Origin of the sequence: Citrobacter portucalensis (genome assembly GCF_023374935.1) — a bacterium.
GTDB lineage: Bacteria > Pseudomonadota > Gammaproteobacteria > Enterobacterales > Enterobacteriaceae > Citrobacter > Citrobacter portucalensis.
The window spans coordinates 1,153,430-1,614,802 of sequence record NZ_CP092466.1 but is presented as its reverse complement, the minus strand read 5'-3'; the positions used below and the strand labels follow the sequence as shown (position 1 = coordinate 1,614,802).

425 protein-coding genes, 8 tRNA genes, 3 rRNA genes, 1 other RNA gene, 5 pseudogenes and 1 other annotated feature (2 of these 443 only partly in view) are annotated in these 461,373 nt (G+C 52.5%); of the genes and pseudogenes, 180 read left to right on the top strand and 262 right to left on the bottom strand.

From position 1 onward, the window contains the following. From nuoC to lrhA, 4 genes are all read right to left on the bottom strand, one after another. Positions 1 to 1,016, bottom strand: the 5' portion of a protein-coding gene (nuoC, locus tag LY264_RS07685; protein WP_003834757.1) for an NADH-quinone oxidoreductase subunit C/D. 787 nt of this gene lie to the left of the window's left edge; the window shows 1,016 of its 1,803 coding nt (coding positions 1–1,016); it begins with the start codon at positions 1,014 to 1,016; the stop codon falls past the left edge of the window. A gap of 85 nt (positions 1,017 to 1,101) precedes the next feature. Beyond that, positions 1,102 to 1,764: an NADH-quinone oxidoreductase subunit NuoB gene (gene nuoB / locus LY264_RS07680; RefSeq protein ID WP_003028075.1), complete on the bottom strand. Its 663-nt coding sequence runs from the start codon at positions 1,762 to 1,764 to the stop codon at positions 1,102 to 1,104. Positions 1,765 to 1,779: 15 nt separating this feature from the next. Next, positions 1,780 to 2,223: an NADH-quinone oxidoreductase subunit NuoA gene (gene nuoA / locus LY264_RS07675; protein WP_003028077.1), complete on the bottom strand. Its 444-nt coding sequence runs from the start codon at positions 2,221 to 2,223 to the stop codon at positions 1,780 to 1,782. 626 nt (positions 2,224 to 2,849) lie between these two features. After that, the gene (gene lrhA / locus LY264_RS07670) at positions 2,850 to 3,788 is read right to left on the bottom strand and encodes a transcriptional regulator LrhA (protein ID WP_003834760.1); all 939 of its coding nucleotides are present in this window, start codon (positions 3,786 to 3,788) and stop codon (positions 2,850 to 2,852) included. 927 nt (positions 3,789 to 4,715) lie between these two features. Between lrhA and alaA the strand changes: the two genes are divergently transcribed. Both alaA and yfbR read left to right on the top strand, forming a co-directional pair. After that, entirely contained in the window at positions 4,716 to 5,933 is a 1,218-nt protein-coding gene (gene alaA, locus LY264_RS07665; RefSeq protein WP_003028082.1) for an alanine transaminase AlaA, read from the top strand. Between the two features lie 83 nt (positions 5,934 to 6,016). Continuing rightward, a complete protein-coding gene (yfbR, locus tag LY264_RS07660; protein ID WP_003028083.1) occupies positions 6,017 to 6,616 on the top strand; it encodes a 5'-deoxynucleotidase in 600 nt (199 codons plus the stop codon). Between the two features lie 63 nt (positions 6,617 to 6,679). Here yfbR and LY264_RS07655 read toward each other — a convergent pair whose 3' ends face one another. The 4 genes from LY264_RS07655 to yfbV all read right to left on the bottom strand — a co-directional run bounded on the left by LY264_RS07655 (position 6,680) and on the right by yfbV (position 10,293). Beyond that, positions 6,680 to 8,512 (bottom strand): SLC13 family permease, encoded by a 1,833-nt coding sequence (locus tag LY264_RS07655; protein ID WP_048224738.1) that lies wholly within the window; start codon positions 8,510 to 8,512, stop codon positions 6,680 to 6,682. A 77-nt stretch (positions 8,513 to 8,589) separates the two neighbouring features. Further along, entirely contained in the window at positions 8,590 to 9,267 is a 678-nt protein-coding gene (locus tag LY264_RS07650; protein ID WP_122984032.1) for a sugar phosphatase, read from the bottom strand. Then, on the bottom strand, positions 9,260 to 9,754 hold the full coding sequence (locus LY264_RS07645) for a YfbU family protein (RefSeq protein WP_003028086.1): 495 nt from the start codon (positions 9,752 to 9,754) through the stop codon (positions 9,260 to 9,262). Before LY264_RS07645 ends, LY264_RS07650 begins: the two co-directional genes overlap by 8 nt. Before the next feature lie 83 nt (positions 9,755 to 9,837). Continuing rightward, the gene (gene yfbV / locus LY264_RS07640) at positions 9,838 to 10,293 is read right to left on the bottom strand and encodes a terminus macrodomain insulation protein YfbV (RefSeq protein WP_003028087.1); all 456 of its coding nucleotides are present in this window, start codon (positions 10,291 to 10,293) and stop codon (positions 9,838 to 9,840) included. Positions 10,294 to 10,632: 339 nt separating this feature from the next. Between yfbV and ackA the strand changes: the two genes are divergently transcribed. From ackA to yfcC, 3 genes are all read left to right on the top strand, one after another. After that, positions 10,633 to 11,835 carry an acetate kinase gene (ackA, locus tag LY264_RS07635; RefSeq protein WP_003834770.1) on the top strand — a complete coding sequence of 401 codons (1,203 nt, stop codon included), beginning with the start codon at positions 10,633 to 10,635 and terminating at the stop codon, positions 11,833 to 11,835. Positions 11,836 to 11,910: 75 nt separating this feature from the next. Beyond that, positions 11,911 to 14,055, top strand: a complete 2,145-nt coding sequence (pta, locus tag LY264_RS07630; protein ID WP_008785351.1) for a phosphate acetyltransferase — start codon at positions 11,911 to 11,913, stop codon at positions 14,053 to 14,055. A 198-nt stretch (positions 14,056 to 14,253) separates the two neighbouring features. Beyond that, entirely contained in the window at positions 14,254 to 15,774 is a 1,521-nt protein-coding gene (yfcC, locus tag LY264_RS07625; protein WP_048224744.1) for a putative basic amino acid antiporter YfcC, read from the top strand. Between the two features lie 56 nt (positions 15,775 to 15,830). Here the strand turns inward: yfcC and yfcD are convergent, their stop codons facing one another. From yfcD to yfcF, 3 genes are read right to left on the bottom strand one after another with little or no spacing between them, the layout of a single operon-like run. Then, positions 15,831 to 16,385, bottom strand: coding sequence for an NUDIX hydrolase YfcD (gene yfcD, locus LY264_RS07620; protein ID WP_003834775.1), 555 nt, complete (start codon positions 16,383 to 16,385; stop codon positions 15,831 to 15,833). Between the two features lie 56 nt (positions 16,386 to 16,441). Further along, positions 16,442 to 16,993 carry a phosphodiesterase gene (gene yfcE, locus LY264_RS07615; RefSeq protein ID WP_048215855.1) on the bottom strand — a complete coding sequence of 184 codons (552 nt, stop codon included), beginning with the start codon at positions 16,991 to 16,993 and terminating at the stop codon, positions 16,442 to 16,444. Between the two features lie 55 nt (positions 16,994 to 17,048). Then, positions 17,049 to 17,693, bottom strand: coding sequence for a glutathione transferase (gene yfcF, locus LY264_RS07610; RefSeq protein ID WP_048215854.1), 645 nt, complete (start codon positions 17,691 to 17,693; stop codon positions 17,049 to 17,051). Positions 17,694 to 17,827: 134 nt separating this feature from the next. Here yfcF and yfcG point away from each other — a divergent pair, with 134 nt between their 5' ends. The 4 genes from yfcG to LY264_RS07590 all read left to right on the top strand — a co-directional run bounded on the left by yfcG (position 17,828) and on the right by LY264_RS07590 (position 20,381). Further along, positions 17,828 to 18,463: a GSH-dependent disulfide bond oxidoreductase gene (gene yfcG / locus LY264_RS07605; RefSeq protein WP_048225819.1), complete on the top strand. Its 636-nt coding sequence runs from the start codon at positions 17,828 to 17,830 to the stop codon at positions 18,461 to 18,463. Positions 18,464 to 18,517: 54 nt separating this feature from the next. Then, complete coding sequence (folX, locus tag LY264_RS07600; protein ID WP_003028107.1) at positions 18,518 to 18,880, top strand: dihydroneopterin triphosphate 2'-epimerase; 363 nt, start codon at positions 18,518 to 18,520, stop codon at positions 18,878 to 18,880. A gap of 20 nt (positions 18,881 to 18,900) precedes the next feature. Then, entirely contained in the window at positions 18,901 to 19,794 is an 894-nt protein-coding gene (locus LY264_RS07595) for a TIGR01777 family oxidoreductase (RefSeq protein WP_003834782.1), read from the top strand. Between the two features lie 71 nt (positions 19,795 to 19,865). After that, complete coding sequence (locus tag LY264_RS07590) at positions 19,866 to 20,381, top strand: GNAT family N-acetyltransferase (protein WP_071692556.1); 516 nt, start codon at positions 19,866 to 19,868, stop codon at positions 20,379 to 20,381. A gap of 33 nt (positions 20,382 to 20,414) precedes the next feature. Here the strand turns inward: LY264_RS07590 and hisP are convergent, their stop codons facing one another. From hisP to pdxB, 15 genes are all read right to left on the bottom strand, one after another. Continuing rightward, a complete protein-coding gene (gene hisP, locus LY264_RS07585) occupies positions 20,415 to 21,188 on the bottom strand; it encodes a histidine ABC transporter ATP-binding protein HisP (protein ID WP_003028114.1) in 774 nt (257 codons plus the stop codon). Between the two features lie 13 nt (positions 21,189 to 21,201). Further along, positions 21,202 to 21,909: a histidine ABC transporter permease HisM gene (gene hisM / locus LY264_RS07580; RefSeq protein WP_003028116.1), complete on the bottom strand. Its 708-nt coding sequence runs from the start codon at positions 21,907 to 21,909 to the stop codon at positions 21,202 to 21,204. Continuing rightward, positions 21,906 to 22,592, bottom strand: a complete 687-nt coding sequence (locus LY264_RS07575) for a histidine ABC transporter permease HisQ (protein WP_003028118.1) — start codon at positions 22,590 to 22,592, stop codon at positions 21,906 to 21,908. Before LY264_RS07575 ends, hisM begins: the two co-directional genes overlap by 4 nt. A gap of 186 nt (positions 22,593 to 22,778) precedes the next feature. After that, a complete protein-coding gene (gene hisJ, locus LY264_RS07570) occupies positions 22,779 to 23,561 on the bottom strand; it encodes a histidine ABC transporter substrate-binding protein HisJ (protein ID WP_003028120.1) in 783 nt (260 codons plus the stop codon). A gap of 247 nt (positions 23,562 to 23,808) precedes the next feature. After that, on the bottom strand, positions 23,809 to 24,591 hold the full coding sequence (argT, locus tag LY264_RS07565; protein WP_043017065.1) for a lysine/arginine/ornithine ABC transporter substrate-binding protein ArgT: 783 nt from the start codon (positions 24,589 to 24,591) through the stop codon (positions 23,809 to 23,811). A 287-nt stretch (positions 24,592 to 24,878) separates the two neighbouring features. Then, a complete protein-coding gene (locus LY264_RS07560) occupies positions 24,879 to 25,448 on the bottom strand; it encodes a UbiX family flavin prenyltransferase (RefSeq protein WP_048224749.1) in 570 nt (189 codons plus the stop codon). Between the two features lie 96 nt (positions 25,449 to 25,544). Continuing rightward, entirely contained in the window at positions 25,545 to 27,062 is a 1,518-nt protein-coding gene (purF, locus tag LY264_RS07555) for an amidophosphoribosyltransferase (RefSeq protein ID WP_003028127.1), read from the bottom strand. A gap of 33 nt (positions 27,063 to 27,095) precedes the next feature. After that, complete coding sequence (cvpA, locus tag LY264_RS07550; RefSeq protein WP_003028129.1) at positions 27,096 to 27,584, bottom strand: colicin V production protein; 489 nt, start codon at positions 27,582 to 27,584, stop codon at positions 27,096 to 27,098. Positions 27,585 to 27,797: 213 nt separating this feature from the next. Then, positions 27,798 to 28,466, bottom strand: a complete 669-nt coding sequence (gene dedD / locus LY264_RS07545; RefSeq protein WP_003834793.1) for a cell division protein DedD — start codon at positions 28,464 to 28,466, stop codon at positions 27,798 to 27,800. Further along, positions 28,456 to 29,724: a bifunctional tetrahydrofolate synthase/dihydrofolate synthase gene (folC, locus tag LY264_RS07540; protein ID WP_048215850.1), complete on the bottom strand. Its 1,269-nt coding sequence runs from the start codon at positions 29,722 to 29,724 to the stop codon at positions 28,456 to 28,458. Before folC ends, dedD begins: the two co-directional genes overlap by 11 nt. A 192-nt stretch (positions 29,725 to 29,916) precedes the next feature. Then, positions 29,917 to 30,831 (bottom strand): acetyl-CoA carboxylase, carboxyltransferase subunit beta, encoded by a 915-nt coding sequence (gene accD / locus LY264_RS07535; protein ID WP_048224751.1) that lies wholly within the window; start codon positions 30,829 to 30,831, stop codon positions 29,917 to 29,919. 149 nt (positions 30,832 to 30,980) lie between these two features. Then, positions 30,981 to 31,640: a DedA family protein gene (locus tag LY264_RS07530; RefSeq protein ID WP_003028140.1), complete on the bottom strand. Its 660-nt coding sequence runs from the start codon at positions 31,638 to 31,640 to the stop codon at positions 30,981 to 30,983. A gap of 24 nt (positions 31,641 to 31,664) precedes the next feature. Next, on the bottom strand, positions 31,665 to 32,477 hold the full coding sequence (gene truA / locus LY264_RS07525) for a tRNA pseudouridine(38-40) synthase TruA (protein WP_003028142.1): 813 nt from the start codon (positions 32,475 to 32,477) through the stop codon (positions 31,665 to 31,667). Then, positions 32,477 to 33,490: an aspartate-semialdehyde dehydrogenase gene (locus LY264_RS07520; RefSeq protein WP_008785360.1), complete on the bottom strand. Its 1,014-nt coding sequence runs from the start codon at positions 33,488 to 33,490 to the stop codon at positions 32,477 to 32,479. Before LY264_RS07520 ends, truA begins: the two co-directional genes overlap by 1 nt. Positions 33,491 to 33,558: 68 nt before the next feature. Next, entirely contained in the window at positions 33,559 to 34,695 is a 1,137-nt protein-coding gene (gene pdxB / locus LY264_RS07515) for a 4-phosphoerythronate dehydrogenase PdxB (RefSeq protein WP_048224757.1), read from the bottom strand. 108 nt (positions 34,696 to 34,803) lie between these two features. Between pdxB and flk the strand changes: the two genes are divergently transcribed. After that, a complete protein-coding gene (gene flk / locus LY264_RS07510; RefSeq protein ID WP_048216403.1) occupies positions 34,804 to 35,805 on the top strand; it encodes a flagella biosynthesis regulator Flk in 1,002 nt (333 codons plus the stop codon). Here the strand turns inward: flk and LY264_RS07505 are convergent. Together LY264_RS07505 and fabB are read right to left on the bottom strand one after the other, a co-directional pair. Further along, on the bottom strand, positions 35,802 to 36,980 hold the full coding sequence (locus tag LY264_RS07505) for an MFS transporter (RefSeq protein WP_003834805.1): 1,179 nt from the start codon (positions 36,978 to 36,980) through the stop codon (positions 35,802 to 35,804). The two genes, flk and LY264_RS07505, sit on opposite strands and share 4 nt — an antisense overlap. Before the next feature lie 230 nt (positions 36,981 to 37,210). Beyond that, entirely contained in the window at positions 37,211 to 38,431 is a 1,221-nt protein-coding gene (fabB, locus tag LY264_RS07500; protein ID WP_249457575.1) for a beta-ketoacyl-ACP synthase I, read from the bottom strand. Positions 38,432 to 38,590: 159 nt separating this feature from the next. On the opposite strand from fabB, the gene mnmC reads away from it, so the two are divergent. Next, on the top strand, positions 38,591 to 40,591 hold the full coding sequence (mnmC, locus tag LY264_RS07495) for a bifunctional tRNA (5-methylaminomethyl-2-thiouridine)(34)-methyltransferase MnmC2/FAD-dependent 5-carboxymethylaminomethyl-2-thiouridine(34) oxidoreductase MnmC1 (RefSeq protein WP_048224760.1): 2,001 nt from the start codon (positions 38,591 to 38,593) through the stop codon (positions 40,589 to 40,591). 114 nt (positions 40,592 to 40,705) lie between these two features. Here the strand turns inward: mnmC and LY264_RS07490 are convergent, their stop codons facing one another. From LY264_RS07490 to prmB, 6 genes are read right to left on the bottom strand one after another with little or no spacing between them, the layout of a single operon-like run. After that, positions 40,706 to 40,981, bottom strand: coding sequence for a YfcL family protein (locus LY264_RS07490; protein WP_071692555.1), 276 nt, complete (start codon positions 40,979 to 40,981; stop codon positions 40,706 to 40,708). A gap of 32 nt (positions 40,982 to 41,013) precedes the next feature. Continuing rightward, positions 41,014 to 41,562: an elongation factor P hydroxylase gene (locus LY264_RS07485; protein WP_003834819.1), complete on the bottom strand. Its 549-nt coding sequence runs from the start codon at positions 41,560 to 41,562 to the stop codon at positions 41,014 to 41,016. Beyond that, positions 41,562 to 42,371, bottom strand: a complete 810-nt coding sequence (locus LY264_RS07480; protein WP_003834821.1) for a sulfite exporter TauE/SafE family protein — start codon at positions 42,369 to 42,371, stop codon at positions 41,562 to 41,564. Before LY264_RS07480 ends, LY264_RS07485 begins: the two co-directional genes overlap by 1 nt. Beyond that, a complete protein-coding gene (mepA, locus tag LY264_RS07475) occupies positions 42,371 to 43,195 on the bottom strand; it encodes a penicillin-insensitive murein endopeptidase (RefSeq protein ID WP_032944099.1) in 825 nt (274 codons plus the stop codon). Before mepA ends, LY264_RS07480 begins: the two co-directional genes overlap by 1 nt. Before the next feature lie 3 nt (positions 43,196 to 43,198). Then, positions 43,199 to 44,284, bottom strand: a complete 1,086-nt coding sequence (aroC, locus tag LY264_RS07470) for a chorismate synthase (RefSeq protein ID WP_003834825.1) — start codon at positions 44,282 to 44,284, stop codon at positions 43,199 to 43,201. Positions 44,285 to 44,323: 39 nt separating this feature from the next. After that, positions 44,324 to 45,256 carry a 50S ribosomal protein L3 N(5)-glutamine methyltransferase gene (prmB, locus tag LY264_RS07465; RefSeq protein ID WP_003028173.1) on the bottom strand — a complete coding sequence of 311 codons (933 nt, stop codon included), beginning with the start codon at positions 45,254 to 45,256 and terminating at the stop codon, positions 44,324 to 44,326. Positions 45,257 to 45,422: 166 nt separating this feature from the next. Between prmB and smrB the strand changes: the two genes are divergently transcribed. Next, positions 45,423 to 45,974, top strand: a complete 552-nt coding sequence (gene smrB, locus LY264_RS07460; protein ID WP_003839296.1) for an endonuclease SmrB — start codon at positions 45,423 to 45,425, stop codon at positions 45,972 to 45,974. 74 nt (positions 45,975 to 46,048) lie between these two features. Here smrB and sixA read toward each other — a convergent pair whose 3' ends face one another. The 4 genes from sixA to LY264_RS07440 form a co-directional block, all read right to left on the bottom strand. Further along, positions 46,049 to 46,534, bottom strand: a complete 486-nt coding sequence (gene sixA, locus LY264_RS07455; RefSeq protein WP_003028179.1) for a phosphohistidine phosphatase SixA — start codon at positions 46,532 to 46,534, stop codon at positions 46,049 to 46,051. Between the two features lie 208 nt (positions 46,535 to 46,742). After that, positions 46,743 to 48,890 carry a fatty acid oxidation complex subunit alpha FadJ gene (gene fadJ, locus LY264_RS07450; RefSeq protein WP_048224763.1) on the bottom strand — a complete coding sequence of 716 codons (2,148 nt, stop codon included), beginning with the start codon at positions 48,888 to 48,890 and terminating at the stop codon, positions 46,743 to 46,745. Beyond that, complete coding sequence (gene fadI / locus LY264_RS07445) at positions 48,890 to 50,200, bottom strand: acetyl-CoA C-acyltransferase FadI (RefSeq protein ID WP_008785369.1); 1,311 nt, start codon at positions 50,198 to 50,200, stop codon at positions 48,890 to 48,892. Before fadI ends, fadJ begins: the two co-directional genes overlap by 1 nt. Before the next feature lie 180 nt (positions 50,201 to 50,380). Then, positions 50,381 to 50,665: a YfcZ/YiiS family protein gene (locus tag LY264_RS07440; protein WP_003834838.1), complete on the bottom strand. Its 285-nt coding sequence runs from the start codon at positions 50,663 to 50,665 to the stop codon at positions 50,381 to 50,383. 371 nt (positions 50,666 to 51,036) lie between these two features. Between LY264_RS07440 and fadL the strand changes: the two genes are divergently transcribed. Beyond that, positions 51,037 to 52,368 (top strand): long-chain fatty acid transporter FadL, encoded by a 1,332-nt coding sequence (gene fadL, locus LY264_RS07435; protein WP_020996688.1) that lies wholly within the window; start codon positions 51,037 to 51,039, stop codon positions 52,366 to 52,368. A 59-nt stretch (positions 52,369 to 52,427) separates the two neighbouring features. Here fadL and mlaA read toward each other — a convergent pair whose 3' ends face one another. After that, on the bottom strand, positions 52,428 to 53,183 hold the full coding sequence (gene mlaA / locus LY264_RS07430; protein ID WP_003028190.1) for a phospholipid-binding lipoprotein MlaA: 756 nt from the start codon (positions 53,181 to 53,183) through the stop codon (positions 52,428 to 52,430). Positions 53,184 to 53,471: 288 nt separating this feature from the next. Between mlaA and LY264_RS07425 the strand changes: the two genes are divergently transcribed. Further along, entirely contained in the window at positions 53,472 to 54,413 is a 942-nt protein-coding gene (locus tag LY264_RS07425) for a formate/nitrite transporter family protein (RefSeq protein ID WP_048224768.1), read from the top strand. Positions 54,414 to 54,488: 75 nt separating this feature from the next. Next, a tRNA-Arg gene (locus LY264_RS07420) sits at positions 54,489 to 54,563 on the top strand. Positions 54,564 to 54,609: 46 nt separating this feature from the next. Here LY264_RS07420 and LY264_RS07415 read toward each other — a convergent pair. Both LY264_RS07415 and LY264_RS07410 read right to left on the bottom strand, forming a co-directional pair. Then, positions 54,610 to 55,242 carry an ECs1377 family protein gene (locus LY264_RS07415; RefSeq protein ID WP_048224900.1) on the bottom strand — a complete coding sequence of 211 codons (633 nt, stop codon included), beginning with the start codon at positions 55,240 to 55,242 and terminating at the stop codon, positions 54,610 to 54,612. A 186-nt stretch (positions 55,243 to 55,428) separates the two neighbouring features. Next, positions 55,429 to 57,327 carry a methyl-accepting chemotaxis protein gene (locus tag LY264_RS07410; protein ID WP_048224902.1) on the bottom strand — a complete coding sequence of 633 codons (1,899 nt, stop codon included), beginning with the start codon at positions 57,325 to 57,327 and terminating at the stop codon, positions 55,429 to 55,431. A 370-nt stretch (positions 57,328 to 57,697) separates the two neighbouring features. On the opposite strand from LY264_RS07410, the gene LY264_RS07405 reads away from it, so the two are divergent. Continuing rightward, complete coding sequence (locus tag LY264_RS07405) at positions 57,698 to 58,237, top strand: DUF2058 domain-containing protein (RefSeq protein ID WP_020996692.1); 540 nt, start codon at positions 57,698 to 57,700, stop codon at positions 58,235 to 58,237. Between the two features lie 105 nt (positions 58,238 to 58,342). Here the strand turns inward: LY264_RS07405 and pgtA are convergent, their stop codons facing one another. The 3 genes from pgtA to pgtC are packed head-to-tail and all read right to left on the bottom strand — an operon-like array spanning position 58,343 to position 62,785. Further along, the gene (pgtA, locus tag LY264_RS07400; protein ID WP_048224904.1) at positions 58,343 to 59,590 is read right to left on the bottom strand and encodes a two-component system response regulator PgtA; all 1,248 of its coding nucleotides are present in this window, start codon (positions 59,588 to 59,590) and stop codon (positions 58,343 to 58,345) included. Continuing rightward, positions 59,580 to 61,574 carry a two-component system sensor histidine kinase PgtB gene (gene pgtB, locus LY264_RS07395; RefSeq protein WP_171845906.1) on the bottom strand — a complete coding sequence of 665 codons (1,995 nt, stop codon included), beginning with the start codon at positions 61,572 to 61,574 and terminating at the stop codon, positions 59,580 to 59,582. The genes pgtA and pgtB overlap by 11 nt, the downstream gene beginning before the upstream one ends. Before the next feature lie 11 nt (positions 61,575 to 61,585). Further along, complete coding sequence (gene pgtC / locus LY264_RS07390; RefSeq protein ID WP_122984030.1) at positions 61,586 to 62,785, bottom strand: phosphoglycerate transport regulator PgtC; 1,200 nt, start codon at positions 62,783 to 62,785, stop codon at positions 61,586 to 61,588. Between the two features lie 415 nt (positions 62,786 to 63,200). Between pgtC and pgtP the strand changes: the two genes are divergently transcribed. Next, a complete protein-coding gene (gene pgtP / locus LY264_RS07385) occupies positions 63,201 to 64,592 on the top strand; it encodes a phosphoglycerate transporter PgtP (protein ID WP_008785382.1) in 1,392 nt (463 codons plus the stop codon). A 109-nt stretch (positions 64,593 to 64,701) separates the two neighbouring features. Here pgtP and LY264_RS07380 read toward each other — a convergent pair whose 3' ends face one another. Next, positions 64,702 to 64,944 carry a DUF2545 family protein gene (locus LY264_RS07380; protein ID WP_008785383.1) on the bottom strand — a complete coding sequence of 81 codons (243 nt, stop codon included), beginning with the start codon at positions 64,942 to 64,944 and terminating at the stop codon, positions 64,702 to 64,704. A 439-nt stretch (positions 64,945 to 65,383) separates the two neighbouring features. Here LY264_RS07380 and lpxP point away from each other — a divergent pair, with 439 nt between their 5' ends. Further along, a complete protein-coding gene (lpxP, locus tag LY264_RS07375) occupies positions 65,384 to 66,304 on the top strand; it encodes a kdo(2)-lipid IV(A) palmitoleoyltransferase (protein ID WP_020996694.1) in 921 nt (306 codons plus the stop codon). A 41-nt stretch (positions 66,305 to 66,345) separates the two neighbouring features. On the opposite strand, the gene LY264_RS07370 is transcribed toward lpxP, so the two are convergent. Next, a complete protein-coding gene (locus LY264_RS07370; protein WP_048224909.1) occupies positions 66,346 to 66,960 on the bottom strand; it encodes a lysozyme inhibitor LprI family protein in 615 nt (204 codons plus the stop codon). Positions 66,961 to 67,303: 343 nt separating this feature from the next. Here LY264_RS07370 and ypdK point away from each other — a divergent pair, with 343 nt between their 5' ends. After that, a complete protein-coding gene (gene ypdK, locus LY264_RS07365) occupies positions 67,304 to 67,375 on the top strand; it encodes a membrane protein YpdK (RefSeq protein ID WP_010723117.1) in 72 nt (23 codons plus the stop codon). 67 nt (positions 67,376 to 67,442) lie between these two features. On the opposite strand, the gene alaC is transcribed toward ypdK, so the two are convergent. Continuing rightward, entirely contained in the window at positions 67,443 to 68,681 is a 1,239-nt protein-coding gene (alaC, locus tag LY264_RS07360; RefSeq protein ID WP_048215831.1) for an alanine transaminase, read from the bottom strand. 387 nt (positions 68,682 to 69,068) lie between these two features. On the opposite strand from alaC, the gene LY264_RS07355 reads away from it, so the two are divergent. The 3 genes from LY264_RS07355 to LY264_RS07345 all read left to right on the top strand — a co-directional run bounded on the left by LY264_RS07355 (position 69,069) and on the right by LY264_RS07345 (position 72,661). Continuing rightward, positions 69,069 to 70,766, top strand: a complete 1,698-nt coding sequence (locus tag LY264_RS07355; RefSeq protein WP_008785387.1) for a sensor histidine kinase — start codon at positions 69,069 to 69,071, stop codon at positions 70,764 to 70,766. A gap of 14 nt (positions 70,767 to 70,780) precedes the next feature. Further along, positions 70,781 to 71,515, top strand: a complete 735-nt coding sequence (locus LY264_RS07350; RefSeq protein WP_003834866.1) for a LytR/AlgR family response regulator transcription factor — start codon at positions 70,781 to 70,783, stop codon at positions 71,513 to 71,515. 123 nt (positions 71,516 to 71,638) lie between these two features. Beyond that, positions 71,639 to 72,661, top strand: a complete 1,023-nt coding sequence (locus LY264_RS07345; protein WP_048224913.1) for a hypothetical protein — start codon at positions 71,639 to 71,641, stop codon at positions 72,659 to 72,661. Between the two features lie 26 nt (positions 72,662 to 72,687). On the opposite strand, the gene glk is transcribed toward LY264_RS07345, so the two are convergent. Beyond that, positions 72,688 to 73,653 (bottom strand): glucokinase, encoded by a 966-nt coding sequence (glk, locus tag LY264_RS07340; protein WP_003028256.1) that lies wholly within the window; start codon positions 73,651 to 73,653, stop codon positions 72,688 to 72,690. A 204-nt stretch (positions 73,654 to 73,857) separates the two neighbouring features. On the opposite strand from glk, the gene LY264_RS07335 reads away from it, so the two are divergent. Continuing rightward, complete coding sequence (locus LY264_RS07335; protein ID WP_032944118.1) at positions 73,858 to 75,093, top strand: ion channel protein; 1,236 nt, start codon at positions 73,858 to 73,860, stop codon at positions 75,091 to 75,093. Here the strand turns inward: LY264_RS07335 and LY264_RS07330 are convergent, their stop codons facing one another. Next, positions 75,094 to 76,746 (bottom strand): alpha-keto acid decarboxylase family protein, encoded by a 1,653-nt coding sequence (locus LY264_RS07330; RefSeq protein ID WP_048224916.1) that lies wholly within the window; start codon positions 76,744 to 76,746, stop codon positions 75,094 to 75,096. It abuts the gene before it with no gap. Between the two features lie 182 nt (positions 76,747 to 76,928). On the opposite strand from LY264_RS07330, the gene mgrA reads away from it, so the two are divergent. After that, complete coding sequence (gene mgrA, locus LY264_RS07325) at positions 76,929 to 77,918, top strand: L-glyceraldehyde 3-phosphate reductase (protein ID WP_048224919.1); 990 nt, start codon at positions 76,929 to 76,931, stop codon at positions 77,916 to 77,918. A gap of 137 nt (positions 77,919 to 78,055) precedes the next feature. Then, positions 78,056 to 78,382: a DUF2502 domain-containing protein YpeC gene (gene ypeC / locus LY264_RS07320; protein WP_003834889.1), complete on the top strand. Its 327-nt coding sequence runs from the start codon at positions 78,056 to 78,058 to the stop codon at positions 78,380 to 78,382. 32 nt (positions 78,383 to 78,414) lie between these two features. Here ypeC and LY264_RS07315 read toward each other — a convergent pair whose 3' ends face one another. Together LY264_RS07315 and LY264_RS25965 are read right to left on the bottom strand one after the other, a co-directional pair. Then, on the bottom strand, positions 78,415 to 79,653 hold the full coding sequence (locus tag LY264_RS07315) for an Nramp family divalent metal transporter (protein WP_003834891.1): 1,239 nt from the start codon (positions 79,651 to 79,653) through the stop codon (positions 78,415 to 78,417). Beyond that, positions 79,650 to 79,724, bottom strand: a complete 75-nt coding sequence (locus LY264_RS25965; protein WP_418219455.1) for a hypothetical protein — start codon at positions 79,722 to 79,724, stop codon at positions 79,650 to 79,652. Before LY264_RS25965 ends, LY264_RS07315 begins: the two co-directional genes overlap by 4 nt. A 273-nt stretch (positions 79,725 to 79,997) precedes the next feature. On the opposite strand from LY264_RS25965, the gene nupC reads away from it, so the two are divergent. After that, on the top strand, positions 79,998 to 81,200 hold the full coding sequence (gene nupC, locus LY264_RS07310; protein WP_003834893.1) for a nucleoside permease NupC: 1,203 nt from the start codon (positions 79,998 to 80,000) through the stop codon (positions 81,198 to 81,200). A 150-nt stretch (positions 81,201 to 81,350) separates the two neighbouring features. Here the strand turns inward: nupC and LY264_RS07305 are convergent. Together LY264_RS07305 and LY264_RS07300 are read right to left on the bottom strand one after the other, a co-directional pair. Then, a tRNA-Ala gene (locus tag LY264_RS07305) sits at positions 81,351 to 81,426 on the bottom strand. A 42-nt stretch (positions 81,427 to 81,468) separates the two neighbouring features. After that, positions 81,469 to 81,544: transfer RNA gene (locus LY264_RS07300), tRNA-Ala, on the bottom strand. Between the two features lie 221 nt (positions 81,545 to 81,765). Here LY264_RS07300 and LY264_RS07295 point away from each other — a divergent pair. Then, positions 81,766 to 82,128, top strand: coding sequence for a YfeC-like transcriptional regulator (locus LY264_RS07295; protein WP_003028277.1), 363 nt, complete (start codon positions 81,766 to 81,768; stop codon positions 82,126 to 82,128). A gap of 1 nt (position 82,129) precedes the next feature. Further along, positions 82,130 to 82,522 carry a MerR family transcriptional regulator gene (locus LY264_RS07290; RefSeq protein ID WP_003834896.1) on the top strand — a complete coding sequence of 131 codons (393 nt, stop codon included), beginning with the start codon at positions 82,130 to 82,132 and terminating at the stop codon, positions 82,520 to 82,522. Between the two features lie 56 nt (positions 82,523 to 82,578). Here the strand turns inward: LY264_RS07290 and gltX are convergent, their stop codons facing one another. Then, positions 82,579 to 83,994, bottom strand: a complete 1,416-nt coding sequence (gltX, locus tag LY264_RS07285; RefSeq protein ID WP_008785393.1) for a glutamate--tRNA ligase — start codon at positions 83,992 to 83,994, stop codon at positions 82,579 to 82,581. Between the two features lie 258 nt (positions 83,995 to 84,252). On the opposite strand from gltX, the gene LY264_RS07280 reads away from it, so the two are divergent. The 4 genes from LY264_RS07280 (at position 84,253) to LY264_RS07265 (ending at position 84,653) form a co-directional block, all read left to right on the top strand. Next, positions 84,253 to 84,328, top strand: a tRNA-Val gene (locus LY264_RS07280). A 46-nt stretch (positions 84,329 to 84,374) separates the two neighbouring features. Beyond that, positions 84,375 to 84,450, top strand: a tRNA-Val gene (locus LY264_RS07275). Positions 84,451 to 84,497: 47 nt separating this feature from the next. Next, positions 84,498 to 84,573 (top strand) — tRNA-Val (locus LY264_RS07270). Positions 84,574 to 84,577: 4 nt separating this feature from the next. After that, positions 84,578 to 84,653 (top strand) — tRNA-Lys (locus LY264_RS07265). 252 nt (positions 84,654 to 84,905) lie between these two features. On the opposite strand, the gene LY264_RS07260 is transcribed toward LY264_RS07265, so the two are convergent. The 7 genes from LY264_RS07260 to LY264_RS07230 all read right to left on the bottom strand — a co-directional run bounded on the left by LY264_RS07260 (position 84,906) and on the right by LY264_RS07230 (position 91,778). Continuing rightward, positions 84,906 to 85,790 carry a LysR family transcriptional regulator gene (locus LY264_RS07260; RefSeq protein WP_048224922.1) on the bottom strand — a complete coding sequence of 295 codons (885 nt, stop codon included), beginning with the start codon at positions 85,788 to 85,790 and terminating at the stop codon, positions 84,906 to 84,908. A gap of 98 nt (positions 85,791 to 85,888) precedes the next feature. Continuing rightward, positions 85,889 to 87,145, bottom strand: coding sequence for a nucleoside permease (locus tag LY264_RS07255; RefSeq protein ID WP_048224924.1), 1,257 nt, complete (start codon positions 87,143 to 87,145; stop codon positions 85,889 to 85,891). Between the two features lie 56 nt (positions 87,146 to 87,201). Next, the gene (gene xapA / locus LY264_RS07250; RefSeq protein ID WP_048224927.1) at positions 87,202 to 88,035 is read right to left on the bottom strand and encodes a xanthosine phosphorylase; all 834 of its coding nucleotides are present in this window, start codon (positions 88,033 to 88,035) and stop codon (positions 87,202 to 87,204) included. A gap of 325 nt (positions 88,036 to 88,360) precedes the next feature. After that, positions 88,361 to 88,630, bottom strand: coding sequence for a YdgH/BhsA/McbA-like domain containing protein (locus tag LY264_RS07245; protein WP_048224930.1), 270 nt, complete (start codon positions 88,628 to 88,630; stop codon positions 88,361 to 88,363). A gap of 228 nt (positions 88,631 to 88,858) precedes the next feature. Next, positions 88,859 to 89,254: a DUF302 domain-containing protein gene (locus LY264_RS07240; protein ID WP_048224933.1), complete on the bottom strand. Its 396-nt coding sequence runs from the start codon at positions 89,252 to 89,254 to the stop codon at positions 88,859 to 88,861. 77 nt (positions 89,255 to 89,331) lie between these two features. Next, positions 89,332 to 90,423, bottom strand: a complete 1,092-nt coding sequence (locus LY264_RS07235; protein WP_048224936.1) for a YVTN family beta-propeller repeat protein — start codon at positions 90,421 to 90,423, stop codon at positions 89,332 to 89,334. Positions 90,424 to 90,851: 428 nt separating this feature from the next. Next, complete coding sequence (locus tag LY264_RS07230; RefSeq protein WP_003834913.1) at positions 90,852 to 91,778, bottom strand: LysR family transcriptional regulator; 927 nt, start codon at positions 91,776 to 91,778, stop codon at positions 90,852 to 90,854. Positions 91,779 to 91,867: 89 nt separating this feature from the next. Here LY264_RS07230 and LY264_RS07225 point away from each other — a divergent pair, with 89 nt between their 5' ends. Further along, positions 91,868 to 92,866: a bile acid:sodium symporter family protein gene (locus LY264_RS07225; protein ID WP_003038103.1), complete on the top strand. Its 999-nt coding sequence runs from the start codon at positions 91,868 to 91,870 to the stop codon at positions 92,864 to 92,866. On the opposite strand, the gene LY264_RS07220 is transcribed toward LY264_RS07225, so the two are convergent. The 3 genes from LY264_RS07220 to zipA all read right to left on the bottom strand — a co-directional run bounded on the left by LY264_RS07220 (position 92,863) and on the right by zipA (position 96,180). Continuing rightward, positions 92,863 to 93,081 (bottom strand): DUF3820 family protein, encoded by a 219-nt coding sequence (locus LY264_RS07220; protein ID WP_048224939.1) that lies wholly within the window; start codon positions 93,079 to 93,081, stop codon positions 92,863 to 92,865. The two genes, LY264_RS07225 and LY264_RS07220, sit on opposite strands and share 4 nt — an antisense overlap. Position 93,082: 1 nt before the next feature. Beyond that, on the bottom strand, positions 93,083 to 95,098 hold the full coding sequence (gene ligA, locus LY264_RS07215; protein ID WP_048224942.1) for an NAD-dependent DNA ligase LigA: 2,016 nt from the start codon (positions 95,096 to 95,098) through the stop codon (positions 93,083 to 93,085). 71 nt (positions 95,099 to 95,169) lie between these two features. Further along, on the bottom strand, positions 95,170 to 96,180 hold the full coding sequence (gene zipA, locus LY264_RS07210) for a cell division protein ZipA (RefSeq protein WP_048224943.1): 1,011 nt from the start codon (positions 96,178 to 96,180) through the stop codon (positions 95,170 to 95,172). 230 nt (positions 96,181 to 96,410) lie between these two features. On the opposite strand from zipA, the gene cysZ reads away from it, so the two are divergent. The 5 genes from cysZ (at position 96,411) to crr (ending at position 101,271) form a co-directional block, all read left to right on the top strand. Beyond that, on the top strand, positions 96,411 to 97,172 hold the full coding sequence (gene cysZ, locus LY264_RS07205; RefSeq protein ID WP_122984034.1) for a sulfate transporter CysZ: 762 nt from the start codon (positions 96,411 to 96,413) through the stop codon (positions 97,170 to 97,172). A 163-nt stretch (positions 97,173 to 97,335) separates the two neighbouring features. Continuing rightward, positions 97,336 to 98,307, top strand: coding sequence for a cysteine synthase A (gene cysK, locus LY264_RS07200; RefSeq protein ID WP_003038091.1), 972 nt, complete (start codon positions 97,336 to 97,338; stop codon positions 98,305 to 98,307). A 383-nt stretch (positions 98,308 to 98,690) separates the two neighbouring features. After that, entirely contained in the window at positions 98,691 to 98,948 is a 258-nt protein-coding gene (gene ptsH, locus LY264_RS07195) for a phosphocarrier protein Hpr (RefSeq protein ID WP_002913505.1), read from the top strand. 45 nt (positions 98,949 to 98,993) lie between these two features. Beyond that, positions 98,994 to 100,721: a phosphoenolpyruvate-protein phosphotransferase PtsI gene (gene ptsI, locus LY264_RS07190; RefSeq protein ID WP_008785405.1), complete on the top strand. Its 1,728-nt coding sequence runs from the start codon at positions 98,994 to 98,996 to the stop codon at positions 100,719 to 100,721. A 40-nt stretch (positions 100,722 to 100,761) separates the two neighbouring features. Further along, positions 100,762 to 101,271: a PTS glucose transporter subunit IIA gene (gene crr, locus LY264_RS07185; RefSeq protein WP_000522253.1), complete on the top strand. Its 510-nt coding sequence runs from the start codon at positions 100,762 to 100,764 to the stop codon at positions 101,269 to 101,271. Between the two features lie 148 nt (positions 101,272 to 101,419). Here crr and LY264_RS07180 read toward each other — a convergent pair whose 3' ends face one another. Both LY264_RS07180 and pdxK read right to left on the bottom strand, forming a co-directional pair. Continuing rightward, positions 101,420 to 101,659, bottom strand: coding sequence for a hypothetical protein (locus LY264_RS07180; protein ID WP_008785406.1), 240 nt, complete (start codon positions 101,657 to 101,659; stop codon positions 101,420 to 101,422). After that, complete coding sequence (pdxK, locus tag LY264_RS07175; RefSeq protein WP_048224947.1) at positions 101,656 to 102,522, bottom strand: pyridoxine/pyridoxal/pyridoxamine kinase; 867 nt, start codon at positions 102,520 to 102,522, stop codon at positions 101,656 to 101,658. Before pdxK ends, LY264_RS07180 begins: the two co-directional genes overlap by 4 nt. A gap of 82 nt (positions 102,523 to 102,604) precedes the next feature. Here pdxK and ptsJ point away from each other — a divergent pair, with 82 nt between their 5' ends. Together ptsJ and LY264_RS07165 are read left to right on the top strand one after the other, a co-directional pair. After that, on the top strand, positions 102,605 to 103,897 hold the full coding sequence (gene ptsJ / locus LY264_RS07170; RefSeq protein WP_048224950.1) for a MocR-like B6 salvage transcription factor PtsJ: 1,293 nt from the start codon (positions 102,605 to 102,607) through the stop codon (positions 103,895 to 103,897). Positions 103,898 to 103,910: 13 nt separating this feature from the next. Next, positions 103,911 to 104,627 carry a type 1 glutamine amidotransferase gene (locus tag LY264_RS07165; RefSeq protein ID WP_048224953.1) on the top strand — a complete coding sequence of 239 codons (717 nt, stop codon included), beginning with the start codon at positions 103,911 to 103,913 and terminating at the stop codon, positions 104,625 to 104,627. An 81-nt stretch (positions 104,628 to 104,708) separates the two neighbouring features. Here the strand turns inward: LY264_RS07165 and cysM are convergent, their stop codons facing one another. From cysM to LY264_RS07115, 10 genes are all read right to left on the bottom strand, one after another. Next, complete coding sequence (gene cysM / locus LY264_RS07160; RefSeq protein WP_048215810.1) at positions 104,709 to 105,620, bottom strand: cysteine synthase CysM; 912 nt, start codon at positions 105,618 to 105,620, stop codon at positions 104,709 to 104,711. Between the two features lie 67 nt (positions 105,621 to 105,687). Beyond that, positions 105,688 to 106,785 (bottom strand): sulfate/thiosulfate ABC transporter ATP-binding protein CysA, encoded by a 1,098-nt coding sequence (gene cysA / locus LY264_RS07155; RefSeq protein ID WP_003038066.1) that lies wholly within the window; start codon positions 106,783 to 106,785, stop codon positions 105,688 to 105,690. Beyond that, entirely contained in the window at positions 106,775 to 107,650 is an 876-nt protein-coding gene (gene cysW / locus LY264_RS07150) for a sulfate/thiosulfate ABC transporter permease CysW (RefSeq protein ID WP_042306930.1), read from the bottom strand. Before cysW ends, cysA begins: the two co-directional genes overlap by 11 nt. Then, positions 107,650 to 108,483, bottom strand: a complete 834-nt coding sequence (gene cysT / locus LY264_RS07145) for a sulfate/thiosulfate ABC transporter permease CysT (protein ID WP_003038061.1) — start codon at positions 108,481 to 108,483, stop codon at positions 107,650 to 107,652. The genes cysW and cysT overlap by 1 nt, the downstream gene beginning before the upstream one ends. Beyond that, the gene (gene cysP / locus LY264_RS07140) at positions 108,484 to 109,500 is read right to left on the bottom strand and encodes a thiosulfate/sulfate ABC transporter substrate-binding protein CysP (RefSeq protein WP_003835019.1); all 1,017 of its coding nucleotides are present in this window, start codon (positions 109,498 to 109,500) and stop codon (positions 108,484 to 108,486) included. A 157-nt stretch (positions 109,501 to 109,657) separates the two neighbouring features. Then, positions 109,658 to 110,449, bottom strand: a complete 792-nt coding sequence (ucpA, locus tag LY264_RS07135) for an SDR family oxidoreductase UcpA (protein ID WP_003835020.1) — start codon at positions 110,447 to 110,449, stop codon at positions 109,658 to 109,660. Positions 110,450 to 110,621: 172 nt separating this feature from the next. After that, complete coding sequence (gene yfeX / locus LY264_RS07130) at positions 110,622 to 111,521, bottom strand: porphyrinogen peroxidase (protein ID WP_048224958.1); 900 nt, start codon at positions 111,519 to 111,521, stop codon at positions 110,622 to 110,624. Between the two features lie 93 nt (positions 111,522 to 111,614). Further along, a complete protein-coding gene (locus tag LY264_RS07125; RefSeq protein ID WP_032944164.1) occupies positions 111,615 to 112,190 on the bottom strand; it encodes an RpoE-regulated lipoprotein in 576 nt (191 codons plus the stop codon). 59 nt (positions 112,191 to 112,249) lie between these two features. Beyond that, positions 112,250 to 112,699 (bottom strand): DUF2919 domain-containing protein, encoded by a 450-nt coding sequence (locus LY264_RS07120; protein ID WP_008785415.1) that lies wholly within the window; start codon positions 112,697 to 112,699, stop codon positions 112,250 to 112,252. Then, on the bottom strand, positions 112,686 to 113,111 hold the full coding sequence (locus LY264_RS07115) for a GNAT family acetyltransferase (RefSeq protein ID WP_003038048.1): 426 nt from the start codon (positions 113,109 to 113,111) through the stop codon (positions 112,686 to 112,688). The genes LY264_RS07120 and LY264_RS07115 overlap by 14 nt, the downstream gene beginning before the upstream one ends. Before the next feature lie 212 nt (positions 113,112 to 113,323). Here LY264_RS07115 and amiA point away from each other — a divergent pair, with 212 nt between their 5' ends. Further along, positions 113,324 to 114,193, top strand: coding sequence for an N-acetylmuramoyl-L-alanine amidase AmiA (gene amiA, locus LY264_RS07110; protein ID WP_003038046.1), 870 nt, complete (start codon positions 113,324 to 113,326; stop codon positions 114,191 to 114,193). Between the two features lie 2 nt (positions 114,194 to 114,195). Next, positions 114,196 to 115,095 carry an oxygen-dependent coproporphyrinogen oxidase gene (gene hemF / locus LY264_RS07105; protein ID WP_048224960.1) on the top strand — a complete coding sequence of 300 codons (900 nt, stop codon included), beginning with the start codon at positions 114,196 to 114,198 and terminating at the stop codon, positions 115,093 to 115,095. A 95-nt stretch (positions 115,096 to 115,190) separates the two neighbouring features. Here the strand turns inward: hemF and eutR are convergent, their stop codons facing one another. From eutR to maeB, 18 genes are all read right to left on the bottom strand, one after another. Next, complete coding sequence (eutR, locus tag LY264_RS07100; protein WP_003835032.1) at positions 115,191 to 116,243, bottom strand: HTH-type transcriptional regulator EutR; 1,053 nt, start codon at positions 116,241 to 116,243, stop codon at positions 115,191 to 115,193. Between the two features lie 48 nt (positions 116,244 to 116,291). Beyond that, positions 116,292 to 116,822 carry an ethanolamine utilization microcompartment protein EutK gene (gene eutK, locus LY264_RS07095; RefSeq protein ID WP_048224963.1) on the bottom strand — a complete coding sequence of 177 codons (531 nt, stop codon included), beginning with the start codon at positions 116,820 to 116,822 and terminating at the stop codon, positions 116,292 to 116,294. An 11-nt stretch (positions 116,823 to 116,833) separates the two neighbouring features. Further along, the gene (gene eutL / locus LY264_RS07090; protein WP_003838537.1) at positions 116,834 to 117,493 is read right to left on the bottom strand and encodes an ethanolamine utilization microcompartment protein EutL; all 660 of its coding nucleotides are present in this window, start codon (positions 117,491 to 117,493) and stop codon (positions 116,834 to 116,836) included. A gap of 9 nt (positions 117,494 to 117,502) precedes the next feature. Further along, complete coding sequence (eutC, locus tag LY264_RS07085; protein WP_008785418.1) at positions 117,503 to 118,399, bottom strand: ethanolamine ammonia-lyase subunit EutC; 897 nt, start codon at positions 118,397 to 118,399, stop codon at positions 117,503 to 117,505. Between the two features lie 20 nt (positions 118,400 to 118,419). Next, a complete protein-coding gene (gene eutB / locus LY264_RS07080) occupies positions 118,420 to 119,781 on the bottom strand; it encodes an ethanolamine ammonia-lyase subunit alpha (protein WP_003038029.1) in 1,362 nt (453 codons plus the stop codon). Between the two features lie 11 nt (positions 119,782 to 119,792). Continuing rightward, positions 119,793 to 121,196 carry an ethanolamine ammonia-lyase reactivating factor EutA gene (gene eutA, locus LY264_RS07075; RefSeq protein ID WP_048224964.1) on the bottom strand — a complete coding sequence of 468 codons (1,404 nt, stop codon included), beginning with the start codon at positions 121,194 to 121,196 and terminating at the stop codon, positions 119,793 to 119,795. After that, on the bottom strand, positions 121,193 to 122,425 hold the full coding sequence (gene eutH / locus LY264_RS07070) for an ethanolamine utilization protein EutH (RefSeq protein WP_003835043.1): 1,233 nt from the start codon (positions 122,423 to 122,425) through the stop codon (positions 121,193 to 121,195). Before eutH ends, eutA begins: the two co-directional genes overlap by 4 nt. 119 nt (positions 122,426 to 122,544) lie before the next feature. After that, on the bottom strand, positions 122,545 to 123,732 hold the full coding sequence (gene eutG, locus LY264_RS07065) for an ethanolamine utilization ethanol dehydrogenase EutG (RefSeq protein WP_008785420.1): 1,188 nt from the start codon (positions 123,730 to 123,732) through the stop codon (positions 122,545 to 122,547). Then, a complete protein-coding gene (gene eutJ, locus LY264_RS07060; protein WP_048224967.1) occupies positions 123,722 to 124,561 on the bottom strand; it encodes an ethanolamine utilization protein EutJ in 840 nt (279 codons plus the stop codon). Before eutJ ends, eutG begins: the two co-directional genes overlap by 11 nt. A gap of 12 nt (positions 124,562 to 124,573) precedes the next feature. Continuing rightward, positions 124,574 to 125,977: an aldehyde dehydrogenase family protein gene (locus LY264_RS07055; protein ID WP_003835050.1), complete on the bottom strand. Its 1,404-nt coding sequence runs from the start codon at positions 125,975 to 125,977 to the stop codon at positions 124,574 to 124,576. An 11-nt stretch (positions 125,978 to 125,988) separates the two neighbouring features. Beyond that, positions 125,989 to 126,276: an ethanolamine utilization microcompartment protein EutN gene (gene eutN, locus LY264_RS07050; RefSeq protein ID WP_003038011.1), complete on the bottom strand. Its 288-nt coding sequence runs from the start codon at positions 126,274 to 126,276 to the stop codon at positions 125,989 to 125,991. A gap of 114 nt (positions 126,277 to 126,390) precedes the next feature. After that, complete coding sequence (eutM, locus tag LY264_RS07045; protein ID WP_003835054.1) at positions 126,391 to 126,684, bottom strand: ethanolamine utilization microcompartment protein EutM; 294 nt, start codon at positions 126,682 to 126,684, stop codon at positions 126,391 to 126,393. A gap of 41 nt (positions 126,685 to 126,725) precedes the next feature. Next, positions 126,726 to 127,742: a phosphate acetyltransferase gene (pta, locus tag LY264_RS07040; RefSeq protein WP_048224970.1), complete on the bottom strand. Its 1,017-nt coding sequence runs from the start codon at positions 127,740 to 127,742 to the stop codon at positions 126,726 to 126,728. Next, the gene (gene eutT / locus LY264_RS07035; protein ID WP_003835057.1) at positions 127,739 to 128,542 is read right to left on the bottom strand and encodes an ethanolamine utilization cob(I)yrinic acid a,c-diamide adenosyltransferase EutT; all 804 of its coding nucleotides are present in this window, start codon (positions 128,540 to 128,542) and stop codon (positions 127,739 to 127,741) included. The genes pta (LY264_RS07040) and eutT overlap by 4 nt, the downstream gene beginning before the upstream one ends. A gap of 9 nt (positions 128,543 to 128,551) precedes the next feature. Further along, positions 128,552 to 129,250 carry an ethanolamine utilization acetate kinase EutQ gene (gene eutQ / locus LY264_RS07030; RefSeq protein ID WP_032944171.1) on the bottom strand — a complete coding sequence of 233 codons (699 nt, stop codon included), beginning with the start codon at positions 129,248 to 129,250 and terminating at the stop codon, positions 128,552 to 128,554. After that, entirely contained in the window at positions 129,228 to 129,707 is a 480-nt protein-coding gene (eutP, locus tag LY264_RS07025) for an ethanolamine utilization acetate kinase EutP (protein WP_003037998.1), read from the bottom strand. Before eutP ends, eutQ begins: the two co-directional genes overlap by 23 nt. Positions 129,708 to 129,719: 12 nt before the next feature. Further along, the gene (eutS, locus tag LY264_RS07020; RefSeq protein ID WP_003037995.1) at positions 129,720 to 130,055 is read right to left on the bottom strand and encodes an ethanolamine utilization microcompartment protein EutS; all 336 of its coding nucleotides are present in this window, start codon (positions 130,053 to 130,055) and stop codon (positions 129,720 to 129,722) included. A gap of 160 nt (positions 130,056 to 130,215) precedes the next feature. Further along, positions 130,216 to 132,495, bottom strand: coding sequence for an NADP-dependent oxaloacetate-decarboxylating malate dehydrogenase (maeB, locus tag LY264_RS07015; protein ID WP_003835063.1), 2,280 nt, complete (start codon positions 132,493 to 132,495; stop codon positions 130,216 to 130,218). A gap of 280 nt (positions 132,496 to 132,775) precedes the next feature. Between maeB and tkt the strand changes: the two genes are divergently transcribed. Continuing rightward, positions 132,776 to 134,770, top strand: coding sequence for a transketolase (tkt, locus tag LY264_RS07010; RefSeq protein WP_048224972.1), 1,995 nt, complete (start codon positions 132,776 to 132,778; stop codon positions 134,768 to 134,770). On the opposite strand, the gene LY264_RS07005 is transcribed toward tkt, so the two are convergent. The 3 genes from LY264_RS07005 to aegA form a co-directional block, all read right to left on the bottom strand. Beyond that, positions 134,760 to 135,803, bottom strand: a complete 1,044-nt coding sequence (locus LY264_RS07005; RefSeq protein ID WP_048225846.1) for a DUF1176 domain-containing protein — start codon at positions 135,801 to 135,803, stop codon at positions 134,760 to 134,762. The genes tkt and LY264_RS07005 overlap by 11 nt on opposite strands. A 123-nt stretch (positions 135,804 to 135,926) precedes the next feature. Next, positions 135,927 to 136,502, bottom strand: coding sequence for a GDP-mannose pyrophosphatase NudK (gene nudK, locus LY264_RS07000; protein ID WP_048224974.1), 576 nt, complete (start codon positions 136,500 to 136,502; stop codon positions 135,927 to 135,929). 156 nt (positions 136,503 to 136,658) lie between these two features. Further along, positions 136,659 to 138,638 (bottom strand): formate-dependent uric acid utilization protein AegA, encoded by a 1,980-nt coding sequence (gene aegA, locus LY264_RS06995; protein WP_048215802.1) that lies wholly within the window; start codon positions 138,636 to 138,638, stop codon positions 136,659 to 136,661. A gap of 260 nt (positions 138,639 to 138,898) precedes the next feature. On the opposite strand from aegA, the gene narQ reads away from it, so the two are divergent. Beyond that, complete coding sequence (narQ, locus tag LY264_RS06990) at positions 138,899 to 140,596, top strand: nitrate/nitrite two-component system sensor histidine kinase NarQ (protein WP_048215801.1); 1,698 nt, start codon at positions 138,899 to 138,901, stop codon at positions 140,594 to 140,596. Positions 140,597 to 140,780: 184 nt separating this feature from the next. After that, entirely contained in the window at positions 140,781 to 143,894 is a 3,114-nt protein-coding gene (gene acrD, locus LY264_RS06985) for a multidrug efflux RND transporter permease AcrD (RefSeq protein ID WP_048215800.1), read from the top strand. A gap of 75 nt (positions 143,895 to 143,969) precedes the next feature. Here acrD and ypfM read toward each other — a convergent pair whose 3' ends face one another. Continuing rightward, positions 143,970 to 144,029, bottom strand: a complete 60-nt coding sequence (gene ypfM, locus LY264_RS06980) for a protein YpfM (protein WP_001386977.1) — start codon at positions 144,027 to 144,029, stop codon at positions 143,970 to 143,972. A 389-nt stretch (positions 144,030 to 144,418) separates the two neighbouring features. Here ypfM and LY264_RS06975 point away from each other — a divergent pair, with 389 nt between their 5' ends. From LY264_RS06975 to LY264_RS06965, 3 genes are read left to right on the top strand one after another with little or no spacing between them, the layout of a single operon-like run. Beyond that, positions 144,419 to 144,775 (top strand): ArsC family reductase, encoded by a 357-nt coding sequence (locus LY264_RS06975; RefSeq protein ID WP_048224976.1) that lies wholly within the window; start codon positions 144,419 to 144,421, stop codon positions 144,773 to 144,775. Positions 144,776 to 144,778: 3 nt separating this feature from the next. Beyond that, complete coding sequence (dapE, locus tag LY264_RS06970) at positions 144,779 to 145,906, top strand: succinyl-diaminopimelate desuccinylase (RefSeq protein WP_003037976.1); 1,128 nt, start codon at positions 144,779 to 144,781, stop codon at positions 145,904 to 145,906. Positions 145,907 to 145,933: 27 nt separating this feature from the next. Further along, entirely contained in the window at positions 145,934 to 146,131 is a 198-nt protein-coding gene (locus LY264_RS06965; RefSeq protein WP_048224978.1) for a YpfN family protein, read from the top strand. A 103-nt stretch (positions 146,132 to 146,234) separates the two neighbouring features. On the opposite strand, the gene ypfH is transcribed toward LY264_RS06965, so the two are convergent. The 6 genes from ypfH to dapA all read right to left on the bottom strand — a co-directional run bounded on the left by ypfH (position 146,235) and on the right by dapA (position 152,787). Next, positions 146,235 to 146,933, bottom strand: coding sequence for an esterase (ypfH, locus tag LY264_RS06960; RefSeq protein ID WP_048224981.1), 699 nt, complete (start codon positions 146,931 to 146,933; stop codon positions 146,235 to 146,237). Positions 146,934 to 147,006: 73 nt separating this feature from the next. Beyond that, the gene (locus tag LY264_RS06955) at positions 147,007 to 149,022 is read right to left on the bottom strand and encodes a tRNA(Met) cytidine acetyltransferase TmcA (RefSeq protein WP_048224983.1); all 2,016 of its coding nucleotides are present in this window, start codon (positions 149,020 to 149,022) and stop codon (positions 147,007 to 147,009) included. 15 nt (positions 149,023 to 149,037) lie between these two features. Then, entirely contained in the window at positions 149,038 to 149,904 is an 867-nt protein-coding gene (gene ypfJ / locus LY264_RS06950; protein WP_003037967.1) for a KPN_02809 family neutral zinc metallopeptidase, read from the bottom strand. Between the two features lie 128 nt (positions 149,905 to 150,032). Beyond that, positions 150,033 to 150,746 (bottom strand): phosphoribosylaminoimidazolesuccinocarboxamide synthase, encoded by a 714-nt coding sequence (purC, locus tag LY264_RS06945; RefSeq protein ID WP_003835086.1) that lies wholly within the window; start codon positions 150,744 to 150,746, stop codon positions 150,033 to 150,035. Positions 150,747 to 150,857: 111 nt separating this feature from the next. Continuing rightward, entirely contained in the window at positions 150,858 to 151,892 is a 1,035-nt protein-coding gene (bamC, locus tag LY264_RS06940) for an outer membrane protein assembly factor BamC (protein ID WP_003835088.1), read from the bottom strand. Positions 151,893 to 151,908: 16 nt separating this feature from the next. After that, positions 151,909 to 152,787: a 4-hydroxy-tetrahydrodipicolinate synthase gene (dapA, locus tag LY264_RS06935; RefSeq protein ID WP_003037957.1), complete on the bottom strand. Its 879-nt coding sequence runs from the start codon at positions 152,785 to 152,787 to the stop codon at positions 151,909 to 151,911. A 145-nt stretch (positions 152,788 to 152,932) separates the two neighbouring features. Here dapA and LY264_RS06930 point away from each other — a divergent pair, with 145 nt between their 5' ends. Together LY264_RS06930 and bcp are read left to right on the top strand one after the other, a co-directional pair. Further along, positions 152,933 to 153,505 (top strand): glycine cleavage system transcriptional repressor, encoded by a 573-nt coding sequence (locus tag LY264_RS06930; RefSeq protein WP_003037954.1) that lies wholly within the window; start codon positions 152,933 to 152,935, stop codon positions 153,503 to 153,505. Beyond that, the gene (gene bcp / locus LY264_RS06925) at positions 153,505 to 153,975 is read left to right on the top strand and encodes a thioredoxin-dependent thiol peroxidase (RefSeq protein WP_003835095.1); all 471 of its coding nucleotides are present in this window, start codon (positions 153,505 to 153,507) and stop codon (positions 153,973 to 153,975) included. Before LY264_RS06930 ends, bcp begins: the two co-directional genes overlap by 1 nt. A gap of 107 nt (positions 153,976 to 154,082) precedes the next feature. Here bcp and iadA read toward each other — a convergent pair whose 3' ends face one another. The 4 genes from iadA to LY264_RS06905 form a co-directional block, all read right to left on the bottom strand. Continuing rightward, entirely contained in the window at positions 154,083 to 155,246 is a 1,164-nt protein-coding gene (gene iadA, locus LY264_RS06920) for a beta-aspartyl-peptidase (protein ID WP_048224985.1), read from the bottom strand. An 11-nt stretch (positions 155,247 to 155,257) separates the two neighbouring features. Next, the gene (locus LY264_RS06915; RefSeq protein ID WP_003835099.1) at positions 155,258 to 155,719 is read right to left on the bottom strand and encodes a YjiG family protein; all 462 of its coding nucleotides are present in this window, start codon (positions 155,717 to 155,719) and stop codon (positions 155,258 to 155,260) included. Position 155,720: 1 nt separating this feature from the next. Continuing rightward, complete coding sequence (locus LY264_RS06910; RefSeq protein WP_032944189.1) at positions 155,721 to 156,380, bottom strand: nucleoside recognition domain-containing protein; 660 nt, start codon at positions 156,378 to 156,380, stop codon at positions 155,721 to 155,723. A gap of 166 nt (positions 156,381 to 156,546) precedes the next feature. Then, positions 156,547 to 157,611, bottom strand: coding sequence for an AI-2E family transporter (locus LY264_RS06905; protein ID WP_003037941.1), 1,065 nt, complete (start codon positions 157,609 to 157,611; stop codon positions 156,547 to 156,549). A gap of 226 nt (positions 157,612 to 157,837) precedes the next feature. Between LY264_RS06905 and bepA the strand changes: the two genes are divergently transcribed. After that, complete coding sequence (gene bepA, locus LY264_RS06900; RefSeq protein WP_008785438.1) at positions 157,838 to 159,301, top strand: beta-barrel assembly-enhancing protease; 1,464 nt, start codon at positions 157,838 to 157,840, stop codon at positions 159,299 to 159,301. 123 nt (positions 159,302 to 159,424) lie between these two features. Next, on the top strand, positions 159,425 to 159,784 hold the full coding sequence (arsC, locus tag LY264_RS06895) for an arsenate reductase (glutaredoxin) (RefSeq protein WP_048215795.1): 360 nt from the start codon (positions 159,425 to 159,427) through the stop codon (positions 159,782 to 159,784). Positions 159,785 to 159,819: 35 nt separating this feature from the next. Here the strand turns inward: arsC and LY264_RS06890 are convergent, their stop codons facing one another. From LY264_RS06890 to LY264_RS06875, 4 genes are all read right to left on the bottom strand, one after another. Beyond that, positions 159,820 to 160,521 carry a DnaA inactivator Hda gene (locus tag LY264_RS06890; RefSeq protein WP_211924219.1) on the bottom strand — a complete coding sequence of 234 codons (702 nt, stop codon included), beginning with the start codon at positions 160,519 to 160,521 and terminating at the stop codon, positions 159,820 to 159,822. Between the two features lie 95 nt (positions 160,522 to 160,616). Beyond that, on the bottom strand, positions 160,617 to 161,906 hold the full coding sequence (uraA, locus tag LY264_RS06885) for a uracil permease (RefSeq protein ID WP_003835107.1): 1,290 nt from the start codon (positions 161,904 to 161,906) through the stop codon (positions 160,617 to 160,619). A 96-nt stretch (positions 161,907 to 162,002) separates the two neighbouring features. Then, a complete protein-coding gene (upp, locus tag LY264_RS06880) occupies positions 162,003 to 162,629 on the bottom strand; it encodes a uracil phosphoribosyltransferase (RefSeq protein WP_003835110.1) in 627 nt (208 codons plus the stop codon). 183 nt (positions 162,630 to 162,812) lie between these two features. Further along, complete coding sequence (locus LY264_RS06875) at positions 162,813 to 164,243, bottom strand: 6-phospho-beta-glucosidase (protein ID WP_048224988.1); 1,431 nt, start codon at positions 164,241 to 164,243, stop codon at positions 162,813 to 162,815. Between the two features lie 295 nt (positions 164,244 to 164,538). Between LY264_RS06875 and purM the strand changes: the two genes are divergently transcribed. The 4 genes from purM to ppx all read left to right on the top strand — a co-directional run bounded on the left by purM (position 164,539) and on the right by ppx (position 170,042). Continuing rightward, positions 164,539 to 165,576: a phosphoribosylformylglycinamidine cyclo-ligase gene (purM, locus tag LY264_RS06870; RefSeq protein WP_020996702.1), complete on the top strand. Its 1,038-nt coding sequence runs from the start codon at positions 164,539 to 164,541 to the stop codon at positions 165,574 to 165,576. Then, positions 165,573 to 166,214 carry a phosphoribosylglycinamide formyltransferase gene (purN, locus tag LY264_RS06865; protein ID WP_008785442.1) on the top strand — a complete coding sequence of 214 codons (642 nt, stop codon included), beginning with the start codon at positions 165,573 to 165,575 and terminating at the stop codon, positions 166,212 to 166,214. Before purM ends, purN begins: the two co-directional genes overlap by 4 nt. A 215-nt stretch (positions 166,215 to 166,429) precedes the next feature. Then, positions 166,430 to 168,496 (top strand): polyphosphate kinase 1, encoded by a 2,067-nt coding sequence (gene ppk1 / locus LY264_RS06860; RefSeq protein ID WP_048224990.1) that lies wholly within the window; start codon positions 166,430 to 166,432, stop codon positions 168,494 to 168,496. A 4-nt stretch (positions 168,497 to 168,500) separates the two neighbouring features. Beyond that, complete coding sequence (gene ppx, locus LY264_RS06855; protein ID WP_032944195.1) at positions 168,501 to 170,042, top strand: exopolyphosphatase; 1,542 nt, start codon at positions 168,501 to 168,503, stop codon at positions 170,040 to 170,042. Here ppx and LY264_RS06850 read toward each other — a convergent pair. Then, positions 170,022 to 172,292 carry a bifunctional diguanylate cyclase/phosphodiesterase gene (locus LY264_RS06850; RefSeq protein ID WP_048224992.1) on the bottom strand — a complete coding sequence of 757 codons (2,271 nt, stop codon included), beginning with the start codon at positions 172,290 to 172,292 and terminating at the stop codon, positions 170,022 to 170,024. The two genes, ppx and LY264_RS06850, sit on opposite strands and share 21 nt — an antisense overlap. Before the next feature lie 350 nt (positions 172,293 to 172,642). Here LY264_RS06850 and LY264_RS06845 point away from each other — a divergent pair, with 350 nt between their 5' ends. Continuing rightward, positions 172,643 to 172,846: a YfgG family protein gene (locus LY264_RS06845; RefSeq protein ID WP_071692595.1), complete on the top strand. Its 204-nt coding sequence runs from the start codon at positions 172,643 to 172,645 to the stop codon at positions 172,844 to 172,846. Between the two features lie 364 nt (positions 172,847 to 173,210). Beyond that, the gene (mscS, locus tag LY264_RS06840; protein ID WP_032944199.1) at positions 173,211 to 174,089 is read left to right on the top strand and encodes a small-conductance mechanosensitive channel MscS; all 879 of its coding nucleotides are present in this window, start codon (positions 173,211 to 173,213) and stop codon (positions 174,087 to 174,089) included. A gap of 121 nt (positions 174,090 to 174,210) precedes the next feature. Here mscS and guaA read toward each other — a convergent pair whose 3' ends face one another. Both guaA and guaB read right to left on the bottom strand, forming a co-directional pair. Continuing rightward, positions 174,211 to 175,788 carry a glutamine-hydrolyzing GMP synthase gene (gene guaA, locus LY264_RS06835; protein WP_048224996.1) on the bottom strand — a complete coding sequence of 526 codons (1,578 nt, stop codon included), beginning with the start codon at positions 175,786 to 175,788 and terminating at the stop codon, positions 174,211 to 174,213. 69 nt (positions 175,789 to 175,857) lie between these two features. Next, positions 175,858 to 177,324, bottom strand: coding sequence for an IMP dehydrogenase (guaB, locus tag LY264_RS06830; RefSeq protein WP_048225848.1), 1,467 nt, complete (start codon positions 177,322 to 177,324; stop codon positions 175,858 to 175,860). 160 nt (positions 177,325 to 177,484) lie between these two features. Between guaB and xseA the strand changes: the two genes are divergently transcribed. After that, positions 177,485 to 178,831 carry an exodeoxyribonuclease VII large subunit gene (gene xseA, locus LY264_RS06825; protein ID WP_048224999.1) on the top strand — a complete coding sequence of 449 codons (1,347 nt, stop codon included), beginning with the start codon at positions 177,485 to 177,487 and terminating at the stop codon, positions 178,829 to 178,831. Between the two features lie 346 nt (positions 178,832 to 179,177). Next, positions 179,178 to 179,726: pseudogene (locus LY264_RS06820) on the top strand (REP-associated tyrosine transposase). Between the two features lie 200 nt (positions 179,727 to 179,926). Here the strand turns inward: LY264_RS06820 and LY264_RS06815 are convergent. The 15 genes from LY264_RS06815 to LY264_RS06745 all read right to left on the bottom strand — a co-directional run bounded on the left by LY264_RS06815 (position 179,927) and on the right by LY264_RS06745 (position 207,955). After that, positions 179,927 to 185,539, bottom strand: coding sequence for an adhesion domain-containing protein (locus LY264_RS06815; RefSeq protein ID WP_048225850.1), 5,613 nt, complete (start codon positions 185,537 to 185,539; stop codon positions 179,927 to 179,929). A gap of 161 nt (positions 185,540 to 185,700) precedes the next feature. Next, complete coding sequence (locus tag LY264_RS06810; RefSeq protein WP_071692597.1) at positions 185,701 to 186,675, bottom strand: SinI family autotransporter-associated protein; 975 nt, start codon at positions 186,673 to 186,675, stop codon at positions 185,701 to 185,703. A 57-nt stretch (positions 186,676 to 186,732) separates the two neighbouring features. Further along, entirely contained in the window at positions 186,733 to 188,943 is a 2,211-nt protein-coding gene (gene sinH / locus LY264_RS06805; RefSeq protein ID WP_048225007.1) for an intimin-like inverse autotransporter SinH, read from the bottom strand. Positions 188,944 to 189,153: 210 nt separating this feature from the next. Next, on the bottom strand, positions 189,154 to 189,372 hold the full coding sequence (locus tag LY264_RS06800; protein ID WP_048225010.1) for a zinc ribbon domain-containing protein: 219 nt from the start codon (positions 189,370 to 189,372) through the stop codon (positions 189,154 to 189,156). 268 nt (positions 189,373 to 189,640) lie between these two features. Then, positions 189,641 to 191,182 (bottom strand): peptide MFS transporter, encoded by a 1,542-nt coding sequence (locus LY264_RS06795; RefSeq protein WP_048225012.1) that lies wholly within the window; start codon positions 191,180 to 191,182, stop codon positions 189,641 to 189,643. A gap of 301 nt (positions 191,183 to 191,483) precedes the next feature. Continuing rightward, positions 191,484 to 192,956: a ribosome biogenesis GTPase Der gene (gene der, locus LY264_RS06790; RefSeq protein WP_003835168.1), complete on the bottom strand. Its 1,473-nt coding sequence runs from the start codon at positions 192,954 to 192,956 to the stop codon at positions 191,484 to 191,486. A gap of 118 nt (positions 192,957 to 193,074) precedes the next feature. Next, positions 193,075 to 194,253 carry an outer membrane protein assembly factor BamB gene (bamB, locus tag LY264_RS06785; RefSeq protein WP_008785453.1) on the bottom strand — a complete coding sequence of 393 codons (1,179 nt, stop codon included), beginning with the start codon at positions 194,251 to 194,253 and terminating at the stop codon, positions 193,075 to 193,077. Positions 194,254 to 194,263: 10 nt separating this feature from the next. Then, a complete protein-coding gene (locus LY264_RS06780) occupies positions 194,264 to 194,884 on the bottom strand; it encodes a YfgM family protein (protein ID WP_048225015.1) in 621 nt (206 codons plus the stop codon). Between the two features lie 13 nt (positions 194,885 to 194,897). Next, complete coding sequence (gene hisS, locus LY264_RS06775; protein WP_048225017.1) at positions 194,898 to 196,172, bottom strand: histidine--tRNA ligase; 1,275 nt, start codon at positions 196,170 to 196,172, stop codon at positions 194,898 to 194,900. A 110-nt stretch (positions 196,173 to 196,282) separates the two neighbouring features. Further along, entirely contained in the window at positions 196,283 to 197,401 is a 1,119-nt protein-coding gene (ispG, locus tag LY264_RS06770) for a flavodoxin-dependent (E)-4-hydroxy-3-methylbut-2-enyl-diphosphate synthase (protein ID WP_003037720.1), read from the bottom strand. 26 nt (positions 197,402 to 197,427) lie between these two features. Then, positions 197,428 to 198,426, bottom strand: a complete 999-nt coding sequence (gene rodZ, locus LY264_RS06765; RefSeq protein ID WP_008785454.1) for a cytoskeleton protein RodZ — start codon at positions 198,424 to 198,426, stop codon at positions 197,428 to 197,430. A 283-nt stretch (positions 198,427 to 198,709) separates the two neighbouring features. Then, positions 198,710 to 199,876 (bottom strand): dual-specificity RNA methyltransferase RlmN, encoded by a 1,167-nt coding sequence (gene rlmN, locus LY264_RS06760; RefSeq protein ID WP_008785455.1) that lies wholly within the window; start codon positions 199,874 to 199,876, stop codon positions 198,710 to 198,712. 251 nt (positions 199,877 to 200,127) lie between these two features. Next, positions 200,128 to 200,559: a nucleoside-diphosphate kinase gene (gene ndk / locus LY264_RS06755; RefSeq protein WP_003037710.1), complete on the bottom strand. Its 432-nt coding sequence runs from the start codon at positions 200,557 to 200,559 to the stop codon at positions 200,128 to 200,130. Between the two features lie 148 nt (positions 200,560 to 200,707). Continuing rightward, on the bottom strand, positions 200,708 to 203,020 hold the full coding sequence (pbpC, locus tag LY264_RS06750) for a peptidoglycan glycosyltransferase PbpC (RefSeq protein ID WP_048225020.1): 2,313 nt from the start codon (positions 203,018 to 203,020) through the stop codon (positions 200,708 to 200,710). Beyond that, positions 203,021 to 207,955: an alpha-2-macroglobulin family protein gene (locus LY264_RS06745; RefSeq protein ID WP_048225023.1), complete on the bottom strand. Its 4,935-nt coding sequence runs from the start codon at positions 207,953 to 207,955 to the stop codon at positions 203,021 to 203,023. It lies immediately after the preceding gene. Positions 207,956 to 208,161: 206 nt separating this feature from the next. Here LY264_RS06745 and sseA point away from each other — a divergent pair, with 206 nt between their 5' ends. After that, positions 208,162 to 209,007 (top strand): 3-mercaptopyruvate sulfurtransferase, encoded by an 846-nt coding sequence (sseA, locus tag LY264_RS06740; protein WP_071692599.1) that lies wholly within the window; start codon positions 208,162 to 208,164, stop codon positions 209,005 to 209,007. Positions 209,008 to 209,050: 43 nt separating this feature from the next. Here the strand turns inward: sseA and sseB are convergent, their stop codons facing one another. From sseB to trmJ, 11 genes are all read right to left on the bottom strand, one after another. After that, positions 209,051 to 209,827 carry an enhanced serine sensitivity protein SseB gene (sseB, locus tag LY264_RS06735; protein WP_016157136.1) on the bottom strand — a complete coding sequence of 259 codons (777 nt, stop codon included), beginning with the start codon at positions 209,825 to 209,827 and terminating at the stop codon, positions 209,051 to 209,053. Positions 209,828 to 209,897: 70 nt separating this feature from the next. Further along, positions 209,898 to 211,181, bottom strand: coding sequence for an aminopeptidase PepB (pepB, locus tag LY264_RS06730; RefSeq protein WP_048225030.1), 1,284 nt, complete (start codon positions 211,179 to 211,181; stop codon positions 209,898 to 209,900). 61 nt (positions 211,182 to 211,242) lie between these two features. Beyond that, positions 211,243 to 211,443: a Fe-S cluster assembly protein IscX gene (iscX, locus tag LY264_RS06725; protein ID WP_003037694.1), complete on the bottom strand. Its 201-nt coding sequence runs from the start codon at positions 211,441 to 211,443 to the stop codon at positions 211,243 to 211,245. Between the two features lie 11 nt (positions 211,444 to 211,454). After that, complete coding sequence (fdx, locus tag LY264_RS06720) at positions 211,455 to 211,790, bottom strand: ISC system 2Fe-2S type ferredoxin (RefSeq protein ID WP_003037690.1); 336 nt, start codon at positions 211,788 to 211,790, stop codon at positions 211,455 to 211,457. 1 nt (position 211,791) lies between these two features. Further along, entirely contained in the window at positions 211,792 to 213,642 is a 1,851-nt protein-coding gene (gene hscA, locus LY264_RS06715; RefSeq protein ID WP_003838439.1) for a Fe-S protein assembly chaperone HscA, read from the bottom strand. 15 nt (positions 213,643 to 213,657) lie between these two features. Then, entirely contained in the window at positions 213,658 to 214,173 is a 516-nt protein-coding gene (hscB, locus tag LY264_RS06710) for a co-chaperone HscB (RefSeq protein ID WP_071692600.1), read from the bottom strand. A 108-nt stretch (positions 214,174 to 214,281) separates the two neighbouring features. Continuing rightward, positions 214,282 to 214,605, bottom strand: a complete 324-nt coding sequence (gene iscA, locus LY264_RS06705) for an iron-sulfur cluster assembly protein IscA (RefSeq protein ID WP_003835203.1) — start codon at positions 214,603 to 214,605, stop codon at positions 214,282 to 214,284. A gap of 20 nt (positions 214,606 to 214,625) precedes the next feature. Continuing rightward, complete coding sequence (iscU, locus tag LY264_RS06700; RefSeq protein WP_002913991.1) at positions 214,626 to 215,012, bottom strand: Fe-S cluster assembly scaffold IscU; 387 nt, start codon at positions 215,010 to 215,012, stop codon at positions 214,626 to 214,628. Between the two features lie 26 nt (positions 215,013 to 215,038). Next, positions 215,039 to 216,253, bottom strand: coding sequence for a cysteine desulfurase (gene iscS / locus LY264_RS06695; RefSeq protein WP_003835233.1), 1,215 nt, complete (start codon positions 216,251 to 216,253; stop codon positions 215,039 to 215,041). 112 nt (positions 216,254 to 216,365) lie between these two features. After that, the gene (gene iscR, locus LY264_RS06690; RefSeq protein WP_003037674.1) at positions 216,366 to 216,857 is read right to left on the bottom strand and encodes a Fe-S cluster assembly transcriptional regulator IscR; all 492 of its coding nucleotides are present in this window, start codon (positions 216,855 to 216,857) and stop codon (positions 216,366 to 216,368) included. A 239-nt stretch (positions 216,858 to 217,096) separates the two neighbouring features. Continuing rightward, entirely contained in the window at positions 217,097 to 217,828 is a 732-nt protein-coding gene (gene trmJ, locus LY264_RS06685; protein ID WP_048225036.1) for a tRNA (cytosine(32)/uridine(32)-2'-O)-methyltransferase TrmJ, read from the bottom strand. A 118-nt stretch (positions 217,829 to 217,946) separates the two neighbouring features. On the opposite strand from trmJ, the gene suhB reads away from it, so the two are divergent. Then, a complete protein-coding gene (gene suhB / locus LY264_RS06680) occupies positions 217,947 to 218,750 on the top strand; it encodes an inositol-1-monophosphatase (RefSeq protein ID WP_003835237.1) in 804 nt (267 codons plus the stop codon). Positions 218,751 to 218,853: 103 nt separating this feature from the next. Here the strand turns inward: suhB and LY264_RS06675 are convergent, their stop codons facing one another. Together LY264_RS06675 and LY264_RS06670 are read right to left on the bottom strand one after the other, a co-directional pair. Continuing rightward, a complete protein-coding gene (locus tag LY264_RS06675; protein ID WP_048225038.1) occupies positions 218,854 to 219,834 on the bottom strand; it encodes a nickel/cobalt transporter in 981 nt (326 codons plus the stop codon). After that, positions 219,825 to 220,463: a DUF1007 family protein gene (locus LY264_RS06670; RefSeq protein WP_048225041.1), complete on the bottom strand. Its 639-nt coding sequence runs from the start codon at positions 220,461 to 220,463 to the stop codon at positions 219,825 to 219,827. The genes LY264_RS06675 and LY264_RS06670 overlap by 10 nt, the downstream gene beginning before the upstream one ends. Before the next feature lie 420 nt (positions 220,464 to 220,883). Between LY264_RS06670 and LY264_RS06665 the strand changes: the two genes are divergently transcribed. The 7 genes from LY264_RS06665 to csiE all read left to right on the top strand — a co-directional run bounded on the left by LY264_RS06665 (position 220,884) and on the right by csiE (position 229,431). Further along, a complete protein-coding gene (locus LY264_RS06665; RefSeq protein ID WP_048225042.1) occupies positions 220,884 to 221,867 on the top strand; it encodes an autoinducer 2 ABC transporter substrate-binding protein in 984 nt (327 codons plus the stop codon). Between the two features lie 103 nt (positions 221,868 to 221,970). After that, positions 221,971 to 223,479 carry a sugar ABC transporter ATP-binding protein gene (locus tag LY264_RS06660; RefSeq protein WP_048225045.1) on the top strand — a complete coding sequence of 503 codons (1,509 nt, stop codon included), beginning with the start codon at positions 221,971 to 221,973 and terminating at the stop codon, positions 223,477 to 223,479. Further along, positions 223,472 to 224,461 (top strand): ABC transporter permease, encoded by a 990-nt coding sequence (locus LY264_RS06655; protein ID WP_008785467.1) that lies wholly within the window; start codon positions 223,472 to 223,474, stop codon positions 224,459 to 224,461. The genes LY264_RS06660 and LY264_RS06655 overlap by 8 nt, the downstream gene beginning before the upstream one ends. Position 224,462: 1 nt before the next feature. Further along, the gene (locus LY264_RS06650; RefSeq protein WP_003037658.1) at positions 224,463 to 225,416 is read left to right on the top strand and encodes an ABC transporter permease; all 954 of its coding nucleotides are present in this window, start codon (positions 224,463 to 224,465) and stop codon (positions 225,414 to 225,416) included. 17 nt (positions 225,417 to 225,433) lie between these two features. Continuing rightward, entirely contained in the window at positions 225,434 to 227,071 is a 1,638-nt protein-coding gene (locus LY264_RS06645; protein ID WP_008785469.1) for an FGGY-family carbohydrate kinase, read from the top strand. Beyond that, positions 227,068 to 227,667, top strand: coding sequence for a KpsF/GutQ family sugar-phosphate isomerase (locus LY264_RS06640; protein WP_048225048.1), 600 nt, complete (start codon positions 227,068 to 227,070; stop codon positions 227,665 to 227,667). Before LY264_RS06645 ends, LY264_RS06640 begins: the two co-directional genes overlap by 4 nt. Before the next feature lie 486 nt (positions 227,668 to 228,153). Next, complete coding sequence (gene csiE / locus LY264_RS06635; RefSeq protein WP_032944230.1) at positions 228,154 to 229,431, top strand: stationary phase inducible protein CsiE; 1,278 nt, start codon at positions 228,154 to 228,156, stop codon at positions 229,429 to 229,431. Here the strand turns inward: csiE and LY264_RS06630 are convergent. From LY264_RS06630 to LY264_RS06615, 4 genes are all read right to left on the bottom strand, one after another. Next, the gene (locus LY264_RS06630; RefSeq protein WP_048225051.1) at positions 229,426 to 230,574 is read right to left on the bottom strand and encodes a 3-phenylpropionate MFS transporter; all 1,149 of its coding nucleotides are present in this window, start codon (positions 230,572 to 230,574) and stop codon (positions 229,426 to 229,428) included. The two genes, csiE and LY264_RS06630, sit on opposite strands and share 6 nt — an antisense overlap. An 88-nt stretch (positions 230,575 to 230,662) precedes the next feature. Next, positions 230,663 to 231,505 carry an aldose 1-epimerase gene (locus LY264_RS06625; protein ID WP_048225054.1) on the bottom strand — a complete coding sequence of 281 codons (843 nt, stop codon included), beginning with the start codon at positions 231,503 to 231,505 and terminating at the stop codon, positions 230,663 to 230,665. Beyond that, positions 231,505 to 232,944: a sugar porter family MFS transporter gene (locus tag LY264_RS06620; protein WP_048225058.1), complete on the bottom strand. Its 1,440-nt coding sequence runs from the start codon at positions 232,942 to 232,944 to the stop codon at positions 231,505 to 231,507. Before LY264_RS06620 ends, LY264_RS06625 begins: the two co-directional genes overlap by 1 nt. A gap of 72 nt (positions 232,945 to 233,016) precedes the next feature. After that, entirely contained in the window at positions 233,017 to 236,283 is a 3,267-nt protein-coding gene (locus LY264_RS06615; RefSeq protein WP_048225061.1) for a DUF5107 domain-containing protein, read from the bottom strand. A gap of 114 nt (positions 236,284 to 236,397) precedes the next feature. On the opposite strand from LY264_RS06615, the gene LY264_RS06610 reads away from it, so the two are divergent. Further along, positions 236,398 to 237,591 (top strand): ROK family transcriptional regulator, encoded by a 1,194-nt coding sequence (locus tag LY264_RS06610; RefSeq protein ID WP_048215773.1) that lies wholly within the window; start codon positions 236,398 to 236,400, stop codon positions 237,589 to 237,591. 3 nt (positions 237,592 to 237,594) lie between these two features. Here LY264_RS06610 and hcaR read toward each other — a convergent pair whose 3' ends face one another. Then, entirely contained in the window at positions 237,595 to 238,488 is an 894-nt protein-coding gene (gene hcaR, locus LY264_RS06605) for a DNA-binding transcriptional regulator HcaR (RefSeq protein WP_048225064.1), read from the bottom strand. A 135-nt stretch (positions 238,489 to 238,623) separates the two neighbouring features. On the opposite strand from hcaR, the gene hcaE reads away from it, so the two are divergent. The 5 genes from hcaE to hcaD are packed head-to-tail and all read left to right on the top strand — an operon-like array spanning position 238,624 to position 242,841. Further along, positions 238,624 to 239,985 (top strand): 3-phenylpropionate/cinnamic acid dioxygenase subunit alpha, encoded by a 1,362-nt coding sequence (gene hcaE / locus LY264_RS06600; protein ID WP_048225066.1) that lies wholly within the window; start codon positions 238,624 to 238,626, stop codon positions 239,983 to 239,985. After that, positions 239,982 to 240,500, top strand: a complete 519-nt coding sequence (hcaF, locus tag LY264_RS06595; protein ID WP_048225069.1) for a 3-phenylpropionate/cinnamic acid dioxygenase subunit beta — start codon at positions 239,982 to 239,984, stop codon at positions 240,498 to 240,500. The genes hcaE and hcaF overlap by 4 nt, the downstream gene beginning before the upstream one ends. Next, complete coding sequence (gene hcaC / locus LY264_RS06590; RefSeq protein ID WP_003037633.1) at positions 240,500 to 240,820, top strand: 3-phenylpropionate/cinnamic acid dioxygenase ferredoxin subunit; 321 nt, start codon at positions 240,500 to 240,502, stop codon at positions 240,818 to 240,820. Before hcaF ends, hcaC begins: the two co-directional genes overlap by 1 nt. Further along, the gene (gene hcaB / locus LY264_RS06585) at positions 240,817 to 241,629 is read left to right on the top strand and encodes a 3-phenylpropionate-dihydrodiol/cinnamic acid-dihydrodiol dehydrogenase (protein WP_048225072.1); all 813 of its coding nucleotides are present in this window, start codon (positions 240,817 to 240,819) and stop codon (positions 241,627 to 241,629) included. The genes hcaC and hcaB overlap by 4 nt, the downstream gene beginning before the upstream one ends. A 9-nt stretch (positions 241,630 to 241,638) precedes the next feature. After that, complete coding sequence (hcaD, locus tag LY264_RS06580; protein ID WP_048225075.1) at positions 241,639 to 242,841, top strand: phenylpropionate dioxygenase ferredoxin reductase subunit; 1,203 nt, start codon at positions 241,639 to 241,641, stop codon at positions 242,839 to 242,841. 92 nt (positions 242,842 to 242,933) lie between these two features. Here hcaD and glyA read toward each other — a convergent pair whose 3' ends face one another. Then, positions 242,934 to 244,187 (bottom strand): serine hydroxymethyltransferase, encoded by a 1,254-nt coding sequence (gene glyA, locus LY264_RS06575; RefSeq protein ID WP_003835277.1) that lies wholly within the window; start codon positions 244,185 to 244,187, stop codon positions 242,934 to 242,936. A gap of 326 nt (positions 244,188 to 244,513) precedes the next feature. On the opposite strand from glyA, the gene hmpA reads away from it, so the two are divergent. Further along, the gene (hmpA, locus tag LY264_RS06570) at positions 244,514 to 245,704 is read left to right on the top strand and encodes an NO-inducible flavohemoprotein (protein WP_048225080.1); all 1,191 of its coding nucleotides are present in this window, start codon (positions 244,514 to 244,516) and stop codon (positions 245,702 to 245,704) included. A 101-nt stretch (positions 245,705 to 245,805) separates the two neighbouring features. Here the strand turns inward: hmpA and glnB are convergent, their stop codons facing one another. The 5 genes from glnB to purL all read right to left on the bottom strand — a co-directional run bounded on the left by glnB (position 245,806) and on the right by purL (position 254,272). Continuing rightward, positions 245,806 to 246,144, bottom strand: coding sequence for a nitrogen regulatory protein P-II (gene glnB / locus LY264_RS06565; protein ID WP_002914032.1), 339 nt, complete (start codon positions 246,142 to 246,144; stop codon positions 245,806 to 245,808). Between the two features lie 60 nt (positions 246,145 to 246,204). Then, a complete protein-coding gene (gene glrR, locus LY264_RS06560) occupies positions 246,205 to 247,539 on the bottom strand; it encodes a two-component system response regulator GlrR (RefSeq protein WP_304502732.1) in 1,335 nt (444 codons plus the stop codon). Further along, on the bottom strand, positions 247,539 to 248,282 hold the full coding sequence (gene qseG / locus LY264_RS06555) for a two-component system QseEF-associated lipoprotein QseG (RefSeq protein WP_003835304.1): 744 nt from the start codon (positions 248,280 to 248,282) through the stop codon (positions 247,539 to 247,541). Before qseG ends, glrR begins: the two co-directional genes overlap by 1 nt. A gap of 22 nt (positions 248,283 to 248,304) precedes the next feature. Further along, positions 248,305 to 249,735: a two component system sensor histidine kinase QseE/GlrK gene (gene qseE / locus LY264_RS06550; RefSeq protein WP_103286014.1), complete on the bottom strand. Its 1,431-nt coding sequence runs from the start codon at positions 249,733 to 249,735 to the stop codon at positions 248,305 to 248,307. Positions 249,736 to 250,384: 649 nt separating this feature from the next. Continuing rightward, positions 250,385 to 254,272: a phosphoribosylformylglycinamidine synthase gene (gene purL, locus LY264_RS06545; protein WP_048225083.1), complete on the bottom strand. Its 3,888-nt coding sequence runs from the start codon at positions 254,270 to 254,272 to the stop codon at positions 250,385 to 250,387. Between the two features lie 257 nt (positions 254,273 to 254,529). Here purL and mltF point away from each other — a divergent pair, with 257 nt between their 5' ends. Further along, the gene (gene mltF, locus LY264_RS06540) at positions 254,530 to 256,080 is read left to right on the top strand and encodes a membrane-bound lytic murein transglycosylase MltF (protein WP_008785489.1); all 1,551 of its coding nucleotides are present in this window, start codon (positions 254,530 to 254,532) and stop codon (positions 256,078 to 256,080) included. Between the two features lie 40 nt (positions 256,081 to 256,120). On the opposite strand, the gene tadA is transcribed toward mltF, so the two are convergent. The 4 genes from tadA to murQ all read right to left on the bottom strand — a co-directional run bounded on the left by tadA (position 256,121) and on the right by murQ (position 259,592). Further along, positions 256,121 to 256,585: a tRNA adenosine(34) deaminase TadA gene (gene tadA / locus LY264_RS06535; RefSeq protein WP_240498932.1), complete on the bottom strand. Its 465-nt coding sequence runs from the start codon at positions 256,583 to 256,585 to the stop codon at positions 256,121 to 256,123. A 100-nt stretch (positions 256,586 to 256,685) separates the two neighbouring features. Beyond that, positions 256,686 to 257,321: a phosphatidylglycerophosphatase C gene (gene yfhb / locus LY264_RS06530; RefSeq protein ID WP_048225088.1), complete on the bottom strand. Its 636-nt coding sequence runs from the start codon at positions 257,319 to 257,321 to the stop codon at positions 256,686 to 256,688. Positions 257,322 to 257,324: 3 nt separating this feature from the next. Beyond that, a complete protein-coding gene (locus LY264_RS06525) occupies positions 257,325 to 258,689 on the bottom strand; it encodes a PTS transporter subunit EIIC (protein ID WP_008785492.1) in 1,365 nt (454 codons plus the stop codon). Between the two features lie 9 nt (positions 258,690 to 258,698). After that, positions 258,699 to 259,592 carry an N-acetylmuramic acid 6-phosphate etherase gene (gene murQ / locus LY264_RS06520; RefSeq protein ID WP_048215764.1) on the bottom strand — a complete coding sequence of 298 codons (894 nt, stop codon included), beginning with the start codon at positions 259,590 to 259,592 and terminating at the stop codon, positions 258,699 to 258,701. Between the two features lie 117 nt (positions 259,593 to 259,709). Between murQ and LY264_RS06515 the strand changes: the two genes are divergently transcribed. Both LY264_RS06515 and LY264_RS06510 read left to right on the top strand, forming a co-directional pair. Next, positions 259,710 to 260,558, top strand: coding sequence for a MurR/RpiR family transcriptional regulator (locus LY264_RS06515; protein ID WP_048225091.1), 849 nt, complete (start codon positions 259,710 to 259,712; stop codon positions 260,556 to 260,558). A gap of 55 nt (positions 260,559 to 260,613) precedes the next feature. Next, positions 260,614 to 260,874, top strand: a complete 261-nt coding sequence (locus LY264_RS06510; protein ID WP_003037590.1) for a YfhL family 4Fe-4S dicluster ferredoxin — start codon at positions 260,614 to 260,616, stop codon at positions 260,872 to 260,874. A 106-nt stretch (positions 260,875 to 260,980) separates the two neighbouring features. Here the strand turns inward: LY264_RS06510 and acpS are convergent, their stop codons facing one another. The 12 genes from acpS to rseD all read right to left on the bottom strand — a co-directional run bounded on the left by acpS (position 260,981) and on the right by rseD (position 270,766). After that, positions 260,981 to 261,361 carry a holo-ACP synthase gene (acpS, locus tag LY264_RS06505; protein ID WP_003037588.1) on the bottom strand — a complete coding sequence of 127 codons (381 nt, stop codon included), beginning with the start codon at positions 261,359 to 261,361 and terminating at the stop codon, positions 260,981 to 260,983. Next, positions 261,361 to 262,092: a pyridoxine 5'-phosphate synthase gene (gene pdxJ / locus LY264_RS06500; RefSeq protein WP_008785494.1), complete on the bottom strand. Its 732-nt coding sequence runs from the start codon at positions 262,090 to 262,092 to the stop codon at positions 261,361 to 261,363. Before pdxJ ends, acpS begins: the two co-directional genes overlap by 1 nt. A 15-nt stretch (positions 262,093 to 262,107) precedes the next feature. Further along, positions 262,108 to 262,818, bottom strand: a complete 711-nt coding sequence (gene recO / locus LY264_RS06495) for a DNA repair protein RecO (RefSeq protein WP_008785495.1) — start codon at positions 262,816 to 262,818, stop codon at positions 262,108 to 262,110. 200 nt (positions 262,819 to 263,018) lie between these two features. Beyond that, positions 263,019 to 263,924, bottom strand: coding sequence for a GTPase Era (era, locus tag LY264_RS06490; RefSeq protein ID WP_032937937.1), 906 nt, complete (start codon positions 263,922 to 263,924; stop codon positions 263,019 to 263,021). Then, a complete protein-coding gene (gene rnc, locus LY264_RS06485) occupies positions 263,921 to 264,601 on the bottom strand; it encodes a ribonuclease III (RefSeq protein ID WP_003037579.1) in 681 nt (226 codons plus the stop codon). The genes era and rnc overlap by 4 nt, the downstream gene beginning before the upstream one ends. Before the next feature lie 269 nt (positions 264,602 to 264,870). Then, positions 264,871 to 265,845, bottom strand: coding sequence for a signal peptidase I (gene lepB, locus LY264_RS06480; protein WP_003835329.1), 975 nt, complete (start codon positions 265,843 to 265,845; stop codon positions 264,871 to 264,873). A 15-nt stretch (positions 265,846 to 265,860) separates the two neighbouring features. After that, a complete protein-coding gene (gene lepA / locus LY264_RS06475; RefSeq protein ID WP_003037577.1) occupies positions 265,861 to 267,660 on the bottom strand; it encodes a translation elongation factor 4 in 1,800 nt (599 codons plus the stop codon). A 270-nt stretch (positions 267,661 to 267,930) separates the two neighbouring features. Then, a complete protein-coding gene (rseC, locus tag LY264_RS06470; RefSeq protein WP_048225094.1) occupies positions 267,931 to 268,395 on the bottom strand; it encodes a SoxR-reducing system protein RseC in 465 nt (154 codons plus the stop codon). Continuing rightward, complete coding sequence (rseB, locus tag LY264_RS06465) at positions 268,392 to 269,348, bottom strand: sigma-E factor regulatory protein RseB (protein WP_003835334.1); 957 nt, start codon at positions 269,346 to 269,348, stop codon at positions 268,392 to 268,394. Before rseB ends, rseC begins: the two co-directional genes overlap by 4 nt. Beyond that, on the bottom strand, positions 269,348 to 269,998 hold the full coding sequence (gene rseA, locus LY264_RS06460; RefSeq protein ID WP_008785497.1) for an anti-sigma-E factor RseA: 651 nt from the start codon (positions 269,996 to 269,998) through the stop codon (positions 269,348 to 269,350). Before rseA ends, rseB begins: the two co-directional genes overlap by 1 nt. Positions 269,999 to 270,029: 31 nt before the next feature. Continuing rightward, positions 270,030 to 270,605, bottom strand: coding sequence for an RNA polymerase sigma factor RpoE (rpoE, locus tag LY264_RS06455; protein WP_003037573.1), 576 nt, complete (start codon positions 270,603 to 270,605; stop codon positions 270,030 to 270,032). Next, the gene (gene rseD, locus LY264_RS06450) at positions 270,602 to 270,766 is read right to left on the bottom strand and encodes a rpoE leader peptide RseD (RefSeq protein WP_122973798.1); all 165 of its coding nucleotides are present in this window, start codon (positions 270,764 to 270,766) and stop codon (positions 270,602 to 270,604) included. Before rseD ends, rpoE begins: the two co-directional genes overlap by 4 nt. A 263-nt stretch (positions 270,767 to 271,029) precedes the next feature. Here rseD and nadB point away from each other — a divergent pair, with 263 nt between their 5' ends. Next, positions 271,030 to 272,652 (top strand): L-aspartate oxidase, encoded by a 1,623-nt coding sequence (gene nadB, locus LY264_RS06445; protein WP_048225097.1) that lies wholly within the window; start codon positions 271,030 to 271,032, stop codon positions 272,650 to 272,652. On the opposite strand, the gene trmN is transcribed toward nadB, so the two are convergent. After that, positions 272,637 to 273,374 (bottom strand): tRNA(1)(Val) (adenine(37)-N(6))-methyltransferase TrmN, encoded by a 738-nt coding sequence (trmN, locus tag LY264_RS06440; protein WP_048215761.1) that lies wholly within the window; start codon positions 273,372 to 273,374, stop codon positions 272,637 to 272,639. The two genes, nadB and trmN, sit on opposite strands and share 16 nt — an antisense overlap. Positions 273,375 to 273,504: 130 nt before the next feature. On the opposite strand from trmN, the gene srmB reads away from it, so the two are divergent. After that, positions 273,505 to 274,833, top strand: coding sequence for an ATP-dependent RNA helicase SrmB (gene srmB / locus LY264_RS06435; protein ID WP_003835340.1), 1,329 nt, complete (start codon positions 273,505 to 273,507; stop codon positions 274,831 to 274,833). A 17-nt stretch (positions 274,834 to 274,850) separates the two neighbouring features. Here the strand turns inward: srmB and LY264_RS06430 are convergent, their stop codons facing one another. Beyond that, positions 274,851 to 275,747: a LysR family transcriptional regulator gene (locus LY264_RS06430; RefSeq protein WP_122984035.1), complete on the bottom strand. Its 897-nt coding sequence runs from the start codon at positions 275,745 to 275,747 to the stop codon at positions 274,851 to 274,853. Between the two features lie 102 nt (positions 275,748 to 275,849). Between LY264_RS06430 and eamB the strand changes: the two genes are divergently transcribed. Continuing rightward, on the top strand, positions 275,850 to 276,437 hold the full coding sequence (gene eamB, locus LY264_RS06425) for a cysteine/O-acetylserine transporter (RefSeq protein WP_048225104.1): 588 nt from the start codon (positions 275,850 to 275,852) through the stop codon (positions 276,435 to 276,437). 79 nt (positions 276,438 to 276,516) lie between these two features. On the opposite strand, the gene grcA is transcribed toward eamB, so the two are convergent. Further along, positions 276,517 to 276,900, bottom strand: coding sequence for an autonomous glycyl radical cofactor GrcA (gene grcA / locus LY264_RS06420; RefSeq protein ID WP_003037563.1), 384 nt, complete (start codon positions 276,898 to 276,900; stop codon positions 276,517 to 276,519). Between the two features lie 317 nt (positions 276,901 to 277,217). Between grcA and ung the strand changes: the two genes are divergently transcribed. After that, entirely contained in the window at positions 277,218 to 277,907 is a 690-nt protein-coding gene (gene ung / locus LY264_RS06415; protein WP_008785504.1) for a uracil-DNA glycosylase, read from the top strand. Between the two features lie 33 nt (positions 277,908 to 277,940). Here the strand turns inward: ung and LY264_RS06410 are convergent, their stop codons facing one another. After that, positions 277,941 to 279,020 carry a tRNA/rRNA methyltransferase gene (locus LY264_RS06410; protein ID WP_020996710.1) on the bottom strand — a complete coding sequence of 360 codons (1,080 nt, stop codon included), beginning with the start codon at positions 279,018 to 279,020 and terminating at the stop codon, positions 277,941 to 277,943. Between the two features lie 207 nt (positions 279,021 to 279,227). Between LY264_RS06410 and trxC the strand changes: the two genes are divergently transcribed. From trxC to LY264_RS06380, 5 genes are all read left to right on the top strand, one after another. Continuing rightward, positions 279,228 to 279,647, top strand: coding sequence for a thioredoxin TrxC (trxC, locus tag LY264_RS06405; RefSeq protein ID WP_008785506.1), 420 nt, complete (start codon positions 279,228 to 279,230; stop codon positions 279,645 to 279,647). Positions 279,648 to 279,716: 69 nt separating this feature from the next. After that, complete coding sequence (gene tapT, locus LY264_RS06400; protein WP_048225107.1) at positions 279,717 to 280,415, top strand: tRNA-uridine aminocarboxypropyltransferase; 699 nt, start codon at positions 279,717 to 279,719, stop codon at positions 280,413 to 280,415. 36 nt (positions 280,416 to 280,451) lie between these two features. Further along, positions 280,452 to 283,112 carry a bifunctional acetate--CoA ligase family protein/GNAT family N-acetyltransferase gene (locus LY264_RS06395; protein WP_048225109.1) on the top strand — a complete coding sequence of 887 codons (2,661 nt, stop codon included), beginning with the start codon at positions 280,452 to 280,454 and terminating at the stop codon, positions 283,110 to 283,112. A gap of 114 nt (positions 283,113 to 283,226) precedes the next feature. Then, positions 283,227 to 284,582 (top strand): CDP-diacylglycerol--serine O-phosphatidyltransferase, encoded by a 1,356-nt coding sequence (gene pssA, locus LY264_RS06385; protein WP_003835350.1) that lies wholly within the window; start codon positions 283,227 to 283,229, stop codon positions 284,580 to 284,582. 32 nt (positions 284,583 to 284,614) lie between these two features. Then, positions 284,615 to 284,950 (top strand): YfiM family lipoprotein, encoded by a 336-nt coding sequence (locus LY264_RS06380; RefSeq protein WP_153687927.1) that lies wholly within the window; start codon positions 284,615 to 284,617, stop codon positions 284,948 to 284,950. Here LY264_RS06380 and LY264_RS06375 read toward each other — a convergent pair. The 8 genes from LY264_RS06375 to rluD all read right to left on the bottom strand — a co-directional run bounded on the left by LY264_RS06375 (position 284,947) and on the right by rluD (position 296,692). Continuing rightward, positions 284,947 to 286,245 carry an MFS transporter gene (locus LY264_RS06375; protein ID WP_048225111.1) on the bottom strand — a complete coding sequence of 433 codons (1,299 nt, stop codon included), beginning with the start codon at positions 286,243 to 286,245 and terminating at the stop codon, positions 284,947 to 284,949. The genes LY264_RS06380 and LY264_RS06375 overlap by 4 nt on opposite strands. A gap of 553 nt (positions 286,246 to 286,798) precedes the next feature. Then, a 5S ribosomal RNA gene (rrf, locus tag LY264_RS06370) occupies positions 286,799 to 286,914 on the bottom strand. Positions 286,915 to 287,006: 92 nt separating this feature from the next. Continuing rightward, positions 287,007 to 289,913, bottom strand: a 23S ribosomal RNA gene (locus LY264_RS06365). Positions 289,914 to 290,134: 221 nt separating this feature from the next. After that, positions 290,135 to 290,210 (bottom strand) — tRNA-Glu (locus LY264_RS06360). An 85-nt stretch (positions 290,211 to 290,295) separates the two neighbouring features. After that, positions 290,296 to 291,837: ribosomal RNA gene (locus LY264_RS06355) — 16S ribosomal RNA — on the bottom strand. The 16S, 23S and 5S rRNA genes sit together here with 1 tRNA gene alongside, the layout of an rRNA operon. A gap of 443 nt (positions 291,838 to 292,280) precedes the next feature. Beyond that, the gene (gene clpB, locus LY264_RS06350) at positions 292,281 to 294,854 is read right to left on the bottom strand and encodes an ATP-dependent chaperone ClpB (protein ID WP_020996274.1); all 2,574 of its coding nucleotides are present in this window, start codon (positions 294,852 to 294,854) and stop codon (positions 292,281 to 292,283) included. A 129-nt stretch (positions 294,855 to 294,983) separates the two neighbouring features. Then, a complete protein-coding gene (gene yfiH, locus LY264_RS06345) occupies positions 294,984 to 295,715 on the bottom strand; it encodes a purine nucleoside phosphorylase YfiH (protein ID WP_048225113.1) in 732 nt (243 codons plus the stop codon). Then, entirely contained in the window at positions 295,712 to 296,692 is a 981-nt protein-coding gene (gene rluD, locus LY264_RS06340; protein WP_003826464.1) for a 23S rRNA pseudouridine(1911/1915/1917) synthase RluD, read from the bottom strand. Before rluD ends, yfiH begins: the two co-directional genes overlap by 4 nt. Positions 296,693 to 296,823: 131 nt before the next feature. Between rluD and bamD the strand changes: the two genes are divergently transcribed. The 4 genes from bamD to pheA all read left to right on the top strand — a co-directional run bounded on the left by bamD (position 296,824) and on the right by pheA (position 299,580). After that, complete coding sequence (gene bamD / locus LY264_RS06335) at positions 296,824 to 297,561, top strand: outer membrane protein assembly factor BamD (RefSeq protein WP_003826460.1); 738 nt, start codon at positions 296,824 to 296,826, stop codon at positions 297,559 to 297,561. A 269-nt stretch (positions 297,562 to 297,830) separates the two neighbouring features. Continuing rightward, a complete protein-coding gene (gene raiA / locus LY264_RS06330; protein WP_003031244.1) occupies positions 297,831 to 298,169 on the top strand; it encodes a ribosome-associated translation inhibitor RaiA in 339 nt (112 codons plus the stop codon). 102 nt (positions 298,170 to 298,271) lie between these two features. Next, positions 298,272 to 298,397, top strand: a sequence feature (Phe leader region). Further along, entirely contained in the window at positions 298,273 to 298,320 is a 48-nt protein-coding gene (pheL, locus tag LY264_RS06325) for a pheA operon leader peptide PheL (RefSeq protein WP_100250063.1), read from the top strand. Its footprint overlaps the feature before it by 48 nt. Positions 298,398 to 298,419: 22 nt before the next feature. Continuing rightward, positions 298,420 to 299,580, top strand: a complete 1,161-nt coding sequence (gene pheA / locus LY264_RS06320) for a bifunctional chorismate mutase/prephenate dehydratase (protein ID WP_003826458.1) — start codon at positions 298,420 to 298,422, stop codon at positions 299,578 to 299,580. Between the two features lie 96 nt (positions 299,581 to 299,676). Here the strand turns inward: pheA and tyrA are convergent, their stop codons facing one another. Both tyrA and aroF read right to left on the bottom strand, forming a co-directional pair. Beyond that, positions 299,677 to 300,798 carry a bifunctional chorismate mutase/prephenate dehydrogenase gene (gene tyrA / locus LY264_RS06315; RefSeq protein ID WP_003826456.1) on the bottom strand — a complete coding sequence of 374 codons (1,122 nt, stop codon included), beginning with the start codon at positions 300,796 to 300,798 and terminating at the stop codon, positions 299,677 to 299,679. 10 nt (positions 300,799 to 300,808) lie between these two features. After that, a complete protein-coding gene (gene aroF, locus LY264_RS06310; protein ID WP_048225115.1) occupies positions 300,809 to 301,879 on the bottom strand; it encodes a 3-deoxy-7-phosphoheptulonate synthase AroF in 1,071 nt (356 codons plus the stop codon). Between the two features lie 215 nt (positions 301,880 to 302,094). Here aroF and LY264_RS06305 point away from each other — a divergent pair, with 215 nt between their 5' ends. From LY264_RS06305 to LY264_RS06290, 4 genes are all read left to right on the top strand, one after another. After that, on the top strand, positions 302,095 to 302,469 hold the full coding sequence (locus LY264_RS06305) for a DUF2799 domain-containing protein (RefSeq protein ID WP_008785516.1): 375 nt from the start codon (positions 302,095 to 302,097) through the stop codon (positions 302,467 to 302,469). Positions 302,470 to 302,627: 158 nt separating this feature from the next. Further along, complete coding sequence (yfiR, locus tag LY264_RS06300) at positions 302,628 to 303,146, top strand: regulatory sequestration protein YfiR (protein ID WP_003826451.1); 519 nt, start codon at positions 302,628 to 302,630, stop codon at positions 303,144 to 303,146. Next, positions 303,139 to 304,365, top strand: coding sequence for a diguanylate cyclase DgcN/YfiN (dgcN, locus tag LY264_RS06295; RefSeq protein ID WP_003826449.1), 1,227 nt, complete (start codon positions 303,139 to 303,141; stop codon positions 304,363 to 304,365). The genes yfiR and dgcN overlap by 8 nt, the downstream gene beginning before the upstream one ends. Before the next feature lie 12 nt (positions 304,366 to 304,377). After that, complete coding sequence (locus tag LY264_RS06290) at positions 304,378 to 304,860, top strand: OmpA family protein (protein WP_003826447.1); 483 nt, start codon at positions 304,378 to 304,380, stop codon at positions 304,858 to 304,860. Between the two features lie 258 nt (positions 304,861 to 305,118). On the opposite strand, the gene LY264_RS06285 is transcribed toward LY264_RS06290, so the two are convergent. From LY264_RS06285 to ffh, 9 genes and pseudogenes are all read right to left on the bottom strand, one after another. Continuing rightward, positions 305,119 to 305,556, bottom strand: coding sequence for a hypothetical protein (locus LY264_RS06285; protein ID WP_240498911.1), 438 nt, complete (start codon positions 305,554 to 305,556; stop codon positions 305,119 to 305,121). 56 nt (positions 305,557 to 305,612) lie between these two features. Continuing rightward, complete coding sequence (locus tag LY264_RS06280) at positions 305,613 to 306,044, bottom strand: hypothetical protein (protein WP_240498912.1); 432 nt, start codon at positions 306,042 to 306,044, stop codon at positions 305,613 to 305,615. Beyond that, positions 306,034 to 306,435: pseudogene (locus tag LY264_RS06275) on the bottom strand (tyrosine-type recombinase/integrase); the annotation flags it as partial. The gene LY264_RS06280 and the pseudogene LY264_RS06275, both read right to left, overlap by 11 nt. 29 nt (positions 306,436 to 306,464) lie before the next feature. After that, positions 306,465 to 306,641, bottom strand: coding sequence for a YdcA family protein (locus LY264_RS26055; protein WP_458573879.1), 177 nt, complete (start codon positions 306,639 to 306,641; stop codon positions 306,465 to 306,467). Positions 306,642 to 307,157: 516 nt separating this feature from the next. Beyond that, a complete protein-coding gene (gene rplS / locus LY264_RS06270; protein ID WP_002914145.1) occupies positions 307,158 to 307,505 on the bottom strand; it encodes a 50S ribosomal protein L19 in 348 nt (115 codons plus the stop codon). Between the two features lie 39 nt (positions 307,506 to 307,544). After that, positions 307,545 to 308,312, bottom strand: a complete 768-nt coding sequence (trmD, locus tag LY264_RS06265; RefSeq protein ID WP_003031232.1) for a tRNA (guanosine(37)-N1)-methyltransferase TrmD — start codon at positions 308,310 to 308,312, stop codon at positions 307,545 to 307,547. A 44-nt stretch (positions 308,313 to 308,356) separates the two neighbouring features. Continuing rightward, positions 308,357 to 308,905 (bottom strand): ribosome maturation factor RimM, encoded by a 549-nt coding sequence (gene rimM, locus LY264_RS06260; protein ID WP_003031230.1) that lies wholly within the window; start codon positions 308,903 to 308,905, stop codon positions 308,357 to 308,359. An 18-nt stretch (positions 308,906 to 308,923) separates the two neighbouring features. Then, entirely contained in the window at positions 308,924 to 309,172 is a 249-nt protein-coding gene (gene rpsP, locus LY264_RS06255) for a 30S ribosomal protein S16 (protein WP_003031228.1), read from the bottom strand. A gap of 253 nt (positions 309,173 to 309,425) precedes the next feature. Next, a complete protein-coding gene (gene ffh / locus LY264_RS06250) occupies positions 309,426 to 310,787 on the bottom strand; it encodes a signal recognition particle protein (RefSeq protein ID WP_003031226.1) in 1,362 nt (453 codons plus the stop codon). A 165-nt stretch (positions 310,788 to 310,952) separates the two neighbouring features. Here ffh and LY264_RS06245 point away from each other — a divergent pair, with 165 nt between their 5' ends. Beyond that, entirely contained in the window at positions 310,953 to 311,744 is a 792-nt protein-coding gene (locus tag LY264_RS06245) for a cytochrome C assembly family protein (protein WP_003031224.1), read from the top strand. Between the two features lie 18 nt (positions 311,745 to 311,762). Continuing rightward, positions 311,763 to 313,052: an HlyC/CorC family transporter gene (locus LY264_RS06240; RefSeq protein ID WP_008785520.1), complete on the top strand. Its 1,290-nt coding sequence runs from the start codon at positions 311,763 to 311,765 to the stop codon at positions 313,050 to 313,052. Between the two features lie 49 nt (positions 313,053 to 313,101). On the opposite strand, the gene grpE is transcribed toward LY264_RS06240, so the two are convergent. Next, positions 313,102 to 313,695, bottom strand: coding sequence for a nucleotide exchange factor GrpE (gene grpE, locus LY264_RS06235; RefSeq protein WP_071692221.1), 594 nt, complete (start codon positions 313,693 to 313,695; stop codon positions 313,102 to 313,104). Between the two features lie 122 nt (positions 313,696 to 313,817). Here grpE and nadK point away from each other — a divergent pair, with 122 nt between their 5' ends. From nadK to bamE, 3 genes are all read left to right on the top strand, one after another. Continuing rightward, positions 313,818 to 314,696, top strand: a complete 879-nt coding sequence (gene nadK, locus LY264_RS06230) for an NAD(+) kinase (protein ID WP_032944608.1) — start codon at positions 313,818 to 313,820, stop codon at positions 314,694 to 314,696. Positions 314,697 to 314,781: 85 nt separating this feature from the next. Then, positions 314,782 to 316,443, top strand: coding sequence for a DNA repair protein RecN (gene recN, locus LY264_RS06225; protein WP_048225121.1), 1,662 nt, complete (start codon positions 314,782 to 314,784; stop codon positions 316,441 to 316,443). 149 nt (positions 316,444 to 316,592) lie between these two features. Beyond that, on the top strand, positions 316,593 to 316,937 hold the full coding sequence (bamE, locus tag LY264_RS06220; RefSeq protein ID WP_008785524.1) for an outer membrane protein assembly factor BamE: 345 nt from the start codon (positions 316,593 to 316,595) through the stop codon (positions 316,935 to 316,937). A 50-nt stretch (positions 316,938 to 316,987) separates the two neighbouring features. Here the strand turns inward: bamE and LY264_RS06215 are convergent, their stop codons facing one another. Further along, positions 316,988 to 317,284, bottom strand: a complete 297-nt coding sequence (locus tag LY264_RS06215) for an RnfH family protein (RefSeq protein WP_008785525.1) — start codon at positions 317,282 to 317,284, stop codon at positions 316,988 to 316,990. Next, positions 317,268 to 317,711 carry a type II toxin-antitoxin system toxin RatA gene (ratA, locus tag LY264_RS06210; protein ID WP_003826396.1) on the bottom strand — a complete coding sequence of 148 codons (444 nt, stop codon included), beginning with the start codon at positions 317,709 to 317,711 and terminating at the stop codon, positions 317,268 to 317,270. The genes LY264_RS06215 and ratA overlap by 17 nt, the downstream gene beginning before the upstream one ends. 154 nt (positions 317,712 to 317,865) lie before the next feature. Between ratA and smpB the strand changes: the two genes are divergently transcribed. From smpB to LY264_RS06175, 7 genes and pseudogenes are all read left to right on the top strand, one after another. Further along, positions 317,866 to 318,348, top strand: coding sequence for an SsrA-binding protein SmpB (gene smpB / locus LY264_RS06205; protein ID WP_003031211.1), 483 nt, complete (start codon positions 317,866 to 317,868; stop codon positions 318,346 to 318,348). Between the two features lie 583 nt (positions 318,349 to 318,931). Then, positions 318,932 to 330,135 (top strand): annotated as a pseudogene (locus tag LY264_RS06200) (BapA/Bap/LapF family large adhesin). Between the two features lie 100 nt (positions 330,136 to 330,235). Continuing rightward, positions 330,236 to 331,645 carry a TolC family outer membrane protein gene (locus LY264_RS06195; protein WP_048225125.1) on the top strand — a complete coding sequence of 470 codons (1,410 nt, stop codon included), beginning with the start codon at positions 330,236 to 330,238 and terminating at the stop codon, positions 331,643 to 331,645. Next, on the top strand, positions 331,642 to 333,828 hold the full coding sequence (locus tag LY264_RS06190; protein WP_048225126.1) for a type I secretion system permease/ATPase: 2,187 nt from the start codon (positions 331,642 to 331,644) through the stop codon (positions 333,826 to 333,828). Before LY264_RS06195 ends, LY264_RS06190 begins: the two co-directional genes overlap by 4 nt. A 7-nt stretch (positions 333,829 to 333,835) precedes the next feature. Then, positions 333,836 to 334,999, top strand: a complete 1,164-nt coding sequence (locus tag LY264_RS06185) for a beta-barrel domain-containing protein (RefSeq protein ID WP_085951585.1) — start codon at positions 333,836 to 333,838, stop codon at positions 334,997 to 334,999. A gap of 72 nt (positions 335,000 to 335,071) precedes the next feature. Then, positions 335,072 to 335,435, top strand: a transfer-messenger RNA (tmRNA) gene (gene ssrA / locus LY264_RS06180). 271 nt (positions 335,436 to 335,706) lie between these two features. Beyond that, the gene (locus tag LY264_RS06175; protein ID WP_249457572.1) at positions 335,707 to 335,949 is read left to right on the top strand and encodes a DinI family protein; all 243 of its coding nucleotides are present in this window, start codon (positions 335,707 to 335,709) and stop codon (positions 335,947 to 335,949) included. 134 nt (positions 335,950 to 336,083) lie between these two features. Here LY264_RS06175 and LY264_RS06170 read toward each other — a convergent pair whose 3' ends face one another. The 39 genes from LY264_RS06170 to LY264_RS05980 all read right to left on the bottom strand — a co-directional run bounded on the left by LY264_RS06170 (position 336,084) and on the right by LY264_RS05980 (position 367,498). Then, a complete protein-coding gene (locus LY264_RS06170) occupies positions 336,084 to 337,496 on the bottom strand; it encodes a phage tail fiber protein (RefSeq protein WP_249457570.1) in 1,413 nt (470 codons plus the stop codon). 58 nt (positions 337,497 to 337,554) lie between these two features. Beyond that, the gene (gene cor / locus LY264_RS06165) at positions 337,555 to 337,794 is read right to left on the bottom strand and encodes a phage exclusion lipoprotein Cor (RefSeq protein ID WP_249457565.1); all 240 of its coding nucleotides are present in this window, start codon (positions 337,792 to 337,794) and stop codon (positions 337,555 to 337,557) included. Positions 337,795 to 337,902: 108 nt separating this feature from the next. Further along, positions 337,903 to 338,577: a hypothetical protein gene (locus LY264_RS06160; protein WP_180566173.1), complete on the bottom strand. Its 675-nt coding sequence runs from the start codon at positions 338,575 to 338,577 to the stop codon at positions 337,903 to 337,905. Further along, positions 338,578 to 338,892 (bottom strand): hypothetical protein, encoded by a 315-nt coding sequence (locus LY264_RS06155; RefSeq protein WP_071697836.1) that lies wholly within the window; start codon positions 338,890 to 338,892, stop codon positions 338,578 to 338,580. It lies immediately after the preceding gene. After that, positions 338,892 to 342,077 (bottom strand): TipJ family phage tail tip protein, encoded by a 3,186-nt coding sequence (locus LY264_RS06150; RefSeq protein ID WP_249457562.1) that lies wholly within the window; start codon positions 342,075 to 342,077, stop codon positions 338,892 to 338,894. The genes LY264_RS06155 and LY264_RS06150 overlap by 1 nt, the downstream gene beginning before the upstream one ends. Positions 342,078 to 342,131: 54 nt before the next feature. Beyond that, on the bottom strand, positions 342,132 to 342,719 hold the full coding sequence (locus LY264_RS06145; RefSeq protein ID WP_249457675.1) for a tail assembly protein: 588 nt from the start codon (positions 342,717 to 342,719) through the stop codon (positions 342,132 to 342,134). Positions 342,720 to 342,772: 53 nt separating this feature from the next. Next, complete coding sequence (locus LY264_RS06140; protein WP_249457559.1) at positions 342,773 to 343,198, bottom strand: hypothetical protein; 426 nt, start codon at positions 343,196 to 343,198, stop codon at positions 342,773 to 342,775. A 29-nt stretch (positions 343,199 to 343,227) separates the two neighbouring features. Then, positions 343,228 to 343,938 carry a C40 family peptidase gene (locus LY264_RS06135; protein ID WP_249457556.1) on the bottom strand — a complete coding sequence of 237 codons (711 nt, stop codon included), beginning with the start codon at positions 343,936 to 343,938 and terminating at the stop codon, positions 343,228 to 343,230. Position 343,939: 1 nt separating this feature from the next. Then, entirely contained in the window at positions 343,940 to 344,695 is a 756-nt protein-coding gene (locus LY264_RS06130) for a phage minor tail protein L (protein WP_249457553.1), read from the bottom strand. After that, positions 344,692 to 345,030, bottom strand: coding sequence for a phage tail protein (locus LY264_RS06125; protein ID WP_143114286.1), 339 nt, complete (start codon positions 345,028 to 345,030; stop codon positions 344,692 to 344,694). The genes LY264_RS06130 and LY264_RS06125 overlap by 4 nt, the downstream gene beginning before the upstream one ends. Beyond that, positions 345,030 to 348,311 (bottom strand): phage tail tape measure protein, encoded by a 3,282-nt coding sequence (locus LY264_RS06120; RefSeq protein WP_249457550.1) that lies wholly within the window; start codon positions 348,309 to 348,311, stop codon positions 345,030 to 345,032. Before LY264_RS06120 ends, LY264_RS06125 begins: the two co-directional genes overlap by 1 nt. 35 nt (positions 348,312 to 348,346) lie before the next feature. Continuing rightward, positions 348,347 to 348,610, bottom strand: a complete 264-nt coding sequence (locus LY264_RS06115) for a phage tail assembly protein T (RefSeq protein ID WP_192463970.1) — start codon at positions 348,608 to 348,610, stop codon at positions 348,347 to 348,349. A 23-nt stretch (positions 348,611 to 348,633) separates the two neighbouring features. Continuing rightward, on the bottom strand, positions 348,634 to 349,035 hold the full coding sequence (locus tag LY264_RS06110; RefSeq protein ID WP_249457548.1) for a phage tail assembly chaperone: 402 nt from the start codon (positions 349,033 to 349,035) through the stop codon (positions 348,634 to 348,636). A 54-nt stretch (positions 349,036 to 349,089) separates the two neighbouring features. Further along, positions 349,090 to 349,560 (bottom strand): phage tail tube protein, encoded by a 471-nt coding sequence (locus tag LY264_RS06105; protein WP_249457546.1) that lies wholly within the window; start codon positions 349,558 to 349,560, stop codon positions 349,090 to 349,092. Positions 349,561 to 349,613: 53 nt separating this feature from the next. After that, entirely contained in the window at positions 349,614 to 349,961 is a 348-nt protein-coding gene (gp17, locus tag LY264_RS06100; RefSeq protein ID WP_192463971.1) for a tail completion protein gp17, read from the bottom strand. Next, positions 349,958 to 350,407 carry an HK97-gp10 family putative phage morphogenesis protein gene (locus LY264_RS06095; RefSeq protein WP_083020803.1) on the bottom strand — a complete coding sequence of 150 codons (450 nt, stop codon included), beginning with the start codon at positions 350,405 to 350,407 and terminating at the stop codon, positions 349,958 to 349,960. Before LY264_RS06095 ends, gp17 begins: the two co-directional genes overlap by 4 nt. Then, positions 350,404 to 350,742 carry a phage head closure protein gene (locus LY264_RS06090; protein WP_249457543.1) on the bottom strand — a complete coding sequence of 113 codons (339 nt, stop codon included), beginning with the start codon at positions 350,740 to 350,742 and terminating at the stop codon, positions 350,404 to 350,406. The genes LY264_RS06095 and LY264_RS06090 overlap by 4 nt, the downstream gene beginning before the upstream one ends. After that, on the bottom strand, positions 350,742 to 351,068 hold the full coding sequence (locus LY264_RS06085; RefSeq protein WP_249457540.1) for a head-tail connector protein: 327 nt from the start codon (positions 351,066 to 351,068) through the stop codon (positions 350,742 to 350,744). Before LY264_RS06085 ends, LY264_RS06090 begins: the two co-directional genes overlap by 1 nt. A 33-nt stretch (positions 351,069 to 351,101) precedes the next feature. Next, positions 351,102 to 352,259, bottom strand: coding sequence for a phage major capsid protein (locus LY264_RS06080; protein ID WP_249457537.1), 1,158 nt, complete (start codon positions 352,257 to 352,259; stop codon positions 351,102 to 351,104). Positions 352,260 to 352,261: 2 nt separating this feature from the next. Beyond that, complete coding sequence (locus LY264_RS06075) at positions 352,262 to 352,939, bottom strand: HK97 family phage prohead protease (protein WP_249457535.1); 678 nt, start codon at positions 352,937 to 352,939, stop codon at positions 352,262 to 352,264. Between the two features lie 17 nt (positions 352,940 to 352,956). Further along, positions 352,957 to 354,231: a phage portal protein gene (locus LY264_RS06070; protein WP_249457532.1), complete on the bottom strand. Its 1,275-nt coding sequence runs from the start codon at positions 354,229 to 354,231 to the stop codon at positions 352,957 to 352,959. Further along, complete coding sequence (locus tag LY264_RS06065) at positions 354,231 to 355,745, bottom strand: terminase large subunit (protein WP_249457531.1); 1,515 nt, start codon at positions 355,743 to 355,745, stop codon at positions 354,231 to 354,233. Before LY264_RS06065 ends, LY264_RS06070 begins: the two co-directional genes overlap by 1 nt. A 6-nt stretch (positions 355,746 to 355,751) precedes the next feature. Beyond that, entirely contained in the window at positions 355,752 to 356,237 is a 486-nt protein-coding gene (locus LY264_RS06060) for a terminase (RefSeq protein WP_249457530.1), read from the bottom strand. 203 nt (positions 356,238 to 356,440) lie between these two features. Continuing rightward, the gene (locus LY264_RS06055) at positions 356,441 to 356,644 is read right to left on the bottom strand and encodes a hypothetical protein (protein WP_249457527.1); all 204 of its coding nucleotides are present in this window, start codon (positions 356,642 to 356,644) and stop codon (positions 356,441 to 356,443) included. Continuing rightward, entirely contained in the window at positions 356,644 to 356,985 is a 342-nt protein-coding gene (locus LY264_RS06050) for an HNH endonuclease signature motif containing protein (RefSeq protein ID WP_191599703.1), read from the bottom strand. The genes LY264_RS06055 and LY264_RS06050 overlap by 1 nt, the downstream gene beginning before the upstream one ends. Then, on the bottom strand, positions 356,982 to 357,572 hold the full coding sequence (locus LY264_RS06045; protein ID WP_249457673.1) for a hypothetical protein: 591 nt from the start codon (positions 357,570 to 357,572) through the stop codon (positions 356,982 to 356,984). The genes LY264_RS06050 and LY264_RS06045 overlap by 4 nt, the downstream gene beginning before the upstream one ends. Beyond that, the gene (locus tag LY264_RS06040) at positions 357,554 to 359,011 is read right to left on the bottom strand and encodes a glycosyltransferase family 2 protein (protein WP_249457525.1); all 1,458 of its coding nucleotides are present in this window, start codon (positions 359,009 to 359,011) and stop codon (positions 357,554 to 357,556) included. The genes LY264_RS06045 and LY264_RS06040 overlap by 19 nt, the downstream gene beginning before the upstream one ends. Beyond that, positions 358,999 to 359,334 carry a hypothetical protein gene (locus LY264_RS06035; RefSeq protein ID WP_194210743.1) on the bottom strand — a complete coding sequence of 112 codons (336 nt, stop codon included), beginning with the start codon at positions 359,332 to 359,334 and terminating at the stop codon, positions 358,999 to 359,001. Before LY264_RS06035 ends, LY264_RS06040 begins: the two co-directional genes overlap by 13 nt. Before the next feature lie 123 nt (positions 359,335 to 359,457). Continuing rightward, positions 359,458 to 359,976, bottom strand: a complete 519-nt coding sequence (locus LY264_RS06030; RefSeq protein ID WP_249457671.1) for a DUF2514 domain-containing protein — start codon at positions 359,974 to 359,976, stop codon at positions 359,458 to 359,460. Positions 359,977 to 360,076: 100 nt separating this feature from the next. Continuing rightward, a complete protein-coding gene (locus LY264_RS06025; RefSeq protein WP_249457522.1) occupies positions 360,077 to 360,625 on the bottom strand; it encodes a lysozyme in 549 nt (182 codons plus the stop codon). Then, on the bottom strand, positions 360,597 to 360,875 hold the full coding sequence (locus LY264_RS06020) for a phage holin (protein WP_001568784.1): 279 nt from the start codon (positions 360,873 to 360,875) through the stop codon (positions 360,597 to 360,599). Before LY264_RS06020 ends, LY264_RS06025 begins: the two co-directional genes overlap by 29 nt. Before the next feature lie 445 nt (positions 360,876 to 361,320). Beyond that, positions 361,321 to 361,818, bottom strand: a complete 498-nt coding sequence (locus LY264_RS06015) for a hypothetical protein (protein WP_000423994.1) — start codon at positions 361,816 to 361,818, stop codon at positions 361,321 to 361,323. 151 nt (positions 361,819 to 361,969) lie between these two features. Continuing rightward, positions 361,970 to 362,656, bottom strand: coding sequence for a Rha family transcriptional regulator (locus LY264_RS06010; protein ID WP_058671176.1), 687 nt, complete (start codon positions 362,654 to 362,656; stop codon positions 361,970 to 361,972). A gap of 290 nt (positions 362,657 to 362,946) precedes the next feature. Next, complete coding sequence (locus LY264_RS06005) at positions 362,947 to 363,729, bottom strand: antitermination protein (RefSeq protein ID WP_058671177.1); 783 nt, start codon at positions 363,727 to 363,729, stop codon at positions 362,947 to 362,949. After that, on the bottom strand, positions 363,726 to 364,049 hold the full coding sequence (locus LY264_RS06000; protein WP_058671178.1) for a hypothetical protein: 324 nt from the start codon (positions 364,047 to 364,049) through the stop codon (positions 363,726 to 363,728). The genes LY264_RS06005 and LY264_RS06000 overlap by 4 nt, the downstream gene beginning before the upstream one ends. Before the next feature lie 2 nt (positions 364,050 to 364,051). Next, positions 364,052 to 365,923, bottom strand: a complete 1,872-nt coding sequence (locus tag LY264_RS05995) for a toprim domain-containing protein (protein WP_058671179.1) — start codon at positions 365,921 to 365,923, stop codon at positions 364,052 to 364,054. A 106-nt stretch (positions 365,924 to 366,029) separates the two neighbouring features. Next, on the bottom strand, positions 366,030 to 367,052 hold the full coding sequence (locus LY264_RS05990) for a hypothetical protein (protein WP_058671180.1): 1,023 nt from the start codon (positions 367,050 to 367,052) through the stop codon (positions 366,030 to 366,032). Beyond that, on the bottom strand, positions 367,045 to 367,254 hold the full coding sequence (locus tag LY264_RS05985) for a DUF4222 domain-containing protein (protein ID WP_023306765.1): 210 nt from the start codon (positions 367,252 to 367,254) through the stop codon (positions 367,045 to 367,047). The genes LY264_RS05990 and LY264_RS05985 overlap by 8 nt, the downstream gene beginning before the upstream one ends. Position 367,255: 1 nt before the next feature. Then, complete coding sequence (locus tag LY264_RS05980; protein WP_047400055.1) at positions 367,256 to 367,498, bottom strand: transcriptional regulator; 243 nt, start codon at positions 367,496 to 367,498, stop codon at positions 367,256 to 367,258. 126 nt (positions 367,499 to 367,624) lie between these two features. Between LY264_RS05980 and LY264_RS05975 the strand changes: the two genes are divergently transcribed. The 16 genes and pseudogenes from LY264_RS05975 to LY264_RS05900 all read left to right on the top strand — a co-directional run. Continuing rightward, entirely contained in the window at positions 367,625 to 368,317 is a 693-nt protein-coding gene (locus LY264_RS05975; RefSeq protein ID WP_023296237.1) for an XRE family transcriptional regulator, read from the top strand. A 171-nt stretch (positions 368,318 to 368,488) separates the two neighbouring features. Continuing rightward, the gene (locus tag LY264_RS05970; RefSeq protein ID WP_032610623.1) at positions 368,489 to 368,782 is read left to right on the top strand and encodes a hypothetical protein; all 294 of its coding nucleotides are present in this window, start codon (positions 368,489 to 368,491) and stop codon (positions 368,780 to 368,782) included. 81 nt (positions 368,783 to 368,863) lie between these two features. Then, entirely contained in the window at positions 368,864 to 369,289 is a 426-nt protein-coding gene (locus LY264_RS05965; protein ID WP_249457519.1) for a hypothetical protein, read from the top strand. A 61-nt stretch (positions 369,290 to 369,350) separates the two neighbouring features. Further along, complete coding sequence (locus tag LY264_RS05960; protein ID WP_182294292.1) at positions 369,351 to 369,734, top strand: hypothetical protein; 384 nt, start codon at positions 369,351 to 369,353, stop codon at positions 369,732 to 369,734. Positions 369,735 to 369,739: 5 nt separating this feature from the next. Further along, complete coding sequence (locus tag LY264_RS05955; protein WP_249457515.1) at positions 369,740 to 370,096, top strand: hypothetical protein; 357 nt, start codon at positions 369,740 to 369,742, stop codon at positions 370,094 to 370,096. Continuing rightward, positions 370,096 to 370,348, top strand: a pseudogene (locus LY264_RS05950) (hypothetical protein). Before LY264_RS05955 ends, LY264_RS05950 begins: the two are co-directional and overlap by 1 nt. Further along, positions 370,320 to 370,538: a ParE family toxin-like protein gene (locus LY264_RS05945; RefSeq protein WP_136397979.1), complete on the top strand. Its 219-nt coding sequence runs from the start codon at positions 370,320 to 370,322 to the stop codon at positions 370,536 to 370,538. The pseudogene LY264_RS05950 and the gene LY264_RS05945 overlap by 29 nt, the downstream one beginning before the upstream one ends. Continuing rightward, a complete protein-coding gene (locus tag LY264_RS05940; protein WP_071684375.1) occupies positions 370,535 to 370,969 on the top strand; it encodes a hypothetical protein in 435 nt (144 codons plus the stop codon). The genes LY264_RS05945 and LY264_RS05940 overlap by 4 nt, the downstream gene beginning before the upstream one ends. A 40-nt stretch (positions 370,970 to 371,009) precedes the next feature. Continuing rightward, positions 371,010 to 371,528, top strand: coding sequence for a hypothetical protein (locus LY264_RS05935; RefSeq protein WP_071684383.1), 519 nt, complete (start codon positions 371,010 to 371,012; stop codon positions 371,526 to 371,528). 12 nt (positions 371,529 to 371,540) lie between these two features. Further along, the gene (locus LY264_RS05930; RefSeq protein ID WP_071684374.1) at positions 371,541 to 372,290 is read left to right on the top strand and encodes an ORF6N domain-containing protein; all 750 of its coding nucleotides are present in this window, start codon (positions 371,541 to 371,543) and stop codon (positions 372,288 to 372,290) included. Next, complete coding sequence (locus LY264_RS05925; protein WP_058660498.1) at positions 372,287 to 372,853, top strand: beta clamp domain-containing protein; 567 nt, start codon at positions 372,287 to 372,289, stop codon at positions 372,851 to 372,853. The genes LY264_RS05930 and LY264_RS05925 overlap by 4 nt, the downstream gene beginning before the upstream one ends. After that, entirely contained in the window at positions 372,850 to 373,074 is a 225-nt protein-coding gene (locus LY264_RS05920) for a hypothetical protein (protein WP_136397977.1), read from the top strand. The genes LY264_RS05925 and LY264_RS05920 overlap by 4 nt, the downstream gene beginning before the upstream one ends. Positions 373,075 to 373,174: 100 nt before the next feature. After that, entirely contained in the window at positions 373,175 to 373,459 is a 285-nt protein-coding gene (locus LY264_RS05915) for a hypothetical protein (protein ID WP_063846397.1), read from the top strand. Then, on the top strand, positions 373,449 to 373,658 hold the full coding sequence (locus LY264_RS05910) for a hypothetical protein (RefSeq protein WP_000050710.1): 210 nt from the start codon (positions 373,449 to 373,451) through the stop codon (positions 373,656 to 373,658). The genes LY264_RS05915 and LY264_RS05910 overlap by 11 nt, the downstream gene beginning before the upstream one ends. Next, positions 373,613 to 374,785, top strand: coding sequence for a site-specific integrase (locus LY264_RS05905; protein ID WP_023306771.1), 1,173 nt, complete (start codon positions 373,613 to 373,615; stop codon positions 374,783 to 374,785). Before LY264_RS05910 ends, LY264_RS05905 begins: the two co-directional genes overlap by 46 nt. A gap of 572 nt (positions 374,786 to 375,357) precedes the next feature. After that, positions 375,358 to 376,974, top strand: a pseudogene (locus LY264_RS05900) (inverse autotransporter beta domain-containing protein); the annotation flags it as partial. A 282-nt stretch (positions 376,975 to 377,256) separates the two neighbouring features. On the opposite strand, the gene LY264_RS05895 reads toward LY264_RS05900, so the two are convergent. After that, positions 377,257 to 377,889 (bottom strand): helix-turn-helix domain-containing protein, encoded by a 633-nt coding sequence (locus LY264_RS05895; RefSeq protein ID WP_171846011.1) that lies wholly within the window; start codon positions 377,887 to 377,889, stop codon positions 377,257 to 377,259. A 182-nt stretch (positions 377,890 to 378,071) separates the two neighbouring features. Between LY264_RS05895 and LY264_RS05890 the strand changes: the two genes are divergently transcribed. From LY264_RS05890 to LY264_RS05680, 43 genes are all read left to right on the top strand, one after another. Further along, on the top strand, positions 378,072 to 378,302 hold the full coding sequence (locus LY264_RS05890) for a helix-turn-helix domain-containing protein (RefSeq protein ID WP_171846010.1): 231 nt from the start codon (positions 378,072 to 378,074) through the stop codon (positions 378,300 to 378,302). A gap of 4 nt (positions 378,303 to 378,306) precedes the next feature. After that, positions 378,307 to 380,388 (top strand): Mu transposase C-terminal domain-containing protein, encoded by a 2,082-nt coding sequence (locus LY264_RS05885; protein WP_171846009.1) that lies wholly within the window; start codon positions 378,307 to 378,309, stop codon positions 380,386 to 380,388. Between the two features lie 38 nt (positions 380,389 to 380,426). Beyond that, entirely contained in the window at positions 380,427 to 381,374 is a 948-nt protein-coding gene (locus tag LY264_RS05880; RefSeq protein ID WP_046275139.1) for an AAA family ATPase, read from the top strand. Positions 381,375 to 381,376: 2 nt separating this feature from the next. Beyond that, a complete protein-coding gene (locus LY264_RS05875) occupies positions 381,377 to 381,616 on the top strand; it encodes a hypothetical protein (protein ID WP_097471204.1) in 240 nt (79 codons plus the stop codon). 2 nt (positions 381,617 to 381,618) lie between these two features. Further along, the gene (locus tag LY264_RS05870) at positions 381,619 to 381,906 is read left to right on the top strand and encodes a hypothetical protein (protein ID WP_097471205.1); all 288 of its coding nucleotides are present in this window, start codon (positions 381,619 to 381,621) and stop codon (positions 381,904 to 381,906) included. 22 nt (positions 381,907 to 381,928) lie between these two features. After that, positions 381,929 to 382,546: a DUF3164 family protein gene (locus LY264_RS05865; protein WP_171846007.1), complete on the top strand. Its 618-nt coding sequence runs from the start codon at positions 381,929 to 381,931 to the stop codon at positions 382,544 to 382,546. 85 nt (positions 382,547 to 382,631) lie between these two features. Beyond that, positions 382,632 to 383,123 (top strand): nucleoside triphosphate pyrophosphohydrolase family protein, encoded by a 492-nt coding sequence (locus LY264_RS05860; protein WP_046275143.1) that lies wholly within the window; start codon positions 382,632 to 382,634, stop codon positions 383,121 to 383,123. Next, positions 383,113 to 383,661 (top strand): gp16 family protein, encoded by a 549-nt coding sequence (locus LY264_RS05855; protein WP_046275144.1) that lies wholly within the window; start codon positions 383,113 to 383,115, stop codon positions 383,659 to 383,661. Before LY264_RS05860 ends, LY264_RS05855 begins: the two co-directional genes overlap by 11 nt. Further along, entirely contained in the window at positions 383,658 to 384,053 is a 396-nt protein-coding gene (locus tag LY264_RS05850; protein ID WP_046275145.1) for a Mor transcription activator family protein, read from the top strand. Before LY264_RS05855 ends, LY264_RS05850 begins: the two co-directional genes overlap by 4 nt. A 3-nt stretch (positions 384,054 to 384,056) precedes the next feature. Further along, positions 384,057 to 384,569 carry a hypothetical protein gene (locus LY264_RS05845; protein ID WP_046275146.1) on the top strand — a complete coding sequence of 171 codons (513 nt, stop codon included), beginning with the start codon at positions 384,057 to 384,059 and terminating at the stop codon, positions 384,567 to 384,569. A 107-nt stretch (positions 384,570 to 384,676) separates the two neighbouring features. After that, positions 384,677 to 385,258, top strand: a complete 582-nt coding sequence (locus LY264_RS05840) for a glycoside hydrolase family 108 protein (protein ID WP_171846006.1) — start codon at positions 384,677 to 384,679, stop codon at positions 385,256 to 385,258. Between the two features lie 2 nt (positions 385,259 to 385,260). Further along, the gene (locus LY264_RS05835) at positions 385,261 to 385,479 is read left to right on the top strand and encodes a hypothetical protein (protein WP_164562396.1); all 219 of its coding nucleotides are present in this window, start codon (positions 385,261 to 385,263) and stop codon (positions 385,477 to 385,479) included. Beyond that, complete coding sequence (locus tag LY264_RS05830; RefSeq protein ID WP_046275149.1) at positions 385,472 to 385,879, top strand: hypothetical protein; 408 nt, start codon at positions 385,472 to 385,474, stop codon at positions 385,877 to 385,879. The genes LY264_RS05835 and LY264_RS05830 overlap by 8 nt, the downstream gene beginning before the upstream one ends. Continuing rightward, on the top strand, positions 385,867 to 386,472 hold the full coding sequence (locus tag LY264_RS05825; RefSeq protein ID WP_171846005.1) for a hypothetical protein: 606 nt from the start codon (positions 385,867 to 385,869) through the stop codon (positions 386,470 to 386,472). Before LY264_RS05830 ends, LY264_RS05825 begins: the two co-directional genes overlap by 13 nt. Then, positions 386,469 to 386,699, top strand: coding sequence for a TraR/DksA family transcriptional regulator (locus LY264_RS05820; RefSeq protein ID WP_171846004.1), 231 nt, complete (start codon positions 386,469 to 386,471; stop codon positions 386,697 to 386,699). Before LY264_RS05825 ends, LY264_RS05820 begins: the two co-directional genes overlap by 4 nt. Continuing rightward, positions 386,680 to 386,982 (top strand): DUF2730 family protein, encoded by a 303-nt coding sequence (locus LY264_RS05815; RefSeq protein WP_171846003.1) that lies wholly within the window; start codon positions 386,680 to 386,682, stop codon positions 386,980 to 386,982. The genes LY264_RS05820 and LY264_RS05815 overlap by 20 nt, the downstream gene beginning before the upstream one ends. Before the next feature lie 11 nt (positions 386,983 to 386,993). Continuing rightward, a complete protein-coding gene (locus tag LY264_RS05810; RefSeq protein ID WP_171846014.1) occupies positions 386,994 to 387,281 on the top strand; it encodes a VpaChn25_0724 family phage protein in 288 nt (95 codons plus the stop codon). Continuing rightward, positions 387,281 to 387,562: a hypothetical protein gene (locus LY264_RS05805; protein ID WP_242017955.1), complete on the top strand. Its 282-nt coding sequence runs from the start codon at positions 387,281 to 387,283 to the stop codon at positions 387,560 to 387,562. The genes LY264_RS05810 and LY264_RS05805 overlap by 1 nt, the downstream gene beginning before the upstream one ends. Beyond that, positions 387,552 to 388,133: a DUF3486 family protein gene (locus LY264_RS05800; RefSeq protein WP_171846002.1), complete on the top strand. Its 582-nt coding sequence runs from the start codon at positions 387,552 to 387,554 to the stop codon at positions 388,131 to 388,133. The genes LY264_RS05805 and LY264_RS05800 overlap by 11 nt, the downstream gene beginning before the upstream one ends. Continuing rightward, positions 388,130 to 389,722, top strand: coding sequence for a terminase large subunit domain-containing protein (locus LY264_RS05795; protein WP_171846001.1), 1,593 nt, complete (start codon positions 388,130 to 388,132; stop codon positions 389,720 to 389,722). Before LY264_RS05800 ends, LY264_RS05795 begins: the two co-directional genes overlap by 4 nt. After that, positions 389,722 to 391,296 carry a DUF935 domain-containing protein gene (locus LY264_RS05790; RefSeq protein ID WP_046275156.1) on the top strand — a complete coding sequence of 525 codons (1,575 nt, stop codon included), beginning with the start codon at positions 389,722 to 389,724 and terminating at the stop codon, positions 391,294 to 391,296. The genes LY264_RS05795 and LY264_RS05790 overlap by 1 nt, the downstream gene beginning before the upstream one ends. Continuing rightward, positions 391,289 to 392,128 (top strand): phage head morphogenesis protein, encoded by an 840-nt coding sequence (locus LY264_RS05785; protein WP_046275157.1) that lies wholly within the window; start codon positions 391,289 to 391,291, stop codon positions 392,126 to 392,128. Before LY264_RS05790 ends, LY264_RS05785 begins: the two co-directional genes overlap by 8 nt. A 207-nt stretch (positions 392,129 to 392,335) precedes the next feature. Then, positions 392,336 to 393,307 carry a phage protease gene (locus LY264_RS05780; RefSeq protein WP_080944066.1) on the top strand — a complete coding sequence of 324 codons (972 nt, stop codon included), beginning with the start codon at positions 392,336 to 392,338 and terminating at the stop codon, positions 393,305 to 393,307. Continuing rightward, positions 393,307 to 394,203 carry a Mu-like prophage major head subunit gpT family protein gene (locus tag LY264_RS05775; RefSeq protein ID WP_136391815.1) on the top strand — a complete coding sequence of 299 codons (897 nt, stop codon included), beginning with the start codon at positions 393,307 to 393,309 and terminating at the stop codon, positions 394,201 to 394,203. The genes LY264_RS05780 and LY264_RS05775 overlap by 1 nt, the downstream gene beginning before the upstream one ends. Positions 394,204 to 394,287: 84 nt before the next feature. Continuing rightward, positions 394,288 to 394,764: a hypothetical protein gene (locus LY264_RS05770; RefSeq protein ID WP_046275160.1), complete on the top strand. Its 477-nt coding sequence runs from the start codon at positions 394,288 to 394,290 to the stop codon at positions 394,762 to 394,764. Further along, complete coding sequence (locus LY264_RS05765) at positions 394,764 to 395,204, top strand: gp436 family protein (RefSeq protein WP_161623358.1); 441 nt, start codon at positions 394,764 to 394,766, stop codon at positions 395,202 to 395,204. Before LY264_RS05770 ends, LY264_RS05765 begins: the two co-directional genes overlap by 1 nt. Then, positions 395,204 to 395,746, top strand: a complete 543-nt coding sequence (locus LY264_RS05760) for a phage virion morphogenesis protein (RefSeq protein WP_171846000.1) — start codon at positions 395,204 to 395,206, stop codon at positions 395,744 to 395,746. The genes LY264_RS05765 and LY264_RS05760 overlap by 1 nt, the downstream gene beginning before the upstream one ends. Then, a complete protein-coding gene (locus LY264_RS05755; protein ID WP_171845999.1) occupies positions 395,743 to 396,345 on the top strand; it encodes a hypothetical protein in 603 nt (200 codons plus the stop codon). The genes LY264_RS05760 and LY264_RS05755 overlap by 4 nt, the downstream gene beginning before the upstream one ends. Further along, a complete protein-coding gene (locus LY264_RS05750; RefSeq protein ID WP_046275164.1) occupies positions 396,342 to 396,539 on the top strand; it encodes a DUF2635 domain-containing protein in 198 nt (65 codons plus the stop codon). The genes LY264_RS05755 and LY264_RS05750 overlap by 4 nt, the downstream gene beginning before the upstream one ends. Before the next feature lie 2 nt (positions 396,540 to 396,541). Continuing rightward, positions 396,542 to 398,020 (top strand): phage tail sheath subtilisin-like domain-containing protein, encoded by a 1,479-nt coding sequence (locus tag LY264_RS05745; RefSeq protein WP_164562406.1) that lies wholly within the window; start codon positions 396,542 to 396,544, stop codon positions 398,018 to 398,020. Between the two features lie 9 nt (positions 398,021 to 398,029). Then, the gene (locus tag LY264_RS05740; RefSeq protein ID WP_161623353.1) at positions 398,030 to 398,386 is read left to right on the top strand and encodes a phage tail tube protein; all 357 of its coding nucleotides are present in this window, start codon (positions 398,030 to 398,032) and stop codon (positions 398,384 to 398,386) included. A gap of 3 nt (positions 398,387 to 398,389) precedes the next feature. Beyond that, the gene (locus tag LY264_RS05735; protein ID WP_171845998.1) at positions 398,390 to 398,773 is read left to right on the top strand and encodes a phage tail assembly protein; all 384 of its coding nucleotides are present in this window, start codon (positions 398,390 to 398,392) and stop codon (positions 398,771 to 398,773) included. A gap of 98 nt (positions 398,774 to 398,871) precedes the next feature. Beyond that, positions 398,872 to 400,659 carry a phage tail tape measure protein gene (locus LY264_RS05730; protein ID WP_171845997.1) on the top strand — a complete coding sequence of 596 codons (1,788 nt, stop codon included), beginning with the start codon at positions 398,872 to 398,874 and terminating at the stop codon, positions 400,657 to 400,659. Beyond that, the gene (locus LY264_RS05725; protein ID WP_171845996.1) at positions 400,659 to 401,927 is read left to right on the top strand and encodes a DNA circularization protein; all 1,269 of its coding nucleotides are present in this window, start codon (positions 400,659 to 400,661) and stop codon (positions 401,925 to 401,927) included. The genes LY264_RS05730 and LY264_RS05725 overlap by 1 nt, the downstream gene beginning before the upstream one ends. After that, positions 401,927 to 403,030: a phage baseplate assembly protein gene (locus LY264_RS05720; RefSeq protein ID WP_171845995.1), complete on the top strand. Its 1,104-nt coding sequence runs from the start codon at positions 401,927 to 401,929 to the stop codon at positions 403,028 to 403,030. The genes LY264_RS05725 and LY264_RS05720 overlap by 1 nt, the downstream gene beginning before the upstream one ends. Then, positions 403,021 to 403,563 carry a phage baseplate assembly protein V gene (locus tag LY264_RS05715; protein ID WP_171845994.1) on the top strand — a complete coding sequence of 181 codons (543 nt, stop codon included), beginning with the start codon at positions 403,021 to 403,023 and terminating at the stop codon, positions 403,561 to 403,563. Before LY264_RS05720 ends, LY264_RS05715 begins: the two co-directional genes overlap by 10 nt. Beyond that, positions 403,560 to 404,012, top strand: coding sequence for a phage GP46 family protein (locus tag LY264_RS05710; RefSeq protein ID WP_171845993.1), 453 nt, complete (start codon positions 403,560 to 403,562; stop codon positions 404,010 to 404,012). Before LY264_RS05715 ends, LY264_RS05710 begins: the two co-directional genes overlap by 4 nt. Next, the gene (locus LY264_RS05705) at positions 404,002 to 405,078 is read left to right on the top strand and encodes a baseplate J/gp47 family protein (RefSeq protein WP_171845992.1); all 1,077 of its coding nucleotides are present in this window, start codon (positions 404,002 to 404,004) and stop codon (positions 405,076 to 405,078) included. Before LY264_RS05710 ends, LY264_RS05705 begins: the two co-directional genes overlap by 11 nt. Further along, positions 405,063 to 405,638, top strand: coding sequence for a YmfQ family protein (locus LY264_RS05700; protein ID WP_171845991.1), 576 nt, complete (start codon positions 405,063 to 405,065; stop codon positions 405,636 to 405,638). Before LY264_RS05705 ends, LY264_RS05700 begins: the two co-directional genes overlap by 16 nt. A gap of 11 nt (positions 405,639 to 405,649) precedes the next feature. Further along, positions 405,650 to 406,645: a hypothetical protein gene (locus tag LY264_RS05695; protein ID WP_249457509.1), complete on the top strand. Its 996-nt coding sequence runs from the start codon at positions 405,650 to 405,652 to the stop codon at positions 406,643 to 406,645. Then, positions 406,645 to 407,223, top strand: a complete 579-nt coding sequence (locus LY264_RS05690) for a tail fiber assembly protein (protein WP_249457506.1) — start codon at positions 406,645 to 406,647, stop codon at positions 407,221 to 407,223. The genes LY264_RS05695 and LY264_RS05690 overlap by 1 nt, the downstream gene beginning before the upstream one ends. A 149-nt stretch (positions 407,224 to 407,372) precedes the next feature. Next, on the top strand, positions 407,373 to 407,942 hold the full coding sequence (locus LY264_RS05685) for a recombinase family protein (RefSeq protein ID WP_164562416.1): 570 nt from the start codon (positions 407,373 to 407,375) through the stop codon (positions 407,940 to 407,942). A gap of 116 nt (positions 407,943 to 408,058) precedes the next feature. Further along, on the top strand, positions 408,059 to 410,005 hold the full coding sequence (locus LY264_RS05680; RefSeq protein ID WP_249457503.1) for an Ig-like domain-containing protein: 1,947 nt from the start codon (positions 408,059 to 408,061) through the stop codon (positions 410,003 to 410,005). Positions 410,006 to 410,222: 217 nt separating this feature from the next. Here LY264_RS05680 and iolB read toward each other — a convergent pair whose 3' ends face one another. The 10 genes from iolB to LY264_RS05630 form a co-directional block, all read right to left on the bottom strand. Then, a complete protein-coding gene (gene iolB / locus LY264_RS05675; protein WP_048225132.1) occupies positions 410,223 to 411,041 on the bottom strand; it encodes a 5-deoxy-glucuronate isomerase in 819 nt (272 codons plus the stop codon). Between the two features lie 9 nt (positions 411,042 to 411,050). Next, positions 411,051 to 411,941 carry a myo-inosose-2 dehydratase gene (gene iolE / locus LY264_RS05670; RefSeq protein WP_048225134.1) on the bottom strand — a complete coding sequence of 297 codons (891 nt, stop codon included), beginning with the start codon at positions 411,939 to 411,941 and terminating at the stop codon, positions 411,051 to 411,053. 14 nt (positions 411,942 to 411,955) lie between these two features. After that, on the bottom strand, positions 411,956 to 413,860 hold the full coding sequence (locus LY264_RS05665; RefSeq protein ID WP_048225137.1) for a bifunctional 5-dehydro-2-deoxygluconokinase/5-dehydro-2-deoxyphosphogluconate aldolase: 1,905 nt from the start codon (positions 413,858 to 413,860) through the stop codon (positions 411,956 to 411,958). A 12-nt stretch (positions 413,861 to 413,872) separates the two neighbouring features. After that, on the bottom strand, positions 413,873 to 415,006 hold the full coding sequence (locus tag LY264_RS05660; RefSeq protein WP_048225140.1) for a Gfo/Idh/MocA family protein: 1,134 nt from the start codon (positions 415,004 to 415,006) through the stop codon (positions 413,873 to 413,875). An 8-nt stretch (positions 415,007 to 415,014) separates the two neighbouring features. Next, entirely contained in the window at positions 415,015 to 416,043 is a 1,029-nt protein-coding gene (locus tag LY264_RS05655) for an ABC transporter permease (protein ID WP_003826102.1), read from the bottom strand. 11 nt (positions 416,044 to 416,054) lie between these two features. Continuing rightward, on the bottom strand, positions 416,055 to 417,602 hold the full coding sequence (locus LY264_RS05650; RefSeq protein ID WP_048225142.1) for a sugar ABC transporter ATP-binding protein: 1,548 nt from the start codon (positions 417,600 to 417,602) through the stop codon (positions 416,055 to 416,057). Positions 417,603 to 417,655: 53 nt separating this feature from the next. Next, the gene (locus tag LY264_RS05645; protein ID WP_003839787.1) at positions 417,656 to 418,585 is read right to left on the bottom strand and encodes a sugar ABC transporter substrate-binding protein; all 930 of its coding nucleotides are present in this window, start codon (positions 418,583 to 418,585) and stop codon (positions 417,656 to 417,658) included. Between the two features lie 38 nt (positions 418,586 to 418,623). Beyond that, on the bottom strand, positions 418,624 to 419,610 hold the full coding sequence (gene iolG / locus LY264_RS05640; protein WP_048225145.1) for an inositol 2-dehydrogenase: 987 nt from the start codon (positions 419,608 to 419,610) through the stop codon (positions 418,624 to 418,626). A 342-nt stretch (positions 419,611 to 419,952) separates the two neighbouring features. After that, the gene (gene iolD / locus LY264_RS05635) at positions 419,953 to 421,878 is read right to left on the bottom strand and encodes a 3D-(3,5/4)-trihydroxycyclohexane-1,2-dione acylhydrolase (decyclizing) (RefSeq protein WP_020996282.1); all 1,926 of its coding nucleotides are present in this window, start codon (positions 421,876 to 421,878) and stop codon (positions 419,953 to 419,955) included. An 11-nt stretch (positions 421,879 to 421,889) separates the two neighbouring features. Continuing rightward, complete coding sequence (locus tag LY264_RS05630) at positions 421,890 to 423,395, bottom strand: CoA-acylating methylmalonate-semialdehyde dehydrogenase (protein ID WP_003839780.1); 1,506 nt, start codon at positions 423,393 to 423,395, stop codon at positions 421,890 to 421,892. Between the two features lie 293 nt (positions 423,396 to 423,688). On the opposite strand from LY264_RS05630, the gene LY264_RS05625 reads away from it, so the two are divergent. The 4 genes from LY264_RS05625 to LY264_RS05610 all read left to right on the top strand — a co-directional run bounded on the left by LY264_RS05625 (position 423,689) and on the right by LY264_RS05610 (position 429,934). Further along, on the top strand, positions 423,689 to 424,543 hold the full coding sequence (locus LY264_RS05625) for a MurR/RpiR family transcriptional regulator (RefSeq protein ID WP_048225153.1): 855 nt from the start codon (positions 423,689 to 423,691) through the stop codon (positions 424,541 to 424,543). Between the two features lie 244 nt (positions 424,544 to 424,787). Beyond that, entirely contained in the window at positions 424,788 to 425,354 is a 567-nt protein-coding gene (locus tag LY264_RS05620; RefSeq protein ID WP_048225156.1) for a Slp family lipoprotein, read from the top strand. Positions 425,355 to 425,634: 280 nt separating this feature from the next. Next, positions 425,635 to 426,789, top strand: coding sequence for an efflux RND transporter periplasmic adaptor subunit (locus LY264_RS05615; protein WP_048225159.1), 1,155 nt, complete (start codon positions 425,635 to 425,637; stop codon positions 426,787 to 426,789). 28 nt (positions 426,790 to 426,817) lie between these two features. After that, entirely contained in the window at positions 426,818 to 429,934 is a 3,117-nt protein-coding gene (locus tag LY264_RS05610) for an efflux RND transporter permease subunit (protein ID WP_048225160.1), read from the top strand. Between the two features lie 208 nt (positions 429,935 to 430,142). Here LY264_RS05610 and LY264_RS05605 read toward each other — a convergent pair whose 3' ends face one another. Then, positions 430,143 to 430,490 (bottom strand): HdeA/HdeB family chaperone, encoded by a 348-nt coding sequence (locus tag LY264_RS05605; protein ID WP_020996283.1) that lies wholly within the window; start codon positions 430,488 to 430,490, stop codon positions 430,143 to 430,145. Continuing rightward, entirely contained in the window at positions 430,490 to 431,086 is a 597-nt protein-coding gene (locus LY264_RS05600; RefSeq protein ID WP_003826082.1) for a DUF308 domain-containing protein, read from the bottom strand. Before LY264_RS05600 ends, LY264_RS05605 begins: the two co-directional genes overlap by 1 nt. Positions 431,087 to 431,367: 281 nt before the next feature. On the opposite strand from LY264_RS05600, the gene LY264_RS05595 reads away from it, so the two are divergent. Continuing rightward, complete coding sequence (locus LY264_RS05595) at positions 431,368 to 432,000, top strand: YfdX family protein (RefSeq protein ID WP_003826081.1); 633 nt, start codon at positions 431,368 to 431,370, stop codon at positions 431,998 to 432,000. A gap of 74 nt (positions 432,001 to 432,074) precedes the next feature. Here the strand turns inward: LY264_RS05595 and LY264_RS05590 are convergent, their stop codons facing one another. Further along, positions 432,075 to 435,317, bottom strand: coding sequence for an ATP-binding protein (locus tag LY264_RS05590; protein WP_048225163.1), 3,243 nt, complete (start codon positions 435,315 to 435,317; stop codon positions 432,075 to 432,077). Between the two features lie 4 nt (positions 435,318 to 435,321). Then, the gene (gene evgA, locus LY264_RS05585) at positions 435,322 to 435,936 is read right to left on the bottom strand and encodes an acid-sensing system DNA-binding response regulator EvgA (RefSeq protein WP_048225165.1); all 615 of its coding nucleotides are present in this window, start codon (positions 435,934 to 435,936) and stop codon (positions 435,322 to 435,324) included. 841 nt (positions 435,937 to 436,777) lie between these two features. Here evgA and LY264_RS05580 point away from each other — a divergent pair. Next, entirely contained in the window at positions 436,778 to 437,644 is an 867-nt protein-coding gene (locus LY264_RS05580; RefSeq protein ID WP_249457499.1) for a hypothetical protein, read from the top strand. A gap of 5 nt (positions 437,645 to 437,649) precedes the next feature. On the opposite strand, the gene LY264_RS05575 is transcribed toward LY264_RS05580, so the two are convergent. The 5 genes from LY264_RS05575 to dpaL form a co-directional block, all read right to left on the bottom strand. Next, positions 437,650 to 438,681, bottom strand: a complete 1,032-nt coding sequence (locus LY264_RS05575; protein ID WP_001395480.1) for an IS630-like element ISEc33 family transposase — start codon at positions 438,679 to 438,681, stop codon at positions 437,650 to 437,652. 512 nt (positions 438,682 to 439,193) lie between these two features. Next, positions 439,194 to 440,480 (bottom strand): MFS transporter, encoded by a 1,287-nt coding sequence (locus LY264_RS05570; protein ID WP_003826074.1) that lies wholly within the window; start codon positions 440,478 to 440,480, stop codon positions 439,194 to 439,196. 78 nt (positions 440,481 to 440,558) lie between these two features. Next, complete coding sequence (locus tag LY264_RS05565; protein WP_008785573.1) at positions 440,559 to 442,151, bottom strand: N-acyl-D-amino-acid deacylase family protein; 1,593 nt, start codon at positions 442,149 to 442,151, stop codon at positions 440,559 to 440,561. 67 nt (positions 442,152 to 442,218) lie between these two features. Then, positions 442,219 to 443,403 carry a YgeY family selenium metabolism-linked hydrolase gene (locus LY264_RS05560; protein WP_048225172.1) on the bottom strand — a complete coding sequence of 395 codons (1,185 nt, stop codon included), beginning with the start codon at positions 443,401 to 443,403 and terminating at the stop codon, positions 442,219 to 442,221. Between the two features lie 32 nt (positions 443,404 to 443,435). Then, the gene (gene dpaL / locus LY264_RS05555) at positions 443,436 to 444,650 is read right to left on the bottom strand and encodes a diaminopropionate ammonia-lyase (protein ID WP_048225852.1); all 1,215 of its coding nucleotides are present in this window, start codon (positions 444,648 to 444,650) and stop codon (positions 443,436 to 443,438) included. Positions 444,651 to 445,031: 381 nt separating this feature from the next. Here dpaL and LY264_RS05550 point away from each other — a divergent pair, with 381 nt between their 5' ends. After that, positions 445,032 to 446,780, top strand: coding sequence for a sigma-54 interaction domain-containing protein (locus tag LY264_RS05550; protein WP_048225174.1), 1,749 nt, complete (start codon positions 445,032 to 445,034; stop codon positions 446,778 to 446,780). A 55-nt stretch (positions 446,781 to 446,835) separates the two neighbouring features. On the opposite strand, the gene LY264_RS05545 is transcribed toward LY264_RS05550, so the two are convergent. Together LY264_RS05545 and LY264_RS05540 are read right to left on the bottom strand one after the other, a co-directional pair. After that, complete coding sequence (locus LY264_RS05545) at positions 446,836 to 448,248, bottom strand: tetratricopeptide repeat protein (protein ID WP_053069284.1); 1,413 nt, start codon at positions 448,246 to 448,248, stop codon at positions 446,836 to 446,838. 220 nt (positions 448,249 to 448,468) lie between these two features. Next, the gene (locus LY264_RS05540) at positions 448,469 to 448,969 is read right to left on the bottom strand and encodes an anti-virulence regulator CigR family protein (protein ID WP_048225177.1); all 501 of its coding nucleotides are present in this window, start codon (positions 448,967 to 448,969) and stop codon (positions 448,469 to 448,471) included. A gap of 309 nt (positions 448,970 to 449,278) precedes the next feature. On the opposite strand from LY264_RS05540, the gene melR reads away from it, so the two are divergent. The 6 genes from melR (at position 449,279) to galE (ending at position 456,186) form a co-directional block, all read left to right on the top strand. After that, positions 449,279 to 450,217, top strand: a complete 939-nt coding sequence (melR, locus tag LY264_RS05535) for a transcriptional regulator MelR (RefSeq protein ID WP_003826064.1) — start codon at positions 449,279 to 449,281, stop codon at positions 450,215 to 450,217. Positions 450,218 to 450,410: 193 nt separating this feature from the next. Continuing rightward, a complete protein-coding gene (nhaC, locus tag LY264_RS05530) occupies positions 450,411 to 451,871 on the top strand; it encodes a Na+/H+ antiporter NhaC (RefSeq protein ID WP_048225183.1) in 1,461 nt (486 codons plus the stop codon). Positions 451,872 to 451,994: 123 nt separating this feature from the next. After that, the gene (locus tag LY264_RS05525; protein WP_071692223.1) at positions 451,995 to 453,167 is read left to right on the top strand and encodes a MalY/PatB family protein; all 1,173 of its coding nucleotides are present in this window, start codon (positions 451,995 to 451,997) and stop codon (positions 453,165 to 453,167) included. A gap of 154 nt (positions 453,168 to 453,321) precedes the next feature. Further along, positions 453,322 to 453,957, top strand: a complete 636-nt coding sequence (locus LY264_RS05520) for a carbonic anhydrase (RefSeq protein WP_003826059.1) — start codon at positions 453,322 to 453,324, stop codon at positions 453,955 to 453,957. Positions 453,958 to 454,163: 206 nt separating this feature from the next. Next, a complete protein-coding gene (locus LY264_RS05515) occupies positions 454,164 to 455,102 on the top strand; it encodes a glucosamine inositolphosphorylceramide transferase family protein (protein ID WP_048225187.1) in 939 nt (312 codons plus the stop codon). A gap of 67 nt (positions 455,103 to 455,169) precedes the next feature. Continuing rightward, on the top strand, positions 455,170 to 456,186 hold the full coding sequence (galE, locus tag LY264_RS05510) for a UDP-glucose 4-epimerase GalE (protein WP_048215721.1): 1,017 nt from the start codon (positions 455,170 to 455,172) through the stop codon (positions 456,184 to 456,186). A 46-nt stretch (positions 456,187 to 456,232) separates the two neighbouring features. Here the strand turns inward: galE and LY264_RS05505 are convergent, their stop codons facing one another. The 5 genes in view from LY264_RS05505 to LY264_RS05485 are tightly spaced (at most 31 nt apart) and all read right to left on the bottom strand, a layout consistent with a single transcriptional unit that may run on beyond the window. After that, entirely contained in the window at positions 456,233 to 457,624 is a 1,392-nt protein-coding gene (locus LY264_RS05505; protein WP_071692224.1) for a DUF4832 domain-containing protein, read from the bottom strand. Positions 457,625 to 457,655: 31 nt separating this feature from the next. After that, positions 457,656 to 458,063 carry a hypothetical protein gene (locus LY264_RS05500; RefSeq protein ID WP_048225193.1) on the bottom strand — a complete coding sequence of 136 codons (408 nt, stop codon included), beginning with the start codon at positions 458,061 to 458,063 and terminating at the stop codon, positions 457,656 to 457,658. Positions 458,064 to 458,065: 2 nt separating this feature from the next. Then, complete coding sequence (locus tag LY264_RS05495) at positions 458,066 to 459,178, bottom strand: glycosyltransferase family 4 protein (RefSeq protein ID WP_048225195.1); 1,113 nt, start codon at positions 459,176 to 459,178, stop codon at positions 458,066 to 458,068. A gap of 1 nt (position 459,179) precedes the next feature. Continuing rightward, positions 459,180 to 460,391 (bottom strand): glycosyltransferase family 4 protein, encoded by a 1,212-nt coding sequence (locus tag LY264_RS05490; protein WP_048225198.1) that lies wholly within the window; start codon positions 460,389 to 460,391, stop codon positions 459,180 to 459,182. A gap of 14 nt (positions 460,392 to 460,405) precedes the next feature. Continuing rightward, a protein-coding gene (locus LY264_RS05485) for a glycosyltransferase family 2 protein (protein ID WP_048215716.1) crosses the window boundary here: on the bottom strand, positions 460,406 to 461,373 show its 3' portion. The gene runs 22 nt beyond the window's last position; the window shows 968 of its 990 coding nt (coding positions 23–990); its start codon lies off the right edge, out of view; the stop codon is at positions 460,406 to 460,408.

Below are 461,373 nucleotides of genomic sequence, written 5' to 3'. Positions count from 1 at the left end.
GCGAAGAATACCGGGGTCATCGCGCCGACGTCCTGAATGAACGTGGAGATGTACAGCAGGTGGCTGTTGATACGGAACAGTTCGGACAACATCACGCGAATCACGTTGACGCGATCCGGTGTGGTGATACCAGCCAGCTTCTCAACGGCCAGTACGTAAGGCATTTCGTTTACGCAGCCGCCGAGGTACTCAATACGGTCGGTGTACGGAATGTAGCTGTGCCAGGACTGACGTTCACCCATCTTTTCAGCGCCACGGTGGTGGTAGCCGATGTCAGGTACGCAGTCGACGATTTCTTCGCCATCAAGCTGCAGCACAATACGGAAAGCACCGTGAGAAGACGGGTGGTTAGGACCGAGGTTGAGGAACATGAAGTCCTCGTTTTCGGTACTACGCTTCATACCCCAATCTTCAGGTTTGAAGGTCAGCGCTTCCATTTCCAGATCCTGTTTGGCTTTAGTCAGCTCAAACGGATCAAATTCGGTCGCACGCGCCGGGTAGTCTTTACGCAGCGGATGACCTTCCCAGGTATGCGGCATCAGCAGACGCGTCAGGTGCGGGTGACCTTCGATATCGATGCCAAACATTTCCCAGGTTTCACGCTCGTACCAGTTGGCGTTCGGGAACAGTTTGGTGAAAGTCGGTACGCGCAGATCGTTTTCAGACAAAGCCACCTTGAGCATGATATCGCGATTGCGTTCAATGGAAATCAGGTGATAGAAAACGGAAAAATCCGCGGCAGGTAACCCTTCGCGGTGCGTACGCAGACGTTCGTCCATGCCGTGTAAGTCAAACAGCATGACGTAAGGTTTCGGCAGTCTCTTTAAGAAATCGCCAACTTCCAGTAATTGTTCACGCTTGACCCAAACAACGGGTACCCCGGTGCGAGTCGCCTGAACGGTAAAGGCATCCGGCCCAAAACGGTTGCGCAGTTCGCCAATGACCGGGTCATCAAGGTGATCCCGTGTTTGCCATACGGCGTCTTGCGCGGTTAAGTCGGTCATATTGTTCACCATTGCAAATGGTCCGTGGTGGTCGGCAGTGCTTCGCGCTATTTATGTAGTGATAAGCGAAGGAAGTGCTGCTGCCGACAGGCGCAAATTAAATCTCGTCTGGTGTACGAAGATTCGTTACAGCAATACGTTCGCCGCGTTTACGCTCGCGTTCTGACTGCATATTGGCGCGATAAACGCCCTGATCGCCAACCACCCAGGAGAGCGGACGGCGTTCTTTGCCAATGGAATCTTGCAGCAGCATCAGAGCCTGCATATACGCTTCTGGGCGCGGCGGACATCCCGGGATGTACACATCGACCGGAATAAATTTATCAACGCCCTGCACCACAGAATAGATGTCGTACATACCGCCGGAGTTTGCGCATGCGCCCATGGAAATAACCCATTTCGGTTCCAGCATCTGATCGTAGAGGCGCTGAATAACTGGTGCCATTTTGGTAAAGCAGGTTCCGGCTACGACCATCAGGTCAGCCTGACGCGGCGATGCACGCAGTACTTCCGCACCAAAACGGGCCACATCGTGCACGGCGGTAAACGAGGTCACCATCTCAACGTAGCAGCAGGAAAGGCCAAAGTTATATGGCCAAATTGAGTTTTTACGGCCCCAGTTAACCATGTCATGCAGTTTGCCCATGAACACGTTTTTGTTAACTTCTTGTTCCAGGGGGTCGGTTACGATCTCCTGTTTTTGCAGGGGGTAACGGTCGTTCTCACCGTTAGGATCTATGCGGGTGAGCGTATAATCCATCTTAATGCCTCGCGGTTAGCGTTGACGATTAGCGATACTGTTCGTTTCCGGGTTCATACGCTCGCGGCGTGAACGCGCGGGCGTCCAGTCCAGCGCGCCAATACGCACCAGATAAACCAGACCTGCCAGTAACACAAAAATAAAAATTGCAGCTTCCACAAAGCCAATCCAACCGCTTTCACGGATAGAAGTTGACCATGCGAACAGATACAGCGCTTCAACGTCGAAGATAACGAAGAACATGGCTACCAGATAAAACTTGGCAGACAGGCGCAGGCGGGCGGTGCCGACCGAGTCGATACCTGATTCAAACGGCACGTTTTTAGATCTCGCGCGTGCGCGCCCCCCTAAAAACCAGCCGCCGACGAGCATCAGGCAGCACAGGCCAATGGCAACGATAAGAAAGATAGCGAATGCCCAGTGATGAGCGATGATTTCAGTGGATGTTGACATACTCATTGCTTACTCATCAAAAGTAGCGCCAAATTCTCTGCTCTTTTCGGCAGATGAACGCCACATCGATTCATGGGGAGGAATAAAAAAACCTTACAATCACTGTGAAAAATCATTTTATACAGCTAATTGATGGGGTTTTTTACTCCTTTCTATAACCTTTTGTCAACTTTAACAAAAGTTTCCTCACATTATTTTACACTGTTCCAACTTCATTAACATAAAGTGCTCTTTAGACCCACTTCGATTGCATCATCGGTCATTTTTAATGTTGTTGAATCGTGTCCGTAGTGAAGTAAAAAAGATAATACACGTCTATTTTGACAGGAATTCACCCAGATGCCTCCCCCTAAATGGGAGTATTTTCTTGATCTGTGACACGCTTTTGTTAATTCACCATAAAAAACAGCAACAATTTCTCTAGTTTTTTAACATGGAAACATTTAGCAACTCAGCTGATTATTTTTCATCCTATTGTCAGTCTGTTTTTTTACCTGCTGATTTTGTTAAGTTTTAGTATATGAATGAACAGAAAGCAGTAATATTTGCATAAAAAAAGAGCCGCTGGATGTTTTTTCATCATCAGTGGCTCTTTTTTACACTTACATTTTAAAACGTTTTTTTGTGACGCTTTACTCAAAGTCGCCTTCAACAATCAGCGAGTCATCTCCCCCTTCAGGGGTAAACTGATTGTATTGCCAAGGATTTTGATATGTCTGCATCGACTTAAAGATAACCTGAGCTAATTCATTTTGCGTGGCCGGATCGCTGCACAGCAGATACTCGGTATCAGGCAGAGGTGGTAATCCGTCTGCCGCACCCAGTACGCGTAAATCCGGGCTCATCATTTCGACAGGACGGGCAGTAACGCCCAGCCCTGCTTTTACCGCCGCGCGGACCGCAGGCAATGTTGAAGCGACATAAGCCAGACGCCACGGGATCTGTGCGGCATTCAACGTCGCCAGCACGATATCGCGAAACGGGCTGGGATCGTCCAGCAGAACTAACGGCACCGGTTCCCCTTTTTGCAGGATATATTCGGCTGCGCAATACCAGTGCGTCGGTGAAGTCCGCAAATTCAGGCACTCAAAATCGCCAGGTCGGTTAGTGGTGACCACTAAATCCACTTCTTGCGACTTAAGCATCTCCACCATGTAGGCGTTGCGTTTCACTCTGACATCCAGTGCAAGTTTCGGATAAACCGAACTTATACGGTTAAGCAGAAAAGGGAGTATGGTATCGGCGGATTCATCAGAAGCACCGATAGTTAACACCCCCTGAAGATTGTTAAACATCAATGATGAGCATGCCTCATCATTAAATCGCAGTATTTTCCTGGCGTAACCCAACAGCTGGATACCATGTTCGGTCAGCAGTTTGTTGCGTCCATGGCGCGCGAACAACTCTTTCCCCACAAGTTGTTCAAGACGCTGCATTTGCTGACTTACCGCAGACTGAGTTCGACATACCGCAGCTGCCGCAGCCGCAAAGGTATTCAGGTCGGCAACAGCAACAAAGGTTCTCAGCAGATCGAGGTCGAGGTTAATTATCGGACGATTTGCATTTATCATAGTTTTTCACTTACTCGCGGGTCATACCGGGTTAATGCTGTGCATTCAGAATCAAACAACTCCATTTGTAATGTGCCTCCCTTCAGTTTCGCTTAGTGTAACCAAGTGAAAATAAGGATGTATTTGGTTTAACAAACGAAACAATTCTCTTTCTGAGCTATTTTAATACCCGTGATATTCATCGGAATATAGCAACGAGAAAGAGCCGTATTTTTAGCTGCTGGATGATTCTGACTAATGGGAAACATGTAAATTTTGTAAATTTAAAAAATAGTTAACGAACAATAATTTACACATTAAAAACTAACTTTTCAGGATGTTAGGAACAACCAACAAACATTTGAATTATCGTAAAATTCGTACTACACACCATTTCATAGGAGTTATCTTAACCTAAAACCACTATATTTATAAGTGTTATCGCGAATAATTCCGGGCAAATTGGTGTTATGTCAGCGCAACGGTTTTCGTATTATTGGCCCACTCAATTTGATGTCGTTTAAATAATAAATAATAATTAATTAAGAATCTCTCAATTCATTAATTATGCTTAACAATGGATTCACACCGCATCACGCAGGGATCAGACCGATAACAGATTTCGCAGGCAAAACCTCAGTATTTTCGAATTACGCCATTCAGCTGAGATCTCGGCTACCTTTTTCTTTACAGGTCTAACTTTTTTTGACCAGACAAATCACCACACCCACACTAACAAAGCAAAATATAAACCACAAAAAACACAACAATCCAGATTATTACTCTACAAAAATCACATTATTTAGTTATTAACAGTGAATTATAATTCTCCTGCTTTCCAAAATCTTCTACTAAAGACCCTTCAAAACTCACCGTCGTGGGAGTACATTGTGCTGGGCTGACTTCCACGGCAGGGAGTGGCATTCACAGCTAAAAAGGTCAACGTTCATGTCCCCCATTGAAAAATCCAGCAAATTAGAAAACGTCTGTTATGACATTCGCGGCCCGGTTCTGAAGGAAGCAAAGCGCCTGGAAGAAGAAGGCAACAAAGTTCTGAAACTGAACATCGGCAACCCTGCGCCTTTCGGGTTTGAAGCGCCAGATGAAATTTTGGTGGATGTGATCCGCAATTTGCCAACTGCGCAAGGATATTGCGATTCCAAAGGCCTTTATTCAGCCCGCAAAGCAATCATGCAGCATTACCAGGCCCGTGGGATGCGCGACGTAACCGTGGAAGATATCTATATCGGTAACGGTGTATCTGAATTGATTGTGCAGGCCATGCAGGCATTGCTAAACAGTGGGGACGAAATGCTGGTTCCTGCACCTGATTATCCACTGTGGACGGCGGCGGTTTCGCTCTCTGGTGGTAATGCCGTGCACTACCTGTGTGACGAATCGTCAGACTGGTTCCCGGACCTGGATGATATCCGCGCCAAAATTACGCCGCGTACCCGTGGGATCGTCATCATCAACCCAAACAACCCAACCGGCGCGGTGTATTCTAAAGAGCTGCTGATGGAGATTGTTGAGATTGCCCGCCAAAACAATCTCATCATCTTTGCGGACGAGATTTACGACAAAATTCTTTACGATGACGCCGAGCACCACTCGATTGCGGCAATGGCCCCTGACCTGCTGACTATTACCTTTAACGGCCTGTCAAAAACCTATCGTGTTGCCGGTTTCCGCCAGGGCTGGATGGTATTGAACGGACCGAAGAAACATGCCAAAGGGTATATCGAAGGCCTTGAGATGCTGGCTTCTATGCGCCTTTGTGCCAACGTTCCGGCACAACATGCCATTCAGACCGCACTGGGTGGATATCAGAGCATCAGCGAATTCATCATGCCAGGCGGGCGTCTGTATGAGCAACGTAACCGCGCCTGGGAACTGCTTAATGACATCCCCGGCGTCTCTTGCGTAAAACCGCGCGGTGCGCTGTATATGTTCCCGAAAATTGATGCTAAACGCTTCAATATTCATGACGACCAGAAAATGGTACTCGACTTCCTGTTGCAGGAAAAAGTACTGCTGGTCCAGGGGACGGCATTCAACTGGCCGTGGCCGGATCATTTCCGCATCGTCACGCTACCGCGTATTGACGATATCGAAATGTCGCTGAGTAAATTTGAGCGTTTCCTGTCAGGGTATCGCCAGCTGTAACCACGCAAAGTGCTGCCGGGTTTGCATCCGGTAGCACTCTCTGCGCAAAATACCGTTACTGAAGTCACTGAGTAAGGGTCGTTATGAAGCAGAGCCACTTTTTTGCCCACCTCTCCCGTCTGAAACTCATTAACCGCTGGCCGCTGATGCGCAACGTGCGCACCGAAAACGTGTCCGAACACAGTCTGCAGGTTGCCATGGTTGCCCATGCGCTGGCCGCAATTAAAAACCGTAAATTTGGTGGTCAGGTTAATGCTGAGCGTATTGCCCTGCTGGCGATGTATCACGATGCGTCAGAGGTGTTAACCGGCGATCTCCCTACCCCAGTGAAATATTTCAACTCGCAGATTGCCCAAGAATATAAAGCGATAGAGAAAATTGCCCAACAAAAACTGGTCGATATGGTTCCCGATGAGCTGCGCGATATTTTTGCGCCGCTCATTGATGAACATGCCTTAAGTGAAGAAGAGAGGTCGATTGTTAAACAGGCCGATGCCCTGTGCGCGTATCTGAAGTGCCTGGAAGAACTCTCTGCCGGTAACAACGAATTTCTGCTGGCGAAAACACGTCTGGAAAAAACGCTGGAGTCACGACGCAGCGAAGAGATGGACTACTTTATGGACGTATTCGTCCCGAGTTTTCACCTCTCATTAGATGAAATCAGTCAGGATTCTCCATTGTAAGTTTGCGGCGACATTGCCTTTGTAGGCCGGATGAGGCGTTAGCCGCCATCCGGCACATAAAAATCAAAACGGAAACAGCATCGGGATCATCACCACGCACACCACCATCACAATGATGGTAAACGGCACGCCAATTTTTACGAAATCGCTAAAGCTGTAGTTACCCGGCCCGAGTACCAGTGTGTTTACCGGTGAAGAAACTGGCGTCATAAAGGCTGCGGAAGCCGCCATCGCAATCACCATTGCAAAAGGATACGGCGAAACGCCCATCGACTTTGCTGCCGCCAGCGCAATCGGCGCCATCAGTACCGCCGTCGCAGTGTTAGAGATAAATAACCCAATGGTCGCGCACAGCACGAACAGACAGCCCAGCATCATATACGGGCCGTACCCTCCACCAACGTCCATTAGCCCTTTAACCACCAGATCGACGCCGCCCGTTTTTTGTAATGCCAGCGCAAAAGGCATCATTCCGACAATCAAAATAATACTTGGCCAGTGAATGGCTTTGTAGGCGCTTTCGGCATCGATGCAGCGGAATTTTCCCATCAGCAAACAGGCGATAATCGCGGCAACTGTATTAGGGATTTCATCGGTGAGCATTAACGCGACCATCAGCACCAGACAGAAAATCGCATGCGGCGCCTGGCTGTGCGCCGGAGAAGCTTCACTGACTTCCACGGGCATATTCAGCACCACGAAATCGCGCCCTTTTTGCCCCAACAAAGTGATGAGTTTCCAGTTGCCCACCACCAGAATGATATCGCCCATCAGTAGTGGTTCATCCACCACTGCTCCGGCCAGTGCCGTACCATCACGCTTCAGTCCGACGACATTAAGCCCGTAACGCGAACGAAAAGCGATTTCCCGTACCGTTTTGCCGATCAATTCCGATTCAGGAATCAATGAAATCTCGGCCATACCCACATCAAGCGCCTGCTCGGAGAAGTATTCACCACGCAGCACCATCGGCTCCAACAGTTGCTCGCTGCAAAACTCACGCAGGTCAACGTCGGCCGCTGACATATCGATCAGCAATACGTCACGGGCACGGAACTCAGAAACCCCGTTAACATCGACAATCACGCGGCGAAAACGCCGCCAGCGTTCAACACCAATCACGTTTGCCCCGTAGCGTTCACGCAATTTCAGGTCATCCAGACGTTGGCCAATCATGGGAGAACCCGGGCGAATCGCCAGGCGACGGGCACGCCCTGTCAGGCGATATTCTTTGATCAGATCGCGAAAGGTCCGGCGCTTCCAGCCGTCTCCCGGCTGCCCGGAGTCTTCGCCTTTCAGCATAAAACGCATCACCAGCATATAAATTATGCCGAGTACCAACACCACCAGTCCCAGTGGGGTTACGCTAAAAAAGCTAAAACCGTTAAGTCCTTCACGTAACAATTCACTGTTGACGACCAGGTTCGGCGGCGTTGCCACCAGCGTCATCATGCCGCTTATCAATCCGGCAAAGCTCAATGGCATCATCAGGCGTGAGGGGGAGATTTGCATGCGCATGGAAACGCTTAAGACAACCGGAATAAAGATGGCGACCACACCGGTCGAACTCATGAAGGCACCGAGTCCGGCTACGGTTATCATCAGCAACACCAGCATTTTAACTTCACTGCTGCCAGCGACCTTCACCAGCCAGGCCCCCATTACCGTCGCCACGCCGGTACGCACCAGGCCGTCGCCGATAATGAATAAAGCCGCTATCAAAATAACGTTAGGATCGCTGAACCCGGAAAAAGCCTCTGTGATGCTCAATGTTCCGCTCAGAACAAAGGCAATAATGACCAGCAAAGCGACCGCGTCCATACGCACTCTGCCAGTTGCAAACAAGACGACGGCAATCGCCAGCAATGAGAGAACCCATATCAATTCACCGTTCACAACATATCCTTGTTAAATGAGAGGGATGGGCTGATTCTGCCATAAAAAAGCCCCAACAATCTGGGGCTAAATCATGATCAGGTATTTCTTATAACGACCACATTTCCGTTGGGTTGTTTGGTCACAGAAATATGTTCCAGACTGGTCAGCGAAAAATCAACCTCGTCCAGACGCGGCGTATCCGCTGGCGCGTTAACCGCGATGACATGACACCCAGCAGCCAATCCTGAGAGCACCCCGGCGGGGGCATCTTCCACCACTGCACATTCCTGCGGCGCCAGACCCAGAAGTTGAGCGCCTAACAGATACGCGTCTGGCTCTGGCTTCCCTCTTTTTACCCGCTCAGCGGTGACAAACACTTCTGGAGCAGGAAGCCCAGCAACACGATGGCGCGCCCGTGCGACCGGCATGGAGCCGGAGGTCACAATCGCCCATGGAATACCCGCTTTATTGAGATGGTTGAGTAAATCAACTGCCCCCGGCAGCGCGGTGATCCCGGCGGTTTCCGTCGCTTCGATCTGCTCCAGACGGGTAAACTCCGCGGCGATCTCTACCTCAGACTTGCCCACCATAAAGTGTCGCAGGGAGGTAATGGCCTGCTTGCCATGAATAAAGCCGAGTACCTCGGCGTGATCGAGGCCGAAGCGATCGGCCCAGTTGCACCACGCACGCTCTACTGCGGGTAAGGAATCGACCAGCGTTCCATCCAGATCAAACAGAAAACCTTTGCACTGCACGCTCGCCCCCTCAGGCATTAATGATTTGGTTAATTTCATTCGCGCTCAGGTGATACTGACGCGGGCAAGAGTGCCAAACATTCAGCATACGCTGATATTTTTCCCACATTGGGGTCTGGGCGTTGAAGCCATGCGTACCCGCATCAAAGTGGGTGTAACGACCTTCCACATTGACCATAAAACGAACGTACCCGAGGAAACGGGCTTCCGTTGCGGCGTCAAAACCGAGGAAGGTCACGCGACGCTCATCAATAGCCTGCGCATCCTTAAGATTAGTCCAGGACACATGTAATGCGTGATACATCTCCATAATATCGATAATCGTACGACAGGTTTCTTCCGTCAGTTCACCAAACTCACGATCCAGCTCACGCATCTGCAAGCCGTAACCGCGTTCAATAATCGTCTGCAAACGACGATAACGCTCGGCGTTAGTTGGATCGAGCATAGTCATCATTTTGTACTGATTCGACAAAATCAGACGTTGAGCGTTGGTCATTTCCATTTGGGACTCCTGTATCACTACTACTGCGATGAAAAAAAAGAAGGCATCTTGTGCCTTCTTTTATATGCGTAATCAGGGGTCAATTACAAATCATCAAGGAAAGTTTTATCCAGTTGTTTGAAGGCGCGCTTAAGCGTGTCAGCCAACGCCTGGTAATCCGGCTTTCCTTCCACCGGAGAGAGCGCCTGCCCAGCTTCTTGCAATTTACCCCGAACTTCGTAGAACCAATTGAGAATTGAAGGCGGCAGCGGCGTTACGGAACGTTTTCCCAGCCACCACATCCCCTGCATCGGCAGGCTAAGCGCAAACAGAGCAGTCGCCACGGCCGGGCCCAACTGCCCCCCTAACGCAATTTGCCAACATAAGGTGAAGACGGCGATAGGCGGCATAAAACGAATCGCGTAACGCGTCATGCGGATCACGCGGTTCTCAACAAACACGGGCGCAAGGCGCTTTTCCATTGGCCACGTCTTTGCATAGTGCTGCCCCCGGCGAAACAAGCTAAAAAAATTGACGGAGCGATTATCCGGTGTCGACATGGCGGTTACCTCAACTTCACATATAAAAATTAAAAAATTTGTGCAAAACAACAACTACAAGGGACATCGTTCAAAACATTTTGTCTTTGATACCCACATTCAGGTATCCTGTGCCGGCCTGTAAGGCCTGTAGTCCAAAATCATTGAGTCGTCAAATTGGCATACATTATGCCATTGCCTGAAAAATACGCAAAATGACATAGACTCAAAGGTATTTATTCCATCGTGCCCAAAAAGACTATGGCGCATGATGTTAATCATAAACGTCGGTGTCATCATGCGCTACGCTCTATGACTCCCTGACGTTTTTTTAGCCACGTATCATAAATAGGTACTTCCATGTCGAGTAAGTTAGTACTGGTTCTGAACTGCGGTAGCTCCTCACTGAAATTTGCCATCATCGATGCAGTAAACGGTGAAGAATACCTCTCTGGTTTAGCCGAATGTTTCCATCTCCCAGAAGCACGTATCAAGTGGAAAATGGACGGCGGTAAACAAGAAGCGGCTTTAGGTGCAGGCGCCGCTCACAGTGAAGCGCTGAACTTTATCGTTAACACTATTCTGGCACAAAAACCAGAATTGTCTGCGCAATTGACCGCTATTGGTCACCGTATCGTACACGGCGGCGAGAAGTACACCAGCTCCGTGGTTATCGATGATTCCGTTATTCAGGGCATCAAAGATTCTGCCTCTTTCGCACCGCTGCATAACCCGGCTCACCTGATCGGTATCGCAGAAGCGCTGAAATCCTTCCCTAATCTGAAAGACAAAAACGTGGCTGTATTCGACACCGCGTTCCATCAGACTATGCCGGAAGAGTCTTACCTCTATGCTCTGCCGTACAGCCTGTACAAAGAACACGGCGTTCGTCGTTACGGCGCGCACGGTACCAGCCACTTCTTCGTCACACAGGAAGCGGCAAAAGTGCTGAACAAACCGGTTGAAGAGCTGAACATCATCACTTGCCACCTGGGCAATGGCGGTTCTGTATCTGCTATCCGTAACGGTAAATGTGTTGATACCTCCATGGGTCTGACCCCGCTGGAAGGTCTGGTGATGGGTACGCGTTCCGGTGACATCGACCCGGCGATCATCTTCCACCTGCACGATACCCTGGGCATGAGCGTTGACCAGATCAACAAAATGCTGACCAAAGAGTCCGGCCTGCTGGGTCTGACCGAAGTCACCAGCGACTGCCGTTATGTTGAAGATAACTACGCTACTAAAGAAGACGCTAAACGTGCAATGGACGTTTACTGCCACCGTCTGGCAAAATACATCGGTTCTTACACTGCGCTGATGGATGGTCGTCTGGATGCAGTTGTCTTCACCGGTGGTATCGGTGAAAACGCAGCGATGGTTCGTGAACTGTCTCTGGGCAAACTGGGCGTTCTGGGCTTTGAAGTTGACCACGAACGTAACCTGGCCGCACGTTTCGGCAAATCTGGTTTCATCAACAAAGAAGGTACCCGTCCTGCGCTGGTTATCCCAACCAACGAAGAACTGGTTATCGCGCAAGACGCGAGCCGTCTGACTGCCTGATTTCACACCGCCAGCCTAGCTGGCGGTGCTGTTTTGTAACCCGTCTAAATTGGCGGTAACGAAAGAGGATAAACCGTGTCCCGTATTATTATGCTGATCCCTACCGGAACCAGCGTCGGCCTGACCAGCGTCAGCCTTGGCGTGATCCGCGCAATGGAACGCAAAGGCGTTCGTCTGAGCGTCTTTAAGCCGATCGCTCAACCGCGTGCCGGTGGCGATGCGCCAGACCAGACTACCAGCATCGTCCGTGCTAACTCTTCTCTGCCAGCCGCTGAGCCGCTGAAGATGAGCCACGTTGAATCTTTACTGTCCAGCAATCAGAAAGATGTGCTGATGGAAGAGATCATCGCGAACTACCACGCGAACACCAAAGACGCTGAAGTCGTACTGGTTGAAGGCCTGGTCCCAACCCGTAAACATCAGTTCGCGCAGTCTCTGAACTACGAAATCGCGAAAACGCTGAACGCGGAAATCGTCTTCGTTATGTCTCAGGGTACCGACACCCCGGAACAGCTGAACGAGCGTATTGAACTGACTCGCAGCAGCTTCGGCGGCGCGAAAAACACCAACATCACCGGCGTAATCGTTAACAAACTGAACGCACCGGTTGATGAGCAGGGCCGTACTCGCCCGGATCTGTCCGAGATTTTCGACGACTCTTCCAAAGCGAAAGTGATCAAAGTTGATCCGGCTAAACTGCAAGAATCCAGCCCGCTGCCGGTTCTGGGCGCGGTGCCATGGAGCTTCGATCTGATCGCTACTCGTGCAATCGATATGGCGCGTCACCTGAACGCCACCATCGTTAACGAAGGCGATATCAACACCCGTCGCGTGAAGTCTGTGACGTTCTGCGCACGCAGCATTCCACATATGCTGGAACACTTCCGCGCAGGCTCCCTGCTGGTAACTTCCGCAGATCGTCCTGACGTGCTGGTTGCAGCATGCCTGGCGGCCATGAACGGCGTGGAAATCGGTGCCCTGCTGCTGACTGGCGGCTACGAAATGGACGCGCGCATCACTAAACTGTGCGAACGTGCATTTGAAACCGGCCTGCCGGTATTCATGGTAAACACCAACACCTGGCAGACCTCTCTGAGCCTGCAGAGCTTCAACCTGGAAGTTCCGGTTGACGATCACGAGCGCATTGAGAAAGTTCAGGAATACGTTGCTAACTACATCAACGCTGACTGGATTGAATCCCTGACTGCAACCTCTGAGCGTAGCCGTCGTCTGTCTCCGCCAGCGTTCCGTTATCAGTTGACCGAGCTGGCGCGCAAAGCGGGCAAACGCGTTGTTCTGCCGGAAGGTGACGAACCGCGTACCGTTAAAGCGGCAGCCATCTGTGCTGAACGTGGTATCGCAACCTGCGTACTGCTGGGTAACCCGGATGAGATCACCCGCGTTGCAGCCTCTCAGGGCGTTGAACTGGGCGCTGGCGTAGAAATCGTTGATCCAGATGTGGTTCGCGAAAGCTACGTTGCTCGCCTGGTCGAACTGCGTAAAAACAAAGGTATGACCGAAACCGTTGCCCGCGAACAGCTGGAAGACAACGTTGTTCTCGGTACCCTGATGCTGGAACAGGACGATGTTGACGGTCTGGTTTCTGGTGCAGTACACACCACTGCGAACACCATCCGTCCGCCGCTGCAGCTGATCAAAACTGCACCAGGTAGCTCTCTGGTGTCTTCCGTGTTCTTCATGCTGCTGCCGGATCAGGTTTACGTTTACGGCGACTGCGCGATCAACCCGGATCCGACTGCAGAGCAGTTGGCAGAAATCGCGATTCAGTCCGCTGATTCCGCAATTGCCTTCGGTATCGAACCGCGCGTAGCGATGCTCTCCTACTCCACCGGTACTTCTGGTGCAGGTAGTGACGTAGAGAAAGTTCGCGAAGCAACCCGTCTGGCACAGGAAAAACGTCCTGACCTGATGATCGACGGTCCGCTGCAGTACGACGCCGCCGTTATGGCTGACGTAGCGAAATCCAAAGCGCCGAACTCTCCGGTTGCAGGTCGCGCTACCGTGTTCATCTTCCCGGATCTGAACACCGGTAACACCACTTACAAAGCGGTACAGCGTTCTGCCGACCTGATCTCCATCGGGCCAATGCTGCAGGGTATGCGCAAGCCGGTGAACGACCTGTCTCGTGGCGCGCTGGTAGACGATATCGTCTACACCATCGCACTGACCGCGATCCAGTCTTCCCAGCAGCAGCAGTAATCTGCCGAGTGTGCCGGATCTTTTATCCGGCAACACATCTGCTTATCAAACCGGAAATAGCTGATATTTCCGGTTTTTTATGTCTTTTTCCCCTTTGGCATAATCTGGAACATTTGCCTGGATGCGCTGCATCAATGAATAACTATTCTTCTGTTCGCATACTTACTCTCTTTTGCGTTGCAACAGGGATAGTCTTTCATGTCAGCAGTAACAGAATCACAGCCAGCTAAAAAATGGGCGATGCCCGACACGCTGGTGATTATTTTTTTCGTCGCCATTTTAACCAGTCTGGCAACATGGGTTGTTCCCGTCGGGATGTTCGACAGCCAGGAAGTTCAGTATCAGGTTGATGGACAAACCAAAACCCGTAAGGTGGTTGACCCCCATTCCTTTCGTATTCTGACCAACGACGCAGGTGAAGAGCAGTATCACCGGGTGCAGTTATTCACCACCGGAGATGAACGCCCAGGCCTGATGAATTTCCCGTTTGAAGGATTAACCTCCGGCTCGAAATTCGGCACTGCTGTCGGCATCATTATGTTTATGCTGGTCATTGGCGGCGCATTCGGCATCGTTATGCGTACCGGCACCATTGATAACGGCATCCTGGCGCTCATTCGCCATACGCGGGGCAACGAGGTCCTGTTTATCCCAGTGCTGTTTATTCTCTTCTCCTTAGGCGGTGCGGTGTTTGGCATGGGGGAAGAGGCTGTTGCCTTTGCCATTATCATCGCGCCTTTGATGGTACGGCTAGGTTACGACAGTATCACCACCGTGCTGGTTACCTATATCGCGACTCAGATTGGTTTCGCCAGCTCATGGATGAACCCATTTTGCGTGGTGGTCGCGCAAGGTATTGCGGGGGTACCGGTGCTCTCTGGTTCCGGGCTACGCATCGTGGTCTGGGTGATCGCTACACTAATCGGGCTGACCTTCACGCTGGCCTATGCGGCGCGTATCAAAAAGAATCCGCTTTTGTCCCGGGTACATGAATCCGACAGCTTCTTTCGCGAGCAGCAGGACGAGGTCGTGGAACGACGCTTCACGCTGGGCGACTGGTTAGTGCTACTGGTGCTAACCGCGGTGATGATTTGGGTTGTCTGGGGCGTTATCGTCAACGCGTGGTTTATTCCTGAGATCGCCAGTCAGTTCTTCACGATGGGTCTGGTGATTGGCATTATCGGCGTCGTGTTTCGGCTCAACGGCATGACGGTCAACATCATGGCCTCCTCATTCACTGAGGGTGCACGAATGATGATTGCCCCTGCCCTGCTGGTTGGTTTTGCCAAAGGCATTTTACTGCTGGTCGGTAATGGAGAGGCGGGTGAAGCCAGCGTGTTAAACACTCTGCTGCACAGCATTGCCAATGGCATCAGCGGGCTGGATAACGCCATCGCGGCGTGGTTTATGCTGTTGTTCCAGGCAGTTTTTAATTTCTTCGTCACTTCCGGCTCTGGTCAGGCTGCGTTAACCATGCCGCTACTGGCACCGCTGGGCGATCTGGTTGGCGTAAACCGTCAGGTCACAGTCCTGGCCTTCCAGTTTGGCGACGGATTCAGTCATATTATCTATCCGACGTCAGCATCTCTGATGGCTACGTTAGGCGTTTGTCGAGTGGATTTTCGTAACTGGCTGAAGGTAGGTGCTACGCTGTTGGGACTGCTGTTTATTATGTCCAGCGTGGTGGTGATTGGCGCGCAGATGATGGGTTACCATTAAAAAGTGTGCGTCCGGCCTACTCGATTTCTCGACGCAGTAGGCCGGATGAACAGAGTTTACTCAGCTTCTTCCTGCTTTTCGGCTTTCGCCCCTTCATTCTTGGCGTTGCGGGTCATCCACAGCGCCAGGGCTTTCAGGGAGTCCGGTGTAAATTCGTCGCAGCGCGCGGTAATTTCTTCCGGCGTCAACCAGCAAACTTCACTGACCTCATCTTCCTGAAGCGCAAACGGTCCGTGGGAAACGCAGCTAAACAACCCACCCCATACGCGACAGTTCTGGTCTTCAAAGTAAAACTGACCATGCTCGGCAAACGGCACGCCCGCAATCCCCAGTTCCTCTTCTGCTTCACGACGCGCTGATTCCAGCATCTGCTCGTCAGCCTGAACCACACCGCCTGCGGTGGCATCCAGCATGCCGGGCAAAAAATCTTTTGTCTCAGTGCGACGTTGAACCAGAATTTTGCCCATACCATCATGCACAACGATATACGTTGCACGATGGCGTAAGCGTTGCGCCCGCATTTGTTCCCGGCTGGACTGTGCAATGACTTCATTGTCTTCATTCACAATATCCACCCATTCAGTACTTGCCAAACGACGCTGTTCCACCATCAGGAAACCTTCTTTTTTCTGGCGCTCTTACGGCGCGTTTATGTTTGTGGGGTAAATTACGGATTAATCTCGACCTGTGCAATAACACTTTGATCATTGAGTGCCATTACGCTGAGAACATTATCATCCAGAATCCCGTAACTTGCCGCAAAGCCCCCTTTCGGGATGCTTACCGAGCCGGGATTGAAATGATAGATACCCTCGCGCCGCTCAGCAACCGGCAGATGAGTATGCCCATAAACCAGAACATCGCCCGCATTGAGCGCCGGCAAATTTTGCGGGCCAAAAAGATGTCCGTGCGTCAAAAAGAGTCGCTGGTTTTCTGTCAGAATTTGCTGCCACGGCGCAGTCATCGGAAAATGCAGGAGCATCTGATCCACTTCGCTGTCGCAATTACCACGCACCGCAATAATTCGCGATGCCAGCTCATTCAGCCGTTCAGCAACCTGCGCAGGTGCATAGCCTTCTGGAAGCGCATTACGCGGCCCGTGGTTTAAAACATCACCCAATATCACCAGCCATTGCGCGCCGCTTGCAGCAAACCGCTCGAGTACGCGTTCCGTGGCTGGCAACGAACCATGAATGTCCGATGCGAACATCAGTTTCATCACTCACTCCTCGCTGAAAATTACCTTGTAATGATACTGGATTACGGCCCGTTTTTCAGCAGGAACGCTTCGCTGAAAGCGCGATAAAACGCTGTACTGAAGCGCGCTGCCACTGGAAGGTGGCGTATTCCGCAAGCGCTTCTGGAACCTCATCGCCGTTAAGGACCAGGCGATTAAGCATTAGCGCTAAATCACAGTCAGCGATACACCATTCGCCAAATAAATTCTGCTTACCGTGGCTCAGTAAACTGCTCGCAGTAGCGAACAGTTTTTCCGCACTGGCTTTTCCCGCTTCGCTTAACGGTCCTTTCTTTACGTCAGCAAAAACGACATCTGTTGATCGTTCCTCACGGATAGGCATTAAATCGCTGCGGATCCACGCCTGAACCTGGCGCGCCCGAGCGCGCTTTTGTACATCGTGTGGGTAGATACGCTCCCACTGTGGCGGTGCAAAGCTCTCTTCCAGGAATTCCGTAATCGCTGATGATTCGCTTAGTTCAAAACCATCGATCTCAAGAACCGGTACGCGGCGCGTCAAGGCGTAACCTTGCCATGAAGGATGCAAGTGTTCACCACTATTGAGATCAACGGTTTTCAGCGTAAAAGGTAGCCCTTTCTCTTGCAGAGCAACATAAACAGACAGCACGTAAGGGGAGAAAAAATTGGCATCTGACCACAGCGTAATTGCAGATTTGCTCATAATGTCCTCTGAAGTGTATTGGCTTGCTTTCAAAATATAGAGTCTTTCTCTCGCTGTCACTTGATGAAAACTCACGCACGCCAACAGGCTCTATACTTGTAATGACCCGGTTCATGACAAAACGGATGCTGAAAATGATCGATCTCTTTTACACGCCATCGCCAAACGGTCACAAAATCACGCTGTTTCTTGAAGAGGCACAGCTGCAATACCGTCTGATTCATGTCGATATCAGCAAAGGCAGCCAGTTTCGCCCCGATTTTCTACTGATCTCGCCGAACAATAAAATCCCGGCCATTATCGATCATGCGCCGGAAGATGGCGGAAGGCCCATCAGCTTGTTTGAGTCCGGAGAAATTTTACTCTATCTGGCGGAGAAGAGCGGTAAGCTGCTCAGCGGTGAATTACGCGAACGCCACACCACACTGCAGTGGCTGTTCTGGCAGGTCAGCGGTCTGGGTCCCATGCTGGGGCAGAATCATCATTTCAGTCATTACGCTCCGCAAACGATCCCTTACGCTATTGAAAGATACCAGGTTGAAACCCAGCGCCTGTACAACGTGATGAATAAACGTCTGGAAACGTCACCCTGGCTGGGAGGCGATCACTACAGCATTGCTGACATTGCCTGCTGGCCGTGGATCCACGCCCATCAGCGTCAGCGCATCGACCTCGACAATTACCCGGCGGTCAACAACTGGCACGAACGCATCCGTACGCGTCCCGCCACGGAACGCGCCATGCAGCAAGCACTGAGTGAGAAGCGGTGACGCAATTCGGTTCTCGTGTATCATGCAGAGGTTCATACATGGAGGAAACCTGCAATGTCACAACCTGACGCCATTATTCGTATAAAAAACCTTCGTCTGCGCACCTTTATCGGCATCAAAGAAGAGGAGATCCTTAATCGCCAGGATATCGTCATCAACATTGCCATTCACTATCCGGCAGACAAAGCCCGTACCAGCGAAGATATCAACGACGCGCTGAATTATCGCACTATAACCAAAAGCATCATTGCCCACGTGGAGGGTAACCGCTTCTCATTGTTAGAAAAATTAACTCAAGATGTGCTCGATATCGCACGCGAACATCACTGGGTCACTTATGCTGAAGTGGAGATAGATAAACTTCACGCATTGCGTTACGCCGACTCAGTATCAATGACGCTGAGCTGGCAGCGCTAAAACGTAACCCGGGAGGCGACATGCAGATTCTGATTACCGGCGGTACTGGCCTGATTGGACGTCATCTGATCCCCTGCCTGCTGGAACTGGGGCATCAGATAATCGTAGTGACACGTACCCCTGATAAGGCTCGTCAGATTCTCGACTCTCGGGTCACGTTATGGAAAGGACTGGAAGAGCGGCAACATCTCAATAATATTGATGCCGTGATTAACCTTGCCGGAGAGCCTATTGCAGATAAGCGCTGGAGCGCACAGCAAAAGGAACGCTTGTGCCAGAGCCGTTGGGGCATTACGCAGAAACTGGTCGATTTAATCAATGCCAGCGAGACGCCGCCCTCAGTGTTAATCTCCGGTTCCGCTACCGGTTACTACGGCGATTTGGGCGAAGTTGTGGTTACGGAAGAAGAGCCACCGCATAACGAATTTACCCACAAGCTGTGCGCCCGCTGGGAGCAAATTGCCAGCACTGCGCAAAGCGACAAAACCCGCGTATGTATGCTGCGTACCGGCGTGGTACTGGCCTCAGCAGGCGGCATTCTGGCAAAAATGGTCCCGCCGTTTCGTCTTGGCTTAGGCGGCCCGATCGGTAACGGACGCCAGTATATGGCATGGATCCATGTTGATGATATGGTCAACGGAATTATCTGGCTGCTGAATAACGATCTACGCGGTCCCTTCAATATGGTTTCGCCATACCCGGTGCACAATGAGCAGTTTGCCCACGCGCTGGGTCACGCTCTGAACCGCCCTGCAATTCTGCGCGTTCCCGCCACCGCTATGCGACTGCTGATGGGGGAATCGTCAGTACTGGTCCTTGGTGGACAACGCGCATTGCCCAAACGCCTGGAAGCTTCCGGTTTTACGTTTCGCTGGTACGATTTAGAAGAAGCGCTGGCGGATGTCATCCGATAACCCCTATGCACTATTCACAGTCGCCGTTGTGGTGGTAAGGTTATAGACCAGATTTCCGCAATGGCGACGTTATGGCGATAATATCGACTCCCCGACTTACCCTCTCTTTGTTTCAATTTTCTGACTGGTCATTTTTCCAGAAACTCCGTGAATGTCCTGAAGTCATGCGCTATATGGGCAACATCGCCCCGGCGAAAGATACGCGGCTGTTATTCGCCAGACGTCTGGCCGCACAGCACACTTTCGTCATCCGCGAACATAACAGCCCGATGCCACTTGGCGATATTGGTCTGCAAATCAGCCATCTTTACCCGCAGGAAGCCGACCTCGGCTACGCCATCATGCCACAGGCTCAGGGGAAAGGTATTGCCAGCGAAGCCGTGCGCGCGGTGTGCCAGTATGCCTTCGAGCATGCAGGTGTGACGGCGATAAACGCATACGCGCTGGCGGATAACAAGGGTTCAATCCGTATTCTGGAAAAGACAGGCTTTGTACGTACGCAGGTACTGGAAAAGGCGTATGAGATTGACGGCATCGCCTACGACGACTGGGTGTTTCGGCTGGAGCGCGACGCGCTAAAATTGTAAGCCCGGAAAGCATAGCGCCTCCGGGCTGTTGACTTACTTCAGCGATCCTTTAAGGAACTGCTGCAAACGCGGGCTTTGCGGATTACCGAATACCTGCTCCGGGTCGCCCTCTTCCTCAATTTTCCCCTGATGCAGGAAAATCACGTGCGTGGAAACATGACGGGCAAACCCCATTTCGTGGGTCACCACCACCATGGTTTTCCCCTCTTCAGCCAGCTGTTGCATAATGCGCAGCACTTCACCCACCAGCTCAGGATCAAGCGCTGACGTAGGTTCATCAAACAATAACACTTCCGGTTCCATCGCCAGCGCACGGGCAATGGAAACACGCTGCTGCTGACCACCGGAGAGGTGCACCGGATATTTGCCCTGTGCGCGCTCATCAATGCCCACTTTAGCCAGATACTTCACCGCACGGTCGCGAGCTTCCTGCTTGCTCAGCCCCAACACCTGAATCGGCGCTTCCATGACGTTTTCCAGCACTGTCATGTGGCTCCACAGATTAAAGTGCTGAAAGACCATCGTCAGACGCGTACGCAGCAGGCGTAGCTGATTTTTGTCCGCAACCTTCAACTGGCCGTCTTTGTCGCGCACCAGACCAATGTTCTGACCGCTGACTACAATCGACCCGGCACTCGGTTTCTCGAGAAAGTTAATGCAGCGCAGGAAGGTACTTTTACCGGAACCTGACGAGCCAATAATGCTGATAACATCACCCGCGTTGGCCTGCAGCGATACCCCTTTCAGCACTTCATGTTCGCCGTAGTGCTTATGTAAATCGATAACGTTTAATTTATTTTCAGACATCGTGTTACTCGAATCATTTAGAGGATACATGCTGCAACCAGCGTTTTTCCGCTTTACGGAACAGACTGATCAGGACATACGAAATAATCAAATACAGCACAGCGGCAATACCGAAGGCGGTAAACGGCTGATATGTTGCCGAGTTGATATCGCGAGCGATTTTCAACAAATCTGGCACAGTGGCCGTAAATGCCAGCGCCGTGGAGTGCAGCATTAAAATGACTTCATTGCTGTATGCCGGCAGCGCAATACGCAGCGCGGAAGGTAAAATAATGCATCGATACAGTTTGAATGACGAGAAACCGTATGCGCGCGCAGCCTCAATCTCACCATGAGGCACGGAACGAATAGCCCCGGCGAAAATCTCCGTGGTATAGGCGCAGGTATTCAGCGTCAGCGCCAGCACGGTGCAATTCAGCCCGCTGCGGAAAAACGCGTTGAGGAAGTCCGTGCCTTTAACTATCTCCAGCGTATACATCCCGGAATAAAACACCAGTAGCTGAACGTACAGCGGCGTCCCACGAAAAATATAGGTGAACAGCCAGATGGGAAACTGGATAAATTTATTACTGGAAACGCGACCAATCGCCAAAAAGAGTGCCAGTATTCCGCCCATCACTACTGACGAAATCAAAAGCCACAGGGTGATAGCGACGCCAGTGTAGCGATATCCGTCGGTCCACAGCAGGGACTTCCAGTATTCCTGAATAATCTCGATCACAGGTCAGCCCTCTTCACACCCACGGAATAGCGGCGCTCAAGGTACAGCAGCACACCATTAGAAACAGTGGTAAACACCAGATAGATGACCCCGCACACGACGGCAAAATAGAACGGCTCCCAGGTACTCTTCCCGGCAAGCTGAGTCGCTTTCACCACGTCTTCAAGTCCAAGCAACGATACCAGCGCCGTAGCCTTAAGAATAACCTGCCAGTTATTGCCGATTCCCGGTAAGGCATAACGCATCATCGCCGGGAACATAATGCGACGAAATATTTGTGAGCTGGTAAAGCCAAACGCCGTCGCGGCTTCAATATGGCCTTTTGGTACAGCCATAAACGCACCGCGAAAAGTTTCGGTAAAATAGGCGCCGTAGATGAATCCAAGGGTGATAATGCCCGCAACCATCGGATCAATATCAATCTGGCCGATACCGATGGCATCGGTAATGGTATTCAGCGCGATTTGTAATCCGTAGAAGATGAGCAGCATTAAGACCAGATCGGGCACGCCGCGGATTAGCGTTGTGTACCCTTCGAAAATAAGTCCCATTGCCCGGCTTTGCGACAGCTTTGCTGCTGCGCCGACAAGACCTATCAGAACCGCCAGTACCACCGAGCTGAGTGCCAGCTCCAGCGTAACAATTGCGCCCTGTAAAATAACACCTGAAAAGCCATACAACATGCTGCCTGTCCTGTCGTGTGTGGTGGAGTAGTAAGCCTCTTTTGATTTCAGACTAACCGTTAAATGCCGGATGGCGGCCTTGCCTTATCCGGCCTACAAAATCACCGTAGGCCGGATAAGCGCGGTGCCATCGGGCATAAATTCAACGCGTCAAAAATCTACGGGCTTTATCAGCACCTGCGGTAATTAACCGCCGTAAACATCAAAATCGAAGTACTTTTTCGCCAGCTTCTCGTAAGTACCGTCAGCTCGCATTTCGGCAAAGGCTTTATTCAGCGCTTCGCGCAGTTCGTTATCGTCTTTGCGCAGCCCCATACCGGTACCCACGCCGAACAACTTCTCGTCTTTCACAGACGGGCCGCCGAATTTGTAATCTTTACCGACTGGCTGTTTCAGGAAGCCTTCGCTGGCCGCAACTTCATCCTGGAACGCGGCGTCAATACGCCCGGCAGTCAGGTCAGAATAGATATTGTCCTGCCCCTGATAAGAGACAATCTCAATACCTTTTGGCGCCCAGTGTTCGTTGCCGAACGTTTCCTGGGTAGTGCCCTGCAGCACACCAACACGTTTGCCTTTCAGCGACTCAATGGTCGGCTGAATAGCAGAATCTTTAGCGACAACCAGACGCGAATCGGCTGCATAAAGCTTGTCGGTAAATGCGATTTCCTGCTGACGTTTTTCAGTAATGGAAAGCGAGGACATGATGGCATCGATTTTCTTCGCTTTTAGCGAAGGGATCAGCGCGTCCAGCGGGTTTTCCACGAAGGTACATTGCGTATTGATACGTTTGCACAGTTCTTTAGCCAGATCGATATCAAAACCGACTAATTCACCCTGCGCATTCTTCGATTCGAACGGCGCATAAGTAGGATCGGTACCGATACGAATTTTTTGCGGAATGGCTGCAAATGCTGCGGTAGCACTGGAGAAAGCCAGAACCAGAGAAAGAGACAACACCAGTTTTTTCATAACTATCCTCAACAGACTGTCTTTTATAGGGGATCTTTACAGGACCAGGTGCAGTTATCGTGCCATTAATCAGGCCGACAAGGCAAAGCATTCTACCCTGTCGGCGGTATTTATTTGCATGAAAAGCGCTTAAGTATGCACTCATGCTTATTAAGTCAGCGATAAAAGCACCAAAACAGTGCACTGAATTTATTATGCACCGAAATGGTTACCCGCAATGGTGCAGTCAATTCCCCACGCCGCTGTATTAATCGCCGTAGACATTAAAATTAAAATATTTGCTCGCCATTTTGTCGTAGGTGCCGTCTTTACGCAGTTCGCCCAGCGCTTTGTCGAAAGCGGCTTTCAGCTCTGCGTCATCTTTACGTAAGCCAATCCCGGTTCCGTCGCCAAAGTATTTTTTATCTTTTACTGAGGGACCGGCAAAGACGTAGTCCTTACCAGCAGGCTGCTTCAGGAAGCCTTCGCTGGCCGCGACTTCATCTTGCAACGCCGCGTCCAGACGGCCCGCCGTCAGGTCAGAATAGATGAGGTCCTGGTTCGCATAGGCCACCACGTCCACGCCTTTGCTGCGCCAGTTGTCATTGGCATAGGCTTCTTGAGTCGAGCCTTGCAGGACGCCAACGTGCTTGCCCTTCAGGGAGTCCAGAGTCGGTTGAATCGGGGAACCTTTCGCGGCGATCAGACGTGAGTCTGCAGCGTAAAGTTTGTCTGAAAATGCAATCTCTTGCTGACGCTTCTCGGTGATAGAAAGCGAGGAGATGATGGCATCGATTTTTTTCGCTTTCAGCGACGGGATCAGCGCATCAAAGTCGCTGGCAACCCAGGTACATTTGATCTGCATGCGCTTACACATCTCATTTCCCAGATCGATATCAAAGCCGACGAAGTCGCCTTTGGCATCTTTAGAGGAAAAAGGTGCGTACGTTGTATCTGTACCAATACGAACCGTCTGCGGAAGTGCTGCGTAGCTGGCCGCGGTGGCGGAGAGTCCTACCAGCAAAGACAAAGCAAGAACCGTCTTCTTCATACATAACCCTCAAGTGGCGTAATTTTATTATGTTTTACGTTGTGTTGTGTGTTTGCAGACTTTTTCATGCAGGTCTTATGCCATTTTCGCGTCGATGAGGATATTCGACGTTAAATATGTTAATAAAACGTTGCAATAATGTCCTGATTTTGAAGATAGCAGGTCTGGCGGTTGAACCGCTGCGTTTCGTTGAGTTTTAACGAATTAAATGTTGAGGATATGATCGCGGTTACAAAATTGCCCTGAAACAGGGCAACGGATGATTCTTTGCACGCTGATGGAACGGCTTACGCCCCTTGCCAGCGGGTGAACAGATCCTGCGGAAGGGTAATATCAAACTGGTCAAGCACGCGATTAACCGTTTGATTAATCACATCATCGAGCGTTTGCGGACGATGATAAAACGCCGGGACAGGCGGCATAATCACCGCGCCAATTTCTGCCGCCTGCGTCATCAATCGCAAATGCCCCAGATGCAGCGGCGTTTCGCGTACACACAGCACCAACGGACGGCGTTCTTTCAACACCACATCCGCCGCACGGGTAAGCAACCCATCGGTGTAACTGTGGACGATGCCAGAAAGCGTTTTGATTGAACAAGGCAGAATAACCATTCCGGCGGTCTGAAAAGAGCCGGAGGAGATACTGGCGGCGATATCACGGCTATCATGATTCACATTTGCCAGCGCCTGCACGTCGCGCACAGAGAGGTCCGTTTCCAGCGCCAGCGTCTGCCGGGCAGCGGCACTCATCACCAGATGGGTTTCCACATCGCTAACGTCACGCAAAACCTGCAGCAGGCGCACGCCGTAAATTGCCCCGCTTGCGCCAGAAATACCAATGATGAGTCGTTTCATGTGTAATCGCCCTTACTTGCTCAGGGCCGACTTTGCAGGAAATTACGGTGAGTTGCAAGCAAGGGCGCAGGTTGCGCCCTTGCTTGCGAGCAAACATTAACCTTCGTTGTGCATCTCAAGGTTTTCCGCTTCGTTCTGACGCAACACCGCTTTGGCATCGTCATTACGCAGGGAGTCGAGGAAATCGAGATATTGCTGGTCGACGTCTTTGGTAACGTACACGCCGTTAAACACTGAACATTCAAACTGCTGAATATCCGGGTTCTCAGCACGGACAGCTTCAATCAGATCGTTCAGATCCTGGAAGATCAGACCATCTGCGCCGATTATCTGGCGAATCTCGTCCACTTCACGACCATGCGCAATCAGCTCCGTCGCCGTAGGCATATCGATGCCATAAACGTTCGGGAAGCGAATTTCCGGGGCGGCAGAGGCCAGATACACCTTTTTCGCGCCAGCTTCACGCGCCATCTCGATAATCTGTTCTGAGGTGGTGCCACGCACGATGGAGTCATCCACCAGCAGCACGTTTTTATCACGGAATTCCGCACGGTTAGCATTCAGCTTACGGCGCACAGATTTACGACGCAACTGCTGGCCCGGCATGATAAAGGTACGGCCCACATAGCGGTTTTTCACAAACCCCTGGCGGTACGGCTTACCGAGAATACGGGCGATTTCCAGCGCGATATCACAGGAGGTTTCCGGGATTGGGATTACTACGTCGATGTCCAGATCTTCCCACTCACGGGCAATTTTTTCGCCAAGCTTAGTCCCCATATTCACACGGGCGCTGTAGACGGAAATCTTGTCGATAAAGGAGTCAGGACGTGCGAAGTAAACGTATTCAAACAGACATGGATTGCTCACCGGGTTATCGGCACACTGACGGGTAAACAGCTGGCCTTTTTCGGTGATGTACACCGCTTCGCCAGGTGCTACGTCGCGCAGGAATTCAAAGCCCAGCGTATCCAGCGCTACGCTTTCAGACGCCACCATGTACTCGGTACGGCCATCGCCAATATCGCGTTTGCCCATCACCAGCGGACGGATACCGTTAGGGTCGCGGAAGGCAACCATACCGTGACCGATAATCATCGCCACGCAGGCATAGGCGCCGCGAATCTGGCGGTTGGTTGCCGCAATGGCCGCAAAAATATTGTCGGCTTCCAGCGGGTAATGGCGGAAGTTATCCAGCTCGCTGGCGAAAATATTCAGCAGAATTTCAGAATCTGAAGTGGTATTGATGTGGCGGCGCTTTTCTTCAAACAGCTTTTTACGCAACTCATGCGCATTGGTCAGGTTGCCATTGTGGGCAAGCGTAATGCCATACGGTGAGTTGACGTAAAAAGGTTGAGCTTCGGAGGCGCTGGAGCTGCCAGCCGTTGGGTAACGCACATGACCGATGCCCATATTGCCCTGCAAACGCTGCATATGGCGCGCTTCAAAAATATCGCTCACCATTCCGTTTGCTTTACGCAAGCGGAAGCAGTTGTTGGCATCAATGGTGATGATGCCCGCAGCATCCTGACCACGATGCTGGAGCACCGTTAACGCGTCATAAATCGACTGGTTTACCGGCATAACACCGGCGATACCGACAATACCGCACATACGTCTTTTCCTCGTTCAGCAACGACCCAAAGTTTATACTTTGGGCAAGAAACTTGACGAGCTTTGCAGATAGTCAAAGAACCATCTGATGATGAAACTGAACTGCGGGATCAGCTGTGACTTACCCCAGTCTTCACTTTTCGACAGACCGGTAAAGGTATCGAGAAAGAACAGTATGGCGGCGACGATCAACGCTCCACGCAAAGCACCGAAGCAGATCCCCAACACCCTGTCGGTACCCGACAGTCCTGTTTTCTCTACCAGTTGGCCTATCACAAAGTTAACGATAGCGCCGACGATAAGTGTCGCGATGAACAGTATCGCGATAGCAATCCCATTTCGAACCAGTTCGTCTTCAAAGCCCGTAAACCAGACAGACAGGTAAGTGTAGTAATGGCTGGCGACAAAGAAAGCACAACCCCAAGTCACCAACGATAATGCTTCACGAACAAAGCCACGGATCAGGCTAACCAGACAGGAAAAACCAATCACCGCGATAATGGCGTAATCAATCCAGACCATATGTGTCCCACGATTTTACGCCCTGTCGTCCTGTTCGGGGCGCATTCTAACAGAAAAAGAAAACGTTTGCGTAGGGATTTCCTTTCCACGCGTAAATAAAAATGGCGCTGAAAAAATCTTCAACGCCATACGATTTTATGCCTCTTCGGACACTGCCGGATGGCGGTGTAAACACCTTGTCCGGCCTACATCAGAGCAACGTAACGCAATCCCTTAGTTAGGGGTATACCCCATCACCACCCCGCTCAAACCAGAGATCTTCTGCAGCTCGCCCAGCGAGTTCTTCAGCTTATCTTTGGAGGCGTCAGGCCCTACGAGAATGCGGGTTATTTTACCCTGCACCGGCGTTGACGGGGAAGTATATACCCGGAAGCCCGCGCCACGAAGTTTACCCACGATCTCATTGACCTTATCCGCGTTTTTCAGCGCACCGAGTTGTACAACGTACGCTTTGCCGGTTGGCGCTGGCGCTTCCTCAGCGGCCGGTTTCGGCGCTGGAGTCGGTGCCGGTGTTGGCGTCGGGGCGACGGCAACAGGCTGCGGTTTCGGTTTAGGTTTCGGTGGTTCCACAGGCGCAGGGACAGGATCTAACTCCGCGCTGTTTGCCGTCGTCAAACGTGATGGATCCAACGATGGCGCGGCAGCATCACCCGCACGCACCTCTTCTGCCGCCCCTTCCGGCGGCTGAGTCGGCAGTGCCTGCGTTGCTGCAGGCATCATGTCTGGTTCATCGCGATCGCCGGGTTTAGGCACCAGTGGGATCGCTGCAAATTCATCCTGATAATGCTTTTTCTGCCCGTCAAGCAGCCCGGGAAGCACAATCACCCCGAGCGCGACCAGCACAATTGTGCCGACTAATCGATTCTGAAACTTACTCGCCACCGCTTCTCCCCACGTCTATTACTTCCATGACATGTGCGACAGTGTGAAACGATCCACACACCAACACGGTATCTTCTGGCTTCGCCTCAGCAAGTGCCGCAGTCCATGCCTGCGCCACGCTGTCATAAGCGTTGCCTTTGCCCAGGTGCTCCAGCAGCTGTTCTGCCGTTGCACCACGCGGCCCTTCCAGGGGCGCACAGTACCAGTCGTCAACCACGCTTTTCAGCCAGGCCAACGTACCGGCAATATCTTTATCATGTAGCATACCGATAACCGCAAGTACACGCCCGCTTTTCACTAACTTTTTCAGACGTCCGGTCAGATACTCCGCCGCATGCGGGTTATGGGCAACATCAAAAATCACCCGCGGCGACTCGCTCACAATCTGGAAGCGTCCCGGTAAAATCGCTTGTTCGATACCGTCACGAATGGCCTGCTCGCTGACGTTAAGACCACTTGCGCGCAGTGCAGCCAGTGCGGTTGCAGCATTAGGTTGTGGCACCTGCGGCAACGGCAGGTGCGCCAGCGTTCCATGAGCATCAGTAAACGACCAGTCGTTCTCCGTGACCGCATAGCGCCAGTCCACACCACAACGTTGCAAAATCGCCCCGCTCTCCTGAGCGACATCCGCGATGGTGTAAGGCATTTCCGGTTCGCCGACGATGGCCGGTTTCTCTGCGCGGAAAATCCCTGCCTTCTCACGACCAATACTTTCGCGATCCGGGCCCAGCCAGTCAGTATGGTCAAGCGCAATACTGGTGACTACTGCGACATCGGCATCGACGATATTGGTGGCGTCAAGGCGGCCGCCTAACCCCACTTCCAGAATAACAACATCCAGTTGGGCCTGTTTAAACAGCCAGAGTGCCGATAACGTACCGTATTCAAAGTAAGTCAGGGAAATGTCACCACGTGAGTCTTCAATCTCAGCAAACGAGGCGGTATGAGCTGATTCCGGCAGTTCACGCCCCTGCACGCGCACGCGTTCCGTGTAGCGCACCAGATGAGGCGAACTGTACACCCCAACTTTATAGCCTGCCGCAGTCAGCACAGATTCCAGCGTACGACAGGTTGTGCCTTTCCCATTGGTTCCTGCCACCGTAAAAACAAATGGCGCAGGTTTCAACACACCCAGTTTACGCGCCACCTGGCTGACGCGTTCAAGGCCCAGATCGATGGTTTTACTGTGCAGATTTTCAAGATAAGAAAGCCACGACGCCAGGGGCGACGCGGCTTGAGGGATACGTTTATTGTCCATGATGCCTGTAGATTCTTTACGTTGAGAAAAGCAAAAGGGCAGCGCCAACCGGCCTGCCCTTTTTTACACGTCGTTTTCCACGTTGCAGATGTGTTGGCTGTACTCGCTCTCCCGAATCACTTAACGGTGTAAGTTCATCGGGATTAACACTCTTGTCGCCTGCCTGCAACCCGAAACCCATAGCGTAAACTATCAGGCCTCTGGTTCCTGATCGGGAACCGGAGGTACCACTTCGCCTTCACGCGGCTCATCCGGATTCGGCGCAGGAAGATTCATCAGCTTCGCCAGGATGCTTGCCAGTTTCAGGCGCATTTCCGGACGGCGGACGATCATATCGATAGCGCCTTTTTCAATCAGGAACTCGCTGCGCTGGAATCCCGGCGGCAGTTTCTCACGTACGGTTTGCTCGATAACACGCGGACCAGCGAAGCCGATCAATGCTTTCGGTTCGGCAATGTTGAGATCGCCCAGCATCGCAAAGCTTGCGGAAACACCACCCATTGTTGGGTCGGTCAGTACAGAAATATACGGTAAACCGCGTTCCTGCATTTTCGCCAGCGCAGCAGAGGTTTTCGCCATCTGCATCAAAGACATCAGCGCTTCCTGCATACGCGCCCCGCCAGAAGCGGAGAAGCAGATCAGCGGACAGTTGTCTTCCAGCGCCTGCTCAACGGCACGGACAAAACGCGCGCCGACCACAGAGCCCATGGAGCCGCCCATAAACGCGAACTCGAATGCCGCAGCAACGACCGGCATACCGTGAAGTGTGCCTTTCATCACCACCAGCGCATCTTTCTCGCCGGTTTCTTTCTGCGCAGAAGCCAGTCTGTCTTTGTATTTTTTGGAGTCACGAAACTTCAGCACGTCTTTCGGCTCAAGCTCGCTACCCAGTTGCACAAGAGAACCTTCATCTAACAGGCTATGCAGGCGATTGCGCGCCGACATGCGCATATGATGGTCACACTTCGGACAGACCTCAAGATTACGTTCCAGCTCAGCACGGTATAAAACCTGACCGCAGCTATCACACTTGGTCCACACCCCTTCAGGAATGCTTGCCTTGCGGGTGGGAGTAATGTTGCTTTTAATTCGTTCAATCCAGCTCATTGGTGACCTTTCTGCCTGAACCCTAGTCAGCTTTGTTATAAGGGGCGCATAATGCCATTTTTGCCCCTAACAGACCATGAATGTTGCACATTAAAACATAACAGCCCGAAACTTTGGATAAAAAAGTGGTCGAACCGCTGAGTTACTTTCTATTTTGCAGCCCGTGACGCAGCACGCTTATGGCGAATTACTTCAATCACCCCCGGCAATACGGAAAGGACGATAATCGCCACAATCAATAATTTCAGGTTTTCCTGGACGATCGGCAAATCGCCGAACAGGTAGCCTGCGTAGGTGAACAACAATACCCACAGCAATGCACCTACGACGTTATACATCGCAAAGTGACGGTAGGACATATGTCCCATACCGGCAACAAACGGCGCAAATGTACGCACGATAGGCACGAAACGCGCCAGGATAATCGTCTTACCGCCATGACGCTCGTAGAACGCATGGGTTTTATCCAGGTAGCTGCGGCGGAAAATTTTGGAGTTCGGGTTACTGAAAAGTTTTTCCCCGAACAATCGGCCAATCGTGTAGTTCACCGCATCGCCCACAATCGCCGCCACAATCATCAGTGCCACCATCAGATGAACATTAAGATCGTTGGTTGGCAGCGCAGAAAGCGCACCCGCAACAAACAGCAGCGAATCCCCTGGCAGGAATGGTGTCACCACCAGCCCGGTTTCACAGAACAGGATCAGAAACAGAATGGCGTATACCCAGATACCGTATTCCGCAACCAGCTCCGCCAGGTGCACATCAATGTGCAGGATAAAATCGATAAGAAAGTAAATCAGGTCCATAGTTTTGCCTTTATACGACTCAAATTAGTCCGCCAGAAATAGCGGGCCCATAGGCGGTTTTGGCAGGTCAAACCGGTCCGGGTAATCTACCGCAACCAGATACAATCCTTCCGCTTTCGCCGTTGCCGCTGCCAGCGTTCTGTCCTTTGCCGCTAACAGTTCTGCTATCCAGCTCTCCGGCTGGTTGTTGGCGCCAACTTCCATCAGGCTGCCGACAATATTCCTGACCATATGATGTACAAAGGCATTCGCTTTAATATCCACCACCACATATGCACCGAAACGTTCGACGTTAATGTGCATCACGTTTCGCCACGGCGTGCGCGACTGACACTGCACCGCTCGAAACGAGGTAAAATCATTTTCGCCAATCAGACACTGGGCCGCACGATGCATACGCTCAGCGTCCAGCGGTTCATAGTAATGGGTTACCCCTTTACCCAAAACCGCAGGGCGCAACCGATGATTGTAGATGATGTAGCGATAACGGCGAGCCGTGGCGCTAAATCGGGCATGAAAATCATCGGGTACAGCTTTAACCCAGCGCACGGCGATGTCACCAGGTAAATTCGCATTTACCCCCAGTGTCCAGGCCGCATCTTTACGCTGGGCAGTGGTTTCAAAATGCACGACCTGCCCAGTGCCATGAACGCCCGCATCCGTGCGTCCTGCACAAAAAACATTGATGCGTTCATTCGCCACCTGAGAGAGCGCTTTTTCCAGTTTTTCCTGAACGCTACGCACTTCGTTCTGGCGCTGCCAGCCATAATATTTGCTGCCGTCATACTCAATGCCCAGCGCAATTTTATGGGTTGACGGCTGTTGCTGGTCAGACATTAGTACAGGTACTCCTGCACCAGTTTTTCCGCAATTTTCACCGCCATTAACGCGCCGCCAAAGCGTACGTTGTCCGCCACAGACCAGAACTGAACCTGCTCTGGCATACCGTAATCATTATGCACGCAGCCAATAGAAAGGTGCGGCGTGCCCGATGCATCGCCAACCTGGGTCGGGAAGTCGGTCTCTTCCGACAACACCACGTCTTCACCGCGTGAAAACGCATCGCGCGCTTCTTCCGCCGCCAACGGGCGCAGGGCCTCAAAATTTACCATCTGCGCGTGGCCATAAAATACCGGGGACTGCACGATGCTGGCAGAGATGAGCAGACCATCATCCTGCATAATTTTGCGCACTTCATCAACGATACGACGTTCTTCACGCACACTACCTTCACGATCGGGCAGCAGCGGCAGCATGTTGAATGCCAACTGACGGCCAAAGAAATCATCTTCGTCAATCGGGATGCCGTTAAGCAGTTTTGCACTCTGTCCGGCCAGCGCATCCACCGCTTTTTTGCCATGAGCGGAAGCTGAGATAATATTGGTCACCGTAATACGCGAAAGCCCACCGTCATCAATCAACGGTTTCAGCGCAGACAGCAGTTGGCTGGTCAGACTGTTAGGCACTGCAATCACATTGCGGTTACGGTAATCCGCCAGCACGAACGGGTTAACGTCCGGAACCACCAGCGGAACGTCTGGCTCAAGCGCGAACAGACCGCTGCTGTCGATCACCAGGCAACCCGCATTAGTGGCTTCTTCTACCCATGCGGCGGTGGCTTCAGCGCCCGCAACAAAAAATGCCAACTGTGCCTGCGTCCAGTCAAAGTCTGCAACGTCCTGTACTATGACCGATTTACCGTTAAAACGCAGATGTTCACCGGCGCTTTCATTACGCGCCAGCGCATAAATTTCACCGACCGGGAACTGGCGTTCAGCCAGCGTATCGAGCAGGGCTTCGCCTACGGCGCCCGTTGCGCCCAGAATGGCAATATTCCAGCCTTCAGACATGGTGATTTACTCCAAGAAATACGTAAGCGTCCCTGTCGCATTATTCGACAGGGAGCATTAAGAAGACATTAATGTGCCGGATGATGAACAGCGTTAAAACCCAGCTTACACAATAAGGCAGCAGCCGTTGCGTCGTCACACATCACATATAAAGACGACCATTCACGACGCTCAAGGTAATTTTTACGCAGTTTATCAAACTCACCCGGAATTCCAGCGACTTTACGCAGCGGCGCATCATCGCGGCGCACATCATACACTAAATGCACCAGCCTTTTCAGCGTTGGCTGATCTAACGGGCCGTGCAGGGTGATACGACCAAATTCCGGCGCGGGTAACAGGGTACTGAGCGCAACGTGCTGCTCGTGACCAATAAACTTACTATAGGCCTCAAAGACCTGCGTGGTGCCACGCGCTTTTCCTTCGAGGGTATACCCGGCAATGTGCGCCGTGCCGATATCGGCTTTCTCCAGCAACGCCACATTGAGATCCGGCTCTCCTTCCCAGACATCCAGCACAACGCTCAGCGACTGACCGGCATTCAACCGGTTCAGCAATGCCGTATTGTCGATGACCGGCCCACGGCAGGCGTTGATCAGAATAGTGCCCGACTTCAACCGGCTAATCAGCGCGTCATCCGCCATGTGCAGCGTTTTGTACGGCCCGTCTTTAAACAGCGGGGTATGGAAAGTCAGCACATCAGCTTGCTCAACCAGTTCATCCAGCGAGCAGAAATTGCCTTCGTCACCGCGATCGGCTCGCGGTGGATCGCACAGCAGCGTGCGGATCCCCAGCGCTTCCAGACGCGCCTGCAAACGCCCGCCCACGTTGCCCACACCCACAATGCCTACGGTGCGATCGCGTAACGCAAACCCGTCGCGCTCCGCCAGCATCAGCAACGCTGAAAAAACATATTCTACGACCGCTATTGCGTTACAACCGGGCGCGGCGGAAAAACCGATCCCCGCCTGCGCAAGCCAGGCGTCATCCACATGGTCTGTGCCAGCGGTTGCCGTACCGACAAATTTAACCGTTTTTCCGCCAAGCAGTGATTCATTTACTTTCGTCACCGAGCGCACCATTAAAGCATCCGCATCATCCAGTTCAGCAACGGGAATCGGACGACCGGGAACCGCTTTGACCTCCCCCAAACGACTGAACAGTTCGCGGGCATAGGGCATATTTTCATCAACGAGGATTTTCACGTCTTTCGCACCTGTTTGAGAACGAGAGTTAACCGGGCAAGTGTGCCATAATCTCGCCGCCAGGCATACTGCGAGACCTGGTCAGCACAGATTTAAGGAACAGAGATGATGCAGCCCATTTCAGGTACGCCCGCACGCCCTCCCGGCGAAGGCCAAAATGCCCCTTCCGCTGCGGGTGAACAACCGTTATCCACGCAACAACGTACTGTGCTGGAACGGCTAATTACCCGTTTGATTTCACTAACCCAGCAGCAAAGCGCTGAGGTGTGGGCCGGAATGAAGCACGATCTGGGCGTCAAAAGTGATACGCCGCTGCAGTCTCGTCACTTTCCTGCCGCTGAGCAAAACCTTAACCAACGACTGGGGGTTGCTCAGCAAAATCATGTTAATCGTCAGGTGCTTTCGCAGCTCACTGAATTACTGAGCCAGGGAAATAATCGCCAGGCGGTGAGTGATTTTATCCGTCAGCAGTATGGGCAAACGGCGCTCAGCCAGCTCACGCCTGAGCAGTTGAAGAACGTGCTCACGCTGCTGCAACAAGGACAGCTGTCGATACCGCAGCCGCAGCAGCGCCCGGCTACCGATCGCCCGTTGCTCCCCGCAGAGCACAATACGCTGAACCAGTTAGTTACCAAACTGGCGGCGGCCACAGGAGAATCCGGGAAGATGATCTGGCAGTCGATGCTGGAGTTGTCTGGCGTAAAAAGCGGTGAGCTGATCCCTGCCAAACAGTTTACGCACCTGGTCACCTGGCTGCAGGCGCGCCAGACGCTCAGCCTGCAAAGCGCCCCTACGCTACAAACGCTCCAGGCGGCGCTGAAGCTGCCATTAGAGCCGAATGAGCTGACAGCGATAAAAGAATACGCACAGCAGACGTATCAGATCCAACCACAATCGATTCTGACCACGGTGCAGGTGCAGGACTTGCTCAATCAAATTTTCCTGCGTCGCGTGGAACGAGAACGTGAGCTCATCGATCCGCGTCATCTGCAGCCCATTTACAGCCCGTTCGCGCCGATGATTGAAACGGTTAAATCTCTGTCGGCACGACCGGGACTGCTGTTTGTTGCGTTGATGATTGCGTTAGCCATTTTCTGGCTGGTCGCTTAACCTTTACGCAGCGTAAGCAACGTTACAATAATCCCCACCACGGCGGATATCGCCCCGGCAAGGAACACTGAGGGATAACCGTACGCGGTGGCCAGCACCCCGGCAACCGGACCGCTTATGCCGTAGGAGATATCCTGAAACGCGGCGTAACCGCCCAGCGCCGTACCGCGAACCTGCGCGGGCACTCGCTTCACCACTTCGACGCCCAATGCCGGGAAGATAAGCGAACACCCGGCCCCGGTTAATGCCGCCCCGAGCAGCGCAATCCAGGCCGATGGGGCCTGCCACAGCAAAATCAGCCCCGCAGTTTCCACTAGCAAAGAGACAACGGCGACCTTCACACCGCCGAAACGGTCCGGCATCCAGCCAAACAGAATGCGCATCAGCACAAACGCCCCACCAAACGCAGTCAGGGTGAACCCCGCCATCGTCCAGCCGTTGCTAACAAAATAGAGTGAAATAAATGTACCGATCACCGCAAAGCCAACGCCCTGCAGCGCCAGGCCCAGGCCCGGTTTCCATATAAGCCCGACTACGCTCCATAAAGAAGGACGTTCTCCTGCATGCGCAGGCACTTTGCGCACGGTGCCGTTGAATGCCCATGCCAGCAGCGGTAATACCATCGTCGTTCCCGCCAGCGCCGCGAAGCCAAAGTGGCTGTGGATCAACAGGCCCAACGGTGCACCGGCGGCCAACGCGCCGTAAATCGCCATTCCGTTCCACGACATCACCTTACCGGAGCGTGTTGGGCCGACCAGCCCCAACCCCCAGGTCAGCGTACCGGTGAGCAGTTGGCTTTCGCCAAAACCGAGGATCAAACGCCCGACGATTAACAACGCAAATTTTACGGGAACAGAAACAGGCAATAGCGCGGCTAAAAGCCACGCAGCGCCTGCCAGCCCACAGGCAAACATCCCCTGTAGCGCCGAGCGTTTAGCACCATATTGATCGGCTAAGCGCCCGGCGTAGCCGCGCGTTAATACCGTCGCCAGAAACTGTACACCTACGGCGATACCGACCATGGTGTTGCCATAGCCCAGTTCCTGATGCACAAACAGAGGAATCACGGGCAAAGGGAGACCGACCGTCATATAGGTCAGGAAAACTGCAAAAGCGATACGAAACAGCGAAAAGTTCGCCGAAGGTGTTTTTTCTTGTTGGGTTACAGCTGTCATGCGTTACTCCAAAATGCAGAGTAAGGCGAGGAATGTCCACGCCCCCTCTACCTGACTATCAGGATTAAGGTGCGTTGGATAACGTTAAACGCTTACGCATTATCAAGAGGATAATGTTGAAGCTGGAGTCTGCCTGTAAACCCGATCGATTGTCAACGATATAAAAAAGGGAGCCTGACGGCTCCCTTTACTGTACAGCATGAGCCGGATATAAGATCCGGCACACTGTCTTATGCTTTCAGCTTACGCATGACCAGCGTTGCGTTAGTGCCGCCAAAGCCGAAGCTGTTAGACATCACGGTAGTCAGCGCCTGCTCGGTCGGTTTGGTCACGATGTTCAGACCTGCCGCCTGCTCATCCAGCTCTTCAATGTTGATGCTCGGCGCGATAAAGCCGTGTTCCAGCATCAGCAGAGAGTAGATAGTTTCCTGTACGCCAGCTGCGCCCAGGGAGTGGCCGGTCATGGCTTTAGTCGCAGAGATTGCCGGGCTGTTGTCGCCAAACACTTCACGAATTGCACCCAGCTCTTTCACGTCGCCTACCGGGGTAGAGGTACCGTGAGAGTTCAGGTAGTCAATCGGGGTGTCTACACCGTGCATCGCCATTTGCATGCAACGTACTGCGCCTTCACCAGACGGAGCAACCATGTCTGCGCCATCGGACGTTGCGCCGTAACCGACGATTTCCGCGTAGATATGCGCGCCACGTGCCAGCGCGTGTTCCAGCTCTTCGACCACGACCATACCGCCGCCGCCTGCGATAACAAAACCGTCGCGGTTTGCATCATAGGTACGGGAAGCTTTAGACGGATCGTCGTTATATTTGGTAGACAGCGCGCCCATGGCGTCGAATTCACACGCCATTTCCCAGCACAGCTCTTCGCCGCCGCCAGCAAAAACGATATCCTGTTTGCCCAGCTGAATTTGTTCTACCGCGTTACCGATACAGTGCGCGGATGTCGCACAGGCAGAGCTGATAGAGTAGTTTACGCCGTGAATTTTGAACGGCGTTGCGAGGCAGGCAGAAACGCCGGACGCCATCGCTTTGGTGACCACATACGGGCCAACCGCTTTCAGACCACGCGGGCTACGCATTGCGTCAGCACCGAACACCTGAAAACGCGGGGAGCCGCCGCCGGAACCTGCAATCAGGCCAACGCGCGGGTTGTTCTGGTAATCTTCTGCTGCAAGGCCGGCATCAGCCACTGCCTGTTCCATAGAAAGGAATGCATAGATGGATGCGTCGCTCATAAAGCGCACTACTTTGCGGTCAATGAGGCCAGTGGTATCCAGTTTTACGTTGCCCCAAACGTGGCTACGCATGCCGGAGTCCTTCAGCTCCTGAGAGAAAGTGATCCCTGAACGTCCTTCACGCAGAGATGCCAGGACTTCCTGCTGGTTATTACCGATGCTGGAAACGATGCCCAAGCCAGTAATCACTGCACGTTTCATTCAATACCTCTGTAAGTCGCACTATTTTAAAGTTTCGAGTGGCACAATAGCGTACACTTGTACGCCGAACAAGTCCGATCAGCCATTTAATGTGGAAATTTGCGCAGCCAGGCACTCATCGCTAAGATCGGGGCACAGCCTGCCAGACGAGTAACTTACGTGAAACAATACGCTATACAACCTGCAAACCTTGAATTCAACGCTGAGGGTACACCTGTTTCCCGAGATTTTGACGATGTCTATTTTTCTAATGATAACGGGCTGGAAGAGACACGTTACGTCTTTCTCGGCGGGAATCATCTCGCCCAGCGATTCCCCGCGCATTCACGTCCCCTCTTGGTGGTGGCAGAAAGCGGGTTTGGCACCGGACTTAACTTCCTGACGCTCTGGCAGGCATTTACCGGTTTTCGCGATACCCATCCTGAAGCTACCCTGGAAAGATTACATTTCATCAGTTTTGAAAAATATCCGCTAACGCGCGAAGATCTCACCTTAGCCCATCAGCACTGGCCAGAACTTGCCCCGTGGGCCACGGCGCTGCAAGAGCAATGGCCGCTGCCGCTGGCGGGATGCCATCGCCTGCTCCTTGATGAAGGACGCGTCACGCTGGATCTGTGGTTTGGCGATATTAACGAACTGACCAGTAAGCTCGATGACTCCCTGAATCAAAAAGTGGACGCCTGGTTTCTGGACGGTTTCGCACCGGCAAAAAATCCGGATATGTGGACGCCAACGCTGTTTAACGCAATGGCCCGTCTGGCTCGTCCCGGCGGTACGCTGGCGACCTTTACCTCAGCGGGCTTTGTGCGTCGGGGGTTGCAGGAAGCCGGGTTTACGATGCAAAAATGCAAAGGCTTTGGTCGCAAACGCGAAATGCTCTGTGGCGTAATGGAACAGACGCTGACGCTCCCTTCATCGGCTCCCTGGTTTGCACGTTCCGGAACAGATAAACGCGAAGCCGCCATTATTGGCGGGGGGATTGCCAGCGCATTGCTGTCGTTGGCGTTACTGCGTCGCGGCTGGCAGGTCACACTCTATTGCGCCGACGATAATCCAGCCAGGGGGGCATCCGGCAATCGCCAGGGCGCGCTTTATCCGCTACTCAGCAAGCATGACGCGGCCATTAATCTCTTTTTCCCCACCGCATTTACCTTCGCTCGTCGACTGTATGACGCCCTCCCCGTTGAGTTCGCGCATGACTGGTGCGGTGTGACACAACTGGCATGGGATGAAAAAAGCCAGCAAAAAATCGACCAAATGCTGTCCCTTGAATTGCCTGATGCGCTCGCCGTCAGCGTTAACGCAGAGCAGGTTTTACAAACGACCGGCGTCGAAACCGGATGCGGCGGGATTCAGTACCCTGCCGGAGGATGGCTGTGTCCGGCACAGTTAACCGCCGCCGTATTCGACTACGCCGCAACGCTGGGATTACGCACCCGGTATCAACATACGCTGGCCTCGCTGTCTCGCCAGACAGAACACTGGCAATTGACGTTTGCCAGTGGCGAAACCGCCACTCACGCTGCTGTAGTTCTGGCTAACGGGCATCGCATTAACGGCGTTGAGCAAACGCAGTCGCTACCAGTGTACTCCGTAGGCGGTCAGGTGAGTCACATTCCTACTACGCCTTCGCTTTCAGCGCTGCGCCAGGTGCTGTGCTATGACGGCTACCTCACGCCGCACAACCCGCAAAACCAGCAGCACTGCATTGGCGCCAGCTATCATCGCGGAAGTGAAGAAACGGTGTATCGCGCGGACGATCAGCAGCAAAACCGTCAGCGCTTAATAGATTGTTTCCCGAATGCCGCATGGGCAAAAGAAGTAGACGTTAGTGGCAATGCCGCCCGTTGTGGAGTGCGCTGCGCCACGCGCGATCACATGCCGATGGTTGGCAACGTCGCGGATTATGACGCCACGCTCAGCAAGTATGCCACTCTTGCCGAAGACAAAGCGCACGCCGTAAACGCCCCGGTGTATTCCGATTTATTTATGTTGGGTGCGCTGGGCTCGCGCGGGCTGTGTACTGCCCCGCTGTGTGCAGAAATTCTGGCATCGCAAATGAGCAATGAACCCATACCAATGGATGCCAACACGCTGGCAGCGCTGAATCCGAATCGTCTGTGGGTAAGGAAGTTATTGAAGGGTAAAGCGGTGAAATAAGATACCATCTCGCCATTGCCTGATGGCGCTACGCTTATCCGGCCTACAACCCCCGTCCGCGTAGGCCGGATAAGACGCCTTCGCGTCGCCATCCGGCACAATCCACTGCAATTATTATTGCGTTGCCTTCTGGAACAGTGTGTCCCACATCTCTTTCACTAACGCCTGGTCACGCGGCGAGAGTTCGCCTGCGCTGATGGCCTTTTCCAGGCTGCTGGTCACATTGGCGTACAATGCCTCAGCGGAATGGTCCTCGCCAGCATCCAGCTCAGCCACAGCCAGCGTCAGGTGCCCACGCAAATAGCCACTGGCAAACAACTCATCATCGCTGGCGTGCTCTACCATATTGTCGATTAATGCCAGAATGCGTGATTCAAACTCCGCGATCATCTTATTTCCTCATTGTAAACGTGGCAGCGGCTTCAGTTGAGCGCTTCGGGCCACGGGAATTGTTCCGCCGTAAGTTCAGGCGTGTGATAATAATTCTGTAACGCGTTAATGAAACGCGCCGGACGTTCAGGGATCCCCTTTTCCAGGTACTCCATCACCTGAGCATGAACACGGCGCTGGAATACCACGCGATCCGGTTCAAAGTCTCCTTCCAGATTGTCGCAACTGACGTTAAACGGGTAGCCCGCCGCCATGCAAAACAACCAGTCAAACGCCTGCGGCTTCACTTCCACGTCTTCAAACTGGCATTGTGTCTTCGCGTCGCGTCCGTCCGGGCAGTACCAGTAACCGAAATCGACCAGTTCACGACGGGCTTTACCGGCGATGCACCAGTGTGAAATTTCGTGTAACGCACTGGCGTAATAACCATGCGCAAAAACGATACGGTGATACGGTAATTCCGCATCCGCTGGAAGATAGATCGGTTCGTCGTCGCCTTTAATCAGACGGGTATTAAATTCATCGGCAAAGCAGCCGTTAAAAATCTCAATTAACTGTTCGTAGTGATGCGTATTATTCATTAGTTCATCCCCAGCCAGTGGAGAATCTCCTGTCCATGATTATCATAAAGTAGCTTGGCGCTCATCACGGCGGAGACAATAACGATCATTGGCCGAATGAGTTTTTGTCCTTTGCTGAGTACCAGTCGAGAGCCCATCCGTGCGCCAATAAACTGGCCAATGAGCATCACAAAACCTGTCGCCCAAATCACTTTGCCGCCGAGGGCAAACAGCAACAACCCACCGATATTCGATGTGGCATTTAATACTTTGGCGTGGGCCGTCGATTTCGCCAGGTTGTATCCGCACAGCATGACAAAAGCCAGCGCGTAGAACGACCCCGCCGCCGGACCAAAAAAGCCATCGTAAAAGCCGACGCAGCCCCCGGCCACCAGCGCGAAAGGCAAACCGTGCAGTCGGCGCTGTCGATCCTCTTCCCCGATTTTCGGCATCAACAGAAAGTAAAGGCCAATACAGATAACCAATACTGGCAGGATCTGGCGCAGAACATCTGACTGCACGTGCTGAACCAACAGCGCGCCACTCATTGAGCCGATAAAGGTCATGAAGATATTGAGCTTCTGATCCGCCAGATTCACCACACCCCGACGAATAAAATAGAGGGAGGAAGAGATAGATCCCCCGCAGGCTTGCAGCTTATTGGTCGCCAGCGCTTGCGCAGGTGGCATCCCGGCCGCCATCAATGCCGGGATGGTGAGTAGACCACCACCTCCGGCCAGAGAATCAATAAAACCTGCCAGCATCGCCACAAAAAAAAGCACACCTAACAGCAGTGGCGACACCATAAACAGAGAGGCAAAATGATCCATTAGAGTACATGCTCGTCCAGTAGCGCCTGGCAGGAAGGCGGCAACGGCGGCGGTGTCTTCTTCTCAGGCTTGGTGGTTCCAGGTTTTGGAGGTTCGAACCAGCTTTGCAGCTCTGCGCCACAGCCGTCACCCGGTGGCGGTAACGGTTGATCTTCGCACTCAAGGCTGTCGGCAGGGCAACGTAACCGCACGTGCATATGCGCACGATGCTGGAACCACGGCCGCACTTTACGCAACCAGTCCCTGTCGGTCCCTGCATCCAGACAAAGTTGTTGCTTAATCGCCGGATTCACGAAAATACGCGTTACTTCATTATCTTTTGCAGCCAGCCTGATCAGGCTGAAAATCTCCGGTTTCCACAGTGACGGCACAACACGTTTGCCATCCTGTGAGACCAGATCTAACGCCTGCGGCCGCAGCAGTTGCGACTGGGTCCAGCGCGTTTTCGGCAGTTGCAGGAAAATATCCACATCCAGTCCCGTCTGGTGGCTGGCGTGACCGCCATTGAAACGCCCACCGGCCGGCATCCCCATATCGCCGATTAACACCGTGCCCAGCCCCTGACTATTGGCCTGATAACTCAGACGCTGGATAAACCTCACCAGATCCGGATGGCCAAAGTAACGACGCTGATCGGTACGCATCACCTGATAATGTTCTGACTGTACAGGCAGCGTATCAGCGCCAACAATACAGCCATTGGAAAACGCGCCGATAGACTGCGCACTTCCTGCAACCGGATGGGTAATTTTCTGCCAGGGCGTCGCCGCCAGACAGGCGGTACTGGCAAACAGAGCCAGCGCCGCAAGTGCCGTTTTTTTCATCTCTTACCAGCGTGGAATATCGGTCTTCACGTCCGCATTTTGCGCCCGCTGACGCAGCAGGTGATCCATCAATACGATCGCCAGCATCGCCTCGGCGATCGGTACGGCGCGGATCCCTACGCACGGATCGTGGCGACCTTTAGTGATCATTTCGACTTCTTCTCCAAAGCGGTTAATAGTGCGCCCAGGAACGGTAATACTGGACGTCGGTTTCAGCGCCATATGAGCAATGATTTGCTGCCCGCTGCTGATCCCGCCCAGAATGCCGCCCGCATGGTTACTCTGGAAACCTTCTTTGGTGATTTCGTCACGGTTCTGACTGCCGCGCAGCGCAACAACGTCAAATCCATCGCCAATCTCAACGCCCTTAACGGCGTTAATGCTCATCAGCGCATGGGCGATGTCGGCATCCAGGCGGTCGAATACAGGTTCGCCGAGACCCGCAGGTACACCGCGTGCAACAACGGTCACCTTCGCTCCGATTGAGTCACCTTCTTTCTTCAGCCCGCGCATCAGTTCGTCCAGCGCTTCGAGTTTATCCGGGTCCGGGCAAAAGAACGGGTTAAGTTCCACCTGGGACCAGTCTTTGATCTCCAGCGGAATATCACCCATCTGCGTCAGGCAGCCGCGGATCTCAACGCCGAATTTTTCCGCCAGATATTTTTTGGCTATCGCTCCGGCCGCCACGCGCATCGCCGTTTCACGTGCGGATGAACGTCCGCCGCCACGGTAGTCGCGCAGGCCATATTTTTGCTCATAGGTATAGTCGGCGTGTCCCGGACGAAAAACGTCCTTAATCGCGCCATAATCCTGTGAACGCTGATCGGTATTTTCGATCAGCAGGCCAATGCTGGTGCCTGTGGTAACGCCCTCGAACACCCCGGAGAGGATTTTCACCTGATCCGGCTCACGACGCTGCGTAGTGTAGCGCGATGTGCCCGGACGGCGTCTGTCGAGATCGTGCTGCAGGTCAGCTTCTGTCAGAGAAATGCCCGGCGGAACACCATCGACAATACAACCGAGCGCCAGCCCGTGTGATTCGCCGAAAGTGGTTACGCGAAAGAGTTGCCCAATTGTGTTTCCTGCCATCACGGCTCCGTTATGCGTGTTGTGTATGTGCGCGTGTAATTAGTCTTTATAAATACTGAAGTGCTCGCGAGCAGCAACTAACTGCTCTTTGGTCAGCATGAATACGCCGTCACCGCCGTTGTCGAACTCCAGCCAGGTGAACGGTACATCCGGATATTGCTCTATCAGATGTACCATGCTGTTTCCGACTTCACAAATCAGAATACCGTTATCTGACAGGTAGTCTGGGGCGTTCCCCAGAATGCGGCGGGTAAGTTTCAGCCCATCGCTGCCGGACGCCAGACCCAGTTCAGGTTCGTGACGATATTCGTTTGGCAGATCGGACATATCTTCTGCATCGACATACGGCGGGTTGGTCACAATCAGGTCATACTGGACTTTCAGCAGATCGCGGAACAGATCGGAACGGATCGGCGTTACGTGATGAATCAGGCCGTGTTCTTCAATATTGTGTTCGGTCACCGCCAGCGCGTCAGTGGAAATATCCACCGCATCCACTTCGGCTTCCGGGAAGGCATACGCGCAGGCAATGGCAATACAGCCGCTGCCAGTACACATATCGAGGATATGCTGTGGTTGCTCATTAATAAGGCCCGCAAAGCGGTTATTGATAAGCTCGCCAATCGGTGAACGCGGAACCAGCACGCGTTCATCAACATAAAACTCATGCCCGCAGAACCAGGCTTTGTTGGTCAGATAAGCAACCGGAATGCGCTCGTTGACGCGGCGAATCACGCGTTCAACAATACGATGACGCTCGCTGGAGGTCAGACGCGCGGTACGCATATCTTCTGGAATATCCAACGGCAAATAAAGTGACGGCAGCACCAGTTGTACGGCCTCGTCCCATGGGTTATCCGTGCCATGGCCATACCAGATGTTCGCCGCGCTAAAACGGCTGACCGCCCAACGCAACATGTCCTGAATGGTATGCAGTTCACTCACTGCTTCATCGACGAAAATTTTATCCACGTATTCCTCCAGGGCATGCTCGTATTAATTTCGGCGGCTAGTTTGCCACGAAGACGGCGATAAATCAGCATTCACACGGGGCCTGAACGCGAAAATTGCGTTTTAAGCGATCGGATGCCCGCCGAGTCGGGTTAAACTAACGGAAAATAAAAGTTGAGACTCTCGAATGAAAAAGAAAACATCGCTCAGCGAGGAGGATCAGACGCTGTTTCGCCAGCTGATGACCGGCACGCGTAAAATTAAACAGGACACCATCGTTCACCGACCTCCACGTAAAAAAATTGCCGAGGTTCCGGTTAAAAGACTGCTACAGGAGCAGGCTGATGCCAGCCACTATTTCTCGGATGAGTTTCAGCCGCTGCTGAATACGGACGGTCCGGTAAGATACCTGCGCGCCGACGTCAGCCATTTCGAACTGAAGAAAATGCGCCGTGGCGATTACTCTCCGGAGCTGTTTCTCGATCTGCATGGGCTGACCCAGCAACAGGCCAAACAAGAGTTAGGCGCGCTGATTGCCGCCTGTCGCCGTGAGCATGTATTTTGCGCCTGCGTGATGCATGGCCACGGAAAACATATTCTGAAACAGCAGACGCCGCTCTGGCTGGCACAGCATCCGCACGTGATGGCCTTTCATCAGGCGCCGAAAGAGTACGGTGGCGACGCCGCGCTGCTGGTGCTGATTGAAGTGGAAGAGTGGCTACCGCCCGAACTTCCGTGATGCAGAAAAACAAAAAGAGCCGCATTTGCGGCTCTTTGATTTTCCGGGTGGCGGCTGCGCCTTATCCGGCCTGTTTAAATCGCTTTTGCCATTTTCAGGTTACACGGGCTCATCTGCCAGTTAAAAGTACCCTTCCCGCTCTCATCAAGCGTAACGCTGGCAATCGCTGATGTGGTAAACATCGGTGGTGTTTCACCTGGGCAAAGCTCAGACACCAGATATCCCACTAAAGGCAAGTGAGAGATAACCAGTGCCGTGGCGATACCTTCATTGGCCAGAGCCTGTAAATAGGCGCTGACCAGACCGACATCGCCGCAGGGAGTCAGCTCCGGCAAAACATCCACACCGGTTGGCAGGTTCATACACTCCCCCACCACATCCAGCGTTTGTTCGGCTCGTAGGAACGGGCTCACCAGAACACGTTCGATATCCACTTTTTGACCTTTCAGCCAGTTCGCCATCAGGCGAGATTCGTCACAACCACAGGAGGTTAAGGGACGAACCGAATCACTGGCGGCATCGAGGGCCGCGTCGCCGTGACGCATGATAAAAACTTGCATATTGCACCGCTTTTGTTAACCAGAATCACCACTACCTTTATTCACAGCCCCTATTGGCTGTGGTAACGATATGGTGGCCGGCATTGTGCCTTATCCATTCACCGAATGAAACGCTGTTTTTTACCTCAACGGCGTAAGTATAGTCAATCTCTGTTTACATTTTGAGCGCGATCCATACATTCAGTGCGGATTCATCCTACCTTTGACCTCATGAATTCAGGTCAGTTTCCCCAATATCCCAGAATCTTTCACTGCGTTCCGCCATCTGCAATAACTGCTCACACGGCGTAAACCGCGAGCCGTACTGCGTGGTCAGCCGTTGCAGAACCGCAACCACTTCACCCGCGCCGAGAGAATCCATATACCGGAACGGGCCGCCGAGGAATGGCGGAAAACCAATACCAAATACAGCGCCGATGTCGCCATCACGTGCGCTGCGGACTATCTTCTCGTCGAAACAACGGGCTGCTTCATTGAGCATTAACATAACGCACCGCTCTGCTATCTGCGCGGCGGTAAGTCGGCCCTGACCCTGGACGCCAATAAGCGTATAAATTGCAGGGTCGACCTGTTTTTTGCTTTTACGCCCTTTCGCAGCATAAAGATAGAAACCCCGACCATTTTTTCTACCTTTGCGATCGTCATTCAAAATTGAAGCAACAACATTTGCAGGCGCGCTAAAACGTTCTCCATATGCAGCCTCAAGCACTGGTATAATTTTAGTGCCCGTATCAATTCCGACCTCATCCAAAAGTTGGATTGGCCCAACTGGAAAACCAAACTTAACCAGCGCGGCGTCTATGGTTTCGACCCGCTCGCCTTCGGTCAACATACGAATCGCTTCGTTAATATAAGGCGCTAAAATGCGGTTAACGTAAAAGCCGGCCTTATCTCTCACCACTATCGGCGTTTTGCCCTGTTTTTTCGCTAACTTAACGGTAGTTGCAATTGTCTGCTCAGAGGTCGTGGCATGCGGGATCACTTCGACCAACGGCATTTTTTCCACCGGACTAAAAAAGTGTAAACCAATCACTTGTTCGGGCCTGGCAGCGTTCGCAGCAATATCGCCAATGGGCAAAGATGAGGTGTTAGAAGCAAAAATGGTATGAGGTGCGCAATTTTGCTCAACTTCTGCCACCATCCGTTGTTTTAGCGACAGATCTTCAAACACGGCTTCAATAATTAGATCGCGATGCGCAAAGCCACGGTAGTCGATTGATCCCGAAATCAGCGCCAGTTGTTTATCGCGTTCGCTGGCTTTGATATGACGGCGGCGAACCTTCGTTTCAAGCTGATCCCAGCTGTACTTCAGCGCGTGGTTGATTCCCTTAGCGTTTATATCTTTGATGCGCACAGGCAAGCCACCTTTACAGGCCGTCACGTAGGCAATACCACCGCCCATCAGACCTCCGCCCAAAATACCTACGCTGTTTAGCGGGCCAGGTTTCGCATCACTTCCGGGATCTTTTTTCACATCGGTGTTGGCAAAAAAGATGTGCCGTAGCGCCTGAGACTGGGATGTCATCACCAGTTCACCAAACGCGCGAGCCTCAGCGTCGTAACCGCTACTGCTGCCTTGCGCTAGCCCGGTTTCGATGACCTCAAGGATACGTTCTGTTGCAGGGTAGTTACCTTGCGTTTTTTGCACCGTCTTTTTACTGGCCATACGGAATAGCAGCGCCCGCCCCAGCGGCCCCGCCAACACTCGCTCTCTCACGGGCAGTGTTCGATGCGCAGAACTGTCCTGTTTAGCCAGTTCAACGGCCGCTTCCAGCAAAATGGAATGCGGTACAACTTCATCCACTAAACCAACTTTCAGCGCCTGTTTTGCGCGTAATTGTTTTCCGGTAAGGATCATATCCAGTGCGGTACTGACGCCAATCAGGCGCGGCAGCCGCTGCGTACCACCGGAGCCGGGCAACAAGCCAAGTTGTACTTCCGGTAAACCCAGAACGGTTTTAGCATCATCGGTACAAATACGGTTGTGGCACGCCAGCGCCATCTCCAGGCCACCGCCGAGGCATGCGCCATGAATCGCGGCGATAACCGGGATCGGCAAGGCATTAATTTCCGCCATCATCTGCTGCCCCTGACGGGCCAGCGTTTCGGCTTCCTGCGCGCTACGACAGCTACCAATCATGTTGATATCCGCCCCGGCAATGAAGTTATCGGGTTTAGCCGAAATAAACACCACGCCGCGCAATGCTTTGTTATCGCGGATTTGCTTCAGAATGGCCCGTACCTGAGAAGCAAACTCCGCTTTCAGGGTGTTCATTTTCTCTCCGGGCACATCAATGGTGACAACAGCAACGTTATCCAGACGTACGTTTAGTGTAAAAGCCGATGCCATTTCCATTATTCCGCCTCCAGAACCATGGCTGCACCCAAACCACCAGCTGCACAGGCGGTCACTAAACCAAAACCACCGCCACGACGTCGTAACTCATGGAGGGTTTGGGTAATCATGCGCGCACCGGTAGCGGCGAAGGGGTGCCCATAGGCAATCGATCCACCCAGCACGTTAAATTTACTGTCATCAACTTCGCCAGTGGCATGTGCTCTGCCCAGCACGTCGCGGGCAAAACGTTCGCTACCCAGCAACTGAATATTCGCCAGCGTTTGAGCGGCAAAGGCTTCATGCATGTCGATCAGCGTTAAATCTGCCATCGTCAGACCCGCTCTCTCCAGGGCAAGCGGCGTTGACCACGCAGGTCCCAGCAGCATGTCCTGCCAGACATCGATGGCGGTAAAAGCAAAACTACGCAGGTATCCCAGCGGCACCAGCCCCAACTCTTTCGCACGCGACTCCGTCATCATGATCACGGCGGCTGCACCGTCCGTCAGCGGGGTACTGTTTGCTGCGGTGACAGTGCCGTGCTTGCGGTCAAACGCTGGACGTAGTTTGGCGTAATCGGCCAGCGTAGAGTTACCACGAATATTGTTATCTTCTGAAAAAGGATCTTTAAACGGTGGCGCGTAGGTAGTCATTACCTCATCTGCCAGCTTTCCTTCAGCCCACGCCTGAGCGGCACGCTGATGAGAGCGGTGCGCCAGAGCGTCCTGCTGTTCTCGGGTAATACCATAGGTTTTGGCCATTTGCTCAGCCGTATCCCCCATACGCAAACCGGTGGAATACTCAGCGACGGCTGGCGGCACAGGCATCAGATCACGTAATCGCAGTCGGGAAAAGAGTTTAAGGCGTTGACCGGTAGTCCGGGCCTTATTGACATCCACCAGCACCCGCGCCAGCTTTTTACTAACGCCAATAGGCAAGACTGACGAGGAGTCCGCACCACCCGCAATTCCCGCACGAATAGACCCCGCCATCAGGCTTTCCGCGACATTCGCCACTGCCTGAAAACTGGTCGCGCAGGCTCGGCTTACGCTATAGGCATCCGTATGCACATTCATGCCGGTTCCCAGCACGATTTCACGAGCAATATTTGGCGCTTCAGGCATTTGCACCACCTGACCAAAAACCAGTTGCTCAATCACATCAGCAGGTATTTCGCTGCGCGCCAGCAGCTCACCGACGACCATTTTTCCTAAATCAACGGCGGGAATGCCATGAAACGCGGTAGCCTGACGAGCAAATGGCGTACGCAATCCACTTACAATGGCAATACGGTCGCCCTGGCGGGTAACCAGCGGTAAAGCCTGACTCATAACACTCCCCTGTAAAAAAAATAAAATAAGTGGTCTGACCTGATCATAGTCTTAACCAATTTTTTACATTTAGCCAAGCGGAGAGAAAAGAAAGTGGGAGCTAAGACACAGTGAATAATCACTGACAGTTACGAAAAAGCCCTTGCTATCTGATAGCAAGGGCTTTTGCAGAGGGGGAGATTAACGCAGGCCCAGCTGGAAGATCAGCGTTTCAGCTTCACAGGCAAAAACAAAGTCGATATCCAGACGCACACCTTCTGACTCTTCAGTAAAGGTCGAGGTGATTTGGCAAGGCTCAGATTCCACGCCACGCGCCTTTTCGGTCAGAGCGGCCAGCGTTTCTTCCGCCTCTGCGCGATTCGCGAACACACGGCTGTAGGACGCGGTGCAATCGGAGTTGTCCATGATGGTGCCAACATCCATACAGCAGCAAACCGGGGTTTCATCAGCACTGCATTTACTCATTGTAGATTTCCTCTGTATTCGCACCTGAGGTGCCAGATAAACGATAGGGATATTTTACGCTCCCATTATTCGCCTCTCCAGTCGTTAATTGTATGAAATGCGATAAGTGACCGAAATCACACTTAAAAATGATCTAAAACAAAAATCGCCCAAACAGGTGAGTGCGCACCCCCGCAATTTTGCCAGCTGGATCGCGTTTCTCTGATCAAATTTGAAAATATTTATAAACATACTTGCAACATTCCAGCTGGTCCGACCTATACTCACGCCACTGGTCTGATTTCTAAGTCGTACCTCAGACCCTACACTTCGCGCTCCTGTTACGGCATGTAACATTGTTTGTATAAAAATAAATCTATGAGGTTATGGTCATGAGCCAGAAAACCCTGTTTACAAAGTCTGCTCTCGCAGTCGCAGTGGCAATTATCTCCACACAGGCCTGGTCTGCAGGCTTTCAGTTAAACGAATTTTCTTCCTCTGGCCTTGGCCGGGCATATTCGGGTGAAGGCGCAATTGCAGATGATGCAGGTAACGCCAGTCGTAACCCGGCATTGATTATGATGTTCGATCGCCCTACTTTTTCAGCAGGTGCAATTTTCGTTGACCCAGATGTAGATATTTCCGGTCGCTCGCGTATTGGCAATGACGCCAGCCAGGATAATATCGCCCCAACAGCCTGGATACCGAACGTGCATTTTGTTGCTCCGATTAACGATCAGTTTGGTTGGGGGGCCTCAGTCACCTCTAACTACGGCCTGGCTACGGAGTTTAACAATAATTACACAGCAGGCTCGATGGGCGGGAAAACCGATCTGGAAACGCTCAATCTAAACCTGAGCGGTGCTTATCGCCTGAACAATCATTTTAGCTTCGGTCTCGGTTTAAACGCCGTCTATGCAAAAGCGAAGCTTGAACGCTATGCTGGCGATTTACCACAGCAGATCGTTGCAGGCTCCGGGGGCAGAATTCCTCCATCACTGGCCGCGCAATATCCGGCAGATACACAGATTGCGCGCCTGAAAGGTGACGAGTGGGGCTTCGGTTGGAATGCTGGCCTTCTTTATGAAGTAGATAAAGATAACCGCTACGGTTTCACCTACCGTTCTGAAGTAAAAATTGACTTCAACGGTGATTACCGCAGCAATCTGCCATCAATGGACCGTATTCCTGCGCAGTTGCGTCCGGTGTTCGCGAGCCTGCCAGCAGGAACCAACGGCAGTACGATCGATGGTTCACTTGATCTGAACCTGCCAGAAATGTGGGAGTTTTCAGGCTATAACCGCGTTGCACCACAGTGGGCGGTTCACTACAGCATGGCTTATACCAGCTGGAGTCAGTTCCAGGAGCTGAAAGCAAAAGGCAACAACGGCCAAACCTTGTTCTATAAAGAAGAAGGCTTCAAAGACTCCTATCGCATCGCGCTCGGTACTACCTATTACTATGATGATACCTGGACGTTCCGTACCGGTATCGCCTTTGATGATAGCCCGGTTCCGGCAAACCGTCGTTCCATCTCTATTCCGGATCAGGACCGCTTCTGGCTGAGCGCGGGTACAACCTACGCCTTTAATAAGGATGCATCGTTGGATGTTGGCATCTCTTATATGCACGGTCAGAAAGTGAAATTCGAAGAAGGCCCATACTCCTTTGAATCTGAAGGGAAAGCCTGGTTGTACGGTATGAACTTGAACTACGCATTCTGATTTTCTTCAGACGTAAAAAAGGTGAGCTTTTTAGCTCACCTTTTTATTTGCCCAATTCCTTACTCAGAATCGATCTCTTTTAAATCGTCCTGAATATCTTTCGCGTTCGGGTTTTCTTCTGGTTTGAGTTTCCCGCCGTTCGCAATAAAGTCATGACGCTGGAAGTAAGCTTCACGCACCATGATGTAAGGATCGGAAGACTGACGCAGCAGACCATCAGAGTCGAGCAATTGCGCGCGAGTTTCAATCCCTTCAACCGTCCATTTGCCTATCGACAACGGCCAGGTCAGCCAGGACAGTACCGGATACAGCGTATCGACCATATCGCCGCCGTCATCACGCAGCGTGAAACTACCGTAGAACGGAAGCTGCATATACGGCCCGTAACCAACATCATAGTGGCCTAACGTACTGCCAAAGCGGTGTGGTTCAACGCGCTGCAACTTCGGATTAGCCATACCTGCCACATCGATAAAGCCGCCCATACCTAACAGGGTATTCAGGAAGAAACGGGTAAAGTGCACCATCCCCTGATAAGGATCGCCTTGCAGGAAATAGTTGACCATGACGGCCGGCTCTTCAAGGTTCCCCGTAAAGTTGCTTAAACCATTACGCGCCGGCTGCGGAACATAGTCACGCCAGGCAACAGCTACGGGTCTTACAACGTATGGATCTAAAACATTAAAGTTGAAGTTGTACATGGTGCGGTTGAACCCTTCAAATGGGTCCGAACGCCCCTGCTGTTCAGTACCGGAGCTCGCACACCCCACCAAAAGTGTGGTTCCCAGCGCAAGCGCCGACAGGCGAAGCTTCATAAGTGTCTCCCTGTGTTTTATGGCTATCGCTGATTGCCATCCATGACGGAACGATGACGTATCCGCCTGTTTAGATGTGAGCGATTGTAACAGCACGTCAAATGATGTCTATATACCCTGTCTTACTGATTTGATCATAGCCTGGTAATGCGCACTCCGCGGCGGTTCTATTCTAACTAACCCGATAAAAACAAACGTTACTATTTTTGCTATCTCAGACTTTCTCCCGCTGATTTTCAGACAAAAGCCGCTACGCTTTAGCAATACGTGCTTATTCAGGATTCGGCCATGAATGACATCAAGAAAGATAAGATCGATCGACACAGCGACGAACTCGAGGTGGAAAGCGATGAAAAGCTAACAGGGAAAAAGATAGAGCTTGATGAGGACAGACTCCCCTCCCGCGCCATGGCAATCCATGAACATATTCGCCAGGATGGGGAGAAAGAGATGGAGCGTGACGCGATGGCGCTACTGTGGTCAGCCATCGCAGCAGGACTGTCGATGGGCGCCTCGCTACTGGCAAAAGGGATTTTTCACGTACAGCTGGAAGGCGTGCCAGGGGGATTTTTACTCGAGAACCTCGGTTATACCTTCGGCTTTATTATTGTCATTATGGCCCGCCAGCAACTTTTTACCGAAAATACCGTCACCGCTGTACTGCCGGTGATGCAAAACCCTACCCTTGGCAATTTTGGCCTGTTGATGCGCCTGTGGAGCGTGGTTCTGCTGGGTAATATTATTGGCACCGGGGTTGCAGCATGGGCATTTGAACATATGCCGATTTTTGATGAAGAGACTCGCGATGCTTTTGTCAAAATCGGCATGGATGTGATGAAAAACACTCCTGTGGAGATGTTTTCCAACGCCATCATTTCCGGCTGGTTAATTGCCACCATGGTGTGGATGTTTCCCGCCGCCGGAGCGGCAAAAATTGTGGTCATTATTCTGATGACCTGGCTGATTGCGTTAGGTGATACCACGCATATCGTCGTCGGCTCGGTGGAAATTCTCTATTTGGTCTTTAATGGCACGCTGCACTGGAGTGATTTTTTCTGGCCCTTTGCGCTACCAACGCTCGCCGGGAATATCTGTGGCGGAACGTTTATTTTCGCGCTAATGAGCCATGCGCAGATCCGCAATGATATGAGCAACAAACGCAAGGAAGAAGCCAGGTTGCAAGCAAAGCGTGATGAGCAAAAGCAGAAAAACCAGAAAAAACAGGCCTGAATGGTGACTGTTTGAGCAGTCGGGCGGCCTGAGACTTACCGTTGTGAGTAAAAAACGCTATACTCGTGCCGCTTCGTCCCCTTAGTTAAATGGATATAACGAGCCCCTCCTAAGGGCTAGTTGCAGGTTCGATTCCTGCAGGGGACACCATGAATTCTTATGCTCCCCGTTATAATCCCTTCATTTACCAGTCAGTTCATCCCTGGGCCAGGCGATAAAAAGGCACATTCCTCACTGTTGCAGTAAGATTGTCGGACACCATTGTCTGCTTTGTCGCTATCCGCATCCCTGCTTTTCTCAGCCTCAACACATCAGCGGCAATACGCTGGCTGCCAAACCAGAAAAGCCCGTCCAGCGCAGTGACATCAAGGCCCGATTCCAGTGCCAGCTTCAGACGTTCACGCGGCGCTTTTACTGTTTTAGCAATCTGCTGATATGGCGCTTCGCTTGAACTTGCAGGACTAATGCGCCGGATACGATGTGACAGGCGGTACTGAAATTTATCCGGTATCCCACCGAGACTCGCTTTCAGGCTGTAAACACAACCAAAGCGTTTGCCGTTAAAGATGACGTTTTTCTGACTAAGCTGCAGCTCTTCACGCACGCTGGCAATCAGTTGCGGAGTACGGAGTAATAACAAGCGGAAAGGCAGCTCAAAGCTGGTCACGTAGTCCACATTCAATAAAGCAATACGCAGACGTTCTTGGGGCCCCGCCTTCATTTCCCGGCATTCAGCAATAACATCAGCCCACTGGCCGGTAAGACGGGAACACTCTGTCGCCTCAGTAAAACTATATTTTTCAGCCTGATAATCAATACGCTCGGTCACACTGAATTCCCTTCTGGCCAGATCTCGGTATTGGTTGCTCACTTTACCAGCGACGACATCCCTGTGTCAGAAATCTTTTTCTAACCCACTGAAAGTGCCTGACCAATCTTCCCTCGTATCCTCACCATGAGGATACGACAACTAACCGACCCGGTATGTTTTCCGGGTCGGTTAAACGGCGCCACGTCAGACAACAAAACGGTTAACCAGATCCTTCATGGTTGCCGACAGATTGTCCAGCCGCTGGCTGTCGCTCGCAGCCTGAGATACCAACGCCGCATTTTGCTGTGTGACCTGTTCCATCGGTCGCAATGCCAGGTTTATCTGGGTTACCCCTTGTGACTGCTCCGTCGCCACACGAGCGATATCCGCAATATATTGCTTCATACTGGTGGTATTATCCGCCGCGGCTTCCAGCGCGGTAGCAGATGCAGTAACCCGCTCAACGCCCTCACTAATTTTGACCATATTCTGCGCGACCAACTCACGGATTTGGTTAGCCTCTTTGGCGCAACGCTGCGAAAGATTTCTCACTTCACTAGCTACGACAGCAAACCCCCTGCCCATCTCTCCTGCCCGAGCAGCTTCCACTGCCGCATTCAGCGCCAGTAAATTAGTCTGAAACGAAATATCATCAATCGAGGTCACAATATTCGAGATTTTCTCACTGGAAGCGCGAATATCCCCCATGCTCTGGTTCGCCGCACTGGCAACGTTACTGGCCTGTCGGACCTCTTTTTCCAGTCTGATTGTCAGATGCTCCGCTTCGCGGGCATTATCCGCCGTTTGCGTAATCGCAGTTGATAACTGCTCCATACTGGCCACAGCTTCTACTATTGATGCAGCCTGTTCATCTGTACGTTGAGCCAGATCCTGATTTCCCGCCGTAATACTGCTACTGGCATCGGACAAAACCACGGAGCCTTGCTTAATCTCCTGTACGATATGCTGAATACTTTCCAGCATCGTGTTATAGGCACGATTAAGTGAGGAAAGCTCATCTTTGCCCGGGGTCGCCAGACGTTGAGTCAGATCGCCATTCATACCCGCAATCTTGCGTAGCGTGTCACTAAACTGACGGTGCATATTGATTGCGATGGCCCCAGCGAACGTCAATGATGCCAGGAGCGCTAACAGGCTAACAGCCATATATATTTGCCAGTTTTTTCGTGCATCCTGCGCGAGTTTTTCTGCATTCGCCAACAGACGATTCGCCGTCACATTTTCTATCTGCCGCATCACTTCAATACGCTGGGTTTGTACTTTAAACCAGGTAGTAGGATCGACACCAAATCCACCGTTCTCGACATGGTTAAACGCGATCTCGCGAAATGCGAGGGCTTTAGACGCTTCTGCTGACTGTAAGCGGCTTTTCAACATGGCCGCCTGTTCCGGTGAACTCAGGCGTAACGATTCTGCCAACCAAACGTTCTGTTTACTGACGACATCACTGAGTTGATGTAACTGTCCGTCGGCGAAATGGCCGGAGGAAAAGATATTTGATAACAGCGCCCGTTCAATACCCGCTTGTTCTTTCAAATTCAGCAGGTTGTAGTAGGCGGCAAATGCGTTTGCCATCTCGCCAGAATCCGTCAACTGCCCCAATCTACCCACAAAATTCAGCACATCAGCAATGACGTTGGTATAAAACTTAACGACATCTGAAGCCGGAAGCCCTAATTGCGTGACATTCTCCCGTATAGTGGAGAGAGAAAGAATGTTTTTCTTAAACGTAGCGACAGAGGTGGCGACATCCCCTTCCGGTAATGCAGTATCGGACAGTGACCGCACAAATACCTCGATCTCGCGATCGGTCAAAGCCCGCTGTGCGTTTAACTCATCTTTGAACGTCTTCCCTTCAGCCCCCAGAAACCCGACACTCATGCCGCGTTCTTTTTGCAATTCATGCACTACATTTCCGGCACTGCGTGCGAGCGCTGTCAGTTGGGCAATATTCTCCATCTGCCGTTCTGTCTCAATGCGCGTTAATATTCCTGAACCAGCAAACCAACATAACGCCAGTAATAATGGTTGTAGCGCAATTATTAACTTCATTTTCATCGGCATTCGATAAACCCACCACATGCCACTTCCCTCCATTATCCATATCTTCATTATGGTTATCGGCGTAAAGAAGCGGCTCTTTAAATTTGAACAATGGGCAACCGTTTGTTTTTTAGATTAAATTTTTGCCAGAATAACTCTATTTAATTACTTCAATCAGAATAAAACCCTGACTAATACGGATTTGTAAACCTATAGTCCATTTTATTAACTTATTTGGCATATTATTTTTTATTAAAAAATCAGGTAATCATTAACTGATTCAAAAGAGAGAGAAGCACAGGACAGTGACAGCAGCCCGAGATAACAGCCATGGCGCGGCCATCATTCTGGCGTCCCGCCGAACGTTAAGGTTATAATCCTTGCAACGATTTTTGGATTAGAAGCGACAATGACAAAACTTACCCTACAAGAACAGATGCTTAAAGCAGGTCTGGTCAGCAGCAAAAAAATGGCGAAAGTGCAGAGAACGGCGAAAAAATCGCGTGTTCAGGCTCGTGAAGCCAGAGAAGCGGTTGAAGAAAATAAAAAAGCACAGGTCGAGCGTGATAAGCAGCTCAGCGAACAGCAGAAGCAGGCCGCATTGTCTAAAGAATACAAAGCGCAGATCAAGCAGCTGATCGAGATGAACAAAATCACCATTTCCCGTGGCGATATTGGTTACAACTTTACTGACAATAACCTGATCAAAAAAGTTTATGTTGATAAGGTAACCCAGTCTCAGTTGATCAAGGGCCGTCTGGCCATTGCCCGCCTGACTGCTGAAAGCAGCAGCGAGAGCGAATACGCCATTATCCCGGCTGTTGTCGCCGACAAGATTGCCCAGCGCGATGCAAGCTATATTGTTCTCAATTGCGAACTGAGCCAGGAAGCGAAGGACGAAGACGATCCGTATGCTGATTTTGTCATTCCTGACGATTTGATGTGGTAAGAAAAACACCCCGATAATCACCCAGAGTTCCGTCGTGTATTTCGGTGAACGCTAGCGCCGCCACCGAAATACCGTCAACCGCTATTCTTCCCCACATGCCGTCTGCTAAAACTTATAGTGTTCCTTGCTCAGTCCGTATTTTCTCATGCGCAAATACAGTTTCTTACGCGGAATTTGTAAATACTCCGCCACTTCATTAATACGTCCCTGATGAATATTAAGCGCTTCGGTAATGATCTGTCGCTCGTACTCATCGACGCGACGATCGAGCGGTGTCGGTTCGGGCAAATGTAGCTGTGGATTCGCGGTTTCAGCCAGTGGCAATAACCCAACGGCAAAAAGCTCGGCGGCATTGGCCAGCTCTCGAACATTGCTCAACCACACGCGACGCCGCATTCCTTTTAGTAATTCCCCGTCAACCTCGGGCACCGGATGGTTCAGACGCAGACAGGCTTTCTGCAGATAATGGCGAAACAGCGGCTCAATATCATCCGGGCGCTGAGACAACGGCTGGCAACCAATTTGCGTCATCGCGAAACAGTAATAAAGTTCGGCCACAATCTGGTTGGTTGCTGCCAGTTCCACCAACGAAGTAGCGCCAATACCGATTAAGCGAAACGGACGCCGCTCCTGGCTTTGCAAATGCACCAGCTGGTGCTGCTGTTCGCGCGTCAGGCACTCAATATGGCTCAGGACCAGCGTTCCCCCTTGCGCCTGGGCAATAAGGTCATTGAGTTGCCCCGCATTATCTAACGTCAATTCCCCGCGGATAAACGGTCCTTCAGCGCTGCGCCCAAGCTGATGCAAATAACGGGCTCCGGTCATACGCCCCGTTCCCGGCTCGCCATAAAACCAGACGGCAATATCCGTTTCCGCCAGTTGCCGTAAGCGCTGGCGGTACTGATTAACCCAGTCGCTGTAGCCGACCAGTTCAACCTGGAGCTTTTGCTGGCAATAGTGACGACGTGCAATCACAGATTTTCTCTGCCGCAACGCATCCTCTACCAACACCAGCAGTTTGCCTGGATCAACCGGTTTTTGCAGAAAATCCCACGCACCTTTCTTCACCGCGTCCACCGCCATCGGGACATCGCCATGTCCGGTGATCAACAGGATCGGAAGCTGATTGTCATCCTGATGAAACAACGTCATCAGGTCGATTCCATTACAGCCAGGCATACACACGTCGCTCAGGACAATCCCTGGCCAGTCGGCCTGCAGCCAATTTCGGGCATCAAAAGGGTTACTGCATGCGAATACATGATATCCCTCCTGTTCAAGCAACAGGGTGTAAGCGTCAAGAACATCGGCATCATCATCAATAAGCAGAACAGAATATTCATCACTCAACATCGTTTACATCCGTCAGATTAAATTGCAGAACGACGCAGGCATTGCGCCCCGGGGTCGACGCCAGGCGCAGTTCGCCGTTCATTTGCATCATTAACGATACACAAATCGATAAGCCAATACCGAGGCCAACATCCTTACTGGTGGTAAACGGTTTTAACAGTGATGGTAATAATGCTCCAGGCCAACCAGGGCCGTTATCACTGATAAATACGCACAACCGGCTGCCTTCGGTCTGCCAGTGAACCTCTATTTTCGCTGCAACCGGACAGGCATCCAGCGCATTTGCCAGGACGTTTACCAGTACCTGCTGGATACGCACTTCATCACCAACCACCCACACGCCCCGGTCTGGGAGCGTCAGCGTACCCTGCTGTGGCTTGTGTCGCATGGCCAACAGTTCCCAGGCAGCGTTGAACGTTTGTCGGAGATCGACCGGATGCAGAGGCGTGCCAGGCTCGGCCCGGCGCGCAAACTGACGCAGTGAACGGATAATGGCATCGATGCGAGTAATCAGCCCTTCCGCTTTGGTTAATGTGCTTCTCGCCTGAGCGGGTTGCCCCTGTTCGATTGCCCTCCCCGCCGTAAACAGGTACATCGACAGCGCATTCAGCGGTTGATTAATCTCGTGCGCCAGCGTGGTCATAGTCTGGCCGACCACCGCCAGTTTTGCCGTCTGGATCAGCTCATCTTGCGTTGCACGAAGATCAGATTCAATCTCCTTGCGTTCGGTCACTTCCTGCTCCAGCTGATTTTTTTGCGCACTCAACTGGCCCAGGGTATGACGCAGCAAGCCTGCGATACGCCCCAACTCATCGCGTCCATATACCGGGATAGAGGCATCCGTTCTGCCAAGACCAATTTGCACCACGGCCTGGTTGAGCGCAGTAAAACGCTTCACCAGACGCGAGCGAATGAAGTAGTGGTTAAGCCCCCAGGCGAGAAGTAGCGCCAGCAGCGTCGCCAGCAGGATAAGTCCACCGCTGACGCGAACAATTTGTTCCAGCCGCTGGTTAAACGTCTGCATTTGCTGATGGCTACTCCCCAGTTGCGCTTCCAGCAGTGTTCGAAAGCGCCCAAGCGTAGCCTCTCTGGCATGGCTGGCATCAACCAGCGCTTTTTGCGCTGCGACATAATCGCGCATCGTATCGGGCATTTTATTTTTCATCATCCCGATTTCCAGCAGCTCATCGATAGTTTGTCGCAGTGTGATAGTGCTGGGCCAGTCATCGAGGGTGCGGATATTTTCATCCGCCGTTTTCTTCAGATTTTCCAGGTAGCGGATGTGATTCTCCACCAGCATGCCATCGTCGCTACCCGATTTCAGTTCATTGAGCCTGTCGCGTAAATCATCAACGATCTGGTTTTCAATTCTTGCCAGGGTATAGACCTGCTGCTGCTCGTTTTGCACCTCTCGGGCACGTTTGAGATACAGCGCCGCATCACCATTTTTGGCCTCGATTTGATCCAGCAACGTCCCCTGCTGCCAGGTAAAATCCTGCACCAGTGAATTCAGCTCAGTAGTAAAATCATCATGTAGCCAATCAATGCGCGCGGAAAGTTCGCTCACTTTTTCGCGGACAAGGAACATGTTGTAGAGCACCCGGTCCAGTTCCGCCATCAGCGCCCGGCTGTCCTGCAAAATCACCGCCAGTTGCTGCTGTTCTGCTGGTTGCAACCCCCTGCTCAGCACTTCGATTTTATCCAGATGCGAGATTATCTGATTGCGCAGTTGCAGCCTAACCGTCGTATTGGGAGCCAGCAGGAATTCATTAAGCTGGTCCACAACCAGATTGAGATTCCCTTCAATCAAAAAAGCGGAATGCACGCGCGGGAAGTAATCATCAAGCGAATAGCGTATCTGCGAGCTCTGCTCATGCCAGGAGTATAAACTGACGCAGCTTACGCTCAACGTCAGTAATGCGCCCGTTAGAAAGGCTCCCCGCAGGCTGCTGCTGATGCTGAGTTGGCGAAGGCGTTGCAGTATCGATCCACCTTTCATTTTAATTCTTCCAGTTTTGATATCGCCTGACGCTGGTTTTTAAGAAACCAGAGCTGCCACTCCATCATCTGCTGTTCGGCAACGCTTTTATTATCAAACTGCGCAAGCCAGGCTTCATCTTCACTACTTTTGGCATCTATCGGAACGCTGGTCAGTAAGGCTCTGATTTCGGGTAGCGGGCGTTTCAGGCGTGCTTCCGCACTGTATAGTGCCCGCCATGCATCCTTCAGTTGCGCAAGACGGAAACTGATGGCGGTATCAAACATCCGCTGCACTAACTGTTGTCGCTTAAGGATCAGCCGATAATTAAGCGGAGGCTGGTTCATTAAAATAGCCTGCTGAGCAGCGCGGGGATTATCAGATGCGAGCTGCGTTACCGGATATTTCCCCGTATTCGCATCAGCAAGGATCCGCTGCCCCTCCGGGCTTAACAAATAGCGGATAAAACGACGCGCTTCATTGGGGTGCTGGCTGTTCTTGAGAACAGCAACATAGGTTGGCGATACCGCCGAGCGTGGAAAATAGGTAAAAGTCAGGTGAGGATCGTTAAGCAACAGGTTGGCATAATTATCAATGACCGGCCCCGCCACGCCCAGGCCACTCTTAATTTTGTCGGCTACGCCAAAACTGCGTGATGAAATCGTCACCAGATTTCCAGCACTCGCCAGCAGCGTCGCCCACCCCGCTTCCCACCCTTTTTGCTGTAGCAATGACTCAACCATCAGATGGTTGGTATCCGAACGCGATGGGCTACTCATCAACAGTGCGTTCTGATATTTGGGCAGCGTTAAATCCCCCCAGTCGGCAGGAGGCGACAGATGTCGTGCCACCAGCGCAGAACGATTAATCAACAGACCAAAACCAGATATCGCCACTGCCACGGAGGTCGAACGGATAGAGTCTGGCACCAGCCGCTGGCTTTCCGGCAACGCATTTTCGAAGGACGCCAGCTTCTGATGCTCCTGCAGATGCTGTAACAGCATAGGGGATGAGGTCAAAATCAGATCAACATTTTCCGCATTCGCGGTATCCAGCAGTTGCTCCAATGAACTGCTGGTCCGGTTTAACGTGCGAATCATCACCGACCCCGGTTCAGTCTGCCAACGCTGAATAATCCAGGCCGTTGCCCCAGGGGAAAAGGTTGTCGCCATTACCAGCTCTTTACCCTGCGCCAGGCAACTCACCGACAACGACATAAAACAGAGCGAGAACGCCCAACAACGCCCCCGGCCCAAAAGTCTGTTTGTGATCCCGTTCATAAATACCAACATATGCAAAAAAAAATATTGAGACAAAACTTACCCGTTTATCACCGACTGGGGGAAGAATAAGGTTATTCGTAGAATAACCAAACGGAAAGTGACGACATCGGTAAAGAATACCCGAAAATGCAGTCTGAATTTGTTAATATCCGCACACGCCGATGATAAAAGCGTCCGTAAAAGAATAGAATTGAAAAGCCATTATTTAAAAAGAGTCAAAATAAGCCACACCATCCAAAAATTGAGTCAATAGTGACACATTTCATCTATTTGAATTTCTCGCCCGCCTATTTCACTCTTCACTACGAAAAATCCTGATATTCACATCAATATAAATTTAGGTGATGATATGTTATCCATATTTAAGGCAGGGCCTTCAGCAAATAAAGTCCCGGCGGAGAAAGTCCAGGAAACTTATGGCCGATACCGCATTCAGGCATTACTCAGCGTATTTCTTGGCTATCTTGCGTACTATATTGTGCGTAATAACTTCACGCTCTCAACACCGTACCTGAAAGAACATCTGGATCTCAGTGCCACGCAAATTGGTCTACTCAGCAGTTGTATGCTTATTGCCTATGGGATCAGTAAAGGCATTATGAGTAGTCTGGCAGACAAGGCCAGCCCTAAGGTCTTTATGGCATGCGGCCTGGTTCTGTGCGCCATCGTAAACGTCGGTTTAGGATTCAGTACCGGATTCTGGATTTTTGCCGCTCTGGTCGTTTTCAACGGTTTGTTCCAGGGTATGGGCGTTGGCCCTTCATTTATTACCATCGCCAACTGGTTTCCGCGTAAAGAACGTGGACGCGTCGGCGCATTCTGGAATATTTCTCACAACGTTGGCGGTGGTATTGTCGCTCCGATTGTTGGTGCCGCCTTTGCCATTTTAGGGAGCGAGCACTGGCAAAGCGCCAGCTATATTGTCCCGGCCGGTGTTGCCGTACTGTTTGCTTTTATTGTGCTGATGCTGGGGAAAGGTTCACCGCGCCAGGAAGGCTTACCGGCTCTGGAACAAATGATGCCGGAAGAAAAAGTAGTATTAAATTCCCGACACACTGACCAGGCGCCAGAAAATATGAGTGCCTTCCAGATTTTCTGCACCTATGTGCTGCGTAATAAGAATGCCTGGTATGTTTCACTGGTAGATGTCTTCGTCTATATGGTGCGTTTTGGCATGATTAGCTGGTTGCCTATTTATCTGTTAACCGAAAAACATTTCTCGAAAGAGCAAATGAGCATCGCTTTTCTGTTTTTTGAATGGGCGGCAATCCCTTCCACATTACTGGCGGGCTGGCTTACCGATAAACTGTTTAAAGGCCGTCGCATGCCGCTGGCCATGATTTGTATGGCGCTGATTTTCGTCTGTTTGATCGGCTACTGGAAAAGTGAATCCCTGCTGATGGTCACTATTTTTGCCGCCATTGTGGGTTGCCTGATCTATGTTCCACAGTTCCTCGCTTCTGTTCAGACGATGGAAATCGTTCCCAGCTTCGCAGTAGGTTCTGCAGTAGGACTGCGCGGATTTATGAGCTACATTTTTGGCGCATCGCTGGGCACCAGTCTGTTTGGCGTAATGGTCGACAAAATGGGGTGGCACGGCGGCTTCTATCTGCTGATGGGGGGTATTGTTTGCTGCATCCTGTTCTGCTACCTCTCTCATCGCGGTGCGCTGGAACTTGAGCAACAGCGAAAAAATGCTCAGCAAGAGGAAGCATCACTCCAGTTGGCGGATGCCCGGTAATTCATTTCGGCCTCACAAAAAAGTGCCAGCGATGCTGGCACTTCAATAAACTCAGATAAATAATAAATAACTCAAGGTGATAATTTATTGCTAAACGTAACATTCCAAATTATTGCTTACCATCCGCGACCATAAAGCGAATGATCAAACCACATGTCGGGGCAAGAAACAGGAATAATCCAGTTACCATTTCGTTACCATTGGTCAGCCGCATAGTAAAAACGTAAATTAATGCCGTAAGGATGGCCATGCCGAGAAAAGCGCTAATTGACGCCGCAGCGCCTATAACCTGCCAGATATAGCAGCTGACGCACAGAATGCTCAGTATGAGAAAGGTCCAGAAATAGAGCATAGCGATACCTCCTGTCTGCCGTAAACTTAACGTAAGTCCTTACACTCCCTTAACTTTATATTCTAAGACAATTCCTATCTGCTTGCAATTTGAGCAACATTTTATTCACAAAAATCATTCGACCGCTTACTATTACACTGTTCTCCGTCGTTTATTTAATCATCATAAAAACAACGAATTATATATAGGCGAAATTTTGCCCTTAATCGCCCTAAAAACATTTACGAATCTTGAGTAATTATTTCTGGCTGACATTAATTTTCGGGTGTACATTGTGCGTCCGATCATTCATGCCCCCTCGTGGTTTTGTCCTGACTCAGTTTTACACTCTTTACAGGAACCAATGTCGTTCATGGCGGCCTAACGATCAGTGCAGAGTGTAAAGCGACAGGCAAAGAATCTTCGCGATACATCTATTTCGTATCAACAACAGGTGCTTATGTTCCCCCAATGTAAATTTTCACGCGCGTTTTTGCATCCGCGCTACTGGCTCACATGGTTTGGTGTTGGTGTGCTCTGGTTACTGGTACAGCTTCCCTATCCCGTATTGTGTTTTCTTGGTACCCGTACAGGAACGCTGGCTCGTCCATTTTTAAAACGCCGTGAATCTATTGCACGTAAAAATCTCGAACTCTGTTTCCCAAATCTGTCACAGGAAGAAAGAGACAAACTGGTCGATGAGAATTTCCGTTCGCTCGGCATGGGGCTGCTTGAAACAGGTATGGCCTGGTTCTGGCCGGACCGCCGGGTGCGCAAATGGTTTGATGTAGAAGGGCTGGACAACCTGAAGCGCGCTCAGATGCAAAATCGTGGCGTGATGGTCGTTGGCGTACACTTTATGTCGCTCGAGTTGGGTGGTCGCGTAATGGGGCTTTGCCAGCCAATGATGGCAACCTATCGCCCGCACAATAATAAGTTGATGGAGTGGATCCAAACCCGCGGTCGTATGCGCTCCAACAAGGCGATGATCGGCAGAAATAATCTGCGTGGTATTGTCGGCGCCCTGAAAAAAGGCGAGGCAGTGTGGTTTGCCCCCGATCAGGACTATGGTCGTAAAGGGAGTTCATTCGCCCCCTTCTTCGCAGTTAAAGACGTGGCGACCACCAACGGTACCTACGTACTGTCACGGTTATCGGGCGCAGCAATGCTGACCGTAACCATGGTGAGAAAAGCAGATAACACCGGTTACCGCCTGTTCATCACCCCAGAAATGGAAGGTTACCCGGCAGATGAAAGCCAGGCTGCGGCGTATATGAACAAAATTATCGAAAAAGAGATCATGCGTGCACCCGAGCAGTATCTCTGGATCCACCGTCGCTTCAAAACTCGCCCGATGGGTGAAGCTTCGTTGTATATCTAAAAAGAAAGGCCGTAAGGCCTTTCTTTTTTTCTGCGGTTGAATTACTTAACGCCCCATTTGCTGTGCAGTTCAGCCATTCGCTCGCTGTAGTTGCGGGCGATGCAGGCTGATTTATCCTGTTCCTTCCAGCACTCGTTACGCCCTTTCACCCAACCGCGCTGCTCTGCTTTCAGCGTCTGGTTATTGCTCGATTTAACCAGCGCCTGCTTGTAGGCCCCGTTTAACGCTAAATCCATTTCTGAGAGCGAAGGACTGTGGCAGATAATCTCTTCGATACTGCCCTTTGCAACCGCAGCGCAGGAAAAAGAGGGTCCAGTGCTGGTCGATTTTTTGGCCCCAGAAAAGTCAATATTATCTTCAGGCAGGCATACCCCGTGCTTTCGATTCGGCCCACTCCAGGAAACGTCCGGATTCCCGTCATCTTTACGAGAAATAGAAACCGTATTGTTCCCGCTTTTGGCTTCCCAGTAATTTTCATTGAAGGCCTTCACCGTCGCCTTCGAGCCATCAATCCAAACATTGCCTTTGCCATCACTATTCACGCCACCAATACTTGCGCAGCTGAAATTAAACGCCAACGGTGAGGCCGCCATCGACGTCAATGGCGTAAAAACGAGTGCTAACATCATTAATCTGGTCATTTTTAACCTTTTCATTATCTCATTTCGCGAAAAATTAACCGCATTAACATCATGGCGATATGAGAATTCTCCGAGTAACCATTACGTCGCTCAATAGCAATTTATTACCGGCAGAAATTAAACTGTCGCCGAATCACGACAGTTGTAAGTTATTAAAATTAAATAAAAAAATGCCTCTTGTCTCTCCTCATTTTTAGGCGTACATTAGCGCCGTCTGGAGCATTAAAGCTCAGAATTCTGAGGTGATGCAGCCAAGCAAATGAGGGGGATTCTCCCTTTCGTTCGCGAGTGCATCAGCTCTATGTCAGGTAAGCATATGTTCATTTAGACGTACCCCAGGTATGCGGAGAGATGAAAAGTGAAATATTTCTTTATGGGCATTTCTTTTATGGTCATCGTTTGGGCCGGTACTTTCGCCCTGATGATCTAAATTAAAAGACGCAGCAAAAAAACAGGAGCCATCAGGCTCCTGTTTTGCATTTTGGGGAAACATTCTATCAGTCGATACTTTCAGAAGCCGGTTTTGCACTGGTCGGTAACAGGCCATCTGCGCGAAACATCGCCTTGATGCCGCGAATAGCCTGGCGGGTACGGTCACGGTTTTCAATCAACGCAAATCGCACATGCGTATCACCATAATCACCAAACCCAATCCCTGGCGAAACGCATACCTTCGCTTCGTTCAGCAGCTTCTTGGCAAACTCAAGTGACCCCATCCCGGCGTATTGCTCTGGAATTTTCGCCCAAACGTACATTGAGGCCTTTGGCATCTCGACCATCCAGCCTGCTTCATGCAGTCCTTTGACCAGCACATCACGACGACGTTTATATTGCTCAGCGATATCCCGCACACATTGCTGATCGCCTTCCAGCGCGGCAATTGCTGCAACCTGCAGTGGCGTAAAGGTCCCGTAATCGTGATAGCTCTTGATTCGCGCCAGCGCGTTCACCAGCGTTTTGTTGCCCACCATAAACCCGATACGCCATCCCGCCATGTTGTAGCTTTTCGACAGGGTGAAAAATTCAACAGCGACGTCGCGAGCGCCGGGTACCTGCATAATCGATGGCGCCTTCCAGCCGTCATAAACAATATCAGCGTAGGCCAGGTCGTGAACCACCAACACGTCATAGCGTTTAGCCAGGGCCACCACTTTCTCAAAGAATTCCAGCTCGACGCACTGCGCGGTCGGGTTGGATGGGAAACCTAAGATCATCATCTTCGGCTTCGGGTAACTTTCGCGTATTGCGCGTTCCAGCTCATTAAAGAAGTCGACCCCCTCAACCAGCGGCACTGAACGCACCTGCGCGCCGGCAATCACCGCGCCATAGATATGGATGGGATAACTTGGGTTGGGCACGAGGACCGTATCACCGTGATCGAGCGTTGCCAGCATCAGGTGCGCCAGCCCCTCTTTGGAACCGATGGTCACAATGGCTTCGGATTCAGGATCGATCTCAACGTCATAGCGTTCCTGGTACCAGCGGGAAATCGCCCGACGCAAACGCGGAATGCCGCGTGAGGTGGAGTAACCGTGAGTATCCGGGCGCTGCGCCACGGTACACAGTTTTTCGACAATGTGAGGAGGCGTGGCTCCATCCGGGTTCCCCATACTGAAATCGATAATATCTTCGCCGCGCCGACGCGCAGCCATCTTCAGTTCAGCGGTGATGTTAAAAACGTACGGGGGAAGGCGATCAATACGCGTAAAGCGACGTTCAGGGCGGGAGTCAGCCATAATATCCTCAGATTAACGTTAGCGCCCGGACCGTCCGAGCGACGCTGCCACGATGGTGGCACGTTTAGAAAATAGCCTGAATAATTTCCTTCTGTCGAGAGGCAAAACAAAATATTTTTTCCTGACGAAAAAGAGGAACAGCTGAGCAAAATGAGGAAATAACCATTTTCACAACCCGCCAAAAATTACCATCATTTAACATTTTGTTGTTAAATACATTACCTTGAACGCAGTGCTCACAGGACAGGTATTGTAAATACAACAATCATGCAACAATCCCCTTTTAATATTATGGTTTTTCCCCATTAGCTCTGAACTGCGGGGATGCTGGTCATCCTGCCTCAGGTTACCTATCATAGTGGTTTAACCCTTGCGCAAGAGTCACCCGTGCACGAAATATTCAATATGCTGCTGGCGGTATTTGACCGGGCAGCACTGATGCTGTTCTGTCTGTTTTTCCTGATTCGTATCCGCCTGTTTCGCGAACTGTTGCACAAGTCAGCCCACTCCCCAAAAGAGCTGCTCGCCGTTACCGCGATTTTCTCCATGTTTGCCCTGTTCAGTACCTGGTCAGGCGTACCGGTAGAAGGTTCTCTGGTCAATGTGCGTATTATCGCGGTCATGTCAGGAGGGATCCTGTTCGGTCCATGGGTTGGCATTATTACGGGGCTGATCGCAGGCACCCACCGTTACCTGATCGATATTGGCGGCGTAACTGCCCTACCCTGCTTTATTACCAGCATTCTGGCTGGCTGCATTGCCGGGTGGATCAACCGTAAGATCCCCAAAGCGCAGCACTGGCGCGCGGGTATTTTAGGCGGAATGCTGTGCGAATCACTGACCATGATCCTCGTCGTCGCCTGGGCACCCACCACCGAACTGGGGCTGGATATTGTCTCAAAAATCGGTATTCCAATGATCCTCGGCAGCGTCTGTATTGGTTTTATCGTGATGCTGGTACAAAGCGTTGAAGGTGAGAAAGAAGCCAGCGCTGCAAAACAGGCCAAGCTGGCGCTGGATATCGCCAACAAAACGCTGCCGCTCTTTCGTCAGGTCAACAGCGAGTCGTTACGCCAGGTGTGCGAAATTATTCGCCACGATATCCACGCTGACGCGGTTGCCATCACCAATACTCAGCACGTTCTGGCCTATGTTGGCGTTGGAGAGATCAACTACCGCGATAACGATGACTTCGTCAGTCCCACCACGCAGGAGGCCATAAATCACGGTAAAATCATCATAAAAAACAATGATGAAGCGCATCGCACCCCGGAAATTCACTCCATGCTGGTGATCCCGCTTTGGGAGAAAGGCGTCGTGACCGGCACGCTGAAGATCTACTACTGTCACGCTCATCAAATCACTTCCTCGTTACAGGAAATGGCGATCGGTCTGTCGCAAATCATCTCCACCCAGCTTGAAGTCTCCCGCGCAGAGCAACTACGAGAAATGGCAAATAAGGCAGAGCTACGCGCACTGCAAAGCAAAATAAATCCCCATTTTCTGTTTAATGCCCTGAACGCGATTTCATCGTCGGTGCGGCTTAACCCGGACACCGCACGTCAGCTCATTTTTAATTTGTCGCGCTATCTTCGCTATAATATTGAATTAAAAGACGATGAGCAGATCGACATTAAGAAAGAGCTGTATCAAATCAAGGATTACATCACCATCGAACAGGCTCGCTTTGGCGACAAGCTGACCGTTATTTATGATATCGATGAAGAGGTAAGCTGTTTTATCCCCAGCCTGCTGATTCAGCCGTTGGTCGAGAACGCTATCGTCCATGGGATCCAGCCCTGCAAAGGGAAAGGTGTGGTCACCATCAGCGTTGCGGAGTGCGGCAACCGGGTACGGATTGCCGTACGAGATACGGGTCATGGTATCGACCCAAAAGTGATTGAACGGGTCGAGTCCAATGAAATGCCGGGCAATAAAATTGGTCTGTTGAATGTGCACCATCGCGTTAAGCTGCTCTACGGTGAGGGATTACATATCCGCCGTCTGGAGCCAGGCACAGAGATTGCCTTTTATGTACCTAATGTGCACTCGCCCGCAGCCGCGCCAACTACATTATTGCTTTAACCAGGAGTGAAGTCGTGAAAGTCATCATTGTTGAAGATGAATTCCTGGCCCAACAGGAACTGAGCTGGCTGATAAAAGAGCACAGCCAGATGGAGATTGTCGGCACGTTTGACGATGGTCTGGACGTGCTGAAATATCTCCAGCACAACCGCGTTGACGCCATTTTTCTGGATATTAATATTCCCTCGTTGGACGGCGTATTGCTGGCACAAAATATCAGCCAGTTCGCGCATAAACCCTTTATTGTGTTTATTACCGCATGGAAAGAGCATGCTGTTGAAGCCTTCGAACTGGAAGCTTTTGACTACATTCTGAAGCCGTACCAGGAATCACGCATTGTCAGTATGCTGCAAAAGCTAGAAGCCGCCTGGCAGCAACAGCAAACGGGAACGTCTCCTGTAAGTCCGGTGGCCCGCGAAAACGATACGATCAACCTGATCAAAGATGAGCGGATCATCGTGACCCCAATCAACGACATCTACTACGCTGAAGCGCATGAAAAGATGACGTTCGTCTATACGCGACGAGAATCATACGTCATGCCGATGAACATCAGCGAATTTTGCAGCAAACTGCCGGCTTCGCATTTCTTCCGCTGCCACCGCTCGTTCTGCGTAAATCTGAATAAAATCCGCGAGATCGAACCCTGGTTTAACAACACTTATATTCTGCGTTTAAAGGATCTGGAATTTGAAATCCCGGTTAGTCGGAGCAAAGTGAAAGAATTCAGACAATTAATGCATTTATAGTGCTGAAAAAGCGTGACGAATGGAGAGTACAGCGCGCGCTTTCAGTCGTTTCCGCGACTAACAGGATAGCGGAACTAAGTTTGTAGTATATTGGTCGTCACTCTATTTTTTACAGGTGATGTCATGGCAAAGCTGAGCGAAAAATATCAACGTACATATCTACGCGAATACGCAAAAGAAGCGGAAAAAAATGCCCTGATATGGATAAGTACGGACGATTATTTAGCTGAGTGCCTGGATATTCATGAACAATGCCATCTGGATTATTCACTGCAACAACAGCTGAGTTCATGGCTTTTTATGCTGCGCATGAAGCGCAGCCCGGATTTATTAGGATATAAAACCGCGATACAGTCAAATAATATGGAATCTCTGCACTTATCCCTGCGACAGTCTGCGATGATTAAACATGTGACGCAGGGTGTGGACTCAGGCTGCGATCACAGTATTAATGTATGGACGACACTGGAGATTCTTGCCGCGGGTTTATTTGACCGAGTACCGCTCTTATTGCCTGAAAAATTGGGCATGAGTGATAACGGTCACCCTGTTAACCTGGCCATGACGAATTTAATGATGGCGGTGTGGTACAAACGTGCAGACTTTGCAGTGGATGCCAGAAAAAGAGCGCAAAAGGTACTGGCCGCGAAGCAGACAGCAAGCGATATGTTCATCCTCCGCTACCTGATGGCGCTCCTGGATGAGGATGTGACAGAAGCAGGGACACAACTCGATTTATATTGTAAAAGCGTATCTGCATTGAGAGAACCGGGACTCACTAAGCTCCATAAAATGTTCTGGCCATACGCGCACGGGTTATACAACATGGCTTATATTGTATTGGGCAAAGATAAAGCCAGCGCGATGCCAAAACCAACCGCAGAGTGTTTCATGGACGATCTGGCGGAATGGCAAAATAAAAATAACTATCGCCATGGCCCGCTATTTGTTGAATACCCTAAACCAATTGACCTTATTAACACCCTGATCTCATGCACGCCGCCAGAATGTTGTTTGCATCAACCCTATCTGGATACCGATAAAAAATATAAAAACACAAGATACCTGCATGCCGATTTATTTGAACAACAGATGATCAAGATAATTTTAGAAAATATGAACAGCCAGAACGACAAGGCCGGATAAGCGCTGAGCGCCATCCGGCCCTGACCTTACAAAATGTGGCCCAGCGTCTGACGTAAATGCGCACCAGCGCCAAGTAGTCCTGGATTATCGTGCACGATCAGATACACCGGAATATCCTGCACGTAGGCTTTAAAACGACCTTTATCTTCAAAACCACCGCGGAAGCCCGACGCTTTAAAAAAGTCGAGGAAGCGCGGCACAATGCCGCCGGCGATGTACACACCGCCAAATGTGCCCAGCGTTAATGCCAGATCGCCACCAAAACGTCCCATGATGACGCAGAACAGCGACAGCGCACGACGACAGTCAATGCAGGAATCTTCCAGCGCCCGTGCGGTGATATCCTTCGGCTGCAGATTTTCCGGCAGGCGTCCGTCAGATTTAACGATCGCGCGATACAGATTCACCAGTCCCGGACCCGACAGCACGCGTTCTGCGGACACGTGACCTATTTCCGCGCGCAGAACCTCAAGGATAATTCCCTCTTCCTCGCTGTTAGGCGCAAAATCCACGTGGCCGCCTTCACCAGGGAGGCTTACCCAGCGTTTATCCACGTGGACCAGATGCGCCACGCCGAGCCCGGTTCCTGCGCCATAAACAGCAATAGGTTTACCTTCAACAGGTTCCGCGCCACCAAACTGGATTAAATGCTCTTTTTTCAGCATCGGGATCGCCATCGACACAGCGGTGAAATCATTGATGATTTCCAGATGGCTGAAGCCCAGGTTTTTTTTCATCTCAGCAATAGAGAACGCCCAGGTATGGTTGGTCATTGCCACCCAGTCGCCGGTTATCGGACAGGCAATGGCAATACAACCATCTTCAACGCTAACGCTATGCTCATCCAGGTACACGCGCACCACCGCCTCCAGACTTGGATAATCCAACCCGGAATAGGTTTTTGCCTGCGAAATCTCGCCACTGGCAATATCGCACAGAGCAAGACGCGCGTTGGTGCCGCCAACATCCCCTACTAAAGCATATTTTGTCATTCTTCCACTGCTCCGCTAAAGTCAGAATAAATCTTTGCCACACTGTAAATTCATGGGGACATAACAACAACGGTCTGAAGGCTGATGCCCGTGGAAAATCGATCCAGATCACACAATTACTTTATCGTTTCAGCACCATTTGCAGCGATGTCGTCAGGCAGGCTGTGCAAACTATGTCTATGACTCTGTTTTAAGGAATAGAAAATGCTCCATCCGCGAGCCAGAACGATGCTCTTGCTATCAACCCCAGCGCTAATCATTGGCATAGCGTCCAGCCTGGTGTTGATCGTTGTGATGAAAGTGGCTTCCGTTTTACAGCAGTTTTTGTGGGAACGTCTGCCTGTTAGCATCGGTATAGCCCAGGACTCTCCGGTCTGGATTATCGGTATGCTGACACTCACGGGGATCATGGTCGGGTTAGTTATCCGTTACAGCCATGGCCACGCAGGCCCGGATCCGGCCTGTGAACCGTTAATTGGTATGCCGGTGCCAACGTCAGCAATACCGGGCCTGCTGGCAGCGCTAATCCTCGGCCTCGCGGGTGGCGTCAGTCTGGGTCCGGAACACCCCATCATGACCGTGAATATCGCACTGGCAGTGGCACTTGGTAGCCGCATGTTTCCGCGCATTGCGAAGCTGGACTGGACCATTCTCGCCTCTGCCGGCACCATCGGCGCGCTATTTGGTACCCCCGTTGCCGCCGCGCTGATATTTTCGCAAACGCTAAATAGCTCAAACGATGTGCCCTTGTGGGATCGCCTGTTTGCACCGTTAATGGCCGCCGCCGCGGGTTCGCTAACCACCAGCCTGTTTTTTCACCCCCATTTTTCACTGCCCATCGCGCACTACACGCAGATGCACTTGATCGATATCCTCAGCGGCGCGGTTGTTGCTGCCATCGCCATTGCCGCTGGGATGGTTGCCGTCTGGTGTCTGCCGCGTTTGCACCATTTAATGCATCGATTAAGACACCCGGTGCTGATCCTCGGGGCAGGCGGTTTTATCCTTGGTATTTTGGGTGTTATCGGCGGGCCGCTTACCTTGTTTAAGGGACTGGACGAAATGCAGCAAATGGCGTTTAGCCAAACGCTGGGGACATCAGATTATTTCATGCTCGCCGTGATCAAACTAACGGCATTGGTGGTAGCAGCGGCGAGTGGTTTTCGCGGCGGACGAATCTTCCCGGCGGTATTCGTTGGCGTCGCGCTTGGCCTGATGCTGCACGCCCATGTTGAAGCTGTGCCGGCTGCCATCACGGTTTCTTGCTCTATTCTCGGGCTGGTGCTGGTCGTCACCCGTGACGCCTGGCTGAGCCTGTTTATGGCAGCAGTGGTGGTGCCAGATTCCACCCTGCTGCCGCTGCTGTGCATCGTCATGCTGCCCGCCTGGCTGCTGCTGGCAGGCAAACCGATGATGGTCGCTGAGCGCCCTGATAAATAGCTATCCGCCGTTGCGAGATTCCAGCGCACGGGTCACCGTGCGCAATAATTCAGGAAGATCGGCTTTCGGTAGCACCACCTCAATTAACGACAGTCGTTGCGGATGGGACAACCGGGCCAGCACCTCTTCCAGCTGTACCGCCAGCTTCACCCGCCAACATTCTGCCTGACATTCACGACTAAACGCCTGCGGCACCGACGTCCAGCTCCAGGCGGCGATGTCGTTATAGCGCTGATTTGCCCCATGTATGGCCCGCTCCACGGTATAACCGTCATTGTTGAGCAGTAAAATAACCGGCGATTGCCCGTCTCTGAGCATGGAGCCCAGCTCCTGAATGGTGAGCTGCGCCGCGCCATCACCAATAATCAGGATCACCCGACGGTCCGGACAGGCCGTTTGCGCACCGAATGCCGCCGGGAGCGCGTAGCCGATAGATCCCCACAACGGTTGAACCAGTACTTCCGCCCCGCAAGGTAGTGAGAGCGCAGCCGCGCCAAAGGCGGCGGTTCCCTGATCGACGAGGATAATGTCATCAGGCTTCAGAAACTGCTGCACCGTGTGCCAGAAGTTTTCCTGCGTCAGTGGGCCCTTCTCAACCTGAACACGCCTAATTGGCGGACGTTCTGGCGGTAGAGAAAACGACATTTCCAGGCACAACTCACGTAATGTGGTGACCGCCTGCTCCATCGGGATGTTAAACCAGTGGGATCCAATTCGTGACGCATGGGGCTGAACGTCAATGGTGCGATCCTGCGGTAGCTGTTGTGTAAACCCAGCAGTGAGGGTGTCGACAAATTGTGTGCCGACACACATTATCGTATCGGCATCTTCTATCGCCTGACGTACATAATCGCTGCTGGCTCCAGCGCTGTACGTGCCAACAAACGCCGGGTGACGCTCATCAAACAGTCCTTTGCCCATCAACAACGTGGCATGAGCCATCGGCGTTTCCGCCATCCAGCGCTGTAAAACCGGCTGCAGGCCAAAACGCAGCGCGAGGAAGTCGGCCAGCAACGCTACGCGTGGGCTGTCCAGCAATCGTTCACGGGCATGGTAGCGAAACGCCTCTATCACGCTGCTTTCCGGCTCGCTCAGAGGAACAATCATAATATCATTCGGTGGCGTAGCAGGCTGTTTAGCCACATCAGCAGGCAGCATCAGATAGCCCGGCCTGCGCTCGCTGAGCATCATTCGCAACACACGGTCAATTTCATAGCAGGCATTTTGTTCATCCAGTATCGCGCTGGCCGTTGTTACTGCCTGCTGCATGCGGTAAAAATGCTGAAAGTCACCGTCACCCAAAGTGTGATGCATCAACTCTCCGCGACGCTGCGCGCCGCGACAGGGTGCGCCGACAATATGCAAAACAGGAACATATTCCGCGAAGCTACCCGCGATACCGTTAATTGCGCTTAACTCGCCCACACCAAACGTGGTGAGCAACGCCCCTACCCCGGATACCCGGGCATAGCCATCTGCCGCATAAGCCGCATTCAATTCATTCGCACACCCGACCCAACATACGTTGGGATGTTCAATCACGTGGTCAAGAAACTGCAAATTATAATCGCCCGGCACACCAAAGAGATGGCCGACGCCACAGCCTGCCAGCCTGTCCAGCAGATAATCAGCAACGGAATACGGGGTTTGCATGACAGCTATCCTTCTGACGGTAACCTCATGTTGAGTATCGAAGAACTGTGATGACTGTCCAGGAAAGTCGCTGTGAAAGGGTGGAAAGCAGGATTTACAGTTTTGGCGGTTAAAATTCATTGAAGAATCGACGGTGTAACCGTATACACTGAAAGACACACGCATTGTGGAAGGGAGGTGACATGGTTTATCACGCAGATGAAAATCGTTATCAGACAATGGAGTACCGCCGCTGCGGTCAAAGCGGCCTTAAGCTCCCGATTGTCTCTCTGGGTTTGTGGCACAATTTTGGCGATACCACGCAGGTCGAGAACAGTCGCGCATTGTTACAGCGCGCATTCGATCTGGGGATTAACCATTTTGATCTGGCAAATAACTATGGTCCACCGCCGGGTTCGGCAGAACGGAATTTTGGTCGGATCCTGCAGGAAGATTTTTTACCGTGGCGAGATGAGCTTATTATCTCCACAAAAGCGGGCTACACCATGTGGGAAGGTCCCTACGGTGACTGGGGTTCACGCAAATATCTGATTGCCAGTCTCGATCAAAGCCTGAAGCGTCTGGGGCTGGAGTATGTCGATATCTTCTACCACCATCGCCCCGACCCTGAAACACCGCTCAGAGAAACCATGCGCGCGCTGGATCACATCGTCCGTCAGGGCAAAGCGCTGTACGTCGGGTTGTCTAACTATCCAGCAGATCTTGCCAGGCAGGCGATTGAAATACTCGACGATTTAGGTACGCCATGCCTTATTCACCAGCCCAAATATTCCATGTTTGAACGTTGGGTCGAAGGCGGCTTGCTGTCGCTATTACAGGAAAAAGGTGTCGGCAGTATCGCCTTCTCACCGCTGGCTGGCGGACAGTTAACCGACCGCTATCTGAACGGCATTCCTGCGGATTCTCGTGCGGCAAGCACCAGTCGCTTTCTGAATCCGGACCAGATCACTCCACAAAAACTGGAAAAAGTGCGGGCGCTGAATGTGCTGGCAGAACGACGCGGGCAAAAGCTTTCCCAAATGGCGCTAGCATGGGTGTTACGGGATGACAAAGTCACGTCCGTGCTGATTGGCGCGAGTAAACCAGCACAAATTGAAGACGCTGTCGGTATGCTGGCAAACCGTCACTTTACGTCTGAAGAGTGCGCGCAGATTGATGCTATCCTGAGTTGATTGAAATAAAGACACATTTATTAACAAAAAGTGCTCTCACTTGCGATTTAAGAGTTAAGGCGATGAAACGGGGCTTTACTGCCCCGTAATATTACGTTAACAGGCCGGCTACGGCTCGATCGTGAAGGAGAGAAAACATGTTCAGGTCACTGATTCTGGCGGCAGTCTTATTGGCTTTTACACCGCTGGCCGCGAACGCTGGCGAAATCACCCTGCTGCCATCAATAAAGTTACAAATTGGCGATCGCGATAACTACGGTAACTACTGGGATGGCGGCCGCTGGCGCGACCGGGATTACTGGCACCATAACTATGAGTGGCGCAAAAATCGCTGGTGGCGTCATGACAACGGCTACCATCGTGGCTGGGACAAACGCAAAGCTTATGAGCGTGGTTATCGTGAAGGCTGGAACGATCGTGACGACCACCGCGGTCGCGGGCGTGGCCACAAACATCATCATTAATGTAACAAAAGGGCCAACGGGCCCTTTTGTTTTTACAAACCGAGTGCGGTTCCTACCAACAACCAGATATTGAGCGCCACCACCAGCACAACAATCACCCAGCCTACCTGTTTTACCCATCGGGTATTGACCAAATCGCCCATCAGCTGACTGTTGCTGGTGAAGATCAGTAGCGGCACCAGCGCCAGCGCAATACCAAAACTGAGCAACACCTGGCTCATCACCAGAATACGCGTCGGATCTAATCCCATCAGAATCACAATAAATGATGGCATCATGGTGACGGTACGGCGTACCCAAAGCGGAATGTGAAAGCGGATAAACCCTTGCATCACCACCTGCCCGGCCAACGTACCGACCACGGTAGAAGAAAGTCCCGCAGCCACCAGGCTTAAACCGAATACCGTCGCCGCAGCGTGACTCAACAGCGGTTCAAGTGTCAGATACGCTTGATCGAGATCGGCAATACCGGTATGCCCGCTAAAGTGAAATGCAGCGGCAGCCGTCGCCATCATCGCCAGATTGACAAATCCAGCAATCGTCATGGCGATTGCCACATCCCATTTCGTGGCCGCATAGCGCTGTTGACGTGTTCCGCCGTGCAGATGCTGAGTTAAGGAAGAGTGCAGATAAATGACGTGTGGCATGATAGTCGCGCCGAGCACCCCGGCTGCCAGGAACACCGCTTCGGAATTAGGCAGGCTCGGGATAACCATTCCCTTGCTAAGTTGCGCGAAGTTCGGCTGGGAAAAGATCAGTTCCACAATGTAAGCCGCAGCCACAAACAGCAGCAAGCCGCCAATCACTTTTTCCAGCGGTTTTTGCCCACGGCGCTGCAACATCAGAATCAAAAAAGTCGCGATACCGGTGAGCACGGCCCCCTGCAATAACGACACGCCGAGGATCAATTTGAAACCAATCGCGGCACCAATGAATTCAGCAAGGTCTGTCGCCATGGCGATAATTTCGGCCTGCACCCAGTAGAACCACACCACCGGACGAGGATAGTGATCGCGAATTTGCTCCGCCAGGTTTTTACCCGTGGCAATACCCAGCTTTGCCGACAGCACCTGAATCAGCATCGCCATCAGATTTGCCCAGACCACCACCCACAACAATTTATAGCCAAAGCTGGCCCCTGCCTGGATGTTGGTGGCGAAGTTGCCCGGATCGATGTAGCCGATCGCCGCGATGAACGCAGGTCCCATTAATGCGAGCTTCAACTTGCGCGCTGCCCGTCCACTGCTACTCTCAACGCGATCGTTAGTCATTTTAGTGCCTCAGAAACATAGCCTTTGCTATGTTTCAAGCTACGCCTATTGAGAATGATTATCAAATTCATTTTAATGGGTGAAGTTGATTTCTCTGATAGTGTTTGTCTATGGATCGATAAGGATTCTGGAAATACCGGTGAGATGTTTAATTATTGTTATGAGATTAGCACAATGACATAACTTTTCACTTCCATACTAAACATAACAGAAGTGTATCACCGATCACTAATTTTGAATCTCGTCACAGGTCCTTATTATAGTGTGTGTTTGATCTCGTTTTCTTTATGGTTGTTACATAGAATGTGCACGAAAACTAAACCTGCCTCATATTTGGAGCAAATATGGACCGCGTTCTTCATTTCGTCCTGGCCCTTGCCGTGGTTGCGGTACTCGCACTGCTGGTAAGCAGTGACCGTAAAAAAATCCGCATTCGTTATGTTATTCAATTGCTTGTTATTGAAGTGTTACTGGCATGGTTCTTCCTGAACTCTGATGTCGGTCTGGGCTTCGTGAGAGGCTTCTCCGAGATGTTTGAAAAACTCCTCGGATTCGCTAATGAAGGGACAAACTTTGTCTTCGGCAGCATGAACGACAAAGGCCTGGCATTCTTCTTCCTGAAAGTGCTGTGCCCAATCGTCTTCATTTCCGCTCTTATCGGTATTTTGCAGCATATCCGCGTTCTGCCGGTTATCATCCGCGCGATTGGTTTCCTGTTATCCAAAGTGAACGGTATGGGCAAGCTGGAATCCTTCAACGCCGTCAGCTCCCTGATCCTGGGTCAGTCCGAGAACTTTATCGCCTATAAAGATATTCTCGGCAAAATGTCTCGCAACCGTATGTACACCATGGCTGCAACGGCGATGTCGACCGTTTCCATGTCTATCGTCGGCGCGTACATGACCATGCTGGAGCCGAAGTACGTGGTTGCAGCGCTGGTTCTGAACATGTTCAGCACCTTTATCGTGCTGTCGCTGATCAACCCGTACACCGTTGATGCCAGCGAAGAAAACATCCAGATGTCTAACCTGCACGAAGGCCAGAGCTTCTTCGAAATGCTGGGTGAATACATCCTGGCAGGTTTCAAAGTGGCAATTATCGTTGCGGCGATGCTGATTGGTTTCATCGCGCTAATCGCAGCCCTGAACGCCCTGTTCGCCACCGTGACCGGCTGGTTTGGCTACAGCATCTCCTTCCAGGGCATCCTGGGCTACATCTTCTACCCGGTTGCATGGGTAATGGGTGTGCCGTCCAGCGAAGCGCTGCAGGTGGGCAGTATCATGGCAACCAAACTGGTTTCCAACGAATTCGTCGCGATGATGGATCTGCAGAAAATTGCCGCCACGCTCTCTCCGCGTGCAGAAGGTATCCTGTCCGTGTTCCTGGTCTCCTTCGCTAACTTCTCTTCCATCGGTATTATCGCCGGTGCGATTAAAGGTCTGAACGAAGAGCAAGGTAACGTGGTTTCCCGCTTCGGTCTGAAGCTGGTGTACGGCTCTACGCTGGTGAGCGTACTGTCTGCATCTATCGCCGCACTGGTGCTGTAAGCGTAAGACAACGTCGTATTGATAAGACCGGGGAGATTCTTCTCCCCGGTTTTTTTATGCCTGCTATTCAGCAAACCGAAGAGATACAGGGTAAGAACAGGTAGGATACAGAAACAAAAAACCCCCGCTTTTCAGCGAGGGTTTAAATTTTGGTGGAGCTAAGCGGGATCGAACCGCTGACCTCTTGCATGCCATGCAAGCGCTCTCCCAGCTGAGCTATAGCCCCACGATGCTATTACGTACATACCAAATTCATTGGGATTAAATTTGGTGGAGCTAAGCGGGATCGAACCGCTGACCTCTTGCATGCCATGCAAGCGCTCTCCCAGCTGAGCTATAGCCCCATTACGTAAAGCTTGTCGAGTTGACGGGCGGCATCATATGAATTCCCTTCGCGTGTGTCAACGGCAAAATTAACTCATAGAATTCAATCGCTGAAAAAGCAGTCAAATGAAGAACATTGCGTAACAACTCGCATTCAGTAGTTAAACGCGTCACGGTTTCTACTAAAATGGTGCTATAAAATGAGCCACTAATTAACCCCACGACTATTCAGGGAATCGTTATGTTCAAGGAACGGATGACGCCAGAAGAACTTGCTAATCTGACCGGATACAGCCGACAGACCATCAATAAATGGGTGCGCAAGGAGGGTTGGGCTACATCACCAAAACCAGGCGTACAGGGCGGTAAAGCGCGTCTGGTTCACGTCACCGAACAAGTTCGTGAATACATTCGCAGTGCCGAGCGTTCAGCCGAAGGTTTATCAGATAATTTATCGTTATCCGGCGATACCTCTATCGAAGCTCTACTGATTAGGCTCGCCAAAGAGATGACTCCGTCAGAACAAAAAATGTTTACGTCACTGATCCTGCGTGAAGGCATTACGGGTTTGTTACAACGCTTAGGGATCCGCGACAACAAATAATATGAAAAAATTACGCAGCAAAATGACGACCGAAGAACTGGCGGAATGTCTCGGGGTTGCCAAACAAACCGTCAATCGTTGGATCAGAGAACAAAACTGGACCACCGAAAAGTTTCCCGGCGTTAAAGGGGGTCGTGCAAGGCTGATCCATATCGACTCCAGCGTCCGTACGTTTCTGCTCAATATTCCGGCTTTTCGCAAAGTCCCTGAAATTTATCAGGCTGAGGAACCGCTGGCAGAATACACCCACGTGGTGCGTAGCCACGCCTGTCGCCAGATAATTAGCGCACTGGACAACATGTCCCCAACGGAACAAGAAAAGCTGGCAATGTATATTTCGCGCGAAGGTATTCGCACTTTCCTTACCCGTCTGGGTATTGATGAGTCTGAATAACAGGCAAAAAAAAAGGCAGGATGCGCTCCTGCCGTTGTTTCATAGCTCAACCGGTCTTACTGCTGGCTTTCACGCTCAGCAATAAACGCCAGCGCTTTATTAATACGCTCAATGCTGCGGGATTTACCAATCGCATGCACCGTTACGTCTAACGCCGGAGACTGACCCGCGCCGGTTACGGCTACGCGCAGCGGCATCCCTACTTTACCCATACCCACTTCCAGCTCATCAGCGGTTGCCTGAATCGCGTGGTGCACGTTTTCTGCCGTCCACTCGCTGATAGCAGCCAGCTTATCGCGAACCACTTCCAGCGGCTGACGCGCTACCGGACGCAGGTGTTTCTTAGCTGCATCCGCGTCGAACTCAGCAAAGTCTTCGTAGAAGTAGCGGCAGCTCTGCGCCATCTCTTTCAGCGTTTTGCAGCGCTCACCCAGCAGTTTAACCAGCTCAGACAGCTGCGGGCCGACGCGAGTATCGATATTTTCCTGCTCAATGTGCCATTGCAGATGCGTTGCCACATATTCAGGTGCCAGCGAATTAATGTAGTGATGGTTCAGCCACTGCAGTTTTTCGGTGTTGAACGCACTGGCAGACTTGCTCACCGCACCAAGGGAGAACAGTTTGATCATCTCTTCACGGGTGAAGATTTCCTGATCGCCGCTGGACCAGCCCAGACGCACCAGATAGTTCAGCAGCGCTTCCGGCAGGTAACCGTCGTCGCGATACTGCATAACGCTGACCGCACCGTGACGTTTAGAGAGTTTTTTACCGTCGTCGCCGTTGATCATCGACACGTGTGCATAAACCGGCACCGGCGCATTCAGCGCTTTCAGGATGTTAATCTGACGCGGAGTGTTGTTGATATGGTCTTCACCACGAATAACGTGGGTGATTTCCATATCCCAATCGTCGACAACAACACAGAAGTTGTAGGTCGGGGAACCGTCAGTACGGCGGATGATCAGATCGTCCAGCTCCTGGTTGCTGAATTCGATCGGCCCACGGATCTGGTCGTCAAAAATAACGGATCCATCCTGCGGGTTGGCAAAACGCACCACGCAGGGTTCATCAGCAGCATGGTGTTCATGGCCGTGGCGGCAGCGACCGTCGTAACGTGGCTTCTCACCGTTTGCCATCTGCTCTTCGCGCAGTGCGTCCAGACGCTCTTTGGAGCAGTAGCATTTATACGCGGTACCGGCTTCCAGCATCTCATCAATCACGGCGTTGTAGCGATCAAAACGTTTGGTCTGGAAGTACGGGCCTTCATCCCATTCCAGATTCAGCCAGTTCATGCCATCCATAATGGCTTCAATAGCTTCCGGAGTGGAGCGTTCAAGATCGGTGTCTTCAATACGCAGCACAAACTCACCGTCATGGTTACGTGCAAAAAGCCAGGAATATAGAGCAGTACGCGCACCACCGACATGCAGGTAACCTGTCGGGCTTGGCGCGAAGCGAGTTTTGATTTTCATGAAATGGCCTTACGTTTATAAAGATGCCGACAACCGGCAAATCCTGGGAAGATTATCAGGCTCGTATTCTATCACTGTGGCCTGATTCCTCAATGTTGTTCAGGTTGGAACATCACGCTTTGCCATTTTCGTATACAAATCATGCTGCATGGATTGATTTGCGATCGTTTTGTTTAAATTTACGACGAACGAACAAATTCTTTAGAAAATGCGTTGACTCATTTTCAACTCTCCCTATAATGCGACTCCACACAGCGGGGGTGATTAGCTCAGCTGGGAGAGCACCTCCCTTACAAGGAGGGGGTCGGCGGTTCGAACCCGTCATCACCCACCAACTACTTTATGTAGTCTCCGCCGTGTAGAGTAAGAAATTGAGAAGTGGGTGATTAGCTCAGCTGGGAGAGCACCTCCCTTACAAGGAGGGGGTCGGCGGTTCGATCCCGTCATCACCCACCACTTTCTCTCCAGCTGGATTTCTTACGATAAAATTGAAGTACCGAAGTGGGTGATTAGCTCAGCTGGGAGAGCACCTCCCTTACAAGGAGGGGGTCGGCGGTTCGATCCCGTCATCACCCACCACTTCGGGTCGTTAGCTCAGTTGGTAGAGCAGTTGACTTTTAATCAATTGGTCGCAGGTTCGAATCCTGCACGACCCACCAATGTAAAAAGGCGCCCTAAAGGCGCCTTTTTGCTATCTGCGATTTATAAGATTCGAACCTGCATCGCCTGATGCGCTACGCTTATCAGGCCTACAGACAACACAACACGCGTAGGCCGGATAAGACGTTAGTCGCCATCCGGCACAGACAATACCGCACACGTAGGCCGGATAAGACGTCAGTCGCCATCCGGCACAGACAACACTACACACGTAGGTCGGATAAGACGTCAGTCGCCATCCGGCACAGACATCACATCGTCAATGCCGCTACCAGTTTCTCCAGCGCGGGTGTCGCCTGCAGTTGGTCATACACAATATACAAATCCGCCGGAATACGTTCCTCTAACGGTCGAAATACCACACCAGGCCAACTCATCTGCGCATAGCTGTCAGCAATTAACGTAATACCAATCCCCATGCTGATCATCGCCAGCACCGTTTGCGGCTCCCTCACCTCACGAATAATCATCGGGGAAAATCCAGCACTCAGGCAAACTCGCTGCAAAAATGCCCAGTCAGTATGAATGGAAGGCATTGTGACAAAATATTCATTTCTCAGCGCCTCCAGCGGTATGGACTCACTGGCAGTAAGAGGATGTTCTTCCGGCATGGCAACCAGAAAAGAGGACTCATGCAAACGCAAACTGGTAAACCCGGGAGAAAGCTCCGTAGCCATCCGCCAAATTCCTGCATCCAGTTCACGCCGTTCCAGCATCGTCATCTGCATCGCGGGCATGTTCTCGCGAAACAGCACCTCAACATTGGGATTATCCTTCATAAAACGCCGCATCACCGGACGCATTTTTCCCCACATCGCTGTACCGATAACGCCAAGCTCAATTCGCCCTGCCTCACCACGACCAATTTGCTCCACTCTCGCCAGCGCCTGATTGGCACTGGATAACAGTCGGCGCGACTCTTCCATCAATATCTTTCCCGCGTGAGTTAACGCCACGCTGCGGGAATGACGGATAAATAGCAAAGTGCCGAGCTGTTGCTCCAGCTCTTTAATATGGGTACTGAGCGGCGGTTGCGACATATTCAGGCGAGCAGCAGCGCGTCCAAAATGCAGTTCTTCTGCGACAGCAAGAAAATAACGCAGTAACTTCAGATCGATACGGTGCGTGCGTTCCATGGATAATGCGCTCCTGAAATAAGGATAATGCGCAAAGTTACCACATTGCCTCGCAGATAATGAAACGGCGGGTATCAGAACCCGCCGCCAATGGAGTGTTAATGTGCCGGTGATTTCTGTGCCAGTCGTTCAGGCTCATGCCTGTACTTAAAGAACAATGCAAAGATAACCGCAAGTGCTAACGCATACGCGGCAAACACCAGCCAGATGGTTTGCCAATCCTTAACGCCATCGACAGAGAAGTAATCTACCGCCATCCCGCTCAGGATTGAACCCACCCAAGCGCCCACGCCGTTTACCATCGTCATAAATAGCCCCTGCGCGCTGGCGCGAATGTTAGAGCTAACCTCCTGCTCGACAAATACCGATCCCGAGATATTGAAGAAATCAAACGCACAGCCGTAGACGATCATCGACATCAGCAGCAGCACAAAACCAAACGGCGACGGATCGCCAAAGGCAAAGAAGCCAAAGCGCAGCGTCCATGCCAGCATGCTCATCAGCATCACCGTTTTAATGCCAAAGCGTTTAAGGAAGTACGGAATAGTGAGAATAAAGCCCACCTCCGCCATCTGTGAAACGGAAAGCAATATGGAGGGGTACTTCACCACAAAGCTGCCGGCAAATTCCGGGTTACGGGCAAAATCATGCAGGAACGGATTGCCAAAGACGTTGGTGATTTGCAACACCGCCCCCAGCATCATCGCAAACAAAAAGAAGATTGCCATCTGCGGTTTTTTAAACAGAACAAAGGCGTCCAGACCGAGCTTGCTGGCAAGCGTGGTGTTTGCTTTCTTCTCAGCAACCGGGATTTTCGGCAACGTCAACGCATACAGAGCCAGCAATAACGATGCGCCAGAAGCGATATACAGTTGCGCACTGCTCAGCTCCAGTCTCATCAGGCTCACCGTCCACATCGCCACAATAAACCCAATGGTGCCAAACACACGAATTGGCGGGAACGCGGTGACCGGATCCTGACCCGATTGTGCCAGGCACGAGTATGAGACGCTATTCGATAACGCAATCGTCGGCATATACGCCATTGCGTTAACCAGCATCACCCAAAACATAGTCTGCGGATCGGTAACGGTTGTGGCATATAGCAACACGCCCGCACACACCAGATGACAAAGCATATAGGCGCGATCGGCGCGTAGCCATTTATCGGCAATGATGCCCATAATGCCCGGCATGATAATCGCCGCCAACCCTTTCGAACTGTAGACCATACCCACATTCGCGCCGGTAAAATCCAGGGTATTAATCATGTAGGAACCCAGGGTTACCAACCAGCTTCCCCAGATGAAATATTGCAAAAACGACATGAGCTTTAAGCGAGATGCGATACCCATTTTTCCGTTCCTTGCCATAAAGTAAGACCCCGCAAGCGGGGTCATTTTTTAGTTATTCAGGCCAGTTTGCGCAAGAATCCGCAGATCAAATTGATGAAATTCTGCCGGGAGAGTTCCGCCGCAGCCAGCGTCTGCGCGTGAGATAATTTAACATCACCCAGACCTTCCGCCAGGTTGGTGATGGCCGCCACCGCAACCACTTTCAAGCCGCAGTGGCGCGCAGAGATAACTTCAGGCACCACCGACATCCCCACCACGTCGCCACCGATAATTTGCATCATGCGGATTTCTGCCGCGGTTTCAAAGTTCGGCCCCGGATAAGAGACAAAAACCCCTTCACTCAGCGGGAACCCTTCCTCAGCGGCAACAGTTTGCAGGATCGCACGATAGTCAGCATCATAGGCATTCGCCAGTGAAAAGAATCGCTCGCCAAAACGCTCATCGTTTGGCCCTACCATCGGCGTACCCGGCATCGTATTGATGTGATCGCTAAGCGCAACGAGGCTACCCGGTCCGACTTCGGGACGCAAAGAGCCTGCGGCATTGGTGCAAAACAGCAGCTCACAGCCCAGCAGTTTCAGCGTACGAATGGCATCCGTCATCACCGTCATACCGCGACCTTCATAGAAATGTCCACGTCCTTTCATACAGGCCACCGGAATTCCCGCCAGATTTCCCAACACCAGTTCACCAGCATGGCCGTGTACGGTACTCACCGGGAACCCTGGTAGTTTCTCGTAAGAGATGGCAGCCGCATCCTCAATTTGATCCGCCAACGCCCCCAGGCCGGAGCCGAGGATAAAGGCTACGCGCGGCGTAAAATCCGGTTTGTAACCACGAATGATATCAGCGCTATACCAGGGATTTTGCGAGAAAAGAGAGTGGCTCATGAGATGTCCTTAATACTGAGTAATCGAAATAACGTAGCGTACCGCATTGTTATAGCGAGACTACGCAATCGATTACCAATACCGTTTATCCCGATAACCGATAGTAAATCGGTATAGATGGCATGTGCTAAATCGGCCTGAACTCACATTTTTTTTCTGCCAGTAATGGCAAGGAGTACCAACATATCTGGAATTCGTCAGACGAGTGGGCTGACAAAACCCGCCCTGAGAATGACTGACAAACATTTGTTGATTATTAATAAGCGAAAGCAGGTACAACAACGTACTTTCGCTAATCAATATTTTAAATGGGGGAAACTGCTGTTTACTTCTTATAGAGTTCGCTGGTCACTACAGCCTGAGAACCATTGCCTATAGAAGAGAAGTTCTTAATAACAAAGAAATCAGCACCTTCTTTATCTGCCATTTTCGAAATTTTGTGCATACATTGATTCACCGTATTTTCCGTTACGGTGATTGACTTGACATGCTTTAAACTATTAGCTTCTTGTTGCGAGATTTCTGTAGCAGCAAAGGCAGACAGACTGAGAAAACATAAAGAAACGGCCAATGATGTGACTAATGTCTTTTTCATAACTATCCTCATAACTTACATATTAATATTTAAGCGTCAAGATATACTCTTCACATAATATTGCAAACAAAAATCCTTCTATTTATAAAATAGACGAATCGACAAACATTGAAGAGTAATGAACATCAAATGTATTGTTCAATAGGTTTATTATAGCGGGTTAAATACTTGCATAATAAACGCAGAAATAACACTAAATATCCACGAGGCATTTAGTGTCATTTGCAATTAATTACCGGCCACTTCGTTAAGAAGGGTTGCCAGGATGCTAACTGGAGCAACAATATTATGTGCAACACCATAATCAATCTCCAGAACAGTACTTGCATCCTGATAATCTATATGGGTATCACCATTATCATCCTGCCAAATAACCACCCGTAGGGGTAGCTCTATTGCCGCATGAGGATTTGCTTGCATGGCAGGAGTACCACCCTTTGGGTTACCAAACAGAAATAACATCGTCGGTCGCAGAGCAAGACCTACATCCGTTGCCGCTTGCTGTTGATCAACCTGCACAAAAATACGAATATTTTTAGCATTCAATACGCTGACGAGTCTGTTTACAGTATCATCAAAATTGAACTTACTAGGCAGCGTTTTTGTCCGCTCCGGCTTTCTCATCTGTCGTTCCTTTATTTATAGAATATTTATGAAAATACCCGCCAGCAAATGACGGGTATTGATAAATGCTAGCACAATTATTTAGGCGTCACGTCAACAGAGCCCCAGCTAATACCATTTGGGTTGTTGTCTACCGGGAGCGTGTTCACTACCTTACGCTCATTAATGTCAATCATCGAGACAGAGTTTGCAAATGAGTTAGTTACGTAAGCATATTTGCCATTTTTATCGACAACCACGCCATGGGCCCCATTGCCAGTGGTGATAGTTTTCGCTACCGTAAGGCTTGCGATATCAATCATGTTTATTGTGTTACCCGGCTTGCTCTTCGAGCCCTGATTGGTTACCAGCATGCTTTTACCATCCGGAGTGCCAAACAGCTGGATTGGTACGGTACCGACATTAATTTTCTTCACAACTTTACGCGTTGCTGTATCAATCACCGCTACAGCGTCTTCACCAGACAGGGAAACAAACACCAGTTTTCCGTCCGGTGAGAAACCTACCTGGGCTGGCATTTTACCTAATGGGATCTGCGCGACTTCTTTATTACTGGCTGTATCAACAACGGATACCGAGCCCCCTTTCATATTCGCGATATAAACTTCTTTACCGTCAGGACTCACTCTGAGGCCATGAGGGAACTTACCTACATTAATTGTCGTTAGATTTTTCAAATGCTCTGCATCAATCACGCTGATGGTGTTATCTGCACTATTTGAGATATACGCCATTTTCCCATCAGGGGTGACGACAACATGCGCAGGGTGTGCGCCAACCTGAAGTTTTGCAATAACTGTATCATTCTCGGCATTAATAACCCAAACTTCGCCATGTTCCTTTTTGCCTGCATGAGAATCTTTGCCCATGTCCATCTTCTCAGAATGGGTATCTTTACTCATATCCATATGTTCAGAGCCTGATGAATGTGTCCCGTTAGCACCAAGGTTGGTTACCCAAACTGTTTTATTGTCTGGTGACACCTGAACGTTATGCGGCATTTTACCAACATGTACTTTATCTACAGTCTTTAAAGACACAGCATCAAGTACATTAACTGAATCTGCACCTTCATTTGCTACATACACTCTGTCTGCTGCAAACGTATAACCAGACCATGCCAGCATACTAATTTGCATTGCAATTAAAATTTTATTTTTGCTTATCATCGCCGCCAATACCCCATTAGTTAAATATATTTACCGGATTAGTTTCAGCAACCAGCTATTGTAGGATTATTTAACATATCACTAATATTACTCCATCGGGATCGTGTTAATTCTACCTATAACGAGTTGCTGTATAAATTGCTTAGTCATTTCATTAATCAATCGCCATACATCATTGTATTAGCTACTGCTATCCGTACTTGCGTATAAAGAGTATCAACCTTCCAGCAAGTGGAAGGTCAAGAAAAAAAGTAATAATTTAAAATAGTCTTACAAATCCGCAAGCTGAGCAATTGCCTAAGAATATCGCAGGAGAATTTATAAATATAAAGAGGTAGTCCGGTGCCGGGTAAAAATATAAAAGTTAACGATCAGTTCATCGATACTGAAAGCCAAACTTAACGACATGACAAACACCAGCCATATCGTTAAAGCTGGTACAAAGGATCCCGTGCCCGACCGGCGGTTAATTCACTGGCCTGCATCCGTACTACGTCCCACAGCGCCTGAGCCGCAGTCGATAAAGAACGATTTTTACGTCGTGCCAGCATCAATTGTCGTTCCACAACCGGCGTCAGGCGTTTAACCTGCAAATGGCTGCCCTGTGGCAGAGGAAGCGCCAGCGCAGGCAGCACGCTGATACCAATCCCCGCCTCAACCATCGGGAAAAGCGTGGCAGGGTGACCTATCTCCTGAACGATATTGGCCTCAATGGAAAAGTGAGCCAGCGCCGCATCGATCAACGGTCGACTGCCGGAAGCGTAATCCTGTAATACCAGGCGCTCATGATATAAATCCTGCCAATTTACCCATTCGCGTTGGGCTAGCGGATGATCCTCTCGACACAACAGCAGGAATGGTTCGGATAACACCGCTTCACACTGCAGATCGGTCACAGCACCTGGATCTATCACAATGCCAAAATCTACCTCGCCCTGACGAATACTCTCCAGCACCCACTGTTGCGGCCTGTCGTGCAGCACAAAATCGATTGCTGGATAAAGCTGATTACTCTGGGCAATACACTGTGGAATAAGGTGAGCAGATATTGTCTGGCTGGCGGCAACGCGCACCGTTCCGGTTAACTGCGTTCCCACCTGGCCTGCTTCACGCAGCGTGCTGTGCAGTTCATCCAGAATACGTTCCAGCCGCGCCGCCAACTGGTGCCCTGCTTCCGTCAGCACTACTTCCCGCGTTGTTCTATCTAACAACCGCACACCCGTCTGCCCTTCCAGCTCTTTAACGCTGTGGCTGACCGCAGACTGGCTTAAGCCAATGATATCCCCCGCCCGGCTAAAGCTTTTGGCCTGAGCGACGGTAACAAAGATACGGAGCTGACGCAGAGAGTAATTCATCTATTCGATTCATATATGGATGCAATAAATCAATTTTATTTCTCAAACAGAAAAACGCAAAATGTTCCTACCGAATTTCAGGAGCTTTTATGAAACTTTTTCGTATCCTTGATCCGTTCACGATAACGTTGATTACGGTCGTTTTACTGGCGTCCTTTTTCCCGGCCGAAGGTGGCTTTGTACCTTTCTTTGAAGGCTTAACCACCGCTGCCATTGCCCTACTGTTTTTTATGCACGGGGCGAAGCTTTCGCGTGAAGCCATTATTGCCGGCGGTAGTCACTGGCGTTTACATCTGTGGGTGATGTGCAGCACGTTTGTTGTTTTCCCGGTGCTGGGCGTTCTGTTCGCCTGGTGGGCACCGGTAAATGTTGACCCGATGCTGTACACCGGTTTCCTGTACTTGTGTATTTTGCCGGCCACGGTGCAGTCGGCAATCGCTTTTACGTCGCTGGCGGGGGGTAACGTTGCTGCCGCCGTGTGTTCCGCTTCGGCCTCCAGCCTGCTGGGTATTTTTCTCTCGCCGTTACTGGTTGGCCTGGTAATGAATATGCATGGCGCAGAAGGCAGTCTGGAGCAGGTGGGGAAAATCATGCTGCAGCTGCTGCTGCCGTTCGTACTGGGACATCTTTCACGTCCGTGGATTGGTAACTGGGTGTCCCGACATAAAAAATGGATCGCCAAAACGGACCAATCCTCCATCTTGCTGGTGGTGTACTCCGCCTTCAGTGAAGCCGTGGTTAACGGGATCTGGCACAAAGTGGGGATTGGTTCGCTGTTGTTTATCGTGGTGGTCAGCATCGTATTGCTGGCAATCGTGATTGGCATCAACGTCTTTGTTGCGCGGAAATGCGGCTTCAACAAAGCCGATGAGATCACCATTGTCTTTTGCGGATCGAAAAAGAGCCTGGCGAATGGGATCCCAATGGCAAATATTCTGTTCCCGACGTCAGTGATAGGAATGATGGTGCTGCCGTTGATGATCTTCCATCAAATTCAGCTGATGGTGTGTGCCGTGCTGGCACGTCGCTACAAGCAACAAACAGACGCATTGCAGGCGCAGCAGAAAAGCCGCGCCGCAAAGGCTTAGAGAGGGCGTTTCAGGGGCTGCACCAGTTGCGTCAGCCCTTCAGTTTTAATCAGCAGCGTGATTTGCATCAGCTCGCCCAGCTTTCCCGGCGGGAATTCATCTTTACGGGCAAACCACAGCAGATACTCTTCCGGGACATCAATCAGCCGACGCCCTTTATATTTGCCAAAGGGCATCACGGAATTGGCGATTTCAACCAGCTGCTCTTTTTCCATTTCAGGCACCCAGTAAGCGGATCATTTCAGCTTCATCGATCACGGCAATACCCAGTTCCTGCGCTTTTGCCAGTTTCGAACCCGCCGCTTCGCCGGCAATAACCAGATCGGTTTTCTTCGACACGCTACCGGCTACTTTCGCGCCCAGTTCGGTCAACCGTGCTTTGGCGTCATCACGCGACATCAGGCTCAGGCTTCCGGTCAGCACCACCGTTTTGCCCGCGAAGGGGCTGTCGATTTCGTCAGCGTTGATGACCACCGGCGCAGGCCAGTGAATGCCCTGCGCCAGTAACTGGCCTATCACCTCGCGGTTGCTCTCTTCAGCAAAGAAATTAAACACGTGGGTCGCTACCACAATGCCGACATCCGGCACTTTTTGCAGCTCTTCAATGGAAGCCGCTTCCAGCGCTTCAAGCGTGCCGAAATACGCCGCCAGACCTGCGGCTGTGGCCTCGCCGACTTCACGAATGCCCAGCGCGTAGAGGAAACGGGCAAACGTCGTTTCTTTCGCTTTTTCCAGCGCATTCACCACGTTTTGCGCCGATTTCGGCCCCATACGATCGAGTCCGGTCAGCTTGCCTGCCGTCAGGGTGAAGAGATCTGCTGGCGTATGGACATACTCTTTCTCGACCAGTTGATCGATAATTTTGTCGCCCATACCGTCAACATCGAGCGCGCGGCGAGAAACGAAGTGTTTCAGCGATTCCTTACGCTGCGCCCCGCAGATTAAACCACCGGTACAGCGAGCGACCGCTTCGCCTTCCACACGTTCAACATCAGACCCGCACACCGGACAATGCTGTGGAAACACAATTTCACGCGTATCGTCCGGGCGCTCGGAAAGCACCACATTGACGACCTGCGGGATCACATCGCCCGCCCGGCGAATAACGACTTTATCGCCAATACGCAACCCCAGACGATCGATTTCATCGGCATTATGCAGAGTGGCGTTACTGACCAGAACCCCGGCAACCTGAACCGGCTCAAGACGAGCGACGGGCGTAATCGCCCCGGTACGTCCGACCTGAAACTCAACATCGCGAACAAAGGTCATCTGCTCCTGCGCCGGAAACTTAAAGGCCACCGCCCAGCGCGGCGCGCGAGCGACAAAACCCAGTTGCTCCTGCAACGCCATAGAGTTGACTTTAATCACCACACCGTCAATATCGAAGCCCAACATCGGTCGGTCTTCTTCAACCTTGTGATAGTAAGCGAGTACTTCCTCCGGAGAGTCGCAAAGCTTAACTCTGTCGCTCACCGGCAATCCCCACTCTTTAAATTGCAGCAGACGGCCCAGGTGGGTATCAGGCAACACACCACCTTCCAGCACACCAACGCCATAGCAGAAGAAAGTAAGCGGTCGCTTCGCTGTGATACGTGGATCAAGCTGACGTAATGACCCGGCCGCTGCGTTACGTGGGTTAGCAAACACTTTGTTGCCAGTACGGCGGGCCTCTTCGTTAATTTTTTCAAATCCGGCCTGCGGCAGGAACACTTCACCACGCACTTCCAGACGCGTCGGAATGTTATCGCCTCGCAGTTTTAATGGGATCGCACGGATGGTGCGCACGTTCGAGGTAATGTCCTCCCCCGTGGTACCATCACCACGCGTTGCGGCACTAACCAGCACACCGTTTTCATACAGGATACTGACCGCCAGCCCGTCCAGCTTCAGTTCGCAGCACCAGGTTAGTTTGTCCGTACTCTTCAGTCTGTCCTGCACGCGCTTGTTGAAGGCGAGAAAACTCTCTTCATCAAACACGTTATCCAGCGACAGCATTGGCACTTCATGGCGAATCTGGCTGAACGCTGCTAACGGGGCGGCGCCAACACGCTGGGTTGGCGAGTCGGGGGTGATAAGTTCCGGATGCTGCGCTTCCAGCTCGCGCAGTTCACGCATCAGGCGATCATATTCCGCATCGGGAATTTCCGGCGCATCCATCACATGGTAGAGATACTCATGATGGCGAAGCGTGGTTCGCAGTTCTGTCAGTTGTTGTTCGATTGATTCCATATCGCACCATCAATGATAAAAAACCCCCGACAGGCGGGGGTTTAGCAAGGAGATGTCACGCCAGAGGAAAATCAGGCGCGAGATTCTTTAACTTCGCGGATGCGGTCCTGATACTCGCGCAGTTTCTGCGGCGTCATCATGCGACGTTGATCGTCGAGCACCACACCACCCACTTCATCGGCAATGTGCTGTGCGGACTGCAGCATCAGCTTAAAGTTTTGCAGCTCGTCACCGTAGGACGGAACCTGCATAAAAATAGTCACGCCAGGGGTGCTGAAATCACCCGTCATTTCGGGGTCAAACGTTCCTGGGTTAACCATATTGGCAAGGCTGAACAGCGAAGGACCGCTGCCATCCGGGCTCAAATGACGATGGAAAATATTCATATCGCCAAATTTAAAACCGGCTTGCTGAATGCTGTTGAGCAGCACTTCACCGTTGAGCTCACTACCGTGATGCGCCGCAACGTTCATAATAATGACCGCTTCTTTACGCTGCGGTTTTTCAGCAACAGGCGCTTCTTCAACTACCGGCTCAGGCTGCGGTTGATGTTCAACGGCAGGCTCTGCGGGCTGGAAAGCCTGCGGCGCAGGTTGCGGTGCTTGCTGCACGGGCTGCTGAACCTGCGGAGCAACGGGCTGATGCTGCATCGGCTGCTGCACAGGTTGTTGCTGAACAGGCTGATGCTGCACCGGCTGCTGCGGTTGTACAGGCTGCGGCTGCTGAGCATGCGGCGGCGGTACCGGCGCTTGTGCAGGCTGCGGCGCGGGTTGACGCGGCTGAGCAGACGCATAAGGCGGCTGGTACTGGTGTTGCGGCGACTGAGGAGGAACACCATGTTCCTGCGCGTTACCGGGAGCATGATTCACACGATGAACGCGAACTTCGCCCACGCCTTCGTCTTCCTCGACGTTGTCGTCGAACGAATCCTCGTCTTCACGTTTAGACTTCATGCGTTTCAGTGGGCGATCGCGGAATATAGAAGACCGCTCTTTACGGCTAGTCCAAAAACCATGTACCAGTAAAGCGATTATGGCGATCGCGCCAACAATGATTAATATCAGACGCAAATCCTGCATCATTATATTCTCTGTTGTTCTAACACCTTGCCACCACGGCAAACATTTACTCACTAAGAGTATTTGTCGATTACGCCAAGTGCAAGTGCACTCTTGGCTTTCACGGCATAAAGATGAACAAAATTGTGCTTTTTGCTGTTTTTTCGAACATTTCTGAACAGCTTAACGCTCAACAACCCGGTAAGATACGCAAAGTTTACCAGAGCTTATATAACAAGGAGTATGTCCTGACCATGGTTTCATCATCTGCAGTCGTACCTCGCAGCGGCCTTTATTACTTTTCACAGGGATGGAAGCTCATCACCCAACCGGGCATTCGTCGCTTTGTCATCCTGCCTTTGCTGGTGAATATCCTGCTGATGGGCGGCGCATTCTGGTGGCTATTCACACAACTCGATAGCTGGATCCCCGCGCTGATGAGTCACGTCCCTGGCTGGCTTCAGTGGCTCAGCTACTTGCTGTGGCCGATTGTCACTATCTCCGTACTACTGGTGTTCGGCTACCTGTTTTCCACCATAGCCAACTGGATTGCCGCGCCGTTTAACGGTCTGCTGGCTGAACAACTGGAAGCACGCTTAACGGGCGCAACACCGCCTGATACCGGCGTTCTCGGCATCATGAAAGATGTTCCCCGTATCATGAAACGTGAATGGCAAAAGCTGGCATGGTATCTCCCGCGCGCCGTCGTGTTGCTGATCCTCTATTTTATTCCGGGTATTGGTCAGACCGTCGCCCCGGTGCTGTGGTTCCTGTTCAGCGCGTGGATGCTGGCCATTCAGTACTGCGATTATCCGTTTGATAACCATAAGGTGCCTTTTAAGGAGATGCGCGTCGCGCTGCGCACACGCAAGGTCACCAATATGCAATTTGGCGCATTGACCAGCCTGTTCACCATGATTCCGGTGCTCAATCTGTTCATCATGCCGGTCGCGGTTTGTGGTGCCACGGCGATGTGGGTAGACTGCTATCGTGCTAAGCACGCGTTATGGAAGTAATGCAAAAATGTGTAAAAGCGGGCTGGCTTATGCCCGCTCTTATTCCATACTGCAACGCATTATTTCCTGGTGGCATATAGATATACGAATTCCTTACTTCCCCATACTTTCTCAACAGGTATGCTGAAGCGGTATCCCAATTTCATACAGTTAAGGACAGGCCATGAGTAAGATTTTTGAAGACAACTCGCTGACTATCGGTCATACGCCGCTGGTTCGACTGAACCGTATCGGTAACGGACGCATTCTGGCGAAGGTGGAATCACGCAACCCAAGCTTTAGCGTCAAATGCCGTATCGGTGCCAACATGATTTGGGATGCCGAAAAACGTGGTGTACTGAAACCGGGTGTAGAGCTGGTCGAACCAACCAGCGGCAACACAGGGATTGCGCTGGCCTACGTTGCCGCAGCTCGCGGCTACAAACTGACTCTGACCATGCCTGAAACCATGAGCATTGAGCGCCGCAAGCTCTTAAAAGCGCTGGGCGCGAACCTGGTGCTGACTGAAGGCGCAAAAGGTATGAAGGGCGCGATTCAGAAAGCGGAAGAAATTGTGGCCAGCGATCCGGAAAAATTCCTGCTGCTGCAGCAGTTCAGCAACCCGGCAAACCCGGAAATCCACGAAAAAACTACCGGCCCGGAAATCTGGGAAGATACCGATGGCCAGGTTGATGTCTTTATTTCCGGCGTCGGTACCGGCGGTACGTTGACTGGTGTGACCCGTTACATTAAAGGCACTAAAGGCAAAACCGATCTGATCACCGTCGCGGTTGAACCTACCGACTCCCCGGTTATCGCCCAGGCGCTGGCAGGTGAAGAACTCAAACCAGGCCCGCATAAAATTCAGGGCATTGGCGCAGGCTTTATTCCGGGCAACCTTGATCTGAAGCTTATCGATAAAGTCGTTGCCATCACTAATGATGAAGCTATTTCTACTGCGCGTCGTCTGATGGAAGAAGAAGGTATTCTGGCTGGGATCTCTTCCGGTGCTGCGGTTGCTGCCGCGCTTAAGCTCCAGGAAGATGAAACCTTTACCAATAAGAATATAGTGGTTATTCTACCGTCATCGGGTGAGCGTTATCTGAGCACTGCACTGTTTGCCGATCTCTTTACAGAGAAAGAACTGCAACAGTAGTGCCAGCATGTTAAAAACGCGTAAAAAAGCACCCTTTTGGGTGCTTTTTTGTGGCCTGCTTCAAAGTTTCAACTCTCCTGGCATTGATTCAACCCGCCGGAACTGGTATTTAACCAAGCTAATTATTTTGATGCGCGAAATTAATCGTTACAGGAAAAGCGCTAGCTGAATCGATTTTATGATTTGGTTCAACTCTTCCTTTCGCTGCATAATGTTTAATGACGAACGAAACGTCAGCGGCAAGAAGTTGCCAGCAACGGATTGCACCGAACTCCTTTTGTGTCGCGTCCAGTTTACGCCGATGCTAACAATACAGGCTAAAGTTGAGCCGCCAGGCTAGACTTTAGTTCCACAACACTAAACCTATAAGTTGGGGAAATATAATGTTCCAGCAAGAAGTTACCATTACCGCTCCGAACGGTCTGCATACTCGCCCTGCTGCTCAGTTTGTTAAAGAAGCAAAAGGCTTTACTTCTGAAATTACTGTGACTTCCAACGGCAAAAGCGCTAGCGCCAAAAGCCTGTTTAAACTGCAGACTCTGGGCCTGACTCAGGGTACCGTTGTCACCCTGTCCGCAGAAGGTGAAGACGAGCAGAAAGCAGTTGAGCATCTGGTTAAACTGATGGCTGAACTCGAGTAAGTTCAACGAGTTCTTTTAAATATCAGTCACAAGTAAGGTAGGGTTATGATTTCAGGCATTTTAGCATCCCCGGGTATCGCTTTCGGCAAAGCACTGCTGCTGAAAGAAGACGAAATCGTCATTGACCGGAAAAAAATTTCTGCCGACAAGGTTGATCAGGAAGTTGAACGTTTTCTGAGCGGTCGTGCCAAGGCATCTGCGCAACTGGAAGCGATCAAAACCAAAGCTGGTGAAACGTTCGGTGAAGAAAAAGAAGCCATCTTTGAAGGGCATATCATGCTGCTCGAAGATGAGGAGCTGGAGCAGGAAATCATAGCCCTGATTAAAGATAAGCACATGACGGCTGATGCAGCTGCGCATGAAGTTATCGAAGGTCAGGCCACAGCCCTGGAAGAGCTGGATGATGAATACCTGAAAGAACGTGCGGCTGACGTACGTGACATCGGTAAACGCCTGCTGCGTAACATTCTGGGTCTGGCAATTATTGACCTAAGCGCTATCCAGGACGAAGTTATCCTGGTTGCCGCAGACCTGACCCCGTCAGAAACCGCACAGCTGAACCTGAACAAGGTGCTGGGTTTCATCACTGACGCGGGCGGACGTACCTCTCATACCTCTATCATGGCGCGTTCTCTGGAACTGCCTGCCATCGTAGGTACGGGTAGCGTCACCTCTCAGGTGAAAAACGACGACTATCTGATTCTGGATGCCGTAAACAATCAGGTTTACGTCAATCCGACCAACGACGTTATTGAGCAACTGCGTGCCGTTCAGGAGCAGGTTGCAACCGAGAAAGCGGAACTCGCTAAGCTGAAAGATCTGCCGGCTATCACGCTGGACGGACATCAGGTTGAAGTTTGCGCCAACATCGGTACCGTTCGTGACGTTGAAGGCGCCGAGCGTAACGGCGCTGAAGGTGTGGGTCTGTACCGCACCGAATTCCTGTTCATGGACCGTGAGTCGCTGCCAACTGAAGAAGAACAGTTTGCTGCGTATAAAGCCGTTGCTGAAGCCTGTGGCTCTCAGGCGGTCATCGTCCGTACCATGGACATCGGCGGCGATAAAGAGCTGCCGTACATGAACTTCCCGAAAGAAGAGAACCCGTTCCTGGGCTGGCGTGCCGTGCGTATCGCCATGGATCGTAAAGAGATCCTGCGTGACCAGGTTCGCGCTATCCTGCGCGCCTCTGCTTTCGGCAAACTGCGTATCATGTTCCCAATGATCATCTCTGTTGAAGAAGTGCGTGCACTGCGCAAAGAGATTGAAATCTACAAACAGGAACTGCGCGACGAAGGTAAAGCTTTTGACGAAAGCATTGAGATTGGCGTGATGGTGGAAACACCGGCAGCGGCAACAATTGCGCGTCATTTAGCCAAAGAAGTTGATTTCTTTAGTATCGGCACCAATGATTTAACGCAGTACACCCTGGCAGTTGACCGTGGTAATGATATGATTTCACACCTTTACCAACCGATGTCGCCATCTGTGCTGACGCTGATCAAGCAAGTTATTGATGCTTCTCATGCTGAAGGCAAATGGACTGGCATGTGTGGTGAGCTTGCAGGCGACGAACGTGCTACACTTCTGTTGCTGGGGATGGGTCTGGACGAATTCTCTATGAGCGCCATTTCTATCCCGCGCATTAAGAAGATTATCCGTAACACGAACTTCGAAGATGCGAAGGTGTTAGCAGAGCAGGCTCTTGCTCAACCGACAACGGACGAGTTAATGACGCTGGTTAACAAGTTCATTGAAGAAAAAACAATCTGCTAATCCACGAGATGCGGCCCAATTTACTGCTTAGGAGAAGATCATGGGTTTGTTCGATAAACTGAAATCTCTGGTTTCTGATGATAAGAAAGACACCGGAACTATTGAGATCGTTGCTCCGCTCTCTGGCGAGATCGTCAACATCGAAGACGTGCCGGATGTAGTTTTTGCTGAAAAAATCGTTGGTGATGGCATTGCTATCAAACCAACCGGTAACAAAATGGTTGCCCCTGTTGATGGCACCATCGGCAAAATCTTTGAAACCAACCACGCTTTCTCTATCGAATCCGACAGCGGCATTGAGCTGTTTGTTCACTTCGGTATTGATACCGTTGAACTGAAAGGCGAAGGCTTCAAACGCATCGCTGAAGAAGGTCAGCGCGTGAAAGTGGGCGACCCGGTTATTGAATTCGATCTGCCGCTGCTGGAAGAAAAAGCCAAGTCTACCCTGACTCCGGTTGTTATCTCCAACATGGACGAAATCAAAGAGCTGATCAAACTGTCCGGTAGCGTGACAGTGGGTGAGACTCCGGTTATCCGCATCAAGAAGTAATTCTTTTTGCAGAGAAAGATGGCGCCATCAGGCGCCATTTTTTTTATCTGATGGATATCAAAACCCTGCCGGATGGCGCTACGCTTATCCGGCCTACAGCAAACTCCGTAACGTAGGCCGGATAAGACGTTCTCGTCGCCATCCGGCATTAAATCTGTGAGGTGACCGGTCGGTAACACGCCTCGCGCATCAGAATCTTCATCCCTTCCGGCCCGCTTTCCAGCATCCGTCGCTCCGAGTCTGCCACTAACAATTCACAGTCGTAGCCACCCGCAATACCAAACATGGCCCGTGCTACGCAGATATCTTCCAGCGCTGCTGCCCCGTTGGTGTCAAAATGTCCAACCATACGCCCATTCTGGCGAACTACCAGCCGGTAACTCTTCATCGCGCCTCCCCTGCCGGTGGCAGAATTAATTCATCACAACCGCACAGGTGCGTCCACGTCATCACGTCCAGCACCCGCTGCGCGGCGTCGTGAGTCGCGGTCGTCAGCGCTTTCCCCAGCACAATGCCGCTCGCCAGTTCAGCACAGAACAGATCGCCGGTGCCTTTTAAATCCGTCTTCACCCGCGGGTAAGCGAACACCTCAACCGTTTCAGCCGTCACCACCGCAACGTTAATAATCTCTTCGGTATCCCCCGGCGCGCTGGTAATTACCACCCATTTCAGGGTGTCAGTGAGCAGTGATTGTGCCGCCGTAATGGCTTCATCAAGCGTTCGACACGGCTTTCCGCTCAGCATTTGCAGCTCGAACACGTTCGGCGTCAGCCCCTGCGCCAGCGGCAGCAGGTACTGACGATAAGCTTCCGGGATTTCGGCTTTCACATACATGCCGCTATCCGTATCGCCAATCACGGGGTCGACCAAAATGCACAGGTCCGGATGCGTTGCCCGAACGGTTTCCAGCCACTGTGCCAGCAAGGCGATTTGCTCTGCGCTGCCCATGTATCCTGTAGTCACCGCCTTCAGCTCGCGCAGAGCATCACGCTCATTTAAGGCGCGGAGATAACCGCTAAACCACTCGGCCGGAATAACGCCGCCATAAAAGGTTTCATAATGCGGGGTGTTACTGAACAGTACCGTGGGTACTGCCGTCACGCGTAATCCCTGCGCTTTAATAGCCGGAACAGCGATACTGTTGCCTACGCTGCCATATACCACCTGTGACTGGACGGCGACAATATCGGTCTGTAATGCCCGATGCTTATCGTCGAAGAGCACTGACTGAATATCACTCCCCTGCTCCATAAATTTCTCCTCTCGCTGGACAGCGCGCTTACGCCTCACTATTATCGTCATATGCTAAAATTCATTTTGTCATAGGTCAATAATGATCGACGGAAAAACCGCTAACGAAATTTTTGACAGTATCCGTCAACATGTCGCTACAGGCACGCTGGCAGCGGGAGAAACGTTGCCACCAGTGCGGGAACTGGCAACGGAATTAAACGTGAACCGCAATACTGTCGCGGCGGCTTACAAACGCCTGGTCACCTCCGGGTTGGCGCAGAGCCTGGGACGCAACGGCACGGTGATTAAGGGGATTACTGCCCCCGTTGCGCTGGAAGGTGGTAATCCGGATACCCCGCTTATCGATCTTTCCGGCGGTAATCCAGCGCCCTCGCGGCTTCCTGACCTGAGTAGTTATTTCGCAAAGATAAATAAGAATCCGCGTTTGTACGGCGATGCCGCTGTGTCACCAGGGCTTAAGGTATGGGCATCACAATGGATGCAAAATGCAATGCCCGGCAAAGGGGAAATTGATATCACCAGCGGCGCCATTGATGCTATCGAACGGCTACTGTGCGCCCATTTACTGCCTGGTGATAGCGTTGTCGTAGAAGATCCATGCTTTTTGAGCAGCATTAACATGCTGCGTTATGCTGGTTTCTCCGCCAGTCCGGCCAATGTTGACCACGAAGGCATGCTGCCGGACCAACTGGAACTCGCGCTACAGAAAGGTGCGCGGGCGGTAATTCTGACACCGCGCGCGCATAACCCCACAGGATGCAGCCTGAGCGCCTCACGCGCGGCGCAATTGCAGGAAATCCTGGCCCGCTATCCGCAGACTCTGGTGATCGTCGACGACCACTTTGCGCTGCTATCTGCTTGCCACTGGTATCCGGTGATTGCGAAGGAAACCACGCATTGGGCGATTGTCCGTTCGATGTCGAAAACCTTAGGCCCGGATTTACGCCTGGCCATCGTAGCCAGCGATCCCGTCACATCCGGGAAACTGCGTTTACGGCTCAACTCAGGTAGTCAGTGGGTCAGCCATCTGCTGCAGGATTTAGCCTGCGCGTGCCTGAGTGACGAGACATATCAACACACACTGGCACAAACGCAGCAGTTTTACGCCGTCCAGCAGCAAAAGCTGAATTCGGCTCTGCGCCAACATGGCATTGAACTGCCCGTCGGTGACGGTCTGAATCTGTGGTTACCGCTGGCAGATCACAGTCAGGAGATCGCTTTTGCGCTGGCAAAGTCCGGCTGGCTGGTTCGGGAAGGCGAAGTGTTCGGCGTCAATACGCCTGCACACGGTTTACGCATTACGCTGTCAACATTAGAAGACAGCGACATTGATAAGCTGGCGGTTGATATTCATCAGGCGCTAAAGCGCTAACAGGAGAGAAAAAGTGCGAGTTCATTTTGTTATTCATGAGTCTTTTGAATCTGCTGGCACGTACCTGCCGTGGGCCGAATCGCGCGGCTATACCATCACTTGGTCACGCGTATACGCCGGAGAAACAGTTCCCGCCAATGCCGATGGTTTCGATATGTTGGTGGTGTTTGGCGGTCCACAGTCACCACGAACCACGCTGGCAGAGTGCCCGTACTTTGATTCTCAGGCCGAGCAGCATCTGATCAACCAGGCGATTGCGGCACGTAAAATTGTGGTGGGGATCTGCCTGGGTTCACAGTTAATCGGCGAAGCGCTGGGTGCGAAGGTGTGCCAGAGTCCGGAAAAAGAAATTGGTCACTACCCCATCGTTCTGACCGAAGCCGGTCAACAGCACCCGCTGTTCAGCCATTTCGGCTCACCGCTTACCGTCGGTCACTGGCACAACGACATGCCAGGAATAACCGACCAGGCGACCATTCTTGCTGCCAGCGAAGGCTGCCCACGACAAATCGTGCAATACGGTAATTTCGTCTATGGTTTCCAGTGCCATATGGAGTTCACTGCTGACGCGATTGAAGGATTAATTCAGCACTCAGAGCAAGAGTTGGCTGAAGCTGAAGGGAAACGCTTCATCCGCCCGGTTGAAGAGATGCGAGCATGGGATTATCAGCAGATGAATGAGAAGCTGTGGCAATTCCTGGATAAGCTGGTGGAAAAACGTAACGATTAATCATCCCTGGCCGGATAAAACATTATCCGGCCATCGTGCCAGGCAGTCACCTGATGGCGCTGCGCTTATCAGGCCAAAAAGTTAAATTCCCAGCCCCTGATTAAAGTGCTCTTCACCAAAGACGCCGGTCGAAAGGTAGCGATCGCCGCGATCGCAGATGATCGCCACAACTACCGCGCCGGGCGTAGCACGTGCAACGCGTAACGCGCCCGCGACCGCGCCGCCAGAGCTGACACCACAGAAAATCCCTTCGCGAACGGCCAGTTCACGCATGGTATTTTCGGCATCATTCTGATGAATATCCAGCACCTCATCCACCAGCGAGGCGTTAAAAATGCCCGGCATATATTCCGCAGGCCAGCGGCGAATTCCCGGAATACTACTGCCCTCTTCCGGCTGCAGGCCAACGATAGTGACCGCTTTTTCTTGCTCACGCAGAAAACGCGACACACCGGTAATGGTGCCTGTCGTTCCCATACTGGAGACAAAGTGGGTAATACGACCTGACGTCTGCTGCCAGATTTCCGGTCCGGTGGTGGTGTAATGCGCGTACGGGTTATCCGGATTATTAAACTGATCCAGCAGCTTACCTTCTCCACGCTGCGCCATTTCAAGAGCTAAATCGCGCGCGCCTTCCATCCCCTGCTCTTTGGTGACCAGAATCAGCTCGGCACCATAGGCGCGCATCGCCGCACGGCGCTCCTGACTCATGTTGTCTGGCATCAACAGCTTCATGCGGTAGCCCTTCAGCGCGGCGATCATTGCCAGCGCAATTCCGGTATTACCGCTGGTAGCCTCAATCAGCACGTCGCCTGGCTTAATTTCTCCGCGCTTTTCCGCTTCGACGATCATCGACAACGCGGCGCGGTCTTTCACCGAACCTGCGGGATTATTGCCTTCCAGCTTGACCCAAATTTCACTACCGTTATCCGGCGCCAGACGTTGTAATTTCACCAGAGGCGTATTGCCAATTGTTTTTTCTAATGTGTTCACGTTTTCAGCTCGTAAAAAAGCCCGGTAAGCGTAGCGCCACCGGGCGATAACTATGCAAATTAACCTATCAGGCTGATTGCGCCAGGGCAAGTTCCTCTTCACGCGTTTCAATACGCTGGTCGCCGTTATACAAACGTGCATTTTGCAGCCCGACAAACAGCCGTTCACCGCGGCTCGGGGAATCATCGCCTTGCATGATGACCGTCAGCGGTTCGTTGTACCACCCGAGGGGTTGTACAACTAATTGGGTGTAGTGCCCCTTCGGACTAGCTTCCAGCACCTGCACCGGCAGCGGCGAATCCAGGCTGGTACGGCGGCTCACATCCACTTCCCATGGACGCAGGAACAGATCGACCGGTCCCTGGTAGCCAGGTGTATAGCCCAACGGCCAGCGGTGTGCGCCCACGTGGAACTGTCCGCCACGAATCGTCCCCTGCAGGCGGTTAACCTCGCCCATAAACTCCAGCACAAAACGGGTGGCCGGTTCGCGCCAGACCTGATCCGGCGCATCAGCCTGTTCGATATGACCCTGACTCATCACCACCACGCGGTCTGCGACTTCCGTTGCTTCTTCCTGATCGTGGGTAACAAACACGCTGGTAAATTTCAGCTCTTCATGCAACTGACGCAGCCAGCGACGCAGCTCCTTGCGCACCTGCGCATCAAGCGCGCCAAACGGTTCGTCGAGCAGCAGGATCTGTGGCTCTACCGCCAGCGCACGCGCCAATGCCACGCGCTGCTTTTGTCCGCCGGAGAGCTGTGCCGGGAAACGGTCCGCCAGATGAGCCAGTTGAACCATTTCCAGAAGTTTGGTCACTTTTGCTTTGATGGCCGCCGCATTCGGGCGCTCACGCCGTGGCAGGACCGTCAGACCAAACGCGATATTGTCGAAAACGGTCATATGACGAAACAGCGCATAGTGCTGGAACACGAACCCCACCTTACGGTCGCGGGCGTGTAATCGGCTGACGTCGGTACCGTGAAAACGGATATGCCCGCTGGACTGATGCTCCAGGCCGGCAATAATGCGCAGCAACGTGGTTTTGCCCGAGCCGGATGGCCCCAACAGCGCGACCATCTGACCTGAAGGAATATCCAGCGAGATATCGTTCAGCACCTGGGTGCGACCAAAAGACTTCTTAATATTGGCAATCTCAATGCTCATGATTTTCCTCCTGCTGCGCGCGTTTTTCCTGGTTCTCCAGACGCCATTGCAACATGCTCTTCAAAAACAGGGTAATAATCGCCATCAGCGTCAACAGCGCGGCGGCGGTAAAGGAGCCGACGGCGTTATAGTCCTGCTCCAGTAATTCAATCTGTAGTGGTAAAGACAAGGTTTCGCCGCGAATCGAGCCGGAAACCACCGACACTGCGCCGAATTCGCCTATCGCACGGGCGTTAGTCAGCACCACGCCATACAGCAACGCCCAACGGATATTCGGCAGCGTGACGCGGCGGAACATCTGCCAGCCGGAGGCGCCCAGTAAAATCGCCGCTTCGTCTTCATTGCTGCCCTGACTTAGCATCACCGGTACCAGCTCGCGCACTACAAACGGACAGGTCACGAACACCGTCACCAGCACCATCCCCGGCCAGGAGAACATGATTTGCAGATTGTGTTCATCCAGCCAATCACCCAGCGGACCGTTAGAACCATAAAACAGCAGATAGATCAGACCTGCGACCACCGGCGAGACAGCAAATGGAATATCCAGCAGCGTCAGCAGCAGTTGGCGTCCTGGGAAGTTGAAGCGAGTCACCAGCCAGGCCAGCAATACGCCGAACACCAGATTAACCGGCACCGCAATCAGCGCAATTAGCACCGTCAGCCAAATGGCATGCAGCATATCCGGGTCAGCCAGGTTCTGTAGTACCGGCATTAATCCCTTACTGAACGCCTGCACGAAGATATAAATCATCGGTACCAGCAAAATAAAGGTCGATACCAGCATGCCCGTGCCGATCAGAAACCATTTACCCCAGTTAATGCGGGGTGCGTCATAGCGTTTCAATTGAGTAATGTCTGCCATCAGTGACCTACCACGCGTCGACCGAAGCGACTTTGCAGGGTGTTAATTGAAAACAGCAGCAACAACGACGCCCCGAGGATCACAGAAGCAATCGCGCTGGCGGCCGGGTAGTCAAACTCCTGCAAGCGAACAAAAATCATCAGCGAGGTCACTTCCGTTTTCCATGCGATGTTTCCGGCGATAAAAATAACCGCGCCAAACTCACCAAGGCTGCGGGTAAACGACAGCGCAACGCCCGCCACCAGCGCAGGAGACAGCTCCGGCAGCACTACTTTACGGAAACTCTGCCAGCGCGTAGCACCGAGCGTTTCAGCTGCTTCTTCATATTCCGGGCCTAACTCTTCCAGTACTGGTTGCACGGTACGCACCACAAACGGAATGCTGGTAAAGGCCATCGCTACCGCGATACCTAGCCAGGTGTAGGTCACCTTGATATCCAGCTTCGCCAGCCACTCGCCGTAGAAGCCATTAACCGAAAACAGAGACGCCAGCGTCAGACCTGCCACCGCCGTAGGCAGTGCAAACGGCAGGTCCATCAGCGCATCCAGCAGCGTACGGCCCGGAAAGCGATAGCGTGTTAAGATCCACGCCATCAGCAAACCGAACACGCCGTTAAAAATCGACGCCACAAACGCCGACAGCAGCGTCACTTTATAAGCCGCCACCACCTGCGGATTGGTAATCACATCCCAGTATTGCGCCCAGCTCATTTGCGCCAGTTGCATCACCAGCGCGCTCAGCGGCAGCAGCAATATCAGGCAAACGAACAATAAGCTGGTCCCGAGGCTCAAAGTGAAGCCAGGCAGCACGCGTCGGGAAGAAACAGCAAACATTTACTTACGCCCCGCCGCCAGCAGTTTGTCCAGCTCACCGCCGCTGACAAAGTGCGTTTTCATCACTTCAGGCCACGAGCCAAACTTATCTTCTACACGGAACAATTCGGTCTGCGGGAATTTATCTTTCAGCTTGTCCATTACCTGTGGGTTATTCACGCGGTAGTAGAAATCGGTAATGATGGTTTGCGCCTGCGGGCTGTACAGCCAGTTCAGGTAAGCTTTCGCCGCTTTTTCAGTACCGTTGGCCTGCACATTTTTATCTACCCAGGCCACCGGGAACTCCGCCAGAATGTTGACCTTCGGCACCACCACTTCGAAACCCTGATCTTCATACTGTTTACGGATGTTGTTCACTTCCGATTCAAACGTGATCAGCACATCACCCAGACCGCGTTCAACAAAGGTGGTCGTTGCACCGCGACCGCCGGTATCAAACACTTCCACGTTTTTCAGAAACTGGGTCATAAACTGTTCGGTTTTGGCTTTATCACCACCGTCAGCTTTATCTGCCGCGCCCCACGCAGCCAGATAGGTATAACGCGCGTTACCGGAAGTCTTCGGGTTCGGGAAAATCAGCTTCACGTCCGGGCGAACCAGATCGTTCCATTCGTGGATATTCTTCGGGTTGCCCTTACGCACCAAAAACGCCATGGTGGAATAGAATGGCGAACTGTTATTCGGCAGGCGGCTTTGCCAGTCGGCAGGGATCAGCTTGCCTTTGTCATGCAGGATCTGCACGTCGGTCACCTGGTTATAGGTCACGACGTCAGCTTTCAGCCCCTGCAAAATCGCCAACGCCTGTTTTGATGACCCGGCATGAGATTGTTTAATCGTCAGTTTGTCGCCGCCGTTATCCTTCGCCCATTGCTGTTCAAACGGCGGATTAAGGGCGGCAAACAGCTCGCGGGAAACATCGTATGAACTGTTCAGCAGTTCCGTTGCCTGCGCTTGCCCCACCAGCAACAGCATGGCTGCCAGCGTCAGTGTTCTTTTTTTCAGTAAGTTAACGGCCATTGCGCACCCTTATAAATTAAATGACTTTCTTATGGTCATCATATTTATAACCAGTGCTAAAGGAGTAACGGTTTTATATACCGTTTGATGATTTGAAAGTTGAAAAGAGAATAAGGGGTACCTCCTCCCCAGCACATGGGGAGGAGACCAGCATCAATCAGACGCCGACGCTAACGCTTTCAGGCAGGGTACTGCCGCCATCAATCACGTTTTGCGTGCCAGTTAAATAACTGGACTCATCCGATGCCAGGAACGCCGCCAGTTCACCGACCTCAAGCGGGCAGGCCAGACGACGCATCGGGATCGCTTTCGCCATTTCGACTAAAACGGATTCAGGATCTTCCGGGTTAGACTGTCGCGCAATGCTTTCCGCCATCGGCGTACGAACGTAGCCAGGGCAAATGGCATTCACGCGAATGCCGGACTGCGCATATTCTACCGCCAGGGATTTGGTCAAACCGATGATCGCGGCTTTCGACAGCGCGTAGGCCGTTTCGCCCGGGTCAGCAACCATATCGCCGGTCACCGATGACATCATCACGATGCGCCCGTCTTTGCGCGCAATCATCTCCGGCAGAACGGCTTTCGTCACGTTCCAGACGCCTTTAATGTTGATATCAATGTGGAAATCGCGATCTTCATCGCTCATATCAAGGAAGTTGCCGAGGCGGCATACGCCGGCATTGTTCACCAGAATATCGATTTTGCCTTCAATCTGCTTCGCGCGCGTCACCGCTTCCTTGACCGACGCAAAATCTCTGACGTCAGCGTGAACGGCTGTGCAACGGTGCCCACGCCCAGCCAACTCATCCGCCAGTTTTTCAATCTCATCGGAGATATCCAGCAGGATTAAGTTCGCACCATGGCGGGCAAACGTTCTGGCGATACCCTCGCCAATACCCTGAGATGCGCCCGTAATCAATGCTGTTTTGCCCGTGAGTTTTCCCATTTCAATATTCTCCTTTTGAATATGAAGCCTTCGCTTCATTCACGCAGAAGATACAGCAATAACAAATTAGTGCTGAGGAATAGCTCACTAAATCAGGTTAATCTCAGGTAAAAAAAATCCCCGACGATGCGGGGATGTCTATTTCGTGGCCGATAACAGGATCAGCTCACCATTACAGCGCCATTAAACGGTCCAGCGACGGTGCAAAGTAATAGCCGCCGGTTACCGGTTTGGTGAAGCGCAGCATCGCATCACGCTTACCGTCAGTGTCACCAAACATGCTCAGCAATTGTTGTTCAATGTTGTACAGACGAGCGCAGTAGGCACAGAAGTAGAGGCCATGCGTGCCGCTGGCAGTACCGTATGGCAGGCTCTGACGCACAATTTTCAGCCCTTTACCGTCTTCTTTGAGGTCAACACGGCTCAGGTGAGAGGTGACCGGACGGTCATCACCGTCGATCTCTTCGTTGGCTTCCTTGGTGCGACCAATCATCATTTCCTGGTCATGGATGCTCATGCGATTAAGCTGCTTCAGGTTATGTTCCCAACGCTGCACAAACACATAGCTGCCACCGGCATCCACGCCATCTTTGATAACAGCAACTTCACGGCGCGTTTCTTCGCCTGCCGGGTTTTCCGTACCGTCAACAAAGCCGCTGAGATCGCGCTCTTCGACCCAACGGAAACCGTGGATTTCTTCTTTAACTTCAATACAGTCGCCAAATGCTTCCATTGCCGCCTGCGCAACGGAGAAATTCACGTCATGACGCAAAGAGAGAATATGGATCAACACGTCATATTGGGTTGCTGGTGCCAGACCTTTACCGTAAGGGATAAAGTCTTTTAACTCTTCAGCACCGACGCCGCCACTCAATGCACGCCAGGAGTTGTTGCCAAAAGCGACAACCGCGCCCAGATGCGCATCCGGGAACTTAGCTTCAAAGGTCGCCAGCTTATCGGCGAAGGTTTTGCTGGCCGCACGCAGGGCATCAACGTCGCCTTTAACATTGGCTTCAATCCAAATCGCCGCACGGCAATGTTCTGGCAAAATGCCACTCTGAACCTGAGACATTGTTCCTCCTGAAAAAAAGATGCCACGACATCGTGGCATTGATGGGCGCTATTCTACCTGTTTTTTTAACAAGCCGATTTGTTCAGACGCAAATTAACGCCGCCAGATAATTTTGCTTACTTTCCACGCTTTCAGCGTGTCGTCAGACGGCATTATATCCTCAGGTCCGCTCCATTCACCGGAAAAAATATAGCTAATATGTTGACTTCCCTCAGCTTTACACTCAACGCCCGCGCTGTCATCGCCAGTTGCTTTTTGGCAATTACCATAAGCTTTAGTGTAAAGGTCGCTAAACGGTGTACCGATTTCGACACCCGCGGCTGACGAAATATCGTGATCTAATACATCAATACGACTGATGGTTCCCTGGCTGCCGTTGATGACTATCGCCAGCTTGTCGTCTTTCATCGCTTCATAGAAGCGCACCACATTACCGTTATCGGTCTTCATTCCGCTACGCAGGCGGTAATCACCGTCCAGCGCATCAGCAATGGCTTTTTCATCCAGCGGCGTAGCGCCCGTTAACGCTCCTACGCCCTGCTCTGTGACCTGCGTTGAAGAACCAAACCAGTTCCACGGATTGGCGGCAGACCAGTTCACCGAGGACAACGTTGAACACCCGGCCAGTAGCAGCGGCATCGCGCATAAAGTCAAACGCAGTGATTTCATTTCACTTCCTTCCTTATTTATCAACGTTGCTTGGAGTCCGGTTTCCCCAAAAAGTGCCGTTATTCTTTCTCAAGGGAAAAACAGGCGCGCAGACGTTGATTGGTTAACAGCCAGATCAGCGCGACAATATCCGCCACCAGCAGCGCCAGCCCGACGCCATTGAGAGGATCGCCTGCCAGCCACATCACCGGCTGCCAGCACAGCAGCACCAGTTGAGCGAGAATCAATAATCCGCGCAGCCAGCGCCAGAGCACCGGAAACGCAAAGCGTCGCCCACTGAGTAAAAACGCCAACACGGCGGGAACGCCGGGAAGCAACCCAAGCCAGAATGCGTCATGATCGGGATAAAACAGATTCAGCAAGGTGTTGCCCTGCTCACGGGAAGAACCGGCAATCACAAACAAAACCCAGGTGCGTGCCTGCAACAGCAGTACGCACCAGAAGAGAAAAGGCAGGCGCAGACGCCCATGACCGTCATAGTCGGCCGGATGAAACTCAGTACTCTTCATCTTCGATCAAACGCTTGCCCAGATTGAGTACATCCGCATGTTCATAGCCCAAACGTTCATACATGCCCTGTACGACGTCGTTATCGTCACGCACCATGATTTGAATCTTCGGACAACCGCGGGCAATGAGCTTTTTCTCCAGCCGGTTGAGCAGCGCATTGGCGATGCCGCGACCGCGAAACTCAGGATGCACGCCCAGGTAATAGGCGGAACCGCGATGCCCGTCGTATCCGCCCATCACCGTACCGACCACCTCACCGTTCACTTCAGCGACGAGGAACAAGCTGACGTCATGATTGACTTTACGTTCGATGTCCATTTCAGGGTCGTTCCATGGACGCAGCAAATCACAACGCTCCCAGAGGGTGATCACCTCTTCGAAATCTTCCTGGCGAAAAACGCGTATTTCCATGGTATTGGGTACCTTTTCAGGACGTTAAAAAGCGATTATGGCGCGAACGGCTGATTTAGCCAATATCTGACGCGAAGCGGCGGAAAAAATGGCATAATACGGAATTGTCACGTATTGAAATGAAAAGTAAAACAATTCTTATCTCGATCCGTCGCAACGGACTACGCGATACGATATAACGTTTAGAACCTTTTTTTTACAACTCAGGCCGTATGAGCACTTTTAAACCACTAAAAACACTCACATCGCGCCGCCAGGTGCTGAAAGCCGGGCTGGCCGCCCTGACGCTGTCAGGCATGTCACAAGCCATCGCTAAAGAAGAAGCGCTAAAGACCAGCAATGGACACAGCAAACCGAAAGCGAAAAAATCCGGTGCTAAGCGCGTTGTTGTCCTTGATCCGGGGCACGGAGGGATTGATACCGGCGCAATTGGTCGCAACGGGTCGAAAGAAAAGCACGTGGTACTGGCGATTGCCAAAAACGTGCGCTCGATCCTACGTAACCAGGGGATTGATGCACGCCTGACCCGCTCCGGCGATACGTTTATTCCGCTCTACGATCGCGTCGAGATCGCCCACAAACATGGTGCCGATCTGTTCATGTCGATCCACGCCGACGGTTTTACCAATCCGAGCGCTGCGGGCGCTTCGGTCTTTGCCTTATCCAATCGCGGCGCCAGTAGCGCCATGGCGAAATATCTGTCCGATCGTGAAAACCGGGCCGATGAAGTCGCCGGAAAGAAGGCCACTGACAAAGATCATTTGTTGCAGCAGGTGCTGTTCGATCTGGTGCAAACTGACACCATAAAAAACAGCCTGACGTTAGGCTCGCATATTCTTAAGAAGATCAAGCCGGTACACCGTCTGCACAGTCGCAGCACGGAACAGGCCGCCTTCGTGGTGCTAAAATCACCTTCGATTCCGTCGGTCCTGGTCGAAACCTCGTTCATCACCAACCCGGAAGAAGAACGATTGCTGGGTACGGCGGCGTTTCGTCAGAAAATCGCCACCGCTATCGCCAATGGCATCATCAGCTATTTCCACTGGTTTGATAACCAGAAAGCACACTCGAAGAAACGTTAACCATGAAGCCCGATGCACAGCGCGTAAAACAGTTCCTGCTCAGCCTGCAGGATGAAATTTGTCAGCAGTTATCCACCGTAGACGGCAGCGAATTTGTTGAGGATAACTGGCAACGCGAAGCGGGCGGCGGCGGGCGCAGTCGGGTGTTGCGTAACGGCGGTATTTTCGAGCAAGCAGGCGTTAACTTCTCCCACGTCCACGGCGATGCAATGCCGGCCTCGGCTACCGCGCATCGCCCGGAGCTTGCCGGGCGCAGTTTTGAAGCCATGGGCGTCTCGTTGGTGGTGCACCCGCAGAATCCCTACATTCCAACCAGTCATGCCAACGTACGGTTTTTTATCGCGGAAAAACCGGGGGCCGATCCCGTGTGGTGGTTTGGCGGCGGCTTTGACTTAACGCCCTACTACGGCTTTGATGAGGATGCGGTTCACTGGCATCGCACGGCGCGGGACCTGTGCCAGCCGTTTGGCGATGACGTTTATCCACGTTACAAAAAGTGGTGCGATGACTACTTCTTCCTCAAGCACCGCAACGAGCAGCGCGGCATTGGCGGGCTGTTTTTCGATGATTTGAATACCCCTGATTTCGACCACTGCTTCGCTTTTATGCAGGCGGTAGGTCAAGGATACACCGAGGCGTATCTGCCCATCGTCGAACGCCGCAAAATGATGAGCTGGGGCGAGCGCGAACGTAATTTCCAGCTTTATCGTCGTGGTCGCTATGTGGAATTTAATCTGGTGTGGGATCGCGGCACGTTGTTCGGTTTGCAAACCGGCGGGCGCACGGAATCGATTCTGATGTCGATGCCGCCGCTGGTACGCTGGGAGTATGACTGGCAGCCAGAAGCGAACAGCCCGGAAGCTGCCCTTAGCGAGTTTATTCAGGTCCGCGACTGGGTGTAATTGCCTGATGGCGCTACGCTTATCAGGCCTGCAACAACGGCAAACCCGTAGGCCGGATAAGACGCGTTAGCGTCGCATCCGGCACAATAATCTCATCATGCCCACTGGCGCATACGCTGATGCAGCGTCAACGACGGTTTCTCCGCAAACAGCTGCTGGTAGTCGGTGGCAAACTGCCCTAAATGCCAGAATCCCCACTGCATGGCGGCGTCTTTCACCGTCGCACTCTGTGACCATGGGCTTATCAACTCACGGCGCACGGCGTTCAGGCGAATACGTTTCAACCAGGCATTTGGGCCAATACCGAGGATCGCGTGAAAGGCGTTTTGCAACGTCCGGCGGCTAACGTGCAGCTGATTGCATAAGTCGAGCACGGTCAGCGGCTCTGACATATTTTCCAGCACATATTCGCGCGCACGTGACAGCAAGCGACGATAGCTCTGATGGCTGATGCTCTCCGCAGTCATAATCGGCTGCGCTTCTTCCAGCATGGTGCCCATCGCCAGCAGCAGGTTATCCCCCAACACTTTACGCACCGCGGGTTGGTGAAGGTTTTCAGGATTCTCACTAAACGTCGCCAGCGCCTGCTGCACAAAGCCCCATAGCGCGGCTTTGTGTTGTTCTTTAACTTCCAGCGCCGACTGATTGCGCAGCATATGCAACACCCTTTCCGGGTTATGCAGAAAGTTGGCCTGACGAGCTATGGCCTCTTCCGAAATGACGACACCCAAAATGGTGTAATCATCCGGCGTACTCAGTTCAAACTCCGTCCCGCCAGGGCGGGTGGCAATTTCAGCGCTACCCAAACACTGGGTACCAATAAATCCCTGCTCGCCGCGCGTGGCCGGAATGCCAAACCAAAATGAGTTTGGCCAGACAAGGCACGACTGACGCAGCGCCAGTCCGGTGTATTCACGGAACACCTGAATATCATCGAGCAGGATTTCCGTGAACTCGCCATGAAATTTTCCCGGATGCAGCTGGTCGTAGATCTGCTGCCAGGCGGTAATCGTCAGCGCGTGCTCATACACATCCGTTGTTCGCCGTTGGTGAACGTTGTCCACTTCCACTTTCGGCGTCAGTTTAACGTCTTCGGGTAATACTTCATGATAAAGATGGTGCAAGTTTGCAGTACGGTTCTTTTTCATGATCTTTTAAGCCGGAAGCTTCAACGAAGCCCCCGGCCCTCCGACAGGTTAATTTTTTAAGCGGTAGCGACTACTGCGTTTACGCAACGCTCCATCAGAAAAGAGCTGTTCCAGCGCATTTCTGGCTTCATCAAGTGACCAGCCAAAGTGGGCCGCCACTTCCCCTGCCGTCATTCCTTGACGGACCGATGCTAACAGCGTCAGAAGTTGGGCAGAGGATTCAGACGTCACTGTGGCGTCCTGTGTCTTCTCTGGTTTCACTTCTGTTTTCGCTTCTGGCTTCTGTTCAGGTTTCTTCGGCTGGCGTTTAAAACCGCCGATCAGCCACTGGGTGTCTTCGTCCGGCCGGCCTATTTCCTTACGGCTGATAACACGGCCCGTACGCGCTGCGGCTGCACTGCCAGCATCCAGCGCTGCGCGGCATGCCGCCAGATCGCCTTCCACCACCAGCGTCAGCCGACCAGGATCGAGCACTTCGTGGCTAAGCAGACGCACGTTCGCGGCTTTCAGCATGGCATCGGCCGCGTCCACGGCAGCCACCATGCCATCCACTTCCAGTAATCCCAGTGCATTGATCATCACTACCTCTCTTACGCGCGCTGGATTGGATTACGGGCAATATCCAGAACGGCATCGGCAAAGGCGTTACATGCGGCTTTACAAGCGGCCTGGCTACCGGTCAAAAACGCGGCTGAATAGTTAGTTTCTGACGGCGGTGGTACATAGGTCACCAGTTGTACATCGGCAGATTTCAGCGCGGCATCAATACCAAATGTCGCTTCCAGCGGCGGTGCTACCAGATACGCCATCGGATCGCCCAGTCGGCATCCCGCGGTTGCGGAGAGATACGAACCGGTACGCGAAACCACATGCGCCAGGAAGGCGGTATCTTCTGCGTCATTCGCCCACTGGAATGCCGCCCCGCTTTCAATATTGGCCACCATCGCGTCCAGACCCGCGCGAACTTCGGCCGGGTTTGGTCCACCGAGCATAATCAGCACTTCGCCCGATGTTGGAGAGGGACTGTGCGCCGCACCGGCATACAGCGAGCGGCCATAAACCACTTCGACCATTGCCTGTTTTGTCGCTTCGTCTGCGGCAATATACGCCACGTCATCAGAATCTGCTGTGATGAGTCCGAGGCTACGTATATGTGGCGGTAATTTAAGTTCGCGGGCAAAACCGTCATTTACCGAGGCAATCACACGCATTGCGGTGACTGAAGGTCTAATTAAATCTAATGCTGGCATGATGCCTCCTTAACGGGTCATATTGATGCCGGATGCTTTTTGCTCCAGCATGCGCTTGGCCAAATCCACAATCACCGCCGCCGCTTCAACCGGTGGCGTACCGCCCTGGTGAATGTTCGAGATACAGGTACGATCAGCCTCAACGGTGGTCGCCACACGCGGCGAATAGACGGCATAGCAAGAAAGACTTTCCGACTGGCCGAGGCCCGGACGTTCACCAACCAGCAGGATCACCGCTTTTGCACCCAGCAGTTCGCCGATCTGATCTTCGATTTTCACGCGCCCATAGCGAACAAAGAACGGCGTCCCGACCTTCAATCCGGCCTGTTTTAAGCCCGACAACAGCGGCGGCAGGATCTCTTCATAGTTAGCGGTAATCGCGTCGGTAGACAGGCCATCAGAAATAATCACCTGCACATCCGGATTCATTACACACTGTGATTTCAGTGCTTCAATAGCTTCCGCACTCAGACGACGCCCCATATCCGGACGCGTCAGATACAGGTTTTTGTCGCTGATTTCCGAGCGCACTTCCAGCAGCCCCTGGGCTTTTACCCACTCTTCCGGCACTTCTTTCAATACCGTATCTTTCGAACGCGAGTGGTCAGCCAGGAAACGCAGCAGCGCCTGGGTACGCGGACGAGGACCGGCACGACCAGTACATACACGCGCAGCGGTGCTACGGCGAAGTTCAGTCAACACCTCTGCACGGTGCGGATTCTCAACGCCTATCCACGCTTTAGCTTCGGCTGAGCCTAAGTCCATCGCACAGCTTTCACCAGTCGGCGCGGCGCACTGCGTAGTGCTGCATTTTGCTGGTGCTGACGGTTCTTGAGCCTGCGGTTGAGACTCACCCATTGACGCCATTACGCTGCGTACAATTTCTTCAATCTGTTTTTGATCCATCGTGTGTCATCCCCGCGTCATCAGAAGAACAGTGACGGATCGCCCGCCCGTTTGGTCAGGCGACCGTTTGCCATAATGCCCATGGTTTCCAGCCAGCGTTCAAACTCCGGCGACGGACGCAGGTTCAGCAGCTGACGCACGGTCGCGGTGTCATGGAAGGCGGTGGTCTGATAGTTGAGCATGATGTCGTCACCGAGCGGCATGCCCATGATGTAGTTGCAGCCAGCGGTGGCGAGCAGAATCATCAGGTTTTCGTTAAGGTTCTGGTCAGCATCAGCATGGTTGGTGTAGCAGCAGTCGCAGCCCATCGAGATGCCGCTCAGCTTGCCCATAAAGTGATCTTCCAGACCCGCGCGAATAATCTGACGGTCGTTGTAGAGATACTCTGGCCCGATAAAGCCCACCACGGTGTTCACCAGGAACGGATCGTAGTGGCGTGCCAGTCCGTAGTTACGCGCTTCCATCGTCACCTGATCGGCGCCGAAGTTCGCGCCCGCGGAAAGCGCAGACCCTTGCCCGGTTTCGAAGTACAGGCAGTTTTCCCCGGCGATACGGTTGAACTCAGCGCCCACTGCACGCGCTTCATCCAGCATGGCCAGCTCAACGCCAAACTCTTTTAAGCCTTTTTCGCTACCGCAGATACTCTGGAAAATCAGCCCGCCCGGCGCACCGCGACGAATCGCTTCGATCTGGGTAGTCACGTGTGCCAGTACGCAGCCCTGGGTCGGGATGTTGAATTTGTCGATAACGCCGTACACGGTATCCAGTACGCGGCTTAAGTTTTCCACGTCATCCGTTACCGGGTTAACACCAATCACCGCATCGCCCGCCCCGAAGGACAGCCCTTCGTAGATTTGTGCGGCAATACTCTGCACGTCATCACGGGTGTCGTTCGGCTGCAAACGGCAGCTGAAGGTGCCCGGCAGACCGATGGTGGTATTGGCCTTTTTGATCACCGGCATTTTCTTACCGCCGTAGATCAGGTCCGCGTTAGAGCAGATTTTTGCTACCGCAGCGACCACTTCCGACGTTAACCCTTTGCGCGTAAACGCAATGTCATCAACAGAGGTTTCATCGCTCAGCACGTACTCGCGCAGCTCGCTGATACTCCAGTTTTTGATACGGTTATAGGCCGTCTCGTTGACGTCATCCTGAATCAGACGAGTAACACAGTCCTCTTCATAGGAAATCACCGGGTTATTGCGGATATCCGCCACCGTCATTTCCGACAGTACCTGCTTGGCCGCCACGCGCTCCTGCGAACTGGTTGCAGCCACTCCTGCCAGCACATCCCCCGAACGCAGTTCGTTGGCTTTTGCCAGCACCTCTTTAACATCCTTAAACTGATAAACATTGCCGAACAATGTGGTCTTTAGTTTCATAAGTCGTTCCCTCAGGAAGGAAATGCGAGTGATTTCACCGTCACCGGCACAACCGATCCGCCAAAAAGAGGCGTACCAATGTCGATATAGTCCCCCGCCCGGACAACCACCTCATCGATGACTGCCAGCGGGTGTTGCTGTAACTGTGGGCGTAACAGCATGCCCAGGGCCTTACCAAAATCCTGCTCGGCTACCACCAGCAGGGGATGCGGATTCGGATAGCGCGCGACAAAAGCCAGCAGCGCATCAATCACCGTTAATAGCGCGGCGTAGCGCACCGGCAGCGAACTGGGCAGCGCCAGCACGTAGGCGTCCGTTTGCGGGTCCAGATCGAGCTGCATTAGCGCCTGTTGCCAGGCGGCCACCAAATCAGCCTCATCAACCGGAATCGCCACCGGCAGATTGCGCAGCGGAAGCGCCACACCTTCCAGCCAGATGGTGCTGCCCGAAAGCGACAGCGTATGCGCACCGGCGCCAATCACCGTGGCGCGCACGGTTTGCGCCGGGAACTGCACGTTCATCTCACGCAGGCGCGGATGTTCATGCAGCGCCGTCGCTAACAGCGGGCCAATGTCGGAAAAACAGAACGGATCGGCTGGTTGGTTGCGGTAGCACTCGCCCACCCCGCCGGACAACGTAATCACTTCCGGTTTCACGCCCGCCGGTAACAGGCCGGTTTGCATCAGCGCCTGCGCCAGAGGTGATAACGTACCGTCAATCACCTCCACAATCAGCGCCGCCATCCGTCGGGCTACCTGAACAAGCTGCGCCGCATTGAGGGTTCGGGCGTCGGTGCCCGGACCAAATACGTCATCAACAATCATCTGCCCCGGCTGATGCGCATGTACTACTCGCCCCTGACCGTCCGTTTCCAGCAGTCGCCCGCCGACGTTGAGGCAAGCCGAACCGCTGACCTTTCCAGCATCAAACAGAACGTAGTTCGACGTACCGCCACCGATGTCGATATTCAGTACGCGGCACAACTTCTGCTCGGACAGGGTTTGTGCCCCCGCACCGTGACCGGCAATCACCGATTCCAGATGCGGACCGGCGCTGGCCACAACAAAATCCCCCAGCGACTGAGAGAGCGTCATCACCGCCGGACGCGCATTACGGGTTTTGGCACTTTCTCCGGTGATGATGATCGCGCCGGAATCGACAGTCTCAGGTGCAATACCCGCCGCCTGATACTGGGCGAGGATCAGCGCCCTAAGTTCGGCCTCTTTCAACCCGCCCTGCTTATCAACGGGGGTAAAGAACACCGGGCTTTGCCAGCTAATTTCGCGTTTGATGAATTCGTAGCGCGGCACCTGCGACACTGCCGCACGGTTGACTAACTCAAGGCGCGAGAAAATCACCTGAGTGGTAGTGGTGCCGATATCGATACCGACGCTCAGTAGCTGGCGAGTATTCACGATTGCGCCTCCGGGTTGGTTTCTACTTCTGCTGGCACATCTTCATCTTTCGGTACCAACAGCATAGCCACACCAATCGCCGTCACGCCGCCAATCAACTTGCCGACAATCATCGGGAAGATCATCGCGTTCATGTTGGCAGCGGCGAAGCCTAAGTGGTCACCCAGTGCAAAGGCCGCGGAGACCGCAAAGGCGCAGTTGATCACTTTGCCGCGGGTATCCATATTCTTCATCATGCCGAACATTGGGATGTTGTTCGCCAGCGTCGCAACCATACCGGCAGCCGCAATATTATTGATTTTTAACAGGTTACCGACGCTCATCAGCGGTTTTTCAAACCAGCGGGTCAGCAGCAGTACCATTGGGTACGCACCGAGCAGTACGCAGGAAATAGAACCGATAACTTCGATGGCGCGCATCACTTCACCCGGCTTGTCACCCGGAGCCATGAAGATAGGATCAAGACCTGGGATCAGCTCCCAGCCGAGCAGGAATTTGACCACCGCTGCTGCCAGGCCGATGGTGATCAGCGCTACCAGGAATTTCGCGAAGATCTGGAAACCGTTGATCATTTTTTCCGGGATGAATTTCAGTCCCAGCGCCACCAGCACAGCCACGATCAGCACCGGGATCATATTCATCAGGATCAGCGCGAAGGTGAATTCCACCGGCTGTCCGTTGATTTCGACGCCGGAGTACATCGCAATCAAACCGCCCGCAATACAACCAATTGGAATGGTGACAATACCCGCCAGCACGCCCAGCGCCAGATAACGACGGTCAGACGGTTCAATAATCCCCAGCGCAACCGGAATAGAGAACACCAGCGTCGGCCCCATCATCGCCCCGAGGATCAGGCCAGAGTACAGCCACGCCGCAACGTCGCCGCCCGCCAGCTCTTTCGCCAGGAAGAAGCCGCCCATATCGCACGCCAGCAGCGTTCCGGCAAACATCGACGGGTTCGCGCCCAGCATTTCATACAGCGGAATAATCACCGGCCCGAGCACATGCGCCAGAACCGGTGCCAGCGCGGTCATACCGACCATCGCCAGACCCAGCGCGCCCATCGCCATAAAACCTTCTTCAAACTGGCCGCCCGATCCCTCAATACTCTTACCGAACTTACCGAGGAAGCGTGCCGAACCGCCGAACTGAGACAGGATCCTGTCCACGGCGGCAATCAGCATAAAGAACATCATGATGTACATGATGATTTCGTTAATTCCCATAGCCCCTACTCCCTGTCATTTGTGATTTGTAGGCCGGATAAGACGTTTACGTCGCCTCCGGCATTAACGCCGTGTTATTGCCGGATGGCGGTGCGAGCACCTTATCCGGCCTACAGGCATTACCCGGCAGCCGCGTACAGGTCGATGATCTGTGCCTGCGTGGCGGTCCGTGGGTTACTGCGAATACAAATATCCTCCAGCGCGGCGTGAGCCCATGCGCTGTACTGCTCGGGCTTTGCCCCAACGTCAGAGAGTCGTTTGGTCTGGCCCACTTCGCTAATCAACTCGCTGACCGCGTTGATAGCATCACGATCGTCCGATTTCTTGTTGGTTAACGCGCGTCCGATATGGCTAAAGCGCTCACGACACACCATGCGGTTGAACCCCATTACCGTGGGAAGCAGCATGGCGTTAGCCTGTCCGTGTGGAATGTGCAACGTCGCCCCCGGCTGGTGCGCCATCGCATGGCATAGGCCAAGCCCAGCGCTGGAAAACGCCATCCCGGCCATACAGGAAGCCAGCAGCATGCTTTCGCGCGCCGCCAGATCCTGACCGTAGCCGACGGCCTTCGGCAGCGATTTACCGATCATCGCTATCGCGCCAATCGCCAGGCTGTCGGTAAACGGCGTCGCGTTCAGGGCGCTATACGCTTCAACGGCATGAGTCAGCGCATCGATCCCGGTCATCGCCGTGACGTGCGCAGGCACGCCTTCCGTCAATGCGGCGTCAAGGATCGCCACATCCGGCATCAGGGTCGCGTGGGCCAGCACTTTTTTGAGTCCGGTCGCGGCGTCGATAATCACCGTGACGTTCGTGGTTTCTGAGCCCGTTCCGGCGGTAGTCGGTACGGCAATCAGCGGCAGACGCGGGCGTAACACGCTACGCTCGTCCATGTCAGCCAGCGTCTGGGTAGGATTGGTCACCAGCAACGCCACTGCCTTGGCGGCATCCAGCACGGAACCGCCGCCGAAAGCCACGACACCGTCGCACTTCGATTCACGCAGTTGCGCGACTGCGGCGCAGACGTCCGTAATGCACGGTTCGCCCACCGGGCACGGCCACAGCGTCATCGCCACGCCTTTCATCGCCAGACTGCGTTCCAGCGCAGCGGTCATCCCAGCCTGATGCAGAAAGCTGTCTACCATGACGAACATGTGCGTCAGTCCGCGCGTTTGTGCTTCCTGACCGCAGGTACTGAGCGCTCCCAATCCGCAAAGGGTGACCGGTGGAACGCTAAACGTTTTAACGCGTTGCAGATTCAGGGTATCGAATGCCTGAAAGAGCGCGGTCTGCAATTCAGCTTGCATAGATTCCTTCCGCTTTTTCTTTTCCGCTGTTTGCAATCGCCAGCGGAGTCATAAACAGGCTGTGCTGGGGTAAATGCACCTGCAGTTCCGGGAAACGCTTACGGAACAGTTCATCAACGCCTGGCTGCATACAGGAGCCACCCGCCAGCCACAAATCAGCGACACCCTGTCCGGCAATATGGCGCGCCACGATTTCCGCCATCTTTTCGTAGACAGGCTTCACCACCGGCCAGATTTCTTTGCCATTACTGCGCTTGTACTGCTCGGCTTCTTCCAACTGGATACGACGGTTCCCGGCCAGCGTCAGAGAGATATGGTGCCCGCCGGTCGCTTCATCAGCGGAGTAAGTCACTTTGCCCTGTTTAACAATCGCAATCCCGGTAGTGCCACCACCAATATCCACCACGCCGGCGTTATCAAGCTGCAACAGATCCGCCACCGCGGTTGGTTCGTCGAGGACATGGCTCACTTCAAGCCCGGCAGACTCCAGCACGTTAATAGAGATGCGTGGGTCAGTTCCCGGTGGAAACGAGGTTGCCGCATGGGTAAAACGGCAACCCAGTTGTTGTTCGAGCGTATCGAGATGGCGACGAACGATGGTCACCGCACCAAAGAAATCCCAGACGATGCCATCGCGCACGACATCGGCCCAGTCCAGGCAAACCGCGACCGGCTGTCCGTCACTGTCCACAACCATCGACACCACATCACACGTTCCCAAATCAATGCCCAACCACAGCGGTGAATCGCTCTTTACAGGCGTCTGGTTACATAGCGTTGCCGCTTTTAGCAGTCTGGGTGTCAACCAACGTTGTTCGTCGTACGCCATCTCATTTACTCCTTATACAATTCTGAAGGCGTCTACCAACACACAGCGACGCAGACGCACAAACGTACGCGCACTGGTCACCCCTTCCCCGGTTGGTGTGGTAATGGTCATCGTGGTCCAGCCTTCACCGCCCAGTCCAAGACCGGCAATGCACGGTCCGTTCTTAACGAAGATGCTGGTATCAATGGCGTTTGCCATACGGTTCATATTTTCAATATTGCGTGAGTGCATCGCCGCCGTATGGTGGCAGCCGCCTTCCAGCTTGACCGCCAGTTCAATGGCTTCATCGACGTTAGCAACCCGCACGACCGGCAGCACCGGCATCATCAGTTCGGTAACGGCAAACGGATGCGTCGCGGAGGTTTCGACGAATAACAGACGGGTTTGCTCCGGTACGTTCAGACCAATCGCCGCAGCGATTTTTCCGGCATCGCGCCCGACCCAGTCACGACTGACTGTGCCTTTACCGCGCTCATCGATATTTTTCAGCAGCACCGGCTGCAGCTGTTCGGCCTGAGCCGCGGTCAGTTTCACCGCATGCTGGCTTTCCATCAGACGCATCAGTTCATCAGCGACGCTATCGACCACGATCAGCACTTTTTCGTCGGCGCAGATGATGTTGTTGTCAAACGATGCACCTTTGACTATCGACTGCGCCGCACGTGCCAGGTCAGCCGTTTCATCAACCACCACTGGCGGATTACCCGCACCAGCGGCAATCAGACGTTTGTTGGTGTGCTTACGCGCGGCGTCTACTACGGCTTCACCACCGGTCACCACCAGCAGGCCGATACCTGGGTACTTGAACAGACGCTGGGCAGTCTCGATATCCGGGTTGGCAACGGTGACCAGCAGGTTTGCCGGACCGCCTGCGGCAACCACCGCCTGGTTAAGCAGAGTGATAGCGCGCTGAGAGACTTTTTTCGCCGCCGGATGCGGTGCGAAGACCACGCTGTTACCAGCGGCAATCAGGCTGATGGCGTTGTTAATGACGGTCGCGGCCGGGTTGGTGGATGGGGTTACCGAGGCCACCACGCCCCACGGTGCGTTTTCAATCAGCGTCAGACCGTTATCGCCGGTCAGAACCTGTGGAGACAGGCATTCCACACCCGGCGTGCCGCGCGCCTGCGCCACGTTTTTGGCAAATTTATCTTCGACGCGTCCCATGCCGGTTTCAGTGACGGCAAGTTCCGCTAATTCTCTGGCGTGCTTTTCGCCCGCCTCACGTAGAGCCGTGATAGCCAGTTGGCGCATAGCGACGCTTTTCAACCCCTGCTGGGCCAGTTTTGCTGCCGCCACTGCGTCATCCAGGGAGGCAAAAACGCCCATTTCTTGAACGGCACTGACGGGTTGGCTGCTGTCTTTCATTTTCAGCAGTACCGCTTTCACGACCTGTTCAATATCCTGTTGATTCATGATTTTCTGCCTTATTTATGGAAGATCACCTGACCACCTGCCACCACTTCATCGACAATGCCAATCACGCACAGATCGACAGGCGATGATTCATTCCGGTGCGCCTGACGGGCGGAGCTTCCGCTGACCAGCAGCACCCACTCTCCGGTTCCCGCCCCGATGCTGTCGATAGCAACAGCACATTGCCCGTCGGGATTTCCCTGGGCGTCAATCATTTCCACCATCAGCAACTTGTCGTGCGCGAGCCCCTGATGGCGTACGGTACAAACAATTTGTCCTGTAACGATTGCCAGTTTCATACGCGCCTCCGTGGCATATTTCAGGTAAAACCTCCCCCTACCCTCCGCAGAAGGTAATGTGAAAAGGAGAGAGGGTGACGCCAGCAATGAAGTCTGTGGCGTCACATGGACGACTTACATGTCGTTGCTGTCGCCTTTAAAGCTGATCGGGAACACTTCTTCCAGATCGCCGTGCGGACGTGGGATCACGTGTACTGAAACCAGCTCGCCAATACGCTGTGCTGCCGCAGCACCTGCGTCCGTTGCAGCTTTACATGCCGCTACATCGCCACGGACCATGGCAGTGACCAGACCGCCACCGATCTGCTTCACGCCAACCAGTTTCACGCGTGCCGCTTTAACCATTGCGTCAGAAGCCTCAATCAGTGCAACCAGGCCCCGGGTTTCAATCATTCCTAATGCTTCCATTATGCTTTCCTCTTAAGTCAAAGGGGGTCCAGAACGGGACCTTATACAACCAGTGTGTGCGAGGCGTTTTCACGACTCATGTCAGTCTGGCGCGGCACTGCTGCCACCAACGCCAGTTCGATAATTTCCTGTACGCTACAGCCACGGGAGAGATCATGAAGCGGTGCGGCAAGCCCTTGAATCAACGGACCTACTGCGCGATACCCTCCCAGACGCTGAGCGATTTTGTAGCCAATATTGCCTGCCTCCAGCGATGGGAAGACCATCACATTGGCATTGCCCTTTAACGGACTGGCGGGCGCTTTTTGCGCTGCGACATCCGGAACAAAGGCGGCATCAAATTGCAGTTCTCCGTCCACGGTAAGCTGCGGGGCACGCTCACGAACGATCTCGGTCGCCTGCTGCACGTTAGCGACGTTAGGATGGCGAGCACTGCCATTACTTGAAAACGACAGCATAGCCACGCGCGGCTCTTCACCAGTGATCGCCTGCCATGTCTGCGCGCTGGCAATCGCAATATCCGCAAGCTGTGCGGCGGTGGGCTGCGGCACGACGCTGCAATCGGCAAAACCTAATGACGGACCAAGGTACTGCGGCAGCATCAGGAAAATTGACGACAGCGTTTTACAGCCAGGCTGTAGCCCGATAATGCGTAATCCGGCACGCAGCACGTTCGCTGTTGATGAGAGATTGCCCGCAATACAGACGTCAGCTTTACCCGCGCTAACCATTGCAGCGGCGAACATCAGCGGATCGTTGAGTTTTTCCAGCGCATCCGCAGGCGTTTTATCTCCCGCGCGGGCCAGCCAGCGCAGCGCAAACTCTTCGCGCATTGGCTGATTGCTTTGCGGATCGATAACCTGAATACCATCCATTGCCACCCGGTGACTGAGGGCAAACTGGCGCAGCGCAAACGGACTGGCAACGAGAATGGGATGTGCCAGACCGTGCTGGTGCAGGTAATTCGCCGCCTTCAACACCCGGACATCCAGCGCATCCGGGAACACCACCCGTGCCGGTGAGCGTTGGGCGAGTTGACGAGCACGTTCAATGATCATTGCTTCTCCCCCAGTCGCTGTTGAATTTGGTTAACCGTCAGCGGATGCTTCGCAACGCTCAGAATCATCATCACGTAGACCGTACTGGAAAGGCGGTTGAGCGCCTGCATAATGTCCGGTCGCATAACCTCAAAACTGCGAGTGATGAACACCTGGGCCGCCACCGTCTCCGTTTCACGGACTTTGGTACGCAGCAGATTAAGCAGCGCGCAATCACGTCCGTGGCTGGCTTCAGGCACCAGATGGTCGTGGTCCAGATAGCGCAGCGGTTGATGCGAAAGACGGTGTAAATCTTCGTCACTTAAACCCACGACAGCTTGTGCTGCCAGCGGCTCATCCATGGCGTCAGCGCGCATAATATTGCCCAGGCGCGAGCGGATATCCGCCAGCCACGGCTGCCACGGTTCTGCCATCTCAATCTGCAACCACACAGCCAGGGCGATGGTGCTGTCCAGCGCGGCGCGAAATCCCAGGCGCGGATCGCTTTTGGCGACCATCTTGTCCGCCGTCAGATGCGTCAGGGTGTCCGGTTTCTTCGCCACCGGTTGATGGCACAGTTCGCAGCTGGCCTGTGGATGCGTATCGCTGCTGGTTAACCCATGCACCGGCTGCGGCTGCTGTTCTTCGTCATCAATAAACAGGCTGCCCTGCTCGTCGATAAACTTAATACGCAGATGTCGGCTTTCCAGTAATTCCCGGGCAGACGGCGTCAGGCGAGCGTCAGCGGGGAGATGAATTTCAGCCCCTTCGCTGAGCGTATGATTCGCTCTGAGCCACGCTTCGGTAATGAAATCCTTCATACATCCGCCTTAGCAGGACTGCCAGTTCGCAGGCCAGGCCACATACAGAAACTTCACCGTTGATGGCGTACCAAATTCGATGCTGGAGCCTTTCGGGATAAACATTACGTCCCCGGCTTTTGCAATCATGGTTTCGCCTTCGTGGCGAACGTGCAGCTCGCCTTCCAGAATCATGTCGATTTCGTCGTAGTTCAGCGTCCATGGGAAAAAGGCGTTATCCCACTGCATAAACCCGGCGGCCATGCTGCTACCGTCCTGGTCGGTCACCAGATCGGTTAAGCCCACGCAGTGTGGCTGCGCGCCGTCAAAACGACCAAACTTCACGCTGCTGCCGTCGATGACTTTGACGCCGCCTTTGCCGGTTACCGAGTTAAAGCTCGGCTGCATTCCGCCCTGCTCCAGCGACTGCTTCTCCTTCATAACTTTGTCCATCAGCTGGGCGACCAGGCTTTCGGTAAACTGCCCTTCCGGTAACTGCGCAATGATGGTTTCGCGAATGCGCTGGCTTTCCGTTTTGCCATCATCAACCGCCGCCGGTACAGCAGCAGTTGGCGCGGATTCATCGCATTCACTGATGGTAACGCCCAGCAGCTCCGCAACTTCGCGCGCCTCCGGGGTAATGATGCTGGCGCGCAGAACAACCGACATTTCCTGTTCGCCGCGTGCGTGGGCCGCACGAATATCGTTAGCTGTGATGAGTTTTTTCACCTGCCCTTTCCTCCTTTTGGCTGAGCTCAGTCAGATAATCCACCAGGTGCTGCACGCTGCGCGGGTCATGGCTATTGAGCTCAAAAATCGGCTCCTGAAACCCCATCCCGCGAAGTAGTTGTCGCGTTGCGGCGACGTCGGCATCCGGCATGTCCGTTTTACTGATAACGGCGATTTGTCGTTTACTGGCGCCGATATCCAACAGCCCGGCAGGTAAGCGACTTTCTTTATCATTTGCCGCGTGTATATAAATCAACGTATCGACATCCTGCAGCGTGGTAATTAAGGCGTGATACCAGCGCGGATGGCTAAAATATTCCCCTGGCGTATCGATATCGCCATTTTCATTAAACTCCACGGCCTGTGTTTTTCTGGCGAGGGAATAATTCCCCTGTAGCGCATTAAAGAGCGTTGTTTTCCCCGCCCCCACCGTACCGACAAATGCAATACGTTTCATCGCCGCCTCTGATTAACTTTTTGTCAGGTTGCACAAAGTGAAATTTAATAATCGACCCAGACCGCTTACCGTCTGTAATAACGCTTCTTCTACTGCGCCTACCGAACCGTAGATCACCAGTGCGCCGCTGAATCTATCGAGAAAACCGATATGTACATCCGCCGCCTTCATGGCTAAGTCACCGGCAATCATCGCGGTTTCGCCTGGCGTCAGCGTCATGATGCCGATAGCGCCCGCTTCGGGAACGCCGATCTTTTTCGCTAATTCCTCGCCGGGGTGCGCAATGAGATGCGCCAGCGTGACCTGTTTCCCCGGCACAAATTCCTGAATAATGCGTTCTTTTTCCATTGCTCACCGCCTCCGCTAAAACTGCCCTCATCGTGGCAATTTTTCGTCAGAGTAAATAACAAAATTCGGCAACCAGGTTTAAAAGGTGAAGTAGATCACTAAGAAAGGGAAAATAAAAAGGCGCGGGAGAAACCCGCGCCGGAAATAAATTAAAGTGAAATTACAGCGGCTGCGTTTGGGCTTCTACAACCGCCAGCGCCACCATATTAACGATACGACGAACAGAGGCGATCGGCGTTAATACGTGAACCGGTTTCGCAACCCCCATCAGCACTGGGCCAACCGTAACGCCTTCAGAACTGGAAACGCGTAGTAAGTTGTAACTAATACGGGCCGCTTCCATATTTGGCATCACCAGAATATTCGCTGAGCCTTTCAACGGACTGTCCGGCATGCGGTCATTACGGATGCTTTCCACCAGCGCGGCGTCGCCGTGCATTTCGCCGTCAATCATCAACTCTGGCGCGCGCGCCTTAATCAGCTCCAGCGCGTCGCGCATTTTGCTGGCCGACGGACAGTTAGAGGAACCAAAGTTGGAGTGCGACAGCAACGCCACCTTCGGTTCGATACCAAAGCGACGCACGGTCTCTGCCGCCATCACGGCGATTTCCGCCAGTTGCTCAGGCGTAGGATCGTCGTTGACGTAGGTATCGGCGATAAAGGTGTTACCGCTTGGCAGCAGCAAGGCGTTCATCGCCCCGGCAGTATGCACGCCGTCGCGATGGCCAAATACCTCTTTTACCACACTGAAGTGCTCATGATAGTCGCCAATCGTACCGCAGATCATCGCATCCGCTTCGCCGCGCTGTACCATGATTGCGCCAATCACCGTAGTGTTGGCAATCACCGCACGCTGCGCCTGCTCCTGGGTAATCCCACGACGCTTCATAATCTGGTAGTACTCGCTCCAGTACTCTTTAAAGCGCGGATCGGACTCATTGTTGACGATTTCAAAATCGACGCCCGCTTTGATCTGCAGACCCAGTTTCTGGATACGCATTTCAATAACGCTTGGACGACCGATCAGGATCGGTTTTGCCAGCCCTAACGTGATCAGCTCCTGGGTAGCGTGCAGTACGCGCGCTTCTTCCCCTTCGGTCAGCACCACGCGCTTCGGCGCTTTGCGTGCCAGGGAGAAAATCGGCTTCATGAACAGGTTGGTTTTGTAGACGAATTCAGTCAGCTTATCGATGTAAGCGTCAAAGTCGGCAATCGGACGCGTTGCCACGCCGGAGTCCATCGCCGCTTTCGCCACCGCGGGGGCGATTTTGACGATCAGACGCGGGTCGAACGGTTTCGGAATGATGTATTCCGGGCCGAAGCTCAGGTCCTGATCGCCATAAGCAGATGCCACCACTTCACTCTGCTCAGCATGCGCCAGCTCAGCAATCGCGTGCACCGCCGCCAGTTTCATCTCTTCGTTGATGGCCGTCGCACCAACGTCCAGCGCACCGCGGAAGATGAACGGGAAGCACAGGACGTTGTTAACCTGGTTCGGGTAGTCTGAACGACCGGTACAGATGATGGCGTCGGAACGCACCTCTTTTGCCAGCGGCGGCAGGATTTCCGGCTCCGGGTTGGCGAGTGCCAGAATCATTGGCGCACGCGCCATCTTCTTAACCATTTCCTGCGTCAGCACTTTCGGGCCCGAGCAGCCGAGGAAAATATCTGCGCCGTCAATGACATCATCCAGCGTACGCTTACCGTCATCCACCACCGCGTAAGCCGCTTTGGTTTCCGCCATGTTCGGTTCGCGGTCTTTGTAAATCACGCCTTTGGAGTCGCAGACCACAATATTGTGTTTCTGCATCCCCAGCGCCACCAGCAGGTTCATACAGGCAATCGCCGCCGCACCTGCGCCGGACACCACCATGCGTACGTCAGAGATGTTCTTCTCCACCACCCGCAGACCGTTCAGAATAGCGGCTGTACTAATGATTGCCGTACCGTGCTGATCATCGTGGAAGACCGGAATATTCATGCGCTCGCGCAGTTTTTGCTCAATGTAGAAGCACTCCGGCGCTTTAATATCTTCGAGGTTGATACCGCCAAACGTGGGCTCCAGGGCCGCAACCACATTGATAAACTTATCCGGATCGAGTTCATCGACTTCAATGTCGAACACGTCGATCCCGGCGAATTTCTTAAACAGAACGCCTTTACCTTCCATCACCGGTTTGCCGGCTAACGCGCCAATGTTACCGAGACCCAGCACCGCTGTGCCGTTGGAAATAACCGCAACCAGGTTGCCGCGCGCGGTGTATTTGTAGGCTGCCAGCGGATCCTTTTCAATTTCAAGACACGGTGCAGCCACGCCCGGCGAGTAGGCCAGCGCCAGGTCGCGCTGCGTTGCCAGAGGCTTGGTCGGAGAAACCTGGATTTTACCGGGTACCGGAAATTCGTGGAAATCGAGGGCGCTTTGTTTTAACTGGTCATCCATCTTGTTGTTCCTTTCACGTATCTATCAAAAAAGTGGCGCGGGTAACCATTCTACTGAGCCGCACATTATCACCTCAGTCAACGGTACAAACTTTGAAGGTCCCCAAACTCTCACCATTCAAAGAAAGAATTTGTTATCAATTTATAACAACCATGTTACCTGCTTAATCCAGCAATACCATGCCTGTCTGCTATGCTTTTTGCTGACAACGCCCGCAATTTTCCCAAAAGTGTGAATCACAACACGCATCTAACACTTTACTTTTCAAGGAGTATTTCCTATGACCCGTAAAGAGCTTGCCAATGCCATTCGTGCGCTAAGTATGGATGCCGTCCAAAAAGCTAACTCCGGCCACCCTGGAGCACCAATGGGGATGGCCGATATCGCCGAAGTTCTGTGGAACGATTTTCTACGCCATAACCCGACCGATCCCACCTGGTACGATCGTGACCGGTTTATTCTGTCCAACGGCCACGCCTCAATGCTGCTTTACAGCCTGTTGCATCTTTCCGGTTACGACCTGCCAATCGAAGAATTAAAGAACTTCCGTCAGCTCCATTCGAAGACGCCAGGGCACCCGGAAATTGGCTACACGCCGGGCGTGGAAACCACGACAGGACCGCTGGGTCAGGGTTTAGCCAACGCCGTCGGTATGGCCATTGCCGAACGTACGCTGGCAGCGCAGTTTAACCAGCCGGACCATGAGATTGTTAACCACTTTACCTGGGTCTTTATGGGCGACGGCTGTCTGATGGAGGGTATTTCACACGAGGCTTGTTCGCTGGCGGGCACGCTGGGGCTTGGCAAACTCATTGGCTTCTACGATCACAACGGCATCTCAATTGACGGAGAAACTGACGGCTGGTTTACCGACGATACTGCAAAACGCTTTGAGGCTTATCACTGGCATGTGGTGCACGACATTGACGGTCATGACCCAGAGGCGGTGAAAAAAGCCATTCAGGAAGCGCAGGCTGTTACCGATAAACCATCGCTAATTATCTGCCGCACGGTGATTGGTTTTGGCTCACCAAATAAAGCAGGGAAAGAGGAAGCGCACGGCGCTGCGCTGGGCGAAGAAGAGGTAGCACTGACCCGGCAGAAGCTGGGGTGGCATCATCCTGCTTTTGAGATCCCCAAAGAGATTTACCGGGCGTGGGACGCACGCGAGACAGGCGAAAAAGCGCAACAGGGCTGGAAGGAGAAATTCGCAGCTTACCAACAAGCCTACCCGGAACTGGCGGCAGAGTTTACTCGCCGGATGAGCGGTGGGCTGCCGGAAAAGTGGGAAGAAACAACCCAGAAATATATTACCGAGCTGCAGGCCAATCCGGCCAAAATCGCCACCCGCAAGGCCTCGCAAAATACCCTCAACGCTTACGGGCCTATACTGCCTGAGCTGCTTGGCGGATCGGCGGATTTGGCCCCCAGCAACCTGACCATCTGGAAAGGCTCTTCCTCTCTTAAAGAGGATCATGCAGGAAACTACATCCACTACGGCGTGCGGGAATTTGGCATGACCGCGATTGCCAACGGTATCGCCCATCACGGGGGCTTCGTTCCGTACACCGCTACGTTCCTGATGTTTGTCGAATATGCCCGAAATGCCGCGCGTATGGCGGCACTGATGAAAGCCCGACAAATCATGGTTTATACCCACGACTCGATTGGCCTGGGGGAAGATGGTCCTACGCACCAGGCCGTTGAACAGCTCGCTAGCCTGCGCCTGACGCCTAATTTCAGTACCTGGCGACCGTGCGATCAGGTTGAGGCGGCGGTAGGCTGGAAGCTGGCAGTAGAACGTCATGACGGGCCAACGGCGCTGATCCTCTCGCGGCAGAATCTGGCACAGGTTGAGCGCACGCCTGAGCAGGTGCAGCAAATTGCCCGCGGCGGTTATGTACTGAAGGATGGCGGCGGTAAGCCGGATGTTATTTTGATTGCTACCGGTTCAGAAATGGAAATCACGCTGCTGGCAGCGGAAAAACTGACCGGAGAAGGTCGTAACGTGCGAGTGGTTTCTCTGCCCTCAACCGATATCTTCGACGCCCAGGATGAGGCGTACCGGGAATCGGTCCTGCCAGCAAACGTCAGCGCTCGCGTGGCGGTAGAAGCAGGAATTGCTGACTACTGGTACAAATATGTCGGGCTGAAAGGGGCAATTGTTGGGATGACGGGTTATGGAGAGTCGGCTCCAGCGGACAAATTGTTCCCGTTCTTCGGCTTTACGGTAGATAACATCGTCGACAAAGCGCACAAGGTGCTTAACGCGTGATCCACAGTGTGGGCCAGGCATCTGGCCCATGCCAGTTATCGCAGCTTGGCTCCTGGGCATAGCGCACCAGGCGAAAACGTTGACCGTCGTAGCGCCAGCGGGTCTGGATACCGCAATCTGCCAACCCTCGTCCTTTAGCGAGGGTGACCAGCTCCCGCGACTTCTCGTCAAACGTAGCGTTGGTCAGCTCCATATCGCGACTTTCTGCATCCGTTTTAAACGGCAGGCTTAACCGTACCGCGCGTGAAGTCAACGGAGTCGTACGTGAAACCACCCACGCCAGATCGATGGTGTTATACGCCCCGGCCTCACAACCAATCATCAGCAGCGCTTTATCATCCGTTAGGGCCGTGACGCGCATCTCGCGACGCAGCGGATCGATAGAGCAGCGAATACCGTTGATCCGCCAGTTACCATAGTCCAGCAGTTCACTGCGCTCCTGCTGCGTGAGAGGCGTTGGCGTTGGATTAATGACCGCTACACCTTTCAGCGCGGGGGCCGGAGGTACGCTGAGCGGAGGCTCGTCACCTTTTTCAATCCATGCAGTTTCGCTCCCCACCCGTTTTTGCTTGGCGTCGATAAACAACAACGCGGCTTTTAGCCCGGCCAGCGAAAGGTTTTGCGCACCTTTTTGCAGGGTAATCGCCTTCGCGTCCTGTACGGTTTGTAAAAATGCGCTGATGGTGGCGGGATCATCGGTCGTCAGCTGCCAGGGAGTTATGCGCCAGTGCTCGCCGCTCAGCGAGAGTGGCGCACCATCCAACAGCAGACGCGGCGCAATATCGCTCTCTTTGACGCTGGACGATTCCAGCCCGCCCAGCTCAATACGCAACACGGCGTCAGTATGTGCCCCAGCGCTGCGGCTCAAGGTCATGACCAGGCCGTGGTGCTCTCCGGTATTTCGCGCCACGCAAAAATTTTGGTTATTACACGTTACCTGCCAGTCAGAAAACGCCTGTTGCGCGGGCGCAGCCCACAGCAATCGGGCAGGTAGCAACCCGAGCAGGAAAAGGAGAATAACGCGATAGCGCATGGACGGTACAACCCCGAAGTCAAAACACACAGCCTAAGCGGTATCTTCCTTGCGCGACTGATGTGGCTCAATAAGAATCGTCGGATTGGCCGTAAATTTGTAAAGAAATATAAATCCCGCGCATTAGTCCATGAGATGCGATGACTGCAAATAGTTCAGTAATAGCACCGTTTTACCGTCACGGATCTCACCCGTTTTGATCATTTCCAGCGCCTGTGTGAACGGCAGTTCCAGAACTTCAATATCTTCATCTTCCACACCGCCCCCCGCGTTTGCACGCTGACTGTCACGGTATTGCGCGATGAAGAAGTGGATTATTTCCGTCACACCGCCCGGCGACATGTATAGCTCAAACAGTTTACGTACTTCACCCACTTCAAAGCCGGTCTCTTCAATCGCCTCTTTTCGAATACATGCTTCCGGTTCGTCGTTATCCAGCAGCCCGGCGCAGGTTTCAATCAGTTGACCGTCTTCGTTACCGTTGACCCATGTCGCAACGCGAAACTGGCGGATGAGCACCACCGTTTTCTTCTCCGGGTTATACAGCAGGATTGTGGCGCCGTTGCCACGATCGTAAACCTCACGTTTGTGACGGATCACCTCTCCATTCTTACGGGTCAGGTCATAAGTGATATTGCGCAGGACGAAGTAGTTATCGGAGAGGACTTTATCTTTGATGAGGGTAATTTTTTGCGACATACCGGCTCCACGGCGAGAAGTGAAAAATAATACTACGCCGTGAAACCGGGTTTGTCTTGGAACAATGTAGGCCTGATAAGCAAAGCGCCATCAGGCATGCATGCGGCACATTGCCGGATGGCAACGCTAACGCGTTTTATCCGGCCTACTCGCCGATTAATGAGATTTGACTGATTTTACGCCCAGCCAGTCGACGATCCCCTGGGCGGCGTGCCGCCCTTCCGCCATAGCCGTCACCACCAGGTCTGCACCGCGTACCGCGTCACCACCGGCAAAGATTTTCGGGTTACTGGTTTGATAACGGTATGCACTTTCAACATCGGCGGCAATGCGCCCCCAGTTATCGACCTTAACGCCATGCGACTCCAGCCACGGCATGCCGTGTGGGTGAAAACCAAACGCCATAATCACCGCATCTGCGGGCATGACAAACTCACTCCCGGCAATGGGAACCGGGCGACGACGGCCCTGCGCATCAGGTTCACCAAGTTGGGTACGTAAGAAACGCACACCGCTGACTCGCCCATCGGCATGCAACACCAGCTCAACCGGCTGAACGTTAAACTCGAAATTTGCCCCCTCTTCCCGGGCATTCTTCACCTCTTTTTTCGAGCCGGGCATGTTGGCTTCATCACGACGATAGGCGCAGGTCACCTGGCTTGCACCATGACGCAGGGCGGTTCGCACACAGTCCATTGCCGTATCGCCTCCGCCCAGCACAACCACGTTTAGTCCGGCGGTGTCGATAAACGGTTCTTCAGGCAGTTCCTCCAGCCCCATCACCTGCTTGGTGTTGGCAATCAGGAACGGCAGCGCATCATACACGCCTGGCGCGTCTTCATTTGGCAGGTCCGCCTTCATGGAACGATAGGTTCCTACGCCCACGAACACGGCATCGTAATCCTCCAGCAGCTTTTCAAGCGCGACATCCTTACCCACTTCACAGTTAAGTTCAAAATGAATACCCATGGCGCTGAAGATTTCACGGCGGCGCGCCAGCAGCGATTTGTCCAGCTTGAAGGCAGGAATACCGAACGTCAGCAAACCGCCAATTTCGGGATGGCGATCGTAGACGGTGGCGCTGATACCGCTGCGCGCCAGCACATCCGCACAGGCCAGACCCGCCGGACCCGCACCGATGATGGCAACACGCTTGTCCACTTTCTGCACATGGCTTAAGTCCGGTCGCCATCCTTTACTCAGCGCCCGATCGGAGATGTAACGCTCAATATTACCGATGGTGACTGCGCCATGCTCGCTACGCACCGTGCATGCCCCTTCGCAGAGTCGATCCTGCGGGCATACGCGTCCGGTCACCTCCGGCAGGCAGTTGGTCTGGTGAGAAAGCTCAACCGCCGCGTCGATATTCCCGGCTTTGACCAGTTCAATCCACTGCGGAATGTGGTTATGCAACGGACAGGTCCATTCGCAGATACTGTGGTCGCCGCATTTCAGGCAGCGAGAGGCTTCGCGCTCCGCCTGCGCCGTACGAAACGGCAGATAGATCTCTTCAAAGCTGGTTTTCCGGGCCTCAATCGCCAGTTTATCCGGCTCCCCGCGCGCAGGCGTCGCCTGCATTTGCTCACGTTTAGTGATGACATGTGGAACAAAATCGGTAGTGCTGGCATGCCATGGCTGGCTTTCCAGACTTGCGGTACGCAGCCTGCGCGCTTTTGACAGACCGGTAAGTGAATTTTCCGTCACCAGCTGTAACGCCTGCGCCGGACAGTTTTCTACGCAGGCGGGTCCCTGTTCACGCCCCTGGCACAGATCGCATTTGTGCGCGGTAGCTTTCACCTTCCCTTTGGCTACGGGAGTGAGTACGATCTGCATCGTGCCGAAAGGACAGGCTACAACGCACGATTTACAGCCAATACACTTTTGCGGGTTCACCTGAACGCTGTCGTTATCATGGCTAATTGCCCCGTTTGGGCAGCTTCTGGCGCAGGGTGCATCTTCGCAGTGGTGGCAGGTCACCGCGCTGCGCTGCTGCTGATGCTTAATGACGGTAATTCGGGGCTGAAAATGCCGTTGGTTCAGGACATGCTGTTCGCCATTGTGAGCCATGACGCAGGCGACCTCACAGGCATGGCATCCCAGGCACTGCTGGCTATTGACCATAATAAAACGATTCATGGCTTCCTTCTTTTTTGGTTGCAAAAACCTTATTCTTTATAAGAGTGTTATTAACCGACACGGAAGGAAGCGGCAATGTTCATTTGCCCAGGAAGCACAACTATTTATCCAGAACCTGTGGCAGATCAATTTATTTCATCGCATATGAAATTGTGTTTCAGTTACCATCCAGTTTCATGGCGTTTTATTAACATTTATCAAATACACCGCATCGTTCACGCTGTTTTCAGGCGCGACGTGTATTGTGTGAGGATGCACAAGTGACGGTAAAGCGTCCGGTTTCGGCCAGTCTGGCTAAAGCTTTTTTCTACATAGTGCTGCTGTCAATTCTCTCAACGGGTATTGCGCTGCTCACGCTGACCAGCAGCTTGCGAGATGCCGAAGCCATCAACGTTGCTGGCTCATTGCGCATGCAAAGCTACCGTCTGGGTTACGATCTACAAAGCCAGAGCCCGCAGCTTAACGCCCACCGCCAGCTTTTCCAGCAGGCGCTAAACTCGCCAGCACTACAGAATCTGAACGCGTGGTATGTGCCACAAGCGGTAAAAAGCCGCTATGGACGTCTGCATGCTAACTGGCTGGAAATGAACGCCCGCCTGATCGACGGCGATTTAAAATGGTACCAGGCCAACATCAACAACTACGTCGATCAAATCGATCTCTTCGTGCTGGCGTTGCAGCATTATGCCGAACGCAAAGTGATGCTGGTATTTGGCATCTCGCTGGCGGGCGGGATAGGCATATTCACCCTCGTCTTCTTTACCCTGCGGCGCATTCGCCAGCAGGTGGTCCGTCCACTGAATAAACTGGTGATGGCCAGTCAGCAAATTGAACACGGTCAGTTTGATATCCCACCGCTGGATACCGGTTTGCCCAATGAACTGGGATTGCTGGGCAAAACGTTTAGCCAGATGTCGAGTGAATTACACAAGCTGTACCGCTCGCTGGAAGCCTCGGTAGCAGAGAAAACCCACGATCTCCACGAAGCCAATCGCCGTCTGGAGGTGTTGTATCAGTGCTCCCAAGCGTTAAATACCAGCCAGATTGACGTGCACTGCTTCCGCCATATTTTACAGATCGTCCGCGAACATGACGCCGCGTATTTCCTTGAGCTCACCGTCGGTGATAACTGGCGGATTAGCGAAGGGACTAAAAGCCTCGAGCTGCCAATGCAAATCCTGCCAGTCACCATGCAGGAAACCGTCTACGGCGAACTGCACTGGCAAAGTCCAAACGTCAACGCTTCTACTCCGCTGCTCAACAGCGTCTCCTCGATGCTGGGACGCGGGTTGTACTTCAACCAGGCGCAAAAACATTTTCAGCAGCTGTTGTTAATGGAAGAGCGCGCGACCATTGCACGCGAGCTGCACGACTCGCTGGCGCAGGTGCTCTCTTATTTACGCATTCAGCTCACGTTGCTTAAACGTTCAATTCCGGAAGATAACGCCCCAGCGCAAAGCATTATGGCGGATTTCTCCCAGGCGCTGAATGATGCCTATCGTCAATTGCGCGAGCTGCTGACCACCTTCCGTCTGACCTTACAGCAGGCCGATTTACCCTCCGCCCTGCATGAAATGCTGGAAACGCTGCAAAATCAGACCTCAGCTAAACTCACACTCGATTGTCGGTTGCCTACGCTTGCGCTGGATGCGCAAATGCAGGTGCATCTGTTGCAGATCATCCGCGAAGCGGTGCTGAACGCCATTAAGCATGCGAGTGCGAGCGAAATTGCCGTCAGTTGCGTAACGGCTCCGGACGGCAACCACACGGTTTATATCCGCGATAACGGCATCGGCATTGGCGAGCCGCATGAGCCTACAGGGCACTATGGACTAAATATTATGCGTGAGCGGGCGGAAAGACTAAGCGGCACGTTGACCTTCTCTCAACCTTCTGGAGGGGGAACGTTGGTGAGCATCAGTTTCCGTTCGGCTGAATCAGACAGTGAGCTAACGTAAAGAACCGCAAAGCGCCGTCGGGTCTGGATCCAGGCCTGACGGCGTTGGCACGAAAGGTATGCTGTAAACGGGCATGATAATTTACATTATCTTCTTTTTTTCTCCACGTTTGACCCGTACCTTGCCGCTAAAGTGAAGCAAGCCATACCCATAACGATACGCAGAAACACGAGGTCCTCTTTTAATGGCGAATTTTTTCATCGATCGCCCCATTTTTGCCTGGGTGTTAGCTATCCTGTTGTGCCTGACAGGAGCCCTGGCTATTTTTTCACTGCCCGTTGAGCAATATCCCGATCTGGCACCGCCAAACGTGCGGGTCACCGCCAACTATCCTGGCGCCTCGGCTCAGACTCTGGAAAACACCGTCACCCAGGTTATCGAGCAGAACATGACCGGTCTCGATAACCTGATGTACATGTCATCGCAGAGCAGCGGGACAGGTCAGGCTACGGTTACGTTGAGCTTTGTTGCCGGAACCGATCCTGATGAGGCCGTCCAGCAGGTGCAAAACCAGCTGCAATCGGCAATGCGTAAACTGCCGCAGGCGGTACAGGATCAGGGAGTTACGGTGCGTAAGACCGGGGACACCAATATTCTGACTATCGCCTTTGTCTCCACCGATGGCTCAATGGATAAGCAGGACATCGCCGACTACGTCGCCAGTAACATTCAGGATCCGCTCAGCCGTATTAACGGCGTGGGGGATATTGACGCTTACGGCTCACAGTACTCCATGCGTATCTGGCTTGACCCGGCCAAACTGAACAGTTTCCAGATGACCGCTAAAGATGTGACCGACGCTATCGAGTCACAGAATGCGCAGATTGCCGTCGGACAACTTGGCGGCACGCCTTCAGTAGACAAACAGGCGCTGAATGCGACGATTAATGCCCAGTCGCTGCTGCAGACTCCGGATGAATTCCGCGCCATTACGCTACGCGTCAACCAGGATGGTTCAGAAGTTAAACTGGGCGATGTGGCAACGGTCGAAATGGGTGCTGAAAAGTATGATTACCTCAGCCGCTTTAATGGAAATCCTGCCTCCGGCCTGGGCGTGAAGCTGGCTTCAGGCGCCAATGAAATGGCGACAGCAACGCTGGTCATTAACCGTTTGAACGAGCTGTCACAATATTTTCCGCACGGGCTGGAATATAAGGTGGCGTATGAAACCACCTCCTTTGTTAAAGCCTCAATCATCGACGTGGTAAAAACCCTTCTGGAAGCTATTGCACTGGTATTCCTCGTGATGTACCTGTTCCTGCAAAACTTCCGCGCCACGCTGATTCCCACCATCGCCGTTCCCGTCGTCCTGATGGGTACCTTCTCCGTGCTTTACGCCTTTGGCTATAGCGTTAACACCTTGACGATGTTTGCGATGGTGCTGGCGATCGGTCTGCTGGTCGATGACGCCATTGTAGTTGTGGAAAACGTCGAGCGTATTATGAGTGAGGAAGGACTCTCACCGCGGGAAGCGACACGGAAATCGATGGGACAAATCCAGGGTGCGCTGGTCGGTATCGCCATGGTGCTGTCAGCGGTGTTTATCCCGATGGCCTTCTTCGGCGGCACCACCGGGGCAATTTACCGCCAGTTCTCGATTACCATCGTCTCCGCCATGGTGCTGTCTGTTCTGGTGGCGATGATCCTCACCCCTGCACTGTGCGCCACCCTGCTCAAACCGCTGCATAAGGGTGAGCATCACGGACAAACCGGTTTCTTCGGCTGGTTTAACCGGATGTTTAATCGCAACGCCGAGCGCTACGAAAAAGGCGTCGCCAGAATTCTGCACCGCAGCCTGCGCTGGATACTGATCTACGGCCTGCTGCTCGGCGGAATGGTTTTCCTGTTCCTGCGCCTGCCAACCTCCTTCCTGCCACTGGAAGACCGCGGCATGTTTACCACCTCGGTACAGTTGCCCAGCGGCTCCACACAGCAGCAAACATTGAAAGTGGTTGAGGAAGTGGAGAAGTATTACTTCACCCATGAGAAAGACAACATTATGTCAGTCTTTTCCACAGTCGGTTCTGGCCCTGGCGGGAACGGTCAAAACGTGGCACGTATGTTTGTCCGCTTAAAAGACTGGGATGAGCGCGACACCACTACCGGGACCTCTTTCGCCATCATCGAACGTGCGACCAAAGCCTTTAATAAGATTAAAGAAGCCCGCGTCTTCGCCAGCAGCCCTCCGGCTATCAGCGGCCTCGGAAGCTCTGCCGGTTTCGATATGGAGCTGCAGGATCACGCCGGTGCGGGCCATGATGCGTTAATGGCCGCGCGCGACAAACTCATTGAGCTGGCAGGGAAAGACACGTCCCTGACTCGCGTTCGTCATAACGGTCTGGACGACAGCCCACAGTTGCAAATTGATATCGATCAGCGCAAAGCCCAGGCGCTGGGCGTTTCCATCGACGACATCAACGACACATTGCAAACGGCCTGGGGTTCCAGCTACGTCAATGACTTTATGGACCGGGGCCGCGTGAAGAAGGTTTACGTGCAGGCGGCAGCAAAATATCGCATGCTCCCGGACGACATTAACTTGTGGTACGTCCGCAATAACAACGGTGGCATGGTGCCTTTCTCGGCCTTTGCGACTTCACGCTGGGAAACCGGTTCACCACGTCTGGAGCGCTATAACGGCTACTCCGCGGTCGAGATTGTCGGCGAAGCCGCGCCTGGCGTCAGTACCGGTACGGCAATGGACATAATGGAATCGCTGGTGCGCCAGTTACCGACAGGGTTTGGCCTCGAATGGACTGCGATGTCTTATCAGGAACGGCTATCGGGCTCTCAGGCCCCTGCCCTGTACGCCATTTCTCTGCTGGTGGTATTCCTGTGTCTGGCGGCCCTGTACGAAAGCTGGTCGGTACCCTTCTCCGTCATGCTGGTCGTGCCGTTGGGGGTCATTGGTGCGCTACTGGCGACCTGGATGCGCGGCCTGGAAAACGATGTGTATTTCCAGGTCGGGTTACTTACCGTTATCGGGCTATCGGCGAAGAACGCAATATTGATTGTTGAATTCGCCAATGAGATGAACGAGAAAGGACACGATCTGCTCGACGCCACGCTCCATGCTTGTCGCCAACGTTTACGCCCAATTCTGATGACGTCACTGGCGTTTATCTTCGGGGTGCTGCCGATGACCATCAGCAGTGGCGCTGGCTCCGGCGGTCAACATGCGGTGGGGACTGGCGTAATGGGCGGGATGATTTCAGCCACTATCCTGGCGATTTACTTCGTTCCCCTGTTCTTTGTGCTGGTGCGCAGACGCTTCCCATTGAAGCCACGCCCAGAATAATCGGACACAAAAAAGGCGACTTACGTTGAGTCGCCTTTTTTTATCCTTTACAGGATATGAATTTCTTCCAGAAAATTATTTACGAAGCATCACTTCGATAAAGTCTTTCCAGTTCCCCAGTTCACGTTCAATCATAACAACCTCTCTTATTATTATGGGCATTCTACGAAATCATCATCATTAAAAGAAGGCAATTTAACCGATGGTTGCGATTGATTCCTCCAGTGTTTGGGGTTTATGTGATCACTATGCGCTATACCCATAAATTTTATGTGACTTACTGCAATATTTTGAAATATTCATACATCATCTACTACTTTTGCAATTCTGATGGAAAAACAGGCTGATGCAAACAGGCAGATTCTGATTTTTAGTTATACGGTATTTTTTGGAGCTTTCAGGAATCATTATTCACTGTTGTTCAACAATGTTATATTTTTCTATAACGATTGAATGACAATATGTATTATTCATTGCCACAGAATAAAAGAATAAATATTCAAGTTACGTCAATAAGGATTCAAATGATCACCCTTTACGGCATTAAGAATTGCGACACGATTAAAAAAGCCAGACGCTGGTTGGAGGCTCAAGGTATTGACTACCGCTTTCATGATTATCGCGTCGACGGTCTGGACAACACGCTCTTACAGTCCTTTATCAGCGAATTAGGTTGGGAGGCGCTGCTCAATACGTGTGGAACCACCTGGCGTAAACTCGATGAATCCACGCGCAGTCAAATCACCGATGCGGCTTCCGCCGCCGCGTTGATGATTGAAATGCCAGCAATTATCAAACGCCCATTGCTCTGCGCGCCGGGTAAGCCTATGCTGCTTGGTTTCAGTGAATCCAGTTATACTCTGTTTTTTAATGAGGTGTAGTCTATGTCGTGCCCGGTCATTGAGCTGACACAGCAGCTTATTCGCCGTCCTTCCCTGAGCCCGGATGATGCCGGGTGCCAGGCGTTAATGATTGAACGCCTGCGCGCGGTAGGTTTTACCGTTGAGCGAATGGACTTTGGTGACACACAGAATTTTTGGGCATGGCGCGGTAAAGGCGAGACCCTGGCATTTGCCGGTCACACCGACGTAGTGCCTGCCGGCGATGTCGATCGCTGGATCAATCCACCGTTCGAACCGACCATTCGCGATGGCATGTTGTTCGGGCGTGGCGCTGCCGATATGAAGGGTTCACTGGCGGCGATGGTCGTGGCCGCAGAACGTTTTGTCGCCCAGCATCCAAACCATCAGGGTCGTCTGGCCTTTTTGATAACGTCTGACGAAGAAGCCAGCGCCAAAAACGGCACCGTGAAGGTGGTTGAAGCGCTGATGGCGCGTAATGAACGACTGGATTATTGCCTGGTGGGTGAGCCATCCAGCACGGAAATCGTTGGCGACGTGGTGAAAAATGGACGTCGTGGTTCACTGACCTGCAACCTGACCATTCACGGCGTGCAGGGCCACGTAGCCTATCCGCATCTGGCCGATAACCCGGTACACCGCGCGGCCCCCATGCTCAACGAACTGGTGGCGATCGAGTGGGATCAGGGTAACGAATTCTTCCCGGCGACCAGCATGCAGATTGCCAATATTCAGGCTGGAACCGGAAGCAACAACGTTATCCCTGGAGAACTGTTTATCCAGTTCAACTTCCGTTTCAGCACTGAGCTGACCGATGAGATGATTAAAGCACGGGTTCACGCGCTGCTGGAGAAACATCAGCTGCGTTATACCGTCGACTGGTGGCTTTCCGGTCAGCCGTTCCTGACCGAACGCGGTAAACTGGTGGATGCAGTGGTGAACGCCATTGAGCACTATAATGAGATTAAACCGCAGTTACTGACTACAGGCGGGACGTCCGACGGGCGTTTTATTGCCCGCATGGGGGCGCAGGTAGTAGAACTTGGGCCGGTCAACGCCACTATTCATAAAATTAATGAATGTGTTAATGCCGCCGACCTGCAGCTGCTTGCCCGTATGTATCAACGTATCATGGAGCAACTCGTCGCCTGATGAGTGTTCCTGTAAGAGGAAATGAGCATGGACTGGCTGGCAAAATATTGGTGGATTCTGGTGTTGGTGTTTCTGGTAGGCGTGCTGCTGAACGTGATTAAAGATCTCAAGCGCGTCGATCACAAGAAATTTCTTGCCAACAAGCCGGAGCTTCCCCCGCATCGTGACTTTAACGATAAATGGGACGACGACGATTGGCCGAATAAGGACCAACCGAAGAAATAATTAGTAGGCCGATAAGTCCCGTAGGCCCGGTAAGCGTTAGCGCCACCGGGCATTACGTGCCGGATGGCAACGCTTCGCGTTTTATCCGGCCTACGGTGATCAATCAGATCATGGTAATCACATCATCATCGTGAGGCTTACCGCCGCTCAGCGCTTCATCAAAGTAGTGCTTCGGTACGGTAAAACGCAGATGATCGAGCGCAAACTGCATACTGCGTTCATCAATGGCGTGCCCCAGATTTTCGACGATATCCAGCGTCACATCCCCACCGGCGCGAATTAACGCTTCCTGCGCGGCAACGGCATGAGATAACTCAATTACCCGGTCTTCACCACCGTGAATCAAATGCACCGTCGTCGCGGTGGTTGCAGCCTCTGGCAAGGTGGCATAGCGGCCATTGAAGGCGATGACCCGCGATGCCAGCCCCGGCTCAGCTTTGATGCTCTCAAGTGACATAATTGAACCCTGAGAAAAACCAATCAGCGCGGTTGCCTGCGGCGAAACGCCGCTGTGCTTCTGCCAGTAGCGCACGGTTTCGATAAACACCGGCATAATGGCGTCAACACGTTCCTGACGATTCTCTTCTGTTACGCCCTGCACCGAAAACCACTGACGTCCGGACGTCGTTCCGTAAGGCTCTGCTCCACCAATGCTAACGATTAGCGCATCCGGAAACAGCGGCGCAAACCAGGAGCCGATTTCGCCCATGGCAACCGGGTTATCGCCGACGCCATGAAACAGCAGGAGTAGCTGTTGAGCGGGTTTATCGGGACTTTGAACAACAAAATGGTCATGTTTCATGGCGATCTCCTTAACTGATGAGAATCATTCTACGCCGCTTAACCGCAATGACCATGCCAGGAAATTGAAGAAGTTAGTGAAAAAATTGCCATTGCATAATGCGATTATGTAGCCGCTGTTCACGCTCTGCATCCAGCTGATTTAATGCCTGCGCCGCTTCGGCGCGCTGAATGACCAGCAACGCTTTACGACCAGAAATCTTGAGCTGTTGACACAATTCGGCGTCGCTACGTTTAGCCTGGATGCGTCCGCGCAAGGCCGGAAGAGGTAACTCACTGTGCTCAAGCAGACGACTCAGACAGCCTAGCGACGTCAATAATGGCCGATGCGCGAAGGCAAACCCGGCCAGCTCAGCCCAGTCATCCTCATTAAGCGTAGTCTCTTTCAGCGGGACCAGCGGAATGCTCTCACCGTTCCATCGAGCAAGGATTTCCGCATCACGGCGCAAATGCTGGTGCTCCCGCTCGGTAAGGCGTTTCCCCGCTTCGCTAATGGGAAGTAACGCCATGGCGGTATAACAGCCGCTGCTGGCTTCCCGATGATTTCCCATTCGCACCAGCACAAAACCGCAACGTTGCCAGAAACGCCATAGTTCAGCCGTATACCCAAAACTGACCGACAGATAGTCACACGATGTGGAATAGCGGTAGGCCAGCATAATCAGCTGTTGCCCAATACCTTCTCTTTGGCGCGCAGGATGAACCGCAATTCGACTGACCCGTCTCCCGACGAGCGTCGCCGCCAACGGGTCACCACCGTGCGCCGCCAGCGACTGCGCAACCAGATTCCCTCTCGGTCGACGATATCCGGCCCAGACGGCCTGGCTTAATTCCGCGGATAGTCCCCCTTCATCGACCAACCAGACGGCTCCCGCTACGGAGTCAGCGGTTGATGCCTGAAGAAAATGCTGACCAGGCGCGTCCATCATTCGCCGCAGGTCCAATGGCGAGGTGCGATAATGCGCTCCGGAAAGCAGCTGGTATACCGCTAACGGCAGCGCCGGGTTAGCATGCCAGGACTGTTGCTCAAATGCCGAGAAGTGAAGCTCCCCCAATGGGGCATGCGTGAACGTTTCATCATCAAACACCAGCGCATCGCTGACGATTTGCTCCAGCGGACATCCCTGCGCCCAGCGTACCGGTTGCTGCAACTCATAGCGTTGAAGATTGGGGAAGCGAGCACAGAATTTCAGCAAGAAGCCTCTCCCCGTACCCTCGTAGCCTTGTACTGTAGTGGTTAACAGCGTACGAGGAAAACGCGCCACCAGTTGGTGCAGCAGCGGCGCGGGGATCGCGGCGGCTTCATCCACAATCAGCCAGTCTGCGATTGCAGAACTGCTTAACAGCGCATCCGGGGCCATAAAACGGTAACGCTCTCCGGCAAATTGCGCCAGCACATCGGTTGCCGCTTTGGCAGGCGCTGTCACAATCGCAGTGCCGTTAATCCGCGCTATGAGTTGCCCTGCCAGAGCGGACTTGCCCCGACCCCGTGCGGCCGTCACCGCAACCACACCGGGAGGCATAGCCAGCAAATGATTTAATATCATCGCCTGTTCTGGCTGGGGTTCGCCGGTTGCCGCATGCCAGGCTGCGCGAGCAGGAAAATGCGGACAGGCAACCGGCTGATGCTGTTGCCAGTGCAGAGCCTGTCTATCGCGGGAAATCATCCGTTTGACGTGCTCAATAAAGTGCGGTGTAGGGATCGGTTCAGCACAATCGCTCCAGCGTAGTGAATCCGCGTCCGGATGTGTGTGCCAGGAATGCCAGGGTGGGGTCAGCAATACCAGCCAACTGCCAGCAAGCAGTGTGCCGCTTAAGGCGGCAAACGCCGCAGCGTCAAAACCTTGCCTGGCGTCAAAAACCGCATGACGAAACTCGCGCCCTAATAATGTTTTTAGCGCCTGCGGCGTACAGCACGGCTCGGTAGGGGCTTGCTCCCCTACCCACAGCCAGTCGCCGGGTAACATGCTGCGTAGCGCTAATGCCTGTTCCTGACACCAGTTCTCCTCGCCGCTGATAATCAGCAGACGACGGATCCCTTCGCGGGTCATTTGTTCGGTTAACGCGCTCAGCGCCGTGTTATCGGACATCCCTGCCACAGAGTCTTAAATACCTTTACCAAAAGTATTACATTGCCCCGGATCGCCGCTGTCAAAACCGCGTTTGAACCAGGTAAAACGCTGTTCAGAGGTTCCGTGAGTAAAGCTGTCCGGTACTACGCGTCCTTGTCCCTGCTGTTGCAGACGATCGTCTCCAATGGCCTGTGCGGCGTTCAGTGCCTCTTCCAGGTCACCAGACTCCAGTACGCCCTGCTGCTGCATGCTGTGGCCCCAGACACCGGCAAAGCAGTCTGCCTGCAGTTCCATTCGAACGGAAAGACGGTTCACTTCTGCCTGTGAGGCATTCTGCTGCATCTGACGAACTTTAGGTTCAATGCCCAGCAGTTTCTGCACGTGATGACCCACTTCATGGGCGATAACATAGCCCTGAGCAAAATCACCATCAGCGCCCAGCTTGTTTTTCATGTCGTCATAGAATGAAAGGTCGATGTAAACCGTACCATCTGCCGGGCAATAAAACGGCCCCATCACGGACTGACCCGCACCGCAGCCGGTACGCGTCGCGCCCCGGTACATCACCAGCTTCGGCTGTTGGTAGGTGCGGCCCATTTTTTCAAACTGCTGTCCCCAGGTATCTTCTGTTGTAGCCAGAATCACCGAGGTAAATTTTGCCGCTTCATCATCGTTTGGGCTGATGGAGCGTGATGATTGCTGTTGGGAGACCGGCTGGCCAGTCATTAGCCCGGTGAGATCCACGCCATAATAACCCGCCACCAGCACCACAATCAGCAGGATGATGCCGCCTTTACCACTGGGCAGACGAAAACCGGGCCCACCCATAGAGGGGCCGCCGCCAGAGCTGTTTCGTCTGTCTTCCACATTGTCACTTTCACGACGCCCTTGCCAGCGCATAATCACCTCAACTTTTTATTCATTATGATGATGATCGTAGGCGGTTCGGAACAGGATTACCATAAGAAATAGTAATCAAATCAGGTGGGGTTAATGAGCCGGAGAGCGATCGCCGGCTCAGGGGAAGATTAGTCTAACTTCACACCCAGGCGATGCGCGACGGCTTCATAGGCTTCGATCAGGCCGCCCAGACTCTGGCGGAAGCGATCTTTGTCCATTTTATCCAGCGTTTCTTTGTCCCACAGGCGGCTACCGTCCGGTGAGAATTCATCACCCAGGACCACTTCACCTTTATACAAACCAAACTCAAGTTTGAAGTCGACCAGAATCAGACCAGCATCATCAAACATCTTTTTCAGCACGTCGTTAGCTTTGTAGGTCAGCTCTTTCATACGTGCCAGATTCTCTTTGCTCACCCAACCAAAAGTTTCGCAATAGGAATCGTTAATCATTGGATCGTGCATAGCATCGTTTTTCAGGAACAGATCAAACAGCGGCGGATTCAGTTCAATACCTTCCTCAACGCCTAAACGCTTAACCAGAGAGCCTGCCGCGCGGTTACGTACCACACATTCAACCGGTACCATCTCCAGTTTTTTCACCAGACATTCGGTATCAGAAAGCAGTCGCTCCATCTGGGTAGGAATACCCGCTTCTTGCAGTTTAGTCATAATGAAATGGTTGAATTTGTTGTTCACCATGCCTTTACGGTCAAACTGTTCAATGCGCGCGCCATCCCCTGCTGACGTATCATTGCGGAATTCGAGCACCAACAGGTCCGGGTTTTCCGTGCTGTATACGGTCTTCGCTTTACCACGATACAACTCAGCTTGCTTTTGCATCTTTATTACTCCTGGGTGTGAATTAACGATAAATATTGCGTTTTTCTGCCGACGCACACGTTTGCGTATCATATCAGAAAAAAAGGGCTGGAGTTATCCAGCCCTTTATTTTTACTTACTGAACGCTGCCTGGAAGACGGCGACCAGCGCGTCGTTCTGGCTTTGCGTCAGGGTATGCCCCTTCGGATCGATAAACTGCAAGCTGCTGCGGTTGTCTAAATCACCGACCTGCAGTTTATAGTCGCCGGATACCAGACCCGGATCGCTTGCGCCCAACTCCTGCCAGTTGCTATCGGACAGTGGTTTGTAGGTCACCGCGATGCTGCCCTGAGAACGGGTGCTGTCGGTTACCTTCATCCCCACTTTCTCAAGCGCTGCCGGCAGACGCTGCCACACCACGTTGAACGGTCCACGTACCACCAGCATTGGTAAACCGGTGTCATCGGCGGCGCTCTGAACATCCATGGTGGCTGCAGAGCGGTTCTGCGCGGCATTCGCGGCGTCGGTGGCGTTCTTATCCAGACCAGCAGAGATAACGTTCATCATCTCAGCGCTGTAACGCTGCATTGATGCCGCATCGGCTACGGGTTTACCCGCCTGCTCGAGGTTAACCAGTTTCACCGTTACCGCTTGCTGATAGCCCTGCGGTTTAACCGAGATTTGATAACGTCCACGGTACTGCTCGTCTTCATCCAGACGGTTCCAGTCAACCCAGTCGGTGGTCAACGTCTGGCTGGCATCATCACGTTTGGTGATCGTGTAGTTTTTAGACTGAATGACGCTAACGACCTGCGGCCACAGTGTGTTGCCACGACCGTTTTCCACCAGTAATGTCGACGTATCACCCGCGATCTGTGTGCGAGCACCGGTGACTAATGCTAACGGCTGAGCCGGTGGACGAATATCCAGCGCTTTACCCACGGCACCACTGCCGTTGGTTACCGGGATATTATAGTCGCCCGACATAACCGGCAAAATCATCCCAGCTGGAGCATGAAGCTCAGCAAGCGGTGCGGCCTCCAGATAGGATTCATCACCGCTCACCTGGCGCTTATAGCGCGAGTCAGAGCTACAGGCCGCGAGCAACATAACAAGCGAAACACCCGCAACCTTGGCCAGGCGCGACTTTTGTACTGAGTAAGCCATCAAATCTCCCTAAACTTTACAGCAAACCGGCATGCTTAAGCGCCGCTTTGACGATTTCACGAGCATTGTCCGTGATTGGCGTCATCGGCAGACGTAGCGTATCGGTCGCCACAAGTCCCAACTCCTTACACGCCCATTTCACGGGGATAGGATTGGGTTCGACAAATAGTTTGTTGTGTAACGGCATCAGACGCTGGTTAATCACCCGCGCCTCGGCAAATTGCCCGGCTGCCGCCAGTTTGCACATTTCAGCCATATCACGTGCCGCAACGTTAGACGTTACGGAAATCACGCCATGACCACCGAGCTGCATAAAATCCAGTCCGGTCGCGTCATCACCGCTGAGCAGAATAAAGTCGTCCGAAACCAGCTCTTTGATCTGGTGAACGCGACTTAAGTTCCCCGTGGCCTCTTTAATAGCGATAATATTTTTAACTTTCGCCAGACGACCAACGGTTTCCGGCAGCATATCGCAGCCAGTACGGGACGGCACATTATACAGAATTTGCGGCAGGTCAGTATGCTCAGCGATGGCTTTGAAATGCTGGAACAAACCTTCCTGGGTTGGGCGGTTGTAGTAAGGCGTCACCGTCAGGCAGCCGACAACACCGCTGTCGTTGAAACGCTGCGTCAGACTAATGGCTTCCGCGGTCGCATTGGCACCGGTTCCGGCAATCACCGGAATACGCCCGTCAGCCAGTTCCAGCGTCATCATCACCACATCGCCATGTTCATCATGACTCAGGGTGGCGGACTCACCGGTGGTGCCAACAGAAACGATCGCCGAGGTGCCGCTGGCGACATGATAATCAATCAGTTTTTTCAGGCTCGACCGGCAGACTTTACCTTTCTCATCCATCGGCGTAACAAGCGCGACAATACTTCCCGTGAACATGGGCCATCCTCTGTGCAAACAAGTGTCTCAATGGTACGTTTGGTACGACAATAAAAGCAAGCGACCAGAGCCGTTCTGATTGTTGTATGCATGTTTTTTTTATGCTTTCCTTATGATTACCTCACCGCTCAAAGGAAGAACAGGTTTGACATCGTCATCGCAACACTATCTGGTCATTACTGCGCTGGGTGCCGATCGCCCAGGAATTGTGAACACCATCACGCGTCATGTCAGCAGTTGCGGCTGTAATATCGAAGACAGCCGACTGGCCATGCTGGGTGATGAGTTCACGTTTATCATGTTGCTGTCGGGCACCTGGAATGCCATCACCCTGATTGAATCAACCCTGCCATTAAAAGGCGCAGAGCTGGATTTACTCATTGTGATGAAGCGCACAACCGCGCGCCCCCGTCCGGCAATGCCTGCTACGGTATGGGTGCAGGTCGATGTCCCTGATTCTCCCCATTTGATTGAACGCTTCACCGCTCTGTTTGACAGCCACCAAATGAATATTGCGGAACTGGTTTCACGCACGCAACCGGCTGAGAATGGAAAGGCGGCGCAGTTGTTTATTCAAATTACCGCACATAGTCCTGCGTCACATGATTCGGCAAATATTGAAGATGCGTTTAAAGCACTCTGTACAGAACTCAATGCGCAAGGCAGTATTAACGTCGTCAATTACTCACAGCATGATGAACAGGATGGAGTTAAGTAATGAACCCACTGAAAGCCGGTGATATCGCACCGAAATTTAGCTTGCCGGATCAAGACGGAGAACAAGTAAATTTAACCGACTTCCAGGGACAGCGTGTTCTGGTTTATTTTTACCCGAAAGCCATGACACCCGGCTGTACCGTACAGGCCTGCGGCCTGCGCGATAACATGGATGAGTTAAAAAAAGCGGGTGTTGAAGTGCTGGGGATCAGCACCGACAAACCAGAGAAGCTTTCCCGATTCGCGGAGAAAGAAGTCCTGAATTTCACGCTCCTGTCCGATGAAGATCATCAGGTTTGCGAGCAGTTCGGCGTCTGGGGTGAGAAGTCATTTATGGGCAAAACCTACGATGGCATCCACCGCATCAGCTTCCTGATTGATGCCGAAGGGAAAATTGAGCATGTGTTTGATGACTTCAAAACCAGTAACCACCACGACGTGGTAATGAATTGGCTGAAAGAGAACGCCTGACCGTGAAATGCCGGATGGCGGCGTGAACGCCTTATCCGGCCTACAAATGCACGCACGTAGGCCGGATAAGACGCGTTAGCGTCGACATCCGGCAGATGACCGCCCGGTTACTCAAACGTCCCTTTCACACACGCTTTCTGCTCCCTGACTACGGCTTTTCCCTTCGCCCACAGGTGATGAACTTCCAGCGCGTCGTTGAGCACCAGAATGTCCGCATCGCATCCCACCGCCAGACGCCCTTTATGCTCCAGTGCCAAAAATTCTGCGACCGTACGCGTCAGCGGACACAGCGCCTGTTCCAGCGGTATGGCATGAACCTTCACCAACTGGCGCACCGTCTCAGCCAGTGATTCAAACCCCGCGACACCGATGCCGGTGAGATTGCCAAGCTCATCAAATTCCGGCTGGCTGCCGTTGCCATCTGAGCTAAGGGTAATGCGCGACAGCGGCACGTTCTGGCGCAGCGCCGTGGCGATAGCCGTGGCCGGGTCGACGGGCTCATCAATGCTGCTGGTAATGTCGATATAACCGCCTTTACGGGCATACTCCAGCGCCGCCTGGAACAGCGGTTCCGCACGGTTAACGTGTGTCGGCAACAGTTTAGTAATCGGCACATCGCAACAGTCAAGGATCTGGTACAACGGTTCCAGCATGCGCTGGCTGTCGCCCATATGGAAAACGCTGATCCCCGGTTTGCGCCCTAACAATCCGCCGACACGCGACTGCGCCGCCATATTTGCCAGCGCCGAGGTATCCGGGGCTGAAGAACGATGGTCCGAAACCGCACATTTCACACCAATAACTTTATCAATCAGCGCCACGTCGCGATCGATGCTGCCGGTGATCGTCGGGGAAGGCAGAGAGTACGCCCCGGTCAGCATCCAGGCGCTGATACCTTCAAACTCCAGCGCGCGGGTTTTTGCCAGCAGCGATTCAGGGTGACGGGTAATGCCATCGGTACCCAGCAAACCCACCACCGACGTGACACCAGCTTCAACCAGCCGTGACAAGCGCACTTCCGGCGTGCGGGTATGCGGCCCCGCTTCCCCACCGCCGCCAATAAGATGGACGTGTTGATCGATAAATCCTGGGCATACAATCGCGCCGTCAAGATTGATACACTCGCAACCGGGAAAGTCTTCAGGAGAAATTGACGGGGCGATGGCAACAATTTTGCTGCCGGAGACCAGTATATCCTGTCGCCCTAAATCTTCCGGCGCATACACGTGTCCCTGCTGGAACAACGTCAAATCAAGAATTGAACAGTTCATAACCTTCCTTGTCAGGCAATAACCTGCATAACCCAAATAGAGAGCAGCGCATTAATGACGCATACCGCAATAATTAGCGGGTAATAACGAGGATGAACCCCCGCGGTCCCCAGACAACGGCCCACATTTTGCACCGGATTTCCCATCAGGTAGATAGCCGGTAACAACACCGTGGCATCATGTCCCGAAAGCGTACCGGCGACAACCAGGCTGGCGCACACGCCGACCCCGCCTCCCATACTCATCACCGCTGCCAGCAGCACAGTGGCAGATTCCCCCGGTAGCCCCCACAGCGCCATTACCGGCTCGCATACCCGCCCTACAACCTCGAGCAGCCCTGTCACCTTCAGCGCCTGAATAATCACAAACGCCATCACCACGTTAGGCAACAGACTGGTTGTTGCAATGGTAAACCCGCGCCGTGCGCCATCGATAAACATATCCATGACGTTTTTACGTACCTGCGTTGTCATCTCACGCCTCCTGCTGCATACGGCGATTTTCCAGCTGCGCGATCCACACACGCAACAGGTTCGCGCCCACAAATTTGAAGACAAGGATCACCGCCAGCGGCGTAATCACCGGAACGGTCACCATCGTAAACAGCGCTGCGCCAGAAGAAAAATAGTTGGTAATGCATGCGCTGCCGCTGGTTTGCCAGCAGGCAAAAATAGCGCGTTCCTGCTCTGTGATAATGCCCTCTTCCGCCATTTCTTTGGTCATCCCGGCCGCGGCATCGGTATTTTGCAAATTCGCAATCAACGCCAGCGAACAAATACCCGGAATGCCCAGTAACGGACGCAGGACCGGCGTCATCAGCTGTTGTGCCGCGCGCAACCCACCCAGCCCTTCGGTGACAGAAATAATCCCGAGCGAAAGAATGACGGAAGGCGCCAGCTCAAGCGCGAATAAGAAGCCGTCTTTTGCCCCCATCCCCCCTGTGCCACGAAAAGAGACCGCCGTGTCGCCCGCAGCATTAATCTGCCCAAACGCACCGTTGAGGACGGTGAAGTCAAAGACCCGCCACCATTCGGTACTTTTCGCAAACATGCCGGAAAAAAGAATAATCGTAATAAAAAAAGCGAGATAACCGCCCCATCCCACCTTTTGCTGCGTGTGTGTGCTGTGACCCATTTTGTTCTCCTGTTGGCCTTAATCCTTGTGTGACTAAAAGACATCACGATGGTCAAGTTAAAGACAAACGCGGAGAAAAACGACACCAGAGGAGATTATTCAGAAAGAGTGGATAGAGGTCAGACAAGTTCAGATCCGGCGACATGATATCGCCGGATCTTGCAGATTAGGGTTCGTCAACGACCTGACCATCCGGCCAGGCATGCATTACCGCTTTGATTAACGTCGCCAGAGGAATCGCAAAGAATACGCCCCAGAATCCCCACAGACCGCCGAAAATCACCACGGAGAGAATAATCACCAGTGGATGCAGATTGACCGCCTCGGAGAACAGCACGGGAACCAGCAAATTGCCGTCCAGTGCCTGGATTATCAGGTACACAGCAAAACAGCTCCAGAACTCGGTGCCAAGCCCGAACTGGAACAGCGCCACGCCAACCACCGGAATCGTCACCACAAAAGCGCCGATATACGGGATCAGCACAGAGAACCCGACCAGCACCGCCAGCAACAGCGAATAGTTGAGACCAAACAGCAGGAAGCCGAGCCAGGTCGCTACGCCGACCACCACCATTTCCAGCACCTTCCCGCGGATATAGTTGGTGATTTGCTGGTTCATCTCTTTCCATACCTGTCCCGCCAGCCCGCGATTACGCGGTAGCACCCGGCGCACGGCGTTCAGCATCTGGCCTTTATCTTTGATCAGGAAGAACACCATCAACGGGACAAGCACCAGATAAACCGCCAGCGTCAGCAAACCGACCAGTGAGGCCAGCGAATATTTCACCACCGAATCGCCCATGGTGAGCATTCGCGAGCGCATATTTTCCGCCATCGCATCAATGATGCCCGCATCCATCAGCGCCGGGTAACGTCGTGGCAAGGTGGCGGCAAAATCAGACAATTTATTGAGCATGCCGGGCATGTCGCGGATCAGGTAAATTCCCTGCTGCCACGCAACGGGCATCACCACAAAGGCCATCAGCAGTAAAATACCGACAAATACCACCAGCACAATCGATGTCGCCCAACGCCGTGAACACCCAATATGTTCCAGCCGCACTGTCGGCCATTCAAGCAGGTACGCCAGCACAATGGCGACCAGCAGCGGCGCCAAAAGACCGCTAAAGAAAAACAGGATGCCAAAACCGGCAACAAGAATAATCAGCAGGGCGATGGCTTCGGGGTCGCTAAAGCGGCGACGATACCATTGCATCAACATTTCGAGCATAAAACCCTTCCATGAACCCAATAGCGGGATTGCGATCCCGAATTGTATCGAAATGTCACAAAAAAGACTTCGCTTTTTATGGCTGATTACGCAAAGTGAAAAGACATTTTTCCTGGGTGTTCATCATCAGGTTTCGCAGTTACACTCCGTAAGCTTGCGGAGTGTGAACGATACTTCACAGCATCGGTCAAATGGCTATCTCAAAAAAGAATACAGGACAGAGGTTATGTTCAGGCAGTTGAAAAAAAACCTGGTTGCTACCCTCATTGCCGCACTGACTATCGGTCAGGTTGCGCCCGCATTTGCTGATACTGCGGACACCCTGCCTGATATGGGAACGTCGGCAGGCAGTACGCTTTCCATAGGACAGGAAATGCAGATGGGCGATTATTACGTACGCCAACTGCGCGGCAGTGCGCCATTAATTAACGATCCATTGCTCACCCAATACATTAATGCGCTGGGGATGCGTCTGGTCTCGCACGCCGACTCGGTAAAAACGCCCTTCACCTTCTTTTTGATTAACAACGATGAAATCAACGCCTTTGCTTTCTTTGGCGGCAACGTTGTCCTGCACTCCGCACTATTCCGCTATTCCGACAACGAAAGCCAGCTGGCATCGGTTATGGCGCACGAAATTTCCCACGTTACACAGCGTCACCTGGCGCGTGCCATGGAAGATCAGAAACGCAGCGCACCGCTAACGTGGGTTGGCGCATTAGGTTCAATTTTATTAGCAATGGCCAGCCCGCAGGCGGGTATGGCGGCGCTGACCGGTACGCTGGCGGGTACACGTCAGGGAATGATCAGCTTTACGCAGCAAAACGAACAGGAAGCAGATCGCATTGGTATTCAGGTACTGCAACGCTCGGGATTCGATCCCCAGGCCATGCCAACGTTCCTGGAAAAACTGCTCGACCAGGCTCGTTACTCTTCGCGTCCGCCGGAAATTTTGCTGACTCACCCCCTGCCGGAAAGCCGTCTGTCTGATGCCCGTAACCGCGCCAACCAGATGCGCCCGGTGGTCGTCCAGTCGTCAGAAGATTTTTATCTGGCTAAGGCACGAACCTTAGGCATGTACAACTCTGGTCGTAACCAGTTGACCGATGACCTGCTGAGTAGCTGGTCGAAAGGCAACGTACGTGAGCAACGTGCGGCCCAGTATGGCCGGGCATTGCAGGCGATGGAAGCCAGTAAATACGACGAGGCGCGTAAAGCGCTGCAACCACTGCTGGCGGCAGATCCTAACAATGCCTGGTATCTCGACCTGGCAACGGATATCGATCTCGGCCAGAAGAAAACCAGTGATGCCATTAACCGCCTGAAAAACGCCCGCGACCTGCGCACTAACCCGGTTCTGCAGCTCAACCTGGCGAATGCCTATTTACAGGGTGGACAAGCCAAAGAGGCGGCGACCATCCTGAATCGCTATACGTTTAACCATAAAGATGACCCTAACGGCTGGGATCTGTTAGCGCAAACGGAAGCCAACCTGAGCAACCGCGATCAGGAGCTGGCGGCGCGCGCGGAGGGGTATGCCCTCGCGGGACGTCTGGATCAGGCTATTTCGATGCTCAGCAGCGCAAGCTCTCAGGTGAAACTGGGTAGCCAGCAGCAGGCCAGATACGATGCCCGTATTGACCAGCTACGCCAGCTGCAAGAACGCTTTAAACCGTACACGAAGATGTAATTATCGAACCTTTGCCGGATGGCGACGCTGTAGCGTCTTATCCGGCCTACGTCAGACGCAATATGTAGGCCGGATAAGGTCTTTTGGCCGCCATCCGGCAGTATTGTTATGCAAGGAGAAGTCATGTCAGACGCGATTAAAATCTACCATAACCCACGCTGCTCCAAGAGCCGTGAAACGCTGGAATTACTGAAGTCCAACGGCGTGGACCCGGAAGTGGTGTTGTATCTGGAAACGCCGGCTGACGCAGCAACCCTGCGCGAACTGCTGCAAATGCTCGGTATGGCCAGCGCGCGTGAACTGATGCGCCAGAAAGAGGATCTCTATAAATCGCTTAACCTGGCGGACAAAAATCTGAGTGAAGATGCGCTGATTCAGGCAATGGTGGAAAACCCGAAACTGATGGAGCGCCCGATTGTGGTTGCCAAAGGTCAGGCTCGAATTGGACGCCCGCCTGAGCAGGTACTGGAAATCGTCGGTTAACCTGCAACCTGCCGCAGTCTTCTCGGCTGCGGCGCTTACAGCTTCAGAATTTCTTTTACGAACGGAATGGTCAGCTTACGCTGGGCGGTGATCGACGCATGATCTAACTGATCCAACGTCATAAACAGCGTTCGCATTTCACGATCCAGACGCTTCAGCAGGAAACGTCCCACATCTTCCGGCAGTTCAAATCCACGAAGTCTGGCGCGTAATTGCAACGCCTGCAGCTTATCTTCATCGGAAAGCGGTTGCAGCTTGTAGATTTGCCCCCAGTCCAGGCGTGAGGCGAGATCCGGCAACCCCAGATTCAGCTGTCTTGGCGGACGATCGCCGGTGATCAGCAAACGCGTTTTCCCCGACTCCAGGATACGGTTGTAGAGATCAAAGATCGCCATTTCCCACAACGAATCGCCGGCCACACATTCGATGTTATCAATGCAAACCAGCGATAAATGCTCCATCCCGTCGAGCACCTCGGGGACGAACCAGGTGCGTTTGTCGAGCGGCACGTAGCCTACCGCATCGCCGCGCGCGGACAGTTCCGCACAGGCTGCATGCAGCAAATGACTACGGCCAGCGCCTTCACGCGACCAGAGATAAATATACCCGCTATGTTCCTGACGCAGCACGTTTTGCAGTGCAGCCAGTAAAGAGGAGTTATCCCCCGGCCAGAAACTTGCGAAAGTTTCGTCGTCAGGAAGATAAAGTGGCAAAGAGAGCTGTGCCGGTGTGTTCAGAGATACCTCAACCCAGGATTTCATAAAATCGCGTTGAGTTTAACACAGAAATACGTCGCGATAGAACCGGGCAGCGCTGCCGCCCGGTCAGAGATTTACTGTTGCGGACTGTCTGCATCTTTCGCGTCAAGCACGACTTCTTCCGGACGCAGCAGGCTGATAACTTTGAAAATCAGGCTCAGACAGACACCAACGATGGTCGCCAGTGCCATGCCTTTCAGCTCTGCGGCACCGATGTGAACTTTCGCGCCACTTACGCCGATGATCAAAATAACCGAGGTCAGGATCAGGTTCTGCGCCTTGTTATAGTCAACCTTCGACTCGATCAGTACGCGAATACCAGAAGCGCCAATCACACCGTACAGCAGCAGCGATACGCCGCCCATAACCGGCAGTGGAATGATTTGGATCGCCGCCGCCAGTTTACCCACGCAGGAGAGCAGAATGGCGAAAATTGCCGCACCACCGATAACCCAGGTACTGTAAACGCGGGTGATCGCCATTACGCCGATGTTTTCGCCGTATGTGGTGTTCGGCGTAGAGCCGAAGAAGCCAGAGATTACCGTAGACAGACCGTTGGCAAACATAGAACGATGCAGGCCAGGATCGCGAATCAAATCTTTTTTCACGATATTCGCCGTCACCACCAGGTGTCCAACGTGTTCGGCGATGACCACCAGCGCCGCTGGCAGGATGGTCAGAATGGCAACCCATTCAAAACGCGGCGTGTAGAACGTCGGCAGCGCGAACCAGTGGGCCTGCGCAATCGGCGTAGTGTCCACAACACCCATCACGAAGGAGAGCGCATAACCGGCCAGCACCCCGATCAGAATCGGGATAATCGCCATAAAACCGCGGAACAATACGGAACCAAAGACCGTTACCGCCAGCGTTACCATAGAAATGATGATGGTTTTTGAATCCGGTAATTGCCCTTCAGCAGGCAGTAACCCCGCCATGCCTGCAGCAACGCCAGCCAGCTCCAGACCGATGACGGCAACGATTGCGCCCATCGCCGCAGGCGGGAACATGACATCCAGCCAGCCGGTTCCTGCCTTCTTAACAATGAAAGAAACCAGGCAGAACAGGACACCACACATAATGAAACCGCCCAGCGCCACTTCATACCCTAACGGCAGCAGCAGCAGCACCGGGGAAATAAAGGCAAAGCTGGAACCCAGATATGCGGGAATTTTACCCTTACAAATAAAGAGATACAGCAACGTACCAATGCCGTTAAACAGCAGAACGGTAGCCGGGTTGATGTGGAACAGGACTGGCACCAGTACCGTTGCGCCAAACATGGCGAACAGGTGCTGCAAACTAAGCGGGATTGTCTGTAAAAGCGGCGGTCTTTCACTCACCCCGATAGCACGGCGCGTCATAGTGTTTTCCTCTGAGTGTTGTTTGTTATTAGCCATTGGGTTGTTTTATTCAAAAAAAAGCCGACTCTTAAAGTCGGCTTCTTTTCACTTATTCGTTTACTTAGTACCAAAAATCTTATCGCCGGCATCGCCGAGCCCCGGAATAATGTATCCGTGCTCGTTCAGTCCCTGATCGATGGAGGCGGTGTACAGCTCCACATCCGGGTGCGCTTTTTCCAGTGCCGCGATACCTTCCGGTGCCGCAACCAGGACCAGCACTTTAATGCTGGTGCAGCCTGCATTTTTCAGCAGATCGATAGTGGCGATAACAGAGCCGCCGGTTGCCAGCATTGGGTCAACGATCAGCGCCATACGCTCATCGATGTTAGAAACCAGCTTCTGGAAATACGGAACCGGCTCCAGCGTCTCTTCGTTACGGTACATACCAACAACGCTGATACGCGCGCTCGGAACGTTTTCCAGAACGCCTTCCATCATGCCCAGGCCCGCACGCAGGATAGGCACAACGGTGATTTTTTTGCCTTTGATTTGGTCAACTTCAACTGGACCGTTCCAGCCTTCAATGGTCACCTTTTCGGTTTCCAGACCAGCGGTTGCTTCATAAGTCAGCAGACTGCCAACTTCCGAGGCGAGTTCACGAAAGCGTTTAGTGCTGATGTCGTTTTCACGCATCAGTCCCAGCTTGTGTTTGACGAGTGGGTGTTTGACTTCCACGATCTTCATACTCTTCTCCTTTCCTCAGACGAATGGCAACCACAAAAAAAATCGCCGGATTATACCGCTTTTCCTCTCTGGCGCAACACTGCATACGCTTGATATGGATCAACCAAAGTCATTTGCGTCTGAATGATGAGTATAAAACAAGCCCCGCACTGATGGCGGGGCTTGCTGTCAATGCTATGAATTTCAAAGATATTCAGCATTGGTCTGGATGACTTTTTGATACCACGAAAAAGATTTTTTAGGTGAGCGCGTTAATGTCCCGCTACCGTCATTATTTTTATCGACATAGATAAATCCGTAGCGTTTTTTCATCTCCCCTGTCCCGGCAGAGACTAAATCAATGCAGCCCCACGGGGTATATCCCATCAGATCCACGCCATCTTCCACCACCGCTTTTTTCATCTCACGTATGTGGGCGGCAAGGTAGTCGATACGGTACTGGTCGTTAACTGTACCATCGTCCTCGCGCACATCAATGGCGCCAAACCCATTCTCCACAATAAATAGTGGCAGCTGATAATGATCCCAGAACCAGTTCAGTGAATAACGAAGGCCAACCGGATCAATCTGCCAGCCCCAGTCAGATTTCTGCACGTACGGGTTGGAAACCAGGCTTTTCGACTCATCATAATCCAGCTGTGGGTTGTCCGCCGTTGCCTGGGTCGCGAAAGACATATAATAGCTAAAGCCGATGTAATCAACGCAGCCCTCGGTCAGCGCCTGACGGTCTTCCTCGGTGATATCCAGTTCAAAGCCACGACGGGTAAAGTAGTTGAGAAGATGCCGCGGGTATTTGCCGCGCACATGGACGTCAGTAAACCAGTAACGCCGGTGCATGGCATTCATCGCCATCATCATATCGTCTGGCGCGCAGGTCAGCGGATAGATTGGACACATGGCAATCATGCACCCTATCTGTAATTCCGGGTTAATCTCACGCGCGACCTTTACCGCCAGCGCGCTTGCCACCAGCTCATAGTGCGCCGCCTGGTACATGACCGGCTCGCGGTCTTCGCCTGGCTGGTATTTCAGACCTGAGTTAGTAAAGGGCGCGAAATCTTCGTGATAATTTGCCTGGTTGTTAATCTCATTAAACGTCATCCAGTACTTCACTTTGTGCTGGTAACGAGTGAATACCACCCTGGCAAAACGGACAAAGAAATCGATAAGCTTGCGGTTGCGCCAGCCGCCGTACTCCGTCACCAGATGGTAAGGCATCTCAAAATGCGACAGCGTAATCACCGGCTCAATGCCATATTTCAGGCATTCGTCAAACAGGTCATCATAGAACTGTAGGCCAGACTCATTGGGTTGTTCTTCATCGCCGAAGGGGAAAATACGTGTCCAGGCAATAGAGGTGCGAAAACATTTAAACCCCATTTCGGCAAACAGCTTTATGTCGTCTTTATAGCGATGATAAAAATCGATGGCCTCGTGGTTAGGGTAATTTTTACCGGCAATCACACCGTCGGTAATTTCACGCGCCACCCCATGCGCTCCCGCGGTCATGACATCAGCAACGCTGACGCCTTTTCCGCCCTCCTGCCAGCCACCTTCCAGTTGATGAGCAGCGACAGCACCACCCCACATGAAATCTGCTTTAAATCCTGACATACCCTTCCCCTATCGTGATGACTCTGCGCAAAACGCTGTTGATGAGGTCCGCAACAGAAAAAAGAAACCGGTTTCAGTAAGATACTGTGCAATCGCCTAACAGGATTCAAGCACAAGACTGTACCCGGTTTCATTTTCGTGGCGCAGCTCAAACAAATAGATAAATGATTGTAAAATGCTGAAAAAACCAGCAGATAAAACTTGATGCAGAGCAGGCTCGCAAACGTTTGCTTTCCCTGTTAGAATTGCGCCGAATTTAACTTTTACTGCAAGTAAACATGTGGGGAAGCAGGCAGTGACCGATAAAACCTCTCTTAGCTACAAAGATGCCGGTGTTGATATTGATGCAGGTAATGCTCTGGTTGATCGAATCAAAGGCGTAGTAAAGAAAACTCGTCGTCCGGAAGTTATGGGTGGTCTGGGTGGCTTCGGTGCGCTGTGCGCATTGCCGCAAAAATATCGTGAACCGGTACTGGTTTCCGGCACTGATGGCGTTGGTACAAAACTGCGTCTGGCGATGGATCTGAAACGCCACGACACTATCGGCATTGACCTCGTCGCAATGTGCGTCAACGACCTCGTGGTTCAGGGCGCTGAGCCGCTGTTCTTCCTCGACTACTATGCAACCGGCAAACTGGATGTGGACACCGCAGCCAGCGTCATTAACGGGATTGCCGAAGGCTGCCTGCAGTCTGGCTGTGCGCTGGTCGGTGGGGAAACAGCTGAAATGCCGGGGATGTACCACGGCGAAGATTACGACGTGGCAGGTTTCTGCGTTGGCGTCGTCGAAAAATCAGAGATTATCGACGGCTCAAAAGTTGCCGACGGTGACGTACTGATTGCACTCGGCTCAAGCGGCCCGCACTCCAACGGCTACTCTCTGGTGCGTAAAATTGTAGAAGTCAGCGGTTGTGACCCAGAAACCACCGAGCTTGAAGGCAAGCCGCTGGCCGATCACTTACTGGCCCCTACCCGCATTTACGTGAAATCCATTCTGGAACTGATCGAGAAGGTTGATGTGCACGCCATTGCCCACCTGACCGGCGGCGGCTTCTGGGAAAATATTCCACGCGTTCTGCCAGACAACACGCAGGCAGTGATCGACGAATCTTCATGGCAGTGGCCAGCCGTTTTCAACTGGCTGCAAACGGCGGGTAATGTCAGCCAGCATGAGATGTATCGCACCTTTAACTGCGGTGTAGGTATGGTTATCGCCCTGCCAGCTCCGGAAGTGGACAAAGCCCTTGCTTTGCTCAATGAGAAAGGTGAAAACGCATGGAAAATCGGTATCATCAAAGCTTCTGATTCCGAACAGCGTGTGGTCATTGAATGAAAAACATTGTGGTGCTCATTTCCGGCAACGGAAGCAATTTGCAGGCGATAATCGACGCCTGCGAACAGAAAAAAATCAATGGCACCATACGTGCAGTATTCAGTAACAAGGCCGATGCGTTCGGCCTTGAGCGCGCACGCGAAGCGAATATTCCGGCACACTCGCTGGAAGCCGCCCAGTTTGCCAGTCGCGAAGCATTCGACCGCCAACTGATACAAGAGATTGACGCCTATGCACCCGATGTCGTGGTGCTGGCCGGTTATATGCGTATCCTCAGCCCGGCGTTTGTCGCTCACTATGCTGAACGATTGCTGAATATCCACCCGTCTTTATTGCCGAAGTATCCCGGCCTGCATACGCACCGCCAGGTACTGGAAAACGGCGATGAAGAACATGGTACCTCAGTCCATTTCGTGACGGATGAGTTGGACGGCGGACCGGTCATTCTCCAGGCCAAAGTTCCAGTATTTGAAGGCGACAGCGAAGATGATGTCACGGCACGGGTTCAGGCTCAGGAACATACCATTTACCCGCTGGTGGTAAGCTGGTTTATCGACGGTCGCCTGAAGATGCGTGATAACGCTGCATGGCTGGATGGCGTTCGTTTGCCTCCACAAGGCTACGCCGCCGACGAATAATAAAAAAACAACCTGTAAGCCGAATGTCACCATCCGGCTTACAGGCATAACTACCTTTTCCGGTTAATACCACCGGTATTCATCTACGCTCCCCCTTTCTCTTTGCTATCAGACGGTTTATTGTCATATTTTTCTGGCACAGTTGGACATCTGAGAGCAATGCTCGCCATAATAAATCGGTAGTGTCCCGTGAATGAAACGGAGTAAAAGTGGTAATGGGTCAGGAAAAGCTATACATCGAGAAAGAACTCAGCTGGTTAGCGTTCAACGAACGTGTACTCCAGGAAGCTGCTGATAAGTCAAACCCGTTGATCGAACGGATGCGTTTCTTAGGTATCTATTCCAATAATCTCGACGAGTTTTATAAGGTTCGTTTTGCCGAACTGAAGCGCCGAATCATTATTAGCGAAGAACAGGGTTCAAACTCTCACTCCCGCCATTTGTTAGGCAAAATCCAGGCCCGCGTATTAAAAGCCGATCAGGAATTTGACGGCCTGTACAACGAGTTGCTGTTGGAAATGGCGCGCAATCAGATTTTCTTAATCAACGAACGCCAGTTGTCGGTCAATCAGCAAAGCTGGTTGCGTCATTACTTTAAGCAATATCTTCGCCAGCACATCACGCCGATCCTGATTAACCGCGAGACGGATTTAGTCCAGTTTTTGAAAGATGACTACACCTATCTGGCGGTAGAAATTATCCGTGGCGATACGATCCGCTACGCGCTGCTGGAAATTCCTTCCGACAAGGTTCCTCGTTTTGTGAATCTGCCGCCGGAAACCCCGCGCCGTCGCAAACCGATGATCCTGCTGGACAACATCTTACGTTACTGCCTTGACGACATTTTCAAAGGGTTCTTTGATTACGACGCACTGAACGCCTATTCGATGAAAATGACCCGTGACGCCGAATACGATTTGGTGCACGAGATGGAATCGAGCCTGATGGAGCTGATGTCATCCAGCCTGAAACAGCGTCTGACCGCAGAACCTGTACGTTTTGTCTATCAGCGTGACATGCCCAACGCGCTGGTCGAGATACTGCGTGAAAAACTGACGATTTCTCGCTACGACTCGATTGTTCCCGGCGGGCGTTACCATAACTTCAAAGACTTTATTAACTTCCCTAACGTTGGCAAAGCTAACCTGGTGAACAAACCGCTGCCGCGTCTGCGCCATATCTGGTTCGACAACGAGAAGTTTCGTAACGGCTTTGACGCCGTTCGTGAACGCGACGTGCTGCTGTATTACCCCTATCACACCTTTGAGCACGTTCTTGAACTGCTGCGCCAGGCCTCTTTCGACCCGAGCGTGCTGGCTATAAAGATCAACATCTACCGTGTGGCAAAAGATTCACGCATTATAGATTCAATGATCCATGCCGCACACAACGGTAAGAAAGTCACCGTGGTGGTGGAATTGCAGGCCCGCTTCGATGAAGAAGCCAACATCCATTGGGCCAAGCGTCTTACCGAAGCAGGCGTTCACGTCATCTTCTCCGCGCCAGGCCTGAAAATTCACGCCAAACTGTTCCTTATCTCGCGTAAAGAAGGTGATGAAGTCGTGCGCTATGCGCATATCGGGACGGGGAACTTTAACGAAAAAACGGCACGCCTGTATACCGACTACTCGTTGCTGACCGCCGATTCGCGCATTACCAACGAAGTGCGCCGGGTGTTTAACTTCATCGAGAACCCGTATCGCCCGGTGACGTTCGATTATCTGCTGGTTTCCCCGCAGAACTCACGCCGTCTGCTGTACGCGATGATCGACAAAGAAATCGCCAACGCGCAACAAGGACTGCCTTCCGGCATTACGCTAAAACTGAATAACCTGGTCGATAAAGGTCTGGTTGACCGCCTCTATGCGGCCTCAAGCTCAGGTGTGCCGGTCAATTTGTTGATTCGTGGTATGTGTTCTTTGATTCCGAATCTGGAAGGTATCAGCGACAATATTCGCGTTATCAGCATCGTTGATCGCTATCTTGAACATGACCGGGTCTATATCTTCGAGAACGGGGGTGACAAGCAGGTGTATCTCTCCTCCGCTGACTGGATGACAAGAAACATCGACTATCGTATCGAAGTTGCCACACCGCTTCTTGACCCGCGCCTTAAGCAACGCGTGCTGGATATTATCGATATCCTGTTCAGCGACACGGTGAAAGCCCGCTTTATTGATAAAGAACTGAGTAATCGCTACGTACCGCGCGGAAACCGCCGTAAGGTTCAGTCACAATTGGCGATTTACGATTACATCAAATCACTCGAGCAACCTGACTAAAGATATGCCAATACACGACAAGACTCCACGACCGCAGGAATTTGCTGCGGTCGACCTTGGTTCAAACAGTTTCCATATGGTCATTGCCCGCGTGGTTGATGGCGCAATGCAAATTATTGGGCGGCTGAAACAACGCGTACATCTGGCGGATGGCCTCGGCGAAGATAACAAGCTGAGCGAGGAGGCCATGGAGCGCGGGCTAAGCTGTTTATCACTGTTCGCCGAACGTTTGCAGGGGTTTCCTCCATCAAGCGTATGTATCGTGGGAACCCATACTTTGCGTCAGGCACTGAATGCGACTGATTTTCTCAAGCGAGCGGAAAAAGTCATCCCCTACCCAATTGAGATTATTTCCGGCAACGAAGAAGCCCGATTGATCTTTATGGGCGTTGAACATACGCAGCCGGAAAAAGGTCGCAAGCTGGTTATCGATATCGGCGGCGGCTCAACAGAACTGGTGATCGGAGAAGATTTCGAGCCTAAACTGGTCGAAAGCCGCCGTATGGGCTGCGTCAGCTTTGCCCAGATGTACTTCCCGCGCGGTGTAATTAACCGTGAAAATTTCCAGCGTGCCCGCATGGCGGCTGCGCAAAAGCTCGAAACCTTAACCTGGCAGTTTCGCATTCAGGGCTGGAACGTTGCGCTGGGCGCATCGGGCACCATTAAAGCAGCCCATGAAGTGCTGCTGGAGATGGGTGAAAAAGACGGTTTTATCACCCCCGAACGTCTGGACAAGCTGACATCTGAAGTGTTGAAGCACGCGTCATTTGATGCGCTCAGCTTGCCGGGGTTGTCAGAAGAAAGAAAAGCAGTGTTTGTACCCGGACTCGCGATTCTGTGCGGCGTTTTTGACGCGTTAGCTATTCGCGAACTTCGCCTTTCTGATGGTGCGTTACGTGAAGGCGTGCTGTACGAGATGGAAGGCCGATTTCGCCACCAGGACGTTCGCAGCCGTACCGCCAGCAGCCTGGCGAACCAGTACAACATTGACAGCGAGCAGGCCCGGCGCGTGCTGGAAACGACGATGCAAATGTACGACCAGTGGCATACGCAGCAGCCAAAGCTGGCCAATCCCCAACTGGAAGCGTTACTGCGTTGGGCAGCAATGCTGCATGAGGTTGGGCTGAACATTAACCACAGCGGTTTGCATCGCCACTCTGCGTATATCTTACAAAACAGCGATCTACCTGGTTTCAATCAGGAACAACAGCTGATGATGGCAACATTAGTTCGTTATCATCGCAAAGCGATTAAGCTCGACGACTTGCCCCGCTTTACGCTGTTTAAGAAGAAACAGTTTCTGCCGTTAATTCAGCTGCTGCGCCTGGGCGTGCTATTGAATAATCAGCGTCAGGCGACCACCACACCGCCGACTTTGACCCTGATAACCGACGACAGCCACTGGACCTTACGCTTCCCGCATGACTGGTTTAGCCAAAATGCGCTGGTGCTGCTCGATCTGGAGAAAGAGCAGCAATACTGGGAAGCCGTAACAGGCTGGCGACTCAAAATTGAAGAAGAGAGCTCACCCGATATCGCCGCATAAGATCTCAGCAGGTGTCAGTTCATCTGGCACCTGCTTTTCCAGAGTTTCATTCAACGGCAGTGGCTCACCAATCAGATACCCCTGCATGTAATCAATCCCCAGCGAAATAACCGCACTGCGTATTTCCTCGCTTTCGACGTACTCCGCAACCACCAGCATTCTTTTCATCCGCGCCAGATGGCAAATAGAGGCCACGATTTGGTAGTCGAGGCTGTTCGAAACAATATTGCGAATAAAGCTACCGTCAATTTTCAGGATATCGGCATTCACATTTTTCAGCCGCGCATAGCTGGCATATCCAGTACCAAAATCATCAATTGCAATCTGACAGCCCAGTGATTGCAGCTGCAGCAACGTTGCCTGTGCCTGTTCCGCATTGGTTAAGGCATTGCTTTCCGTCACTTCAAAGATAAGTTGCCATGCTTCAACCTTGTACTTATTCAGTAACTGATTGATGTCATTAGGAAGGCGCGCGCGACATACCGAGGTGGGTGATAAGTTAATAGCAAACCGGTGGGCGGGCATTTTTTCCCGATTCTGCGCCATAAATTTCAGCGTATTTTCAATCACCCACAGATCGATACGGGAGGACAAACCAAACTCATGGGCTACCGGCAAGAAACTATCAGGGGCAATAGTTTCACCGTCATCCCCCTCAAGCCGCAGCAGGATTTCGTGATAAACGTCGCCACGTACGCCAAAAATCGGCTGCGCCTTCAGGAAAAAGCGATTGTTCTCCAGCGCCTGCTGAATACGGTTCATCATCGCAACCTTATCTTTCAGGTCGCGTTGCAGGTGCATCACACCACGCCGCTGCAAATTCTCTGGTGAATTGGTTGCCAGCGATAATTCGGCAATGGTACTTAACTCTCCCAGCAACAAATAGATATGGTTAACAGGAGAACGGACATAGCAAAAGCTGATCCCAACCTGCGGTTGCAAAGGCATTCCGTCCCAGACAAAACGAAACTGCTTGATATGCCTGTCCAGTGCTTCAATGCGTTCCTTGTGTAGCTCAGTGTTAAAACGCAGGATTAAATCATTACCTGACAATTGATAGACATGCTCATCCTGTTCAAGCAACGGTGTTATCCACTGAGCCAGTTTTTGCTTGTACTGGATACGCAGCATAATGCCGTAATTTTTCACCAGCAGCTCCATGCCCGGAACACCCAAAAAGCAAAGCACTGACCATGGCGCGTTTTTCAAATCCCGGTTCAAAGCGCGCAAATTCGGAATATGCACCATAGGGTCAAAGAAGGCCAGGCGATGGTTGCGCCGGGTAACAAAACGTTGACGCGTTGCCAGGACAGCAATGAAATTCACGATGAAGGAAAAAACCAGATAACTTGATGAGGTAATGGCAAGCTGCGTATCGTAACCCGAATACCATGGCATATAGCGCTGATAATAATGAATTGCGGTAATAAGTACGACCGCCCATATCACCGAAATAAATCTATAACCGTAACGCATTGCCCCCCACAACATGACGGGAAGTAACAGTGATAAGGTATAATTCGTGCTAAATATTGAGCTTTGTTCATTGAGCGGCATACACAACATTGCCATTAGCACAGTCAATATAATCAACCAGACCGCAAACTCTGTTTTAGTCACTTTGGTATCAAACTGCTGCTTTAACTGAGAAAAATAGCCTCTCAGATGCAAGGGGTTGCGAATTGTTCGAATGATGAAATAACACAGCGGCACACCTACAAGATTCCCCGCGAGTATGGACTGATAGTTGATCAATGTGCCTGTATTGAAGGGCATAACGCCCACCATGCCGGATTTGCTTTCATAAACACCCACAAATGCAGCAAACTGAAAGAGTATCAGAAACAGCGTAGCCGGGCAGAAGACTTGCCAGAACATACGCTGAAACAACAGATGAGAGTCGCCGTGGGAAACGTTGTTTCGTCGGGGAGAAAATACTTTATATCCTCCCCAGCTAAGCACGACTGTAACTATAAAGTGCGAAATTATTGAAAGTGTTTCAAATAACCCGACCTGCGGATATTTGTACCAGATAATGGAAATGATAATACCTGGCAATGCCGCCCAACCAAAAAAAAGCATCAGGCTAATCATCAGCGCTAACGGCAGGTAGAAAAGAATTACGGTCCCCGTACTAATATGGGCATAGGTGGTGGCAGTGCTCAATATAGGCAACAACAAAGAAGGTAAGATGAGAGGTAATGCCCACCATCTATCTCTAATATCAATATAATTTTTATTGAGTTTCATAGATGCTCAGTAGAATCCCGCACATCCTGTAGGGGGTATTCAGACAGGCATCCCACCTGACTTTAAAACGATAAAGTAAAATACATCACAATGATTCATCGATTTTAGTTGTCAGCAACGTGTGATGCTTGATACATATCAAAAAAAATGCCCCTCATTCATCAATTATTACTCTTTTCATTATTTTTTATCGTTAATACATTATTCATGCAAATAATAATATTAATTTCCATAACATAAGAAGATAAAACAACCGAAGCAATTTTACATAAGGAAGAATTGACCATTTCCTCTCAGTGTGCCTTAATGTGAGTATCGCCCTCAGTTGGGTACACTACAAGGAACCTTTTGTGAGCCAGGTTACCAGCCTACGCAAACGACACCGATTTAACAGTCGCATGATCCGGATCGTACTGCTTATCAGCTTTCTCTTCTTCTTCGGACGCTTCGTCTACTCCGCCATTGGTGCGTGGCATCACCACCAGGACAAAAAAGAATCTCAGCAGACCACTCAGCCGCAACAGACATCTTCTGCACAAATCGACGTACATTGATCGCTCGCGCCTGTGATACCCCCAGCATTAAGATTCCTTACCGGATGGCTAATCGCCTGATATTTAACCATCCGGTAAGGGATTTGAGTGACGAAACTTTACACACATCTCTCCTCTCTCGCTTAATTATCAGATAATCGGCCATATTTTTCGCACAAATGCACAATCTTTTCATCCCACTTCACCGCACCATTCGCGCTGATTTTTACGTTCCGGTTTAACGGACATAAAAAGACAAACAGTGCTCAAATAAACGCTAATTAATATCACCAGCAAATATCACTGACGCAAGCATTTATATTTCGCATGAAAATTAAATAGTTATTTGAATTGTTATCATTTTTAAATACTACAGGGTAATACCATGAGTGGTTTTTTATTATTCCCGAAAATAAGAAGCGGCCTTGAGTGGATCGCCGGGCACAGCGATGCTGTCATTCAATTCGGCTGGAATATCGTTGCCGCCGTGATCTTATTGTTTATCGGTAAATTTATCGCTCGTCTGCTCTCTCGTGGGCTGGAAAAGTTACTGCTTAAACGTAAAGTCGACAGAACGATCATTCAGTTCTTCACCGCGCTGGTACGTTACATTACCCTCGCCTTTTCCGTCGTCGCCGCATTAGGTCGCATCGGTATTGAAACATCCTCCATTATTGCCGTCATCGGTGCCGCCGGACTAGCCATTGGCCTCGCGTTACAAAGCTCACTTTCCAACTTTGCCGCTGGCGTGCTGTTGGTTTCCCTGCGACCTTTTCGCGCCGGAGAAGTAGTGCAGATTGGTGCAGTCACCGGAACAGTAGAAAAGGTGCACATCTTCTCCACCACCCTGCTAACCGCGGACAGCAAAGAAGTGGTGATTCCAAACGGTAAGATCATCGCTGACAACATCATTAACTATTCCCGTCATCCTTTTCGCCGTATCGATCTGGTGATTGGTGTGGGTTATCAGAGTCGGATTGCAGAGGTTAAGCAAGTTATTAATCACATTATCGAGCAGGACAGCCGCATCGATAAGCAACGTGGGGTAACCGTTCGTCTGGGCGAACTGGGCGCTTCAGCGTTGAATTTTTACGTGCGCGTATGGGTGCCCAATATCGAATACTGGAATACCTATTACGATCTGCTGGAAAACATTAAAGAGGCGCTGGACGCCAACCACATCGACCTACCCTATCCACAGATGGATGTGCGTATTCAGCATGTCGCACCTCAGCAACAGTCTCAGCTGCAACTGGTCGATTAGCGTACTTTCCTGCAGAACATGCGCCTGAAGTATTTGCTGAAATGCGTGCAATAAAAAACCCTCTGTAAACAGAGGGTTTTTTGCATATTACCGGTTCAAAAACCGCTAACGGAAAGGGATATTATTCCCACTCAATCGTAGCTGGCGGCTTACCGCTGATGTCATACACCACGCGGGAAATACCGTTCACTTCGTTGATAATGCGGTTAGAGACGCGGCCTAAGAAGTCATACGGCAGGTGTGCCCAGTGCGCGGTCATAAAGTCGATGGTTTCTACCGCACGCAGGGAAACAACCCAGTCGTACTTGCGGCCATCGCCCATCACACCAACGGAACGAACCGGCAGGAACACGGTGAACGCCTGGCTTACCTTGTTATACAGGTCAGCTTTGTGCAGCTCTTCAATGAAGATAGCATCCGCGCGACGCAGCAGGTCGCAGTACTCTTTCTTCACTTCGCCAAGCACACGTACGCCCAGACCCGGTCCCGGGAACGGGTGACGGTACAGCATGTCGTACGGCAGGCCCAGCTCCAGACCAATCTTACGCACTTCGTCTTTGAACAGCTCACGCAGCGGCTCAACCAGACCCATCTTCATCTCTTTCGGCAAACCGCCCACGTTGTGGTGAGATTTGATAACGTGCGCTTTACCGGTGGCAGATGCCGCGGATTCGATCACGTCCGGGTAGATGGTGCCCTGCGCCAGCCACTTAACGTCTTCCAGCTTCAGCGCTTCTTCATCAAATACTTCCACGAATACGCGGCCAATGATTTTACGTTTAGCTTCTGGGTCGTTCTCGCCTTTCAGCGCGTCCAGGAAACGCTGCTCGCCTTCCACGTGAACGATGTTCAGGCCAAAGTGGTCGCCGAACATATCCATCACCTGCTGAGCTTCGTTGAGACGCAGCAGACCGTTGTCGACGAACACGCAGGTCAGGTTTTTGCCGATAGCACGGTGCAGCAGCATCGCGGTCACGGAGGAGTCAACGCCGCCGGACAGACCGAGGATAACTTTATCATTGCCAACCTGCTCACGAATGCGGGCAACGGCGTCATCGATAATTTTTGCCGGCGTCCACAGCGCTTCACACTGGCAGATGTCGCGCACAAAACGCTCCAGCATGCGCATACCCTGACGGGTGTGGGTAACTTCCGGGTGGAACTGCACGCCGTAGAAGCGTTTTTCTTCGTGCGCCATGATAGCGAACGGGCAGCTGTCGGTGCTGGCAACGGTCACGAAACCTTCCGGAATGGCGGTCACTTTGTCGCCGTGGCTCATCCACACGTCCAGCAGCGGTTTGCCGTCTGCGGTCAGGGAGTCTTCAATACCGCGGACAAGCGCGCTGTCGGTCTGAACTTCAACCTGCGCATAGCCGAATTCACGTTCGTTAGAACCTTCAACATGACCACCGAGTTGCATTGCCATGGTCTGCATGCCGTAGCACACGCCGAAGACCGGCACACCGGCGTTGAAGACGTACTCAGGCGCACGCGGGCTGTTTGCTTCGGTGGTGCTTTCCGGGCCACCGGAGAGGATGATGCCGCTCGGGTTGAACTCACGGATTTGTGCTTCAGTAACATCCCATGCCCACAGCTCACAGTAGACGCCCAGTTCACGTACGCGACGTGCAACCAGTTGGGTGTACTGCGATCCGAAATCGAGGATGAGAATGCGATGTTTATGAATATTGTCTGTCATTTGACGATAATTCCGAGGCAAGTGAAACAATAACAAAACGCCCGGTTTAAAACCGGGCGCGGAAACTTATCAGGAGCCCATGCGGTAGTTCGGGGACTCTTTAGTGATGGTCACGTCGTGAACGTGACTTTCCTGAATACCCGCACCGCTGATACGCACGAATTCAGCCTTCGTACGCAGCAGGTCGATGGTACCACAACCGGTCAGGCCCATACAGGAGCGCAGGCCGCCCATCTGCTGGTGAATGATCTCTTTCAGGCGGCCTTTATACGCTACGCGACCTTCGATACCTTCCGGCACCAGTTTGTCAGCGGCGTTGTCGCTCTGGAAGTAACGGTCAGAAGACCCTTTGGACATCGCGCCCAGAGAACCCATACCGCGGTAAGATTTGTAAGAACGGCCCTGGTACAGTTCGATTTCGCCCGGGGATTCTTCAGTACCCGCCAGCATGGAGCCAACCATCACTGCGGCAGCACCAGCAGCAATCGCTTTAGCGATGTCGCCGGAGAAACGAATACCGCCGTCGGCGATAACCGGAATACCGGTGCCTTCCAGCGCTTCAACCGCATCAGAAACGGCAGTGATCTGCGGAACACCGACGCCGGTCACGATACGGGTAGTACAGATGGAGCCAGGGCCGATACCCACTTTAACTGCGCTGCAGCCAGCTTCAGCAAGCGCGCGAGCACCTGCGCCTGTAGCAACGTTACCGCCGATGATCTGCAGGTCAGGATATTTAGCGCGAGTTTCACGAATACGCTGCAGAACGCCTTCAGAGTGGCCGTGAGAGGAGTCAATCAGCAGAACGTCTACGCCAGCGGCAACCAGCGCGTCTACACGCTCTTCGTTACCTGCGCCAGCACCTACTGCTGCACCAACGCGCAGACGACCATGCTCGTCTTTACAGGCGTTAGGTTTACGTTCTGCTTTCTGGAAATCTTTTACGGTGATCATGCCGAGCAGGTGGAAGCTGTCATCAACAACCAGCGCTTTCTCAACGCGTTTTTCGTGCATTTTGGCAAAAACGACATCGCGCGCTTCGCCTTCACGAACGGTCACCAGACGCTCTTTTGGCGTCATATATACGCTAACCGGCTGGTTCAGGTCAGTCACAAAACGCACGTCACGGCCGGTGATGATGCCGACCAGTTCGTTATCTTCAGTCACCACCGGGTAGCCTGCAAAGCCGTTACGCTCGGTCAGTTCTTTCACTTCGCGCAGAGTAGTGGTTGGCAGTACGGTCTGTGGGTCAGTTACCACGCCAGATTCGTGTTTCTTCACGCGGCGAACTTCTTCAGCCTGGCGCTCGATGGACATGTTTTTGTGGATAAAACCGATGCCGCCTTCCTGGGCCAGGGCAATTGCCAGGCGCGCTTCCGTCACGGTGTCCATTGCTGCGGAGAGCATAGGAATGTTCAGGCGAATGGTTTTCGTCAACTGGGTGCTGAGGTCAGCAGTATTCGGCAGAACGGTAGAATGAGCGGGAACGAGGAGGACGTCGTCAAACGTCAGGGCTTCTTTTGCGATACGTAGCATGGGCAATATCTCACCTGGGAGGTTATTAAATATTGCCGCGGCATTATACAGAGCGTAACCGATTGCATCCACACTTTTTTGCAAAAAAACCTTGCGCTCCTCTGTGAGCATGTTACTTTCGACTGAATAACCTGCTGATTTAGAATTTGATCCCGCTCACATGTTATCCTCTCAGACCTCCTCAATTTTTACCGTAAGCCGCCTGAATCAGACGGTTCGTCTGCTGCTTGAGCAGGAGATGGGACAAGTGTGGATCAGCGGCGAAATATCGAATTTCACCCAGCCCTCTTCCGGCCACTGGTACTTCACCTTAAAAGACGATAACGCCCAGGTGCGCTGCGCGATGTTCCGCAACAGCAACCGCCGGGTGACGTTCCGTCCGCAGCACGGTCAGCAGGTACTGGTACGCGCCAACATCACGCTGTATGAACCGCGCGGCGATTACCAGATAATTGTTGAGAGCATGCAGCCCGCGGGCGAAGGGCTATTACAGCAGAAGTATGAACAGCTGAAAGCCAAACTGCAGGCGGAAGGGTTGTTCGATCAACAATATAAAAAGCCGCTGCCCTCCCCGGCCCACTGCGTTGGGGTGATTACCTCGAAAACCGGCGCGGCGCTGCACGATATTCTCCACGTGCTGAAGCGTCGTGACCCATCCCTGCCCGTTATTATCTACCCGACCGCGGTCCAGGGCGACGATGCGCCAGGACAGATCGTTCGCGCCATTGAGCTGGCGAACGCGCGGGGCGAGTGCGATGTGCTTATCGTCGGGCGCGGCGGCGGTTCTCTGGAAGATTTGTGGAGTTTTAACGATGAACGCGTAGCACGGGCAATCTTTGCCAGCCACATCCCGGTGGTAAGCGCCGTCGGCCACGAAACAGATGTCACTATTGCCGATTTTATTGCAGATTTACGGGCGCCTACGCCATCAGCAGCGGCGGAGATTGTCAGCCGCAATCAACTGGAACTGCTGCGTCAAATCCAGCATGGCCAGCAGCGTCTGGAGATGGCGATGGACTACTATATCGCCAACCGTACTCGTCGCTTTACTCAGCTTCATCACCGTTTGCAACAGCAACATCCGCAACTGCGTCTGGCCCGTCAGCAGACCGTGCTGGAGCGGCTGCGTCAGCGCATGAACAGCGCCCTGGAAAGCCAGATCAAACAAGCCAATCAGCGCCAGCAGCGCGTAAGTCAACGCCTGAGCCAGCAAAATCCGCAGCCACGTATTCATCGTGCGCAAACGCGTATTCAGCAGCTGGAGTACCGTTTGGCTGAGACGATTCGCGCACGCCTGAGCGAACAACGCGAGCGGTTTGGCAACGCGGTTACCCATCTTGAGGCAGTCAGTCCGTTAGCCACTCTGGCGCGTGGCTACACGGTTTCAACCACGAACGGCAAGGTGCTGAAGAAGATAAAACAGGTAAAAGCGGGCGATATTATAACCACAAGGCTGGAAGACGGTTGGCTTGAAAGTGAAGTTAACTCCATCACGCCAGGTGCGTAATCCCACATTACCCCATCCCGGCGCCGTAATGTTGGGTTTCGGCAAGCCTCACCCAACCTACGCTCCCCCACGCAATACGTTTCACCATCTCCCCATTTCATCGCACGCGTAGGTTGGGTGCAGCGAAGCGCAACCCAACATTTCCCCACGCATCATCTCCCCATTTCATCACGCCGTAGGTTGGGTGAAGCGAAGCATAACCCAACGTTCCCCCTCCACACGACGCATTTCATGATCTCCCCGTTCATCCTGGAAAGCCGCTCGCAAAAACTCACCATCGTTATTTCTGTTAGCGCAATATCAGCGTATATCTCACCGCATTACCCCATTGCGAAAGGACGAATCAATGTCCAACTATCGTCGCCATCGTGTTCCCGGTGGAACCTGGTTTTTCACCGTCAATTTATGGGATCGGCAAAGCCATTTGTTAATTGACCGCATCGATCTATTACGTGAGGTTGTGCAACGCGTTCGTCGGCAACACGGTTTTCATATTGATGCCTGGGTGATTTTACCGGAACATATGCATTGTATCTGGACGCTACCGGAAGGCGATGATGATTATTCTTTACGCTGGAAAACGATCAAAGCCGCGTTTAGCCAGCAAATCCCCCATCAGGAATGGCGTTCTCCAGCGCGACAGAGAAAGGGCGAACGCGGTATCTGGCAGCGTCGCTTTTGGGAACACACGATTCGTGATGACGAAGATTATGCCAGGCATCGGGATTATGTTTATATCAACCCGCTAAAACATGGCCTGGTCGGTCGTGTGGTTGATTGACCTTATTCGTCGTTTCACCGGGATGTCAGACAAGGTTTATATCCGCCCGATTGGGGCGGGGATGTATTCGATATGGAGGCCGGCGAGCGAAGCCGCACATTGAACAAGGCGTAGGTTGGGTGGAGCGAAGCGGAACCCGACATTGCACATCCCGCTCCGCGTTCGTCGGGTTTCGGCTGCGCCTCACCCAACCTACGGTCATCGGTGGTAGGTTGGGTGGAGCGGAGCGGAACCCGACGTTAGGCATCCCGCTCCACGCCCGTCGGGTTTCGGCTGCGCCTCACCCAACCTACCACAACCTACGGTAGTCAAAATCAGGGTACCCGACAGGCAGCAAAACCATAGTTACTGCCATTGCGAGTACAGTTTGGTGTGCCGGTCGTTTCATTAAATGAACACCGGCTACTTTTCTCACCCGTTTGCGACACATAGTCGTAAGAATAATAACTGCTCGTCGGTACCGACGTCGGCCAGTGTAGCTCCCCAATTTTCCCCTGCAGCGCTTTCAGATCATCCATAGTGGCAGCGTTTTCATAAGTACCGCAAATGTACGCTAATGACGTTTGCGGGTGAGAAGTCGCATTATCAAAATAGGTTGGTCCCCAGTTTTCATTATTGAGCTTCCATTCCGCTGGCGGTATAGCGTCCATTTCCGCCCGCAGCAACGGACGGCGCAGCGTGATACCGTTCACCGCAACGGTATCCGGCATATGGCCCCAATATGCGGCATAAGGGGAGTCCGGACTGGTTGGCACGGTAAAGATCGCATCAAGGCCTGAGGTTGCCGTTGGCTGATCGGCTGAACTGGCGGTAATCGCCGTTTTCAGCCCCAATGAATCTTTCTGCTCAAGAGTAAACTGCAGCGTGCCATCATCACCGGTAACGCCGTACCATTTGGCTTTTTTATCATTAAATTCCGCAGCAGCTCCCGCAGGCGATACCGACGTCACGCTCATATACGCCTCGGCAGTGGTAATTTCATGTGGGGAGGATATCGTCTTTGGGACAGGCTGCTTTGTGGGGTCCGTGCGGCTGAAAGACGATGCACGCGCCAACTGCACAACGGCTTTCTTCTGCGGCTTCCCGGCGGCGTCGGTGACTTTCACCGTCATCGGCAGCGCCTCGCCTTTCTTCGCCACGGCGGCGGATTTATCGCCATTCCACGCGGTTGAGGAGAAGGTAATCGACAGTTTGCGCGGCGCGGTCAGGCAAAGCTGCTGGAAATAGTTGCCATTGCCTACATCCGGCACCACTTTGCCAGTGTTCAGGTCGATACTTTGCCAGCCAAGCTTTATGCCATCTGAGCTTTCTACCAGCACTCTATCACTCGCCCACCATTTCAAGGCCGTTGACAGCCCAAGATCGGCGGTGACTGTGCCACCTGGATGGTCGCCATACAGCGACAGGTAATCGTCCATCGTCGCCATCTGTTCCACCGGGCAGGCGCCGCTTCCCTGGGTATCAAAGAAGTTTATCTTGTACCACTCTTCATTCCCGGTCTTATGTCCATATATATTACCCGTTTTCACCGGCAGCTCGCTCAGAAGCAGCGGGCGCTTAAACTTCGCGCCGTTAGAGGCGGTGAAGGTTTCAGGCATATGGCCGTACATATAGGCCAGCGTGCTGTTCGGGCTGGTGATGACGGTGAATACCACCGGCAGCGATGACATGACCGTCGGCGCGTCGGACAGGCTGGCAGTCAGGATGTTTTTAACCCCCGGAGCGGCAGGTTCGGTGAGTTCCAAAGCCAGTGTACCGTCTGCACCGGTCATCCCGTACAGCTTGGTCGTCGCATTGAGTACCGGGTACGCAGAACCGGACGATGTAAACGTCATCGCAATATCGCCGACTTTATACGGGCCGTTGTCGTTGCGCGGCGCGCCGGCATCACGTTCCAATACAAAAGAGGTATAGGGCCTCGGGCTGCCCGCTGCATCGGTGGTCGTGACCAGCAGCGGGATCGACTCGCTGCTTTTCACCGTTACCGCCTGGAAATCCGTATTCGTCGGCAGGGTTGAGGTGAGCGTGATTCCCATGGACAGGTCCATCGGCGTCGCGCTACAAATCTGGTACTGCATGCTACTGACAGAATTGTTGGCGACTGCCGAAGCGTTGCCATCTTCCAGGTCGACCGCCATCCAGTTGTAGGGTTTGGTCGTGCCAATGTCACTCGCGCGCGTTCCGCTCCAGTAGGAGCGGTTAATCGGCCAGCCCTGCCCGGTTTTTATCGTCCGGTTGTCATACGCTTCCTGCAACGAACGCAGCGCCTCAACGGACGGATAATAGCCCACGCCGCAGTTGGCCGGGTTGCTTTTCCCGCTGTCCGGCCCGTAAAAACCGGCCCAGTTTTCATTGTCTTCCGTATAAGAGATGGCATTGGTCGTGCTGGTCAGTTCGTCATAAAGCAGCGGGCGCTGATACTCCGCGCCATCCTTCGCCGTGAGCGATGGCAGCATATGTCCCCACATGTGGGCCTGAGCGACATCCGGGCTGGTGACGACGGTAAAAATAGTGTCGATGCTGGCGCTTGCCGTGGCGTCGTCATACAGCGAGGCGGTGATCGCCGTCAGGGTGCCGTGGGTATCCGGCCGCGTGACGTTGATGATTCGGCTGCCGTCAGCCCCGGTCTGCGACCCCATTTTAGCGGAAACCCAGGCCAGCGACGTGCCGTCGATCACCACGGGGGAGACGATAGCGTCGCCGCCCTCACTGGCGGTGTATTTGTGGCCCTGACGATCATAGCCGTCACCACGCGTCAGCACAAACGGCGCTTCCGGTATCGGCTGGCCGTTGATGTCTCTCACCGTCACTTTGAGCTGAATGGTCTCGCCCTTTTTCGCTTTCACCGCGTGGATATCGCCGTTGTCATACTTTTGCGAGTCATCCACCGGTTCAATGGTGATAGACATCCCCACGGGGTTATCGCTGGTCAGGCAACTGACGTAGTCAGTGACGCTGGCGTTGCCCGAGAACTCGCTGCCTTTGGAAAGCGACTTATTCTTCCATGTGATGGCGCTCTGGAATGTGGAACTCCAGTAATTAAAGTTCACCGGCCAGCCCTGAGTATCTTTGATACCCTGCTCATGGCCCTGGCCTTCGGCCTTATACAGCGCCTCAAGCTGATCGATACGCGGCAGGCGGTTCACCGCACAGCCGCCCTTATCAGGATTACCGGCGGCATCGCTATGGGTAACGCGCGCCCAGCTTTCGTTGGATTCCTCAATGAAACGCGTGGCGGCGGGAGCCTCAGACTGCAGCTTTGGCCGTTCAAAGGTCATGCCATCAACGGTGAGGGTATCCGGCATATGGCCCCACATGTTAGCGCCTACGACGTCCGGGCTGGTGGCGACGGTAAACTTCACGCTGCGGTTCATCGCCGTCGGGATGATTGCGTCCACCGGCAAAACGGTCAATTGCGTTAACACGCCTACGCCGCGCGGCTGCGTGATGATGATATCCGCCTTGCCCTGAGCGTCGGTCACGCCCTGATAAACGTTACTTGCGTTATTGTAGGCCACACCGTCAAACATCAGTTCGCCGTTGCTCTTGTCGATAAATCCGGTCGCGGTTCCGTTGCGCCGCTTACCGGGCGCCAGCGTGACGGTAAAGCGGGTATTCGCCACCGGTTGATTGTTGCGGCTGTTGCTCGAACGGACGTTCATTTTAATCTGTTCGCCCACTTTAGCGACCGGGGTGAGCAGGCTGAGATCGTCGTTGAAGTAGACATCCAGTACCGCCACCATCTCATTGGCCGAGCAGGTCAGATAGGCTGAATCGCCAGAGCCAGAGTCGCCGTTCGCCAGATTGACGGTGTCTACCTGTGACGAGCCGGTGGGATCCGCCGTGATATAGGCCCACTCCCCCGTCGGCCAGCCGTGTTCGGTGAGCATGGTGTTGCTGGCGTGCGTGTTGTACAGGTGTTCAAGCGATCCGGTATCCGGCACCTGCCCCGTACCGCACTGGCTGGTGGCGTTGGCGACCGAGCTGAACGTCGCCCACTCTTCGTTGTTTTCGCTTTGCGATCCGTGAGCTGCGCTGGCCTCCGCCGCCAGCACCGGGCGTCGGTACAGGTTGCCCGCATCCACCACGCCCCGCATATGGCCCCACATATTGGCCACGTCAACGTCCGGGCTGGTGATAACGGTGAAGATCACGCTCAGGGATTTCTCGACGCTGCCTTCGTCATCGTTAGCCATCACCATACGAATGGGCGTTTCCACCCCCAGACCTGAGTCATGCTTGAACGTCAGGTGTACCTGACCATTGGCGTCAGTGGTGACAGTATAATGTTCCGTCGACGAGGCCATTATGCCCTCGCCGTCAACGGTGACGCGCTGATTATCCCACTCGTCTTTGTGTACGCCCTGACGGTTTTTCGCCGGGTCGATAAACAGTTCCATTTTGCGGTAAGGCAGCGGCTGTTGGGTGTCTCTATCCACCACGGTTGCGATGACGTCAATAGATTCGCCCACTTCCTTTTTATAAGGCCCTTCCGGGGTGAGGGTAATCTGCGGATGGGCGGCGGGCGGCGCTTTGTCCACGCAACTCACCAGATAGGTATTGTTGTCGTTTTCCGCCTGCGGCACGCCGGTTTCCATATTGAGGGCGTAGTGACCGTTAAGCTGATATTCTGAGGACGACCAGTATTCCGCCTGAAACGATGAACTGTTATCCAACGGCCAGCCGGGGTAACGCGCCTCGGTGGTGTTGTCGTTTCTCAACGCAATCAGTTGGTCGATATTCGGCAAAATAGCGCAGTGGTTATCCGCGCCGCTCCAGTTAAACTCCGACCAGGTTTCTCTGTTGATGATAATGGTCTTGTTCGGGCTGGTTTCCGCCGCCAACTTCGGGCGGGTGAAGGTATACGAGACGCCGTTCAGCACGCCGGTGGCGGTTTCTTTCATATGGCCGTACATAAAGGCATATGTGCTGTCGGGGCTGGTCAGCGTAGTGAAAATCACGTCGGTGCTGGCCGTCAGCGCCGGGAAATTAACCGAGGAGATGATAAGATGCGTTTTCACGCCGGGCCCTTTAGGCTGCGTCACCACCACCGTGGCCTGGCCCGCTGCATCCGTCGTTCCCTGATATTTCGTTGCGGTGGTGGTCAGTTCCGTCTGGTCAATGCGTACCGGGTTGATATTGCCAAAATCATCGCCAGCCATGCTAACCGCACCCTTGCGGTTGGTGGCCCTGTCGCGCTGGATTATAAATGGCGCGTTCGGCATCACTTCGCCGTTACAGCCGGTGGTAGTGATAGTCAGGGTGATGCTTTCCCCCACTTCCACTTTGGAGGCCTTGAGCACGTCGTCAACGTGATCGCCCGTCACCTCAATCGGCGCATCAGCACCCGGTTTAATCTTCAGCGTCACCTGCGGGCCGATCGTCTGGACGTCCGAGAAATTGGGCAAGCCGGTGAGGGTATACAGTTGCACTGTCGGGATAATACTGTCGTCATCCACCTGCGGCCAGGTTACCAAAGTACGCCCGGCCAGATTCTGGGCGCAGAAGGTCTGGTTAGGCGACGGCTGCGGATCGAGGAGCACCGGCGCTTTATCCGGATCACTGGCGTCAGCCCACAGCAGCGACACGGCGGGTGCTTCGTTATTTGGCCAGCTAATGGTCGGCGGGTCGCTGAAGAGATCGCCTTCGACATCAAGCGCCATGATCGTACGCATGACGCTGGGGTTCGTGTTCACGCTAAAGCTGCGCGGCATGTCGCTGAACTCAACCTCGTAGGTCGTGCGGGGATCGAGTTTATCACCATCATGATAAACAGGAAGAATGGCGCCGAGGGCGGAGGGGGGGGTGCCGTTGATGGCGCCCGTTGATGAACCCGCTTCTTGCCAGGCACCGCCTTTCAGCTGCGCTTGCGCAGGCCCAGCCAACGCTAGCAATAACACCAGTAAGAAGCGAAAAATCGTGTTCATACGTCCATCCCTGTCAAAATTTTTCATCCACACGCTGTGGGTTGGGTGAAACGAAGCGAAACCCAGCATCCGCTACCCACCACATATTTTGCGAAGCGGCGAGGCTTGGCAAAATACGCGGAAAAACCACTCCCCGCAGGGAGTGGTTGCTTGAGGCCAACTTATTTGCGTTTGTAGTCGATGGACAAGCCAAAGCCCTGAACGCCATCGGTGCCGACGGTAACGCCGCCAGAGGCACCTTCGAACGCCGTTTTCGCTTCGGCGTTGGTGATCGGGATGACCAGGTCTTTATCGTTCCAGCTTTCGTTGACGATCCCGCCCGTGCCGGTACCGGCTTTCTGACTGGTACCCACGAACCGCCAGCGGTAGTTGTAATCAGCGGTAACTTCTTCACCCGTATCGTATTTACCTTCCGTACCGCCCGCTTTATCTTTCCACAACAGCACTTTATATGTGGTGTTAGTTTTAAGATTCGTTGTCGCACCCAGCAGGTTGGTAGTTGAACCAGACTCGTAAATTACTGCGTGAACGTTTTCATCTACGACCGGACCTTCAGGAATATCATCGTCGTCACCACCACCCTCATTGGTTGAGAGGTCTTTCAACAAAAGTTCTGTGGCAACGAAGGGGTCGCCCGTAGTGGTGGTTGGCGTAATTTTGATACCGATATAGCGATCCGCATCGCCATCCTGAATTTCATAGGTATCGCTGCCTTTGGTGCCAATTTCTTTGGCATCGCCGCCATTCTGGTCGCTGTAGCTCATCCACTGCACCGTGGCTTTGGTAGCCGTATTGTCAGTGTCAAGGTCGCCTTCAGTATCGCCAATCGCCCAGTTCACCGTCAGCTTATCGCCAACGTGCAGCTGCTTTTCACCGTCAGTGGATGCGGATCGAGAACCACGATCGATAGTCACCGTGACATGATCTTTATCGGTATCCGCAGTTTTATCCGCCGCACGGTTGATCCACGGCACGGAGCCCTGAATAGTGCCGGTCGATTCGCTAACACTTTGCCAACCGGCAGAGCCTTTCAGATTGCCTTCCGGGGCGGCAATCGCCGCTGGTACCGAACAGTACCCAGCGATGGCCAGTGCCAAAGCGACTTTAGTTAGCCGCCGTTTGAATGTTGCCTGCATTAAGACTCTCCTTTTCTTCAAAATTCAGCGACTGGCTGGTCAGCCACCACGCTGACGCTATTTCTTGCTATACACCACGCGTAACCCATAACCCTGTACACCATCTTCCTCATGAGCGGAAAACTTCTGCGCCGCTTCGCGGTTGGTCGCAGGCAATACTAAATCCTGATTGGCAGTATTTGTCTGCGCCCCAGTATGACCATTGGTGCTTTGCCCACTGAATTCCCATTGATAGTCGTACTGCGCCATCTCTTCTTCAGTGAGTTGTTCGGACATCTGAAACACGCCATCCTGGTTTTTATCTCGCCACAGCAGAAAGCGATAGGTATTATTGACTGCGGGATGTTGCTCCTCTTTCCCGATCAAATTGATTGGTTTTTTTGATTTCACCTGATAAATAAGTGGGTTCAATGCGCCCGCATCCTCTCCGAGGAAGCTGACATCTACATAGTTACTGTCGCCATAGGCATCTTCTTTCGCTTTCCAGCGGAAAGTGCCAGGCTGCGTACTGGAGAGCGTGACAGTCCCTGCTTCTTTGTCACGGCTGGCAATAAATACACATGGCGTTTCCGTAGTGCAAGGCGTTTGGGATAACATCACTTTCTTATCATTGCTGTCGTACAACTCAGGCGTCATGGCCTCGTCGACCAGCTCGTTGCCATTGCGATCGGTGGTGTCACCAAAAGAGTCGGTAATTAAGAGATCCATCACAACACCATCTTTACCATCGGCCTGAGCACTGGCTTCATGGCTGTGATCGGTGCGATCAGCATCGGCAATATTGTCAACGATAAGTTCGATTTTACGATTCTGCTGGACGGTGATTTCCACAATGCCAGAGTTTTGTTTATTTCCCTTTTCATCTTCCAGCGTCATACGCACTTTCCAGGTGTTCAGCGAAATACGTTGTGCTTCTGTCTCGGCGTTTACCCAAGCTGGAAGCACCAAATTCCAGCGATTGTTGTTACCTTCAGTCAACGTATTCGCTTTCACTACCGGCATTACTAGCGTACGTTCGGCATTATTCTTTGCCTGCCAGGAAGCGGAGACTATTTTGTAATGATGGTTAATCAGCGCATTCACTGTCCACTTACACTTTTCAAGACCGATACCGGCTTCTGGCGTATCCTGAATTACGCATTCAGGGTGCTCATTGGTTGCATCAGCCTTCAGCCACAGCGTGACGTCCAGCGGATCTTTTTCGCGGTATTCCAGAATGATGAAGTTGTTACGATCGACAAAATCGGTGCGGCTCCCCATCAGTGAATGCTGAATTTTGACGTTTTCGGGATCAAGCTGAGCCGCCAGCGGCGTGCCGAACTGGTAAGTGACAGTGGCATTAACGTTGAAATCGTTGCTATCTCCCGTTCCAGCTTTGTAATCCGTCCCCACCGTAACCAGCGGAACAGGCGTATAGTTCAGGCCAACGGTGACGGCGTGCGGATTTTTTTGTAAATTGTCGGTGCCGAACAGCGCCACTTCGTCGCCGTAATATTGCTCGTATATCAGCTTGCCGCCAATTTGTGGGTAGAACGGTAACCAGCTTTCCGCCCGTATGTCCCAACCTCGGGCTGGACGCTCTTCATAAAAGTCAAAATCCTCTGAATCTTTCCAGTCGGACAGCGGATGGTAATAGTTGCCGGAGAATTTAACAAAATCCGTCCATGCCTCGCTGCCCAGCCCCAGACGGCGATGGCCGCGAGTGAAGTCATAGTCGTAAAAGACGTTGCCGCCCAGTAGCCAGTCGCCCACGTTCTGGCGCATACCAAAACCTAGGTTACCAATAGTGCGTTCTTCTTTACGCTGGGCCGAAACCTGGCTAAAGAACAGCGTACTTTCGTTGTCATACCAAGGAACAAAATAATCCAGCGAACTGCCTTCAAGATCGCCGCCTTCGCCGACCGACAAGCTGGTGCGGACCTTACCATAGGGTGACATCGCCCCCTCAAGAAATGACTGTGCTGATGAAGTGATTTGGTTTTGCAGGTAGCTACGCGCCTGAGATTCCAGCGCTTCCGGCGTCAGATTTTCAAACCCTTGCGTCGCGGAGTTTGTTATATAATCCGCGCTTTTTTCTTTAATGGATTGTCCTTTACTTTCTTTTTCTTCTTTTTCAACCGCATCGCTGGCCAGATCGGGTAACGAGGAAACACGAGTATTTTGAGAATCACTCGCATATTCAGGAATGACAGGTACACTGATATCGGTCTCGGCAGCTACGGCGCCAGACATTAACAATAGAACGAATAAGCGTACTCTTGGCACCATAGATTATCCCTGTGTTTGCTATAGCTTCCATGCACAGGAACATTGTACCCATGGATTGAATATTACTTACGGTTAATATCCTAAATATATTCCTAAAAATAAGAAATATAGTAAAAACACCTTGGGATTTATTTGTATAATAAATAAGAAAAACCGAATTAATATTTTATCTATATAGCTAATCCTGTTTTATTCAGAAAGTTAATATAATTAGTATCTGATAGCAAAAACAACACGTTTTTTAGAAATAAGTCCGTGCCCATTCTGGCAGAAATAATCCACCGCACCACAGGCTTTGAGTACTTGCAGTGGCTGATTACACTCCGGACAACGCGTATCCAGTTGAAAATCTTTATCACAACTCTCACAGTGCGCCATACCGTTTTGTGGTTCCATTTCGGTGAGACAATCCGGGCAGATAATAGTCATAATTACTCCAGTATAAAGATCCAGTGTCACGCTGAGTTTAACACGCTACATTTACTAACGCCTGCGGAACAGCACCTACTGGTTTAACTGGCTCTCAACATTTTCAACATAGATTTTTCGATCATGGTACGAACTATGGCAACGACCTGTTCCAAATCAAGAATATAGGCATGACGCAAAGATAAGGTGGCGATAAACACAACATATTCTTAGCCCATAAATTGAATAGCCGGGACATCACGTCTGCCCCGGCATAATCGAGGTGTTATCAGGCGCTAGTAGCCGGTTTAGTTTGCGTATTCTCCAGCATGCGACGGATCGGCACAATGAGGACGATCAGTACCGCGGCGCAGATAAGCAATGCAATCGAGCAGCGAGCGAAGAGATCCGGCAGCATATCCAGTTGGTCGGCCTTCACATGACCACCAATCAGACCTGCGGCCAGGTTACCCAGCGCACTGGCGCAGAACCACAGGCCCATCATCTGCCCGCGCATTCTTTCCGGGGCCAGCAGCGTCATGGTCGCCAGACCGATCGGGCTCAGGCACAGCTCACCAAGCGTCAGCATCAGGATACTGCCCACCAGCCAGAATGGGGAGACGCCTGCGCCACCGTTACTGAGAACGTTTTGCGCTGCCAGCATCATCAGACCAAAGCCTGCAGCGGCACAGAGAATACCAATAACGAACTTGGTGATGCTGCTCGGGCGAATGTTCATGCTCGCCAGTTTCGGCCACGCCCAGCTGAATACCGGTGCCAGCAGAATGATAAACAGTGCGTTTATCGACTGGAACCAGACCGCCGGGATTTCAAAATCGCCGATCATACGGTTAGTGTAGTCATTAGCGAACAGGTTGAATGAGGTTGGCTTCTGCTCAAATGCAGACCAGAAGAACGCGGCGGAAACCAGCAGGATAAAGCAGACCAGCAGTCTGGCGCGCTCTTTACGGTTCAAACCGGCAAAGATGAACAGGTAGATAAAGTACAAGGCAACGGAGGCTGCAATCACGTATACCAGTATGCTGGCAACCGCGACCGGATTTATCACAATCACGCCCTGCGCAATCAGCGTAACGATAACGGCTACGCCGACGGCCAGCGCCAGCAGCCACGCGCCCACACCGTTACGTTTCACTACCGGGCTGTTCCAGGTTGAGTCCAGACCCACTTCGCTGTCATAACGTTTCATCGATGGAACGGCAAATACGCGGAAGATGATCAACGCCACCAGCATCCCGATACCACCGATGCCAAAGCCCCAGTGCCAACCGTGGGATTTAATCAGCCAGCCGGAGATCAGCGGCGCGATAAACGACCCCATATTGATGCCCATATAGAACAGCGAGAAACCGCCGTCGCGACGCGCATCGCCTTTTTTATACAGCGTGCCAACCATCACTGAGATACAGGTTTTAAACAGACCGGAACCGAGTACGATAAACATCAGGCCGATAAAGAACAGGTTGTTCCCCATAATGGCCGAGAGCGCGATCGACAAGTGACCGAGCGCAATCAAAATGGAACCGTACCACACCGCTTTCTGTTGGCCGAGCCAGTTATCCGCCAGCCAGCCACCTGGCAGCGCGGCGAGATACATCGTACCGGCAAAGATACCCACAATCGCCGAGGCATTTTCACGCGCCAGCCCCATGCCGCCGTCATAAACGGTAGCAGCCATAAACAGGATCAGTAACGGGCGAATGCCGTAAAACGAGAAGCGCTCCCACATCTCTGTGAAAAACAGCGAGCCGAGCGGATAAGGATGACCGAAGAAAGTTCGGCTTTCTTTTTGATTAACAGAGGATTGCATAATTCTCCCGAAAGTTATGTCGTCGTGCGTGTAAACACCGCGATGTACGCCAGCCAGTTACGTATCTGACCGATTTTTTACATGCGGCGAAAAGTTATTTAACCATTTGATAACCTAAGGCTAGTTTTGTCTAGTACCAGCCCCCGGACTTTAAGATGAAAACTCGACAAATGTCTACTTTCTTAGATTTAAACTTGGCAAAAAACGAATAGTGATTGACTTTACACAGGGGGGAGATCAGCAATGGGCAGACGAAAAAAAACCCGCGACAAGCGCGGGTTTTTATCAACATCAGCAACGATTATTTGCTTTTTTTAATGTGCTTAATCAAACGCTTACGTTTACGCATCTGGGTCGGCGTCAGTGTATTACGTTTATTCGCAAACGGGTTTTCCCCTTCTTTGAACTGAATACGGATTGGCGTCCCCATCACGTCCAAAGACTTGCGGAAATAGTTCATCAGATAACGCTTGTAGGAATCCGGCAGGTCTTTGACCTGGTTGCCGTGAATCACCACGATTGGCGGGTTATAACCACCAGCGTGGGCATATTTCAGCTTCACACGACGACCACGCACCAGCGGCGGCTGATGATCTTCTACTGCCATGGTCATGATGCGCGTCAGCATCGCGGTGCTCACTCGACGTGTGGAGCTATCGTATGCTTCACGGACCGATTCAAACAGATTACCCACGCCGCTACCGTGCAGCGCAGAGATAAAGTGTACGCGCGCAAAATCAATAAAGCCCAGACGGAAGTCCAGCGTCTCTTTGACCTGCTCTTTTACTTCCTGCGTCAGGCCATCCCACTTGTTGACTACGATAACAAGTGAGCGCCCACTATTGAGGATAAAGCCCAGCAGCGACAGGTCCTGATCGGAAATCCCTTCACGCGCGTCAATCACCAGCATCACCACGTTGGCATCTTCAATTGCCTGCAGCGTTTTGATTACTGAGAATTTTTCTACCGCTTCGGTAATTTTGCCGCGCTTACGCACGCCCGCGGTATCGATGAGCACATATTCGCGTTCATCGCGCTGCATCGGAATATAAATACTGTCACGCGTGGTTCCCGGCATGTCGTAAACCACTACGCGATCTTCGCCGAGAATACGGTTAGTAAGCGTGGACTTACCTACGTTCGGACGGCCGACGATTGCCAGTTTAATCGGCAAATCCTGCGGGTTGAAATCGTCTTCAGGCTCTTCTTCGCCGTTTTCTTTGGCTTCAAGCTGCGCCCAGTATTCTGCGTCTTCATCCACTTCTTCCTGAGGAGCAACGTCATCCATCCACGGCAGCAGAACATGCTCCAGCAGGCTGAGAACGCCACGACCATGGGACGCCGCGATCGGATAAATTTCACCCAGACCCAATGAGTAGAAATCAACAACCGCCTGGTCAGGATCGAGTCCGTCAGTTTTGTTGGCGACCAGGAACGTCGGTTTCTGGCGCGAACGCAGATGTTTAGCAATAGCTTCATCCGCTGGCATCAGGCCAGCACGTGCATCCACCATGAACAGCACAACGTCTGCTTCTTCGATAGCCAACAGCGACTGTTCCGCCATACGGGTTTCAACACCGTCTTCGGTGCCATCAATACCGCCGGTATCAATACAGATAAACTCACGGCCTTCAATTTCCGCACGACCGTACTTACGGTCACGAGTCAGACCCGGGAAATCCGCAACCAGCGCATCTCGGGTGCGAGTTAGACGGTTAAATAACGTGGATTTGCCAACGTTAGGGCGCCCGACAAGCGCGACCACAGGTACCATGTTTAAAGCCTCATTTAAAAAATCATCAGACAACGGGCACATTTTTTGCCCCGTTGTTAAAAACAGTAAAACGGCCCCTGCACCAGGAGCCGTTTTTCAAAGCGAGCGGCCAGGACGATTAACGCGTAATGGAGTACAGCGTACCGTCTTTCGCCTGGATCAGCAGTTTACCATCAGCAGAGACCGGCTCGGTCAGGAAACCTGAGCTGTCGACTTTCTGCTGGGCAACAAAACGACCATCGTCAACGTTAATCCAGTGCAGGTAGCCTTCGCTATCACCGACGACCAGATTGCCATTATACAATACCGGGGACGTCAGCAGACGGTGCAGCAGATCGCTTTGCGTCCACAGCGTCACGCCGCCATCGGTGGTCAGCGCCAGTACGCGGTCATTCTGGTCAACCAGGTAGATACGGTTACCGTCGACGATGAAATCATTCACCGAGCCCAGTTCGCGTTTCCACATAATTTGACCACTGCGCAGATCCAGCGCCGTCAGGTTACCATTATAAGCCAGCGCGTAAACAACGCCATTGACGATAACCGGCGTGGTATCAACGTCGCTCAGACGATCGATTTCCGTTGGGCCTGTCGCCTGAGAGATACGCTGCTGCCAAATCATCTGGCCTTGCTGCATCAGCACGGCGCTCACGCGACCGTTATCACCGCCGACAATAGCTGCGCCAAAGGCGGTTGCCGGAGCGGATTCACCACGCAGAGACAGGGAAGGCATGTCGAGGTTAACGGTCCATTTGATGGCGCCATCAGCTTCGTTTAATGCCTGCAACTGGCCGTTGCTGGTGTGGATCAGTACTACGCCATCGCTCACAACAGGACGAGACAGCGCTTCACCGGCGACTTTCGTCTGCCATGCGGTGGTACCGTCGCTGGTATTCAACGCATAGACCTGCGCTTTTTCGCTGCCAATGTAAACATGTCCGCCGGACACGGTTACACCGCCAGAAAGCTGTGCAGATGCACGGGAGAACCAGCCGTCTTTCTCACCCAGATTCACAGACCAGACTTCTTTACCGTCGCCTGCGTTCAACGCTTTCACTACACCAGCGCGATCGGCTGCATAGACAACGTTATCCGCCAGCGCAGGATGAAGATTGGAATAGAAATCACCAATACCGTTGCCTACAGAGGTGCTCCATTCCGTAGACGGAGTAAACTGGTTTTCAACCACCGGTAATGGGGACATCTTAACGACATCTTCTTCGCCACTAAACAGTGAACAGCCGCTCAATAGGGTAACGGAAAGCAGCCCTGGCAGAAGTAATTTACGCAATTGCATCGGGTCCCTCTCAGATGGACAAATTATTGATTTTCATCTGCATCATTTCGCTCAGAGCAGGAGAGGCATCGCTTTTCACACCCGCTTCCCATGCGCTACGCGCACCTTGTTTGTCGCCTTTGCTCAGCAACGCTTCACCGCGCAGATCGGCAACAATGGCCGTCCACCCTTCACCTTTAATGGTGTCGAGTGTTTTCAGCGCGATATCAGCCTGTTTAAGCTGAACCTGAACACGAGCCAGACGCAGGTTAATCACCGCTTTGAGATTTTCATCGCTGGTCGCAGCCAAGCCCTGTTGCAGCTGACCTGCGGCTTTCTCAAGTTCATTTTGGTCAACAAACTGCTGCGCAAGTTCCAGTGAAGCTAGCGCGCCGTAGGTATTTTTATTCTCTGCAGCAAATTTCTCAGCGGCAGGAATGCTGTCCGGTTTACCCGCGCTAACCGCAGTCACCGTATTTTGATATGCCAGAGAAGCAGAGCGTGCGGACTCCGTCTGATGGCTGGTCCAGTAACGCCAACCAACCAGCGCGCCAACCCCTAAAATGATCCCAACAGCCAGCGCCTTGCCGTTTTCAGCAAAGAAGCGTTTTACCGCATCAACCTGGTCGTGTTCGTTCTCGTAAATTTCCACGCTGTCCTTCTCCTTAGCCCAGTAAAGTGCGCAAATGCGCGGCAACGCTATCCTGCGCTACTGCCATTTGCTCACCAGAGCGCAAATCCTTCACTACAACAGTACCGTCAGCCACTTCGGACTCGCCCAGTACCAGTGCAACGCGGGCGCCCCACTTATCGGCACGGGCAAACTGTTTCTTAAAGTTGCCGCCACCGTGGTTTGTCATCAGTTTCACGCCAGGAACTTCATCGCGCAGACGTTCTGCAAGCGTCATTGCCGCCGACTGCGTGTCCGCCCCTGAAGCGACCAGGTATATATCGACAACAGGATCTGCGTTAAATTCCGGATTAACTGCCTGAACTAACAAAACAAGTCGTTCCAGCCCCATAGCAAAGCCCACGGCAGGCGTTGCACGACCGCCAAGTTGCTCGACCAGACCGTCGTAACGACCACCGGCACACACGGTGCCCTGAGAGCCCAGGCTGCTAGTGACCCACTCAAATACGGTGCGGTTGTAGTAATCAAGACCACGAACCAGACGCTGATTGACGGTGTAGGCAATGCCTGCGGATTCCAGCAGTTTGCACAAGCCCGCGAAGTGCTCGCGAGAGTCGTCATCAAGATAGTCGCCCAGTGCAGGCGCGTCGTTGAGCAGCGCCTGTACTTCCGGGTTTTTAGAGTCGAGAACGCGCAGCGGATTGGTGTACATACGACGCTTGCAGTCTTCGTCCAGTTTCTCTTTGTGCAGTTCCAGGTAGGCGACCAACGCATCACGGTAGTTAGCGCGGGCTTCAAGCGAACCGATTGAGTTCAGCTCAAGGCTAACATGCTGAGAAATACCCAGCGCGCGCCACCAGCGAGCGGTCAGCATAATCAGCTCCGCATCGATGTCCGGGCCTTGCAGGCCAAATACTTCGACACCCAGCTGATGGAATTGACGATAGCGTCCTTTCTGCGGACGTTCGTGGCGGAACATCGGCCCGATATACCACAGACGCTGTTCCTGATTGTACAGGAGACCATGTTCGATGCCGGCGCGTACGCAGCCCGCTGTCCCTTCAGGACGCAACGTCAGGCTGTCGCCATTACGGTCCTCAAAGGTATACATCTCTTTTTCAACCACGTCGGTGACTTCACCGATCGCGCGTTTGAATAACGGGGTCTGCTCTACAATCGGCAAGCGGATTTCACTGTAACCGTAGCTACCGAGCACGTTTTTGAGAGTGCCTTCAATGCGCTGCCAGATGGCGGTTTCGCCAGGCAGATAATCGTTCATGCCGCGAATGGCTTGAATGTTTTTTGCCACGTTTATTCTCTTTATGAATATAAAAATGAACCCTCAGCGCTAACCCGAACAATGCGGGCGCCATGCGGGTTCAATCATACACGGGAAGCACGCCGCTTCCCATCACGTTGTTATTTTTCAAGCTGCTGCACGTCGATACGACGCGCTTCGTCCAGAATACTCGCTTTAGCGCGGATGCGGGCTTCAAGCTGCGTAATCATGTCGTCGTTATCGAGTCTGTCCTTACGCACGCCGTCTTCATACAGGCCGCTTTTCTTGTTACCGCCCGTCACGCCCAGCGTAGAAACCAGCGCTTCACCAGGACCGTTTACCACGCAGCCGATGATCGAAACGTCCATTGGCGTAATGATATCTTCCAGGCGTTGCTCCAGCGCGTTAACCGTACCAATAACGTCAAACTCCTGACGCGAACAGGTTGGGCAAGCGATGAAGTTGATCCCGCGCGCGCGAATACGCAGCGATTTCAGGATATCAAAACCCACTTTGATCTCTTCCACCGGATCGGCTGCCAGAGAAACACGCAGCGTATCGCCGATCCCTTCAGATAACAGCAGGCCAAGGCCGATCGCGGACTTCACCGAACCACTACGCAGACCACCGGCTTCGGTGATCCCCAGATGCAGCGGTTGATCGATCTGTTTCGCCAGCAGGCGATAGGATTCTACGGCGAGGAAAACGTCAGATGCTTTAACGCTGACTTTGAATTGATCGAAGTTCAGACGATCGAGGTGATCCACGTGGCGCATAGCGGATTCCAGCAGCGCCTGCGGCGTCGGTTCGCCGTATTTTTCCTGCAGATCTTTTTCCAACGATCCGGCGTTGACGCCGATACGGATTGGAATATTTTTATCACGAGCGCAATCCACCACCATGCGAATACGCTCTTCACTACCGATATTACCTGGGTTAATACGCAGACAATCAACGCCGTATTCCGCCACCTTCAGCGCGATACGATAGTCGAAATGAATATCGGCAACCAGCGGGACGTTAACCTGCTGTTTGATAAGCTTGAACGCTTCTGCGGCATCCATTGTCGGTACAGAGACACGAACAATATCTGCGCCTACGCGTTCCAGCGCTTTAATCTGATTAACCGTCGCTTCCACATCCGTGGTACGCGTATTGGTCATCGACTGTACGGCGATGGGCGCGCCATCGCCGATCGGCACGTTCCCAACGTAAATGCGTGTCGATTTTCTACGTTGAATTGGAGCCTGGTTATGCATTAAAAAATCTCCCGCATTGCCGTCTGTTACTGAGCCGGTGATTGTTCGGCATTAACGGTCAGACGCGCAACCTGGTTAGTTCTGATAAAACGACTCAGATCGACAGGTTTACCCTGGAACTGAATCTGCACTGCCGCCGGAGCGCCAATTTTCAGTTTGTACGGCGCTTGACCGGTCAGGTTTAGATTGCCGTCTTTACGCTGCATCCCGCTGAACAGTTTTTTACCGGTCGCATCGGTTACTTCCAGCCAGCAATCGGCGGTAAAGTTCATCACCAGCGCGTTAGGATCGGCTACAGGTGTAGTCACACCTGCCTGATCGGTTGGCAGAGGAGCCGCTGTAGCTGGCGCTGTTGGCGCTGCGGTTGCGGTATCGACGTTAGCCTGAGATGGGGCAACAACGGCGTTCTGTTGCGCATCAGCGGCGGGTGCCGGGGTCGCAGCAACGTCTGGCGTTGGCGCTGCGTCCGCGACCGCACCATCGTCAGGAGCCGGAGGGGTATCCTGCCCTGCTGCAGCGCTGGTATCTAACGGTACGTTCTGCGCACCCTCTTTACCGGCATTCAGCTCAGCAGAGGATTGATCGGCCATGGTGGTGATCTCTTCCTGCTGTGCTTTATGGTTCTGCCACCACCAGGCGCCTGTCAGTCCGACAACGACAAACAGTACCAGCCAGGTAAAGGTCATTAACCAGCCGTCGCGTTTCTTACGACGTTTGCCGAGCGAGAAGCTCTGCATCGGTGCGACTTTAGCTGGTCGAATCGGAGCCTGTTTTTCCAGCCCTGGCAACAGTTCTTCTTCAGGAATATGCACCAGACGCGCATAAGAACGGATATACCCGCGCAGGAATGTTGAAGCAAGATCGGCTGGCGCCTTATCTTCTTCAATATCGCGTACCGTGGAGACCTTCAGGCAAAGTCGCTCCGCGACTGCCTGCTGGCTGAATCCAAGTTGTTCACGGGCATTGCGCAGACGAACGCCGGTGGATAGTGTTTCATTTTTGTCGTGCGTGGCTTCAGTATTCATTCGCTACAGCTGCGTAAATTTGGGTTCTGATGCCGGCGAGCCACAATGCTCACCCACACCGCGAAACATCTGGTCAGTTAACCTTCGTCAGACAGTATAAAACGGTCAGACTATCAATGACAAAACGGCGTAAACCTGAGGGCTAAACACTTGTTACGCCGTTACATACTGCCTTAAAGTCGACAAAAACGCACCGTTATTATTGACCTGACGACGACAACAAAAAACCTCATATGGCTTACGTTGCACTACGGTACAGGAATTATACCGTAGTGCGCCAACATCAAACGGTCTTAATCTCGATAGCGTCGCCCTGCATACGCTTACGCAGAGTACGCTTGGTACGGTCGATAACATCGCCCGCCAGCTGACCGCAGGCTGCATCGATGTCATCACCACGTGTTTTACGCACGATGGTAGTGAAACCATAGCTCATCAACACTTTGGAGAAACGATCGATACGGCTGTTAGAACTACGGCCATACGGCGCGCCCGGGAACGGGTTCCACGGGATCAGGTTGATCTTACACGGCGTATCTTTCAGCAGTTCTGCCAGCTGATGCGCGTGTTCAGTGCCATCATTGATGTGATCTAACATCACATACTCAATGGTTACACGACCCTGGTTAGCGTTGGACTTCTCCAGATAACGACGAACCGCGCCAAGGAATGTTTCGATATTGTACTTTTTGTTGATAGGTACAATTTCGTCACGAATTTCATCGTTCGGCGCATGCAGAGAAATCGCCAGCGCGACGTCAATCATATCACCCAACTTATCCAGCGCAGGGACAACGCCTGAGGTGGATAGCGTGACGCGACGCTTGGACAGCCCAAAACCGAAGTCATCAAGCATGATTTCCATCGCCGGAACTACGTTGGTCAGGTTGAGCAGCGGCTCACCCATCCCCATCATCACCACGTTGGTAATAGGACGCACGCCCGTAGCCTTTACCGCACCGACGATCTTCGCCGCGCGCCAGACCTGACCAATGATCTCCGATACCCGCAGGTTACGGTTAAAGCCCTGTTGCGCCGTAGAGCAGAATTTACACTCTAATGCGCACCCGACCTGTGAAGAAACACACAGGGTCGCACGATCGTCTTCCGGGATATACACCGTTTCAACGCGCTGATCGCCAACCGCGATAGCCCATTTGATCGTACCGTCAGAAGAACGCTGCTCTTCCACCACTTCCGGGGCGCGAATTTCAGCCACTTCTTTCAGCTTGTTACGCAGCACCTTGTTGATGTCAGTCATGTCATCAAAGTTGTCGCTGCAATAGTGGTACATCCACTTCATGACCTGATCGGCACGAAACGGTTTTTCGCCCATCTCTTTGAAGAATTCGCGCATTTGCTGACGGTTCAGATCCAGCAGGTTAATTTTTCCATTTTTATTTGGAACCGCAGGAATGACGACTTCAGAGGTGTTAACTAATTCAGACATAATTTTTTCCGGCCTCGTTGTTACACGTTGTGGCCCGTGGAGGGTTAAAAAGAAACGCCCCGGCAAGCGATCTGCTCTTCCGGGGCGTTGCATTGTACAAAGTCTGGCGCAGGGATGCCACGTTTGCACGAAGCATTAGCGAAAATAATATGTAAAGGAAGATCGTAGGCCTGATAAGACGCATCAGCGTCGCCATCAGGCAAAACAGTGCCGGATGCGCAAATGCTTATCCGGCCTACCCCACGAGCTTATTAGCGAGTGCGCGGGCAAACCTCACCTTCACCAAAGAAATAGGCGATTTCGCGCGCCGCTGACTCAACGGAGTCGGAACCGTGAGTACCGTTCTCGGTGAAGCTGTCAGCATAGTCTGCACGCAGAGTACCGGCCAGCGCATTCGCCGGGTTGGTTGCGCCCAGCAGATCGCGATGACGCTGTACGGCATTTTCGCTTTCCAGAACAGAAACAACGATCGGACCGGAGGTCATGAATTCAACCAGACCGTCAAAGAACGGTTTGCCATCGTGCTCAGCATAGAAGCCACGTGCCTGCTCAACGGTCAGGTGCAGCATTTTAGTGCCGACAATTTTGAACCCTGCTGCTTCAAAGCGCGCAAAGATGCTCCCAATAACGTTTTTTGCCACCGCGTTTGGTTTGATGATGGAAAAAGTACGTTCAATAGCCATGATAACCTCTGTAATGTGTTCTGTTGTTGTCTATATAGATGTACGACCTGGCGCGGATTATAAAGAGCATCCCGGCAATTGACTATTGATGAAGGTAACATTTCTTTAAAATAAGATGAATTTTAGCAACAAACAGTCACCAACTGGTCTACTGCATCGAAAATCTCACCGTCGCTACCTGACCAGCGTCATCCATCACCAGCAGTTGATAATCCCCTTTAGTCACCAGCCGTAGCGTAAGACGACGCCCGCGTTCATCCAGCCTTTCACCGTTAAGAAACCACCAGCGTTCACCGCTCCCACCGCTGGTTTGCACCGGCAATGAGGCTTGAGCAGAACCGGGTAAACGCTTCACAATCGCGCCATCACGAATGCCTGTCAACTGCAACGGCTGCGAAGCGTCTTGCCCCAGCGGCGGACATGTGGCAGAAACTGGCGGTAATCTCTCCCCACGGCGTTCTGATTCCGGTAGCCATGGCTCCAGCGGCAACGGCCAGACGATTAACGTTTGCTCGTGCGCCTGCGGGCAATCCGCCGCCACACGTTTGCCTTCATCATCCAGCCAGACAGGAAAACGAATGCCATTAACCCCTTCCTGCTCGGGCAATAATAACGTTGGTGGCTGACTGCCATCCAGTAACCAGGTTGCCAGACGGCGACGGCAGTTGCTGTCTCCGGGGGCAAGGGATTGCCCACCCGGCCAGCACACCACGCCGCGACTCACGGAATCAGGACGTGGATCTTCCGGCTGATTGGTCCCGCGAGAGAGCAAAAGATTGTTGACCTGATTGAGCAGCGGCACGGCGCTGGCAAATCCAAACTGGCCCACCACCGGCGTTCCGTCTGGTCTGCCAGTCCAGATACCGATCACATAACGAGCATTAACACCAATCGCCCAGGCATCGCGATAGCCATAGCTGGTGCCCGTTTTCCACGCCAGCGGAACCACTCTGCTCAGTGCGTTATCCGGCAGCGGTTGCGCTTCGTCGGCCATAATACGGCGAATAATCCACGCCGCGCCCGCCGACATCAACGGACGTTCAAGCAGTGGGTCACCCGGCTGCAGACGTAGTTTTCCCGCTTTTCCCTGGCGGGCAAAGGCGCTGTACGCTGCGGCCATATCTTCCAGCCTTGCCCCCGCACCACCTAAAATCAGCGACAGATTCGGCGCGGCCCCTGCGGGCAGATACAGCGGTAAGCCGACATTACGTAACGATGCGGCAAAGCGCTTCGGACCATAGGCTTCAAGTACCTGCACGGCGGGTAAATTCAACGACCTTACCAGCGCTTCGCTCATGCTCACCGGGCCATGAAAACCGCTGTCAAAATTCCCTGGTCGATAGTCCCCGGTTCGCCGCGGCACATCCTGCAACAACGAAGCAGGATGAATGAGTCCGTCATCCAGCGCCAGACCGTAAACAAACGGCTTCAGCACCGAGCCTGGCGAACGGATCGCATTCACCATATCCACATGACCAAAGCGGGAGTCGTCATTCATATCTACCGACCCCACCCAACCACGCACGCTCATATCGGTGTGATCGACCACAATCATTGCCAGCGAACTGCGTGCAGGTAAGCGCCCCTTCCAGTTCTGCGCCAGCTCTTCCAGTTGACGCTGCAATCCGGCATCAAGGGTAGTCACGATTTTATCGCTCCGGCTTTTTCCCAGCATCATGCGCGAGAATAACGGCGCTAACTGCGGCATTTGCCGGGGCGCCAGCCAGACCGGTTCTTCACGCGACTCCTGTACCTGTCTGGCAGACCAAATACCCTGGGTCGCCATACGCTCGAGCACTTTATTACGCGCCGCTTGGGCACGGTCCGGCCAGCGATCCGGACGCAGGCGACTCGGTGCCTGTGGCAAAACAGCCAGTAGCGCGGCATCGGAGTAACTCAATTGCGCGGGTGATTTACCAAGATAGGCCCAACTTGCCGCCCCCACGCCCTGCAGCGTACCGCCAAACGGCGCACGGTTGAGATACAGTGTCAGGATGTCGCGTTTGGAGAGATGCCATTCCAGCTGCAATGCGCGCCAGAGCTGGCGAAACTTGCCGCCGAAGGTTCGCGGATGGGGATCGAGTAATCGTGCGACCTGCATGGTGAGTGTACTGCCGCCCGAAACCACACGCCCAGAGGAGAGGTCCTGCCATGCTGCGCGCAGTACTGAAAACGGATTGACGCCGGGATGCTTCCAGAACCAGCGGTCTTCGTAGTTAATTAGCGCCTCAAGGTAGCGGGGCGACACCTCATCAATCGTTACCGGATACCGCCAGATACCTTCGGCATCGGCAAAGCGCCAGAGTGGCGTACCATCATGTGCCACCACGACCCGTGCCGGATCGACTTCGTGCAAGGGCAGCGGCCAGATTTTATCTGCCGCCCAAACTGCCGCCACAATCAATAGCGCAACGGCTGCCAGCCAGAGCCAACAGCCGCGTTTACCCAACCGGCGCATCATTTACGGTCTGACAATCAAAAGTCCCTCTGTCGCACCGGTCGCGCGCCACTGCGGAACATACATTGATTCAACCTGTGGGACGGGAACCTGGTAGGTCCCCGGCGTTACCGCTCGCGCCAGATACACCAGCGTAACCGGTTGTCCTTCATTGACCGCCACCGCAGCGACAAAGCGATCGTCACGGAACTCAACGTGCTGGATATCTGCCTGCTGCATCTGATTAAGCAGATTCGCCACTTCGCTACCGCTATCCTGCAGGCTGGCGCTGCCGTTGGCCAGATTCTGGTTTTCCAGTTCCAGTCCTGCTGGCAGTAAATCGACCACCAGCGCATCCGGCACGTTCTGGCTGGCTTTCACCTCCAGCCAGACCAGCACCAGCTCGCCGCTGCGCAGCGAATCCAGCGATTTGCTGTTTCCGTCGAGCCCCAGAATTTGACGCTCAATATGCAGAACGTTGCTGGCAGGCGTCGGTGAGGTTTGCGAATAACCGCTCACATCCAGACGCAGCCACAGCGGTTGATTACCGGTATTGGTGACGCTCAGCGTAGACAGCGCATCGGCATCCAGATTACGCGTCTGTGATTTCTCCCCGGCTAACGGTTGCTCCGAGAGTGACGTTTGCGCCTGCCATGTGCCTGGCAAGTCCTGTAACGTACGGGCGGCAAGGAACAACGCATTATTTTCCTGAGTCGAGAGCCAGCGCTGCCCAAAGGCCTGTTCTGACAACGTGTTCAGCAGCGTATTCTGCACGTCAGGTTTGAGCTTGTTCTCTTCGAGCAAGGCCAGCATCAACGCGTTATCCCGTAACGCACTGCCGTAATCCGCCATCCACTGTTGCGTATCGCGGCGCGGCGTATTCAGCGCCAGCGTCAACGCCTGTTCACTGCGGTTAGCATCGCCCATATTTTTCAGCGCGATTCCCAGTTGTAACAGCGGTAAACCAGAGGCCGCTTGCGCACGACGCTCCCAGATCTCACGCAATGCGCCGAGCGGGGCTTTTTGCTGACGCGCCAGAACCAACGCGGCGTAGGCTTGTACGGCAAACCGGCTTGCTGAAGAGTCGTCGGTATAGCGAATCGACAACATTCCTGGATCCTGCAAATAGCGCAGCAGCCGTTCGTTGCCACGGTTAATGACCTCTACCGGGACGCTGTAGCCCTGTTCATTTGCCCGAACGAGGAAATCCATGACATACGCGGTCAGCCAGTACTCTTCCGACCCGTTTTTATCCCACAGCGCGAAACCGCCGTTATCACGCTGCATCTGCACTAAACGAGAAATCCCAATATCGACTGCAGCACGGCGTTTTTCATCGCTGTCGCCCACAATACCTAACGCCTTCAATTGCGCAGCGTTGGTGTATAAGGATGGGAACAACCCGCTCGCCGTTTGCTCCAGGCAACCGTAAGGGTAAGCCTTCAGTTCGCGGATATAACGCGCCAGATTTAGCGGCGGCTTACCGCTGAACAGCAGTTGTCCCTGCATCGTTGCAGGGGAGAAGTTGGTCAGTTCTTCGCCCGGAAGCTGCCAGGTTGCGCCCGGCTGAAGTGCGACACCGTTATTAACGGTTTGCGCCGGGAACGCCGGACGCACACCAATCTTCCACTGTTTATGCTGAACTGGCAGCGTTTCACCCGGTAAAGTCAGACCGCTAATTTCTGCCTGAATTTCGCCATCGCCAAACCCCTCCCGCGCACGCACCGGAATAAACAACGTAGTCCGTACGCCTGGTGCCAGATTCAATGGAGCAGGATCTTGCCCCATCAGCTCCAGTAAACCGCTGGCCGCGAGCTTAATATTCAGTGTTTGCGGTTTGTCAGTCAGGTTAGTCACGTCCAGCGTCAGTCGCGAGGTATCGCCCCCCGCCAGAAAACGCGGCATATTCAGTTCAGCAATTACCGGCGCGGCAACAATCACCTTGCTTTCACTGCTGCCAAAGTCATCCGCCGTCCAGGCCTGTGCCATTACCCGTAGCTCGCCGTTGAAATCACCAATCGGTAGCGTCACCGTACCTTCGCCCTGCTCGTTGAGCGTGACCGGCAGCGCCTGTTGCGCCACGATATTGACGTGATTAACCGGTGGCTTACCGCCGCGCTTTAATTCATCGCCATCACCACCAAAGCGCAGTGCCGCCAGCCGCCCTTGCCCTTCGATCACCTGGCCGTAAATATCATAAATATCCGCGCCATAGCGTTTTTGTCCGAAAAATGCCTGCCACGGATCTGGCGTGGCGTAATCGGTAATGTTCAACACCCCGCTATCAACGGCAGAGACTAGCACGTTAACCTGTTTTGGTACGTCGCCATTTTTGACGCTGGCTTTAATCTTGACGGTCAACGACTGGTTTGGACGTATTTTCGCCGGGTTTTCCAGCGCCAGCGCCAGACGACGGTTTTCATCACCTAACGGCAAATGCAGTAAACCAACCGCCCGTTTTGGCGTGGCCGAACGGGACTTGTCGCCAGGACGAACCACCAGCGCACTGAGATACAAATCGTGGCGATTCCAGGTTTTATCGATCGGGATGGAGATATCGAGACCATCCGCCGGTACGTCTATTTCTTGCCACCACAGCGGGCCTTCGCTGGATTCCACCATCGCATAACCTTTGCCAGCAGCGGGAGCGGCAACGTGCAGCTTCATGGTATCGCCAGGACGATAGCTGGGTTTGTCCAGTTTCAGAGTCACGCGATCGGGACGCACGGCCCCACTGCCGTCGCTGTTATCCTGCCAGCTATAACCTGCCCAGAAGCGTACGCTGCTCACCGCATCATTCGGGGCTTTCACTTCCAGACGATAGGCACCCCACTCAACCGGGAAGCTGACTTTACCGGTTTCATCGGCCTTAAGATCCAGAGTCTGCTCACCTTCAACCAGATCCTTTTGATCGAACTGTGATTGCCAGCCCTCGCCTTCAGACCAGTTCCAGTAATAATCCCGGCGCTCGCGGATCAAACGCACCTGCAAACCGGACACCGCTTTTTTCTCGCCCTGCGCATCGGCATAAACAATGTCGAAAGCGGCGTTGCTGTTTTCATCAACAATAGGCTGATTCACGGTGGTATCAGTGCGATAGTCATAGACGGCTTTTGCCGCAAACTGCGGACGAATACCCGGCAGCATGTCCGCAGGCCAGATGGCTTGTTCAGCCCGACGCGTCACCGGGCGGCCACCTGACTCCAGCAGGCTGGCTTGCAGGATCACCTGTAACGGGGAATGCGTCTCCTGCCATTGGCTGTTGGTGGTCACTTCGCCGCGACCGTGTTCATCCAGCGTAAGCTGAACTTCATCGAGGCTGCGGGACAGGTTTTCTTCAGCAATATTACCAAACTGGAACCCCGGTAATGCCTGCACCGCTTCGCGCAGCGGGCGCAGGAAAAGCTGCCCTTGCAGAGCATTGCCATTAGCGGGCGCGCCGTACAGGTAGTAGCCCACTACCGAGAACTTCACTTCATCAGCCGGAGCGACCGGAATCTTATTAGCGGAGAGATTGAGCGCCATCCGCTCAGGCATAAAATCTTCGACGTGGAAATCCCACATCCGTGACTGGTTGTCGCCCGTATTAGCACGAATATGCCACATACCGGTTGGCGCGTTGGTGTCCAGCGGCCAGCTAAAGCGATACAGACCGTTCTCCGGCTGGCTAACCACCGAACGTAACACTTGCCCGTCGGGCTTCACGACCTCCAGCTTCACCGGCTGGTCGGGCAACGTGTTGCCGTCGCTGTCACGCAGTAATCCGTTGAGGATCACCGTTTCGCCAGGACGATAGAGGTCACGGGGACCAAACATAAAGAATTGTTTGCTGTATCCCGGTGCACCGGCAATATCAAATTCAGCCAGATCCAACGCCGGGAGTTTCAAATCCAGCAGCGTGGTTTGCCCGTCTTTGCGGGCCAGCAATAAAGCCGCGTCTTTATCAGTCTCCAGTTTGACATGACCCTGCGCGTCGCTGGTAGCCTGCGCCAGCGTCTGTCCTTTTTCGTTGAGTAACGTGACCTCAATACCCTGCTGCGCAGCGCCGTTTTCCAGACTCTGCGTAAAGACATCCAGTTGATTATGGTAACGGTGTGCAGACACACCAATATCGCTGAGCGTGAACAGCGTAGCGGCATTACTGTAGTTGTATTGTCCAGCCTGATTCATCACCGCGATGTAAACTCCTGCTTGCTGCAACGGCTTGATATCGCTCAGCGGCAGCAGCAACTTCTCACGGGTGTTACGCGCAGGATTGAGATCAAAGCGTCCGGTATACACCAGTTCCGCCATTTTCAATAGATTGTCAGATTCCCAGTTCGTCAACGAATTGCGATATTCCCACTGGCTGACAAATGCGCCGAGCGATTCAGGCTTCACGCGAAAGAAGTTCACATCCACGCTGTTAACGTTGAGGGCCATTACCGGCAGGCCTTCAATTACTTTTCCCGGCAACAGCGAGCCGCGACTGGCAAACCCAACGCTTGGCTGTACATCGCGGGTGGTAATATTTTTTTCATAATCAATAGCGAACGTCGCTTTATTCAGCGCCAGCAAATCACGCTCAATGGTCACCACCAGTTCCCGGTTAGGTTCCAGATGGCGTAATCGCAGCTCTTTCAGATTTGGCGCCAGCTCCCAGGCACCATCCACTTTGCCGCTTTTTTTATCAACAACGTGCACGACGCGGGAAAAATCTTGTTCTGGATCGAGGGGAATGGAGAAGGTCAAAACGAGCGTTGCCGCACCGTCGAGCTGGACCTCTGAGGCATCCAGCAGCGTCAGCGACTTGCCCTGGCTTTGTTGCACCAGCTTTTGTAATTGGGCCTTGTCTTTTACTAGCGCAGTCTGGGGAGCTGGCGAGTCAGGTTTCGCAGCCGTCGGTGATTTTTCGTTATTATTATCGCACCCGACCAGTGCCAGCATCAGCATGCAGGCCGCTACGCGTAAATGTTTCATTTTTCATCCCTGGCCGTAGTGGCCCGTTAGCTACGTAGAACAACTATTATGCGTCAGATTTCCGGCTGTGGAAGTCAGTAACTGAACAACGTTGTCTTAATTTAAGTGATTAATGTGGATTCACCTGACAAATCAGCCTGTTTTACTTGTCGCTTTACGGTAAACATCCGACAATTTGCCAAAACCTGGTAAAAATGGAGATGCCTATGACCACCGCCTTCTTTGTCGCTGCCGACTGGCTTGCCGAACACATTGACGACCCGGAAATACAAATTCTTGATGCCCGGATGGCACCTCCAGGACAGGAAGATCGCGATGTTGGCGAGGAGTATCGTGCGGGCCATATTCCTGGCGCAGTCTTTTTTGATATTGAAGCACTTTCCGATCATACCTCACCGCTACCGCATATGATGCCACGCCCCGAAGCCTTTGCCGTTGCGATGCGCGAGCTGGGCGTTGATCAGGATAAGCATCTGGTTATCTACGATGACGGTAATCTGTTTTCCGCGCCACGTGCATGGTGGATGCTGCGGACATTTGGCGTCGAAAATGTCTCCATTCTGGCAGGCGGTCTGGCAGGCTGGAAGCGCGATAAGTTAATGCTCAAGGAAGGCGATGAGGATTTACCTGAAGGTGAATTTAACGTGGCCTTTACGCCTGACGCAGTTGTGCGCGTTACCGATGTACTGCTGGCCAGTCATGAAAAAACGGCGCAGATCGTCGATGCCCGCCCGGCTGCACGTTTTAATGGCGAAGTTGACGAGCCGCGTCCTGGTCTGAAACGTGGTCATGTACCCGGCGCGCTTAACGTACCGTGGACAGAACTGGTTCGTGACGGCGAACTGAAAACCACCGATGAGCTGGATGCCATTTTCTTCAGCCACGGCGTGAGCTTTGACCGCCCCATTATCGCCAGCTGCGGCTCCGGCGTAACGGCTGCCGTGGTGGTGCTGGCACTTGCCACGCTGGGCGTTTCTGACGTCGCATTGTATGACGGCGCATGGAGCGAATGGGGAGCGCGCAACGATTTACCGGTAGAACCGCAATTATAAAGCTGGAAAAGCCGGATAGCGCTTCGCTTATCCGGCCTACAATTTAGATAATCCGGTTCTGTTTAAAGTCGCGCAGGAAACCGCCCCAGCGGCGTTCGTAGAACGGCGCGATATGCTCAGTGATAAAGTGGCTCACGCCCTTCTCACCCTTCTTCACCTGGCAGATATCAATAGGTTCATCGCCCGGCAGCGTATCGGTCGCGACGCTGCCAGCAGCGTGGATGATCTCTTCAATATCCCCTTCCGCTTCAATACCAATCAGCAGATTCGGCTGGGCTTCCGCGCTTTCTTTGATTGAGCAGAGAAACGCGCGTTTTACCGGCTTAATGGTTTTAAACAGCGTAGTCAGCGAGTCAATCATCTGCGCCGGAGGTTCAGCGACTTCAGAGAGGATCAGCGATTCACCGCCTTCCAGTACTTCCTGGGTGCTGAGCGGATTCCCCTCTTCCCCCATCAGCAGGCTGATTTCACGCGGCATAAATTCTTTGCCGGTCGGCAGTTTCGCGTTGAGAAAGAGCGTTTCGCCGAGCGTCATTTCAAATAACGTACGCACCGGCATAACGACAAATGCTTGCTCATCTTCCACCGCCTGCTGCAGGGCTTCCAGAGAAGTGAAGAACGGGATCACGGTCGTGCCGTCTTCTTTTTCCCAGTGCTGCAGGTCGAGAGCGCTGTCTTCAACCACCGCCTCGCCTTCTGCGGCAGTACCCGGCACCCAGACTGTGGATTCCAGTAAAGTACGGAAAAATGCCGGACGATGCGCAGGTTCTGTCGCCGCTTGTTCAAGCAATGTTTCTAATTCGTTTTTTGTTTCGGACATAAGTATCACAAATTGGATGAATACATGTAGGCCGGATAAGCGTAGCGCCATCCGGCAATACAGTAATAAATTATGCGGTCAGCAGATTCGCAATCGTGCGCACACCCAGACCGGTTGCGCCCGCAGACCACTGCTCAACCGGCGCTTTGCGATAGGTTGCGGAGCAGTCGATATGCAACCAGCCCTGCTGGTAGTTTTCCACGAAATGGGACAGGAAGCCCGCCGCGGTGCTTGCGCCAGCCGGGTAAGCCGCGCTGCCGGTGTTATTCAGTTCGGCAAAGTTAGACGGCAACTGACTACGGTGGAACTCTGCCAGCGGCAGACGCCAGAACGGTTCGTTTTCTTGTGCCGCACTTGCCAGCAGGCGAGCAGCCAGCTGATCATCAAAGCTAAACAGCGCGTGGTAATCATTGCCCAGCGCGGTTTTCGCCGCACCGGTCAGCGTAGCTGCATCAATAATCAGCTCCGGTTTCTGCGCGCTGGCATCGATCAGGCCATCAGCCAGCACCAAGCGCCCTTCGGCATCGGTATTCATCACTTCAACTTTTTTACCGTTGCGATAGTGAATAATGTCGCCGAGCTTAAAGGCGTTACCGCTAATCAGGTTATCCGCACAGCACAGATACAGCTTCACGCGCTTGTTCAGACCACGGGTGATGGCAAATGCCAACGCACCGGTGACCGTTGCCGCACCGCCCATGTCGGACTTCATTGAGTCCATAAATGCGCTTTGCTTGATGCTGTAACCGCCGGAGTCAAAGGTAATTCCCTTACCAACCAGACAAGCATAAACCGGGGCTTCTTTGTCGCCTGTTGGGTTGTAGTCCAGCGCCAGCAGCACTGGAGGACGTTCAGAGCCGCGACCCACGGTATGCAGACCCATGTAGTTCTGCTCGCGCAGATCTTCACCTTTGGTGATGCGGTAAGAGACGTTATCGCACGCGACGGAGCACAGCAGATCAACAGCGCGCTGCGCCAGCTGTTCCGGGCCAAGCTCTTCTGCCGGGGCGTTAATGGTATCGCGCACCCAGTCAATAATCTTCAGACGGCTATCCAGCTCTTTGCGCTGCGCTTCGTCCAGAGCGGCCCACTCAACTTTGCGGGTGCCTTTTGGTCCCTTGTAGCCCTGCCAGAACGCCCAGCTACGTTCGGTATCCCAGCCTTCACCGTCCAGTTGCACGTGTTTAATGCCCAGGCCGTCGATTTTACGCGCGGCACGCTGGATAAGGACGAGGTCATCTTTTCCGTTCAGGTGCAGGGTAATGCCGTCATTATTAATGCTGTATGTCGCCTTTTCACCCCAGCGGGCATCGGCGGGTTGCGTGGAAAGCGTAATTTTCATGGCTTCTGTCATTTTATTTATCCTTATTTTCGCGCATACAGGAAAACGGGCCACCCGTGGGCAGCCCGTTGACTTATTCGGCTTCGTCCAGCCAGACCAGCAAAATGGCCTCAAGGATTTTTTCGTTCGATGCCTGCGGATCATCATCGAACTCTTCCAGGTCACAGATCCACTGGTGCAGATCGGTGAAACGAACGGTCTTGGGATCGAGGTCGGGGAACGCGTCATACAGCGCCTCGCCGATCTCGCGGCTATCGGTCCACTTCAGTCCCATACTACCCTCTGTTAATGCTCACGCGCATGATTGATTGTGTAACGTGGGATTTCGACCACTAAATCGTCCTCGGTTACCCGCGCCTGACAGCTTAAACGGCTCTCCGGCTCCAGTCCCCAGGCTTTATCCAGCATGTCGTCTTCTTCTTCCGTGCTTTCCGGCAAAGAATCAAAACCTTCACGTACGATGCAGTGGCAGGTTGTGCAGGCACAGGATTTTTCACAGGCGTGTTCAATCTCGATACCGTTACGCAGGGCAACGTCAAGAATGGTTTCGCCGGTCTCAGCTTCCAGAACTGCGCCATCGGGACAGAGATCCTGATGAGGCAAAATAACAATCTTTGGCATATTAAACCTCGTCCACGGAATGGCCTTTCAGCGCGCTACGGACGGATTTGTCCATGCGGCGAGCGGCGAATTCCTGGGTTTGTTTGTCTACGTTTTTAATGGCTTGTTCTATCGCGTCAACATCGTCACCCTGTGCAACCTCGCTCAAGTGCGCGGCGGCGGTGTCGATAGCCTGACGTTCTGCGGCGCTTAACAGCGCGGCATCAGCGTTCAGCGCACCGGATAAACTCTCCAGTACGCGTGCCGCTTCGACTTTCTGTTCTGCCAGCATACGGGCTTTAACGTCCTGCTCGGCAAAACTCATCGAATCCTGAATCATGGAGGCGATTTCACTGTCGGTCAGACCGTAGGACGGTTTAACCTGGATTGAGGACTCAACGCCTGTGGATTTCTCCATGGCGGTGACGCTCAGCAGCCCATCGGCATCCACCTGGAAGGTCACGCGGATGTGCGCACCGCCAGCCGGCAATGCCGGGATGCCGCGCAGCGCAAAACGCGCCAGTGAACGGCAGTCCTGCACCAGCTCACGCTCGCCCTGCATCACGTGAATGGACATCGCGGTTTGGCCATCTTTAAAGGTGGTAAAGTCCTGCGCGCGCGCCACTGGGATAGTGGTGTTACGTGGGATCACTTTCTCCACCAGACCGCCCATGGTTTCCAGTCCCAGAGACAGAGGGATAACGTCCAGCAGCAGCATTTCGCTGTCCGGTTTATTTCCGACCAGAATATCCGCCTGGATTGCCGCACCGATAGCGACCACTTTGTCCGGGTCAATAGAGGTCAGCGGCGTGCGGCCAAAAAATTCACCGACGCGTTCACGTACCAATGGCACGCGCGTTGAACCGCCAACCATCACCACTTCCAGCACATCTTGCGGCTCCACGCCCGCATCTTTCAGCGCGCGACGGCAGGCCAGCAGCGTACGCTTGACCAGTGCGGAAATGAGTTCATTAAAGGTTTCACGGGTGATTTCACCCTGCCATCCTGCCACGTTAACCGTTACAGAATCAGCGTCGCTAAGCGCGATTTTCGCTGCGATCGCGGCATCCAGCAGTTCGCGCTGTACGCGGTTATCGCTGCGATCGGCCACGCCCGCCTGCTCGCGAATGTAATCGGCCAGCAGATGGTCAAAATCGTCGCCGCCGAGCGCGGAATCACCGCCGGTCGCCAACACTTCAAACACGCCACGGCTCAGGCGCAGAATAGAAATATCAAACGTACCGCCGCCAAGATCGTAGACTGCGATAACGCCTTCCTGACCGGAGTCCAGACCGTACGCGATCGCCGCTGCGGTCGGTTCGTTCAGCAGACGCAATACGTGCAGGCCCGCCAGACGCGCGGCGTCTTTGGTCCCCTGACGCTGTGCATCGTCAAAGTAAGCCGGAACGGTGATTACCACGCCGTCCAGTTCGCCGGACAGCGATTCGGTAGCCCGCGCGGCCAGCGCTTTCAGAATATCAGCGGAGACGCGCACCGGATTAAGCAAACCGGCAGCGGTTTCAATCATCGGCAGACCGTTTTCGCTCGCCTGGAACGTATATGGCAGATGCGGGTAACGCGCCTGGATATCCGCCAGAGAGCGGCCCATCATGCGTTTTACCGAGCTAACGGTGTTTGCCGTATCCAACGCGGCATTGGCGCGGGCATCGTAACCGACAGAGTAGCCCTGCTGCTGATAGTGAACCACTGACGGCAACAGGTGGCGACCTTCATGGTCTGCCAGCGTTTCGGCCTGGCCGCTGCGTACGGTCGCAACCAGGGAGTTGGTAGTGCCTAAATCGATACCTACCGCCAGACGACGCTGGTGCGGCGCGGCGCTCAGACCAGGCTCACTAATTTGTAATAAGGCCATTTTCGCTTCCGGAAATTAAAAATCGAGCAGTTTTTCTTCGAGTTGTTCTGCACTGCTTCGCAGTTTATCGAGAAAACGCAGCTTACGCACGGTATCTGCCGCTGCGTCCCACGTCTCGCTATCCAGCTGTTCCACCATCAGTTGATGGCGAACGTTATACATTTCGCTGACGCGTTTCATAAACGCATCTAAACGTTGACTGTCTTTTGCCTGTTCAATCTCGTCCAGCTCTTCACGCAGCTCCAGTTGCTCCATCAGGAACGCGGTATCGCGCACCGTGTGCTGCTCGCTGCGGATATCAAAACCGTGTAAAGACAATAAGTATTCGGCGCGCATCAAAGGATGACGCAGCGTTTGCCAGGCCAGGTTGATAGTGGCGGACTGCGAAACCGCAGCAAGTTGTTCCGCCTGGGAACCGCTGGCGAATTTATCAGGATGATACTGACGTTGTAGATCCTGAAAACGTAGGCTCAGCGCCTGAGTATCGAGCTGATAACGGGCCGGTAAGCCAAAGAGGGTGAAGTAGTCCATAACATTCTCAGGGCATCGATTCTCTGTTGTTCGATGAGGCAAAACCAGAGAGTCAGGTAAAACAAACCCCACGCGCAGGCGACCACGGTGGGGTTATCAGTAAGCGCGTTACACGTGGAAGCTTTCGCCGCATCCACATTCGTCTTTCACGTTCGGGTTAGTGAACTTAAACCCTTCGTTCAGACCTTCTTTGACGAAGTCTAACTGCGTACCGTCGAGGAATTGCAGGCTCTTACCGTCGATCACGACTTTTACGCCTTTGTCTTCAAACACGGTATCTTCAGCCGCCGGCTCGTCAACAAATTCCAGTACATAGGCCATACCTGAGCAGCCGGAGGTTCTCACGCCCAGACGCAGACCAAACCCTTTACCGCGGTTTGCCAGGAAGGTATTTACACGCGCTGCTGCACTGTCGCTTAAGGTAATCGACATAATAAAACCTCAACTCTTAATTATTTTGCTTCACGTTTGCTTTTGTAATCCGCAATCGCGGCTTTAATCGCGTCTTCAGCCAGAATAGAGCAGTGAATTTTCACCGGTGGCAGTTCAAGCTCGTCGGCGATATCGGTGTTTTTAATCGCCTGTGCTTCGTCCAGAGATTTCCCTTTTACCCATTCGGTAACCAGAGAGCTGGAAGCAATAGCGGAACCGCAGCCGTAAGTCTTGAAACGCGCGTCTTCAATGATACCCTCATTGTTGACTTTGATCTGCAACTTCATCACGTCGCCACAGGCTGGTGCACCGACCATGCCGCTGCCCACGTTCTCGTCGCTGTTGTCAAAAGAGCCCACGTTACGTGGATTCTCGTAATGATCGATAACTTTTTCGCTGTAAGCCATGTTGAATTCTCCTTATCGGTGCCGAATTAGTGATGTGACCATTCAATGCTGTTCAGATCCACACCCTGTTTGAACATTTCCCACAGTGGAGAAAGGTCGCGCAGACGGCCAATGGAGTTGCGAACCAGATTGATGGCATAGTCAATCTCTTCTTCGGTAGTGAAACGACCTAAAGAGAAACGAATTGAGCTGTGTGCCAGCTCGTCGGTCATCCCCAGCGCGCGCAGCACGTAGGATGGCTCCAGGCTTGCAGAAGTACATGCAGAACCGGAGGATACAGCCAGGTCTTTCAGCGCCATAATCAGCGACTCGCCTTCAACAAAGTTGAAGCTGACGTTGAGAATGTTCGGTGCGCCCTGCTCGAGGTCACCATTGAGGTACACCTCTTCCATATCTTTCACGCCGTTCCACAGACGGTTACGCAGACTGCGCAGGCGCGCCATCTCGGTTTCCATCTCTTCTTTAGCGATACGGTATGCTTCACCCATGCCGACGATCTGGTGCACAGGCAGCGTACCGGAACGCATACCGCGCTCGTGACCGCCGCCGTGCATCTGCGCTTCAATACGAATACGCGGTTTACGACGAACGTACAGCGCGCCGATACCTTTCGGACCATAGATTTTGTGGCCGGAGAAGGACATCAGGTCAACTTTCAGTTGGCTCAGATCGATAGGCAGTTTGCCTACGCTCTGGGTCGCATCAACGTGATAGATGATGCCGCGAGCACGGCACATTTCGCCGATAGTCGCGATATCCTGCACCACGCCGATTTCGTTGTTCACGTGCATGATGGACACGAGGATGGTGTCGTCACGCATTGCAGCTTCAAGTTCTTTCAGGTCGATAATGCCGTTACGCTGCGGGGCGAGGTAGGTAACTTCGAACCCTTCACGCTCCAGCTGACGACAGGTATCCAGCACGGCTTTGTGTTCGGTTTTGCTGGTGATGATGTGCTTGCCTTTTTTCTGATAAAAGTTGGCTGCACCTTTAATCGCCAGGTTATCGGATTCAGTCGCACCGGAAGTAAATACGATTTCACGCGGGTCAGCGCCCACGAGGTCGGCAATCTGGTTACGGGCGATATCTACCGCCTCTTCAGCCTGCCAGCCGAAACGGTGTGAACGAGACGCTGGGTTACCAAAGTTTCCGTCCAGGGTCAGACACTGCATCATTTTCTCGGCAACACGCGGGTCCACCGGCGTGGTTGCGGAGTAATCGAGATAGATCGGTAATTTCATTGCTCTATAAACTCCGTACATCGCTTCAATGCAAGGAATCAGGCAACCGGCTGGATGTACGACCGAGTTAACGGGGTGTGTAGCACCCCGGCCTGATTCTAAAATACTTTTATTATGCGCGTAACTTAACGTCGATCGCGTCTTGAGCACGATTAGTGCGTGGAGCGTCATGGGTATGCTGGCGACCAGACACATCCAGGACTTCCTGATTATTTACCAGTTCGCCCAACGTAATGTTGTTGAGGAAACCGGTCAGACGATCGCTCAGATCGCGCCACAGCGCGTGGGTCAGGCATTTATCGCCGCCCTGACAACCGCCTTTGCCCTGGCAACGGGTCGCATCTACAGACTCGTCAACAGCGCTAATCACTTCACCTACTGCGATGCTGCCGGCATCTTTACCCAGCAGATACCCGCCGCCTGGTCCACGTACGCTGGAAACCAGACCGTTTTTACGCAAACGGGAAAACAGCTGCTCCAGATATGACAGGGAAATTCCCTGACGTTCAGAAATATCAGCCAACGGTACCGGGCCCGTTTCGGAGTTGAGCGCAACGTCCAACATTGCGGTCACGGCATAACGCCCTTTTGATGTCAGTCTCATGTCTTACTTAGCCTCAAACTCGCCCCTGCCCGGGGTTTTTTATTGTAAAATGGGGGTATTGCATAGCAGGGGCAAGTCTGACATTCCCGACTAAATCAGTCAACTATTTACTTGACTAATTTAGTCAGGTATTTAACCTTCAGTGCCATTTTCACTTGCCGGATGCGCTTCGCTTATCTGGCCTACGAATCGTGCGGCCTGTAGGCCGGATAAGCGAAGCGCATCCGGCATTAGTACAGTTACTTGCTTTTATTCTGCTGCTCGATTGAAGCTAAAATCCCGCGCAGGATGTTCAGCTCCTGGCTCTCTGGACGCGCGCGCGTGAACAGACGGCGCAGCTTATTCATCACCTGCCCCGGGTGCCCTTCGCGGATAAACCCGGTCGACAGCAGCGTTTGTTCCAGATGACCGTAAAAACGCTCTAAATCATCCACCAGCGGATACTCAGCTTCTTCGTATTCGGCGGTCTTATCACCTTCCTGCGTCGCCAGCCAGGCCATGCGAACTTCATAAGAGATAACTTGCACTGCCATCGCCAGGTTGAGCGAACTGTATTCCGGGTTCGCGGCAATGGCGACGTGATAATGGCATTTTTGCAGTTCTTCGTTGGTCAGGCCAACGCGTTCACGACCAAATACCAGCGCCACCGGCGAGTTCGTCGCTTCAGAGACACTTTTTAAACCGCATTCACGCGGATCCAGCATCGGCCACGGCAGCGTGCGGGAACGCGCACTGGTGCCTACCACCAGGCTACAGCCCGCCAGCGCTTCATCGAGCGTATCGACGATCTGCGCGCTGCCGATCACATCACTGGCACCCGCTGCCAGGGCGATGGCCTGGGAGTCCGGTTTAACCAGTGGATTTACCAGCCACAGATTGGTTAAACCCATGGTTTTCATTGCGCGGGCTACAGAGCCCATGTTGCCAGTGTGAGAGGTTTCCACCAGCACGATTCGAATATTTTGCAGCATTGTATTTCTTCGGCTAAAGATTATTCGGGCATATTATCATAAAACGAAGACATATTCCGAACTCGCTGCTATACTCTGCGCCGTTTTCCCGTTCTTTAACATCCAGTGAGAGAGACCGATGCATCCGATGCTGACCATCGCCGTGCGCGCAGCGCGCAAGGCGGGTAATGTAATTGCCAAACACTACGAAACCCCAGACTCTGTAGAAACCAGCCAGAAAGGCAGCAATGATTTCGTGACTAACGTCGATAAAGCCGCCGAAGCGATTATTATCGAAACGATTCGCAAATCTTACCCACAGCACACCATCATCACCGAAGAAAGCGGTGAACATGTTGGTGAAGATTTGGATGTTCAATGGGTTATCGATCCACTGGATGGCACCACCAACTTCGTAAAACGTCTGCCGCACTTCGCGGTATCCATCGCAGTACGCATCAAAGGCCGTACTGAAGTCGCCGTTGTTTACGATCCAATGCGTAACGAACTGTTCACCGCAACCCGTGGCCAGGGCGCACAGCTGAACGGCTACCGTCTGCGTGGCAGCACCGCCCGCGATCTGGATGGTACCATCATCGCCACCGGTTTCCCGTTCAAAGCCAAACAGCACGCCGCTTCTTACATGAAAATTCTTGGCAACATGTTTACCGAATGCGCGGACTTCCGCCGCACCGGTTCTGCTGCGCTGGATCTGGCCTACGTTGCCGCAGCCCGCGTTGACGGTTATTTCGAAATTGGCCTGCGCCCGTGGGATTTCGCCGCAGGTGAGCTGATTGCCCGTGAAGCTGGCGCACTGGTTTGCGACTTTACCGGTGGTCATAACTACATGGCGACCGGCAACATCGTTGCAGGTAACCCGCGCGTAGTGAAAGCCATGCTGGCTAACATGCGTGATGAACTGAGCGATGCGCTGAAGCGTTAATCGTTTGATGCCGGATGGCGGCTAGCGCCTTATCCGGCCTACCAGGGAATTCCCCGTAGGCCTGATAAGCGAAGCGCCATCAGGCATTCATCCTACAACAGTGCTAAAACGGTCTTATCCCTCGCCCCACCGGCACCGCACTCATCCACATCACTACCGCAGCAGCGATTAGCACCGCACCACCGGCTAATGCCAGCGTCGTCCAGCCAATCTGTCGCCACAATACCGGCGCTTTATGCCCGCTAAGTTTCACCGCCAGCGAGCGGAAACTGTGTACCAGCAGAGCCAGTGACGTAATCGTCAAAGAGGTTCCTGCCGCCATCGCCAGCGCCGACGCCATACCCCAGCTAAACACGCCAACCACTTTGCTGAACAGTAAAACCATGATGGCCCCCGAGCACGGGCGCATCCCCATAGACAGCACGATCATCAACCGGGCACGCCAGTCATCACCACTTTGCAGCTGTTCAGGATCGGGCAAATGCTGATGCCCGCAGCCGCAACCCTCGTGATGCACATGATGCGGCGTGAAGGCAGTAAATTTTGGGCGGCGCAGCAGCTGGCGCAATTTCTTCAGCGCACGGACGCACAATAAAACGCCCAACACGCCAACCAGCGCATAACTCCCTTTCTCCAGCCAGAAACTACTCATATGTAGCTGTCGTGCAGGCAACTGCAAGATGGTAAGCACCACAACCACCAGTCCGATAGCGACCAGCCCCTGTAATAAAGATGAGGCCAGCGTCAGGCCAATACTCGACTTCAGCTTCGAAGGGTGCGTTGCCAGCCAGGTGGTAATAACGACTTTTCCATGTCCCGGTCCCAGCGCATGCAGAACGCCGTAGAGAAAACTAAATAGCAGCAGCGATCCCCCGGCCTGGGCCGGCCTGGCGGCAACCGCTTTCAGCAACCCGCTCATCTGTTGGTTAACGTCGCGCTGCCAGACGACACTTTTCATCATCACCTGCGGCCAGGCCTGCCATAGCCACAGTATGCCGCCTGCCGCCAACAGCAAAAAGACACCCAGCGGCCATAGCGTCAGCCAGCGACGTCTGGCTGCACGTTGTTGATACACTACTGACATTGCAGCGTTACCGTCTGTGCAAACTGTTTACCCAACTCCATATCCTCCGGCGGTGCGTCTTCTTTATCCAGCGACTGCGCAAAGCTCAACGTTTGTTCATTCGGCGTCGGCGTATGTACTGAAATCCGGCATTTTTGGCTTATGGACTGCCCCAGCCTGGCGTCGCTATCTTTGTCATAGCTCATATCAACGTAGTAGGTCGGGTCGAAGGTTGAAATGGTATATTTTTGACCACTCAGCGGCTGAGCTTCGGCCAGCGGCAAAACGAACGTCAGCACTGCCTGGTGTTCCTCCCGCGCCATGCCATATTCCGTCGGCCTGTTTTTAAACTTTACCTTTTTCCCGTCGTGCCACACTTCGGTGAAATAGTGCTGCCCGAGAACGTTGGCCATCACTTCCGCCGCCAGTTTCTTCCAGATCTCATCACCAGGTTTGGCATTCCCCGCATCGTAAAGCAGATCCGCCGAGGTAATTTCATCCATCGTCCAGCGCATTTTCAGCGCGACGAACTGGTCATTCTCGCTCACTATCTCAGTTTTTAGATGGATAAAGCTGTGGGGATGCGCGCCTGCGCCAAAGGACAGGACAGCGAGAAACAACGTGATAATGATACGTTTAACGCCTTGCATGAGTTCTCCACGATGAAAATCTACACCGCCACAAATAATGATGCCTGGTTTGGCGAAAGTGTGCTGAGGATACCATTGAACGAAAAAATAATGAGCACCCTTTTCCGGTATCGATTCAGTTCTCAATTTCGATAATTTCTTCTTCGGGAAATTTCCCTCAAACACCTTTTCGGCGTCAAAACTTAAGCCAAATGATAACGATATGTTAATTAATGGTTTCATTTTAATATTTAATTAACACTTAATTTGAACGACTGAATGTAAAACCATGCAAATTTAACTAATTATTAACCATTTTATTTCCATAAATTCACAACAATGGGCTTAGATCACATTCGCAAAACTTATGATTCATTCCCTCTTCCATTCATTGTTAACTTCACGCCGTGACATGTCCTGCCCCCTACGAAAGGTACAACTATGAAATTCAAACTCGCATTACTCAGTGCAACCCTGGTTTCTGCATGCATGTTGTCCGGCACGTCCTTTGCGGCGGAAAAATATGAAATTGCTGTGGTTGCCAAAGTCACCGGGATCCCATGGTTTAACCGGATGGAAACCGGCGTAAATGAAGCAGCAAAAAAACTGGATGTGAATGCTTACCAGACCGGACCTTCAACGCCGGACCCGGCGCAGCAGGTGAAAGTGATTGAGGATCTGATCGCCAAAAACGTTAATGCGATCATCGTGGTGCCGAATGATGCCAAGGTCCTTGAGCCGGTACTGAAAAAAGCGCGCGATAAAGGCATCGTGGTGTTGACGCACGAATCCCCGGATGAGCAAATTGGCCAGTGGGATATCGAAACCATCGATAGTGAAAAATACGCACAGGCTAACGTCGATGAGTTAGCGAAAAATATGGGCGGCAAAGGCGGATATGCCATCTATGTTGGTTCGCTGACGGTCCCACTGCATAACGCGTGGGCGGATTATGCAATTAAGTACCAGAAAGAAAAATATCCGGAAATGTTCGAAGTCACTTCACGTCTGCCGGTCGCGGAAAGCATCGATAAATCCTACGCCACAACGCTGGATCTGATGAAAACCTACCCGCAGATGAAGGGCATTATCGGCTTCGGCTCACTGGGTCCAATCGGTGCGGGTCAGGCTGTGCAGAAAAAACGCGCCAAAGATAAGATCGCCGTCGTCGGGATCGCCATGCCAGCGCAGGCAGCACCTTACCTGATGCGCGGTGATATCAAAAAAGCGCTGCTGTGGGATCCAAAAGACGCGGGCTACGCGCTGGTCACTGTTGCCGATCAGCTGTTGCAGGGCAAAGAAGTGAACGCCGATCTGAGTATCGATGGTTTAGGGAAAGCCGATATCGACACGGAGAAGAAAGTGATCCGCTTTAACAAGATCCTCGAAGTCACCAAAGCCAACGCACAATCACTTGGTTTCTAAGGCTTTAGCCAACACCAGGGAACCTTAACGCCGACCGCCTGGTCGGCGCTATCAACCAAACTAACACTCAGCGTCCCCCCGGACGCGCGCAGGGGTATTGTCCATGGCAGACACCACCGCATTTATCACTCTTGAGAATATCAGCAAACAATTCCCGGGCGTGCTGGCGCTGGATAACGTGAATCTGACGCTGAGAAAAGGCGAAGTTCACTGTCTGGCGGGTCAAAACGGCTGTGGTAAAAGTACCATTATTAAAGTGATCTCCGGGGTTTATCACCCGGAAAAAGGCGCGCAGATTTTACTTGATGGCAAATTGTTCCATCACCTGACGCCGCAGCTCTCTTCGCATTATGGCATTCAGGTTATTTATCAGGACCTGTCATTGTTCCCCAACTTTAGCGTCGCAGAAAATATCGCGGTCAACCGCTATCTGCCGGGTGGTGATATCTGGGTGCGTCGTGGTGCCATGAAGCAGCAGGCGCTGGCAGCCATGAAACGTATTGGGGTGAATATCGATCCCGATAAAAAAGTTGAAAAACTCTCAATTGCTGATCGACAGCTGGTCGCCATTTGCCGGGCGATTGCCGCCGATGCGCGTCTGGTGATTATGGACGAGCCCACCGCCTCGCTAACCCGCCAGGAGGTTAATGGCCTGCTGCGAGTAGTTAATGAACTGAAAGCGGCCGGAATTTGCGTCGTGTTTGTCAGCCATCGTCTGGATGAGGTGATGGAAGTGGCTGACCGCATCAGCGTAATGCGCGACGGCAAACTGGTGGGCACATACCCTGCCAGCGAACTCGACAGCCACGAGCTGGCCTTCCTGATGACCGGACAACGCTTCCACTACAGCCCGTTGCCGGAAAGGCCCGCGATTGAGCAAGAGCCGCTGCTTGAGCTGCGCAATCTGAGCCGCAGAGGCAAATACCAAAACATTAATCTGTCGCTGCACGGCGGCGAGATCGTCTCCATTGTTGGTCTGCTGGGTGCCGGGCGCACTGAGCTTTGTCTGAGCCTGTTTGGTATGACGCACCCGGAAAGTGGCGAGATTCGCATTAACGGTCAGCCGGTTACTCTGCGCAATAACCATGACGCCATCAAACACGGGATCGGCTATGTCTCAGAAGATCGCCTGACGCAGGGGCTGATCATGGAGCAGTCGATCTACGACAACACCATCGTCACGGTGTTTGATCAACTGCACACCGGTAGCGGCCTGCTCGATCACCGTAAAGCGCAAAAGTTGGTCGCCGATTTGATCCGCGAGTTGAACATTAAAGTCTCCGATCCGCACCTGCCGGTCAAAACCCTTTCCGGCGGTAATGCCCAGCGTATCGCCATTGCCAAATGGGTGGCGACCAATCCCCGCATCCTGATCCTCGACTCGCCTACCGTTGGCGTGGATATCGCCAACAAAGAGGGCATTTACCAGATAGCCCGCGATTTGGCGGGACAGGGTATGGCGGTGCTGATGATTTGCGATGAAATCCCGGAAGCGTATTACAACAGCCACCGCGTGCTGGTAATGCGTCGCTGCAAGCTGGTGGCGGAATTTAATCCTCATCAATGCCGTGAAGAGGAGATTGCTGAAGTGGTCGAGGTAATCAATGAATAAGATGCATCTCTCCCGTTTAATCGGGCAACATGAGTTCTGGCTGGGCCTGCTGGTTGTAGCCCTTGCCGTTGGGCTGAGCATCAGCACCGACGAGTTCTTGTCTTTGGGGAACCTGACGGATGTGGCCACCAGCTACGCGATTCTCGGCATACTGGCCTGTGGGCTGTTTGTGGTGCTGATTTCCGGCGGGATCGACATCTCATTTCCGGCGATGACCGCGATAGCCCAGTATGCAATGGCCAGTTGGGTTATCGGTCACGGCGGTAACTTCGCGCTGGCGTTAATCATCGCCATTGCGGTGGGGCTGCTGCTTGGGCTGATCAACGGTTTTCTGGTCTATTGGCTACGCGTTCCGGCAATCATCATTACCATCGCCACGCTGAACGTCTACTACGGTCTGCTGGTTTACGCCACCAAAGGCACCTGGCTGTACGGCTTCCCGGACTGGTTTATGAACGGCATTAACTGGTTCTCGTTCACCGCGGCGGATGGCTACGACTACGGTTTGACCCTCCCCCTGCTGTGCCTGGCGGCGGTTATCATCTTTACCGCCGTGCTGATGAACTATACCCGTCTTGGCCGTCAGGTTTACGCCATGGGCGGCAACCGCGACGCGGCCTCGCGCCTGGGGCTGAATCTGCTGAAGCTGCATTTTTACGTCTATGGTTACATGGGCATTCTGGCAGGCGTTGCCGCCGTGGTTCAGGCGCAAATCACCCAGTCTGTTGCCCCCAATTCACTGCTCGGCTTTGAGCTGACGGTGCTGGCGGCGGTAGTACTCGGCGGAACCAGCATGAGCGGCGGGCGCGGAACGTTGACCGGAACCCTGCTTGGCGTGGTTCTGCTGGCCTTCTTGCAAAATGGCCTGACGCTGCTCAGCGTCTCCTCTTACTGGCACACCGTGTTCAGCGGCGCCATTATCCTGGTCAGCATTAGCGCCACGGCCTGGAACGAAAAACGCAAACTGGCAAGGGAGCTTTGAGATGAAAACAATCGCCAGATTTTTACCCGGTGATGCCATCATTCGCCTGCAATGCGTGATTATTGTGGTCGTTGCCCTGGTCTTCTCGGCCCTGCTCGGCAGCCGTTTCTTCAGCGTCGCTAACTTCCAGTCGATTGGCTCACAGCTACCAATCCTCGGCATGCTGGCCCTCGGGATGGGCATGACCATGCTGACCGGCGGCATTAACTTGTCGATTATTGCCGGGGCGAACGCATGCTCGCTGGTGATGGCGGCGATTATCGTCACCCATCCGGATAACCCGCTGTTTCTGGTGCTGGCGCTGCTGGCAGGCGCTGCCGTGGCGGTGGCTATCGGCACGCTCAACGGTGCGCTGATTGCCTGGGTCGGGGTCTCGCCTATTCTCGCCACGCTCGGCACGATGACGCTTATCTCCGGGCTGAATATTCTGCTTTCCAACGGGACGGTGATTTCCGGTTTCCCGACCGCCATTCAGTACCTTGGTAACGCCACGATTGCCGGTATTCCGGTGGCGCTACTGCTCTTTTTCCTGGTGGCAATCCTGCTGTGGGTACTGCTGGAACACACCACGCTTGGGCGTAGCCTGTATCTCGTTGGTTCCAATGAACAAGCTACCCGCTACAGCGGCGTAAATACCGTACGGGTACAAATTTCGGTGTACGTGATTTCTGCCCTGCTCGGCTGGGTCGCCGCCATTTTGATGATGGCGAAATTCAACTCAGCTAAAGCCGGATACGGTGAATCCTACCTGCTGGTCACCATCCTTGCCTCCGTCCTCGGCGGTATCAACCCGGATGGCGGCTTCGGGCGCATTATCGGCCTGGTGCTGGCACTGATTGTGCTGCAAATGCTGGAAAGCGGCCTTAACTTGCTGGGGGTCAGCAGCTATCTGACGATGGCGCTGTGGGGCGCGGTGCTGATCCTCTTTATCGCATTACAGAATCGTAAAGCCTGATTTCAGGAGAAAAAATTATGGCAAGTTACTTTATTGGTGTGGATGTCGGAACCGGAAGCGCCCGTGCTGGCGTGTTTGATCTCAACGGCAGAATGGTCGGTCAGGCCAGTCGGGCCATCGAGATTTACCGCCCGCAGGCCGATTTTGTTGAGCAGTCTTCCGATAACATCTGGCAGGCGGTGTGTAACGCGGTTCGCGATGCGATTAACCAGTCGGATATCAACCCTATCCAGGTTAAAGGTCTCGGCTTTGACGCGACCTGTTCACTGGTGGTGCTGGACAAAGAAGGTAAACCGCTGACCATTAGCCCGTCCGGGCGCAGCGAACAGAACATCATTGTGTGGATGGATCACCGCGCCATTACTCAGGCCGAGCGCATCAACGCCCTGCATCATCGGGTGCTGGACTACGTTGGCGGCATTATCTCCCCGGAAATGCAGACGCCAAAACTGCTATGGCTGAAGCAACATATGCCCAACACCTGGGCCAATGCGGGATACTACTTTGACCTGCCCGATTTCCTGACCTGGCGCGCAACGGGCGATGACACGCGCTCATTGTGTTCGACGGTGTGTAAATGGACCTATATGGGCCATGAAGACAAATGGGATGCCAGCTATTTCCGCCAGATTGGGCTGGAAGATTTGCTGGAGCATGATGCTGCCAAAATTGGTCGCTACGTGAAAACCATGGGCGAACCGCTCGGTCACGGGCTATCCGCGCGCGCCGCCAGCGAAATGGGGCTGATTCCGGGGACCGCTGTCAGCGTCTCGATCATCGATGCCCACGCCGGTACCCTCGGCACGCTCGGGGCAAGCGGTGTTTCCGGCGAGGTTGCGGATTTTGACCGTCGTATCGCGCTGATTGGCGGCACTTCCACTGGACACATGGCGATTTCCAAAGAGCCGCGTTTTATCGGCGGCGTCTGGGGTCCTTACTACTCAGCCGTGCTGCCAGAATACTGGCTTAACGAAGGTGGACAGTCGGCAACCGGGGCGTTAATCGACCACGTTATTCAGTCGCATCCTTGCTACGAAACCCTGCTGGCGCAGGCTAAATCTCAGGGGCAGACCATTTACGAAGTGCTGAATGCGCTGTTGCGTAAAATGGCCGGTGAACCGGAAGATATCGCATTTTTAACCCGCGATATGCACATCCTGCCCTATTTCCACGGCAATCGCTCGCCGCGCGCTAACCCAACGCTCACGGGCGCCATCACCGGACTGAAACTGTCACGTACGCCGGAAGATATGGCGCTACAGTACCTTGCGACCATCCAGGCCATTGCGCTGGGAACCCGCCATATCATTGAAACGATGAATCAAAGCGGCTACACCATCGATACGATAATGGCCAGCGGCGGCGGGACGAAAAACCCAATCTTCGTTCAGGAACATGCCAACGCCACCGGCTGCGCGATGCTGCTGCCTGAAGAGAGCGAAGCCATGCTGCTGGGTGGTGCCATGATGGGAACTATCGCCGCGGGCGTATTCGAAACATTCCCGGAAGCGATGTCGGCGATGAGTCGGATTGGTAAAACAGTTACCCCGCAAACAAATCGCATTAAGCAGTATTACGATCGCAAATATCGGGTATTCCACGAGATGTATCAGGATCATATGAAATACCGCCAGTTGATGCAGGAGGACGCATGAGCGACTCCTGGTCTCAGGCCACCGGCGTATTTCAGCTCTATAGCGATGCCCTGGCGGGTCTGGGGCAGCATCTGACTGAACCGCTCTGGCAGTCTCTGATGGCGGAGCTGCGCGGCTGTCAGGGGAAAATCGTCGTCACCGGCGTCGGTACCTCCGGCATCGCAGCGCGTAAAGTGGCGCATATGCTTGCGTGCGTGGAACGCCCAGCGATCTACCTCAACGCGACGGACGCGGCGCATGGCGATCTCGGTTTTTTACGCGCCAACGACCTGGTGATTATGCTGTCGCGTGGGGGGAATTCGGACGAACTCACCCGGCTGCTGCCCGGACTGACTGCGCGAAATGTGTCGATTCTGAGCGTGACTGAAAACGCCGACTCAGCCATTGCTAAAGCGTCGAGGCTGGTGATTTCCACCGGCGTCCAGCGTGAGGCCGACCCGCTGAACATGTTGGCCACCACATCAATTTTACTGGTGCTGGCTATCTTTGACGCCGCCTGCGCCTGCCTGATGAGTGAAAGCGGCTACTCAAAGGAGACGCTGCTGGCGGTGCATCCCGGCGGCGATGTGGGATTAACGCTGAGTCGTGGTAAGTAACGCCAGACAGCTGTTTCGGAGGTAATGAATCTGTTGCCTCCGGTATATTGCTACGTTCACCTTATGTTTTTCACTTCTCTGAAACGATACTGCCTGTGAACGTGTTAAGGGTACTATCGCCGTACCCTTAACAATCCCGCCGGGAGCCTGGGATGCAAGGGAGGCGGCGGTGAGCCTCCCTTGCACGTTCACGGGTATCTATGATTCAGAGAAGTGATAACGCTGGGGTGAACGGAACCCCATAGCGGAATAAAATATTCTCCATCATGTTTAACATGACATGCAGTACATCTCTGGCATATCTAAACAAAAGATAAAACAGTGAAAAAGCGGATTAACGCGCTGCGTTCCACTACCGCTATCTGTTCCGCACGTTAAAAATTCTGTGACGCTCCCCAGCATTCCTGGCGTAAAGCTTTCCATTCCTCAAATCTATGCGCAAACTTTAACTATTCTTATCAAACATACTCACGGGAGATCCTACAGATGATGTCAACGCTTGCCCCACCATCTGTACTTTCCGCTCCCCAGCGCCGTTGCCAGGTGCTGCTGACGCTTTTCCTGCCGGGGCAAATCGCTACTACACAAACCTTCAGCAGCCTCAACGGTGTCGATGATGCCACGGTTCAGGAAGATATTATTGGCGCAGGACTCGAAATCCAGCGCTATCACCGGCTCGCGATAGCCACCGCGCAGAATGGTGGCTATACGATCGAAGGAACCCCGCTAAATCAGCGTCTGTGTCTGTTGCAGTGGCTGCGCCGTGGCCTGCGGATTTGCCCTGCCTTTATCGCCCAGCAGTTTACCCCGGCGTTAAAAGCAGAACTAAAACAACGGGGGATCGCACGTACGCTGTATGACGACACCAATCTGCATGCGCTCATTAATCTGTGCTCCCGGCGCTTGCAGAAGCCGTTTGAGTGTCGTGACATCCAGTTCCTGCGCCTGTATTTACAGTATTGCCTGCTACAGCACCACGCGGGGATCACCCCGGAGTTTAACCCACTCCAGCAACGCTGGGCGCAATCCTGCGCGGAATATCCTCTCGCAGAGGAAATTGGCCGTCACTGGCAGCGCCACGTCATGCAGAGTGCACCGCTGGGCGAATCGCTGTTTATGGCGTTGCTGTTCTCAATGCTTCGCATCCCCGATCCCATCCGCGATAATCACCAGCAGGATCGCCGCTTGCGTCTTGCTATTGCGCGGCTGGTGCTGCGTTTTCGCGAGTATGGCAATGTGCGCTTCAGCGATGAGCAAGGGCTGAATGACCAGTTGTATATCCACCTGGCTCAGGCACTGAACCGCAGCGTGTTTGCCATCGGCATTGATAACACGCTGCCGGAGGAGTTCAGCCGCCTTTATCCCCGGCTGGTTCGTACTACCCGTGAGGCAATTCACGGCTTCGAGGCCGAATACGATGTGCAATTTTCAGAAGAAGAGATCGGGCTGGTGGCCGTTATTTTCGGCGCCTGGCTGATGCAGGAGAAGGATTTACACGAAAAGCAGATTATCCTGCTGACCGGTAGTAACGAACAACTTGAAGTGCATATAGAGCAACAGCTGCGCGAACTGACGCTGCTGCCGCTCAACGTAAAACATATGCCGATGCAGGACTTTCAAAAAGAGGGTGCCCCGCGCGGCGTAACGCTGATTATTACGCCTTACACCACGCCGTTACCGCTATTTTCCCCCCCGTTGATTCATGCGGATCTGGCGCTTACGCCGCATCAGCAGCAGCAGATCCGCAAAATCCTCGAATCATAACGTTGCAGGCTGCGCGACCACCTTCGGGCGCAGAACGATTGCCGGGAGCGCCACCAGCGCCATCACCCAGAACACGCCGCTGCCCAGATTCTGGTACAGATAGCCCGCGAATACGGTCATGATGGCGATACTGCCGCCCATCGCTATCGCGGAATACACCGCCTGCAAACGAATAACTTCGCTCCCCTGGCGTGCCGCGATATAACGCATTGCCGCCAGGTGACAGACGGTAAAGGTTCCGCAATGGAGGATTTGCACCACGATCAGCCACGGCAGCTCGGTGCTCCAGCCCATCAATCCCCAACGCGCCACCCCGCAAACGGCGGAAAGCAGCAGCAGATCGCGGGCGCTGAAGCGACGGAACAGCTTGTGGCTAAGTGCGAAAATAATCACCTCCGCCACCACACCTAGTGACCATAAATAGCCCACCGCCGAAGCGGAATATCCGGCAGACTGCCAATAGATGGCGCTGAAACCATAATACGCAGCATGCGCACCCTGTAGCAGACTCACGCAAGCAAGAAAACGCCAGCTCTGGGTTATCAGCGCGCGCCAGGCGGGCCATCCCGCATTCTCCTGCTGACGGTTTTCACCCGCTGGCTGCACGCTCGGGCGAATCATCATGCCCAGCAGCATCGAGGCGACGCCAAGCGATAGCAGGACCAGGATCACCCGATAGTCAAACAGGCTCACCAGTTTGCCGGTTAGCGCGGAGCCAATCACAAAAGCCACAGATCCCCACAGTCGCACCCGACCGTAATCCATGGTTATCTGTTTCTGCCAGGTGTTGGCCAGCGCGTCGGTCAGCGGTACCAGCGGTGAGAAAAACAGGTTAAAGCCGACCATCACCACCATCAGCCACGCCACGTTGGTTCCCGCCCAGAAGGCCAGCGCAAACACCAGCGTCAACAGGACCAGAATACGTAACGCTGAGATCAGCCGAGAGGGATCGCTCACACGCGGCGCAATCAGCAAACTACCGAGAAAACGGGCAATCAGCCCCGCACCCAGCAGTAAACCGATGGTTTCCGGCGTCAGCCCTAACCCTTCGAGCCAGACGCTCCAGAAAGGCAGAAAGATACCGTAGCTAAAGAAGTAGGTGAAATAACCGAGCGCCAGCCAGCGCGTGGAATGCAAAGCCATGAATCCCTCCCGTTTGGAGGCGATAGTCTGGCGACAAACGCAGGCTGGCGCAAGAGAGCATTAACAGGCAGATAACATGATTTTTGCCCTATTCGATGCTAATTTGCATCGCAAAATGGCAGCGTTCTCCCTGCGCTAAAACCTGCAATCCCGGCTGCCCCTGCATGTTGTGGGCATTCACCGGATGCGTTTGCGGCTCCAGACACAGGAACTCCTCACCCGACATTCTGAACAGCATCAACCACGGAGTTTGCGCTAAAATCGTGACTTTCATCACATCACGATGAATAACGGCCCGCCCGCTCCAGCCAGAATATCCGACATTCAGCCAGCTATCCTCACCGTATTGCGCATGCATGAAATCAGCCGCTGAAGGGATATCACGTTGCCATTCCAGCGGCAGATGCTGCTCCCCCTCAGGCCAGTAGCCGCTTGCGGTGAACTGCGCCGTACTGCGCTTATCAAAGGCGAAAAACGGATGGAACCCGCAGCCGTAAATCATTGGCTGCTCACCGCAATGAGTGAGCGTCAACGAGGCGTGCAGGCTCGAGGTTTCCAGTTGATAGCAAAGCTGCGCCGTATAGTCGTAGCCACAGGGATGCCAACTGCGCAACTGCAGCAAACAACCGCTTTGGGTGACAGTGATAACCTGCCAGCGTTGCAGCCAGCCGTCACCGTGCAGGAAAAAGGTGTCATCTGCGCCATGTTGAGGTAAAACCACCTCTTCACCGCGCAGCATAAAACGATTTCCCGCCACCCGATTCGCGACCGGCAGCATCGGGAACAGGCCGCAATCACCGGGTTGCTGACCATGACCTTCGCGTAAAATGGCCTGTTGATGTTGTAACGAAACCAGACTTAATAGCGAACCGCCCTGCGAGTCTACGCACATCCGCAGATGTGCGTTTTGTAGCATCAGCAGAGAGTTCATTAGCGGGCACTTCGTTGTTGGCTTGATGCGCCAACTTTCGTATGCTGCGCCGCCAGCTGTTCTTCCAGCGCTTCCAGCGTCACGCCTTTGGTTTCCGGTACATTACGCAGAACATATATGAAGCCCATCGCGCAAATCACACCGTACAGCAGGAAGCTTCCCGACGCGCCCAGACTCGCATTGAGCAGCGGGAAGGTATAGGTCAGCAGGAAGCAGGCAATCCACAGCGCCAGCGTCCCCAGCGACATCGCCAACCCACGAACGCGATTAGGGAAAATTTCAGACAGCAGCACCCAGGTCACCGGAGCCAGCGTCAGGGCATAAATAGCGATCGCCGCCAGCACCAGAACCAAAACCGGCCAGCCCATAATGCCCAACCCGTACGCCCCGGCAATCAGTACATAAATAACCGTTAATCCTGACGCACCGAACAACATCAGTTTACGACGACCAATTTTGTCCACTAACGGCAGAGCGGCAAGGGTAAAGACCAGATTGATGATCCCTGTCGCCACAATCGATTTTAACGTACCGTTGATGTCGAATCCGGCAGAAGCGAAGATCTCCTGCGCATAGTTGAAAATAACGTTGATCCCACACCACTGCTGAAACACTGCCAGCACCATACCAATAATCACGATCGGTTTGATCTGCGGTTGTAACAGCGTTGACCACGCGACCTTGTGATTATCTTTTTGCAGCGTATATTCAATCTCTTTCAGCGTTTGCCCGGCATATTCCGCCGAACCAATGCGCTGCAGCATGGCGCGCGCACGATCGGCTTTGCCCGCTTTCACCAGCCAGCGCGGCGATTCAGGAACAAAGAACATCAGCACCAGGAAAATTACCGCGGGCACTAATTCTGCGCCAAACATCCAGCGCCAGCCCGTCTGACCGTTCCAGCTTTCAACAATTGCCTGCTGCGTAGCGCCTGTGGCAACAGGTTCGGCAATCATCAGGTTGATAAGCTGCGCCGCCAGCACGCCAATGACGATGGTGAGCTGGTTAACGGCCACAAAGCGACCACGCTTTTCAGCGGGGCTAACCTCGGCGATATACAGTGGGCTTAGCGCAGACGCCAGACCAATCCCCACGCCGCCAACGATGCGATAAACAATAAACATATCGAAGTTACTGGCGACGGCGGTTCCCCAGGCGGAAGCGCTAAAGAGGATCGCTGAGAGAATCAGCGGCATTTTTCGGCCAAATTTATCGGCGCACCAGCCGGAAATCAGCGCGCCAAAGATACAACCAACCAGCGCGGAACTCATCGCCCAGCCGGATTGTGCCGGATCGGTAATCGAGAAATATGCTTCATAGAAGGGTTTTGCCCCACCGATCACCACCCAGTCATAGCCAAACAGTAAACCTCCGCAGGCCGCAACCAGGCAGATAGTCCAGACGTAACCAATCTTTAAATGTGTCTGCGCGTTATTCATTATGATTCCTCTTTCAGGGAAACGCAGGGTACAGTAGGCTTCGGGTGAGGTTACCCCCACCCGTTTCGGGTGTTACTGGAAAAGCCTTACGTTAATGGCGTGACGCAGCAGTAATGCCTTGTCATGTGCCGGATTGAGTTGCAGGAGTTCATCAAGTTCACGCTGACAGGCGGCGCTATTTCCCAGCCCCAGATGCCCAAGCGCATTGATAAACAGGCAGTGTTGCTGGTGTTTTGCTTGTGCTGAGGTATCCAGCACCACCAGGTCGGGTAGCGAGACGGCGAAGAAATCGACATCCGGCACGTTGTCGTGATGCGACTCAACCCATTGCAGGAAGCTATTGAACAAAGCGTCCGCCTCTGCGTCATCGCCAAGTTTTCTCTGCGCCATACCCTGCCAGAAGAGATAGTCCACTGGCTGGTCGTTGTAATAACGTCCGGCATCCAGTGATCTGCCGCCACGCGTCGCACGGGAGAAGTAGCGCTGGGATTCCTCGAAATGGCCTTGCAGCTGCGCGCAATGCCCCAGCAAATACCAGATGTCATTATCCGTTTGCCCAGGCAGACGCCCCTCCCCGAGGTTTTGTGGGTAGTGCAACGCCTGTTGCAGCTGCGCGATGGCGGTTTGCAGGTCGCCGGACTGAACGGCAGCAAGGGCACGATGCATCTGATTCAGCAGATATTGCCCGGTGGCTTTACCTTCACCACCTTCCCACGGATGGAACACGCGTTCACGTAACACTGCGGCGGCATCGTCGTAGCGCCCCACCCCATTCCACAAGCTGAGCAGTTCCACCGTCAGATCGTCTCGATGGAAGACAATCTCTTTACTGGCTTCCAGTCGCTGCAGACGCTGCTCAGCGGGTTGTGCCATTAACTTCTTGAGATAGTCGAGTTCAAACAGGAAGCGAGCATTCTGTGGTTCCAGCGCCACGGCCTGCGACAAATACTGCATCGCCTGCTGTGCATCGTGCAGTTTGTTCCAGGCATAGATTCCCAGTAAACGGTGTACCGGTGCGAAATCCGCTTCCTGCGCAAGCGTGAACTGCCAGCAGGAAACCGCCTCGGCATAACGCCGTTTGCTGTACCAGAAGCAGCCGAGGAAATAGCGGGCAAAAGCACTTTGCTCAAGAGTTTGCAGCATCTGCACTTCATCCAGCGTATTGGGGAAGCGCACGCGGTTTTGCAGACACTCACGAGCACGTTCAATGAACGGTTGTGGATTATCGCTCAGCGAAGCGCGCCACAGCATCGGCAGCGTTTCCTGGCTGTCGAGCAGTTCCAGCACGCTACGGGCAGCATCCTTTTGCCCCAAAGAAGTCAGCCAGCCTGCCAGTTCACTCGCGTTGGTACCGCGCCGCCCGGTAATCGAGATTAGCGCCTGTGCAGTGGCCTCATCCTGGCAAATAGCCCAGCGCGCATAGTGCAGGGTGTAACTCAGCGGATAATCAACCAGTTGTTGGCGAATGTAGTCCAGCGCTTGCACATTGCGATCAAGCTTTGCCAGCGCCAGCGCTTTCAGCCCCATCGCCAGGTTATTACTGCCGTTAAAGCGCAGGCTCTGCTCGACCTTTTCCAATGCGCCAGCGTAGTCCTTACGCTTCATCGCCAGACGCGCTAACGACCAGAAAGCCGCATCCCGGCAGTTGCCGCTCCAGCTGGCCTTATAATAATTATCCCACGCGCTGTCATCATCGCCCTGACGTTCCTGTGCGGCGGCCAGCAGCATACTTGCCTCACCATCACGCGGATTTTTATTGAGCTTATGCGCCCGCTCCAGCGCCTTGCCAGCACATTGTGCCGCCAGCGCCCAGTCGGCGCGGTTTAGCGCCAGCGTCCCCAGGGCCACATTATTGCGGTAGTCCAGCGGATCAACGTCCAGCGCGCGGCGATAATAATCTTCGGCATAGCGGCTGGCGTGGTTGTACTGCTCCAGATGCTGACCAATAAAATAGAGTTCATCGGTATTAGAAAGCGCTTCTGGCAGCGCTGGCGCGACGGCCGCCGAAGGCAGCGGTAATTCTTTCGCGATGTGCTCTTCGTACTGCAAAAGCGTAGTGCCATCGACGCTTGTGACGGTCATCGTCACCCGGGCATGGCCATTGTCAGACACATCGGCCAGCCAGCTCTGTCCAGGCTCAAGGGTGAGGGTATTTTCATAGAACGGCTGCCCGTGCGCAGCAAGCGTAACCTGAACATCGCGTAGCGGCGCAATCGCATAAACGCCCACAGAAAGCTGGCTACGCTCACGCACCAGACGAAGCGCCAACTGCGTGCTGGCGTTTTGCACCATTCCTAGTTCGCTGTAGGGCAAGAAGTTTTGCACGAAGACTTTCTCTTCGTACGGCGCAAGCCAGGTGAAATCCGGCTGATTATCGGTAAAGACCCCGGTCATCAGTTCAATATACGGACCGTTGTCATCGGTGAGATTACGATCCCAGGCAACACCAAAGTCGCCGTATCCCCATGTCCACTGTTTTTTCCCCGGCGAAACATGGTGATCGGCCACATGCAGCAACCCACCACGCTCGCCGTGATGCCACGCGCCAACAAAATCATAATCTGATTTTTCAGCCATATAGGAGGTCGGTACGGGTACGTTCTTGTAGCGTGAGATATCCACACCGGCCGAATAGTCCACTTTGTAGTATGTGCCGGTGGCGATGGGAAACGCTGAGACATCGCGCTTACCGTGGTCAAATACCGCCGTCACATCCGGAGGGAACACGCTCTGATGATCGTCGCCGCCCTTCACCGCCGGATTCGCCCACCATAAGAAGTGGCGCGGGGTAGCGTTACCGTTAAACACCTTCCCGGTTATCTCGATCAACGCGCGATCCGGATACAGCGTGAATCCGGTCATCACCTGTAAACCGCGCATGGGTTCAACCTCACCCATCCACACGGTGTATTCACCCTGCTCACCCTGCTGCTGAGTAAAATCCACCGGCATAAAGGTGGTCGGGCGATGATGTTGCGGCCAGTTAAACTCGATACCGCCGGAGATCCACGGCCCAAGCAGACCGACCAGCGCGGGTTTCACCACTTCGTTGTAGTAGACGAAGTCGCGCTGCTGCACTTTGTCATACGCTCGATGAATACGCCCGCCTAACTCCGGCAGCAGCATGATGCGAATGAAGTCATTCTCCATCCACACCGCCTGATAGTCGCGCATTTCACGTTTGCCGGTCAGCGTATCAATCACGCCGTAAGGGTAAACCGCTCCAGAAGATCCCTGATACACCCGTTTTTCCAGAAACATTGGGTTGGCATCTTCTTCACCCGCCGCCCAAGTTGGGAGGGTGATCGTTTCCTGCCAGACTTTAACTGAACCGTACATGCCGCTCTCCACTCAATAAACAAAAGTAAAAATTCAACTTGATGCTATTCTGCGGCAGTTAGGTGGCGTTAAAATGCGCAATGCTCACGCAATATAGTTAAGGGAGTTAAGTGAATGCAGCGTTCGGGGTTCAACAACGTCAGGGTCCGTCAGGCGAATAAACAGATCTTTTTGTCTCACCTGTGGCGGGAAAAACAGCTCAGCAAGTCACAGCTGGCGCAGCTCACCAGCCTGTCGATCCCGGCGGTCAGCAATATCCTCGAAGAACTGATGGATGAAGGGAGAATCAGCCATTCGCGAGAAACCTTAAGCCAGCGCGGTTTGAGCAGCGGCAGCTATCATTTGCCAGAAAAAGGCGCCTGGACGCTGTGCATCAACGTCACCCCCACCAGCATCACCAGTCAACTGGCGGACGCGCGACTGGTGGCTGTAGGCGACTGGCAGCATGAAGTCATCAACCCCGAATCGCCAAAAGCGCTGCTGTCAGCCCTGGCGGCACACTGGCGGGAGTATCGTCGGGAATTTCCCGATGTGACGATTAATCTGGCGCTTGGCGTTCATGGTCAAGTTGATCCGATAACCGGTGCATCAAAAACCATGCCCCAGGCCCCGTGGAAAACTCCGGTGGAAATAAAATATCTGCTGGAGGAGAAGCTCGGCGTGCAGGTCCGGCTGGACAATGACTGCGTGATGCTGGCGCTGGCGGAAAAATGGCAAAACCCGGCGGCAAACGGTGATTTCTGCGTGATTAACGTTGATTACGGTATTGGCTCATCGTTTGTGATTAACGATAACATCTGGCGCGGTAGCCTGTATGGCAGCGGTCAGATTGGGCATACCATCATTCATCCCGATGGTGTCGCCTGTGACTGTGGTCGCTATGGCTGTCTGGAAACCGTAGCGTCATTAAGCGCATTGAAAAAGCAGGCCCGGGTGTGGATGAAATCGCAGCCGACATCCCTTTACGATCCGGAAACGCTCACCACTGACCAGCTAATTGCGGCCTGGCAGCACGGAGATGTCCGCATTCAGGCCTGGGCCGAAAATGCCGCCAGCGCCATCGGGCTGAGTCTTTATAACTTTCTGAATATACTGAATATTAACCAAATATGGTTGTATGGGCGTAGCTGCGCATTTGGCGACAGCTGGCTCAATACGCTGGTGCAGCAAACTGGGTTTAACCCATTCGATCACGGCGATAACCCGCGAGCCAGAGCCACGCAGATAAGCTTCGGTAAGCTTAATCGCACCCAACAACTTATGGGCATTGGCTATCTGTATGTCGAGTCACAGCTTAGCGAGTTATAGCCATTACTCCGTCAGGCTCACCGCTAAACGTTCATGTACCGTGGCGATAAAATCGGTCAACGCCGGTTTGATTGGCCCTTTTTTCCACGCCATCAACAGCGCAATGGTCGGAACATCGCCAACAATAGGGCGGAAAACCACCTGTCCGGTATTAAAATTATTCATATAACCGGGTATCAAAGTCACCCCCAGCCCCATACCGACCAGGTTCATGGTCACCAGAATGTTGGTTGCCACCTGCACAATGTTGGGCTGGCTTTTTTGCTGCTGAAACCAGTTTTTGACAATCATCGCTAACGCGCCGGAGTAGGCCGGATCGGTGCTGACAAAATTCACGCCGTGTAGTTGTTCTGCGGAGATTGCTTGCTCATTAGCTAACGGATGATTCACCGGTAAAACCACTACTAACGGTTCATGAATCAGCTCCAGATAATCCAGATCCGAACTGTACACCGGGTGACGCATTAAGCCCACATCCAGCTCTCCGCAAAGGATCTTCTCTTCCTGCTCGGTGGTGATCAGACTCACCAGCTCAATGTGTGTATCAGGCTGTTTTAAACGAAACAGAGGCAGCACCTTCGGCAGCAGATTCACCTCTGCGGAAGGGACAAAACCGATGGCGAAATGATTATCTTCCTGCACCGTTTTACGGGCACGAACTTTGGCGTTTTCCGCCTGTTCGAGGATCGCCTGCGCATCTTGTAAAAAGCATTCTCCCGCCGCCGTCAGCGCAACTTTTCGTTTATCCCGCACCAGCAACGGAACGCCCACGCACGTTTCCAGATCGCGGATCTGGCTGCTTAACGATGGCTGAGAGGTATGCAGCTTTTCTGCTGCTCGGGTGAAATTCAGCGCCTGCGCCACCGCTACGAAATAGCGTAAGTGCCTCAGTTCCATGCCCTTCTCCTTGTTATCGAAAAAATGTCTCAACTGGTAGAAATTTACTATTTCACAGATTGATAACTAACCAGCAACATCCTTAGGGTACAAAAAAAGAAGGTCAATACATCTTAGCTTTCAGGATTAAAAAATATGACCACACCCTCAAATTTAGACATCTACCAACTGATCGACACGCAAAACGGTCGCGTAACCCCACGAATTTATACCGACCCTGAAATTTACCAACTGGAACTGGAACGCATCTTCGGACGCTGCTGGTTATTTCTCGCCCACGAAAGCCAAATCCCCAAACCCGGTGATTTTTTTAACACCTACATGGGCGAGGATGCGGTTGTGGTGGTTCGCCAGAAGGACGGCAGCATCAAAGCGTTTCTCAACCAGTGTCGCCACCGCGCAATGCGCGTCAGCTACGCCGACTGCGGCAATACCCGAGCCTTCACCTGCCCGTATCACGGCTGGTCGTACGGCATTAACGGCGATCTGATCGACGTCCCGCTGGAACCGCGCGCCTACCCGCAAGGGCTGTGCAAATCACACTGGGGGCTGAACGAAGTTCCTGGCGTAGAGAGCTACAAGGGACTGATTTTCGGCAACTGGGATACCTCCGCGCCTACGTTGCGCGATTATCTCGGCGATATCGCCTGGTATCTCGACGGTGTGCTGGATCGTCGTGAAGGCGGCACCGAAATCGTCGGTGGCGTACAAAAGTGGACCATCGATTGTAACTGGAAATTCCCCGCCGAACAGTTTGCCAGCGACCAGTATCACGCGCTGTTCAGCCATGCCTCGGCCGTGCAGGTGCTGGGGGCAAAAGACGACGGCAGCGACAAGCGCCTGGGCGACGGACAAACCGCCCGCCCGGTGTGGGAAACCGCCAAAGACGCGCTACAGTTCGGTCAGGATGGGCACGGCAGCGGATTTTTCTTTACCGAAAATCCCGATGCCAACGTCTGGGTCGACGGCGAAGTCTCCAGCTATTACCGCGACACCTACGCGGAAGCCGAGCAGCGTCTGGGTAAAGTTCGCGCCCTGCGTCTGGCCGGTCACAACAACATTTTCCCAACGCTTTCCTGGCTCAACGGTACTGCCACCTTAAGGGTCTGGCATCCGCGCGGGCCGGATCAAGTTGAAGTGTGGGCATTCTGTATTACCGATAAAGCCGCCTCTAATGAAGTGAAAGCTGCGTTTGAAAACAGCGCCACGCGCGCCTTTGGCCCCGCCGGATTCCTGGAGCAGGACGACTCGGAAAACTGGTGTGAAATTCAAAAACTGCTGAAGGGTCATCGCGCACGCAACACCAAGTTGTGTCTGGAAATGGGGCTTGGCCAGGAGAAACGTCGTGAAGACGGCATTCCGGGGATCACCAACTACATCTTTTCGGAAACCGCCGCGCGCGGCATGTATCAGCGCTGGGCCGATTTGCTCAGCAGCGAAAGCTGGCAGGAAGTGCAGGAGAAAACCGCAGCTTACCAGCAGGAGGTGATGAAATGAGCACCTTCGTTTCTCAGGAACTACACCACCGCATTACACAGTTTCTCTACCATGAAGCCAGCCTGCTGGATGACTGGAAGTTTCGTGACTGGCTGGCACAACTGGATGAAGACATTCGCTACACCATGCGTACGACGGTCAATGCCCAGACGCGCGATCGTCGCAAAGGCGTGCAGCCGCCGACCACCTGGATTTTCAACGACAACAAAGACCAGCTCGAACGTCGTATCGCGCGGCTGGAAACCGGCATGGCCTGGGCGGAAGAGCCACCGTCGCGTACCCGGCACCTGATCAGCAACTGCCAGGTCAGTGAAACTGGAGCTCCCGACGTCTTTGCCGTTCGCCTTAATTATCTGCTGTATCGCGCGCAAAAAGAGCGCGATGAAACCTTTTACGTCGGCATGCGCATAGACAAAGTGCGCCGTTTGCCGGGCGATGAGTGGCGCTTACTGGAGCGTGAGATCGTGCTGGATCAAGCGGTGATCACCTCCCATAACCTGAGTGTACTGTTCTGATGAGTCGCGTTTATGCTTGCCCCGTAGGGGATTTGCCGGAGGGTGAAGCGCTCCGGCTTGATACCTCGCCCGTCATCGCGCTGTTCAACGTTGGCGGCGAGTTCTATGCCATTAACGATCGCTGTAGCCACGGTAACGCCTCGATGTCGGAAGGCTATCTGGAAGACGACGCTACGGTGGAATGCCCGCTGCATGCCGCCAGTTTTTGCCTGAAAACCGGTAAGGCGTTGTGTCTACCCGCCACCGATCCGCTAACCACCTACGCGGTATATGTGGACGGTAGCGATGTGTTTGTTGATATTCCAGAGGACGCCAGATGAGCGATTTACGCGATAACGTGGTCTTTATCACCGGCGGCGGCTCCGGTCTTGGCCTGGCGCTGGTCGAGCGTTTCATCGAAGAAGGTGCGCGGGTCGCCACGCTGGAGCTGTCGCCAGCTAAAGTTGCCAGACTGCGTCAGCGCTTTGGCGAACATGTGCTGGCAATCGAAGGCAACGTCACCTGCTACGCCGACTATCAGCGCGCGGTAGATCAAATCCTGACGCATTACGGTACGCTGGACTGTTTTATCGGAAATGCGGGGATATGGGATCACAACGCCTCGTTGGTCAATACGCCTGCGGATGCGCTGGAGAGCGGCTTTCATGAGCTGTTTAACGTCAACGTGCTGGGCTATCTGCTGGGCGCGAAAGCCTGTGCCGCTGCGCTTATCGCCAGCGAAGGCAGCATCATCTTTACCCTGTCCAATGCGTCATGGTATCCCGGCGGCGGCGGCCCGCTGTATACCGCCAGCAAACATGCGGCTACCGGGCTGATTCGCCAGCTGGCCTACGAGCTGGCACCAAAGGTACGTGTTAACGGTGTCGGTCCGTGCGGTATGGCGACAGATCTACGCGGCCCGCAGGCGCTGGGACAAAACGATACATCGATTATGCAGTCGCTGACGCCGGAAAAAATCGCCGCTATTTTGCCGCTACAGTTTTTCCCTGAGCCTGCGGATTTTACCGGCCCGTATGTAATGCTGGCGTCAAAACGCAACAACCGCACATTAAGTGGCGTGATGATCAATGCCGACGCCGGTCTGGGTATTCGCGGTATTCGTCACGTCGCCGCCGGACTGGATCTCTGAGGAGACGTTATGAACCCAAAAACTATCGCTATCGTCGGCGGCGGTCAGGCGGCGGCTATGGCTGCCGCTGCACTGCGCCAACAAGGTTTTGACGGCGAATTACACCTGTTTTCCGATGAGCAGCATCTGCCCTATGAACGCCCACCGCTCTCCAAAGCAATGCTACTGGACGACAATCCGCAACTTCAGCCGATACTCCCCGCTGACTGGTGGCGGGAACACAACGTACAGCTGCATCTGGGGGTTACTGTGCAGACGCTCGGCCGCCAAACCCATCAGTTGGTGCTGGCTAATGGGCAGAGTTATCCATGGGATCGGCTACTGATTGCAACGGGCGCTGCGGCACGCCCCTTTCCGCAACTGGATAAGCTGGGCGATCGTTGCTTCACCCTGCGCCACGCGGGCGATGCCGAGCGCCTGCGCGACAATTTATTGCCGGGCAAGTCGATTGTCATTGTCGGTGCGGGCACCATTGGTCTGGAACTGGCGGCCAGCGCGACTCAACGCGGCTGTCAGGTGACAGTGGTGGAGCTGGCGCCAACGGTCATGGGCCGCAACGCGCCTGCTCCGGTGCGCGACTACCTGCTAGCCCGCCACCAACTTGCGGGCGTGCGGGTACTGCTTAACAGCGCTATTGAGCATGCCGAAGCGGGAGAGTGTCTCTCGCTCATGCTGCAAAACGGCGAAACTCTCACCGCCGATGCGGTGATCTATGGTATCGGTATCGTGGCGAACGATATGCTGGCCCGCGAAGCGGGACTGGAGACAGTGAACGGCATTATCGTTGATGCCGCCTGCACCACCTCCGATCCCGCGATTTTCGCCGCCGGTGACGTAGCAATAACGCGCCAGGATGACGGTTCGTTAGTACGCGTGGAAAGCTGGGAAAACGCCAATTTTCAGGCACAGGTTGCCGCCGCCGCGATGCTCAATCAACCGCAGCCAGCAGCAACGCTGGGCTGGTTCTGGACCGATCAGTACCGTGATAATCTACAGTTTATCGGCGAAATGCAGGGTGAGAACTGGCTCATACGCGGCAATTCAGATGCGCAGAGAGCAATATGGTTTAACCTACAGGATGGCGTGATTGTTGGGGCAGTAACGTTGAATCAGGGCCGAGAAATACGTTTATTGAGAAAATGGATTCAGGCAAAGAAAAAGCCGCCAGTGGCGACTTTAATCGATGAAACAATCTTGCTTAAGTCAATATAACTGCCGGATGGCACTTCGTTTATCCGGCCTACATGTGAGTTACCTGTAGGCCGGAAAAGGTGTTTACACCACCATCTGGCAATCCGTATGACTTACGCGTAAACCGGGAAACGTGCACAGATATCCAGCACTTTACCTTTGACGCGCTCGATAACAGCTTCGTCATTGATGTTGTCCAGAACGTCACACATCCAGCCAGCCAGCTCTTTCACTTCAGCTTCTTTAAAGCCACGGCGAGTCACAGCCGGAGAACCGATACGGATACCGGAAGTCACAAACGGGCTCTTCGGATCGTTCGGTACGCTGTTTTTGTTAACGGTGATGTTAGCACGGCCCAGCGCGGCGTCAGCTTCTTTACCGGTCAGGTTTTTATCAACCAGATCCAGCAGAAACAGGTGGTTTTCAGTACCGCCAGAAACCACTTTGTAGCCACGGTTCAGGAACACTTCCACCATCGCTTTGGCGTTTTTGGCAACCTGCTGTTGATAAACCTTGAACTCAGGCTCCATCGCTTCTTTCAGCGCCACAGCTTTCGCCGCGATCACGTGCATCAGCGGGCCGCCCTGCGCACTTGGGAACACAGCAGAGTTCAGTTTTTTGTACAGCTCTTCGTCACCGCCTTTCGCCAGGATCAGGCCACCGCGTGGACCCGCCAGGGTTTTGTGGGTGGTGGTGGTCACAACGTGTGCGTGTGGAACCGGGTTCGGATAAACGCCTGCGGCAATCAGACCCGCAACGTGCGCCATATCGACGAACAGATATGCGCCGATGCTGTCAGCGATTTCACGCATTTTTGCCCAGTCAACAACACCGGAGTAAGCAGAGAAGCCGCCGATGATCATCTTCGGTTTGTGCTCTTTGGCCTGCTTAGCCATGTCTTCGTAGTCAATTTTACCGGACTCATCAATACCGTAAGGAATGATGTTGTACAGTTTGCCGGAGAAGTTAACTGGGGAGCCGTGAGTCAGGTGGCCGCCTTGTGCCAGGTTCATACCCAGAACGGTATCGCCCGGTTGCAGCAGAGCGGTATAAACAGCGAAGTTAGCCTGAGAACCAGAGTGCGGCTGTACGTTAGCGTAGTCAGCGCCAAACAGCTCTTTTGCACGATCGATAGCCAGTTGCTCAACGATATCAACGTACTCGCAACCGCCGTAGTAGCGCTTGCCCGGATAACCTTCAGCATATTTGTTGGTCAGCTGAGAACCCTGCGCCTGCATAACACGCGGGCTGGTGTAGTTTTCGGAGGCGATCAGTTCGATGTGCTCTTCCTGACGTACTTTTTCCTGCTCCATAGCCTGCCACAGTTCGGCATCATAATCGGCAATGTTCATTTCACGCTTTAACATCCGCATCTCCTGACTCAGCTAACAATAAAATTTTCGGCCTTAAAAGGCGGTCCGTAGGACAACGGCGAACAGTATAACCGAATCATTCTTCGATAACAGGTCTTGACAAAGGATTTTACGCAAACGATTACCTTCATGGTACGCAAGGCTTTGGAGAACAAAGGTCTGCTGAATTTCAACGGATTTCTTTTCAGGTTTGTGATGCAGATTTTTCACGATGTAACCTTTACAACGCAAAGTTACAAAGAACCATTTACAATGCAGGGGTATTTTTTATAAGATGCATTTGACATACATCATTAAAGTCTCAGATAAAGGAAGACCGTATGCTTGACGCACAAACCATCGCTACAGTGAAAGCCACCATTCCCCTGCTGGTTGAAACAGGCCCGAAGCTGACCGCCCATTTCTACGACCGCATGTTTACGCATAACCCAGAGCTGAAAGAAATCTTCAACATGAGTAATCAGCGTAATGGCGATCAGCGTGAAGCGCTGTTTAATGCTATTGCCGCGTATGCCAGCAATATCGAAAATCTGGCGGCACTGTTGCCGGCTGTTGAGAAAATCGCACAGAAGCATACCAGCTTCCAGATTAAACCCGAGCAGTACAACATCGTGGGTGGCCATTTACTGGCAACGCTGGACGAAATGTTCAGCCCAGGCCAGGAAGTTCTGGATGCGTGGGGCAAAGCATATGGCGTGCTGGCGAACGTTTTCATCAACCGTGAAGCGCAGATTTACAGCGAAAATGCCAATAAAAATGGCGGCTGGGAAGGTACCCGTCCTTTCCGCATCGTGGCAAAAAACCCACGCAGTGCACTTATCACCAGCTTTGAGTTTGAACCTGTCGACGGTGGCGCAGTGGCTGAATATCATCCGGGGCAATATCTGGGCGTCTGGTTAAAGCCGGAAGGTTTCCCGCATCAGGAAATTCGTCAGTACTCACTGACCCGTAAACCCGATGGCAAAGGCTACCGTATTGCGGTTAAGCGTGAGGACGGTGGTCAGGTTTCAACCTGGCTGCACAACCATGCGAATGTTGGCGACGTTGTTCACCTGGCCGCACCTGCGGGCGATTTCTTTATGGACGTCGCGACCGACACCCCGGTATCTCTGATCTCCGCGGGCGTGGGACAAACCCCAATGCTGGCGATGCTGGATACGCTGGCAAAAGCGAAGCATACGGCGCAGGTTAACTGGTTCCACGCGGCAGAAAATGGTGACGTGCATGCCTTCGCTGATGAAGTCAACGAACTCGGCAAAACGCTGCCACGCTTTAGCGCACACACCTGGTATCGTGAGCCAACCGAAGCCGATCGTGCGAAAGGTGCGTTTGATAGCGTAGGTCTGATGGATTTGAACAAACTGGAAAGCGCAATCAGCGATCCGGCGATGCAGTTTTATCTGTGCGGTCCGGTTGGTTTCATGCAGTTCGCCGCGAAGCAGCTGGTCGGTCTGGGCGTGAAAAACGAGAACATTCATTACGAATGCTTCGGTCCGCACAAAGTCTTGTAATGTGTTACGCGAGTAGGCCGGATAAGGCGTTTACGCCGCCATCCGGCAATCACTCTGCCTGATGCGCTACGCTTATCAGGCCTACAAATTAACGGCGCGGCTTAGATTGCCGCGTCGTCTTCTTCACCGGTACGAATACGAATAACGCGTGCCACATCGAAGACAAAAATCTTACCGTCACCAATTTTGCCGGTCTGGGCAGTACGGATAATGGTGTCGACGCAGGTATCGACGATGTCGTCGGTAACCACAATTTCAATTTTTACCTTCGGCAGAAAATCCACCATATATTCCGCGCCACGGTACAACTCGGTATGGCCTTTCTGACGGCCAAAACCTTTCACTTCTGTCACAGTCATACCGGTAATGCCGACTTCTGCCAGCGCTTCGCGGACGTCGTCCAGCTTGAAGGGTTTAATAATCGCATCAATCTTTTTCATGCTATTCCTTGAAAAGGTCGCCTGTCTTTTGATCGAATAAAGCTAACATAATCCGCAGATTTATTCTTTGAAATCGTTTGCATCCAGCTCGTGCCGAGAAAGCAATTTATAGAATTCGGTGCGGTTGCGCCCCGCCATTCTTGCCGCGTGGGTCACATTGCCCTTGGTGATTTGCAGCAGCTTACGCAGATAGTTGAGCTCAAACTGGTTACGCGCCTCAACAAAGGTCGGCAGCGCGGTGTTTTCCCCTTCCAGCGCCTGCTCCACCAGCGCGTCGCTGATCACCGGCGAAGAGGTCAACGCCACGCACTGCTCAATTACGTTGACCAGCTGACGCACGTTGCCCGGCCAACTGGCGGTCATTAATCGCTTCATGGCATCGGTTGAAAAGGCGCGTACGAACGGTTTGTGCCGTTCAGCAGACTGGCGCAGCAGATGGTTCGCCAGCAGCGGAATATCTTCCGTACGCTCGGCCAGCGCAGGGATCTTCAGGCTCACCACATTGAGGCGATAGTACAAATCCTCGCGAAATTCGCCCCGTGCCATCGCTTTGGGTAAATCGCGGTGGGTCGCAGAAACGATCCGCACGTCAATGTCGATATCGCGGTTACTGCCCAACGGTCTGACTTTTCGTTCCTGCAATACGCGCAGCAGTTTCACCTGTAACGGCGCAGGCATATCGCCAATCTCATCGAGAAACAGCGTACCGCCTTCTGCGGCCTGAAACAGCCCTTCACGATTGCTCACCGCACCGGTAAAAGCACCGCGCGCATGACCAAACAGTTCTGATTCCAGCAGTTGTTCCGGCAACGCGCCGCAGTTAATGGCAATGAAAGGTTTTTGGCTGCGTGGGCTGGCGTTGTGAATAGCCTGAGCGAAAACTTCTTTCCCGGTTCCGCTTTGACCGTTGATCAAGACGCTAACGTCCGATTGCGCCACCATTCGCGCCTGTTCCAGCAGGCGTAGCATCAGCGGGCTGCGGGTAACGATAGATTCGCGCCAGCTGTCATCGGTGGCGGGCGCAGACTGTTCCAGCGCCCCGTCAATCGCGTGATACAACGCGTCCTTGTCGACTGGCTTAGTGAGAAAACTGAACACCCCTTGCTGGGTCGCCGCAACGGCGTCAGGGATGGAGCCGTGAGCGGTCAGGATAATCACCGGCATCCCTGGCTGTACTTTCTGGATTTCAGTAAACAGCTGCATGCCATCCATTTCATCCATGCGCAGATCGCTAATAACCAGATCCACTTTTTCACGGTTCAGCACCCGTAACCCTTCCTGCCCACTTTCCGCGGTCACAACGCTGTAGCCTTCGCTGGTCAGTCGCATTCCAAGTAATTTCAACAGTCCCGGATCGTCATCCACCAGCAGCAGATGCGCGGGCTTACGGCTTATCATGGCGTAACCTCATCGGCAGACGGCGCTGCGCCTTCTTCGTTATCAGGCGTAGTGAGTTTATCGTTCCCGTGCAGCGCATCAGGATTGTAGTTACCGCCAGGTTTGCGCGTGGAAAGCTGGCGCTCAATATCGGTCAGATTCTCCAGCTTGCGGGTCGTGAGATCGAGCTGGGACTGCAAATGCTGCTGCTGTTGACGCAGCGTATCGAGATCGCTGTCGGACGCCTGCTGGAGTTTACTGTAGCGCATACGCTCTTCGGCAAGCTGCAACTGCAACGTTTGGCTGCTGCGCCAGACCTGATACAGCGGGCGTACCTGTGGCGGAATTTGCGGGCTTAACGCATCGAGGCGCGTAACAGCCTCCCGCCTTTCTGGCGGCGTAATGTTGGCATTATCGAGCAAAATTCCACGCCTGAAAGCGCCCTGCCAGGTATCTGTCATCAGGGTGCTGGCTTCACTACGCGCCTGCACCGGCATCAGGCGATTGGCACAATCCATCGCCCGCAGCCAGTACAACGGATTGGTTTCTGTAGACTGGCCAGACAGCGACCAGATATCCGTACAGTCGGTTGCAAGGTAGTCCGCCAGTTGATTAGGCGGAATTTTCTCCTGCGAGGGATCGCCGATAATATGATTCACCGCGTTCGGGACACAACCAACCAGCGCCAGGCACGGCAGGCTTGCGAGGATGACGCGACGAAGAAAATGTCGTTTAAGCATTCGGACAACAACGTATGGCATACTCACCAGACTTAGGTTTATTTTAGTGATTTTTCGCAGCAGCTAGCGGCAGTTCTATGCGAAAACAAACGTTTTGAGCATGGTCATCAACCAGATACAGCTTGCCCCGCATACGGCGGATGCAATCTCTGGCAATGCTTAGCCCCAACCCGCTTCCTTTTACCGCCCCTTTTCGCTGATGACTCCCCTGGAAAAAAGGCTCGAAGATCATGGTCTGTTCTGCTTCTGGAATCGGTGTGCCGGTATTCATTACATCGATGTATACCGTTGAGCCATGCAAACTGCTGCGGATCCAAATGTTACCGGATTCAGCACCATAGTGCACCGCATTGGAATAAAGATTGTCCAGCACGCTCATCAACAGCATCGGTTCTGCCAGGCAGGTGTTCACCGCAAGCGCAACATCAGTATGTATCATTTTGGCGCGAGCGGGCAGGCTATGCGCAGAAACAACGCTTTCCACCAGCGGCGCGATTTCCACACTTTCAAGTTCCACCTCGTCATCAGCCAGCTTGCGGTTGTAATCGAGGAGTTGTTCAATCAGCTTTTGCAGGTTACGGCTGCTGTCATCCAGAATACCGACCACCTCTTTTTGCTCCGGTGTTAACGGGCCAACCACCTGATCGGCCAACAATTCGGTACCTTCGCGCATGCTCGCCAGCGGTGTTTTCAGCTCATGGGAAAGATGGCGTAAAAACTGATGCCGTTGCGACTCAAGCCAGGAGAGGCGTTCGCTTAACCAGATGATACGCTGCCCCACGGATCTCAATTCCCGTGGCCCGGTAAATAATACGCTATCCCCCAGCGAGCGCCCTTCCCCCAGACAGTTGATCATCCGTTCAATACCCTTCACCGGACCGATAATCATGCGGGTAAACAGCAAGACCATCGCCAGGCTGACGAGAAACAGCACCAGTGCCTGCCAGCCAAAAAACTGCCCGCGTTCGGCTATTTCCTGCTGTAACTGCTGCCCACGAGAAAAGACCACGGTACGCGTCGCTTGCACCATCTCGGTATTGGCATTGGCGAACGCTTCCAGCCGTGCAGCCGACACACTGTCAGGACCACTGTTTTTACACTGCAACTGCGCGAGATCGTTAAGATCCTGACGCAACGCCTGGTAGAGCTTGGTATCCGGCAACACCCCCGCATGCGCATCCAGCATGTCGCTGTAGCGTTTACGCTGGCTTTGGTAGACCCTGGCCAATGTTGGGTCATCAAGCACGCAGTATTGCCGATAGCTGCGCTCCATCTCCAGCGCGACGTTGGTCATCGCCTCGCTGCGTCTGGCATCAATCAGCGTGGTGCGGTTTGTCAGCGCAGCCTGCGCGCTCAGGGCATTCAGACTTTGCCATGCCTGCCAGGCCAGAACTAACAACGGCAGCAGGATAAGCAAGAAGGCCAACGTCACCAATTGACGTAAAGATCGGGGAAAAACTGACCAGCGCTTCAAGGCGTTACTCTCAATGGACAGGAATAGATTGATGCTAACTGAGGGGAACGCCAGATACAACAAAGCCGGGATTAACCCGGCTTTGTTGTGGAATAAGGCGGTGCCTAACTCGACGTTTCGCCCGGAGGTTGATATGAGCAATGCTAATATCAGATGTTGGACGGCAGGCACCTTGTTGTGCGTCATTCGAAGTTTATGTAGCACGTCCCGAAGGGGCTGACATAAGAAGGTGAATGAGCCACTGGTTAATATTATGCAGCATCTGTGCCAATATTCAAAACACTTTATTAACACAATGATAAGTATGAAAAATATTATTATTTTCACAAATAACAATTCTGGCTGTTTTTTGTTCTCCCTGTCGCCAATCAGCAACACTTGCAGCACTTAAAAACAAATCCCTATTAAATCAAATAATTAAACGTCTCTTTTTGACGACACCACAACCCTATCCATGTCGGCATTTCCCGACACTTTACTTTTAGGTGCAAGCGCTGAGTTTATTGCCGGATGGCGGCGTGAACGCCTTATCCGGCCTACAACCGCATTTTCCCTGTAGGCCTGATAAGCGTAGCGTCATCAGGCGGGTTTCATCCGGCAGACAAAAAAAAGCCCCTCGCGAAGAGGGGCTTGATGACTATTGAGCGAATTAACCGAGCTGTTTACGCGCGTTGCGGAAAATACGCATCCACGGGCTATCCTCGCCCCAGTTTTCCGGGTGCCAGGAGTTGCTCACGGTACGGAACACACGTTCCGGGTGCGGCATCATAATGGTGACGCGACCATTTTCAGTGGTCACTGCAGTAATACCGTTCGGCGAACCGTTCGGGTTAGCCGGATAGGTCTCGGTCACCTTACCGAAGTTATCAACGTAGCGCAGCGCCACCAGACCTTTGCTCTCAAGCTGAGCCAGATGCGCACCGTCACGCACTTCCACACGACCTTCACCGTGAGAAACGGCAATCGGCATCATCGAACCCACCATATCAGCAAGCAGTAAGGATGGACTTTGCGTCACTTCGACCAGACTGAAGCGGGCTTCAAAGCGGTCGGAATGGTTACGCACAAAGCGCGGCCACAGGTCGCTTCCTGGGATCAGCTCACGCAGGTTAGACATCATCTGACAACCGTTACACACGCCGAGTGCCAGCGTCTGCGGGCGATGGAAAAAGGTTTCGAACTCATCACGGACGCGGTTGTTGAACAGAATCGACTTCGCCCAACCTTCACCAGCGCCGAGCACATCGCCATAAGAGAAGCCGCCGCAGGCCACCAGCGCCTGGAAGTTACCCAGGCCGATACGTCCGCCCAGCAGGTCGCTCATGTGCACATCGATGGCGTCGAAACCCGCACGGTGGAAGGCTGCTGCCATTTCAACGTGGGAGTTCACACCCTGCTCGCGCAGTACGGCCACTTTGGGACGCGCACCGGTGGCGATGTACGGAGCGGCAACATCTTCGTTGATATCAAACGACAGTTTAACGTTGAGACCAGGGTCCGCATCGTTGGTTTTAGCGTCGTGTTCTTGATCGGCGCATTCCGGATTGTCACGCAGACGCTGCATCTGCCAGGTGGTTTCCGCCCACCACATACGCAGGGTTGTACGGCTTTCGCTAAACACCGGCTGGCCGTTAGCGGTCAGGGTGAAACGATCACCTTCAACGGCTTTACCGAGGAAGTGTACGCAGTCTGCCAGGCCATGGGCAGCCAGAATCGCTTCCACCGCCTCACGCTCAGCAGCACGAACCTGAATCACCGCACCCAGTTCTTCGTTAAACAGCGCCGCCAGACGATCTTCACCCAGAGAGTGGATATCAGCGTCAATACCGCAGTGACCGGCGAAGGCCATTTCCGCCAGCGTAACCAGCAGACCGCCGTCAGAACGGTCATGATAGGCCAGCAGCTTACGCGCAGCGACCAGCGCCTGAATCGCATCGTAGAAGCCTTTCAGTTGCTCAACGTTACGCACGTCGGCAGGCTTATCGCCCAGTTGACGGTAAACCTGCGCCAGCGACGTAGCGCCCAGCGCATTGTGACCAAGACCGAGGTCAATCAGCAGCAGGGCGTTGTCTTCAGTAGACAGCTGCGGGGTAATGGTGTGGCGCACATCTTCCACGCGGGCAAAGGCGGTAATCACCAGCGACAGCGGCGAGGTCATTTCACGCTGCTCGTTACCTTCCTGCCAGCGGGTTTTCATCGACATAGAGTCTTTACCCACTGGAATGGTCAGGCCGAGCGCCGGGCATAGCTCTTCCCCGACGGCTTTTACTGCTTCGTACAGGCCAGCATCTTCACCAGGGTGACCCGCAGCCGCCATCCAGTTTGCCGACAGCTTAATACGTTTGATGTCACCAATCTGCGTTGCCGCAATGTTTGTCAGCGCTTCACCGACCGCCAGACGCGCAGAGGCAGAGAAGTCCAGTAGTGCAACCGGGGCGCGTTCGCCGATAGACATCGCTTCGCCGTAGTAGCTATCGAGGCTTGCGGTAGTGACCGCGCAGTTAGCGACCGGGATCTGCCATGGACCAACCATCTGGTCACGCGCAACCATGCCGGTAACGGTACGGTCACCGATGGTCACGAGGAACGTTTTCTCCGCGACAGTCGGCAGATGCAGCACGCGGTTAACCGCATCTGCAATCGAGATTTCACCACGATTCAGGGCATCGCCTTTGGCTTTCAGCGTCTGCACATCGCGGGTCATTTTCGGTGTTTTACCCAGCAGCACATCAAGCGGCATGTCGATCGGCTGGTTGTCGAAGTGGCTGTCGCTCAAGGTCAGATGCTGTTCTTCGGTAGCTTCACCAATCACCGCATACGGCGCGCGCTCGCGCTTACACAGTTCGTCAAACAGCGGCAATTGATCGGCAGCAACCGCCAGCACGTAGCGTTCCTGGGATTCGTTACACCAGATTTCCAGCGGGCTCATACCCGGCTCATCGCTGAGGATATCGCGCAGCTGGAACTTACCGCCGCGACCACCATCGCTTACCAGCTCCGGCATAGCGTTAGACAGTCCACCCGCGCCAACGTCATGGATAAACAGAATCGGGTTCGCATCCCCCATCTGCCAGCAACGGTCAATAACTTCCTGGCAACGACGTTCCATTTCCGGGTTGTCACGCTGTACGGAAGCGAAATCAAGATCGGCATCAGACTGGCCGGAAGCCATAGAGGAGGCTGCCCCGCCGCCAAGGCCAATGTTCATTGCCGGGCCGCCGAGGACGATAAGCTTAGCGCCAACGACGATCTCGCCCTTCTGCACGTGATCGGCACGGATGTTACCGATCCCGCCTGCCAGCATGATCGGTTTATGGTAACCGCGCAGCTCTTCGCCGTTGTGGCTGTTGACCTTTTCTTCATAGGTACGGAAGTAGCCAGTCAGCGCCGGACGACCAAATTCGTTGTTAAACGCCGCGCCGCCCAGCGGGCCTTCGGTCATGATATCAAGCGCGGTAACAATACGGTCCGGCTTACCGAAGTCTTCTTCCCACGGCTGTTCAAAGCCAGGAATACGCAGGTTGGAAACGGAGAAACCCACCAGCCCGGCTTTGGGTTTTGCACCGCGACCTGTTGCGCCCTCGTCGCGGATTTCGCCGCCGGAGCCGGTTGCAGCACCTGGCCACGGAGAGATGGCCGTCGGGTGGTTGTGAGTTTCAACCTTCATCAGGATGTGGGCTGGTTCCTGATGGAAATCGTAGCGGCCGGTTTTGTGGTCGGCAAAATAGCGGCCCACTTCAGAGCCTTCCATTACCGCTGCGTTGTCTTTATAGGCAGACAGCACGTGGTCCGGCGTGGTTTCGAAGGTATTCTTGATCATCTTGAACAGCGACTTCGGCTGCTGTTTACCATCGATAACCCAGTCGGCGTTAAAAATCTTGTGACGGCAGTGCTCAGAGTTGGCCTGCGCAAACATGTATAGTTCAATATCGTTCGGGTTACGTCCCAGTTTGGTGAACGCATCCTGCAGATAGTCAATTTCGTCTTCCGCAAGCGCCAGACCCAGACGCAGGTTAGCGTCGATTAGCGCCTGACGCCCCTCACCCAGTAGATCAACGCTGGAGACCGGCGCCGGTTGGTGATGGGCAAACAGTTTTTCGGCATCGTTCAGCGCAGAGAAAACAGTCTCCATCATGCGGTCGTGCAGTTCGTCGGCCACCATCTGCCATTGCTCAGCGGTCAGCGTAGAGGCTTCTACATACCAGGCAATGCCACGTTCCAGGCGGCTAATTTGGTGCAGACCGCAGTTGTGGGCAATATCAGTCGCTTTAGAAGACCACGGGGAGATGGTGCCAGGGCGAGGCGTAACCAGCAGCAGTTTGCCTTCCGGGGCGTGGCTTTGCAGAGCAGGGCCATATTTCAGCAGGCGTGCAAGCTGCGCGTGCTCATCTTCATTTAACGGTGCATTCAGATCGGCAAAATGGACGTACTCGGCGTAAATGTTGTGGACCTGGAGGTTGGCAGCCTGAAAACGTGCCAGCAGTTTGTTAATACGGAATGCAGACAGTGCAGGTGAACCACGCAGAATTTCCATCATAAGTCTCTCGTCTTCTAAGCTTTCGGTGTGCCCAAGTGGGGGAAACGGGCGTCATTATAAAGAATCTACCGCCCCGACGAAACCGTTTGCGTCGAAATAAAATCACGACCGTCACTTATCATCAAATGCAGTCAGATTTCTGAATAAGTTGCCAACTGACGCAAGTTTAAGCAAAATGGCGTTCATTAATGACGACTTCACTTCTTAATCAACACCACAGCAGACAGAGACAACGTACGGTTCAGAGAATTAACTAATTGAAAAAATTAAAGATTAATTATCTGTTCATCGGCATATTGACGCTGTTGTTGGCAGCGGCCCTTTGGCCATCTATTCCCTGGTTCGGTAAAGCCGAAAATCGTATCGCCGCCATTCAGTCGCGGGGAGAGCTGCGCGTCAGTACCATTGATTCGCCATTAACTTACGCGACCCTCAACGGCAAAAAATTCGGTCTGGATTATGAACTGGCCCAGGAATTTGCCGACTACTTAGGCGTGAAGTTAAAAGTTACCGTACGCCAGAACATCAGCCAGCTTTTTGACGACCTGGATAACGGCAATGCCGACCTGTTAGCCGCAGGCCTGGTCTATAACAGCGAGCGGGTTAAAAATTACCAGCCCGGCCCGACCTATTATTCGGTTTCACAACAGCTGGTGTACCGGGTTGGGCAATACCGTCCGCGCACGCTTGCCACGGTGAACGAAAACCAACTGACTATCGCCCCGGGGCATGTGGTGGTTAATGACCTCCAGCAGCTAAAAGAGAAAAAATTTCCCGATCTGAGCTGGAAAGTCGATGACAAAAAGGGCACCACCGAACTGCTTGATGATGTAATCGCCGGAAAGCTGGATTACACCATTGCCGATTCTGTTGCCATCAGCTTATATCAACGCGTGCATCCTGAGCTGGCCGTAGCGCTCGACGTCTCTGACGAACAACCGGTGACATGGTTTAGTCGGCTGGACGATGACAACACGCTGTCTGCCGCCCTACTGGATTTCTTCAACACCATGAATGAAGACGGTTCTCTGGCACGGCTGGAAGAGAAATATCTCGGGCATGGCGATGATTTTGACTATGTTGATACCCGCTCCTTTTTACGCGCCGTAGACAGCGTGTTGCCGGACCTCAAGCCGCTGTTTGAGAAATATGCGCAAGAGATAGACTGGCGACTGCTGGCCGCTATCTCATATCAGGAATCACACTGGGACGCGCAGGCCACCTCTCCAACCGGCGTACGCGGGCTGATGATGTTGACTAAAAATACCGCTCAGAGTCTCGGGCTGACCGACCGTACCGATGCCGAACAGAGTATCAGCGGCGGGGCGCGATACTTGCAGGATATGATGAGTAAAGTACCGGATACCGTCCCCGAAGGAGAACGCATCTGGTTTGCCCTTGCAGCCTATAATATGGGTTATGCGCACATGCTGGATGCGCGGGCGCTGACGGTGAAAACCAAAGGCAATCCGAACAGTTGGTCCGACGTAAAACAGCGATTACCGCTGCTCAGCCAAAAACCGTATTATAACAAGTTGACCTATGGCTATGCGCGCGGCCACGAAGCTTACGCCTATGTGGAAAATATCCGTAAGTACCAAATTAGCCTGGTGGGATATCTGCAAGAGAAAGAAAAACAGGCGCTAGAAACGCAGCAACTGGCGCAGGATTACCCGACGGTGACGCCCGCAGAGCTATTAGGTAAAGAGAAATTCCCGCTTTCGGCGTTTCTGTCTCAAACGTCGTCAAACTACCTGACGCACTCCCCTTCCCTGCTGTTTTCACCGCATAAAAAAGAGGAGAAGTAGTCTTGTACGCCTGATAAGCGCACTGCCATCAGGCTGAGAGTTACTGATTAGCGGATTTTTTCAGGGCCTTGATTTCCTGCCGGCGCATGCGGAAAAAATCACTGAGCAACGTGGCACATTCATCCCGCAGTACCCCCTCTGTCACTTCAACCCGATGATTCATTCCAGGGTGATGCAGTACATCCATTAATGACCCGGCAGCGCCCGTTTTCGCATCGCGCGCACCAAAAACGACCCGACCGATACGGCTGTGCACCATCGCGCCAGCGCACATCACGCACGGTTCCAGAGTGACGTACAGCGTGGCATCTAACAGGCGGTAGTTTTGCAGCACCAGGCCGCCCTGACGAAGCGCCATAATCTCAGCGTGGGCAGTCGGATCATGATGTCCAATCGGGCGGTTCCAGCCTTCGCCAATTACTCGGTTGTTATGTACCAATACCGCACCCACCGGGACTTCACGCTCATCCCTGGCGCGCTTAGCCAGCGTTAAAGCATGACGCATCCAGTATTCGTGGCTAAATTCAACATCTGACAAAGGGGTAACTCCAGTAATCAAAGCGGGCGCATTATACACGTCATACTTCAAATTGCATGTGCGTTAGCTATTCGAGTTGCTGAAGCTCTCCGCGCGGCGTGACGCGCCAGCGATGCTGGCAAAAAGAGAGCAGAGGATTGTCCTGATTACTGTCACTATAGCCACTGTAAAGCTGTAGCGGCGCGCCAATGTGGCGTTCCAGTTGCGTCACTTTCTCATGGCCCAGACAGCGCAAAGTCAGTACCCAGCCGCCGTATCCCCGCGCCATTTTGCTGGCGATCAGATTGACTCGCGGTAGCCATGGAGTATCAAAGTAAACCTGCTCGACCAGTGACTGCGGAGAGCCGGTAATAAGCCAGATATCAGCGTCGGAGCTTAACAGGTAGGTTGTCAGCCGCTGCTGCACGAGCGGAAACGCCGTCACGTTACTGCGAAACCAGCGCACAAAGTCGGCCTGATGCGCTTTCAGACGCGCTTCGCTGCGCCCAAAAGTGCATCCCCATAACAGCAGGCTCATTGGCCAGCGGGCGGCACGTCCTTTTATCAGCAACGCCAGCGCAATCACCGGTAACAAAGGCAGCACAAGCAACGCGTTCAGCGGCTGGTGACGCAGCAGATAACGAATAAAACTACCGAACATATCCTGCTGGTGTAACGTGCCATCCAAATCAAAAAAGACAACGCGGCGCTGGTGATTGGTCAAACCTTATTCCTCTGGATCAGTGAATCCCAATAGCCAGGTAAACAGGAACCCGGCGATAACTGCTACCAGATAGCCTAACAGATAGAACATCACTTTTCCGGCAACAATCGTCAGTGCCAGCGGTAATCCGGAGATGCCAAAGGTGATGACCGTCGCCACCTTCCAGTAGCTAATCAGCGCCCCACCTACCGCGCCGCCAAGACAAGCACCGATAAACGGCTTACCCAACGGCAGCGTTACGCCAAAAATGAGCGGCTCGCCAATCCCCAGCAGTCCGACCGGTAGCGCCCCTTTGATCACTTTCTTTAGCCGCGCATTACGGGTTTTCATCAGAACCGCGATCGCAGCACCTATTTGCCCAACGCCCGCCATCGCCAGGATCGGAAAAAGCGCGTTATAACCGTGCGCCTGAACCAGCTCAACGTGGATGGGCACCAATCCCTGATGAAGTCCGGTGAGCACCAACGGCAGGAAGGTTCCTGCCAGCACAGCACCGACCAGAAAACCGCCGCGATCGATAGCCCAGGATGCGCCGTGAGCGATAGATTCAGAAATCCATCCGCCAAGCGGTTGCAGCGCCACAATCGCGATGACACCGGTAATGATGGTGGTTAGCAGCGGGTTAAGGATAAGCTCCAGTGATTCCGGCAACAGCGTGCGGAATTTACGTTCGATCCAGCACATCAGCGCAACCACCAGCAATACCGCAATCACCCCACCGCGCCCCGGCTGCAACGCTTCGCCAAACAGGGTAATTTGCGCCAGTTGAGGGCTGGAAAGGATCCCCGCCATCACCCCGCCCATTGCCAGGGAGCCACCGAAAACTTTGGCGGTATTCACCCCGACCAGAATATTCATAATGGCAAACACGGCGCTGCCAAATATGCCCATCAGTCCCAGCATATTTGGATAGTGGGTCGCAAAATCCCCCACGATATCCGGGCGCTTAAGGATGTTAATAATGCCGGTAATCAAACCGGAGGCGATAAACGCCGGAATAAGAGGGATAAAGACGTTCGCCAGCTTGCGCAGCGCATCGCTCATCGGCGCTTTGTACTTCGCTTTGGCTTCTGACTTGGTGCGCTCAATATCATTGGCACCTGCTCGCTCGCCGCCATCGGCAATCAGGGAACGCATGGCATCCACCACTTTGGCAGCTTTACCGGGGCCGACAATAATCTGGTGCTGTGCGCCCTGCTTCACGTAGCCGCTAACGCCGGGCAGTTGCCTGAGGCGGGGAATATCGATCTGCCCGTCATCCTGAACTTCCACCCTGACACGGGTCATACAGTTTTCCAGACGCAGAATATTGTTCTCTCCGCCAACGCCCAGCAGGATGTCGCTGGCCAGCAACGCCGTCTTATCCATATACACCTCTTAGTGTTCTAACGCCGCGCGTAAAAAACCCTGGTGAGCGGCAAGCTTTTCGCGGGCGGCAGCGGCATCCAGACCGGTGAGCGCCATTAAAATAGCTGGCTTAACATCATAATCCGTCTGCTTCAGCAGCGTTTCAGCTTGAGCCCGCGCAATACCGGTGGCTTCAACCACCATACGGCACGCCCGATCGACCAGTTTGACGTTGGTTGCCTGCATATCCACCATCAGGTTCTGGTACACCTTGCCAAATTTCACCATCGCGCCGGTGGAGATCATATTGAGCACCAGCTTTTGCGCGGTGCCGGATTTCAGTCGTGTTGACCCGGTCAGCGCCTCAGGCCCCACTACCGGAGAAATGGCAATATCCGCTTCATGCGCGATAGGGGAATCTGGATTGCAAGAAATAGCCGCCGTTGTACAGCCCACCGAACGCGCATATTTCAACCCGCCAATTACATACGGCGTGCGACCAGAAGCTGCCAGCCCCACCACCAGATCTTGTGCGGTAAGATTAAGCTCACGCAGATCGTCTTCGCCTAGCTGCGGGTTATCTTCTGCGCCTTCTACTGCCTTCAGCAAAGCGCCCGGTCCCCCGGCAATCAGCCCAACCACCAGACCGTGCGGGACGCCAAAAGTTGGCGGGCATTCAGACGCGTCCAGCACCCCAAGACGCCCGCTGGTACCTGCTCCCATGTAAATAATGCGTCCACCGGCTTTTAGCGCGTCAGCTGCCGCATCGACCGCACGCGCAACTTCAGGAAGAGTTGCTTTTACTGCTTCAGCTACCAGCGTATCCTGTTGATTAAAACGATGAACCAACTCCAGAGTGGAGAGCGCATCCAGATCCATGGTCTGAGGATTGCGGGTTTCTGAAACTAACGCACCAAGATTCATTTTTTGTTCCTTAGGAATTTTTAATTCATAATAATCTGTCATAATGGAATATTATATTCACTAAGGCGAGTGATATTTTGTTTTGTAATCGCCATCACATTTTCGCCAGGAGAAAGCATGAACTGTTTAATTCGCATTCGTCAGCGTTATCCGGATCTCGCGCAAAGCGATAAAAAACTTGCGGATTATCTTCTTGCTCAGCCGGATACTGCGCGTCATCTCAGTTCACAACAGCTGGCCTTTGAAGCGGGCGTCAGCCAGTCCAGCGTGGTGAAATTCGCGCAAAAGATAGGCTTTAAAGGATTCCCGGCACTCAAACTGGCGATTAGCGAAGCATTGGCCAGCAATCCTAATCCCCATTCCATTCCGGTACATAATCAGATTCGCGGTGACGACCCGATGCGAATGGTAGGCGAGAAACTGATTAAAGAGAACGTGGCGGCGATGCATGCAACGCTGGACGTCAACAGCGAAGAGAAACTGATGGAGAGCGTCACGATGCTGCGTTCAGCCCGCCGCATTATCGTGACCGGGATTGGCGCATCGGGTCTGGTAGCGCAAAACTTTGCCTGGAAGCTGTTGAAGATTGGTTTTAACGCGGTAGTCGAACGTGATATGCACGCCCTGCTGGCGACGGTGCAGGCGCTTTCACCAGGCGATTTGTTGCTGGCTATTTCGTACACCGGTGAGCGCCGCGAACTTAATCTGGCGGCAGATGAAACGCTGCGTACCGGCGCGAAAATCCTCGCCATCACCGGATTTACACCGAACGCCCTGCAGCAACGGGCAAGTCATTGTCTGTACACCATTGCCGAAGAGCAGGCCACGCGCAGCGCAGCGATTTCCTCCACCCACGCGCAAATGATGCTCACCGATTTACTGTTTATGGCGCTGGTGCAGCAGGATCTGGAGCATGCCCCGGAACGTATTCGCCACAGCGAAGCACTGGTAAAAAAACTGGTCTGAGCAAAGAATGCGCGTATAATGCCCGCCCGATTTGTGATGTTTTGAGAGTTTCCTGATGGCCCTGTTAATCACTAAAAAGTGTATCAATTGCGATATGTGCGAGCCCGAATGCCCGAATGAGGCGATTTCGATGGGTGATAGCATTTACGAGATTAACAGCGACAAGTGTACGGAATGCGTAGGCCATTACGACACGCCAACCTGCCAGAAAGTGTGCCCAATCCCCAATACTATTTTGAAAGATCCGGCGCATGTCGAAACAGAAGAGCAGCTGTGGGATAAGTTTGTGCTGATGCACCACGCCGATAAACTTTAGCCGCGTCGCCATCTGGCGATGAAGCCCCTACCCTGCCCCTGCAACAAACGCATAACCCGTAGGCCGGATAAGACACTACGCGTCGCCATCCGGCATCGTCCTGAATCTAACTTTCGATAATCACCGTGGCGCAGGCGTAGTGACGCTCATCGGCCAGCGTCACATGCATGTGCGCAACGCCGAGTTTTTCCGCCAGTTTTAACGCCTCTCCCCATAATCGCAGACGCGGCTTACCGAGTTCGTCGTTAAAGACTTCAAACTGATTAAATGCCAGCCCATTGCGAATACCCGTGCCAAAGGCTTTTGCTGCCGCCTCTTTGACTGCAAAACGCTTCGCCAGAAAACGCACCGGCTGCTGATGCGTTTCCCAGATTGCCCATTCGTTGTCGCTGAGCACACGTCTTGCCAGGCGGTCGCCGGAACGGGAGATCACCGCTTCGATGCGGGCAATCTCCACGATATCCGTACCTAATCCCAGAATCGCCATTAGCCACGCGCTTCCAGCATCAGGCGCTTCATTTCTACTACGGCCTCTTTCAGGCCGCTCATCACCGCACGTCCAATAATGGCATGGCCAATGTTCAGCTCGTGCATTTCCGGGATCCGAGCGATAGCTTTAACGTTGTGATACGTCAGACCGTGACCCGCATTCACCTTCAGGCCAAGACTTGCAGCATAGGTTGCCGCTTTGGCGATACGCGCCAGTTCGCTGGCCTGTTCTGCGTCGGTTTTCGCATCGGCGTAACAGCCGGTGTGAATTTCAATAAACGGTGCGCCAACTTCCGCAGCGGCCTTAATCTGCTCTTCATCGGCATCGATAAACAGCGAAACCAGAATGCCTGCGTCCGCCAGGCGTTTGCAGGCATCGCGCATCTTGTCACGCTGACCGGCGACGTCCAGCCCACCTTCAGTGGTAACTTCCTGACGCTTTTCCGGCACCAGGCAGCAAAAATGCGGCTTAGTCTCAACGGCAATCGACAGCATCTCTTCGGTGACTGCCATTTCCAGATTCATGCGTGTATCCAGCGTCTGGCGCAAAATACGTACGTCACGGTCAGTGATATGACGACGGTCTTCACGCAGGTGTACGGTAATACCGTCCGCGCCCGCCTGTTCAACGATAAACGCTGCCTGAACCGGGTCCGGATATGCGGTACCGCGTGCATTACGTAAAGTGGCAATGTGGTCAATGTTGACGCCTAACAGTAATTCGGCCATGACAATCCTCGTTTTTTATTTTCGCTTCGGCATAAACTGCCGGAATAATTCGCGGCTCTTTAAGGGCTTACCACCAAGATACGGCTTTAACGCCATGCGGGTAAAGCGTTTCGCGGCGCGAAGCGTATCAGCATCCGGAAATTCCCGCGATTCGAGTGCTTTCAGATGGCGTCCGGTAAAGGTGGCGTTATCAATCACTACGCTTGCGATAAACCCTTTTTCTTCCCGGTAGCGATAGGTCATGGTGTCGTCTACCGGCTCGCCGCTGCCTGCACAGTGGGTAAAATCGACGCCATACCCCAGATGACCAAGTAAGGCCAGCTCAAAGCGACGCAACGCAGGTTCTGGCGAACCCGTGGCGCCAGCCAGCGCCTGAATACAGTTCAGGTAATCGAAAAAGAGTGCAGAAAAGCGGGTTTCGTACTCGAGTACGCGCGAGATAAGCTCGTTAATATACAAGCCGCTGTACAGCGTGATTCCGCTAAGGGGGAGTGCCAGAGAAACGGCTTCGGCGCTGCGCAAGGTTTTGACCTCACCACGTCCACCAAAGCGAAGCAACAACGGGGTAAAAGGCTGGAGTGCGCCTTTAAGATTGGAGCGTTTGGAACGTGCGCCTTTAGCCACCAGGCGCACGCGACCCGACTCTTCCGTGAAGACGTCCAGCACGAGACTGGTTTCGCTCCAGGGGCGACTGTGCAGGACAAAAGCGCGTTGCCATCCTTCCATCATAATACTCGTCGTCTTTCAAGTTGCAGGTGCGTTGGCTGCGCCCGTTCACCCCAGTCACTTACGAGAGTAAGCTCCCGGGGATTCACGGACTTGCCGCGTGACTCTGCCTCTGGCCTCGCTCCTTCGGAGCCAGCGCAAGCGCTGTTCAAAACACTATGTGTTTTGTCCTGCACCTCGAAAGCCATAGAGTATTAAAACTACTGGTCGTCGCCGTAACCGAGGCTACGCAGCGCGCGTTCGTCATCGGCCCAGCCGGATTTCACTTTCACCCACAGTTCGAGGTGAACGGGCGCTTCGAACATCTCCTGCATGTCTTTACGCGCTTCGATGCCGATGGTTTTAATCTTGGCCCCTTTGTTGCCAATAACCATCTTCTTCTGCCCTTCACGTTCAACGAGGATCAGACCGTTGATGTCGTAGCCACCGCGCTCGTTAGAGATAAAACGCTCAATCTCCACGGTAACGGAGTACGGCAGTTCAGCCCCCAGAAAACGCATCAGCTTTTCACGGATGATTTCAGAGGCCATAAAGCGCTGAGAACGGTCGGTGATGTAATCTTCCGGGAAGTGATGAATAGCTTCCGGCAAATGCTTACGCACGATGCCCGCAACGGTATCGACATTCAAGCCGGTTTCGGCAGAAATCGGTACGATATCAAGGAAGTTCATCTGACTTGCCAGGAACTGCAGGTGTGGCAGCAGATCGGCTTTTTCCTGAACGTTGTCGACTTTGTTGACGGCCAGAATAACCGGGGCTTTGCCATCACGCAGCTTGTTGAGCACCATTTCGTCGTCCGGCGTCCAGCGGGTGCCTTCGACAACGAAAATAACCAGTTCAACATCACCGATCGAGCTGCTCGCCGCTTTGTTCATCAGACGGTTAATAGCCCGTTTTTCTTCCATATGCAGACCCGGGGTATCAACATAAATCGCCTGATACGCGCCTTCGGTATGGATGCCAACAATACGGTGACGTGTTGTCTGAGCCTTACGTGAGGTAATAGAAATCTTCTGCCCAAGCAGATTATTCAACAGGGTGGATTTGCCGACGTTCGGGCGACCGACGATAGCAATAAATCCGCAGTAAGTTTTCTCTTCGCTCATTCCAGCTCCAGTTTTTTCAACGCCTGTTCGGCGGCAGCCTGCTCAGCCTTACGACGGCTCGAACCTGTGCCAACCACCGGTTCACTCAGGCCGCTGACCTGGCAGTGGATAGTAAATTCTTGATCGTGTGCTTCACCACGGACCTGCACCACCAAATAAGACGGCAGAGGCAGGTGGCGACCCTGCAAATATTCCTGCAGGCGCGTTTTCGGATCTTTTTGTTTGTCGCCTGGGCTAATTTCATCCAGACGAGTTTGATACCAGTTCAGGATCAATTGCTCAACGGTTTGAATATCGCTGTCGAGGAAGACGCCGCCGATCAAAGCTTCAACGGTATCCGCCAGGATTGATTCACGACGGAAGCCGCCGCTTTTCAGCTCACCTGGCCCCAAACGTAAACATTCGCCGAGGTCAAACTCACGGGCTAATTCTGCCAGCGTATTGCCGCGAACCAGCGTCGCGCGCATGCGGCTCATATCACCTTCATCCACACGCGGGAAACGGTGATACAGCGCATTAGCGATAACAAAGCTCAAAATAGAGTCGCCTAAAAATTCTAAACGCTCGTTATGTTTGCTGCTGGCGCTCCGGTGAGTTAATGCCTGCTGCAACAGCTCCTGATGATTAAAAGTGTAGCCCAGCTTCCGTTGAAGCCGATTAATTACGATGGGGTTCATGCGATACCAATAAATGAATGCGTCAACAATTCAGCACACGAAACAGACCTGATATACGCACTTCGCTGAGCCATCTGGCTTCGCCTGCATGCATTTATATACAAACCAACGCTGTTTCGTGTGCCGTGGCAACCTGTCGGTGCCAACCTAAAACTTCGGGGGAATATTCTATACACAACGACAAGGGATGTCGTTAGTCTGCGGGAATTTATCCGAGAAATAATTCACGCTGCCGCCGTAATGACGACAACGTGAACGATTATCGGTGATTAGTGAATGCCACCAATACGGCTTAAACGCACACCGGTCGGCCATTCACCTTCTTGCTTATCAAAACTCATCCAGATAGCGGTCGCTTTACCAACCAGATTCGCTTCCGGTACAAATCCCCAGTAACGGCTGTCCGCGCTGTTATCACGGTTATCACCCATCATGAAGTAGTGTCCCGGCGGAACGATCCAGGTTGCCAACGGCTGACCAGGTTGACGGTAATACATCCCCACCTGATCCTGCGCAATCGGCACGGTCAGAATGCGGTGCGTAACCTCACCCAGCGTTTCTTTACGCTCAGAAAGGCGAATACCGTTCTCTTTCGTTTCGTTCAGCGGAACTTCAAAGAAGCCGCTGGTCGCTTCACCGCCGTTACGACGAGCAAAGGTCTGTACAAAATCACTTGGCTGAACATCAGAGTACGTTACCGGCAGCGCGTTTTCACACGCCTGACCGGAACGGCATCCTGGCTGAATAGTCACCTCTTTCGCCACTGGATCGTACGTTACTTTGTCTCCCGGTAAACCGACAGCACGTTTAATGTAGTCCAGACGCGGATCTTCCGGGTATTTAAACACCACGATATCACCGCGTTTCGGATGACCGGTTTCGATCAACGTTTTCTGGTAAATCGGATCTTTAATCCCGTAGGCGAATTTCTCCACCAGGATAAAGTCACCGATAAGCAGCGTCGGCATCATCGAACCTGACGGGATCTGGAATGGTTCATAGATAAATGAACGCACCACCAGCACAATCGCCAGTACCGGGAAAACGGACGCCCCGGTTTCCAGCCAGCCTGGCTTAGGTGCCACTTTTTTCAGCGTAGCTTTATCCAGTGAATCACCTGCAGCAGCTTGCGCTGCTGCCTGACGCTCCCGGCGCTTTGGCGCGAAGATGAATTTATCTACGCACCATAAAATGCCCGTCACCAGTGTGGCAATCACCAGAATCAGGGCAAACATGTTCGCCATGCCAACTCCTTAAGATTATTTGCTGTCTTTACCGACATGCAGAATGGCGAGGAACGCTTCCTGCGGCAGTTCGACGTTACCGATCTGCTTCATGCGCTTTTTACCCTCTTTCTGTTTTTGCAGCAGCTTTTTCTTACGGCTGATATCGCCACCGTAGCATTTCGCCAGAACGTTTTTACGCAGCTGCTTAACCGTTGAACGCGCGATGATGTGCGTACCAATGGCCGCCTGGATCGCGATATCAAACTGCTGGCGAGGGATCAGATCTTTCATCTTCTCAACCAGTTCACGGCCACGGCTCTGGGAGTTGTCGCGGTGGGTAATCAGCGCCAGTGCATCGACACGTTCGTTGTTGATAAGGACATCAACACGCACCATATCAGACGCCTGGAAGCGTTTGAAGTTATAGTCCAGCGACGCATAGCCGCGAGAGGTCGACTTCAGACGGTCAAAGAAATCGAGTACGACTTCCGCCATCGGAATCTCATACGTCAGCGCCACCTGGTTACCGTGGTAAACCATGTTGGTCTGGACGCCACGCTTCTCGATACACAGGGTGATGACGTTGCCAAGGTAAGCCTGCGGCAGCAGCATGTGACACTCAGCGATTGGCTCACGTAGTTCGTAGATGTTGTTCAGCGGCGGCAGCTTGGACGGGCTATCGACGTAGATAGTCTCTTTCGCCGTGGTTTCGACTTCGTAGACTACGGTCGGCGCGGTGGTGATCAGATCCAGATCGTATTCACGCTCCAGACGTTCCTGAATGATCTCCATGTGCAGCAGACCAAGGAAGCCACAACGGAAGCCGAAGCCCAGCGCGGTAGAGCTTTCCGGTTCGTAGAACAGGGAGGCGTCGTTCAGGCTCAGTTTGCCAAGCGCGTCACGGAAGTTTTCATAGTCGTCAGAGCTCACCGGGAACAGACCAGCGTAAACCTGCGGCTTCACTTTTTTAAAGCCTGGCAGCGGTTTGTCTGCCGGGTTACGCGCCTGCGTCAGGGTATCGCCAACCGGTGCGCCGAGGATGTCTTTAATCGCACAAACCAACCAACCTACTTCGCCGCATTTCAGCTCGGTACGGTCAACCTGTTTTGGCGTGAAGATGCCCAGACGGTCGGCGTTATAGACCTGACCGGTGCTCATCACTTTAATTTTGTCGCCTTTACGCATGGTGCCGTTTTTAATACGCACCAGTGACACCACGCCAAGGTAGTTATCGAACCAGGAGTCGATGATCAGCGCCTGTAAAGGGCCTTCCGGATCGCCTTCCGGCGGCGGAATATCGCGTACCAGACGTTCAAGAACGTCAGTGACGCCAACGCCGGTTTTCGCCGAGCAGCGAACGGCATCCGTCGCATCGATACCAACGATATCTTCGATCTCTTCTGCCACGCGTTCAGGATCGGCGGCTGGCAGGTCAATTTTATTCAGTACCGGTACTACTTCCAGATCCATTTCCATGGCGGTATAGCAGTTAGCCAGGGTCTGCGCTTCTACGCCCTGTCCGGCATCAACCACCAGCAATGCGCCTTCACAGGCAGCAAGCGAGCGGGAAACTTCATACGAGAAGTCAACGTGGCCCGGGGTGTCGATAAAGTTAAGCTGATAGGTTTCACCATCAGATGCTTTGAAATCGAGCGTCACGCTCTGCGCTTTGATAGTAATACCGCGCTCACGCTCAAGATCCATCGAGTCGAGAACCTGCGCTTCCATTTCACGGTCAGACAGGCCACCGCAGATCTGGATAATACGGTCAGACAGCGTCGATTTACCGTGGTCGATGTGAGCTATGATTGAAAAGTTACGTATGTTCTTCATATAGTGTAATTATTGTGCCTTACGCCCGCCGGAGCAGGCTCTGAGAAGTCGCTGATCTGAGCTTAACGTCTGTTTAAGTGAAACGCCGCATTCTACACTACAACGCTGAGGCGAGGAAACGTTCATAGAGCAAGGATAGCGGGAACTGGAAACAACCTTGCAAAGTCGGTGAAACTTTTGCCGGATGGCGGCATAAACGCCTTATCCGGCCTACGCCTGCATCTGAGCACGCTGTTGGCCTGATAAGCGCAACGCCATCAGGCAAAGATATCACTGCTGGGTTTCGACGCGAATAAGATCGGGTGGGAGAGCAACGTTTAGAATGACCGGCTGCCAGGCTTCGCGTTCAGCAAGCTTACGAGAGTATCCACGAGCAATCAGGAATCCGCCCACGCCCCCCAGCACTGCGCCGCTTAATGCCGCAAGATCGGAACCAAACAGCACCTGGAACAGCGCTGCAAAAAGAAACAGCCCCGCCAACGGAGACATGTAGACCAGCATCGCCGATCCCAACAGGCTACCTTCGGCAATGCCCAGTTCAACTTTTTGACCTGGGGTCAAGGGTTCGTCGCAGGGCACCACGATGGTGTGTGTGGTCTGTGGTCCCAGTTTGTTCAGCACGCGACTCCCGCATCCGGCCCGGGAAGCACAGCTGCTACATGATGCTTTAACATCGCAGCTGACCGTCGCCAGACCATTATGCCAGGAGACGACCGTCGCCCACTCTTTAATCATTGTGCTGCCCTGAACTTGATATTGTCCGCGATACGCTTCGCCGTTTGTGGTGGAAGCTCGCCCACAATCGTAATTTCCGCGTTATCACGCACGCTGGTGCTGACTGTTCTACGGCCGGTACGCAGCAGTTGATCGGCGCTGTTCTGCGTCGCACGGTTTACGTTCACGGAGAAACTAAACAGGCCATCAGAATAAAGGCGTGATTCAATCGGCATGTTATCCATCGTCGGCAGCGGACGTCGACTGCTTGAGACCTCACTGAAACCTTGTGGTAACCACGACGGACTCCAGTTGAAGTTGGTTTTCTCGCCCGCAGGAACCGACAGCAAAGGTGGTAAATTCGCTTTTGCTAGTGTCTGCATGCTGTCGCTAACACCGTTATTCACGGTAAAGGAGATTACACGGAACTGTTCCAGCGTTTCGCCATCACGATCGAGGAGATCGACACGCATCGGCAGTTTGGTCTCCGTGTCCATCCAAACGATATAGCTGTAACGGGTGCCGTCACGCGCCACAACGCGGATCACTTCACAGAGCCGATCGGCAATACGGGTGCGGCCTACTGAGATAAAATCATAGTAGGGAGCAAGGCGTTTGAAGTCGGTGTAAATCAGGGATGGCAGAGAGTCAACGATATAATCGCCATTCAGCGTGAACGGTTCGAGGCCAGGCTCAAAATAGCTAATTTCGTTGCCGCGTTGCACCACTTCCCGGCGCGGTCCATCCATTTGTAATAGTTGCGCGAGTGGACGGTTATCCTGGCGGGCATGACGATAACGTAGGGATTCAACACCCTGCTTATTGATGCTGACAAATGACAGCTCATAGGTTAGCGACTGGCTGGCCAGATTCATCTGCTGCAACAACGCCCCGGACGCAGGATTGGCCGAGGCGTTTACAGAGAAGAACAGGCTACCAGCCACAAGTGACATGGCAAACCAAAGTTGCTTCATTACTGCGATTGCGTTCCTAAAGTTTGAATTCCTGGCACCTGCACAGCGGCTTGCTGTGTTTGGGCCTGCTCAAACTGAAGCTGTTCAGAGTGCAGTCGACGTTGCAATTCGTAATCCTGCAACATGGCATTAATACGACGACGCTGCTCCTGTACCTGCTGTTGTTGACCGCCGCTGGCCGTCGCGTCAGAAGGTACACCCAAGCTAACCGGACTGGCTTTACCCATCATCGGTAATGTATTAAATACCGGTGTTTCGGGCTGCTGGGACGTTTCAGATTGCCCATTATAGTGCTGGACGCCAACGATAACTGCAAGTGATACGCACGCGGCCACACCCATTTGGGTAAGCTGCGCGGCCCACGGACGCATTTTCTTCCAGAATGGCATTTTCTGCCACTGGTGCGGTGCTGGCTGGGCCTCAGGAATCAATGGCGCCGTCTGACGTACTGGCTCATCCTGGATGGCGGCCATTACGCGGGCGGAAATATCGAAATGGAGAACGTCGGCGGTATCACCTCGCATGGAATCGCGAATCAGGTGATAACTCTCCCAGGTTTTTTGCATTTCCGGGTCGTGAGTTAGCTCTTTGAGTAACTCAGTATCCAGCGTTTCGCCATCCATTAAAGCGGAAAGTTTCTCTTTCTGCATGCCTAATACCTTTTCCAGTATCCCGCTATCGTCAACGCCTGATAAGCGGTTGAACTTTATTATCAATAGCTTCCCTCGCTCGGAAGATACGTGAACGCACCGTACCTACCGGACAATCCATGATAGCGGCTATCTCTTCATAGCTCAGGCCATCCAGCTCCCGCAAGGTTATTGCCATGCGTAAATCTTCCGGGAGGGACTCAATAGTTCGGAAAACTATCTGTCTCAGTTCTTCTGACAACATTAAGTTCTCAGGGTTCGAAATTTCTTTCAGTGCTCCGCCACTTTCGTAATTTTCTGCTTCAATCGCATCAATATCACTGGAAGGTGGACGACGCCCCTGAGCGACCAGGTAATTCTTCGCTGTATTGACTGCAATACGATACAGCCAGGTATAAAAAGCACTATCTCCCCGGAACGAATCCAGCGCACGATAGGCTTTGATAAATGCTTCTTGTACTACATCGGGTACATCACCCGACGGTACATAGCGAGAAACCAGACTCGCCACCTTATGCTGATAGCGCACTACCAGTAGGTTAAAGGCTTTCTGATCTCCCTTCTGGACCCGTTCTACCAGGACCTGGTCCGTTAACTGCTCGCTCATCCGAGGTAAAGTCTCCCCAAACCAAATTTCCACGCGCTTTCGAAACGCCACTCCATCAGCTTCACTATGAGCAAGCAAATGCTTAGAGTGCTCAAGTTTCGTAAAGTTCCGTTACGCATTGTTTTTTGTTTGTCATGTTGTAGACAGGTCTTATCTCTCATTATAAGTCTACATAACCCGATCAACGCACTATCTGTACAGAAATGCCCATTTCACCGCTTGCAGAGTAACCCAACGGGCACTTTATTTCATCACATAATCTGATGCTAACGGCCTGCTTCACAAAATATTTTTGCCTATTTCGCCCTCATCATGCTTTTCTTTCATGTTTAGTCATTGCAACACATTTAAAAATAAAACGTGCAGTATCGCTCAATGTGGTGCTATGGTGACCAAACACTGTTTAGTAAATTAAACAAACATCATGAATACGACTCCTGAATTATCCTGTGACGTGCTGATCATTGGCAGCGGAGCTGCCGGACTCTCACTGGCGCTGCGCCTGGCTGAAAAACATCAGGTTATTGTCCTGAGCAAAGGGCCGGTCAGCGAAGGCTCGACATTTTATGCCCAGGGGGGTATTGCCGCGGTTTTCGATGAAACCGACAGTATCGACTCCCACGTTGAAGATACGCTGATTGCCGGGGCCGGGCTGTGCGATCGCCATGCGGTTGAATTTGTCGCCAGCAATGCCCGCACCTGCGTTCAATGGCTTATCGATCAGGGCGTCTTATTTGATACACAGGTTCAGCCTAACGGCGAAGAGAGCTATCACCTGACCCGTGAAGGCGGTCACAGCCATCGACGCATCCTGCACGCTGCGGATGCTACCGGCAAAGAAGTCGAAACCACACTCGTCAGCCAGGCACAAAATCACCCCAATATCCGGGTTCTTGAGCGTAGCAACGCCGTCGACCTGATTGTCTCCGATAAAATCGGTCTGCCGGGAACGCGTCGGGTTGTCGGCGCATGGATCTGGAATCGTAATAAAGAAGCCGTCGAAACCTGCCATGCGAAGTCGGTAGTGTTGGCCACCGGCGGCGCGTCAAAGGTGTATCAATACACCACCAATCCGGATATTTCCTCGGGTGACGGAATTGCAATGGCCTGGCGCGCAGGATGCCGCGTCGCCAACCTGGAGTTTAACCAGTTTCACCCGACAGCGCTGTATCATCCGCAGGCGCGCAATTTTCTGCTGACCGAAGCGCTGCGCGGCGAAGGCGCGCACCTGAAGCGCCCGGACGGTTCACGCTTTATGCCCGATTTTGACGAACGTGGCGAACTGGCTCCCCGCGATATTGTCGCCCGCGCCATTGATCATGAAATGAAGCGCCTTGGTGCAGATTGCATGTTCCTCGATATCAGCCATAAGCCGGAAGAATTTGTTCGTCAGCATTTCCCGATGATTTATGAAAAGTTGCTGGGATTGGGCATTGATTTAACCAAAGAGCCGGTTCCCATCGTGCCTGCCGCGCACTATACCTGCGGCGGTGTGATGGTGGATGACTTTGGCCGTACCGATGTCGACGGGCTGTATGCGATCGGCGAGGTGAGTTACACCGGCCTGCATGGTGCCAACCGGATGGCATCGAACTCATTGCTGGAGTGTCTGGTTTATGGCTGGTCCGCGGCTGAAGATATCGACAGGCGCATGCCTTATGCTCGCGGCGTTAGCATGCTCCCGGGCTGGGATGAAAGCCGGGTAGAAAATCCGGATGAGTTGGTTGTTATCCAGCATAACTGGCATGAGCTGCGGCTGTTTATGTGGGATTACGTCGGTATTGTGCGTACGACCAAGCGCCTGGAGCGCGCTCTGCGCCGTATCACCATGCTGCAACAGGAAATCGACGAGTATTACGCCCATTTCCGCGTGTCGAACAATTTGCTGGAACTGCGTAACCTGGTGCAGGTTGCCGAGTTGATTGTCCGCTGCGCAATGATGCGCAAAGAGAGTCGGGGCCTGCACTACACGCTGGATTACCCAGAGCAGCTTCCAGAAGCCGGCCCGTCCATTCTCTCGCCGCTAAGTCATCACATAAACAGGTAAAACGCCTGGGTCAGCGCCGTGTAACCTTCAGAGTAACGTTGGTCTGGCCCACGAATCACCAGCCTGTCGCTAAAGCACTCCCCGGCCTGCGGGGAGAATGCCAGCAATACCCGATGCGGTAGTCGGGCTTCCGTTTCTGCTACATCCGTACGTAATCGCAGATGCCAGCCCATACTTAATGCCTGCTGGGTAAACGCGTTCCCAATCTGTTCCGGCAGCACTACACAAAAAAAACCTTCTTCCGTAATGCTGTCCGCCGCCAGCGTAAGCAACGCCTGGTGATCGAGCGTGGTGGTATAGCGCGCCTGCTCGCGCTGCGGTGTAGCACATTCCACGCCCTGTTCATAATAGGGGGGGTTGCTGATTATCAAATCAAAACGCACGGTCTGACGCGGTATCCACTGCTGCGCATCTTCTGTATGAACACTCACGCGATGCATCCACGGAGATTGCGCGATGTTCTCCTGCGCCTGCTGCGCGGCATCGACATCAAGCTCCACGGCGTCAATGATGACGTTTTCATCAGTGCGCTGGGCCAACATCAGTGCCAACAGGCCACTCCCGGTACCAATATCCAGGATCCGCTTTACGCCCGCAACGGGGGCCCAGGCCCCCAATAAAATGCCGTCTGTTCCGACTTTCATTGCACAGCGATCGTGTGCCACAAAAAACTGCTTAAAAGTAAATCCATTACGTCTCAGTACGGATGTAGACTGGGGCATGAAGAACAACCTTCCTGGAAAAAAAACGATAACATAGGATAAAAACAATACCTGAGAAGGTATATCCATACAAACAGATGAAGATTGCAGCCGTAACGTCTATAATCAGCGCCCCACTCAGAGGTAGAACATGACTGTAACGACTTTTTCCGAACTTGAACTCGATGAAAGCCTTCTGGATGCCCTCCAGGAAAAAGGTTTCACTCGCCCGACCGCCATTCAGGCTGCCGCCATTCCGCCTGCGCTCGATGGCCGTGATGTACTCGGTTCTGCGCCGACAGGCACCGGTAAAACGGCGGCATATTTGCTGCCAGCGTTGCAGCACCTGCTCGACTTCCCGCGCAAGAAATCTGGTCCGCCGCGCATTTTAATCCTGACGCCAACGCGCGAACTGGCGATGCAGGTTGCCGAACACGCTCGTGAGCTGGCGAAGAATACACATCTGGATATCGCTACGATTACCGGCGGCGTGGCTTACATGAACCACATGGAAGTCTTTAGCGAAAACCAGGACATCGTGGTCGCCACCACGGGTCGTCTGCTGCAATACATTAAAGAAGAAAACTTCGACTGCCATGCGGTTGAAACGCTAATTCTCGATGAAGCAGACCGTATGCTGGACATGGGCTTTGCCCAGGACATCGAGCATATCGCCGGTGAAACACGCTGGCGTAAACAAACCATGCTGTTTTCCGCCACGCTGGAAGGCGATGCGATTAAAGATTTTGCCGAGCGTCTGTTGGAAGACCCGGTCGAAGTCTCAGCGGATCCGTCCACCCGTGAACGCAAGAAGATCCATCAGTTTTACTACCGTGCCGATGATATCGAGCACAAAACTGCCATGCTGATCCACCTGTTAAAACAGCCGGAAGCGACTCGCTCGATTGTCTTCGTACGCAAACGTGAGCGTGTGCACGAGCTGGCAGGCTGGCTGCGCCAGGCGGGCATTAATAACTGCTATCTCGAAGGCGAGATGGTGCAGAACAAACGTAACGAAGCGATCAAACGCCTGACCGATGGTCGTGTGAACGTGCTGGTAGCAACCGACGTCGCCGCTCGCGGGATCGATATTCCTGACGTCAGCCACGTGTTTAACTTCGACATGCCGCGCAGTGGCGATGCCTATCTGCACCGTATTGGCCGTACCGGTCGTGCTGGCCGTAAAGGCACTGCGATCTCTTTGGTTGAAGCGCACGACCACCTGCTGCTCGGCAAAGCGAGCCGCTATATTGACGAACCGCTGAAAGCTCGCGTCATTGACGAACTGCGTCCAACCACGCGCGCGCCAAGTGAGAAATCTAACGGTAAGCCATCCAAGAAAGTGCTGGCGAAGCGCGCTGAGAAAAAGGCGAAAGAGAAAGAGAAGCCGCGGGTGAAAAAACGTCACCGCGACGCCAAAAATATCGGCAAACGTCGTAAGCCGAGCGGAGCTGCTACCCAGCAGTCCGACAAAGAGTAAACCGAATGCCGGGCCATTTAGCCCGGCATTTTTTCACGTGATGCAAAACTCTCTTCAATGCACTCAAGAAACACCCGCATCGCCGGACTAACGACTTTTCCGGCATGATAACCACACAATGCCGTAATTAACTCAGGTTGTTCACTGAACGGTAATTCAATCAACTCCCCTGAACGTAACTCCTTCTCGACGGCAAAACGCGGTAAAAAGCTGATCCCAAGATTTACCGATACACACTGCTTAATGCTTTCAATGCTCCATAACTCAATGGTATTTTCCAGCGTAATCTGTCGTTTACGCAATAGCCCCTCGAAGCGTTGTCTGAAAATACATTGCGGCTCATTAATGATAAAACTGCAGGGAATGTGCTGGTTATGCTGAGTAAAATCAACGTGCTGAAGCAGTGGCGAAGCAACTAATGCCAGTGACTGATCGCCAAGCGGCATCAACTCCAGGGCATCGTCATTACCCACCCGATAAAAGACCCCCAGATCGACCTCGTCACTGAGCAACGCATCGCGAATGACATAACAGTTGAGCGACTGTAAAGACAACCGCACATGAGGCGCACGTTGTTTAAATCGCTGTAAAACCTGCGGCATTTTATACGCCAGCAGCGTTTCGCCTGTTGCGACACGTAGATCGCCGCTCGGCTGCGCATCCTGATGTGCCGACTGTCGAATCGATGCCATCACGCGCGTCAGGTCATGGATAAGCGGCATCAGCCGTTTTCCCTCACTGGTGAGACACATCCGGCGACCAATTTTTTCAAACAACTGCACCGAAAGCTCTTGCTCAAGCTGTTGAATATGAAAGGTAACCGTTGATTGCGTACAGCACAGTTTTTGTGATGCCCGCAGAAATGAGCCCTCTTCCACCACCGTTTTTAGCGTAATAAACCGACGTAAATCCATCCGCACCAACCCATCGAAAATATCGAATTCAGAATGCAAAAACATTCATTTTTTTAAATGTTTAGTCTCGGGTACTGTCTATCAAAACAAAGGAGATAACAAGTGACCCCCACCCTTTTAAGTGCATTCTGGACCTATACATTGATTACCGCGCTAACTCCCGGACCAAACAACATCCTTGCGCTCAGTGCCGCGACGTCACACGGTTTTCGTCAGAGTACACGCGTACTGGCCGGAATGAGTCTGGGCTTTTTAATCGTCATGCTGATGTGCGCCGGGATTTCATTTTCACTGGCGGTCATGGATCCAGCCATCATCCATTGGCTTAGTTGGGCTGGGGCCGCTTATATCCTGTGGCTGGCGCTGAAGATCGCCACCAGCCCGACCTCGAACGATCGATTGCAGTCAGAGCCGATTAGCTTCTGGGCAAGTTTTGGCTTGCAGTTTGTTAACGTGAAAATCATTTTATACGGCATTACCGCGTTATCCACGTTTGTATTACCGTACACTCAGGACGCCCACTGGCTGATTGGGGTGAGTATTCTGTTAGCGCTGATAGGCACCTTCGGGAATGCCTGCTGGGCGCTGGCGGGCCATCTTTTTCAGCGCGTTTTTCGCCATTACGGTCGACAGTTGAATATCATTCTGGCGCTGCTTTTGGTGTATTGCGCGGTGAGGATCTTTTACTAACAGATGCAAAAAAGCGGAAGACGCACTGGCATCTTCCGCTTTTTGATTCTCTGCTAAACGGGGTTATTCCCCGTGAGCCTTACAGGCTCTCAGTAAAGGTACGAGCAATAACGTCGCGCTGCTGTTCTGGGGTCAGAGAGTTGAAACGCACTGCATAACCCGAAACACGGATGGTCAGCTGCGGATATTTTTCCGGATGCTTAACTGCATCTTCCAGCGTTTCGCGACGCAGAACGTTCACGTTCAGGTGCTGACCACCTTCCACGCGGACTTCCGGCTGTACGTCTACCGGTACTTCACGGTATTCGATTTCGCCCAGTTTGCTGACTGCAACGACTTCATCAGCATTGAAACCTGCTTTCGCAACGATGCAGCGAGCTTCGCCTTTTTCGCTGTCCAGCAGCCAGAAAGAGTTCAGCAGGTCGTCGTTTGCAGCTTTAGTAATCTGGATACCTGTAATCATTTGATGCCTCCCCGGCAAAATTATTTGATCTCGGTTGGCCGTCATCCGGCCAATTGGTAAAACCATTGTTGCTTGAGTGTATATATACCCCTCACACACCCTTGAATCTTTGATTTAAATCAATAAAAACCACACATGAAAAGTGGTGATAGGTGGATTTTATTGTTTTACATCAACTTACGCTATGTGCGCAGCTAAACTTTTTACATAAATTTTCAACTATCTTTAAGGGGTAGACCATTGAGTAACGTACAGAATTTTGCGACGTCGAAAGAAGCAGTTAAGCTAGGGGGATTGAAAATTCGCAGGAGAGCGAGATGGCCACCGAATTAACCTGGCACGATGTGCTGGCTGAAGAGAAACAGCAGCCTTATTTTGTTAACACACTGCATACTGTTGCCGGCGAGCGTCAGTCAGGTATGACAATTTATCCGCCGCAAAAAGATGTGTTTAACGCTTTTCGCTTTACCGAGCTTGGTGACGTGAAAGTCGTTATCCTGGGTCAGGATCCTTACCACGGTCCAGGCCAGGCACACGGTCTCGCGTTCTCTGTTCGCCCCGGCATTGCCACTCCCCCCTCGTTGCTGAACATGTACAAAGAGCTGGAGGCAACGATTCCAGGTTTCACGCGCCCAACGCACGGATATCTGGAAAGCTGGGCACGCCAGGGGGTACTGTTACTCAACACCGTACTCACCGTCCGCGCCGGTCAGGCGCATTCTCACGCCAGCCTTGGATGGGAAACATTTACCGATAAAGTCATCAGCCTGATTAACCAACATCGGGAAGGCGTGGTTTTCCTGCTCTGGGGTTCTCACGCACAGAAGAAAGGCGCGATTATTGATACGCAGCGTCACCATGTGTTGAAAGCGCCCCACCCATCACCGCTCTCTGCGCATCGCGGTTTCTTTGGCTGCAATCACTTTGTACTGGCGAATGAATGGCTGGAACAACGAGGTGAAAAGCCAATTGACTGGATGCCGGTATTACCCGCAGAAAGCGAGTAAAAAAATGCCAGCGATTCGCTGGCATTTTTATTATCAGGCTTTGTTCTGACGCCACCACTCCGCGAGCAGCACGCCTGTTGCCACAGAAACGTTGAGCGTTTCTACCTTGCCAGTGCCGTCAATCGCTATGCACAAATCGTCGGCTGAGCATGCTGCTTCTGGCAGAGCTTCACGCTCACGCCCTAATACCAGCACCATTTTTTCCGGCAGCGTGGTAGTAAACAGCGGTTTGCCTTTCGCGCTTGAGGTCATCACAACCGTGTAACCCGCCTGGCGGAAGTCGTCCAGCACATCAACAATGCTGTCGCCGGTAATCGGCTGAACGTGCTCTGCACCACCTTCAGCGGTACGGATTGCCGCACCTGATTCCAGCAGCGCCGCGTCCTGTACCACCACGCCTTTCACACCAAAGTGGGCGCAGCTACGCATCATTCCGCCCAGGTTGTGCGGGTTAGCGATATCTTCCAGTGCCAGCACGCAATCTTGCGCCCCTGCCTGACCGACCCATTGCTTAACGGTAGTACCGTTACGTTTTTTGATCAGGAAACAGACGCCACCATGGTGTTCAGTACCAGAGGCTTTCGCCAGCTCGGCTTCGTCAACCACGTGATAGGCTTTGCGGTTTGCCGCCATCCAGCGTAATGCTTCTTTAAAGCGCGGGGTTACGCTCTGAACAAACCAGGCGCGGACGATGGCGTCCGGACGACTCTGGAACAGAGCCTGACAGGCATTCTCACCGTAAACGCGGGTTTCTTCCGCACGCTGACGGCGTAATACTTCAGGATCGATAAAGCTCTTACCGCTAATACCGCCGTGATCGGCTTTATCCGCTGCGTCATCATTCGGTGCGCGGGACACGGTACGCCACGGTGAATCTTCACGTCTGCGGTCACGTTCTACATCGCGGTCACGACCACGTTCACGACCGCGTTCGCTGTTCGGACCCTTTCGGTCATCACGGGCAGGGCGACGACCGCCTTCGGCTCGGGAAGTACCGGGGCGACCACCGCCTTTGCCAGTACGTGGATTTTGGGTGCGTTTATCCGAGTCATCGTCACTGCGGACGTACATCACTTTGACCTTGCCGTTTTTGTTCTTCAGTTCGTCGCTCATGTTTTTCTCCACCTGCTCTGCGCGAAGCGCGCAGATTACCCGATGTGCACGTCGTTAGCCATTATTTCATTTAAAAGCTAAGGACTATTGTACTCATTGAATAAAACGCATTGTTGTTTAGAACAGACTCCCCGATAATATGTAACATAATAGAAACATACTGGCGTTCCTGCCGTGAAGTCCACTCCACTCATCCAGAGGTTAGTTATGAATACCGTTTGTACCAGCTGCCAGGCTATCAACCGCATCCCCGACGATCGTGTCCAGGAAGCGGCTAAATGCGGACGCTGTGGTCACGACCTGTTTGATGGGGAGGTGATCAATGCGACCGGTGAGACACTGGATAAACTGTTAAAAGACGATCTCCCGGTGGTCGTTGACTTTTGGGCCCCCTGGTGTGGTCCATGTCGTAACTTCGCCCCGATTTTTGAAGATGTCGCGGAAGAGCGTAGCGGTAAAGTGCGTTTTGTTAAAGTGAATACGGAAGCCGAGCGTGAACTCAGCGCCCGTTTCGGTATCCGCAGCATTCCGACCATTATGATTTTCAAAAAAGGGGAAATCGTCGACATGCTTAACGGCGCTGTACCAAAAGCCCCGTTTGATAGCTGGCTTAACGAATCATTATAATCTCTACGGGGCGCATCTTGTGCCCCGTTTTCACCTCTGCGACAATAGCGTTTTTCAACGTATTTCCCCATGACCGATAACGCTGTTCTTCAGTTACGCGCTGAGCGCCTCGCGCGCGCCACGCGTCCTTTCCTTGCCCGAGGTAATCGCGTCCGCCGCTGTCAGCGCTGCCTGCTGCCGCAGAAACTCTGCTTGTGCGCAACGCTGGCACCCTCTGAGGCAAAAAGTCGCTTTTGTCTGGTGATGTTTGATACCGAGCCGATGAAGCCCAGCAACACGGGGCGTTTAATTGCTGATATTCTGCCCGATACCACGGCTTTTCAGTGGTCACGCACCGAGCCGCCGCAGGCGCTGCTGGAACTGGTGAAAAATCCGGATTACCAGCCGATGGTTGTATTCCCGGCCTCCTATGCGGGTGGAGAGCGTAAAGTGATTTTCACGCCACCAGCCGGTAAGCCACCATTGTTTATCATGCTCGACGGTACCTGGCCTGAGGCGCGTAAAATGTTCCGCAAAAGCCCGTACCTCGATAACCTACCGGTGATCTCCGTTGATTTATCACGCCTTTCTGCTTACCACCTGCGTGGCGTTCACGCTGAAGGGCAATATTGCACTGCCGAAGTGGCCATCGCCTTGTTGGATCTGGCGGGAGATACGCAAGCCGCAGAAGGGTTAAGCGATCATTTCACTCGCTTTAAAACCCGCTACCTGGCAGGAAAAACTCAACATCAGGGAAGCGTCACAGCAGATTCATCAGAAAACGTTTAAAATCATTCGGTCACTGGTGTCATTAAGGAAGCCGATATGAGTCAGCGTGGTCTGGAAGCACTACTGCGACCGAAATCCATTGCGGTGATTGGGGCGTCAATGAAGCCTAATCGCGCGGGTTACCTGATGATGCGTAACCTGCTTGCCGGCGGTTTCAATGGGCCTGTTTTACCGGTGACGCCCGCATGGAAAGCGGTCCTGGGCGTACTGGCATGGCCCAATATCAACAGCCTGCCCTTTAGCCCGGATCTCGCCGTGTTGTGCACCAATGCCAGCCGTAACCTGGCGTTACTCGAAGCGCTTGGCGAGAAAGGCTGTAAAACCTGCATTATTCTCTCAGCTCCCGCGGCGCAGCACGCAGAGCTGCTGGCCTGCGCATCACGCTACAACATACGTTTGCTGGGCCCCAACAGCCTGGGACTTCTCGCGCCCTGGCAAGGGCTTAACGCCAGCTTTTCCCCCGTCCCGATTAAGCGCGGCAAGCTGGCTTTTATCTCTCAATCCGCTGCCGTATCCAATACCATACTCGACTGGGCACAGCAGAGAGAAATGGGCTTTTCTTACTTTATCGCGCTGGGTGATAGCCTGGATATCGACGTTGATGAGCTGCTGGATTACCTGGCGCGCGACAGCAAAACCAGCGCGATATTGCTGTATCTCGAACATTTAAGTGATGCCCGACGCTTTGTTTCCGCCGCCCGCAGCGCCTCGCGCAATAAACCTATTCTGGTGATTAAGAGCGGTCGTAGTCCAGCGGCGCAGCGTTTACTGCATACCAGCGCCGGGATGGACCCTGCGTGGGATGCCGCTATTCAGCGCGCCGGTTTACTACGCGTACAAGACACCCACGAGCTGTTCTCGGCGGTCGAAACCCTGAGTCACATGCGTCCACTACGTGGCGACAGGCTGATGATCATCAGCAATGGGGCCGCGCCTGCCGCACTGGCATTAGATGAACTGTGGTCAAAAAATGGCAAGTTGGCGACGTTGAGTGAAGACACCTGCCAGAAATTACGCGATGCATTGCCTGAACATGTTGATATCGCCAACCCGCTGGATCTGCGTGATGACGCCAGCAGCGAACACTACGTTAAGACGCTGGATATTTTGCTCGCCAGCCAGGATTTTGACGCGCTGATGGTGATTCATTCACCCAGCGCAGCCGCTCCCGGAACCGAAAGCGCACTGGCATTGATTGAAGCGGTAAAGCATCACCCCCGAGGAAAATTCGTCTCGTTGCTGACCAACTGGTGCGGAGAGTTTTCCTCTCAGGAAGCCCGCAGACTGTTTAGCGAAGCCGGACTGCCCACCTACCGCACGCCGGAAGGTACCATCACCGCATTTATGCATATGGTGGAATATCGGCGAAACCAGAAGCAGCTACGAGAAACGCCTGCGCTGCCTGACAGCCTGACCTCCAACACCGCCGAAGCGCATAATCTGTTACAGCGGGCGATTGCTGAAGGAGCGACATCGCTTGATACCCATGAAGTGCAGCCGATTTTACAGGCTTATGGCTTACACACGCTGCCAACGTGGATCGCCAGCGACAGCGCGGAAGCCGTACACATCGCGGAGCAAATCGGCTACCCGGTGGCGCTCAAGCTGCGTTCTCCTGATATTCCGCATAAATCAGAAGTTCAGGGGGTGATGCTCTACCTGCGTACAGCCACTGAAGTGCAGCAGGCCGCCAATGCAATTTTCGATCGGGTAAAAATGGCCTGGCCGCAGGCACGCATTCACGGCTTATTAGTGCAAAGTATGGCGAATCGCGCCGGCGCTCAGGAGCTTCGTGTCGTCGTTGAACACGACCCGGTATTTGGCCCGTTGATTATGTTGGGTGAAGGTGGTGTTGAGTGGCGACCGGAAGATCAAGCCGTGGTGGCATTGCCGCCATTGAACATGAATCTGGCGCGTTATCTGGTGATCCAGGGGATCAAAAATAAAAAGATCCGCGCGCGCAGCGCACTGCGCCCATTGGATATAGCCGGGTTGAGCCAACTTCTGGTGCAGGTCTCCAACCTGATCGTCGATTGCCCGGAAATTCAGCGTCTGGATATTCATCCGCTGCTGGCCTCGGCCGGAGAATTTACCGCGCTGGACGTTACGCTGGATATTGCCCCTTTCACGGGCGATAACGAAAGCAGACTGGCTGTACGTCCCTACCCTCATCAGCTTGAAGAGTGGGTGGAGTTGAAGAACGGCGAGCGCTGTCTGTTCCGCCCCATTTTGCCGGAGGATGAACCTCATCTTCAGCAGTTCATTTCTCAGGTGACAAAAGAAGATCTTTATTATCGCTATTTCAGTGAGATCAACGAATTTACCCACGAAGATTTAGCCAATATGACGCAGATCGACTACGATCGGGAAATGGCCTTTGTTGCGGTGCGTTGTAAAGATAATCACGAAGAGATCCTCGGCGTAACGCGAGCAATCTCGGATCCTGATAACGTAGACGCTGAGTTTGCCGTACTGGTTCGTTCCGATCTCAAAGGGCTTGGACTGGGTCGCCGATTGATGGAAAAATTAATTGCCTATACTCGAGATCACGGACTTATACGTTTGAATGGTATTACGATGCCGAACAATCGTGGGATGGTCACCCTGGCCCGAAAACTCGGGTTTGTTGTTGACGTCCAGCTCGAAGAGGGAATTGTTGGGCTAACGCTTAATCTGGCCCAATGTGAGGAATCGTGAGTAAGGTACTGGAAATGTTGACCACATTAATGGGTACTGGTGGTATCATTGCCCGCTTATGTCGTCTGCATAGCACAGAGGACCCTTCAATGAACAGAGAAGAAATGCACTGTGATGTTGTCAAAATTTAAGCGTAATAAACATCAACAACACCTTGCCCAACTACCCAAGATTTCTCAGTCAGTTGATGATGTAGATTTCTTTTATGCTCCCGCTAATTTCAGGGAGACTCTGCTGGAAAAAATAGCCAGCGCGACGCGACGGATCTGCATTATTGCGCTGTACCTGGAACAGGATGACGGTGGTAAAGGCATACTTGACGCTCTCTATGCGGCAAAACGGCAGCGTCCTGAGCTGGATGTCCGGGTGCTTGTCGACTGGCACCGAGCCCAGCGCGGTCGTATTGGTGCTGCGGCATCCAATACCAATGCTGATTGGTATTGCCGAATGGCGCAAGAAAACCCTGGTATCGATATTCCTGTCTACGGTGTCCCGATTAACACCCGTGAAGCGCTTGGCGTCCTGCATTTCAAAGGCTTTATCATTGATGACAGCGTCCTGTACAGCGGGGCCAGTCTGAACGATGTTTACCTACATCAGCATGATAAATATCGCTATGACCGTTATCAGTTGATTCGCAACGCGCAAATGGCCGATATCATGTTCGATTGGGTGACGCAAAACCTGATGAACGGTCGCGGCGTTAACCGTCTTGATGATATCAACCGCCCTAAAAGCCCAGAAATTAAAAACGACATCCGCCTGTACCGTCAGGAACTGCGCGATGCGTCATTCCATTTTCAGGGTGATGCTGATAACGAACAGCTTTCGGTTACGCCTCTGGTGGGCCTTGGGAAATCCAGTCTGTTAAATAAGACCATTTTCCATCTTATGCCCTGCGCGGAGCACAAGCTTACAATCTGTACCCCTTATTTCAACCTTCCCGCCATACTGGTGCGCAATATCATTCAACTGCTGCGTGAAGGGAAAAAGGTTGAAATCATTGTCGGTGATAAAACCGCCAACGACTTTTTCATCCCGGAAGATGAGCCATTCAAGATCATCGGTGCGCTGCCTTATCTGTATGAAATCAATCTGCGCCGTTTCTTGAGCAGATTGCAGTATTACGTGAATACCGACCAGCTGGTCGTACGCCTATGGAAAGATGATGACAACACCTATCATCTGAAAGGTATGTGGGTTGATGATAAATGGATGCTGCTCACCGGCAACAACCTTAACCCTCGCGCCTGGCGTCTGGATCTGGAAAACGCCATCCTTATTCACGATCCTAAGCAAGAGCTCACCCCTCAGCGCGATAAAGAGCTGGAGCTTATCCGTACGCATACTACCGTCGTTAAGCACTATCGCGACCTGCAAAGCATTGCTGACTATCCAGTCAAAGTGCGTAAGCTCATCCGTCGACTACGCCGTATTCGTATCGACAGATTAATTAGCCGTATTCTGTAATCAAGACCCCGTCCAGTGACGGGGTTTTTCATATGGAGGCAACGGTGCGCCTGTTCATTCTTACCAGTATCCTTGCCATTTCGGGCTGCAGCCATATGGCTAACGACCAGTGGAGCGGGCAAGACAAAGCTCAACACTTCATCGCCTCCGCCATGCTTGCCGCAGCCGGCAATGAATATGCCCAACATCAGGGCAACAGCCGCGATCGCAGTGCGGCTATCGGCCTGATGTTCTCAGTCAGCTTGGGTGCATCAAAAGAGCTGTGGGACAGCCGTCCCGCTGGGAGCGGCTGGAGCTGGAAGGACTTCGCCTGGGATGTTGCAGGCGCATCTACCGGCTATGCGGTCTGGCAACTGGCACATTACTAGAGGCGCAGACCTTTCCCTTTCCCATGCAGCATTAGCGATACTAAAAACGCAACTACTGCCAGCGCAGTGACGTACCAGAAGAATGTCGTTTCCATACCGACAGACTTCAGGGACAACGCGACATATTCGGCTGAACCGCCAAACAGCGCATTGGCCACCGCATAAGATAAGCCGACCCCCAGAGCGCGTACCTGTGCCGGGAACATTTCGGCCTTCAGAATACCGCTAATTGACGTATAGAAACTGACGATTAACAGGGCACACATCACCAGAGCAAACGCCATATACGGGGATGTTACGCTTTGCAATGCTGTCAGAATGGGAACGGTGAAAATCGCGGCCAACGCGCCAAAACACAGCATTGAAGTACGTCGGCCAATTTTATCTGACAAGGCGCCGAACAGCGGTTGTACCAGCATGAACACACACAGTGCCGCCGTCATAATCCCACTGGCTACGTTGGCATGCATACCGGCTGTGTTAACCAGGTACTTCTGCATATAGGTTGTGAACGTATAAAAACACAATGATCCCGCGGCGGTAAAACCAAGCACCATGACAAAAGCTTTGCGATTACGCCACAGACCTTTCAGGGAACCCGCTTCTTTCAGCGCGCGAACATCCTGTTTCGAGGTTTCATCCAGTTGGCGACGCAGCCATAGCGCAACAATAGCCAGCACGGCACCCAACGCAAATGGAATACGCCAACCCCACTCTCTGAGCGCTGAGTCTTCTAACGTGTGTTGTAATATGACCACAACCAGTAATGCCAGTAACTGTCCGCCGATTAACGTTACGTACTGGAATGAAGCATAAAAACCTTTCTTACCTTCAACGGCGACTTCACTCATATAGGTCGCGCTTGTTCCGTATTCACCACCGACAGATAACCCCTGGAATAGCCTTGCCAGCAGTAATAGCGCAGGCGCCCAGGTACCGATAGTTTCATATCCCGGTAGACAAGCGATCACCAACGATCCCATGCACATCATACAAACGGACAGCAACATTGACTTTTTACGCCCGTGCTTATCCGCGATACGGCCAAACAGCCAGCCTCCAATTGGTCGCATCAAGAAGCCAGCGGCAAAAACGCCGGCGGTTTGTAAGAGTTGTGTGGTGGTATTTCCTGATGGAAAAAAGATATGAGCAAAATAAAGAGAGCAGAATGAATAGATATAGAAATCAAACCATTCGACCAGATTCCCTGATGATGCTCCGACAATCGCCCATATACGACGACGGGTATCGCCGTCTGACAGCGCCCCGTTCTCAGTTACACTACTATCAGCCATTAGAATTGTACCCCTGCCAACAATCGCGTGAATTTATCAATGATGGTCGTGTGTTTTTTGGTGAATGGAATGTTATATAATTGTTATATCTTATTGTGCGGTAAAGATCACGATTTTAATTAGCAGAGAAAGGATTCAGATATGTTCGAGGGAGAGATCCGTGTAGTAGATCGAGACAGTGTGCTTTTGTTGGTCGATTAAGGCTGTTACGTCGAATCCGGCAATGTACTGCCGCGTTGCCTGATGCGCTGCGCTTATCAGGCCTACAAAATACGTTCAGCCCGGCCCCTGTAGGCCGGATAAGGCGGCACGCAGCATCCGGCAATGTACCGCCGCGTTGCCTGATGCGCTGCGCTTATCAGGCCTACAAAATACGTTCAGCCCGGCCCCTGTAGGCCGGATAAGGCGGCACGCCGCATCCGGCAATGTACCGCCGCGTTGCCTGATGCGCTGCGCTTATCAGGCCTACAAAATACGTTCAGTCCGCGGTTTTCATCCCGCACAGACGCAAAAAAGCCCATCCGTCAGGATGGGCTTCTTCACTTTAATTAATGCCTGGCAGTTCCCTACTCTCGCATGGGGAGACCCCACACTACCATCGGCGCTACGGCGTTTCACTTCTGAGTTCGGCATGGGGTCAGGTGGGACCACCGCGCTACAGCCGCCAGGCAAATTCTGTCTATCAACACGCTTTTGCATGTCGATGTAATCTGTAATCAGGCTGAAAATATCTCTCTTCGCCAAAACATCTTCGGCGTTGTAAGGTTAAGCCTCACGGTTCATTAGTATCGGTTAGCTCAATGTATCGCTACACTTACACACCCGACCTATCAACGTCGTCGTCTTCAACGTTCCTTCAGGACCCTTAAAGGGTCAGGGAGAACTCATCTCGGGGCAAGTTTCGTGCTTAGATGCTTTCAGCACTTATCTCTTCCGCATTTAGCTACCGGGCAATGCCATTGGCATGACAACCCGAACACCAGTGATGCGTCCACTCCGGTCCTCTCGTACTAGGAGCAGCCCCCCTCAATTCTCCAGCGCCCACGGCAGATAGGGACCGAACTGTCTCACGACGTTCTAAACCCAGCTCGCGTACCACTTTAAATGGCGAACAGCCATACCCTTGGGACCTACTTCAGCCCCAGGATGTGATGAGCCGACATCGAGGTGCCAAACACCGCCGTCGATATGAACTCTTGGGCGGTATCAGCCTGTTATCCCCGGAGTACCTTTTATCCGTTGAGCGATGGCCCTTCCATTCAGAACCACCGGATCACTAAGACCTGCTTTCGCACCTGCTCGAGCCGTCACTCTCGCAGTCAAGCTAGCTTATGCCTTTGCACTAACCTCCTGATGTCCGACCAGGATTAGCTAACCTTCGTGCTCCTCCGTTACTCTTTAGGAGGAGACCGCCCCAGTCAAACTACCCACCAGACACTGTCCGCAACCCGGATTACGGGTCTACGTTAGAACACCAGCCATTAAAGGGTGGTATTTCAAGGATGGCTCCATGCAGACTGGCGTCCACACTTCAAAGCCTCCCACCTATCCTACACATCAAGGACCAGTGTTCAGTGTCAAGCTATAGTAAAGGTTCACGGGGTCTTTCCGTCTTGCCGCGGGTACACTGCATCTTCACAGCGAGTTCAATTTCACTGAGTCTCGGGTGGAGACAGCCTGGCCATCATTACGCCATTCGTGCAGGTCGGAACTTACCCGACAAGGAATTTCGCTACCTTAGGACCGTTATAGTTACGGCCGCCGTTTACCGGGGCTTCGATCAAGAGCTTCTCCTTACGGATAACCCCATCAATTAACCTTCCGGCACCGGGCAGGCGTCACACCGTATACGTCCACTTTCGTGTTTGCACAGTGCTGTGTTTTTAATAAACAGTTGCAGCCAGCTGGTATCTTCGACTGATTTCAGCTCCATGAGTAAATCACTTCACCTACATATCAGCGTGCCTTCTCCCGAAGTTACGGCACCATTTTGCCTAGTTCCTTCACCCGAGTTCTCTCAAGCGCCTTGGTATTCTCTACCTGACCACCTGTGTCGGTTTGGGGTACGATTTCGTGTTACCTGATGCTTAGAGGCTTTTCCTGGAAGCAGGGCATTTGTTACTTCAGCACCGTAGTGCCTCGTCATCACACCTCAGCGTTAAAAGGTACCGGATTTACCTGGAACCTCCGCCTACATGCTTAAACCGGGACAACCGTCGCCCGGCTAACATAGCCTTCTCCGTCCCCCCTTCGCAGTAACACCAAGTACAGGAATATTAACCTGTTTCCCATCGACTACGCCTTTCGGCCTCGCCTTAGGGGTCGACTCACCCTGCCCCGATTAACGTTGGACAGGAACCCTTGGTCTTCCGGCGTGCGGGTTTTTCACCCGCATTATCGTTACTTATGTCAGCATTCGCACTTCTGATACCTCCAGCATGCCTCACGACACACCTTCAACGGCTTACAGAACGCTCCCCTACCCAACAACACATAGTGTCGCTGCCGCAGCTTCGGTGCATGGTTTAGCCCCGTTACATCTTCCGCGCAGGCCGACTCGACCAGTGAGCTATTACGCTTTCTTTAAATGATGGCTGCTTCTAAGCCAACATCCTGGCTGTCTGTGCCTTCCCACATCGTTTCCCACTTAACCATGACTTTGGGACCTTAGCTGGCGGTCTGGGTTGTTTCCCTCTTCACGACGGACGTTAGCACCCGCCGTGTGTCTCCCGTGATAACATTCTTCGGTATTCGCAGTTTGCATCGGGTTGGTAAGTCGGGATGACCCCCTAGCCGAAACAGTGCTCTACCCCCGAAGATGAGTTCACGAGGCGCTACCTAAATAGCTTTCGGGGAGAACCAGCTATCTCCCGGTTTGATTGGCCTTTCACCCCCAGCCACAAGTCATCCGCTAATTTTTCAACATTAGTCGGTTCGGTCCTCCAGTTAGTGTTACCCAACCTTCAACCTGCCCATGGCTAGATCACCGGGTTTCGGGTCTATACCCTGCAACTTAACGCCCAGTTAAGACTCGGTTTCCCTTCGGCTCCCCTATTCGGTTAACCTTGCTACAGAATATAAGTCGCTGACCCATTATACAAAAGGTACGCAGTCACACCCCAAAGGGTGCTCCCACTGCTTGTACGTACACGGTTTCAGGTTCTTTTTCACTCCCCTCGCCGGGGTTCTTTTCGCCTTTCCCTCACGGTACTGGTTCACTATCGGTCAGTCAGGAGTATTTAGCCTTGGAGGATGGTCCCCCCATATTCAGACAGGATACCACGTGTCCCGCCCTACTCTTCGAGTTCACAACACATGCACTTTTGTGTACGGGACTTTCACCCTGTATCGTGCGACTTTCCAGACGCTTCCACTAACACACATGCTGATTCAGACTCTGGGCTGCTCCCCGTTCGCTCGCCGCTACTGGGGGAATCTCGGTTGATTTCTTTTCCTCGGGGTACTTAGATGTTTCAGTTCCCCCGGTTCGCTTCATTACGCTATGTATTCACGTAATGATAGTGTGACGAATCACACTGGGTTTCCCCATTCGGAAATCGCCGGTTATAACGGTTCATATCACCTTACCGACGCTTATCGCAGATTAGCACGTCCTTCATCGCCTCTGACTGCCAGGGCATCCACCGTGTACGCTTAGTCGCTTAACCTCACAACCCGAAGATGTTTCTTTCGATTCATCATCGACTTGCAAAAATTTGAGAGACTCGAACACACCGCTTTTCATTTCTTATTACGGAGAAATGAAACAGTGTGTCGTTTCAATTTTCAGCTTGATCCAGATTTTTAAAGAGCAAATATCTCAAACGTGACTCGAAAGTCAGTTTTGAGATACTTCGGTCGGCGACTTTCACTCACACATACCAGCAAGTGGCGTCCCCTAGGGGATTCGAACCCCTGTTACCGCCGTGAAAGGGCGGTGTCCTGGGCCTCTAGACGAAGGGGACACTGAAGTCTCAATCGCAAGACGCCTTGCTATTTACTTTTCATCAGACAATCTGTGTGAGCACTACAAAGGCAGGTTCTTTAAGGTAAGGAGGTGATCCAACCGCAGGTTCCCCTACGGTTACCTTGTTACGACTTCACCCCAGTCATGAATCACAAAGTGGTAAGCGCCCTCCCGAAGGTTAAGCTACCTACTTCTTTTGCAACCCACTCCCATGGTGTGACGGGCGGTGTGTACAAGGCCCGGGAACGTATTCACCGTGGCATTCTGATCCACGATTACTAGCGATTCCGACTTCATGGAGTCGAGTTGCAGACTCCAATCCGGACTACGACATACTTTATGAGGTCCGCTTGCTCTCGCGAGGTCGCTTCTCTTTGTATATGCCATTGTAGCACGTGTGTAGCCCTACTCGTAAGGGCCATGATGACTTGACGTCATCCCCACCTTCCTCCAGTTTATCACTGGCAGTCTCCTTTGAGTTCCCGACCGAATCGCTGGCAACAAAGGATAAGGGTTGCGCTCGTTGCGGGACTTAACCCAACATTTCACAACACGAGCTGACGACAGCCATGCAGCACCTGTCTCAGAGTTCCCGAAGGCACCAAAGCATCTCTGCTAAGTTCTCTGGATGTCAAGAGTAGGTAAGGTTCTTCGCGTTGCATCGAATTAAACCACATGCTCCACCGCTTGTGCGGGCCCCCGTCAATTCATTTGAGTTTTAACCTTGCGGCCGTACTCCCCAGGCGGTCGACTTAACGCGTTAGCTCCGGAAGCCACGCCTCAAGGGCACAACCTCCAAGTCGACATCGTTTACGGCGTGGACTACCAGGGTATCTAATCCTGTTTGCTCCCCACGCTTTCGCACCTGAGCGTCAGTCTTTGTCCAGGGGGCCGCCTTCGCCACCGGTATTCCTCCAGATCTCTACGCATTTCACCGCTACACCTGGAATTCTACCCCCCTCTACAAGACTCTAGCCTGCCAGTTTCGGATGCAGTTCCCAGGTTGAGCCCGGGGATTTCACATCCGACTTGACAGACCGCCTGCGTGCGCTTTACGCCCAGTAATTCCGATTAACGCTTGCACCCTCCGTATTACCGCGGCTGCTGGCACGGAGTTAGCCGGTGCTTCTTCTGCGAGTAACGTCAATTGCTGCGGTTATTAACCACAACACCTTCCTCCTCGCTGAAAGTACTTTACAACCCGAAGGCCTTCTTCATACACGCGGCATGGCTGCATCAGGCTTGCGCCCATTGTGCAATATTCCCCACTGCTGCCTCCCGTAGGAGTCTGGACCGTGTCTCAGTTCCAGTGTGGCTGGTCATCCTCTCAGACCAGCTAGGGATCGTCGCCTAGGTGAGCCGTTACCCCACCTACTAGCTAATCCCATCTGGGCACATCCGATGGCAAGAGGCCCGAAGGTCCCCCTCTTTGGTCTTGCGACGTTATGCGGTATTAGCTACCGTTTCCAGTAGTTATCCCCCTCCATCGGGCAGTTTCCCAGACATTACTCACCCGTCCGCCACTCGTCACCCAAGGAGCAAGCTCCTCTGTGCTACCGTTCGACTTGCATGTGTTAGGCCTGCCGCCAGCGTTCAATCTGAGCCATGATCAAACTCTTCAATTTAAAAGTTTGATGCTCAATGAATTAAACTTCGTAATGAATTACGTGTTCACTCGTTGAGACTTGGTATTCATTTTTCGTCTTGCGACGTTAAGAATCCGTATCTTCGAGTGCCCACACAGATTGTCTGATAAATTGTTAAAGAGCAGTGCCGCTTCGCTTTTTCTCAGCGGCGCGGGGTGTGCATATTACGCCATCCCGCCACGAAGTCAAGCATTTAATTTCGCTTTCTTCGCCGGAGTTCTCAGTGGAACTCCGCTGACCCGGCGGCGTGTAATCCGTTGTTCCGTGTCAGTGGAGGCGCATTATAGGGAGTTATTTCAGGCTGACAAGTTAAAAATATAAAAAACTTATCAAGCGATTACTTTTCAATCAACACATCCATTTCTGCCTGGATTTTAAACAAAAACGAGCCCCGCAGGGCCCGTTTATTGTTGTTTTGTGACTTACTGCACTGCCACTATGCGATCGTCATTCACTTCCAGACGAATCGTTTTGCCTGGAATCAGTTCACCAGACAGAATTTGCTGCGCCAGCGGGTTTTCGATCTGCTGCTGGATAGCACGTTTCAATGGACGCGCTCCATACACCGGATCGTAACCATTCGCGCTCAGCAGTTTAAGCGCCTCGTCAGAAATATGTATTTCATAGCCACGCTCTTCCAGACGTTTGTACAGACGCTGCAACTGGATCTGAGCAATAGAAGCAATGTGCTGCTCACCCAGCGGATGGAATACGACAACCTCATCTATACGGTTGATGAATTCCGGGCGGAAGTTATGGCTCACGACGCCCAGCACCATATCTTTCATGTGACCGTAATCCAACTCACCGAAGCGTTCCTGGATCAGATCGGACCCCAGGTTCGAGGTCATGATGACAACCGTATTACGGAAGTCGACCGTTCTCCCCTGTCCGTCAGTCAGACGACCATCATCAAGCACCTGCAGCAGAATGTTGAACACATCCGGATGCGCTTTCTCCACTTCATCCAACAAGATGACGGAGTAAGGACGACGACGTACTGCTTCCGTCAGATACCCACCTTCTTCATAACCGACATATCCCGGAGGTGCCCCGACCAAACGAGACACGGAGTGTTTCTCCATAAACTCGGACATATCGATACGCACCATTGCGTCGTCACTGTCGAACATAAAGTTTGCCAGCGCTTTGCACAGTTCGGTTTTACCGACACCGGTTGGACCAAGGAACAGGAATGAACCAATCGGACGATTCGGATCGGACAAGCCCGCGCGGCTACGACGAATGGCATTAGAAACGGCTTCCACCGCTTCGTTCTGACCAATCACGCGGCTGTGCAGCTCCTGCTCCATACGCAACAGTTTTTCTCGTTCGCCTTCCAGCATGCGAGCAACAGGGATCCCCGTCCAGCGCGCCAGTACCTCAGCAATTTCCGCATCCGTAACTTTATTACGCAGCAGACGCATGGTTTTGCCTTCAGACTGGGTGGCTGCTTCCAGCTGTTTTTCCAGTTCAGGAATTTTGCCGTACTGCAGTTCAGACATCCGCGCCAGGTCGCCAACGCGGCGCGCCTGTTCGATGGCGATTTTTGCCTGCTCCAGCTCAGCCTTGATAGTTTGCGTTCCCGAGAGGGAAGCTTTTTCAGCTTTCCACTCTTCCTCTAACTCAGAATACTGGCGTTCTTTGTCGTCCAGCTCTTCGTTGAGCATATCGAGACGTTTTTTACTTGCCTCATCAGACTCTTTCATTAATGCCTGCTGTTCCAGTTTGAGCTGGATAATACGGCGGTCGAGTCTGTCGAGTTCCTCCGGCTTGGAGTCAATCTGCATACGAATGCTGGATGCCGCTTCGTCAATAAGGTCGATAGCTTTATCCGGCAACTGACGATCGGCAATATAGCGATGAGACAGCGTAGCAGCCGCAACAATCGCCGGGTCAGTAATCTGCACATGATGGTGCAGTTCATAACGTTCTTTCAGGCCACGCAAGATTGCGATGGTGTCTTCCACTGAAGGTTCAGCCACAAACACTTTCTGGAAACGACGTTCCAGCGCCGCATCTTTTTCGATGTACTGGCGATACTCATCAAGCGTTGTTGCGCCTACGCAGTGCAGTTCCCCGCGAGCCAGTGCTGGTTTCAGCATGTTCCCGGCGTCCATTGCGCCATCGGCTTTACCCGCCCCAACCATGGTATGCAATTCGTCGATAAACAGAATGACGTTGCCTTCCTGTTTCGAGAGATCGTTCAGCACACCTTTTAAACGTTCTTCGAACTCACCACGATATTTGGCCCCAGCCACCAGCGCGCCCATATCCAGCGCCAGTACACGACGGCCTTTTAAGCCTTCCGGCACTTCACCATTGATGATGCGTTGGGCCAGCCCTTCAACGATGGCGGTTTTACCGACACCGGGTTCACCGATTAACACCGGGTTATTTTTAGTACGACGTTGCAGAACCTGAATGGTACGGCGAATTTCTTCATCACGGCCGATGACCGGATCGAGTTTGCCCTGTTCGGCACGTTCGGTCAGATCGACGGTATATTTTTTCAAGGCCTGACGTTGGTCTTCAGCCCCCTGGTCATTCACGCTTTCACCTCCACGCATTTGTTCAATTGCCTGAGTGATATTGGCGGTCGTCGCGCCTGCTGATTTTAATAAGTCGGTCAGCGTACCGCGTGACTCAAGCGCCGCCAGAACGAACAGTTCTGACGAAATAAAGTTGTCCCCACGTTTTTGCGCCAGCTTGTCGCAAAGATTCAGTACACGCACCAGTTCCTGAGAAGGCTGCACATCGCCACCGGTACCTTCTACCTGTGGCAAACGGCTCAACGCCTGGTCAATGGCTGTACGTAACTGGCCAGCATTAATGCCAGCAGACGTTAATAAAGGACGTACCGATCCCCCTTCCTGATTCAGCAAGGCGCTCATTAGATGAAGTGGTTCGATGAATTGATTGTCGTGCCCCAATGCGAGTGACTGGGCATCGGCAAGAGCAAGCTGGAATTTATTAGTAAGACGATCCAGACGCATAACTCCTCCCATAACAGGTCAAAATTGCTACTGGAGATTAAATGAGGTCATCCCTCAATTATTCAAGGTGAATGACCTGAATTATGTGAAAAGAAAATTACACGTACCGGATCGTCTTGATTCTTTAGGTTATATCAGCCAAATAAAACTTGCCATACGACCCGTGGTATTGTCGCGACGATAAGAGAAGAACGTCTCACTTTCGCTGAAGGTGCAACGGTCGCCGCCGTGGATGTTCTCTAACCCGACACTGGACAGACGCTGGCGCGCAAGCTGGTAGATATCCGCCAGATACTTATCGCCGCGCGGTACAAATGCAAGGTCCGCTTGCGGATCTTTCGTCATGAACGCCTCGCGGACTTCTGGTCCAACTTCAAACGCGTTTGGACCTATCGCCGGGCCTAGCCAGGCAATAATGTTTTCAGGTTTGTCGGCAAAACACGCCACCGTCTCTTCCAGCACGCCGGCGCATAATCCGCGCCAACCCGCATGGGCCGCAGCAACTTCCGTTCCGGCACGATTGCAAAACAACACCGGCAAACAATCAGCGGTCATCACCGCACACACGGTGCCCGGCGTGTTGCTGTACGACGCATCTGCGCGTTTGCAGGCGTAAGGCTCGCCGGTCAGTTTCAGGACATCCTTACCGTGGACCTGCTCCAACCAGACTGGCTTTGACGGCAGATTGCCCGCAGCAAACAGTCGTTTGCGGTTCTCTTCAACATGCTCCGGGTTATCGCCGCAATGGGCGCCCAGATTCAGCGAATCGTAAGGCGGCATACTGACTCCGCCAATACGGGTAGAACTACACGCCGCGACACCTTGCGGTATCGGCCACTGCGGGACAATTAGCTTACTCATAGCCAGGCAATATCATCCTTATGTTCTTCGAAATCAGCGCGCATCACTTCAATCAACTGCACCATATCTTGTGGGATCGGTGCATGCCATTCCATTTCGATACCGGAAATCGGGTGATACAAACGCAGCATGGTCGCGTGCAGCGCTTGACGGTCGAACTTACGCAGTACGGAGATAAATTCGTCAGAAGCGCCTTTCGGTGGACGTGGACGACCGCCGTAAACCTGATCGCCCACCAGCGGATGAGTGATATGTGCCATGTGCACGCGGATCTGGTGCGTACGTCCGGTTTCCAGACGCAACCGCAGACGCGTGTGCACACGGAAGTGTTCCATAATGCGATAGTGCGTTACCGCCGGTTTCCCCATTGGGTGTACCGCCATGTGCGTACGCTTGGTCGGGTGACGGCTAATCGGTTCCTCAACGGTTCCGCCAGCAGTCATGTGACCAATTGCCACGGCTTCGTACTCACGGGTAATTTCGCGCAGCTGCAACGACTCCACCAAACGTGTTTGCGCCGGAACCGTTTTTGCCACCACCATTAATCCGGTCGTGTCTTTATCCAGACGGTGCACGATACCTGCACGAGGAACATCCGCGATTGGCGGGTAGTAATGCAGTAACGCATTCAATACCGTACCATCGGGATTCCCGGCGCCCGGATGCACTACAAGGTCACGGGGTTTGTTGATGACAAGAATGTCGTCATCTTCATAAACGATATCCAGTGGGATATCCTGAGGTTCAAAACGAACCTCTTCATCAATTTCTGCATTGATGGAGACACGCTCTCCACCCAACACTTTTTCTTTCGGTTTATCGCAAAGTTGGTCATTTACCAGTACGCGCTGGTCAAGGATCCATTCTTTTATGCGCGATCGCGAATAATCAGGGAACAATTCGGCCAAAGCCTGATCTAAGCGTTGACCGAGCTGATTTTCGGAGACTGTTGCGGTGAGTTCTACTCGTTGTGCCATAAACTGCTTCTTCGTTTAACGTTGGGTTTTACGGCTTTGCCGTTTAATATAGTGTGCTATTGTAGCTGGTCTTAACCGGGAGCAGGAACAGAGAATCTCCCGTATTACATTTTGAGGAAAGTCAAAACGTCATGACGCGCATGAAATATCTGGTGGCAGCAGCCACGTTGAGCCTGTTTTTGGCGGGTTGCTCTGGTTCAAAGGAAGAGGTGCCCGATAATCCGCCAAATGAAATCTACGCGACTGCTCAGCAAAAGCTGCAGGACGGTAACTGGAAACAGGCAATAACGCAATTGGAAGCGTTGGATAACCGTTATCCATTTGGACCGTATTCTCAGCAGGTGCAATTAGATCTCATCTACGCCTACTACAAAAACGCCGATCTGCCACTTGCTCAGGCTGCCATCGATCGTTTTATCCGTCTTAACCCGACACACCCTAACATTGATTATGTCATGTATATGCGTGGCCTGACCAATATGGCGTTGGATGATAGCGCACTGCAAGGATTCTTTGGTGTTGATCGTAGCGATCGCGATCCGCAACATGCCCGAGCTGCGTTTAATGACTTTTCCAAACTGGTGCGTGGGTATCCGAATAGCCAGTACACTACTGACGCCACCAAACGTCTGGTGTTCCTGAAAGACCGCCTGGCGAAGTATGAATACTCCGTTGCAGAATACTACACTGCCCGCGGCGCATGGGTTGCCGTGGTAAACCGTGTGGAAGGCATGCTGCGCGACTACCCGGATACCCAGGCAACACGTAATGCCCTGCCGTTGATGGAAAACGCTTATCGCCAGATGCAGATGAATGCGCAGGCAGAAAAAGTCGCGAAAATCATTGCCGCCAACAGCAGCAATACCTGATTTGCCTCAGAATGCAAAACGGCAGCCCCTGGGCTGCCGTTTTTTTATCCGTTAACGCCACAACTGAAGCGGTTTAGCTCCGACGCATCCCATCAAATATGGCCTGCTTTCAGGTATTCCTCAAGTAAAAAATCGCCTGTTCCTGCGGTGCCTCACAAAAAGGTTTTCTTGACAAAAAGCGACAAAATAATGTGATTTAGATCACACATTTTGACATTAGGAACGGTATGCTGGAATCACCAAGACGGGAAAGACAAGAGGTAAAATTTATGACAATGAACATTACCAGTAAACAAATGGAAATTACTCCGGCAATTCGCCAGCATGTCGCAGACCGTCTCGCCAAACTAGAAAAATGGCAAACTCATCTGATTAATCCACATATCATTCTGTCTAAGGAGCCACAGGGTTTCATTGCTGATGCCACCATCAATACACCGAACGGACATCTGGTCGCCAGCGCAAAACACGAGGATATGTACACAGCAATTAACGATTTGATCAACAAGCTGGAACGGCAGCTCAATAAAGTGCAGCACAAAGGCGAAGCCCGTCGTGCAACAACTTCAGTCAAAGACGCCAACTTCGTCGAAGCAGAAGAAGAGTAGTCCCTTACATTGAGTGTATCGCCAACGCGCCTTCGGGCGCGTTTTTTGTTGACAGGGTGAAAACAGTACGGGTACTTTACTGACGTAGCCAAAGGAAAATTACATGAAACTTGTCCCGTTCTTCTTCGCATTCTTTTTTACCTTCCCCTGAATGGGAGGCGTTTCGTCGTGTGATAAAGAATGCGAAGACGAACAATAAGGCCTCCCACAACGGGAGGCCTTTTTTATTGATAACAAGAAAGGCAACACTATGACATCGGAAAACCCATTGCTGGCGCTGCGCGATAAGATCAGCACGCTGGATGAAAAATTACTGGCCCTGCTGGCTGAGCGACGTGGACTGGCCGTAGAAGTTGGTAAAGCCAAACTGCTTTCGCATCGTCCGGTTCGTGATATCGATCGTGAACGTGACCTTTTGGACCGACTCATTCAGCTTGGCAAAGCACATCATCTTGATGCTCACTACATTACTCGCCTGTTCCAGCTCATAATCGAAGATTCCGTCCTGACTCAACAGGCACTGCTCCAGCAGCACCTGAACAAAATTAACCCACACTCCGCGCGCGTGGCCTTCCTTGGGCCAAAAGGGTCATATTCCCATCTCGCAGCACGTCAGTACGCTGCCCGCCATTTTGAACAATTTATTGAAAGCGGCTGCGCAAAATTTGCCGATATCTTTAATCAGGTCGAAACCGGACAGGCTGACTATGCTGTGGTACCGATTGAAAACACCAGCTCCGGTGGGATTAACGACGTTTACGACCTGCTGCAGCACACCAGCCTGTCTATCGTTGGCGAGATGACCATTACGATAGACCACTGTGTACTGGTGTCTGGCACGACGGATCTTGAGACTATTGAAACGGTATATAGCCATCCGCAGCCGTTCCAGCAGTGCAGCAAATTCCTGAATCGCTACCCGCACTGGAAGATTGAGTACACTGAAAGCACCTCTGCGGCGATGGAAAAAGTTGCGCAGGCTAACTCACCGCGCGTGGCGGCCCTGGGGAGCGAAGCCGGAGGCGTACTGTATGGATTGCAGGTTCTCGAGCATATTGAGGCTAACCAGTCGCAAAACATCACCCGCTTCGTGGTGCTGGCACGCAAAGCAATCAATGTTTCCGATCAGGTTCCGGCAAAAACAACCCTGTTGATGGCGACGGGGCAACAAGCCGGTGCGCTGGTTGAGGCGCTGCTGGTACTGCGTAACCATAATCTGATTATGACTAAACTGGAGTCACGCCCGATTCACGGCAATCCGTGGGAAGAGATGTTTTATCTTGATATCCAGGCCAACCTGGAGTCGCCCCAGATGCAAAAAGCATTGAAAGAGCTGGGTGAGATTACGCGTTCGATGAAAGTACTGGGATGCTATCCAAGTGAGAACGTGGTGCCAGTCGATCCGAGCTAACGTTTGACAATGCCGGATGGCGCTACGCTTATCCGGCCTACGATTCATACGATTTTTGAAGGCCGGATAAGGCAAACCCGCCATCCGGCATCTTAATTAAGGACGGCTGTCATTCGCCTGGCGTAACAAGGTACGGCTTTCACTCTGGAAGCGTTTCGCATAATCGCCAAACCAATGCTCCACCTTACGGAAACTGTCGATAAACGCTTGCTTATCGCCCTGCTCCAGTAAACCGATCGCCTCGCCAAAACGTTGGTAGTAGCGTTTAATCAGCGCAAGGTTGCTCTCAGACGACATAATAATATCGGCATAGAGCTGCGGATCCTGGGCAAACAGACGGCCAACCATCGCCAGCTCAAGCCGGTAAATCGGCGAAGAGAGCGCCAGCAGCTGCTCCAGTTGAACGTTCTCTTCCGCTAAATGCAGACCGTAAGCAAAGGTCGCAAAGTGACGCAGTGCCTGAATAAACGCCATGTTCTGGTCATGTTCAACGGCGCTGATCCGATGCAGTCGCGCACCCCATACCTGAATCTGTTCCAGAAACCACTGATAAGCTTCCGGCTGACGTCCGTCACACCAAACGACGACCTGCTTGGCCAGACTGCCGCTGTCCGGACCAAACATTGGGTGTAACCCCACCACCGGGCCATCATGTGCAGCCAGCATCGCCTGTAAAGGACCATTTTTCACCGAAGCCAGATCCACCAGAATGCAGTCAGACGGCAGACGAGGTAGTTTGGCGATCACCTGCTCGGTGACGTGGATCGGCACGCTGACGATCACCATGCCGGCATCAGAGACGATCTCCGGCGCGCGATCCCAGTCCTGCTGTTCCAGGATCCGCACCTGGTAACCTGACAGGGTGAGCATTTTTTCGAACAGACGCCCCATCTGACCGCCGCCGCCGACAATCACCACCGGCCGCAGAGAAGGACAAAGCGTTTTAAACCCTTTGTCGTTCTCACTGGAGTAGGACTCACGCATAACGCGGCGTAGCACATCTTCAATCAGGTCCGGCGGCACGCCAAGGGCTTCCGCTTCCGCGCGACGAGAGGCCAGCATAGAGGCTTCCCGCTCCGGCACGTAGATCGGCAGCCCAAAGCGGCTTTTTACTTCACCTACTTCGGCAACCAGCTCCAGGCGGCGTGCCAGTAAATCCAGCAACGCCTTGTCGACTTCATCAATTTGATCGCGTAATGCGGTCAATTCAGCAACCATAATCAACCTCTTATGCTACACGCGCCGACAGCTGGCCGTTTAAATCCTGGCTAATTTCACGCAGCAGCGCATCCGTCATTTCCCAGCTAATGCAGGCGTCAGTTACGGATACGCCGTATTTCATTTCGCTGCGCGGCTGTTCGGAAGACTGGTTGCCTTCGTGAATATTACTTTCAATCATCAAGCCAATGATCGAGCGATTGCCATCTTTGATTTGTGCAATCACGGATTCAGCCACGGCAGGCTGACGGCGGTAATCTTTATTGGAATTACCATGACTGCAATCTACCATCAGAGAAGGTCGTAGTCCCGCCTGCTCCATCTCTTTTTCGCACTGGGCGACATCTGCCGGGCTGTAGTTCGGCGCTTTACCTCCGCGCAAGATCACGTGACCGTCCGGATTCCCCTGTGTTTGCAGCAGTGCAACCTGCCCGGCCTGGTTAATACCGACAAAGCGGTGCGACTGCGCAGCCGCACGCATGGCGTTAATGGCGGTCGCCAGGCTACCGTCGGTACCATTCTTAAAGCCAACCGGCATCGAAAGACCGGAAGCCATTTCGCGGTGAGTCTGCGATTCCGTAGTACGGGCACCGATTGCGGACCAGCTAAACAGGTCGCCCAGGTATTGCGGGCTATTTGGATCCAGCGCTTCAGTTGCCAGCGGCAGTCCCATATTTACCAGTTCAAGCAGCAGCTGACGCGCAATTTTCAGACCTGCTTCAACATCAAAAGAGCCATCCATATGAGGATCGTTAATTAACCCTTTCCAGCCGACAGTGGTACGGGGTTTTTCAAAATAGACGCGCATCACCAGGTAGAGGCTATCGCTGACCTCTGCGGCAAGGGCTTTAAATCGACGAGCATACTCAATAGCCATTTCAGGATCGTGAATGGAGCATGGGCCACATACGACCAGCAGGCGCGGATCGCGACCGGAGATAATATCTGAGATGGTTTTACGCGACTGGGTGATTTGCGCCTCTTGCTCCTGGCTCAGCGGAAATTCAGCTTTCAGCTGCTCCGGAGTCATCAGAACCTGTTCGTCGGTAATATGTACGTTGTTCAGCGCGTCTTTTTGCATGATGGTGATCCTGTTTAGCTCGTTTGCGATAGTTGATCCTCAGCGAGGAGGAAATAACGATATCACAATAGGTAAAGATTTCAATCCACAATCCGTAAATTTTAATTTACATGATGTTATTTCAAGGCAAAAACAGCCCTTGCAAATGTACATTTAAATTTACACTACCGAATTTTCAGATCCACTATGCTTAAAAAAACGAAGGAGCACAGGCAATGAAGCAACTCATCAGCATCTTGTTTCTATTACTTCTTAGCGGATGTCAGATAGACCCCTACACCCATGCCCCTACCTGGACTGGAACCGACTGGTACGACGCCGGGATACAAGATGCCATTTCGGGTTATGCCGTTAAAGATAATGAAACGCTTGCCGACAACTACAATGACCCCGACGTCGATCGTACGGAATACCTTAAGGGTTACGCCGAGGGACAACGTAAAACCTGCCAGCAGGATTTTGTTTATGCCAGAGGCCTGACCGGGAAAACTTTTCCGCCCAGTTGCGATACTGTCGAAAATGTTGACCAGTTACACAGCGCCTGGCAGCAAGGGGCAAACGAGGGTGCTGCCTCGATAAGGTTAAATTAAACAATGGGTTATATTTTATAAACCATTAGGATTTAACTTAAATCACCAATAGCATTATTCCAGGAATAATGACGGCTTAGGAAAATAATGTTATTTTGTTGCAAACAATCTTGAATGTATTTCGACGTTTTACAGCAAACGCTGGTAGGTAACTATTCATGAGCTATTCTTACCGACTCATACTTCTACTGGCACTGCTCCTGACCGGATTACCGCTGTATGCCCAAAGCGTTACGGAAGAAGCAAAATCGGTACGCGCTATGGTTTCCGGCATCGTCAGTTATACACGCTGGCCTGCACTTTCCGGGCCCCCAAAACTGTGTATTTTCTCTTCATCGCGTTTTTCCAGTGTCCTGAAAGATACCAGTGCAGGCGCATTACCCTATCTTCCCGTCATCATCCGTACGGAACAAGAAATATTAGTTTCGCAGTGTGACGGTTTTTATTTTGGAAAAGAATCCCCTACTTATCAGGTGGAATTAAAGAATAAATATCCGACTAAGGCATTGTTATTAATTGCTGAACAGAACCCTGAATGCGTTATTGGCAGCGCCTTTTGCCTCATAATTAAAGACGAAGATGTGAGATTTTCCGTAAATATGGATTCCCTTTCACGCAGCGGCGTAAGGGTCAGTCCAGACGTATTGATGCTTGCACGGAATAATAAGCATGGATAAGGGCCATTCTCCCATAGCACGCCCGACGTTTAAGCGAACATTACGGCGTATCAGCATAATCAGCGTTCTGGTAACCATGATGCTGATCTGGCTGCTGCTCAGCATTTCTTCCGTGCTGGCATTAAGACAGTATGCGCAAAAGAATCTGGATCTGACTGCCGCTACCATGACCCGTACGCTCGAAGCTGCATTAGTCTTTTCTGATAGTGTTGCAGCAACTGAAACGCTGGCGGCACTGGGTCAGCAGGGGCAATTTTCCGTTGCAGAAGTTCGTAATAAAAACCAGAAGGTGATCGCCACCTGGCGCTATAACGCGCAGGATACCACTGAAAAGATCAGCGGGATGATCAGCCACTGGCTGTTCCCACAACCGGTCACTCAGCCGATTTTGCATAATGGCAACGTCATCGGCGAAGTACGATTGACTGCGCGCGATAGCGTTATCAGTCATTTCATCTATTTGTCGCTGGCCGTCCTTACCGGGTGCATTCTGTTGGCATCCGGTATTGCATTAATGCTCACTCGCTATTTACACAATGGCGTTGTGGATGCACTGCAAAACATTACCGAGGTGGTACATGATGTTCGTACCAACCGTAACTTTTCACGGCGCGTATCAGAGGAACGCATTGAAGAGTTCCATCTCTTTGCCCTGGACTTTAATAGTCTGCTGGACGAGATGGAGGAGTGGCAACTTAAACTGCAGGCAAAAAACGCTCAGCTGTTGCGTACTGCACTACATGATCCTCTGACGGGTCTGGCAAATCGCGCCGCATTTCGCAGCAGCATAAATGCCCTAATGAATGATGATGCCGCCCACAGCAGCTCGGCATTGTTATTCCTTGATGGCGACAATTTTAAATTTATTAATGATACCTGGGGCCACGCAGCGGGGGATCGGGTCCTGATTGAAGTCGCAAAAAGGTTATCCGAGTTTGGGGGGAGTCGCCATTACCCATACAGACTTGGCGGCGATGAGTTCGCTATGGTGCTGTACAGCGTTCATTCTGAATATGAGGTTCAGCGGATCTGCGCGGCACTGTCACAAGAGTTTAACCGACCTTTTGACCTGCATAATGGTCATCTGGCAAGCATGACGCTCAGTATTGGGTTTGCGCTGACGTGGGAACATGCCTCTGCCGAAAAATTACAAGAACTTGCCGATCAAAATATGTATCAGGCTAAACATTTGCGTTCTGAACGCATTATTAAAAAATAAGGAATTACACACATGCTAAAACGTTTATTATCCCCGTTTCTTCTGCTTTTACTGATTCTGGCGGGCTGTCAGGCACCTCAGGGAAAATTTACCCCAGAGCAAATTGCAGCCATGAAATCATACGGATTTACTGAAGCATCAGGAGACTGGTCTCTCGGCCTGTCTGACACTATCCTGTTTGACAAAAATGACTATAAACTCCGTCCTGAAAGTGAAAAACAGATCAAGGAAATGGCATCCAAACTGGCAGCTACCGGGCTAAATCATGCTCGCCTGGATGGTCATACTGATAACTACGGTGAAGACAGCTATAACGAAGCTCTGTCACTCAAACGCGCTAATGTCGTTGCCGATGCCTGGGCGCAGGGCGCTAATATTCCCCGCACCAACCTGACTACTCAGGGACTCGGGAAGAAATATCCCATTGCCAGCAACCAGACATCAAAAGGTCGCGCTGAAAACCGCCGCGTGGCGGTCGTGATCACGACACCATAATCGTCCCCCAACTGGCTGCGCGCCGCGCAGTCCTTCTATTGCCATAAAGAACAAAAGAGTAAACGTCGGGATAAAAAAAGGGCCAGCCTTTCGGCCAGCCCTTTTCTAACAGGATGTCGCTTGCGCGAATCTTAGTTAAGACGCTTTTACCTTACGCCATTGATAAACATGCATTTTTCATTATAAACAGTTAGTTATATGTATCGCTAGTGCAACGAAATGCGGTCAAAAACATGCTGCATGGGCAGAATGTGGACACTACTTATTTCCCTGCGCAATCTTACCCGCAACTGCCTCGGTCAGTTTTACTAAGGTATCAAGTTCATTTTTGTCTAACTTTCGAGCTTCAATAATTTCAGTGGTTTGCCCTGCCTCTAGTCTTCCAACTCTCGAGCTAAAATTGATCTTATCTAGAAGATCTATTATATCAATATCTTTTTGGCTACTCATTGCAAGTTTTATAATAGCAAGGCTTTCCTCGCGGGAACGTTTTATCGCCTCGTAATAACGAAACTCATCCATTGTTACCCTATATTGCTTTAAAAAGAAAAATGCTATTAACTCCAAGAAAAATAACACACCAAAATTAGGAATAAGATACATTACCTTGGTGACTGCATCACCTTTAGTATCGATTACATGTGATTGAGAATAGAAAAAACCCAACCCTATTATTGCAAAGCAAACGCCAACCAATAAATAAAGACTACCACGGGAATAAATATTCTTCGCAAGGCCTTCAGAGCTAGTAATCAGACCTTTAAGATAAAAATCCAGCGAATCATCCTTATCCGCCCCCCCTCTTCTTGAGCCTTTTTGAGCAATTTTATCTCATTGATGATGTCCACAACGTTAAACATTGACGATTTATTTATTGACTCACTACCAGTGATTCTCATAAGTATTCTTTGGATCGGAGATACACCATAAATAATTGTGTAAACGATCACAAATGATACAGTAAATAACGACCTAACAAACCACGGCAACTGGGTAAGGTCTGTTCTCGAATTCGGAAACAAATAATAAAAAGTTGAGTCTAATATCCCTGTGGAAAATATTATATTTGCAATTAAAAATACAGCACCTATCTCAACCAAATTATAATAACCACGAGTATATACTCTCTTAATTTTAGCCTCAGACATCTTTGGCGGTGTATCGATAGTAGGCTCACTCATCATATAATCCTGTTAAATTAGAAATAGGGTTAAGAGTTACAGCTTCTTCTAAATGATCTGGTGCAAAATGAGCATATATCATAGTTTCCCTAATATTGGCATGGCCTAAAATCCGTTGGAGTACCAAGATATTACCTCCATTCATCATAAAATGGCTTGCAAACGTATGACGTAGCACATGCGTCATTTGTCCCTCAGCTAACTCGATATCGGTCAGAGCGAGCATTTTCTTAAACTCCAGATAGCAGGGGTGAAACATTTTACCCTGCAAAGGAGCCAACTCGTCATACAGCCACCGAGGGATCGGTACTATACGGTTCTTCTTACCTTTAGTTTTCGTTAAGATCAGCTTGTAGGGTAAAAGCTTTGAACGAATCAGACGGTTGGCTTCACCCTATCTAGTACGCCTCACGAGATGATACTTTAAGAACACTTTTTCTTAGAGCGACTAATACTACCATCATTACAGACAAATTTTCCGTCAGCGGTGCAATGCGATACTCCACCTTTAGATTTAGAACATGGGTAGTTTTTTGCAGATACAGTAGAAGATGAAATTGAGAGCAGTATTATTATTAGAAAAGAAAAACATACTTTCATTAGTATTATCCTTTAAATAGAGAACATCAAATATTACTCATGATTTTTATTGTTGCTGCCTGACATTCCTCGCACGCTTTAGCACCAGTTAGGTACTAAAATCCTTATCGAGCACTAGTCAGTTACAGGACCAAACCCAGCATAATCACCCAAACAATAATCTTGGTAAATATAGAAGCATTGGGTTTCGCAATTACAGACCACATACTATCAAAACAATGTTTACCGTTTGTGATCCGTTTCTAATATGTCGTAAAAACAAGGCGATGCAACCATATCAATATAATTATTTTTATTATAATCACCATCAACATGTAATCAACTGCACTGCATCCACCATTACAACCGTAACAACAATAAACAATGCTTTCTGAACTTCAGTTCCCGCCAAAATATCGGATAATTTATTTATTAACCACACTCCACAATATTTCGACATATTATGGGCAGCATCAATAAAAAAAGGGCCAGCCTTTCGGCCAGCCCTTTTCTAACAGGATGTCGCTTGCGCGAATCTTAGTTAAGACGCTCTTTGATACGAGCAGACTTACCAGTGCGCTCACGCAGGTAGTACAGTTTAGCTTTACGAACAGCACCACGACGTTTAACAGCAATGCTGTCAACTACCGGAGAGTGAGTCTGGAAGACACGCTCAACGCCTTCGCCGTTGGAAATTTTACGAACAGTGAATGCAGAGTGCAGACCGCGGTTACGAATAGCGATAACCACGCCCTCGAATGCCTGCAGACGTTTTTTGGAACCTTCAACAACCCATACTTTCACTTCCACGGTATCACCCGGACGGAAGGAAGGTACGTCCTGCTTCATCTGTTCTTGTTCAAGTTGCTTAATAATGTTGCTCATAATTTAATCTCTTATCCTGGGTAAACTGATATTGGGGGCTTACGCCTGCCCATCATGTTTATGTTGCTGTTGTGCGTGTTCCTTTTTGAACTCCGCCAGCAACCTTGCTTGCTCTTCAGTCAGAGCCAGGTTTTCCAGAAGTTCAGGTCTTCTAAGCCAGGTCCGGCCCAGCGACTGCTTCAAACGCCAGCGACGTATCTCAGCGTGGTTCCCCGACAGTAACACCGCCGGTACTTCCATCTGCTCTAACACTTCAGGTCGGGTATAGTGCGGGCAATCCAGCAACCCATCAGCAAACGAATCTTCGATTGCCGAAGCCTCATGACCCAGAACTCCCGGAATAAACCGGGACACGGAGTCGATCAGCGTCATTGCCGGTAACTCACCACCGCTGAGTACGTAATCGCCGATTGACCATTCTTCGTCAATTTCGGTTTGAATCACGCGCTCATCTATTCCTTCATAGCGACCACATACCAGAATCAGCTTTTGATTCGTGGCCAGTTCGCTAACGCCCGCTTGATCAAGCTTGCGTCCCTGAGGTGACAGATAAATCACCTTTGCGCCTTCACCAGCCGCAGCTTTTGCTGCATGAATGGCGTCCCGTAAAGGTTGCACCATCATTAACATCCCCGGTCCGCCGCCGTAAGGACGATCGTCCACGGTACGGTGCCGGTCATGAGTAAAGTCACGAGGACTCCAGCTCTGGATGTTCAGCAGGCCATTTTTTACTGCCCGGCCAGTTACCCCGTAATCGGTAATTGCGCGGAACATTTCTGGAAACAGGCTAACGATACCTATAAACACAAGCCAATCCCCATAACGCCGACTTTTACCGTTTATCCGGTGGTTTAAAAACCAGGATCCCAATCTACTTCGATAGTACGAGTAGCGAGATCGACTTTCTTGATAACCTGCCCATCGAGGAACGGCACAAGACGTTCCTTGATACCAAACGCATCTTTCAGGTTTGCCTTGATGACGATGACGTCATTCGAACCGGTTTCCATCATATCGACGACTTTACCGAGATCGTAGCCTTCAGTAGTCACTACCTGGCAGCCCATAAGGTCTTTCCAGTAGTAGGAACCATCTTCCAGCGCTGGCAACTGCGAGGAATCCACGACAATTTCGCAATTAGTCAGTAGATTCGCCGAATCACGATCGTCAACGCCTTTCAGCTTGATGATCAGATCCTGATTGTGGTGCTTCCAGCTTTCCAGCTGTACTTGCTGCCACTGACCCGCCTTCTGGATAAACCAGGGCTGATAGTCAAAAATGCTTTCGGCGTCTTCAGTGGAAGAAAACACTCTGAGCCAACCACGGATACCGTAAGAAGACCCCATTTTCCCCAAAACGATGGGTTCCACAGGAGCCTGTGCGGCGAGTTGCTTGCTCATCATGACCACCGTGACAGATTAAGCTGCTTTGTTTGCTGCTTTGATCAGCGTAGCTACGCGATCAGAAATAGTCGCGCCCTGGCCAACCCAGTGAGCGATGCGATCCAGATCCAGGCGAGTGCCTTCTTCTTTTTCGCTAGCGATTGGGTTAAAGAAGCCAACGCGCTCGATGAAGCGACCGTTGCGTGCATTACGGCTGTCGGTAACAACAACCTGGTAGAACGGACGCTTTTTAGCGCCGTGACGAGCTAAACGAATAGTAACCATAACATCCTCTTGTGTGAATAAAACACCCAGGCCCCATCGAGGAACGGAGCCCGGGTGTCATATTAAAAGCCCGAAAATTTTACTGATTTCTGGGAAAAAAGCAATCAACATGTGATGAAGCTTTATACCAGGGCGTTACCGTTGCAGCCAGTTTGGCGTCGGCGCGCGCGCAGAAAGCGGAGCGTACACACAGTACGTGAGCATTTCGAGCACACTCCGGCGTCAAAATGGCAAATAAGGTAGCCCGATATATTTATCTACCGGGGAAGCCTGGTGGCATCATCCCCTTCATACCACGCATCATCTTCGCCATTCCGCCCTTCTTCATTTTCTTCATCATGCGCTGCATGTCGTCGAACTGTTTCAGAAGGCGGTTTACGTCCTGTACCTGCATACCGCAACCGGCAGCGATACGGCGTTTGCGGGAACCTTTGATAATTTCCGGCTTAGCGCGTTCTTTCATCGTCATCGAGTTGATGATGGCTTCCATACGCACCAGCACTTTATCGTCCATCTGCGATTTCACATTGTCAGGGATCTGACCCATGCCCGGCAGCTTGCCCATCAGGCTTGCCATACCGCCCATGTTTTTCATCTGGTTGAGCTGTTCAAGGAAATCGTTGAGATCGAAGCCATCGCCTTTTTTCAGCTTGCTGGCTAATTTTTCTGCCTGCGCACGGTCAACCTTGCTTTCGATATCTTCGATCAGCGACAGCACGTCACCCATGCCGAGAATGCGCGAAGCAATCCTGTCCGGATGGAACGGCTCCAGTGCTTCGGTTTTCTCGCCGACGCCGAGGAATTTAATCGGCTTACCGGTAATATGACGAATAGAGAGCGCCGCACCGCCACGGGCATCACCATCAACTTTTGTCAGCACTACGCCGGTTAACGGCAGTGCTTCGTTAAAGGCTTTTGCGGTATTTGCGGCATCCTGACCGGTCATGGCGTCGACCACAAACAGCGTTTCTACCGGCTTGATAGAAGCGTGGACCTGTTTGATTTCGTCCATCATGGCTTCGTCAACGTGCAGACGACCGGCGGTATCCACCAGCAGCACGTCGTAGAATTTGAGTTTGGCTTCTTTCAGCGCGGCGTTAACGATATCGACCGGCTTCTGGCCGACATCCGACGGGAAGAAGTCAACACCGACCTGCTCGGCCAGCGTTTCCAGCTGTTTGATCGCCGCCGGGCGATAAACGTCCGCAGAGACCACCAGCACTTTCTTCTTGTGCTTCTCGCGCAGGAATTTACCCAACTTACCGACGCTGGTCGTTTTACCCGCACCCTGCAGGCCCGCCATCAGCACCACGGCTGGCGGCTGCGCAGCCAGATTCAGGGTCTGGTTTTCTTCGCCCATTGCGGCAACCAGTTCGTTACGGACAATCTTGACGAACTCCTGACCCGGCGTCAGGCTTTTGTTAACTTCATGACCAACCGCTTTCTCTTTTACGCGATTGATAAACTCACGCACTACCGGCAGCGCTACGTCAGCCTCCAGCAGCGCCATGCGCACTTCGCGCAGCGTCTCTTTAACGTTGTCTTCAGTAAGGCGTCCACGGCCACTGATATTGCGCAGCGTGCGCGACAAACGATCGGTTAAATTATCAAACATTGTCTCTCGCCTGGGGTGGAAACGGTCGGTCGCGACAGCGACACATCAACAGAAATTTGTCGCAGTATAACATGAAGCCGCCTTTGTTGTTATGCAACGGTTGGAGCAGCGGTCACGTAACGCTATACTGCTTTTCTTTATCACTGGCCAACTGTCGACACCTATATGCCCGTTTTTGCTCTGCTCGCCCTTGTCGCCTACTCAGTCAGCCTCGCGCTGATTATTCCCGCTCTGCTGCAAAAAAACAGCGGCTGGCGGCGTATGGCTATTCTCTCTGCGGTCGTTGCGCTGGTAAGCCATGCTATCGCCCTGGAAGCGCGTATCCTACCCGGCGGTGAAAGCGGACAAAACCTGAGTCTGTTGAACGTCGGCTCGCTGGTAAGCCTGATGATCTGTACGGTAATGACCATCGTCGCGTCCCGCAATCGTGGCTGGCTATTGCTGCCCATTGTCTACGCCTTTGCGCTGATAAACCTGGCCTTCGCCACGTTTATGCCTAACGAGTTCATCACCCATCTCGAAGCTACGCCAGGCATGATGATTCACATCGGGCTATCACTGTTCGCTTACGCCACGCTGATTATCGCCGCGCTCTACGCGCTACAGTTGGCATGGATCGATTACCAACTGAAAAACAAAAAACTGGCCTTCAGCAATGAGATGCCGCCACTGATGAGTATTGAGCGGAAGATGTTTCATATCACCCAAATTGGCGTGGTTCTGCTGACGCTCACCCTGTGCACTGGCCTGTTTTACATGCATAACCTGTTCAGTACCGAGAACATTGATAAAGCCGTTCTCTCTATCGTGGCATGGTTTGTCTATATCGTTCTGTTGTGGGGGCATTACCATGAAGGTTGGCGCGGACGTCGCGTCGTATGGTTTAACGTCGCAGGCGCTGGCATTCTGACGCTGGCCTATTTCGGCAGCCGTATCCTGCAGCAGTTCGTGAGTTAAATCTTTAAGGAACCCTACGTGGAACACATCTCCACCACCACGCTCATTATCACGCTCCTCATCATGGTGGTCATTTCCGCCTATTTTTCCGGTTCTGAAACCGGAATGATGACCCTGAATCGCTACCGCCTACGCCATCGGGCCAAACAGGGAAATCGTCAGGCAAAACGGGTTGAAAAGTTACTTCGCAAGCCGGATCGCCTGATAAGCCTGGTGCTCATCGGTAATAATCTGGTGAATATTCTGGCCTCCGCACTCGGCACCATTGTCGGTATGCGCCTGTATGGCGATGCTGGCGTCGCCATTGCCACCGGGGTACTGACGTTTGTGGTGCTGGTTTTTGCCGAAGTGCTGCCAAAGACGATTGCCGCGCTATATCCGGAAAAAGTTGCCTATCCGAGCAGCGTCCTGCTGGCTCCGCTGCAGATTCTGATGATGCCGTTAGTATGGCTACTCAACACCATCACGCGGCTTCTGATGCGCATGATGGGCATCAAAACAGATATCGTAGTGAGCGGTTCGCTGAGTAAAGATGAACTGCGAACGCTGGTGAATGAATCGCGCTCGCAAATCTCACGCCGTAACCAGGATATGCTGCTGTCAGTGCTGGATCTGGAAAAAGTCAGCGTCGATGACATCATGATCCCGCGTAATGAAATTATCGGCATTGATATTAACGATGACTGGAAATCAATCGTGCGTCAGCTTTCGCACTCCCCGCACGGTCGTATTGTGCTGTATCGCGACTCGCTCGACGATGCCATCAGTATGCTGCGCGTACGTGAAGCCTGGCGATTGATGGCCGAGAAAAAAGAGTTCACCAAAGAGACCATGTTACGCGCCGCCGACGAAATTTATTACGTTCCGGAAGGCACACCACTCAGCACCCAGCTCATTAAATTTCAGCGCAATAAGAAGAAAGTGGGCCTGGTCGTTAATGAATATGGCGATATTCAAGGACTGGTTACGGTCGAGGATATTCTGGAAGAGATTGTTGGTGACTTCACGACCTCAATGTCACCGACGCTTGCCGAAGAAGTCACACCGCAGAATGACGGTTCGGTGATCATTGACGGTAGCGCCAACGTTCGTGAAATCAATAAGGCGTTTAACTGGCACCTGCCGGAAGATGACGCACGTACCGTGAACGGTATTATTCTTGAAGCGCTGGAAGAGATCCCGGTTGCCGGCACACGTGTGCGTATTGGGCAGTACGATATCGATATTCTCGACGTGCAGGACAATATGATTAAACAGGTGCAGGTGTTGCCCGTCAAACCGCTGCGGGAAAGCGTATCGGACCAGTGAGAGTAATCCAGACCGGGTAGCGCATCAGCATTACCCGGTCTGAGGCTAATTAGCCTTTGGCTTTCGCCACAGAGACCATCGCCGCACGGATGGTACGTCCGTTCAGGGTATAGCCTTTCTGCATAACCATCAGCACATTACCGGCAGCAACGTCATCAGACTCTACCATTGCAATCGCCTGGTGCACGTTCGGGTCCATCGGCACGTCGATATCCGCAACCACCTGTACGCCAAACTTCGCCACAACATCCAGCATTGACTTACGGGTCAGCTCAATACCTTCGACCATAGCCGCCATAGCGTCATTGTCTTTGTCCGCAACTTCCAGCGCACGGTCCAGGCTATCCAGCACCGGCAGCAGTTCGTTGACGAATTTTTCCAGTGCAAACTTATGCGCTTTTTCTATGTCCAGTTCGGTACGACGACGCAGGTTTTCCATTTCCGCTTTGATACGCAACACGCTGTCGCGCTCGCGCGTTTCGGCTTCAGCAAGCTGAGCTTCCAGATTCGCAATTTTTTCATCGCGCGGATCCACCTGCTCAGCAGAAGCGTCTGGTTCAACCGCCTCAACTTCTTCGTGCTGATCCATGATAATTTCTTCCGGGGCTTGCCCCTCAGGCGTTTTCTGTTCTTTACTACTCATGAATTTCTCCGCGTTTTTTTCGCATTCATCTCGCTAACTTGGCTTATTATGGGGATCAGATTCAGGGATTCAAGGGAAGTACTCACATTGTCACTAATCTTCGTTACAAGGACCTCGAGAAAATGAACAAACATTTCAAGTGTATTGGCATTGTGGGGCATCCACGTCACCCCACTGCACTGACCACACATGAAATGCTCTACCGTTGGCTGTGCGCCAAAGGTTATGAGGTTATCGTTGAGCAACAAATCGCCCACGAGCTGCAGCTGAAAAATGTGAAAACCGGTACGCTCGCAGAGATTGGCCAGCAGGCAGACCTCGCCGTGGTTGTCGGCGGCGACGGCAATATGCTGGGCGCCGCACGCACCCTGGCACGTTATGATATCAAGGTTATTGGCATTAACCGCGGTAATCTTGGTTTTCTGACCGACCTTGACCCAGACAATGCTCAACAACAGTTAGCTGACGTGCTGGAAGGCCACTACATCAGCGAAAAGCGCTTTTTACTTGAAGCCCAGGTGTGCCAACAGGATTGCCAAAAGCGTATTAGCACTGCGATCAATGAAGTTGTGCTGCACCCCGGAAAAGTGGCGCACATGATTGAATTTGAAGTCTATATCGATGAAATTTTTGCCTTCTCCCAGCGTTCGGACGGCTTGATTATTTCCACACCGACCGGCTCTACCGCCTATTCGCTCTCTGCCGGAGGTCCGATCCTGACGCCTTCGCTGGATGCTATTACGCTGGTCCCGATGTTCCCGCATACACTTTCCGCACGACCGCTGGTGATCAACAGTAGCAGCACCATTCGCCTGCGCTTCTCTCATCGCCGTAACGATCTGGAAATCAGTTGCGACAGCCAGATCGCCCTGCCTATACAGGAAGGTGAAGACGTATTAATTCGCCGCTGTGATTATCATCTGAACCTGATACACCCAAAAGATTACAGCTATTTCAACACATTAAGCACTAAACTAGGCTGGTCAAAAAAATTATTTTAATTTAACGCCAACCTCTTTACTGTATAAAAAACCAGTTTATACTGTATGTAATTACAGTTATGGTTTTTCATACAGGAAAACAGCTATGTTGGCACAACTGACCATCAGCAATTTTGCTATCGTTCGTGAACTTGAGATCGATTTCCAGAACGGAATGACCGTTATTACCGGTGAAACCGGTGCGGGTAAGTCCATTGCCATTGATGCTCTCGGTTTGTGCCTGGGCGGACGCGCAGATGCCGACATGGTACGTGCAGGCGCCACGCGAGCCGACCTCTGCGCGCGATTCGCCTTAAAAGACACCCCCGCGGCTCTGCGCTGGCTGGAAGAAAACCAGCTTGAGGAAGGCCGTGAATGTTTGCTGCGTCGTGTTATCAGCAGCGACGGACGTTCACGCGGCTTCATTAACGGCACTGCCGTACCGTTGTCACAGCTGCGCGAGCTGGGCCAGTTGCTTATTCAAATCCACGGTCAGCATGCGCATCAGCTCCTGACAAAATCAGAACACCAAAAGTCTCTGCTGGATGGTTACGCCAATGAAGCGTCCCTGACTCAGGAAATGGCTGCGCGCTACCAGCTGTGGCACCAAAGCTGCCGTGACCTGGCGCATCATCAACAACAGAGTCAGGAGCGTGCAGCCCGGGCAGAACTGTTGCAATACCAGTTAAAAGAACTGAACGAATTCAACCCGCAGCCGGGTGAATTTGAGCAAATTGATGAAGAGTACAAGCGTCTGGCTAACAGCGGGCAATTGCTCACCACCAGCCAACAGGCGCTGGCTATCCTGGCGGATGGCGAAGACATCAACCTGCAAAGCCAACTGTACACTGCAAAGCAGCTGGTCACTGAACTGGCAGGCATGGACGGCAGACTTTCCGGTATCCTGGATATGCTGGAAGAGGCCACGATCCAACTCAGCGAAGCCAGCGACGAGCTGCGCCACTATTGCGATCGTCTGGATTTGGACCCTAACCGTTTGTTTGAACTTGAACAGCGTATTTCCAAACAAATCTCATTGGCCCGCAAGCATCATGTTGCCCCTGAAGCGCTGCCACAGTTCTATCAGTCATTGCTGGATGAACAACAGCAGTTAGACGATCAGGCCGACTCGCTCGAAACCTTAACCCTGGCGGTGAACAATCACCACCAGCAGGCTCTGGAAACGGCAAAAATGCTGCACAAACAGCGCCAGCATTATGCTCAGGAGCTGGGACAACTGATTACAGAGAGCATGCATACTCTCTCAATGCCGCACGGTGTCTTTTGCATTGATGTAAAATTTGAGGAGCATCATCTGAGCGCAGACGGTGCCGATCGCATAGAGTTTAAAGTGACCACTAACCCAGGCCAGCCGTTGCAGCTGATTGCGAAAGTCGCTTCCGGTGGGGAACTGTCGCGCATTGCACTGGCTATTCAGGTTATTACCGCACGCAAAATGGAAACACCTGCGCTGATTTTCGATGAAGTGGATGTCGGTATCAGCGGCCCGACTGCTGCGGTAGTGGGAAAAATGCTGCGTCAGTTGGGCGAGTCAACTCAGGTAATGTGCGTTACTCACCTGCCGCAGGTTGCTGGCTGTGGCCATCAACATTTCTATGTCAGCAAAGAAACAGATGGCGCGATGACCGAAACACACATGCAGCCGCTTGATAAACGCGCTCGCCTGCAGGAATTAGCCCGCCTGCTTGGCGGTAGCGAAGTGACGCGCAATACCCTCGCAAATGCAAAAGAACTGCTGGCGGCATAAACTTTTTTACCTTGTTAAGGTCTGAGTTCAACATAAAATCGCCGACCGACCCGACAGCAAAAGGTTTTAAAGTGGTGAAAGGTCTATTATCATCGGCATATTACATATGAGCCGCGTACTGCTCGGGCCCGAAAAGGAATCAAATCACTATGCGCTGTAAAACGCTGACTGCTGCTGCAGCAGTACTACTGATGTTGACTGCAGGCTGTTCCACTCTGGAGCGAGTGGTTTACCGCCCTGACATCAACCAGGGAAATTATCTGACACCTACCGATGTCGCCAAAGTGCGCACGGGTATGACGCAACAGCAGGTTGCTTATGCTCTGGGTACACCAATGATGTCCGATCCTTTTGGCACTAACACCTGGTTTTATGTGTTCCGTCAGCAACCTGGTCATGAAGGCGTAACCCAGCAAACACTGACGCTGACCTTTAACAGCAGCGGCATTTTGACGAACATTGATAACAAACCTGCTTTGACCGACAACAAGTAGGATTAACAGATCAAAAAAAGGTGCTCAATGAGCACCTTTTTTATTGTCTGCTATTTTTTAGCGGATTTCTCTGCTCGCTGTCTGCGCAGCTCTTTCGGATCGGCAATCAGTGGCCGGTAAATTTCCACCCTATCACCGTCCTGGAGAACATCAGCAAGCTTTACCGGACGGCTGTAAATGCCCACTTTATTTTTGCTGAGATCGATATCGGTACGCAATTCCAGCAGCCCGGAAGCGCGGATAGCCTCTTCCACCGTAGCGCCCTGTTGCAGCGTCACACGCTGTAGATACTGTTTCTCGGGTAGCGCATACGCCACTTCAACGACAATTTTAGCTGACGCTGACACTGTAAACCTCTTTCGCGCGGACCGTGAAGGCCTGCACCATGTTCGAAGCCAGCTCTTTAAAGATACGACCAAATGCCAGCTCGATTAACTTATTGGTAAACTCAAAATCGAGATGAAATTCAATGCGGCACGCTTCATGACTCAGTGGCGTAAACTTCCATCCGCCAATGAGTTTCTTGAACGGTCCGTCGACCAGATGCATCAGGATGCTCTGGTTACTGGTCAATTGATTGCGCGTGGTGAACGTTTTGCTAATCCCTGCTTTCGAGACATCCACCGCCGCGGTCATCTGTCCCGGAGTCGACTCCAGCACACGGCTACCGGTGCATCCCGGTAAAAACTGGGGATAGGATTTAACATCATTCACTAGCTGATACATCTGTTCCGCACTGTAAGGTACTAAAGCGGTCCGGCTAATCTGAGGCATAACAATTTCCATCAATATCAATCACACAAATAATACCATTTATCCCCCGCTAAAAAAAACGCTATAGCCTAACTCGTGCTAAGATAGCGCCTTGCGCCCCGCTGGATGAAATGGGGTGTTTTTCGATTCCAGATTACCTATACTGAGCGGCATTATGACGAAGAAAAAAGCACACAAACCTGGCTCAGCCACAATCGCGCTTAACAAGCGCGCACGACACGAATACTTTATTGAAGAAGAGTTCGAAGCAGGACTCGCTCTGCAAGGTTGGGAAGTCAAATCCCTGCGCGCGGGTAAAGCTAACATCGGCGACAGCTACGTCATCCTTAAAGACGGCGAAGCATTCCTGTTTGGCGCCAACTTCACACCAATGGCTGTTGCCTCAACGCATGTGGTATGTGATCCCACCCGTACCCGCAAGCTGTTGTTAAACCAACGTGAGCTCGACTCCCTGTATGGTCGAATGAATCGTGACGGTTATACCGTTGTTGCGCTTTCACTGTACTGGAAAAATGCCTGGTGCAAAGTGAAAATTGGCGTCGCGAAAGGTAAGAAACAGCACGACAAGCGCTCCGATGTGAAAGAACGCGAATGGCAGTTAGATAAAGCGCGTATTATGAAAAATGCTGGTCGCTAAACGCTATTCTCCTGTGACCAGTCTCTGATCCTGAGACTGGTTGTTATTTTTTAGTTATTGAAACCCACCCAATACATTCATCAGGTTTATGGTTTCTTTGTGCTGAATCGTTCAGGTATGAAATAAACTCCCCTGGCATTACCGTAGCGCCCCATAGTCTAATAAAATAAAACTTCAAGACCATGCCACCTATATTCAAACTTATTTAATAACACTATTATTACTGTTGTTTATTATATCACCTCTCATTTCGATTAAAATACAAAATCTTTAAATACAACAAGTTAACCAAAAACAAATCATTAAATACACACCGGAAAGTATACTTTTCAATTAGCTAAATATATTTTTAATATGGATAAGTTGCAGAATACATTCTTTCTGACTATATCATCTAATACGAAAGAACTATTCAGCTAACAGGGCCCGAACGTATTTGATAAGTAAACGAACATCTGTATGACCTAATCAATGTAATTACATGTCTAAATTCATCTTTATGATGAACGGGGCCCCTGTCTGCTCATTTTCCCAGCGCGCTGTTGCGGATTAATACTCCCGACATGCCATCAGGAGTGAACATATGCGTCTACTCGCCGTTGTATCAAAATTAACTGGCGTTTCCACAAATGTTGAATCCTCTGAAGTTACGCTCAGTTCGCCTTCTATCGTGAAACTGTCGGTGTCGCGTGAGGAGGTGAGTCAACTGACACGCGTTAATCAGGATCTGGTTGTCACACTCCGCTCAGGTGAAACCATCACCATTAAGAACTTCTACGTGGGAAAAGGTGATGCGCAAAACCAGCTTGTTCTGGAAGACAGTAATGGCGCGCTGTGGTGGGTTCAGGATACTGATGGGGCATTCCATTTCCAGCATCTGGACGATCTCACCCCGCTAATGACTGCCGAGGGAAGCCATGAAGGCGGTGCCGTCTGGCCGTGGGTTCTTGGTGGGATCGCGGACGCAGGCGGAATTGGCCTCGCGGCGGGTGGCGGCGGTGGTGGCGGTGGTGGCGGGAGTGATAATAACGCCGAAAACGGTAACGGCGGAAATGGCAACGGTAATGGCAACGGTGGTAATGGTGACGGCGATGGCGGCTCACCGCCAACAACAACCCCTAACATGCCTGATGTACCCGTTATCACCAGCGTAATCGATAACCAGGAGCTGATTACTGGTCCTGTTAATCAGCAGGAACCCACCAACGATAATACGCCTACTCTCCAGGGCACCGGCCCCGCAAATGCCACATTGCATATTTTTGATAACGGTGTCGAAATCGGCCAGGTCACTATCGATGCCAACGGCAACTGGTCGTTTACGCCATCCTCTCCACTCGCAGACGGTACCCACAAGTTTACCGTCAGTGCATCAGACGGTACGGGCAGCAGCGGCATGTCGGACAGTTGGGAGATTATTGTCGATACGCTTGCCCCCGACACCCCTGTCGTCACGCAGGAAATTGACAATGTCGGTTCTATTACCGGTCTTATCGCCAATAACGGCGTAACCGACGATGCCACGCCAACGCTCACAGGCACAGGCGAAGCCGGTTCTTACATCAGCATTTCTGATAACGGCATTCTGATTGGCATGGTTCAGGTGGATGACAATGGTAACTGGACGTTTACACCTGATACGCCGCTTATCGACGGTGTTCACAATCTGACGCTGACGCAAACTGACGTCGCGGGTAACGTGAGCGCGGAAACGAGCGTACCGACATTCACTGTCGATACTACTCCGCCTGAAGGCGCGGTCATTTCCTCCGTTAATCCGGAAGGCACAACGGTAACCGGTAGTGCGGAGGCGGGAAGCCTGGTCACTATAATTGGTAGTAATAATCAGGTTTTAGGTTCAATCAGGGTCGACCAAAGCGGCCATTTCTCCATCACGATTTCACCTTCACAGACGCACGGTGAAGCACTGATCGCGAAGATTCAGGACCAGGCAGGCAACATCGGGCCAGATACCTCCTTCAATGCCACTAACTCTGGCTACCCGGGCGTACCCGTTATCGTCAGCATAATGGATGATTTTGCTCCCTCAACCGGTCTGTTGAGCAATAATCAGGCCACCAACGACCAAACGCCCACGCTCTCGGGTACCGCTGACGCCAACAGCACGGTTAACATTTATAACAACGGGGTGTTAGTTATAAGCGTACAAGCCGATCCCAGCGGCAACTGGACCTGGACCCCAACACCAACTTGCAGGACGACTCATACTCCTTCACCGCCACAGCAACCAACCACCTGGGCACGGGAGGAACGTCAGCGGCATTCAATATCACTATCGATACTCAGCCACCGTCAGCGCCGGACGATCTGAACGTATCTGCCGACGGCTCTGTCGTCACCGGTACAGCCGAACCAGGAAGTACCGTGACCATCAATAATAATAACGGTCTTCAGATCGGCAGCGGCGTCGCCGGAACGGATGGCTCATTTACCATCACCATTAACCCGCCTCAGACCAATGGTGAAACCATTACCGCTATCGCCACCGATCCCGCCGGGAACCCAAGCCTACCGGAAACCGCGCTCGCGCCAGACATCACGGCCCCGCTGCCACCAGCTAATCTGGTGATTAATCCTACAGGCGATCAGGTTACCGGCATGGCGGAACCCAACAGTAAGGTACATATTCTGGATCCTGGTGGCACGATAATTGGAACAGCAACCGCTGGTTCGAACGGAGAATTCACCGCCACGCTGGTTCCGCCGCAGACCAACGGAGAACATCTTGTCGCCAACGCGACGGATGCGGCTGGCAATACCAGCGGCAACAGCGCGATTACCGCCCCGGATACCACGGCGCCTGACGCGCCAACCGGCGTCACCGTCGCCGGGGACGGTGGTTCTGTAAGCGGACATGCTGAAGCGGGAAGCACCGTCACTGTAAAAGACAGCAATGGTAATCAGATCGGCACAGGCCAGGCAGACAGCGGCGGCAACTTCACGGTGTCGATTACGCCGTCAAAAATGAACGGCGAAACAGTAAAAGTTACCGCAACGGACAGCAGCAATAACGAGAGTCAGCCAACTTCTGCGGTGGCTCCGGATATTACCGCCCCTGGAACCCCCATCATCACCGCCGTGACGGATGACCAGCCCATGTACCAGGGCCCTCTCGATAACGGCGACGTCACTAACGACAGCAAACCTAAACTGGAAGGCACCGCCGAAGCAGCTTCTCAGGTCAAAATTTACGATAACGGCACCCTGCTGACGACCGTTGTCGCTGATATCAACGGTAACTGGAACTATACGCCAGCCTCGGCGCTGAGCGAGGGTGCTCACATCTTCACGGTGACCGCCACAGACGCCGCGAATAACACCAGTAGCGCGGCAAGCTGGAAAATCATTGTCGATACCATTGCGCCCACAGTTCCCGCAATCACGCTGGTGAACGATAACGTCGGTACGATAACCGGCGACGTTGCGAACAACGGTGGCATCACCAACGACAACACGCCGACGATTTCAGGCACCGGTGAGCCAGGTTCGTTAGTTAGCCTGTTTGACAATGGCACTTTACTGGACACTATCCTCGTCACCAGCTCCGGGACCTGGAGCTATACAGTGCCCGATGGCGCTCCGCTCACTGACCGGGTACATAATTTCACGGTATTGGCTTCGGATATGGCAGGTAATGTCACCACCTCGCCAACGGTTGTGACTATCACGGTTGATACACAAGCACCTGCCGCGCCAGTCATTCTCAGCATGACGGATAATGTCGGCAGCATCCAAAGCGATCTACCAACCAACCAGCGTACGGACGATACGCTACCAAAACTGAACGGTACGGGCGCTGCAGGTTCAACCGTCACGCTGTATGACGGCACGACGCCTGTTGGCAGCGTTCTGGTATCGGCGGACGGTAACTGGAGCATTCAGGTGACTCAACCGCTAAGCGAAGGGCCGCACACGCTGACCGCCGTGGCGACAGATGCCGCAGGTAATGCCAGCACACCCGCAAGCTTTGCGTTAACCATCGATACCACGCCACCTGCTGCTCCGATTATTGTCGCCGGAGAGGGACTGATAGGCGGCGCTACCCTCCCCCTGGCAAACGGCGGCAGTACGAAAAGTACCACCCCTGTTCTTTCTGGTACTGGCGAGCCGGGAGCAACCATCACCGTTGCTGATAACGGCACAACGTTGGGTCGCACCACCGTCCAGCCTGACGGTACATGGACATTTACGCCACCGAATGCGCTGCCTGAAGGACCGCATAAATTCACCGCCACAGCGACTGACGTTGCAGGCAACACGGGGATCCCGTCGGCGAGCTTTACCCTGACGGTTGACAATACGCCCCCCGTGCAGCCTGGCGCGCCTGTCATTACCGACGATGTGGCTCCGGTAACGGGCGTGGTCACGAATGGCAATACCAATGACACCACGCCAACCTTTAGCGGCACCGGTACGTCGGGGGATGTTATTTCGGTGTATCTCGACGGCAATACCACACCACTGGGCACCACCAAGGTTGGTGCAGACGGCACATGGAGCTTTACGCCGACCACGGATATTAACCCGGACAGTTATCAGGTCACCATCACCGCAACCGATCCGGCAGGCAACGTCAGCCAGCCGTCGACTGCCGTCACCCTGAACATTGATATTACGCCTCCCGCAACGCCTACGATCGAGGCGGCAGATGACAACGCAGGCACTATTCAGGGAGATATTGCAGAGAACGGCACAACCGATGACAGTACGCCGACCGTGCTAGGAACAGGAGAAAGCGGCTCGATCATTACGCTATATAACGGCACGACGGTTATCGGCACCACGACCGTAGTGAATGGTTTGTGGAGCATCACACCGACGACGGCGCTGCCCAACGGCACCTACACGCTGACGGCAGTCGCCACCGATGCTGCAGGCAACCCCAGCGGCACCTCAAACAGCATTTCGTTTACGGTGAATTCGACACCGTTGGTCGTTAGCAACATTGAAGACGATCAGGGTGTCTTTACTGGCTCACTAAGCAACGGTAGCGTAACGGACGATACCCTCCCAACAATCAGCGGGACCGGCATTGCAGGCAGTACTGTATACATCTATGACAATGGTCTTCCTGACGCCATAGCAACTGTTCAGGTCGGTGTTGACGGCACGTGGAGTATCAACGTGCCACTAAGTGAAGGCGAGAATAATCTCACTTTTATCGCAAAAGACAGCAATGGAAACAATATCTCCGCTGCAACGCCAGTAACGTTAAACCTTGATACTAATGCCCCAAATGCACCATTGATCACAACTGTTGACCCTGACGGAACAAACGTTAAGGGAACAGCAGAACCTGGAAGTACTGTGATTATCTCGAAGGGCTCTACGGTATTAGGTAGCGCAATCGCTGATGCCGAGACAGGTCAATTTACCGTCACGCTCTCTCCAGGACAGACCTCAGGTGCTTTGCTAACAGCTATCGCGCAGGATACTGCGGGTAATCAAAGCGTTGAGACTTCGTTTACGGCATCAAACTCAGGGCAACCTATTCCACCCACTCTTGAAATCTTTGACGACTTCGCCCCTACTGTTGGCATCATTGCAAACGGAAAAACCACCAATGACACGCAGCCAACCTTACAAGGCGTGGCAACAGCCGGCGCTGATGTAAATATCTACCAAAACGGAATCCTGCTGATCACCGTCCCGGCTGATGCGAGCACCGGAGCCTGGAGCTACACCATCCCCAGCGCGCTGGCGGACGGCACGACCTGGAACTACGCTGTCTCTCAAACGGTGAATGGCGACACCAGCGGCCAGTCGCCAAACTATGCCATTACCATCGATACCACCGCGCCGCTCGCGCCAAGCATCACCGCCGTTACTGATGACGTGGCTCCGGTGACGGGCAATGTTGGCAGTGGACAAAGCACTAACGACACGCGCCCAACACTGAGTGGTACTGGCGAGATTGGGGCGACCATTACGGTTTATGACGGCGGCGTGTCCATCGGCACCACTACCGTTAACAACAGCGGAAACTGGAGCTTTACCCCGCAAAATGCCCTGAATGACGGCCCTCACACGTTTACCGTGCGCGCCACTGACGCGGCTGGCAATCAGGGGGTCCCATCCGCATCGTACCCAATAACGGTGGACACAGGCCTGCCTGGTGCGCCAGTTATTGTGTCAGTAACTGACGATGTAGGTGGAACAACCACGCTCATTTCCGGGCAGACAACCAACGATAATACGCCAACCCTGGCAGGTACTACCGAAGCGAATAGCGTAGTCACCATCCGCGATAACGGCACGGTGATTGGCACAACCACCAGCGACGGAAGCGGCAACTGGAGCTTTACGCCTTCTCCGGCGCTCGGCGAGGGCAATCACGCGTTGACCGCCACGGTCACGGACGCCGCGGGTAACGTCAGCCCGGCAACAGCGCCATTCTCGCTGTTGGTCGACACACTCCCACCAGTAGTGCCAACGATTGTGTCAGTCATCGACGATCAGCCGGGAAGCACTCTGCTGACCAACGGTCAACTGACCAATGATGCCCAACCCACGCTGAATGGCATTACCGAACCCAATGCCATTGTCACTATTCTCAGTAATGGTACGATCATTGGCACCGCAAATGCCGATATCTCCGGTAACTGGAGCTTCACCCCTACAAACGCGCTGGCGCAGGGCGAAAATATCTTTACCGTGACGGCGACGGATGCAGCTGGCAACACCAGCGGAGCCTCCACCTCATTCACCATTTTGGTCGATTCAATTGCCCCATCTGCACCGGTAATTCTGACCGTTCAGGACAATACTGCGCCGACAACCGGGCCTATCTCCAACGGGCAAATCAGCAACGAAAGTCGCCCGGCGCTCAGCGGTACCGGTGAAATTGGCGCGACCATTACCGTGCTGAGCGATGGTCAGCCGATTGGCACCACCATCGTCGGCGCAGGCGGAAGCTGGAGTTTTACACCCTCCGCGGCATTAGGTAACGGCCAGCATACTCTGACCGTCACGGCTACAGATAGCGCAGGCAATACCAGCCTGCCTTCTGGTGGCTTTACCTACACCGTCGATACTCTGGCACCGACAGCACCAGTGATTACTCAGGTTGCGGATGATGTCGGCCCACTGATTGGAAATCTGAACAACGGTCAGGCCACGAACGATCCACTCCCGACGCTTAGCGGTACGGCTGAAGCCAATTCCATGGTGAAAATTTACGATAACGGAGCGCTGATCGGATCTGCTCCTGTAGATGGTACGGGCGCCTGGACCTTCACACCGGGAACCCAACTTGGCAACGGTAATCACGCGCTGACGGTAACAGCCACCGACGCGGCCGGAAACGTCAGCCCGACATCTGCAGGATTTAACATCGTTGTTGATACCGTCGCCCCGCTTGCGCCAACGATTATCCAGGCGTTTGATGACGTGCAGCCGGGAACCGGAACGCTATCGAACGGAGCCTTTACCAACGACACCCGTCCCGTACTCAGCGGCTCAGCGGAAGCCGGTGCCCGGGTAGCCATCTACGATAATGGCGCGCTGCTGGCAACGGTGACTGCGACGATAGACGGCACCTGGGAATATCTGACCACCACACTTGGCAACGGTCAGCATGTGTTTACCGCCATCGCCACCGACGCCGCAGGGAACGTGAGTCCTGTCTCAGGCGGGTTTACGATTAATGTCGACACCATTGCACCATCCGTCCCGTTGCTGGTCTCTGTGGTGGATGATATCGCAGGCGGCGTGTTCAATGCAGCGCTCAGCAACGGACAGCTGACCAACGATGCGCGCCCGACGCTGAACGGCACCGCCGAGGCAGGCAGTACCGTCAGCATCTATGACGGAAGCACCCTGTTGGGTACCGCGCTGGTGCAAAGCAATAACAGTTGGTCGTTTACCCCAACCACACCGCTGGCGAATGGATCGCACACCTTCACTGTCACCGCCACTGATGCGGCGGGCAACACCAGCGGCGCGACGGCAGGCTTTAGCGTGGTAGTTGACACCACGGCGCCGACGCAGCCTTCAATCAGCAGCATTATTGATGATATTGGGCCAAATACCGGGCCGATTGGCAGCAATCAGCCGACCAACGACGCGCGCCCAACGTTAAACGGCATCACGGAAGCCAACGCGCGAGTTGATATTTATGATAACGGCAGCTTTGTCACCAGCGTAACGGCGGATGGCAGCGGCAACTGGAGCTACACCCCGACTACCGCGCTGGCACAAGGTACCCACTCGTTTACCATCACCGCAACGGACAGCGCGGGTAATACCAGTGGTATATCGTCTGCGGCAGCGATCGTGGTCGATACCGTTGCCCCAGGTATCCCAACCGGGCTGGCGGTAAACGCCAACGGCACCGCGCTCACCGGCGTTGCCGAGCCAAACAGCACGGTCATTATTACCTCCAGCGGCGGAACGGTGCTCGGCACGGCAACCGCCAACGCCTCCGGTAATTTCACCTTCACACTGAACCCACCGCAAATCAGTGGGCAAACTCTGCTGGTCAGCGCACAGGATGCCGCAGGCAACATCGGTACGGCGGGTAACGTGCTGGCACCGTTTACCGGCGTACCACCTGCGCCTGTTATTGCCAGCGTGCTCGATGACGTCGGCACTATCATGGGACCCGTCGCTCCCGGTAAAACCACCAATGACACCCTGCCAACGCTCAGCGGAACGGCGCAAGCTAACGCCGTCATCAATCTGTACAACAACGGCGTGCTAATGGGCTTCACGACCGCAGACGGTAACGGGATCTGGAGCTTTACCCCATCCGGTGCACTCAGCGAAGGTAACCATGCGTTTACCGCCACGGCAACCAACGCCAACGGCGCAAGTGGGTTGTCCGGTTCGTTCAGCGTGATCGTGGACACCACGCCACCGACCGCGCCAACGATCCTGATCAGCGCCGATGGCGGTACCGTCAGCGGCGTCGCCGAAGCGGGAAGCACGGTCACCATTTCTCTGCCCGGCGGCACCAGCGTGACGGCAATCGCCAACAGCAGCGGTGTCTACAGCGTCAACCTGCCGGTTCGCCAGATTGAAGGGCAGTCGCTGTCCGCCACGGCGACCGATGCGGCGGGAAATACCTCATCGCCGACAAGCGCTCTCGCACCAGTATTGCCGCTGCTGGCTGAAGACAATATCACCAGCCTGCCGCTACAAACCGATGTCACCGTCAGCACCGAGCATCAAAGCGATTATGGTTTCCTGTTGGTCAATGCGCTGGGAAATGTCGCCAACGTGCTGGGGAACGATACGGCAAGCGTGAATTTCAGCATCGCTTCTGGCGGCAGCGGTTCCATTACAATCAATGCCGCAGCGACCGGCGTGGTGCTGTCGCTGTTAAACACACTTGAAGTCGTCATCCAGCGCTTTGACACCGTGCTGAATGCCTGGGTGACGGTGGTGGATACCGGAAAACCAGACTTTGCCAGTCTGCTCACCCTGGGCGCCTCGGGCGTAACGCTCAACTACAGCGGACTGACTGGCGGGGATTACCGCGTGGTCAGCTACAACACCAACCTGCTGGCGACCGGGGCATATACCAGCCTTGATGTCTCAGTGGTAAAAGCCAGCGCAGGGACCATCACCGGTGGTACGACCGAGTCTGGTAATATCATCACCGATACCGATCCCGCCAACGGGCAGGATAACGCCCCTTCCGGTACGCTGGTCACCGCCATCACTGACGGTAACGGCAACGTCGTAAACATCCCGGCAGGCGGCATTGATGTGCAGGGAAAATACGGCATCCTGCATATCAATCAGAACGGTAGCTACACCTATACCCTGACCAATACGTCAACCTCGGTGTATGGGCGCTCTGAAAGCTTCACCTACACGCTGACGCATGGCAACGATCACTCCTCGGCAAAACTGGTGGTAACGCTCGGTCAGGCTCCAACCACCAGTACGGTAACCGCGGCAGATGATGTGGCTGCGCTGACTTACGGGACGCAGGTCATCGCGGTTGATCATGGCACATCACAGCAAACCGGCTTCACGCTCGCCAACGTCGGACTGGGTAATGTGCTGGACGTCAGCCTGGTTAACGGTTTAACCAACCCGATCAAATTTAACGTAGATGACGGCGCGACCCGCACGCTGACCGTCAAGGCCAGCGTTCTCGGCGTCACGGTGGGCGGTTTTGATCTCTATGTTTATCGCTTCAACGAGTCCATTCAGCAGTATGAGCAGTTCCGCGTGAAACCTAACTGGGTCACGGCGCTGTTAGGAGGTAGCTCAACGGACTACACCATCACCCTGCCGGGCGGTGACTACCTGTTCCTGCTTAACGCTTCCGGCGGTCTGACGCTGCTGACCGGCTACACCCTGGATATTAAGGCCGATCACACCTACGCCGTCGACAGCCTAAGTGCGACAACCAATGGAAACCTGCTGGTCAACGACTCGGCTCCGGCCAATACCGTTATCACCGAAGTGAACGGTGTCACCGTAAACGGAACGGGCACTACCACCATTAACGGACAGTACGGCACGCTGATTATTGATGCGAAAGGGAACTACACCTACACGCTGAAAAGCGGACTAGGCGCAGACGGTATCAATACGCCGGACAGCTTCGTGTATAAGGTCAAAGCGCCAAACGGCGATACCGGCAGTGCATCGCTGAATATCAAACCAACACCGCAGCCGCTGGATGCAGTAAATGACGTCAGCAGCACGATGGCGGTCACCACCCAGGCTGATACTTCCCGGTCGTTTACCGACGACAGCGTCGGGAACGCCAGCTGGAGTGCCCAACTCCTTTCACCCACCTCAAAAAGTGGTACTGGCGTCATTGAAATCGCTACGGGAACGGCGGTGCAAAACGCCATACTGCATTTTAACGTCGCGTCAGGTCTGACGCTGGGCGGGCTGACCGTCACCTGGGCGCTGTATGACAGCAACAACATCAAGATTGCCGGTAACTCTTTCAATGGCGGATTGCTGGTTGGCGGCAATATCGATATAGCCTTGAGCGGGATCGTACTGCACCCCGGCAACTATCGCCTCGACTATACCGGAAGCGTCGGGGGGCTGGGGCTGGGGAATATCACCATCACCCCCAGCGTGAAAGGTACGATAATCGACCTGCAAAACTTCGAGACTTCCACAGCGAACAGCATCACCGGCAATATTTATGACGGAGACCATATTGCCAGCGTGCATACCTTGCTGACGGTGAACGGCACGGGCGGCAGTACCGCCACGCTTGATCCGCTGAGTAGCACGACCAGCGCCATCATTAACGGGTTGTACGGCAAACTGACCATTGGCATTGATGGTCATTACACCTATGCCCTCAACAGCGATGTCTCGCTCTCCACCATTGTCACCAAAGAGACATTTACCTACACCCTTAACGACCAGAATGGCCATACCGATACCGCTACGCTGACCATCAATATGAATCCGCAAGTGGTGAGTACCGTCGATGCCGATCGCCTGACTGGCAGCGCCTACGGCGATACGCTGATTTATCACCTGCTCAACGTCAACGACGCTACTGGCGGCAACATTAGCAATGGCGCTACCGACACCTGGACCAACTTCTCGCTGGCCCAGGGTGACAAAATCGATATCGGCGACCTGCTGGTGGGCTGGAACGGGCAGAACGCTACGCTCGGCAACTACCTCACCGTGACCACCAGCGGTAACAACACGGTGATTGCCATCGACCGCGACGGTACGGGCAACACTTATCACTCAACCAATCTCATAACGCTGGAGAACGTACACACCACGCTCGATGAGCTGGTGCAACAAAATCACATCGTGCCCTGACGTTAACGCAATGCGTTAAAGCGCCATAACTACAGCCCCGGATGCCATGACGTCCGGGGCAATAACAGTCGTCGCTGCCGTATTTTGTAAGGGATAAACTATGAGAAATGTCGCGCCTGTTGCATTACTTCTGGCATTAACGCTCTGTACCCTGCGGGTGAATGCCGAAGATGAACCGCAAATTATTACGCCGGAAGGACTGGCCACCAGCCAGATGCTTCCCTCGCTGGACGGCGCGGTTGCCGATCTGCCGCTGAGCGCTGCCGCCCCCGGCAACCTGATGCTCAACGACGCGGTAAGTCGTGCCGTGAGCTGGCATCCTTCTATTCGTGAATCGATCGGCAAACTGCTTTCGCAAAACGAGCAGATCGACGTGGCGAAATCGAAATATTACCCGCAGGTTTCTGCCGGAATGAATAACGGTTACAGCAATACCTATACCGACCACGGCTTTAGCCCGGCGCTGGTTATTTCGGTGTCACAAATGCTGTACGACTTCGGCAAAGTGGCAAGCCAGGTCCGCGCCGAGACCGCCGGAGCCGCACAACAGCAGGCGAATGTGTTACTCAGTATTGATACCATCGCCCACGCAACCGCCAACGCGATAGTCCAGGTGCAGACGTGGCAACAAATGGTGGATGCCGCCGAAGAACAGCTCACCGCCTTAAACGACATTGGTCGACTGACCCGACAACGCAATGATGAAGGGGCAACCTCGCTGTCCGACGTGGTACAAACCGATGCGCGTATCGAGTCTGCGCGTTCTCAGCTGGCGCAGTATCAGGCCAATCTCGACAGCAGTAAGGCCACATTGATGAGTTACCTCGGCTGGAACTCACTTAACGGCATCAGCAACGAATTCCCGGCCAAACTGGACAGCAGCTGCGATGTGGTCAAACCGGAAGATAAACTGGTTCCCGCGGTACTGGCGGCCTGGGCACAAGCGAATGTGGCACAGGCAAATCTCGATTACGCCAACGCGCAAATGACGCCCACCATCTCTTTGGAACCGTCGGTTCAGCATTATCTCAACGACAAATACCCCAGCCATGAGGTGCTCGACAAAACCCAGTACTCCACGTGGGTAAAAGTTGAGATGCCGCTGTATCAGGGGGGCGGACTCACCGCCAGGCGCAACGCCGCCAGCCATGCGGTAGAGTCTGCACAATACTCCATCCAGCGCACCCGACTCGAAGTACGACAAAAATTACTGGAGTCCCGCAGCCAGGCAATTAGCCTCGCCACCGCCCTGCAGATTCTGCGCCGCCAGCAGCGACTGAGTGAACAAACGCGCGAGCTTTATCAACAGCAGTATCTGGACCTCGGTTCGCGCCCGCTGCTCGACGTGCTTAACGCCGAGCAAGAGGTGTATCAGGCCCGTTTTGCCGAACTCCAGACCCAAAACCAGCTGCGCCAGCTCCAGCTGAACTGCCTCTATAACACTGGCTCGCTTCGCCAGGCGTTCGCCTTAAATAATCGCAGCATTCAATCGGTGGAGATCAAGCTATGAGCGACCTCGATTCACATGCAAAAGATGCGATTACTGAACACGATCTTAGCCAGTGGGCGCAGGCGATGACGCATATTGCCAATCACTATCGCGTGGCCTGTTCTCCCGGTGCAATCCAGGCCAACGCCCCGTGGTTTGCGGGAAAAAGCCGGGCAACGGCCCTATCGCAACTGGCGCGTCAGGCTGGACTGTCATTTCATACGCTGAATACCGCCACGCAGGCGTTCGGTCAGTGGCGTCTGCCGGTGGTGGCGGAACTGCGCGACGGCCAGCTAATGGTGATAGAACATTTCAACGGCGAAGATGCACTGGATGTATTTATCATCACCGAAGAGGGCCAGCGTAACCGGTTAACGATTGCAGAACTTCTGCCGGAGATCGTGAGCATTACCGCGCTGCGCCCGCTGTCGGCGCTGAAGGACAGTCGGGTAGACCGCTATATTTCGCGCTTCAAGCCCGACTGGATGCGCGAACTGGTGTTAAAAGACATTAGTCCTTATCTGCCGGTCATGATTGCTGCCTTTCTGATTAACGTTCTGTCGCTCGCCGGGATTATCTTTTCTATGCAGGTTTATGACCGGGTGATCCCCGCCCAGTCTTATCCAACACTGTATGTTCTCTCCACCGGCGTTCTGGTGGCAGTGCTGTTTGGCTTTTTGCTGCGTGAAGCGCGTACCCACATCATGGATCTGCTCGGCAAACGCGCCGATATGCGCATTTCCGATCGCGTATTCAGCCATGCGTTGAGGCTGCGTAACAGCGCCGTCCCCCGCTCGACGGGGAGTTTCATTTCTCAACTGCGCGAGCTGGAACAAATTCGCGAGATGATCACCTCCTCGACCATGTCGACCATTGTCGATCTGCCGTTTTTCTTTTTGTTTATCGTGGTGCTGGCTTTTATTGCCCCGCCTCTGGCATGGATAGCGCCCGTAGCGGCCCTGCTGATGATCCTGCCCGGTTTGCTGTTACAGAAGAAACTGGCGGAGCTCGCCAACCAGGCAGCCCATGAATCCACCCTGCGCAACGCGGTGCTGGTCGAGAGCGTTCAGGGGCTGGAAGACATCAAGCTGATGCAGGCGGAAAACCGCTTTTTACAGCAGTGGAACAGCTACATCCGCATTACCGGAGAGTCCGGGCTGCGCACGCGCAGGCTGACTCAGGGGCTGATTGGCTGGGGCATGTCGGTACAAAGTCTGGTCTACGCCGCCATCATTATGTTCGGCGCGCCGATGGTCATTGAAGGCACGATGACCACCGGGGCCGTGGTGGCCGCTTCGATGCTCGGTTCCAGAATGATTGCCCCAATGGCTAATCTGTGCGGCGTGCTGGCCCGCTGGCAACAGGTTAAGGCGGCGAAGATGGGGTTGGATAGCATCATGCAGCTCCCCACTGAAACACAGTACGATGAAGACCGGGTGCATCAGGAGATTTTTCACGGTCATTATCTGTTTGAGAACGCACACTTTCGCTACCACAGCGACGATCAGCGCGTTCCGCTGCGCATCTCGCGCCTGGAGGTCATGCCCGGCGAGCGCGTGGCAATCCTCGGGCGTAACGGTGCAGGGAAATCAACCCTGCTGCAGGCCATGGCGGGTGGTGTGGAGATTATCCAGGGCGATGTCCGGCTCGACAACCTGAGTCTGGCGCAGATCGATATGGCTGATTTACGCCGCAACATCGGTTTTCTTAGCCAGAACGCTCGGCTGTTTTTCGGCACCCTGCGCGAGAACCTGACCCTCGGCGCACCGCATGCCAGCGACGCGCAGATCTTCGAAGCGCTGGAGGTCAGCGGCGCGGCAGCTTTCGTTAAACAGCTCGCCAAAGGGCTGGCGCACCCCATTATGGAGGGCGGCAACGGTTTGTCCGGTGGACAACGGCAGTCGATCCTGCTGGCAAGAATGCTGCTGCGATCGCCCAATATCGTGCTGCTCGACGAACCCAGCGCCTCGCTGGATGAACATACCGAGCGGGAGTTTATTCAGCGCCTGAACCAGTGGCTGGGCAACCGCACATTGATTGTCGCCACCCATCGCGTACCGGTTCTGGAGCTGGTCGAGCGCGTGGTGGTATTAAAAGAAGGTCAACTGGTCATGGATGCCCCGAAAGCGCAGGCATTAAATGCGAGCCGGGCACCCGCCCCAACTCACGGTCGGGAGTGGAAAAATGAAAACCAATCCGCATGATGCCGCCATGGACGACCTCGATATCCGCCGCGAGCACCGTTTTTCCGGGGCCAGCCGTATTATTCTGCTCAGCACGCTGCTGTTTGCCGTCCTGGGTATCTGGGCATATTTCGGCAAGCTGGATGAAGTCTCAACCGGCAGCGGAAAAGTGATCCCCAGCTCGCGAGAGCAAGTCTTGCAGTCGCTGGATGGCGGCATTCTCGCCGAGCTTACGGTACGCGAGGGAGATAAAGTGCAGGCCAATCAAATAGTCGCCCGCCTCGACCCCACCCGTTCTGAGTCCAACGTTGGGGAGAGTGCAGCCCGTTATCGCGCCTCACTGGCTTCCAGCGCAAGGCTTAATGCCGAAGTTAACGATCTGCCGCTGGTCTTTCCCGATTCACTGCGCGCCTGGCCGGATCTCATCGCCTCCGAAACTCGTCTGTATAAAAGCCGTCGCGCGCAGCTTGCGGATTCAATGGCAGAACTTCAGGATGCACTGGTCTCAGTAAATAAAGAGCTGGCCATCACCCAACGGCTGGAGAAAAGCGGTGCCGCCAGCCACGTAGAAGTGCTGCGCCTGCAACGACAAAAAAGCGATCTGGGATTAAAAATCACCGATCTGCGCTCGCAATATTTCGTGCAGGCGCGGGAAGCGCTGTCAAAGGCCAACGCCGAAGTGGATATGCTGGCGGCGATTTTAAAAGGACGTGAGGATTCCGTCACCCGCCTGACCGTACGCGCGCCGATGCGCGGTATTGTGAAAAACATCCAGGTCACCACCATCGGCGGCGTTATCCCGCCCAACGGCGAGATGATGGAGATTGTGCCGCTGGACGATCATCTGCTGATAGAAACCCGCCTGTCGCCGCGTGATATCGCTTTCATCCATCCCGGCCAGCGGGCGCTGGTAAAGATAACCGCCTATGACTACGCCATTTACGGCGGACTGGAAGGCGTAGTCGAAACCATCTCTCCGGACACCATTCAGGACAAAGTGAAACCGGAAATCTTCTATTACCGCGTGTTTATCCGCACGCATCAGGACTTCTTACAGAACAAACTGGGACGCCATTTCTCCATCGTACCAGGCATGATTGCCACAGTGGATATAAAAACAGGTGAAAAAACCATCGTCGACTATTTAATCAAACCGTTTAATCGCGCAAAAGAAGCGCTGCGCGAGCGCTAAATCCTTGAGGATTAGGGGTTGCGGGGGCTGGTCACGCGTGTCACAAGTCTGTTATACTTGCTCTAACACATTGGGGCTGATTCTGGATTCGACGGGATTCGCGAAACCCAAGGTGCATGCCGAGGGGCGGTTGGCCTCGTAAAAAGCCGCAAAAAAATAGTCGCAAACGACGAAAACTACGCTTTAGCAGCTTAATAACCTGCTCTGAGCCCTCTCTCCCTAGCTTCCGCTCTTAAGACGGGGATCAAAGAGAGGTCAAACCCAAAAGAGATCGCGTGGAGGCCCTGCCTGGGGTTGAAGCGTTAAAACTAATCAGGCTAGTCTGGTAGTGGCGTGTCTGTCCGCAGGTGCCAGGCGAATGTAAAGACTGACTAAGCATGTAGTACCGAGGATGTAGGAATTTCGGACGCGGGTTCAACTCCCGCCAGCTCCACCACTTTTGATAGGACTGCAACCGGACAGCGGCAATAAAAACAGCCACTTACGGACACTGACCAGACAGCAGGCAGACCGAGAAAAGACAAAAATATGCACGTGAAATGCACGTGCACTTTAAAAGAACCCCAGATTTCACGGTCTGGGGTTTTTCTATTTGTAACTAAGGGTAACAAAAATACATCACCTCTTCGCGCTCAGCTCGCCTTGACACTGTTTATTTTTACAGTAAAAATACTGTATACAATCACAGTGTTTTTCCGGAGGCTTTTATGTTCGTTGAACTGGTTTATGACAAAAGGAATTTTGATGGTCTGCCTGGTGCGAAAGATATCATTCTGGGCGAATTGAGTAAGAGGGTTCACCGGAACTTCCCCGATGCTGATGTTCGGGTTAAACCGATGATGACATTGCCGGCGATCAATACTGACGCCAGCAAGCATGAGAAGGAACAGATAAGCCGTACTGTTCAGGAAATGTTTGAAGAGGCTGATATGTGGCTGGTTTCAGATTAAACGCCTTGAACCGTCATATTGCTTAAGTACAATCCGCGGCGACTGGCAATCATTCATACTCGCACTATCGAACGTTAGCCAGTCGGCCGCAGTCATGCTCTTACATACGGCGTGGTTGCGGCAACTATCCATTTTTACAACTGGGCATCCTGCTGATTTTGCTGGCGCTCACGTTCAGCGTTTTCCATCGCCTCCAGCGTCTCTTTCTGAGCCTCGTTCCAGATACTGTCTTCCGGCATCTCCACACGTACGGATACAAACGAATCTGCCGGAATATCTACAGGTTCTCCGTCTGCCACGGCTTCAGTAAACACACCGTTAATATCAGTGTTTCCTATTCTGTTTCGGGCAAACTCCGGAGCTGAACTATGTACCCGGTGATACGTCCTGATAAGCACCGAACCATCAGCATTGACTTTGTAATCCAGCCAGATTCGTGGGTTCTTGTTTCTGTCGACCGGGATTTCGAAACCACCATCAATACCACCCCATGCTGCATCGGAGTTCAGGCCAACACATCCAGTAATCAAATATTCACCTGTGGCAATACGTTTTACACAGCATCCTTCAGCCTCCGGCATACACTCACATGCTCCGTTGGCGAATATTTTAATCACTGGCGACGCCGTCTTGATAAATCCATTACCATCCACTGTCGTATTATTCGTACCGTAAACTGTCTGCCAGGTCTCAGCTCCCCCATCGGCGTAAAAAATGAATCGCATACCATGATTACCAGCGCCAACCGCAATAGCTGCAAATGCCTGTTGCCTGTAGGCATCTCCGCCAGCACCATAATCCCTGTCAGACATACGAATCATCATTGCATAAGGGTAAGGCCAGCCTCCCGTTCCTGTATCTAACTTATAAACTCCAGTGGAATATTTTTTATTATAAACATCATCAATTTTTGGATTAATTCTTTTACCCAGACCGAAATCCCCGACCTTTAATACTCTCCCCGTAGTGGTATCTGTATCAGATGTGGTAATTTCTGCCGTGGCTGCACTTTTTAAACCAAGAGCACTACGGCCTCCTGTGGCATCCGTTGCTCCGAGCCCGCCCTGCCCCATACTTAGCGGTGTCGTCAGACCAGAAAGGCTTGTGATATCGCTGTTAGCACCTTTCCCTGCCTTTCCATCAAGAGTTGTCGCTATACCTCCCCATGCTGGTCCGCTAAACTCCGACTGGTCAGGCAGCCTTACCGTGATATTTCCCGTACCACTGAATACCTGTTGCCAGTTCTGTTTGTCATAGTTCAGCCCGCGCAGTGCTTCGGTATTTTGGACAATCATGCCCGCGGTAACCATATTCAGCGCCACACGAGGAACAGCTGACCAGGCCGCGCCAGATTGTGTTGGCCCGGTAAAATTGCTGACCAGCGTCAATGCTGCACCGCTTTCCACGGACTTAACCGGGAGCGTATAGGGAACGCCTCCGACAGTGACAACAATAAAATCTCCGGCCGCCACCTCGGTGGTAAACGCGGTCCCGTTGCCAGCGACCGCAGCAGAGTTATTCGTCAGGGTTAAAGTTCCTGCTGACATGGATATCTCCTGAATTAAGATAATAAAAAACCCGCCGGAGCGGGTTATTTTTGGTATTTCATTGAGGGCAATTCGAACTGGTGAAATTATTTTTATTCACCCATCGCCAGTTAAAGGGATAACCGGCCCTGTACTCAGTCTGATTAACAACTTTTTGCACACCGTAAATTTGCACTGACTGGAGCTGTCCACCAAGCACTAACTCAGCCTGACAAACCGGTTTCTGTTTCTCCAGAACAGGTCCTGAACAGGCTGAAAGCACCAGGCAGACAATAACTGGAATAATTATATTTTTCATTTCGATACCAGAGTTAATTATTTAAACAAAAAATAACCAATGGCATTGAATAATAAAAATAGTTTTAATAGATCAATATTCTAAAATTGATCGTTTAAATCGATCAGTTTAATCATATGCAGCTGTGTTTATCGCCGTTATCACAATTCCACTATTTGTCGTACCGATTGAAGAGCCGCTTGCTGTTGTTGATGTAAGTCCTTTTATTCTCGTTCCCGCACCTTCATTGAAGCAACCTGTACCCACATCCACAGACTGAATGATTGGCTGTCCACCGGGTGCCGAACCAGCATGAAGGAGAACAGATCCCAGCCCCATCGGATTTATGGCCCATTTGCCTGCCATGTATGTATCAATGTTAAGCCCACCACTTACAGCACCTGGTGAACCAATAGTTGTAAGGTCGCTTAATACCCGGGACTCATTCGTAAGTACCAGTGTCCCTTCGGCATCCCATATAGCCACCCCCCAGGCCGGAAGCGTAAGCGGATATATGGCAAAAAAATAGGCCTCAAGGACAAAAGCCGATCCCCTGTAATTAGACGCATCAACACTGAACGTATTGCCACTTTTTGAAGCTGATATCTTCGCCGGGGCGCTGGTTCGTGCAAATGCAATCCCTCCCTTCTGACCGTCGATAGTAACGGACGCCGAAGCACTGTTAAAATTCCCCCCAAAAGTTGAGTTTACCGTTACTTTTCGGTAAAGCGTCATTGGTGTGGAATCAGGCGTGATAAAAGGGTTCCCGTTAGGTAATGAAATCAATGCGCCATATTTAGCCATCTACGCAGTCTCCGCAAAAACGATTAACTGCACTTTGATTGCCGGGTAATCATTAATCCCATCACTACCTGAAGGCTGTATTGTTATGGTGTTTCCAGATGCAATAATATTTCTTTTATCTGTGTAACTTATTGTCCCTTTATCCTCCAGAGTACCAACCGCAAACCCGACCTTTAAACCGGGCTCGAGGTTGAACTGGTAGCTTCCCGTTTTCTGACCTAAAGCAAGATCGATGATGCCCACCACGGTTACAGGTTTAATGCCATAGTTATTCGGGACACCGTTAGCGTCCCATGTCTGAATTCCCCATGTCATCAGAATACCCCTGTTAATTTGCCAATCTGCACGCGGAGAACGCCATTGCCATCTTTAACGCTGTAATTCAGATTTGTCATTTTCGTTGCCCCCTCCCCGGCAACAGCCCCATTCATTTCAAACGTTCCGTCTGATTTCATAATGGTGCCTGTTTGTCCCTGAACATAATTAGCGGAGCGCAGTTCGCCAATTTTTGCCAGAGTGATTTGACTATACTGAATAAAAGCATCGCTGATAAACACCTGACCATTAACAACAGCAAAGGGTGAATATTGCGTATCACCGCTGCCACTCATCAGGACGAACTGATTGGCGTTAAATCCGACACGAGTGACTACCGGCTTACCCGCCTCCGCCAGCACCGCAATCGACATTCCGGCGTTATACATCACACCGTTAATCCGGACCCCAGTTTTGAGGGTGTAAATCGCAGAGGCTCCGGTAGCATCAACCACGGCAGTAAGCTTGTCCTCCAGTGCGGCAGTTACATTATTGAACTGCGCCTGCACCTGCGTCGACATTTCAGCCATGGCCTTATCGACCTGCGCAATGGTCGTTTTAACCACCAGAATATCCGCGCGTACCTCGCCGTACTGCGCCCACTGATGTTCCACGGTTGCATGGTTGGCCAGCGCGTTCTGCAATGCGGCTTCGAGGTTGGTATCAATGTCGCCTGTCAGGCGGTCACCGTCTGCAGACGTCAGGAAGTCATCAGCAATATCGCCCAGGTAGTCGTCAGCATTCGCGTTGGATACACCACGAACCCAGTCGGTCCAGCCTGATTCATTACCCGTTCTGTCAACCAGCTGCGCGCGGTACCAGAACTCCTGTCCCGCCTTCAGTCCCAGTTGGGTGTATTCGGCAGACGGATAAGGCACATCCGACAGCAAAAGAGGATTAGAGAAATCACTGTTCGCGGTGTACTGAATTTCCGTTTTCAGCGTATCCCCGGTGTTAGCCGGGAATCCCCAGTTCAGGCGAATCCCCCAGTTGATCGGCGTTGTCGCAAAGCCGACAGGTTTCGGTGGATTTCCCACCTTGCCCGTCAGCGTTTTCTCTTCGGAGTAGCCCCAGCCAGAGGAAATTTCAGCGGCATTAATTGCACGCACACGCACGAGGTAGCGCCCTGCATAAATACCCGGAACATCGAATGACGTGGTGGAGCTGCGCGGCACATTTACCCAGTTACCGTCATTGCGGCGCCACTGTGCCTCATAGGCGATGGCATTTTGCGCCTGGTCCCAGCTCACACGCATGGTTTCGACGCTGATATTCTGCTGCACCACTGAAAACGAGCTGATCACAATGTTAGCCGGCGGCGACTGGTTACCCGGAGGGATCACACTCACCGGCCGCTGGTCAATGATGGCTCCGGTATCAATACGGGCATATTTATCCGGGTCGTGCCATGCACCGGTAATCGAGAAAGTGCCATCATCGTTATCGGAGACGCTGACAACACGATACTGCTGCGTGTAGAGCTCGTCCGACTCAACCACCCAAACAGCTTCAGCCTGCGGCGTCTCACTGTATGCCGTGGTGACTGTGACTGATTCCCCGTTAACCGCCTGAATGGTCCTGCTCTGCGACGCTCCGGATGGTAGGTTGAGAATAAGGCGATCACCTGCTGCCGCATCTGCCACGCGGTCAAGTTTGATAACGCGACCGTTAACGGCGCTGATTCGGCCGCCCATAACCTTTCCGGAAAGCAGCTCGTCTGCCACAGCTATGATGTAGCCCGGCTGCGGAATGTTTCCGTCCAGACCGACATCGAACGAAACAACGCGATCCTTGTTGTTGGTGAGGATGCCCCAGCGGCCTTTTCGGTTTGCTTCAGACTGCCTAGTACAGCCGATAGCTGTCATTTCCAGTTGATTGAAACCGTACCGCGCCACCAGCGCCTGCTCAAATACCGGCTCCATCGCGTCGGCGTAAGCATTACCGGGATCAGACCATGATACCAGCGCTGTGGTGTAGCGGCTTTTCGTGGTGCTGCTCGAATAGGTGAAGCGACCGCCAACAACGTTAGCGCGCGTGTAGCTGTAATCAACATCGCGCGGCATGTCAGCCAGGGCAACAATCTGATCCCCGCCCCAGTAGGTCATACCACGGAAGATAGCAGCAAAATCACGCAGGACTGTGTAGGCGTCGTTCCGGTCCTGGATGTACACGTTGCAGGTATAACGTGGTTCGGTACCGTTGCCCCCTTTGCCGTCTGGTACCATCTGATCGCAATACTGGGCAACCTGATAAAGCGTCCATTTATCGATATTCGCAGCAGTCAAACGGTGACCGAGGCCGAACCGGTCAGAAACAACCAGATCGTAAAAAATCCACGCCGGATTATCCGTCCATGCCCACTTAAACGCACCAGTCCATGTCCCGCTGTACGTTCGTGTTTCGGGGTCGTAGGTATCTGGAACGCGGATCACGCGCATTTTTGGCTCGCATGATATCTGTGGGACGGAACCGTTAAACTGGCTGGAATCGAATTCGATGTAGAGTAGCGCTGTATTTGGATATCGAAACTTGGCGTCAATCACCTCAGTGAAGCTCTGCAACGTCATCGTGTCGCCGATCTTCGCGCTGTTGGCGTCAGAGGTAATCTTACGCAGGCGGATTGTCCAGGTGCTGCCAGCCTGCGGTAAATCAATACGATGGCTGCGCTCATAACCAGACGTCGTTTTTCCGGTCACGCTGGTATTGAGTACCGTCTGCCATGCGCCGCCGTCCGTCTGCAGGTCAATTGCATAATTGACCGAGTAACCCACCAGATCGCCGTCGTCCTCCTGTTTGAAAAGCGAGGGCCATTTCAGACGCAGACGAACTGCTGAAAGCTGCGTATTAGTAAACGTGCGCGTCCAGGCTGTAGCGCTTGATACCTCAGTTCCTACGCTGATTTCGTTTTCGGTACCGGGAATACCCTGAATATATTTTTGCGCCTGCGTTCCCGCGCGAAACTCCCACGTTACGCCGCTGAAGTTTTGGGAGCCGTCAGCATTCTCCAGTGCCGTTCCGTCCAGGTAGATATCTTTGCCGGTTAGCTGCCCTGCAAACTCCCCTTCACCAAGCGCAACTAGGATTTTTGCCTTCGCTACAGATTGCAGATCATCAGGCTGTTCGGTAGGGGTTCGGGAACTTGAGCTGCCGCCCTTGCGGCCCTTTAATACTTTTTCTGTAGCCATATTGCGCCCATAAAAAAGCCACCCGAAGGTGGCCAGAAAAAAAAGGTTAGTTATCTACTGCTGATCTTCGACATAAATTCCGGCAGAAATAATTGCCCCGCCGATTCGACGCTTACCATACCCCAGAGGGACGGGATAACCCTGCGCTGCTGTGTTGGTTACACCACCGAATGCGTATGATGCACGGTTATCTGCGCTTTGTTTGCTGGCTAATCCGGTTGGCTGAGGTGATAGCATTTGGACAACCCCGCCAGCCATTAAAGCAACACCAGGGGCAACTAAAGCCATACTTGCTCCCCCTGTAAAACCAGAAAGAGCGTAGCCAGCTACTACCAAAACTGCACCTAAAATAGTTTGCAGCAGCCCAGCCTTTTTGCTTCCAATTACAACAGGAACTATACGGAAAACATCCTCCGTAACGGGAAATCCCAAATCATCCAACCCTATATTTTTCTTGCCACGAAATATGGCATAAGTTAGTCCGCGCTGCTTACTGGTATTTAAATATTTTTCAAATCCATTAACAGTGCAGCAAAGCGATTTAATAATTTCTGAGCTTGTTGCAACCAACCTATTATGGCTTTTACCGAATTGCTTCCCCAGAACACCACCAAGCTCGATTTTCGCCATAATCTCTTTCATGAAATCACCCATAAAAAACCACCCGAAGGTGGCTGTATAGTAATTTTGAAGATTTAGAGCATTGATGGTCTGATATCTAATCCTGAATTAGTATCACCCGTTATTCTAAATCTTTGACTCTCATTGCTGTTAATTTGCGTGGAAATTTCTTTTAGAGGTTGTCCTACTTTCATCGCGCATAACCCTTTACCTTTTGAGTCACCGGCAATACCTAAAATATGCCTACCTGGAACGACGTTGATATCAAAAGTCTCCCCAGTGTCGATTCTTGCGAAGGATTTACCATCAATGGTTACCTCAACATAACATCCGCCACCGGCCATCCAACCTTTATCGCGAGTAATGGTTATTATGGCATCACCGTTACCTTTTGATAAAATTCGCTCGGAAGGGACTTGGCGTGCACTGGCAGAGTCAACAGCTGTTGTGGAGCAACCAGTAATTATTGTTGCGATTACGAGTAATAAAATATTTTTCATATCCCTATCCCCTTTGGTTTTGCAAAAGGTTAGCACAGAGATTTGTAACGTAAAATCTTCATCGTCCTTTCTTGCCAGTAGCCACCATACGGCACCCGCTGGCTCAAATGTCCATACAGGTGGTGCAGCAGCATGTTGCCCTCCAGCAGGATCCCCGCATGATTCCACTTATCGGCCTGCACCTGCATGATCACCATATCGCCTGGCCGCGGAGGCCCGTCGAACTCTCTGAAACCGCACTCGTACCAGCAATCCTGATAGAAATTGTCCGGATAATTGTTTTCCCACCATGGATAATCTACCCGGTAATCGTGTAAATCAATGCCGTGATTCTGGCGGAAATAGCTCATAACCAGACCCCAGCAGTCAAAGTGCCCAAGAACAAACGGGCGCTCCAGCAGCGGAAGTTCTCCACGAGGCTGGATGGTGCGTAGATCCCCCTCCGGCCAGCTTACGATATGCCAGGGTAAAAGCGTTGTGTCGCATTGAGCTTTATCCAGTTCGCTCGGCTGTGTCGTGGCATCAGGGTGACTGTGAACGATGGCGATCACCGTACCCCAGTCTTCAGCAGCTGCATAATCTTCCGGGCAGAGGACAAAATTGTCCTCCGGCTGCGTGGCTAGGTTGCGGCACGGGAAATAACGTTCAACACGGCTTTTCTGAGCCACCACGCCGCAGCACTCACGAGGATATTCAGCTGCAGCATGCGCCATAATGGCATCAATGGTTTTCTGCCGCATATCAGCTCCTGATCAAAGACGTGCCAGGGAACCCACCAAACGAGAGCTCGTTATTTTCTCCGAACCGAAGTTTGCAGGCCGTCAGCGTGCCATTGCATTCATCAAGCGACGGATCGCTAACTGGGTTGTTGTTTTTGTCGAAATAGTTGGTCCCGGCATAATCGCAGCCGTCGCCGGTGCGATACTTGTTCCTGATGCACCAGGTGCAAAGAGAATGAAGCTGCCGCGTCGGGATCATTTGGCCCTGCAGGTCCATCGGGCTGGATAACGTGAACTCAACCACTTCGTTGGTTTCACTGCTCTTTGCATCGATGTAGAAAACCTTCAGCTTTTCCTGGGTCGGATCAGCTGTTGGATTGCCGTCGGCAAAGTTAATCGCGTCAAGATATTTTCCCAGCGTGTCATGGATTGTCACTTTCGCCTGCAGCATATCGTCATAAGCTAGGCAGAGTGCCGTTATGGAGCTATCAAGGTTAGCCACAGATAATTTTGGCTGCGCGCTGCTTCCACTCGTAGATGCTTCGATCCCCTCAATCTGGCATGGCCAGGCTTTATACTCCTCACCCTGCCACCAGATAGATTTTGCAGGCAGATTATTTTCATCACCGCCAGCAGCGAGGATTTCAGTTTCAGTGTGCGCGAGGCTGTAGCTATGAAATCGCAGCACATCACCGATACCAAATGCCGTGCCATCCACTTCGAAAAGCCTGACCACATCGCCAGGTTCGAGCTTCTGAAAATCTGCGTTAATACTCATGGTCGGAATGCCTGTATGAATGTTGCTTCAAGGTTAAACTTCCCGGCACCCAGCCCCGTAGGTTTATACGCCTCGCAGCGATAAAGACCTAATGGTTCCAGTGGCGGTTTCCACTGAAACGCTTTGGTACCACCGTGCCTGTCAAGAAAAGTCTTTATGGCCTCGATATAGGATTCATTCCCTGTGAAATTAAGCGTCCACTCCTGACTTCTGGTGTTTAATCCATCACCAGACACCTGCTCATATCCATCGCCAAACTTCGCTTTCCTCGTCCGGAATGTCGTATCAGCCTCAGCGTTAATTCTTGGGCACCATGCAAAAGTTTCAATGGCCATTAACGCCCCCCTTTCGTCATATTCCAGATGGCCCCGCCCGGGGCTAAATCTCTCATTATCAGCTCCCTGTAACGCTTATCTGTAAAAGCACCTACTTCTCGCGCAAATTGTTCGTAGCCAGTAGTCGCCTGTGTTTGAGTGTTGCCGTTGCCATCAATGGTGATATAAACCTGTGGCGCCGAAGATACAGACTGACCTCCGCCACCTCCGACCGCACGAACGCCGAGAGAACCATCCGGCGCGCGGGTAAGCGGCATGATCGCCTCCGGCCCAGCCTCGCCCATGATTCCGGCCCCGCCTTTTGCAAAAGCAAACATGGTGGGATTTCTGACGATCCCATTACTGAAAGCGCTCAGGGATGGAGACTCATAAACGCCGCCTTTGGCGTTAAACTGGAAGCTTGAGCCATAACTGGAAACCGCCGTACCGGTGCTGGCTGATGCTCCCGCCCCGCCTCCGAAGAAGCTGCCTACACTGCCGATGAGTGAGCCAAAGATGCCAGAACCGGAAGAGGCACCACCCATCGCGCTGACCACCGCCATCTGCAGAGCCACTTTTTCGATAATCTGCAGGACAGAAATACCCCACGATTTCCAGCTAACCTTATTGCCTTCGAGCATTGAGGTGACGTTACCAAACGCGCTGTCGAGGGTGGTTTTCACCCCGTCAGAAACCGTGCCGGATACGTCACTGATTTCATCAAACCAGTTGGAATAGCCGCGTGATACTCCGGACATCCAGTCCGCTTCAGCTGCTGCTATAGCCTTGTATTTCTTATCCAGAGCATCGAGGGCAGCTGCGCGCTGTGCGATGGCCTCGGTGCCGCCGTCCGTTTTAGCAAAAACACGGTCGATCTGTTGCGTCTCATCGAACCGGCTGCGCTGGCGATCACTCATGCCTGCGGTTTCGGTTGTCAGCGTCGCCTCATCCCTGAACTTTCGGGCCGCTTCAGTTAAATCCTTCAGAGCATCAGCCTGTTCGCGCTGCTTGCGCACGTTCTCGTCGGCTTTTTGCGTCCATTTTGCCAGCTCTGCTGATGATGCCTGGATCGCCCGGCGCTGCTCGTCGGTCCATTTAGTGCCTGCCTGGTGCGATGCCGCGTAAAGCTCGGATGCTTTTTCGCCTTCCGTCGCCCTGACGCGTTGCACGTCGATAGCCACACTCAGATCGGCCATTTTCCGGGAATACTGTTCGGCGGTGCTGGCCGCTTCACGCTCGGCTTTACTCTGTGCTTTCGAAGCGGCGGTAGAGGTTTTTTTTGCCTCCGCAGCCGCTGCATCTTTTTTGGCTGCCTGATCCTTGTTGTAGATATACTGGGTGTAAAGTGCTCCCGTCAGCTTCAGGTCTTCTGCTTCATACACGTGCTGCTGATGGAGTTTCTCTAATCCGCTTAAGCTGGCCAGCTCATTATCGCGGCGTGAGCGCTCAAGTGCGGTTTGCTGTTGAGGCGTTGCATTCGCCAGTGAAACGACGGGCCCGGCATATTGTGGTGGCTTGGCGCCAGCGGTCGCTGACATTGAGCGATTAAGCAGGTCATACGCACCTTTCAGGATAGAGACGGCGCCAGCCTGTTCGATAGCCTTTTGCGTGGCCAGATCACTGGCCTGGTTAACCAGCTTCTGCGTTTGCTCGACTTTTGAAGCTGCCTGTTCCCGCTGGTACTCCAGCTGGTTCAGCTTATCAGTCAGCTCGATGTTTTTGGCCGTGATGTCGGCCTGGTCCATGAAAGTGTTAATCAGGGTCAGCGTCGGATGGCGGTTGTAGTCCTGCTGGATTTGGTCAACCGCCTTAAGGCTGTCTTTCACCTTTGCGATCTGAGAGTCGAGGTCGGCCAGGTCCTGTTTTTGCGCCTGTAAGGATGTACGGGCATCGGCTGCCGTGGATCGCAGGCCCAGAACCGACATTTTCTGCAGCTTGCCGTTAATTTCGTCCAGATTATTGGCAAATCCTACCGCCTCACGGTGCACCTGCTGGGTATGCTGATAAAGGCCATACATCGCAGCGCCGGCACCGATAATCACTCCAGGCCAGCCACCGAGAATACCCAGCACCCCACTACCCAGCCGTGACATTACCGAGACTGTATTGGTGAGGTTGTTAACCGCAGAGGCCCTGCCAGCAAGCGCCGTATTCAATGATGCCTGAGCTGCAGCAAGATTACGCTCAGCAACAATCTGAGCCTCGATACTCGTCGCCGCTGCGAGCGCCTGTTGAGCGCGGTAAACAGCCTGGCGACCAGCAGCAACGCTAACCTGGGTTCCACGGACCTGAGCCTGCGCCAGCGCGACCTCGGCGGCCGTATTAGCGAGGACTGCCCGGGTTGACTGAGCAACGCTGCCGACCATGTTGCCAAAATAACGAGCGAGGCCAATACCAACCAGAATACCGGCTGTATTTGCCACATCATCGATGTTATTCGCCAGACCATCCAGCACGCCGGAAAGCGTTGATGATGCGCCGACAGCATCGTTCGCCCCGCCAACCCATGCAAGGAAGGCGTTTTGCACTTTCTGTGCAGATCCGCTGATGGATGCAGGAAGGGTGTCGAACTCTTTACGGAGGATCTCGACATTGGTTAGCAATGGGACAATCTTGTTGGTCGTTAGCTCGCCATTGTTGGCCATATTTCGCAGACCACCAACAGTGGTACCCAGCCCATCAGCCAGCAGTTTCGCCAGGCGGCCGCCGTTCTCCATGATGGAGTTAAATTCCTCACCTCGCAAAACGCCTGAACCAAGCGCCTGGCTAAGCTGGGTGATAACAGAACTCGCCTCTTCGGTACTGGCGCCAGACAGCTTAAGTGAGGTTGCTACGGTTTCCGTAACTTTTGCGACGTCAGCAGAAGCATAACCGGCATCACGCAGGGACTGCGCAATTCTGCTGTAAAGGTTGCTGTTTGCCTCGAGGGATGTTCCGGTGCGCTGGCTAATCTCCATCAGAACGCGCTGGGATTGCACGTAATCCTCACTGGAAGAGGACGCAAGGCGAAGACGCCCATTCAACTGATTCCACGTGTCGGCAAACTGAATAAGCTGATGCGTGGCAAATGCTCCAGCCCACGCACCAGCAAGCCCGGCAGCAGAGGAGCGTACGGTTGCAAGCTGAGAATTAAGGTCAGCTAAAGACCGCTGAGTTTCACGCGTGGCCGCTGCAGCTTTTTTCCCGCCCTGTTCCATAGTGCGGTAGTAATCGGTTCCCATGCGGGACGCTCTGGCGATCTCAGACTGGAAAGAAGAAGAGTTCGCCGAAATTTTGATGATTAGCTCGCGCAGCGTTGCCATATTTCACCCATAAAAAAGCCCGCAGCCGCGGGCAATCAAAGACTGGACATCCATTCTTCAAGTTCAGAGACTTCAGCGCCTTCTTCCTGCTCACCCCATTTCAGCATCACGTCAGGAATGGTGAATTTACCGCCCTGAGAGTTCAGCATTGCAACGGAGATCTGCGCCGCCTGTGCATCGGCGCGCCAGTCTCCCACAGGACTGATGCGGTCGAACTCGATCCACATTTTGAGCTCGCTGGCGGTAATGGTCTGGCGCAGTTCGTGGAGAGTGCGACCCATCCGGAGCGCGAGCGACATCAGGAAGAAGGTCAGCGGCTGCTTTACGGCTTTCCCGCTTCTTCCTGACTCATTCCGAGGTTGAGGGCCTGAGCCAGCAGGCGGGAGTGCACAGGACCATAAATTTTAGATACCTGCTCCTGATCCTCATCGCTGAATACGCGCTCGCCGTTTTCATCCAGCAGAACGTCAATAAACAGAACCACATCAGCCTCTTTGTTACGCAGAAACTTTTCCGCCTCCGTCAGCGTCGGCGCCTCTTCGCCATCGGCGAGATGGGGATTAACGATCTCCCGGAATTTCACCCAGGCATCGCCAGAAGGTTCACGAAGCGTTACCTTAGCGCCATCCCATTCAGGGACCGTGATACCTTCTTTCGTGCGATAGGCTTTCGATGCTGTAAGCGCCACGTTGCGTAATGAATTCTGTGATGTTTTTTGCGGCATTTCATTTTTCTCTTGTTACATGATCGGAGGGATAAAAAAAGCGGCCGAAGCCGCTCAGGAACCAGACGCGTAGATGCGTTTAGGTTTGCCGCGTACACGCAGAGAATAGGTAGCGCCAACAACGGAAGATGTTGCGGCAGACCATGAGCTCTGGCGTACCTCCACCAGCACGTAGAAACCGTTGTCAGACGGGAATACCACACGCAGCGCACGCAGTTCGTCATTTTCGTAAGCGGTCTGCAGTGCCTCCTGTGCTGCTTCATCGCCAACCCAGTTACGGGTAATGCTCATTTCAGCAGGTGCGGCGAGGCCGTTGGTTTGCTCCTGTTCAGTTGAGCAAAGCGTGGTTACGTCGATATCCCCTTTTTGACCACCCGTAAAGGTGATCTCCTTTGTTGCACAGGCTGCTTCCAGCCAGGTAATGCCGGCCCCCGGGAAGCCTGAGGCGTTAAAATCATCGGCGGTTACGGGGGAGTCGGAGACGGCAAAAGTCATCCCCTTTGTGACTTCATACTTACTGGTCATGGTTTCTCCAGTTAAAAAAAGACCGCCGGAGCGGTCTGTTATGGTGGGTAAGGTTAAACGGTTACCTGAAATTCGAGCGTTGCCCGGTAATAGCGCAGATCAGGCTCATAGCCCGGCGTTTTCACAATGCTTTCCGGCTTCAGCACCTGGAGAGCATCAAGCGCCATATTCCTGATCGTGCGCGCCTCAGTGATTGTGCTGGAATAAACATCAACCTGTATAGAAACGGCAGATTCAGCCTGACCACAGAGAACATCAGCGGCCACGTCGGTAATAATCGAGAAAATTACCCAGGGCGGAGAGACTGAAGGCTTCCCATCACTGCCGAGTGGGGCAACGTAGGGATAGACCTGCCCTCCGGCCAGCGACTCCAGCAGAGGATAGAGATCGTCTTCCGTCATTTGCTTAATGCCTCGTCAATGGCCTGGTTCATGCGCCTGATCGCGACCTCCGCCGCCTGCTCCTGGCGAACATCGAACGCGGGACGAATGAACGGGTGCGGCGGCATGTTAACGGTACCCATTTCAACAAAGCGCCAGTAAAACGCATTACGCGGGTCGCTGGCTTTCATGGTGTTGTCGCTATTACCTGTTCGCATGTTGCGTCCACGGATGTGAATACCGGAAGATATTTCCCCGCGGCGGCGGCTTTTTTGGGTCACCACCACCACGTTTTTTTTCAGTTTCCCGGTACGCACCGGAGCGCGGGCGATCACTTCTTCCTTAAGCACTTCGGCGCCAGCGCGCGTGGCATCACGCAGAACCTTGTTGTTTTCAGCGCGGCTAAGCGCCTCCAGATCCTTTGCGATGTCATTTAACCCGGAAAAATCGAGGCTCGTCTCAATCATTTTTCAGATCCCGTTTTGCAAAGAATTTCCAGGCGAGTGCCAGTCGCATTTGCTACAGGAGGACCGATGATATTTAGCACCTGACCTTTATACGGGCCGCTGAGCACTTCCAGACGAGAAGAGGCATTCAGCTCTGACCTGAAGCGCATCCAGACGCGAATGGTTGCCTGCGCCGTTTCCGCGCCGCCTGACATCTGCTCTCTGCCGCTGATCCCCTTTACCTCAGCCGGGACCGGGTTGCCACCTGTCCACGATTCAACCGGCTGACCAGATGGATCGCGCGAAGTCGTGAAGGTGAGAATTTTTACCCGGTGCCTGAATCGTCCAGGTTCCATCAGGAGCCCTCCTCAGGTTCAGATTTACCGCGCCAGTTGCGATGGATGAACATCATGCGTTCTGCTGCAGCGTTCTCATATAGCTGTACTTCGCTTTGCGCGGTGCGGTGTTCAAACATGTCAGCAAAGACAAGGAGAACGGCGCCCTTAACGGCAGCAGGAATATCATCTGAAACTTTCCATGCTGGTTCATCGCACCAGCGTATGCAGTAGTCAAAAGCGGCCTGAGCGTACAGGGTGATCAGCTCGTCCCTGTCGTCTTCCTCAAACTCAATCTGCTGCTTGAACAGTCGGAGGCCAATTACATCCAGAACATCTATCGCCATACGTTAAAAGGGCGGGTCACCCCGCCCCCTCCATCATGAGCCAGAAGAGAAAGCGCCCTTGATGATTGCCGTCGGGCGATAGTGCGCCAGCGCCAGGCGTTCTTCGCACAGGATGGTCAGCATGTTTTTCACGAAGTTGTCGCGGTCTTCACGGCTGACTTCCACGGTGGCATCCATGCGATCCCACACCTGTGAGGCCATATCAAAACCGCCCACCGTAAAGGTGCCAGCGGCCTGCGCCTTAGTTGGAACCACTGGCAAACCCCACATGATGTTGCTGGTAAACGCCTGAGGACCACCGAAGATATAGCGGCCTTCGTTGTCTTTCAGCAGCGCGATGTTGTGCCAGTCGCGCGGGTTCAGGACGATACCGGAAGCGCTAAACTCAGACTCTGTCACCTGGTAAATAGCGTGAGCGATAATGTCAGCGCGGGTGTCGCCGGTGGCATTCAGCGAGGTGTCATAGGCTGTTGCCACTTTATTCAGACCCTCCAGGTTATCCCCGGTACCGTCGCCGTTCAGCAGTTGGCCTTCTTCCTTCAGCGCCAAACCGTACATGAGGCGGTTGTTGACGTATGACTGCAGCATTGGCGCATCGTCCATAACCTGACGTGACGCCTGCACCCAGTGAGCGATGGTCTTCACGTTCGCGGTCTGCTTGCTGAAGGTAATATCCGATTCAGGTTTCAGCGCTTTCTCGGCCACCACATCGGCGTTATTGGTAAACACTTCTTCACGGACGTATTCCAGGGAGTTACTGGAAATGCGGCCCTGCGCCAGCAGATCACGAATGGTCAGACGGCGCAGGCCCGGCATGATGATGCCTGGAACCTGCATCGGCTGGATCAGGCTGCCTGCAGAATCAGAATCACTGCCCAGCGACTTGTTAAAGGTTTTCGCGTCGAAGCTGCCTTTGCTTCCGTTCCAGGACTTCTGCAGCTCTTCCGCTGCGCGTTCGGAGAAGGATTTCTTCTCACCCGGATTTTCGGCACCGGAGGCCAGTTTCTGCTCAAGATCGAAGAGGCGAGTGCCGGATTTGGTCAGTTCTTCCTGTACTTTCGCAAGGTCGGACTGCAGCTGCTTAGAAACCTTGCCAGTGCTTTCGATTTCTGCTTTCTGCGCATCGAAAAGCTGGGACATTTTCTGCTGTGACTCTTCGATTGCTTTTTGAATGAGAGCGAGTTCAGACATAATTAATTACCTAAATTAGAAGGGAAATATTTGATGCTCTGAAGCAGAGCATTGATTTGTGCTTCGTTTCCGTCGCCCTCGGACTCGCTCCGAATCGCTGACTTAAACCGGGCTATTAACCCAACTGCCTGTGACTTGGTGAGCCCGACTGAATCCCTCAGCCAGTTCTCCACATCACGGATCGTTTCAATGCCATCGACACTTTTCATGGCTGCTATGCCAGCCTGTTCGTTGGCGGGGAAAGTGCAGACGCTGATTTCGCGCAGAGCCTGGATATTCTTAAAAATGCGGCCTGTTGGAATGATGGTGTAATCGTCTTTCGCAACGGAAAAGCCAACCGACATACCTTCAACCGTACCGTGCTGCATTGCCGCTTTCAGGTCGGCGGCGCCGCTGTGCCCTGGGGTAAGTTGACCGCGCACATACAGGCCTTTTTCGTCTTCGGCCAGGCTGTCCCATTTACCAACCGGCAGCTCCCACGTCTTGTGGTTGAAAAACATCGCCACTTTGCGGGTCTGGTTCGCCAGTGCGTTTTTAAACGCCCCGGGCAGAATGATGTCGCCATCGGAATCGGTGTTATTAAAAACAGAGGCGTATCCTTCAAAAATCCCCTGTTTACCGTCACCGGTGAATTTGATTTCTGTCTCGTCGAAGGACAGCGTTTTTACGATCTCAGGCATTACGGCCCCCATAAAAATTAAGCCCCGTTATTACGGGGCTCTTTGTTGGTTCCTAAATCGGTGAGCGGCACATATTGCGACTGGCGCATAGCCACATCTCCACCCGGCAATGGCGGGAGGTTGTCCGTTCGTCGCATCTCGTTGATGGTGCGTAGCCCTGCCTCTCCCATTGCCTTCATAAAGGCAGCGCGGGATGCCGAATCGCCCCTCAGCAGGCCGTCGAGATTGTGCTCAGCATGAATGCGACCAACATCCTTAGCAGGAATAAGCCACCGCTGAATGCTGTTTTCCCACCGGGAGATATAGGGCTGCAGGGTGTACTGCAGGAAGCCGAGATTCTGCTGCTCGATGCCCGATCCCCAGCTCGTTGATTTCTCGACGTCGCCGACAAGGTGAGGCGGTACGCCAAAGAATCGCGCCAGTTCACTTACCTGAAATTTTCGGGACGCCATCATTTCGGCATCCTGCGGCGTTACGCCAATTGCCGATGTGGAAAAGCCCGCTTCCAGAATCCAGAGGCGTTTTTTAACCGGACCGCCGGCGATCTCTTTGAAGTTCTCTTCGACCTGCGAGCGCTGCTGTTCAGTTAGCACTTTTTCGCCGGTTGAGAGGATTTGCGGAGACTTGGCACCGTTGGCAAAGAAATCTCGCTGCTGGTCCTCCATCGCAACTGCCACACCTGCCGATTTACAGGCAAAAGCAATGGGTGACAGGCCGACCAGCCCGGTGAATCCGAAGCCCTTAAGGTGAAAAATCTCTCTCTGCGAAAAGTCGGCGTATTCGCTGTCGCGTTGATAGCGATAAACCACTTTTTTCCCAACGAGTTTCACATCCATATTGGCAGACTGAAGCGGGAGAAGGCTGATCACGTCACCCGCGCTGTTGCGGTCCACCAGTGCATACGCGTTACCGTAGAAACAGAGCTGCATCGTCATGGCCTCCCTGAATTCCTGGGCGGTCATGTACTGATTCGGTGAATAGCGCAGCAGTCGCGCCAGCGGATTGCTCAAACCCACTTTTTTACGGTTGTCATTCTGGTCGGTTTCGAAGACATCAAGCGGTAAGCATGCCGTGAGCGTTGAAATCAGGCTCACGCAGCGCCAAACCGTCGAAATTTGCAGTATCCGTTCATCGTTAATGGATGAATCGCCCAGGTGTCCGTGGGCCGAAACGGGCCCCGTCTGTGAGCCCTGATTTGGGGTGACTAAACGCCCGCCGACAAACCAGGACTGCAGCCTTGCCCACCAGCCGTTATTGGTTCGCAGGTCAATCGTGTATTTTGGTTCTTCCATCACATGCTCAGCGGTCGGAAAATGAAGTCGTCGAAGTCACCACCCTGTTCGGTAACTTCCCCATTAGCAGCACCAACGGACATTGTCATTGCGACCATGCCATCAATACGGCCCGTTGCTTTGGATTTATCGAGCTTGCGGTTACCAGCAGCATCTTTCACCACCACCGCATTCACAGCACACATCGTTAATACGGGGTGCATGCCATGCCTCACACGCCCGTTAAGCATCAGAGACTCCAGCGTGTCTACAGCTGGCCCCATATCCTTAAAGCCCTGTCCGAACTCGACCAGTGGGAGGTTCAGCCCAATGGCATCGGCATCCTTCCTGAACTGGTCAATGCGCCAACGGTCAAAAGCCATCGAGGTAAGGTCGAAATCACCGATAATTTCAGCGATATCCGCAACGACGAATGAGTAATCAACCGAAGCGCCTGGCGTGGTGCGCAGCAGCCCCTCTCTCACCCAAACGTCATAGGGTGCGCGGTCCGTTTTGGTTCGCTCTTCAAGAGTCTTCTGCGGTGTCCAGAAGAAGGGGAAAACATCCCAAACACCATCTTCTGCTTCACCAGCGATAACCAGCGCCGTTAAGTCGTTTCTGGCTGACAGATCCAGCCCCGCGTACCACTTCCTCGGGGTGTTAATCGGCATCTCTCCGCAAAGCTCCCACACGCTGCGGGAGATAAACGGCGATACGGTAGAAACGCGCTGATTGAGGTTGAGGTTTCGGAAGGTGTTTTCGAAGCTTGGCATTCGGCCTGCTTTCTCGGCCTGGCGCGCCATGTCTTTTTCTGACCTGAATGTGCCCAGCGCCGGGTTTGCGGCCAGCCAGGACTCGCGTTTACTGATATCAGCGTCTTTTGGCGCTTCATAAACGTGGCACACGATGTGCGGATCTTGCGACTTGACCGCATCATCAATCCAGATGCTCAGCAGGTCAGCATCGTTTGCTGCCTGCGTACTGATAACAATCAGCAGCGGGTTTTCATGGGCCCCCTGCGCGGTAGTTATTGCATCGATAAAATCATCCTGTGGCCCCCTTACCTGCCCGGTTTCATCAAGAATGGCCAGAATGGGGGAAAGGCCGTGCGTCGTCTTACCTTCAGCGGATAAAGCCTTGTATTCGACGTTACACGGCAGACCGATCAGCTTTTTGCCGCTTGGCGTAATGTGCACAATCTCCTGCAGCTTAGGGTTCAGGTTGACCATCTTCACCGCGAGGTTAAAAACGATGGCCGCCTGTTCCCGGCTAAGTGCACCGCTAACAATCTGCGTGTTCTGCACCGCTTCAGGCCCCACCAGGTGAGCCAAGAGGATTCCAGCGATTAAGCCTGTTTTACCGTTTTTTCGGGCGATGCTGAGGATCGCCATATCTGTTCCGGCTAGATTGTCGTAAACCGCCAGGATGAAATCTTTCTGAAAGGGGTCCAACCGCATAGGCTGGCCGATAAGCTTGCCTTCTGGCACGATGCAAAAGCGCTCAATGAACGCTATTACACGCTCACCTCGCGTCATAGTCTTTTATCCGTGCTTGGGAAAGGCGATCAGGTTGTCGTCCTGGTCCTGATGCTCGGTTTTGGTATTTCGTGCATCACGATCATTCTGATTGCGTTTCTTCTGGTCGCGGCTTTCGCCGTTGGTTGCGTGGGAATGGATCTGGAGGTCACGGCGCTGAGCCAGAATAGTTCGCTGTAGCTCAACAATTTGCTTGCGGAGGTCTTTGATAAGTCCTTCTTCGCGGTCCTCTCCGCGTGTTCGTTCTTCTTTGCGTAAATCCTTACGTAAAACCGTGATATAGAGCTGGTTATTTGCAAGTTCTACAGCTGCCAGAAGGTCGGCAGGCGTCCAGCTGTCCAGAGCTTTCGATCTGATATTGTCATGCCAGAATGGTTCGGCTTTTTTTTCCAAACCTGCATGGGACGGAGGATCGATGGTGTCCACTGCTGCATTTTTCATGGCCTGAACCGCTGCCGCCGAACTGTCGGAACGGGTTCGTTTATCTGCCATATGTCAACACCTTAAAACTAAAAAAACACCTTAAAACTAAAAAAATCGGGTTAGCGTTTAAATCAAACTTTGGCGGCGGTCATTTGGGGCAAAGGTTCTGAAGATTTGATCCCCCCCCCAGCCCAGATACGATTCATTCCTACTTGGCATCATTGCATTTGAAATGATTTCATATGGTATGTAATCGAATTGCCGCTGCTGCGCTATGCCGAATGTTTGTTTACCTGTTCGAGTTTCTGATCACCTTTCCCGTACTCGGTCCACACGAGCCCTGAGACAGTCAGTGTCGGTACGTTCTCGCCTACGGTGTGGGAGAACTGGATAGAGGTAACACTCTTCATCTCCACGCCATCAATCGCCAACTGAACAAATTTACCGTCGCGGTATTCAATGATGAGGTCTTTCATTACGCCCTCCAATGAGACGCAGGATCGAGCGGGTAGCCGTTGGCATCACAGCCTATTACCGCTCCGCTCTTCTCCATTCTCTGTTTCGTTGAGTCATGATGTGCTTTGCACAGTGGCTGCCAGTTATCTTTACTCCAGAACAGGAGCTGTGCTTTCGATATGGCCAGCGGGTTACCTGACTTAAGCGCATCTTTGAGTTTGTGGGGTTCGATATGGTCAACCACCGTCGCTGGTGTTATGCGCCCCTGCTGCTCGCACATAACACAGAGCGGGTGCTGCTGCAGGAAACGCAGACGGGCCTTATCCCATCGGCTGCCATATACGCGGGGCTCTTTGTTCATGCCAGTCTCCATGCACGGCGTCGTTCTGCCCTCGGCTCGTTGTCAGGGTGACGCTCAACCGTCGGGAGATCAGCGTGGTCCACCAGCGAATAACACGGGTATATAACCCTGCCACCGAATGCCTCACCGACTGCGTAATCAGCTGCCAGCGTTTTATTCCATGCGCTGAGCATGCGAGCCAGGCTTCCCTGAGGAGGGCTATAACATACGCCGTGAATCAGCTTGCTTAATACGATGTGGTCACCACAGACGCGATCCGCATCCACCAGCATTCCCGCTATCTCTTTCTGATACTGCGGCGGTCGGCCGGTACCGAGATAAAAGCTCAACATGTCGTCAGGGAAACGCACCAGCCAGTCAGTTACCTTTTCGGTGAATCCCAGCACCAGCAGCGCGTCATCTTCCAGCACGACTACACGGCAAGGTTGCTCAGCAGCCCATTCGATAGCGCGCCGGTGATTCCAGTTCGCACCGTGATTCCCTTCATCAATAAGAAGGTGTGCGCCAAGTTCACCAGCTAGCAAAGCTGCTGAGGCAAAACGGGAATGGTGACCAACTACCACGTACTTCACTTGTGTTTCCAATATGCCACCTCTTTCCCGATGCCATCCGTTTTGAAAACTGTGTGAACCTTAGGGCCTGTGACTATTCGATCACCGAATGACTTTGCGGCCACGCCGAACGCTCCCATATCTACCAGCGTTGCGGGTGCTTTCTCCATCTTCCAGAAGCGATGGCTCTCTATCCGGTAGTAAAGGCGGATGATCGTGTGTGCAAACTCCATGATGTCTGCACGGATGCCACCAAGCAAACCAGCATTAAGCAGTGGTTCATCACGATGCTGCTCGATGAAATCGCTATACGCTTTGCCGTGGTGATTAGTCTTTATCCATTCATCGGAATACGTCTTGTGCTCTGATCCAACGTAAATTTTACCCGACTCCATTTCTGCCCAAGGTTCCCGCAGCATTTCAACGTCAGTACCGTCGGTACACCAGACGAAGCGATATTCAGGATGCGCTCTCAGGTGCTGATAGATATGCAACCAGCGTGCAAAGTACGGGCTCATGCTCACTGCAGGAACTGACACGAGAGTTGCACCTTCCGGCGCTGATGTCAGTTCGTCTGCCAACACTACAGCTTTTGCGCCACGAATAGATCGGGACCACACCTGCAATAATGCCGGGTCGGCGGCCATTTTAACTTTGCGCTGCGGGTCGGGCTCACTTGTCAGGAGCGAGGTTAGCACCACATCATGCTGCTGCCGATACGGGGCAAAGCCTGTATAGCCAATATCCCGGCGGGCGCTGTAGATTACGGCATTTGACTTCGCCAGGCTCTCGCGCTCAGGCCGGGGGATAGAGCGGGTCACCTCTTCATACTCGTCCATTGAGTGAATCAGCTTTTCTGAGCCAGCCACATCAGCGAACGCCCAGGTCGATAACCCGGCGTTGTAGATTCGAAGCGCTAGGTCGGGATGCTCGTACATACCACGACCGTACACCGGATCGAACCCGCCTACCTTCTCAATGGCGCTTCGGTGGTAATACAGCATCACGCCGCGCTGTCCGGTGTAAGCGATGTGCTTATCATCGCGGTACAGCACTGCCATGTCGTTTATCTTGCGAGGACCAGCAAGATCGAGAAACTGATAAGCCAAGTGCGGCTCTGGTGATTCGATATAAGGCAGGTACCAGTTATCGGCAATAGGCCAGGCGTCATCATCCCACAGGAAGAGATGCTCACATCCTGCATCCATAAGCGCGGTCAGGCTGGCGTTCTTCGAGGCGACAATGCCCAGCGATGATTCATGGCGTACCAACTTAACCCCATCAGGAACTATTGCAGCAGGACTTGATCCATCGTCTATCACAACCACCAGCGCACCAGATGGAAGATGCTTCATGTGCTGCTCAATGGCACGCTTAAGCACTTCATGACGATTATGGGTTGTGATTGCTATCCCAATACGTACTTTATTATCGCCTTCTGGTATAAAACGTACCCCGTTTATTAATACTTCCATAAACCACCATCAGAGAGATTATGTTTGGCAACAAAGTCTTTTACTAAATCTCGTAGTTCGTCTGCCTGCTCGATGGTTAATGGCTTGTCTGGATGGATTACAACGTTGAGTTCGGTAGAAGCGCTGGGATTATCTAAATCAATTCGTGGTTGTTTTTCTGAATGTTCATTGCTGAGATTAAATGTCGCAATTACTTTCGGCATTTCGTTTGGCGAAGTTTCTACCACCGTTGAAACCTGACCATCAATAAGCAAGCCACCTACGGCTATTCCATACCCGAAGAAACGATCACCGCGATACAATTTTGCAAGCTGATACTTCATGTGCGTTTCCTTTTAGACGTGAGCCTGTCGCACGGCAAAGCCGCCGAAAGTTTACGGTTTGCCCAGGCTCACAGCTGAAAGACTTTCTTTGATGTGCGCGTGCGATGCGCATAAAAAACCCCGCTATCGCGAGGCTATAGGATTGTTATTTGACTCTCTCACCGAGTCATAAATACGTTCACACGTCATCCCGGCGGCATAGCGTTCGTCAGCGATTCCAGCATAACGTTTAGCTTCTGCTGCAATATCTCCGAGCATGTCGGCGAGCATTCTGGCGTCGGCGTCGGTTGTTTTGCTTCGGACGGTAGCGGCAAGATTTGCGGTGTGCTTTGCGGCGTCCAGGCGGGTGGCAAGTTTTGTTGCTTCGGTGCGCAACTGGCTAACAGTGGCAGACAAGCCAGCAGCAGTGGCAGCAGATTTAGCGGCTTGTGCTTGTGCATCTTTAACGGCCTCATCCCGGGCAATAATTCGCCCTTGTTCAATCATGCGGGCAGCGGTCTGCGCGTTCGCTGTTCGCGATGATTCTGCGCTGTCACGATCCGCCCACTTTTTTTCCCAGCCCCGATCACTCCAGACATTTCCGCCGATGAATGCGACGGATACCAGAAGCGCGGCGATAATGATCTGAGAGCGAAAACTCATAGCAATATCACTCCCACAAACAAGAACCATCCCCAACCAGTCATACCCTTGCATGCGAGTATTCCGGCGACAATGAAGCAGACTGCAGATGGTAAATATTTCACTGGGCTATCCCCCAACACGTCAGCGCGCTTTCCTGGTCTCGTCGTTCTACCTGGCCATAGCAGCCATTTTTCTGGCCTTTGGTCAGACGACAGTCGCGGCCACCGTCTTTAATCCACCAGCGAATAGCTTCACAAGCTCCTTTACGGTCGCCGGCATTGATGCGCTTATAGAACGTGGACGGGTAGCATTTTCCGGGGCCGATGTTATACGGACAAAAAGATGCGATCCCAGCTTTCTGTGGTTCGGTCAGTGGCACCTTGATGTTTCGCTCAACCCACGCCAGCGCCTTGTCGCGTTCTATGGCGTTCACCTTGGAACATTTCTCAGCAGACAGCTTCATGCCCTGAACTACTGGCTTGCCATCAACCATCGTGGCGCCACGACAAATGGTCCAGATTCCGCCGCCGTCACGATACGCTGTCAGGCTGTTACCCTCTTTCTCATCCAGAAACTGATCGAGAATCACGGGCGCGGAAGCCCCCGCAAGAATCAAACCAACGACCGCTGCGCTCAGTTTATTCTTCAGCTTTGGTGGCATAGCCATTGCGCCGATCCTCCCTTTCCTTCCAGCGGAAATACCAGTTCACTGCACAAGTGATAACAGTGCATGCGATACCGACAATAATTGCCCAGTCGCTCAGGCTTAACCCTGCAATTCTGTCGGCCAACATCCAGGACACCTCTTTTGCTGTTTTTGCTGTTTCGGCATATGCCTTCGCTGATACACCGCAGCCGGTCAGCGTGGTTCCTGTTCCATATGAAAGTCTGCTGTAAATGGTGCTCATTCTGGTCATAGCCTCACCTCCGATAGTACGGATGGCGCTGTGTGTGATGAAAGGGGCAGGCTTCACGGGCTGGATTTATCAACAAAGCACGTAGCGGATGATTCCCGTGAGCCTGAATACGAAAAAGGCCACGCAAATGCGCAGCCTATAACCAGAAATCAATATTGTCTTTACATCAATTTTTCTTAAGGTTAAATTCTTCTGACAAGTTGATGAAAGACAACTTGAATATTAGCTATTTGTTCTCTGTTATGCCCGCAACCCAATGCGGGCTTTTTTTCGCCCTGCTAAAAGTTCCACCGTTGTGAGCCTTTTTGCTATGCAATAATGGATGCGTGGTGCCGGGTGTCTCCCGGTGATCCTTTGGCTGACAACCCATGCCTCACGAACATTTCACAACGGGATATAGAAAAGGCCATGCATTTGCATAGCCCTGAAAGATGTTTATGCTTTATTAATTCGCTGGAATATCTGGCATGGCGCGATCCATAGAAGAGCTAATTAACGCCTTAATAGCGTTGCATACCTGATAAAATCCACCCAGCTGAGATGAGACAGAAAAACGGGAGACGTCGTCTCCTGAGCCTACTTCAGCATAAAATGATGAGTTCTCATACCAGAGTGAGATGCTTACGCCCTGCCTGTAGCCACCTGTTAGCGGAGAATCATCAAGAGTGGTTGCAATCACGAAATTCAAGTGGTAACGGCTGTCCATATTGAGTTGGGGGATTAAGACAGGAAAGAACTTCCCCTCCTCCTCCCAAATACCAATGTCCACATAAGGCCATCTTGTTCCGTCAGAACCAGTCCACTCACGAGATGTAAGATCAAGAGAACCTGAATACTCTCGTAGTAGTTCGCTCGCCTTCTCCTGAAGTTTATCCTGTAACTTCCATTGCGCCTCGACCAGTTTAGTGCGTTTTTCTTTCAGATCCTTAAATGTTAATTCCATGCCACTCTCCAGACAACTTTTGAAAGGAATCTGCATAGTAACTCACCCTGAAAGCACATGGTTATATTTCACTTACACTGAGTGCGAAAAGCAAAAACCCCGCCGAATGGCAGGGTTCCAATGATTAGGCTGTGTGTCGAAGTGACGCTCATTACGCTGCTAAACTGTGCTGTTCTTCAATCAGCGGCTGGCGATGATTGCGATCAAATACACCCTTTAGCGCCTCTTTGCGCTGCTCAAAGTGCCAGCCCATGCCAATGAAAACTGTATTGGCCCGCTGCAACTCAGTTACGCAGTGGATCTGCTCCGGCGTCAGGTAGTCACGGATGTTCTCTTTTTTGTCGAGGTCGTGGTAAACACGAAATTTTGCCGCCGTCATACCGAGCGCGATGCGGTTAATCAAATCGGCTTCGTTGCTGAAGTGGTAAGGCTTGATTTCTTTACCCTGCACTTCACGCTCATGCTTAATGGCATCGCTCATCGGGCGATATTCAAGACGGGCGGTGTTGCGATCCATTTTTTTGCCCGCCAGAGCGCCACGCATGCGGAAGAACTCAGCAACCAGTTTCTTTTTGAACTTGCGGACAATATCGTTATTACGCATGTAGGTGATCAGTAGAGTGGTTTGCTGTTCGTTCAGTAGCGCCACTCGACGCTTTTGAAGACCACCGTCAGTTTGAATGGTTCGGATTTCAAATCCGACCCTTCCAAATTCTTCAAGATCAGCCTTGTTACGGTCCACTAACTTAATGACGGTGTCATGATCACGCCCAACCCCGTCAGCAATAGCGACAGTGCTGGTTACAAGGTCGAGTTTTTTAATTTCAACTAATTGCATGGCGTTTACCTTACTTTGAGATGAACCTTTGCCGCACAGGAAATCAGCCCGTCGAGGCTCGCCAGCGCTAACCGACTTCCTCAAAGGCTCATTTCAAATGGATTGGTTCGACGTGATGGATGCGCGGGCGGTGCGCAGGAAATGCGGATACAAAAAAACCCGCAACGTGGCGGGCTTTTCGAGGTTAATTATCTACAGGCGTTATATTCCATAATCAGAAGCATACAGGACAATTTTATGCAAAGTCAACACTAACGTGCAAAAAAGTGTCGCTATTTGCTCCGATCATATTAATAAGTTGTTGCCTTCTCGAATTCTACAGCTGCGTGACGCTCCCCCTGCCGCAGTGTATCCACCAGCATTTCATAGAAGGGTTTCCAGTTGCGTGACCATGAGGATTGATGGAGGTCAGGGAGGCGCTTCAGAATGGCACGGTGTACCGTCGCCGAGGAGATAGCAGAAAATCCATTTCCGCTGCAGCGCTCACAGGTTTTAAACACCGGTGCGCCGCGCTCGCTAGTGGCTTTGCGGTCGAGTACCTCGCCCTTTCCACCGCAACGGCAGCGTGCTTTTATTTCGCCTTTTCCATCGCAAACAATACAGAGCCGTTTCACAAGTTCGCGTTTAATGTCAGTGGCGACAATTTCATCACCATCATGATTGAATAATCCAGGGTACTTAACCACGTCCTCATACTGAGAAATAAGACCACTACCGTTGCAGGTGTGACACATCACGCTGGTCGCCGCCGAACGGGAATATTCAGCAAAAGCAAATTGCGCCAGCACCTGCATACACCATCCAAGCTCACTCCTTGCGGCCTTTCTGACATTCTTTGGTGCTGATTTCATCGCATAACGCGCCAGCGCCTGAACTGCGAGCTGTTCATCCGTTTTGCTGATACCAGCCTTTCCGAAGAACGCCGCCAAGCCGAACCGCGCACGGCTGCTGGTCACTCCGATCCCGGTCATAATGTCTGTACCGTTCAGGCGATTTGGCGATGTGCTTTTCACGTCGTCGCTGATATGCATCCCCTGAGGGCTGAAATGTTTGAGTGATGCTTCCAGTTTCATGCTTTCCCCTCAACGTCCACATTACCCAAAAAATCAGTATTGCCGCCTAACCTGGCGACCTCATTTTTAAGAATGATATTTTCTAGTATCAGCGCCCCGATCTCGTTGTTAAGGTGCGACACCTTATCCTTCATCGCAAAATAATCATCGGGGTTAATCAGCTCCTGAAGCTGACTTTTGGCAAACATGAACCGTTCAAATAAATCCGTATCAACCCCACCGAAATACTCAATGCCATCGTCTTCTTCTTCCTGCTGGCGAACCTGCGATTTCAGGTGCTGATAGTTTTCAATGGCTTCTTTTAAAATTTCGTTTGTCATGCTCAGTACCTCGTAACGTTGCCTGCTTCCCATTCAAGATCCACCTCGCTCTGAGGTTTACCGACCAGATAGTTAAATGGTTGTTTTTCTCCTTCCAGAAACTGGTGTGAACGGGTATCAAAATTTGCGCCAATATCACCAACCCACCCCTCACCTTCGCGTTGTTTGAGCAGGCGAATCATTGAAGCTGGCATCTGGAGCGCTGCCTGCTCATCCTTATCCAGGCTTTCGTATCCCATTTTTTCAGCCTTACGTTGTGCCAGTTCGCGGGGAATGTTGCGCCAGACGGACATAACGTTATCAGGCATATCGGTTAATGCGCCGGTGCCTTTGACGTCCATTTTCCCGGTCGGTGCCGCTTCGTTGGTTTTGCGGGCGTGCGTCACCAGAAGGACGTGACAGTTATGTTCGTTTTTGAAGTCACACAGGGTGTCGATAAATTCTTTCTGTCCGCCGTAGTCCTCTTCATCGAGCCCGCATTTCGCCAGGTTGTCGATAACGAACAGATCGATTCCATACCGACGCCGGGCATAGGCGAAGATTTCCAGCAGACGGTCAGCTTTCGCGGTGCCGGTGAGTTTGAACACCCACAGACGATCGGAGAACCATTCGTTCGTCATAACGATTTCTTCGCGTTTCGGTGATGCGGTACAGATAGTCTGCCGCGTCAGGCGGGCCAACATTTTCCCTGGCTTCAGTTCCAGAGAGGCGATGCACGTCCGAATCCCCTGATTCATAGCAGCAACTGCGATATGGCCAACCAGTTCGGTCTTGCCGTGACCATTCACGCCATTTACCAGCGTCAGTTCTCCGGCGCGAAATTTGAAATTGTAATTCAGCGAGGTCCATGGGCTGGTGAACAAGCCAACATCGCGATGCTCAAACGCTTCTATGGTTTCCTGAAGTAAATCACCTGCCGAGCACAGTTCATCTGGATCGAAAAATTTAGCGCGTTCCATGTGCTCCAGGATGGACTCACTGTCCATGCCGCTCATCAGGCAATCGTTGATATCCTTGTGCGGGAGTTCAACCAGGCGGCAGCGATGCTCGCCAAGTCGTCTGGCAATTTCCTTTGCAGCTTCACGGCCGACATCGTCGTTATCCAGGCAAAGCCAGATCTCCTGAAAGCGATCCAGATTGTGGTACTCATATTCAATCCACTGCTGTTTGGCACCCTTGCCGCCGCCAAAGGGAACAGAAAGCGCGTCGTAACCAAGCTGCGTGAAAGTCATACAGTCAATCTCGCCTTCGCACAGAACAACCAGACGCGTGGATTTGTCCAGGGCCTGCCAACCAAAGAGACATGGCTCGCAATCCGCCTCAGCCATAATTATCTTTTTGCCGTTTGGTCTTTCAGTACCTATGCGTTTTACTTGCAGCAGTTCGCCATTCCGGATGTACGGGAATGCCACGGCGGGTACTTCTCGATTTTCTTCGTGATACCAGACCACCGCATCAGACACACGGAACAGATCCGCCGTCTCGCGGGTGATTCCTCGCGTAGCCAGGTAGTCGTAACAATTGCTCGCTTTTTTGACGCCCTTCTTCGTCGGCCTGGAGAATGTTTTTTTCTTTGCCTCGAAATGGTGATCGTCGTCTTTCAGACCGAGAAATTCTTTTGCCTCACGCATCGCATCATGCAGCTGGCAGTTGCGTACCAACACCCACAAATCAAGCAGATCACCACTGTCGCCGCTGGCGAAGTCTGCCCACGTTTTTTTGCCACCGATGTTAATTTTAAGACTCTTTCCGGCGTCACCGTTGGTATTCCCAACACACCATTCTTTGCCTTCCAGATGACCTTTTGGCAGCAGGTACTTTGCAACCCTTTCGGCGTTGTCCCATAATTTTTCTGAAAGTTCGGCGGGCGTCATGCTCACTCACTCCGTAAATCAAATTTAACAAAACACCATGTCACGAATCCCTCGCTCAGAACGCCGTGATTATATCCAGCCACCAGCACACGCTTGAGGAATGATTTCATGGGCGATAACTCCCGCGCTTAGCTCGTTCAAGGGCTGCGTAGTTAACAAACACTTCAGCGGATCCGTCGGTGGACTGTGTTGCCCAGGATTCCCTGTTCTGCCCGTCGGAACTGTTCGATGTAGCCTGCACATCCTCTGGCGCTGGTTTTTCGTCGTTCCAGCGTTCACCGTTCAGGTATGAGGCCGGCAGGAGTTTGTCGAATCCCATTTGCTGCGCTTTTGCCCGGACCCGGATATCTTCAGCCAGCATTACGGCGAAGCTATCAGGAGTACCTCGGTTTGTTTTTTTCCAGTCACGGTATTTGGTTTTAAAGGCGGATCGGGCCTTGACCTTGGCATCTTTCCTCAGGCCTGCACCCCAAAAAATATTTTCGAAAGCGGCATCGACTGGATCTGGGCCTTCAGCATCATATGATTCTGAATCAGGCTTTCCCTGTGCAGGTTTACCTTTCGACTCGTCAGGTTTATCGCCATCAGTCCGATTCGAATCGGACAAATTAGTTTGATCTTGTTCTTTCTCCTGCTCCTGTTCCTGCTTCTGGCTTGCATGCCCCTTCGAAGCCCCTTCAATTTCCTCCGGGATCTGAACCTCACTACTACGGGAAAAAGTCATATTGAATTGTTTGGAATATTTCTCGTAAAACTCTGAAAGAAATAGGTTATCCGATACTTTGTTGTATTCGTTCTGTACTCCAGTACAGCGCTTGTCTCCGGGTTTCAGCGCCTCGCCGATTTGATGCGTTGCCATTTCGATGACCCACACCATCTCTGAATGCTCGTCGTACTTACAAAACCCGGCTTTAATGGCGCTATTAAGCCCCTTCTTAGCCCCTTCCATGGTTAATCCAGTCTCATGAGACAGGAACGCAAGGGGCATGTAATAAAGACCGATCATATTGGCGTGCGGACTGGTAAGCAGGTACAACGCCACAAGCTGAGACTCTGGCCCAGCCTGACGCAGCTCTTTGCCTGTTCTGCCAATCCAGAAGTGAGGAGACACCTTTCCGTAATCACGCATTTTGCGCCTCCGAGACCTTCGTAAAATATTGTTGGAACTTCCAGACAGGCTGCATGCATTCATGCGGATAATTCTGCCTGGTGAAATACACCTGCTGCTTATCCCGATTCCAGCCGGTGACATGCACAATCACACCGCGCGGATCGCGATAATCGATATCCAATGGCTTAATTTGGTTTTCGGTAGTGATTGAGTGCGACATATCACACCTCATTGCCCGGGTGTGGGAAAAGAGTCGGCAAATCAGGACGCAGTTCATGAGGCTTAACAACTCCATTAACTGCGTTTGAGACTGCTACTGCATGGACAGGAGAAACTTTCTTGACCCCCCTGACCCACTTCCAGACCGCTCCTTGCGTAACGCCAACCTTTTTAGCAAGCGAACTTTGCCCACCAGCAACGTACACGGCTTTCGCCATTGGGGATTCAAAAACCTCATCAGTCATAACAAAGCCCTTAGTATTAATATTAAAGATATAAAATAATACCAAAGGAATAATTAATCAAGTATTATCCGCTTGCCATGGTTAATCCTGTGGTATTAAATATGCACAGAAATCGGAGATACTTAGATGAACACACTTGCAGAAAGACTAAGGCTGGCGATGGCTCATGCCGGGGCTACACAAAGTCAATTAGCGCATAGGGTTGGGGTAAGCCAGGGGGCCATACAAAAACTAACCTCAGGAAAAGCTCAGTCCAGCGGAAAAATCGTGGATATAGCCAAAGCGTTGGATGTAGATCCAATATGGTTAAGCACTGGTGAAGGCACCATGGGGCCCGCAAAAACTCCAGAACAAAGGATGTTTGGTATAGATCCATGGGATAAGCAAACGCCGCTTGAGGATGATGAGGTAGAGGTGCCTTACTTGAAGGATATCGAGTTCGCATGTGGAGATGGCAGCGCTCTTAATGATGATTACAATGGCAAAAAACTTAGGTTTTCCAAAGCAACATTGCGAAAGGTGGGAGCTAATAGTGATGGTGATGGCGTTCTATGCTTTGCTGCACACGGGAATAGCATGGAGCCAGTGATCGCTGATGGCTCTACTGTTGCTATAAACTGCCATGACAAGCGTATCGTTGATGGTAAAATTTACGGCATCAACCAAGGTGGATGGAAAAGGTTAAAAATCCTCTACAGATCTGGGCCAGACAAGGTGACAATCAGAAGCTATAACTCTGATGAATACCCTGACGAAGAAGTAGACATGGATAGTCTTGAGGTTTTAGGAAGGCTGTTTTGGGTATCAACAATCTTCTGATCCGCTACCAAAAAAGCACCAAGCCGACCATAGTGTCGGCTTTTTTATTACTAAAATAATCTTCAATAACAAATACATAAGAAATCTATTATTCTTTTTGTATTAATACCATTGACCTTCAATTAATACTTAAGTATTCTCATTTCATCGGCAAACAACGGAGCCAACGAGATGAATACAACCTCCCAACCAAACCCAGCGAGCCAGGCATTTGATATCCACGCCAAGCTTAAAGCAGCAAATTCACACTGGATTTATTTACGAGCTGCACAGCCTCATCAGAATGATTTTGATTACGAATTTAACACCACTTTTATTGATGGTTTGGAATTCGCTATCTACGAACGTGTAGATAATTATTTTGTTCTGGTTGATTTCTTCAAGTCATATGAAGAAGCATGTGATGATGCTAAAAAAATCATAGATGACCATCCTGATATTAAAAAAATGTTTTCTGTTAGCTAACTAACCAATTAATTAACCAACTCAATTAATCAAAATTAACACCTTTTAGGGTGGTGAAAAACTCACCCTGAGGAAATGAAAATGAAAACTCCCATCGAAATACTCGAAAGTGTCGCAGCTGATATTGTGGAAAACACCTCGTTACTTGAGGTTATTTATCGTAACTACGAGCTTCAGCCAGAAGCCGATAACGCAATTGCATGCCTGATTCGTTCGATGCAGAAAACACTGGATGGTGTTAATGAATACGTCACTATGCTACCCCCGGAAAGCATTACCCGGAACGCCAGTGCCAATAATTCATCCGCAGGAGCAAGCAAGAGATTAACATCTGGCGTGCTTAACAACTGGGCTACAGAAGCCGGAAACTGCAAAATGGCGGTTTGTAATGCGATGGACTGCATTCCGCAGGAATTATCTGCAATAGGAACTCTGACTATCGTTTTTGAAAAGCTCGGCGAGCTACAAGAAGTAATCAGCAAGAAAGCTGAAAAAATAAACTCGTAATTAACAAATAAATAATTAACGCCTTAACTGGCGTGGCATCACTCACCCTGAGGAAATGCAAATGAATATTATCGTCAGAAATGAAGTCGTGAATAACAAAGCCCATCCAGCCAATCAGGATGACGACATTCTTTACATAAACAAAGCCCACAAAACAGCAGAGTGTGCCAATAAATATGCACATGAACTCCGTGCTGAATTTACCCAGTTGCTTATGCCAGCAATCACACGCACTGATGTGAAGGTAGCGGGAAGATTCACCTCATTACTTAATGAGCTTTGCTTCATGACAAAAATGACGATGGAGAACACCTCAAAGGGGGGGGCAATAATGACGTTTCTGAAAGATAAAGCAGCACACAAGACAGCAAAACTTTTCGCCTCTTATGGAAATAGTTATCTGCATATTGCAAACCTTTTTCTGCGCAAGGCTTACGGGCGGTAGTGACAATGAAAAACAACACCATTGAAATTTATCGCCGCCGCATTGCTATTGCGACATTAAATCGAATGAAGCGTAAGACAGGAGGTTATTGCCTATCCGTAAATATGCCCGATAACAATATTCAGGTTATCGAGATTAACGAAGAATCAATGATGAAACTTTTGCTGCGCTTCGAAAAACAGGCTCGGACTGAATTCAACACAGAAGCGGAAACATTTCTTCGCCTGACGTATATGAAAAGTGTCGATATCAATGGACACACCGAATATCTGACCGAAACAGGAAAGATGATTGTTGACGAGATTTTTGCGGAATTAATTAAACACGCGAAAGAGAAATACGTATGTGGAGGGATTAACTAATGGCCTCACAACAAACAATTGTGCATGGAATGCAGATCCCCCCCCCCAGTCCTCAACGTGGATCTGCACGTCCTTCCGGACTTCACCGGGCGTGTTGTTCTTTATATCGAAAACGGTCGTGTCACATGCGATCGCCGGCTGCTTGACGACGAACACATTTGCGCTCTGGACACTTTTATCGAAATGGCTCGCGAAATGGAGCTACGCATTGAAGAGGTTACTTGTGGCACTGACAGCAATTCGAATACCTGAACGCGTACACCTGCAGGCAATGCAGGTCCTGTTGCGATACCGGCGAAAGCGAATATATGCGCGACGTATGCGAAGGACCGGATATCTCAGCCTGAAGGTTAATCCGCGCTGGAGGCTGTTATCGAAAGACGATGGCCGGAACTGGGAAGTAATGAGTCATGAAAAATATTCAGGGGAAATAAAACGATGATCGACAACCGTACCGCCAGTGCCATTGACCTGGCGTTTCAGATTCACCATACGCCTGTGGGCAACCTGTTCGTCGCTATGCGGCATGGACGCATGAAGCGCTGCTTCAGCCGCGATACGGCGATCCGCTATCTGGCGTTCTTCATGACCACCTGGGCATTCGAGGCATCGGGCTTTATGTGCCGCCATCCTGATGTAAAGGTCTGCCATCCGGTACACGGAGAAGTATGGGAGCGCGGCGGCGTCACGAAAGAGTATCACTTCGCCCACCAGCGCTGCGTTCGCCGGCTGCGCCGCATCTTTGCCCGTAAGCGCGATATGCAGAAGTGGTGCGAAAAATGGGATGCCATGCATGACCGCTACGTGAAAGAACGCGAAGAACTTCAGTCCAGCAAACCAGCAGAGGTACGTAATGGATCGCACAGCATTTAACCCCGAACCAACGTCAACCGGCATTCGGTTTGGAAATCGCGTGATTGGATATTCCGCAGCTATTCGTCAGCTCGACAACGGTCACTATGACAAAAACATTGCGGAAGGAATGGAACTGCTGGCCTCCATCATGGAGGCGGTAGAAAGCAACTGGATTACGCTCAACATCGATAAGCAAATCATCGTCTGGCGCTGGTTGCTCGCCGCGGTATTCATCGCTGAGGAGCAGGAGAAGAACGGGACGGTCGAAGTTCCGAACGACGAAGGCGGCGTTGATACAGCCGTTATCTATTCCGGCAAGCAAGGTGCAATCAGCGTCTACCCCGGACCGGAACGCTTTGCGCTCGCTAACCATATTGAGGCTGGCGCAATTGAAAAATACGGGCCTGCTGTTGGCCAGCAACTGGCTCTGCGGATGTATCAGGACATGGTTGTTGCTGACGACGAATCCGGTTTCAAGCTGTCCGCTATGGGCCGGGAGGGGTTCAACCTTCTCCACGACAGCTTTATCGAGCAAATCCAGACCGAAGGTATGCCAGACATGCCGATCATGCACTGAGGAAGGACGCAAATGAACACAATAACTATCAACAACAGACAGCTTCCGGCAGTCGAATATCGCGGCCAGCGTGTTGTGACGCTGGCGATGATTGATGAAGTCCACCAGCGGCCAGACGGAACTGCTGGACGCAATTTCCGAGAAAACAAGTCTCGTCTTATTGAAGGAGAAGACTACTTCGAATTAGGTTCCGACGAAATTCGTCGACACCTTCCTGACGGTACTTTCTCCAAATTTGCAGCATCAGGAATTGTACTGGTCGAATCCGGGTATCTGATGTTGGTGAAATCCTTTACCGACGATTTGGCCTGGCAGGTTCAGCGAGAGCTGGTTAACAGCTATTTCCGCACTCGCGCGCCGCTGACGGAAATCGAGATGATCGCCGCAATGGCCGCCGATGCCGTTCGCCAGCAGAAGCGCCTGAATCATGTTGAAGAGCAGATCGAAACGGTCACAGAAGCTGTGGAGAACATCAAACGCGGGACCATGCGCGCCGGATATGTCGGTTACCGCCAGGTGGTCGCCAAAAGCGGCATGACTGATGCCAAGTGCAGGAATCTGGTCAATGCTTATCGCATCCCCACCGACACCCACGAATTCATGACACCAGACGGTCTCCTTTCTCGCCGGGCCATTGTGGAGTTTGAGCCGTTCATGAAGGCATTCCGCCAGATGATGTCTGAAGCTGAACCGCGCGGCACACGCTGGTATCACCCAAAGATGGGGCTGTTTCAGGCTATCGGGTGGGAGGGTAAAGCATGATCATCCAGTCGAAACTTATCCGCGCTGCTCTGGTGTGCGCTGCCAAAAACGATGTCCGTTACTACCTGAACGGGGTGCATATCACTCCGAAATATATCGAGGCAACTAACGGGCATGTCGCGTTGCGCATGGAGCACGGCATCCGGACGAAGAAAAACGTCATCGTCCAGTTTGAAGGGCCGGTTCCGGCGAAAGCGGAAACCACTGAACTGGTATTCAACAAAGAAGCCTTTGCCATTCACCGGGACGCATTCGAGCGCCGGATTTCGATCACCGGTATCAGGCTGGTTGATGGTCGGTTTCCAGACCTGGAGCGTGTCATTCCGAAAGAAGTGGATTTCGGCATCAGTCCGGTTATCCAGGCTGAATACCTCGGTTATCCGGAGAAGATGTTTGGGCGCGAGAGGAAGTTTATTCCCGTTCAGTTACGCCCTTCCATTGAGCATGGCGCGGTACGCATTCAGTTCGATCCGGTTATCGACGCCACATACGGTAACCCTGAGTTCGTTGTGATGCCATGCCGTGATGACGCATTCAAAGTTGTTAGGGAGCATCTGGCATGAAAATCCAATACCAGGACTACGGCGCCGCGGCGAACATAGAGATCACCAGTACCGTGTTTGAGTTCCGTAAGCATAACCGGGTGGTGGATGCCACCTTGCTCTGCACGCCAGGCATCATTGCAACCCGTAGCGGCGTGCTTTTCATGAAGTCAGTTTTGTCCGGTAAATCCCGCGATATGTTGCGGGCCTACAAAACCGTACAGCGGGAGGCTAAGCGATGAAGCCATTTCTCCTGGCCATGCTGTTTGGCCTGCTGCTGGTGGCCGTCGTGTTCGGCGCGCTGATTGAATATAAGTTTTTGGTGAGGTAGCGAGGCGCTCCATGAATCAGCCAGTTTTAGAAATTATTAAGCGTTGGACCCGTCTGGCAACGGAGGCCAAGCAGCTGGGGCTCACCACCATCCCTATCGACCCGGAAAACATGCTGATGGTCATGGGAAATCTGCCAGCTAGTGAAGACTATCAGGCTGCAATCGATTTTTTGCGCAAGAGAGCGGCCAGCGAACTTGATGGCGGTTTTAGAGCGCACCACAACGCACTTATTTATGCGGCAAATGAACTGGAAAATGCCCAGGCATTTGGGCGGGAGGTCGGTCATGAGTCTTGATTGCGTACCACTTTCAACCTACTGCCGGGACGCCGGAGAAACGGTTGAAGCCGTTAACAAACGGATACAAAGGGGGTTATGGAAAGAGGGTGTCCATGTATTAAAAGTCGATGGCGTTAAAGAACGCTGGATAGACTTAACGGAGGTTTCAAAGTGGGCAAGAAAGAACAAGGATCATTATCTCTCCCAAGAGGAGTAACCATTCGCCAGCATAAAACTGGCGATACCCTGGTGATCACATTCACCTACAAGGGGGTTCTCTGCCGGGAGCCCCTTTCCAGAATGGAAGCAAACGCGCGCGGCGTGAAGTATGCCGAGCGCCTGCTGGGGGAGATACAGAATCAGATCGCCGGCGGCACATTCGATTATGCGAAATACTTCCCCACCTCCAAAAAACTGGAGCTGTTCGGGGTAGTGAAGAAAACCAAAAATATTAAGTCCTACCTGGACGAGTATCTGAAAATCTGCCAGAACCGCAACCTTTCGCCGTCAACTATTGGCGGTTATGAAAAGTGCCTGTCTGCGCTATCTGCGCTGCACAAAATGCATGTATCGGAACTGACCCCTGCGGTCCTCAAAAACTGGATCGCCAGCAGAAAAACTAAGCTGAAAACGATCAGGAATAACCTCTCGTTTCTGCGCAGCGCCATAGATGAAGCGGTGACAGACGGCCTGCTGACTATCAACCCGGTAACCCTTGTCAGCGCGAGTCGGTACCACGTGATCGACAGCAGCCCGAATAGTGACGATTACGAAGTTGATCCGTTCACACCAGCGGAAATCAGCGCTATTTACCAGAGCTGCAGATACCAAGAGTGGGAAAACCTGTTCCGTTTCGCATTCAATACGGGTTTACGCAGCTCTGAGCTGTGTGCGTTGCGCTGGCCTGATCTCGACAATATAGCTAAAACAGCTCACGTTCAGGCGGCAAGTGTTGTTGGCGTTCTGAAAGGTACCAAAACAAAAGCCGGTACCCGTAAAGTAGAATTAAACAGCGAGGCGCTGGCCGCGCTGCAGGCGCAGAAACAATTCACGTTCATGAAAAGTGAGTTTATTTTCAGCGATCCTAAAACGGGTGAGCCCTGGGCGAACGCCGACGCGATACGTAAAAAAGCATGGGTGCCAACCCTCAAAAAAGCTGGCGTTCGATACCGTAACCCGTACCAGACCCGCCACACATTCGCCACCAGACACATTAGCCAGGGCGTAAACCTTTTCTGGCTTGCCGGGCAGATGGGGCATAAAGGGCCGGAAATGCTGTTCCGCAATTACGGTAAATACCTGGCTGAATACGACGGGAAAACCGCCATTTCTGCAGCTCTGTAGCGTGGTGAATATTTCAAAATGTTGGACGGAATCAGGACGTTAGAGGGACCACGATATGCACGTAAAATGCACTTGAGACCTTTTAAAAAAGACAAAACATTAATATTCAATAGGTTAAGAATTATTCGGACACGGGTTCAACTCCCGCCAGCTCCACCAAACACCGGTGAAAGCCCTCAGCGCAAGCTGAGGGCTTTTTTGTGTCTATTGACCCGTCCTCTGAAAGCGTTGACACGTTCCAGACTTAGATCCGGAGAACGTGATGATAGCTGAATACGAACAGGCAGATTAATTTCCTGATAACTCTTTTTATTTAACAGTGAACGACCATGGTTAAATAATATCCCTACAAGCTTAAAATCGTCACGATAAAAAGAAACGTATTTTTTAAATACATTCGTCATTTAAACGTTCGACATCGTTAGACAGCCCACAACGCCGCATAGTGTAAAAATATCCAGTTAACTTCTCCATGAATAACTCTTGAATTTTCCTACTAAATACATATATTACGCATCCCGTTCAGTACATGAAATAACCTTTGATTTTTTTAATTGATATTGGAGTTACAAATGTCAAATAAGAAAATTTCGCGGAGCAATGGGGCAACAGGCCCCGTTAATAAGGTTGTCGCATGGTCAACAATCGCTTTGCAGGCTCTGTATCCTACCCTTCTTAGCTTCACGCCAACCATCAGCCATGCGTCAGCCGTTAAGGCATCGCAGGCCGCCGCAGAACAGCAAGAACTGCGAGGCCTGTCTTCTGTCGCCGCGCAGGCTGGCAGAAGTATTGAAAACGGCCATGCGGGCAGTTTTGCTGCTAATACCGTCTCAGCACAGGCAACGAAGGAGGTGGTAGAGTGGCTACAGAAGTACGGTAATGCACGTATTCAACTCAACGTCGATGACGCTTTCTCGTTGAAAGATTCGGCGTTCGATTTCCTTTATCCGTGGTTTGATACAAAGCAGCATGTTTTATTTAGCCAGACATCGCTTCACCGTACCGATGACAGAACCCAAACTAATATCGGTATGGGTTATCGCTATTTTACGGCGGATAATTCAATGCTGGGCGCAAACTTATTTTATGACTACGATTTAAGTCGTCATCACGCACGTATGGGTGCAGGCGTTGAGTATTGGCGAGATTATTTACGCGCAGGCGCAAATGCTTATTTAAGATTATCGAAATGGAAGGATTCCCACGATCTGGATGATTATCAGGAACGTCCGGCGGATGGATGGGATATCTATACCCAAGGTTGGTTGCCATCGTATCCGCAACTGGGCGCATCGCTTAAATATGAAAAGTATTACGGCAAGAATGTCGGCCTCTTTGGCAGCGATCATCTTCAGGAAAATCCGTACGCCTTTACTGGCGGGATCAGCTATACGCCGGTCCCTCTAGTTACGCTTTCCGCTGAACACAAGCAGGGGCAGAGCAATACTCATGATTCACGCTTCGGCATAGAGATTAACTATCGCCCCGGCATCCCGCTGGCGAAGCAGTTGGACAGCGACAATGTTGCGTTAATGCGCGAAGTTCAGCACGGACGCTACGATTTTGTCGAACGAAATAACAATATTGTTCTGGAATACCGCAAAAAATCGGTTCTGAAAATCCGCCTGCCTGAAAGCGTACAGGGGGAAGGTGGCGCCGTTATTCCGGTGACTATTTCGCTGGATAAATCCCACTGGGGCATTCAGTCGGTAGAGTGGAACGATAGCGCATTTACCGCCGCTGGCGGACGCATTTCCGGTAGCGGCACATCATGGCAACTGACGTTACCCGCTTATACACCAGGCGGCACTAATCACTGGCAAATCGGTGCAACGGCGCGAGATGTTAAAGGAAACGCCTCTAACTATGCGGTGATGGACGTGACGGTGACGAGGAGTTCGGCCTCTGTCGGCACAATGGATTTTACATTGAACGGCGAGCAGCAACCGATCATCGCTGCTGACGGGAAGTCACAGCATCCGGTTACGCTGGTGCTTAAAGATACCAATGGTAATCCGTTAACAGGGCTTGCACATGACATTGAGTTGTCTTTAGCGTTTACACCTGACGCACAGAGAAATCGTGAGCGTTCGGCACAGGCTCCAAAGCTTGGTGAAGTGCAGGAAACCCGCTCCGGGGTGTATACCGCCACGCTGACGCCGGGTTTAACGGCGGGGACGGCACGCATAATATGGGGAAGGAAATCATTTGATACTACCGGGAGAAGGTTGGATTAACCGGGAATACGCGGGATTACTGGATTCGGTTCAAAATCTCATTTGATACCGTTCTGAAGAAATGCAGCCGATCGGCAAAACATTTGATACTAATTTACTGGCACTTCAAAAGCTGAGATTCAGCGTTCAAGGAAAATTTTAACACACTTCAAAAAAGAAGGCCTGCTGGTTGATGTACTGCATGGATCCAGCGTAAAGCAGATGTAATAAATAGTTACTTCTGCCAGGGACCACTCAACCGACCTTCTTGCTATCACCATGTAGGTCCGCTTCGGCTACGCCGCTACCACCTTCAGATGACCCTTTTTTCAGTTGCTCATTAAGCCTAATAAGACGATCTTTATCGCTGGCGCTTAAGCTTTCCCATGCACGGTCAGCTTCGCTATCACACATTTTATCCAAAATTCCTCGCGCTCCGACCTTCATGAAAAGACTTATCAGTGACGCTCGTTCTTCAGGCGAGAGCGCTTTATAAATCATGCTCCATGTGAATGATGCGACTGCTTCAGAGATGGAATCATCATCTGATGGAGACGCCGTAAACCCTATACCTGCGCTGCTGCCGATATTGCCAGTCGGTCCAGCTGATGATGAGGCTCTGTGGTATTCGTCATCAACCAGCACGCCGTCGTTCCCAGTAGCCAGCCATGCGAGACTGACATTTTCGAGTTCTGCAATTTTTATCAAAACCTCTACGCTAGGGGTTGCCGATCGAGAGAAGTAGTTATTCAAAGTTGAGTAAGGAAGGTCCCAATCGAGTGAGACCTTCCGAAGACTTCTCCCTTTGAAAAGGCTTTTTATCCTATCGCGAATACTTTCTTTTCCCTTTTGAGCAAAAGCAAAATCTTCTTTCTTTTCAGGATTCATTTTCTTTTCCATTTAACTATATGAATTTAAATAAAAAACAGCCGCCACACCCATCAGTTAACCCAACTGAGAAAAGAAAGCGATTGATTTGCTTTACATGGTCTCATTTTGGATCAATACTTATCCCATCGGATAACCCCGCCGGATTATCCGGGCGGTTAACTTTTTAGGATATGCGAAGTATGGAAAGAAATGAAGTCATTCCCGCACAAGGCTGGCACAACGTGGACATTGTCGGTGAGCTTCATAAGCGCAAGCTGACCTTACGTGGACTCTCCGTCAGCGTTGGCCTGAAGCCAGACACACTGAAAAATGCACTGGCGCGGCCCTACCCAAAAGGCGAGCGCATCATTGCCGATGCTCTCAATGTAGATCCCGCATTAATCTGGCCAGACCGTTACAACAAGGACTAGTGACATGTACGTGACCATCAGTGAACTGGCTGGTCTTCCGGGACTGCCAGCGACCCAGCAGGGGCTGAGATACAGCCTGAAAAAAATCGTGGGTAACACCCCGGAGCTTGTTCGTAAACGCCATGGCACCAAGGCATTTGAATACCACATCGACTGCCTGCCACAGGATGTACAAAAAATCCTGCGTGCCCGTCAGGTTAAAGCCATGCTGTCCACGCAGCCAGGTGATACTCCTGCAGCTGAGGTAACAGCACCTAACGCCAAAGGCAGTGACGAGAGCAAAATTGCGGTATACCGCAAGTGCCCCGCACTGATGGAGGAAAAACTGGGCTCACTGACATCAGCACAGAGATTAACGGCAGATGCACGAATGGCGCTGGTTGCTGAAGTGATTCGTCTGGGGCAATTGCCGGGCTTTACCCGGGCGAAAGCGCTGCGTGAAATCGTGCGTCAGGCACAGGCCGGAGAATTACCCCAGCGCTTGGCAGATGCCGCAGCGGCAGCAAACGCCAAGAAAGGGGCATCGCGCTCCCTCAGTGAGATATCGCTGAAACGCTGGCTGGCAGATTTCAATAAAGCGAATACCCCCGCCGAACGTCTGATGTTACTGGCCCCGGGTAAGCGTCAGAGTGTGAAACCAGAAGAGATTAAGTGGCTGCCTGAGTTCCTGCGCTTCTACCGTCGCCCTGATGGTCGCGGCATTCAGGAGGCCTATGATGATTTTGCCATTGAATGGTCAGAGCGTTTCCAGGGGGACATGGTGATGATTGCTGCAATGCCCTCTTACGATCAGGTGTGTTACGCGATGGATAAATTGCCGATAGTGGTAAAGCAAAAAGGTCGCGTGACGGGCAGCGAGTTCAGACAGTACGAAGGTTTTGTCCGCCGTGACTGGGAATCTCTGCCCGTCAATTATGTCTGGATTGGTGATGGCCACGGGATGAAGATGAAAGTAGCGCACCCCGATCACGGTAACCCGTTCTCCCCTGAGGTGACATTCATCCTGGACGGTTGCTGCCGATATATCGTCGGTTGGAGCCTTGCGCTTTCGGAAAGCGTGATTGCGGTTGCTGATGCCATGCGCCACGGTATTAAGAATAACGGGAAACCTTTCCTGTATTACTCTGATAATGGTGGCGGCGAGACTAATAACACGTTTGATGCCGACATCACGGGTATTCTTCCCCGCCTCGGTATCGATCATCGGCTGGGTATTCCTGAGAACCCCCAGGGTCGTGGCATCATCGAACGCCTCAACCGTACACTGGCCATGCGTATTTCCCGCCAGTTTGCGACTTACTATGGCACGGGAGCGGACCGCAGCACCGTCCGTCGCACCACAAAGGCTCTGATGTCAGCCACTAACGCAGTGGCCAAAGGTAAGGAGCTGTCAGTTAAACAGCAGCAGACTCTGCGTGACCTGCCTTCATGGGATGCATTAATTGCCGAAATTGAGAGTGGTGTTGAGTGGTACAACAACCGTCCGCACGAGTCGCTGCCGAAGCGTGGCAATGGTGAACATTTTACCCCGGCACAGTTTCGCCGTTACAAACTTGAGAAAGAGGCAACTGAAATTGAGTGGCTTTCTGATCTCGAATTGCGCGAAATGTTCATGCCGCAGATTGAGCGCAGCGTGAGCCGCTGTGAAGTCCGCCTGTTCAACAACCTTTATTACTCGTCTGAACTCAACCACGAACATGGCAATAAAGTGCTTGTGAATTATGACATCCATGATGCCACTAAAGTCATTATTCGCCGCATGGATGGCTCATTTATATGCGAAGCGATCTGGGATGGTAACAAGCGTCAGGCATTCCCTGTTACCGCTGAGTACCATCAGCGCCAGCAGCGCATTAAGGGTATGAAAGCGCGTGGCGAGGAGAAAGTCCGTCTGGCCGAGGCTGAGAATGTCCATACACTGCCAGCCCCGCAGAAGGAAAACTGGTTACAGGGGAATGTCTACCGCCCTCATACCGCAGCGCCAGTCATGCTGGCTGAAACCGAGGAAGCGGAATATATGGAGGATGAATACCTGAATAATTCTCTGGATATGCTGGAACAGAATAAACGTAAAAACGTTATTTGAATCACGTTTAAATTTAATTCAAAAATATGGAGTTAATTATGTCTGATGTGAATATCTCTGATATTCGCGGGGTTCTGCGCAACCTCGTGGACGAAAAAGGACTGACTTTTAATAAAGTGGCTCGAGAAACAGGCCTGTCCTCCGGCACCCTCAGCAGTTTTATGAACGGTAAATATGCGGGGGATAACGAACGTGTGGAAGAAGCCCTGCAGCGCTGGGTCAGCAAGCAGTTCGCGGCCGCAGAATTCCCTGAGCCTCCACGCTTTATCGAGACGCCAACCGTGAAACAAATCTGGACGGCATTTCGTTACGCTCATCTGACAGAGTGTATTGGCGTGATTTGTGGTAACCCGGGTGTGGGTAAGTCTGAGGCAGCACGTGAATACTGTCGTACCAACGATAACGTCTGGATGATTACAGTAACTCCGGCATGCGCCAGTGTTCTTGAATGTCTGACTGAACTGGCCTACGAGGTGGGTATGAATGATGCACCACGCCGCAAAGGCCCACTGGCTCGCGCCCTGCGCCGTCGTCTTGATGGCACTCAGGGTCTCATCATTATTGATGAAGCTGATCATCTGGGCGCTGAAGCCCTGGAAGAGCTGCGCCTGCTTCAGGAGGCGACCCGCGTCGGACTGGTGCTGATGGGTAATCATCGTGTCTATTCCAATATGACCGGCGGTAACCGTACCGTTGAATTTGCCCGTCTTTTCTCCCGTATTGCCAAACGTGTGGCCATCAATAAAACCAAGAAAGCCGACGTATCTGCCATTGCAGATGCCTGGCAGATTAAGGGTGAAAAAGAGCGTCAGCTTCTGCAACAAATCGCCCAGAAACCCGGTGCGCTGCGTATTCTCAGCCATTCTCTACGTCTGGCTGCAATGACTGCACACGGTGCTGGTGAAGCGGTGAATGAAGCCTATATCCTGAAAGCATTTCGCGATCTGGATCTGGACGTCGATGTTTCCACGTTACTGCGAGGTTAAACATGTTTCCTGAACTGATTTCGACCCACGTGCAGCAGGCCATGGCAACAGAGGCCATGCTCAATCAGAAAGGTTGTCTGGTGACCGGCTTTCGCCAGTCCCGTACCCGCCCGATTCTGGAGGTGTCATGTCCTCCGGCTGAGTTATTGCACAGTGCTGTACGTATTGTTGAACGCAATAACAGTGGCTCCCGCTCTATCTGGGTGGCCAGTTTCAATGGTTGTCGGATTATCTGGAGGTGATTATGGCAGTCGGGAAAAGTCGTCCCTGGACAAAACAGGAACTTGCATTGCTTGAAAAGCATGCAGGAAAACTCACCCTCAGTCAGATTTCTGAAAGGATGAACCGCAGTCAGAGCGCCATCCAGTCACGAGCACAACGACTTGGTCTGTCTCTGGTGATTGAGTCGGCAGATGCTCATGATGCCTGGTTATGCAATGAGCTTTATAAAGAAGGTTTATCCATTGCGATCATTGCCGAAAAAATGGAATTAAGCCGCCGCATTGTTTCAAACATCGTCTTTCGTGGATAAGGACGTAATTAAAGGTATCAATATGAACAATACAGGAAATACCCCAGTGGGTTACCGCACTAATGCGCAGGGACATCTGGTCCCCGAGTCGCAAATTAAACCGCTCGATAAGCTACGTGACGAAGTGGTGATGAATATCATCGACGCTGCCCGCCAACAGCGCCAGCTGCTGGCTGCGTTTAAACTGGAGTCCATGCAGGAAATCACCGACTTTATTGACCTTTCGGCTTCTGAATATGGTGTGGAGTACGGCGGCACCAAAGGTAATGTATCGCTGGTCAGCTTCGATGGTCGTTACAAGCTGGTTCGTGCCGTAGGTGAGCATCGCGTCTTTGATGAGCGTATCCAGGCGGCTAAAAAACTGATTGATAACTGCATTGGTGAGTGGTCTGTCGGCGCTGATGAGAAGATTATGGCGATGGTTGATCATGCCTTCCGCGTCAACAAACAGGGAAAAATCGATATCAACCAGGTTTTGAGTCTGCGCCAGTTGAACATTGACGATGTCAAATGGAATGAAGCAATGGATGCCATTGCTGACGCTATTCAGGTGACCGGCACCAGTCAGTATTTGCGACTTTATGAGCGCCAGGGTGATGGTAGTTATCAGCAAATTTCGCTGGATTTAGCCAAGCTTTAATTACCAGTAAATAAAACTTCAAATTAATAACGGCGCGTGCGTCAGGGATTCGTTCGCGCCGAATTCAGGAAAAGGGTAATACATCATGAATAAACCTCTTATTTACGATAACGCGCTGGCGCAGTGGGGATATGACCGTCAGGTGCTGGCTACTTCCGAAGAGTGCAGCGAGCTGGCGGCCAGCTGTGTGCGCTTCGTGAACCATAAAGCCAATGCGTCACGGGTTGCAGAAGAAGCGGCTGACGTTGAAATCATGATCGAGCAGCTGCGTCACAACGGTCTGAACGACATGATTGAGCAAAGCAAGGCTCGTTCACTTACCCGCCTTGCCCAGCGTGTGGGTGTTGAGGTCAACCCGGTAGCAACCTGTACACCGTTTGTGACGACCCTGCTGGCCGATGCGCAGGAGCAGTTTGAGCTGGCTGATGCGCTGTACCGGGATCGTGATACTAACAATCGCTACGCTGCTGCTGGTCTGCGTCGTTGCATGTCGCTGCTCATGCATGCCGCGCAGTTGATGATCCGGGAGCAGCAACACACTGAAAATCACATGCAGGGGGAAAAGCATGCGGGCTAATACCATCAAACTTATCCACGTAGCCCGCCGTTCGCTGGGTCTGGATGATGAAACCTATCGCGCGATGCTGGGCAGTATCATTCCCGGTAAAATAAGCTGCCGCGATATGTCACAGTCGGAACTGCAAAAAGTACTTAAGGCGATGGAAGAGAAAGGCTTTAAGGTTAAACCGACTAAGAAGCCGCGTCGCATGTCTTCTCCGTCAGATACAAGCCTTAAAATCCGCGCGGTCTGGCGCACTATGCACAGCGATGGCTTCGTCCGTGACGGTAGTGATGCTGGCCTCGATCGCTTTGTTAAGCGCCATACCAACCAGATTAACGGCGGTCAGGGTGTCGCCAGTGTCGAATGGCTTCGAGGTGATATGGAGGTTAACTTTCTGGAGAGCCTCAAGCAGTGGCATATTCGGGCGATGAAAAAGTCGCTGACTGAACATGGGCTGCGCCTACCGATGAACCCCCGCACTGGCGATGAAGTCAGGGACTACGACACAATTTGCTGGGCCTATTCTGAAGCCGTGAAAAGGTGGACAAAATGAATGGCGAACTCTTTGATGATGTACGCGACGACAGTATTCTTGACCATATTGATGATGAAATTGAAGGGGCACGATTCCCTTCACTGTTGTCCGAACTGAATGCGCTACTTCGCGTCGAGCTGGAGCGTCTGGGTTACGAGCCTAAACATTCGATTGAATTAGTTGCCGCTATCAGCAGTAAAATTGGCGGAATGCAGGTTTATTTTCCACGTGGTCAGGTACTGGAGTATCTGGTTCGTGACATGCGAATCTGGCGTGACTTCACTGGCGATAATGTTCCCGAATTGGTAGAGCGCTACCATGTGACCTACAAAACAGTGTATAAAGCTATCAAACGAATGCGTAGACTGGAGCAACGCAAATATCAACCGGATTTATTTGGCAAGGACTAATGTATGAAATTCTCAAACGTTTTAATTCTGGCTATTGTTTTAGGTGGGGGTTATTCATATTTTTTCCCGAAAAAAGAACCGCAAACTATTAATGAAAAACTAATTGCTCAGTTTGATAAACAAGATGTTATTAAACGTAATGATTGGGAAAAGGGTAACATCATTGATGGGGTTCAGATATTTTCTGTCCGCAAAGACTATTCAGTATTCCAAAGCGTCTGGGCTTTGGGAAAAGATGAAGCAAGTGTCATGGTTTTGACTGAAGGTAAAACACCAAAAATTGAAGCCGCTTTTGCTTTAAGTCAATGTAATCAGTTGGCCAAAGCGGTAGCTGACAGCGATGATTCTACTGTTCACGATGCAGTTTTTTCCATTTTTCAGAATGCTCTTGCGACTGATAAAGATAAAAACGGTATCTTACGTGCCACTGGTAATGTAGATGGAAAATCTTATGATATATCCGTCCGTACTATAGGTTCCACGGTAACATTCGGTTGCGGCATCAGAACTACTTGATAGCACAACTATATTAAATGAAGCCGGTAAATCCGGCTTTTTTTATACCTGCAACAAAATGAATGAAAGTGACATTTACCTCTTTCCTTCATAAAAAAGGTGCAGGCATGACAACTCAACTCCTTTCTCCAGCCTTTCAACACGCACTCGACTTCGTTCTCGCCAGAGAAGGCGGCTATGTCAACGACTCCACCGACAAAGGTGGTGAAACTAAGTTCGGTATTTCCGATAAACGCGATGGTATTGCTGACGGCAAAACTGACGTAAACGGCGACGGCAAACCCGATACCACCATTAAAGAACTTTCCGCCGAACAGGCTGCTCAGATTTATTACCGGGATTACTGGCAGGCGGCGTATTGCACCAACTGGCCAGATGGCATCTCACTTTTCGTATTCGATGCTGCCGTACAGCATGGCGTGAAAGCCGCGATTCGTCAGCTTCAGTCGGCAGCAGGCGTGACCGCCGATGGCATCGTAGGGCCGAACACCAACCGGGCTGTCATTGGCGCTGACCCGGAATGGCTCCTGAATCGCTGCTTCCTGCGCCGTGCCCGTTATTACGCCGACATCATCAAATCGAATTCTTCCCAGGGCAAATATCTCAATGGCTGGTTCAACCGTCTCGATGAGCTGGCGAACGCCTGTCAGGAAGTGATTGGTGGTCAGCAGTCAGTTACCCGGAGCTGAGCATGGGGAAAGGCTGGGAAGGCTCAATGCGACAGGGGCGGCGTGACCGCCTCCGTCAGGAAGTGCAGCACCGGGTGGCAAACGGGCCACCTCCTGTTCCGGTTGATTACACCGGCCACGATGGAACGCACGCCAGTTTCTATCGCAAAGGCTGGGACTCCGTTGATATCAGAGACATCGTCTGGCAGTGCCAGCGTTATAAGGAAAAACACTGTGTTTAAATCGTTTGATACGACCTGGTTAAAACAGGCATTACTCCGCGTTTGTCAGTCCGGCTGGACCATCCTGGTGCTGGCAGGCATCTCAATGTTTCTGTGTAGTTTCCACGGACGACCTGCCTTCATGGTGTGGTGGCTGGCATTCTCCGGGGTGGTACTGCTGGGGTTCAGTATCTTCCTGGGTAACCTTCCATATCGTCTGATTCAGGCAGAGCGTCATCTCAATCGTTACGCTTATTTCTGGTCGTGGGTTATCTGGGCGGGCGGCTTCATTTGCCTTTTACTTAGTTCACTATATGCAACACCCGCTATCCTTTTACTTCTTTTTCCGGCCGGTGCTTTTCTTGGCGTCCTCTTCTGTCTGTGGGTTTCACGTAAGGGGCTGCTCGCATGGATCCAGTAACTCTCACCACCATCGCTTCCGTGCTGCTCAAAGCGGGTCCCTCTCTCGTTCGTACCGTGGGCGGCTGGTTTGGCGGTGATGCCGCCAGGACGGCAGATTCCGTCGCCGGCATTGTTGAAACCGTTAATGGAGCCATCAACCCACAGGACCAGCAGCGTGTACTTGAGCAGAAGCTGGCCCAGTTGCCACCCGAGCAGTTCGTCCAGCTCGAATCCTTGAAAGTCCAGCTGGAACAGTATCAGCTTGAGCGTCAGAAGGGGCTGCTGGCAGACCAGCAGGCCGCACACCACGAGCAGCAGGAAACCATCCGCAACGGTGACAACGCCACCGACGAATATGTCCGCCAGACCCGGCCACGTATGGCGCGACTGTCGCTCTACAGCAGCATTGCTTATGTGATGCTGATGTCAATGGGGCAGCAGGCTGGCGCTATTGCAGCCGGGTTTGGTCATGCCTTTTCCATGCCAGCCCCTGACTGGGATATTTCCCTGATGCTGGCGACACCGGCGCTGGGATATCTCGGATTCAGGACGCTGGATGGCTTTGCCCGTTACAGCAAATCCAGTAAGCACAAGGCGGTGATGCCCAAATGACGGACTCCTTTGATCGCGCCAGCGACCTCGAAAACGAAGAACGACAACGTGTGTTAAACAGTCATTTAAACCGGATTAAAGAGCCGCCTCATGACCCCGGTTTCTGTAACGACTGCGGTAATGACATTCCGGCCGCCAGGCTGGCTGCCTGTCCGGATGCGGTGACCTGTTTCACCTGCCAGGACATCAGAGAAAAAAGGGGGAAGCGTGGACTGGGAAGTCGTTAAGGGTAACTGGGCGATCATCTGGGCGCTGTTTATGTCAGGCGTAAACCTGCTCCATCTTCTGCTGGCGAAAACCTATGCCCGCCGTGAAGAGATGGAGAAAGTCAGCAGCCGGCTGAACATTCTTGAAAAAGCTGTTGAGGGTATGCCAACCCGTCAGGAACTGCACAACCTGCAGCTGGATATGAGCAATCTGCGTGGTGAGATACGTGAATTCTCCGGCACGCTCAGGCAGGCATCCCGCATCAGCGATTTGCTCCTGGAAAACGAACTGAAGGAAAAATAGAGGATATGACTATGCGTGATGTACTCGACCAGGACCAGCGGCTCGTCCTTTTGCGATCCCTGCTCGACTGTGGTGACAGCGCCAATGAATCAATCCTGCAGACCTGCCTGCAGACGTATGGCCATAAGGTTTCGCGAGACACGGTTCGCACGCAACTGGCCTGGTTGCGTGAACAGGGCCTGGTCACCCTGAGCGATGTCTCAGGCTGTTATGTGGCTGAAATCACCGGGCGTGGTGATGAGGTTGCCAGCGGCCTGACCACTGTGCCGGGTGTCAAAAAACCACGTCCACGGGGGTAATGATGGCAAATAAGCTGAAACCACTGACAAAGGGTGAACGTAACATCATTAATCTGATGGCGGGCGTTCTGGTCTGTCTTGAGCTTGAGGTCCGGGCGGTGGCCCCGCAAGTAGAGAAATCAACGGGTAAGAAATATGACCACCATGCATCTGACTCCTACCTGAATACGTTTCTGAATAACAACCCGGAATACAAGCGAGCCTGGAAGCTTCTGCTGAAAGATAAGGCAAGCCATGAGCGCTGGTTCCTGGAGAAAATCAGGGGGGAGCATGGCGAGTGAACAACGCCAGACCCGTGGCCGCCCCTCAAAGATAGACCTGCTCCCGGATGTGGTCCGCGACCATCTTCACCAGCTGCTGCGTGACAAGCGCCACACCCAGGAGGAAATCCGCGAAGCCATCAACGACCTGATAGCTGAGCACAACCTGCCGGAGGACATGAAACTTTCCCGTACCGGTCTCAATCGCTATGCCAGCCGTATGGAAGAGTTCGGCTCTAAAATCCGCGCCTCCCGTGAAATGGCTGAAATCTGGGCTGGCAAACTGGGCTCCGCACCGACGTCAGACGTTGGCAAACTGCTTATGGAGTTTGTAAAAACGCTGGCGTTTGAAACCTCGATGTCTATGGCTGAGAGCGACAAGCCGGTGGAGCCAAAAGCCCTGGGGCAACTGGCTCTGGTTGCCCAGCGACTGGAAGCTGCAGCGATGGCAAGCCACAAGCGGGAGAAAGAAATCCAGCAGGCGTTTGCAGAAAAAGTGGCCGCAGAGGCCGAAACGATCACCAAAAAAGCCGGGTTATCTGCAGAGACTGCCGCTGATATCAAACGCCAGATTCTGGGGATTGCAACATGACCCATACTGAACAGGAAAAGTTACGTAACCAGTCTGCGGCCGCGATTATTTCCGGCCGTTTTGACGCCGACCAGGTACTGCTGCCTTATCAGCGCCGGTGGATTGCGGATGATGCCCAGCTCAAGATTGCGGAGAAATCGCGCCGTACCGGTCTGACCTGGGCAGAGGCGGCTGATGCGGCACTGAATGGCTCCCTTTCTGCCAGTGCTGGCGGTAGCGATACTTTTTACGTCGGCACCACCAAGGATATGGCGCGAGAGTTTATCGATGCTTGTGCGATGTGGGCAAAGGCCTACGGTCTGGCAGCCTCTGATACCGGTGAAGAAGTGCTTAACGATGATGACAAAGATATCCTGGTCTACGTTATCAACTTTGCCAGCGGCTTCAAGATCAAGGCGCTGTCCTCCAACCCGTCGAACCTGCGTGGTATGCAGGGCAACGTCATCATTGATGAAGCCGGTTTCCAGAAAGACCTTGCTGCGGTACTCAAAGCGGCGCTGGCGCTCACCATGTGGGGGGCAAAAGTCCGTCTTATCTCCACCCACAACGGTATTGAAAACCTGTTCAACACCCTGATACAGGACAGCCGGGCAGGTAAAAAACGCTACTCCGTCCACCGGGTGGATATCGAAACGGCGATAAATGAAGGCCTGTACCGGCGTATTTGCCAGGTGAAAAAAGATACCTGGTCTGCTGATAAAGAAGCGGAATGGCTGGCTAACCTGCTGAGTGATACGGCCACCGAAGAAGATGCCCGGGAAGAATATTACTGCGAGCCGAAGAACGGCGGCGGCACATACCTGCCGCGCTCCATTCGTGAACGCGCCGCTCGCGGGTCTGGCCCGGTTTTACGCTTCACTGGCACGGCGGCGTTCAACGCCACCCCGGAAGGCATTCGCGCGCGCGAGATGCAGGAGTGGATTGAGAAGGTCATTCAGCCTGAACTGGATAAGCTCCCGCAAAATCTGCGCCACTGCCTTGGGGAAGACTTCGCCCGCTCCGGCCACCTCACTGTTTATGCCCCGATGACGGTCAATGACGACACTACCCGCACCGTGCCATTCCTGGTGGAACTGGCCAATGTGCCCTACAAGCAGCAGGAGCAGGTGCTGTTCTATATTTGCGATCGCCTTCCCCGCAGGGATGGCATCAAGCTTGATGGGCGTGGGAACGGTAACTGGCTGGCTGAGCAGGCTGCTGAACGTTATGGCGATGAAGTTGAAGTGGTGATGCCTTCCGTCGGCCACTATCGGGAGAACATGCCGCGCTTTAAATCGGCCTTTGAAGATGACGAACTGATACTGCCGAAACATGAAGATGTCATCAGCGACCTTGGGCAGATCGTCATCCAGCGTGGTACGCCGGGAATTGATGACCGGGAGAATACCGGCAGTGATGGTCGCAAACGCCACGGTGACAGCGCCTATGCCATCTTCCTGGCTTTTCTGGCCAGCAAAGAAGAGTGCCGTCGTTATGAGCTGCACCGTCTCAATAAAACCCGGGATACCAGACACCGTCCGGACGGCGATGACGATCGCCGCCAGATGCATCTGACCCGGGGTCTTAAAAATCAGCGGGGATTACTCTGATGCTTAAACAACTTGCCGGCGCGGTTCGCCGCCTTCTGCACCCCGCAACAGGGGATGCTGTTGTCGTCAATGACACTGATATAACAGAGGCTGAGGCCCGTGGCCGCAGTATGAGCGTCCGCCGTCCTTCATCTGGGGTCAGCGTTGCCAGCACCTTATCCCCGAGCCGTCTGGCGGGAATACTGCGCAATGCCGCCGACGGAAATGCCCGTGATTACTTCATCCTGGCAGAAGAGATGGAGGAGCGGGACCTCCATTACGCCAGTGTGCTTCGTACCCGCAAACTGACGGTGGCGGGAATTGTGCCGACAGTGGTCGCCGCCAGTGACGATGACAACGACGTGCAGCTCGCTGACGCGGTACGCCACCTGATGGAGCAGCCACAGGTGCCTGAACTGCTCTTCGACCTGCTTGACGGGCTGGGCAAAGGCGTCGGTGTCTGTGAAATTCTGTGGAACACGCGGGATGCGATGTGGAGACCCCGTGATTATGAGTGGGTGGACCAGCGTTTCCTGAAGCCAGACCTCGATACCCTGCGCGAGTTCCGGCTTATTACCGAGAAGGAGCCTGTCGAGGGTGAGCCACTGAACCCGGGCAAGTACATTGTTCATCAGCCCCGCCTGAAGTCTGGCCTGCCGCTGCGCAACGGGCTGGCCCGTCTGGTTGCCGTGATGTACATGCTGAAGTCATTCACCGTGCGGGACTGGTGGGCGTTTGGCGAGAAATTTGGTCTGCCTATGGTCGTCGGACGATACGGTAACAATGCCAGCCCTGAGCAAATCCGCACGCTCATAGATGCCATTGCCTCACTGGCGTCTGATGCCGGCTGCGCCATTCCTGAGAGCATGAAGCTCGACATGGTGGAGACGGCGAGCCGTACCGGCGGTGGCGCACTGTTCAAAGAGATGGCCGACTGGTGTGATGCCCAGACCAGCAAAGCGGTGCTGGGCCAGACCATGACCACCGATGACGGCAGCTCCCGGGCGCAGGCCGATGTGCATGACAGGGTGCGTATGGACATTGCGCGCTGGGATGCACGGCAGCTGGCGGACACACTCAATGAGTTTCTGGTGCGCCCCTTCATCCAGTTCAACTATGGCCCCCAGGAAAACTACCCACGCATTGAGCTGCGACTCAGCGAACCCGAAGACCTGAAGGCATTCGTGGATGCACTGACCCCGCTGATTGACCGGGGGATGAAGGTTCAGGAGTCGGAAATTCGTGACAAGTTTGGTCTGGCAGAGCCGGAAGCTGGTGCAACGGTTCTGGCACCGTCAAGTACCTTTACCGCGTACGCCCCTGCAACGGCTTTGAATCGCGAGCAAATTGCACTCAACCGCAGCCAGGAAGATGACATTAATGCTCTGGTAGCAGAAGGACTCAAAGACTGGGCGCGTACCGGAGATGCGTTCACCGGTCCGGTGCTGCAGCTGGTGAACGAGGTGGACAATTTCGATGAGTTCCTTTCCCGCCTGCCGGAACTGCAGCAGTCACTGAAGCCGGATGAGTTCGTGCAGCAGCTGGCGCTGCTGAGTTTTAAAGCCCGTGCACTGGGAGATGCTAACGATGGCTGAACCGTCCATTATCCCGAAGGAGGCACTCGCCTGGCTGAAGTCCAAAAAGCTTAAACCCGGATTTGATCACCGCGATGTCTGGCGCGATGAGCAGAGCGTGGGCTTTACCGTGGCAAAGATGACCCAGCTCGATCTGCTGCAGGATGTGAAGACGATCCTGGAGGAGGCACTGGAGACCGGTCAGACCTTCGCACAGTTTCGTGAAACGCTCAAACCCCTGCTGGTGAAACGTGGGTGGTGGGGTATGCAGATGATGGATGACCCGCTAACGCAGGAGACCAGAGCTGTGCAGCTCGGCAGTGACAGACGTCTGCGTACCATTTATGACACCAATATGCGCACGGCCCGCAGCGCGGGCCAGTGGGAGCGTATCGAACGCACCAAACGCGCCATGCCCTATCTGCTTTACACGCTGGGTCCGTCGCGCGAGCACCGGCACGAACACCAGCAATGGGCTGACCTCTGCCTGCCAGTCGATGACCCCTTCTGGGCTACGCACATCGGCCCCAACGGCTGGGGCTGTAAATGCGGGGTGCGACAGGTCAGTAAGTTTGAGTACCAGCAACTGCAGCAGAATGGCGTCACCCGCACCGTGCAGCAGCTCGATGACAACGGCAAACCGACAGGCCATGTCACGCGCAGTTCTGTGCCGGTGCGTACCGAAGCACCGCCAGTCAATCGGGTGAAATGGCTGAACAAACGCACCGGTGAAGAAGAGATGGTGCCGGAGGGTATCGACCCGGGCTGGGACTACAATCCCGGCACAGGCCGCCGGGTGGAGCTTGAGCGCCAGCTGCAGATGAAACAGAAGGCCTTTGACGCAGGTGAGTAAGCGAAGCGGTAACGCACCTGAATCGCTCATGGTGACGTTATCGCGCTTTATGATACGATGACGCTCTGAAACTTTCTTAAACGCTTACAGCGATTTTTAAACGGGTTTTAAACGGGGTTCCCCGTCTCGTTTACAGTGAAGCCGGTAAATCCGGCTTTTATTTTCCCTTCCGCATACTGTCCGTACCCTTTTTCAACGGACAGCATCATGAGCAAACTGCTCCCGCAAATCGAACTTCTGGCGCTGTGTTTCGAACTGCCATCGGCTGACGATGGCGCGCCATTGCCTGAGTGGCTGCCGATGATACCGGCGGGCACGTTCGCCGGCCGCGATGGTCGCTCCTGGGTGAACAACCAGCCCGAAGCTGTTATCAGTGCCACCCTGAGCTATCCAAAGCTTCCGTTTGATATGGAACACGCCACAGAGCTGAAAGGCCCAAAGGGCGAAGAAGCCCCTGCGTATGCCTGGCTTGACGACTATCGCGTCCGCGACGACGGCGTCATTGAAGCGCACGTGGAATGGACGCCCGATGGTGAAGCGCTGGTCCGTGGCAAGAAGTACCGCTATTACAGCCCTGCATTTGGCTATACCGCCGACGGTCAGGTGACCCGCATTTCCAGCGCGGGCTTGACCAACAAACCCAACCTTGATTTTCCTGCCCTTAACTCGGAGAACCACGAGATGACCGTACCTGTCCAGATTGTGACGGTGCTGGGACTCGCTGCTGCTGCGTCTGTCGATGACGCGGTAAAAGCCATCCAGCAAATTAAAGACCGCGAAACGGTGGCGCTGAACCGCGCCGATAACCCGGACCTGTCGAAGTTTATTCCTGTCGAGACGCACCAGCTGGCGCTCAACCGTGCCGAGAGCGCGGAAGGCAAACTGAAAGTGCTGGACGATAAGGCGGCAGTTGCTCTGGTGGATGCCGCCATTGCCGACGGCAAGGTCGCTCCGGCCAACCGCGAGATGTACCTCGCCACCTGTCGCAGTGAGGCGGGTCGTGAGCAGTTCGCCGGCTTCGTGAAGACTGCCCCGGTGCTGGTCAGTGCAGACCCGACCAAGGGCAAGGACGGCAAAGGCAACGTCACCCTGAATGAAACCGAGATAGCCATGTGCCGTTCCATGGGGGTCACCCAGGAAGAGTTTCTCGCCGCCCGTAATAAAGAAGGAGTCCGTTAATGGCCATCACGATCGATGCAAGCATTCTCAATGCCCTCAGCACGTCCCTGAGCGCTGCTTTTACGCGTGGCGTGGGGCGTATCACTCCTCAGTTCCGCTCGGTAGCAACGGTGGTGCCGAGCAGTGGCGCGTCCAACACCTATGGCTGGCTGGATGATTTCCCTGGGATTAAAGAATGGGTCTCCACCCGTCAGCTTCTGACGTTAAAAGAGATGGGTTACAGCATCACCAACAAGACCTGGGAAAGTTCCATCAAGGTCAAGCGTGAAAAAATCGAAGATGACCAGCTTGGCCAGTACTCCGTCATTGCCGAGCAGTTTGGCCGCAGCGTCACTATGTTCCCTGACTCACTGGTCTTTAAGTTGCTGTGCGATGGTTTCACCACTACTTGTTTCGACGGGCAGTACTTCTTCGACAGCGATCACCCTGTCGGTACTGGCACGGCCAGCAACGTTGTCGGCACGCCGGCGACAGACACCGGTGAACCCTGGTTCCTGGTGGATGCCACTCAGGCATTGTTGCCAATCATTTTCCAGGACCGACGCCCGTTTGATTTCAAGGCGCTCGATGACCTGGACAATGAACACACGTTCACCAATAACGAGTTCCTGTTCGGCACCGATGGCCGCTGCAACGTGGGCTACGGCTTCTGGCAGACCGCTGTCGGCTCCAAAGCTGCACTGACAACGGCGAACTATGAAGCGGCAGTCTCGGCGATGCTCGGTCTGACCAAATCCAACGGTGAACCACTGGGGGTCTCTCCGACGCTGCTGGTTGTCGGCAAGGGTAACCGTGCTGCGGCGAAAAAACTGATTGAAGCCGTCAACAACGACGCCGGCGCATCCAACATCTATTACAAAGATGTCGATGTCCTGGTCAGCCCTTACGTCAAATAACACGTAATTACGTAACCCATATCGTCACTCGCGTTTAACCGGTCTTAAAAGGCCGGTTAAACCGGACTCAAAGAGGATGGAATTGTGAGTGGAAAGAAAACAAAGGCAGAGGGTCAGCAAGTCACTGAAAACAGCACTGGCGCGGCACCATCGGCGGAAGTGGCACCGGTTGTTGTTACTGACAATCCGGGACATGAGTCGCCAGTCGTCCTGCCAGGGCATGACCTTCCGGTGGGTTCACAACCCGTCAGCGTCGGGGGTATCCAGCCTGATGTAAGCGAGCCGGCAGGGTCCGAGCCGCTGGTGCCCGACACTGATGATGTGGTGGCCCTGGAGGTTCGTGCCGTCCGTGATACTGGCTTTTATCGCTGTGGCCGCTTCTGGCCTCGTGAGCCAGTGCATGTCTTTGCCAGCGACGACCCGCAGGCGGATAACGCAGCCAACAATGCCCACCTGGGCATCCAGGCTGACTGCTTTATCAGCCATGAGGATGCTGCACGGCTGAAGCTGGAACCGATGCTGGTTGTCACCGTACTTGAGACGGTAGCGGAGAAACCGTAATGGGCATTTATGTCACCCGGGATGACCTGCTGGCCGTGGACGGGTCACTGGTCTGGAACATGGCCATCGACAAATCCACGCAGCAACTCGATGAGGCGAAGATTGAGACGGCTATTGATGATGCGGACGCAGAGATTAATTCGTTTCTGGCGAAGCGCTTTCAGCTTCCGCTGACCATCGCCCCCATCCCACGCCCGCTTCACCGGGTGGCGGTGTCCATTGCGATTTACTGGCTGTCCGAACGTGACAGTCAGATAACCGACCTCATCCAGAAGCGTTACGACGAGGCCATTCGGACCCTGAAGGAGATTGCTAACGGCACGCGTGACCTCGGCCTGCCAACGGCCACGCAGCCTCCGGAAACTGACAGCGGAAAAATCATCATCGTCTCGGATAACGAACGCCTCTTCACCCGCAACAAGCTGCGTGGGGTGCTGTAGTGGCCATTTCCGTTGAGGTCATGGGTGCTGAAAAGCTGGCGCAAATCCGCCTGGCCATCGAGAAACTCTCTGACAGCTCATTGCAGGAAGAGCTGCTGGAGAGTATCGGGGCTGTTGTTGAGTCCCAGACCCGTCGCCGCATCAGTGATGAGAAAAGCAGTCCGGCCGGTGAGAAGTGGCAGGAATGGTCTGAGGCTTACCGCAAAACCCGGCACGGTAACCAGAGCCTGCTGCAGGGTGACGGCGGCCTGATGGACAGCATTCAGTACATCGTCGAACGTGACCGAGTGCGCGTCGGTTCACCACTGGCCTATGCCGCCGTTCACCAGGACGGCTTCGCCGGCAGCGTTTCCGTCAGTGCCCATAAGCGCCTCATCACTCAGGCTTTTGGCCGTGCCCTGAAACACGGTGTCTGGCAGTCCGTCGGGGCCCACAAACGCCAGATGGATATGCCGCAGCGCGAGTATCTCGGGCTGTCTTCTGAAAACTCTGAAGAGCTGATGCACGTCATCGGTGACTTCTGGCAGGGAGTACTTCCATGAACCAGCGTCCCCCACTGCTGACGACAGGCAGCACCATTGCGGCCGCAGAAAACATTGTGGCCTGGCTTAAGCCTGCATTGCTGGGCGATAACCCGGACCAGGTGAAACTCATTGAGCGCCATATCGGCCAGTTCAACACCCCGGCGGAGGTGAAAACTTACCTCACAGATCGTGATGGCTGCATTCGCATTGCGGCCCTGCGTATCCGCAACATCCGCCAGCGTGCCGGCGGCACGATCGGTGATGTGACCTGGGCGGCCTACATCATGGCCACCGATTCATGGGCGCATCCCCGCGATACCCGCTGCGAAGTCCTGGTCGGCAAGCTGGCCCGTCGTATCGCCTCCCGGGAGGCGGCATCCGGTATGAAAGCGGAGCGTGCCGCCAGCACCATCAGTGCTGACAACATCTACTCCCCTGGCCTCAACGAACTGGGGCTGACCATGTGGGCAGTGACATGGGAACAGGAGTTCCGGCTGGATGAAGAGATCGACATTAGCGCACTGCCGGACTTCCTGCGACTGGGGGCAACGCTCGCAGTGAATGGTGGCGCAACCGAAATTGACGGTGTGATTAACGTAAGGGAGCAGAACCCATGAACCACCTGATTAAACCTGCCCGTGAAGGCCTGCGGGTCCGTAAATCCAATGGCGAGCATCTGAAGCCTGAGGGTGAAAACCTGCCGATGAGTGCCTGGTGGCACCGTCGCCAGGCGGAAGGTGATGTGACCGTCACCGATATCGCTGAGCCGGTTACGGCTGAGACCCAGAAACGTAAAGCCGTGGAGAAATAACAATGGCACTTGGCAGCATTCCTGATGATATCCGCGTCCCGCTGGTATACATCGAAATTGACAATTCACAGGCAATGAGCAGCGCGCCGGCGCAGTCCCGCAAAGTGATTGTTATTGGACATCAGGGCTCAGCCGGCACGGCAGCGGCACTGACCCAGCATCGCATCACCAGCGACGGTATGGCGGAGACACTGTACGGCAAAGGCTCCCAGCTCGCTGAAATGCTGAAGATCCACCGCAAGGCAAATAGCTATACCGAAACCTGGGCTATGGGTGTTGCAGACCTGACAACCGGCGCGGCCGCAAAAGCCACGCTGGCAGTGGTCGGCACAGCGACGGCCGCCGGAACGGTGGCTCTGATGATTAATGGCGTTTCGGTTCAGGTAGGTGTTGAGAAAGGCGATGACCGTGATCATGTCGCCACGGCCATTATCGATGCGGTAACAAAACTGGCCTCCACGCAGGTGACTGCAGCACTCAAGACCACCACGACGGACACGGTTGAGCTGACTGCCAACTGGAAAGGTGTCAGCGCCAACGGCATGGATGTACGCCTGAATTACTATACCGGTGAGCAACTGCCTGCGGGGATTAATATCACCCTGACCGGCTTTACCGGCGGTACGGGAACACCGGATATCACGGCTGTCGTCGCAGCGCTCGGTGATGACTGGTACACCGATATTGAGTTTGCCTTTAACGACACTCAGAGCCTCGACAAAATGCGTGATGAGCTGGTTGTTCGCTGGGGCCCGCTCAAAATGATTGAGGCCCAGCTCTGGGCGGGCTATCGCGGAACGCACGCTGAGAGCGGTACGTTCGGTGATGCCCGTAATGACTGGCTGATTTCCTGCATGTCCACCAACCTGGCTCCACAGCCACACTGGCTCTGGGCCGCATCCTACGGTGGCATCGCATCCTACTATCTGGCCATTGACCCGGCCCGCCCGCTGCAGACGCTGGTTCTGCCAGGCATTCTCCCACCGGCGAAAGAAGTTCGCTGGGATATGCAGGAGCGCAACCTGCTGCTGCATGACGGCATGGCTACGCACTTTGTTGACGCCGGTGGCAACGTCTGTATTGAGCGTGAAATCACCATGTTCCGGGTGAACCAGTACGGCGATCCGGATACGTCATACCTTGATGTGCAGTCGCCGGCAACGCTCGGACGCATCCGTTACATCATCAAGAATCGCTTCTCCAGTCGCTATCCACGCCACAAGCTGGCCGGTGATGATGTGCTGGAACTGCTCGACCCTGGTCAACCAGTAATGACACCGAAAATCGCCCGCGCCGAACTGCTGGATATCGCGCTGACCGAACTGGTGCCGGCAGGTCTTGTTGAAGACTTTGAAGACTATAAGGAAACACTCGACGTCGATATCGACGGCAGTGATGCCAATCGCCTGAATTTCGTGGCGCATCCGAACCTGGTCAATCAGCTCCGTGTGCTGGCCGGTCTTATCCAGTTCAAACAGTAAGGACAAATTATGCCAAGTATTCTGGGGATGGCGTCCATCCGAATTAACGGGCGCGAGATTAAGACAGAAGGCAAATCCACCCTGAATCCGGGAGGATTTGCCCGTACACAACATATGGGCGGCGGTAAGGTCTGGGGCCTTTCCCGGAAGATGGCTGCTCCTTCCATCAAGCTGACTATTGCCGCTGCAGATGACATGGACGTGATTGAAATCAGTGGCTGGGAAGAGGTAACGGTCATGTTCGAAGGTGATAATGGCCTCAATTATATGATGACCGGCTCAGCCACTGACAATCCGGCAGAACTGGACGAAGATGCCGGCACCATCAGTGCCAACTTCATTGGCACCAAACTGGTGAAGGTGTGAGCCATGGCACAGATGAGCGTCAAACTGAAGCATGGTTTTGTCTCGGGTAAAGGCACGGAAGATGAGACCCGACACACCAGCGTGACTTTCCGTGAACTGACATCAGAGGATGTCATTAACTCTCAACTGGCGGCCGAACGCGTAGTTATCGGTGAGAACGGCAAGGCGGTAGCTTATTGCTCTGAGGTGCTTATGGGGCTTGAGATGCTGCGCCGGCAGATTCTGAGCGTCGGCACAATCCCCGGCCCGCTGTCTGTCAAACAATTGTATTCCTTCCATCCTGAGGATCTGGAGTTGCTTACAGAAAAAGCCGGGGCAATGGATGACTTACTGGTGGAGACCGGCAAGCGGGGGCGACCTGATGCCGCTGGCGACGGCGCTCAGTAGTCTCATCGTCAATCTTTCACAGCGCTTTGATATTAACCACCTCCAGCAGTTGCCCTTGCGGCAGCTGCTTCGTCTGACAGACCAACTGAGGAAGCAACATGGCAAGCCGCCTCACCACTGAAATCCTCATTAACCTGGCCGGTAACCTGACGGCCAAGGCCCGCCAGTACGGTGCCAATATGTCCGAGTTCGCCCGCCGCAATGAGCGGGCAATGTCCGTTGTTAAGGCAACCACCGCCGCAGCGGGACGCGGGCTGGATGCGCTGGGGAATCGCTATACCGGCATGATTGCAGGGTTTGCGGGCGGCGCGATGCTGCGTGAATTTGCCCAGACAGATCGTCGAATAACCCGAATGGGGCTGGCGGCAGAAAAGACTAGGGCTGAGATGGCGCAAATTTTTAGCGGTATTCAGGATTCGTCTATCAAGTTCAGGGTTGATGATCGCGAGGTCACCAGTGCTGTAGAAAAAATCGGTACTGTCACGGGCGATATTGATTTTGGTGTCAAGAACAAAGATAACCTCGCTGCATCCATCGCAGCCTCGGGTGGTACTGGTGAGTCCATTGGGGGATTGTTTGCTCAATTTCCAAAATTCCAGGTGACGAGTGAAAAACAAACACTTGAGGCGATGGACACCCTGAATAAGCTGGGTAAAGAAGGTGCATTTGAATTAAAGGACATTGCTGAAAAAGGTGTTCGCGCTTTTTCAATGTACTCTGCTGCTGGCGGTAAAGGTGTAAAGGGTATCAAGGATGTCGGTGTCGCAATGGAATCTGCGATTGATGCCACTGGCGATCGTGATACAGCTGCTACTGCTGTTGAAAACCTTATTCGTGACTTACAAGCACCAAAAGTTGTTAAAGAATTGGGGCGTAATGGTATTAACGTCTTCGGTAATGATGGAAAAATGCGTTCACTTCCTCAATTAATGGAGGAAGTTGCTAAGCGTTCAGGTAATAAAGGAGCTAAAGAGCAAAATAAACGTCTGGTCGAAGCCGGTTTTAATCAGGACAGTATTCTTTTACTAAGTAGTGTGACAACTGGTAAAGGTGCTGAAAATCTTAAGCGATATAACGGCGTTGTAGCTGATGGTTCAGGTATTTTATCTGATGCAAAATATGCTGCTCAGGATTTCACGTCCGCCATGACCAGCCTGAATGTAACTTGGAAAAAATTCACCAACAGTAATCTGGCAAAGCCCGTGCAGGAACTGGCTGATGCTTTGAATTCTGTTGACCAGGAAACTGTCCAGCGTTGGCTGGAAATTGGCAAAAATATCACTATTGCAGTTGGCGGTATTATTGCGGCCCGCAAAGCCTTTCAATTAGGGAAAGGGGCTCTGGATATTCTGGGTGTAGGTAAAGGCAAAGGTATACCAAAAGGTGTTTCAGATGTGTTTGGTTCAGGAGTCATGCCCGTATATGTTGTGAATATGGGAAAAGGAGGGATGGGTGGTTCTGAAAATGGCCCCGATTTGCCTGATGTCCCAGATAAAAAACCGCCATCAATACATTCCGGGTTGGTGACTTCTACTATTGCAACCGCTAGCGAAATTGCATCAATAGTTCCTTTCCCTGAATCTGATGACCAAAAAAATGAGTTAATTCGCAAGGTCCAGGAAAATAATAATAGGAGCACCATATGGAATGATGTCAAAGATTGGTTTACGACAGCTGGCAATGATCCACAAATCGCCAACCCACAGCCCTGGGCAAGCCTGCAGCCGCAAAATCAGACACCGGCTTATCCTTCCGTTCCGCAGTCCCTGAAGGGTGAGATTCGCGTGGTCGTAGAAGGTGATGCCCGGGTGAAAAGCGTCAAAATGGACCAGCCAGGTATTACTCTCAGTGCCCAGTCTGGTGTCTCTAACGTGGAGCAGAATTGATGGCAACCGGTGAATGGGAATCCCTGCGCAAAGCATCGTTTCGCAATGTAACTTTCTTTCTTGTTGATGATGAGGGTACCAGCGGCCGTCGTGCGATCCCCCGCGCCTATCCTAAAAAAGAAACGGGCTGGACTGAAGACAATGGTGCCGTGCTGACTCAGCAGCAAATCAACGGCAAACTTCTCGGCAAGAACTTTCAAAAGCAGTTAGAAGCGCTTTTAAGGGCGCTTAATACAGCGGGGCCAGGCGAACTGGTTCATCCGTGGTTTGGCATACAGAAGGTTCAGGTGGGCAAGGTTTCCCACCGGCTGAGCACTGAAGAAGGCGGTATTGCCTATATCAGCTTTGAGGTATTCGAGGCGGGCGAACGCCTGTTCCCGGCCCCCAAAGAAAACACCAGTCTGACTTCCCTCAGTGCCGCCGATGCCGTGAAAGAGGCGCTGGCCAATGGTGATTACTTTGCTGCTCTCGACGGGCTGGGTGACATGACCGACACCCTTCTTGATGACATGCAGGGGCTGGTAATGAACCTGCCGACGATCCCCTCAGGGCTGACTGACTGGGTGGACCGTGCGAGTCGTTTCAAGGACCTCGCGGGTGTCATCATCGCAAAACCCGGCGAGCTGGTTCGTCAGTTCACCAGTCTGGCCAGCAGTATCCGGGATATCGTGAGTGAGCCGCCATGGTCACTACGGGTTTATGATCAGCTCAAAAGCAAATGGGACGGAGAGCGTGCGGCTGAGGCTGCGACTAAAAACCTGCCGGGCGACATGACTGTCATCAGCAGTTCCCCTTCAAACGGAGTTCAGGGTATTGCCAGCAGTGTGCCGGCAACGGTCATTGCACCATCCCCCGCATTGCAGGCTAACATCACCGACTTTCGTCAGATGGTGATCGTCACGTCGGTAGTGGCTCAGGCTGAAGCGGTGGCCACAATGGACTTTGCCATATCAACAGAAGCAACAGCAGCAGGTGACAAACTGGCGCAGCAGCTGGCTGAGCAGGCTGTGACAGCCGTTGAGAACGGACAGCGTGAACTGTGGCGTACTTTGCGCGATCTACGTTTTGCTGTAGTGAATGATGTGCGGGTTCGTGGTGCGCAGCTGCCTGACATTCGCCAGTTACACACCACTGTGACAACGACAGCCGCATTACTGGCATGGCGAGAAACTGGCGATACAGAGACCCGCGAAGCAATCGTCTCTCGTAACCGGCTGCGTGACCCGTCCTTCATTCTGCCATCTACCCCCATTGAGGTTATTGAGTAATGGATAATTCGCAGACACCGGAAGCGGTGGTGCTTACCGTAGCCGGTCAGCAGTGGGATGGCTGGACGGACATGTCGGTCACCAGTTCGCTGGACGCTATAGCCGGTGAGTTTGATCTGACCATCACCACACCGTGGTCTGAAGCGGCCCCGCGAACCATCAAGGAAGGCTTACCCTGCTCCGTGACCATTGGCGCTGATAAGGTGCTAAACGGCTACATCGACGATTTTATTCCGAGCTATGATGCCGAAAACGTCTCTATCCGGGTTATGGGGCGCGACAAGACCGGTGACCTGGTGGACAGCTCGGTAGTGCATAAGTCCGGGCAGTGGAAAGGCATGCGCCTCGAGCAGCTGGCGGCTGAAATTGCGAAGCCCTATGGCATCACCGTCATCAACGAGACTGACACCGGCGAGGCCTTCCCGAGCGTGGTGCTGGAACAGGGGGAAACGGGCTTTGAGCTGCTAGACAGGCTGGCAAAGCAGCGTGGCGTGCTGCTCACATCGAATGTTGACGGTAATCTGGTTATCACCCGGGCTTCGAAAAAGCGCGCGTCTGTGGCGCTGGTCCTCGGTGAGAACATCCTCGCCGCCCGTGGGCGCTTCAGCTGGCGGGAGCGTGCCAGCCAGTACATCGTCAAAGGTTCCTCCAGCGCCGGGGGTGCTGCATGGGATGACCAGCCTGCAAAGGTCATCGGTGGCCGTCAGGTCAGCATCGACGACGATGAAATTAACCGCTACCGCCCGAAGATACTGGTGAATGAAGACAGTCTGACGGTAGGCGGTGCCAGCACGCGTGGTGACTGGTATAAAGCCCGCATGATGGGGGAAGCCAATACCACGGAAATCACCGTCGCCGGCTGGCGCGAAAATGGTGATACCGGCCCGCTCTGGAAGACCAACCTTCTGACTGATATTCGAGACCCGGTCCAGAACCTAGACACCACCTGGCTTGTCAAGTCAGTGACGCTCACCGAGGGCGACGGCGGCCGCATCACGGTACTTGCGCTGGTGCCACCGGAGTCACTCGACCTTCCTCAGACTCAGGCTAAATCCAAGGGCAAGAAAGCCAAAAAAGCAAAGGTGACCGCAACATGGGACTGAATCCGGCAAACTTCAGCCGCACGCTGAATCAGATTGGCCGACGTCTGCGCCTGCTCGTTGACCGCGCCGTCGTGCGTATTGTCACTGACAGCCTGGGTCGCCAGAACCTGCAGGTACAGTCGCTGGCTGATGCCACAAATGACGATGTGGAGCGTTTTCAGCAGTACGGGTTTACCTCTGTCCCGCCAGCTGGCAGCGAGGCGATAATCCTGGCGGTTGGCGGCAGACGTGAGAGTCTGGTGGCTATTGCGGTTGAAGATAAACGCTGTCGTCCAAAAGGTCTGGCACCGGGCGACGTCTGTCTTTATCATCAGGACGGCCAGTCAATGGTTATTCTGAAGAAAGACGGAATAATCGATATAAGAGGGAAAACGGTAAATTACACCGCCGACGATTTATTTGAGATTAATAGCGCTCAACTTAAATTCGTCGGTCCTTCTGAGTTTACCGAGGATATTACTGTTAACGGTAAATCCTTCCTCAAACATATTCATAAGGATGGCGACAATGCTGATACAACTGCGCCCCTATGACTATCGGACTGAGCTGGCAAAATCTCTTATCACGCGGTGATATCACCATCCAACATGACGGCCTGTCGCTCGACGACGGGCTTGTCACTTTAGTCCTTATCTGTCTTTTCACCGATGCCCGTGCTGATGTCGATGATAAACTGCCCGACGGTTCAGACGACCCGCGCGGCTGGCCCGGTGACACCTTCAGCGATTCCCCCTGGGGCTCAAAGCTCTGGCTACTTGAACGTGAGAAACTGACCGAGTCAGTTCGTCTGCGCGTTGAGGATTATGCCCGTTTGTCCATGCAGCCACTGCTTCGCGCGGGTTTTGTTCGCACTGCAGATGTCTCGGCCACCATCGCGGCCGCTGACCGCATTAACTTTACGGTGGCCCTGACTCGCCCTGATAAATCCCTGCTCACCATTCAACTGAGCCGCCGCTGGGAGGCCACCGCCAATGCCGTATAACGTACCGACATTACGCAAGCTTATCGCCGATGGTGAAAGGGATATTGAGATTGAGCTTAATATTCCTTTATTGCCGCCAGTGGGTGTCGAAAAGGCCATTAATGTTTCCGTCAGCAGTCAGGTGCGCGATTTATATGACCACCAGAGCTGGATTGCAGACCAGATAATTCCGTCACCGAAATCAGACGATCAGACCATTATTGATACGGCCGCATCCGAAGGCGTTATTCGCAAACAGCCGACATTTGCCACGGGCCCGGTCACCTTCACCAGCGCGGCTGCGCTGCCGGTTGATAGCGAAATGCAGACTGCAGGCGGTATTGTCTATCACGTTGTCAGTTCATCCCAGCCAGTGGCCGGGGCTGTTACCGTGCAGGTGCAGGCGGATGAAGCCGGTGTTGCCGGCAATCTGCCTGCCGGTGAGGTATTGACGCTGCTGTCACCCCTCGCGGGAACGGACAGTAACGGTATTGTGGCCAGTGCAGGTATCACGGGCGGAGCGGATATCGAACCCATTGACGAGCTGCTGGACCGCCTGCTGTTTCGAAAGCGTAACCCACCCGTAGGCGGTGCTGTCCATGACTACGTTCTCTGGGCGCGTGAGCTGCCCGGAGTTAGTCGCGCCTGGGCCTTTGATGCATGGCACGGTTCCGGCACGGTTGGCCTTGCGTGGGTTTATGACGATCGCGCCATCATCACGCCGACTGCTGCCGACAGAACGGCTATGGAGACGTACCTTTTCCGCCACGCTGACCCGGCCACAGGAAACTATGTTGGTAAGCCCGGTGGTACTGAGGTCTGGCCGGTGGTGCTGACGCTGAAACCGGTGGCCATGTCCATCAAAATTACACCGGACAACGACTCATCACGAAGTGCTGTTCAGGTCAGCCTGGCGGCTTTGCAGAAAACACTGTCTCCCGGTCAGAAGCTGCAGGTTTCCTCCCTGCGCACGGCAATAGGATCATCTACCGGCGTCACAGACTACACGCTGTCGGTCACGGCTGATGTACCGGCTACAACCGAAGAGCTTATTACGATTGGGGCGATTACATGGCTCACAGCGTAGACGACTGGCTCCATGCCCTGCAGCAGGTCTTACCCCGTGGCAAAGCCTGGCCGCGTGAGATAAGCGCGGATTTAACCAAATTTGTACGGGCATTAGCACGGCGTTTAAGCCAGGCAGAGGCATCGGGTGATGCACTGCTGTCTGAGATGCGCCCTGAAACCACCTTTTTGCTTCTTCCTGACTGGGAGGCCTATCTCGGCCTGCCAGAATGCGAACTGCCAAACGGCACCGTCGAAGACCGCCGCGCGGCCGTTGTGGAGAAGTACCACCGCAATGGAGGCCTGGCCCCATGGCAGATTGAGGATGTGGCGAAGGCGCTGGGTTTTACAGTAACGGTACGGGTGGTTCTCCCGCATCACTGTATGCGTGACTGCATGTACCCCCTGTATCCCGCGCGTTATCGCTGGCTGCTGCAGGTGGATGTCCGGGATATGCAGGGCGGCAGATTCACCTGTATGGATAACGTCATGACACCACTGTTGACTGACCGTGCCCGTAACCTTGAATGCGTGCTGTCGAAATACCGGCTGGCAGGCACTAACTATGAATACTTTTATTAAGGGGTCCGACAATGTTTCATGTCGATAATAATTCAGCCGTTCCGGTGATGCCCGCAGTAAAGCCTGTGGTCAGTGCTGTGACGTCCTTCTTTACCGAAGGCGGGAACGGCGTTCCTCCAACTTATCCGGGGCCTGACTGGTTCAATATTATCCAGAGTGAACTGTTGGCCGTTCTGGCCGCTGCGGGTATCACCCCGGACAAAGCCAACAATGTGCAGCTCCTTGCGGCGATGAGAGCGCTCTTCCTCGATACATCTCAGAACGGCGCTGATATTCAGGACAAAGCACTCTTTCTCCAAAATCTTGGATTGGATGTCGTTGTTAATGGCGGCTCACAAGTATGGTTAACATCATCATCTGGTAAATATCATATTTTTATTGGGGAGGATGGTTCCTGGGGAATGTGGAATGAAGAAAATTCCCAAAATGTTCCGCTTAGCATTATTGGCGGAGGTACTGGCGGGAACACCAAACAGGAGGCTCAATTAAATTTGGGACTGGGTTGCGGATTGCCACCGATAGGTATTCCGTTTTACTGGCCGTCAGCTGCTATGCCAAATACCGTTATACCTGAATGGTCGGGAATGACGTTTTTAAAATTAAACGGCGCAACATTTACTGCTGCTCAGTATCCAAAACTGGCGCTGGTATGGCCGGGACTGAAGTTAACGGAAACCCGCGGTGAATTTATTCGTGTTGCCGATGATGGCAGGGGCGTTGATACAGGTCGCGCATTACTCTCGGCTCAGGGGGACGCCATGCGGAACCTGACTGGTAATATCGAGGGCCGCACTGCGGGGTCAATTGGCAGGATATTCAGTAACAACGCTAATGGTGTGTTTTCAGCGACTGGGGAGGGGGGAGACTTTATCACTCCCACGTCGACATCAGGTGCACCAGGAGACCGACTGTCAAACCTGAATCTTGATGCAAGTCGCCAGGTTTCCACTGCGAATGAATTCCGTCCACGAAACGTGGCATTTAACTTTTTAGTGAGGGCTGCATAATGTCGGTTCTTTTTGACCAGACTGGACATGCCACCGAAGCAGGTGACGTTCGCGTTTATTATTACGACCCGATAACTTTCGTGTATACAGGTTGGTCTGATGAGTTTATCAATATTGGTGTCAGTGTTCCGGGCTGCTCCACGACGGTTTCCCCACCTGAGGGAATGAGAGGTATGGCGCCGGTTTTTAATGGCTCATCCTGGGGCCTGGTACAAGACCATCGGAACTCGACAGTCTATGCGACTGATACTCAACAATCTGTTGTAGTGGATTATTTGGGGGAAATAAAAACAGGGTTTACGCCATTAGCACCTGCCACGCCTTACGATAGATGGGATGGCACTAAGTGGGTGCTTGATGAGGCTGCAAAGCAGAGTGCAGATGCAGCTGAGAATACTGCAAAAAAATCCACACTGATATTCGAGGCTTCACAGGTCATTGCGCCACTAAAAGATGCTGACGATGGTGGTTACATTGACGATGCAGACAAGCCGAAGTTAGTCGCCTGGCAGAAGTATCGTTATGAGCTAACAAAAGTTGATCCAGGTAACCCTGCATGGCCAACTAAACCAGAATAGGAACCTTTGGTAGAACACCGATTTAAGCCCTGTTCATGAGGGCTTTTTTACACCTTTAAACGGTTGTATTTTTCCGTGTCGCCGGGGTTATTTGAGAAAAAGTCGAGTTTGTTAACCTGGTTTTATCTCAACCATACGAGGTAAGACTGATGATTATTGGATATGCCCGCGTAAGCTCAAACCACCAGGACACAGAGATGCAGATGCTCGCCCTGCAGGCGGCTGGCTGCGAACAGATTTTCGAAGAGAAGGCCAGCGGCCGTAATACAAAGCGCCGCATCCTGCGGCAGGTGGTGGCGATGTTGCAACCCGGTGATGAGCTTGTTCTCTGGAAGCTCGACCGCATTGGCCGCGACGTTCTGCATGCACTGGTCACGTTTCAGGAGCTGCATTCCCGCAACGTCAACATCCGATCCATCACTGACGGCGTGGACCTAAAGTCAGCATCGGGACGCTACAACTTTCGCAATATTCTTTCTGCTGCTCAGTATGAGTCCGATCTGAACAGTGAGCGTACTCTTGCAGGTTTGGCCGTGGCTAGGTCTAAGGGCCGCTACGGTGGCCGTAGGCCTAAATTTATGGATGAGCACTGGGCTCAGTTCGGTGCGGCCATCAAATCGGGTATGACGCACAGGGAGGTGTCGCAAAGATTTGGTGTAGGAATGTCCACGCTGTATAAAAAATTTCCCGGAAGCAGCAATTCAACGCCGACCATGTGATCCTCTGCTCGCTGGCCGCCAGTTTAAGGCGGCTTTCAAACCGCTTAAAATCAGTATCAAATGATTTTATTTTTTCGCGAACGCGCGGTATCAAATGATTTTCAAATCAGTATCAAATGATTTCGCGCGCTATAATAACCGCTAAAGTTCTGGGTAAAACAGAAACCCTGACGGTGAAACTAAAAGCGGTTTCCGCCGAGGCGGCAAAATCGACATTCACGGTAATGCCCATGGAGCAGGTCGTTGGACACCCGATTAGCCTGGCGTTAGAAGCAAAAGATAAAGACGGGAATGCCATCACCGGCGACGACAGCTTACGTTTTTATGCAGTTTCAGCCAGCGGCGAGGTCCGTTTTACTGCCGTAGAAGAGAAAGACGGCGTGTACAGCGCTAAGGCAACGTCTGAACTGGCTCAGGCGACACGCATTGGTGTGACGTCACAAAAACATGATTTCTCCGGGCTGGAAAAACAAGCCAACTGGATTGCCGACAAAACGCAACCGGTGGTGCAGGCTTTTAACCTGACCAAGGACAATGCACTGGCGGATGGCAAACAGAGTAATGTCGCGGTCGTTACCCTGACCGACCGTTATGGGAACCCGCTATCCGGATACACGGTCACTCTGGCGTTACCGCCACAGGTTAAGATCGCGAATGGGGAGAACGTTGTGAAGACCGATGCCAAAGGTGAAGCAAGATTCTCACTGACCAGTTCAACGCCGGGAACTTATGATATTACGCTAAGCGCGGGGAACATCAGCTCATCGCTAAGCGTAACATTTGCCTCTGCAATGGAGGGGGCAACATTGTCTCTGACAGCCAAAGACAATGGCGCAATCACCAATATTGCAGCAAACGGTCGCGATGGTGCCACGCTTGAGATCATGCTCAACAATACCGCCGCGTCGGTTGAAGGACAGAAAGTGGAGCTTATCGTAACGCCACAAGGGCTCGTGTACCCGGAGAAAATCACCACCAATAAAGACGGTTACGCGACGGTAACGTTAACTACGGTTAAGGCAGGTCATTACACCGTTAATGCCAGGGTTACAGATGGGCAGCACAGCGTTGAGTCCTCAAGCGTTGACCTGGAATTCGTACCTGATATTAACAGCGCAGTGCTGAATTTGACCGCACCGTCTGAGAGCATTGTGGCAAACGCATCAGCGGCACATGAAATTCAGGTACAGGTTGTCGACGGTGAAAACAACCCATTTAGTGGTGACGTGCACCTGACCAGTTCCCCTGCCAGTGGATTAAAACTGGGCCAGTCCGAACTGACATTGGATGAGAAAGGAATGGCATCAACAACCTTTATTGCCGCAGAAGCTGGGCACTATCAATTGCAGGCAACCTTCATCAAAGAGGGTAAACGCGTTACGGCGAGTAAGGCGATTGAGGTAGTATCGGATCTGCAAAATGCCGCGTTGACGATCGAACCGTCAACTACAACCGCCGTAGTCAGTGATGCGGATAACGTGGCGTTTACCCTGCATCTGACCGATACATCAGGGAACAGCGTCAGCAACCGTAAGCTGAAAATTACGGCTACAGGCCCATCGCCACGCGATCCTCTGGTGATTGACAATACGCTTGTCACCACCAATGGTTCCGGTACTGCGACTGTAAATGTCCACGGTAATAAGGCGGGTCGTTACACGCTGACCGCCACATTGGCTGAACACGGTAGCAATGTCTCGGCAAATGCTTCGATAACGCTGAATGCCGATGCCCAGAATCCAGTACTCACTCTGGAGCAGGATCCTGGCTATGCCGTTGCCAACCTTGAGCCGGTAGGCTTTATGGCCCGGTTGCAGGATAAATTCGGTAACCCGTTAAACGGCAGTGTCGAATTTAGCGCAGGCAGCAAAGCCAAACCCGGCAGCGGAACCTTTACGATGACGCCGGATAAAACCAACTTTAAGTTAGGGAATGCTTACTCTGAACTGAGAACGGATACGGCCGGTGTAAGTTGGGTAAGAGCGAAGGCAACGACGGGAGATAAAACGTTGGAAAAAGTACTCACCGTCTGGGTAGTTGAGAACCATCAACCAAATTCCTGATCGGGATATAAACAAAAGATAGCCGGGGTGTTTTCGAGAGCACCCCGGCTACTGCCATAACCTCAAATATATCGACGCTTGCATTATTCTCATGGCCAGGCGAGCTATGAGAATAATGAGCACTTAAATAGCGCCAACCGTCATCCCATTCCTCCCCCTTTTACTCATCAAAAGGAGGGAAAAAAACGACTCGCAGTTAAAAAAGCCATTCATGACCTTACTTATCAAGCGGATAATCTCTGTTAATCCACGCGTGGTCATCTTCCCAAGTGAACATCCATTTGCGTACCGGGCCGGCCATCACGTTGAGGTAGTAACTGTCATATCCTGCCAGGGTCGCCACCGGGTGATACCCTTTTGGCACCATCACGACATCGCGGTTATAGACAGCCATACACTCGTCAAGCGATCGGTCGTCGGTGTACACCCGTTGCAGACAGAATCCCTGCGGCGGGTTGAGGCGATGGTAGTAAGTCTCCTCCAGATAGGTTTCCTGTGGGGGATTATCGGTGTCATGCTTATGGCTTGGGTAAGAACTGGCACAACCTTCGTTGGTCCACACCTCCACCACCAGCAGGCTATCTGCGGGTTTATCTTCCGGTAAGATGTTGTGCACGTAGCGCTGGTTGTGACCTTTGCCGCGCGCTTCCCCGTCAATATCCTTAGGTGCGATCAACCGCGTTGGGTGCGTGCCTTTCCCCGGCGCAGCGCAGACTGCCAGCTCCAGTCTGGTCACCGCCTGAACCTGTATGGTTTCACCAGCAGTGACATAAACCGCCCACGGTTTGATGCGTTCAAACGGGCTCATCCGCTCACCGATATCCGTAAAAGTTGCGCCCGGCGTGGTGATGGTCGCGCGTCCGGCGACCAGTACCAGGCAGCGTTCTTCGCTGACGGCGGGCAGCATAAGCTGCTGCCCTTCCTCCAGTTCATACGCTCTAAAGCCAACATATCCCCAACCGGCGCTTTCCGGCGTCACGGACTGCGTACACCCTTGCGCGTCCGGCTGCTGCCAACGTGATAATAAACGTGACATATCACCTCCTCAGATAAGCCCGGCATCCCGCGCCAGACGGCTAAGGTTGTTATAGCCCAGACGCGCATACGTCAGCGGATGCGCGATGGCTGGATCCTGCTCCGCCTCCACCACCAGCCACCCCTGATACTGGTTCGCCTTCAGCAAGGCCATGATCGGCGGATAGTCAACGCAACCATCTCCCGGCACGGTAAAGACGCCGCTCAGCACCGCATCGAGGAAGCTGGTTTTGCGGTTTTTGACATCCGCCAGCACGTCGGCACGTACGTCTTTGCAGTGAACATGGTTGATACGTGATGCCCAGCGCTGCGCCACAGCTAACGGATCGGCACCTGCAAAGGTCAAATGCCCGGTGTCGAGCAACAAGCCAACTTCATCACCGGTATTCGTCATCAGATTATCCACATCTTCAGCAGATTCAATCACCGTTCCCATGTGGTGGTGATAGGCAATCTGTACCCCCTGCTGCTGGGTGTAGCGCGCAAACTCGGTGAGCTTTTCACCGTACTCTTGCCAGCGCTCTTGCGGGAAGCGCGGACGCAGATGTACCGGCGTCTGCTGCTCGCCGTGAATGCAGCCACTGACTTCGGCAAAGACCAGCACCTTCGCTCCCAGTTCGCGCAGTAACGTCAGATGTGACTGCACGGCGGCAATCTCCTCCTCCAAGCTGCGTTCCAGCAGACGTCCGGAGTACCAGCCGGAAACCAGTTGCAGGTCGTGGTGCTGCAAAATGGGGCCGAGCAGTCGCGCCTCACGCGGGAATTTGTTGCCCAGTTCGAAACCAGCAAATCCAGCCTCTTTGCCCTCGCTCAGACACGTATCAAGCGACGTCTCAGCGCCCAGTGAAGGAAGATCGTCATTCGTCCATGTCAGTGGATTAATACCTAATTGTACCGTCATCATCTTCTCCTGAATTATGCTTGTCCGCGCTCGCGCCACCAGGCGATAAGCTGCAGGTAGTTATCTTTAATGCGCGCCACCAGCTGCGCATCGTCAATATCGTGTTTCAACCACGCGCGGGAAGCGTCGCCGAACAGCGTGCGTCCCACGGCAAATCCTTTCACCACCCCATGACCCGCAGCCGCTTTAAAATCAGCACACAGTTGCTCTGCCGGTGCGTCCAGACCCAGGATCACCACGCCACGGCAGTGCGGATCGCGCCGTTCGATAATGTCACTCAACGCCGTCCAGCCAGCAGAAGTCAGCGGTGGGAGTTTCCACCAGTCGGGGTAGATTCCTAAGTTGTAGAAGCGGGAAATGGCGCGCAAATACAGTTCATCACTGCGCGGCATACTGGCCGGTAAAATCACCTCCAGCAGCAGCTCATGGCCGGACTGGCAACAGGCGCGGTACACCTCAGCGATTTTCTGTTCTTGTTCCAGACGCAACGCGTGGGCATCTTCCGGATGGAAAAAGACCAGACACTTCACCACATGTTCCTGCGGCCAACTAATGAGCTGAGAGCCTATATTGCCGTGTTCCATCTCCAGCGGGCGCGACCCCGGCAATTCGATAGGGCGACCTATCCACCAGCCCTCTCCGGTTATCGCATTCAGCGCATCCTGACCAAACGTACCATCGCAGAGTAGCCCGGCCTTGCCCTCCAGCCCGGCGCTGTTGGCCGCTTCACGGCTGGCCTGCAAAATAAGCTGTTTCAATGCCGGAATACGCTTCAAAGACGCGCCGCACTGCAACGCCATATCTTCCAGTTGGCTACGGTGATCGAAGGCCATCACGCACAGTTCCGGCCATGTGCGGCGGCGAGTCGTCACGCGATGTAAATGGTTGAGATGCGGATCGAGATCCGGACGTGGAACCTCTGCAGCGCGAGAAAGATAATCATCAAGCTCAACTTTGCTCGGCATCGCCGGCGCACAGCCGTGACGTGATACCACCAGCGCGCCGCAGGCATTTGCATAGCGGCACGCCTGTTCCCACCCTTCATCGTTAAGATAGCCGCGCAGCAGACCGGACATAAACGCATCCCCCGCCCCCAGCACGTTCATCACCTCCACGCGTACGCCGGTGACTGTCAGGCCATCGTCCAGCCGGGCCGGGATGGCATCGGTATACACCGAGCAGCCGAGCGCACCACGCTTGCAAACCAGCGTCGCGTGACTCACGCCGCGAACCTGCGACAGCGCCTGCAGCGTATCGGTACTGCCGCCCGCGATATGAAATTCCTCCTCGGTGCCGACAATTACATCAAAAAGATGCAGCACCTCCTGCAACTGGCGGGTGACCTGTTCGGCGGCGATAAAGCGCGTTTCGCCGTCGCCTAAGGAAGTAAGCCCCCACAGCACCGGGCGATAGTCGATATCCAGCGCCGTACGCACGCCGTGACGCCGGGCGTAAGCGAGCGCCGTCAACACCGCCTCGCGGGTTTGCGGATGAGAAAGATGCGTCCCGGTGATGGCAAGACAACGAGCAGAAGCGATGTACTGTTCATCAACATCGCTGGCGGTAATCGCCATATCCGCGCAGTTATCACGGTAAAAAATCAGTGGGAAGGTGTCCCGGTCTTTAATGCCGAGTAGCACCAGCGCCGTCAGGCGGTCTTTATCAGTGATCAGATGGCTGGTATCACAGCCTACCTGGTTTAATTCTTCACGCAGGAAACGCCCCATATGTTCGTCGCCAACCCGCGCCAGCATTGAGGAGCGCAGCCCCTGGCGTGCCGTGCCGTAAGCCACGTTGCCGGACGAACCACCAAGATATTTGGCAAAGCTCGACACATCTTCCAGGCGTGCGCCAATCTGCTGACTGTAGAGGTCAACCGCCACGCGGCCCATGCATATCACATCAAACTGCTTTTCCACGTTGATACCTCTTCAGACAATGTCGTTCACGTTCAGCCAGCGGCCTTCCTGGTGCGAGAGTGCGATAGTGTCAAGCACGCGCGACACCTTCCAGCCCTCTTCAAAGTCCGGCCACATCGGCGCATCGGCAGCAATGCCGTCCACCAGGTCGCGTACTTCTACTGTTTTCTGGTCGTTAAAGCCGATACCATGCCCGGCTCCCATGCAAAACGCGCCGTAGTCCGGGTGCGCCGGGCCAACCAGTAAAGTGCGAAACCCCTGGCGGTTGACCGGATCGTCATGCAGATAGAGCTTCAGCTCTGCCATGCGCTCCTGGGTAAAACTGATAGTTCCTTTGGTCCCGGTAATCACATACGACAACCCCATCTTGCGGCCACAGGCAACGCGCGAGGTTTCAATCACCCCTTGCGCACCGCCCGCAAAGCGCACCATCGCGTGGGCCTGATCTTCGTTTTCTACCGTCACCATTTGCGAGGAACCGACCTGCGCCGGACGCTGTGGCACAACGATCTTCAGGTCGCCGCAGACCTGCTGAATATCCCCAACCAGGTACTGCGCCATATTGACGATATGCGCCGCCAGATCGCCAAGCGCACCAAGTCCGGCGGTCTCTTTAAAACAATGCCAGTGGATCGGTGCAAGCGGATCGGCCATGTAGTCTTCGTTGTGGGTGCCGTAGAAATGGATCACCTCACCAATTTCTCCGCGCTCAATGATCTCTTTCGCCAGCTGCGCCGTTGGGTTCTTCATATAGTTGAACCCCACCAGCGTTTTCACTCCCGCCCGCTGTGCAGCTTCAACCATTTCACGTGCGTCGTGGGCATTCAGCGCCAACGGCTTTTCTGAGTACACATGCTTGCCATGGCGAATCGCTTCCAGCGCCATCTCTTTGTGCAGATGATTAGGAGAACAGATATCCACGACATCAATGGCCGGGTCAGCCACCAGCGCACGCCAGTCTCCGGTTGAGCGATTGAAGCCAAACGCCTGCGCCCGCTCGGCGGCCAGCTCTGGAGAGATTTCCGCCACCATTTCGCGCACCAGCTTGCCGCGCAGGTTAAACACCGTCGGGGCCTGGGCATAGGCGATGGCATGCGCCTTGCCGATATACCCGGTGCCAATCAATCCAATACGAACTTCTTTCATCATGACCCTCACAATGCGCCGCGACGGCTCTTGGCGTAGGTATCGAACGCCACCGCCAGAACGATAATTAAGCCGGTAATAATTTGTTGGTAGTAAGCCGAGACGTTCATCAGCACCAGACCGTTAATCAGGATGCCCATGATGATCGAGCCGATAATGGTGCCGCCAATACGCCCGTAGCCGCCCATCAGTGAGGTACCGCCAATGACCACCGAGGCAATGACGCGTAGCTCAAACGAGATCCCGGCGACCGCTTCTGCACTGCCCAACCGCGCGCTGAGAATGAAGCCCGCCAGTCCTGCCAGACAGCCAATTAACACGTAGACGCTCACCAGCACGCGCTTCACGTTAACCCCTGCCAGACGCGCCGCCTCCGGGTTGCCGCCGATGGCGTACACGAAGCGCCCCCAGCGGGTTTTATGCAGCGCCAGATAACCGCCTACCGCCACCAGCGCGAATATCCAGATTGGAATGGAGATACCGAGCAGTTCGCCGCGTCCCCACCAGCGGTATCCCGCGTCGAAACCGGCAATTGGCGCGCCGTCGTTAATCACCAGCGTCAGGCCGCGCCAGATAGTCATCCCGCCGAGGGTGACGATAAACGGCGGCAGACGCAGGCGGGTCACGCCGAGGCCATGCAGAAAACCAATCGCGGTGCCCATCGCCATACAGATACCAAGGCCAATCAGCCAGCTCATACCGCCCCAAGCGTTCGGGTCGACGGTGGTGAAGTTGTCGCCCTTAATCACATACGCGGCGGTCATGGCGCACACTGCCAGAATAGAACCTACGGAGAGGTCGATCCCGGCGGTCAGAATGACAAACGTCATACCGACGGCCATGATCCCGTAGATGGAGACTTCGGTCAGAATGTTGAAAATATTGCGTTCAGAAAGAAAATTGCTGTTCTGCAACTGAAAGAAAATCAGCAGCAGGATCATGAAAATCAGTACCCCAAAGCGCTCAAAAAAGGCAATGGGATCAAGACGTCCGCCGCGTTTGGCAGGAACCTGCGTTTTAGAAATAATCTGCGTCATGAATCACTCCGTTATGCCGCATTCAGGGTGTTGTGGTTGATGGCCATCATCGTCATTAGCCGCTCTTCGTTGGCGTCGTCGCCGTGGATCTCGCCGGTCACCCGGCCTTCACTTAGCGTGATGATCCGATCGGAAACCGCCATCACTTCCGGCAGATCGGAGGAGATCACGATCACCGCCACGCCCTTTTTCGCCATATCAAACAGCACCTGATGGACTTCTGATTTGGTGCCAACATCGATACCGCGCGTTGGTTCATCCACGATCAACACTCGCGGATTAAGCGCCATGCAGCGCGCGAGGATCACTTTTTGCTGGTTCCCGCCGGAGAGCTTGCGCACCTCTTGCGCGCTGTTGACCATTTTGATCTGCAGCGCCTGGCGGTATGACTCGATCAGGGCATCCTCTTTGCGGGTATTCACGAACCAGCGCCAGTGCATCAGTGACGAGAGGCTGGAGAGCGACAGGTTGTCGCGGATCGACAGCCCAAGCACCGCGCCCTCTTTTTTACGATCTTCCGGTACCAGCGCCAGCCCCTGATCCAGCGCAAACAGCGGATCGCGCGGCTGATATGGCACGCCATCAAGTTCAAAGCTGCCGGAAGTAAAACTGTCGGCGCCAAACAGGCAGCGGGCCACTTCGGTGCGCCCGGCACCCACCAGTCCGGCAATGCCTAACACTTCGCCAGCATGCACGTGGAAGCTAATGTCGTGCAGCGCGATACCATGTGGATCCAGCGGCGGTTTTTCGCGGCTAAGCCCCTTCACCGCCAGACGCACAGGTTTATCTTCATGGTGAGTTTCGCTGGCCGGACGGCGATTAAAGGCCACATCGCGCCCCACCATCAGGCGGATCAGCTGTTCTACGGTGGTCTGTGCAACTGCGCCATTCCCGGTGAATCGTCCATCCTGGAAAACAGTGAACTGGTCGCAGAGTTGAAAAACTTCATGCAGGCGATGGGTGACGTAGATAATGCTCACGCCACGCCCTTTAAGTTCCCGCACCACACGATGCAGGCTTTCTACTTCGCTGTCGCTCAGCGCGGCGGAAGGTTCATCCATAATGATCAGCTTTGCGTTCAGCGTCAGCGCCCGCGCAATTTCCACCATTTGCTGCTGCGCCACGCTCAGTCGGGCCACGGCCGTGGTTGGCGCAACGTTCAGTTGCAGGTAATCCAGAATCACCTGCGCTTCCTGATTTACCGCCTTTTCGTCAACAATCAGATTGCGTTTGCGCGGTTCGCGACCGAGGAACATATTCTCGGCGACGGTCATATTGGGCAGCAGATTAAATTCCTGATAAATCGTGATAATGCCCTTGTTCTGCCGCTCAACCGGAGAGTCTTCTACCGGCAATGTTTCGCCGTTGAACCAAATATCCCCGCGTGTTTGCGGCTGCGCGCCCGCCAGCGCTTTCAGCAGGGTCGATTTTCCGGCACCGTTCTCACCTAACAGCGCATGAATTTCGCCTGCTCCGACGGTCAGCTGTGCGCTGCTCAGCGCCCAAACGCCGGAAAAGCTTTTCGCCAGGTCGGTCACTTTTAGTAAGGGTTGCGACATCGGTCTGCTCCTCCTCATAGAGAGCCGCCACTTGTGCGGCGGCTGCGGACATATCAGTTACCGGCCTCACTAATACGCTCGGCCTGCTGCAGGTTCTCTTTGGTGATAAGCGTTGGCGGGTAGTCAGCCCCGGTGATCGCCGTCTTCTCACGGACGTTATTCACCAACTGGCTCATGGCCGTTTTCACCGCAAAGCCAGGACGCTGATCCGCCGTCACTGCCAGCCAGCCGTCGCGCACACGCGCCAGTGCTTCCGGCACGGCATCGAAGCCCGTGACCAGAACTTCACCCGGTTTCAGTCCTTGTCCCTGTAACGCTTCAATCGCGCCCAACGCCATATCGTCGTTAGCGGAGAGGATCACCTGCGGACGCTTCGGCAACGAAGGCAGAACGCTTTCGACAATGCGCATCCCTTCAGAACGCATCCAGTTACCGGTCTGATCAGCAACGATCTTGTACTTTTCACCACCCGCCTTCAGGCTGTCGCGAATGCCTTTAGTACGTTCAATGTTGGAGGAGGAGCCTGGCTGGCCGGTCAGCAGAATAATGTCTGCCCCGTCAGGGAATTTGGTTTTGACAAAGTCGCCAATCGCCTGGCCGCCTTTGTAGTTGTTCGCGCCGAAGTGCGGCACTTTTTTCTGGCTGTCAACAGAGCGGTCAAGAGTAACAACGGGCAGTTTCGCATCCTGAATTTCATCTACCGCGCTGGACACCGCGTTGACATCGTTTGGTGAAACAATAAAGCCCTGTGCGCCACGAGTTATGGCGTTTTCCAGGTCAGCGACCTGTTTTGGCGAGCTACCCTGCCCGTCCAGGACCTGTAAATTCACGCCCATCTCTTTTGCGGCTTTCACCGCCGTGCGCTGCATGTGAACTTCAAATGGCATCGCCAGGTTTGGCGTACTGAAAACAATTTGCTCGTTTTCAGCAATGGCTGCCCCGGATGTCATGGCGATGAGGACAGCTAAGATCAGTTTTTTCATTATTATGTCTCTCTGTGTAGGGTAGGTTGTGGTGACAATCAGAGGAGAACTTCACGCTGGCTATGCAGTGACTCCAGCGCTTTATCCGCCAGATACAGCGCACGCTCGCCATCGTCCCCGCTGCAATCAGGGACAGCTTCGCCGCGCAGTACCGCAACAAAGTGTTCCCATTCCGCGGCATAGGCCGATTTATAACGCTGCAGGAAGAAATGTTCAGGTAACGCGCTGGTGCAGCCGGTCTTCGCGTAGTGCTGCACCTGATTTTCGAGAATGTTGCCCGCGCACAGCAGCCCTTCAGAGCCGTGCAGCTCAAGGCGCTGATCGTATCCGTAAGAAGAACGGCGGCTGTTGACGATGGTCGCCATCGCACCGGATGAATATTTCAGTACGATGAACGCGGTATCGATATCGCCCGCTTCGCCAATCGCCGGATCCACCAGATTGCTGCCCTGGGCATACACCGAAACCGGCTCTTCGCCCATGATAAAGCGCGCCATATCAAAATCGTGGATGGTCATATCGCGGAACATACCGCCGGACACACGCACGTATTCCGCAGGAGGCGGAGACGGGTCGCGGGAGATGATCAGCAGCGATTCCGGCTTTCCGATACGCCCGGCCAGTGCGTCAGTTTTCACACGGCGAAACTGTGGATCGAAGCGGCGGTTGAAACCGATAAACAACGGTACGTCGTACTCTTTGACCACTTTCAGGCAGTCGCGTACACGGGCCAGATCCAGGTGGACCGGCTTTTCACAGAAGATGGCTTTGCCGTGGCGGGCGGCCATTTCAATCAGATCCGCGTGGGTATCGGTCGCGGAGGCAATCAGCACGGCGTGAACGTTAGGGTCCGTCATCGCCTCATCCAGGTTTTGCAAACGAGCCTGATACTGTGTGGCAAGACGGGTGGCAAATTCCTGATTCGGGTCGACGACGGACCAGAGGGTAGTGGCACTGTGACTGGCAATGTTAGCTGCATGTACCTGGCCAATTCGGCCAGCGCCCAGTAAAGCAATGTTAAACATAACGGCTCCCGGTGTTGGTGAATGCGATGAACTAACGACCCTTTAAATAAAACATTTATTTCATTTTTATAAATAGTGAAAATTATGTTTTTGGGTGCAAGTTAACACTTTTGAGATGAGTGAGATAAAATTTGTTATCAATATCACAACATAACAACAGGAAAGATGCAGGAATTGGCCCCCTTCCGTTCAGGAAGGAGGCGATGGATGAAGAGAAAGGAAAATGAAATGAAAATTTCGTTGTCGCAGGTTACCGGATGACAGCGCTAACGACTTATCCGGACTGGGGGTAGAATCCGCTGTAGGCCGGATAAGCGCAGCGCCATCCGGCATTAATCGCTTTTAGTACTGACGTGCGTTTTTCACCTGCTCAAACGTCTGCTCAGCCGCTTTTCGCACCGACGGAGATTCTGCCACCTGCGCATCGCCAGTGCGCCACCAGGAGGCATAGTCGTGGGTCATGGTTTTCGGCAGGACTTTGATATCCAGCAGCACAGGCCCCGAATGCGCACGCGAGGCTTCCAGCGCCGCCAGCAGGCTTTGCTCGTCATGTACACGCCATGCCCGACAGCCGTAGCTTTCCGCGTTTTTAGCAAAATCGACCTTCACCAACGGCCCATCCAACCGTCCGGTTTGCGGATTACGGTGACGGTTTTCCGTACCGAAGCTCCCCATCCCATGCCCCATCTGAAGGTTGTTAATACACCCGAAGCTGGCGTTATCAAACAGCAGGATAGTGACTTTTATCCCCTCCTGGACGGCGGTTTGTAGTTCGGAATGCAGCATCATGTACGAGCCATCCCCCACCATGGCATATACCGGCTGCTGCGGCTTCGCCAGCCTGGCTCCAATAGCAGCCGCAATCTCATAGCCCATACAGGAGTAACCGTATTCCAGGTGATAGCTGTCCGGGGTTTTGACCTGCCAGATACGCTGTAAATCGCCAGGTAGCGATCCGGCGGCCCCTACGACGATAGCGTTATCTTCAATGTGCTGATTGATAAGCCCCAGCACCTTCGTCTGGGTCAACCGGGTGTTTAGCGTGTCGCCATATTCCGCCAGTTGAGCGTCAAGATGCCCAGCCACTTCGGGTTCGTCATCGGGACGCCAGTCGCGCTCCCATAAACGTTGGCACTCATCGCGCCAGGCCTCTTGCGCCTGCGCGACCTCCTTCCCCCAATCGCTGCGGTAGTCTTTCAGTGTTTCAGTTAATGCCGTAAGCCCGGTACGGGCGTCGGCGATAAGCGCAGTGGCATCAAGCTTCAGTGCGTCAAACTCCGCCACGTTCAGCAGCAGGAACTCAACCTCCGGATGAGAAAACAGCGCTTTCGAACCGGTGGTAAAGTCGGTGAGGCGCGTACCAATGCCGATCACCAGATCGGCTTGCGGTGCGAGCTGATTCGCTGCCATCCCTCCAGTTACCCCAATGCCTCCGAGGTTAAGTGGGTGGTCACTAACCAGCGCTCCCTTTCCGGCCTGAGTTTCGGCAAATGGCAGTTGCAGCGTTTCAACAAACGTACGAAACGCCTCATGCGCGCCGGAATATCGTACCCCGCCGCCGCATACCACCAGCGGACGGCGTTTGCGGGCAATCAGCGCTCGCGCCATCGCCAGACGCTGCGGGTCGGGTGGTCGACGTTCGATCAAATGAACGCGGCGCGCAAAGAAGCTCTGCGGATAGTCCCAGGCTTCCCCCTGCACATCCTGTGGCAGGCAAATAGTTACGGCACCAGTATCTGCGGGGTCAGTAAGCGTTCGCATCGCGTTTAGCATCGCGCTCATTAACTGCTCCGGTCGGTTAATCCGGTCCCAGTAACGCGAGACCGGGCGGAAGCAGTCGTTGGTACTGATGCCAAGGTCATGGTATTGCTCAATTTGCTGCAATACCGGGTCCGGCTGACGACTGGCGTAGACATCGCCAGGCAACAGCAGCAGCGGAATACGGTTCGCCGTCGCGGTTGCCGCTGCGGTGACCATGTTTGCCGCTCCCGGCCCAACCGATGACGTCACGGCAAAAATACGCTGGCGCCGATGCTGTTTGGCGAATCCGGTCGCCATGTGCGCAATTCCCTGCTCATTACATCCCTGCATCACCTGCAAATGACCGGGTGCCTGCTCCAGCGCCTGGCCAATGCCAAGCACGTTACCATGACCAAAGATGGTGGCGACGCCCTCGACAAAGGGCGTTTCCACGCCATCGACACAGATATATTGTTGATTAAGGAATTTGACCAGCGCCTGAGCCATGGTCATACGTTCGGTTTGCATAAACCCTCCTGTCAGCCCAGCGTTGGCATGGAGAACGCGGCCCCTGTGTCCTGCAGCATCTCCGGCCAGCGCGCGGTGACGGTTTTCATCCGGGTGTAGAAGCGCACGCCATCGTTACCATGAACGTTCAGCGCACCAAAAATGGACCGCTTCCAGCCGCCAAAACTGTGGAACGCCATCGGCACCGGAATTGGAACGTTTACGCCCACCATGCCCGCCTGCACTTCTTCGCAGAAGCGACGCGCACAGCCGCCGTCACGTGTGAAAATTGCCGTGCCATTACCATATTCATGACGGTTAATCAGTTCCACCGCGCTGCTGTAATCTGCTACGCGCACCACAGAAAGCACCGGTCCAAAAATCTCTTCTTTATAGATGGTCATCTCCGGCGTGACGTTATCAAACAGGGTCGGCCCGACAAAATAACCCTGCTCATGGCCTTTAACGCTAAAACGTCGACCATCCACGCGCAGGCTGGCCCCCTGCGATTCCCCACTGTCGATATAACCGAGCACTTTATTACGGTGTACCGAGGAGATAAGCGGCCCCATTTCATTTTCCGGTGTCTGATCAAGCCCCGGCCCGACACGCAGCGCCGCAATCTGTTTTTCCAGTCTCGAGCACAGCTCGTCTGCCGTTTTGTCTCCTACCGCCAGCACGACCGAAAGCGCCATGCAGCGTTCACCCGCCGCGCCGTAAGCGGCCCCCATAATGGCGTTGGTTGCCATATCCATGTCGGCATCCGGCATTAAAATGCAGTGATTTTTAGCGCCACCTAACGCCTGACAACGCTTACCGTGGGCCGATGCCGTCTGATAAATGTATTCCGCAATCGGCGTAGAGCCGACAAAGCTCACGGCCTGCACGCGCGGGTCAGTTAACAGCACGTCAACGGACTCTTTGTCCCCCTGCACGACGTTGAACACGCCGTCCGGCAATCCGGCTTCTTGCAGCAGTTTCGCCAGTGCCAGAGCGAGAGAAGGGTCTTTTTCTGAGGGTTTCAGCACGAAGGTATTCCCGGTTGCCAGCGCGATGGGGAACATCCACATCGGTACCATTGCCGGAAAGTTAAACGGCGTGATCCCGACGCAAACCCCGAGCGGTTGCATCAGCGAATGGCTATCGACGCCGGTACCTACGTTGGCTGAGTGTTCGCCCTTTTGCAGATGTGGGATGCCACAGGCAAACTCCACCACTTCCAGGCCGCGGGTCAGTTCACCAACTGCGTCAGAGAATACCTTGCCATGCTCTTCGCTGATGATGCGAGCCAGCCTCTCCATGTTTTCTTCCAACAGCGCCTTAAAGCGGAACATCACTCGCGCACGTTTTAACGGAGAATGGCGCGCCCACCCGGGGAATGCGTCGTGCGCTGCCGCAATGGCTTGCTCGGTTTCCTGTGTCGTACTCATCACCACCTGGCGGATCTGCTCGCCGGTGGCCGGGTTGAAGATTGCCTGAACGCGCTGGCCTGAACCGGTGACACATTCGCCGTGGATAAAATTCGCTACTGTCTCCATCCTTAACCTCTCGCTGTTGATACGTGACTGTTACCTGAACACTGTTATCTGTGTACTATATATGAAACAAACATTCCATTTTAAGTTGAAATAAAATAAATAATGATTAATGTGATCAAGGATGGGTTTTTATGTTAACAAGCGGAATCGCATGATTAGCGTGCACTGGCATAACGTTTCAGCGGACGACAAGCCTGAAGCTTTTGTTTCGTTTTTACAGCCAGATGAATGAGTGACATTTCAAAGACGCGGTTTTGCGTTTAGAATCATAAAACTATGTACCAGGAGGTAAAATGACAACAGCAACCAGCCTGAACGAGCTGCAGCAGCAAATCCGCGATCGCTACGATAGCCTGAGTAAGAGGCTGCAGCAGGTGTCCCGCTATGTGCTGGATAATACCAATAGCGTGGCCTTTGATACGGTTGCCGTCATTGCTGAACGTGCCGGAGTGCCACCCTCTACGCTGATCCGCTTCGCCAACGCCTTTGACTTCACCGGCTTCAACGAAATGAAACAGCTGTTTCGTATGAACCTGGTAGAGGAAACCGCCAGCTACAGCGACCGCGCGCGCATGTTCCGTGAGATGGAAAGCGAAGCCGTACCGGAAACCCCGCTCGATATCCTGCAGGAGTTCGCCCGTTCGAATACCCAGGCGCTCCAGCAGTTGGCAGCCCGTGCCGAACCTGAAATGTTGGAACGCGCCGTACAATTGCTGGCAGAAGCCGACACCATTTACATCGCTGGTCTGCGTCGTTCGTTTAGCGTAGCGGCCTATCTCACCTACGCCCTGAGCCATCTTGAGTGTCGCCCTATTTTGCTCGACGGAATGGGCGGAATGCTGCGCGAGCAGATTAACCGCATCAAAGCGCACGATATCGTGGTGTCGATTAGCTTCTCGCCTTATGCGGAAGAAACAGTGATGGTCAGCGAAACTGCGGCCAATGCCGGCGCGCGCCAGATCGTGATTACCGACAGTCAGATAAGCCCGCTGGCCACGTTCAGCGATCTCTGCTTTGTGGTGAAAGAGGCGCAGGTTGACGCGTTTCGATCCCAGTCTGCGACGCTGTGCCTGGTGCAGTCGCTAGTGGTGGCGCTGGCTTACCGTCTGGGTGACGGGAGTAATGAACGCGGTCATTCTGTCGGGTGATGAGCACCGCAAAAATTGACGATCCGCTTTATTACATTCCCGCCAGCGTGACGTGAAACCGTGATGTCTGCCGTTACTTTTATGGTCGTTGAAAATATCGCCCTTATTCAGCGACCAGATAAAATACAATCCGTTATTACCATAAGCTACAATTATATTAATATTAGATAATCAACAATGCGTATGCTGACAATAATACGCAAAGGTTTACTATAGACCTGTCTTTTTTAAGCAGGAAAGTAAAATGAAAAATACAAAAGGGTTGATGATTATTGCCCTTACTTTCACCCTGGCATCATGTGCTTCCATTCCTGAGAATATCAAAGGTAATAATCAACCCGATATCCAAAAAAACTTTATCTCCGTGCATAACCAGCCCGGTTTATATACCGGACAGCAGGCCCGCTTTGGCGGTAAAGTCATCAATGTGATTAACACCAAAAAAGATACGTTGCTGGAAATCGCCGTTTTGCCACTGAATGACTCTGCTAAGCCACAAATAGACGCGAGCTATCAGGGACGTATTCTTGCCCAGCAGAAAGGTTTCCTCGATCCGGTAAACTACAGAAACCATTTCGTGACTATTTTGGGAACAATTCAAGGAGATGAGTCAGGATTCATCAACAAAGTCCCGTACAACTTTGTTAAAGTTGATTTACAAGGAATCCAGGTTTGGCATTTAACTGAGTCTGTCAACACCACCTATAACATGTGGGATTATGGTTACGGCGCATTCTGGCCTGAGCCGATGTGGGGAGCGCCTTACTACGCCAGTACAGTCACTCAGGTAACTCCGGAGCTAGTGAAATAATCCCAGAGGTAAGATGGCGTGACTATATTCCGGAGTCAGGTGTTGGCAAACAACCCTTCTCATCACCCCGCGTTTATCTTATTGCGCCATCCTGCTTCATGGAATCCTACGCTTAACATGCATTCTTCCTGTTACATATAATTTTTAACCGCTAATTCTTTAGCGAAGAAATGGGCTTTACCCTTCTCATGCCTGACCATCTTTTGTTATTTACCGACAACTCCCCCACCCTGCATGCAATAAAAGAACATTTGTGTTTACACATTATTCAGGGATTACTATGAACAGAAAATGCTTACTGTTGATACCATTATTCTTTAGCAGCATCATCATCACCGCCTGCGATAATAAACCTGCAGTAAAAACCGCCATGGAGCCCGAGGTCGGCGTTGTTACCTTAGCGCCCTCCTCTGTAAATATTAAAAGTGAACTTCCGGGTCGCGCGCTTGCGTTCGAGATCGCCGAAATCCGCCCTCAGGTTGGTGGGATCATCATAAAACGCAACTTTGTTGAAGGTGATAAAGTCAGCAAAGGAGAATCACTGTATCAAATTGATCCTGCCCCGCTGCAGGCACGACTGGACTCAGCCAAAGGCGCGTTGGCAAAGGCACAGGCTACCGCCAATAATGTTCGTCTGACACTCAATCGGCAGTCAGCATTAATAAAATCTAATTACGTCAGCCGCCAGGACTATGACACGACGCGCTCACAGCTTAATGAAGCACAGGCCAATGTCGCCGTTGCTAAAGCGGAGCTTGAGCAAGCCACTATCAACCTGCGCTATGCCAATGTCACCTCGCCAATTGAGGGCATCAGCGGTAAATCCTCCGTGACCGTGGGTGCCCTGGTCACTGCCAATCAGGAAAATGCGCTGGTCACCGTTCAACGGTTGGATCCGATTTATGTTGATTTAACCCAGTCAGTACAAGACTTCCTGCGCCTGAAAGAAGAGAAAGCCAACGGCCAAATCGCCCAACAACAAGGCAAAATTCCGGTTGAACTGATGCTGGAAAACGGCAAGCCCTATCGCCATACCGGTACGCTTGAGTTTTCCGATCCCGCCGTTGATGAGACCACCGGTTCGGTAACCCTGCGCGCCGTATTTCCCAATCCTGAAGGTGAAATTTTACCCGGTATGTATGTCACGGCGTTGCTGGACGAAGGCAGTCAACAAAACGTGTTGATGGTCCCCCAGCAAGGAATTACGCATAACGAGCAAGGAAAAGCCACCGCGCTGATCCTTGACCCGGAAAACGTGGTGCAACTGCGTGAAATAAACGCAGTGAAGGCCGTTGGTAATCAATGGTTAGTGACCGCGGGATTACGTCCTGGCGATCGGGTCATTGTGTCCGGATTACAAAGAATTCGTCCGGGAATCAAAGCCCGGGTCCTCCCTTCAAAACTGAACACACCTGACACGGTAGCTGAACAGTAATATTTCAGGCATTAAGGACACTTTCTTCATGGCCAACTTTTTTATTGAGCGCCCGGTTTTCGCCTGGGTGCTCGCTATTATCATGATGTTTACGGGCGGTATCGCGATAATGAACCTGCCTGTCGCCCAATATCCACAAATTGCGCCCCCAACCATTACCATCAGCGCTGCCTACCCAGGGGCAGACGCAAAGACAGTTGAAGACTCCGTCACCCAGGTGATTGAACAGAATATGAATGGTCTTGATGGCCTGATGTATATGTCATCCACCAGCGATGCGGCAGGTAATGCCTCGATTATCCTGACCTTCAAAACGGATACGTCACCCGATATTGCGCAGGTTCAGGTACAGAATAAACTGCAGCTGGCGATGCCTTCCTTGCCACAGGAAGTACAACAGCAAGGGATCAGCGTTGATAAATCCAGCAGTAATATCTTAATGGTCGCCGGTTTTATCTCTGATAATAACAGCCTGAGCCAATATGATATTGCCGACTATGTGGCCTCGAACATTAAAGATCCGCTAAGCCGCACTGCCGGGGTGGGGAGCGTACAGTTATTCGGTTCGCAATACGCCATGCGCATCTGGTTGGATCCACAAAAGCTCGACAAGTATAACCTCACTCCCGAGGACGTCATTACCCAACTCAAAGTGCAGAATAATCAGATATCTGGCGGGCAGTTGGGGGGCATGCCTCAGTCAGCCGATCAGCAGTTAAATGCGTCGATAATCGTCCAGACGCGTCTGCAAACAACCGATGAATTTGGCAAGATCTTCCTTAAAGTTCAGCAAGATGGTTCTCAGGTTCTGCTGCGCGATGTCGCGCGCATTGAGCTGGGTGCGGAAAATTATGCAACGGTTGCACGTTACAACGGCAAACCCGCCGCCGGGATTGCGATTAAACTTGCCGCTGGCGCCAATGCCCTGGCAACGTCCCAGGCGGTCAAGCAAGAGCTGAACAGATTATCGGCCTGGTTTCCGGCCAGTATGAAAACCGTTTATCCCTATGACACCACGCCGTTTATCGAGATTTCGATTCAGGGTGTTTTTCATACTTTGATCGAGGCAATCATTCTGGTATTCCTCGTCATGTATCTGTTTTTGCAGAGTTTCCGTGCGACGCTTATCCCCACTATCGCCGTTCCGGTGGTTATCCTCGGAACCTTTGCAATACTCGACGTTGCCGGTTTTTCGATTAACACGCTCACGATGTTTGGCATGGTACTGGCGATAGGGCTGTTGGTCGATGATGCCATCGTGGTGGTTGAGAACGTAGAACGTATTATTGCTGAAGAGCACTTGTCTCCAAAAGCGGCAACGCATAAAGCAATGGGCCAGCTCCAGAGGGCGCTGGTTGGTATTGCCGTCGTGTTATCCGCCGTATTTATGCCGATGGCGTTTATGAGCGGGGCAACGGGTGAAATTTTCCGTCAGTTTTCCATCACCTTGATCTCCTCCATGCTGCTGTCGGTATTTGTGGCAATGAGCCTGACGCCTGCACTTTGCGCTATGTTGTTGAAATCCCACGAAGGAGAAAAGGCAAACACACATTTTCTGTTTACTCGTTTCAATCACTTCATGGAGAAATGCACCCATCACTACACGGACAGCACCCGTAGGCTGTTACGTTGCACCGGCCGTTATATGGTCGTCTATTTAGTCATTGGCGCGGGCATGATTGTGCTGTTTTTACGCACTCCGACCTCGTTTCTGCCTGAAGAAGATCAGGGGGTATTCATGACCACGGCACAATTGCCTTCGGGTTCAACGATGGTGAACACCAGCAAAGTGCTCGGAGAAATAACCGACTACTACCTGACGAAAGAGCAGAAAAACGTTGCTTCTGTTTTCACCGTCGGCGGATTTGGTTTCAGCGGCCAGGGACAAAACAACGGTCTGGCGTTTATCAGCCTGAAGCCCTGGTCAGAACGCGTTGGCGAAGAAAACTCGGTTACCGCCATTATTCGACGGGCAATGATGGCCTTAAGCACCATCAATAATGCCGTCGTTTATCCGTTCAATTTACCGGCGGTCGCAGAATTGGGCACCGCATCAGGGTTTGATATGGAGCTGCTGGATAACGGTAATCTTGGGCATGAAAAAATGATGCAGGCGCGCAACCAGCTTCTGGCTTTGGCCAACCAGTCCTCCGGTGAGGTCGACGGGGTGCGTCCGAACGGTCTGGAAGATACACCGATGTTCCGCATTCACGTCAACGCCAAAAAGGCTGAAGCTATGGGCGTTGCGTTATCGGATATTAATCAGACCATCTCCACCGCGTTTGGTAGTCGCTATGTCAATGATTTCCTGAACCAGGGGCGCGTCAAAAAAGTGTATGTCCAGGCCGATACGCCGTTCCGTATGTTGCCGGACAATATCAACCACTGGTACGTACGTAACGCCTCCGGTTCCATGACGCCGCTCTCCGCCTACTCATCCACCGAGTGGACCTACGGTTCTCCTCGCCTTGAACGCTACAACGGTCAACCAGCAATGGAAATTCTGGGCCAGCCGGTCGAAGGGAAAAGCAGCGGTGATGCGATGAAATTTATGGCATCGCTGATTAATAAACTGCCCGCAGGCGTCGGCTATGCCTGGACCGGTCTGTCTTATCAGGAGGCGCTATCCACAAACCAGGCACCAATGCTGTACGGCATTTCGCTGATCGTCGTGTTTCTGGCGCTGGCGGCACTGTATGAAAGCTGGTCGATCCCGTTCTCGGTGATGCTGGTTGTGCCAATCGGGGTGGTCGGCGCTTTGCTGGCTACCGATCTGCGTGGCCTGAGCAATGATGTTTATTTCCAGGTCGGCCTGCTCACCACCATGGGGCTGTCGGCTAAAAACGCCATTCTGATCGTCGAGTTTGCCGTCGAGATTATGCAGAAAGAAGGGAAAACGCCGCTTGAGGCTGCGGTGGAAGCCGCGCAAATGCGCTTACGTCCAATTCTGATGACCTCACTGGCCTTCATCCTGGGGGTTATTCCGCTGGCAATAAGCAACGGTGCGGGCTCTGGTGCGCAAAATGCCGTCGGTACGGGGGTTATCGGTGGGATGCTGGCCGCGACGGTACTGGCAATCTATTTTGTTCCAGTGTTCTTTGTCCTCGTTGAAAATACGTTAGCGCGATTTAAAGCTCGACGCTGATCCCCTGCCCTCTCCCTGGGTTTAGATTATTCAATTCCCAGGGATGGGGCTTCGTTTGTCAGGTCTACGGTTATTAGCGGGCACAGCTATCCAGCGAGTTTCTCGTGGATAGCAGGGTAAGCATTACGCGGATTTTTTATAAGGAACGACTGAGGGTAGGAACAGAGGTTGTCAATTCTAACTAAAGCCAGGCTATCAAAACGGTTAATCAATAGTGCAGACCGGAACCTTTCAGATTTACAGCCAGTTCACCCAGTTTTGTATTCGGATGCTGATGGCACATTTTAACCATTTTCGGTACAGCTTCCGTTTCCACCTCATGCAGGGGAACATAATCATCGCCTTTAAAGTCAGAATTTTTATTAACAATCACAAAGGCAATTGCCGTCTTGTATTGCTGACTCATATCAACAAATTCTTTACAGGTCATATCTTGTGGCGCAGCTTCCGTTGCCTGAGTAGCCAAAGCACGGGTCATTGGTGCCATAACAGAGGTCACAAGAATAGCCGCAGAAACCATCATTTTAATATTCACTATGCGCTCCAGAGTTAGCATTAATTTTTATCGGCGAGCTTATCAGTTTTAACCAGCGTCGCATTTCTACGCAGGCTGATAAAAGCTAAAGAACTAAAGATCATCTCAACACCAATAAAGATTGAGGTAAATACATACGATCTGTCGGGATCCATATTCAGCCATACGCCGGCAATAAGCAGGTCAAAAATACCAATAAAAATGTTCCATCCATAACCCGGACTACGGAACAGTTTGACCCCAGAGGCGATACGAAAAATCCCCCCCAGAATAAACAGGCAGCAAAATACCATTGCCAGTGAATTCATGCCTATCACAGGATTCACGAGGAAACAGTAACCCAGCAGTAACCACGCGATAGCAAAAAAGGCATAGGTAAATTTGGCTTTCAATTGCTTTTTACCTGAACTAAACAGGCTATAAATAGAATAGAAACCACATACCAGGAACATAAAACCGGTTGCATAGCTTAAATAAACACCTGCAGCAATCGGATAAATCAAGCAGCAGATGCCACAAATCAACATCAACACCGCCATAATCGTCGCGTGCTTTTTATAATGAACGAGTGTTTTTTCATTAAACGCTCTCAGGCTACGCTGATTAAAAACAAACATACATCCTCCGTTATATATAAACGCAATGTAACCTGTTGACACAAGAATTATTACTCACTCAACATATGTTACTTACAGTGGAATGATAAGACTTCCACTAAGGAAGCGTATATAAGAACAAGAGAATGTCGCTATGCGTATATTCCTACACATGTCAGACATCTGACACTTGTAGGATTAAACGGTCATTATTCTATCTTGGCTCTGATTCCTCTCTTTAACATTATTTAATATGCTTATTGCGTTTGGTGACATATACCAAATTTATTCAGGAGAAAGTAATGAAAAAGATTATTCTTGCGGGTGTGCTTGCAACCATGATGGGTTCAGCACCAGTGATGGCTGCTACTGCTACCACAACCACTCCGGCGCAAGCTGCTACCGCAAATGTACAAAAAGAAGCTGCCGATGTTATGCAGGTCGCAGTGCAAGGCGCAAATGCGATGCGTGATATTCAGCTTGCTCGTCTGGCCCTGTTTCATGGACAGCCTGACAGCGCTAAAAAATTAACCGATGACGCGGCTTCCCTGCTGGCAGGCGACAGCAAAGATTGGGCGAAATTTGTAAAAGCTGCGCCTAAAGCCAAGATGATTGACGATCAGTACGTGGTTATTAACGCTACGGTCGCGCTGTCAGAAGACTATATTGCGACTCCGGCCAAAGAATCCGCTATCAAAACAGCGAATGGCAAAATGGCCAAAGGCGACTGGAAAGGTGCAGTGGATACTCTGCAACTGGCTGGTATCAGCGTGCTTCAGACCCAATACCTGATGCCTCTGAATCAGACTCGTAAAGCCGTTGCCAGCGCGCAAAAACTGCTGACTTCCGGTAAATACTATGAAGCAAACCTTGTGTTAAAAGGTGCTGAAGATGGCATTGTGGTCGATAGCGAGATGATCGGCGCAGGCCAGTAGTACTCAGCACTACGGAGTGTTGAACCAGGACTTTCTCTCCTGATCGGGCAGCTACGGCTACCCGATCAGGGGGATTAATGGCTAATCAGACTGTCTATCTCAATCTCAATTTCCCGCATAACAGCAATAATCTTCTGCAATGCCTCCTCGCGTACTGCCAGAGGAAGATCGTCATGTCGTCTGGATTCGAAAGGTTCGCACAGGTTCTGTAGCGCAGTGATACCCAGAATTTGCGCCGAGCCATGCAACCGGTGAAGAGCTCGCAAAAACAGCTGAGGTTCATCTTGCAGAACGGCTTTCTCAGCCGCTTGTATATCATTCAGCGTTGCCTCGCGAAATGTCTCGAGAATCTCGTTCATCAGTGCGCGATCGCCGCCGGTATTTTCCGTCAACACATTGAATTTCAAATGCCGGATTGTACAAGGAGACGAATAACCGGTTTCGATTTTACTCAATTCATGGGTCAGTGTCTGAATCGACACAGGCTTGAACAGGCACAAGTTCATACCATTTTGCAGGCATCGATCACGTGACTGTGGAAGTGCGCTGGCCGTCAGTCCCCATATTTGTAAATTCGGCTGTTGACGACGTAGCGAAGCCGCGAGATCAAACCCGTCTTTTTTCGGCATATTTACATCGGTTATCAGCAGATCGTACGATTTCTTCGCCAGTTTGGCTTCTGCTTCCTCCCCATCACACGCTTCATCCACGCTGTAGCCAATGGCATTCAACTGTCGCTTGAGCAGCAGGCGATTGGTTGGATTATCGTCAGCTATCAAAATAGACAGACACGGAAGCGGTAACAGAGTACCGGGCGCATCGCCATCCGATACAATCGACTGTCGAGCTGTTTCAACCGGCAGCGTTATGGTAAACGTGGTTCCTTGCAACGGGACGCTCATCAACTCCAGCGTCCCACCCATCAACGTCACCAGTTCTTTGCAGATAAATAACCCCAGTCCAGAACCGGTTTGTTGACGCCCGCAGCGTCCCTGAGCGTAACGCTGAAACAGCCCCGCCTGCTCCTCTTCACTAATCCCGCAACCGGTGTCGCTAATGGCGATGGTCAGGGTACCGTGATTCTCCCCCTCAGGCGTCAAGCGGGCCGTCACATGAATGCTGCCCTGCTCGGTAAACTTCAACGCATTACCCACCAGGTTGGTGAGAATTTGCCGCAAAGCCTGCTGATCGACAAATACCCGCTCGTTCGCCGGCAACTGACTAACGCAGGCAAGCGTAATGCCTTTCTGTCTGGCTAAGGCATCGAAAGAGTGGCACTGCAATTCAATGAGTTGCGAGAGATCCGTCCATTGAGGAACAACCTGGTATTTACCAGACTCAATCTTATCCACATCCAGTATCTTACCGATCAGCCCAAGCAATGACTGGGCCGTCGCCCCGGTAAGGGCAATCGCCTCTTTTCGCTGTGCCGGGCTGAGTTCTGAACTCGACAGTAATTCCACAAAGCCAACAATCGAACTTACCGGAGTACGTAACTCATGGCTCATACTCGCCAGAAAGCGACTTTTGGCCTTGGTTGCTTCAATCGCTTTATTCTTTTCGTTTTCCAGTTCTTGAGATAATGCTTCTTTGAGATGAAGCTGCTCTTCCAGTAGCCGCTGCGATTGTTTCCTTTTATTTACCTCACGGGAGAGTGAGATCCCCCAGATCAGGCTAATTGCTATCAGCAGCAGCGCGAATATCCCCAGTTGATAGAACTGTTTGCTATATCGACTCCAGAAATCGACCTGCGTATTGGAAATTTTCGACCACCTCTCCGTCATCTGCAAAATTTCACGTGGCGGTATGGCCTGAAGCGCTTTATCCATAACAGACTTCAACACCGGCTCGCGGGGAGAGATTGCAAAACTTACCGACGCACCAGGCATATCTGGAAGCCTAAAAAAGTGCATATTTTTCTGGTAGTAATGATCGACCATAAATCTTGCCGACAATTCGGTAGCGATTGCCGCATCAACGCTGCCCTCCTTGACCATGGCCATCGCAACACTGCCAGTATCCGCATTCACCCAGGTGGCCTGCGGATAGCGTTGCTTAAGCTCACTTTCCAGCACATGCCCGGCAGGCAAAGCAATGCGTATCGGCTTCTCCAGTAGCGATTCGGCGGTTTCCTCACGGGAAGTGATCATCACAAATGCCACATTCATCAGCGGATCGCTAAAGGCCGAATTGGGCGGGTTTTGATGAGTTAGCGTGATAGTGGGATACATATCCCACTGTTCGCCGATTATTTGCTTTGTCTGCTCACTTTTAGAGCTAGCTAAAATGGGTTCAAAATCGAGCCCCGTTTGCAGATGAATAATATTCAGCAAATCACCAATAATACCGCGTAACTCACCACTGCGATCGACCAGCGTATAGGGCGAGTAATCTGGGTTGATTAAAATGCGGATAACATGCTTTTTCTTCAACCACGCTTTTTCCTGATCGGTGAAAGGAATAGGCGCATTCAGATAGGCAAGGTTGCCGCGGTTCAGCCAGTTCTGCATGACTTGCATATGAATTTCATTACTGATTGACGTAATGAAACCATCAAGAATATTTCTTAATACAGGCTGATCTTCGTTAACGACAAAATAATTATATTGTTCTTGCTTATCAAAGTAGTGCGTAATAACCAGTGATTGTGAGAAGTATCGAGAGATACAATGACTGCTGGTGATATTGTTACCAATATAATATTGGTTATCGCCATTCACTACCGACGCCATAGCCTGATACTCGTCGTCATAAAATGAGACTTTAGCCTCAGGAAAAGCCCCCTGGATAACATCGAGAAAAGGGCAATCCCGTACACACGCGACGCTAACCTGATGGTTCGAGGTCAGCGGCAGCAGAGTGTTTTTTAGCGATGTTACAAGCGTCGGCCACGTGGTCAGCAATGCCGAAGTGCGCAACAGATTTCCGCCAACATCCTGGCGTCGGGACAGTTGGGTTATCAGCGTATCAACATCGTTATTGGCGAGCGCGGCCAGCGCCTCTTGCTCATTATCATACTGCTTTATAATGATTTTTAGATTGAGGTTCTTTTGCATTAACGCAAGGTAATCCGCGTTGACGCCTCGATAATATTCACCGCTATTTTGATAAACAATGGGGGAGACTTCCGGTAACCAGGTGCCAACAACCAAGGTTTTTTTATGCGCTAACCAGTTTGTTTCTTCCCTGTTCAAGCCGATATTTTGCACTGAGGTATTATAGTTACTTTTTAGCTCAACTTGCCGAGCTGAGCTTACACCCGTAGACAACCCGATGGTAAAGATGACCATCAAAAAAATAAAAAAGCGTTCCAGCATTACTCTATCCTATTTTATTTCTCTGCGCATAATCATAAATTTCCATTAATGATGAACAATCTAATTTTTCCATCAACCGGCTTTTATAGGTACTTACCGTTTTATTACTGATATTCATTCTGCTGGCAATTGTGCTGTAATCCATGCCATTAAGGATATAACGCAATACTCTCATTTCCTGGTTCGACAACGTATCAAGCTTATCCTGCTCGCTGACGGATGAACCAGTAAAATGCTCAAGGGAAAAGGGAAAATAGCTATAGCCATTTTTTGCTGCTTCGATTGCGGCAAGAATATTATTCATACCTTCTTTTTTACTCACAAATCCGTTAGCACCGTATTCGGCGCTACGTTTGCCGTAAAAAAATTCATTTTTGGCTGAAATGATAATGATTACACCAGCATAGTGCCGCTTTCTCAGCTGCTCCAGCACTTCGATGCCACTGATACCCGGAATATCCACATCGATAATCAACAGCTCCGGTTTGGTTTTTTCAACGGTTTGAACCACTTGATCTCCACTGTCGAGTTCGGTGGTCACAGCGATACCATTGGTATCGAGTAAGTTGCGGATGGCAATGCGAGCCAATGGGTGATCGTCAACGATTATCGCGTTCATTGCGTATAAGAATCCCGATAAATAAAGAGAGGCGATGGCTATAGAGCAGATGAGTCTTCAATATTATGTTTTATAAACGCAAGACTTTAAGAGGAAAATTCTAGCATAGCCACGCGTATATTTTATTATTTTTTCATAATCCGAATGAATAAATCATAAAAATAACATTTCGATTTACAAAAATTAAACTTTAAACCTTTGTAAATATCAAATCATTAACACAACGTAAAGGAAAATTCCTACACATGTAGGACAGGTCTTTCATTTATTAGGGTTCATTCTTAACAAAGCTATTAATATCAATAGGGTAGTAAGCATTAGAACCGTAAAAATACAAAAAACACCCCTCATCTGACGATCATTCCGTTAGGGTGGCATGGTGGAAAGCCGCTATCAAATAGCCGCTTACGTTGAACATTCCCATGCACATTTCTATGCCAGCAACTTTACATTACAAACAAATATTATTTTTCAATACGTTGCCTACGACCGTTTTTTGTTAATTTTATTTCTATATGAAATTATCCTACACTTGTCTTTATGCTTAAATAAAGCAGAAACAGCGCATTTTCAAATTTCCAGGTTACATCGATGCGCTGCTAAAAAAATAAGATAGAGAATTTTTCATACTTTCGGGTGATAACAATTTTACTAACCTGACTTTTGGAGAAACTGTAAATCCAGAGGGATCGTACACTGGCACAACCTGGCGGGAAGAAAAACCGGCCAACGTTAAAAGCATCACTTTCACATTCTAAGGAGAAAAATAGGTTACCAGAACAGCAAGTTACGCTTCTCTTCTGGTAGTAAGCAAAGCAATTGATTGATGGCGTATAGCAAAATGAATCAAATACGAGAATCATTAAACAATGTTGTATTCCCTGACACAATGCCTGACGTCTGGCCTTATCAATCCTGGTGTTCACCTGAAAATATTGATACCGATATTACATGGTATTCATTTACTGAGCTGGATTTGACGATCGAAGCCTGGCTGGGTAAAGACTCACTCATCCCGGTGAACAAAACCGTATGGGGTTTTGTGAACGAAAATGAACCATTAATCCAGATAGTTATCCACGAAGATATTGCATATATTGCAATTAATCACAGATTCTATTCATGGGTAATTATTGTTGCGGGAGCATACAACTTAAACATCAGTCTCGATCTTGCCTCCATATTTAAACACACAGCCTTAGCCGATACAGCACTATGCATTATAGCCAATCGCGTTGACATACATTCAGTAGAGGTATCTCTTAACACCGCCCGATCTTTTATGAACTTTGTTTTCTTTCATGAATTGGTTCATTTGATGTGTTGCCAGCATCAATACATCAAGATGAATGGCAACCAACTTCCGTATATCAGGACCATGGAGTTTATTGCCGACTTTCTTGCGTACGAACATTCACTCATGCCTGTAACTTACGAATATACCGTACAAAAAGACAACTGGGATCTGCAGATGAGTACCGCTCGATGCCTTGGCTTTGTCATCGCGTCCTATTTCATCATTAAGACGAAACAGATCAACAAGTTAAATCTATATCCATCCATAAATGAAAGAACCACCTTGTTGCTGAGTTATATATTATCGCCATCTTTAACGCGGAGTGAACGGGAGGGATTACTGCTAAAATATGAAGCCAGTGGAATAATGGATGCTTATATCCGGCGAGGAAAGCTAAATAGCTGCGCCTAATACCGCTACACTTTTGCCTGACCATGTTTTCCTCCGGGGAATGGGCTGGCGGTTTCCATAAAATGGCGGACCTTTTTCAGTAACTGCCACATTGAGCGGCACTGATGATTACGGGTTATCGTGTCATGAAGTGCCTGCCATAGCCGTTCCACATGATTCACCCACGGCGAGTAAACCGGCTGGTAAATTACCCTGAACTTGGGATTTGCTTTCAACCAGCGCTGTGTTTCGCGGCTTTTATGGATAATGTAGTTATCAACGATCAGCGTGATTGTTTTCGCCCGCCGGTAAGTGGCTTTCAGGTGCTTCAGCAGAGCGATAAACAGCGCTGAACTTTTGCTGTTGCCGCCCACGTAGCTGACTTTACCCGTGCCACTGTGCAGTGCGCCGGCCAGATAGTATTTTTCGTTCTGCCCCGGCGTCACTACCCGTTTCTGCTGTCCGCGCAACTGCCAGTCCGCACCGATTTTAGGATTAAGGTGGATATCCACTTCATCTTCATAAAATACCGGATGCTCTGCGCTGCATTCATCCAGCGCTTTGTGGATTACCGCCATCTTTTCATCTTTATGTGGGTCACGGATACGCAGAGTTGGCGCGGCCCTGCGCCATACAAGCCCCGCAGATGGCAACCAGCGGCGAACGGTTCCTGCATGTAACTGGCAACCGGTTATCTCATTGATTTTTATTGCCAGTAATTCGGTGCTCCAGCGTGAACGTTGATAACCAAAATCGCCGGGAGAATGCTTTATCAGCTCACGTAACAGGGTGCAGATATGTTCAAAAGGCCAGCGTCGGGAGCGCCCTGCGGGTAAGGATTTCAGGCCTTCAATACCTGAGTGCGTAAACCAGTTAATCCAGCGACCAACGGATGAACGGGCACAACAGAGAGTTCTGGCAACATCGCTGACCCGTTCACCCCGATGAAGCATCAGCATGGCCGTGAGTCTGCGGGCATGATTTTTATCACGCGTTTTATGAATAGCTTTCTGCATCAGGCGTCGTTCGCCACGGGGTATTGGTACTATGATCGGCATCGCTCAGTCCGGTTGGTGATTTTGGTTGGTTTGGCGATTGATCAGATCGCACAATCCGGGCTGAGTTCCCTTTCAGTGATCTACTATTCCGCGCAGCTATTTAGGATTTAATATTGGCAATAATGATTCCCTCACCTCGACTGAATATTCTGCATGTCGTTGTAATTGCAGCAAATGCAGCGCATTCGCCAACGAGATATGTAACAAGGCCAAACCATTGAACAGCGAAGTATTAAACCATATGAGCATTTATACAGAATGCTTCCCTAAAAATAAGGTTTTTTACCCCTTTCCTGTTATAGATAAAAGAGATAACAAAACATCTCATTTTTGTAGTTTACAAAATCCTATACTGTTTTCCTTAGAGAAAACGATTAAAAGATCCTCTGCATTTCTATCAAACCGATTCCTGAGTTTCTACTAAGAGCCTAATGGGATAGGCTCTTAATCACTTATTTCCGTCATCCTTAATGTGGCTCTGGAACAGCAGAGCCACAAGAGAGAGACATTAATCAGGCTTTACTGGGCAACGCTCCCACTGCGTGCGAGCTTTTGACTGTCAGCGTAACGACAGCTGAGCACAACAGTGCAGCAATCATAAAGATAAAGGCGCTGTTATAGCTTCCGCCACTACTTTGGATAAGCCAGCCGATGATAGGCGCTGATACAACCCCCGCCATCTGGCCGCCAAAGTTAACAATACCGGATGCCCGCCCCATGATGTTGCTCGGGATCGTATCCATCAGAATGCCCCAGAACGTCGCCATGGCAAAGAACATGAACAGGGCTGAGACACACTGATAAACCACCGCCATATCTGCACTGCTCACGCTGAAAGTCAGATACAGGAATCCCGCGGCAATAACAGAGGTTACAACATACAGCGTTTTACGCTGGGGTTTGAATTTGTCTGAGCAATAACCGCCTAATAATGTTCCGCCTGCCCCGAACAGGAAGGGAATGGCTGCCATGACCCCGGTCTTTGCCAGAGAAAACTCTCGTACGGTAATCAGATAGCTTGGTAGCCAGGTTGAAAAACCCCAGAAGGTGATATCAAACAAAAACCAGATGCTGGCCATTTGCCAGAGCACCGGCATTTTGAGTACGTCTTTAAACGCGATAGCACTGGTGTTTTGCAGGCTCCCCTGATCGTCAGCAGCCAGCTCAGCCAGGTCTTGCTGCGTAATGGCAGGGTGATCTTTCGGGTTGTCACGTGTAAATAAGTAGATACCTGCCGCGATAAACAGACCGGGAATACCCAGCACGATAAAAACCATGTGCCAGCCAAATGCCCCGATGATGCTTGCCGCCACAACTACCGCCAGCGCTGGGCCTAAGGTGTTAACCGTTGACTGAATCGCCGTGGCGCGACCACGCTCTTTCGACGGGAAATAGGTTGATATCATCTTCCATGAGGCCGACGGGAAACATCCCTCACCGATACCAAAGAAGAATCGTACTGCTAACATCAGCGGCAGCGTCAGCACAGCGCCGGTTAAGCTGGTGAACACAGACCACCATGCAATACCAATGGCCATGATTTTGCGCGAGCCAAATTTATCCGCCAGTAATCCACCGGGAATTTGAAACGCAGCATAACCAATAAAAAAGGCGCTAATAATTAAACCTTGTTGAGTCGTATCAAGATTTAAATCTTTGCCAATATAAGGGAGCGAAACGCTCATCACCATTCTGTCGAGAAAAGAGAGCAGCCACGCCAGCCAGATCAGGGTCAGGACGGTATATCTTGCTTTCCAGGTCTTGGGTTTACCTGAAGGTAAAGACGTTTGTAGGTTCATTGTGATGTCCTTAGGGTGTAGTGATCTACCGCGGCCATAAATAGTCGCGATAGATCCATGCGTGTTTAGCGTTATTTATTAATATTGTTTTCTAATAACCGTACCGCTACAGGCATAACTTTCCGTGCCATTGATTAAGGCAATGCGCCCATTAACCATGACAATTTCAATCCCTTCCGGGTACTGATTGGGTTCCACAAAAGTACCTTTATCCGTAATTGTGTTCGGATCGAACATCACAATATCCGCTGCATAACCCACCTTCAGCAGTCCGCGATCCTGCAAACCCAATACTTCAGCAGGTTTTCCCGTCATCTTGCGGATTGCCGCTTCCCAGCTCAGACATCCCTCTTCACGGACATATTTACCGAGTACGCGAGGGAATGCGCCAAACACGCGCGGGTGCGGTTTGCCAGCCCCCATTAAGCCGTCGGTACAGACGTTTTGCTCAGGTCGACAGAGAAACTTAATCACGTGCTCTTCGGTACCGTAGAAGTCGACCATCCCCACGGCGTTTTCCTCTTCAAAGAGCAGATCGAAGGTGGCGTTGTACGGATCTTTTCCGCGCAGCTCGCCCAACTGGACGAGGTTCAAACCGACAGCATCCTGATTTTTTGCCGTTTTTACGCTGGTGACAAAAATCTGGTCCAAACCGGCAAAATCGATAAAGTTATCCCAGCCAGGAATACCCTGCTGAATATCATCAATCATTTTGGCGCGCAGTTCGGGCGAGGCGAGACGCTCAAGTAATTTGTCCGTACCACCGGAGTGAACCCAGGGCGGTAGGATCACGCCAAGCATCGTACTGCCCGCCACATACGGATACTGGTCGAAAGAGATACGAATTCCCTCTTCCTGCGCCTGTTCCAGCATGCCCAGCATCTGGTCGATCAGCCCCCAGTTTTTCTTGCCGCAAACCTTCATATGCGAAATATGTAGCCAGACGCCGGTGGCTTTGGCGATATCAATCAGTTCCTGGGTTGAGTTGATAATATCGTCAGCTTCACTGCGCTGATGCACCACAAAGATCCCGTCATATTTCGCAGTGACCTTACACAGTTCAATCATTTCGGCAGTATCACCAAAGGCGCAAGGCATATAGATAAGTCCAGTGGAAAGTCCAAATGCCCCAGCCTTTAGCTCCCGCTCAAGGACTTCACACATCTTCGCCACGTCTTCACGGGTTGAAGGACGCCCATCCAGACCCATCGCTTCCATGCGCACGTTGCCATGAGGAACTAAATACGCGAGGTTTGTCGCCGGATGACGTGATGCCAGCAGATTGAGATAACCGTCTGTATTTTTATACTTCCAGTCAATTTTGTCGGTGTCACCGTCCAGTCCGGCGATATTTTTACGCCAGGCTGGAATATATTCTTCAGGTAGCGGTGCTAAGGCGACGCCGTCCTGGCCCAACAGTTCGGTGGTGATACCCTGACGAATTTTTGCTGACAGCGCGGGGTTAATAATGGCCGACAGGTCAGAGTGCGTATGGGTATCAATAAAGCCAGGGCAAATAATTTTTCCTGTTGCATCAATTACCTGTTCATTGATGCCAACTTCAATTTGACCGATTTCGACAATACGTCCTTCATCAACCATCACATCGGCAATTCTGCCTTCACTGCCTGTCCCATCGATTACATTTCCGTTTTTGAAAATGGTTTTCATCGTTATTCTCCATGGCGGTGCTGCTGAGCGACACCGCCTGTAAGGTAAGAGGTGGTTATCTTTATTTTTATTGGCGATAGAGTGTCTGGATGATGCTGTAATAGCCGCTGGCCGAGCCGGTTAACTGATCGATCTCGATATACTCATCAATGGTGTGTGCCAGGTTTTCTCGTGAAGGACCGAAGCCGATGGTTTTGATTCCCGCTTCGCCCGCATAGTGGCTACCGTTGGTACAAAATGAGTACTGCGTAATGGTTGGATTAAAGCCAGCCTCACGAATGCCCGCCAACGCTGCCTGCACGAATTCGTCGGACTCGTCGTACACCCAGCCAGGGAAGAAACGCTCTCCCTCAATCGTGGCGCCGGTATAGCAAGACTCCTGACCCACCGCGTAGGACACTCGGGCCTTAAACTGCGGATCCTGAGCAATAAGTTCGGCAAGCGCATTTTCCAGCGGAGCAATCACGCTTTCTTTGGTTTCACCCACCAGCAAACGGCGATCGTAGGTTGCGCGACAGTAATCCGGTACCACCGAGGCTCCCGGGTACGGCGAAGATTTAATGTCGGTCAGTTCCAGAATGCCAGGCCCCAGAACCGGATGCGTTGGCGGCGTGATCGTACGAATTTTGTCGATCAATTGCGCCATTTTGTACACCGCGTTAATCCCCGCCTGTGGGTTAGCGGAGTGCGCGGGCTTACCAAAGGTTTCGACCACAATCTCAGCGCGACCACGCTGACCAATTTTCAGGTTTAACTCGGAAGCTTCACCGATGATTACGTAGTCTGGCTTATAGCGCTCGCTGACCAGGCGGGCAGCAATACCTTCAAAACACTCTTCGTGCACAATGCACGCAACGTAGATTTTCCCGGCAAAATTTCGCTGATTGTCCTGACCGAAAAAGCCCACGGCGGAGATCATCGCCGCCACGGCGCCTTTCATGTCTGTTGTGCCGCGACCATAAATTTTGCCATCTTCAATATCGCCGCCGTATGGATTGCGGGACCACTTCTCTTCGTTCACCGGCACGGTATCGATATGTCCATCGAGAACCAGCGTTTTCCCCGGCTGGGTGCCGACAATGCCGCCAACAATGTTGCCGTACTTATCAACGTGGATGTCATCGAATTGGTAATGCTGCATCATTGTTTTTATGGCATTAACCACTTCCCCTTCCTGACCGGAATAACTTTTTTGTTGGATCAGCGCCTGACAGTTTTTAATGACTTCTTCAATGCGGTTTGCAGATAACATGGGTTTCTCCGTTATATCTCTCAATCAGGGAATTATTTGTTGATGCCCGGGTACTGACCGCCCCAGACAATATCCAGATATTGTTGCGGGTCGGTATCCCCTTCGGTGCTGACTAACAGCACACGAGAGTGCGCATCCAGACCCAGTTGCTCACGCGTTTGCGCCAGTTCAGGCGAGGTCATCAGCAGCGCCAGCAGACCGGTAGTAACCGCACCTGACTCACCCGAAATAATCTGTGGATCACCTGCCAGCGGGTTGCCCAACATGCGCATGCCCAACGCTGCAACTTCATCAGGACAGGAGGCAAATGCGTTGGCATAATCGCGCAGCAGTTTCCAGCCGATACTGTTCGCTTCACCGCAGGCGAGACCGGCCATCACGGTTTGTAAATCACCGCCCACTGCAATGGCATCCCCCTCTTTTGAACGGGCTGAGCGGTAGAGGCAATCGGCAATTAACGCTTCGGCGACGATCACTTTCGGGCGATTCTCCCCCCAGGCTGCCGTCACCATTCCCTGCACCATTCCGGCAAACGAGCCGACGCCTGCCTGCACAAAAATGTGCGTCGGCGCAACCTGATGCAGCTGATCTATCGCCTCCAGCATCAGCGTGCCGTAGCCCTGCATAATCCACTGCGGGATCTTTTCGTATCCTTCCCACGCGGTATCCTGCACCACTATCCAGCCATACTTTTCGGCCTGCTCTGCGGTCATACGAACCGCATCGTCGTAGTTCATATCGACAATCTCAGCGGTAGCGCCTTCGTTACGGATAGAGGCCAGACGTTGCTGCGAAGAACCCTTCGGCATATAAACCACGGCGTTTTGCTTCAGTTGGCGCGCCATCCATGCCACGCCGCGACCGTGGTTGCCATCAGTAGTAGTAGCAAACGTGACGGTTTGCAGATCGTGGCGTACCTCTTCGCTGGTCATCACGTCAAAGGGCAGTTCGCTGATATCCTTACCAACTAATTCAGCGATATGGCACGCCATCGCATAGGAGCCACCCAGCGCTTTAAAGGCTTTCAGGCCAAAACGCTGAGATTCATCTTTGAGGTAGATATTTTTAACGCCCAGTTTTTGTGAAAGCGCCGGTAGCGTATACAGCGGCGTCGGCGCGTAGCCCGGAATAGACCGATGAAAATTCAACGCTTTTACCAGTTCCTGGCGGCTAAACGGTGCCAATGGCGCGTTCGGATGTTCGGTAAACGGTGTCTGGTTAATAAAAAATGATAAGTTTTCCTGCATCATAAAACCTCATTGTCCTGGTATTTCATTCCCTGTGTTCAGTGAAATACAGAGATATTTCCGTTATCGGTATTGGCAATAGAGCAAAATGCTTACCAGCTTTTTATTAACCGAGTAAATTCTTATGAATATTTTAATAAAGGCTTTAATTTCAATAAATTAAATAGAAATAAAAATTGACACCAAAAAATATCACTGCGTCAGTTTATCGCCTCATTTTGATAAATTCTCATTATTGATAAATAGTGTGATCGCTGAAGATAAAATAAGAAAAACATCCAAAAACAGCGTGATAGATTGATTTTTCGCAAATCATTTTTGCATTGCTTCGCCTATTTATCATTTTCCTTGAGAAATGCGACACACTGCCGGAGAAGTACCATGATTTCAGTACTCAGCAATATTCAGGATGATATATGCAATTATGCCGATGCTATTTCTGGCATAACGGGCACGGACGTTGAAATCATTGATGAATCTTTAATGCGCATCGCGGGTACCGGGAAATACCGGCATATGCTCAATGAGAACGTGGCCAAAAATGGCTACATCTATCGTCACGTATTGCAGGTGCGAGAAACGGTACTGATCAAAAATCCCGGCGAGCATCCGTTGTGTCAGTTATGTGAAAAACACCACTACTGTTCTGAAATGCTGGATTTGAACGCACCCATTTTTCTCAATAATCGCGTGATTGGCGTGATCGGGATTATTTGCTCAACCCAGGCACAGCGTGACACGTTACTGAGCCAGATTGATAAATTTGTCACCTTTATTGAGCAAATCGCCGTAATGATCTCCAGTAAGGTCTTTGAATGCCTGGAGCGTTTACGCGCGCAGGAAACGCTTGGCGCATTTCGGCGTCTGATCGATGCTATGGACCGCGGCGTGGTGGCAATTGATGGCAAGGGTCTTATCTGGCATGCCAATCATTCAGCCGATCGCATCCTCAACCGTGAGGTTCAGGGATTACCACTGACCATTGAAACAACCGGAGACAGCCTGTACGGCGATGAAGAAGCGTGGCTGACGCTTGAAGGTCAGAAACATCATGTACTGTGCAAACAAATTTCACTCTCCTCGCAGGATAACGATCGCTTAACCATGGTTATCTTTCGTGATGCACACGACTACCTGAGTAACCTTACTCCATCCCCTTATGAGTCCGATATGCAGGTGCGACTGATTGGTCACTCTCCCTCAATGGAGCAACTCAGAAGCACCATCGGTAAAATCGCCAACAGTTACGCCAGCGTGCTCATCACCGGGGAAAGCGGCTCGGGGAAAGAGGTCGTGGCTTTTGCCATTCACCAAAGCAGTCCACGTAAAGCCGCGCCTTTCGTGACAATCAACTGCGCGGCTATCCCCGAACAACTGCTGGAAAGCGAACTGTTTGGTTATGTTCGTGGCGCATTCAGCGGGGCCGATCCCAAAGGACGAATGGGAAAATTTGAACTGGCCAACGGCGGCAGCCTGTTTCTGGATGAAATTGGCGATATGCCGTTGCACCTGCAGGCCAAGCTGCTCAGGGTATTACAGGAAAAGGCGATCACCCGCGTTGGCTCTAATAACACCATCAATATTGATGTGCGCATTATTGCCGCGACCAACAAAAACATTAATGCGATGGTGGAGAATAATCAGTTTCGCGAAGATCTTTTCTATCGCCTGAACGTGGTCCCTCTGGTACTTCCTTCCCTGCGTGAACGCCGGGCTGATATTGCGGTCCTCGCACAGTATTTTGCCGATGAGTTCTCGGTCAGTTACCAGCGACCACCGCAAAAACTGCCTGATGACGTTATTAACCGCCTTTATGCCTGGCACTGGCCGGGCAACATTCGTGAATTACGCAACGTGATCGAATACATTTTTGTGATGCGCGGAGAAGCCGCCGGGATCAACGCCAGCCATCTTCCCCCTTACTTGCTCACCGCCGCTGACGGTAGGAAAACGACGATGACCGCGCAACCCTGTCAGCTTGCCAGCAAAGGAAAACAGGCGGAAAGAGAAGCTATCGAAAACGTCATCCAGCGGTTCGGCTCAAGCGTTGAGGGGAAAAAACAAGCCGCGACAGAACTGGGGATCAGCATTGCCACGCTCTATAGAAAAATAAAACTGTACGGTTTGTGAGCCCCCCCTCTTAGCGAAGAGGCTCACGTAAAACCATACTGTGCAACCGAATGCGTTACAGGGCCGATTGATTTCGATGCTGCTCGAAATAGCGTCTGGCCTTGTCGTCAGCTTCTTTCAGGTCTGTCGGATTCAGGTTCTTCTGCGCGATATCCAGTCCATTTTGCGCATCAGAATTCCCATTAGCGAAGGCCACCGCACTCCAGATATACGCCTGAGCATAATCCTGAGTTACCCCTTTGCCTTCAAGGTACATGGTTCCCAGCATCCCCTGAGCTTCCGCATTTCCCTTTCTTGCGGCCTGTTCAAACCACTCAGCGGCTTTTTTTTCATCCTGAGCGACGCCATTACCTTCTAAATACATCAAGCCAAGATCTTTCTGCGAGCCTGCATCTCCCTGGGCCGCGGCTTTCTCCAGCCACTCCACCGCTTTTTTACTGTCCAGGGCCGTTCCCTCTCCTTTTGCGTACATCATGCCAAGCATGCCCTCGGCCAGCATATCCCCTTGAAGAGCAGCCTGATTAAACAGCTCAAACGCTTTTTTGTGGTCCTGAGCCACACCAACGCCCTCGCCAAGGTAATACATCGCGCCGAGCATGCTCTGGCCCAGCGCGTCCCCTTTGCTGGCGGACTGTTTAAACAGCGCGAAAGCTTTGTCGGTATCCAGACCGACACCATCACCTTCAAAGTACTTTCTGCCCAGTAATCCCTGCGCTTTGGCATCCCCTCGTTCAGCCGCTTTACTCAATGACTTAACGGTGTTGTAGCCCTCTAATAGCGACGCCTTACTTTCAAGGAAACGCTTTGCGTCAGGATTGCCCTTCTCAACCGCACGATGGAGCCACTCAATGGCATGATAGTTTCCGCGCTCGGCAGCAATGCTTAACCACTCGACGGCCTGCTTATTGCCTTTTCCGACTTCGTTGTCAAACCACTCAATGACCTTACCGTCATACCAGCGCGCGCCCTCACCCTCAAAGTAAACTAAGGCGAGCAGATAACGCGCATCGAGATTGCCCTGCCCAGCCGCACGGGTCAGCCATTCAACAGCTTTCTTGTCATTCTGCTGCACGCCCTTACCTTCAAAATACAGCACACCGAGATAGTATTGGGCATCGACATTCCCCTGAGCCGCCGCTTTGCTAAACCATTCGGCCGCTTTCTTGTCATCTTTCAGGCCGCCTTTACCCTCGTAGTACATCAGTGCAAGCAGATGCTGGGCACTCGCATTACCCTGCTCAGCCGATTTGGTCAGCCACTCGCTGCCTTTACTGAAATTCTGCTCTACCTCTTTACCTTTTAAGTACACGGTTGCAAGCACAAACTGCGCCTGCGCATCTCCCGCCTCAGCACCCTGCTGTAAAACAGCCACAGGTTCTTTATTCCACTCTTTTGCTTGTCCCTGTGAAGATCCCGCACCCCACAATATTCCGATGAAAGTGAAGGCGAGGAGAGGCCGAATGTTCATAAAACGTAATCCTTGTTAAGAAAAGGCACATAATGGAGATGCTCCAACGGCAAGCCAACTTATTTAACTGCGATTGTGATCCGTGTCGGAACTATCAGATATTAACTGGGAAATGTGCAAAATATAATTCTTTGACTATGCAGGTGATCCTTAGTGAATAATGCACAACAAAAAGGCCATGTTAATAACATGGCCTTTCGTCTGGACATGGCGTTGAAACTTAATCAAACACACCATTAATAACAGCGGTGACAATCGCCGTGCTCAGTGCAATCAGCACCAGATTATCGCCAATAACCTGCCATTCATAGCCCGGGTAATACGGAAGTTGATTCAACATTGATGGCGGAACGCTCTTCCTGGCGATCCCCGGAGGAAGCGGTTTTCCTCGCGCCAGATTTTTGGCAATACCTGGAGGCAGTGACTTATAGCCCGTTAGACCGTATCTGACGGCATACTGCCTGGCCACGTTATAGCTGATGTCACTATCAACATGGTCCGGCTTACCATAATTTTTACGCTGTTCTGATTGTGCGTTATTTTTTTGGTCCGCGTGTCCTTTCTGGCTATGACCACTATTCCCCTTGTTCCCGCTATTACCATGATTGCCACTGTTACCATTTCCGTTGCCATTACCGGGGTTAGCCAACACAGGAGTAGCACACATCGTCATCGCAGCAACGGCAACTACCGCCGCGGCTAAAGTTTGAAGCCTGGACATGATGATTCCTTAAGCTGTGGATACAAATAAAAATGTACGGTATTCGCTGAATACTGGCTATCGCTTCAACTCCGATTTATGGGCAAATAAACGATGTTGTTTTGCCATGGACTCCCCAGATTGAGCGTTTTTGAGATTACAGCTCGCCATTCCCGCTATCTCAGATCGGCAAGCGACAGGCACAGGATCTGAGTTTTTGGGAATAACTTCGCGAAAATGGAGAGAAAACGACGTTTTTTTTCGGTTAAGCTATGTTCATGCTTTGGCGTTACCCCATGGCCGGAATCACTATCCAGGAACCCAACCATAATGGCAAAAAGTACCCCGCAGCTGCCGCTCGACCCCCATATGTGTCGCAGCTATGAGAAAAAGTCGCGAAGTCCGCTGGCGCTCTATTCCGAATATCAGCGTATGGATGTCGAACTGCGGGCGCCGCTGGCTATGACCTACAGCCACTGGCATGGCCAGGTTGAGGTGAACGTGCCATTTGATGGTGATGTGGAGTATCTTTTTAATGACGAAGTGGTGAAGAGCAAACAGGGTTTTATCACCTTATTCTGGGCCTGTACTCCCCATCAACTCACGGATGCCGGACACTGTAAACAGATGGCCATCTTCAACTTACCGATGCATCTGTTTTTATCCTGGCCGCTGGACAGGGAGCTGATTAATCACGTGACCCACGGGATGGTGATTACTTCGTTGGCTTCACAGCAGCTGAGCGCGTTTGAAGTACAGCGTTGGCAGAATGAACTCAATAGCGATAACGAACAAATTCGCCAGTTAGCCATTGATGAAATCGCGCTAATGCTCAAGCGCTTTAGCCTCGCTGGCTGGCGGCCGGTACTGGGTAACAAAACGTCGCGCACCCAGAAAAACAGTATTTCACGGCATTCACAGTTTTACGTCAGCCAGATGCTGGAGTTTATTGCCGCCAACTGCGACAAACAGCTTACGGTTGATGCTATTGCCGAACACGTTAAGCTCAATCCCAATTATGCGATGGGTATTTTTCATCGGGTGATGCAACTGACGATGAAACAGTATATTACCGCGATGCGCATCAACCATGTGCGGGCTTTACTCAGCGATACGGATAAAACAATTCTGGATATCGCTACAATTGCAGGTTTTCGCTCCAGCAGTCGATTTTACAGCTCGTTCCATAAATACGTCGGCATGCCGCCACAGCAGTATCGAAAATTGAGTCAACAACGCCGACATCATTCACCTTATGCCGAGGGGTAATTTATTCACCAAACGTTCTCTTACCTTACTACTAAAATATAAGCACCAGAATAGCAGGTCAAAAAAGATAATCTGCAGCAGTTAATAAAATAGGGTTCAGCCATGAGCTCTGGCAACTATGTTGCTCAGACATGAGTGACCTGTAGCAGGTATTTATTTGACGTGTTCAACCATTAATGATTGGGATGGAATTATGGAATTAAATAACTGCACCGCCAACAACAGAAAGCCATTGTCTTTCTTTTGGTCAGTTTTACCCATGGTAGTCATGCTGGGCGGGATTAGCATCGGATATTTTATCTTCAATATTCGTGCTGAACCCATGATCCTGATGGGAACGGCAGCCGCCTCGTTTATCGCCATCGCTCACGGCTACACGTGGGATGACATTCTACAATCTATTTGCAATAAAATATCTGAAGCGCTGCCGGTCATATTAATTGTCGCCAGTATCGGTTTCTTAATTGGCGCATGGATGGTGTCAGGCACTATTCCAATGATGATTTATTATGGTTTGAAGTGGATTAACCCGCAGTATTTCTATATTTCGGCATTTATGCTGGGGGCACTAATCTCAGTATGCACCGGTACCTCCTGGGGTTCTATCGGGACCGTTGGTATTGCCATGATTGGCGTAGCGATTGGTCTGAATGTCTCGCTGCCCATTGCCGCTGGTGCCATTGTTTCAGGCTGCTGGTTTGGTGATAAGCTCTCACCGGTTTCTGATTCAACCAACATGGCTGCACTGGCTGCCGGGGTAAACCTGTACTCGCATATCGGCCACCTGCTGTGGACTACCGGCCCGGGTTTTATTATTTGCTGCGTCGTTTACAGCTATATGGGCATGGGCATTGATGCCTCGTCCAGCGCGCCAGAAAACATTACCAACTTGATGAATTCTATTGGTCAGATTTATCACTTCAATATTCTGCTGCTACTCCCGCCGATCATCGTTTTATATGGCTCACTGTCAAAAAGACCGCCCATTCCGATGCTCTTTTTATCTACGATAGTCTCAATGATTTTGGCATTAGTCTTTCAGCAATTCACGGCATCCTCTGTCGGCGAATCCGTGGTCAGTGGCTTTAAGCTCGCAATGCTTACCGGAGATAATCTGCCGACACTGTCTTCCGATGTTTCCCGCTTACTGGAGCGAGGCGGCGCTATTTCAATGTTTAGCAGCTTCGTTACCGTTTTCAGCGCCTTCAGCTTTGCCGGGGCAATGAGTGCGACAGGCTCTCTGCACACCGTGATAAACGCGCTGACAAAAAGCGTTAAATCCACATTCCGCCTGGTGGCTACCACGATTGTGACGACATTTACCATCTGTGCCTGCACGGCAAATGGGACCTTACCGTTGCTGCTGTGCGGTGATGCCTTTAAAGAGGAGTACAAAAAACGAGGTCTTGCGGCAAAAAACCTCTCGCGAACCACTGAAGATGCCGGAACCGTTGTCGAACCGATTATCCCCTGGTCTGCCTCAGGCGTTTATTGCGCCACTATGCTGGGTGTTGCCACGCTTGATTACTTGCCCTGGGCAATCCTCTGTTACAGCGGCGTCATCTTTGCCCTACTGTGGGCGGCAACCGGTATTGGCATTGCTAAATATGAGCCCAATGAAGCCACTGAGAATATGGTTGAGCAAAAATCGTAGACTACTAAATAGCTAAATATTAGCTATCACCAGGGTAAATTAAATATATCCATTAGATATACATAAACATTCTTCGCTTTTGCGTTGCTTACACTATTTTCAGAGACTTTCCAGGAGTCAACAATGTCTTTGTTTGATGATATTGTCACAAGGGATATTAATTGTCGTAAATACGGGCAATTACAACAGATGTACGGTACCACCGATGTATTACCTCTGTGGATTGCAGATATGGATTTTGCGACACCAGAGCCAATCATGAGCACGCTGCGTTCGGTGGTGTCAAAGCCTGTGCAAGGCTATAACCTGGATTATCCACAATGGAAAGAATCTGTTATTCATTGGTATGCACAACAGTATGATGCCGATATCAAGGCACACTGGTTACATTTTATTCCCGGTGTTATAAAAACTATCGTACTCTCTTTAATGGCGCTTACCCGTCCAGGCGATAATATTTTAACCTGTACGCCAATCTATGATCCCTATTCTAATCTGGTAAACACCAGCGGTAGGAATTTGATTCAGACGCGCCTCATTGAGAAAAACGGGCACTATGAATTTGACTGGTATGATTTCAGCGAGAAACTCAAGCAGTGCAAAATGTTTTTGTTCCCTTCACCGCATAATCCAGGTGGAATGGTGTGGTCGCGAGAAACGTTGGAAAAAATAAGCCACTATTGCCAGCAGGCTGGCATCATCATTCTGTCTGATGAAGTGCATAGTGATTTAACCCTGCCAGGAAAGCGCCATTTGCCGTTTTTTACTGTTAATGAAGCGCCAGATAGTCGGTCAATCGTGCTTACTTCCATCAGCAAGACCTTCAATACGGCGGCGATCCAGGGCGGAATCGCCATTATTAAGAATGATGAATTACGCCATCAGTTCTACCACTTTCTGGATAACTGCTACCTTGCCGAGACGCATTCATTGCAGCAGGCGGCCATTTATAGCGCTTTTACCCATTGTGCCGACTGGCACCAGAAATTATTGGCCTATCTGGCCGACAATGTAGCGTTTGTGAAAAGTGAAATTGAAAAGCACTGTCCTTTGATCTCAATAGTGTATGGCGGCGCGTCGTATCTTCTGTTTCTGAATGCGGAAAAAATGGATCTCAGCGATGAGCAGCTAAGCGCTTTTTTTGTGCATGACGCCAGGCTTGGCCTGTCACCTGGGGCGCAATACGGTCCCGGTGGAGAGGGGCATATGAGACTCAACGTTGGCTGCCCGCGCCCGGTACTGGTAGACGCGATGAACAGGCTAAAAGCGGCATACCAGAAATGGCAGAACGCATAGCGTACATCACACGATTTGCCCTGCCACGGTGGGGCAAAATTATCCAAAGATGTTGCTGAACTGCTATAAAGTCTTTCCCTTCTGTCGGCTGGTGTTAAACTGGAAAGTGTGATCTTCATCATAACCTGCTTAAACAGAGACAAGAGACACTGCTATGCAACATATCATCGAGGGCTTCCTCAACTTCCAAAAAGAGATTTTCCCTCAACGCAAGGAACTCTTCCGCAGCCTGGCATCCAGCCAGAATCCTAAGGCACTTTTCATCTCCTGTTCCGATAGCCGCCTGGTACCAGAACTCGTTACTCAGCAAGATCCAGGACAGCTTTTCGTTATCCGCAACGCCGGTAATATTGTACCGTCATTTGGTCCGGAACCGGGTGGTGTATCTGCAACCATCGAATACGCGGTTGTCGCACTTGGCGTAACGGATATCGTCATCTGCGGTCACTCTAATTGTGGCGCGATGAAAGCCATTGCCGATAGCCAGCCCCTGGATCCGATGCCCGCTGTCGCTCACTGGCTGCACTATGCCGATGCCGCGAAAGCCGTGGTCGATAAAAAAACCTGGGATAACCCAATCGATAAAGTTAACGCCATGGTGGAAGAGAACGTTATCGCACAGCTTAACAACATTAAAACGCATCCTTGTGTCGCGGTTGGGCTGCGCAATAATGCGCTTCGTCTGCACGGTTGGGTGTATGACATCGAAAGCGGTGAAATCCGTACCCTGGATAAAAACAGCAAAACCTACGTTTCCCTTGCAGATAACCCGCAGGTGCATTTCGAGTAATTCCCCACTGGAGCAAGGATGCTCTGGATAGCTTTTACCTACTTTTGTGCTATAGACAAAGCACAGACTTGCGACTAGCTTTAAAATAGCTACTGGTGTTCCTACATCGGATTTCGCACATTTATAAAATATTGCGACAGGTCTCATGCACAGAGTACAGACAGCCGTTCATACATGGTGCAGGCGATAAAAAGGAGCCGGTACGAATGCAAGCAAAAATAAAAAAAATAATAGATATGATATTTTATCATGAGTCGTGGGATATCATGCTTATTAAGGATAATGGTACACACTTATTCCCTGACAACACTCTGGAGATATTAAGCAAATCCACTGCGCAGCAGTTAAAAAAGAAATATACATTTCAGGCCGATCCTTTTCTGATTGAAAAAGACGATAAACTGTATGTTTTCTATGAAGCTTTTAGCTTCCGTAACTCAAAAGGCACGCTACGATGTCGCGTTCTTGACCGTGATCTGGTTGAACTTGAAGATATTAGCCTTGAAGGCTTTGACGACTTAAAGTGTCATTTGTCATTCCCTTATCTGATACATATCAACGATCAACTCTTCATGATCCCCGAGTCTTCAGAAAGAAAAGAGGTAATACTGTTTCAGTCAATTGAGTTCCCTGCACGCTGGAAGCAAGTTAAAGTTTTAATCTCTGATACCGAATTAACTGACAACATATTTATCTCAGTTAATAAAACCTGTTATCTGTTGTCCACCACGATGGATAATGAAATAATTATTCATTCGGCAGATCATCTTTACGGACAGTGGCAGCGAATTAATCCGGCGTTGAAGGTGAGCAATCCTCATCATCGAGGCGCAGGAGCCTCCTATCAGGTCGAAAATAAAATGTACTTCCTTACTCAGGAGTGCACGCCGGAAACTTATGGAAAATCAATCTATATCAAAGAATTAGTGACACTGAACGACGCTAATTTTGCTGAGAGTCTGATCGAACAAATCAATTCGTCGATCAACCACAGTGACGGCGTCCACACGCTGAACTTCTCAAATAATTATATTGTTTATGATACAAAAGTTAATAAGTTCAGTCTGTTGGCAATCTTTAAAAAAATAGCATATAAATGTATGATAAAATACAGAAACACTTACCTTACCCGGCAAAATAACTGATTCACTGGATTCTCGGGTGGCATTGGTAGAAAATCGCTCGGGTTTATAGCATTTTTCTGGAGTCTGTATGGCAATTCTTGTCACTGGTGGTGCAGGTTATATTGGTTCACATACTGTGTTAACGCTACTGGAAAGAGGCGATGATGTCGTAGTCATCGATAATCTGGCGAACGCCAGCAGAATTTCGCTGGACAGGGTCGCGGAACTCACCGGAAGAGAGCCCATTGTCTATATCGCCGATGTTCTCGACAGGCAGGCATTAAAAAACATTTTCGCCGACCATAACATCACCGATGTCATTCATTTTGCGGGACTCAAATCGGTTTCAGAGTCGATAAAAGAGCCCCTCGCCTACTATGAAAACAACGTCACCGGTACGCTGGTTTTACTGGATGAGATGCTGGCCGCTGGCGTTAATCGTTTCATTTTTAGCTCATCTGCGACGGTATATGGTAATCCAGAAAGCGTACCGCTGAGCGAGCAATCACCTACGGGCGGCACCACCAATCCGTACGGTACGTCTAAGTTGATGGTCGAACAAATTCTGGCCGATTTCTCACGTGCACAACCCGATTTTCGCATTACCTGCCTGCGCTATTTCAACCCGGTTGGCGCCCATCCATCAGGTCGGATTGGTGAAGATCCTAACGGTATCCCTAATAACCTGGTTCCGTATATCTCCCAGGTCGCGATTGGTAAGCTGGAAACCGTGTCGGTGTACGGTAATGATTATCCAACCCCTGATGGTACCGGTGTGCGTGATTATATTCACGTCATGGATCTGGCGACCGGTCATTTAGCCGCACTGGATTGCCAGAACAAAGGCGCGGCTTACAAAGTGATTAATCTCGGTACTGGAGTCGGGTATTCCGTACTTGACCTCATTGAGGCATTTGAAAAAGCGGCACAGACAAAAATTAATTATCAGTTTGTCGCCAGAAGACCCGGAGATATTGCCGAATGTTGGTCTGACCCATCGCTGGCATACAAAGAGCTAGGTTGGAAGGCCATCTATAACCTTGATGAAATGATGCGTGACACCTGGAACTGGCAAAAAAATAACCCGAATGGGTATCAAATTTAATGTTCTCAGCAGCGAGCCTGACCGTCAGGCTCGCTGCTGTGTCTGACTAGCGTACCGTTATTGTTGATACCTGGTACCAGCCGCTGCTCTGTTTCCCTTCATTGGCAAAGTTGATTCTCGCGACACCGGATTTATCCAGCATCGCAACCTCAATCGCGTATTGCCCTTTCGCCAGTCGGCCTGGCATAGATAACGCATAACTGACCTGATACTTACCGGGGAGCCAGCGGCGAATATCCTCCGCGGAATTTCCCTGTGCCACCACCTTATTGGCGCTGTCTACGACCCGGAATGCCAGCATGTAAGGCAGATAAATCGGTGCGATACCCTCATTGTACCAGGTACTGTTTAATGTCAGCGTTTGTCCGCTGTCCCACACGGACTCATGGCTCAGGGACGCAAGGCGAAATCGATAGCCCAATTTGGTCAGCGCATCGTCGACAATCGGTCGATAGTCGCTGGGTATCGTTCTCGATTTCAGGTTAATGGTACTGGCGTGCTGCTTGACCGCCCAGTCAAAAATCCCCTGCACTTCAGCACGTGTATAGTGAAAGGTGTTCTTCCAGTCCTGCATATACGAGCAGATCTCCAGACTCACCGGCGCACGTTTCCAGACGTCGTTGAACCCTGAATAACTCTGCTGCGCAGCCAGCAATCGCTGCGGGTAATCATCAGCCATATGGTTCCAGGTGTCCGAAAATACGCGCAGGTCCCCCCAACAGTCCGCACGCCACCCAGCCCCACGCGCCACCGCATTCGCCAGATTTTGACCGCCGCTTATCAACATTATTTTTGGTGTCACCGGGAAAGCAGAAAAGTGCATCGCGACGTAGCGATCCAGTTGCGCCGTGGTGTATCGCTCCAGTAATGGCTTCAGGTTCGGGAAGTTGCTGTTATGCCATTCTCCCCACGACCCCACCATGCCAATATCAACAAACGCGAGATTCTCATTACCATCGTAGCGCTTACCAAATGCGTTCAACAGACGCTGGCTGTATTGAATAAACAGAGGATCGTCTAAATCCGGTATAAACGTCTTATTATCAGACGTCCAGGTTCCTTTTACGCCTTTTTTAATCAGCCAGTCGGGAATTTTAGTGCCATCCGCCGGGTCGGCAAGCGCCATAAATCGTAGCCCGACATTCATCGCAGGACGATGTGCCGCCGCGTATTTGAAGGCATCATCCACCAATGCAAAATTGTACTGGCCTTCGACTGGCTCCAGGTCCCGCCAGTAAAAACGCTCGTATTCAAATCCGGTATTGGGATAGTCCGCCAGCCCCAGCGTTTCACCGTATCCCTGATGAAAACTTGCCACGCCAATCCCCGGATTGGTTAACGGGCCCGTCAATGCTTTGGGGGTAACGGTCGTCAATGCGGCCATAACCGTCAGCGGGAAAAACATGCACAACAACGCACAAACCCATTTACGCTTCATCGCAATGACGTCCTCCACCAATTTGTTAACGCTAGCGGTCTTTCAGGCTTAACCACCAGTCCCAGATACCTACGTGAAAATTTTGGAACACATCAATACCTAACGCGGATTTGATCATATACAGCGTCAGCAATATGCAGCAGGTGACGAATAGCACGGCAATCAGCAGCAAAAAAGTGAGCAACATTCTCGACAGGGTTGATTCCTGGCGATGCTGGCGGCGTAAATCTCTGCCAAACAAAAAAACCAGATAATAACGCTTACTGAAAAAAGGAAAGCTTCTGCGAATATCGATCTGATGCCGCGAAGTCAGGGTTGTAGCAAGGAGCGCTTTTTCCACCCCTTCTTTTTGTTCAGGGGTCAATTCCTGCGCTATCCGCTCATCAAGGTGAGCGTAAAACCGTTCGATGGCAGGAGGACGATTTTGAGGACTGGTCAAAATTAACCTATATCTTTATCAATGGAATGGTAGACGTTAACCGTCTTTTTGGCGATTTCATGCCAATTGTAGTTTTGCAAATATACACCATAGTCCACGCTATTTGCTGTTGCCCCTTGGCCTAATTTTTCAGCCAGACCGGTTACATCTCCCACCTTAAAATAGGCCTCGGCGGGCAGTTGAACTTCAAGGTTAGCCGGAATATCACTGACGACGGCCGGAAGAGAAAATGACATTGCCTCCAGCAGCGCAATGGGCAATCCTTCATGGTATGAGGGCATCACAAACAATTTAGCCTGCGAAAACACCGCCTGAAGATCGTCACCACGTAAAAAACCAGTCATCACAACACCTGGCGTGTCGGCGGCAAGCTTTTTGAGGCGCACGCTGTATTCGGTCGGATGATCCGCATCGCCAATTAACACTAACGGTATGGTCAAACCACTGTGTTGATAAGCGGCGATGGCATCATGCATCCCTTTTTCTTCCACAAACCGCCCAACCACCACGAGGTAGTTTTTCGGCTGCAGCCCAAAGCGGGAGAGCGTATTGTCGATGGTGAGCTGTGATAATAACCTCGGCTCGTTCACGCCATTGTGAATTAAATGCGCATCATAGCGACCGTGTTTTTTCTGGATCAGTTGATTAATAACGTCAGAAATCACAATCACCTCGTTGGCATATCTCACCGCCCAACGCTCACCCAGCAACAATATTTTTTTGGCTACAAATCCCCATTTCTGGCGATCGTAATCGGGCCCGTGGTGGGTAAAAACCACCTTCTTACCCATCACGCGTAAGAGTGGGATCACAAGGCCAGGGCCGATAGCATGGACATGCACAATATCTGAATGGTCGATACGTGTCCTGAACGCCGCTATAACGGAATGGACAATAGCTTCCAGCGAGCGCTTTTTGGGTGCCCACAGCGCGTAGGTTTCGACTTTTTTATATACCGATCGTTTGTAATTTACATATGGCGAGCGAGCGATTACGCAAATATCCACGTCGAACTGCTGTTTAATGGCAGGATAAAGATTCTGACAGTGCGTCTCAACACCGCCCAATACATCGGGAATACCACGCGTTCCAAAAACCGTTATTTTTTTACTCATACTATGGCCTGCTCAGCAGTTCTTTATACAGCGCCTGTAGGGTATCCATATGTTTACTCAGCGCATATTTTTCACTCAACCGCGCACGACCATGTAAGCCCATATTCCTCGCCTTCTCAGGCGAGTCGGCCAGAGCGTCCATCGCATTGGCTAACTCATGCACATTACCCGGTTCGAATAAAATCCCTTCGACACCGTCACGAATTTGTTCCGGTATACCGCCGATGCGCGACCCGATAACCGGTTTGCCTAAGGACATCGCTTCTAATATCGCCATAGAACAGTTTTCATAGCATTCTGAAGGCAGGATCACCGCTCGCGCATGCTTAATAAGCTTATCGAGCGCCTCCCCTTGTTGCACATAACCTAAAAACTCAACATCCGGATATTTGGCGGCTAATTCATCATGCAACGGACCGTGCCCCACAACTTTCAGCGGCGCGCTGTTCCGCATTTTTTTATGCGCTGCCAACAACGTTGCCACGCCCTTTTCACGGCTCAGACGGCCGAAGTACAGCATATAGCCTTCATCGCTTACTTCGGCCAGGGGACGGCTGTCATCAACGCCATTGACGATGACATCAATGCGCGAATTTGGCAGCGTGCGCAGCAAAACACCGCGTAAAAAAACGCTTGGTGAAACAATCACATCCAGTGCCTGATAGTTTTGTGCAATGTACTGCCAGGTTGCCTCCAGGGAGAGCAGTAAACTTTTTGAGGCTGAACCTTCCTGACAACGATACCTGAAGGCATTGAAAACCGTTCCGGTAATACAGGAATCACACACCTTGCCGTCGCGCAGCATGGAATACGCGGGGCACACAATCTTATAGTCATGCGCAGTCAGCACCGTTTTGCAGCCAAAATTGCGCGCAACTTTAATCAACGCCGGTGTTAACTGATGGTAGATGTTGTGAAAGTGGACAATATCCGGGCGCTCTTTTTCTAATAACGCCAGCATTTTTTTGCAGGCCTGCGAATTATGAATAAAGTTAACCGCCGTTTTGATACCACCCAGCAGATTGCTCGCTTTGTGGTAGTCCACATTACTTACGAAATAATCCGTATAGTCTGAGGGGAAATTATTCTCATGAAGCATAGAGAAATCAATAACCTGCACTCCGGCCTGTTTCAGCATATCGCGTTCTTGAAAATAAACCGTTTCCGCGCCGCCTTTGATGAAAAAAAACTTATTCACGAGTAAAACTTTCATTACGCCAGCCTTAGTTATTCATGAATGATTTTGCTGTCAGGCGGAGTCAACGGATCGCGTACTGGTTTAGTCACCCCTTTAACCAGCCCGGCTGAAAGCACGGCCAGGTTCATTACGCTTTGCAGGCCGTTTAATAACGATCGATTCTGTACGGTTTTCAGGGCAATAAATGCAAGTAAAGGCAGAAATGCAATGTCGAAAAGTTCGAGATTGAAGGTCACCGCCGCAATGAACAAAGCAATCAGGTAAACAGAAAAAATCGCTTCGTTCCTGACCATTTTTAACGCTTTGCCAAAATAAGGTTTTCCCCAGGCACAACGTAAAAGCTCGCCAGGGGCCTGATAGTATCCGCTTTTCCAGCGGTGTTTCAGCATCTGAAAGGTCGGCATAGTATGGGAAGTATGAATAAAATACGGAATATTCAGACGACGCAGTTTATAACCCGCATCGCGCAAACGCAGGCCCAGTTCGGCTTCTTCATAAGCATGCAAATTACGGTTGGTAAGATAACCAATTTTTTCAATTGCAGATCGGCGATATAACCCGCCACCGCCTAAATGGTCACTATCCCCGAGCGGATAAATTTTATTAATACGCTGCTTACGCGATTTAAATTCATAGTTAACAGCATCGTCCATTTCAACCGTTCCCGCGACGCCTGCATATTCCGGCTCAGCCTGCAAAAATGCGACAGCTTGATCCACAAAGCCCTCTTCCAGCTCCATGTCACCATCCATCAGTAGCAGATATTCCCCTTCACTATACAGATAACCTAACTGATGCCCGACGCCGCAGCAGCGATCGTCTGGGTCAGTTAAGGACACTACGGTCACGCCTTTATCGATCGCAAGCTGTTGGGTGTTATCCGTTGACAGACTATCTGCCACAATAATTTTGTGTGGATAATCAATAAGCTGATTACGGATACTGTCAATCGTCTTCTCAATACATTTAGATTCATTGAGTGTTTTAATACTCACTG

Bases quoted from the DNA above. Each gene is read 5' to 3' on its own strand.
- nuoB (WP_003028075.1), bottom strand. From the start codon at position 1,764: ATGGATTATACGCTCACCCGCATAGATCCTAACGGTGAGAACGACCGT.
- nuoA (WP_003028077.1), bottom strand. From the start codon at position 2,223: ATGAGTATGTCAACATCCACTGAAATCATCGCTCATCACTGGGCATTC.
- lrhA (WP_003834760.1), bottom strand. From the start codon at position 3,788: ATGATAAATGCAAATCGTCCGATAATTAACCTCGACCTCGATCTGCTG.
- alaA (WP_003028082.1), top strand. From the start codon at position 4,716: ATGTCCCCCATTGAAAAATCCAGCAAATTAGAAAACGTCTGTTATGAC.
- yfbR (WP_003028083.1), top strand. From the start codon at position 6,017: ATGAAGCAGAGCCACTTTTTTGCCCACCTCTCCCGTCTGAAACTCATT.
- LY264_RS07650 (WP_122984032.1), bottom strand. From the start codon at position 9,267: ATGCCTGAGGGGGCGAGCGTGCAGTGCAAAGGTTTTCTGTTTGATCTG.
- LY264_RS07645 (WP_003028086.1), bottom strand. From the start codon at position 9,754: ATGGAAATGACCAACGCTCAACGTCTGATTTTGTCGAATCAGTACAAA.
- yfbV (WP_003028087.1), bottom strand. From the start codon at position 10,293: ATGTCGACACCGGATAATCGCTCCGTCAATTTTTTTAGCTTGTTTCGC.
- ackA (WP_003834770.1), top strand. From the start codon at position 10,633: ATGTCGAGTAAGTTAGTACTGGTTCTGAACTGCGGTAGCTCCTCACTG.
- yfcC (WP_048224744.1), top strand. From the start codon at position 14,254: ATGTCAGCAGTAACAGAATCACAGCCAGCTAAAAAATGGGCGATGCCC.
- yfcD (WP_003834775.1), bottom strand. From the start codon at position 16,385: ATGGTGGAACAGCGTCGTTTGGCAAGTACTGAATGGGTGGATATTGTG.
- yfcE (WP_048215855.1), bottom strand. From the start codon at position 16,993: ATGAAACTGATGTTCGCATCGGACATTCATGGTTCGTTGCCAGCCACG.
- yfcF (WP_048215854.1), bottom strand. From the start codon at position 17,693: ATGAGCAAATCTGCAATTACGCTGTGGTCAGATGCCAATTTTTTCTCC.
- yfcG (WP_048225819.1), top strand. From the start codon at position 17,828: ATGATCGATCTCTTTTACACGCCATCGCCAAACGGTCACAAAATCACG.
- folX (WP_003028107.1), top strand. From the start codon at position 18,518: ATGTCACAACCTGACGCCATTATTCGTATAAAAAACCTTCGTCTGCGC.
- LY264_RS07595 (WP_003834782.1), top strand. From the start codon at position 18,901: ATGCAGATTCTGATTACCGGCGGTACTGGCCTGATTGGACGTCATCTG.
- LY264_RS07590 (WP_071692556.1), top strand. From the start codon at position 19,866: ATGGCGATAATATCGACTCCCCGACTTACCCTCTCTTTGTTTCAATTT.
- hisP (WP_003028114.1), bottom strand. From the start codon at position 21,188: ATGTCTGAAAATAAATTAAACGTTATCGATTTACATAAGCACTACGGC.
- LY264_RS07575 (WP_003028118.1), bottom strand. From the start codon at position 22,592: ATGTTGTATGGCTTTTCAGGTGTTATTTTACAGGGCGCAATTGTTACG.
- hisJ (WP_003028120.1), bottom strand. From the start codon at position 23,561: ATGAAAAAACTGGTGTTGTCTCTTTCTCTGGTTCTGGCTTTCTCCAGT.
- argT (WP_043017065.1), bottom strand. From the start codon at position 24,591: ATGAAGAAGACGGTTCTTGCTTTGTCTTTGCTGGTAGGACTCTCCGCC.
- LY264_RS07560 (WP_048224749.1), bottom strand. From the start codon at position 25,448: ATGAAACGACTCATCATTGGTATTTCTGGCGCAAGCGGGGCAATTTAC.
- purF (WP_003028127.1), bottom strand. From the start codon at position 27,062: ATGTGCGGTATTGTCGGTATCGCCGGTGTTATGCCGGTAAACCAGTCG.
- cvpA (WP_003028129.1), bottom strand. From the start codon at position 27,584: ATGGTCTGGATTGATTACGCCATTATCGCGGTGATTGGTTTTTCCTGT.
- folC (WP_048215850.1), bottom strand. From the start codon at position 29,724: ATGGACAATAAACGTATCCCTCAAGCCGCGTCGCCCCTGGCGTCGTGG.
- accD (WP_048224751.1), bottom strand. From the start codon at position 30,831: ATGAGCTGGATTGAACGAATTAAAAGCAACATTACTCCCACCCGCAAG.
- LY264_RS07530 (WP_003028140.1), bottom strand. From the start codon at position 31,640: ATGGACCTGATTTACTTTCTTATCGATTTTATCCTGCACATTGATGTG.
- truA (WP_003028142.1), bottom strand. From the start codon at position 32,477: ATGTCTGACCAGCAACAGCCGTCAACCCATAAAATTGCGCTGGGCATT.
- LY264_RS07520 (WP_008785360.1), bottom strand. From the start codon at position 33,490: ATGTCTGAAGGCTGGAATATTGCCATTCTGGGCGCAACGGGCGCCGTA.
- flk (WP_048216403.1), top strand. From the start codon at position 34,804: ATGCAGCCCATTTCAGGTACGCCCGCACGCCCTCCCGGCGAAGGCCAA.
- LY264_RS07505 (WP_003834805.1), bottom strand. From the start codon at position 36,980: ATGACAGCTGTAACCCAACAAGAAAAAACACCTTCGGCGAACTTTTCG.
- fabB (WP_249457575.1), bottom strand. From the start codon at position 38,431: ATGAAACGTGCAGTGATTACTGGCTTGGGCATCGTTTCCAGCATCGGT.
- LY264_RS07490 (WP_071692555.1), bottom strand. From the start codon at position 40,981: ATGATCGCGGAGTTTGAATCACGCATTCTGGCATTAATCGACAATATG.
- LY264_RS07485 (WP_003834819.1), bottom strand. From the start codon at position 41,562: ATGAATAATACGCATCACTACGAACAGTTAATTGAGATTTTTAACGGC.
- LY264_RS07480 (WP_003834821.1), bottom strand. From the start codon at position 42,371: ATGGATCATTTTGCCTCTCTGTTTATGGTGTCGCCACTGCTGTTAGGT.
- mepA (WP_032944099.1), bottom strand. From the start codon at position 43,195: ATGAAAAAAACGGCACTTGCGGCGCTGGCTCTGTTTGCCAGTACCGCC.
- aroC (WP_003834825.1), bottom strand. From the start codon at position 44,284: ATGGCAGGAAACACAATTGGGCAACTCTTTCGCGTAACCACTTTCGGC.
- smrB (WP_003839296.1), top strand. From the start codon at position 45,423: ATGAAAAAGAAAACATCGCTCAGCGAGGAGGATCAGACGCTGTTTCGC.
- sixA (WP_003028179.1), bottom strand. From the start codon at position 46,534: ATGCAAGTTTTTATCATGCGTCACGGCGACGCGGCCCTCGATGCCGCC.
- fadJ (WP_048224763.1), bottom strand. From the start codon at position 48,890: ATGGAAATGGCATCGGCTTTTACACTAAACGTACGTCTGGATAACGTT.
- fadI (WP_008785369.1), bottom strand. From the start codon at position 50,200: ATGAGTCAGGCTTTACCGCTGGTTACCCGCCAGGGCGACCGTATTGCC.
- LY264_RS07440 (WP_003834838.1), bottom strand. From the start codon at position 50,665: ATGAGTAAATGCAGTGCTGATGAAACCCCGGTTTGCTGCTGTATGGAT.
- fadL (WP_020996688.1), top strand. From the start codon at position 51,037: ATGAGCCAGAAAACCCTGTTTACAAAGTCTGCTCTCGCAGTCGCAGTG.
- mlaA (WP_003028190.1), bottom strand. From the start codon at position 53,183: ATGAAGCTTCGCCTGTCGGCGCTTGCGCTGGGAACCACACTTTTGGTG.
- LY264_RS07425 (WP_048224768.1), top strand. From the start codon at position 53,472: ATGAATGACATCAAGAAAGATAAGATCGATCGACACAGCGACGAACTC.
- LY264_RS07410 (WP_048224902.1), bottom strand. From the start codon at position 57,327: ATGTGGTGGGTTTATCGAATGCCGATGAAAATGAAGTTAATAATTGCG.
- LY264_RS07405 (WP_020996692.1), top strand. From the start codon at position 57,698: ATGACAAAACTTACCCTACAAGAACAGATGCTTAAAGCAGGTCTGGTC.
- pgtA (WP_048224904.1), bottom strand. From the start codon at position 59,590: ATGTTGAGTGATGAATATTCTGTTCTGCTTATTGATGATGATGCCGAT.
- pgtC (WP_122984030.1), bottom strand. From the start codon at position 62,785: ATGTCGTTGTCGGTGAGTTGCCTGGCGCAGGGTAAAGAGCTGGTAATG.
- pgtP (WP_008785382.1), top strand. From the start codon at position 63,201: ATGTTATCCATATTTAAGGCAGGGCCTTCAGCAAATAAAGTCCCGGCG.
- LY264_RS07380 (WP_008785383.1), bottom strand. From the start codon at position 64,944: ATGCTCTATTTCTGGACCTTTCTCATACTGAGCATTCTGTGCGTCAGC.
- lpxP (WP_020996694.1), top strand. From the start codon at position 65,384: ATGTTCCCCCAATGTAAATTTTCACGCGCGTTTTTGCATCCGCGCTAC.
- LY264_RS07370 (WP_048224909.1), bottom strand. From the start codon at position 66,960: ATGAAAAGGTTAAAAATGACCAGATTAATGATGTTAGCACTCGTTTTT.
- alaC (WP_048215831.1), bottom strand. From the start codon at position 68,681: ATGGCTGACTCCCGCCCTGAACGTCGCTTTACGCGTATTGATCGCCTT.
- LY264_RS07345 (WP_048224913.1), top strand. From the start codon at position 71,639: ATGGCAAAGCTGAGCGAAAAATATCAACGTACATATCTACGCGAATAC.
- glk (WP_003028256.1), bottom strand. From the start codon at position 73,653: ATGACAAAATATGCTTTAGTAGGGGATGTTGGCGGCACCAACGCGCGT.
- LY264_RS07335 (WP_032944118.1), top strand. From the start codon at position 73,858: ATGCTCCATCCGCGAGCCAGAACGATGCTCTTGCTATCAACCCCAGCG.
- LY264_RS07330 (WP_048224916.1), bottom strand. From the start codon at position 76,746: ATGCAAACCCCGTATTCCGTTGCTGATTATCTGCTGGACAGGCTGGCA.
- mgrA (WP_048224919.1), top strand. From the start codon at position 76,929: ATGGTTTATCACGCAGATGAAAATCGTTATCAGACAATGGAGTACCGC.
- ypeC (WP_003834889.1), top strand. From the start codon at position 78,056: ATGTTCAGGTCACTGATTCTGGCGGCAGTCTTATTGGCTTTTACACCG.
- LY264_RS07315 (WP_003834891.1), bottom strand. From the start codon at position 79,653: ATGACTAACGATCGCGTTGAGAGTAGCAGTGGACGGGCAGCGCGCAAG.
- nupC (WP_003834893.1), top strand. From the start codon at position 79,998: ATGGACCGCGTTCTTCATTTCGTCCTGGCCCTTGCCGTGGTTGCGGTA.
- LY264_RS07295 (WP_003028277.1), top strand. From the start codon at position 81,766: ATGTTCAAGGAACGGATGACGCCAGAAGAACTTGCTAATCTGACCGGA.
- LY264_RS07290 (WP_003834896.1), top strand. From the start codon at position 82,130: ATGAAAAAATTACGCAGCAAAATGACGACCGAAGAACTGGCGGAATGT.
- gltX (WP_008785393.1), bottom strand. From the start codon at position 83,994: ATGAAAATCAAAACTCGCTTCGCGCCAAGCCCGACAGGTTACCTGCAT.
- LY264_RS07260 (WP_048224922.1), bottom strand. From the start codon at position 85,790: ATGGAACGCACGCACCGTATCGATCTGAAGTTACTGCGTTATTTTCTT.
- LY264_RS07255 (WP_048224924.1), bottom strand. From the start codon at position 87,145: ATGGGTATCGCATCTCGCTTAAAGCTCATGTCGTTTTTGCAATATTTC.
- xapA (WP_048224927.1), bottom strand. From the start codon at position 88,035: ATGAGCCACTCTCTTTTCTCGCAAAATCCCTGGTATAGCGCTGATATC.
- LY264_RS07245 (WP_048224930.1), bottom strand. From the start codon at position 88,630: ATGAAAAAGACATTAGTCACATCATTGGCCGTTTCTTTATGTTTTCTC.
- LY264_RS07240 (WP_048224933.1), bottom strand. From the start codon at position 89,254: ATGAGAAAGCCGGAGCGGACAAAAACGCTGCCTAGTAAGTTCAATTTT.
- LY264_RS07235 (WP_048224936.1), bottom strand. From the start codon at position 90,423: ATGATAAGCAAAAATAAAATTTTAATTGCAATGCAAATTAGTATGCTG.
- LY264_RS07230 (WP_003834913.1), bottom strand. From the start codon at position 91,778: ATGAATTACTCTCTGCGTCAGCTCCGTATCTTTGTTACCGTCGCTCAG.
- LY264_RS07225 (WP_003038103.1), top strand. From the start codon at position 91,868: ATGAAACTTTTTCGTATCCTTGATCCGTTCACGATAACGTTGATTACG.
- LY264_RS07220 (WP_048224939.1), bottom strand. From the start codon at position 93,081: ATGGAAAAAGAGCAGCTGGTTGAAATCGCCAATTCCGTGATGCCCTTT.
- ligA (WP_048224942.1), bottom strand. From the start codon at position 95,098: ATGGAATCAATCGAACAACAACTGACAGAACTGCGAACCACGCTTCGC.
- zipA (WP_048224943.1), bottom strand. From the start codon at position 96,180: ATGATGCAGGATTTGCGTCTGATATTAATCATTGTTGGCGCGATCGCC.
- cysZ (WP_122984034.1), top strand. From the start codon at position 96,411: ATGGTTTCATCATCTGCAGTCGTACCTCGCAGCGGCCTTTATTACTTT.
- cysK (WP_003038091.1), top strand. From the start codon at position 97,336: ATGAGTAAGATTTTTGAAGACAACTCGCTGACTATCGGTCATACGCCG.
- ptsH (WP_002913505.1), top strand. From the start codon at position 98,691: ATGTTCCAGCAAGAAGTTACCATTACCGCTCCGAACGGTCTGCATACT.
- ptsI (WP_008785405.1), top strand. From the start codon at position 98,994: ATGATTTCAGGCATTTTAGCATCCCCGGGTATCGCTTTCGGCAAAGCA.
- crr (WP_000522253.1), top strand. From the start codon at position 100,762: ATGGGTTTGTTCGATAAACTGAAATCTCTGGTTTCTGATGATAAGAAA.
- LY264_RS07180 (WP_008785406.1), bottom strand. From the start codon at position 101,659: ATGAAGAGTTACCGGCTGGTAGTTCGCCAGAATGGGCGTATGGTTGGA.
- pdxK (WP_048224947.1), bottom strand. From the start codon at position 102,522: ATGGAGCAGGGGAGTGATATTCAGTCAGTGCTCTTCGACGATAAGCAT.
- ptsJ (WP_048224950.1), top strand. From the start codon at position 102,605: ATGATCGACGGAAAAACCGCTAACGAAATTTTTGACAGTATCCGTCAA.
- cysA (WP_003038066.1), bottom strand. From the start codon at position 106,785: ATGAGCATTGAGATTGCCAATATTAAGAAGTCTTTTGGTCGCACCCAG.
- cysW (WP_042306930.1), bottom strand. From the start codon at position 107,650: ATGGCAGACATTACTCAATTGAAACGCTATGACGCACCCCGCATTAAC.
- cysT (WP_003038061.1), bottom strand. From the start codon at position 108,483: ATGTTTGCTGTTTCTTCCCGACGCGTGCTGCCTGGCTTCACTTTGAGC.
- cysP (WP_003835019.1), bottom strand. From the start codon at position 109,500: ATGGCCGTTAACTTACTGAAAAAAAGAACACTGACGCTGGCAGCCATG.
- ucpA (WP_003835020.1), bottom strand. From the start codon at position 110,449: ATGGGAAAACTCACGGGCAAAACAGCATTGATTACGGGCGCATCTCAG.
- yfeX (WP_048224958.1), bottom strand. From the start codon at position 111,521: ATGTCTCAGGTTCAGAGTGGCATTTTGCCAGAACATTGCCGTGCGGCG.
- LY264_RS07125 (WP_032944164.1), bottom strand. From the start codon at position 112,190: ATGAAATCACTGCGTTTGACTTTATGCGCGATGCCGCTGCTACTGGCC.
- LY264_RS07120 (WP_008785415.1), bottom strand. From the start codon at position 112,699: ATGAAGAGTACTGAGTTTCATCCGGCCGACTATGACGGTCATGGGCGT.
- LY264_RS07115 (WP_003038048.1), bottom strand. From the start codon at position 113,111: ATGGAAATACGCGTTTTTCGCCAGGAAGATTTCGAAGAGGTGATCACC.
- amiA (WP_003038046.1), top strand. From the start codon at position 113,324: ATGAGCACTTTTAAACCACTAAAAACACTCACATCGCGCCGCCAGGTG.
- hemF (WP_048224960.1), top strand. From the start codon at position 114,196: ATGAAGCCCGATGCACAGCGCGTAAAACAGTTCCTGCTCAGCCTGCAG.
- eutR (WP_003835032.1), bottom strand. From the start codon at position 116,243: ATGAAAAAGAACCGTACTGCAAACTTGCACCATCTTTATCATGAAGTA.
- eutK (WP_048224963.1), bottom strand. From the start codon at position 116,822: ATGATCAATGCACTGGGATTACTGGAAGTGGATGGCATGGTGGCTGCC.
- eutL (WP_003838537.1), bottom strand. From the start codon at position 117,493: ATGCCAGCATTAGATTTAATTAGACCTTCAGTCACCGCAATGCGTGTG.
- eutC (WP_008785418.1), bottom strand. From the start codon at position 118,399: ATGGATCAAAAACAGATTGAAGAAATTGTACGCAGCGTAATGGCGTCA.
- eutB (WP_003038029.1), bottom strand. From the start codon at position 119,781: ATGAAACTAAAGACCACATTGTTCGGCAATGTTTATCAGTTTAAGGAT.
- eutH (WP_003835043.1), bottom strand. From the start codon at position 122,425: ATGGGAATTAACGAAATCATCATGTACATCATGATGTTCTTTATGCTG.
- eutG (WP_008785420.1), bottom strand. From the start codon at position 123,732: ATGCAAGCTGAATTGCAGACCGCGCTCTTTCAGGCATTCGATACCCTG.
- eutJ (WP_048224967.1), bottom strand. From the start codon at position 124,561: ATGGCGTACGACGAACAACGTTGGTTGACACCCAGACTGCTAAAAGCG.
- LY264_RS07055 (WP_003835050.1), bottom strand. From the start codon at position 125,977: ATGAATCAACAGGATATTGAACAGGTCGTGAAAGCGGTACTGCTGAAA.
- eutN (WP_003038011.1), bottom strand. From the start codon at position 126,276: ATGAAACTGGCAATCGTTACAGGACAAATTGTTTGTACCGTACGCCAT.
- eutM (WP_003835054.1), bottom strand. From the start codon at position 126,684: ATGGAAGCATTAGGAATGATTGAAACCCGGGGCCTGGTTGCACTGATT.
- pta (WP_048224970.1), bottom strand. From the start codon at position 127,742: ATGATCATTGAACGTGCTCGTCAACTCGCCCAACGCTCACCGGCACGG.
- eutT (WP_003835057.1), bottom strand. From the start codon at position 128,542: ATGAAGGATTTCATTACCGAAGCGTGGCTCAGAGCGAATCATACGCTC.
- eutP (WP_003037998.1), bottom strand. From the start codon at position 129,707: ATGAAACGTATTGCATTTGTCGGTACGGTGGGGGCGGGGAAAACAACG.
- eutS (WP_003037995.1), bottom strand. From the start codon at position 130,055: ATGGAAAAAGAACGCATTATTCAGGAATTTGTGCCGGGGAAACAGGTC.
- maeB (WP_003835063.1), bottom strand. From the start codon at position 132,495: ATGGATGACCAGTTAAAACAAAGCGCCCTCGATTTCCACGAATTTCCG.
- tkt (WP_048224972.1), top strand. From the start codon at position 132,776: ATGACCCGTAAAGAGCTTGCCAATGCCATTCGTGCGCTAAGTATGGAT.
- LY264_RS07005 (WP_048225846.1), bottom strand. From the start codon at position 135,803: ATGCGCTATCGCGTTATTCTCCTTTTCCTGCTCGGGTTGCTACCTGCC.
- nudK (WP_048224974.1), bottom strand. From the start codon at position 136,502: ATGTCGCAAAAAATTACCCTCATCAAAGATAAAGTCCTCTCCGATAAC.
- aegA (WP_048215802.1), bottom strand. From the start codon at position 138,638: ATGAATCGTTTTATTATGGTCAATAGCCAGCAGTGCCTGGGATGCCAT.
- acrD (WP_048215800.1), top strand. From the start codon at position 140,781: ATGGCGAATTTTTTCATCGATCGCCCCATTTTTGCCTGGGTGTTAGCT.
- LY264_RS06975 (WP_048224976.1), top strand. From the start codon at position 144,419: ATGATCACCCTTTACGGCATTAAGAATTGCGACACGATTAAAAAAGCC.
- dapE (WP_003037976.1), top strand. From the start codon at position 144,779: ATGTCGTGCCCGGTCATTGAGCTGACACAGCAGCTTATTCGCCGTCCT.
- LY264_RS06965 (WP_048224978.1), top strand. From the start codon at position 145,934: ATGGACTGGCTGGCAAAATATTGGTGGATTCTGGTGTTGGTGTTTCTG.
- ypfH (WP_048224981.1), bottom strand. From the start codon at position 146,933: ATGAAACATGACCATTTTGTTGTTCAAAGTCCCGATAAACCCGCTCAA.
- LY264_RS06955 (WP_048224983.1), bottom strand. From the start codon at position 149,022: ATGTCCGATAACACGGCGCTGAGCGCGTTAACCGAACAAATGACCCGC.
- ypfJ (WP_003037967.1), bottom strand. From the start codon at position 149,904: ATGCGCTGGCAAGGGCGTCGTGAAAGTGACAATGTGGAAGACAGACGA.
- purC (WP_003835086.1), bottom strand. From the start codon at position 150,746: ATGCAAAAGCAAGCTGAGTTGTATCGTGGTAAAGCGAAGACCGTATAC.
- bamC (WP_003835088.1), bottom strand. From the start codon at position 151,892: ATGGCTTACTCAGTACAAAAGTCGCGCCTGGCCAAGGTTGCGGGTGTT.
- dapA (WP_003037957.1), bottom strand. From the start codon at position 152,787: ATGTTCACGGGAAGTATTGTCGCGCTTGTTACGCCGATGGATGAGAAA.
- bcp (WP_003835095.1), top strand. From the start codon at position 153,505: ATGAACCCACTGAAAGCCGGTGATATCGCACCGAAATTTAGCTTGCCG.
- iadA (WP_048224985.1), bottom strand. From the start codon at position 155,246: ATGAACTGTTCAATTCTTGATTTGACGTTGTTCCAGCAGGGACACGTG.
- LY264_RS06915 (WP_003835099.1), bottom strand. From the start codon at position 155,719: ATGACAACGCAGGTACGTAAAAACGTCATGGATATGTTTATCGATGGC.
- LY264_RS06910 (WP_032944189.1), bottom strand. From the start codon at position 156,380: ATGGGTCACAGCACACACACGCAGCAAAAGGTGGGATGGGGCGGTTAT.
- LY264_RS06905 (WP_003037941.1), bottom strand. From the start codon at position 157,611: ATGCTCGAAATGTTGATGCAATGGTATCGTCGCCGCTTTAGCGACCCC.
- bepA (WP_008785438.1), top strand. From the start codon at position 157,838: ATGTTCAGGCAGTTGAAAAAAAACCTGGTTGCTACCCTCATTGCCGCA.
- arsC (WP_048215795.1), top strand. From the start codon at position 159,425: ATGTCAGACGCGATTAAAATCTACCATAACCCACGCTGCTCCAAGAGC.
- uraA (WP_003835107.1), bottom strand. From the start codon at position 161,906: ATGACGCGCCGTGCTATCGGGGTGAGTGAAAGACCGCCGCTTTTACAG.
- upp (WP_003835110.1), bottom strand. From the start codon at position 162,629: ATGAAGATCGTGGAAGTCAAACACCCACTCGTCAAACACAAGCTGGGA.
- LY264_RS06875 (WP_048224988.1), bottom strand. From the start codon at position 164,243: ATGTCAGGATTTAAAGCAGATTTCATGTGGGGTGGTGCTGTCGCTGCT.
- purN (WP_008785442.1), top strand. From the start codon at position 165,573: ATGAAAAACATTGTGGTGCTCATTTCCGGCAACGGAAGCAATTTGCAG.
- ppk1 (WP_048224990.1), top strand. From the start codon at position 166,430: ATGGGTCAGGAAAAGCTATACATCGAGAAAGAACTCAGCTGGTTAGCG.
- ppx (WP_032944195.1), top strand. From the start codon at position 168,501: ATGCCAATACACGACAAGACTCCACGACCGCAGGAATTTGCTGCGGTC.
- LY264_RS06850 (WP_048224992.1), bottom strand. From the start codon at position 172,292: ATGAAACTCAATAAAAATTATATTGATATTAGAGATAGATGGTGGGCA.
- mscS (WP_032944199.1), top strand. From the start codon at position 173,211: ATGAGTGGTTTTTTATTATTCCCGAAAATAAGAAGCGGCCTTGAGTGG.
- guaA (WP_048224996.1), bottom strand. From the start codon at position 175,788: ATGACAGACAATATTCATAAACATCGCATTCTCATCCTCGATTTCGGA.
- guaB (WP_048225848.1), bottom strand. From the start codon at position 177,324: ATGCTACGTATCGCAAAAGAAGCCCTGACGTTTGACGACGTCCTCCTC.
- xseA (WP_048224999.1), top strand. From the start codon at position 177,485: ATGTTATCCTCTCAGACCTCCTCAATTTTTACCGTAAGCCGCCTGAAT.
- LY264_RS06815 (WP_048225850.1), bottom strand. From the start codon at position 185,539: ATGAACACGATTTTTCGCTTCTTACTGGTGTTATTGCTAGCGTTGGCT.
- LY264_RS06810 (WP_071692597.1), bottom strand. From the start codon at position 186,675: ATGCAGGCAACATTCAAACGGCGGCTAACTAAAGTCGCTTTGGCACTG.
- sinH (WP_048225007.1), bottom strand. From the start codon at position 188,943: ATGGTGCCAAGAGTACGCTTATTCGTTCTATTGTTAATGTCTGGCGCC.
- LY264_RS06800 (WP_048225010.1), bottom strand. From the start codon at position 189,372: ATGACTATTATCTGCCCGGATTGTCTCACCGAAATGGAACCACAAAAC.
- LY264_RS06795 (WP_048225012.1), bottom strand. From the start codon at position 191,182: ATGCAATCCTCTGTTAATCAAAAAGAAAGCCGAACTTTCTTCGGTCAT.
- der (WP_003835168.1), bottom strand. From the start codon at position 192,956: ATGGTACCTGTGGTCGCGCTTGTCGGGCGCCCTAACGTTGGCAAATCC.
- bamB (WP_008785453.1), bottom strand. From the start codon at position 194,253: ATGCAATTGCGTAAATTACTTCTGCCAGGGCTGCTTTCCGTTACCCTA.
- ispG (WP_003037720.1), bottom strand. From the start codon at position 197,401: ATGCATAACCAGGCTCCAATTCAACGTAGAAAATCGACACGCATTTAC.
- rodZ (WP_008785454.1), bottom strand. From the start codon at position 198,426: ATGAATACTGAAGCCACGCACGACAAAAATGAAACACTATCCACCGGC.
- rlmN (WP_008785455.1), bottom strand. From the start codon at position 199,876: ATGTCTGAATTAGTTAACACCTCTGAAGTCGTCATTCCTGCGGTTCCA.
- ndk (WP_003037710.1), bottom strand. From the start codon at position 200,559: ATGGCTATTGAACGTACTTTTTCCATCATCAAACCAAACGCGGTGGCA.
- pbpC (WP_048225020.1), bottom strand. From the start codon at position 203,020: ATGATGCGCCGGTTGGGTAAACGCGGCTGTTGGCTCTGGCTGGCAGCC.
- LY264_RS06745 (WP_048225023.1), bottom strand. From the start codon at position 207,955: ATGAAACATTTACGCGTAGCGGCCTGCATGCTGATGCTGGCACTGGTC.
- sseA (WP_071692599.1), top strand. From the start codon at position 208,162: ATGACCACCGCCTTCTTTGTCGCTGCCGACTGGCTTGCCGAACACATT.
- sseB (WP_016157136.1), bottom strand. From the start codon at position 209,827: ATGTCCGAAACAAAAAACGAATTAGAAACATTGCTTGAACAAGCGGCG.
- pepB (WP_048225030.1), bottom strand. From the start codon at position 211,181: ATGACAGAAGCCATGAAAATTACGCTTTCCACGCAACCCGCCGATGCC.
- iscX (WP_003037694.1), bottom strand. From the start codon at position 211,443: ATGGGACTGAAGTGGACCGATAGCCGCGAGATCGGCGAGGCGCTGTAT.
- fdx (WP_003037690.1), bottom strand. From the start codon at position 211,790: ATGCCAAAGATTGTTATTTTGCCTCATCAGGATCTCTGTCCCGATGGC.
- hscA (WP_003838439.1), bottom strand. From the start codon at position 213,642: ATGGCCTTATTACAAATTAGTGAGCCTGGTCTGAGCGCCGCGCCGCAC.
- hscB (WP_071692600.1), bottom strand. From the start codon at position 214,173: ATGGACTACTTCACCCTCTTTGGCTTACCGGCCCGTTATCAGCTCGAT.
- iscA (WP_003835203.1), bottom strand. From the start codon at position 214,605: ATGTCGATTACCTTAAGCGACAGTGCAGCAGCGCGTGTAAATACCTTC.
- iscU (WP_002913991.1), bottom strand. From the start codon at position 215,012: ATGGCTTACAGCGAAAAAGTTATCGATCATTACGAGAATCCACGTAAC.
- iscS (WP_003835233.1), bottom strand. From the start codon at position 216,253: ATGAAATTACCGATCTATCTCGATTACTCCGCAACCACGCCGGTGGAC.
- iscR (WP_003037674.1), bottom strand. From the start codon at position 216,857: ATGAGACTGACATCAAAAGGGCGTTATGCCGTGACCGCAATGTTGGAC.
- trmJ (WP_048225036.1), bottom strand. From the start codon at position 217,828: ATGCTGCAAAATATTCGAATCGTGCTGGTGGAAACCTCTCACACTGGC.
- suhB (WP_003835237.1), top strand. From the start codon at position 217,947: ATGCATCCGATGCTGACCATCGCCGTGCGCGCAGCGCGCAAGGCGGGT.
- LY264_RS06675 (WP_048225038.1), bottom strand. From the start codon at position 219,834: ATGTCAGTAGTGTATCAACAACGTGCAGCCAGACGTCGCTGGCTGACG.
- LY264_RS06670 (WP_048225041.1), bottom strand. From the start codon at position 220,463: ATGCAAGGCGTTAAACGTATCATTATCACGTTGTTTCTCGCTGTCCTG.
- LY264_RS06665 (WP_048225042.1), top strand. From the start codon at position 220,884: ATGAAATTCAAACTCGCATTACTCAGTGCAACCCTGGTTTCTGCATGC.
- LY264_RS06660 (WP_048225045.1), top strand. From the start codon at position 221,971: ATGGCAGACACCACCGCATTTATCACTCTTGAGAATATCAGCAAACAA.
- LY264_RS06655 (WP_008785467.1), top strand. From the start codon at position 223,472: ATGAATAAGATGCATCTCTCCCGTTTAATCGGGCAACATGAGTTCTGG.
- LY264_RS06650 (WP_003037658.1), top strand. From the start codon at position 224,463: ATGAAAACAATCGCCAGATTTTTACCCGGTGATGCCATCATTCGCCTG.
- LY264_RS06645 (WP_008785469.1), top strand. From the start codon at position 225,434: ATGGCAAGTTACTTTATTGGTGTGGATGTCGGAACCGGAAGCGCCCGT.
- LY264_RS06640 (WP_048225048.1), top strand. From the start codon at position 227,068: ATGAGCGACTCCTGGTCTCAGGCCACCGGCGTATTTCAGCTCTATAGC.
- csiE (WP_032944230.1), top strand. From the start codon at position 228,154: ATGATGTCAACGCTTGCCCCACCATCTGTACTTTCCGCTCCCCAGCGC.
- LY264_RS06630 (WP_048225051.1), bottom strand. From the start codon at position 230,574: ATGGCTTTGCATTCCACGCGCTGGCTGGCGCTCGGTTATTTCACCTAC.
- LY264_RS06625 (WP_048225054.1), bottom strand. From the start codon at position 231,505: ATGAACTCTCTGCTGATGCTACAAAACGCACATCTGCGGATGTGCGTA.
- LY264_RS06620 (WP_048225058.1), bottom strand. From the start codon at position 232,944: ATGAATAACGCGCAGACACATTTAAAGATTGGTTACGTCTGGACTATC.
- LY264_RS06615 (WP_048225061.1), bottom strand. From the start codon at position 236,283: ATGTACGGTTCAGTTAAAGTCTGGCAGGAAACGATCACCCTCCCAACT.
- LY264_RS06610 (WP_048215773.1), top strand. From the start codon at position 236,398: ATGCAGCGTTCGGGGTTCAACAACGTCAGGGTCCGTCAGGCGAATAAA.
- hcaR (WP_048225064.1), bottom strand. From the start codon at position 238,488: ATGGAACTGAGGCACTTACGCTATTTCGTAGCGGTGGCGCAGGCGCTG.
- hcaE (WP_048225066.1), top strand. From the start codon at position 238,624: ATGACCACACCCTCAAATTTAGACATCTACCAACTGATCGACACGCAA.
- hcaF (WP_048225069.1), top strand. From the start codon at position 239,982: ATGAGCACCTTCGTTTCTCAGGAACTACACCACCGCATTACACAGTTT.
- hcaC (WP_003037633.1), top strand. From the start codon at position 240,500: ATGAGTCGCGTTTATGCTTGCCCCGTAGGGGATTTGCCGGAGGGTGAA.
- hcaB (WP_048225072.1), top strand. From the start codon at position 240,817: ATGAGCGATTTACGCGATAACGTGGTCTTTATCACCGGCGGCGGCTCC.
- hcaD (WP_048225075.1), top strand. From the start codon at position 241,639: ATGAACCCAAAAACTATCGCTATCGTCGGCGGCGGTCAGGCGGCGGCT.
- glyA (WP_003835277.1), bottom strand. From the start codon at position 244,187: ATGTTAAAGCGTGAAATGAACATTGCCGATTATGATGCCGAACTGTGG.
- hmpA (WP_048225080.1), top strand. From the start codon at position 244,514: ATGCTTGACGCACAAACCATCGCTACAGTGAAAGCCACCATTCCCCTG.
- glnB (WP_002914032.1), bottom strand. From the start codon at position 246,144: ATGAAAAAGATTGATGCGATTATTAAACCCTTCAAGCTGGACGACGTC.
- qseG (WP_003835304.1), bottom strand. From the start codon at position 248,282: ATGCCATACGTTGTTGTCCGAATGCTTAAACGACATTTTCTTCGTCGC.
- purL (WP_048225083.1), bottom strand. From the start codon at position 254,272: ATGATGGAAATTCTGCGTGGTTCACCTGCACTGTCTGCATTCCGTATT.
- tadA (WP_240498932.1), bottom strand. From the start codon at position 256,585: ATGCGTCATGCTTTAACGCTGGCTAAGCGCGCCAGGGATGAGCGTGAA.
- LY264_RS06525 (WP_008785492.1), bottom strand. From the start codon at position 258,689: ATGGATAAGACGGCGTTGCTGGCCAGCGACATCCTGCTGGGCGTTGGC.
- murQ (WP_048215764.1), bottom strand. From the start codon at position 259,592: ATGAATCTTGGTGCGTTAGTTTCAGAAACCCGCAATCCTCAGACCATG.
- LY264_RS06515 (WP_048225091.1), top strand. From the start codon at position 259,710: ATGAACTGTTTAATTCGCATTCGTCAGCGTTATCCGGATCTCGCGCAA.
- LY264_RS06510 (WP_003037590.1), top strand. From the start codon at position 260,614: ATGGCCCTGTTAATCACTAAAAAGTGTATCAATTGCGATATGTGCGAG.
- acpS (WP_003037588.1), bottom strand. From the start codon at position 261,361: ATGGCGATTCTGGGATTAGGTACGGATATCGTGGAGATTGCCCGCATC.
- pdxJ (WP_008785494.1), bottom strand. From the start codon at position 262,092: ATGGCCGAATTACTGTTAGGCGTCAACATTGACCACATTGCCACTTTA.
- recO (WP_008785495.1), bottom strand. From the start codon at position 262,818: ATGGAAGGATGGCAACGCGCTTTTGTCCTGCACAGTCGCCCCTGGAGC.
- era (WP_032937937.1), bottom strand. From the start codon at position 263,924: ATGAGCGAAGAGAAAACTTACTGCGGATTTATTGCTATCGTCGGTCGC.
- rnc (WP_003037579.1), bottom strand. From the start codon at position 264,601: ATGAACCCCATCGTAATTAATCGGCTTCAACGGAAGCTGGGCTACACT.
- lepB (WP_003835329.1), bottom strand. From the start codon at position 265,845: ATGGCGAACATGTTTGCCCTGATTCTGGTGATTGCCACACTGGTGACG.
- lepA (WP_003037577.1), bottom strand. From the start codon at position 267,660: ATGAAGAACATACGTAACTTTTCAATCATAGCTCACATCGACCACGGT.
- rseC (WP_048225094.1), bottom strand. From the start codon at position 268,395: ATGATTAAAGAGTGGGCGACGGTCGTCTCCTGGCATAATGGTCTGGCG.
- rseB (WP_003835334.1), bottom strand. From the start codon at position 269,348: ATGAAGCAACTTTGGTTTGCCATGTCACTTGTGGCTGGTAGCCTGTTC.
- rseA (WP_008785497.1), bottom strand. From the start codon at position 269,998: ATGCAGAAAGAGAAACTTTCCGCTTTAATGGATGGCGAAACGCTGGAT.
- rpoE (WP_003037573.1), bottom strand. From the start codon at position 270,605: ATGAGCGAGCAGTTAACGGACCAGGTCCTGGTAGAACGGGTCCAGAAG.
- rseD (WP_122973798.1), bottom strand. From the start codon at position 270,766: ATGAGAGATAAGACCTGTCTACAACATGACAAACAAAAAACAATGCGT.
- nadB (WP_048225097.1), top strand. From the start codon at position 271,030: ATGAATACGACTCCTGAATTATCCTGTGACGTGCTGATCATTGGCAGC.
- trmN (WP_048215761.1), bottom strand. From the start codon at position 273,374: ATGCCCCAGTCTACATCCGTACTGAGACGTAATGGATTTACTTTTAAG.
- srmB (WP_003835340.1), top strand. From the start codon at position 273,505: ATGACTGTAACGACTTTTTCCGAACTTGAACTCGATGAAAGCCTTCTG.
- LY264_RS06430 (WP_122984035.1), bottom strand. From the start codon at position 275,747: ATGGATTTACGTCGGTTTATTACGCTAAAAACGGTGGTGGAAGAGGGC.
- grcA (WP_003037563.1), bottom strand. From the start codon at position 276,900: ATGATTACAGGTATCCAGATTACTAAAGCTGCAAACGACGACCTGCTG.
- ung (WP_008785504.1), top strand. From the start codon at position 277,218: ATGGCCACCGAATTAACCTGGCACGATGTGCTGGCTGAAGAGAAACAG.
- LY264_RS06410 (WP_020996710.1), bottom strand. From the start codon at position 279,020: ATGAGCGACGAACTGAAGAACAAAAACGGCAAGGTCAAAGTGATGTAC.
- trxC (WP_008785506.1), top strand. From the start codon at position 279,228: ATGAATACCGTTTGTACCAGCTGCCAGGCTATCAACCGCATCCCCGAC.
- tapT (WP_048225107.1), top strand. From the start codon at position 279,717: ATGACCGATAACGCTGTTCTTCAGTTACGCGCTGAGCGCCTCGCGCGC.
- LY264_RS06395 (WP_048225109.1), top strand. From the start codon at position 280,452: ATGAGTCAGCGTGGTCTGGAAGCACTACTGCGACCGAAATCCATTGCG.
- pssA (WP_003835350.1), top strand. From the start codon at position 283,227: ATGTTGTCAAAATTTAAGCGTAATAAACATCAACAACACCTTGCCCAA.
- LY264_RS06380 (WP_153687927.1), top strand. From the start codon at position 284,615: ATGGAGGCAACGGTGCGCCTGTTCATTCTTACCAGTATCCTTGCCATT.
- LY264_RS06375 (WP_048225111.1), bottom strand. From the start codon at position 286,245: ATGGCTGATAGTAGTGTAACTGAGAACGGGGCGCTGTCAGACGGCGAT.
- clpB (WP_020996274.1), bottom strand. From the start codon at position 294,854: ATGCGTCTGGATCGTCTTACTAATAAATTCCAGCTTGCTCTTGCCGAT.
- yfiH (WP_048225113.1), bottom strand. From the start codon at position 295,715: ATGAGTAAGCTAATTGTCCCGCAGTGGCCGATACCGCAAGGTGTCGCG.
- rluD (WP_003826464.1), bottom strand. From the start codon at position 296,692: ATGGCACAACGAGTAGAACTCACCGCAACAGTCTCCGAAAATCAGCTC.
- bamD (WP_003826460.1), top strand. From the start codon at position 296,824: ATGACGCGCATGAAATATCTGGTGGCAGCAGCCACGTTGAGCCTGTTT.
- raiA (WP_003031244.1), top strand. From the start codon at position 297,831: ATGACAATGAACATTACCAGTAAACAAATGGAAATTACTCCGGCAATT.
- pheA (WP_003826458.1), top strand. From the start codon at position 298,420: ATGACATCGGAAAACCCATTGCTGGCGCTGCGCGATAAGATCAGCACG.
- tyrA (WP_003826456.1), bottom strand. From the start codon at position 300,798: ATGGTTGCTGAATTGACCGCATTACGCGATCAAATTGATGAAGTCGAC.
- aroF (WP_048225115.1), bottom strand. From the start codon at position 301,879: ATGCAAAAAGACGCGCTGAACAACGTACATATTACCGACGAACAGGTT.
- LY264_RS06305 (WP_008785516.1), top strand. From the start codon at position 302,095: ATGAAGCAACTCATCAGCATCTTGTTTCTATTACTTCTTAGCGGATGT.
- yfiR (WP_003826451.1), top strand. From the start codon at position 302,628: ATGAGCTATTCTTACCGACTCATACTTCTACTGGCACTGCTCCTGACC.
- dgcN (WP_003826449.1), top strand. From the start codon at position 303,139: ATGGATAAGGGCCATTCTCCCATAGCACGCCCGACGTTTAAGCGAACA.
- LY264_RS06290 (WP_003826447.1), top strand. From the start codon at position 304,378: ATGCTAAAACGTTTATTATCCCCGTTTCTTCTGCTTTTACTGATTCTG.
- LY264_RS06280 (WP_240498912.1), bottom strand. From the start codon at position 306,044: ATGATGAGTGAGCCTACTATCGATACACCGCCAAAGATGTCTGAGGCT.
- LY264_RS26055 (WP_458573879.1), bottom strand. From the start codon at position 306,641: ATGAAAGTATGTTTTTCTTTTCTAATAATAATACTGCTCTCAATTTCA.
- rplS (WP_002914145.1), bottom strand. From the start codon at position 307,505: ATGAGCAACATTATTAAGCAACTTGAACAAGAACAGATGAAGCAGGAC.
- rimM (WP_003031230.1), bottom strand. From the start codon at position 308,905: ATGAGCAAGCAACTCGCCGCACAGGCTCCTGTGGAACCCATCGTTTTG.
- rpsP (WP_003031228.1), bottom strand. From the start codon at position 309,172: ATGGTTACTATTCGTTTAGCTCGTCACGGCGCTAAAAAGCGTCCGTTC.
- ffh (WP_003031226.1), bottom strand. From the start codon at position 310,787: ATGTTTGATAATTTAACCGATCGTTTGTCGCGCACGCTGCGCAATATC.
- LY264_RS06245 (WP_003031224.1), top strand. From the start codon at position 310,953: ATGCCCGTTTTTGCTCTGCTCGCCCTTGTCGCCTACTCAGTCAGCCTC.
- grpE (WP_071692221.1), bottom strand. From the start codon at position 313,695: ATGAGTAGTAAAGAACAGAAAACGCCTGAGGGGCAAGCCCCGGAAGAA.
- nadK (WP_032944608.1), top strand. From the start codon at position 313,818: ATGAACAAACATTTCAAGTGTATTGGCATTGTGGGGCATCCACGTCAC.
- recN (WP_048225121.1), top strand. From the start codon at position 314,782: ATGTTGGCACAACTGACCATCAGCAATTTTGCTATCGTTCGTGAACTT.
- bamE (WP_008785524.1), top strand. From the start codon at position 316,593: ATGCGCTGTAAAACGCTGACTGCTGCTGCAGCAGTACTACTGATGTTG.
- ratA (WP_003826396.1), bottom strand. From the start codon at position 317,711: ATGCCTCAGATTAGCCGGACCGCTTTAGTACCTTACAGTGCGGAACAG.
- smpB (WP_003031211.1), top strand. From the start codon at position 317,866: ATGACGAAGAAAAAAGCACACAAACCTGGCTCAGCCACAATCGCGCTT.
- LY264_RS06195 (WP_048225125.1), top strand. From the start codon at position 330,236: ATGAGAAATGTCGCGCCTGTTGCATTACTTCTGGCATTAACGCTCTGT.
- LY264_RS06190 (WP_048225126.1), top strand. From the start codon at position 331,642: ATGAGCGACCTCGATTCACATGCAAAAGATGCGATTACTGAACACGAT.
- LY264_RS06185 (WP_085951585.1), top strand. From the start codon at position 333,836: ATGGACGACCTCGATATCCGCCGCGAGCACCGTTTTTCCGGGGCCAGC.
- LY264_RS06175 (WP_249457572.1), top strand. From the start codon at position 335,707: ATGTTCGTTGAACTGGTTTATGACAAAAGGAATTTTGATGGTCTGCCT.
- LY264_RS06170 (WP_249457570.1), bottom strand. From the start codon at position 337,496: ATGTCAGCAGGAACTTTAACCCTGACGAATAACTCTGCTGCGGTCGCT.
- cor (WP_249457565.1), bottom strand. From the start codon at position 337,794: ATGAAAAATATAATTATTCCAGTTATTGTCTGCCTGGTGCTTTCAGCC.
- LY264_RS06160 (WP_180566173.1), bottom strand. From the start codon at position 338,577: ATGGCTAAATATGGCGCATTGATTTCATTACCTAACGGGAACCCTTTT.
- LY264_RS06155 (WP_071697836.1), bottom strand. From the start codon at position 338,892: ATGACATGGGGAATTCAGACATGGGACGCTAACGGTGTCCCGAATAAC.
- LY264_RS06150 (WP_249457562.1), bottom strand. From the start codon at position 342,077: ATGGCTACAGAAAAAGTATTAAAGGGCCGCAAGGGCGGCAGCTCAAGT.
- LY264_RS06145 (WP_249457675.1), bottom strand. From the start codon at position 342,719: ATGAAAGAGATTATGGCGAAAATCGAGCTTGGTGGTGTTCTGGGGAAG.
- LY264_RS06140 (WP_249457559.1), bottom strand. From the start codon at position 343,198: ATGAAAAATATTTTATTACTCGTAATCGCAACAATAATTACTGGTTGC.
- LY264_RS06135 (WP_249457556.1), bottom strand. From the start codon at position 343,938: ATGCGGCAGAAAACCATTGATGCCATTATGGCGCATGCTGCAGCTGAA.
- LY264_RS06130 (WP_249457553.1), bottom strand. From the start codon at position 344,695: ATGAGTATTAACGCAGATTTTCAGAAGCTCGAACCTGGCGATGTGGTC.
- LY264_RS06125 (WP_143114286.1), bottom strand. From the start codon at position 345,030: ATGGCCATTGAAACTTTTGCATGGTGCCCAAGAATTAACGCTGAGGCT.
- LY264_RS06120 (WP_249457550.1), bottom strand. From the start codon at position 348,311: ATGGCAACGCTGCGCGAGCTAATCATCAAAATTTCGGCGAACTCTTCT.
- LY264_RS06115 (WP_192463970.1), bottom strand. From the start codon at position 348,610: ATGTCGCTCGCGCTCCGGATGGGTCGCACTCTCCACGAACTGCGCCAG.
- LY264_RS06110 (WP_249457548.1), bottom strand. From the start codon at position 349,035: ATGCCGCAAAAAACATCACAGAATTCATTACGCAACGTGGCGCTTACA.
- LY264_RS06105 (WP_249457546.1), bottom strand. From the start codon at position 349,560: ATGACCAGTAAGTATGAAGTCACAAAGGGGATGACTTTTGCCGTCTCC.
- gp17 (WP_192463971.1), bottom strand. From the start codon at position 349,961: ATGACGGAAGACGATCTCTATCCTCTGCTGGAGTCGCTGGCCGGAGGG.
- LY264_RS06095 (WP_083020803.1), bottom strand. From the start codon at position 350,407: ATGATTGAGACGAGCCTCGATTTTTCCGGGTTAAATGACATCGCAAAG.
- LY264_RS06090 (WP_249457543.1), bottom strand. From the start codon at position 350,742: ATGGAACCTGGACGATTCAGGCACCGGGTAAAAATTCTCACCTTCACG.
- LY264_RS06085 (WP_249457540.1), bottom strand. From the start codon at position 351,068: ATGGCGATAGATGTTCTGGATGTAATTGGCCTCCGACTGTTCAAGCAG.
- LY264_RS06080 (WP_249457537.1), bottom strand. From the start codon at position 352,259: ATGTCTGAACTCGCTCTCATTCAAAAAGCAATCGAAGAGTCACAGCAG.
- LY264_RS06075 (WP_249457535.1), bottom strand. From the start codon at position 352,939: ATGCCTGAGATCGTAAAAACGCTGTCCTTCGACGAGACAGAAATCAAA.
- LY264_RS06070 (WP_249457532.1), bottom strand. From the start codon at position 354,231: ATGGAAGAACCAAAATACACGATTGACCTGCGAACCAATAACGGCTGG.
- LY264_RS06065 (WP_249457531.1), bottom strand. From the start codon at position 355,745: ATGACGCGAGGTGAGCGTGTAATAGCGTTCATTGAGCGCTTTTGCATC.
- LY264_RS06060 (WP_249457530.1), bottom strand. From the start codon at position 356,237: ATGGCAGATAAACGAACCCGTTCCGACAGTTCGGCGGCAGCGGTTCAG.
- LY264_RS06055 (WP_249457527.1), bottom strand. From the start codon at position 356,644: ATGAAAGACCTCATCATTGAATACCGCGACGGTAAATTTGTTCAGTTG.
- LY264_RS06050 (WP_191599703.1), bottom strand. From the start codon at position 356,985: ATGAACAAAGAGCCCCGCGTATATGGCAGCCGATGGGATAAGGCCCGT.
- LY264_RS06040 (WP_249457525.1), bottom strand. From the start codon at position 359,011: ATGGAAGTATTAATAAACGGGGTACGTTTTATACCAGAAGGCGATAAT.
- LY264_RS06035 (WP_194210743.1), bottom strand. From the start codon at position 359,334: ATGAAGTATCAGCTTGCAAAATTGTATCGCGGTGATCGTTTCTTCGGG.
- LY264_RS06030 (WP_249457671.1), bottom strand. From the start codon at position 359,976: ATGAGTTTTCGCTCTCAGATCATTATCGCCGCGCTTCTGGTATCCGTC.
- LY264_RS06025 (WP_249457522.1), bottom strand. From the start codon at position 360,625: ATGGCTATGCCACCAAAGCTGAAGAATAAACTGAGCGCAGCGGTCGTT.
- LY264_RS06020 (WP_001568784.1), bottom strand. From the start codon at position 360,875: ATGACCAGAATGAGCACCATTTACAGCAGACTTTCATATGGAACAGGA.
- LY264_RS06015 (WP_000423994.1), bottom strand. From the start codon at position 361,818: ATGGAATTAACATTTAAGGATCTGAAAGAAAAACGCACTAAACTGGTC.
- LY264_RS06010 (WP_058671176.1), bottom strand. From the start codon at position 362,656: ATGCAATTAGTTGAAATTAAAAAACTCGACCTTGTAACCAGCACTGTC.
- LY264_RS06005 (WP_058671177.1), bottom strand. From the start codon at position 363,729: ATGAAACTGGAAGCATCACTCAAACATTTCAGCCCTCAGGGGATGCAT.
- LY264_RS06000 (WP_058671178.1), bottom strand. From the start codon at position 364,049: ATGACAAACGAAATTTTAAAAGAAGCCATTGAAAACTATCAGCACCTG.
- LY264_RS05995 (WP_058671179.1), bottom strand. From the start codon at position 365,923: ATGACGCCCGCCGAACTTTCAGAAAAATTATGGGACAACGCCGAAAGG.
- LY264_RS05990 (WP_058671180.1), bottom strand. From the start codon at position 367,052: ATGCGTGATTACGGAAAGGTGTCTCCTCACTTCTGGATTGGCAGAACA.
- LY264_RS05985 (WP_023306765.1), bottom strand. From the start codon at position 367,254: ATGTCGCACTCAATCACTACCGAAAACCAAATTAAGCCATTGGATATC.
- LY264_RS05980 (WP_047400055.1), bottom strand. From the start codon at position 367,498: ATGACTGATGAGGTTTTTGAATCCCCAATGGCGAAAGCCGTGTACGTT.
- LY264_RS05975 (WP_023296237.1), top strand. From the start codon at position 367,625: ATGAACACACTTGCAGAAAGACTAAGGCTGGCGATGGCTCATGCCGGG.
- LY264_RS05970 (WP_032610623.1), top strand. From the start codon at position 368,489: ATGAATACAACCTCCCAACCAAACCCAGCGAGCCAGGCATTTGATATC.
- LY264_RS05965 (WP_249457519.1), top strand. From the start codon at position 368,864: ATGAAAACTCCCATCGAAATACTCGAAAGTGTCGCAGCTGATATTGTG.
- LY264_RS05960 (WP_182294292.1), top strand. From the start codon at position 369,351: ATGAATATTATCGTCAGAAATGAAGTCGTGAATAACAAAGCCCATCCA.
- LY264_RS05955 (WP_249457515.1), top strand. From the start codon at position 369,740: ATGAAAAACAACACCATTGAAATTTATCGCCGCCGCATTGCTATTGCG.
- LY264_RS05940 (WP_071684375.1), top strand. From the start codon at position 370,535: ATGATCGACAACCGTACCGCCAGTGCCATTGACCTGGCGTTTCAGATT.
- LY264_RS05930 (WP_071684374.1), top strand. From the start codon at position 371,541: ATGAACACAATAACTATCAACAACAGACAGCTTCCGGCAGTCGAATAT.
- LY264_RS05925 (WP_058660498.1), top strand. From the start codon at position 372,287: ATGATCATCCAGTCGAAACTTATCCGCGCTGCTCTGGTGTGCGCTGCC.
- LY264_RS05920 (WP_136397977.1), top strand. From the start codon at position 372,850: ATGAAAATCCAATACCAGGACTACGGCGCCGCGGCGAACATAGAGATC.
- LY264_RS05915 (WP_063846397.1), top strand. From the start codon at position 373,175: ATGAATCAGCCAGTTTTAGAAATTATTAAGCGTTGGACCCGTCTGGCA.
- LY264_RS05910 (WP_000050710.1), top strand. From the start codon at position 373,449: ATGAGTCTTGATTGCGTACCACTTTCAACCTACTGCCGGGACGCCGGA.
- LY264_RS05895 (WP_171846011.1), bottom strand. From the start codon at position 377,889: ATGAATCCTGAAAAGAAAGAAGATTTTGCTTTTGCTCAAAAGGGAAAA.
- LY264_RS05890 (WP_171846010.1), top strand. From the start codon at position 378,072: ATGGAAAGAAATGAAGTCATTCCCGCACAAGGCTGGCACAACGTGGAC.
- LY264_RS05885 (WP_171846009.1), top strand. From the start codon at position 378,307: ATGTACGTGACCATCAGTGAACTGGCTGGTCTTCCGGGACTGCCAGCG.
- LY264_RS05880 (WP_046275139.1), top strand. From the start codon at position 380,427: ATGTCTGATGTGAATATCTCTGATATTCGCGGGGTTCTGCGCAACCTC.
- LY264_RS05875 (WP_097471204.1), top strand. From the start codon at position 381,377: ATGTTTCCTGAACTGATTTCGACCCACGTGCAGCAGGCCATGGCAACA.
- LY264_RS05870 (WP_097471205.1), top strand. From the start codon at position 381,619: ATGGCAGTCGGGAAAAGTCGTCCCTGGACAAAACAGGAACTTGCATTG.
- LY264_RS05865 (WP_171846007.1), top strand. From the start codon at position 381,929: ATGAACAATACAGGAAATACCCCAGTGGGTTACCGCACTAATGCGCAG.
- LY264_RS05860 (WP_046275143.1), top strand. From the start codon at position 382,632: ATGAATAAACCTCTTATTTACGATAACGCGCTGGCGCAGTGGGGATAT.
- LY264_RS05855 (WP_046275144.1), top strand. From the start codon at position 383,113: ATGCGGGCTAATACCATCAAACTTATCCACGTAGCCCGCCGTTCGCTG.
- LY264_RS05850 (WP_046275145.1), top strand. From the start codon at position 383,658: ATGAATGGCGAACTCTTTGATGATGTACGCGACGACAGTATTCTTGAC.
- LY264_RS05845 (WP_046275146.1), top strand. From the start codon at position 384,057: ATGAAATTCTCAAACGTTTTAATTCTGGCTATTGTTTTAGGTGGGGGT.
- LY264_RS05840 (WP_171846006.1), top strand. From the start codon at position 384,677: ATGACAACTCAACTCCTTTCTCCAGCCTTTCAACACGCACTCGACTTC.
- LY264_RS05835 (WP_164562396.1), top strand. From the start codon at position 385,261: ATGGGGAAAGGCTGGGAAGGCTCAATGCGACAGGGGCGGCGTGACCGC.
- LY264_RS05825 (WP_171846005.1), top strand. From the start codon at position 385,867: ATGGATCCAGTAACTCTCACCACCATCGCTTCCGTGCTGCTCAAAGCG.
- LY264_RS05820 (WP_171846004.1), top strand. From the start codon at position 386,469: ATGACGGACTCCTTTGATCGCGCCAGCGACCTCGAAAACGAAGAACGA.
- LY264_RS05810 (WP_171846014.1), top strand. From the start codon at position 386,994: ATGCGTGATGTACTCGACCAGGACCAGCGGCTCGTCCTTTTGCGATCC.
- LY264_RS05805 (WP_242017955.1), top strand. From the start codon at position 387,281: ATGATGGCAAATAAGCTGAAACCACTGACAAAGGGTGAACGTAACATC.
- LY264_RS05800 (WP_171846002.1), top strand. From the start codon at position 387,552: ATGGCGAGTGAACAACGCCAGACCCGTGGCCGCCCCTCAAAGATAGAC.
- LY264_RS05795 (WP_171846001.1), top strand. From the start codon at position 388,130: ATGACCCATACTGAACAGGAAAAGTTACGTAACCAGTCTGCGGCCGCG.
- LY264_RS05790 (WP_046275156.1), top strand. From the start codon at position 389,722: ATGCTTAAACAACTTGCCGGCGCGGTTCGCCGCCTTCTGCACCCCGCA.
- LY264_RS05785 (WP_046275157.1), top strand. From the start codon at position 391,289: ATGGCTGAACCGTCCATTATCCCGAAGGAGGCACTCGCCTGGCTGAAG.
- LY264_RS05780 (WP_080944066.1), top strand. From the start codon at position 392,336: ATGAGCAAACTGCTCCCGCAAATCGAACTTCTGGCGCTGTGTTTCGAA.
- LY264_RS05775 (WP_136391815.1), top strand. From the start codon at position 393,307: ATGGCCATCACGATCGATGCAAGCATTCTCAATGCCCTCAGCACGTCC.
- LY264_RS05765 (WP_161623358.1), top strand. From the start codon at position 394,764: ATGGGCATTTATGTCACCCGGGATGACCTGCTGGCCGTGGACGGGTCA.
- LY264_RS05755 (WP_171845999.1), top strand. From the start codon at position 395,743: ATGAACCAGCGTCCCCCACTGCTGACGACAGGCAGCACCATTGCGGCC.
- LY264_RS05750 (WP_046275164.1), top strand. From the start codon at position 396,342: ATGAACCACCTGATTAAACCTGCCCGTGAAGGCCTGCGGGTCCGTAAA.
- LY264_RS05745 (WP_164562406.1), top strand. From the start codon at position 396,542: ATGGCACTTGGCAGCATTCCTGATGATATCCGCGTCCCGCTGGTATAC.
- LY264_RS05740 (WP_161623353.1), top strand. From the start codon at position 398,030: ATGCCAAGTATTCTGGGGATGGCGTCCATCCGAATTAACGGGCGCGAG.
- LY264_RS05735 (WP_171845998.1), top strand. From the start codon at position 398,390: ATGGCACAGATGAGCGTCAAACTGAAGCATGGTTTTGTCTCGGGTAAA.
- LY264_RS05730 (WP_171845997.1), top strand. From the start codon at position 398,872: ATGGCAAGCCGCCTCACCACTGAAATCCTCATTAACCTGGCCGGTAAC.
- LY264_RS05725 (WP_171845996.1), top strand. From the start codon at position 400,659: ATGGCAACCGGTGAATGGGAATCCCTGCGCAAAGCATCGTTTCGCAAT.
- LY264_RS05720 (WP_171845995.1), top strand. From the start codon at position 401,927: ATGGATAATTCGCAGACACCGGAAGCGGTGGTGCTTACCGTAGCCGGT.
- LY264_RS05715 (WP_171845994.1), top strand. From the start codon at position 403,021: ATGGGACTGAATCCGGCAAACTTCAGCCGCACGCTGAATCAGATTGGC.
- LY264_RS05710 (WP_171845993.1), top strand. From the start codon at position 403,560: ATGACTATCGGACTGAGCTGGCAAAATCTCTTATCACGCGGTGATATC.
- LY264_RS05705 (WP_171845992.1), top strand. From the start codon at position 404,002: ATGCCGTATAACGTACCGACATTACGCAAGCTTATCGCCGATGGTGAA.
- LY264_RS05700 (WP_171845991.1), top strand. From the start codon at position 405,063: ATGGCTCACAGCGTAGACGACTGGCTCCATGCCCTGCAGCAGGTCTTA.
- LY264_RS05695 (WP_249457509.1), top strand. From the start codon at position 405,650: ATGTTTCATGTCGATAATAATTCAGCCGTTCCGGTGATGCCCGCAGTA.
- LY264_RS05690 (WP_249457506.1), top strand. From the start codon at position 406,645: ATGTCGGTTCTTTTTGACCAGACTGGACATGCCACCGAAGCAGGTGAC.
- LY264_RS05685 (WP_164562416.1), top strand. From the start codon at position 407,373: ATGATTATTGGATATGCCCGCGTAAGCTCAAACCACCAGGACACAGAG.
- LY264_RS05680 (WP_249457503.1), top strand. From the start codon at position 408,059: ATGATTTCGCGCGCTATAATAACCGCTAAAGTTCTGGGTAAAACAGAA.
- iolB (WP_048225132.1), bottom strand. From the start codon at position 411,041: ATGTCACGTTTATTATCACGTTGGCAGCAGCCGGACGCGCAAGGGTGT.
- iolE (WP_048225134.1), bottom strand. From the start codon at position 411,941: ATGACGGTACAATTAGGTATTAATCCACTGACATGGACGAATGACGAT.
- LY264_RS05660 (WP_048225140.1), bottom strand. From the start codon at position 415,006: ATGAAAGAAGTTCGTATTGGATTGATTGGCACCGGGTATATCGGCAAG.
- LY264_RS05655 (WP_003826102.1), bottom strand. From the start codon at position 416,043: ATGACGCAGATTATTTCTAAAACGCAGGTTCCTGCCAAACGCGGCGGA.
- LY264_RS05650 (WP_048225142.1), bottom strand. From the start codon at position 417,602: ATGTCGCAACCCTTACTAAAAGTGACCGACCTGGCGAAAAGCTTTTCC.
- LY264_RS05645 (WP_003839787.1), bottom strand. From the start codon at position 418,585: ATGAAAAAACTGATCTTAGCTGTCCTCATCGCCATGACATCCGGGGCA.
- iolG (WP_048225145.1), bottom strand. From the start codon at position 419,610: ATGTTTAACATTGCTTTACTGGGCGCTGGCCGAATTGGCCAGGTACAT.
- iolD (WP_020996282.1), bottom strand. From the start codon at position 421,878: ATGCAAACCGAACGTATGACCATGGCTCAGGCGCTGGTCAAATTCCTT.
- LY264_RS05630 (WP_003839780.1), bottom strand. From the start codon at position 423,395: ATGGAGACAGTAGCGAATTTTATCCACGGCGAATGTGTCACCGGTTCA.
- LY264_RS05625 (WP_048225153.1), top strand. From the start codon at position 423,689: ATGACAACAGCAACCAGCCTGAACGAGCTGCAGCAGCAAATCCGCGAT.
- LY264_RS05620 (WP_048225156.1), top strand. From the start codon at position 424,788: ATGAAAAATACAAAAGGGTTGATGATTATTGCCCTTACTTTCACCCTG.
- LY264_RS05615 (WP_048225159.1), top strand. From the start codon at position 425,635: ATGAACAGAAAATGCTTACTGTTGATACCATTATTCTTTAGCAGCATC.
- LY264_RS05610 (WP_048225160.1), top strand. From the start codon at position 426,818: ATGGCCAACTTTTTTATTGAGCGCCCGGTTTTCGCCTGGGTGCTCGCT.
- LY264_RS05605 (WP_020996283.1), bottom strand. From the start codon at position 430,490: ATGCTAACTCTGGAGCGCATAGTGAATATTAAAATGATGGTTTCTGCG.
- LY264_RS05600 (WP_003826082.1), bottom strand. From the start codon at position 431,086: ATGTTTGTTTTTAATCAGCGTAGCCTGAGAGCGTTTAATGAAAAAACA.
- LY264_RS05595 (WP_003826081.1), top strand. From the start codon at position 431,368: ATGAAAAAGATTATTCTTGCGGGTGTGCTTGCAACCATGATGGGTTCA.
- LY264_RS05590 (WP_048225163.1), bottom strand. From the start codon at position 435,317: ATGCTGGAACGCTTTTTTATTTTTTTGATGGTCATCTTTACCATCGGG.
- evgA (WP_048225165.1), bottom strand. From the start codon at position 435,936: ATGAACGCGATAATCGTTGACGATCACCCATTGGCTCGCATTGCCATC.
- LY264_RS05580 (WP_249457499.1), top strand. From the start codon at position 436,778: ATGAATCAAATACGAGAATCATTAAACAATGTTGTATTCCCTGACACA.
- LY264_RS05575 (WP_001395480.1), bottom strand. From the start codon at position 438,681: ATGCCGATCATAGTACCAATACCCCGTGGCGAACGACGCCTGATGCAG.
- LY264_RS05570 (WP_003826074.1), bottom strand. From the start codon at position 440,480: ATGAACCTACAAACGTCTTTACCTTCAGGTAAACCCAAGACCTGGAAA.
- LY264_RS05565 (WP_008785573.1), bottom strand. From the start codon at position 442,151: ATGAAAACCATTTTCAAAAACGGAAATGTAATCGATGGGACAGGCAGT.
- LY264_RS05560 (WP_048225172.1), bottom strand. From the start codon at position 443,403: ATGTTATCTGCAAACCGCATTGAAGAAGTCATTAAAAACTGTCAGGCG.
- dpaL (WP_048225852.1), bottom strand. From the start codon at position 444,650: ATGCAGGAAAACTTATCATTTTTTATTAACCAGACACCGTTTACCGAA.
- LY264_RS05550 (WP_048225174.1), top strand. From the start codon at position 445,032: ATGATTTCAGTACTCAGCAATATTCAGGATGATATATGCAATTATGCC.
- LY264_RS05545 (WP_053069284.1), bottom strand. From the start codon at position 448,248: ATGAACATTCGGCCTCTCCTCGCCTTCACTTTCATCGGAATATTGTGG.
- LY264_RS05540 (WP_048225177.1), bottom strand. From the start codon at position 448,969: ATGTCCAGGCTTCAAACTTTAGCCGCGGCGGTAGTTGCCGTTGCTGCG.
- melR (WP_003826064.1), top strand. From the start codon at position 449,279: ATGGCAAAAAGTACCCCGCAGCTGCCGCTCGACCCCCATATGTGTCGC.
- nhaC (WP_048225183.1), top strand. From the start codon at position 450,411: ATGGAATTAAATAACTGCACCGCCAACAACAGAAAGCCATTGTCTTTC.
- LY264_RS05525 (WP_071692223.1), top strand. From the start codon at position 451,995: ATGTCTTTGTTTGATGATATTGTCACAAGGGATATTAATTGTCGTAAA.
- LY264_RS05520 (WP_003826059.1), top strand. From the start codon at position 453,322: ATGCAACATATCATCGAGGGCTTCCTCAACTTCCAAAAAGAGATTTTC.
- LY264_RS05515 (WP_048225187.1), top strand. From the start codon at position 454,164: ATGCAAGCAAAAATAAAAAAAATAATAGATATGATATTTTATCATGAG.
- galE (WP_048215721.1), top strand. From the start codon at position 455,170: ATGGCAATTCTTGTCACTGGTGGTGCAGGTTATATTGGTTCACATACT.
- LY264_RS05505 (WP_071692224.1), bottom strand. From the start codon at position 457,624: ATGAAGCGTAAATGGGTTTGTGCGTTGTTGTGCATGTTTTTCCCGCTG.
- LY264_RS05495 (WP_048225195.1), bottom strand. From the start codon at position 459,178: ATGAGTAAAAAAATAACGGTTTTTGGAACGCGTGGTATTCCCGATGTA.
- LY264_RS05490 (WP_048225198.1), bottom strand. From the start codon at position 460,391: ATGAAAGTTTTACTCGTGAATAAGTTTTTTTTCATCAAAGGCGGCGCG.